Below are 461,373 nucleotides of genomic sequence, written 5' to 3' on the forward strand. Positions count from 1 at the left end.
TCCTGATGAGATACCACCCAATATACCGCCAGCATGATTGGCAGTGAAGCCGGCTGGCGTCAGCTCATCACGAGAACTATGCCCAAACTGCCCTGCAACAGCCATACCGTCACCAATTTCTACGCCTTTGACCGCATTGATGCTCATCATCGCATGGGCAATATCAGCGTCTAAGCGATCGAATACTGGCTCACCGAGTCCTACTGGTACGCCACTGGCAATAATCTCCAGACGCGCCCCGCAGCTAGTACCTTCTCGGCGTAGATTATCTATCAGCGTCTCGAAGCGACCAACCGCCTCTTTATCAGCAGTGAAAAACGGATTACTGTTCACAAAATCCCAGTCAATTTGGCTGGGGTCTGTGACGTTACTATATTCATTACCAATTTGGGTCACATGACCACGGATTTGTACACCCAAGCGATCTTGCAGATACTTCTTAGCTATAGCACCAGCTGCTACCCGCATCGCCGTCTCGCGTGCAGATGAGCGCCCGCCGCCGCGATAGTCGCGAAAACCATACTTCATACTATAAGTATAGTCAGCATGACCTGGGCGAAAAGTATCTTTAATCTCGCTATAATCTTTTGATTTTTGATTGGTGTTACGAATTAGCAGACCAATAGATGTACCAGTTGTTTTACCTTCGAACACACCTGAGATAATCTCAACTTCATCAGACTCACGGCGCTGGGTTGAGTACTTAGAGGTACCCGGTTTGCGGCGGTCTAAATCCACCTGTAAATCTTCTGCGGATAATGCTAAGCCCGGTGGCACACCATCGACGATAGCCAACAAACCTGCACCATGCGACTCACCGCAAGTGGTGACCGTAAAAACCTGCCCAATACTATTGCCTGCCATATCTATCCTTAAACCAGTAAAATCTATGTACACATACTTAAGAGCGAATCATGAGTTTTGACTCATTACTGACTGTTATCCAGCAGCTGTACATAATGCGCAAATAACTCGCGATGCTCCATCAGCTCATCAAAAGTAATCGCAAAGATACCATGACCACCGAGCGCAAATTTCAGCCAATCAAACTGAATATCTGGATAAGCTTGGCTAAGTGCCCACTCACTATCACCTACTTCACAGACAAGCAAACCTTCTGGACTTAGATAATCTGGCGCTTCAAATAAAATACGATGTACCAAGTCTAAACCATCTTGACCTGCGGCTAGCGCGTGCTCAGGCTCATATAAAAATTCAGGTGGCAAATCTGCCATGATGGCAGCATCAACATACGGTGGGTTGGTAACGATGAGCTCATACTGGTTTTCAGCTGGAATTTTCGCAAATAAGTCAGACTCAATCACATTGACTTGATGACCAAGGTCGTGATGATCGACGTTGACCATCGCCACTTCTAATGCTCCTTTATCGATATCAACAGCATCGACTAGCGCATCAACGAAACGTGTCGCCATTGCGATAGCAATACAACCTGAACCAGTACATAAATCTAAAATACGCTCAGGCTGTGACAATTGCTTCATGTCAAGTCCATGATCATAAAATGCTGCAGGTTGCTCATTGATAGTCGCACCAAGCGGCTTGGCAAGCTCATTGACATCGAAGTATGGATGGAACTGCTGACGAATCAATTCTGCTACAGGTGAGCGCGGGATGAGAACACGCTCGTCCACATAAAAAGGCAAATCACAAAAGTAAGCTAGGTTAATCAGATAGCTCAATGGCTTACGCTCAGCGATACGCTCTTCTAGTAAACTTAGCACCACTTGCTTTTCTGAAGAGGTCAGACGACAATCAAGTATTTGTTCGTTAGCCGCCCAGTCCAAAGATAAAGAATGTAAAACAATAGCGGATGCTTCAGCGAACTCGTCAGTGGTACCTTGTGCTACAACTACATCGTAATTGCGCAACTGCGTTACTGCAAAGCGAATAAAGTCACGTATACTAAATAGCTGCTCACGTGCTTCTTCAAGCTCGCCATGTAGATTAGCGAACTGTTCTGTCTCATTTCTTTCCAAATCATCTTGTAGATCATGCTCGAAATCTTGAGACTCCTGGCCGTTAAAATACTGATTTTGAAATTCTTCTGCACTCATGGTCTGGTGTTCTGACATATCGCACCTTGTTGATTACATGCTCGTTAGTTACATGCTAGTTAATTAAATAAAACGCTGTTCATGCATTATAGACGCAAACGTTATGTAGCGCCAATAACTATAGGGGTTACCCTAATAAAACGTAACAGTAAGGTCTTTCACAGCTATATATCCAATCTTAAACCCCTAATAACTGTTTAATAATTAAACAATATTCATTAAATTTATGGAATAACAATATTACCGAAAACTTACTACAACAACGATTTGCGCAATATGCCAGCCAAACTATTAGCCAAATATCACTACATTGTATCCCATACGTCAACTGCTGACGCTTAGCACTATATCGACACAAAAAGATGTGTCAAAAGTTTGCTTAGAACCTGAATTATGCGCATAATAGCCACATTGTAACAACCTACTGTGAACAAATATGATGAAAATAAAACCACTTATTACTTCTATGTCTATCGTTGTACTTAGCGCTAGTATGAGTGTCAGTGCCCTTGCTGCACCTGATAATAATGCACGTACCTTACCAGTACGCACGGCTGACAAGTTACCTGGCATTGCTGTCTTAGCTAGTCTTGATGTTCAAGAGAATCGTAGCAGCTCAATCGATACTAATAGCTCAGTCTCTACGCCTAAAACGAAGCCTAAGACTACTGATAGTATGGGTGAGTTAATTGATACCAAGCAAGACAAAAAGACAGCATCTGCACCAAAAGCCGTCGCTGCTGACAATATGAGTGCTGCTGAGCTGACACGTAAAGATGAGCAATCTGACCGTACTGATGATATCAGTGAAGGCCAAGCTGTTGCCGCCCCTAGTGACGCTTCATCTATTGATTCAACAGACCCATTATCTTTTGAGCTACCTAAGTACGAACAGAGTTTGGATTTCAGCAATGATCCTACAATCAAGAGCATCGAAGATAAAGATGGAAAAAGATATACCACGCTCAATTTGTCAAATTATGCCAAGCAAGTAAACGACGCTACATGGTCGCCAAACATGAATGTCAACTCAGCGATGACTATCAAGATGCAAGCTTTGCTTGATTGGAATCATGCCTCTCCTGGCCCTATCGATGGTGGCTGGGGCATGAACAGTAAAAAGGCTTTGATCAACTTTCAAACGATGAAAGGCTTGCCAGCGACTGGTAATATGGATCAAAAAACATGGGATGCGCTAACTAAGAAAATCCCTGCTAGTAAGCCTGTACTAGTGACTTATACTCTGACTGATGATGATATTAAAACCAACTTTGCAACCACGCCTTCAGGTTCAGAAGCAAAGTCAAAAATGAAAGGCTTATATTATCAAGATATTAAAGAGATGCTTGCCGAACGCTTTCATATGGATGTACGCTACCTTGATAAGTTAAACAAAAACAAAAACTATCAAGCTGGTGAAACAATCACTGTTCTCAACACTCGTGGCCCGCTCAATGAGCGCATTAATCGTGTCGTTGCTGATAAAGCAAGCAAAACCCTATATGCTTATAATGGTGATAAGCTGGTTGCCACCTATCCAACTACGATTGGTAGTGATGCTACTCCTTCACCACAAGGTACCTTCAAGATCATCAATAGAGTTAAGATGCCATGGTATAAAGCGACTGTCGGTGAAGGTAGCGATAAAAAGATACATATGCTACCACCAGGACCAAACAACCCTGTTGGCGTCGTCTGGATGGGTTTATCCAAACCTTCTTATGGCATCCACGGTTCACCTAAACCTGAAGGTATTAGTCGCCAAGCATCAGCTGGTTGCGTGCGTCTAACTAATTGGGATGTATTAGAAGTCTATGCCAACATTGAAAATGGTGCGACAGTAATACTTAAATAACAACTAAACCAGTATCGCTTAATTAATGTATCTGAAAATAAAAAAGACCTTTATCATAAAGGTCTTTTTTTATTGGTTTAAATAGCGATTGATGTACGCAATAACTATTTATACTTTATACCCTTCTTATGCTTTATATCCTTCCTCATCACCAGTAATACTGCCAATTTTTTTAGTGAAAAACAATCCAACTGGTACTGAGATTAGGATGCCGATCACTACAGCAATTTGTATATGGGGAATTTCATTAAATCCCGACACTAATGCTGCGACCATGAGTACGCCGATTACAACCGTTGCTGTCATTGAGTAAATCATAGAAAATAATGTCCAATTCATATCCTAATCCTCATAGTTTGTGTGGGTATAATACCTTTATACGCTAAATCCACAATAATAGTAAGCTTTTCCTTTGGACTCATAGTCCATAGACATCAGCTGACTTAAGCTTAAAACCATGTTAATATTAGGGAGTTATCTATCGACTTATAAAACTTAATACAGTTCTTATTAAACGCTCCTTACCTACTCGATCCCAGTGTTTGTTATTGCTCATTTTCTTTTCACCTCTACATCTAACCTGCAATTTCTATGGTTACGGTTGATCATAAATCCAGTCAAATTATATTTCTCATAATGATGTTATTTGCTTATAAAAAATTTATACGTTTCTTATGTTTTATCATTACAATAGGAACTCTTTTTTCTTTGACTTATAAAGCCATATTGTTATGACCTCACCTGCCAATGATTCCTCTCCTTCTTTGCCTCCCGAAAAAGACTTGTCCGACTTTGAAAAAGAAGCTAAAGCTGCTGCGCAAAAACAGCAGGATACATTGAACGATGACGTTGATCATTCAGATGAACATGACCTAGATGATGCACATAAAGCAGAAGAAGGTGCGCAGCACCCTGAACCTAAAATAACTATGACCTCGCCAAGTCCAGATGTGGTCATTGCAACTGTAGAAAATTCCATACCTGAATCGGCGGAAGCGGAAGCTAGCGACAGTAAGTCTTATGAAAATTACAACAGTGATAATATAGAAGACAACCAGCACACCATTGATGAATCAAACAATAATTCTCAAGCGCAAACACTTTCTACAACCCCAGTAGACTCAAATGATGACTCATCCAAACCTGCATCAGAGCCAGTGCTGAATAATATTGATAACGATGTTGACTCGGACGAAGAAGATCAGACTGAATCGGAAGACGAGCCAACAGATGAAGACGAAGTTCATGAGGTCAAAAAAGAAAAAGAAGCCAAGCTTGAGTCTTACAAGCAGTTTATAGCGGAACAATTTAGCAATCAAAAAGTAGACTATCCAAAAGTACGGCTTACCATCGAAGCCAATGCGCTACCCAGCAAAATGTACTTTGTGATGAATACTCTCTCCGCTATCATTGCTAGTTATGGACTGATAACCAATTCAGCAGCAGTCGTTATTGGAGCGATGTTGGTCGCTATGATGCTGGGGCCTATTACCGGAGCTGCATTAGCGATTATTGACTATCGTATGCCATTACTACGCAGGTCGCTGGTTACCGTTGCTGCTGGGGTATCTTTAGTCATATTGGTAGGTTTCATAGTCGGATATATACATCAAGGTCAACCGCTATCCTCTGAGATATTGTCGCGTACGCAGCCTACTTCAATGGACTTAATGATTGCGCTGGCTGGCGGTACCGCTGGTGCTTATGCAATGGTTTCACCGCACCTGTCCGTAGCGGTGGTTGGCGTTGCTGTTGCAACCGCGTTAGTGCCGCCACTTGCTGCAAGTGGCATCTTATTTGCCAATGGTGAGATGACATTAGGTCTCGGTGCCGCTTTACTTGCTTTGACCAACATTATTGCCATTCAATTTACCAATGCGATGGTACTTTGGTTTTTAGGCTTTCGCCGTTTAGTCGCTGATGACTATAAATCAAGCACTTACCTAACTTTCTTTCGCCGTAATGCCGTTGCGTTAGTATTATTGGTCGGGTTAGGTGTTTATTTGACGATTAACTTAAACATCAGTGCCAAACAACAAACTTTTGAAAACAACGTAAAGGGCGCTATTAATACCTATTTTATGGATAAAGGTAACGTACTGACCAATACCCAATTCGAAAAAGTTGGTGGCTATCAGACTGTTCGTGCCGTTATTCGTGGTGAAAAAAGCCCAACCTCATATGATGTGCAGAAGATTGAAACGGTTATCACCCAAGATATGGCGGATAATTTTCCTGATTATCTACCCATTAAGCTACAACTTCGTTATCTCCCTGTACAAGTGATTGAATCCGACCCTTTGATTCAAAATCAGCTTGATCAGACTGATGCAGCAATTTTAACGAATTAGTATTAGGGCTAAACCTTCCAATACTTATAAGGGCAACATACAGGTGTGACCGTCGTTTACCAAGAGCCTACTTGTGAATCTTCAACACACCTCAGGCGTTTGTGCTAAAATCGCTTGCAAAATTATTTCCTTTATTTTGTCCTTTTTTACTTTATCTCTATTCGTCAGTAAGGAGCCGCTGTGAGCCAACCATTTCGCTCAGCCGATATTCGTCAAGCTTTTATAGATTTTTTTATAAGCAAGCAGCATACCGCTGTACCTTCATCGAGCCTTATTCCGCATAATGATCCGACATTGTTATTTACCAATGCGGGCATGAACCAGTTTAAAGAGACGTTTTTGGGCATGGAACCACGTGACTATACACGCGCGGTAACTTCACAAAAATGTGTACGTGCAGGCGGTAAGCATAACGATTTGGATAACGTCGGCTACACCGCGCGCCATCATACATTTTTTGAGATGCTGGGCAATTTCTCCTTTGGTGACTATTTTAAACAAGCAGGTATCGCTTATATCTGGGAGTTTTTGACATCCGATGAATGGTTGGCTATCGATAAAGATCGCCTATATGTGACCATTTACGAAACTGATGACGAAGCCTTTAACATCTGGAATAAAGACATTGGCATCCCTGCCGAGCGTATCATTCGCATTGGTGATAATAAAGGCGCACCTTACGCGTCCGATAACTTTTGGACGATGGGTGATACTGGCCCTTGTGGCCCTTGTACCGAAGTCTTTTATGACCATGGTGCGGATATTGAAGGCGGTTTGCCTGGCACTCCTGAAGAAGATGGCGACCGCTATATCGAGATTTGGAACTGCGTGTTTATGCAGTTTAATCGCCAAAAAGATGGCACTATGCTGCCACTGCCTGCACCTAGTGTCGATACTGGCATGGGGCTTGAGCGCATTAGCGCCATCATGCAAGGCGTCCATGGTAACTATGAGATTGATTTATTCGTTCATTTGATGGATGCCGCTGCTGAGATTTTAGATATCGAAAATGAGCAGCAGTCGTCACTTAAAGTCATCGCGGATCATATCCGTGCGGTCGCATTTTTAATTGCTGACGGTGTTATGCCAAGTAATGAAGGGCGCGGCTATGTGCTACGCCGTGTCATTCGCCGAGCCGTGCGCCATGGTAATAAGCTTGGCGCCGATAGCGATTTCTTCTATAAGATGGTCGCGCCACTCGTAGCTGAAATGGGCACTGCTTATCCTGAGCTAAAAGATAAGCAAAGCGTTATTGAAAACGCGATTCAAAAAGAAGAAGCGCAGTTTGCCAAGACACTGGCACAAGGTTTACGTTTACTTGCCAGCGAGCTTGAGAACCTGAAGGACGGCGACATCCTCTCTGGTGAGGCCGCATTTAAGCTCTATGATACTTATGGCTTCCCACTAGACTTGACCGCTGACATCACTCGAGAACGCGGCATTGCTATTGATGAAGCTGAGTTCGATGAGCATATGCAAGCACAGCGTGAACGCGCACGTGATGCTGGTAAATTCGACGTTGATTATAGTAGTGTCATCCAAGTAGAGAGCCCTACTGAATTTATTGGTTATGAGCAACTACAAGAAGATAACGTCAATGTTATTGCCTTATATCAAGACGGCCAATCTACTGACAACTTAGATGAAGGTATGGAAGGCGTTGTTGTGCTTGACCGCACACCGTTTTATGCTGAAGGTGGTGGTCAGGTTGGTGAGCTGGGCGAAATTCGTACCGCGTCTGGTGTCTTTGAAGTACAAGATACCAAAAAGTCTGGGCAAGCCATCATTCATTATGGTGTCGTGAGCATGGGTACCATTAGTGCGCAGCAAACAGCGGACGCGCAGGTGCTTTCTAGCATTCGTGCAGCTAGTGCTAAAAACCATTCTGCTACCCATTTGCTCCATGCAGCATTGCGCCAAGTGTTGGGAAACGAGGTCACGCAAAAAGGCTCATTGGTATCAAGCGAAGTATTACGTTTTGACTTCTCTTATGACAAGCCAGTTAGCAGCGCTGAGATTACGCGCGTAGAACGCGTAGTCAATGAGCAAATACAAGCTAATGCGCCTGCCTGTATCGAAAACATGCCTATTGATGAAGCTATGAATAAAGGTGCAGTAGCGCTATTCGGTGAGAAATACGGTAGTGACGTTCGTGTTCTAACGATGGGAACAGATAGTATCGTTGATGGTCAGCGTCAGCCCTTCTCTATCGAGCTATGCGGTGGTCTTCATGTGCAGCGTACCGGCGATATTGGCGTGTTTAAAATTACCAGTGAGTCTGGCATTGCCGCAGGTATTCGCCGTATTGAAGCAGTCACAGGTATGGGGGCGATTAAATATATCCAGCAAAGCGATCAGCAGCTGAGCACCTTAGCTACTAAGCTCAAAGTCAAACGTCCTGAAGTAGCACAGCGCGTGCAAACCATGGCAGACAAACAGCGTGATTTAGAAAAACAACTTGAGCGTCTACAACAAAAGATGGCTAGCGCCCAAGCAGCAAGTTTACTCGATGACGTGCAGACTATTGCAGGTACACCAGTACTGATTAGCATGTTAGCGGGTATTGATGGTAAGTCAATTCGTCCTTTAATGGATGATATTAAGTCCAAGCTACCAGATAGCGTTATCGTGTTGATTGGCGATAAAGATGGGCAATTGGCTTTATCAGCAAGTGTCGCTAAGTCTGTCACTGCTCGCATCAAAGCAGGTGATATCATTCGTCATCTTGCTGGTGAATTGGGTGGTAAAGGTGGCGGTAAGCCTGACTACGCGCAAGGTGGTGCACCTAAGGCTGATAATACTGCATCGGTAATTGACGATCTACCAGTTTGGGTTGAGACTCAACTTAGCTAATCCAGTCAGAACTGGGCAATTTATGCGATTGGTTATAACCGTTATAACCAATCGCCATATATCTAATAGCTGCTGTGACTTAATTTTAGCGCGCTAATATGGTATAAAGTATGGCGGTTAACCAACAAGTCAGTCTGCCATTAAAAATAATAGACAGCGGCGCAGTTTTTATAATCCGGCCTAATCATTATTGGCACTAGTCTAGAGCAATATGGATAAATAGACTCAGAACAGATTAATGCTAATAATTCACAGACAGTCATTGACGAATAATAGGTAAATTTTATGGCGTTAATAGTACAGAAATACGGCGGTACGTCGATGGGCAGTATCGACCGTATCAAAAACGTCGCCAAACGTGTCAAACGCTGGCACGATAATGGTCATCAAGTGGTCGTTGTGGTATCTGCCATGAGCGGTGAAACCAACCGTCTTATCGACTTAGCGCGTCAAATCAGTAACCAGCCTGATCCACGTGAATACGACCAAATGGTCTCTACTGGTGAGCAAGTGTCAATCTCACTACTAGCGATGGCCATTAAAGAGCTTGGCGTTGGTGCCCGCTCATTTACTGGCCGCCAAGTAGCGATTAAGACTGATGGCGCGCACAATAAAGCCCGTATCGAAAGCATCGATGATGAAAATATTCGCGAACAGCTAGATGCTGGTAACGTTGTTATCGTTGCAGGCTTTCAAGGTATAGACGAGCATGGCAACGCTACGACCTTAGGGCGTGGCGGCTCTGATACTACGGGCGTCGCCATTGCAGCTGCCTTGGGCGCTGATGAGTGTCAAATCTATACTGATGTCGATGGTGTTTATACCACTGACCCTCGCGTCACCTCAAAAGCCAAAAAACTTGAAAAAATAACCTTTGAAGAAATGCTTGAGATGGCAAGTCTTGGCTCCAAAATCTTACAGATTCGTTCAGTAGAGTTCGCTGGTAAGTATGGTGTGCCCTTGCGTGTACTATCTAGCTTTGATGAAAATAACGACGGTAGTTTTGACCAAGATTTTCAAGACAATGTCGGCACCCTAATTACGATAGACGAAGGAGATAATATGGAACAGGCAGTTATTTCAGGTATCGCGTTCAACCGAGACGAAGCAAAAATTGTAGTACGCGGTGTACCTGATCATCCTGGTATCGCTTCTGCTATTCTAAGCCCGATTGGTCGCGCTAATATTGAAATCGATATGATTGTACAAAATCTTTCAGATCAAGGCACGACAGATTTTACCTTTACCGTCAATCGCGCTGACTTAGACAAAACTATGAAAGTGCTCAATGATGAGGTTAAAAACGAAATTGGTGCAAAAGAGATATTGGGCAATAGCGAAGTCGTCAAAGTCTCATTAGTTGGTGTTGGCATGCGCTCACACGCAGGTGTTGCTAGTCTCATGTTTCAGACTTTAGCTGAAAACAATATCAACATCCAAATGATATCGACCAGCGAAATCAAAGTATCGGTTCTGATTCAAGATCAGCATTTAGAAAAAGCCGTTAAGTCATTACATACTGCATTTGGTCTTGACCGTGAAGATGGTGAAAGCAAAGTCGCTGGGCTGTAATTGTTATTAAAGACTTTCAAAAGTATAAGTTTGGCTTTAATTATTATTAATTAAGTGGCTATTGATTACTTTCAATAATATTTGAATGAAGAAATAGGGTCTTTTTAGATCCTATTTTTATTTTTTATTATTGCTAGGGTTAGTATTTACCTAATAGTTTTGTGAAAACCCGTGACAGTATCTATTATGCCACCTATAATGGGGGCTCATTTGGGCTAAATGAACCTACCTATCATCATCGCTTGTCGTGTAACACTTTGCGTACAGCATGAGTCACATATATAACTTTACAATTATTGTGAATAAGATTTATGTGCGACGGCGTAGCGATGATCTGCAATTGAGATGTAATGTAATGAGAAATAATTTCTTAATGCGACATAAGGAGTGTGACGCATGCTAATTTTGACACGCCGCGTGGGCGAGACGTTAATGATCGGTGATGAGGTCAGTGTGACTGTCCTAGGTGTTAAAGGCAATCAGGTGCGTATAGGCGTTAATGCACCTAAAGATATTGCTGTACACCGTGAAGAGATTTATCAACGTATCCAGCAGGAGCGTACTGTACAGTCGCAAATGCAGCATCTTGAGCAAGGCAACTTTGCGCCTTCATTCGATGATGAAGACTACTTTAATCGTTAATTTAACCTGCTTTGAGGTCATTTACTTATGAGTATCCGCCAATCAGACGTATCGGCTTTGCTTAATGGTTTGAACAAAAAAGCCATTGGATTTAATGATGTGATCAGTTTTATTGATGATTTTTATCGCTACGCACCAGCGCCATTTGTGAATGGTATGGTGCATAATGAAGCTGGTGAAAACGAAGGTAGTGCTAAAGTTTTTGGCTTTGCTAAGCATCATGGCTTAGACCAACTGGACACGCTAAAGCTGTTCGGCGAACATTATGAAAAGGTTAAAGCAACGCCAAATGGCACTGATCATGCCAACATACGTAACTTTTTACATTGGGGCTGGCAAGGGTTTTTGATGCAAAAAAATCCGCTTACTTTACGTCCAAACGTAGATACTACTGCGTTATAAGCCATAGTAATCCGTCTGTCTCGTTCTAAATGTGACAACTCATTCTAGCTAGGACGGGACAGTCAACATGAAAAAGCCACGCTATCATCATAGCGTGGCTTTTTCATGTTGACTACTTATGGTTATTCGTCTTATTTATTTCGAAATTTGACTGGCTGAATCGCACCTTTAGGGTTAGGCATATTCGGGTAATGATGTTCATGCTCCACATCACACTCAGCACCAACGATTGAACCATCGTCTTTTACTGGTTTGTGAATGAAGCCAGTACGCTCGGCAGGAGGTAGATGTTCATGCTCCCAAACCATCACTGCCTGCATGCAAGTAGCACGTTGCTCAGCACTCAACTTAGCGCCATCAGGCCATTTTCCCAACTCAATAGCTACACGGAATTTATCAACCACTTCCGGTGTTAAACTTGCTAATATCGTTTCTTTATCCATGTTTCCTACTCTCCACTACTATTATTTAGATGCGCTTATTCATCGTCTATAATATCATCATCACTATCAAGACTGAATTCTTCGGCATGTACGTTCCAGTGCAACTTAGTACGGCAAGCTTCATAAAAGTCAAAACCTGGTGGATGCAGTAAAGTAAGCTTATCTGGATGTTTACGAATATATAGACGCTGCTCTTGCTCCAAGGGCACACTTGCCTTGCCATCAGCACTGACCATTGGCTGCGTACGATTGTCTTCATGAATACGAATACAAACTTCACTATTGCCACTGACCACAATCGGTCTACTTGACAAGGTATGGGGATGCATAGGTACCAAACATATTGCATCCATACTGGGATGAATAATTGGGCCACCACCAGACAGCGCATAAGCTGTTGAACCTGTAGGCGTCGCAGCAATCAAACCATCGCTATGCTGGCGATAAACATCTTGACCATCAATTTTCATCTGAAAATCAATCATATGTACCGATTTGCCCGCATGCAACACTATGTCGTTAAGCGCCATGTCTTCATGAATAATATTGCGCCCTTCTCTTATCTCCATGGTCAATAAGAATCTGTGATCCAGCTGATAGTCGCCCATGAGCACTTGGCGCAATTTAAAAGCCGCTTCATTAGGCTTTACATCAGCCAAAAACCCAAGACGACCACGGTTAACACCTAACACAGGTACGCGGTAACGTGCCAGCGCTTCAGCGGCATGCAAAATAGAACCGTCACCACCTACTACGATGACTAAGTCACAAATCTCGCCAATCAAACTACGCTTGACGATTTTAACTTTTTCTATTTCAGATAAATCTAACGTAGGTAGGTTAGACGTTTGTATGTCCATAATTAACGTCAAACCCATCTCATTAATGGTTTGCGCAATTTGTACAAGGCTTTGGGTCACGCTACGTTTTCCAGCTCGACCCATCAGCCCAATACGCCGAAAGGCAGGATTTTTGATGGCGTGAAATAGCTCTGATTCGTGTAGATGCGGCAATCTTGCGGACTGCGCTGAGTTTTCCATAAAACGACTCGGCATAACTGTAAAGTACCAGGCAATGATAGCGATAAATGAGCGCTTAAACTAGCATGTTTTATCAATTATCGTTGTTAACTGTCGTAATCGACCCCACATAATAACTATCGTACGCATTTTTTAGGCGTTTTCGTTTGGCTACTCAACAACACTGTATGTATTAACCGATAAGCAACTCAATAGTTGCATTAGACTTTAGCAGTTGTCGTGCAAACCTTGGCAGTTATCGTGCGAACGTTGTCACGCAAACACAGTTGACAATAATAGCGGTTTTGCTAGAGTAGCTGACATCTGTATTATTTTATTTATATTTTTTATTAAGGATACATGTATGGCCAATCCTATTGTGAGTCGCGCAGAACTTGCAGTCGGCGGTGCTCCGATGACTGTTAAAGGCGTGATACAAAAGACCAGTTTATTGCTTGGGCTATCGGCTATCACTGGTGTGGGATTTTTCTTTTATGCACTAATGGCAGGTCTATCGCAAAGTTTTATTACTATGGCGGCGTTTGGTAGTATGTTCGCCGCTTTTGGTCTAGCCATTTTTATTACCTTTAAACCGCAAAAAGCCAAAACTTTGGCTGTGCCTTATGCGCTGTTAGAAGGTATCTTTTTAGGTGGTATCTCGCTGTTTTTCATGAGAATGTACCCAAGCGTTCCTGTTACCGCTATGTGTGCGACCTTTGTCACCGCTGCAGTAATGCTTGGACTATATCGTTCTGGGCTTGTTAAAGTGACTGAAAAGTTCCGCTCAATAGTAACATCAGCTTTGATTGCCATCATGCTAGTTTACGTTGCGCAGTGGGTTCTTTCTTTAGCGTTTGGTTCAAGCTTACCATTCCTATTTGAAGGTGGCGTTATTGCTATCGGCTTTAGTCTATTTGTGATTGTTATTGCTTCTTTCACTCTTTTATTGGATTTTGACAATATTGAGCGCGGTGTAGCAGCGGGTGTGTCTGAAGACTACGAATGGTTATTCAGCATTGGTATTCTTGCGACTCTAGTATGGATGTACATTGAGTTTATGCGTCTACTAAGCTATCTACAGGACTAATAGAAAGAGCTGTCTAGTAATTATTCTACACAAAAAAACCGCCTTTAATAATAGGCGGTTTTTTTATGGATCAAACTAAACGATCATAGTATAGATAATCATACTTCCTAGAATTAATATCATATTAAGCACGTTTTAGACGCAGTGCATTTAATACTACCAGTAATGAGCTTAGTGACATACCAATAGCAGCAAGCCAAGGCGGTACATAGCCTAAAGCTGCTGGTATTAATACACTACCATTATAAATAAGGGCCCAGCGGAAGTTCTGTTTAATAATACGTTCGGTTTTATTAGCGATACGCTTGGCGGCAGTAATAGCTTCGATTTGACCGTTTAGTATAATGCTGTCGCTAGATACTTGTGCCAAATCTGCCGCACCAGCAATTGAAGTTGAGACATCTGCCGCTGCTAATACGGGCGCATCATTAATGCCATCACCAACCATCAACACTACCGCGCCTTTAGCTTGTAGTGCTTGAATGTGGTTGACCTTATCAGTTGGCGACAGACCGTTATAAGCAGACTGCATTCCCAAACTCTCAGCCGTCACTAGCGCTTGTGGACTTGGATCCCCTGTCAGCATGACAGACTCAATGCCCAACCCTTTAAGCGTATCAAGCATCGATTTGGCGCTATCACGCACCTTATCATTAAAGTAAAAGCACACCAGCGCTTGCCATACGTTTGAGCTATCTTGCTGACAAGATAACACTACTGCTGAGCTGGCACGATGGGCAACTAAATCAATAACTGGCTCATCAATTAATCTTATACTTGAATCATTATTGATTCTATCTAAAGCAAAATCTACATGTCCGATTCGGTATAGCACACCATTAATCATCGCTTCTACGCCGCCCGCTGGATAGTGCTGTAAAACTTGAGTAGACGGCAAATGCAACTGATAAGCAGCTGTAAGCAGCGCATGAGCAATAGGATGCCGACTACCTACCTCTAAAGCAGCAGCGATTGCTAACACGTCATCTTTTTGCTCAGCTGGCTCCAAATCGTAAATTTTATTTTGGCTTATAGGGTTTAACAGCTCAATATTTAATAGATTCGGCTTACCATAAGTAAGCGTACCAGTCTTATCAAAAGCCACATGGGTAATTTCAGCCAATGTTTGTAGCGTATGTCCACGAGTCGTTAGAAAGCCATAGCTGGCCAAGCGATTGGTCGAGACGGTTAATGCAATTGGAGTGGCTAATGACAGTGCGCAAGGACAAGTCGCTACCAAAACTGCAACGGTTGCCCAAATCGCTTGGCTTGGGTCAACGATGTACCAACCGATAAAAACCAGTGCCGATAACACTAAAATGCGCGCGACAAACCAACGTGCCAGCTTGTCCGCTTGTTGGGCAAGCTTGGGCTTTTCACTCATGGCACGGTTCATAAGCCTATCGATCAAGCCTATTTGACTATCTTGTGGCAGTGCAGTGACCAGCATTTCAAACGGTTGACTGTCGTTTTGTGCGCCGCCAACGATATAGTCACCTTGGGCTTTGACAATCAAGTCACCCTCACCCGTTAGCAAGCTCTGCGAGACTGTTGCTGTTGAGCTGAGCAAAATACCATCACTAATAATTTCAGATCCAGCTTCAACCATAATGATGTCACCCACTTGCAAGCTATGGGCTGTCACCATCTGTTTTTCTTCTGCTTCATCTTTTAGTTTTGAGAGGTCTAGGCGTTGATTGCGTGTCTGCTGCCAGTCTTGCGCAATACGAGTTGTTAACTTATGGACGTTTACGTCTATGCCCTTCATAAAATCGGGCGTAGATTTTGGCGTGAGGCTTGATAGGTTTTGAGCATCTAACTCGTTAATAGCTTCATTAACAACTAAATCATTGGTCTGAACAATAAAACCTTCGTTTACCTCATTAAGCTCAAGCTCATTTTCCGCTAACATTTTCAAAATAAGCGCTGCAGCTTCTTGGTCTTCAGCGACCTTTTGTACCAATACTGGCTCAACTACGACCAAGTCATTGGCCATAGTAGTTGCTTTTAGACGCGCATTATGCTCAATATAACGCCCTGCTAGTAGGAAGAAGATAAACATACTGACCGAATCATAGTACGTTTCCCCTTGCCCGGTAATAGTGGCATAGAGACTGGCAAAGAAAGTGACGATCAAGGCAATACTGACCGGCACATCCATATTGACTTGACGCGCCCGAACCGCCGACCAAGCTGATGTGAAAAAAGGTATACCGGCATAAAAGAACACAGGCGTACTAACAAATAAAGATACCCAGCGTAAAAAATCACGCTGAAATATCAACATGTCACTATATTCACCAAAGTAAATCGCAACGGCATACATCATCGCTTGCATCGAACCTAGTGCAGCAATTCCTAGGCTTAATAACATTTGATTATTATGACGCGCCAGCATAGCCTCATGAGTATCTTGCCGATAAGGCTTTGCTTCATAGCCGATCTCATTAATGACCGCTAAGATACGGCTAATAGGCAGCTTAGTCTCATCCCAAATAACTCGCATGCGCTGATTGGTTAAATTCACCTGACATTTACTGATACCATCTAACTCATCTAGACGCGATTCGATTAGCCAAGTGCAGGCAGCGCAGCGTAGATTATTCACAGATAATTCCGCGACTGACAGGCCATCTTGCGCATAGACAAACTGTGACTTTATCTCATCATGATCGTAGGCTTCAAGGCGAGTCAGCTGGGTTGGCAAGCTTGCTGTACGATTAATTTCTGAGCGGTCAAGGTAATACTGCTCAAGACCCGCTTCTACAATGCTTTGCGCGGCCAATTGGCAACCCATACAGCACATCTCACGTGACTTACCCAATATCTCAGCATAGAATGGTGGCTGCGGTACCGGATCGCCGCAGTGAAAGCAGTGACCAGCGAGTGGCAATACCAAGCCTTCGGTAATAGAATTATCTTCATAAGATGTAGTCGATGATATTGATGACGAGGCACTAGACATAGTCGCGCTTACTTCCTTTAGATAAACTGGCCTTTAATACACTGGCTTTAGATACATTAGCTTTAAATACATTGTGTTGCATTAGTATTGCTTAAGTTAGACCGCGTTTAAGCCTAACAATAAATCAGCCACTACTGGCAAAGTAACAGCTGATAATCCACACAAAAAACACCCTTTCCAAACATATAGACTGTATCCTATATGGCACTTACCAAACGCATTAAAAGGCACAGCCAATGCAATATAAAATGCATAAAGTGCCAAAAGCATTTAGTCTGCTAAATGCAGAGCTTTCACTGCTTTTATTTTTTTCCAAATCATATTGAAACGACTATCACAAAGCTTTATTTAGTTAATTAATATTGTGATATTAGACGCTATACTTATTATACACCTTCCCAGCTAAACCCTAATGAATCCTTAAGTCGATGATGATAGATTGAAAATTTTGTCAATTTGCGTCATTATGAGGCAGTTTTTTATCCCAATACGGTGCGTTATCAGTGCAAAAATCTAATCTTAAGCTACCACAATCGTCTAAGTCTGCTATTAGTACTCTACCCTCGCAACAGCGCGGTATTGTATTTAGCAGTATCTTATTAATTATTGTCATCGTTGGCATGGTTTTATTGGCGCTGTATTTAGTCAAGCTTGATCGTACTATTACCCAAAAATTTGAAGGCAAGCGCTGGGATATTCCTGCTAAGGTATATTCACAACCACTTGAGCTTTATCAAGGTGCTGCCGTTGATAACGACACCATGAAAAAATGGCTAGAGCTGCTTAATTATCGTAGCAATAAAGCCTATGATCGCACCGGTAGCTTCCATAAATCAGGCAATAACTACTTTATCCATACGCGTGGATTTACCTATAGCGCGAATGATGTTGATAAAGAACAAGTTATCAAAATGACCATTGCGGATAATAAGATTCAGACGATTCAAAGTACTGAACAAAATAAGACTGGTATTATTCGTCTTGAACCTGTGAATATTGGCGGCATTTATCCTGATAGCAATGAAGATCGTATGGTCGTCTCGTTAGATGATGTGCCACAGCCATTGATTGATGCTTTAATCGCTACCGAAGATCGCGGTTTCTATGAACATAAAGGGGTATCCATACGTGGTATCGCTCGCGCCGTACTTAACAATTTCTCTGGCGGCTCTATGCAGGGCGGCTCGACCATCACCCAACAGCTTATCAAGAACTTTTATCTTAACTCTGATCGTACCCTGAAACGTAAAGCCAATGAAGCATTGATGGCAGTGCTGCTAGAGTTGCATTATAGTAAAGATGAAATCCTGCAAACCTATCTGAATGAGATCTATCTGGGTCAAAATGGCAACCGCTCTATCAATGGTTTTGGCTTGGCATCACAATTTTATTTTAATCAACCACTCAATGAGCTACGTTTAGATCAGCAAGCCATGTTAGTAGGTATGGCAAAGGGGCCAAGCGTTTATAATCCACGCCGTCATCCAAACGACTCAAAGGCACGCCGTGATATAGTGCTCAATAACATGCTAGAAATGGGTAGTATTAGTCAAGAGGACTACGATAAAGCGTTAGAAAAACCTCTTGGTGTTGTTGATAAGCCTGTTGAAGGCAAAAGCCAATTTCCAGACTTTTTGGATATCGTAAAGCGTGAACTTAATGAAGTGTACTACTCTGATGACCTCAAAAATGAAGGTCTTACCATCATTAGTACCCTCGACCCTATTGCTCAATTAGCTGCTGATAAAGCTGTTGATAAGAAGCTGGGTGAGCTACGCCGTAATAGTAGTAAGACTAAGGATCTACAAGGAGCATTAGTCAGTGCGAACCCTGAAACGGGCGAGCTGGTCGCAGTAGTTGGTAGTGGTAGTGAGTTTACTGGCTTTAACCGTGCCGTTGATGCTAAGCGTCAAGTTGGTTCGCTGTTAAAACCTGTTATCTATATGACGGCGCTTGAAAGCGGTCGCTATAATTTAGCCAGCTCCGTTGATGACTCACCGATTACAGTCAATCTAGGTGACGGTACTAAATGGAACCCTAAAAATTATGACAATCGCGACCACGGCTATGTGCCGTTAACCACTGCACTGGCTAAATCGTATAACCAAAGTACGGTACGCTTAGGCATGGAATTCGGTATTGATACATTTGCCAAGCAGCTGCGCCGTCTAGGTATTGAAGAAAAAATTCCTGCGTATCCATCCGCATTATTAGGCTCAGTTAACTTAAGTCCAATGGATATGCTTGGCGTTTACCAAGTCTTTGCGACTGGTGGCTTTCGTACTCCTATTCACAGCATTCGTACTGTTATTGATGATCGCGGGCGTATCTTGCAGCGTACTGGTCTTAATACACAGCGTAGTATACCGCCTGAAACCAACTACCTAACTAACTATGCGCTACAACAAGTAGTGAAAGATGGAACCGCTAAACGTGTCCAATCACTTGGTAGCGATTTAAATCTAGCGGGCAAGACAGGTACGACTAATGACTACCGTGACGCCTGGTTTGCAGGCTATAGCGGCAACTACGTAAGCGTTGTCTGGGTTGGACGTGATGACAATAAACCAATCGGACTTAGCGGCGGCACAGGTGCCCTACCAGTATGGGTCGATTATATGAATCGCCTAAAGTTGACACCCGTATCCATGCCAGAACCTGAAGGCATTGAATGGCTGTGGCTTGAAAACAACTCTGGCAAGCTGTCCAATGAACGTTGTGCATCGGCACGATATTTACCAGTCATGTCGGCATACTTACCAGAGGAAGCCAGTAGTTGTGCAATTTCTTTGTACCAGCAAGATCAAGCACGTGATCAGATGCAATGGCAAGATGAGCAAGGCTCGATGAATCAGCAGCGTCAGCGTGAAGGTTTAGATATACCAAATAGTGAGGTAATCAACCCGAATGAGGAAAATGGCGATAATGGTGATACTCAAAGACGTACTGACACTTGGTACGATAGAGCGCTTGAGTGGTTCTAATAAATTGTTTGATTAACTATCAGTTCATACTGTTATTTAAAATTACATAGAATAAGGGGTTTGACATGGCGGCATCTATGCAGCAGCAATACTTGGCAGTACTGAATGACACACACAGAGGATTGGGCAAATTATTACTAGTATCAACTGCGCTCATCGGTACTTTAACGTTAAGTGCTTGTCAGACCGCGCCTTCAGCTCCTAACAGTACCGGTGCAGGCGCAACAACGACTACGATTAATATTCCTCAAGGGTCTGTAACTAACCGTAATGATGCCAGCAATACAGCTGACTACTCTAGTGAGCCTTATATAGCACCCGCTGAAACTACTAGAACGCCAGCAAATCCTCCGTACTCTGAGCCCCAAACCATACCCAGATCTGAGAGTAGTAGTACAACTACCAACAATCCTTTAACCCAGCAAACACTGATAATAGAACAACCAGAAATCATATTTAACGAGCCAGTGTACACCCCACCACGTGATGATTATATGATCTCGCAACCGCCCGCTACACCTTCACATAATGAGCTATTAGAGCAAGCACGTCAGAATTCGCAGCAGCAAAGCCGTAAACCTACTAGCAATCAAAGCAACTTGCCAGCATTTCGTAATCTGATGCAAACAGGCACTAATCAGCTTAAATCAGGTAATTTGACCGCTGCTGAAAACAGTTTTACGCGTGCTCAACGTCTAGCACCTAGATCTTCAGCGGTTTATTTTTACCTGTCACAAGTTGCTCTAAAGAAAGGTCAGCCACGTAAAGCCGAAGCGATGGCACGTCGTGGCCTGACAGTTTCTGAGGATGACAGTCGTCGCCGTGCGTTATGGCAGCTTATCTTAAGATCAGGTCAACAACAGAACAATTCACGCGTTGTACGAGAGGCACAATTAGCTCTTAAGTAGTCATTATCGCAGTTTATTTTCGATGCAACAGACAAAGAAAAACTTGCTAACTGCGTATAATAATGAATGTGTTTATTCTATTTTTTACAAACGATAATTATTTATTTTTCTTCAATTTATTCTAATTTAATTAAGGTTACTTTTATGGCATGGCAACAACTTCACCTACAATGTGAAAAAGCAAACGTCGATCTTGCAGAAGCGCTGTTATTAGAAGCAGGCGCCCTATCTATTGCGTTAGACGATGCAGGTGATCAGCCTTTGTTCGAACCATTACCGGGCGAATCACCCTTATGGGATGAAGTAATACTGACTGGTCTCTTTGATGCTACTACCGAAATTGGGAGTCGACAAGCTGTTGAGCAACTAAGTCATGAGATTGCAGCACAAGTACAGGCCAGTCGCATTTGGCTGAGCGCTGTTGATGATAAAGACTGGGAGCGCGAATGGATGACTCACTATCATCCAATCGAATGCGCTAACGGCTTATGGATCGTTCCAAACTGGTTAACGCCACCTGATGCAGATGCCATTAACATTATTATGGACCCGGGACTTGCCTTTGGAACAGGTTACCATGCCACTACACGCCTATGTTTAGATTGGCTGACTGAACAAGACCTACAAGATAAAGTCGTCATCGATTATGGTTGTGGCTCAGGCATCTTAGGTGTTGGCGCATTGCTATTAGGTGCCAAACATGTCTATGCGGTCGATATCGATCCGCAGGCGGTGCTGGCTACTAACCAAAATGCTGCACGCAATAATGTTGATGAACACTTGCAAGCATTTTTGCCAGAAGATTTCGTGGCCTACTGCGTACAACATGATGTCGTTCCAGTGGATGTTATTGTAGCCAACATTCTAGCCAAGCCCCTCATCGGCTTAGCTCCTTACTTTGCAACTTTAATTGCCTCACAAGGACGCATAGTTCTAGCAGGATTAATTGAGTCACAGACTGAGCAAGTTTCAGAAGCTTACAAGCCTTATTTTGCCCTTGATTCTAAACATGCTTTCACTGCTCAAGAAGATCAGCATTGGCAACGTTTATCAGGAACGTTTACACAGTAGCAATACCTAATAGTTTTGTTTACACACTAGCAACACTTTATTACATCTGTTACGATAGGCAGTCAGTTGAATTTTGCAAACTTAACGCTGCTCCCCTATTGTCTATCGCTATAAAGATGCCTAATAATATCTAAAAAATAAGACAGGTTTTGGTGAGTGGATGCGCGATAGTTACTATCGTATTTCTTTGGACTCAATTACATGACCACGCTCATCAAAACCCAATGTCCTTCTTGCCAAGCCTACTTTAGTTTACCGCAAGCTCAATTAAATGAGTTAAATGCGAAAGCGCGCTGTGGACGCTGTCAACAAGTATTTTTAGTAAATGAAAATCTTGTGGTCTCTGGTGATGATCGTTCAAATACCGATAGCAATTTCACCTCTTTTGAAAAAAGCAAAAATAATAATTCTCAGCAGGATAATAATTTTTTATCCTCTGATACTCTTATCTATGATGATATGCCCGTTGACGATATTGAAGAGTCAAACTCAGAATATAACTCGCTAGATGAAATGAGTGCATGGTTTTCTGAGCTGGATACTACAAATCTAGATTCTGAACTAACAGACTCTAAACCAGCCACTACTGTGGATAATCAGTCTAATATCGAGCCTAACGATCAAGATACTTTATTTGAAGAATCAGATTATGTTGTCAACACTAGGCCTCAATATAATATTGGTTCAGTCGCCGCTAATGATATCAATGCTTCTATCGACAATATTAATATGTCCAATGACAACGATAATGCATGGCTTGAAAAACTCCTTGAAGAACAAAACAATGATACAAACACGATAGAGTCTGACACTGATTTATCGCAGCTATTAGCTAGCATGGGCGTACCACTTAGAGATCAAACTCAAATTAGCCCTAAGCAAATAAGCAAGGGTCAGTCACGTATCTACCCATCACAAACTCTTGCACAGACTTCTGCCGCTTCGATCCTTTGGGTAGCCGGCTGCTTAGTCTTGATAATGCTATTGTTTGCACAATATGTTATTTTTAATCTAGATAACATAGTCAAAAACCCAGCGCATGCAGCACGCTTACAAGCAGTTTGCGCAGTCGCAGCTTGCAGCCTACCTAGTGCTGACATGGCAGCTTTTGATATTACTGATTTGGTTTATAAACCTAGTGATATTATGGATGCTGATGTATTTACTGATATAACAGCCACTTTGGCAAACCAAAGCACAAAGTCCCAGCTCCTACCTAGTCTCAAAGTTAGCATTTATGACAATAACGCTCTAACTGGAGAGTTCATTGCGCTGCCAAAGGACTATCTAGCAAGTAAGCAAAATCTACTATTCGCTGAACAAAACAAATCATTTATGTTTACAGTACCAGTTACCATCAATCATATTAGTAAAGTTACTATCAACCCTATTTATTAAAAAGCTTCATATCTCCAACCTAATACTTATATTAATATTCAGTTGAGCGACTAGTTATCTTTTTGTCTATGACCTTTGTCGTATCACACTTTTTTAAGGACATCACCTTATGGCACACTCCGCTCAATCCTTTGCCAACCGTTTTGCCCAGCATCCTGATTGCCATAACAACTATGATGATCAGGACAGTACTAATCAACCAACCACTGATACACAGAATCGTTTGGATAGCGCAGACAATCATATGCACAGTGATACGACACTTACTCCAGCGAATGCGCCTTTACGTGTGCATGTTGAACGCGTAGTACGTGAGTATTTTGCGGCCTTGGATGATGAAATGCCAACCGACTTTTACGAGCTCATCTTAAAAGAAGTAGAACTCCCCCTACTAACTGTAGTACTTGAGCAAACTCGTGGAAATCAAACCAAATGCGCTCAAATTTTGGGCCTTAATCGTGGCACACTACGCAAAAAACTTAAAATCTACGATTTAATGTAGTTGATTGTATAGAAATTAGTATTTATGCTCTAAAATGATATTGAGTTTTGTGTAAATTGGTCAGATGTTTTATCATAGGCATCGTGATTTTTGAAGCTCTATCCATTCAATGCTAGTCATGCCTAAGTAATGCATAGCTAGCTGCGAACATTAAGCTCTAAACACTGAAACTTAATTATTAAGCTTTATCATTATTGTGCATGGCAACTCATAGATTAGACGTAACTCTATCTGTGACTGCCACTACTATCTTGCCGGACGTTTGTGTCGGGCTTTTTTTATGGAATCGTTTTTATGGCTACCAAACCGCTTGCTCTACTCTCAGTCTCTGATAAGTCCAATATCGTAGAATTTGCTCAGGGGCTTATTCAGTCAGGATTTGACTTACTATCCACTGGCGGTACTTATCGTTTGCTCAAAGAGCATAATGTGGCCGTGACTGAAGTATCAGATTATACTGGTTTCCCTGAAATGATGGATGGCCGTGTCAAAACGCTACACCCAAAGATTCATGGTGGTATTTTAGGTCGCCGTGGTACAGATGATGCGATTATGAGTTCGCATAGTATTGATCGTATCGATTTGGTCGTGGTTAACCTTTATCCATTTGCTGAAACAATTGCTCGTGCTGATGTCACTATGAACGATGCTATCGAAAACATCGATATTGGTGGTCCGACTATGGTACGTTCTGCTGCTAAGAACCATGCCCACGTAGGTATTGTTACCGATCCAGCCGATTATGAACGAGTACTGGTAGCCTTAGGTAATGGCACAGAACTGACAACGGCCTTACGCTATGACTTAGCGGTTAAAGCGTTTGAACATACGGCACAATACGATGGGATGATTGCTAACTTTTTGGGTAGTCGTGTCAATGAAACTCAACAGCCAGAGAATTTTTCAAGAACGTTTAATGTGCAGCTTGAGAAAGCACAAGACCTACGCTATGGCGAAAACCCACATCAAAATGCTGCCTTCTATATAGAAAGCCAACCTTCAAAAAGTAAACAAGCTTCTATAGCAACAGCCGAGCAATTACAAGGCAAAGCATTGTCTTATAATAATATCGCCGATACTGATGCTGCCCTTGAATGCGTCAAAGCATTTAGTGCACCTGCTTGCGTAATCGTCAAACACGCTAACCCTTGCGGTGTCGCCATTGATAACGACCAAGTAGCGGCTTATCAAACTGCTTTTAGCACGGATCCTGAATCTTCTTTCGGTGGCATTATTGCCTTTAACCGCCCATTAACACTTGCCGCAGCAAAAGCCATTATTGACAATCAATTCGTAGAAGTTATTATTGCGCCAAGTATTGAAGCAGGTGTACTTGAAGCGACTGCGACTAAGAAAAACGTACGCGTCTTAGTTTGCGGTGAACTACCAGCACCAGATCAGCGCGACATCCAACTTGACTATAAGCGCGTCAACGGTGGCCTGTTGGTACAAGAACAGGATCTCGGTTTGATCACTGCTAATGATTTGAAAATCGTCACTGACGTACAACCAACTGAAGCACAAATTGCTGATCTGTTATTTAGTTGGAACGTAGCAAAATACGTCAAATCCAACGCTATCGTTTATGCTAAAGGTCAGCGCACTATTGGTGTTGGCGCAGGTCAAATGAGCCGGGTAAACTCAGCACGTATCGCTGCTATCAAAGCTGAGCATGCTGGATTAGCAACTGAAGGTGCTGTCATGGCCTCAGATGCCTTCTTCCCGTTCCGTGATGGCATAGATAACGCTGCTGCAGTAGGGATTTCTGCTATCATCCAGCCAGGTGGCTCTATGCGTGATGATGAAACCATTGCTGCAGCAAATGAGCATGGTATTGCTATGGTATTTACGGGTATGCGCCATTTCCGTCATTAAAACTTTCATGTACAAAATGCTAAAGCAGTATTAATAGCAGCACTTCATATAAGTACTGCTATTAATTGATATATATAAAACTATCAAAAATATAGCTCATTAAAAAAGCCACTGTAGCAATACAGTGGCTTTTTTATTCAAGAATTTTTATACATTTTTTTGGTTACTTATTAATAGCTCAACAGAAAGCAATGGCACTATTACTGACCTTGTGCCCCTGCCATGTTAGCTTCGTTAATTTCAACCTTATATACCAGACGTAGATAATCTAAGTAATCTTGCAGCTGATCTTGACCTAAATTATCACGGATAATTGAGGCTGTTTGCGCTTTTTCTAGATCAGACAACTGCGATTGGCGTTCAGTCTCGATACGATCGCCAACCAGCACACTAGCACCTACCTCAGTCTCACTTGCCAACGCTACAACCCCGTTCTCAGAGGCTTGCTTACTAAATGCTAAACTACGTTCCTTTTCGGTCAGTAACGTTGTTTGACGATTAACCTGACCGAGTGCCTGAAAACCTACTGCTTGCTTATTGATATCAGCCACGGTTTTAATCCCAGCAGCCAACTGCTTAGCATCTTTAAGAGCCATAGCACTGGCTTTTTGCTGACGCAGCCTTTTGGTAATAATTGGAGTTGCAGCCGCCAAGGTAAGAGTTTGAGTTGGACGATAGTTACTTGGTTGCACCCATGCCGTTCCGCTACCTACTTCAATACCTGCCGTTACTGCCTGATCTTGGATAGTAAACTCATCAAAGGCTTGCTTGATGACAGCAGGTTGCGGCAACACTGACGTATTATTGTTCTTACGATAATCTTTAATACGTTTTAACGCTACGTTTTCTTGCTGAGCGATATCTTCGATACTAAAACCATCTGCTGCCAAATCATTAATTGCTGTTACTTTATCAGCATAAATTGATTGACGCTTATATTCCTTTGCCTTAGCTGTTAACTCTTCACGCATACTATCTAGGCTTGGTATTTTACTACCATTGTCTTCTGTTACCGTAAATATCTGATAACCGAAATTGGTTTTAATAGGGGCAGTAACGTCACCTACACTTAAGCCTTGCAGCGCTGTTTCAACGGCAGCAGCATCATTACCAAATACTGATGGATTGAAAAGTCCAATATCACCGCCAGTAGCGCCTGATGGATCATCTGACTCTGTTTTGGCCAATGCTGCGAATGATTCACCTTTATCAAGACGCGCTTTGATTTTATCAGCACGCGTCTTAGCATCATTACCAGTAACTAGAATCTGACTTAGCTTACGCTCATCAACCACAGCAAGCCCTTGCTTATAGCCTTCATATTGCTGCTGCAGATCTTCTTCTGTAACTTGATCGACCTTAATCGTCGCAGGGCTTAACTGAATATATGCCAAATCAACCATGGCATCGCTCTTTAGCGTCTCTTTATTAGCATCATAATAAGCTTGGATATCATTTTTGCTAAGCTTAACTTTCTGCTGATAATCTTGCCAATTAAAACGATGTAGCCAGATATTGCGTGATTCTAGCTGTAAATCAATCAGCTGATTCACCGCTTTCATAGGATAGATGGCAGTACCAACGATACTTGCATTGAGCTGATCTAGGCTTAACTGATTACGAAATTCAGCAAACAGTTGGTCTTTAGTCATGCCGCGTTGACGTAAAAAGTTCGAAAACTGATCGTTAGAGAATTCGCCGTTTTCATCTTTAAAAGCGTCCTCTTGACGCAACAGACGATTGATCGTGTCATCAGATACAGTCATACCTAGCTTACCAGCTTGCTGCTCAAGTAAGGTGCGGTCAATCAATCCTTTTAGCACTTGCTCATGTAACACATCTTCATTTAATAAGCTTGCGTCATCAATTTGGTCTAAAATCTCAGAGCGTCGATTGTTTACTGCATTTTGATACTCTGACAAACCCACACTTGCCTCACCTACTTGGGCTATTTGATTGGGGTCAACATTGCCCTGAAAGTAGCTCTCGATGCCTAATAAAGCGAGTGGCGATAGGCATAGAATCAATAAAATGCGACCAGGCCAGCTTTTCAAAAAATCGCGCAATTTATCCATAGTTATTTCTACTTTTTAACCTATATTGATGAAGAACCATTGCAACGATGTCAGCGATATGTGGACAGACAATGGCATGATAAATGATGTCAATGTTATTTGATGCTTGTAAAAACCGTAACTTGATAAAGCAATAGCGTTACGCGCGCCCTATGATACGTGAATTTTAGTCTAGACTCAAAATATTCCAAGCATCTGCTATACAAATTTTAGCGATAAAAAAAGCACCTCTATATAAAGGTGCTTTTTATTGCTTGTTTTACTGTCTAAAGTTAAACAGCAAATTTATACTAACAAGCTAAGATTGGCTTAGTTTAAGCGCTCTTTTAAGTTTTTACCGGCTTTAAAGCTTGGTACTTTGCTTGCAGGGATACTTAGCTCTTCACCTGTCTTAGGATTACGGCCAGTGCGTGCTTTACGGTCTTTTACGCTAAACGTACCAAAACCAACTAGTGAGATACTTTCACCAGCTTCTAGAGCTTCACCAACGCTTTCCATAACGGCGTTCAATGCATCACCAGCTTGGGTTTTGTTTAGGCCGCTTTTGTCTGCAATGCTATCAATTAATTCTGACTTATTCATACAATTTCCTTCAAGTTTAAGGGCTGAAATAAACGCTAACGTCAGGCATTGTATCGCTCTCATACGATTTAAGCAATAAAAACCACTTTTGACGCTTTTATTTACGGGTTGCGCGTTGTTAACGTCTTTATATCAAGGCAACATAAGGAGCGCAAGCGATTTTACATTTTTTTGCCTGCGAAACTACGTATTTGACACCTAACGTTACGCAAATCACCTGTAACTTGTCATTTGTCCCACAGATACTGCTCAAAAACATCGCATAATGCATATTAGTTTTTTAGGTCGCCAAGATGTATTTTACGTCAGAGAACGTATAGTTTATTTAAAAAAACCATTAATTTTAGCGAAATCACTGATTTTTCAATCAAAATTAGCGATTAAAGTCTATATTATGAAGAGACAATTGATAATATCTTTTTACTAGCCAGTGTTCGCTACTTCAGCTGGCTTTGTTCATATTTGTAGTACAGTAGAGCTTTGACTTACAAAAACTCTAGGTATAGAAAACGGGCTTTATCGCAATAATTTGCTAACTGAGATAGGTATACGTTACTTTTTATGATGAAAACGTTATGATAGCCATCACATAATATGCTATAAAAACCAAATTATAATTAATGTTGTATTTGCAGTTATTCACTGCTTCTCATATTTTATGTTTACTTTTAATTTGCCCAATAAAATGGATTACTTACATGAAGCGTTCTACGTTGTCTCACTCTCTTCTCAACATTATCCTAGTGTTCACTGAGTCAGCATTGACCTTGCTGTTACGCTTAGATCCTGAGCTACGTAAAGCCGCTTACCCGCTTGCTAAACAGGGCACTGTTATCTGTCTACGCTTGTATTTGCCTCATGTAGAGATTTTTGCAACTTTTAGCTATAAAGGTGTGTTGCTAGATGCCAATCTACCTGTTGGTCGTAGTGAGCCTGACGTTATTATTAACGCGTATAGCATTCAAGTTTTAAGTGCTTTAACCTCACACGACAGCGAAACGACTGAAAAACTGCAAATGCGTGGTGAGCTTATTCAGGTTCAACTGGTTAAACAATTTATTACTCAGCTAGGTTTGGGTAGCTTAATTCAAGGGATCCTTAAGAAGTTTAAAGGTGGCAATGCAAAGCAAAAACCTAGCGCTGATGAGTTGGAAGAAAAAAAGAACAACTATAAACTGCGTATTGCAGAACAACAGACTCAAATTAATACGCTGACCATAAAAAATCGCGAATTTGAAACTACAGTGAAAGAGCTACAGAGTAGGCAAAAGACACTTACTATTATCACAATTGCTTCAGTTATTATGGCGATTGTTGCTGTTATCACGTTGCTAATGAACTAACCTTCGGGGTTTACCTTTGTTTTTACAAGAACGCTCAACGAAGTCATCGAACTGTCATTGAGCGTTTTTTTTACCCCTAGCCTTTACTACCACTCATTAGCGCTTTTCCACTTCGTTGCCGCTTTATTTAGCCAATTACTTTTATTAATAGTGGTGATAGGTAAGATTAACCATTCTATGACATTTCAATCTTGACTAAATTACTCAGGATTAAGTATAATGACTTTATCGCAGCACACATCGGGTTAACCATCTGTTGTTTAATAGCGATGACGTTTGACTTAGTATACTTAATATCTGTATTGCACAAATAATCTTGCATGATTTAGATCACTCATGATTTAGAGTACTAAAGATACTAAGCTCGTTATTGAATTTGGCTTATAACTGATTAGCTTGGAGATATTTTATGCGTTTAACTACTCGAGGCAGGTATGCCGTTACCGCGTTACTAGATTTGGCGTTACAAACCAGTCAACAAGACAGTGCTGTATCCTTATCTGATATTGCAAAACGGCAATCGATATCTATCTCATATCTTGAACAGTTATTCTCCAAACTACGTAAACGCGGTTTAGTTACTAGTATTCGTGGTGCTGCAGGCGGTTATCATTTAGCCAAACCCCTAGATGAGATAGATGTAATGAGTATTATATCTGCCGTTGACGAGTCGGTTAATGCCATGCAGTGTGAAGGACGTGGTGACTGCCAAGGTGGTACAATGTGCCTAACCCATGATTTATGGTGTGCACTGTCCAATCATATTGAGCAGTACTTGAAAAATATAACATTGGCGCAATTATTAGATATGGAAAATGTGCAATCAGTATCAGAGCGTCAGCAAAACTCTACTAAAGAGATTTCCATAAAAGACATTAATACTATTACCCTATCGACCAGCGAGGCAAACCCAGCATGAGCCAACATAACAACCTTATATACTTAGATTATGCCGCCACCACGCCAGTTGCTAAATCAGTAGCCGCTAAAATGAGCGAATATCTGACTGTAGACGGCATCTTTGGTAACCCAGCCTCGCGCTCACATGGCTATGGCTGGCAAGCAGAAGAAGCAGTCGAAACTGCTCGTCAGCAAGTTGCTGATGTTATCAATGCTGATCCGCGCGAAATCGTCTTTACTTCAGGTGCGACAGAATCTGACAACCTAGCGATTAAAGGTGCTGCGCATTTTTATCAGTCTCGTGGTAAGCATATTATCACCAGCAAAATCGAGCATAAAGCCGTATTGGACACTTGTCGCGAACTTGAGCAAGAAGGTTTTGAGATTACTTATCTTGAGCCACAACCAAGTACTGGTCTTATTTTGCCAGAGCAAGTTAAAGAAGCGCTACGCGATGACACGATTTTAGTATCATTGATGATGGTAAACAACGAGCTTGGCACAGTTACTGATGTAGCTACTATTGGTGAAATAACCCGTGAAGCTGGTGTTATCTTCCATGTCGATGGCGCACAGTCTGTTGGTAAAGTTCTTATTAACATTCAAGAGATGAAAATCGACTTGATGAGTTTTTCAGGCCATAAAGCATATGGTCCTAAAGGTATCGGTGCCTTGTTCGTCAGTCGTAAGCCACGTGTTCGCTTAAAAGCAGAGCAACATGGCGGTGGTCATGAGCGCGGTATGCGTTCAGGTACACTACCGACGCATCAAATTGTCGGCCTTGGTGCTGCATTTGCCTTAGCCAATGAGCGTTATGAAGAAGATAATGCTCATGCAGCAAAATTGCGTCAGAAACTATGGGACGGTCTACAAGATATCGAAGAGATTTACCTAAATGGTGATCTTGAGCACAGTGTGCCTAATATTGTAAACATCAGCTTTAACTTTGTTGAAGGTGAATCACTCATGATGTCGCTAAAAGACTTAGCCGTCTCATCAGGTTCAGCCTGTACGTCAGCGACACTTGAGCCATCTTACGTATTACGTGCTATCGGGCGCCCAGACGAACTAGCACATAGTTCGATTCGCTTTAGCTTTGGTCGTTATACGACTGAAGAAGATATCGATACTGTTATCAAGCAAATGCATGAAGCGGTTGACAAATTACGTGCCCTATCACCACTTTGGGATATGTATCAAGAAGGTGTTGATTTAGATTCAGTCGAATGGGCTGAGCACTAAAACCAAAAAACGATATGGTTATAGACCATAGCCATTAAACGATTGATCAGACAATTATAAATGCAGTTTTTATTAACTGAATGTTTGACCCCAATTATCGATGAGTAGTTAGACATTTAAAGTCAGTAATTGACTACTCATCATCTAACTAGGAGAAAACCCCATGGCCTATAGTGACCAAGTTATTGATCATTACGAAAATCCGCGCAACGTCGGCAATCTTGATAAAAATGCCAAAAACGTTGGAACTGGTATGGTTGGTGCCCCAGCTTGTGGCGATGTAATGCGTCTACAAATCCAAGTTGATGATAATGGTATCATTGAAGATGCACGCTTTAAAACTTATGGCTGTGGTTCAGCGATTGCTTCAAGCTCACTTGTTACTGAGTGGCTTAAAGGCAAAAGTCTAGACCAAGCTGGCGAAATCAAAAACAACCATATCGCTGAAGAGCTTGCATTACCACCAGTAAAAGTGCATTGCTCTGTACTTGCAGAAGATGCTATTAAAGCTGCTATCAGTGACTATAAAGGTAAACATGGCGCTGCAGTAGTGACAGAAGAAGCGACTAGCTAAGCCTATTAGCGTGAGTATTGTATTTTTAAGTACACTATCTTAATAGTCATACTTTAGTAGCAGTACATTGAACAGCTACTAATGCTAAAGAGGTGACAATAACGCTTATGTAATTGTCACCTTTTATTTTCTAGCAGTTATTAACCAGAAGTTATTAAAATGTTATTTCGGCAATCTTGCTATCCTAGTTGCCCATTTATACAGAATTTTATTTATATTCATTATTGATAGTTTCTTATTAAACAGTTTTTTATTAAATTAATATCTTTATTATTGATAGTCAATGGGAGTTGGCATGATTGAAATGACAGAACGCGCCGCTCAGCATGTTCGAGATTTTTTGGACAATCGCGGTAAAGGCGAAGGTATTCGAGTTGGTATCCGTACAGCGGGTTGCTCAGGATTAGCTTACGTTTTAGAGTTTGTAGATACGCCTGATGAAAATGACACGCGCTATGAAAGTCGTGACGTCAGTATCTTTATTGATCCTAAAAGTTTGGTGTATTTAGATGGCTTGTTGATGGATTATGAAAAAGAAGGTTTAAACGAAGGCTTTAAGTTTACTAACCCGAATCAGAAAGGTGAATGTGGTTGCGGTGAATCCTTTACAGTCTAAGGTATCAACGCTTGTGAGTTTAATAGTAGACAGTAGTGAGCGATTAACTCAGTATTACGAACCAATCCGTAAAAAAGTCCTCAACTAGACAAAGTTTTGAAAAAACAAATAAAAATGCAAGGCGTATGATATGACAGACATTACAGCAGAAGCACAGTTTAATAACTTCTTTGCTCTATTTGAGCAGCCTGTACAATTTGAAGTCAATCAAGACAGTCTCGATCAGCGTCTACGTCTGCTACAAAAACGTTATCACCCTGATAATGTCGCAAAAAACTTGTCAGATACGGCACAAGCGCAACAGCAGTCTGAGCAAGCTTCAGCGTTGATTAATCAAGCTTATCAAACGCTAAGTACGCCTGATAGTCGTGCTAGCTATTTGTTAGATATGGCAGATCAAGCACAAAATCTAGAGCATTCAATCGCAGACTTAGACTTCTTAGAAGATGCTATGCAGATGCGTATTGATTTAGACGAAGCGATTGAAGATAAAGATCTTGCGACCCTACAGCAACTACATCCGCAGATTACGCAGCGTCTCGCTAAACAGTCTGAGCGTTTTAGCACTGCATACCAAAGTCAAGACTGGCAAACGGCGATCGATGCGACGCAAAAGCTGAAGTTCTTAGTAAAGCTAAATGCTGACGTTACTACTGGCCTTGATGAAGTAGTAACTGCTGAACATTCAGATGACGATGATTTATACGTTTAAATAGCCGATTTATAAGCTTTATGACTTAGTTTATATCTAAGGTTTATTTATAAGTGCTTTTAACATATAAATCTCATTTAAAAGCACTATTCCAAAATGATAGTTAAAATAGTACCAACGATACCGTATAATCTCTTATTTTAAGCACTTTTAACCGCCACCCTCCTCTATTTTGAAAGCGGGATTGCAGCGGTTAAACTATAATAGTGTATATTTTTTTATTTGCTCCATTTCACTTATTCATTTTATCTCTGAGTTATCTTATGTCTTTATTGCAAATTGCCGAACCCAATCAAAGCGCCCAACCTCACCAGCATCGTTTTGGTCTGGGAATCGATCTTGGTACCACACGCTCATTGGTCGCTGTGGTACGCTCAGGCAAGGCGCAAGTCTTAGAAGCAGGCGCAGCTAATGACACTTTACTACCTTCTGTCGTCTACTATCCAAGCACAGGCAACCCATTAGTCGGCTATGATGCTCTAGCACACTTAGCGGATGATCCAAAAAATACGATCGTCTCGGCTAAGCGCTTTATGGGTCGTAGCCAAGCTGATATCAAATTCTCCCACCCTTATGAATTGAGTGGCAATAAAGACGATATGCCTGCATTCGTTACTGCTCAAGGGGAAGTATCGCCTGTTGAAGTATCAGCGCGGATATTGGCAACGCTTGAGCAACGCGCCACCACTGCATTACCTGCAGACAGTATTGAAGGTGCGGTAATTACCGTTCCTGCTTACTTTGATGAAGCTCAGCGTCAAGCGACTAAAGATGCGGCGCAAGCGGCTGGTATCAATGTACTGCGTCTATTAAATGAGCCGACCGCCGCAGCCGTTGCCTATGGTCTCGATCAGCCTACACAAGATAGTAATAAAGAAAGCTATTACTTAATTTATGATTTGGGTGGTGGTACTTTTGACGTTTCTATCTTAAAGCTAAATGATGGCGTCTTCGAAGTATTGGCAACTGGTGGTAATAGTGCATTAGGTGGTGATGATATTGACCGTCTAATGACTAATTGGCTTATCAAGCAATTACACATCGATCCTACAGACGTGAGCCGTCATGACAAGTCGATACTGGCACAACAAGCCAAAGCTTATAAGCAAGCGCTGACTGATGCTGAACAAGTCGATATCGATATCACTGTCAATGAGCAGTCTTATCAAGGCGTGTTACGCCGTGAAGACTTGCTGGCTATTGCAGAGCCCGTTAGCCGCCGCACGATAAGTGTCTGTGAACAAGTACTGCGTGATGCCAAGCTATCTACTTCGGACTTAGATGAAGTTATCTTAGTCGGTGGCTCTACCCGTATGCCTGCTGTACAGCAAGTAGTGACTGAGTTTTTTGCTAAAGAGCCGCTTTGCCGTCTAAACCCAGATGAAGTGGTGGCTTTAGGTGCTGCCCAAACCGCACATCAATTGGTCAACGGTGATAGTGACAATAACTTATTACTGTTAGACGTAACGCCGTTATCGCTCGGTCTTGAGACCATGGGTGGTCTGGTTGAGGTACTGATTCCACGCAATACGCCTATTCCTGTCAAAAAACGCCAAGTGTTTACCACCTATCAAGATGGTCAAACAGGCATGGTGATTCATGTGGTACAGGGCGAGCGCGAAACAGTTGATAACTGTCGTTCACTAGGACGCTTTGAGCTATACGGTATTCCACCAATGAAAGCTGGATTTGCACGTATTGAGGTAACCTTTAGTATTGATGCCAACGGACAGCTAACAGTCAGTGCTCAAGAAACCACTACCAAGACAGAAAGTAAGATTGAGATTGTACCTTCTTATGGACTATCAGATGAGCAAAAAGAGCAGCTACTAGTGGCAGGATTTAAATACGCGGAAGCAGATAAAAATGCGCGCTCTTTAATTGAGACCAAAGTAGAAGCTGAGCGTGAAGTGCTTGCTTTACAATCTGCGCTCAAAGAATTCGCAGCCCTACTGACAACTGATGAACAGCAATCATTAGCTGAGCAAATACAAGCACTACAAACAACACTTAGTACAGATGACTTGCCACTTATTGAGGCACAGCAAGCAAAGCTCAAGCCACATAGTGATTCCTTTGCTGCTCGTATTATGAATCAAAGCGTTAAAGCCAGCATGGCAGGTACTAGTGCCAAAGATTGGTAGTAGATACGTTTAATAATACATACGCCTAAGAATATAGATTAGCGACTATACTAAGCTGACCTCTTATATCTTTCATTTTTTTAATTGATTAGCATTGGAAAGACAATTTATGCCAAAGATTACCGTACTACCGCATCACGAAATTTGCCCTGAAGGCACTGAAGTCGAATTAGAAGCTGGCAATAACTTATGCAGAGCGCTATTGGAAAAAGGCATTAAGATTGAGCATGCTTGTGAGATGTCAAAAGCCTGCACCACCTGTCATGTGGTAGTCCGTAAAGGCTTTACCAGCTTAGATGAGATGGATGATATCGAAGCCGATTTACTTGATCGTGCTTGGGGATTAGAGCCTGACTCACGCCTATCTTGTCAGGTTATGCTTGAAGATGAAGACTTAACCATCGAGATACCTAAATATACGCTCAACCATGCAAAAGAAAATCATTAAGCGCTACGCTATCAGCAAGTAATATTTTCTGCAATAAAAAGCCAGCTATTACACTGTAATAGCTGGCTTTTTATTTGTTTTAGATTCAAATGCCCTTTACTTATAAGGTTTTTAAATTAGTGTTTACTACTCTATTTACCCTTTCCCTCTTTATCAGGAGCCATTATCTTTTCTTCTTTTTCGATACGTTCAAGGGCAAAATTTAATTTGTTTTTAATCTCTTTGTAGTCGTAATTTTGCATATCTTTGAAGTTTAGATGTAAGTTAAAACCTGGTAGCGTATGGTCTACCCACTTAGATAAGCGGCCTTTATTAGCGTCAGGGTCTAAAACCTGCCACGCATTGATGCTACTATCGAAACCTTTTAGTTGATAAGTGCCAGCGTATTCGCATTCATAATCATGGCAAACATAATCATAAGTTCTTTGACTAATAAGAATATCTCCCTTTCCTGCTATCGACTCAAGACGAGATGCAAGGTTAGCCTCTTTACCAATAATGGTATAACTCATGCGATTATTACTACCAAAATTCCCCACATGACAGTAACCAGTAGTAATACCAATACGCACATATAGACCTTCAAAGCCCATCAAGCGCCATTCCTGTCGCAAACTACGCATTTCACGGCGCATATCAATTGCCATAGCCACGCAGTCCAATGCATCTTGCCGTGTCCCTCGACTATTAGGCTCACCAAAGAAACATACCATGCCATCACCAACAAACTTATCCAGCATCGCACCGTGTCTGTTAGCAATGATAGTCATACATTTCATATAAGTATTTAAAATATCAGCTAAGTTGTCAGAGCTTAAGCTATCAGACAGCTCAGTAAACCCAGCAATGTCCGAAAACATAATAGTCAGCTTGGCGCGTTTGTTGTTCACATGTACGACACTATCTGATTTTACAATCGGTTGCCAAACTTGTGGAGGTATAAAACGGGTCAATTTACTGATGACTGATACCATCGTATTCAGTCGCCCTTTCGCTTGCTTTGCAGTTTTTTTATGATTTAAGTATTTATGATATACGTTCCAGAATTGCCAGAATATAGTAACAATGCTAGCTAGCAATATGGTCGGTGATAATAAACCTTCATTGCAATCCATCACCTCACGACTTAAAGTAATACTGACGTAATAGAACATCATGGCCGTAATGGCAGATATCATAATCAGTTTAAGTCGATTCTCAGGATCACTTAAGATAATTCGAATGCCAATTAGTAGCGCAAGGCTCAGCGACATCACTGTGCAAAACTGCATGCTCCCAATGACTGTGGATAAAAGAATAATGACAGTATTAGAAGTCCAAAAACTCGATTGGTGCTGATAGTTATAAATTAGAATCATTAAACTTGGCAGACTGACGATAACAAGTAACGCCATTGAGTTAGGATTAAATTCGAAATGCGCAGCTATAAGTGCTACGGTGAGTAGCAAGACAAATATTTCTGGATAATCAAACCGAGAGACTTCGTTATTCTCTGATGAAGTCGGTGATTTTGATATAACAGAAAAAGACATACTTGATGTTCACTTAGGTTAAAGGAAGTGAAAAAAATGAGCAATTTAGACTCAGAATTCATTTTTAGTTAGTAAAATAATAGGAGATACAATTACATATATTATAAGGATATAACCCAATATAATATATGTAATTAATAACTAAAAAGACACTATCTATTTTCAATTGCTCTACAATTTTAGCAATATCGATAAATAGTGTCTAAAATATAACAACGTACAATAGAAATCATATAATAACGTATAACAGAAATGAATGGCAAAAGGTAAGTAGCATGAAACTGAACCATCTAATAACCAAAATATTCAACCGTTAAGTATTAATTACATTTGCCAATCGAACGGCATCTGATGATGTCCTCGCAATGCAATCATTAAAGTCTGTTGCATTTGAGCCAATACTTCTTTTGTGTACGGTATTGCAGGCACACCCCATACTGGATTTGGCCACTGCATATCGTTTTGGTAGCGTACTATATGATGAAAATGCAACTGTGGTACTTGGTTGCCAAGTGCCGCGACATTCATCTTATCGGCTTGGAACGTTTTAGCAAGTTGGCTTGATAACCAACTTGATTCACGTAAAAACTGCGTTTGATCCGACTCAGATAATTCATACAATTCTTTGATACCTGACACACGAGGCACCAAAATCAGCCAAGGAAACTGACAGTCATTAATCAAACGACATGTCGATAGTGGAAAATCACCCACTAAAAAACTATCGGCAGCAAGCTTAGGATGTAGTTGGAACATAATGACGGCTTCTCTTGTTATAAAACATCAATGAAATAAGTTAATAAATATAATGGCGCTATTTTATCAGTTATCTACTGGATAAAATAGCGCCATTACCTATTCCCTTTATACGACTTATCTAGTATCCAATTGTCGTCAAATGAATCTATGCAGGTTCGGCTACCATATGCTCGCTAAAATAGCGTAACAGCTCTTGGATAACCGTTACTCGCTGTTGCGGTGTTTCAAGTTTATCCGCATCACTATAACGAATACCTGACGCGCCATTCATGCGATAACGCTGACCATCAGATTGAATCAGTTTAATGATTGCTAACGCATCAACAGGGGTATCTGGTGCAAACTCCAGCGTCATACTATTACTATTGGCATCAATTTTATTAATCTTCAATGGCTCTGCCTGTAAGCGCAGACCATGAATAGCGAATAGATGCTTGGTTTGGTCTGGTAGTATACCAAAGCGATCAATCATTTCAGTGCGAATATCAATCAGGATTTCTTTATCATCGGCATTACTGATCCGTTTATAAAACAACAAGCGCTGATGCACATCGTGTAGATACTCTTCAGGTATCAAAGCTGAGCTATGCAAATTAATCTCGCTAGTCAGCGATAACGGTGTATTTAAATCCGGCTCTTTACCCGCTTTGATAGCTTTAGTAGCACGCTCTAACATATCCATATATAAGCTAAATCCAATCGCCTGCATATTGCCACTTTGCTGTTTACCCAATATCTCACCTGCACCGCGAATCTCTAAATCCTCACTTGCCAGCATAAAGCCTGCACCCAGCGTATTAGCACGTTCGATAGCATGTAATCGGCGCTTAGCATCGCCTTTGAGACCTTTAATTGACGGTACTAGTAGATAACAATACGCTTGATGATGACTACGACCGACACGGCCACGCAACTGATGCAGCTGAGCCAAACCAAATTTATCAGCACGCTCAATAATAATGGTGTTGGCATTAGGTACATCGATACCGGTTTCGATAATAGTCGTACAGATTAAAACATTGAATTTTTTATGGTAATACTGCTGCATAATTTGTTCAAGTTGACGTTCTTGCATCTGTCCATGAGCCACACCTACTCGCGCTTCTGGTACCAGCTCACGTATAGTCTCTGCCATACGCTCAATACTAGCAACATCATTATGCAATAAATATACCTGCCCGCCGCGTAGCAACTCACGCAAAATAGCCTCTTTCATTAAAGCTTCTGTCTTTTGCATCACAAAGGTTTTAATGGCCAAACGACGTGCAGGTGGGGTGGCAATAATCGACATATCACGCATTCCAGAGAGCGCCATGTTGAGCGTTCTAGGTATCGGTGTTGCTGTCATAGACATACTATCTACATCGGTCTGGATAGCCTTGATACGCTCCTTATGACGCACGCCAAAGCGATGCTCTTCATCGACTATCATTAATCCTAAATTAGTAAACTTAACATCAGGCTGTAGCAGCTTATGCGTACCTATCACAATATCAACTTTACCAGCAGCTAAATCCGCCAGTACGGTATCTTGATGTTTTTTACCACCAAAACGCGATAAGGTTTCGACACGTACTGGCCAATCAGCGAAGCGGTCGCGGAAGTTGTCTTCGTGTTGTCCCGCTAGCAAAGTAGTCGGTACCAATACCGCAACTTGGTAACCAGCACTGACCGCAATGAAGGCCGCACGCATGGCAACTTCTGTTTTACCAAAGCCTACATCACCGCAAATGAGTCGATCCATCGGCTGGTTTTGCTTCATATCTTCCATGACAGCATGGATGGCATTAGCCTGATCTGGCGTTTCTTCAAAGGCAAATTGACTAGCGAACAGCTCATACTGCGAGATGTCTATTTTGAAATGAATACCGACTTTAGCTTCTCGTCTTGCCTGCATGTTGAGCAATTCAGCAGCAACATCATGTATTTGTTGTAATGCTTTTTGCTTAGCTTTATCCCATTTACCACTACCAATCTTGTGCAAAGGCGCAAGCGCAGGATCACCGCCACTATAGCGACTAATCATTTGTAAATTAGCGACAGGCACATAAATACTGGCATCATCGGCGTATTTCAGATGAATAAACTCTTGCTCACCCTCACCCACATCTAGAATAATTAAACCGTTATAACGACCAATACCATGTTCGATATGAACAATTGGACTGCCTTGAGTCATCTCAGTGACACTTTTAACCAGAAACTCTTCTGATACGCCACTTTGCCGACGACGACGCGTTTGCAGTACTTGCCTACCAAACAGCTGAGTCTCACTAATCAGTACCAAACGTTCGGGAACGTAGACTCCACGTTCGATCGGTGCCACTGTCAGACCAACATATGGTTTATTACTCGAATTTACTGCGCTTGTCCTATCTGCTGCTAAAAATTCTTTAAAGCTATCATAGGCTTTGACATCAATTTTACCTTTAAACAGCTCTATGAGAATCTCGCGGCGACCTGCAGTTTCGGCAACGATTAATACTGGTGTAGCCGTTTCTGCCTGCAGATGTAAAAAATCCAATAGTTCAGCTAAAGGTTCTGCCTTTTGATGGTTTACTGATAGCTGCGGCGGTACTTGAGTGCTAAGTGTCACCAAGCCTTGCTTATTTTGCATCGGAGCAGACGCAGATGTTGGCGCTGCTTGCGCATCATCGATAGCGGCCACATCTGTCATAGATGCAAGTTCTTCTCGCGCGCTCAATATTACCCGTGGATACTTGTTTAGATGCTCATTGAGAGTACTAGATAGTAAATATAATAGCTCAGGTGCCACGATAGGCTTGTCAATATCATGACGGCGCTCCTCATAGCGGCGCTGGATTTGCGACCAGTAATCCGCTTGGCGCTCATTGATTAGCTCATCTGTGATGAATAAAGCATCCTCAGGTAAATAAGTGAATAAACTACTTTCTTGCTGCCAATCTTTTAGATCAAAAAATAATGGCTGGTAATATTCAAGTCCACTACTGGCAATCCCTGCCATCACATCTTTGTGCAGCTCAAACTTACGGCTGCTAGCATTTGGGAACATCTCAGCAAAGTTCATGCGAAAAGTTTCTTTCCCCTCTTCTAAAGGAAATTCCTTTGCTGGTAAGATTTGAAACTTCTGAATAGGTTTAGAGATATCTGGCAGTTTATGCAGTAGCGACAGCGACTCTTGACCCATACTACTGTCATTACCTGACATCATTGCTTTTAGATCATCATTAGTTAGTGTGCGCTGAGTCTGTGGATGAAAGAAACGAATCGTCTCAATCTCATCATCAAATAAATCTAAACGCAGGGGAAATGGCTGCCCCATCGCAAAAATATCAATAATGCTCCCACGTACCGCAAATTCACCAGGTTCGAACACATTTTCAACTGCGCGGTAACCAGCCTTTGCTAGTAGCTCACGTTGGGTATTAATATCAAATTGATCACCAATGCTTAAATCAAAGTGTTGTCCAATCAGCCAACTGGGCGGTGCAACACGATGCATCAAAGCCTGTACTGATATAAGTAACACACCTGACGTTGGCATATCCGTTAATAGATTAATCCGCTCGCTAACGATATCTTGATGCGGAGACAGTTCATCATAAGTCAAGGTCTCCCAATCTGGAAACACGTAAGCATCCACACCGCAAAAAGCCAGCTCAGTTTCTATTTGATTGAGCTGATTTTGATCCCGAGCCACAACGACTTTTAGACGATCTGCCATCTCCCATATGGGTGTTTTAACCAAACTGGCCAGCCATAGACTACCGACTGCACCATGAACAGGTGCCAGCCAGCGTCGCTGCGAGTTTTGGATAGGAAATAGCTGCTGATTAATAGGAGCAAAGGCGTCGGTTAAAGCAGTGATAGACATAAGCAGGTAGGATCAAGTTAAGAGTCTGGGAGTTATTATACGAACATTTTCGCAATTGACCAAAATTAATGCCGTAACGGTTTGTCACTCAGAGTGGAGTAAAAACTGGACAATTAGTAGTTAGCCCTTTAATTTCAAGAATAATATTAGTAAATAAGAAAATCTCAGCTTATGAGCTGAGATTTTGAGTTGGTTCTTATACTCTTGTTATAATGTTATTAATCAGCACATACTTTTTATATCTCAACAATATAAGCCTAAGCTATAAAGCACCTTATTAAAGTAGTGAGTTATTACTAGCAATAATGCCATTATTATCAGCATAAACAAACATACCAGAATTTAAAGTCAAGTCACCAAAGCTAATTTCAATATCCGTCTGGCCTTCATCGCGGCGAGTAGATTTACGCGGGATACAACCTAGCGCCATGACCCCTATCTCCATCTGCGCCATATCATCTACATCACGAACACAGCCATAGACCACTACACCCGCCCAGCCATTATCTATCGCTGACTGTGCAATCATATCTCCAAGCAAGGCACAACGCATAGAACCGCCGCCATCGACGACCAATACCTTACCTTCACCATTCTTATCTTTGCCATCACTATTCAATAATGATTTTACACGGCTATTATCTTCAAAGCACTTAACAGTCACAATCTCACCGCAGAATTTATCTTTTGCTCCAAAGCTATAAAAAGATTTACCTTCAATATTTGGCAAACATACCTGCGACTCTGGATTGGCATCCAACAGATCACAGGTTACAAAGTTTTCTTTATTCATTGTTGTTGATTCTGACATAGTTATACACTCCTTGTTGATGACTATCAGTTGTTTTACGATTTACTTTTTTACACGGGTCATCGCCAGCATTTGTTTATTTTCGATGATATCAGTAGTACTAGGCTTAGTCTCGGAACGGTATCCACTATACTTGCGACGCTCATAAATATCATGAGCAGTCATTGCCATAGCAATTGCCACGCGTTTGGCAGAAATAGGATGTAGCGGTAATGACTCTGAAATTAAGGGTGAGATGATTTGAAAAGCTTTTTGGCTAATGCTTTCAAGTGGACGACCTTTATGCTTACCCAATAACAATGAAGGACGAAAGATAGCCAATCGCTCGAAATCTAATGCCATAATCGACTGTTCAGTTTCAGCTTTCACTCGGTTATACAAAAACCGACTATCAAGATCAGCGTTCATTGAGGATAGTAAAAAAAAGTTCTTAACCCCTTTGTCATGGCATAGTTTGGCAAAATTCACATTGTAGTCATGATCTACTTTTCTAAATGCCTCATCACTACCTGCCTGTTTTTTAGTTGTACCAAGGCAGCTAAATGCATCCGTCGTTCGATCTGCACCAACATTTGCAAAAATTTCTGCTAAGTTATCAAAGTCACTAACTTGATAAAACCTCATGCTAGCGTTGATATACCGTGGCGGACGCCTTGCAATCACTATTAAAGTATCATAGAGCTCGCTAAGCTGTTTGACAAGATGCTGACCTACCAAACCTGTCGCGCCAATTAAAATTGCTTTTTGCTGCATATCCTATCCATTTTTTCATAATCGTAAAGTGTTATAAAAACTATTTATAATCGTCAAGTCGTATCATCTTGAAATCATAGCGCAGTATCATAACTAAGTTACCCTATAACTGTCGCTACTATCCATGATTTATTGTAAGAGTTTTTATCAAACGCTCGAATATTAGCCGTTTATTTATTCATATTCCACCTTAGATAGGGATTAGTATGGCAATACATACAACTTCTTTACGCTTTGATGGTCAAATATATTGTTCTAAGCGCAATAATTTGCTAAGATGTCCGGCTTTACACGTCATAGCTATTTAATTATTCCAAATGGCCTTGACGCTTGCGATGGCTTATATTTGGCATCGACATCATGTTTGGCGAGACGGCTGCTCGTCACCGATGATTGTTAAACCCATTATTGCAATCAACATTCATATTTTTATCTGTCTTTCATAAAGGAGATACGCGTGGCTAATACTGCACAAGCTCGTAAACGCGCCCGTCAAAACACTAAACGTCGCCAGAATTCAGCGTCACAACGCTCTATGGTTCGTACTTATTTAAAGCGTGTTGATGCGGCAATCGAATCTAAAGATTATGACGCAGCTACCGAAGCTTACAAAAAAGCGGTACCTGTTCTTGATCGTATGGCTGACAAAGGCATTATTCATAAGAATAAATCTGCCCGTCGTAAGAGCCGTCTAAACAAAGCTATCAAAGCTCTCCAAGCTTAAGATCAGCTGCGTTAATAACCGGTTATCAAAAAAACCTTGTCCTAGTGGCAAGGTTTTTTTATGTCTATTCAAAATGTAATGGTTAAAACAGCAACCCAAATATTCATGCTTGTCATTATGTCCACTTTACCTCTGGTGGTAATAATAGTTTGCTAGGATGAAAACCAGCAGCACGGTAGCTGTCCAACAACGTGTTGATCGGACGAACATAAATCTCGCCACGCCATACAAAATAAGCATTAGCCTGCTCGAATGGCTTATCATCAAACCATAAAAATACGCCTTCCATCATTTTTGGCCAATCATTCCAATCAATCTCACTCACATCAAACATTACCGCTAAGAAAGCAGACAGCAACGTATCATGGCTAACAGCTAGCATTAAATGTCCATGCTGTGGCTGGTTTTGATAAAAAAGCGATAAGATATCGAGACCACCTTGATAGGCATTTTTGGTGCCTTCAAGATTCCCTTGCAAGAAGCGATTGATAAAATTGAGCACACCAATCTCTTTAAATACTGCATTAGCAATATCAGGCTCAGTCACTAGACTACCTGGCTCAACCAATAGCGACTGATGGGCTATATCACGCTGTAACCCAGCTCCTTCTTGCATTAGCTGCGCTGTATCAATACAACGCCCGATTGGGCTTGAGATACTATCTACGTCGAGAGAATATGGCAGATGACCTGCTAGCCAACGCCCCCAAGACTTCGCTAATATTCGGCCTTTAGGAGTCAATGGTAGCTGATAGCTGGCAAACCCATTACCATCAGAGCGTTCGCGTAGTGAGTGTCTGGTAAACAAAATCAGGCGTTTGTCAGTAGGCAACAAGCTGACTGAGGATATCATGCTATCAGGCAGATGCGCGGGTGCAGGCGCGCTCATCTTAAGAGGCTTTGTCGTCTCAGACAGCTTGGAATTTGGGGTATCAGGGAGTTTACTCATGGTAGCTAGCGTAGCAGATTTTTGAGCGGTAGTGAACGAAATAACAGCTGACTAGCAATAAAAAACATAGCTAACAATCATCATAATAATCAAGCTTTAAAAGGATTAATGTTCATACTCATGGATACTACAATGAACCAATAACATAATCTAAAGTACTTTAACCAATATCGATTACCTTATCCCACGCAAACTCAATCTCGGTGCTACTGACCTCATTGGGATAAGCACGCGGATTGACAATCACACGTGTATTGCCAATACGATAGTCGAACGCTTCATGAGTATGTCCATGAACCCATAGAATTGGTGCCCAAGATTCATGCATCCAAGCAGAGAAATCACTGACAAATGCAGCATTGCTCGGCAGCGTGGCATACTTCTCAGAAACTGACAATGGGCTAATACTGTGATGACTCATAACAACAGTTTTTTTACCTAGCTGCTGTGCAGTTATTAGTGCTTGCTTTAACCACTGACGCTGCTTTTCATGCAGCTGCATCGATACCTCAGGTGAGAAGAGCTCGCTACCTGCATATATCTGCTTATAATCACGCATAAAACGTTTAGCAACCACCATTGTATCTTCGTTGGCCTGATACTGATAATCCGTCCATAGCGTACACCCTAATATACGTATATCACCGATATCGATATGCTGGCATTGAAGTACTCGTACGCCTTGACCTGACGTTTCGCTATAGTTGTCCCACATAGCGAGCTTTTTATCGAAATGTAGCACATCTTCATTAAAGTACTCATGGTTGCCCGCAATAGTGATTAAAGGCACTTGTAGACGCGTAGCTTGCTCTTGTAACCATGGCATACCACTATCGCTATTGGCAGTGTCGCCCGCCACTAGCACTATGTCTGCATCAGTTTTAGGAATGTGCCCGATAGGGTGTGACTGACGAGCATAACTATCAATGTGTAAGTCACTCAATATCTGTAATTTCATATTATCCAATACTATCCAATAGTTTCAATTCTAAAAATCCAAGAAAACACGCGTAAGCACTACATCTAGCAGACCAAGCGAGTTTGACACAGTTACTTATATCTTTAGAATTGGTATAAGCATAAATCAAGGTAGTGTAGCACTTTTCCATCTACCAGCAAAAAGTAAAAAAGACAGCTTTTCAGCTGTCCTTTTTATTATTTCTTAAAAGTAAATAAAGTATTTATACAGTAATAAAAACCTTAAATACCTTTTATTATCGCTTGTAGTTTAGCAGCAGGATCTGGCGCTTGAGTGATTGAACGACCAATAACCAGATAATCTGATCCATCGCTTAGAGCTTGTTTCGGAGTACAAATACGCTGCTGATCGTCTGCGCTATCTTCAGGCAACCGAATACCTGGAGTAACCAATTTAAAGTCAGTGCCACACAGGGTTTTCAGAGCTTTTGCTTCCTGTGCTGAACAAACTACTCCGTCAAGACCAGCTTGCTGAGTAAGTTTTGCTAATCGACTCACTTGATCATCTAAATCATCAGCGATACCAATCTGTACTAGGTTGTCTTTGCTCATAGAAGTGAGCACCGTTACCGCAATTAGCAACGTTTTATAATTACCTGCTAACAGACGTTCCTTTGCTAAAGACATCGCTTCTAAACCTGCACTTGCATGGACATTAACCATCCATACACCAAGCTCAGCTGCTGCTAACACAGCTTGTGCGGTAGTATTAGGAATATCATGGAACTTAAGATCTAAAAACACTTCAAACTGGCGTTGATGTAAAGCTTCTACAATCGAAGGACCGCAACGCGTAAACAACTCTTTACCTACCTTTAACCGACATAACGTTGGATCTAGTTTATCGGCCAACGCTAACGCTGCATCTACAGTCATATTATCCAAAGCAACAATGACTGGAGAAGTTATCACATTGTTATTCATAATTGTGCCATTTTATATCGGAGTTATTAAAGCATCATATTTTTATACAAATCAATATCAGATTACTCATCAATCGAGTTAATCTCGCTTACGTTTAGTAAGCATAGTTTCATCATCAAGGGTATTAGTTACTTCGTCTTGTACTTGGCCTGTATTTGCTCCATAGACAGCTTCTTCTACCGTTGGAGCATTTGCTTGACGATCGATAACAACATTAGCCTGTGTCACTTGTTCTTGCAAATTAGCATTCAACTTTTGCAAACGTGAGATTTCCCATTTGTTTTGTAATACACGGAAAATCAATAGCGCCAATAACATGCCAATTACGATACCCAGTATTAAGCAAAGTATCAGCAGTAATCCCAAATTCATCGTAGGTGCTTGCGAAAATAGTAGATTTACCCCGATTTCAGTATTATTTGCTAATACCAAACCAAGCGCATAAGCAAAGCTTAAAAATAGTAGGACAAACAATAAAAAGCGCATGATACATATACCTCAATAGTAGATAGAAATATCTGCTCAATAACAGCAAATAATATTATGGTAAATAATAGAGATAATAATTGCTTATGATAAATCATAAACAACTATCATTTTATACCTATTCTGTTAATTACCACCCTGTATTGACTATGATGCTACTTTATCGTTGACTGCTTCACGTAGTGCTTTACCAGGCTTAAAATGTGGAATAGCTTTAGCAGGTACAGGTACACTTTCACCTGTCTTTGGATTGCGTCCCATACGAGCTCTTCTATGGTGCAAACAGAAACTACCAAAACCACGAACCTCAACACGGCCATCATTCGCCAAAGTATCTACCATTAGGTTTAGTATTTCTCGTACTGCATCATCAACGACCATTTCAGTCATGGTGTCACAGCTCACACTCAAATTACTAATAAAGTCGGACTTATTAATCGCTTGTTGCATTGTTACACTTGCCTTATTAATTTATGGTCATCATCTTGATTATATGAGTAAAGTATTAGATATTTGCTAACTAAGGTACTAGCTACCATTGGATTCACAACTTAACGCTAATTGCGAAACATAATATCTAAACCAACTCCCTCATTTAAAAGTTACTAATATAATGTCAAAATCTGTTTCGAGTAGCGTACTTCAAAAAATTATAATATAGACAGTCATAGTTTAAATCTCTATGACATATTAGATTACTGGTAGTAGTTTACATTTCGTTACTCAGAGTTGCAAATAATAGCGGAATTTATTAGCAATGAAAATGAAATTATAACTATTTATAAGTAGTGATAAAAATTAAATAAAAAAAAGCGACCGAAGTCGCTTTCTTTTTATGCTACTAATATATCAAAAGCGTGCAGCTTACTGCATTTGCTCTTTAATCAAGTCACCAATAGTTTTTGGCTGTGCATCAGAACCTGGAGTAGCAGTAGTGCTCGTGCTACCAAGATCTTTAATCGCTTGACGCTCTTCAGCTTCGTCTTTCGCTTTGATAGACAAGTTAATGTTGCGTGTTTTGCGATCGACACTGATGATTTTCGCTTCAACATCATCACCAACAGTTAGATGCTTAGTAGCATCTTCAACGCGGTCACGTTGAATCTCAGAGGCACGTAGGTAAGCTTCAACTTCATCAGCAAGCTCGATAGTAGCGCCTTTAGCATCTACTTCTTTCACTTTACCATTAACGATAGCACCACGGTCATTGTTGACTAGGTATTCGTTGAATGGATCAGAGCTTAACTGCTTCACGCCTAGGCTGATACGGTTAGCTTCTGCATCTACTGACAATACCATTGCTTCAACGGTGTCGCCTTTATTGTAGTTACGGATAGCGTCTTCGCCAGTTTCGTTCCAAGAGATATCAGATAGATGAACAAGACCATCAATACCACCGTCTAGACCGATAAAGATACCGAAGTCAGTGATAGATTTAATCGTACCAGTGATTTTATCACCGCGCTCATGTTTCTTGTCAAACTCATCCCATGGATTAGCTAGAGTCTGTTTGATACCTAGGCTGATACGGCGACGTTCTTCATCGATATCAAGAATCATTACTTCAACTTCATCACCCACTTGAACGACTTTTGATGGATGGATGTTTTTGTTGGTATGATCCATTTCTGATACGTGTACTAGACCTTCAATACCTTCAGAAATCTCAGCGAAACAACCATAATCAGTCAAGTTAGTAACGCGTGCTTTAACCACACTACCTACTGGGTATGTGCCGCCAACGTTATCCCAAGGATCAGTACCAAGTTGTTTTAGACCTAGGCTTACGCGATTACGCTCACGGTCAAACTTCAATACTTTAACTTTTAGGTCTTGACCCACTTCAACAACTTCTGATGGGTGCTTAATACGGCGCCATGCCATATCAGTGATGTGCAATAGACCATCAATACCACCAAGGTCAACGAATGCACCGTAATCAGTAAGGTTCTTAACGATACCTTCGATTTCGATACCTTCTTCAAGCTTGTTCAATAGCTCTTCGCGCTCAGCTGAGTTTTCAGCTTCCATAACTGCACGACGACTTACCACAACGTTGTTACGTTTTTGGTCAAGTTTGATAACTTTGAATTCTAGCTCTTTACCTTCAAGATGCGTAGTGTCACGGATAGGACGTACGTCTACCAATGAACCTGGTAAAAATGCGCGTACTGAACCGATATCTACAGTGAAACCGCCTTTAACTTTACTTGAGATAATACCTTTTACGATCTCATCATTGTCAGAGATTTTTTCAAGGATATTCCAAGTTTCAACGCGTTTGGCTTTTTCGCGTGACAGTAAGGTTTGACCCATACCGTTATCAACTGCTTCAACCACGACATCAACGCTATCGCCAACTTCAACTTCAAGTTCGCCTTCTTCGCTTAAAAACTCTTCACGAGCGACAATACCTTCAGATTTCAGACCAGTATCAACAGTGATCCAGTCGTTATCGATGGCCACAACAGTACCAGTGATAACCGAGCCACGCTCGATATCCAGACCTGTTTCTTCGATGCTCGCTTCAAATAGTTCAGCAAATGATTCCATTATGTCTACCTTTGTATAGCCGTAGCCTGTCCAGCACAGTACGGATCAAATTTATGATTACATAAAACGAGAATACTGGTTTTATATCTTATACAATCATATAAAAAAACGTTTGTTGATAATAAGCGAATTATTTGGCGAACTCATTAGCAACAACTGTCTCACATTAAGATTTTTTATATCTACTATAGACGTATATGTATTATTAAACGATTTCTACAAATAGAATTCTAAAATCTATAGATTTTTACTACTATGATTTTATACTAAAACCACACCTTATAGCAAAGTTTTTGGCACTTACTATGTTGTTTTTATTATCTATTAAAACAAATACCTTTATCCTGACAATGTTTCTTAACTTTCTCGTAAACCATATTAGCATCTAAGGATGAGCTATCGAGTAGCAATGCATCTTCTGCTGGTTTTGATGGTGCAGTTGCGCGGTTTTCATCACGATCATCACGGGCTTTAATCGTGGCTAAAATCGCTTCAAAATCTGCTGTTTGACCAGCGCTTAGTAGCTGAGTGACACGGCGCTCGGCACGCGCTTCAGCACTGGCAGTCAAAAACACTTTTACATCAGCATCTGGGAACACCACTGTACCCATATCGCGACCATCAGCAACCAACCCTGAACGAGTTGCCATATCTTGTTGCAATTTTAACAATGCTTGACGAACTTTCGGAAATATTGCTATTTGTGATGCATAGCCTCCAATGGTCTCGTTACGGACTTGTTCACCGACCGCCTCACCATTGACAAGAATATCGACACGCCCTGAATTATTATTAGGTACAAAAGCAATCTCTAAGCTTTGAGTCAACGCTAATACAGCCATCTCATCAATGGCTTCGCTTGCATCTGCACTAATCAATCCCGCCTCAAAAGCCTTCAGTCCTACAATACGATATAAAGCACCTGAGTCTAACAACTGATAATCTAACGCTTGTGCTAATCGCCATGTTACCGTGCCTTTACCTGCACCGCTTGGCCCATCAATACAAATGACAGGATAGCTCAACGGCTGCATTTGGCTACTATTGTTAGCATTAGGTGTAGAGACAGTCATAACACTCACTTAATAATAGACGCTACTTATGTAATAGCAACCTAGGACATTATTTACTTATTTATCAGACGATTGACAACAGATTAACTGGTTAGCCATCAAATAGGGCAATATTATAGCAAAGAAACCACACTATCACCAAGACTCATATCTTGTTTATTATTAATATTGTGCTTGATTTTTTTCATTACTTGTCGACGCTCACGGAAAAAGCGCTTAAGCATCTGACTACTATGTGCTCGACATAAACCATTGTGCACTTTAATATTATGATTATAAAAAGACTGTATCGGTAAATTCATTTGACTACCAACCATGCCAGCGCGTGGCTCGCTCGTTGCGTATATCAGCCTATCAACACGTGCATGAATCAGCGCACCAATACACATCGTGCAAGGCTCTAAAGTCACGTACAGTGTGGTCTGAAGTGGCAAACGATAATTTTTTAAACGCGTACAGGCATCTCTTAGTGCTACTATCTCAGCATGTGCAGTCACATCATGGCGACCAATTGGCTCATTGAATCCCTGCCCAATAATTCGCTGATCATGCACTAGAACTGCTCCTACTGGCACCTCTCCACGCTCAGCACCTTGCTTAGCAATTCTAAGAGCCTCCTGCATCCATTTAACGTCTTGGATTGACCAAAACGTACTGGTTGCAAGTTGGATATCAGCGAATTTATTAGCTATTAACTGGCTATCTATTAAGTCATAAGACTGTAAATTCATATTCTGGTAATTTATCATTTATTGTGGCAACTGCCAGTCAATCGGCGCTTGACCGTACTGTACTAAATAATCATTGGTCTTAGAAAACGGCTTAGAACCAAAAAATCCACCGCGATTGGCTGCAAGAGGTGAAGGATGTACTGCTGTCAAAATAAGATGTTTGTCAGTGTCTATATATTTACCTTTTTTCTGTGCTTTACTACCCCACAATATAAATACGGTATGCTCTGTTTGTTCATTGACCACATCAATGACAGCATCAGTAAACTGCTCCCAGCCTTTATTTTGATGACTGTTTGGCTCACCTTCTCTGACTGTTAGGGAACTATTTAACAATAGAACACCCTGCTGCGCCCAATAGGTCAAATCGCCATGTGCCGAGTAACTAGTACCGATATCATCTGCCATCTCTTTAAGTAGGTTGTTAAGAGAAGGTGGTTTAGGAATTGCTTTCGGTACAGAAAATGATAACCCCATTGCCTGACCTGGACGGTGATAAGGATCCTGTCCTAAAATAACGACTTTAACTCGTGATAAAGGCGTTAAGTTAAAAGCATTGAACATCAAAGGAGCAGGTGGATATACACTATCATCTGATTGATAAGACTCCTTTAGAAACTCACGTAGATTATCCATATTCTCAGACGTTAATTCATCTGCTAACGCAGTTTTCCAGTCTTCTGGTAGACGGACATTGTCTAAAATTGCCTGTTTTTGCTCTGCTGTTTTGGTCGTCTGTTCACTGAACAGTTCCATAATGTATCCTTTTTTTATTCGTTATCAGTTAGATAAAAGATAGGCAGTAATATTCCAAAACTCATCTTAAAATCTATACTAGCAAAATGTTATGTTCGCTTTGTTATAAAGTATAGCAATAGCATAAACGAAAATCATAAAAAAACGGCTACCGAAGTAACCGTTTTTTGATTTAGAAGTAGAAGGTAATTAGCTTGCTAGGGACTCAGAGTCTGAACGTGGTTCATGGATTTCAACGACAGTCAGTATAATCCGGCTATCTGCTGATCCTTTATCACTTTGCATGTTGCCACTTGGCACGCTACTACTTTGCGTAGCTTCATTCTTGTCAAGCGAAACACTATCAGCAGCGGTATCTAGCTCATCATTTTGTTCTGGTTCTAGGGTTATATGTACCACCCCGCCATTAACCAAATCACCAAATAAAATCATATTTGCCAATGGTTTTTTAATCTCATCTTGGATTAAACGCTGCATCGGACGCGCGCCCATCAGACGGTCATAACCTTTTTCAGCCAAATAATCACGTACCTCGTCATCAATCTCTAAGGTAACCTGTTTGTCATCAAGCTGTACTTGTAACTCTACTAAGAACTTATCAACGACAGAAATAACTACCGATGTATCTAATGGATTAAATTGAATAATTGCATCCAAACGGTTGCGGAATTCAGGCGTAAAGACTCGTTTCAATGCTTCAGTATTGTCACGGCTATGATCTTGCTGGGTAAAGCCCATAGATGAGCGACTAATACTATCTGCACCCACGTTGGTAGTCATAATAACGATAACTTGCTTAAAACTAGCCACACGACCATTATTATCAGTTAACGTACCATGATCCATAACTTGTAACAATAAATTGAAAACATCAGGATGCGCTTTTTCAATCTCATCAAATAGCAACACACAATGCGGATGCTGATTAATCTTCTCAGTAAGTAAACCGCCTTGGTCATAACCGACATAGCCTGGAGGCGCGCCAATTAGACGTGAAGCAGTATGCGCTTCCATATACTCTGACATATCGAAACGTACAAGCTCTACTCCTAATAGATTTGCTAGTTGACGCGACACTTCTGTCTTACCAACCCCTGTAGGCCCTGCAAACATGAATGAGCCGATAGGTTTTTCTGGAGCTTTCAAACCTGCTCGCGAAAGCTTAATTGCATCTGCAAGTGTCGCAATAGCTTCATCTTGTCCAAATACTAAGTGCTTAAGATCGCGATCTAAATGCTCAAGAATACTCTTATCATCGCTGGAAACTGATTTGGGCGGAATACGTGCAAGCTTCGCTACAATAGCTTCAATATCAGCAACATCAATTTTCATCGGTGGCTTTTTATTGTTAGCAGTTTGCAAATCTTCATAGTTCTTAGACTGATCATTTGCTTTAGCTGCGGCTGCCTCATCCTGCATTTCATTATCAATATCAGCATTATCAGTATCGATACTTTCATAATCTTGATCACCGATATTTTTATCTAAATCAGCAATTAAACTGTCTTCTGCATTGATATCGTCCGCATCTGGAATAACCCCTAGACGCTTATAGGCACCAGCTTCATCGATAACATCAATCGCTTTGTCTGGTAAAAAACGTTCATGAATATGCTTAGACGATAGCTGTACTGCAGTTACTAGCGCCTCATCAGTATATTCAACGTTATGGAACTCTTCATAGCGTGGTTTGAGACCGCGTAAAATATCGATACTATCCTCGACACTCGGCTCTTTTACATCGATTTTTTGGAAGCGACGTGATAACGCATGATCCTTTTCAAACACTTGACGATATTCAGTAAAGGTCGTCGAACCCACACAGCGCAACTCGCCGTTTGCAAGAGCCGGTTTAATCAGATTTGACACATCCATATTGCTGCTCATTGATGAACCTGCACCAATAATCATATGAATCTCGTCAATGAATAAGATAGCATTAGGTTTTTTCTTAAGTGCATCGAGTAGCGATTTCATACGTTTTTCAAAATCACCACGATACTTAGTACCTGCTATCAGGGCACCAATATCAAGGCTATAAATCACGCAGCCGTTTAACGGTTTTGGTGCTTTATCATTGATAATTAGCCACGCCAAACCTTCAGCAATAGAGGTTTTACCGACTCCTGGCTCACCTACTAATAGCGGATTGTTTTTGCGGCGACGACATAGTACTTGTGCGGTGCGCTCAATCTCAGAAGCACGGCCAATCAATGGATCAGTCTTGCCTTCTGCCGCACGCTGATTAAGGTTGCTCGCAAACTCTACTAACGGATCTTTGCTAGTCTTCTCTGAGGCACTGCGTCGCTCTCCAGTAATAGAAGCACGTGGCTCAGATGGCTCATCTTTATCTTGTCCATGTGAGAGATATTGAGTAAGCTCCAAGCGGCTAATACCTTGCTTTTTGAGCAAGTAGACAGCATAGGTATCATGCTCAGAAAACATAGATACTAAAATATCTGAGCCTTCAACCAAACGGCCTCCACCGATGGACTGAACATGAAAAATAGCGCGCTGCAAGATACGATCAAAACTTTGGGTAGGCTGTGGTGATTGCTCCATATCTACATCTATCGTAGGCGTGTGCTTATCAATATAAGCTTCAAGCTCCGTACGTAGATTTGAAACATTTGCATTGCAGGCAGTTAAGGTATTAGCAGCATGCGTGTTCTCAAGAAGGGCTAATAATAAATGCTCAACAGTGAGATACTCATGTGATTTTTGGCGCGCAAGCGTCATTGCCAAACGCAAAGAGACTTCAAGGTGACGACTTAACATAAGAAATTCCTACGGTTATACAACTCTTTATAATAATTTAATAGCTTAATTGATAAATCAGGGCGACAAAGGGATTGTTCAAGGTCAAAACATGATAGTTATCAAAAGACATTGGCTATAATACAATTGCAACCACATTTAGCATCAGCACTTATTCATCTCAACATGATAGTTACATATAGTCAATCTATTAACACGTACTAAAATGTATCAAAGGGTATAATTATCAGGATTCATGCATTATAAGCTTCACTTTATACATAAGAGCACGTACTACGCAATCCAGATAGCTCTACTTATAATATCAATCAAGCTGAAAATGACGATAAATTAAGGATAGGTTTTGATAAGGAACATTGCTAATAATTAGTTTTTGAATCAAAAAACCAAAGTAAAAAAGACGGGAAAACGACGTCCTAGATTATCAAATCAAAAACGTTTAGAAGTAAGATAAGATTAATATTAACGGAATATAATGATTTAAGTAGATGAAGTGACAAGGTAAACAAAATTTATCGATAAGCCTTATATAAGGCTATCATTATTAAAAATCAAGAGTAGAGGGATTATATTGGATACGAATATAGGTGTGAGTTTGACTTATTATCTGGATATTAGTTTATAAGATGGATAATTTCATTCGCCTTGATGAGGTTCAATTTGAGTAAGCAATGGATAGCCTTCACGGTGAGCCAAGCTATTTACTTTTTTGGCTTTAGTTTCAGCGATATCTTTAGGGTAAATACCGGCAATACCTTTACTGCTATTATGAATGGTCAGCATGATTTCAACCGCTGAGTCGATGTTATGGCGGAACTCCGACTGTAAAACATATACAACGAATTCCATCGGAGTATAATTATCGTTATACATAACCACAGCATACATTGGTGGCTTGGCTACTTCAGGCTCTGCAACCAAAACGTCTGCCTGTGGAGCTGTCTCGCTGTCAGTATCACCATCTTGAGCACGGTGATCGGCTGGGATACTTGGAAAATGCCAGTCAACAACAGTAGGTTGTGGGTGCGCTATTATTTGTTTTTTAGTCATAATAAAGGTAGTTTCAATAGAGAGTTTAGTATAAGAATAATTGATATAGACTAAATAGTAGGTTATAAAGAAATAAGATAATTAGGAAGAGTTAGTCAATATAAACTCTACCTAAAAACTGTTTTATAATAGTCGTGTGTAACCTGTTTATGGCTCAATAGGACTTTGATCAACCTCTGGTAAGTCCATTAATGATAATGGCATACTATCTACCATAGCACCGAGCTTCCAGTCATATAGTTGCTCGACTTGCTGATCACCTGCTTCTAAGCTGAGCTTAACTTGTAACGGTTTAAACCCTGTAGGCATCACAAAACGACCGCGAATACGAACAATTCCTTCAATAGCATAACGTGCAGGATCTAATGGAACCTCGACAAAGTTATCTTTATTTTGTAGAGTCAACGTAACCTTAAGATTTTTGGCGAGACCATCCTCACTAAGCATCCCTACATCAAAACCATATTCGAAGGCATTTTCGGGTAACGGTTCAATTTTTGCACCTAATATCTGTAAAGGCATGCCTCCTTGTTCAGCGATAAATTCGGCATATAAGTCATTCAACTGCGAGACTTGTCTGTTATCGACCTTCAAGTCTTGTTGCTTTTGACGTAGCTCATCTAAATTTGCTAGGCTAATGGTAAGCTCTTGCTTAGCTGTCTCTACTTGGTTAGTCAAGACTTTATGACTAATGCGTAGATCTTTGAGCTCATTAGTAGCTTCCTGACTATTGATAGTCGCTTGCTGAGTTTCTGACTTTAAAGCGTAATAACCGCGTTGATAGCCAAGCTTGTGCCCTAGTAAAATAGCAACTATCGCGGTCACCAGTATAGCTACCACGAATAATGCCAGCAGCCATGTTGATGTGCCTTGTTGTCTAATGCCAATGCCTTTATTATATTTTATATGGTCATTCCTATTTATTAATGGCTGTACCGTATCATCAGAAACAGATTGACAAGATACAAATGCAGACGCGTGACACGATGATCGTGCTGGCTGGGAGCGCAAGCGGGGGGCATTCTTAACACGCATCTGGACAATATCTCTTAACAGTAAAGGCGAGATATTATAACGGAATTTAAAGTCAATACCTAGCATAGCGCTGTAAGCGTGATGACTTAATAGTAAAGTTTCTGTGATAAGTCAGCACTACATTCCGTATAAATATCTCTTTTAACTTTGAAGCTTTATATTTTACGGTACAATCGGTGCAGCGTTTAACCCTAATGTCTCATCAAGCCCAAACATTACGTTCATATTTTGTATTGCCTGTCCTGCTGCGCCTTTTACGAGGTTATCTTGTACTACTAGCACAGTTAACTCTCCGCGTGCATTATCTTGATGTATGGCTATACGCAAACGATTGCTAGCACGTACACTACGCGTATCAGGATAGATGCCGCGTGGTAAAACATCCACAAAGGCTTCCTCTGTATAGCTAGTCTCAAACTCTTGCTGCCAGTCCACGCTACTACCAGCTTCTGTTAGCACCATATGAATAGAGCTAAACATACCACGAATCATTGGCACTAAGTGGGGTAAAAAGCGAATCTGCTGCGAGAATTGACTACCCAATAATTGCTCAACGCCTTGTTCAATTTCAGGTAAATGACGGTGTCCGCCAACGCCATAAGCCTTAAAATTATCAGTCGTTTCGGCATAATTTAGTGCAAGGCTTGCTTGACGACCAGCACCTGATACTCCAGATTTAGCGTCGATGACGATACGTGATTCAATCAATCGTGTTGCTTTTTTATTTTGTATCTCAATAATGGGTTTTAATCCTAGGATGGCTGTGGTCGGGTAACAACCAGGGTTGCCTACAATTGATGCCGCCGCAAGCTTATCACGATTAAGCTCAGGGAGCCCATATACTGCCGTCTTAAGCAGCTCAGGGCAGGCATGAGACTGCTGATACCAATGCTCGAAATCTGCTAATGATTGTAAGCGAAAATCAGCTGCTAAATCGACAACCTTCACACCAGCTTGAACTAATGCTTCAGCTTGCTTCATCGCTACCCCATGTGGCGTAGCAAAAAACACTACATCACATTTTTGCAAAGCAGATAGCGTATCATCTCCTAAGTCGCTAAAGACAAGATCAGAGATACCACGTAAGCTTGGAAATATCTCGTCCGCCCGTGTTCCTGCCTCATTTCGCGACGTTAACAAATCAATGGACACCTTAGGATGTGCTGATAGCAAGCGAATAAGCTCGATACCTGTATAGCCTGTACCGCCAACAATAGCTGCTGAAATCATAAGATATCCTTCTAATAGTTAGTCATTAAATATTACACTTACTAAGCTTTAGATTAATTGAAGTTAAAAGCTCTGTTTATTCTGAGGCTTGTACTTAGATTAATAACGCTTAAATTTGGTAATCATGTACGGCGTCAATAAATATTTTAGCATTGTCAGGATTAACCCACTGAGTGATGCCGTGACCTAAGTTTGCCACGTAACCTGTCTTTTCACCACCAATATAAGCACTGTCAAGCATGGCGTTTACTTCAGAGCGAATAGTCGCAGGTGAGCCGTACAACGTCGCTGGATCTAAGTTACCTTGGATGGCTTTACTGCTCTGGAGCTTCTTATGCTGTTTGGTCAACCGACGCTGGCTTTCAATCAACACTTGACGAGCACGATTAATCGGCATTGTCCAGTCTAAGCCTAAAGCATCAGCCTCACTATCAGCTTGGATATCAAGCCAGAGGCCACCGCCCTTGGTGAACAATACGACTGGCACATCAGGATGACGTATTTTCAATTCTGCAACGATACGCTTATTATAGGCGTGTGAAAAATTAACGAACTGACGATGCCCGAGCGCCCCGCCCCAACTATCAAATATCTGTAAAATTTGGGCCCCAGCAATGACTTGCGCATCTAGATAATCAATTACAGCAGTTGCTAGCTTATCTAATAACTGATGTAAAAACTCAGGATTGCTATACAAAAAACCTTTAGTATAACGATAATCTTTTGAGCTACCGCCTTCAATCATATAAGTAGCAAGCGTCCACGGACTACCAGAAAAACCAAATAACGGTACTTGTCCATTTAAAGCTTTACGAATACTAGTCACAGCGCGCATGACGTAATCAAGAGAGTCATTCACATCAAGCGTTGGCAATCTATCAAGATCTGACTGTTGACGGATAGGATGTTTAAATTTAGGCCCTTCCCCAGTCTCAAAATATAAACCTAAACCCATGGCATCTGGAATAGTCAGAATATCACTAAATAAGATAGCAGCGTCTAAATCATAACGACGCAATGGCTGCAAGGTCACTTCTGTCGCCCGATCCGTATCTCTACACAGACTCATAAAGTCCCCAGCCTCGGCACGAGTTGCCTTATATTCTGGTAAATAACGACCAGCTTGACGCATCATCCATACCGGTGTGGTATCTATAGGCTCAAAGCGTAATGCGCGTAACAATCTGTCATTTTTTAAGGGCGCAAAATCTTGCTGAGGTGTGTTAATACTATTTGAGGCACTCATGCACAAATCTCCAAAAGAGTACGATATTCATTGTTATCATTATTAAAAATGAAGAAAAATTAAGCTTGAAAATATATAAATCAAATACAGGTTACTATCAATTATTAGCAAATATGAACGTATACATAGTTAATGCCATAAAGAAAGAATCTAATATGGCATTAGTTTTAAAAAATAACGATGCTTACGACTATCTAGTAATCTTAGGCAATAGTGAGTGTTTTTCATAGACCAGCTATGTATCCGTACCACTTTAAGCCATCTATCTACTTTTGATAGATAACATCACATGGATAGTGCTAAATTATCACGATGTACCATTACTACACGCTCTTCCTTATTACCGAGAATTCTATCAAATTGCTCAGTACGCTCACGGGCGACACGGCGTGCATCATTAGATGAGAAGTTCATTTGCCCAACTGCTAAACGCTCGCCTGTATCTTGGTGAACGATTTCTACTACATCGCCTTCATCAAAATCACCACGCACTTCTACCACACCGACTGGCAATAAGCTTCTATTATGCTCTGTCAGCGCTTTGGCAGCACCAGCATCAACAATGAGAGTGCCTGACATGCGCAAATGCGCTGCTAACCACTGCTTACGCGCAATAATCTTATCAGCATCGTTAGTCGTTAATAGTGTACCGACTGCTTCACCAGATACCACGCGAGTAATGACATCATCAATCGCACCGCTCACGATAACGGTTGGGCAGCCGCCCATTGCCGCAAGACGACCAGCACGAATTTTGGTTAGCATTCCGCCACGTCCAAGCTTGCCACCATCTCCTGCAATGTCAAAGAGATAATCTGCCATTGCACGCTCTTGACGTATCATTTTAGCGTTAGGGTTATTGCGCGGATTATCAGTAAATACGCCTTCTTGATCCGTTAAGATAATATATAAGTCGGCATTGACCATAGCCGCTGACATCGCGCCTAAAGTATCATTATCACCAAACTTGATCTCATCAATAGTGATGGTGTCATTTTCATTAATTACTGGCAGCACACGCCATTCTAATAATTGGGTTAACGCGCCAGTCGTATTTAAATAACGGCTACGATTAGACAAGTCATCATGGGTTAACAATAGCTGAGAGCTTTGTATGCCATGTTGAATTAGTGCTGACCACCAAGTTTCAATCAAACCCATCTGACCAATAGAAGCGCAGGCCTGTAATGCCGCCAATTTTTTTGGGCGCTCCTCAAGGTTCATACGTACTACGCCTTCAGCAACTGCACCTGATGACACCAGTAGTACTTCCACTCCTTGTTTATGCAGATTAGCAATCTGTTTAGCCCACTCATAAATAGCAGTTCGATCAAGCCCTCGACCATTATTGGTTAACAATGATGAGCCAATCTTGACAATAACGCGCTGAATATCAAAGTTGCGGTCCTGTTTGATGAACCTTGCTTCTTCGGTCGTTTGTTCCATGTCATCTGCCATAAAAACTCCTGTATATTGTGGGGATTGATTTAAAAGATTAATAGGCAACCTGTTCTTTTGTAATATGAGGAACTGATTAAAGATCACAAATAATAATAACAAATTTGTATAATGGTTAGCAGAGGATGCTAGTCGTCATTACGGCTAGCATTTCTTTGTTTCTAATATGCGGCTTGTTATGTCGCTACATTTTAGATGGGCGATTTAAGGGGTATAGATTACTTCGACACCGTCATCATCGTCAAAATCGTCATCTGCCAGATCAGTACCTTCGCGCTGAGCTTTACGAGCAGCACGATAAGCTTCACGTTGTGCATCAGTATTGCGACGCACTTCTGCCTCTAAACGCTCAAAGCGCGCTTTTTGTGCTTCAGCAAAGGCAGGCTCTTCAATTTCTCGTTCACGTTCTAGCTCAATCTCGTTCATCAAATGATATTTGACTGGATCTACGCCATCACCAGTTAACGTTGAAGTGCGAAATACCACGCCTGTCCAGCCAAGCTCGGAGACGATACGGTCACACAGCTCATTCAACTCTTCTTCATCAACCACTTGATCGGTTTTATTTAAAACTAAAATCTGTGGAAGATTGGCCAATTCAGGAGAAAAACGCTCAAGCTCGTTTAGAATGATACGAGCATTATTAATAGGGTCACTACCGTCAAGAGGTTGAATATCAACGATGTGCAGTAAACGACGGGTACGTGCCACATGTTTTAAGAAGCGAATGCCAAGACCTGCACCTTCTGATGCACCTTCGATAAGCCCTGGAATATCAGCCATCACGAACGAGCGATGTATACCAATATCAACCACACCTAGATTGGGTACTAAAGTCGTAAATGGATAATCAGCAACTTTAGGTGTAGCTGAAGATACTTGACGAATGAAAGTAGATTTACCGGCATTAGGTAGACCAATCAACCCAACATCAGCTACAACTTTCAGTTCAAGCTTTAATATTTTCAACTCGCCTTCAAAGCCTGAAGTTGCCTTACGCGGTGCTTGGTTAGTTGAGCTTTTAAAATGTGTGTTACCTAGGCCACCATCACCGCCTTTAGCGATTAATAACGTCTGACCTATTTCGGTCATATCGCCGATGACTTCATCAGTTTCGGTATCAATAACGGTAGTACCAATAGGAACTGACAAAAATACATCTTCAGAGCCTTTACCTGAGCAGTTTCTACTATGACCATTCTCACCGCGCATCGCATCGTAGCGACGAGTATAACGATAATCGACTAGAGTGTTGGTGTTGTCGTCAGCAATGACATATACATCACCGCCACTACCACCATCACCACCATCAGGACCACCACGCGGGACGTACTTTTCTCGGCGAAAACTGGCGATTCCGTTACCACCGTCACCTGCTTTTACCGTTACGACGGCTTCATCAATAAATCGCATGTTACGTTCCTTAATTTACTTTCTGGATTACAGTCATTGACTGATTTTATATTTGTGCTTACAAGGTGTCTGTATGCTTGTCTAGGTTGCTACTCATCTGTCTACTAGTCTGTTTATCGATTAGTTATCAAATTCATGCTTAATGACCTAAATTAACTTCAAGATACGCTTACCATAAAGCAAGTGTGTTATGAATTCAAACTAGATACTGGTTAGCAAAGCTTTTATCGTCATATTATAAAGGTATTAGAAATTTTTTATAACTCTTAGAACCACTATGCGAGCTATTATAGCAACAACACCCGATAACCAAATGGAATATCGGGTGTTGTTTTACATTAAGGACATTCCAATTACGCAACAATGTACTTATAAAAAGCGGCTCAATAAAAGCTTAACTTAATATTGACAAGTTTTACGCAGGAATTTGCGTATAGCTAATGCCGCCCATTTGAGTCGCTAAGCGTAATACTTGGGTGCTATAGCCGACTTCATTGTCATACCAGATGTACACAGTGGCATGGTTATCAGTAACGATAGTAGCTTGCGCATCTACAATTCCGACATGCTTAGTACCAACAAAGTCAGTTGATACCGCTTCTGTCGAATCGGTATATGAAATCTGCGATTGCCAAGTGTTGCTGTTGGCCATCTTACGCAAGAACTCGTTTAGTGCATCCGCACTCTTTGGTGCTTGTTTTAAGTTTAGGTTCAAAATCGCCAAACTAACATTAGGCGTAGGTACACGGATAGCATTACCAGTCAGTTTACCACTAAGCTCTGGTAGCGCTTTGCCCACCGCTTTAGCAGCGCCAGTACTAGTAATAACCATATTTAGTACAGCGCTACGACCACGACGATCAGCTTTGTGATAGTTATCAATTAAGTTCTGATCATTGGTAAATGAGTGAATCGTTTCAACATGACCGTTCTCAATACCGTATTCATCGTTTAATACTTTTAACGTTGGGGTAATAGCATTAGTCGTACAGCTAGCAGCACTGACAATAGTGTCATCGCCAACAGTATCGTTATTAACACCATAAACGACGTTTTTAATCTCACCACCAGCAGGAGCAGTCAATAGCACCTTGTTTACGCCTTGAGATTGCAGATGTTTACCTAGACCCGCTTCATCTTTCCATATACCTGTATTATCGATTACTAACGCATTGTCGATACCATAGGCAGTGTAATCAATCTCACTTGGATCATTAGCATAAATAACTTGGACAAAACGGCCGTTAATAACCATACCGTTGTTGTCATCATCAATACTGACGCCACCGGTAAAGCTACCATGGATTGAGTCACGCTCAAGTAGTGACGCACGCTTGGCAAGATCACCTGCAGCAGCTGGACGTACGACGATAGCTTTTAGTTGTAAGCCTCTTGCGCTTGATGCTTGCGATAACAACAGACGTGTCAACACACGGCCTATACGACCAAAGCCATACAACACTACATCAGTAGTACCATTTTGTGCAGCTTTATCATCACCAATGGCTTGCAGAGCATCTTGCAAATCGGTGTCATTAGCAATCAGTTGACCGACATCCACACGTGCGGATTGAATGTCACCACTGGTTGCTAACGCTTTGACCATCTCTAAAGTATCAGCAATAGCGATAGGCTTGCCATTCTGCTCACGAATTGCAGCTTTTTGATGCAGTGCTAGCACTTGACCCACTGAAGTTGTGTCAAGAGTCTCACCGAACAAGGTAACTTGCACGTCTTGCTCGTTATATAGTTTATTTAACAATCCAATCAGCTCAATAGCTTGTTGTTCTTGATTGTTATAGCTGTTTAGACGGTCTTGATGCAATTGGCGTAAGGTATTAGCTTGGCTCACGAGGAACATCCTTATGGTCAGTAAAATATAGTTGGTGGGATATGAAAAATTATAGAAGTACTAAAAAATATAAAGAACTGGGTTAATCGTTACTTAGATAAGATTGCTACTTATAACTACTTATTTATAACCGCTTTTTTATGTAAGTTTGTAGCCTCTCTGGCAGTCTTTATCTTGGCTTTTAATTGGTGTGTATTTTAGCTCAAAATGCCTAATTTTGCCAGTGATAACGCTTATTGCTAACGTTTGACCTTGTTAATCTGTTGTTTTTGACAAAAATCATATTTGTAAGTATAAAAAAGACAGCCTATCTAGCTGTCTCTTCGATTATTTGTTAATTCAAATTTGCAACCAGTACCAAACTCTTAATAGGTAAGCTGCTAGCTATCATGGCCTAATACGAGGTTAAATTATTAAAAGTTAAGGTACTAGATTAACCGTTTGATTACGGTGATCAGTCAGTTTAAATTCTTTTAAGTTATATCCTTGCTGCTGAGCAATCTTACGATAGTTCGAATAAGTCTCTTGCGAAACATTTGGTGAACGTGCCAGCAACCATAAATACTTTTTGTCTGGTGTACCGACTAGTGCTGTTTTATAACTCGGGTCATGTGCTAGCACCCAATAATCTGCACGGCCTACAGGTAACCAACGAATCCATGAAGGTAAAAAAGTAACTTTAAGCTTACTGCCTGTACTGTCCGCAGGCTTTGCCAATCCTTCAGCAGTAATAGATTTGCCATCTTCAGCAGAACATTGATTAAGTACAATAATACCAGAGCCTTTAGTTTTTGGCGTATAAGTAGCAGTCACATCACTGGCACACTTTCGTTGGAAGTACATCGGCAAGCGTCCAATTTCATACCATGTTCCGCTATATTTTGCTAAGTCTAGACTATCTACAGTAGTTGGTTCAGTAGCTGAATTATGAACGATAGAAGATGACTTGATATCTATGAGCGCCGCTGTCGTTTTTTCAGTATTTACTGTATCTGTACCTGCCGCTTGAATAGTTGTCGCTGGTGGCATGGCAGCGTAAGCAGAAAATGCTGCCAATGGAACAATAATTGCCAGCGCAATTCCAGTATGTTTGATAAGACCATTCATAAATACGCGCTCCGGAACTTCGCTACATTGAGCAGCTGCGACTAGTAATGTATCATTTTTAGAAAGCTTTTTATTTTCGCTACTATCTATAGAGGCATGGAGCGATGCTGCCCTAGGTTCGTTCGAGCCATATACTTTGGTTGATGCTAAGCCTTTACTTTTCTTATAACGGCTTTTTTTTATCGATGTAATGTCAGCAATATGATCTGAACACTCGTCGGCAGAGTCGTCGTCTATCGATATCTCTTCGCTTAAGAACATGTGCACAGCCTTATCATTGTAGTTAGCATCATTACTGGCGCAACTGGTATTACCGACTACTTTTGTTTTGTCGCCCGTCAAATAATTATAACTTGATTGGTGAGTCCGTCCAGACTGAGAACCAGCTGCCTGCAAGTCAGAGCATTCTGGCGTAGGTAACTCATTGGTTTTCATAAAAATACCATCGAGGTTTATAGGTTAGAATCTTGTTTATCGAAAAATTTTATCTATAAAATAATATAGAATATTAGAAATATAGAGTTCTTTAATATCTAGTTAAAATAGAATGAGTATTGTGTGTCTAATACTGTTACTTTTTACTTAGCGCCCTATACTTTCATATGCAATATTAACGACATGATTGATCTTAAAACAGTGTGGCAATGTAGGAAAACGCAACGGTTTGTAAGTAATATTATTCTAATCTGAAAAACCGAACACATAGTAACTCGTATGTAAAAGCATTATCGAGATTTGCAATCAATAGCTCATCAAATAATAGCCAGTCTTTTTATTACTTTGAAGCTTTTATCATAATATTACAAAAACTGTCGAATGCCAGCTATGCTGGTTGCTCCATAGTGCGTTGCTTGTTCCAATAGAGTTGGTGACAATCCACCTAGGCCAATGACAGGCATATCCGCAAGCACTGCCAATGCTGACCATTCCTTCCAACCCAGTGGCGTAGCATTAGAATGCGTTTGAGTTGCTAGTACTGGCGATAAAAAAATACCGATTACTGGAGGCAGCTGTTGCTCTAAACGTGCAGAGGCAAGCTTATTGGCTGCATAGATACTGTCTGCATCATGACAACTTATTATCAGTGAATGACTAGGAGGTAATAACTGACCAGATACAGAGTTATTTTCAACTGCATTGAACCATTGTATCAATGCAGTATGCGTCAAATGGTAAGCTATTATTTGATGACTAGTTGTCAAGTAATGACAATCATCATTATGAGGCATAATTGAGAAGATATCTGGACGTGAACGCATCAGTTGCTCTGCCATATTCTCTGAGCTTGCATACTTGACCCGTATATATACCCAAGCTTCTTCAGCTAAGTGTTTTTGATGAAACTGTAACCATGCTGCCGCTGGGTCAGGGTTTGTACTAAAGTGTGCCAGTGGATAGGTAATCACTATCTTTGAATGCAGACGTAGCCATTCAAGAATCGTTTTATTAGCAGCTGGCAAGTTATAGTTCCCTGCCAATAGCTCAGACTTATTTACCCATGTCAGAGCCTGCCCTTCTAAGCCGTAGCTAAAAGGTTTGTATTTTTCGTACTGCTGTGTTGTCAGCTCGATATTATAAACCTGTAAGCTTACCTGCTTATCACCATAATCATGATGTAAGCGCCCAAGCTTAACGATTGTGTTGTCAGAAATTTCAATACCCGTCTCTTCAGCGACTTCACGTATTAATGCCTGTTTCGCCGTTTCCTTGTTGTCTATCTTGCCGCCAACAAACTCATAGCGATTGCCTTGATGCTGCAACGCATCTCTAAACCCAAGCAAATATTTGTCTTTATAATGAATGACGGCGATAGCGACATTTACGATGGTTACTGGAATATTTTTTGATTGCTTATCTGACTGGTTTGGCATGGTAATGTCCTTTATTACTGTTCTTATATTGGTTTTTTTATCACCGCTCTGTTTCATTATTTTACAAAGATTAGGGTGTAAGGCTGACGTTAATTTAAGAAGCTGTTTAATCTACTCGAAATCTTACTCAAAACTTCCTTGATGATTACTTTATGGCGATTACTGCAGATAAGTTTACATAATGACTGCATTTTATTTTATTAATTACCTTGCAAAAAACCCTAATGTAAATGATAATTATTATCGTTAATTAATATTGCATCGTCATTACTTAAACAGCTATTTCATCAAAAGGAATTTACTATGAGCATGGTCATCTCTCGTTACTTGAACTGCCGTGAAAATCGACTACCTACTCTTCAGTCGCAGCATTTATTTGCACTCACTAAAGAGGTGCGTATTGAGCATGAAGGTGAGGAATACCGCCTGCGTTTGACTCGTAATAATCGTTTAATCCTGACTAAATAATGTGAAAGCTATTACAAAAAAACGCCTTTATCAAAAGGCGTTCTTTATTGGAAAATAATGGGTACTAATTATTTATAGCAGCTTCTTATTATAGTCTTCAACTGCGCTCACTTTTTAAGAAAGCATGTAGAGCGTTACCGTTTAGAACTGCCAACTATAGACCACATCCACTGCATTTTCAGCCGCAGAAGTTGCTTCAACATAGATACGGCGCGTTAATTGGTAACGAATAGACAAGCTATTTTGAGCATTAAAGACACCTACTCCATAGCGAATATATAAATCAGGGGTTACGTAACCTGTGACATTAACATTCGTATCTTCACTACTGCCTGAAGCATCAACAGTTAGGCTTTGCAGACCAAAAGCCTGACCTATTTGATTAGTTAAACTACGTGTACCGCTAAGGCCGAAGCTTAGTCCAGCAGCGGCTAGGTTGTTGGTTACCTGAGACTTAAAGCCTTGCTCACTGATTTGGGTCGCACCTGTATTATTGATACGGCCAGTTACCAATGCATTCATCGCTTGCTGCTGGGTAAGTCCTGCATTGTTAAAGACGATGATATTCGGACTTTCAGTATTACCTTTAACCCGCAAACCTACTGTCTTGCCATCGATAACTTTGACTGCTTCGATACTAAGGTTTGGCTTCATAACATCGCCATTGAAGCGTACTTGCCCGTAATTGAGTTCTAAGCTCTGACCAAAGGCATTGATATTAGTACGACGGGATACTTGGACAACCCCTTTGGCTCGCATAATGCCAGTACCGTTTTGATTAATATTGAGAGCACCTGCCAAAGGAATAACAGCACCAAAACCACGGAAATTAATGTCATCACCCAAATCGATACCTATATCAGCATTGATAGACCATGGTTTCGAGACTGCCAAAACGTCCTCAATGTTGCCAATTAAACGTCTATCAATCACAACAGCGTCTTCGGTCTGGGTAATAATATCTTCGCTAGCTTCGGGAGGACGAATAGTCGCTGATGGTACACTGACCGCCCCTTCGATATTAACGTAACGATCACCTGGGCGTACGATTATATCAATATCAGGGTTAACCTCAGCCAACAACAATGGTGGTTGCGTCAATACCAATCTTTCGCCAACAACACTGAGCTTAGCTTGCAGCTTTTGTTGCCAATTAACTGTTCCGATCAACGTACCCGTACCTGTACCACTGTTAAACTTTCCATCAATCGTCGCTTGGGTGCCGCGAATTTTAGCAGCTACATTGACGTTAGATAGATTAACTGGTAAATCAAGCATGGCAACACGGCCATTAGCAAGTTTTACATCTCCATAAAACTGTGGCTTATCTAGGGTGCCGCCAACGCCCCCTGCCATAGTAATATTACCTTCAAGTACGCGCATACCTGGGAAGAAAGGCTTGAATACAGCGAGATTAAGCTCGTTGAGTACTAGCGCCCCTGATATTGGTTTGGGTGTTTTGTACGGATCTACGATTACTTCGGCATAGCCGCGAGCACCGTTTCCAGTATTGATATCTGTACGCAGTTTTAGTCCTTCAGGTACCGACAATGCGATGAGAGATACGCGCTCATAAGGTAGGGTTATAGGGGCAGCATCACCATCTTGAATCAGACCTATTTTGCCATTGTCAGAATACAAAGTCATATTGATAGTAGGTGGCTTACCACGTTGCCACCCTACAATAGCTTTACCATTAATCTGACCATGCCAATCGATATCTTTAGGCAAGAATACTGAAAACAGTGATGCATCAAGCTTTTGTAACGCAAGATTGACTTGTCCACCAGCGGCTGAAGCAATGAGATTTTCACGTAAACATAGCTTGCCAGTCTGATCTTTTGCTTGCCAACAATGTGCCGCTAATTGAACTTTTAGATCACTAGTACCACCGTTTTTTTCTGGTTTTGGCAAGTTAACGATTACCTGTGCAGGCTGCAATTGATTTAAAGTAGCATACTGTGACTTGATGCGACCTTTACCTATCACACCTGACCAACTTAACTGGTCACGGTTGAAGCCACCATTTAACCGTGCTGAGATATCTAATTTCTCATTAGCCACCTCAAGATTAACAACATGTGCCTGCTCGGTACCACTAAACGATGCATTAACATTTTTGAAGCTTTGTCCAGCTGCATCTAAACCTTCGGCACTAATAATGAACTGGCTAGGACTGTTCGCTAGATTCACTAACTTACCACGTATGCGGCCTTGACGTAATATAAACCCAGGTAACGCGATACGCTCACCTACTAGATCTATATAAATAGTCGGTAACGCTTGTCCTGCTGGCTGGGACAAGGTCGCACCGCCAGTTACTTTACCCGCAAGCTTTTCTGAAAGCTGATCGAGACTAGTAATATTAATCTTTGCTTGTAGCTGCTTGGCGTTGCCATTGGCAGTCAAATAATTATCACCCCAACGAAGCACAAGATTACTAGCATTGAGACTATCGATGAGCGCGTTTACCTGCTGATATTGAGCTTTAGCATCTTGAGCTTTTAGACGCTGGAAATAACTGCTTAAATCTTCTGGCAAGTTTAACTTGGCTGCTAAACTACCCTTAGCACTCAAAGGTTGACCTTTTAAAGTACCATTTAGGTTGATTTGTTGTAGATTGATAATTTGCTGCGCTTTACTCCAACTTCCATCCGTTTTTATGCTGCCAGTAATGGTACTTGGCGTGTCTTTTAGGAAGTAACCTAGGTTAAAGCGATCCATCACTGCGCTGATATCCCACGCAATACCTTTACTCACGTCTATTGACCCTTGAGCATCGATACTACCCGCGGCACCCACATGACGGAAACGCTTAATACGAATGAGTTGTGAGTCTCCACTAGCATCAATAGTCAGTTTGCCAGCAGGGAGCTGCTTGGCATCCAGTACGCCATCGAAATTTATAGCAAAGCGTCGTAACTTACTCTTTGCATCAGGGCGGTTTTTGGGCGCAGGTTGCCATTGTCCACTCGTGTTCAAATCACCAGTGAGAATGGCTGGATTGTTCGGTAAAAAATAACCTAAATCGAAATTGTTAAAACGCCCATTCACTGTCCAGCCAATATCTTGGCGCAAATCAATCACACCTTTCACATTAACAGCACCTGCTTCACCAGCATAATCTAGCTTACGCACGTTGATTAACTTTGGCGTGCCAGCAGCATCAATGGATAGTCGACCATTGGGAACATCAGCAGTATCAAGTTGACCATTAAAACGTACATCAAATACTGATAGCTTGCCACCGACAACATCAATGCTCGCATCGCCATTACCTGCTATACCAATGTCGCGACCATTTTGGGTAGCATCAAGCTGAGCCTGCAAGTCAGTCTTATTCAAATTAATAATGTGTCGCTGACCTTTGACACCGTTTTTAGTAATATTGAGCAAACGACCACGAGCACTGAGACTTCCTGTCAGGCGCTCAAGTGGCAAATCGTCACGGTATTGTTTGGGTAGCAAACCATTGGTACGTGCATCAATCTGCCATGTCAACGGTCGCTGCTTAGTCGCTAGCTGAATCTGCCCATTACCTGATAAATCACCGACTATACCTTTATAATTAAGACCGTTGATATCGATGACATTACCAACTTTACGAACTTTTACATCGTAGTTACCTTTAGGCGCTGCGTTTAGCTCATTGATAAGAGCCTTGGCATCGATCGATAAGCTTGAGCCGCGCACGATGACATCAGCCTGTCCATTTGGACTGTCAATATTGCCAATGTTAGGTACATTGCGACGAGTGAGATTTTGCCATTTAGCATCAATGTACCAAGGTGCCACTTGCTTAGATTTTAATGACGTTTTGCCACGGACAATATTGGCATTGACGTGTTCGCCATCACGTTGACGCAAGTCAGCATCAATCTGCGTATTCCCAGCGCTATTTTGTTGTTGATAATGCATTGATAGCCGGCCGTTGAGCTTTTGCGGCGCATACGCTTTAAAATCAGTATATTCATCAGGAATAGCACGACGCACATCAAAGTTACTACCTGTCGCTCGTATTTTTGCATCGAAGTTGTCTTGCCAGTCTAAAATGCCCTGCAATACTAAACGTCCAGCTGGTACATCAGCATCTAAGCGATCAATACGCAGTTGACTATTGGCAATGATTGCGCGTCCTTGATAATGTCCTGAAGGGATGTCTTTAGCAGTCAATTCTGTATTAATACGTAGACGTATCTCAGAAATAACCCCATCTGCGATAGCGGTGCCACTTTTTAAATGAATATTTTGTGCATCTACATAAGGAATAACAACATTATCCCATTGCAATTTAGCTTGGAATGGTGAGTCGTTATCAAGCCCCTGCACCACAAACTCACCTCGGACATCGCCCTCGTTGTAACGACTACGCACCTTACCTACTGTGCGCTTTAAAGTTCCTGTCGCTGTTACGTTTAGTGGATCAATATAGGCCTTTTCTAACGCACTGACTTCAGCGATAGCACTGAGATCTAACGGATAGTCGCCTTGTAAATCTATACTGCCTTGCAATGCACTGATTTTGACAATATCTGCATAACGTAAATCACCACGACCAACCGTCACTTTACTACCTACCCACGTTAAATCACGAGCATTAATATCGTGCACCACGATAGGATCTTTGGTTACTTGCTTGTAAACGATATTCTTTATTTTTGCTTGATCAAAACGCAAATTAACCGGAAGTTTAAGCGTTTTATAATCAAATGCTTCACCAGTTGGAGGTTTATTATTAATAATTTCTATACGCTGAATATCAGCATCACTAAGATGCACTTCTTTAGCAAAGACAGCACGCCAGCCTATTTTTACATAAGCTTTGTCCACCAATATTTCAAGATCCTCAGTCGCTTGGATATCTATATCCGTAACCCAAATGCCGTCACGTAAATTTCCCTTACCGTATTTAAGCTCAATCCCCGTCTCAGCACTTATCTTTTCTAAGATAAACTTCGTACCTGACTCTGTTCCTGTCATGTAAAAGAAGATCGCAAACATAATCAGCAGAACGATAAGTATCAGTACCAGTAGCTTAAGTACAAAGGACAGTGGATACCAGCGTCTTACCGCGCGGGCATCTCTTTGGGCAGGATCTTCATCCGGTGAACGGTCAGGCGGGGTCTTTTTGGTCAACATGACACTCAACTACGTTAAAAGATTATTACCAGCAATTGGTAGAATTAATAAAAGCGACTCATTGGGCTTTTCTAGTTTGATCGACTTAACCTATACGTTGACGATTAAGTCTATAATTTCAGCTATAAAGGCGAGCCAATAAAGAAATGTAGTCTAATTGGAACACTATCTTCTGTCACGCCAGCAGCGACATCTACACGTACGATTCCCACAGGCGATGCCCAGCGAATACCGACACCGACACCGACTTTGGTTTCAGTCTCAAAGTCTTTATCATAAGCATTACCTACATCGGTAAATACTGCACCACGAAAGCCAGGAATAAATTCATAATTGTACTCGGCACTACCGACTGCTAGTACTTGCCCGCCCGTTAGATAACCATTTTCTAATGGCGATAAGCTTTCATAATCATAACCGCGAATGCTTTGATCGCCACCAGCGAAAAAGCGCAACTTATAAGGTACTTCATAAAAATCATCTGCCCAAATATACCCTGTATTTAAACTACCGAGCACTTGATGCTTATTAGAGTCTCCGAAGCTATAGATACCACTAACACCAGCGCGAACTATAGCCAAATCAGTATCACTAAGCGCCTTATCTGCTCCTGCTTCAATAGCATAGTATTGACGTATACCGCGAGTCGGATTAGTAGCACTATCGACATCCGTTTTATTTATACCATAGCCAAATAGCAGTGCCTTTTGCGTAGGCCTAGAGGAGGTAAAACGTATAGGCAGATCATCCAACTTAGTATCATCAACGCCAGTTTCCAGCTCATCTAAGCGATAGCGCACAGAATAACTACGATTCCAGCCGTTCTCGCGGCGAATATTACGGGCTAATGCTGCTTTTAGCGTTTTGGTGGATAAATCAAAGTTACCTTCGCCCTGATCGATCACTTCTTCTTCATAAGTAAGACGTCCCTCTAGCTTATCATTGAGCGGATGTTTCCATGGTCGACTGGCATAGACGGCAACATTTTTATTGATTCGTGAGATCTCAGTTTCTGCTCCTGCTTGATAACCTTTACGATTAATTAAGTTATAGTCTATCTTAGCAGTCGCTCTCACACCTGTGTCTGTGCCATAACCAATACCTACTTGCGCATCACGTGGCTTATCAGCATAGACAAAGACATACAGTGGTACTTTTTTACTTTCTTGAACTTGCTGGGGTGTTTTACGTCCTGCAAGTGTAGGCGGTACAAAGTTTTCATCAGCCAGTATGCTTTCTTCATCAGGGAAGATCTTTTTGGCAACTTTACTAATGGAGTCACTGATTTTTCCTAGAATACTATCTGCTTCTTGCGTCTTTTCATCGAGCAGCCGATCATCTGGCAAGCCACTTAACCGATCTGCTTTACGCTTGATAGCTAGCAGCTTGTCTTGCGTTTCTTGATCGACTTCAAACTCAATAGGAGCAACATCCATTGCATCTACAGTAGCGCCACTATTGGCTTCAATGTTATCACCATTGTTCTCGACATCATCGCTGCTATCAACATTATCGTCAGCACTTTGAGCATTGACGGTATTCATCGCCGACTCGCCACTATTGCCGTTATCAGAAGAGTTAACATTAGCCGTACTGTCGACATCATCATCTATAATGCCATCATTATCAACATCTATCGGAGTATTATCAAAAGCTAAGGTGCTGCTTTCGCTGAGCTCATCCGGTGGCAATATCGTCTCAACGTTGACGGTATTAAAATAACGGGTCGCTGATAAGTCATTACCAAGTTTGGTAATGGCCGGACGATAGAACGGATCGCCTGCTTCAAAGTCAAACATCTGTTTCAATAATGAAGTCTCAACCGGAAGTTTTTCAGGATCTCGTGTAAGAGTTCCTGTCGCCTCATCGTAGGTAAAAAACACCACTTCATCAAAATCATAACGATTACCAGTATTGTAAACCAGTGAAACATCAGCTGTGTTGTCCGGCAAAATGATATCGACGGATTTGTTTAACCAGTATTGATCAAAATAACCATAGGTATTACTTAAGGCTTCAAGTGCGGCTTTGCTGTTTTTGTAAACACGATGATTAAAGATATCTCCTTCTTGTGGCGGCATATCTTTTCCGAGCGCTTGAAATTCAGGTTGTTCGATACCTTCACCGCGAATATCTACAATACGACTATCAACGCGCACAGGTTCACCAAGTTCTTCGATAATGACGTCAATAGTATCAATAGTTGGTTGGCGCAGGCGTAGGGTAACATCGTAATAACCAACTGCACGCGCGGCATCTAATGCAGTTTGGCGTAGACGTGGTAAGGCGGCGGTAAAATCAGCAACAGATTGCACGTTCGTATCATCAAGTGCCGCTTTGATGTTATTGATTGGCTGACTGTCGTCGTCAGCCTTGATCAATTTTGGCTGAGCATTATCATTAGTGGCAGCTTGCTGTAAGTAAATAGTCGTTTCTACGTTTGGCAACGCCATTACCCCACCGTTAAACAAACGGTTGTATAGGCGCTTGACAATATTACCGTTTTTGCGCGAAGGTTTAGAGGCTTGCACGATACTGTCAGTGACTGCCTGCGTCTCAGAGACAGCTTGGTATTCAGGTAAATAGTCATCAGGATTCAAGGCCTTGGGTTGCGCACCTTCTTGCTGCCCTACCGTTTCGCCTTGGATAGGTAATTTGCCTGTACTTGCCTCAGCCTTGATACCAGCGATAGTGTCCTCAGCGCCAGTCACCATATCACTGTCTTGCTGTGCGAGAGTTTGAGCAGGGCTCTGTTGGCTATCCTTTACATTACCACTGCCAACAGAATCACTCACATCAAGCGGACGTGACAGGATTTCAGCCGTCTCAGCACGCTCTGCAGCATTTTGCACACGTCCAAGGGTATCAAGATTGGTCGGCGCTGGTAAACTTGCCGCATCTAGGCTTGGATCTAAACCAATAGGAATCTCTTGGCTATCTAAAGTCGCGACAGGATTATCAAAACCATCATTAGCATTGTTACTATTGTTGCTTGAAGAGTTATTGCTTGAAGAATTGTTACCTTCAGAATCGTTTTGATTATTCTCTGCATCTACCGCAGCAAGTTCACGCTCAATCTGTTCAGGCGTCATCATCTGATAGCCTTGCTGCTGCACTGTGGCTGCCTGCTCTAACAGATTATCATCGGGTATATTGGCTTGCAGTATATCCACATCATTTAAGCTATCTGAGCTTTTTGAGACGTTAGGGTTACGCTTGATGGGTTTGGTTGATAAAGACTTTTGCGACTTCCCACCTAAACTTTGCTCACTATAATCATCTAATACCGATTGATCAATAACACCTTGCTCTACTGCTTTTTTTAGGCGTAGCGCATCTAAAGCGGCATCAAGCTCGGTCTCTTGATCAGACATTAGAGCATTGTATTTGGACAAGCTTGAAAGCTGAGCTGAGCCATCGGTGTTTGTATTAACATCATCAGCACCAATGGCAGGAGATGCTGCGCCAAAACCGACTAACGCACTCGCCAGCGCAGTAAAAAGTGTTGAGCGAGTAAAAGAGGTACGCGGCAAGTTTGACAAGTTGCCTGATTGCGTTGAGGGCTGCTGTCTTATCATACTTATTTCCTATCACCTCACGCGGCATGCTTATACTGACGATGGATACCGCCTATACTTACCGGTGAATATACTTATCACATTTAAAATTAATAGTGCTTATAATCAACGTCGATAAAAGCATGTCAAACTTACAAATCATAGCTTAGTTAATTATCAAATCATAGCATCTAGCGCATGTATTTATAGCAAAGCCTTGCTATTATACGGTCTAAAAATAATAAAACCTATCTTATATTTCGATAAGTTTTTGATAATATTCATAATTATATAACATAGAAGCACCTTGTGTTGCTTATGTTTAGCCCACTTTATGCATTAGACGCTGGCCGCTTGTAGGAGTCCACATGGCAAATCAGTTTCAATTATTTAAGCGTCGTCGCTTTAACGCTATGTTTTTTACCCAGTTTTTGGGTGCATTTAATGACAATATTTTTAAGCAAGCGTTAATCTTAGTTTTGACTTATACCGCTGCCAGTCAAATCGGCGTAGAAGTGAGTATTTTAAATAATTTGGCAGCGATGCTATTTATTTTGCCCTATTTTTTGTTTTCCGCATTGGCTGGCCAAATCGCAGATAAATTTGAAAAATCCAAACTAACTCGCTTTGTGAAGCTACTTGAGCTGGTTATTATGACGGTCGCTGCCATAGGATTTGTATTTGAGTGGTATACGCTATTATTCGTGGCGCTGTTTTTGATGGGTACGCATTCTACCTTTTTTGGTCCGATTAAATATGCTTATCTACCCCAGGCAATGCAAAAAGACGAGCTAGTCGGTGCCAATGGTTTGTTTCAGATGGGTACTTCCCTTGCTATTTTGCTTGGTATGATTATCGCTGGCGTATTGACGCAATTGCCGCAGTCGCTTTATTGGATTAGTGTAACGGTTGTGTTGGTAGCAATACTAGGCTATGTAGCAGCGCGCTTTATCCCCATCATGCCAGCAATGCAGCCTAACCTAACTATTAATTGGAATATTTTTACCACCAGTATGGCCACAGTGCGCTATTTATATTCTTTGCCGTTTTTGTTCTTTGTAATTTTAGGCAATAGTTGGTTCTGGTTTTATGGTGCAACATTCTTGACCCAAACGCCTGAATTTAGCAAAGTCATCTTACATGGTGATGAGTCCGTTGTTATTTTCCTATTAACCCTATTTTCCGTTGGGGTTTCTATCGGTTCATTACTATGCAAAAGCTTAACCAAGAACCAAGTTAGCTTGCGTTTATTACCTTTTGGTATTGCAGGCTTAAGTATCTTTGCTATTGACCTTTATTTCTCCTTATCAGGTCTAGATATTAACGTTAATTCTGAAGCATTATTAGGTATTAGCGATTTATTTGGTATAAATGGCAGCTGGCGCGTGTTTGCTGATTTATTCTTTTTGGGCTTTAGTGGCGGCCTTTATATCGTGCCTTTATATGCATCTATGCAAGCTTATGCACCCAAAAGCCATCGTGCGCGTATTGTTGGTGCCAATAATATTTTTAATGCTATTTTTATGGTCACCTCTGCCATATTTGCTATCGTAGTATTAAATACGTTAAATATGTCGCTGCCACAGTTGTTTTTGGTCACTGGCATACTTAATATTGTTTTTGGTGTGTTTTTATATACCAAGCTCAATAAACATCTCAGGCAGGCTGTCATGCAAACTGACGATGATGACTCATTCAGCAGGCAAGACTAATGCAGTGTAGATAATATCGCTCTAACAGAATTTTCATGCCGATAATCAATATTGTTTGCTATAGTAATGAATTATTATTTTTGCAAAATTGAATTAAGACACTAACGAAACAAAGCTACATCAGGAGCTAATCATGGCACTGCGTTCCTTATCTAAGATAGACAATCTGTTACTTGGCGTCGACAAGGCGCTACGGGCAGTCGTTCCACATTCCAATCCTAGTACTCGCCCGCTACCTGTCAGCGATGATACTATTCCTGAACTGAGTATCACTGAAGCACGGCACGTGGCTGGGCTCATGCGTATTAATCATACTGGTGAAGTATGCGCGCAAGGGCTATATCATGGGCAAGCTTTTAGTGCAAAAGATAATGGCGTGAAGCAAGCCATGCAGCAGTCAGCTGAGGAAGAAGTAGATCATCTGGTGTGGTGTGAGACTCGTCTGCAAGAGCTGGGTAGTCATCCTAGTGTCTTTACACCATTATGGTATGGCATGTCGTTTGGTCTTGGCGCGGTTGCTGGTGCTATCTCGAATGAGTTTAGCTTAGGCTTCGTCGCTGAAACTGAAGCTCAAGTTAGTGAGCATTTGCAAGATCATATAGGACAGCTACCCATCCAAGATAAGCGCTCGCGTGAGATACTGGCACAGATGGATATTGAAGAGCTACATCATCGGGAGCTGGCAATCAATAGCGGCGGTACAGCATTATCGCCCCCTATTCGCCATACCATGCGCTGGATGGCCAATCGTATGAAAGCCACTGCTTATCATTTATAAAGGTGTAAAGTCAAAAAATATATTTTACAATCAAAATAGCCCGCTAAAAATTCAAAATCTCATAAAATCTTTTAGTCGATAAAGTACTTCAAAATTCTGATAACTGAAGCTAATCTGTAGGATTTTTAACAATCCTACTATTGAGAGGCTTGATGCTAGTTTGATAGGGTATAAAAAATTTGTACAGTTTTTCATCAGTTTTTATAGCACTGAGCATATTTTATTAGCCAAACGTTTTAACTGCATGCAGTATTGCAGATGTTAATGGAACATCATTGATTAAAAATAACTTATTAACAACCAAGGTAACGATTGCCATGAGCCAACCCATAAGTCACGATAAACACCATAAATTTGCTACTCTAACCGCCCTAGCAACGGCTTGCACAATGATGCTTTCAGCTCCTGCCTTAGCTGCGACCCCTGATACGACTGCTGCACCGGCAATCAGTACCAGCGCACCGAGTGCTATTGACTCAAGCAAACGCATTATTCGCCGTGCACAGCCAAATGCAACTATCAGTAGTGTACAGCCAAGCCTTCCTGAAGCCGATGCTACTACCCCAACTACCGCTCAGTCTACGCCCCAGCAAAACAGTGCAGCTGCGCCAGCTCAACCAACCCCTTACACACCTGTGGTTCCTGTAACTCCGAAACCTACAGGTGCCACGCAAGTTTATCAACGTGGTCCTATTACTAGTACTGGTGTTGACATTAGCGGTGGTCAGCTGGGCAATTTTCCAACGCCACAAGTACGTATCTCAGATATCAGTTTTGTGCCTACGTTATTGATTCCGCAGACAACGGGGCTTGGTACAGACAAACTTGATGTCAGTTTACTTGATGACTTTATTAAAGAAGTGTCACCTAACGCGCGTCATTATCCACCGAACTTCCCTAACCGCTCACAGCGCCACTATGCTCGCGAAAAAATCAAAGTAATGACCGAGTGGATTGAACCGTACGCCAGTGCACCTAATGCCTCTTACGATGTACTCTTGCGTGCTGCAAAACTTAACGGTATGGGTCGTAACTTAGACTTGGGTTCAGATTTTGCCGTTCGCGGTGGTAAATATGTCGATCGCGCTATCAAAGCCAAACCTGACAGTGGTGAAGCCAATTTCCTATATGGCATGATGTTATCGGAAGGTGGTGGGTTTAAAGAAGGGAAAAAGTATCTGGACAAGGCTGTTTCACTTGGTTATACCGAAGCAGAACAAAGCCTAGCTCAGTCAGACTTATTGAGCGATCGCCGTAACGAAGCCTTAGATCGCCTACGTCGACTCGAACAACAAGTGCCGGACAATAGCATCATTCGTCAACAGATCAAGCTGATTGAAGATGGCAAATTCTACATCTGGGACTTACCGGCACCGAACATCAACGTTAAACCGAACTCTCCAATTACCTAGATTTATTGTTATAAATACATACCGTTGATCTATATTATTAAATAAAGAGCTACCTTAAAAAGCGTGTTCGTTTTATATTGATATTGCATCAATCATAAAACAAACGCGCTTTTTTGTGGGCTAAGATATCTGTCTTAAGAAACTATCTATAAAACCATAATATTAGCCATTACTTCTATCAGCCTCCGCCGTTCAATAATTAAGATTTAAACGTTAACAGTTAATGCATATAGTGTAAGCGCACAAGGTACGCTACACTCGTAAGTATATGGGCATTCGTTATAGAAGCACTTATTGAAAGCGTTATTTTACAAAATCCATCTACTGAGGTCTTCTATGTCATTTGCCAGTCTTACTGCAGTCATGTCAGCATATGTTAAGAAAAAACCCATGCCTATTGCGCCAGTAGCAATGGCAGCGACCATGATGCTATTGACGGCCTGTAGTACAGTCTCAGTCAACAAGCAAACTCAGGCAAAAACCATTAAAAACCAGCGTGGTAGTATCGTTACTGAAAATAAGCTTAGTACGGCTACTTCTGCCACCCTATTGTCTGCCGGTCTCAATGAGCAAGCCTGCATACAGTATTTTGACCAATGTTTAGCACAATTAACCGATAGCATACTCAACGAACACTATAGAACCGCACTTGCTGTCTACGCTGAGATTCATTATGCAAAGGCGCTTCAACTTGCTAACTCAGCAGATTGTCAACAGGCTTTATCACGACCACCCCTTGACCCTTATTACGCTAATGCTCCTTTGACAGCAGAGCAAAAAGATACTCAAGAGCAAAATACCAACACCTGTGTCAACAGCTATCAGGCGCGGCTTTTTGATGCGATTAAACTTAGTTATACTTATTTATTTTATGATAGCTTAACCCACGATTTTGAAGAGGCTAGTACTGACAAAACTGTCGTGCGCCAACCCCAACGTATTCCAACCGATATCGATATCCAAACTCAAGACGTCTATAATGCGGCCACTAACAGCGTTGTTACACAGTTATATCATTCAACAGACTCTTCAAATAGCATGATGGACAATACCAAAATAAAGTACCTGCCAACCAATGCTACGATTGATACTAGTAACAAGGCAGCAATTGCCAATCGAGCGCCGTTGCGTGGTAAGCCTACTGATCAGATTAACGTCATGAATATCCAAGTCGACAACTATGACCTCAACGTTTATCTACCTAATGAAAACAACTATCTACAAAACGCACATAAGCAAGCTTCTGCACTTGCTGATTTGACTTCAACTTATGAGCTGCGTTTGACGGGACTAAACTCAGTCAGTAAGCGTCCAGGTCTTGGTGTCAGCTTGGTTGCCTCACTGGATGACCGTTATACGACTACTATCCGCCAACTATTAGCTTCATCGCTATCAGGTAAGCTATCTGCAATGGCAAGCAACGGTAGCATGGAAGATAGCGAAACGAGTACACGCATCTATCCTACTGGGCATCTACTTATGACCGGTGTGGTAAAGCCAATAGGTGACAGTGTGCTTGACGTACTTAGTAGCAATCAGCTCGATATTCACTTATATAACCCCTATCGTAGTAACAGCGTCAATATCCTTGGTAATGACTATCCGCTTGCCGCTAACTTTTCTGCAGGTTATGGACTGTGGTTGGCAGAGAACCAGCTTGACGGTGTCGGTTATTTGAACTTACTGACGCGGCGTCAAGAAACAACACTGCCTAAACTATTTATGCTTGAACCTTATGATCCTAATAAGCGTGTGATTGTCATGATACATGGCTTAGCTTCCAGTCCTGCGACATGGGTTAACTTAACCAACGATATATTCAGTGATGACAAGCTACGTGACAACTATCAAGTATGGCAAATATTTTATCCGACCAACCTGCCTATTCTAGAAAATCGCTATCAGATTCAAAAGCTTCTTGAAACCACTTATCAACAAACAGATCCTAACGGACAAAATCGCGCTAGTAAAAACAGCGTGATTGTCAGCCACAGTATGGGAGCTATCATTTCTCGTATGATGCTCTCTGACGACAATTTGGCAAAAAATCTCGACGCATTAGATGATAAGAATTTAATTTCAGATAGCGCAAAACGTCAAATTGATCAGACTCTCAGACAGGCTTTTGGTAAGGAAGAGATTCGTAAGCGTTTTCAGCTGCAAACCTTACCACAGGTTGATACCGCTGTATTTTTGTCTGCACCATTTCAGGGTACTGATTATGCAGACCGCTGGTTTACCCGTGCGCTACGGCGTATTATATATTTGCCAATAAGCTTAGTAAAAACCGTTACTGATAATTTAGCTACTATTGCAACTCAAGGTGATTTGGCACAGAACCCGTTAGGTGCGCTATATCTGCAAAATGGTGCAAGTCAACTGAGTAACAAGTCCTCATTTATTCAGTTGACTAAAGACATCACTATCAACGATCGTATTACTTATCACTCCATTATTGCCAATAATGATACAGATATCACTCAAGGCTTGGCAAGAATGCAGCCCGGTGGAGCTAGGATAGACTTATCCCAAGCGACAAAATCAGGTACAAATGGTGAGACCGATACATCTTCTATACCGAGCGCGCCACTTGTAGCAGCGGTGATGGTGGATGAAGATATTAGTCAAGCACTCACTGAGCGTTTATCCGATGGCATTGTGCCTTATACTAGCGCCCATCTCGATGGTGCTGCCTCCGAAACCGTAATCAGTGGTGGTCATAGTATCCAAGCTAACCCGCAAACTATTTTGACGTTGCGACGCATCTTGCATAAACAGCTACAACAGTAGCCTTCACTTAGCATCATGAATAGCTTGTTATGCTTTTGATGGTAGCAAACTATTCATAGCTCTAGTCGACATTGATAGTCTTTCTCAGAGCTTTGATTATAGGTAAAACACCCCTTAATTATTGGTAGTTATTAATGACGGACTAGTAGTCATTGAGTTAATGACGCTTACTATGCACAGCTTGCGTGTGTACCTATGGTGGCGCATAATATATGCACGTTAATGTATATTAATCTACTGATTTTATAGACAAATGACTTTAATTTATAAGGATATAAGTTATCTACTGCAATTAAGAACGTCTTAAATAAAGATATCTTTATTTAAGACGTTCTTAGCTGAATGTCATTTGTAGCTAAATAACAATTGGCTATTGCCCGTAATGCTCGTACTACTGATTACGGACAGTTACTTGAGCGTATCATGGAAGCTATCGCTAGTCAGCTAACAGGTAAAGGTAACCGTTTATGTTCGCTACGTTTATGATTGATCAGATGGATGCGCTAATGCTAGCGCGCATCCAGTTTGCTTTTGTTATCTCTTTTCATATTGTCTTTCCTGCCTTCTCTATCGGACTTGCCAGCTTTCTGACAGTGCTTGAATTTCGCTGGCTCAGGACCGGCGAGCCTATTTACGCTGAAGTCTATAAACATTGGGTAAAAATATTTGCCGTTGTTTTTGGCATGGGCGTGGTATCGGGCGTGGTCATGTCCTATCAGTTCGGAACCAACTGGGCAGTATTCTCAGACAGAGCTGGTAACGTCTTAGGTCCTCTACTCGCCTATGAAGTTCTGACCGCGTTCTTTTTAGAAGCTTCTTTCCTAGGAATTATGCTATTTGGTTGGGGCCGAGTCAGTAAGCGCATGCACTTTGCATCGACCGCTATTGTAGCCATTGGTACGCTCATTTCAGGGTTTTGGATTTTGGCGGCTAACAGCTTTATGCAAACGCCGCAGGGTTTTATGATGGGCGCTGACGGTCTACTCTATCCAACCAACTGGCTTGAGATTATTTTTAATCCCTCATTTCCTTACCGCTATGCACATATGATGACGGCAGCATTTTTGACCACTGCCTTTGTGATTGGTGGTATCGGTGCTTATTATATTCAGTCTAAAAAGCATACCGAACATCGTCAGCATGGCCGCGTTATGTTAGGTATGGCGATGGTCATGGCTATTTTTGTCGCCCCAGCACAAGTATTGATTGGCGATATGCATGGCTTAAATACTCTTGAACATCAACCTGCTAAAGTTGCAGCGATGGAAGGGCTTTGGGAAGATGAGCGCGGTGCGCCATTAATCCTGTTTGCTATTCCAGACCAAGAGGCACAAAAAAACCATTATGAAGTCAAAATACCTTATGTATCTGGTCTGATTTTAACTCATTCGTTAGATGGCGAAGTTAAAGGGCTTAAGAACTGGGCCCCAGAGGACCAGCCTTATGTCCCTATCGTATTTTGGTCGTTTCGCGTTATGGTAGGTATTGGAACGCTGATGGTGTTAGTAGGATTATTTAGCCTCTATAAATACTTTAAAAAACAGCAGTTCAATCCTGAAAGTAAATGGTTCCACCGTGCATGGATGATGATGACGCCTCTTGGTTTCATTGCTCTGCTTGCTGGCTGGTTCGTTACCGAAACTGGTCGTCAGCCTTGGACGGTATATGGCGTGATTCGTACTGCTGAAAGTATGTCACCCGTTGCTGCACAGCAAGTGGCAACAACGCTGATTGGCTTTATCGTGCTGTATATCTTTGTTTTCGGTGCGGGTAGTTTCTATATCCTACGCTTGATTGCTCAAGGGCCTAAACCGTATGAAGACCCTGCGGATGACAACTTTTATGAGCATTCTATCACTGAGGGTCAAGGTCGTACGCTTAGTGGTGATAGCCATGCCAGTGAAAAGATGGAGCAACATGACTCTGAAGATCTTGATACGCCAGCGAATGATAAAGAAGATGGAGGGTTGCGCTAATGTTTAACTACGGTGATGTATTAGATTTACCTTTAATCTGGGGCGGACTAATCGCTCTATCTGTCTTTATTTATGTACTGCTTGATGGCTTTGACTTAGGTTGTGGCATTTTGTTCCCCTTTGCGGGCTCAGATAAAAACCGTAGCCGGATGATGAACTCTATTGCACCGTTTTGGGATGGTAATGAGACTTGGCTAGTATTGGGCGGTGGTGGCTTGTTTGCCGCTTTCCCAGTTGCTTACGGTATTATTATGACGGGTCTCTACTTGCCTGTTACCGCAATGCTATTCGGTCTTATTATGCGCGGAGTGGCGTTTGAGTTTCGCTTTAAAGCTTCCTCACGCCGTCATGTCTGGGATACCTTCTTTTTTGTAGGTTCTGTGGTAGCTACTTTCTCTCAGGGAATTATGCTTGGTGCATTGGTTCAAGGGTTAGAGGCAAGCAACCGCTTGTATACCGGCGGCCCTTTTGATTGGTTCTCGCCTTTCCCAATTATGTGCGGGTTTGCACTTATTATCGGTTATGCGTTACTGGGCTCTACTTGGCTGATTATCAAAACTGAACATAAATTACAGGTTTGGGCGCGCAAAGTCTCTGGCTGGATGCTAATGGCATTAGTAGCCGCGATGATTGCCGTCACGATATCTATGTTCTTCTCAGATATCGATGCTCTTGAAGGCTGGTTTAGCTTCCCAGGTTTGCTGTATCTTGCACCAATGCCAATTATTGTATTACTGCTATTCTTCTTAATGCGTAAGGACTTAAATACTGAGCGTGAATATCGTCCATTTTTATTGACGGTCGCTCTATTTTTGATGGGTTATATCGGTGTGTGTTTTGCTATATTCCCTTATATAGTACCGTATCAGATGACGATTTATGAAGCTGCCGCTGCCGATACCTCACTATCCTTTATGCTGATTGGTGCAGTTATTATGCTGCCGATTATCTTAAGTTACACCGCTTTTGCGTATTATACCTTTAAAGGTAAATCTGATCATAATCCTATGTATTAATCAATAATAGTAGTATGCAATGGATAAATTAGAATGATTGTAGCTGCTGTACTAAATGATAGCAGCCACAATCAAAACGCAAATTGGGTGGTCACCATGAGAAAGCTTAGTAAGAAACAATCCCAATGGGCATGGTTCATTGGTTTATATCTAGCAGGTTTTTTAGTTATCTTTACTATTGCCCAATTAATCAAATTGGCGATGGGCGTTTAAAATATTATTTATGTGATAAAAAAGCAGCGCTGATCATAAGATTAGCGCTGCTTTTTATTATCAAACTTCTTTCATTATCGTACTAGTCAAGCGCCATAATGATTATCCGCGCCTTTACTGTTAATAAAATCATTTACTTGCTCTAGACGCTCAGGCGTACCAACGTCTATCCAGTTATCTTTAATCACTTCAGCGGTAATCTGAAACTTAATCATCGCCTGCTTAAGCAATGGCGCTAGTGCCGCTGGTTGCCCCGTTATCAGTCCATCAACCAATCTGGGAGACATTACGCTAATACCAGCAAAGGTATATTTGTCAGCATCACCAACTGGATTCTCACTGGCCAAACCATTATTGATAGCGAAGTCACCACCATCATTATGTTCTGGATTATCAATTAATAATAGATGTGCACGCTGATCGGCACTCAGCGTATAGTCTTGCAATTGCGCAAAATCATACGTTGTCCAGACATCAGAGTTGACTAGGATAAAAGGTTCATCTCGCAATTTACCTGATTGTAATGCTTGAAAAATCCCGCCTGCAGTCTCCAAAGGCTCATTATCTTCAACTGACCAATGCAAATTCACCCCATATTGCGACCCATCGCCCAGTGTATCCATTAGCTTGTCAGCAAGCCATGAGACATTGATAGCAATATTAGTGATGCCCGCTGCTTGTAACGCCTTAATATGCCAGACAATTAGCGGCTGTCCACCGACTTCAACTAAAGGTTTGGGGGTCTCAAGAGTTAATGGACGCAGACGTGTTCCCTTGCCAGCAGCCAAAATCATTGCTTGCGTTATAACAGACATGCACGCTCCTTATTAAAATCATTATTTTGGTAATCAACTCAATTCATTGACATCTATTACGATGCAAACTTGTCTTGATAAGCAGGTAATACGCTATCTTGCAGCCATTGATTAAACGGCAATATTGCTTGCTTCATAGCATCACTACCTTGCTCAGCAAGGCAATTTAACTCAAGAATGAGATCGCGCATAACTTTTGGAATATCAGCCAAATAGCGGTTTTTACCATCACGCTCAGACAAACGAATAAAAATTCCTAATACTTTTAGATGTCGTTGTACACCCATTACATTCAAATCATGTTCAAACTGCTCAGCACTGTCCGCTGTCGGTAGCGTTGCTAGCTGCTGCAATTGCCAGAAATCATTAACCCAGCTTGATACCTGACTCTCTGGCCATTCAACATATGCATCACGCACTAAGGATACCAAATCATAAGTATATGCACCGATTACAGCATCTTGAAAATCAATGACGCCTAAGCGCGAATGATCTGCTTGATCTTGCATTAAGTTGCGACTGTGATAATCACGATGAACAATCACCTGCGGTTGAGTCAAAATATCATCGATTAAGGCCGATTTTAGATTTTCCCATAACTTCTCATTAAGGCTTACACCAATATAAGGTATGAACCAATCACGAAACAAATCCATTTCACGATTGAGCATTGCGCCATTATAATCTGGTAGTTCGTGCTCTACGCGAGCTGTTTGCACAGATGTTTTTTGTAGATCGACTAATGTTTTCATCGCCAACTGGTAACAGTCATTCACCTTTGCAGTTGGCGCATCAACCAATAAGTGCGCGAACTCTGTCGCTCCAAAATCTTGTAGTACCAAAAACCCTTGTGCCATATCTTGGGCAATAAGCTCTGGCACATTGATTGCAGGCGCCATCAGCTTAGTAACGTTGACAAACTGCTGCATTGCTTCTTGCTCATCAGCGGAATCCATGACGATATACCGTGCTGCTGGGGTATCATCGCTGCTGTTAGCATCAAACAGTTGTATGCGATGGTACTGGCGTGCACTGGCATCACCCGGTAAGCTATCAAGAATAAACGTTTGATCTTCAAATACTTGCTGCAACCAGTTCTCTAATTGCTGCTGACGGGTACTGTTATCGACATCAGTATTGATATTAGTATTGGCATCAGGCTGTAAAACTATATTGTCTGTCATAAAGTGCATCGCAGGTTAACAGTCAATAAGCTTAAGTACTTGATAATTGTAAGAACAATAATACTGAAAATACAATCGTCAAAAATACCTAGCATTAATGACTAAATTAGTAATAAATAAAGTGAATACTTGCTAAAATGACGAGCTATTTTTATTTGCTGGACGTTTTAGGTTATTTTTAAGCCTCATTTTATGCGCTGTGCTGAGCATTAATGGTAAAAACGTCTTGCTACGTCATAAAATTTGATGAATAGTGTAGCTGATTTGGTTTTTTTTGACTATGATAACTCATCAATAGTTGTAATATGACCGGATATCCAAATCTATATTATCGTATAGTGGTCAGATATACCTTTGCTATTGACTCGTTTTTATTGGCTCAAACTGGTTTTTTATCAGTCTAGCTTAGATATAGGACGAGATTAAAATATACAACTGAACCAAATATCGCAACCCCATAGGCTTTGCAATCATAGGTGTGCCCTTGTTATATTCTCCGCTTTACCAAAGCATTCGTTTGATTTTATTTGGTGCCTTGAGCTTGACCGGCTTGACTGTGAGCGCTGCTACAGTAATGAGCGATGATAAGCAGGCAGCACCGTTAATCTCTGACAGCCCTAGTATTGCTAGTGCTCCTACCAAAGAATACAGCAATAGCTATAGTAATGAATTAAGCACTATACCAAAGACAAATTTGGACTCTTCAACCACTATTGGGCTTGCCAACTCTGAGCAAATTGCTGTCGTGCCGATTAGCAATCAGACTAAAGATACCAGTTATAACTTAACTTCTAGCGATGATTTCATCTCTAATAACAAATTAACTGCTAATAATGTAATTACTGAAACTGACACCATAGCTGCGCTGCCAGTAACTGAAACTACTCAAAACCTAGCTCTTGAAGCAGAGCGATCATTCAATGAAAGCGATAATAAGAGTTCAACGCTGACACGTCAAAATACGAATAAGAATTCAGCAATTGATAACAATCGTCTTAATCTTAATGATGAAAGTGTTCAAGACAGTCTGATGCGTTTAGCAGAATTTTATGAGCTGACTCCAGATACTGATCCGTCGACTTTAAGAAATAATGACAATACTATAAACTCTGAACAGACTACTGGCTCTGAACAAGACGGTATTCAAAATACGCTAACGCCTACGCCGCAAACCATTCCAAAAGTAGGTGAAAACTTAAGGCTACTTCCAAGGGTCGTAGATAGCGCTCAGCGCTGTGAAGGCCAATGGGTTAATCCTAAACGTAATCCTAATTACCAGCGCGCAGTAAATGAAGCAGGTGGACAGGCAAATACCAATCTTAACGGCGTTCCTAATAATCAAGCGCCACTGTTTGCGGAGTCTGATTACGGCTACTACGATAATGTAGATTATGCTGAGCTATCAGGCAACGTCATTATCGACCAAGGCACTCAGCATATCGAAGCCAATAAAGTCGTGCTTGATTTGACCAATGGCATTGCTGCTGCGCAAGGCAAAGTGATGTTTACTGACCAAGCCACTGGCAATGGCAACACTCGAAATAATGGTAAAGTTGGTATTACGAACAAGGCTGCACAGGGTGGTCTTATCGGTGTTGCAGATAACTTGGCTTATAATACTGAGACTGGACAATCAACTGCTGATGAAGTGGCTTTTGCCAGTGTGGAATTGCAAGCACATGGCTACGCCAAGCGTTTGAATCGACCTAACGACACTCAGTATGAGCTTGATGAGGTGATGTTCAGCACCTGTCCGCCCACAAATCGCAAGTGGCAATTCGATGCTAAAAGCATTGATCTAGATACTGAGACTGGGCGCGGCGAAGCTTATAATACTACCTTCCGTATCGCTGATGTTCCTGTATTTTACTTACCTTACTTCAACTTCCCTATCGACAGTCGCCGTAGTAGTGGATTTTTATTACCTAGTGCCAGTATTGGTAGCGAAAGTGGTCTCGAAATCGATATTCCTTATTATTTCAATTTAGCACCCAATTACGATGCTACCCTAAACACTCATATCTACACCAATCGTAATCCTATGCTCTCAGGTGAGTTCCGTTATTTAACTGAGCAATATGGCGAAGGTATCTTTAACGGCTCATATTTACCTAATGACAAAGAGTATGACGATGAGGATCGGAGTAGCTTTTTCTATGATCATTATTGGTCATCGAATAGCATTCCACGTTTGAGTGGTGATGCGAAGTACAGTTATGTGTCTGACGAAGACTACCTTAACGACTTTGATACGCTGGGTTTATCAGACAATACGTTGAACCTGCCAAGACGTGCCCGACTTAATTATTATAATGATTATGTTAATGGTGAGCTAAAACTTGAAACGTTCCAAACGCTCAGTGCATTTACTAACGCAGGCGATGCGCTAGAAGATAAAGATAAGCCCTACTCACGTCTACCACAGTTATCATTAAATTACCGCCTACCATGGTTAGATGCCTTTGATATTACTGGCGTTCACGACTCAGCTTACTTCAAAAAATCCATTGATGATGGTTCTGAAGATGAAAAGAGCGGTGTACGTGTCTATAACAAGTTAAGCACTACTTATCCGATTGAAGCTGCATGGGGTTATGTAAAACCCAAGCTTAGCCTGCAACACCTGTACACCTCGTATGATCAAGATAGCTTAGAGGATAACCAATTAAATAAAGAGGACGGTAATCAATCAGTATTTGTACCACAAGCTAGTATTGATGCTGGTCTGCACTTTTATCGCCCTGGTTCACCATTTGGTGCCTTCGACGATACAATGGGCGGCTATCAGCTACTTAGTCCGCGTCTAAAATATACTTACTCACCATTTGAAGACCAAAACGATATTCCTAACTTCAATACTCGTATTGCGTCTATTAACTATGAACAGCTATTTTCGGACAGTTGGTTCTTAGGACATGATCGCTTGCAAGACTTGCATGCCATTACTCCAGGTATCAATTATCGTTACATCGACGCAACGGGTGTGACACGTTTTGATGGTAGCATTGCAGAGCAGTTCTATTATGGTGATGGGCGCGTCACTCTTGATGATCAGACGCCAGTATTTAACACCTCATCATCTGGAATGGTATGGAATGCTAGCACCCAACCTTACAATAACGTATGGGTTGATGTTAGTGGCGCTTTAAATAACAGCTACGACCTCAATTATCTTACGACAGAGCTACGCTATCAGCCGTCAGATAATAGCTTATTTAACGTCGGTTTTGTCAAACGCCAGCGTGATGAGAATACTGACCAATTGCCATTATCTGCATTTACAGCATCGGCAATTTTCCCTGTTAATAACAGTTGGCGCGTGTTGGCACAAGGACAATACGATTATCGTAGTGATAAAATGCTAGATGCACTCGTCGGTATTGATTATGAAGACTGCTGTATTGGTTTTGCAGTTTATGGTCGCCGCTACTATAATGATTTAAACCTTAAAGAGAAACCTACGCAAGCGATTATGGCAGAGATTAGGCTCAACGGGCTTGGCAGTGGTAGCAGTCGTCTCACCCGCTTACTTGCGGATAAGGTCTTAGGCTTTGAGCCAGTACAAACTGCTTGGAAAGATTAGCAGAAATTTTTAGAAATATTGATTTAGCAGTCTTAAATTAACGAGCGATAATGTAGTAATTGAAGCAATTCAATAGACTAAACAATCACGTAATAACATTGTGGGCAAGAGTATTCAATATATGATTATTCGTAATGTAACCTGCGAATAATTATGAAGATCATTGCCCAAACACCATCCGATGCGATGACATTGATGAGGAGCATCATGAGATTTTTTTCTTTACGTCAGACCAGCCGTGCTGTACTAATTTCTATGGGTATGAGCGCAGGCATTTTAATAAGCTTTAGTAGTCAAGCAGCAACTGTTAAACCTGCAAATGCGCAACCAAACGTTGCAACTGCTAGTCAAAACAACAATGCTCGCTTAACGCCTGCTAATAGTACTGACGGTATTATTGCTCTAGTCAATGATAACGCTATCTTAAAAAGCGACTTAGTCGATGCTATTGCTCAAACCCAAGCACGTGCGCAAGCAGCTGGCGAGCCTATCGCCAATTCAGCGCAATTGCAGTCTGAGGTATTAAATGCATTGATTCTACGTGAGTTGCAACTCTCGTTAATCAATCGTGTCGGTCTCAAGGCCGATGAAGCAGCCATCAATCAACGTCTTGCACAAATTGCTCAGTCTGAAGGACTCGGTAGTATTAGCGCTCTACAGCAACGTCTAGATGCCAATCAAGCAGGAAGCTATGCCGCTTTACGTGCACAACTGATTGAAGATGCTGCTATTCAGTCTTTGCAACAGCGCCAAATCACCAGCCGTGTACGTATCAGTGAGCAAGATATTGATGCGTTTTTGAACTCTCCGGAAGCCAAGCGCCTAAATCAAAGTGAATATCAAACTATTCACGTTCGCGTACCGTATATAGATGACTATAGTCGCTTATCTGAAGCTCAACGTAGTGAGGCGCTAAAAGTCGCTCAAGTATTACGTACTCGTCTACAAGCGCCAAATGTCGATGTTGAAGCTGCTGTAGCCGCAGCCCAAGGCAGCTATCCAATTCCGTTACAAGGTGGCGATATGGGTTTTCATAAAGCTGCTGCTCTGCCCATAGAGCTCTCTAGCGAGATTACTAAGCTTGAAGTTGGTGCCGTTAGCGCTCCACTAGTGACCCCTGAAGGCATTGATATTATTAAACTGGCTAATAAAAAAGCTAGTGACACTATGATTATACCGCAGTGGCATGCTCGTCATATATTGGTCAAAGTGGATGAGCTACAAACTGATGCACTTGCTGAACAGAAGATTAACGATCTATATGGTCAGCTACGTAAAGGTGCAGATTTTGCAGATCTAGCATCAACTTATTCAGATGATCCAGGTTCAGCGGGACGTGGCGGTGATCTTGATTGGGTAAGCGAAGAAGATATGGTTGGCCCATTTGAAGCTGTTATGAAAAACACTACCGTTGGTGATTACTCTGCGCCCTTTAAAACTCAGTTTGGTTGGCATATTTTAAAAGTCGAAGGTAAACGCCAACAGGATGTCAGCGAGCAGTATCGCCGCAACATGGCTCGTCAAGCACTGTATCAACGCTTAGCACCACAAGCCCAAGAAGATTGGTTACAAGAGTTACGTGCTGGTGCTTACATCCAAGTGCTTAATTGATATCTAGATATCATATTTTTAGCTTAAGTTACAGTTGATAGGTTTTTAAGGGCGTATACAGATGTATATGCCCTTTTTATTATTTTAAAATCCATTTATAGCAATTAAATTTTCAATTAATCATTAAGAAATCTCAATGTTTTTTACGCCCCGCAAGTCGCTTATTATATGCTAGTATTATTACAACCAACTAGAGTTTGGTTTTGTTGGTTTATTGTTAACTTAAATCCTTTTATAACTGTTTGTACTATTCCTAACCATTATTCACAATAACTGTAACAATCAGCTGATGTTTGGTAAATATAATGCTCCAACAGTTTGCTAAGCCCAAGTAGTTTTTCATTAATCTCATTGCTATAAATGAAAAATCTCACGAGGTAGCATTTTAGGGACTGTCATGGATATTATAAATATAAAAACACTGCATCGCAGTGCATCTTTTACACCTCCATAATCATATTTGATATTTAGGATACATAAACGTGGACAATAAATTAACTGGTAGCGACTTAACTCGAGCGATGTTAGATCGTGGCGATAAACAGATTTGGTGTGCAGTAGACGATGATAGTGATGAGCGTGCTATTAGCGATCAAATTGATAATGACTTTACGGCTCGTATTGTGTCTTTTCGCGATGGAAAATTTTTCTGTACCGCTGGAATGACATGGTTGTACGCTGTACCCATCAAAATCAGTGTACTTACTCAAGAAGAAGTGGGTTTGTAATTATAACTGGCTTAACTAACAATTGAAGTAACCTATCTTATTTCAAAGAGATGATTGTGGGTGAGATAAACGTGCTTGAAAATCATTATTGCTTTTAAAGGTATATGCAAATGCATATGCTTTTTATATTTAGAGCTACTGTATTTAGTTTGGTAGAACCCTATCATTTAACGAAATAGTACACAAAGAAAAGCCCCGAACCTAGGGCGATTGGTTCGGGGCTTTAACGCTTCATATTGTTATTATTATTGTTTCTTCCTTCGCGACTCATCCTAAGTCACAAACAGTAGCCTATAAGACAGCGGGCTGACCTGTTCCTGTATTGCTACTGTCTCAACACCGCCTCCTTGCCTATCCTTGTGTTGATGGTGCTATTGTATTGGAATCATATATGAGTAGCTAGAGGCTAAAAACCCTATTTGTTGTACGCTTTAGCTTACATTTATCCGCCTAACTGAATAGAAAGAATAGCTGCGCGCTAAACGATGATGTTAACTAAAATCCGCCTGTTCTTCTGCATGCTCTTTTGAGACTTTGGTTCCTTCCTTTTTGCCTTCTTCAATTTTGTTTTCTGTTTCTTTGATATCTTCAGTTTGAGCGGTAGGAGCATTTTGTTCCTGCTTACTCGCCTCTTCTGGTTCGTACTGTAAAGTAGTCATAACAGGGAAATGATCAGAGCCAATAGAAGGCATACGCTGAATATCAACCACGGTAAAGCAAGCACTATGAAATATATGATCTAGTGCCCAGCGTAAAAACGGATATTTGACATGAAAGGTATTAATAAAATGTCGACCGATACGCGGATCTAATAAACCTGAAATGCGTTGAAAACGGCGGGTCGTCTTTGACCATGCTACATCATTGAGATCACCCGCTAATATCGCGGTTTGATCATTATCTTTGATGTGTTTGCCAACCATAAGTAGCTCAGCATCACGGGTAGTTGACTTATCTGCTTCCGTCGGACTTGGCGGCATCGGGTGCAAACAATACAACCAAATAACTCGACCACTTTGCAGGCGCAGCTGCGTATGAATAGAGGGTATATCATCTATCATTAAATATTTAACTTTAGGATCTATCAGCTCAAGCTTAGAATATAGATGCATACCATACAGATTGTCTAGCGGTACTTTTACAGTATAAGGATAATCTACCTCAATTTGATGTAGAGCTTTTTCCCACTTCTCATCACTCTCCAACGTAATCAAAATATCAGGCTGTCTTTGATTAACCAAATCGACCAATTTTTGTGTTTTATCATTGGGCGTAAGGACGTTTGATACCATTATTTTAAGCTGATGGGCTTGCCCTTCTGGCTTGTCTTTTGCATTCTGAACTTCTTTTTTCCAAAGCTTAGTATATGGTAATACCATTCTGAGCTGAAAAGCCAAAGTAAGACTTAGAGCTATAAATAACAACCATTGTCCTAACTGCCAGTCTGGCCAAAACATTAACATGCTAACCCATGCAATGACGCCTAGTACCATTATCTGAATACGGGGAAATTCAACACCTCGCACCCACCAATTATCAAGAGGCAACCAACCCCATACCGTTACAAATGCGATAAACCCTGCTAACCACTGTGCGCCATAATATAATAGGGAGAGATCCATAGTATGTATTAACCGTTTATTAAATTGATGGTTGAAGTGATAATTATATCCGTCATCATTAGATGACAAAAGCCTGTATTATTCTCATCTAAAGTGATAATAGAAGCCTACTTTAGCATTTCATAAGACTATAGCCTACTATTGAACATTAATTAAGCCTAGCCTTCCGTAAAATACTACAATTTTGACCCCTACCATAAATAAAGAGCCAAACATTTAACCCTATTTTAACTCAATACTATTAAAGATTAGTAAATCTAATGAATATTATTACAATAGCAATAACTAAAAGTTATAATTATCATAATTAATAGTGAATAGAAAATGCTTAGAATTAGTTAAAAATCCTTGCTTTTTATAACTATTCACGGCATTGTTATTGGTTGGCGATGCAATAAATAATTGTAAGAAGGATTAAGTTTCATGAGTAATTTAACAGTAGGTTTGGTAGGCTGGCGCGGTATGGTTGGGTCAGTATTAATACAACGTATGCAGGAAGAAAATGACTTCGACGGTATCACACCCGTATTTTTTTCAACCAGTAACGCTGGTGGTAATGCGCCAAGCTTTGATGGTATTAAGACCAGCCAACTAAAAGATGCTCATGATATTGCAGCACTAAGTGATTGTGATGTAATTATTACCTGCCAAGGTGGCGACTATACCTCAAAAGTACACCAACCATTGCGTGAAAATGGCTGGAATGGCTATTGGATTGATGCGGCAAGCACATTACGCATGGAAGACGATAGCATTATCATTCTTGATCCAGTCAATCGTACTGTTATTGATAGTGCCTTAGCTAACGGCAAAAAAGACTTTATCGGTGGCAACTGTACGGTGTCACTGATGCTAATGGCTATCGGTGAGTTATTTAACAAAGGCTGGGTCGAATGGGTCAGTGCCATGACTTATCAAGCAGCGAGTGGCTCAGGCGCAAACAATATGCGTGAGTTAATTAATGGTATGGGCGTACTACATGATGCTGTCAAAGACGAGCTGGCTGATCCTGCAAGCGCCATCCTTGAAATCGATAAAAAAATCGCCCAAACTCAACGCTCGGACGACTTTCCTAAGCAATACTTTGGCGTACCATTAGCCGGTAGTTTGATCCCCTATATTGATGCGCAACTAGAAAACAAGCAGTCACGTGAAGAGTGGAAAGGCGGCGTTGAAACCAATAAAATTCTTGGCAACTCTGAAGCTAACAACATTCCTATCGATGGCATGTGTGTGCGCATTGGTGCAATGCGCTGTCATGCACAAGGTCTAACTATTAAGCTAAAAAAAGATATTCCGTTAGAAGAAATTGAAGCAGCACTGAAAAACAGTGGCAATGAGTGGTTAGATTTGGTCGAAGATAATAAGGAAGCCACCATGAACCGCTTAACACCAGTGGCAGTAACGGGTACTTTGACAGTGGCATTAGGGCGCTTGCGTAAGCTTAATATGGGTCCTGAATATCTAGGGGCCTTTACGGTTGGCGACCAACTATTATGGGGTGCAGCTGAACCATTACGCCGTATGCTAAACATCATCCGTGAGCAAAACAGCTAAGATTATTCCTCTAAAAGTCAAATACGAAAAAGACAGCGCTTGCTGTCTTTTTTTATGGGTATATCATTTCCAAAAATGTGAGTAGCACGGAAAAAGAGTATAGGTATTATATTTGGTAGACTTAGCAAATTCGACACTGCTAGTCATATGCTTTGAGACTAGTATTATTTTGGCTGATAAGCGATCATAACTTCATTGCGGCGCATAAATGGCAGCGTCCATGGCGGATTATAGCGTGCTAATTCAGGAACTCCAGTCATTTCCAATTTCTGTGTCTTCATCCAAGACTGCAAATCCTCCGTCTTTTCAGCGACCTTTTTACTGCCTGTTAACCCTGAGAATTTAATAACGCCATAAGTCTGCGCGGGTATTTCTTTAATTGTGATGTTTAGATTATTTGGTTTAGGCAATGTTTGCATTGTATACTGGCTTGGCATAGTAAATTGTACGCGCCATTTACCATCGGCTTGTTGCATATTTACTGGCGCAGTCATGGCAATTTTCTGTGATTCGTCGCTACCTTTTTTAACTTCAGGCTGCATGGTAACGGGAGCCGTCATACTAATCTTGCTACTTTCTCCACTTGGCGCGGTATTATTGCCAAAGATATAATCCGCTAATATCTTAAATCCTTCGCGACTGGCAGCGTCTTGATCACCTGTTACCCAAGTCTGTGCCACCAGCTGCTCATCATAACGACGCAACTCAAAGTTATCATTCTGCAATAAGACGGTATAGTCTGGCTCTTCGGTAGCCATAGCTGCTCCTGATATAAATAATAAGCTGCTTAGTAGTAAACAGATTGCTTTGGTCATATTATGTCTCCACTATTCAAAAGCAGTGCTTGACGGCTTTTTTTAGTACCATACTTCATCACCTCGTTTTCTACTTTAACAAGCATTAAGTTGCGCTGTCTGTATCTTTTGGTTGTAGCTGGACAATATCCAATACCTATGTTGAATGAGCCATAAAGTTGATAACCCATAAACATCTATGTCCAAAAAATGGCTAACAATGCTATAATTAGCGCCATTTTCATAGCTTAAATAGCGGTTATTATATGCAATTTGTCTTACATAAAACGGCCAGCGGCGAGACGCGTGCACGCCGTGGTACAGTTCATCTCAATCATGGCGACGTGCAAACGCCTGCTTTTATGCCCGTTGGTACTTATGGTACGGTCAAAGGTATGCTGCCACGTGATATTGAAGCCATTGGCGCTGATATCGTGTTAGGTAACACCTTCCACTTATGGCTACGTCCAGGTACCGAAGTTATCGATAAATTCGGTGGCTTGCACAAATTTATGCATTGGAATAAGCCTATCCTAACCGATTCGGGTGGTTTCCAAGTATTTAGCCTTGGCGCAATGCGTAAAATTACTGAAGAAGGGGTCGACTTCAAATCCCCTATTGATGGTGCTAAGGTATTTTTATCACCAGAAAAGTCGATGCAGATTCAATATAGCTTAAACTCAGATATCGTCATGCAATTTGATGAATGTACGCCTTATCCAGCGACTCACGATGAAGCCAAAAAATCTTTAGAGCTATCACTACGTTGGGGACAGCGCTGCGTTGACGAGCATAACAGATTAGGTAGTACCAATGCCCTATTCGGCATCATCCAAGGCAGTATGTACCCAGATTTGCGCAAGCAATCACTTGAAGGTCTACTAGAGATTGGTTTCGATGGTTATGCAATAGGTGGTCTGTCTGTTGGTGAGCCAAAAGATGAGATGATGGATGTTTTAGATTATATGCCAGATGCGATGCCAGCAGACAAGCCACGTTATCTCATGGGTGTTGGTAAGCCTGAAGATATTGTTGAAGCAGTGCGCCGAGGTGTCGATATGTTTGACTGCGTCATGCCGACTCGTAACGCCCGTAACGGTCATTACTTCGTCACAGGCGACACAGACAATGCTGGTGTGGTACGTATCCGTAATAGCCAGTATCGTAACGATGAAGGCCCATTAGATCCTGAGTGCGACTGCTATACTTGCCAAAACTTTAGCCGTGCCTATTTATATCATCTTAATAAGTGCAAAGAGATGCTAGGCGCTCAATTAGCAACGATTCATAACTTACGTTATTACCAGCGTTTGATGCAAGGTATCAGAGACGCTATTGAACAAGACACCTTCGATGAGTTCGTTAGTGAGTTTTACAGTAAGCGCGGTCAAACGGTTCCTGAGCTAAACCTGCGCTAATCATAGTTTTTGAGATTGGCACGCATAAAAAAAGGGCTTAAGATAATTCTTAAGCCCTTTTTTACTACTTACCAATTTTATGACTTAACACGCGCAAGCTCTAACCTATTAGCGTGGTAATAAATACTACAACTACGGCAATCGGAGCAACAAATTTAGCCACTACTTGCCAAAGCTGCCAAGCACCATTGGACAAGCCAAGCTCCTGCTGGATACTATTCTGATCCATTTTCCAACCAAGGAATACGATCGCTGCAAGACCTGTTAAAGGTAACATGAATTTACTAGTGATTTTGTCTAGAATATCAAAGATACCATTACCCATAATAGTAAAATCAGACCATAGGTTAAATGATAACAGTGCAGCAATACCTAGCAGCCAAATTACCGTACTTGCCACAATAGTCGATACAGTACGACTCATTGAAGTGCGCTCTTCTAGAAACTCAACTGTCGGCTCAAGTAATGAGATTGACGAAGTTACTGCAGCAAAAGTAATCAATAAGAAGAACAAAGTACCAATAATAGTACCAGCGCCCATACTACCAAAAGCAATCGGTAGGCTTACAAAGATAAGTCCAGGACCTGAAGCAGGATCAAGACCATTGTTAAAGATGATTGGGAAGATTGCTAGCCCAGCAGCCAAAGCAATAACTGTATCGAGAATAACAACAGTACGTGCCGTTTTGAGTAAGTTCACTTCACGACCCAGATATGAGCCATAAGCAACCATGATACCCATACCAATAGATAGCGTAAAGAAGGCATGACCTAATGCTGCGAGCATCACATCAGCAGTCAACTTGCTAAGGTCTGGGGCAAACAAATAGCTAACTGCCTCGCCAAAACCGCCGTTCATAACGTTGTAACCAACGATAACGAATAAAATAACACCTAATAGCGGCATTAAAATTTTAGCAGTATTTTCAATACCCTTAGTCACACCTATACCAACGATCAAAGCAGTAATGATCATAAATACGGTATGCCAAATCGTCAACGTACCTGCTGAAGCTAGCATAGAATCGAAGGTCGCAGCGACAGAATCACTATCTTGACCTGTAAAACTTCCTGTACCTACTTTAGTAATATAGTTAAGTGCCCACCCACCAATAACGCTATAAAACGATAGAATTAAGAAGCCGCCTAAGATACCAGTAGCACCAACAATACCCCAACTACGTGATTTGCCTTCGCTTGCTGCTACATCCGCAAAGGAGTTGATAGGGTTTTTTTGGCCACGGCGACCGATTAACCATTCGGCTACTAAGATTGGAAAACCAACCAACGCGATACAGAACAAGTAAGCAATAACAAAAGCTGAACCACCGCTTTCACCGACCATATATGGAAATTTCCATATATTTCCTAAACCAACTGCTGATCCTACTGCTGCCAGTACAAAGCCAAAGCTTGAGCTCCATTGAGCATGTTCTTTTTTATTGATAGCCATTTTTCTTTCCTCGTGCTTCACTTAATGCTGTCCATAATCATCCCTGATTATTATAAATAGTTATGATTAATATCAAGCTATTTAGTCAACGCATCAATGTGACGCGCTCAGCAACATTAAGAAAGAATTGTTTACAATACCGTAAACGCTCAGTTTCTGCTAAGCGGCCAAAAAAGTCAAGTAGTCATAAACATAAAAAGCTATAACAATTATGTATGGCTCGTTTAAATACTGGGGTTGATATAAAAGGATTTAGTGACTTGGTAGTACTATGCTAACGTACCACTCCACGTTTACTATGCTGCAACGAGTCAATGAGCAACTGGATTTTTGGCTCTTTTGGTAGTAAATCTTCCTGTAGAACTTTAAGAGATTGTACAGTCGTTAGCCCAGATCTAAATATAGTGAGATAAGCTTGGCGTAATGCATCAATGGTTTGTTGTGACCAGCCCTTGCGACGCATGCCTTCGATATTAAGTCCATGCGCATGTGCTGGGTTACCTGATACCATAGTAAAGGCAGCAACATCTTTTAAGATTAAGCTAGCACCGCCGACTAAACTATAATCATCTACTCGGCAAAACTGATGTATACCTGAGTTACCACCTATAACCGTATTGTTACCAATAGTCACATGTCCTGCAATACCCACATTATTCGCTACGACATTATGATTGCCTATTAAGCAATCGTGAGCGACATGGGTATTAACCATGAATAAATTATGACTGCCAATTTTGGTCAAGCCTTTATCTTGCACAGTACCGCGATGCAAGCTACAAGCTTCACGAATACTATTATGGTCACCAATCTCAAGCCAAGTGCGCTCACCAGCGTACTTCAAATCTTGTGGGTTCTCACCGATACTTGCAAACTGAAAGATCTCATTATGTTTACCAATACGCGTTAGTTTAGTCACTACCACATGACGATGCAAAATGGTGTGCGCACCTATCGTTACCTCATCACCAACGATACAATATGGTCCGATAATTGCTGTCTCATCAATCGTAGCAGATGGTGAGATGAGCGCTGTGGGATGAATCTGACTCATAATGCAGGCCTTTGTATCATTTGATGCGAGTAAATGGTAAAACAGATAGTCTAGCCTTAATGATAATGCTAATACTAATTCCGATCATAAATATGATTATTAATGATTATTCTCATCGCCAGTATTGACGTCAATCTTTAAACACGCTAGCCAACTATTAATTTAAAAGCAATTAGTATTACTAGCTCTTTATTGCTCTTGACGAGCTATCATCACCTGAGCACTAGCAGCCAGCTCATCTTCAACGTGTACTGTACAATCGAACTTATAGATACCATGCTTTTGCATCACTGTTTTGGCGCGGATAATTAGCTGATCACCAGGAATCACTCGGCGTTTAAAACGAACCTTATCAACCCCTGCAAACAGATATAAATAACCATCCTCTGCGGTCAAACCAGCACTAATAAAGCCTAACACCCCTGAAACTTGAGCCATAGACTCAACCATTAACACCCCTGGCATAATAGGCTCGTCAGGGAAGTGACCATTAAAAAACTCTTCATTGATGGTCACATTTTTGATACCAGTAATACATTCACCAGGCTTACAAGCGGTGATTTTATCAACCAACATAAACGGATAACGATGTGGCAGATAGTGCTTGAGCGTATGATAAGTCAACGGCAGTGTTAAGCCTTGTTCAGATAGCGTTTTGATGTCTTCATCATTTAAAGTATCTATATCTGTGGCGCTCATAATGGGGCTTCCTTGCTTTTTTTGCGTACTGTTTATGATTAATAGTGTTGTTTATTCTAGTGTTAGCTATTACTGTTTTGACAATATTGTTGATAGTTAAAATTCGATGTATTTAGCCATCACCTAATTGCTTAAAGCGTACTGCTGCCCGTCGCCACTTAGCGGTTGGCATTGCCGACGTCCCTGATGAATAAGAACCAGCAACTTTAATAGACTTAGTCACCATGGTCATGCCTGATAAAGTAACATCATCTGTGATTTCAATATGACCAGTAATACCTACTGCCCCGCCAATAATGCAGCGCTTGCCAATAGTAGTACTACCAGCGATACCTGTATTGGCAGCGATAGCGGTTCCCGCACCAATGCGGACGTTATGTGCGACCTGTACTAAATTATCAATAATCACGTGATCGCCGATAACGGTATCATCAATTGCCCCACGGTCAATACAGGTATTACTACCAATACGTACATGGTTTCCAATTATCACACGGCCAAGCTGTGCAATACGTTCCCAACCACTGCTGCTCGGATCTCGCGTCGGTGCAAAACCAAATCCTTCAGAACCAACTTTAACACCTGCATGTAGTCTAACATAATCGCCAATAATACAGTCATGTCCAACAACGACCTGCGACTTAAACACGCTGTCAGTACCAATATGCGTATATGATTCAATGACTACATGAGCATCCAAACAACTACGCGCACCGATATGTACATTTTCACCAATCACGCAATGAGGACCAATTTGAACATCAGCCCCGATTACCGCGCTATTAGCAATAACTGCTGTTGGGTGAATACCATTACTCAATATACGACGCGCAAAAAGCTGACTACTAGTAGCATAAGCTAAATAAGGTGACGCTACGACTAGTGCTATGGTTGATAGTGGAACTTGCATGCGATATTGTTCAGTAACGAGAACCGCGCCAGCCTGACTAGACGCCAGACTAGATATATAATGTGGGTCTGCTAAGAAGCTCAGCTGCATGCTATTCGCATCAGTCAGACTACCGACACCATCTAAAGACTGACATAATTGGGCAGCACTAAACTCAGCTTTATTTAATACTGGCTGGCGCTGCTCAATTTGGAAGATAAGTTGTTCAATCGTTATCATAATTAGCGTTAATATGATTAATAAAAATAAAACTGGTGCCAAGCTGGAATTTCAGTTTAGCAACCAATTAAAATAATAGGGATAAAGCAGTACCAATACCTATCTTTAAGAGCCACTTCAATATGGAGTGACTCTTAAATGATAAGTCTGACTAGAACGTGCTACCAATCTGGAATTGAACTTTCTCAGTTTCATCATTTTCTTTATCACCGATAGGTACGGCATAACTAAGCGAGATTGGACCGATTGGGGTGTACCAAGTAACACCCACACCCGCACTAAAACGCATATCATTATCTTGATATAACAAGGGTATTTTTTTGGTCTTGTCTGGATCATTAGGATCGCTACGGTCGGGAAACTCGTCAGAACCGTTAGCCGGGTTAACAAAATTACGATCCTCTTTACCACTGGTATCAAATACTTGACCGCCTTCAGCAAATATTACTGGTCGTACTTGATCTGCCCAATCACCTTTAAATGGCATTGGTAAAATTAGCTCAGTGCCGAAGCTTGCTAAAGCATTACCACCCACTTCTTCATCTTTAAAACGGTTAACACCTTTGATAGCATCATCGTAAGCTTTTGATCTAGGACCAAGGGTCGATGCCTCATAACCACGTACCGAACCATAACCACCAGCATAGAAGTTTTCGTAGAATGGTAAGTCGTTACCATAACCAAGCTTAGTATAACCGCGTGCGATCACATCTTTATACACAGGATAGTACAGGTTGCCAGTATAGGTTAGTTTCTGATAAGTCGTGTCACCAAAGCCTAAGGTCGCATTAACATTATGGCTCATCCCTTTAGTTGGAAATACGGGGCGATCTAGCGTACTGTAATCCCAGCCTAACAATAGGTTATAGCTATTGTAGTCGTTTTTGAAACCTGTACGTCCAGAGAACTCATCATTTCCCTCAAAGTTTTCAACCGTACCGCCATCATCAACAAGTTGTTGGACATTTGATACTCCTAGGAAACGTCCGCCACGTACTGACGTATTATCGAAGTTTACTCCAGCACTGACACGCTTAGTTTCATCAACAGGATAACTGTAGTTCAGCGTAGCACCATAAGAGTCAGTAACATAGTTACTAACGTTTCTATCATCGTATTTGGTCTCACGATAGTAGGCACTGACACCTTGTGATACCCCATTTTCAGTAAAGTACGGATCAGTGTAACCTAAGCTGTAAGAGTCACGCGTTTCTGAGCGTGATAATGCAGCTTTGACGCGGTTACCAGTACCCATGAAGTTATTTTGAGTAAGATCTAACTGGAACGTTACACCGCCACTTTGCGAATAACCAGCAGCGATCGTTGAGCTACCAGACGGCTGCTCTTCCACAGAATAGTTGATATCGACTTGGTCTGGCTGATTAGGTACTGGCTTTACATCGACATTAACAGCTTTAAAGAAACCCGTACGCATCAAACGTGTACGTGACAGCTGAATTTTATCGTTAGATGCCAATGCACCTTCTAACTGACGCATCTCGCGACGTAGTACTTCATCTTGTGTTTTTATATTGCCATTAAAGTTAATACGGCGTACATAAATAGGACGCGCAGGATCAATATAGTAGTCAATATCAACGACTTTAGTTTCATCATTGATACGTGGCACTGGACGAACCTGAGCTAAATAATAGCCTTCATTACCATAGCGACTTTTGAGCGCGGCAGTAGTCGCATCAAGCTTGGCTTGCGAGTACTGCTCGTTAGATTTGAAAGTAACCAGCTTTTCGAGCTCATCGTTAGCAAATTTCGGCTCACCTAAGAAGTTTATCTCACCAAATTGATACTGCTCGCCTTCGCTTAAGCTGATTTCGATAAACACACTTTTTTTATCTTCACTGATATTAAGCACAGCATTATCGACGTTAAAACGCACGTAACCATCGTTCTGATACAATGCTTTTAAGCTCTCTAAACTAGCCGCTAGCTTCTCTTTAGCATAGCGATCAGATTTGGACAGTAGACGTGTCCATGAAGATTCTTTTACCGCAAAAACGTCTTTTATGTCTTCGTCACTAAAGTGCTTATTGCCGATAACGTTAATATCGACAACTTTGGCAGGCTTACCTTCGATAAAGCGCACATCTAATTTTACGCGATTACCGTCAAGTAGCGTTTGATCAACCTCGATATTACTATTGTAGTAACCTTGGCTGATATATTGCTGTTGTAGCTCGTTCGCAACACCCTGTAGCGTTGACTGCTTAAGAACATCACCTGCGGATAGACCAGCGTTTTTAAGACCTTGCTCTAAGCCTTCCTTGGGAATGAGCTTATTACCCTCGAAGTTAACTTCAGCGATAATAGGACGTTCGACGACATCAAAACTAAGTTGACTGCCTTCAACACGACTTTGGATATTAGCAAAATTATCAGTTGCATACAGTGCTTTAATACTGGCTGCAAGACTGCTATCTGTAACCGTGTCACCTACTGTAACAGGTAAAACTGGATAAAGACTATCAGGGGTTAGGCGTTGTAGACCATTGAAGCCAATATCGGTGACCACAAAGTTTGCCGCCTGTGCAGGCATACTCATCATCGCTACAACTAACGGCAACCCAGCCGCACTCATAAATAAAGGCGTACGCATAAACACTATCCGTCAATAAAAAACTTGCTTAAGTTAAGTTAAAAAGCGTATTTTGTCTAGCCCAATTAGCACACTGTCTGCGACTTAAACATGGGATGACAGATGACACTTTATATAAAACGCATCATAAAATAAACTAAAAATTACGATTAGTACAGTCGCATCGATGCAGCAACGATGTTAAATCAACCGAATAACCATAACATGATATCTGTGCAGACGTTAGTGTATCGTGCCTTACTTGACAAGTTACACTACATTTACCTAAAACAGCCTACTGATATCATTACCAATCGCTAACACCATGAAACCTGCCAGCAAGAGTAAACCAATATTTAATCCTACGGTTTGGACCCCTTCCGATAACGGCTTACCGCGAATCAACTCGATAAGATAGTACACAATATGGCCACCATCTAATACAGGAATTGGTAATAGATTCAAAACTGCCAAGCTTAGGCTAATCAAAGCAGCAGTAGATAGCACCATCTCCCAGCTGATATCAAAGCTCTGTTTAGCGACTTTAGCGATAGTAATAGGTCCAGATAAATTATCAAGACCGATCATACCTGATATCATTTTTCCCATTGAGCTGACTGTCATTACTGCCAGCTGTTCAGTTTTTTCAAACGATTTTACCATTGCTTCACCAGGGCCGTAGACCACCGTGGTTTTATACGCGTCAGGAATGACAATCTCAGATTGTTCAACCATAGCGCCAATCTGACCGTAGGCATTACCAAGATTGTCTTTCTTGCCTTGTGGCATAATTTGTAGCTGTACTGGCTTGCCATCACGTATGACGGTAAAGCTTAGTAGTACTTCTGGATTATCACGAATAATTCGTGTGGCGCTAATCCAATCTTTGATTTCTTTATCGTTAATCGCAGTGATGCGATCGCCTACTGCTAAGCCTTGACGAAGCGCTGCGCCATCAGCAGATAAGTCACCAACGATTGGCGCAATCTGTGGTTGCCAAGGTAACATTCCAAAACTGGTTAACGCATCTTTTCCTTTAGCATCGCCTTGCATAAACTGCGTCACAGGTGCTTGATAGGTCTTCGCAGCATCCGTAGATTGTTCATCTGATTGCAGAGTGATGCTGACGTTATCTGTCTCACCCATCCGTCCTGCCAAGCGATAATTAATGCCTTCCCACGTCTGTACTTCATGACCATCAACCGCGATAATTTTATCCCCGACTGGCAACTGTGCCATTGCCGCTGGAGTATCTGGTAAAACTTGTCCAATCTTAGTGGCCAATTGCTCAGATGGGGTCATAAACAATACCCAAAATAGCGCAATCGCGATAATAAAGTTCATGATTGGACCAGCAGCAACGATAGCAATCTTTTTTAGCGGATGCTGGCGATTAAAGGCCAAATGCAGCTCATCTTTTGCTACCTCACTTTCCCGCTCATCAAGCATTTTGACATAACCACCCAATGGCAGCATAGATATACGGTAGTCAATACCGCTTTTTTTGCTCGTCCAGCCAGTCAGCTTTGGGCCAAAACCAATAGAATACGTCAGCACTTTGACGCCGCATAGTCGTGCCACTATATAGTGACCCCATTCATGCAGTGCAATCAGAGGCCCTAAGACAAAAATCGCCGCTAGCAGCGTTAGTAAAAACGTCATGATCTTTTCTCGTTTAGGTTGCTCTGAATCTGGTTATACCATTTTAGCGACAAGCGCTTCGGTATGTTGCCGTGCTATTTTATCAATCGCCAAAATATCTTCAATATCAGCATTTTCATCTAATAGTGGCACTTGTATCTCGGTTAACGCTCGTTCATTAATCTCAGCAATATCAGTTAATCGCAACTGTCCCGCTAAAAATGCAGCGACTACAATTTCATTAGCAGCGTTCAGTACTATAGTAGCTTGCGTACCTGCCTGCATGGCTTGACGTGCAAGACGAAGACAAGCAAATTTCTGTAAGTCAGGTTCGATAAACTCCAACCCACTTAACGCATATAAATCTAATGGCTGTGAGCCACTATCAATACGCTTAGGATAACTCAAGGCATGCGCGATTGGCGTTTTCATATCTGGACTGCCAAGCTGCGCTAAAAAGCTACCATCGCTATATTCTACCATTGAGTGAATGATACTTTGTGGATGAATAACCACATTTATCTTATTCTCTGGTAGATCGAATAAATGACAGGCCTCTATTAGCTCTAACCCCTTATTCATCATCGTTGCAGAATCGACCGATATCTTTTGACCCATCGACCAGTTTGGGTGTTTGACTGCTTCGGCTACACTTGCCAGCTGCATTTGCTCAAAAGACTGTTGTAAAAATGGTCCACCTGAAGCGGTTAGCCATAGTTTTCGTACGCCATGGCTTGGCTCATGAATCTGAGTATTATTTTGCTGAATAGACGTCGGCAAGCATTGAAAAATTGCATTGTGTTCAGAATCAATAGGTAACAAGGTTGCATTATGGCTCTTGACTGCTGCAATCATCACTTGCCCTGCCATGACGAGCGCCTCTTTGTTGGCAAGCAAAATACGCTTACCAGCGCGCGCAGCAGCTAATGTCGATGGCAGTCCTGCCGCCCCAACTATAGCTGCGACTACGGTATCAACCTGCGTATCGGTTACGATGTCTATTAAACCATTATCACCGCCTACCACATCAATCGTTAAGCCTGCCACGCCAAGTCGCTTAGCAAAACTATCGACATCAGCCGTCGACACACATACACGTGTCGGCTCAAACTGCTGGCATAGTGCAAATAGTTTATCTAAACGCTGATGACCTGATAAAGCATAGACGTCATAGTCTTGTGGATGCGACGCTAGAATTGCTAACGTGCTGTCGCCAATAGAGCCCGTTGCGCCAAGTACAGCGATGCGTTGCGTCATAACTATCAATGCCCATGAATATTGTTAAAAAGTTGTTATTCAAAATTGAATGTCAAAAATATTTGGTCAGCAACAATTCATTGCTGACTTTTCAAAGTATAAATTAGAGATAAACGGACAGACTGAGACACTTGGAAGCTCTTGAAAGTTTAGACAACTATTAACCCTAAGTGTTGCAGACCCCAAAAACCGAGCGCAAATATCGGAGTAGCGGATAATAGTGAATCAATACGATCAAGAATACCCCCATGACCCGGTAGAATGGTCCCTGAGTCTTTTACTTTGGCACGGCGTTTAAGCATTGACTCAAATAGATCACCCAATACTGATGCCAAAATCGTCACTGCAGAGAGCGCGACAAAGGCAACCAAAGCCACACCAGTCAGCTGTAGTTTAAAGACACTGATAACGATAACCACTAGCAAGCCTGTAACCAACCCACCAGCTAGCCCTTCCATACTCTTATTTGGAGAAACATTGGGTGCCATTTTGCGCCGACCTAGCTTACGCCCGACGAAGTAAGCACCGCTGTCTGCACACCATACCAATAAGAATACATACATCAGCCACCATGCTGACAGCTGCCATAAGTAAAACATCGCAGTGATCGATGCGGTTAATATCACCACCCCCATCAAACTCAGCTTTTTGCCATACCAGTTAGTATGCGTAGGGAACTTACCGACCCAAGATAACGCCATTAGCCAAATGATTAAAGACGCCACCCACCAAAGCACCCATGTGACTTCAAGCATCAAGGATATCAGAGTTATGGCTAGCACCATCATTACAAAAACGACAGGCTGACGCCATGCAGGCATGAGCTTCGTCCATTCGTGCGCAGCAATAGTTACTCCAATCGCCAGTAACGGTGCAAAGAAGATGGGCGTTTGACTTGCAAACAGTGCAATCCCAACAATAATAATTAAAATAATTGCTGTTTTAATCCGTTGCCACATACCAGTCAGGCCTTATAGTGATAAGAAACATTTGCTCAGTACTATAGTATAACAGTTAATACAAATGCGTTAACTAGCGCAATGCCTGCGTCTCAACTTGTTCGCTGGTTTTACCAAAGCGGCGTTGACGCTGCGCAAACTCTTTAATCATGTCTGCAAGTTCATCTGCAACAAAATTTGGCCACAATGTTTGGGTGAAGAATAGCTCTGCATAGGCTGATTGCCACAATAAGAAATTGGAAATTCTATATTCACCACCTGTTCTTATTAACATATCCACGGCAGGCTCATCGGCTAGCTGTACGTATTTACCTAGCAAATCATTATCAATGTCTTCAGCACGTAAATTACCCGCTTCAACTTGTTGAGCCAACTGTTTTGCGGCATGGGCGATATCCCACTGACCACCATAACTGATAGCAATCACTAGTGTCATCGCTTCAAAATGTGCCGTTTTAGCTTCTGCATCCAGCATCAACGCTTGTAAGTCATTGTCGAGCTGACTGCGGTCGCCAATAAAACGTAGCCGAATACGGTACTTATTCATTCGCGGCATTTGCTCGTGAATCGTTGAGGTCAGCAGACGCATAAGTAACGCCACTTCGCTTGGCGGTCGTTGCCAGTTTTCACTTGAAAATGCAAATACTGTGAGCACCTCAATGCCAGTATCTAGACAATACTCAACAATAGGATCTAGTGCATCTTTGCCGGCAATATGTCCTTCACCGCGACCTAAAGCATTTGCTTTGCCATAACGGTTATTGCCATCCATGATGATAGCGATATGACGAGGGATAATGATAGAACCCAAAGGGGCTGAAGTAGACATGGACTATACTGCTTATTATAAAGGTAAATTTGTCAGCGATACTGCTTTAAGAAACTGGCTTAAAAACGCTGCATTTATCATAACCTGCGCTATCAGATTTAAAAAGTCTAGCGCCTAAATTCCACAGATTTATCATAAGCGGAAATCATCAGTTTATAATATTAAGGTCTCTGTTATGGAGTACTGCACTTAATACTTATAAATCAACATATATAAAAATAGACAGCCAATAGTAATAAAAGGCTACTGACTGTCTATTTAAACTACCACCAAGAAGAATACAGTTATACTGCCATCAACTCAGTCTCTTTAGTATCAAGTTTTTTATCGATAGTCTCGATGAACTTATCAGTGATCTTTTGAATATCATCACTAGCACGGCGCTCTTCATCTTCAGATATTTCTTTTTCTTTCGCCAAATCTTTGATGTCGTTCATCATATCGCGGCGGATATTACGGATAGAAACACGGCTGTTTTCAGCTTCACCACGCGCAAGTTTTTGCATATCGCGGCGAGTCTCTTCTGTCAAAGCTGGCATTGGTACGCGAATCACATCGGCAGTCATTGGATTAAGACCCAAATCTGCTTCACGAATGGCTTTATCTATCGCTTGCACCATAGTGCGCTCAAATGGCTGCACTAGTAGCGTACGCGAATCTTCAACGTTGACACTCGCTACTTGGTTAAGCGGTGTATCTGCACCATAATAGCTAACCATAACGCCTGACAGCATGCCTGGGTGTGCACGACCAGTACGAACCTTACTAAAAGTGCCCTCAAGCGCCTCTAAAGTCTTGGCCATACGAGCTTCGCCGTCTTTCTTAATCTCATTAATCATTATGTGTCCTTATTTATCGATACCGATAATACTCAATGTTGTTAGGTTATTAGGTGTTCATTAGCTATTATTTTACGGTAATTTATAACAGTTAGTTATTATCTATCTGTTTATAAACTATTATTCTTAATTAATGATAAACGCGCGTACCTTCATTTTCGCCCATAATGACATTTAATAAAGCGTTAGGCTTGGTCATATCGAAGACTTGTAGCGGTACGTTGTGCTCACGGCATAATGCAATAGCGGTCAAATCCATCACGCCAAGCTTTTGTTCTAATACTTCATCAAAGGTCAAACCGTCGTATTTGACAGCATCGCTATGTAAGCTTGGATCTTTATCATAGACGCCATCAACTTTGGTCGCTTTTAGAATAAGACCCGCTTCAATCTCAATGCCGCGCAAACAAGCGGCGGTATCGGTAGTAAAGAAAGGGTTACCAGTACCAGCGACAAAGATACAAACGTCACCATTTTTGAGATAACGAATCGCATTACGGCTGCTATAACTTTCGGTTACTTCACCGATCGGCAACGCTGACATCAAACGCGTTTTGATGTTGCGGCGTTCAAGGGCATCACGCATCGCAAGACCATTCATAACTGTAGCTAGCATACCCATTTGATCGCCAGTGACACGGCCAACTAGGCCTTCTTTTTGTAGCTGCGCGCCGCGATATAAGTTACCGCCACCGACGACGATGCCGACTTGTACCCCAAGACCACGCAGGTGCGCGATAGACAAACTCATCTTGTCGAGCACTTCGGTATCAATACCCATATCTTTGCCGCCTGCTAAGGCTTCACCAGATAATTTGAGCAATATGCGAGAGTAACGGGGATTTTTGTCAGACATGAGGGCACCTTTTTTATCGTTAATTTATGGTTAAAACCAATAAGGTTGGAACACAGGTTAAGACATGCAGTCCAAAATAGGCAAGTAGGCTAAATTGCGCTAATTGTAGCAAAAACTGCCCATGATTGGGCAATTTTCAACTTTAATGAACGATGGGTTTTCATTTAGCTATTTATTGGGCAGCAACACTCAAAAATCATGCAGCGCTTTTATAATATGCAATTAGCCTTGATAACTGGCAAATAAGTCATATTCGCTAGCATCATCAATGGTGACAGTTAAGAACGCTCCGACTTTCACTTTGGCAGTGATATCGTCAACGTACACATGACCATCAATCTCTGGTGCATCGGCATAGCTACGGCAAATAGCAACATTTTCATCATAATCAATTTCATCAACCAAGACGGTTAAGGTTTTGCCGATTTTCTCTTGCAGCTTTTGCGCTGATATGTCTTGTTGTAGCGTCATTAAACGCTCATAACGAGATTGCTTGACGTCTTCAGGTACGTGATCGGGCAGATCATTAGCAACCGCACCTTCTACTTCTGAATACGTAAAAGCGCCAACGCGATCAAGGCGCGCTTCGACCAGCCAATCAAGCAAGCATTGGAAGTCTTCTTCCGTCTCACCAGGGAAACCGACGACAAAGGTTGAACGAATGACGATATCAGGGCAAATTTCACGCCAAGCATGAATACGTGCCAAGGTGTTTTCACTATGCGCCGGACGCTTCATCGCTTTTAGGATGCGGTGGCTGGCATGTTGAAAGGGAATGTCGAGATATGGCAATAGTTTTTTCTCGCCCATCAATTCAACAACTTTATCCACGTGCGGATACGGATAGACATAATGCAAACGTACCCAAATACCTAAGTCATTTAGCGCTTGGCATAAGTCATAAAATTTCGACTTAAGCGGCATACCATTCCAAAAGCTGGTCTTATATTTAAGATCTAGCCCATAAGCGGAAGTATCTTGTGAAATAATGAGCAACTCTTTCACGCCAGCATTCTTAAGCGCCATCGCTTCATTCATCACATTATCAATCGGACGCGAAACCAAGTCACCGCGCAAACTTGGAATAATGCAGAAAGTACAACGATGGTTGCAACCTTCTGATATTTTTAGATAAGCATAATGGCTTGGGGTCAATTTAATACCCGCTTCATTGATCAAATCTATTTTAGGATCGTAGTTTGCATCTAGGCTACGATTTGGCTTGGGTACATGCTGTGCAACTGCTGTAATCACTTCATCATAAGCATGCGCACCGGTCACTGCTAAGACGGCTGGGTGCATTTTACGGATTTTATCCGCCTCTTTACCCAAGCAGCCTGTGACGATAACTTTACCGTTTTTGCTGATCGCCTCACCGATTGCATCAAGCGACTCTTGTACCGCTGATTCAATAAAGCCGCAAGTATTCACCACAACTAGGTCTGCACCTTCGTAGTCGCTCGCCACTTGATAACCATCACGGCTCAGCTCAGTGATAATGCGCTCACTATCCACTAATGCTTTTGGGCAACCTAGTGACACAAAACCAATCTTCGGTGCTGCGTTAACTGGTGCATTAGCAGTTGCTGCTGTCGCTTTATTCGACGTAGCTGAAACCACATTGCTGCTTTGCTCAATGCTACGGTTTTGATTGTGGTTGGCTTTATGATGGTAAGGTTGGCTAGTATCTGCCTGACTCTGCTCTTGCGCTATATTTAGCTTAGCAGGATTAAAAATGGTGGCAGTGTCTTTTGGTGTAGAAGCTGGCTGTGAGGTGGTAATGGTCGTATTAATCGACTCGGTAGAAATATTGGGCATGGCTGACCTTGCTAGAGATAAATTGGCTGTGCGCATTGTACGTTTTTTTTACAAAAATCGCCAGTTTTGCCGCTCTATAGTGTTGATTTATGGTTAAATATTATATTGAGTATTCCTTCATCCTAGGCAATAGCCATGACAACCAATCTGATACCCGCAAAACCAACACCTGACTTAGCATTTATATCACAGCATTTGTTCACAGCTATCTTATGGGTCGATGATGAACTATCAATTACTTGGTTAAACGCCCAAGCTGAGCAATTACTGGCTATTAGCAGTGGACGCTTGCTCAATCAATCAATATTGACGCTGCTTGCACCCGAAGAGTTGACGTCAACAGATAATAGAAACCATAGTGATAATAACAATGTTGATGTTGATGTTGATAAGAGTATTGGTAAAGGTATCAATGAACCAACTTGCTCTTTGACAGAACGATTTCATCAAGCAAAACGCTATCAACAACCTTTCATCGATCATGATCACTTTATCAGCACACCGCTGAATGGCAATTTATCACTCTCAGTGGATTATAGTGTAACCCCAGTCATTTATGAGCAGCAGCCTTTTTTTATCATTGAGATGTGGGGCAAGGATCGACAAAGTCGCATCTCAGAAGAACAACGTCAGCAGCAACAATATAACGTTGCCCGTCATATGCTGCGCTCGGTCGCTCATGAAATCAAAAATCCGCTTGCTGGTATACGCGGTGCAGCGCAATTATTACAGCGGCAGTTCATCAAATTCAGTGACACTTTTATTTTTGACAATCAAAGCCCTTCTCTTATCACTGAACCAAATATTAATAAAAATCTGCAAAAAACCACTGAAAAGCTGCGTAGCTATACCGATATTATTATCTCAGAGACTGACCGTTTAACCCAGCTCATCGGGCAACTTCTTGGCTCTAATCAATTGCCAAACTGCCAAGCTGTCAATATTCATGAGCCGCTGGAGCATGTCCTTACCTTGGTTATGAGTCATTATCCACAAGTAACTTTAAAACGTGATTATGACTTATCTTTACCTGAGCTGAATGCGGATAAAGACCAATTAATCCAAGTATTTTTAAATTTAGTGAATAATGCTTGTGAGGCAATGACAGAGCAGCATTCGGTAAATAACTTTGAGTCCGATAATGCAAAAGTGACCGACATTCAAGCTGATGACGATAATTATAAACCACAATTGCATATCCAAACGCGCGTTGCTTTTCAGCATACTATTGGCAGTCAGCAACACAAACAAGTGCTGCAAGTCACTATTACCGATAACGGCTCAGGAATTGATCCAGCGCTAATCGGGCAAATATTTTTCCCGATGGTAACCAGCCGTGCAGCTGGTACAGGCTTAGGGCTGTCTATCGTTCAAGATATTATCAGCCGACATCATGGTATGATTGACGTTAGCTCCACTCAATTTAAGAATCATAGTCAATCCAAAAAAACATGCTTTACGCTGTATTTACCATTTAATCAGCCAACACTTAACGCGTAAATATAACGGCTAAATAAAAAGCTAATGCCAATCCTGAATTACTAATAATAACCCTGAAATAATTGCTCATTAGGCCTGATACATGACTGAATATAACGACAACTATAAACCTAAAAGCGATAATAAAACATCGAATAATGAACTAACAAATGAGCAAGCAAGCAAAGTAACGGTCAATAATGCACCCAACGACAACCCTGCGACTTTATGGCTAATTGATGACGATGCGGCATTGCGTTTAGTATTGGCGGATACTTTTGAAGACGCTGGTTTTATGGTTGTCAGCTTTACGCAAGCGCAGGCAGCATGGACCCAGCTTAATGATATCTTACAACAGCACGAATCAGCGACGCAGTTGCCAGATGTGATATTAACTGATATCCGTATGCCGATGATGGATGGCTTATCGTTTAGTGAATGGGTGCATAAGCATTTCCCTCAGCTGCCTATTGTCATCATGACTGCCCACTCAGATCTCACCTCTGCTATCAACAGCTATCAGACAGGTGCATTTGAATATCTGCCTAAACCCTTTGATCTAGATGATGCGGTCGCAACGATTTATAAGGCTATTAACTATCAGCCGACTAATCAGATAAATAATAAGCAAGCCGAAGCCGATGTCAAAGCTCAGGCAGAAAAAGAGAACAAGCTTAATCTAAAAACGAAACCGATTAGCGGCTCTAACAATGAGATCAAAGATAAGCATTTAATAAAAGATAAAACTACTGATAAGTCTAACAACAATCCCAACGGCATTATTGGACAGTCGCAGGCCATGCAGACGGTCTTCCGAGCAATCGGGCGATTAGCACACTCTCCTATCACTGTTCTTATTACTGGCGAGTCAGGGACTGGCAAAGAGCTGGTCGCCAGCGCTTTACATCAGCACTCACCAAGGCAGCAAGAGCCATTTATCGCACTTAATATGGCGGCCATTCCACATGATTTGATTGAGTCTGAGCTATTCGGGCACGAAAAAGGCGCTTTTACAGGCGCTACCACGCGCCGGCAAGGCCGCTTTGAACAGGCAGACGGCGGCACGCTATTTTTAGATGAAATCGGTGATATGCCCTTTAGCACACAGACGCGCTTGCTAAGAGTGTTAGCAAATGGCGAGTTTTATCGCGTTGGTGGCCAGCAACCTATCAAGGTTGATGTGCGTATCATCGCTGCGACTCATCAAAACCTAGAACATCTCGTACAACAAGGCAGGTTTCGCGAAGATTTATTTTATCGTCTCAACGTCATTCGTTTGCCATTACCACCGCTACGAGCACGCCGTGAGGATATCCCTGCCCTTACCGCACACTTTATGCAGCGCGCTGCTAAGCAAATGAACACTGCACCAAAGCAGCTGCACCCTGAAGCACTACGTCTCATGCAAGCTTTTGACTGGCGAGGTAATGTGCGTCAACTCGAAAATGTCTGCTTATGGCTAACGGTCATGGCAACTGGCGACACAGTTTTGATTGAAGACTTACCACCTGAGCTCTTGGCTAATAATCATCATTCCTTGCAGCAACAATCTAATCAGCCACATAATGACGCTTATCATAATGACTTAATGCAGCCTTTAGAGCCTACCTCTTACTCGGTTACCACATTAACTTGGCAAGAAGTGCTCGCAGACTGGGCGAAAGAATCTCTACAAGCGGGCGAAACCGATATTTTACAGACAGCAACGCCTGATTTCGAACGCGTATTACTGGACGCGGCGCTTACTCATAGTGGCGGTAAAAAGATTGCGGCAGCCAATTTATTAGGTTGGGGACGCAACACGTTAACCCGTAAGCTTCAACTACTCGATATTGGCTCATCAGACAATCGATCAGAAGAGTAATAAGAATTAGATACGGTTCACCAGTAGAAGTATCGCTATGGTTATAAAAATAATGATTTATAAATCATAATATTATCAATCGCTTATAATTAATCATGCAAAAAAACACGTTTAATTTAAAATTAATTGCAAAAAGGTCTTGCCAAACTATTCAAACTCTATATAATAGCCAACCACTGAGACGCACTACCGAATCAGTTATTTATCTAGATGGTGTTTGAGTTTAAACGCTTTTGATGATAGAGTAACGAAAATGGGGCTGTGGCGGAATTGGTAGACGCACCAGATTTAGGTTCTGGCGCCGCAAGGTGTGAGAGTTCGAGTCTCTCCAGCCCCACCATTTTCGGATAGTACATCTTAGACCAAATATTAGAACCTGCTTTTTAGCAGGTTTTTTTGTGTCTACGATTTGGTTTTTAACTTAAACTATTTTCAAATCTTTCAACAGCTCTTCCATACTTCTATACCGCCTCTCTACTCGTTTCGCTAATGCCTTATTAATAATTCCTTGATAGCCCTGATACTCTAGCGGCAAGGTTGGAATAGACTGCTGGCAATGCTGAATCGCCCACTCTTTTAACGACTCACAACTTTGATTATCAATTTTAAACGGTCGCTCACCCGTTAGTATCTCATACAGCATTATTCCAAATGCGTAGATATCACTTTGTACCGTTGCGCCCTGCCCTTGCCAGCGCTCAGGCGCGAGATAAGCTGGCGTACCTGCAGGATTTGCTGTGCTGGGCTTATCAACATTCTCTGCTAATGTAAAATCAGTCAACAGCAAATTAGGCATTATGTTGCTATTATCCGCACTATTCTGCAAGAAACCATCTAGCAAAATATTACTCGGTTTAATATCATTATGTAGCCAACCAGTTTTATGAAGATTGGCTATTAAGTGCGCGACCTGCTTTATGATTTTCTGTTTTCTCTCATCGTTTAATAGCGGGTATTTCTTATTACTTAACTGCTGCGCCAAACTATCATTTTCATAGTAAGGCATAGCAAGAAGATTAAGCTGCCATTTTTTCTCTAAAACTTCCACATATACGGTTTCGAAAGCTAATACTAGTGGTACTATAGTTTGAGGAATGTTCTGAGCCTCAGTTGACTGTGAATTATTTACAGCGGTTAAGACTGCAATTTCATGGTTTAATGTAGACAGCTCATGATTACTATTGTGATTAAGCTCCCATTTAACCATGACACGACCAGACTGTGAATGGCGCGCACGCGTTAGCCCTTGATAATTAGTTGTTTTAACATGCTGGTTTTGTTCATCATTTTGCTGGCTAATACGTTGATGGGATATCTCATGATAGCCTAGCTTTGTCAGCACATTACTCACTTTTGGCAATAGCTCTTCCGCTTGCATACGCAAGGTTTGCGTTATCACTTGTATTGTAGGCGGATTGCTGGCACTATTTTTCATGGTATCACTCAGCCCTTCTAAAACCGTTATAAACTAAATTAAACGTAACCTTGATTATTAGAGTAATTATGTCTCAACCAACCAATTCGTCTACTGATAAGCTATCCACTAATTACGCCCTGCCTACCCCTTTATTGGACTTATTAAGTCAATATTTAGCAGAGCACGTAACCCCAACTATCAAAATTGATCCGGCACAGCTGGCGTATCGCTGGGTTGGTGGTCGCACCGGACATTTAGAGCCGTTGACGGTTAATTTATTTTTGAGTTTAGATGATTTACATGGTATCGACACCCAAAAGTCAAAATTGGTACAAAACACACGCCAGTTCCTTAAAGGCTATCCAGCCAATCACGTGTTGATGACAGGCACACGCGGCGCAGGTAAATCATCGCTGATTCGAGCATTACTGCAAGCCTATCATAGCGAAGGCTTACGCGTTATTGAGATTGCGCGCGATGATTTAGTGGTGCTCGACAAGATTCGCGCAGCCATCAACGAGCTACCGGCCGATTGCGGTAGTCGCTATGTGGTGTACTGTGATGATCTCGCATTTAACGGTCAGGACGAAAGCTATCGTACGCTAAAAAGTGTGTTGGATGGTTCGCTCGATTCTGAGCAAGATAAGCTACTGGTGTATGCGACTAGTAATCGCCGACATTTATTGCCCCAGCTGATGAAAGACAACGTCAATATTTATGATGGAAACACCGATGAGGTCAATCCTTATGAAACCATTGACGAGACAGTATCGCTATCTGATCGCTTTGGTTTGTGGTTATCATTCTATCCAATGAATCAACAAACGTATTTACAGATTGTTCAGCATTATCTAAGCTTGCAGCCAGCACAAATTACTAGTGATGTTATGAATGCTAATAGTGATAACAATAGCAATGACAAAGCGGTTGACGAAGAGCTTGATAAAGAACTTAATGCAACCATTAGAGCGGCGGCACTGCGTTGGGCATCGGAGCGTGGCGGACGTTCGGGGCGTGTCGCTTATCAGTTTAGTCGCTACTGGATAGGACAATCACAATTGGCTGCTGCAGATAGCCAGTCTTAGCTCATTTACTGTCGCGTGCAGATCCTAAATACTGTACGCGGCTTTCTGCTTGACCGTCAACTAATTCTGCTGCGCCATCTACCCTATATTGCGCAAAATCAGCTGCTAACCATAAGTTACCGTGATAAACGCTTTCGGCATCCAAACGGATATACCCCATATTAGGCGTCGTGCTATTTGGATTATCAAAACTCTGATAACGGGCACTAAAATGCGTCAAAATTAGATTAGGTAGGCCGATATCTTGGGCAAATTTGCCCACCAACTGAGCACTACTATGCATGGGATCAAAATCTGGATTTTTCGCTTGAATCTTGGTTAAGACTTCATTTGTATAAGTTGCTTCATGCACTAATAAATCCGCATCTCGTAGCGCTGAAGTTAAAAGACTTGGCGTATCATTATCACCAGCCACCACTACTCTTGTATGCTGCTCATCATTATTGACATAATCTGCTGAGCGTAACTGCTTACCGTCCTCAGTTGTAACATCTTCACCTTGCTGCAACTTCCCCCACAACTTACTAGCTGGAATACCAGCTGCTAGCAACTTGTCGGTATTGAGCGTGCGACGACTGATAGTCTGAGTGATACCAAAACCATAGGATGGCACGCGGTGTGATAGAGGATGGATATCTATCGCTAGCTGTTGCTGCTTGTCTAAGTTAATATTTACCTGACCTTTATTTTCACTATCTGGCTGAGACAGCAAATCTTCAATCGCCATAAAATTAATGGCAAATGGAAAATGCAACTCAGTGGTTAGTGTTACAGCATCTAATAGTTTGGCAATAGCTTTGGGTGCGATGAGAATCAGCGGCGCGGTACGTCCTGACATAGCAGCACTAGCGAGCAATCCTGGCAAACCATAGCAATGGTCGCCGTGCACATGAGTAATACAAATAGCGGTAAGCTGATGTAGTGATAGTTTGGTATGGAGCAGTTGTTGCTGTGTGCCTTCACCGCAGTCGATTAATAACCACGGACGCGATTTTTTACTCTGCTGTTGATTAGATCCTGACAGGTAAGGATTAAGACACTCAATCGCTAGCGCCGTCACATTGCGTTGCTTGGTCGGTACACCGGCCGATGTCCCTAAAAAGGTTAGTTGCAGCATGGTTCATCATTCATAGCAAAAGAGTTTTGCGTATTTAATATGATTTATGACAATTTGCATAAGATAGTCTTGTCACCCTCAACGATTTGCCCGCCACTAGCAAAGCATTGATTGACCATGCTAGATTCGTGTGACTTCCAGCCCCCATAAAAGCTTGCTATACATAACAAAACGACCAATATCTTTTGCGACCATGCCTTAACAGACACTTGCTGAGAATTAATTTGTTGCTGTGCAAGATTGTCCTTATCGGAATCCGCAAGTTTGGTATTTAATTTATTAGGGTCTGTCATCATACTACCTTTTGAAGGACTGTTTATTGCTAGGGTACATTGAATTCAACATACCCCAAGCAAAATCAATATACAAGAATACTGGATAAAATGTCTGTAAGCTTTCAAAATCTATAAGAATTCAAAACTTAGGGTGTTTTTGTAAAGTAAGTATATTTAAAATTGAACGCTGCCGCCTTTGGTCTCAGCTCGTTTAAAGGCATCACGCGCTTCGCAACGTTTTAGCCAATTTAATATATTGGCATACTTCACTTTATCAAGCCCACTGCCCGCATTGGTAGCAACAACCACAAGATGCATCTGAATATCAGCGGCACTAAAAGCTTCGCCTGCAAACCAATGATTGTGTTGTAGCTGCTGTTCCATCATGTTTAGCATTGTAGTAAGACTATCACTAATCATGTTGTTTTCAACTTGCTTACGAATGCTTTTACTCACTGGCTTAATGAGCATTGGCGATTTTTCGACTACTTTGGTAAATACCAAGCGCATCACTAATAATGGCATTATTGATGCTTCAGAGAAATGTAGCCAAAAAGTATAAGCTTCCCATGCCTCTTCATTATCGTCAGTAGGTTTGAATTGCTGTTCTTTATCATAATGCTTAAGCAGATACTCAATGATGAAGCCTGATTCAACCAGCGCACGCTCATTCACCTCTAAAATTGGGGTGTGTCCAAGCGGATGGATTTTTTTCAAACTTTCAGGCGCACGATAAGCTTTGTTACGCTCATAACAAGTTAGCTGATAGTCTACATTTAACTCTTCTAAAAGCCATATAATGCGGAATGAACGTGAATTCTCTAAATGATGCAAATGTAACATAGATTTATCCCAATAATAATAAAAAAAAGTAGTGTCTTAATATCATTGATGATAGCGCACTTGCTAATGCTTTAACACATCACGATTACCTAATGACAGTGAAAAACAATGGCTGTGTGGTCAGTTTTATCGGTCGCTCTTTTAGGGATTATCTTGAATATAGCTGATCAATTTTATGCGACATCTTATTTATTTTAGATTGATAGCGTCTGATTTTACGAAACCGATGTGCTGCCAATACACCTTTAATTCGGCGGTTTTTTAGGCGACGACGCGGTGGAAAGCTACCAACTTGCGGTTCATTGTAACCATGTAGACGGTTGTCACGGCGGCGTGCTAAGTAACCAAGCGCACTATCCATAATCATAATCAATAACGCAACAAAGATCATGCCGTACATAAATAAGGAGCCACCCTCCTCGATACTTTGATGCAAAATAGTGACAGAAAATATAAATAAGAATATCGGTTCAAGATAGCATAAAGTCCCAAATAATGAGACTGGCAACTTCTGACTGGCTACCATTGTCAATGACATTGCTGCTGTACTGATAATTCCTAATAATGGCAAAAGATACCAAAGCTTATCTGTGGATATGGCCAATTCAAAACCGCCACTCATATATAACGCGACCAAAACGACAGGTAATAATAAGACAAGATCAGAGATAAGACCTGTAATAGGCGGTACAGCCATTTTTCGACGTAACAGATAATAAGGTGGATAACCCAAACACACAAATAACGTCGCCCAAGATATAGAGCCGTATTGAAAGACATCATAGGCAATGCCTGCACCCGCAAAAAGTGTTGCAACCCACTGTAACAGGCTCATGTCTTCATCATAAAAAAACCGACCAACCATAATCATAATCATTGGATATAAGAAGTAACCTAAAGTCACCTCTAAACCAAGATTATTGACTGGCGCCCACATAAATATCCAAATTTGTGCGCCCAAAATAGGAGTGGGAATGATAAATAAGAACCACTCTTTTGGGGTTTTTAATGTCTTTAGGTAATCAAAAATATGTTGCCACTGCTTTAACACACTGACTAAAAGGACCAAACTAAATAACATCATGAGCACACGCCACGAGGCAACTTGTGTACCCGACAGCGGCTGCATAATCAAGCCAAACAGAAATAACAACGAGTATAAAAAGTTGGCAGCCACCGCAATAATAGTACCCTGCGACGTTTGGTTGGAGGTGAACATAACAACAGCCTTAAAAATTAGCGCACTTCCTTGGCAGTTTTAGAAAAAAAACAAAAGCCTCAGACGCGAACGTCAGAGGCTTTTTGTCTATAAGATAACCGTATAATACTGAGATAAATACTTTATATTCATCATACTTATATAATGAAAAGCATTATGTCAAAGTCAGACTACATAAGCAATATGTCTACTTAACTGACCCGTCAACTCAACTGCCAACTCATTTCTTACAACCATTTACCTTGAGTCTAGCTGCTCTATTTTTCGTTGTATTTTATGCATTTTTTTCTGATAACGACGTATTTTACGAAAGCGATGCGCCTTTAATACACCGTCTATACGGTGATCTATCAAACGACGGCGCGGTGGAAAGCCGCCCACCTGTGGTTCGTTATAGCCATGCAAACGGTCATCACGACGCCGAATGACATAACCCATGGCACTATCCATAATCATGAATACTAACGCCAAAGTAATCATGCCATACATGAATAAAGAGCCTCCCTCATCCAAACTTTGACTCAGAACTGTGATAGATAACACAAATAACAGCATAGGTTCTATATAGCTAAGAGCCCCAAATAATGAGACAGGTAATTTGCTACTAGCAACCATTGTGAGTGACATTGCAAGTGCACTAAATGCCCCGAGCAACGGTAGTAAATACCAGAACTTACTTTCCTGTGCCGCCACGCTAAAGCCGCCACTAAAGTACAGCATTATTAACACCACTGGCGTCAGTAAGGTCAAATCAGAAAGCAAACCAGTAATTGGTGGCACGGAAAGCTTACGCCGTAATAGGTAATATGGCGGATATCCCAAGCATGCAAACAAAGTCACCCATGATATCGATCCGTATTGAAATATATCATAGCCAATACCCAGCGCTGCACATAGCGCCGCTACCCACTGTAGCGCGCTCATATATTCATGATAAAAAAAGCGTCCAATTAATATCATTACTAATGGTAATAAAAAATAGCCCAAGGTAACATCAAGACCATAACCATTTACCGGACCCCACATAAAAAGCCAGATTTGCCCACCCAAAATCGGGGTTGGTAATACAAATATTAGCCATTCTTTTGGCGTCTTTAAAGTTTTTAGATAATCAAAGACATGCTGCCACTGCTTGGTAAAACTGACCAATAATACTAGACTCAATAGCATCATCAACACGCGCCATGATGCCACCTGTGTGCCTGACAAGGGCAGCATAAATAGCCCAAATAGGAACATGAGTGAGAATAAAAAGCTTGATGATACCGATGCGACGGTTCCCTGAAAGGTTTGATTAGTAGTAAGCATAACAGCAGCCTTAAAAAATAGAACTTTGTTGGCATTTTTTAGAAGGAAAAAATAAAAGCCTCCAACGATAACGTCAGAGGCTTTTTTATAGAAAAGTTATGAAGAACTAGACTAAAAAGCTATTCAACTAGACATTCATTCGTCACAATTATTCGTCAGTAGGCGCTGTATTTTCAGTTGCAGCATCTATATCTATTTGCTCTTGACCCTCTGGCTCAAACGTACCATCTTCTCTCATCGCATCGACTAAGGCATTGTCACTTTCTTCGTGCTCAACACGCGCCATCGCTACCAATTTCTCATCTTTCGATAGACGAATGAGAGTAACACCTTGAGTATTACGACCAGAACTGGCCACATGCTCAACTGGCGTACGTACTAGAGTACCTTTGTCTGAGATTAAGATAATGTCATCTTCAGGCTCAACTTTAGTGGCACGAACTAGAGCACCGTTACGGTCGCTAGTCTTGATAGCGATAACACCGCCACCACCACGGTTTTGCGTATTGAACTCATCAATGAAGGTACGTTTACCAAAGCCATTTTCACAAGCGATTAGAATCTCGCGGACGTCATCTTCGATTACGACCAATGACTTGATAAATTCATTAGTCGCGAGACGCATACCACGTACACCTTTTGCGGTACGACCCATTGCACGAGCATCATTTTCATCAAAACGAATGGCTTTACCACTTGAAGCAAACAGCATGACTTCTTGGCTACCATTTGTAATGCGCGCGCTGACCAACTTATCGCCTTCTTCTAGACCAACAGCAATCAAGCCATTAGAGCGAATGTTTGCAAACTGCTTAAGCTCTACCCGCTTCACTGTACCATTGGCAGTTGCAAAGAACACAAAAGGAGGCTCTGCTTCATTACTACCTTCTAATGCAGCGTCATCACCATTTATATCATTATCTATTAACGTGTCTGTTGATGAAGTCTCACCTTTTACAGATAATTCTTCCACTATCTTTGGAATTGGCAATATTGTGGTGACTGTTTCATCACCATTTAAACCAATGAGGTTTACTAGCGGACGACCGCGGGCTCCGCGACTGGCAATTGGCACTTCAAACCCACGTAAACTAAAGACACGTCCAGTATCAGTAAAGCATAATACCGTTGCATGCGTTGAGGTCACAACCAGATGATCAATGACATCATCTTCTTTCATTGCGGTTGCAGACTTACCTTTACCGCCACGCTTTTGCGCCACATAATCATCAATCGGCTGGGTTTTTGCATAGCCAGTACGAGAGACAGTCATTACTACCGTTTGCTCAGGAATGAGGTCTTCACGGTTGAAGTCAGTACGCGAATCTATGATATCGGTACGGCGCTCATCACCAAAGTTATCACGAATCTCGATCATCTCGTTAGAGATAATGGCCATCAATTTATCAAAGTCACCAAGGATAGACTCTAAATGGGCAATTTCACGCAATAAATCTTGATATTCTTCAGTTAATTTGTCTTGCTCAAGACCTGTCAAGCGATGCAACTGCATATCCAAAATCGCGTTGACCTGCTCAAGTGATAAACGATAGCGTTCTTCGCCTTCAATTAAGCCAAATGGTGCTTTTGGATCTTCGCCCTCAATAAACTCAGGACGTACTGACTGACTCCCAGCAGCGGTTAGCATCGCAACGACACTACCTGAACCCCAAGTATTATTGAGCAGGCTTTCACGTGCCAATCCGCGGTTTGCAGAGGCTTTAATCGCGGCAATGATTTCATCAATATTCGCGAGCGCAACGGTCAAACCTTCGAGCAAATGACCACGTACGCGGGCTTTATTTAGCTCATAAATCGTACGGCGCGTCACTACTTCTTGACGATGGCGTACAAAAGCAGCGATCAACTGGCGTAAAGTCAATAATTTTGGCTGGCCATTATCGAGTGCCACCATGTTAATACTGAAGCTTGATTCGAGTGGTGTTTGAAGAAACAGGTTATTAACGATAACTTCAGCCGTCTCACCACGACGTAAATCAATGGCAATACGCATACCATCTTTATCAGACTCATCACGTATCTCAGTAATGCCTTCAATCTTTTTGTCACGGACCAATTCAGCGATACGTTCGATTAGTTTTGCTTTATTAGTCTGATAAGGCACTTCGGTAAATACAATACGTTCGCGATCGCGGTTGACGCCTGTATCACTCATTGGTTCAATAATATAGCGACCACGTACATGCAAACGGCCTTTACCAGTACGATAAGCATCTAAAATACCAGCACGACCATAAATAATACCGCCCGTTGGAAAGTCAGGGCCTGAGATATGCGTCATTAGCTCTTCAGCTGATACTTGCGGGTTCTCTGCATAAGCTAAGCAAGCATTGATCACTTCGGTCAAGTTATGCGGTGCCATATTGGTCGCCATACCGACAGCAATACCTGTCGCACCATTAACTAGCAAGTTAGGAACACGTGCAGGCAACACACTCGGCATACGCTCAGAACCGTCGTAGTTATCTTCCCAATCAACCGTGTCTTTGTCTAGGTCAGCAAGCATCTGATGGGTAAGCTTGGTCATACGTACTTCGGTATAACGCATGGCAGCCGGAGGATCATCATCAATCGAGCCAAAGTTACCTTGACCGTCAACCATTGGATAACGCAAGCTAAAGTCCTGCGCCATCCTTACGATTGCGTCGTATACCGCACTATCGCCATGCGGATGATATTTACCAATGACGTCACCGACCACACGGGCCGATTTTTTGTATGGCTTGTTATAATCATTAGATAACACATGCATCGCATACATCACGCGACGGTGTACCGGTTTGAACCCATCACGCACATCAGGCAGCGCGCGCGAGACGATCACGCTCATCGCATAGTCCAAATAGGATTGCTTTAATTCATCCACGATGGCAATAGGACTGATCGAGTCGCTCATATACACTCCTTCACTCACATACTTTCTCTGAAGCTTGCAATTTTACTAGAATTGGTTATGGCCATACAAAAATACAGCTGCACAAAAGCGCAGCTATTATCGATATACGAACTATAAAAAATCACTACCAAGCATGCAAAACAATAGGAAAATGGCGATAGTTTTAATGTTGAATAAAAGAAGCTATTTTAGCACAAATTTGCTGATTTAGGGGTATCTACGTGTCATTAAAATCAAGCAAAACAGCTCATTAGCAACCAATGTTTTGAAGCGCTTACTAACATTCTTAAATAGTAGATTTATCGCTGCTAATATTGAAACATTGTTATTGACATATTTTTTTGGATTGACTGATTTTTCCATTTTTACATATAAATTTACCATCTTTAGAACAATGAGCTACTCCGCCCATTTTTCCTGAGCAAGGCGTATTACGCGCTTGGGCATGACTAATAGGTGCAATGATAAAAGCACATGTGAGCAGCGATGCAATTATTGATTTCATATTTTCTCAGTGTTATTAACTATAATGATTTATCCAACAAAAAACTGCACCTTTCAAGATGCAGTTTTTCCAGATTTATAAGCTATCTAAAAGATTGAGCTTAAGAATTCTTATAACGCTGTAAAGCTTTGGTCAAAGAACTCACGCGCGGCTTGAGTACAAGAGGTACTGACTAGACCGCCATGATAACTGGCTAATATCGCAGCGCCTGCGGCTTGCGCTAATAATGTAGGGTCAGTTACGCCTGCTTGTTGAGCGTCTGAAACAGCTTTATTCTGGACTGCTGTCAAAGTAGTAGTAAACCTACTTTGGATATTATCTATTGCTGTCGTTGACATCCACGGGTTGCTCATAGCACTACCAATCGGAGTCACTGCTCCTCGATTATTTCTTACATCCACATCCAAGACCGTGATATTAAGATTAGAGGCTGGAGCCGCACCTGCTTGCTGCAATATGGCGGTCATCGAACCGGTATTTAGATCATAATATACAGTTGGGTCTGAATTACCACCACATATAAGCGTTGGCATTTTAGGGATATAACCGCGTAGATCATTAGCTTTCAGAGCTTTACGCAAATTGTTTTGCGGATTAGCGGCTGGAAGTACACCCGTTTCAGCCAACAGACTATCAGGGTTTTGTAGCGCATCAGCTACATAAGTAGTGCGAAAATCTGTTTTGATAAGATAGTTATCATCTGCAAACCCTAAGAATGCAAAAGGAACAGTCGGTGGCTGTAGCATATCAAGTGTAGGGTTGTTTTGAGGATTATTTTCAAACAATGCGTTATCCGGTAGCTTGTTAGCGGCTACTAGCTCTCCAAAGCTTAACAAGCTTGGTAGCTGAGTATTGGAATAGTTGATCGTAAAAATATCCGTGGTGTTTCGATAGATGTTTTTATACTTTTTCTGCAGACCAGTTGCCAATAACGGCGCAAACCTAGTGGCGCCAATATTGACGTTTCCTGAGAATATAGAGTCACCAAAAGCAGCTAACGCATAAGGACCTGATGAGGGTGCTATCGCTGTCACTGGCTTACCTTGCTGCTCTAATAGCCTTGCCGTTGCCATTGCCACATAGCCACCTTGCGAATAACCACTAATAAACAATTTACCAGAATCATCGATATTAGTGTACTTGGTATTATTAGCCTGCTGTTGCCTGTCGATAATTAAGCGCGCACTATCTAAGGCATCGACCATATCAGTGGATTGTTGATCGGCGACTAGATAAGGATGATAGCCAAGATCAGAGTCGTCATAACCAGCATAGTTAGGTGCGACGACGATATAACCTTGGGCGGCGAAATTCGCTGCTATGAGGGTTGCCTCTGAGCCAGCAGGATTTTGCGGATTGCCCACTTGACTAAAGTCATAGACCTTTTCAGTAGTGGTGCCATGAGCATAGAGCAATATAGGTCGATCACCTTGACAGTCAGCGCTATCACCACTGGGTAACATCAATGCAGCAGTTGCATTAGTGCGCTCGCCAGCAGCACCCTTAGTCGGATAACTGACCTTTTCTATTTTGATATCGCATTTCGCAGCAGGTGTTGCAGTATTTCCCAGACCAAATCTATTGTCTATTTGGGTTTTATTAAAAGCACTAACAGACTGAACGGACGTGGGATAAGCTGTGATTATTTGATCGTTATCATCATCTCCACAACCCGCTAGTAATAGCAGGCTACTTGCCACTGCAACTGATAGCGTGCAACGTAACATGGTGGGTTTAGTTGAGGTAGTAATGGCGTATGTTTGAGGGGTATAGACAGAGGCAGTATTTTTTTGATTGCCATCTATGTTGTTATTAGATTGAGAATGGGTCATGTTTGCTATCCTTAGCAGTAATAAAATGAAACCGCCGAACGTCCTTGGCAGTCGGTCAAAAGCCCCTTTATAATAGGCTTTTTGGTAGTGATAACTTAACTATTATTAACTCTTATACCTTATTGGTTATACCGCAAACGGTTATGAAAAGCTACTGAAAACCGTGTAATCGTCTGTCATTTGAGTGCTACATCTAATATACGCACATGTTCAAAACACATATTTGATAGAAGGAATTTTCGGTTATTGTAGACAAAAAATTTCTACTCGCTACACTACTCCCTCACATCCTAAATACTTTTCACAACTTTTTGTATCAGCAACTACTAAATAGGCATTTATCGTTATGGATATTATTCTTGTTATCGTCTGGATTTTGGCTATGGTACTGTACAGCTTTTCTAGCGATTATGCCGTCAGTTTCCCCAACCATAACAACCGCGCCTTGCCCTTTGTGCGTTGGGGCTCACTACTAATTGCGATGATACTGTCCGGCTACTTAGCGCAAGCTTACCAAGACAATCTAAAAGGCAACGGCATTTGGGTATTTATCGTAGTAGTATTTGTCGTCATTACCTTAGCTAAGCTGGTATTCAAATGGGTGATCAATAGACGACGGTAGAGGTAAACCTTCAACCATATTAGTAAAAATACCGCTTCCCATAAAATAAATAGCAGATTTAAACTTAATGATAAATAATGAAAACCAATTGATAGCACTAGAAACCGAACGCAGCGACCGTAGCTTTGACGCCATTGCCGATCACTTTGAAAAAAAGGTCTATGGTGGTTTAAAAGGCGACATTCGATTGGCTGTTTTACGTCGCGATATCTTTGGCTACGTCGAACAGCTGAGTCAAACGCTAGGACGACCATTACGTATCTTGGATGTGGGCGCAGGGCTGGCACAGATTGCAATAGAACTCGCGGTGCAAGGTCATACAGTTGTCATCAATGATATATCAGCTAATATGCTTGAAAAAGCAAAAGTGAGTGCCGAACAGGAGGGTACAAACCCTGATATTACTTGGCACGTCTGCCCTTATCAAGAGCTTGAAGCTAAGCTAGCTAAAGATGATGCAGATAAGTTTGATTTGATACTGTGCCATGCCTTACTTGAGTGGTTAGCAGATCCTGCAGCAGTGATGGACTTCTTTGATAACCAGCTTGCTGATAATGGCGTACTGTCATTATGTTTTTATAATCCTGCGAGCTTTGATTATCGCAATTTAATTATGGGTAATTTTAATTTGCTCGACAACACAAACTATAAGGCCGATAACAACAAAAGTTTGACGCCCAATTATCCAGTTGCCAAACAAGAAGTAGAGTCGTGGCTACAACAGCATCATTATCAAATTATATTAGAGAGCGGTTTGCGCGTATTTCATGATTATGCACCATTAAAGCGCGGTGGGCATAATGACCCTGAAGCGGTCATTCGAATGGAGTTACGCTACTCGCAACAAGAACCTTATAAATGGCTTGGCCGTTATTTACATATCATGGCGACTCGTCAAACTTAATTATAAAAGACTGTCTCACTGCAATCGTTTCATTACGGCCATTTTAATAACAGTCATCTTCTTGCATTAAAATGTCGATTACTACCTTGTCTCTTCAACTCTTGATGATCTATCGTATTCTGACCAAGTCGTGGCATTGATCTCTTTTTCATCGAACACGACCACGTGTTCGAGTAAGGGCAAAATACCAATATGCGATCCAATCTCATGATTATGATGGCTGGCGACTAAGGATAAAACCGTCTGTCCATCATCAAGTTGTAAACGATATAGATAGTTGGCACCGCGAAAGACACGTCCAACGACTAATGCCGTCTGCATACTATCATCATCATGGATGATGTCATCAGGGCGCACGAGTACCTTAATCGGTGTACCATTAGGATAATCATACTCACAATACTGCGGCTGTCCTAACTCGTCATAAACTTCCATACGTCGATAAATATCACCAAGCGCTGTCTCAACATGCCCCTCTTTGATGATTCCATCTATCATTGCTCCTTCACCAACGAACTCGGCAACAAACGGACTGATTGGCTCGTGATATAGCTCACTTGGCGTTGCCCATTGTACCAACTCGCCTCTGTGCATAACGCCTACTTTATCTGCGATAGCAAAGGCTTCGTTTTGATCATGGGTGACCAATATTGCTGTCGTATTTGTACGTTTAAGAATATCACGTACACTCATAGCAAGTGATTCGCGCAGTACTACGTCAAGGTTAGAAAATGGCTCATCGAGTAACAGTAATTCAGGCTTAGGTGCCAACGCTCGTGCTAGCGCAACCCGCTGCTGTTGACCACCTGAGATTTCAGATGGACGCTTGTTTGCATGCTCAGTTAATTCAACGAGGTTTAGCATCTCAGCCACTCGCGCTTTTTTGTCGGCAGCTGACCAATTATTGAGACCAAAAGCGATGTTCTTCGCCACGCTTAGATGCCCAAATAATGCATAATCTTGAAACACCATACCCATGCCGCGTTTGGCAGGTGCAACAGCAAAAGAGGTGCGCGCTGTCTGTTCTGTTAGACAATGACCATTTAAACTAATAGTGCCTCGACGTGTAGGCTCTAACCCTGCGATAGCACGTAATGCTGTGGTTTTACCACAACCACTGTATCCTAAGAAACAACCAATTTCACCTTGCTGTAGATTTAGCGATAATCCATCAACGATGATCATATCATCATAACCGACTACTAAATCTTTGACGCTCAAATAAGGTTTATCAGCACCAGCTGATTCGTGTTGCATAGACTGCGGCATAATGACAGCGCATGTAGAGGCTTGCTTGATATCTCCAAGCGCAACTTTCGTATCAGTAGGTTTGAGCTTAGATTGAGCCATTTGGTCTGCTGAGTCTTTAATAAGGTCAGTATGCATAGGTGTTACCAATGAGCGATAGAATGATTAATGCGATAAAAACAAAGATGAATTATAAATAATGATAATTGAGTGTCGCTATATATATAGTACTTTAAATCAGAATGACGATGTAGCAGTTTTGACAATGATGTAGCAGTTTTAAAGTGTATCGACTACCCTAACTGTTTTTATCACTTTGACGCAGTAATATCCAGACTGGAAACAATCCAACCAGTACGATAAGTAGGCTTGGCAGCGCAGCCCTTGCCCACATCCCTTCACTAGTCATCTCAAACACTCGTACGGCCAGCGTATCCCAACCTTGCCGCCGCGTCATGAGCGTAATTGGCATCTCTTTCATTACTTCAACAAAACCCATCAATAGGGCGGTCAGCATACCGGGCTTAAGTACAGGTAATACAACCTGACGCCAACGCTGCAACGGGCTATCACTAAGTAGTTTGGCAGCGGCTTCTTGGTTAACAGTTAATCGTTGCAGCTGACGATCGATAGGCTGGAAGCTCACGGTCATAAAGCGGGTTGAGAGCGCAAGCAACATAACAATCACACTACCTGACAGCACTTGCTTTGAGATAAGTCCAAAGGCGATTAATTGATTATCAAGCCATGCAATAGGAATAAAAATACCTACGGCCAATACAGTGCCTGGTACCACATAGCCCAAATTGGCTAAGGTAATCATTAGCTTCGTTGTTTTATCAGAATACTGGCGTTTAATCCACGCAATAATAATGGCAAGAAAGGCAATAAGTAGCGTAGTCATACTGGCAATCATTAAGCTATTGGTCACAAAATCGATATAACGCGCATCGAAATCTTGGCGAAAATTCATCGCCGTCCAATAGAACAATTGTAAAAATGGTACGAGAAAGGCAACCAAAAAGACTACCGTACACAGTAGCGTCATCGCAAGTTTGGCAGGCGTACTGGCTTCAAGGCGACGATTGCTTCCTTGGATGACCGCGTTGCCGCGCCTTGCTTGCCAGTACTGCTCAAACAATACCACAATAAATACGACGCCAATAAGTAAGGCGGCCAATTGCGCAGCAGTCGTTAGACTAAAAAATCCAAACCACGCCTTATAAATAGCAGTGGTAAAAGTATCGACGTTAAATACCGAGACAGCACCAAAATCTGCCAGAGTCTCCATGGTTGCTAGCAACAAACCACCGATGATCCAAGGCAGAGCTTGCGGTAGTGCTAAACGAAATAGCACTCGACTGCGGCTAAGCCCAAGCATTTGACCTGCTTCAATAGCACGCCGACCTTGAGATAAAAAAGCTTGTCTTGCCAGCAGATATACATAAGGATAAAACGCTAATGACAATATCAGCCCTGCACCCCAGACATTACGTACTGAAGGTATTGCCGTGCTAATGCCCAAATCACGTAGTCCAGTCTGTAATGGCCCACTAAAATCAACAATCCCTACCGTAACAAATGCCAATACATAGGCGGGCATCGCCAGCGGCAACATCAGCGCCCACGAAAAAAACCGCTGTCCTGGGAAGCGGTACATGCTGGTTATCCATGCCAATGCCGTACCAATACTACCAGCAATGACTGTCACCATTAGCAATAAGATAGCAGTGTTTTTGAGAACTTGCGGCAACACATACTCACGCATATGCGTCCAAATATCTGCTACTGGCTGCGTCCATGCAAAGAGAACAACTAAAATCGGTATCAGCATAAACAACGAAATCAGCCCTAAGACTGATTTCGAAAAAATACGCTTGGCAACTATACGCTCTTGGCGGGCAACGCCATTGTCACTGACAGGGCTATCTTTGACAGTATTGTCTTCATTAGCAGACGCTTTTGTCATTGTCATAATATAAATATTACCCTGTCAGACGCATAGAGATTAAACTACTTTATAACAGATTATTTATAACCCACTTTATCCATCATTTGGATTGCTTGCGTTTGCAGTTCGCCAAATTTTTGGACGTTGATACCGTCTTGCTTAAATGTACCCCAAGATCTAAGCATATCTGACTCATCAATCCCTTCTTTTACAGGATATTCTTTATCAGAGCTGGCATAAATACCTTGGGCTTCATCAGAAGATAGCCACTCCATCAATTTGAGCGCACCATCTGGATTGTCTGAATTCGTTATCACACCAGCACCAGAAATATTCACATGTGTACCCGTCGTATCTTGGTTTGCCCAAAATATCTTCACAGGGAAGTCAGGTTTTTCATCAAGCAGTCGACCATAATAATAACTATTGGCAATTCCGACTTCACACTGTCCTGCCGCAATAGCCTCTAACATACTGGTATCATTACTAAACACGTCAGTGGCTAAATTAGCTACCCAGCCGCGAACAATCTCTTCAGTTTTTTCAGCGCCTAAGTTTTCTATCATACTAGCAACGAGAGACTGATTATATACTGCGTTCGAGGTACGTAAGCAAAGCTTGCCTTTCCACTTTGGATCTGCAAGATCTGCATAAGTAGATAGCTGATCGGCATCTACTTTGCTTGGATCATAGAACATCGTACGCGCACGTAATGACAGACCTGTCCATTGACCTTTTGGATCACGATATTTGGCAGGTACATTGCTTTCAAGTACGGTAGAAGCGACTGGTTGCAGTAGCCCTTGCTGCGCTGCTTGCCATAAGTTACCAGCATCAACAGTCAATAACATGTCTGCAGGTGTGTTCTGACCTTCAGCTTGTAAGCGCGCCATTAATGGACCCGTCTTATCAGTAACTAACTCGATTTTCACGCCAGTTTTTTCGGTATATTTATCTAGTAACGGCTTGATAAGTTGCTCATTACGTGACGAATAAATCGTGACCACTTGATCATTTTCTGAAGTCGCTGCTGTATCATCATTACTTGACTCTTCAGTTGCTGGCGTTTGCGATTCTACGTCCGCATTTTCAGCCGGGGTAGATGCATTATTACAGCCCACTAGACCCATCATCATGCTAAAGACAGCAACAGATAAAGTGGCCTTAACAGGGCGAGTCAACGATAGGCGTTCAGCAACCGCGTTCAATGACATGGTCTTCTCCATAGTAGTACGACAGATAGGTGAGATAGCGTTATATGATGAGCGATTAATTAGGCATTTAAGCCATCAAAATGCTAATTAATTAATGAAAAAACTAGAAGCAACATACTAATCGAAATGAGATTAATTATCAATACATTTATTTTTCCTGATAATAATCTCAATAAGAGACAAGTTATACCTCATGTTCAGACAGCTTAATCTTGATTATTCTGTATTAGCCATTGTCCTAAAATCACATTGACAGCTGCCTCCGTGCGTAAGATTCTTGAGCCTATATGTACCGCCTTACAGCCCTGTTCATGAAACAGTTCAATCTCATAATCAATCCAGCCACCTTCAGCGCCGATGCAAACCACACTTGGCAAAGTAGTCTTGGTAGCAGACGATAGCGACTCAGATGATAGCTGCTGTAAATACTGTGAAAATGACTGCTCACCGTAAGGGTGTGCGACTATGGCATTATGGGTAATTAAGCTAGCCAGCTGATCTTCCACAAATGGCTTAAAGCGTTTTTGTAGAGTGATGCGCGGTGATATCGTATCGACCCCTTGTTGCAGACCTTCCAATACAAACTCATCAAGTCGCGTAAGCAACGGACTTTGCCAGTAGCTTTTTTGGGTACGGTAACTGTTGATTAGGACGATATCGCGAACACCCAGTGCCGTCATGTCCATAATCAAGCGGCGTAGTACTTTGGGACGCGGTAATGCCAAAATCACAGTAACATCTAACTTAGCTGGTGGCGCAGTATCAAGCTGTACCTCACGTAGTCGTATATTGTCAGACGCAATGCTATCAATGATGGCTGTGCCAAGATTGCCGCCAAGCTCGCCGATTTTAAGCGTATCACCAACTTGTAAGTTCAATACTTTATTGACATGGATGATTTGTGCGGAAGCAGTAATTTGCGCATAAGGCTGCGCAATATTAGATGTGGGTAACAAAATACAATTCATACAGCATATCGCTTAATAAAAATAAGAGGGAGCGCCAATTAGAATGGAGTGATTGAAATTAATAATGAACTAATCACAATAAGCTAAAAACAATCAAGTAATAACCGTGAGCAGAATTAACGTCAAGCATTAGGGCGTGTCCTCATTTTGATAATGGTAATAAAAATGAGGACAAACCCTAGTAAACTACTCAATCGTTTCTTCTATCATTGCCAGTTGACGAGTCAAGACTGCTTGCTGTTGGACGGTTAGTTGCGCGCCTGCCTGCCCTGCTTGCTTAGCAGATTCTGGATGACTCAGCCAAAACTTTAACTGCTGATATATCAATTCAATATCATTTTTGGATTCGTTTATTGAATGCTCATTACTGCCAAGCGCTTTATAAAAGGGATTATTAGGCTGATATAAAGCACCAACACTTGCCAGCTTATCTACGACGCTTTGGCAAGACTGGGTATATTGTCCCATGAGTACTGGCTTACCTACACTCATAGGCTCAACTGGATTATGACCACCTATATCAACTAGAGAGCCACCGACGAGCGCTACATCTGCTTGTGCATACCAATGCATCAGCTCACCCATACTATCGGCTAGATAAACTTGCGTTTGTGTAGTGACAGCTTCGTCCTTACTACGCCGTGCCATCTGCAAACCTGACTTGCTAATCAATTCAGCCACTTCATCAAAGCGTTCAGGATGTCTGGGCACAATGATGAGTAGTGTTTCAGTAAGCTCAGGTGTATCTAACAGTTGCTGTTGCAATGTTAAGGCCGTAGTTTCTTCACCGCTATGAGTACTCGCCGCTATCCAAACTGGACGGTCTAGAAACTGCGAATTAGGTAATGAATAATGTAATGAATCAGTCCGCGAATCAGACAGATTCGACAGCTCAGTAATAGCGCGCTCTTCTTCGACTTTGTCAGTCGCTAGTTTGGAATCAGTAGCGTTTTTGGAATTGACAGCTTTAGGCGTATTGATGACCCATTTAAGAGAGCCAGCAACGCGTATCTGAGCACTATCTGCACCCAACTGTCGAAAGCGTTTAGCAGATTCGCTATCTTGCGCGATGATTAAACTAAGGTTTTGCATCATGCTGGTGCTTACTGCACTTATCTTTTGATAACGAGTAAAAGAAGCTGCCGATAGCCGTCCATTAACGAGAATACTAGGGACATTCTTCTGCGATAAAGTCGCTAGTATATTCGCCCACAGCTCAGTCTCTACAAATAACGCCGCAACTGGCTGTACATGCGCTAAAAATCTCTCAATTACTGCAGGCGTGTCTACTGGCACATAACTGTGACTCATACGACCTTGAGCAATCTCCTCAGCGAAGCGACTAGCACCGCGTGCATGACCAGTCTGCGTAGTATTGGTTAGCCATATACTATAACCTTGCGCCAATAAGGCATCGAGCAAGGGCGCGACCGTATTGGTCTCTCCTAACGAGACGGCATGACACCAGATTATTTTATGACCAACATTATTGGCGTTAGATACAGGACGCGGCGGGTACTGCTTGCCAAAACGCTGTGCTACTTCTTGCTGATAATTGTCACGGCTGTTCGAACGACGCCAGACCTGTATACGATATAACGGCTTTAACAACGAAATAATAAGCCGATAATACCAAGGTGGCGTGCGAGCTGCACGTTTAGGTAGCAAAGAGTGATTCATAGCATAATTATTAGAGTCTGTACGGACAGCCGATGATGACTCAGACTCAGTAGATGGTGGCACAGAAGATGATGGCATGAAGAAGCCCAGTTTGATAATAGACAAAACCACATAATAAGCAGTCAACAATTGGGCAATTCTACCGCAAATTATAGGAAAGCCATACAACTTAGTGACTCGAATGCTTAAAAATTTATATAGTTGACCTACTAGATAGCAAAACCTTGCGATTATTTCTAATATCAAAACAAAGTATATAGTAGGTTCATACTCAAAAAGAAGAAAGTGCCGTTATACTTATCCCTGCTTTGTTTTAAACTAACTATATAAAGTTAAAAGTATATTTGTGAAGTCTACGAGTTAATGTTTCGTTATCATACAAATACAACTAATAATATCGCGCCAACTAATACTATTCCAATCAAGAGCTGATAACGTTTAATACTATGCTGCTCTTGTTTTTGAGTCGTTATTAATGCTTGCGCGTCCTGCCACTGGGTCACCAGCTCTGCTGCTTCTACATGACCATTTTTAGCGGCCTCCTCTAACCAATACTTACCGCTATTAATATCTTGTGACACTCCTACGCCTTGATAGTACATTTTACTAAGCAGGCGTTGAGCGCGGACATCTTTATCGTTTGCAGCTTGCTTGACCCAGTCCACACCTGCTACTTTGCTAGCTTCTGTATCCGTTATCAGCCCTTCGCCTAATAATTCATACATGGCCAGTCGTAACATTGCATCGGTATTACCGAGCGCACTAGCGTTTTGTAGCAAAGTTAACGCCTGCTGACGGGATGTTTGATGCAGCTCTGAAAACTGCATTTGGTCACGTGGCTTGTTTTGCCGCGCAATATGCCGCTCGAACTGATCCAGTATTTTACACGCTTGCAGGTAATCATCGTTGCCAGCATCTTGCGCTACTTCAATCTTCTTTAACTCTATAAGCAATTGCGTAAAAATCTCTGGCGTTACAAAAGCCTTTGAGTGTTTAACAGTTTGTAGTTGGGTGGTAGTCGCGCTGAGATTAATAGGCGTTTCAGATATTTTAGGTTTGACGCTCGCTGCTGCATCGACTATTGACGACTTAGCTTGCTGTGCTACGACTAGCTTGGTAACAGGAATTTCTCTGTGTTCGGTAGCTTGGACTGGTAGCCGTTGGTTTTGAAAAGTTTCATCAGTAATCAATATGGGTCTAATACCTACTGATTCAGAATGATGCTCTAAATTTGGTTCAGCTGCAACACTCTCATCAATACCATTATTTTTTGGTAGTCGCGCGCTTACTGCTTGATAAAGTCCGCTGGCAATTTTCTCACCTTGTACCGCCTGAAACTGCCGATCAATATGTCCAAATAGACGCATGCCTATTGGCTCTAACGCAAAAAATACATCTGCACTATCATTAGAGTTATCACTATATACCACAGCCATATGTTGATAAAAATCATCTGCAACCACTGGCAGCTCAGGATAATGTTTACGTAGCTCAAACTGACCATACCAATGTGGAATGTTTTGCCACTGGCGCGCTAGCACTCGCCCTGTATAAAAAGCTAAAAACAGCAGCAAATTACGATAACTATCGTCTGTTAATAGCGTAATCTCATCTAAAGCCCTAGACTTATCCGTGGACTTTGCAATATCACGGCGTATCTGTGAGATTAGCGTATCTACTCGCTGTAAGCTGACTAGTGACTCATCTAATTGACATTGATGCAGCTGTACTTCATAAGCGATGCCACCTGCGACAGGACGACCCGCAATAAAGTCTTGCCAATAGCCTTCCGCCATATAATCAAGCGACGTTTTATTTACATTAGCTGAAGCAGAATTAGACTTGGCAAGCATGAGATGAGCATATCCTTTTAATAAAAACCACTATATATAGTCGATACTAAGTAAAATGGATACGTTATTTAATAACGCGAAACTGGTATAAATTTTTCTGGCTTGCTGTGCCTACGCCGACAGAGGCTGCAAAACCAACATTAAAAAAACTAAGCATCCCAGTCCCGCTGTATCTTTTTTATGTTGGACTGACTATATGACATAAGTTATAAGATAATTATAAATACTATAGCAAGGGACTAAACAGACGTACTACATTATCAAATAAGCGTTCAGAATCACGACGCTGTCGCCACTCTTCTAAACTCAAAAAGCGACAGTTTTGTAGATAAGTATCTTGACAATCAGCGATTTGAGCAACCATTTCAGGTGTATAAATTGCCAAGCTGACTTCCATATTCAAATAAAAGCTACGCATATCAATATTCACTGTACCGAAGAGACAGTAATCGTCATCAATGACTACCGTTTTGGTATGTAATAGTCCACCTTGGAATAATGCAATCTTTACGCCAGCTTCAAGCAGTTCTTGATAATAAGCTTGTGAAGCATGCTGTACTAGAAATGAATCGACCTTTTCTGGAATAATTAACGTCACATCGACGCCGCGCTTCGCCGCTATTTCGAGCGCCCCTGACAAAGCTTCATCTGGCACAAAGTAAGGCGTGGTAATTTGGATACGTTTGTTAGCACGGTGAATAATAGTTACTAAGGTATTATAAATAACGTGGGCGGTCACTTGTGGCGCTGAGGGTATTAGCTGAGCGATTACATTATCAACAACTGGCATTTGCGGTATCGCAATCGAGGTCGCTCCTGCTACAGTAGGTATATAATTATCTAAATCGTCAACGAGCACTTGAATCCGGCTGTTAATATCATTGATAGTAGGATTCAATACATATAGCTTACGAGTGTAACTGTTCACCCGTTTGTCCAGCGCATATAGATTGTCATTATTTTCAGCACCGATATCAGTAATAACGACTTTGGCCATAGCCGTGGCAATGCTAATCGGTTGCTGACTGACACTGCGCATCATTACATCAATCCACTGTCCGACACCTTTGTCTTGTTTAAAAAACTTCGGATCAACCAGATTGAAACTACCGGTATAACCGATATGCTCATCAATCACGACGATTTTACGATGATTGCGCAGATCAGAGCGCTTAAACAGAGTCTTAAATAATCCTACTGGTAACGACTGGTGAACAAACACTCCTGCCCGCTCTAATGCTCGATGCTCAGAGCTATTAAAAAAGCTAAAACTTCCGACACTATCGATCAATATATGACATTCTACCCCGCGCTTAGCAGCAGCCCTCAAGGACTGCAACACATCTATAACTCGGCCCTTAGGGTAAATAATGTAGAACTCTATAAGAATCGTACGCTTGGCATTGTCGATATCATCGATAAGACGATTAAAAAATGATCTGGAAGAAGTTAATAACTGCATTTGATGCCCAGCAAATACCCCAAACCCTGTCCAGCGAGTACCAATACGGCTGACACCGCGGTAATTGACCGGGAGCAAATCCTGTCCTTGATCAAACACCAAACGCTCACGTGCTGCCATATTATTCATCAGTAGGCTTGCCTGATCCACACGCTTACGATAACGACGGCCAATCATAGGCTCACCGACCAGAATATAGGACATAAAGCCAACCACAGGTAACGTGTATAGAACCGCTATCCACGCAATTGCCACCCCGATATTGCGCTGTACCGAGACCACACGCAGAGTCATTACCACCATCAAGATGATGTGTAATATAAGACCTAAACCTGCAAAATCACCCCAAGACCACGATGCAAGGTGCTGCTCAGCTGCTAAAGCTTCTATAACCGCCTCCACCAATCAACGTAAAAAAATATGGATATCGAATGTCAATAGTTAGGTAGTATAGTAGCTTTTAGCTACCAAACAATGGGTAACGCTTAATAAATGATTATTGATAGTGAATTTTAACAAGCAACATTACTCACATATCTTGATTAGATTTATCCTTAATAAACAATAGCATGCTTAAAATATCTTGGTTATTTATCGCAATCGAATACCGCTACTTTTCCCCATATTTGCAGCCTGTTTTTAATTATTTGATATATTTATAAAATAGTATTTGACAGGCAGTTGTAATTCTATATAATACACACCCACAGCAAGAGGCTTTAATTAATAAGTTCTGAGTTGTAGAAATTATCGTTAAGGTATTTCGATATTAACTAGAGCGTGACTACTTTAGTTAATAAAAGCTTTAGAAAATTCTATTTATAGGATTTCAGTAGTACTAGTTTGGATGCGTAGTTTTTAGAATTTACGACAATGTAAATTCTCTTGCGCTCGGACGAAGCAGTGCTTCGTTGTATCCTCACTCAGGGTGATTAGCTCAGTTGGTAGAGCGTCTGCCTTACACGCAGAATGTCGGCGGTTCGAATCCGTCATCACCCACCACTTATTAGCAAGTGGACCTGTAGAAAGGTTAGATGCTAAAACGACCTAAGCAGCGGTAGTTCAGTTGGTTAGAATACCGGCCTGTCACGCCGGGGGTCGCGGGTTCGAGTCCCGTCCGCTGCGCCATATTTAAAACTTAGTTTTAATACAAAAGTTTCAACCTCAAGTATTAATTTGCTTGAGGTTTTTTTGTGTCTATTGATTTATATAATCATAAATGATAATACAATAAAAAAACGATATAGCAAATAACACTGTTTTATGAGAAATATACTAACGTGTCACTCAACTAATAAGATTCACTGCGTTTAAACCCTTATTCATATTTTTATCAGCTGAGATTATTAGTGGATATACCTCGACTAAATAATGTAGGATAACAGTATCAAATACATAGCAAATGTTTAGTAATGTTCTCTAGCCTTATATGAATTTAAGGGTTAGATAAACCTTATTAAAAAACTTTGGACAAGGACGCTCTATCATGACTCAACTTAACAATACTAAAAACATTTATGGTAACTTAAAAGTAAGCAGTATCAAGTCATTAGTAGTAGGCGCATCTATTGCTGCATTACTCGCCAGCTCAGGCTGTGCGACAAGCTCACTATTAGAAAGTGATAGTCGTGTTACCACGAAGACTGTCAAACAGGTGTTATCTCAAGATCAAATCATTGCCTTTGGTCGGCCAGCGATTACGTTACCTGATATGCCAGCCAGTAGTATGGTTATTGTCGGTGAAAAAAACAGCTACGTCCTGAGTCAAGGCGGTAGAGAGATGGTGACCTTACTGACTAACTTAACGCCAAAAAACATCCAAGTCGAAAACGATATGGCCTTTAATGTGCCCAGTAATGATGGCTATTTCCAAGGTGATATGAAGCTGTCTTATGCTAAGTTAAAAGATGAATTCAATCGCTCTGATTATCAGTTTTTTCTACAAAATGGTGGTCAAGACTGCACTTCAGCTAGCGACCAACGTATCAATGCTCAACGCTTCTGCTTTACAGTACCTGTTAAAGGGGCAATCTATCCACAAGTGACCAATCTAAGCATGATTCAGTCAAAATATCAGGCATTGACCAAACCATATACGGTAACTTTTTATAGTCAGTCACAGCAAAGTGAGGTTACGCGCAGTGGAAAAAGTGGCGCAGAAAAGCTTATTTTACTGCCCTTTGCCGTTGCATTTGACGTGATTACCTTTCCGGTTCAGCTGCTTGAAAGTGTTGCAAATTAGCAAAATATTATTGCAGGTTAAAAACTTGTATTAGAATTGAAAAAGCACCCATCGATGGGTGCTTTTTTATTGTATTTTTTTCCCCTACCCATTTTTATGTTCACTAGCATTGTTTTGCGAAGTGCAGGCGAGTAGTATTTGTTATAAACCCTACTCTTCAGCAATTATTCAATGAGCGGTCATAATGAATCAAATTAGCGAGTGGATACTGGCTATCATGGCAAAGTTTGGTTACCTTGGTATTATATTTGCTATGTTCGCCGAAAACGTTTTTCCACCTATACCTTCTGAACTCATTATGCCAGCAGCAGGTTTTGCCGCATCAAGAGGTGATTTGAATTTAATATTAGTCATATTAGCCGGAACGTTTGGCGCTATGCTAGGTGCATTGCCGTTATATTATCTAGGGAGCATATTCGATAAAGAACGCTTGATGACACTAACAGAGAAATACGGCAAATATGTGTTTGTAAAGCCTGAGGATATATCAGCTACGAATGATTGGTTTGATAACCACGGTAAAAAAGCAGTATTTTTTGGAAGAATGGTACCCGGTATTCGCTCGTTTATCTCGATTCCCGCCGGCATGAATAAAATGCCGCTATTATCTTTTTTAGCCTTAACTGCATTAGGGTCTAGCATCTGGACAACTGTATTAACGCTTGCGGGTTATTATTTTGGTGAAAACTATCAGGTGGTTGAAACTACGCTAGCACCTTACTCCAAGATTTTTGGCGCATTGGCTTTAATTATTATCGTTGGTTGGTTTATAAAACGGCGACTATCTGATTAAATTCCTGAGTCCTATGGTTAATTTTGATATGTATGCAATCAATTCTAGAAAAACAAATAATACCCCTGCAGGATTGGATAAAAAAATGATTATGTATTACCTAGTTATTTTGAATAGCAGCTCACCCCATTTATGATTTTCAAACAGAAATGGGAGAAGCATGCATTATGATTATTAGACTTTACAAGCGATGCTGGCAGCTTTGGCTTTTTCATAAACACCATCAGCATCCAAACCTAAGGCATTGACATCATCAAGATATTTCTGTGTACCTTTTTCAAGAGGCCCTTTCCAGTCTGGATCGTTGAGTGGATCTAGAATATCAATAACCTCGTCACCTTTATCTCGAGCTGCTTGTAATTGTACCGAATAAGTCTTATCCCACATGGCACCTACTTTCTTGCTAAGTGTCATACCTGAGTTGTCATCGATAACTTGTTTCAAATCTTCTGGCAAGCCTTCATATTTATCTTTATTCATGGTTACCATTAACGCGGAACTATAAAATGGCATATTAGTATGATATTTCGTCAGCTCATCAAGCTTAAAAGTTGCCATAGCTTCCCATGGAAAGCTCAACCCATCAACGACACCGCGCTGTAGAGAAGTATATATATCATTAGCAGGTAGTCCTACAGGAGAAGCACCCATACTTTCAATAATGTCACCCGCCACTGCTGAAGGCCTACGAATGCGCATACCTCTCATATCTTCAGGCGTTTTTATTAATTTATTCGTGCTATGTAAAGTCCCAGGTCCTGTCGCAAACATGAACAATAAGTGCGAGTCCTCGTATTCACTAGCAATAGTACCATTGTCATAAAGCGTCTGTAACATACAGCCTGTCTGCGTAGACGAATTAGACAAACCTGGAAGCTCTGCGATTTGAGACAGTGGGAATCGACCGCTGGTATAACCTTGTACTTGGGAGCCGATGTCAATCGTTCCTTTTACTGCAGACTCATAAGCGGTATCTACTTTACTAATCGTTGCTGAAGGATAGACTTCGACCTTGAGACGTCCGTTAGAATCTGCTTCGATTTTTTTGGCCCATGGTTCAAATATCTGCTCGTTGATATCGGAGGTCGATGGATAAAAGTGTGAAAAACGTAGAATGGTAGTTTCCTGAGATGAGGCCGCGTCACTACTGCTATCAGACTGGTTAGAACAACCAAGTAGGCTGACAGCTGCAAGCGCCGTTATAGATAATAGAGGGGCAAGTTTCACTATTAATTCCTTTTGATAGTGATTGAAAATAAGAGGTTGTTTTCTTGATTGGCTAGATAGTTGCGAGCTTGTCGATTCAGATTTTTTGCAGCATATATGCTATTCATTGATAAATAAGCTTCTATAGAATTCAGAAGAATTATCACTAATGCTAAATTAAAAAGCTATTTAAAATGGAAAACACTATTTGAAATTAGCAGCTATAATGGTAGCTGTCAAATCATTTTATGACGTGTTTATACAGGTATTATTAATAATCATATACTCAGTAAGCTCATTCTTATTACAAACTTTACGCATTAAAAATAATGATAAAAGTCTGATACATTAGATAAGTAGCACCATAAAATCTTATTATAAGTTCATACTAGAAAACTTATAAGTAAGGAACTTATGTATACAGAACCATGAATACTACATTACAATTAGTGCTGCTTTATATATGGACATACCTCTACACAAGGAAGAACACATGACAGGGATTGAGTTTTATACCAATGGTCATATCATTAGCGAAGCTGACAGTATGCGCCAAAAGCTCGGCGCGTTGGCCAAGCAGTACTCTGCAACATCGGCTATTATTGTTACGGATGCTGGCATCACTCAGCTAGGCTATGTCGATATTGCTCAGCAATCGTTGCAAGAAGCTGGCATACAAGTAGTTGTCTTCGATGCCGTTGTAGCCGACCCGCCTGTTCAAGTCGTCAATGACGCTATCAAAATTGCTAGAGACAACAAGTGTAATCTGGTTATTGGTTTAGGTGGTGGAAGCTCTATCGATACTGCAAAAATTGTCGCTTTATATCCAAACGAATTTGAGTCTGTGAATGATATTTTGGATAAAGATGTCAGTGGTTTTAACAAGCTACCTCTGTTTGCGATACCGACCACCGCTGGTACTGGTGCAGAATCCACCTTTGTATCAGTCATCACGGCAAAAGATGGCAGCAAGAAAGCGATTTATACCCCAAAAATCCTACCCGATGTTGCCATTTTAGATGCGACGCTGACCCTTAAGCTACCTCGCCACATTACTGCTGCAACAGCACTTGATGCCATGGTGCATTGTGTTGAAGCTTATACCAGCCGTACGAAAAAAAACCCCATCTCAGACGCATTAGCGCTTAAAGGCTTGCAGATGCTCTGGAGTAATTTCGAAAAAGTATTAAATCAAGGCGATGATATCGATGCCCGGGCCGATATGCTACTAGGCTCCACGCTGGCTGGTATTGCTTTCGTCAATTCTTCCGTAGCCGCTGTACATGGACTCTCCTACCCACTTAGTATCAACTTTCATATTCCACATGGACATGCCAATGCTCTTGTCATGTGCGGCGTCTTTACCTTTAACTTATCAGCAGCAGCACCTCTGTATGCAGAGCTGGCTCGTGCCGTCATGCCTGCTCAAATATCTGGTATGAATGATTTCGACGCGGCCAGCCAGTTCATCAATCAATTGCGAGGTTTTTTAGAGATGAGCGACCTTAAATACCGTTTGAGTGAATTAGATATTACAGACCAAGATATCCCTGCTTTAGCGGACATAGTGACGAATACTTATGCCAGACTGATTGCAACCAATCCTAAGGATATGACGTTAGATGAAGTTACAACGATATATAAGGAGATACTCTAAAAGAAAAACTGTCATTATTTAAAATAATTGTACTGATTTATCAAGGAAGATAACCACTAATCAAGGGAAATAATTATGTCGGAATATGAGTTAGACGTTGTCGTTGATGACTTTCATTATTTAGAAGGCCCTCGCTGGTATAAAAACGCTTTATGGTTCGTCGATTTTTATACGCAAGGGGTTTACCGCGTTAATGAGCAAGGCGTGGCAGAAAAAATCGTCCATATTGAACAGCAACCTTCTGGTTTAGGTTGGTTGCCTGACGGTCGTATGCTGGTAGTATCGATGAAAGACCGTAAAGTCTTACGCTTAGAAGACAATGGCGAATTAGTCGTGCACGCTGACATTTGGGAGCATTGCGGTGGACATGCTAACGATATGGTGGTCGCCCCCAATGGCAATGCTTACGTCGGTAATTTTGGCTTTGACTTGATGGGTGGCGCTGATCATGAACATGCAGGACTGGTACTAGTTAGACCGGATGGCAGCTCACAAGTCGTTGCAGAAGGGCTGTCTTTTCCCAATGGCATGGTGATATCAGCTGATGAAAAGACCTTAATCGTCAACGAGCTATTTGGCAATAAAATCTCACAATTCGATATCAATGCAGATGGGACACTTGGCGAAAAACGTGACTTTGCAAGCTTTGGCGAATTGGGTGATGAACCAAACCTTGGTGTGCGCATAGGAAACGCCAAAATTCTACCAGATGGCCTTGCATTAGATAGCGAGGGCGCTGTTTGGATTGCAGATACTTTGAACCAGCGTGCTATGCGTATTAGCGAGGGCGGTGAAATCTTAGAAACTGTAGATACTGCACCTGATGGCATTTTTGCTGTTGCCCTTGGTGGACAAGATGGCAAAACACTATTTATGTGTGCTGCACCTGACTGGGATGAGGCATCACGTAAAGCTGAGACCAAAGGTCGTATGCTATCTACGCAAGTCAAAGTTGGTCATGCTGGTACGCCATAATATCGAATAAATTTTATCTAGAAATGTAAGAATCATAGTATCTCTTAGCTTTTGACAATCCTTATGTACCACAAATGCAGCGACGTAATGGCGCTGCATTTCTACGTCTATCCTTTAACAAACCTAATGCCATACTTAAAAATAAAACTAGCCTGATAGTATTTTGTTTCTAATTAACTGTTTTTAAATCAGTAATAACCGTATTTATACCATCGACTTTATCATTATTTATTGCTACAGTAATTTTTCGTTGTTGGTTCATAACAGCACTTAGCACAGATACTTTATGACCTCAAACTTGTTTTAAATTTGACCTATTTTTCTACTACTGTTTTAGTACTTACTGATATTCGAGACCTTTTATGATGTTAAAAAAGCAATATGCTATCCTACTGCCTATATTAGTAGCAGCTGGTTGTGCCACTCAGCCGACAATGCAGCAATCGAGCAAACCTGTACGTCAGGGCAACGTTGAGATGACTCAGACTCAAACTATCAAAGTAAAACCTGCCCCTGTCATTATTCAACAACAGACTGTCATCACGCCCAAACCTAGCTATCGCAGTTTTTCAGATTGGAAGTCGGACTTCTCTATGCGTGCTATGTCTGCCGGATATAGCTCATCCGATGTCCAGCGCTTACTTAGCTCGGCCTACTTAAACGAGCAAGTTATTTCACTTGATTCAGGTCAGCCTGAGTTTTCTAAAATGCCATGGGAGTATGCAGACTCTGCGGCGTCAGATGCTCGTATCGCAACTGGTAAACGTAAATTTGCAGAGCAGCGCTCGTATTTATCAAGTTTAGAATCCCAATATGGTGTTGATGCAGAGATAATTGCCGCAATTTGGGGTATGGAATCATCTTACGGAGCGGTCACTGGCAACAGCTATCTACCAAGCGCACTTGCAAGTCTTGCCTATGATGGGCGCCGCCAAGAGTTTGCTGAAACTCAATTACTGTCACTCATGCAGCTATTACAACGTGGCGATGTATCTTGGTCTCAGCTTGAAGGCTCTTGGGCAGGTGGTATGGGACAGACGCAGTTCATCCCTGATACTTGGGTAAAACATGGTGTCGATGGCGACAGTAATGGTCATCGCAATCCGTGGTCAACAGCCGACGCGTTGGCATCAACTGCCAACTATCTAAGCAACTCAGGCTGGGTACGTGGGCTAGCGCCATTCTACGAAGTAACCTTGCCAGCATCTTTTGATTACTCTACGGTCAGCACCAAGCAGCCCGCTGCTAGATGGGCAGCCCTTGGTCTTGATACCATTGATGATGTAAATTTAGATGCCAATACGCAGATGGAGCTTTGGCTACCTGCTGGCAAAGATGGCCCAGCGCTACTGCTTAGCCCTAACTTTGATGTAATAAAAGTCTATAACAACTCATCAAACTATGCATTGGGCGTCAGCTTATTAGGTAATGCAATCGTTGGAAAAAGTGGTCTACGCAAGTCATGGCCGCGTTATGAGCGTCCACTATCGACCTCACAAGTGACCCGTTTGCAACAGCGCTTAACCAGTGCAGGCTACGATACCAAAGGCACTGATGGGATTATCGGTACCAATACTCGTAAGGCATTTCAGAGCTGGCAGGCTAACAATGGACAAACGCCAGATGGCTTTATCAGTCAGAACAGCGCATCGTCATTGACTTCATGGTGAGGCTATTTTAAATCAACTATTAACAATATATGGCTCGATATAGTCGACCTATTAATAAAATAAAGGGAGTGACGGTATTAGATACTGTCACTCCCTTTTTAATACTTAATCTATATATATTTGACCACATATCCTAAACTAAGACTTTCAGACTCGATATCTACCTAGTCACCATCACAACGAAGCAGAAAAACCAAGTTAAAGGTACAGCTTGTAATTAAAACATTGTCTAAAATTGTGACTTCGTTAGCCATTGTAAGCTACCACTACATACCGATAATGATGGGATGGGTGATGTCGCCCACAATGAAATCGATAAGTACGTGCTGTCCATGACGCAGTGGATGGGTCTGTCCCATGTGGTCGGCGACGAGGTGACTGGCGATGGGTATCCAGTGGGTGCTGTCGCTGCTTTGTTCAGTGCTGTCATCACTCTGCCAATGGTATCTGATATGGGCACGATGGTTGCGGTCAATACCTTACACTTTTCATCCTAAGCAATCACTACCATTACATACAATATAGACCCAGTAAACCACGTCGCATTAACAGCAACGCCTGAATACCATTTCAGCTTTACCGTTTGGTTTTCGTTTACAAAGGCGGCTTGACGCTCTGCTGTGACAGGTAAGATATTATATGGGTTGTTTTCTCCATCCCACATGAGTCTACGTTGTACCTCAGGATGCAAAGCAGGATTGGCACTGGATTGATAAATATTGCCCTCTGCTAGGTCTAAGTAGCTAACCGTACAGGCTCGCAACCAACCCATAACCGTCACTTCATGGCGTAGTCCTGTTAAGCCTTTATTCTTTTTTTCTTGGGCGATATCAGCACAGGCAAGGAGCGAGGTACTGATATCGGTTGGACAGGCGTGAGCATACCGAGGATCAATTGCCAATTCATCCGCTGGACGTTCCATATAGGTGTGGATAAATGTCCACTAGTCATAAGGGTTTAGTTGCATGTCTTCAAAGTTAATAGATAAGCTTGGCTCTCCTGTTGATTCATCGATGACGTGCAGATTCAGTACTTCATATACTAAACCTTCATTACGCCTCACGGAGGCGGTAATATCCCTATAGTTAATTAAATGAAAAATAGGCTCTTGCTTACGGCTATGCTCATAGTAGGCAATCTGCTGGGTCTGTTTCAATAATATAATTTTATGGTAACGTGATTTTTTGACTTTAAGTTGCTTTAAAGTTAAAAAAGGTGCAGTAAAAAAACTGATAAAAATAGCTACTAGACATATAACTGCATAAAGATAGTAAATTAATACTCCTTCCTTAATTACTGCATTAAACATAGCATAAATAAGAAAGAGTAACTGACCAAACAACCACGCTGAGCTATATGATGCTAATAAAACTAAATTTTGAATAAAGTTAATACTGGGATGAAATAATAAATAATCTGGATTCACCTTATGAATAAGTGTACTTATTCTATCAATACTGGCTTTTTTTTCTTGAAAATTACCAATCTCTCCTTCATAGGGGCGACTGATTATTTTACCAACAGGAGGTGTAGAAGGAACGGGCAATATCATAGTAGCATTCAACTCAAATGTATTGTTTCATCAGATTCTTTAGTATTTATTATTGTCTAAATAACTTACATCTTTTAGAGGATATAACGGATTGCGACTGGTATCAGGCGTATAAGTTACAATCACTTTTGCGTTATTGATACTATGCGGTTCAAACTTTAATAGCCGAGTATCAATAATATACTGATCGTCTGCCTCCCCTTTAGTCACTACAGGCATTAACTTTTCGATAGCTAATGATACGATATTACTAGCAGAGGGCTTGCCACTAGCAGAATAATAGAATGTCGCTTTATATAAGTTTTGTGCACTACCACTTCTATTAGCGACAACTTCTATGGTCAGTTGACTTGCTTTGTCCCAATTGCCAATAACAACCTTACTTTCAAATAAGGTAAGATGCTCTCGTACACTGCCAAAGACTGGCGGCAGCCTTATCTCACTGTTTGAGTCTGTTTTATGCTCTATAGGCACATTACCTTGAAAGGTTTGCAAACGATTATTGGCTAAAAATAAGGTAGATGCGGTGATAAAGCCGCTAATGTCTTACTCCAAATTATTGAAAGGCAACGTTGTCTGAAACCGATTTATTAGATAATAGTCTTTTGTTATTAGTAATTGATAAGGCATGAATTATCTTAATCGTCCAACGATGCTATGGTCGTTGTATCTGCTGTTTTGGTTGATGAGTCGTCCCATAGGGTCATGGGTGTAGACGCTGTCAAGCACGCCTTGTTGTCTGAACACTTCTTGATGGAGTTTGTTACGCTCACTGTGGCGTATCTCTATATGCTTGGATCATGTAGGCTTTGGTTATATAGATGACCTGAGCCGTAATACAACTGATTGATGATTTTGCCATCAGTGAAAGTTAATGAACTGGTACTTTCACAAGTTCTCTATTAACTGCCTGCTCTTTTTGCTAAAAACATAAAAAGCATACTACCAAAGAACCAGAATAAGGCCAGCCCTAAAGATATAACATTTAGCACTAACCATTGATAATGATCCTTGATCAGTAAAAGTGTATTTTTTTCGTCTAAGCTATTGTGCATGATACTAGTACCATTTTTGAACATGGGAAAGTATCCTTTTCTTTTATATATGAAGTGATATTGAATAAATATAGGAGTTGCGATGAAAGTCATAAATAACATTTCATACATATTCAATTTTCCTTTATAATAATTTTCATTACCGTAAAGATACTTACATAAATGTTTTAAATTATTCTGGGTGTAACGAATAACTAGTTGCTGTGAAATCATCCATAAAATCATACCTACTACAAAAATAAGAGTGCCAATATCTGCTAATAAGTCATAAGTCATAATAGATTATTCACCTTATCTCCAATATGTCTAACTACTTACCTCTCTCTTCAACCATGTAAAAAAGAAAACTCCGAACATCCAAAACAAACCAAAAAATAAAGATAAAACATTTAAAACTAGCCATTTATAATGTTTCTTAACTAATAAGAGAACATTTTTATTTTGAACTGACTATATATCAAAGGTAGCAACTAGACCAATCCCGATAGGACCTAAACCATTAGCTGACTTGCATTCCCGCGCAGCTCCAAACTACCTGCTAACAGCATCATTAGCCCTGCGACTGCTTTGCTACCTTCTACCAGTTTGTCTTCTTGAGACTTGGCTTGAAAGAATGCACTGACTAAAAAGACACAAGCGACCGTTTGTAGCATCGCTCCAAAATAATTAGTTCTGACGGCCTGATCTATTCGTCGATTGGTTATATCTTCAAAACGTTTATAGTCTTTGTAACCTTGATCGTATAATTCAGGTGTAGTATAGATAGAACGGTCAATAGCCTGCTTCAATATATTCTTGTCCGCATAATTTCTATTGCTACTTTGATAGACATTCATTCCTGCTCTAAGCTGATTTTTTTCTATGTAATAGATAAAGTTTTGATTAATAGGTTTGTTAAGTCTAGCCACCTCTCCTGAAGTTTTAAGGGCTTGATCAACGCTTTCTCTTATTCTAGTAGGCAAGCTTCCTGCGATATGCATGATACCGTTCATCAACGCTTTTCGTGCATCTGCATAGCTGCCTTGTCCTTTGACTATAATCAGCGCCTTTTCGTGAAAATAGCCAAATAGGTATTCTTTTTGGGACAACATGAGTCCAGATAGAGTTTGCCCTGTACGATAGTTTTTTATAAAGGGCAGTGCAAGCTGTTCTGCTAGGCTAACTGTTGCCCCTACTTGCCCAGCGATAGCATCGTATTTACCAAATATCGCAGCCGAGCCAGTATACAATAGCCCTGACCATGAGTTGGTCATAACTTCACTCGTCGTTAATCCTGAGGTAATAAGTGCAAGACTGTCAATATGATTGACGACCTCATCTTGATTAAACGCTAAAGCACGTGCTAGATATAGCCACTGCACTCTAAAAAGAATACAAGCGCTACTGGGATGCGCTTTGCGTAGCTAACCAAATAAACAAACCGCTACCTACAAACCAAAAAGCCATAAGAACAAAAGTAAAAAACGAACCCATAAGTAGCTTGTTATGTTTTTGGTACATCTTAAGCGCACTCTTGTCATTAATTAAAGGATACCAAGCCAATTGTGGTATTTTAAACGAATCATATTTTTTATATTTTAGGTGGTAGTTCATGTAAATGCCTGCCATTGCAATGATAAAAAAATGTATGTCATAACCGTCCAATTTTTTATCATAATATTTTTTGTCCGAATATAAGATATGAGCAATATCTTTCTTATGTCTTCTAAAATAAATAACGCATAATTGATACGTTATCATCCAAGTAATCATTCCACCTATACCAACAGCTATTGCAAGCCATCTAAAAATTTCTTGATAGTTCAATACAAGTGCTCCTATTGATAGATTAAATCAGCTAACTCTGCACCACCTACACCACCCCAATAGCCACCTGCGAGTCCCGCTCCAGCAGCCACTACGCCAACTACTAGAAATCCGATACCTCCTGTACCTATACCGAATGCTGTAGCTGCTAGCATCACTCCACCTGATGCAAGACCTGCACCTCCTAAGCTACCTTCAAGCTTCAAAGTTTCTTTAATGATTGTTTTTTGAGTATAACTGCTATCTCCTGTAGCATACGCCTCACTTACATTCATAGTTGCATCGGCAACGCTGACAGCTACAAGTAAGTTACCTCCTACTTTTGTAAATTTATCGACTTTTCCCATATTTCTGAAGTTTTTTGCGTATGCTTTAATTCCTCCCTTATATGTAGGAGAACGTGCGTATACGTTTTTCTTTATTTGCTGTCTTAACTTGCCTGTTTGTATACCAGAATTAAACTTAAAGTAACTTTGTGAAAATGAATTATCGAAATTTTTAAATAAGTTAGCGTATTTTCTCTTAAATAACTTAAAGTTTTTAGGATTAGAAAATTTAGTCTTATTTGACTTTTCATACTCCATGGCTTCGACTATTTTTGCGTATGCTTCCGTTACTTTTTTATTACTAACTTCGTTGAATGTTACTATCCCTTGAGAAGTACCTGCAGCGATAGCTGCATAGTTGACACTATTTGAAGGTAGTTCAGAACTATTAGGTTTTTCTGTTAAAGCTACATATTTTGAATTCAACAATACATCATGTAAGAAGTCTATATTTCTTGCAAATCTTTCGCTCTCAAATCCAAACTCTGTCTTTACTCTATCAAACTCAACTTTGGCTTCTTTAGCTTCTTGCTTAATCTTTTGTAGTTCAGAATTATTACTATTTGCAGTATTAGACAATATGACAAAGTCACCAGGCTGTAAGCTAAGCACTGGCGTGCTAGTCAAATGAGGATTATTGGCTCGAAATATATTTTCTTCTTTGTTCGTTGGCTCATACTTATATATTTTTCTAAGAAATTCTTTAACCGAATAATGCTCTTCAATTATTATCCATCCAACCTCAGTAGTGTCGAGTAACACTTTCTTAATCGTATTTGGATCTTTTTTAGTCCCTGCAATCATTGTTTTCAGTTCATATTTACGAAACACGCCTTTGCTTTTGTTAGGCTTAGCAGAGAGGTTTTTGACTAGCTGACCGTTAACCTTGATATGATAGTTAATTTTTTGAATGTCACCTTTAGGCAATTGACGCTCGATAGTTTTACCTTGATTGTTAAAATTCTGATCAATGTATCGCTTTGTCTTTATCCCTGTTGTTCTTTGATAAGTCGCTTCTCCAGATTTATACTGAATTACTAGATCATAGCGGAATTTTTGTATATCTACGGTAGAAGGCACTGCAAAAATAAGCCCTGTATATTTAGCTACCATAATTACTCTGCCTCCTCTACGCTATCGTCGTCTAAATCAATTTCTTCATGGACAATGGCATGCAATTCATAGTCTTTCGATGCATCATCAACAATTAGATTTAACTTACCTTCAAAATCAGTAGTATGTATCTCGGTTGAACCATCAGGTTTAATTAGCATACATTTGGTAAAGGGAAGTGGATTATCATCTTGGTCATGTACGATATAGCGAAGATAGTAATCCAGGTTCTCAGGCAGTTTTGCCGTCGGCAGATGCACAGCAGGAGACCCTGTACCACCCCCCTTCCCCCAACTCACCTTACCCGCTTTATACCCCACTTGCTTCGGTGTGATGAAAGTTACCTTACCACCTAACATCTCAATACCACTACCTGCTGCTTTTAGGGTCAGCGTATCAGGTGCGATAATCTCGATATTGTCGCGACTATGGATACGCAATATCTGCTCACTATCAAGGCGCATCTCGTCTTGGTGTGCTTGAATGGTCACATCACCATGGGCAGCGGTATGGGTTTGCGCTTTGTTTGCGTAATAGTGAATATCGCCAGCGACTAATTGGTTCATCTGGGTTTGACTATGATAATGGGTGTTATCAGTCGCATGACTATGCGTGCTCGATGTGCTGGTCTGCTGGCTGTGTTGTCCGCTGAGCATCGCTAGATGGCGCTGGGAGTCGATGAGCACGTTAGGCTGTTGCCATTGTCCTGCTTCGCTTAGCGCACTGTCACTGGTGTCTTTGCTAAATTCGGCAAATGGGGTTTGGCTGTCTTCGTTACTGCCGCTTTGATTACTGCCTGCTTTGTTGCTTTTCTTATTGTTTGTGCTCTCTATCCCGACTGGTTGATGAGCCTCAGTCAGCTGCTTGTAGGCCTGCTGGTGCTGATCCGCGGTTTGTAGTTTGCTATGACTGTTATGGCTCATGTGAGAGTTTGATGAGGGATCTGACTGCCTGCTACTGATATGAATGCCGGTGCTGCCTTGGACGTTGGCAGCGGCTTCAGTTTCGATACTGATGCCTTGTCCTCTTGCTTGACCACGAGTATGGTCGCTGTGTTGATACAGGTGACCAATGGTAAGACTGGATTGATAGCTGCTGCTGTAGAGGTTAATCTGCGGACTGTCAGGATGGGCGTCAAACATCAGCTGGTTGTAGCCGTTGCTGAGATGGTCTTTGGTGGCGTCTCCTGTGCGGCTGGAGTCGATGCTTTGGGTTTTGATGCCGTCGATGGGATGGGCATGGCTTGAGTTGATGAACCAAGCAGGACTGGTGGCGTCGATGAAGTCTGTGTCACTGGCAATGCGGTTGTGCTGGGCGTTATCGTTGCCTTGGCCGTTGTGGGTGCTGCCAATAATGATGGGATGGGTGATGTCACCACCGATAAAGTCAATGAGGACGTGCTGCCCATGACGTAGCGGATGAGTCTGTCCCATGTGGTCGGCGACGAGATGACTGGCGATGGGTATCCAATGGGCGCTGTCGTTGCTATTGTCGCTGCTTTGTTCAGTGCTGTCTTCACGCTGCCAATGGTATCTGATATGGGCGCGATGGTTGCGGTCATGAGTAATGGCGCTGCTATCGGTGTCTATGATGCTGGCGCTCATGAGTCCTGTGAGACTCGGATGCGATGCGCCAAGCTCGCTTAGCTGCTCACCAAAGGGGATATGGTGATGATGCGGAAATGGCAGATAGCAAGCCGTGATGTGGTGGACGTTTTCATTGTTATTATTGATGTCATCGGTTTGCTGGCGCTTTAGATTTGGGTTGGGCTGTAGGGTTAAGGGGTCAAAGGGTGCTACGCCGAGCCAGTCTGCGGGTATGTGATTGTTAATACTATGATGAATGGAGACTAGGCACAGAGGCTCTGTGAGATACGGGTTGCCACTGATGAAATGGGCGCTTGGTAGACTCAGATGGCGAATATTGCCGGTTAGGCTGCCAAGGTTGGCATGCTGCTGCGCGTTCTGCTGATAGCGGGTGGCAAGCGCAGTTAGTCCGTCGTCATTTAGGTAGCTATGACTGTGCAGGAAGCGGCTATGGCTGCTTGGGCTGTCTGTATTTATGGGTTGCTCGTTGGTGCTGCTGCCGGTATAGGTGCCTACTAATCGGTTGTCATAGCGATGTATGGCGCTATGCTGGGTATGCTGTGCAATACAGGGACGAATGGCAGTGATGCGGTCTTGTCTATCGGCGAGACTGGTGGGGTTTTGACTAAGGATACTTTGGATATCGTTATGATCTGGACGTAAGGCTTCACTGTCGTGTGGTAGTAGCACTAAGGTGTGTTTGTCTGCCTCATGACGGTAGTAACCGGTGATGCCGTATAGAGTGAGATATTGGGTTAAGTAGGCCAGATCGGTTTGGTTATATTGGACGCTGTGCTGTATATGGTAATCGCTGGCGCTACTTAAGCGCTCGTCTATCTCCACATCCATATCGTACGAGCTTATGATTTGAGTGATCAGCTCACTGAGACTGAGGTGGTGATGACGGCGGTTATGACTGTTTAGGCGTAGTTGGCTAAGAGCAGGTTCGCAGATGATGCGGTAGGCGGCCATACCGCTGTTGCTGCAAAGGGCGATGACTTCGGTGATGATGCCGTGGCGAATTTGACTCGGCAGTAGAGTGTCACCTGTGTGCCAATGGATGGCGAGACTTTGGCCTATCCAGTCTTTGGTATCCAGTCCTGCTTGTGGATGCAGTAAGGTGATGCTAATACGATAACCACAATAGAGGGCAAACTGGCGCTGCTGATAGGACTGCGCTCGTTGGTCATGATGATAGGGACTTGGATAGACATCAGGTGTGGGCATTAAAGCAGGCTGATCCCAAACGCTTTCAGGCAGTACCATGCCAAGCAGGCTTTCGATGAGGTCCGCTTGCTGAATAAGACTGGTAGCAATATCAGGATGGGCACTAGTAAGTTGCACGTGCCGCTTTGTTTGAGTCCATACCATGAAGTGCCCTTCTCTCTAAGTCCAAGGTTTAAATTTTAAAATTACAAGGTTTAAATATTTTGTATAGACTACAAGTCAACCGACAGCCCAAATCCAATTAATATTCCAACCAACTGTCCAATTAACAAACGAATCAATAGCTATCATTAGATGACTCACGTTTGGGCTGGATACCAATCATGTCCGACAGTGTGGATAACTGATCTTCGTTCTTAATGATATGAGCCAACCATTGGTCCAGTGGCATATCTGCCCAATCAATAGCCCGACCGAGTAAAAATGTCACTGGACTATGCGGCTCATTGGTTGCAAAGTAGTCTTGGATTTGCCCTAATAGTTTGAGTGCTTGCCGACGGTTGCTTTGATGATCGCGGTTGGTAGGATTAAAGCTTGTTGACGTGACGTTTGTTGAAGCGGGCGGCTGCCCACCAATCTTTGATGTCACATCCTCATCACTATTATCATAGACATTCGCATCATTTATACTCTCTTGAATAGTCTTATCTGCATTACCAAATTGTTCAGGTATCAACGGTTGCAAATGTTGTTTGAGCGCAACTAATAAATCAGTCACTGGTGCGAAGACCGGAGCATCCATACCCATTAGATTGTTAAGCTGATCAGTTAAGGCCTGCCATTGAGTAGTTATATTACTAAGTTCAGTCATTAATGATTGTTGCCAAGACTCGCTACTGTTCTTAATAGCTTGGTTATAATCACTAAGTGTTAATTGATTACTGGCTTCACTATCTGGATTTTGCTGACGCTGTTTATCATGGTCACGAGCGGTCAAATAGTAATTATAATTATGATTGCCAGTCTTAGTATCAGAGAGCGATAGTCGCTTGAGATCATCTGTTAAAGCTTTGACGAACCACGATAGCAAACCTGCTCTGATATCCATACTATCGTCTTCACCATCTAGTGGTGGATACATGGTGAGCCAATACTCATCATTTAATTCCTGTAGCAAGCGTAGCCCATGACTAATGCCTGCTAGATGATCGGTATGACTGAGCGCATCGACATACCATAGTGCTAGCTTCATATCTTTACTGGTATTAGTCAGCAACTCGGTACATTGAGTTTTCACAAAGTCCCAATCAGCGACTTTGAGTTCAGTGACCCAGTTACCTTGCGCCAGCAGTGGATCATCTTCTTGACGAGCAGCAACGATAGCATCGATGCGTGGGTCAAAGGTCAGGTCTTCACCGACACCTTGATGACTATCCGCAATAGGCGCTATAAGAGTTTTTATGCTGGGTAACGAAGAATGGTCAACACTCATTATGATAAATCCTCTTCAGTAATCTTTTTGGTTGCCGTTTTTTTCGTTGGAGTCTTTTTGGTAGTAGCTTTTTTTGTAGAGGTCTTTTTACTGGCCGGCTGTTTTGCAGTTAGCTGCTTGGTTGTTACTATATTGACTTGATCTTTACTGCTACTTTTAAGCTGGCTTTTTGCATTAATATTAGTATTATTCTCAGTGTCAGAATTAGCATCAGTCTCATCTTCACTGTGTTGCGCCATTTGATTGAGAGCCACAATAGCATCGCAGTCGAGACGATAAGCAAAATCGTCATTCTCATCGACGAATACCGTAATCTTTTTCAGTACACTTTGACTATCATCATGAGCAAGTAGCTGACCTGCCAGCTGCGGTAGCAACGTATGACTGATAATAGCGTCCGCATTGCGTGCACCAGAGTCAACTTCATGACAACGCGATAAAATTAGCTCAATAACCTCAGGATCGACGATACAAGGGACGTCATAATTATCACGAATACGACCAGTGATTTTATCTAGCTTAAGGCGAATAATTTCCGCTAGCGCGTCATCAGTCAATGGATAGTAAGGTATCACCGTCAGACGGCCCAAAAATGCTGGTTTAAAGGCTTTATACAAATGCGGGTTGATTGCCTGTTTTAGGCTGTCACTGTCGGGTAAGCTAAAATCAGTAACAGTAGGATCAGTATTGATACATTGCTGCATAATAGTAGAGGAACCAATATTACTGGTCAGCAAAATAAGAGTATTCTTGAAGTCGATTAAACGCCCTTCGCTATCTTCCATTACCCCTTTATCAAACACTTGATAAAATAAATCCAAAACGTCCGGATGGGCTTTTTCCACCTCATCAAGTAATAGAACACTATAAGGTCGGCGTCTGATGGCCTCAGTCAATACGCCCCCTTCGCCATAACCAACATAGCCTGGTGGCGAGCCTTTTAAAGACGCTACACTATGAGCTTCTTGATATTCGGACAGGTTAATCGTGATTAGATTACGCTCTCCTCCATATAATACTTCAGATAGTGCCAATGCCGTTTCTGTCTTCCCAACGCCGCTTGGCCCTACTAATAAGAACACGCCCTGCGGACGATTAGGATCATCTAAGCGTGCTTTCGCTGTATGAATACGCTTGACAATAGCGGCAACAGAATGGTCTTGTCCAATGACGCGCTCTTGCAAAGTATCAGCCAAGGTCAATATGTGGTTTTTTTCGTTACCTGCCATGTCTGTTAAAGGGATACCTGTCCAATCTGAAATAATCTGTTTGATGACCTGACGATCTAGTACCGCATGTATAAGACGCTGCGTTTCTTGTACTTTTTTTAATTGCTGCTCAATATTTTGGTACTCTGCTTGTTTTTCTAAGCGCGCTTTTGCATTAAGAGTATTAGAGTCATCTAGCTCGCTATTCAACTGCTGATTGAGCGCATCAAGCTGATCGTTAAGCTGACGTTGCTCCTGCCAGCGGCTCGTCATATCAGCAATACTTTGTTGATTCGTCTGGCGCTGCTCGTCGAGTATTGCAATTTGTTGGCTAACTTTTTCTTTTTCATCAACACCGCCAATACGCTCAAGCTGCTGACTGAGATTACTAATGTGTTGCTCTAGCTGTACACCCTTGGCTTTTAGCCTATCAAGCTGATTAGGAATGGCAGTCTTTGATAAGCTTACGCGTGCAGCCGCCGTATCTAATACACTTACCGCTTTATCGGGCAGTTGTCTATCACTGATATAACGTGCTGACAACTCGACCGCAGCTTGTAGCGCATCATCGTCTATCAATATACCGAAATGCTCTTGCATCTTGGCACTCAAACCACGAATCATCGCGACCGCCGTATCGATATCAGGCTCATCTACTTTGACGACTTGGAAGCGGCGCGATAAGGCAGCGTCTTTTTCGAAGTATTTTTTGTACTCTGACCAAGTAGTAGCAGCAATCGTTCTTAACTCACCGCGAGCCAGTGCAGGCTTAAGCAAGTTTGCAGCATCATTTTGACCAGCCTGCCCGCCAGCACCAATAAGCGTATGCGCCTCATCGATGAACAAGATAATTGGGTGTAATGAGGCTTGAACTTCTTCTATGACTTGCTTTAAGCGGTTTTCAAACTCGCCTTTGACACTTGCGCCTGCTTGCAGTAGCCCCATGTCGAGACTGCGTATCGTCACGTCTTTTAATTGATCAGGTACATAACCGGCGACTATCTTTTGTGCCAAGCCTTCTACCACAGCAGTTTTACCAACGCCTGCCTCACCCGTCAAGATAGGATTGTTTTGACGACGGCGAATCAAAATATCGATCAGTTGATGAATCTCAAACTCACGCCCAATGACTGGGTCTATTTGCTCAGCACTGGCTTTGGCGGTTAGGTCATAAGTATATTTATCCAAGGCAGGTGTGGGCTGCTTGGTGGTCTGGCTAATATCTGATTGATCGTGACTGATATCAGAATCAGCACTATCAGACTTTGAACCATCAGACTTTGCACTATCAAAATTGGCATTCTCACTTAACGCAGCTTTGTCTGATTTAACTGAGCCACTACCTTCGGTACTACCGAAACATTGGCGATCATAATCGTCCTTGAGGGTAAAGCGATCGATATACTGTAGCTGCTCCGGCAAGGTCTTGAGTAGTGACTGGTAACGCTCATAAGCCAATAGAACTAATAGTATGTGACCTGAGCGAATTTCTAGCGGACTGTTTTTGTTCTCACTTTGTCCATGTAGGCTACTCGCTAACTCCCACGCATCTTCTAACAAAGCCATCAAGCCCTGACTAAATACAGGAGTTGAGCCTGTTGCCTGACTAAAACCAGTTAGTAAATCTGCTATCTCCGATAATAATAGCTGCTGATTAATCTTACTAACTTTTAATATCTGATCCACGTCATTGTTTGGTGTAGCAATAAGTTCATGTAGCAAGTGGATGGTATCGACTTCGCGATGCCCGTTATTGATACAAAGCCTAGCTGCCTGCTGCAAACACTGTCGACAGCTTGGACTTAAACGGGTAATAACAGCTTTTAGTTGGCTCATAAATCTTTTCCTTTGACATTCTCATTTGATTTAAAATTATATTTATAAACCCAATTCCAATTTTCTAACTGACTACTCTCTAACTGAATTGGCGAAGGTTGATGCTTGTCTTCCTGAGCTATAACCCTCTTCTTGTGAACCCTATTATTGTGTTATAACTTTCACTGAATAGGTAACGCATAACGGGTGTCGTCATGATGCTGAGTAGCAGGCTGCGATATTAAAAAACCACCGCGCCCTAAACCACCAAAACCATCTTCAGATAACGACAAAGGCTTAATATATTGCTTGTCCAGCTCTAGCTGCATCTCGACCGCCAAACATACACCGCACCATTTACGAATAAAATCAATGATGACTCGATACATATCGCCTGCTGGCAACAATCTGAGATAGCGCTTAGCATCCAATTGATGAAATACTATCCTAATCTTACTGTCGAACTGCACGGCACGCGCGCCGCAAAATGCTGACACACCAAGCGCTGCATACTGCCCACCAAGCGCTGTCTGTTCGGTAGCTGGTAGATCAAACCACTCAGGAACGAACTGCTGAACACTGACCGTGCTATCCAAAAAATGTGATAATATATGTGCTAATTGATCGGCAGTCAGACGTCCTGGGGCAATCATGCCAGCATAGGCAATCAAGCTGTCTATTGCCGTCAATTTCTTGGGCTGACGCGCAAGAGCTCGCAGGCTTAGTAGATAACTGTCCTTTTTATCGTTTAATTCATACTGCAACGGCAAATTATAAAACCAGCTCGCTTGGACATATAAGTCAGTCAGACGATGGTTAAACAAGTCTAAAAATGCAGGTGCCGCTTTATCTTTTGCATGATGTACTCTCGATGCTAGCTGATCGGTATACATCGCTGGTAAGACAGACATTGGGCCAGTAAGTCCGATGACCGATGGGTAAACCTCTAATTGTCTAACCTTTACTTGACTGGCATTTATTTGATTAGCATTGTCGTCCATATTGTCTTGTGCGATTAGTGACATCGACTCAATCTCGGCTTGTGGATACGCCAAAGACATTGATGCACGGTAGCGCACCTCGATAGATGCATGCCCCATACTGGCTTCATGACGAACCAAACGTAACGCCTGCAATAGATCGTAGGCTTGCGGCGTAGCGATTAGATCCGTTAAATAAGAGGACTGAGACCACTGCGTGGCTGACATCTATATATCTCCTCTTTGGTTACGGCATCACTAATCACAACTTCAACAAAACTATTTAAGCTGGCGTGATAACCAAAAACATGAGCCAGTAAATGGGCAAACTGACGGATACTAACACCAGCAAAGTTTTTTTGATTAATGCGAATATCAATCTCGGTTCCACGCACAAATCCTGGTTGTGGCAAACGTTGAATACGCCGAGCTTTAATACTGGTCGCAACAGAGACAATGCCTTCGACCAAAAGTTTATTTGAGGCTGATTGGGTAATGTCGTACAGTGATAGATACTCTTTCATCAGCTCAGCGTCTTGGGCGGCAAGTGATAGAAAGTTTAAACTAATTAGTGATATCAGTCGCCAGCGCTCTTCACCAGTGTATTCAAAACGTGCGGTTCTGGTTGGTTGCTTTAACAATGACAGACTACTAAAGCCTGTCATACCCTCACTAAACAGATCACCGCGACTTTGACCGAACACCACTTGCGCAGGTAAGTCTCTATTAGTACATAGCAAAGAAGCACTCATACTGACCGCACCTGACAAATCTTCTCGGCTCTTTTCTACAAACATAATCTGATATTCAAAACCCTGCTTAAATTCAGCCATATCCTTATCACGCTTAATATGATAATAACGACCTTCATCTTGCTGCTCATAATGATTCAGCGCATAAAATGGATGATACTCACGCTGTACTAAACGGTTATCATTTTGTTTGGACTCTATGACTTTATTGACCTCATAGATTTCATGCTGAAAGAGCGCGCGGGTATCGGGCACTAAGTCATAATAGATAGAACGATGAGTCACTTGAATTGGCTTGGCTGCTGCCTTGAATAGATTTACGACTGGCGTGCAAAATAACTTGATACTGCTTGCACTCAGCTGTTGCAGGTTTTTTAGGCGAATAGTGTTCTTTTTATCAAACTTAAAATAACAACGAATCTTAAAACCACTGCTATCAATTTTTAGTTCAGGGCAAGCATGACCAAGATTTAAGCGTAGAAAGTTAAATTTTTCTGGAAAATAAAAATATTCTTTTAATAAAGCGGAAGCAGCATTACTCACTCTGTGCGTTGGCAAAATCTGCTGCTCAGGATCGAAGCCAATAATTTCAAACGGACTGCCAACTACTTTATTAACTTGACTACCGTGGAGATGAGTTTGTCTGACATCACACCATAGCAAGTCCCACAGGCTAGTACCTTGACTGGCATCTTCATCTATATATAAATCCAGCGAGTGATCCAGTAATGTTTGATAATCAAAGCTTGGGTTAAGACCTTTAAACTTAATACTAATACAACCATTGAGCAGTCCATGCTGATTGTCATACACTTCTTGATGAGTCTCAAAACTGACAGCATCGATCTCTAGTGGTAGCAAGGTAACGTCTTGGGTTGATTGAAACTGACAAGGAGTGCCATTTATTTTTTGAGTGGAGAACGCGGTTTGTTTAGGTACTAAGACAGCCTCACTCATCGCATTGCCCTGTACACCTAGATTAAATTGAGCGATGGATACTGAAGGGAAAGGTTTAAGATAGTCGGGATACACGACTTCCAATAAAGACTCGGTAAAATCTGCGTATGAATCATCCAGCTTTTTATTAATGCGCGCACTAATCAGCGAAAAAGCCTGTATCAACCGTTCGATATGCGGATCATCTACCGTATCGTGTCCCATCAATAGCCTATTTGCTATTTTTGGATATTTTTTGGCAAACTCTTTCGACTGCTTATTGAACAAGCTAAGTTCATGCTCAAAATAAGGAAGTAGACTGTCCATGGTGCCTCAATATATTTATCGCTGCTAACTGTATAGATTGAGCGGTAATAGTAGTTATTTCATTAAGTTAATAATGATTATTTTATTAAGTAACGTTGAGAGCTTGGCTCAAAGAAAGCGTCGAAACTCACTAGCTCTTGCGCTGGATAAACTTTCAGTAAGGCTTCAATAGAAAAACAAAGCTGATTAACATCTACGGCACCAATATCCAGTGAAACTCTAACGTTTTTTAAACGGGTGTCTTGTTGCTCCACGGTTTGTGCTATTTGACGACAAATGTAATCGCAGTCCGCTGGATTGGCACTACTTAGCCCTACAAAGTCTAGTATTCCGAAACTCAAAATAGATGAGCGCACATGTTTATATTCTTGCAGCTTATCGGACACCACACAGCGTGTATTCAATAAAGATTCCAAGTCTCGTGCAACAGAAGATTTTAACTCCTCAATATTTAGACGACGCACAATAAGCTCATGCGCTAAGTGTCGAGGCTGGTCATCAAATAACTGCTCGAACAAGTTTGGACGAAACCCGACTTCTTTATTAGATGCTTTAGCAGCGTAATTCATTAATATAGTCATTCCTATCTTAGAAAATAAAAAAAGAAAGGCCTAAATATAAACCTTTCTTTTTAATCACAATATACGCATAACACGTGAGACTACCGATCTTAAGCAGTATACGTGGCAGTGTTATTAGCCAGCGACCACTTCTTAGTCACAGCGCCTTTAGCAGTACCATCGATATCTTGCTGCGTGTAAGTCCATTCAACTGCTGCATACTTGATACCGACTTTTTCGATTGGCACGCCTTCAGAACGGACAGTAGGTTCGACACTAGCGATAAGTGCATGCTTAAGCTTAACTTCAAGATATTTAACGCGCTTATCACCATTGGCACGATAAAAATCAATTTGAATCTCATCGAAAGTATAACCAGCTGAACACGCTTCCCATAGCTTAGGGCTAGTAGAATCCAAGTCTTTCATAAACGTCATGTCAGCATGCTCACAGCGCTCAGAGGTGTGACCACCAACGCTACTGGCTGTCGCTGACTTTGGTTGACGGATCAAATGGTCCCATGTATTTACTTCAAGCCAGCCTTTATGCTCGCTATCACGAGACTCGCCGTCAATTTTGTATTTACCACGGAACTGAATATAAATATCTTTCATATCACATACCTTGTTTTGAGAAGTTTACGTTTAACGTTGGATTTTAATAAACGATTAGCTGTTGCTAGACTGCGGTAGTTGAGTGACTAAACGCAAAGAAACAGACAATTCGTCAAGCTGAAAGTGTGGTCTCAAAAAGACCACTGACTTGTAGACACCAGGCTTACCTGGCACTTCTACAACTTGTACAGAAGCTTCGCGCAGTGGGTACTGGGCTTTGGCTTCTTGAGAGGCTCCGTCGTCTAGCAAGACATAACGAGAAATCCAGTCGTTCAAAAACGACTCAACATTACCAGGCGCTAAAAAACTACCAACCTTGTCGCGCATCATCGCTTTTAGGTAATGGGCAATACGGGATACTGCCATGATATATTGCAGCTGGGTCGATAAAACAGCATTAGCATTAGCATCATCGTTTTGGTAAGTTTTGGCTTTTTGTACTGATTGCGCTCCAAAGAAGGCCGCATAATTAGTATTTTTACAGTGAACTAATGGGATAAAACCTAAATCGCTCAGCTCTTTTTCACGGCGATCAGTGATAGATATCTCCGTTGGGCATTTAAGCGCCAAATCCCCTTCATCAGTCTTAAAGGTATGGACAGGTAAACCTTCCACCAAGCCACCCCCTTCAACACCGCGAATAGCCGCACACCAGCGATAGTCTGAGAAGGCAGAGGTTAGACGCGAAGCAAATGCATAAGCAGCATTCACCCATAGATAATCGCTATGATCAGTACCAGAAACTTCTTCCGTAAAATTAAAACCTTCAACCACTGTTCCTTCTTTAGGGTCATAAGGCAGACGTCCTAAGAATCTAGGAACCGTAAGTGCCACGTAGCGAGCATCTTCTGACTGTCTAAAAGCACGCCAGCGTATGTATTCTGCAGTTTCAAATATCTTCGATAAATCTCTAGGACGACCAATGTCAGTAAATGAGTCAAGCCCAAACATCTCAGCTGATGCTGCCGATACAAACGGTGCGTGAGAAGCTGCAGCCACATGAGATAATTGCTCAAGCAGATACATATCAGAGTTTTGGCGGGTAAATTCAAAATCACCAACGATTGCTGCATAGGGCTCGCCGCCAAAACTACCAAACTCTTCTTCATATATCTTTTTGAACAACGTGCTTTGATCAAAATCTATCGAAGATTGAAAGTCTTTGGTAAGCTCACGCTTAGTAGTATTCATCATGCGTATCTTAAGCATTGATTCAGAAGGCGTTTGACTACATAGGTAATGTAGACCGCGCCAACTAGATTCCAGCTTCTGAAACTCAGGAGCATGCATAACCGTAGTCAACTGCTTAGAGATCAGCGCATCAATCTGCGCAATACGCGCGTCGATCGATGCCGCTAGATTATCTGATAATGTCACCGTGCCTTGCATGACTTCATTAGCCAGCTCTGCAATTTGTGACTTCGCGCGATTCTTTTCATCATCAGACTTCGCAATATTACTTTTATTGACGATTTCTTCGAGTAAGTCGTAGCTTTCATTATCTAATGAATCAGTTACTATATTCTGCTGGGCTTGGGCACTCATCGCTTAATCCTCACCGTCAATTTGATTTCGTTCTGCCATTTTCCTGACTTGCTCAGTATTCTTGAGCACATCGTCCAATAAATCTTCAAGCTTTTCATTAGCCGATATCTTGTTGCGCAAATCTGCTAAGCGATCTCGTGCTTGCACCAACTGTTTTAACGGCTCAATCTGATCAGCCACAGCTTCAGGACGAAAACCATCAATACTGTTGAATGCTAAATCAACCGCAAATTCGCCACCTTTATCGCTTAAGTCATTGCTAACTCTAAAGGCTGCGCGCGGTGCTAGACCTGACATTACTTCGTCAAAGGTATCCAAATCCACTTCAACAAATTTTTTGTCTTTAAGACGTGGTTGCTCAAGTTTAGAATCACCTGAGAACTCTCCCAGCACGCCAACCACAAAGGGAATCTCCTTAGTTTCAATCGAATCACCAACTTCGACGTCATAAGTAAGATGTACCCGAGGAGCACGTACTTTTGCGAGTTTCTTTTGCACACTGTCTTGCTTTGCCATAATAAGTTACCTCAGCAATTGCTATTTTGAACGTACATTTTTGAATGGATCAGTGGATATAGGAGTTGTTTTTCTAGGAGTAGACTGTTGCTTAACCGGTTTGCTAGCAGCAAGCTTTTGTTTTACCGCTGTCTTTCTTTTAACAGGAGCAACTTGTCTTTTGACGGATGCGCGGCGTTGGCTTTTAGTTTTTGCAGCTCTAGGCTTGACGACAGGTGCTGGTGGCTTTGGTAAAGACTCATCATAGTTGAAACCGTAGACTTCACCGTATATTTTGCTCAGGGCGTACTGATATTCTTTTAAGAAGTCAGCTTCAACCTCATCAGTTAAGTAATCTGATTGCAATTGGCTTTGGGAGACAATAGCACTGCTATTCAACAATATTTTTTTGAGCTTAGAAGTATTTTGACCTAAATTAATCGCCTCGCTTGCTGCATAGACAGCATAGGCGTGATAGCCATTGTTATAGTAAATCTGTGCCAAAATCTCCCATGCTAAAGAGTCATTTGGATTGCTTGACAGTCTCTGATTTAAATCTGAAATTAATTGATGCAGTTGTGGTGATTTTGCATCAGCATTTTTGAGCTTAGCATATTGATTAATGATGCTTGAACCTGGATCTTTTTCTTGTATGACAAGCTCACTATGTGCTGTTCCCATAACTGAACCCGTGATAAATAGGCCCACTAGAATAGCTTTAGGCAGCTTAATACTGACTTTTATACTGCTTTTGATACTGGTCATCGTAAGTCGGTGCTCGCTATTGTTAGTATTAGATTGATACATCTATTTACTCAAGAGTAGTTTAACCAAAGGATGCTTATTCAGAGGTATTAATTAAGGTAGTCATACTGGTTAAAGTTTCTTTAAACCTAGCCTTATCATGACTATTCATCAATGCGTTGTCATGGTAAGCGTCTACATTACTCTCCATTACCTTGACAGCCGATAGCATGGCAATCTGACGAGCTTCAACAATCTGACTATCAACACTAAGTACTTCATTAGCCGCTCTTAATGCCCGTGAATAATTCTTTAACACATAGTTATTTTTGGCTACAGTCATCCATGCTTCTAGATTTCCTTCACGTAAAGTATTGACCTCAATAGCGTCAGCCAGATAAACGAGTGAAGGACCGTTTAACTTCTTAACTACTGGTTGGCTTACTATATTCTGCGTATTTTCTTTAGCGCCCATGCTACAGCCTGTGATCAGCACAGAGGTACTAAGGATTATGGATAGCAGATTTAAATTAGTAAGCTTAATACGATAAATAGGGTTCATAAATGCAGTATCATCAGGATTGTAAAGCAATAAAATAAGCGCAATAATTCATTAAAATACGCAATAATAGTGAACAAATAATAGTCCGTTTTCAGGTAGATTATACAGATACTTGACAATATTTCAATAAACTCTATAATTTTTAGCAAATAATTGTTTATTATTGTTTTCAATGCTTAATTACTCTTGTAATGTATAGTCATTAAAACCTACCTTATTCTCCTATAATCGCATACCATACATAAATTCGATGTTGTCACTGACTCCAAAAACATAAATAACGTTTATCTAATAGCTTTTCATTAGACAAACTATATAAGTGAAATAAGGTTAAAAAACATACTACTGTTTACTTTTGATTTTATGTATATGAACGCATGTTTACTATTTATAATCATACTTGGCTTCTCGACTAGGCTCTCCATAACACGGACACCTATTTGTTGGACAGCTCTCATTCAGGCAATTTGTTATCAGTATTCAGATGGCGGGGTACATTTCTATGTAAAAATGATCTAATGAAACCTAATTCTTTTTTAGACAATATAGATAAATATGAAAAACGTAACTCTCTTCCTTTGCTCTTGATAAGCACATACTCGCGCTTGATGTGTTGTTTCATCGCTATAGAATGATATTTTTCACCTGCTCTCAGCCAGAACTTAAATTTATTTCACTATCAATCTGATTTTTTAGAGAACCTGACTTTAATTTATGAACTAAAAAATTAAAGCCCAGCTTAAATATATATAAATTAGTATTTATATATATTTAAGCTGGGCTTTTTTAGAAAATCTATTTGTTTTTTCTGTATAATCGCTTTACTTCTTGCTATTTCTTTAGAAATTAACCTTACACTAAAAAAGATATCAATTATCTTTTTTCATTATCCATACTAATAGCTAATAATAGAAATTATAAACATAAAATCATTCATTATATTTACTAAAATACCTATATTTATCAAATAACCTCATCTATTTCTTAATTAAAGCAAAGAAATCATCAGTACCAACTCATACCCTTAATAGTCATCTTAGTTATATCTCCTTAGCTCAATGGCTACTAGATATTTATAACCCTGCATCTTCTTGTGTAAGCGCAACTATCTTAATAGGTACAGCGTAAGTCCATGGTGCGCCGCTTGTACAAATAAACTTACCATTTTCAAAGTACATAATACGGGCTGTAAAGTCGTTGTTTTCGTGATCCGTAATAGCACGCTCATCACTTTCGTCATCGACCGCACACCATATATTTTGGTGGCCATTTTTCAGCATTGCTCGGGTTAGGTCGCTACCTTTTAACTGATTATTCATTTTAAACTCCTCAGTCATTAGTTATATTGAAAGTTTAGAATATTTAGTACATCATAGTATTTTAAAGATTTTATCTTTCGTACTTTTAGTTAAAAAAAGATGTCTATACAACTATCATATGCTAGAAAATCTAGACGGTAACATCTACAGATTAATTAAATGGTTTTCATACTTTCTTTAGATAAACTAAATACGTAAAATTAGTAAGTGCTTATCCAAAAGATATGAATTAGATTAATCATTACTTAACTTAACAAACTAATAGTGCTGTCGGCTACCACTTATTTTTTTATTGTCATAAGTGGTACGAATGTACTCTTAAGTGGTAAAAAAAATAAAGCAAATGCTGATTTTACATCCCAATAAAAATTATAAGCGTTAATGAATGGTGATATATTCAAAATCAGGTTTATACATCCAAAATACTTGATATATAAGCTAATACTATATTTTTATAAGTTTGATACTCTCCCCACATCTAGCAAGTATTGCTCAAAAATATCCGTAAACTCAGGTAAAATAGAGCTTATGACAGCTTTTACCTCACCTGCCCCTCGTAAGATTATTCATCTCGATATGGATGCCTTTTATGCCAGCGTTGAACAACGGGATTTTCCACAATATCGTGGTAAGCCTTTGGTCGTTGGTGGAGATCCTAGTGGACGTGGCGTAGTAGCCGCTGCCAGCTATGAGGTACGTCAGTTTGGAGTGCGCTCTGCGATGTCCTGTTATGAGGCACGCAAACGTTGTCCAGATGTAATATTCGTACGACCGCGTTTTGATGTATATCGTGCTGTCAGCACCCAGATTCGTACTATTATGTATAGCTTAACACCGCGTGTTGAGCCGCTATCTTTAGATGAAGCTTATCTCGATGTTACGGGTCTACAAGTGCATAAAGGTTCAGCGACATTGATGGCTAACTGGTTGAGGGCACAGATACTAGAGCAAACAGGGCTAACAGCGTCAGCAGGCGTTTCGTTCAATAAGATGTTGGCAAAGATTGCCTCTGATATCCATAAACCTAACGGTACCGCCATTATCACACCCAATGACGCAGAAGCGTTTATTAGTACGCTACCTATAGAGCGCTTTCATGGAATTGGTAAGGCAACAGCCAAACGCTTACACGCAATGGGCGTAAGTAATGGAGCTGATCTTCGGCAGGTACCCGCAGCATCACTAGTTAATGAGTTCGGCAAGCGCGGGCAGTTCTATCATGATATTGCCCACGGTCGTGATGAGCGACCAGTGAAATCTGAACGTCAGCATAAATCGGTCGGCTCAGAAACTACCTTTAGGGATAACTTGAGTGATAACGAACAATTACGCGCACAAATTTATGAGCAAAACGCTGATGCATTCAGACAAATGAACAATAAGCAGCTTATTGCTTATACCATTACACTCAAGATAAAATATGCTGACTTTACGCAAATAACGCGTTCATATACCTTATCTACTGTTTTTATAAATGCAGAGTCTGCACATTATTGGTTAGATAAGCTGTTCTTAGATATACCGCGTACACTGCCTATCAGACTTGTAGGTGTAACCTATTCATCTTTAATGCCTGCAACCCAGATCCTGCCGCAGCTTAATCTATTCGATTAAGACTTATGATTCGTTTCTATTAATTCGTTTCTGTATTTGAACTTTAATGCAAAGCAGTAATCAATATAAGATTGCTTAGGCTATTTTTATAGTAGGCATAATAGTTAAAAGCCATTAGGAATTTTTCACGCTATTATCCCGTTTCTGCTAAACTTATGCCAAAATTTTTAACTGCCTTCATCATGCATTATGAGCAACTTCAGTTCTAAAACCGCCAATCCTAATATAGACAACGATACCAATATGAATGATATTAAACACAACGATGCCCCACTGACTTATCTAAGCGTTGCTGATTATGATTATGAGCTACCTGACGAGTTAATCGCCCGCTATCCCTTGGCCCAACGCTCAGACTCCAAGCTGCTTTATCTGCCAGCTATAGATCACAAAGAACAACCAAGTCAGCCTCAAGACCACTTGTTTACGGCATTGCCATCCTTGCTCAGTGCCGGTGATCTTATTGTCTTTAATGATACTAAGGTAATGAAAGCGCGACTATTCGGTAAAAAAGACACTGGAGGGCGCGTTGAAGTACTGATTGAGCGTTTGGTAGATAGCTCAGGATTAAAAGACAATGTTGATATAAACAATGAAACATTAGCTACGTATTCAAACATCGCATTAGGTCATGTTAAAGCCAGTAAAGCGCCAAAGCTTGGACAACGCTTATGGCTAGCTGACGAGCGTATGAGCTGTGAGATGATTGGTCGTCAAGACAACTTATTTATCTTAGCCTTCGATGCCCCTGTTTTGCCTGATTTAGAGCTTTATGGTGAGTTGCCAATACCACCCTATTTTGAGCGCCATGCCGATGCGACTGACAATACTCGTTATCAAACGATATTTCATGATCCAGCCAAACTTGCCAGCGTAGCTGCTCCTACAGCCAGTCTACATTTTGATGAAACTGTGCTGTCAGCTTTGGCTAATAAAGGTATTAATACAGCCTTTGTCACTTTGCATGTTGGTGCTGGCACATTTGCGCCAGTTAAGACAGAAAACCTGCTTAATCATACTATGCACAGCGAATATGCACACCTGCCACAAGCAACCGCAGATTTGATTAATCAAACCCATGCAAAGGGTAATAAGGTTATCGCTGTTGGCACGACTGTTGCACGTGTTCTAGAGACTGCTTATCAAAAAACGGCAAATAATGGCCAATCTGTTGCCACTTGGTCAGGAGATACGGACATATTTATATATCCTGGTTTTAAATTTGGCGTTATTGATCGTTTAATAACCAATTTCCATTTACCCAAATCTACCTTACTAATGCTTGTATCCGCATTTGCAGGTAAAGAAGCTATTGAACAGGCTTATCAACACGCAATTAGCCATCAGTACCGCTTTTTTAGTTATGGGGATGCCATGTTGTTGGATAAAAAAGCTTTTTAATAAATTTAAATCTCACTCATCGCTTGGTGATGTTGGTAATGAACACTACGAAATAAATGGTAAACTGAACATTATTTTGCTAAAAATACGGATAGCTATTACACCATTATAAAGAGTACTGTTATTAGTTATTCTCATAAGACACTATAAAAGGGCTGCGCATGTCTTGGCATTTACCTCATCGATTGACCAATATTCATCACGCGATGTCAATAGCACTACTTTGTTCTGTGAGCTCTGTAGTGTTGCTACCTGTTGCACAAGCAGCCACTATGGGTAAAACAATTATTACCTCTGCGCAGCACGAACCTTTGACTGCAAGTATTACAGTAACTGACATTAATGCTAAGGATTTTGCCGCCAGTCTTGCAAGTCCTGTCGTTTATCAACAGATGGGGCTAACCCCAACAGCATCAATGGCAGTAAGGTTTGTAGCAACTTCTGCCACTACTGGTCAACTGCTTATTAATACCTCACAACCGGTATCAATGCCATTTGCAGATGTAGTACTGGCAATAAATGACAATGGTCAGCGCAATGTAGTACCTAAGACTTTACTTATGCCACTTGGTAACAATGTTCCGATTAAGCAGCCTAATCGAGTTATGTCAGGTACAAAAAAACCGAATCTACCAGTAGTGTCAAACTCTAACTCCAAACCGTTAACTGTTAGACGCGGCGCACCGCCACCGCTATTTACGTCACCGAGTATGCAAGCATCGGTATCGACGCCATCGTTGCCAGAAACCAATTCGCTTCAAACATCTAACGTTAAGACGTTACCAGTTATGAGTGCTGTCAATGTACCAACCTTACCAGGGTCTCAAACTTCAAACACAGCGATTGCAAACGCCAATGTTTCGCAGGTGACGAAAGCAACAGACTTCTCTAACAATAGCTTAAATGGCAATAGCTCAAACAGTAGCAGTACTTTGAGAGATACGAACTTAATAGCAAATAATAGTAACGTTGGAAAAGCAGATAAAATAGATCATTTGAACATAAATAACTTAGAAGACGCTGCTGCTCCCAATATTAGTTCGACCACCAATAATAACAATGGACAAAAAAATAGTGCGCTAGGCAATAGTGTGCCGACAGCTGATGCTATTGGCGCTACCGGCAATATAAATAAACAGGTCGATATTTTAAATATCCAAGTGACTCGGCAGATTCAGCTGAAAGAAGACGCTATCAATAATGAAGCAAGTCAACCAATACCATTTGCAAACAATATTGAAGCTAAAAGCACGCCATCCAAAGCTTCGCTGCCCTCCTCTGCCAATACTACCTCAAACGATAACCATAATAATAATGCTGGTATGACAGTCGCAGCTCCGATGTCAGGTAATACAAGCACAGCAACGACGAGTTATACTGTACAACGTAATGACAACCTTTGGATCATCTCTCAACAGATTGCACAGCAAAACAACCTCGATGTACCAACTGTCATGAAACAAATTAAAGCGCAAAATCCTGACGCTTTTATTGCACAAGATGCTGACTTACTAAAGGCAAATGCTGAGCTTAGTCTGCCCAGCTATGACACAGTGCCTTCACAGCAGAGCCTACAAACTGCCATTGCAGCTCAAAGACAATATTATCTGCAGACTAACCCATCTAGAACGAAGAAAACTCATGAGAAAAAACCAACAGCAGTAGAATCTGCTAGCAACGCAAAAGCCATAGCCTCTAAGAGAACACCGTCAGAATCAAAAACAGCATCTGAACGTTCGGATAAGCCCTCTCAAGTTGCTACCAAAACTTTACCAAAGGCACGTTTTTCTGTTGTTGCACCTGGTCGCGACGGTAGTGCCGATGGCACTCAAACTAAAGCGGCTGCTGCAACTGGCAATGGCTTAAGCACAGATATCTTGGCTACACTCAAATCGGCGCGTCAGCATACCGCTGAGCAAGCTAAACGAGTAGCAGCGGCCAATAGTACCCTTGGTAGCTATGCTAAAAAATTACAACTACAAAACCAAAAACTGGCTGAGCTTGAAGCTCGACTCAAAAAATTACGCAATCAATAATTGCCTAGCTGCTCAGCATCAATTGCTGTAAACAGTGCTCGTAGGCTTGGGAGTATTTATGGATAGTATGCTATATATCATTATAGGTCTGGTGGTCGTTTTATTGGTAGCGGTACTCGTGCTACGCAAAAATAAGGCTCAAAAATCGACTACTCAGAACTCGAAAGAAACTGATAAAAATTTAGCTGCTCATGCATCAACGTCAAAACTAAAAACAGCATCTACAGGCTCTAATCAAAACTCTGCTCAGCAAAATGCTACTAAATTTGATCCTTTAGCTGTTGCCCAACGTTTTATGGATCAACAGCGTTATGATAAAGCGATTGAGAGTATAGAAAGAGGATTAATAGAAAAACCTCAAGATTCTAAATTATTACTCAAGCTGCTAAACATCTACGCTATCACTAATCAACATGACGATTTCACTAAAACATATAACGTTATCAAGTTGTCTGATGATACGACAGCTATAAATGATGCAGATCAACTTAAAGCGTTATTAGATCAAGAGCAAACACTATCCTCACCTGTGTCATCGTTTGCTGTTGAATCGACTATAAATGATAGTCTAACTCTGACAGATGAGATTACGTTATCAGATAGTAGTGATAAGACATTACCATCTGCGAGTAGTAATGCTGCTATAGACCATATGTCTTTAGATTTTAACATGACAATTTCAGAAGAAACTAAATCTGAATCAACTGTATCCGAAGATCATGTTGATAGTAATGAAGATAGTTTTGATCTCACATTGGATGATTTAGCAACAGAAAATGTAGAAGTTAACAACTTAGAATCTACAACTAGCGACGATAATGATTTTGACATAACTAAAGAGACAAGCGTCGCAAAAACGCCCGCAGAACCTATTGCTATTGATGATGTTAGTAAAAATAAGAATATAAACGTCGATGACGATTTTATGCTTGATTTCGATTTAATGTCAGATGATAGCAACATATCAGAATTAAACTTTGTCGATGATGTGCAAGCACAAGATAGTCAGTCACAACATATCAGCTCAGATGATGATTTTGTTTTAGAACTTGATGACTTGGTTGAAGAGACAAACAGTACTGATTTTTTAGAGAATAGCGCTCAAACTAATAGCGAAGATTTTGCACTACTTTTAGAAAGTGAAGATAGCCCATTGGCTGAGAACAGTACGCTTAGTATGGATACGCTGGACATTCAAGAAAGTACTAGCGACAATGCCATTGTACTTGATAACGATAACGTACTAGAGAACGATGTTGAAGATACGTTGGCACAACTTGACACAACGACTGTCAAAGATGAGTTTTCTATTAGCGATGACACACAACCTGCAGCAGTCAATGAAGTGTCGGAAATAGACATTGATACAACTACACTTTTCTTAGATGATGAAGTCTCTACTACTGAAACTTTGAAGAATGAAACGCATGATGACAAAGTACTCAATAATCAAAGCATAGAAGATAGTTTAGCAATAGATGACGAGTTTGATTTTGATTCAGTCGTAAACTCACCGTCTGTTAGCATGCCAGTAGAGAGTGAAAACAATGTAAGCCTTGTTGATGACAATGCAAATATCCATACACTTGTATCTCAAGAGATTGATTTTGCAGCTCAATTTGCCACAGACTTTGATTTTGTAAATACCTTGGACAGTAATCAAGTAACACTGGATTTAGCTGGTCAGTATTTACAGCTGGGTGAGTACGATAGTGCCAAACGCTTACTTAACGAAGTCATTACTCAAGGTAACAGTGAACAGCAGAATCAAGCACAAGAGATGCTGGCGCGTACAGCTTAAGATATAGTTAGGGCCAGTAATTTTAGCTTTATAATTCATTCATATTAATAGGGCTACAGTACTGCTGGAATAAATTTTTGAAGTCTCTGTATTACTTCGCACATAGCAAGCAAGTAAAATTTATACCAGCCCGAGACCATCCCAGCATGACATTGTCATAGGTGTGCTCTTTTTATTTTGAATTGACTATACTATCAATCTCTTAAACCATTATATTGTTCATCACCAAGCATCTTATGAAAATAGGATGCTTGTTTCTATTTTACGGTTTATCATTTATATTACCCCTACTGTTATTCTTATTACTTAACCTTAATGCGGTAATCTCATGCCATCATCTTCAACATTATCAAATCGATCATTTAATACTATTCAGCTTATTTACGCTGGTGGTACTTTTGGTAGTTACGGGCGCCCATTAGCTCCTTTAGATGCCGATATCTTCTTGCCTGCTTTACAAGAGCTACTTACTGAGCACAATCAAACAAATCAGTTGCCAGAAGTCTCGTGGTTAGATAATAAGCTGATTAAAGACAGTAGCCAGCTAACCTCAAACGACTTTGTGCATTTCTATGAGCTGTTATTAGATGCCTATGCACAAGGTCAACGTCAGTTTGTACTAATCACAGGTACAGATACTTTAAGTTATCTTGGCGCGTTTCTAGCGGAGGCATTTGCAGGCACGGATATGTGTTTGGTGGTCACTGGTAGTATGCGCCCATTGTTAGATAGCGATGTATTACAGACCTATACGGTAGATGCAAATAGTGATGCATGGAATAATCTCAGCGAGTCTTTACGTCTAGCTGCTGCTGGAGAGTCTGGCGTTAAGATAAGCTTTGGCGGTGAGTCATGGCCCGCACAAACAGTACAAAAAATTCATAGTCATGATTTTATGGCTTTTACCGGTCATACTCGTGCTGGCTACCCAAATAACAGTTATATAAAGCAGCTACCAGACACGCGCCGTCAACATTGGCTTGATGACCAAATAGCTGTTAAGAATGATATTCAAACCCGTGCAGAACAAGCGAATATCCATGCGATATATTGTCTACCTAATATTCCTGATATCTTGAGTACGCAGCTAGAAGCGCTATTGACCCAGCCACCATGCGGGATAATATTATTAGGTTTCGGCGCTGGCAATGTTCCTCACTCCAAAGATTTAGCCGAAGCATTGCAACGTGCGTACGAGCATGGTCATATGGTGGTATGCGCTAGCCAATGTCCATTTGGCGGGGTCAGCGACAGTTATGCTGCGGGTAGTTGGCAATATGATTACCATGTCATTGCTGGTGGGCGCTTAACCATTCCTGCTATCTATGCGCGATTGTTATGGCTATTGCTACGCTATGACACACCTGCACGAAGAAGACAACGCTGGACATATACTGTCAATCAGTCAGGAACAGCAATAAGAAAAAATCGTTGAACAATATTACCAAGTAAAACGACAAGCACCTGCCCCGAACACTACGCCTACTAGAGAAATTAAGAGATTAATGGAAGTTGAGAGACCAATGGAAGCTGAAAAACAAGACAACCCTACTTATAACTTGGCCATTGCCATCGAGTTTTTAGGAACTAATTATCGGGGCTGGCAACGTCAAAAAGAGGTGCTTGGAGTACAAGAGGCACTAGAAAAAGCCATTAGCACTGTTGCCAATGAATCTGTTGAAGTGGTCGCGGCAGGTCGTACTGATGCTGGTGTCCATGCCAGCAATATGATTGCGCATTTTGTCACCCACGCTTACCGCCCGACTCATAATTGGCTACGCGGTGTTAACAGCCTATTGCCTAATGATATTGCCTTACGCTGGGTCCAACCTATGCCAGCAGACTTTCATGCCCGTTTTGGCGCTATTGCTCGCCGTTATCGTTACATTACACTCAATCAAGCTGCACGTCCTGCCATACTCAATCATCAAGTCACCCATATTCACGAACCTCTAGATTTAGCGGCGATGCAGCTTGCAGCGGCTGATATTGCTGGGACTCATGATTTTAGTAGCTATCGTGCTGCAGCTTGCCAATCTAATCAGCCCATACGTACTGTCAGCCATGCCAAGCTTTTCGCCCATGGCGCATTTATCGTTTTTGACATTCAGGCGAATGGTTTTTTACATCATATGGTACGTAACCTAATGGGTACTTTATATGCGATTGGAAGACATGAGCTTGAGCCTACAGACTTCTTATCTATTTTAGAAAAAAAAGACCGCACCATCGCTCCACCTACTGCATCCGGTGACGGCCTATATTTTATTAACGCTTATTATCCTGAGCACTACCAGCAGCTGATGCCACAGGCCCCTCTTACCCCACTTTGGCTCAACCTGCCTGACTGAAAATAGGGCATGTCCTCATTTTGATAATGGTAATAAAAATGAGATAGATTTTTGTCAATCAAAGAAGATTTCGCAGAGAATATGAACATACTGTCTAGAAATTTTCAAAGAGTAACGAAAATATAGCCATTTTTAGCCCATTAGAGGTTCACTTGTTCAGATTGAAGACACGCCCTAGCTAGGATTGGCGAATATACATAACACTTACACAGTGTCAAGTAAAAACAATGTTTTGTTGCTTTAATATTGAAACTTACGTATAATATCGGCTTATTTTTCATTGATTGATACAAATTATGGCCAAAGACGATATTATTGAATTTGAAGGTGAAGTTATCGACACCCTTCCAAATACTTTGTTTAAAGTTCGTTTAGAAAACGGACACGAGATTATTGCTCATATCTCAGGAAAGATGCGTAAACACTATATTCGCATTTTAACTGGTGATAAAGTTAAAGTGGAAATGACACCTTATGACCTAACTAAAGGTCGCATTACTTATCGCGGCAAAAACTAATTTTTTTATAATGTCTTGTTCCTAAGACGACAGTTATTCGATTTTAAGTTATTAAACTGGTTATTGAATGGACTAGTTATTTGGTTGATACATAAAACTGAATGGTCTCCATAACAATAATAACAAAAACGACAAACTGTCCATTGCTATGACTTACAGCAGATAACTATCTACAAATAGCAGCTCGTTTAATAATTAACATTATTTTTGCAATATCTCTATTTCTGCAACGTCCCTATTCTTGCAACGTCTCATTGTTTTACTTAATTTTGCATAAAAAAATACCGCTAATCTTCAGCGGTATTTTTATGTCTGGGTTTTCATTTTGTAACGTTAGCAATTCCTAGGGCTAATCATTTGCCTATATTTAAATCATTGCAAAATCTTCATCTCATTTTCAAAAATTGAAGTTAATGATAAAGAGATGCGTAAGCGTTACGGCTAGTAATTTTTACGCATCACTGATAGATTTAGCTCATTATTTAAAAGTGGTATTACTTGAACTCTACCGTCGCATCATTTTTGATTGTACCTAATAATGCTAAAGCGTCCCAATTGGTCAATCTTATACAGCCTGACGATGCTTGTCTGCTAATGCGCGCTGGATCTGGCGAGCCATGAATACCATATGAGGGTTTACTAAGCCCTATCCATACCACACCTACTGGATTATTAGGGCCAGGAGGGATAATAACTTGACTGCCATCATCGCCAGTATAAGTGTAGTTAGGTTCATGCACTTTGACTTCAACGGTATGTTTGCCTGATGGCGATGGTGTTGCCGTGCTACCTACTGTAGTTGGATAACTAGCAACCAAATTATTCTGCTCATCATAAGCATATAAAGTTTCAGTTGTTTTGTCAGCCACTACTCGGCTAACTTGCTTGGTATTGGGGTTGCCAGGATTATAAACAGTGATACCCTCTCCGGCATTAAACTTGGCGTTTGGATTGAGTTCTTTAAGATACTTTTCACTCATATGGAATTTTTCTGCTAAGGCTTCGATAACGCTTTCGTAGTACATACCTTCAAGCTTAGCTTTGGCTTCTGCACCAGCAGGAATAGTGGTGGTTTTTAAATTTACATCAGCATCACTTAGCTTGTAGCTAACCAATACAGGTTGTGACATGAGCTTATTATTTTTAGTTAAAGCTTGCCATGTTTCTTCGTTGAGATTATTCGTCACCTTCAGACCACGAGACTTTTGAAACGCTTGCATGGCTTTGATGGAGTTCTTACCCCAATAGCCATCCACAGGTCCGACACTACTTTGATTCCAATTCAGCAAAGCCTGAAGCTTAGTGCTCATACTACGGCTTACGTTTGCGCCTTTTTTCCAGCTGGAACTATTAACCTTCTGAGCAAACTTTGGCAGATTATTCGTTGTGTATTTGATAGTAGGTAGCAGCTTATTCAGCGAATTCGCAGTCTTACTATTCTCAGTAAGATTTTGGCTGACACCATTGGTGACCGGACTAGCATCAGTACTAGCAACCTTATTGGCAGTACTAATAGTATTAGTATTTGCAGCAATACTTGGATTTACAAATAATACGGCAGATAACCCTAATGCCGCTATAGCAGAATTAACTTTTGTTATTTGATGCATGCTTCATTCCTCAATTGATTATTAATGAAATATTAAGATCACTATCTTATTTTTGTTTTTGACAATAACATTTAGCGAAATCATTACTAATTTGTTTCTAATTTTATTCTTTATAAAAGTATATTTCTACATACTATTTTAAAAGGGATAATGATGTCACAGGACCATTTTCTGATGTAACAGTTTTATGTTAACAAACATCTAATCTTATAGTTTCTATGTTAAAAATGGACCATATTTCAGAAATTTTCCCATAACACAGTGCAAAAAACCCAATAGATTATTATGCCGAATATTTATTCGATCATAAAAAACCCACAAACTGCTAGACAGCTTGTGGGCTTTATTCGACTTTAGCATGTATATAAATTATTTATAATCTAACCGATATAGTCAGCTTCAACTGTATCCGTCTAGTTTCCAAATAATGTGGGTTTATACTAGCTTCGCTAATACCGCCTCACCCATTTGCTTGCAACCAACTTGGATTAGCCCCGCCTCACTACTATCTAGAATATCAAGCGTACGCAGGCCATCATCAAGGACGTCACTGACTGCCTGTTCAATCGCTTGTGCTGCTGGTTCTTGTTTAAAAGTATAGCGCAGCATCATGGCGACAGAAAGTATCGTGGCTAATGGATTGGCTTTATCTTGTCCAGCAATGTCAGGTGCTGAGCCATGACAAGGCTCATACATACCCTTGCCGTTTTCATCAAGGCTAGCTGATGGCAGCATACCAATAGATCCTGTCAGCATAGCTGCTTCGTCAGATAAAATATCGCCGAACATATTGCCCGTTACCATGACATCGAACTGCTTAGGATCTTTAATCAGTTGCATACATGCATTGTCAGCATACATGTGCGATAACGCCACATCATTATAGTCCGATTGTTGCATCTCAATCATCGTCTGCTTCCACAGCTCAGTAACCTCTAGCACATTCGCTTTGTCTACTGAGCAGACTTTGGCTGCTGTACCTGCTGCTTGTGCACGCGTTTTTGCTAACTCAAAAGCGACCTTGCCAATACGTTGAATCTCACTAGTGCTATACACCATAGTGTTATAGCCTTGCTGCTCACCATTCTCTAGAGTACGAATACCACGTGGCTCACCAAAATAAATACCACCCGTTAGCTCACGGACAATGAGCAAATCTAAACCTGAGATAATCTCAGGTTTTATACTAGAAGCATTAGCCAGCTGCGGATAAAGTTTCGCGACACGCAAGTTGGCGAATAAACCAAGCTCACCACGAATTTTAAGCAGACCACGTTCAGGACGTTTACTGCGCTCTATAGCATCCCACTTAGGACCACCAACTGCTCCCAATAACACTGCGTCGGCTGCACGTGCACGACTAAGCGTTTCCTCTGGTAAAGGCTCACCAGTTACATCAACAGCTGCACCTCCAATCAATCCAGACTCAAGATTCAAATCTAGCGTAAATTTTTTATTGACGGCTTGCAGTACATTAATGGCTTGGGTCATAATCTCAGGACCAATGCCATCACCAGCTAATGTTAAAATCGTTGCCATACTAATCCTTGTTGGTAGGTAAAGTGGAAAAAGACAAGAGCAAAGTATTGCTTGATTTGATTCATGTTAGTGAGATATGACACTAAATTAATTATTCAAATGATACAGTACTAAACCTTAGCCTTTGATTTTGTTGTTTGGTTTATAACGCTGTTTTCTACAAACTCCCCCTGACTTTCAGTATTCATCTGTTTGCAAAACTGGCGCTTAATGCTATCGCCTTGAATAAGATCAATACATAAAGGATTAGGTGAAGCGGTGTCTAACAAACTGCCTGTATCTTGATTGGATTTTTTGCGATAAGCACGTAACAGATAAGTATCTGGCTGTACAAACTCATGAATCATCGCAAAGCGTTCAACATAACCGATATTATTTTCGGGATAAAAATTTATATGCACTTCACGCTTTGCAGGCTTGACCCGTGCATAATAGTTAGTCATACCAGGCATGCCAGACGCGGATAAAGGTACGATCTTGACAGACTTTTGGCTCTTTAGCGGTGCGATTATGTTGCTTGATTTAGAGTTAACAATATTATCGTAGTCCACTTGCTCAACACTCAGCATGGCAGGATCTACTGGTTTGTGGGTATCTGGCGCAATGACTAAAGTTTGGTCGATTTGCATGATTTCACAATGATAGGTTCCTGCACAGGCAATGTTTACTTCACCAGCAATAGGCTCAATCTTACCTGCCCATCTCTCAGCATTTTCTGCTTTATCTATTTGCTGGTAGCCCGTCAATAATTGACAACCTGACAGTAGCAAGCTTGTTGCGACAGCTGCACTTGTAAATACAACAATACGTTTTTTATTCATAATGACGGCTACTATTTCATAGTGATAACAAATTACCTTTCATTCTAGCCATTTTGTTACCATAACTCAACGTTGTATTATTGACCAATCTACTTTTATTAAATGCTGCAGCTAAGTGCCCAATAAGATTCGTTGCTTATGCCTTGACTTCATTAAATATCCAAGGCGTCTGTTGCATCATTTTATTTTCATAATCCTTAATGGCATCGCTCTGCTGCAGAGTAAGACCAATATCATCTAGACCATTCAACAAACAATGCTTGCGAAACTCATCAATTTCAAATGGATATTCTTGTCCTACTGAATTGATAACGACTTGTCGCTCCAAGTCTGCCGTTAGCTCATAGCCTTCATTTTCCAAAGTCTCTTTCATCAACTTATCGACAATTGCTTCATCTAAAACAATAGGTAGCATGCCATTCTTAAAGCAGTTGTTATAAAAAATATCTGCAAAACTTGGGGCAATAACCGTACGAAAGCCATATTCAGATAATGCCCAAGGCGCATGCTCACGGCTAGAACCGCAACCAAAGTTTCTGCGTGACAGTAAAATAATTGCGCCTTGATAACGTGGCTTATTTAAGACAAAGTCTGGGTTAATAACGCGTGTGCTATTGTCTTGGCCCGGATAGCCTTCATCAAGATAACGCCAATCATCAAATAAATTGACGCCAAAGCCGGTACGTTTAATAGATTTCAAAAACTGTTTTGCGATAATTTGGTCGGTATCGACGTTTGCGCGATCAAGTGGGCAAACGATACCTGTTTGAGTATTATAAGCTTGCATAAAAATTTCCTATAAATGACATTTCTTATTTAGAAGTAAGTGGCTGTTTTAATTGGCGCTACTGAGTGGCGATTAAAAGCAACGCTATGCACGTATCCATAGAGAATTGACGCGCATTACACTAGCATATAGCAACTAAAACGTACGCACATCCACAAAGTGACCAGCCAATGCGGCGGCAGCGGCCATCGCAGGACTCACCAAATGCGTGCGTCCACCAGTGCCTTGACGACCTTCAAAGTTACGGTTGGACGTTGATGCACAATGCTCTTCTGGCTCAAGCTTATCGGCATTCATCGCAAGGCACATTGAACAACCCGGCTCACGCCATTCAAAACCTGCATCGGTAAACAAGGTATCCAAACCTTCTGCTTCTGCTTGCAGTTTTACTTGCCCAGATCCTGCCACCACGATAGCTTCTTTAATCGTATTTGCAACTTTACGACCTTTAATCACTGCCGCTGCATCACGCAAATCTTCGATACGTGAGTTGGTACAAGAACCAATAAAGATACGATCAAGCTGAATATCAGTGATTGGCTGCCCTGCTTGCAAGCCCATATACGTATAAGCGCGTAACCAGCCTTCTTGCTGCGACTCATCAGCCGCTTGATCAGGGGTTGGTACCGACTGAGTAATGTCAACGACCATTTCAGGTGAGGTGCCCCAAGATACTTGCGGTGCAATTTGACTACCGTCGATTTCAATAACTGTATCAAATACTGCATCATCGTCTGAATATAGTGTACGCCAGTAAGCTTCTGCTTGTTCCCACTGCTTATCCGTTGGTGCGTAAGGACGACCTTTAACATAATCAATCGTTATGTCATCTACAGCTACCATGCCCACGCGTGCGCCAGCTTCAATTGCCATATTACAGACCGTCATGCGCCCTTCCATGCTCATATCTTCAAACACTTGTCCTGCAAACTCAATTGCGTGGCCATTGCCACCAGCTGTACCAATCTGCGCAATAATGGCAAGTACCACATCTTTTGAGGTTACGCCAGTGCCAAGCTTACCATTGACCCGAATTTGCATGTTTTTCATTTTTTTGGTAATTAAACACTGGGTTGCAAGTACATGCTCAACCTCAGAAGTTCCGATACCATGCGCAAGACAACCAAGTGCACCATGAGTTGCCGTATGCGAATCACCACATACGACTGTCATACCTGGAAGCACCAGACCTTGTTCAGGACCAACCACATGCAAGATGCCTTGACGAGCATCATTAATGGTGAACTCTGCAATATCAAACTTAGCGCAGTTATCATCTAGAGTAACCACCTGCAAGCGTGAGACTTTATCTTTGATACCAGCCACACCCTCAAGACGCTCTTTACTCACTGTCGGTACGTTATGATCAGGGCTGGCAATGTTAGCCGAGAGTCGCCACGGAGCGCGATTGGCAAGCTCTAAGCCTTCAAATGCTTGCGGACTAGTCACTTCATGCAATAGATGGCGGTCAATATAAATCAAGCTCGAACCATCATCACGCTTTGTGACTTCATGAGCATTCCAGAGTTTGTCGTATAACGTATGACCAGCCATATTGCTATCCTTTATTAATTGCCAATTACTTATTATGTATTTATCTCTGCCTATACTTCATAAATAGAGAGTTAATTATTGCAAATTCTTAGGGTTACCTATTTGTTCTTATACTTATTGCTCTTTACTGAAACAGTAATTTATAAAGCCATCAGAATAAAAATGTCAAAAAGTGTCCCAATGTCTTGTGATTATAGCAGCCTAATTCTATAATAATAATTGATGATTTTTATCTATTCACAAACTTTTATTTCTAATACATTATGAATAGGCAAGCCAACTTTTATTTATAGCTTATATCCAAGCTAAGGACATCGGTTTGAATACCACTAATTTGACGACGTTTGTGACCGTTATGCAAACAGGTAGCATATCAGGCGCAGCAGAGAAGCTGTTTATTACCCAGCCTGCTGTTAGCAAACGCATCAAAAATCTAGAAGATGAGTTTAAAATTACCTTATTTGATACCGTAGGTCGGGGTATTGTACCGACTCAAGCAGCCAGTGAAATGCTACCGCATGCGAAGCGCTGGCTAGAAGATTACGAGAATTTTAAGATAAACCTGCAACATTCTAAGCAAATCGTTTCTGGCAAATTAGTCATTGGTACCAGTCATCATATTGGCTTGCATCATCTTGCCCCAGTGTTGAAGGATTTTATCCAGAGTTATCCTGCGGTGCAGCTTGAAGTTCATTTCGTAGACTCAGAAGAAGCGCATAAAGCCGTCCTTGATGGCAATTTATCTCTGGCTTTTTTAACACTACCGCCTGTCTATGATAAGCGCCTCACCTATCATACCCTATGGTCAGACCCACTATATTTTATGACAGGTGCACTATCGCCTTTAGCGACGAAAACCAATGTAACCTTAGAGCAATTGGCACATTACCCTGCTATTTTACCTTCTGCTAACACCTTTACCAGTCAAATTACTCTAGCAGAATTCGCCAAACATAATCTAAAACCTTATGCGACCATGAGTACAAATCCACTTGAGTCTATTCGCATGTTGGTATCCGTTGGACTTGGCTGGTCGGTATTGCCGCAAACCCTTATCAGCCAAGATCTAGAACGTATCAATATGGCTGATAATATCGAACTACAACGATATTTAGGGGTGGTCATTAATCCCAAACTAACGCGTTCTAGTAGCGTTGAAGCTTTATTAGAATTGCTTGCGCCTATTGACTAATAATAGGTATAGCTGACAGTAAAGATAGCAGATCAATTCGTGACATAAATCTAATCAATAGTTCGAAGTCTATATGCACAGGCGCTGTTCGCAATTATAATCTCTATACGTTATAATACGCACAGGTTTACTTTTATAACATATAGTTACCATAACAACACTGATACTCACTTACTGAATGGTTTGGGTAAGGTATGATGGCAAATATAGTTATTTTTGCCAATCATCTATCTATGATAAGTAGATAGATGATTTAACTACCATCAGTAATAACGTTTAACAATGGTGCTTTATGTTTAATTTTTGCTGACTTCTGCATGTTATATTCTGTATAAGAGATATAGCCAAATTGCAGAATTGACAGTTTTAAATGATTGATTTTGTCCGTGATGATCAGTTAGAACTACTAACATTAGGTAATTTAATTGATTATTGATAACTTAATAAGTTATAGGTGAAAACAGCATCAATCATATAAAACTAGAAGTGAATACTGACTATAAGCAAAAAGCCATTTTGTTCTACTTAATGGCTTTTCTTGTCTTTGTAGATCGTATTTTAATCATAAGACTTTATAGTTAAATATAATTAAAACCAATACAGTTGGTTAAGGACAGTTTCTATGAATGGAATTTCTAGTGGTGTACTAATATCGCTTGGTGCCTATTTTTTGGTAATGATTGGGATTGGCATCTATGCCTACTTCAAACAAGCAAATGACACTGAAGGCTACATGCTTGGTGGGCGTAGCTTAGGTCCAGCAGTAACTGCTTTGTCAGCAGGTGCATCAGACATGTCAGGTTGGTTATTACTTGGCCTGCCCGGTTACATGTATGCTGACGGGGTCGTTAGTGTTTGGATTGCACTTGGCTTAACACTTGGTGCCTTGCTCAACTACATCATTGTCGCACCACGTCTTCGCGTTTATACCGAGGTCGCTGATAACGCAATTACTCTACCTGACTATTTCGCTAACCGCTTCGAAGACAAGTCGCACATGCTACGTGTCATATCAGCAGTGGTTATTATCTTATTTTTCACCGTCTATACTGCTGCAAGCTTAGTGGGTGGCGGTAAGCTTTTTGAAAGCTCACTTAACCTATCCTATAGTACTGGTCTTTGGGTTACCGCTGGCGTTGTTGTCGCTTACACCTTATTTGGTGGCTTCTTAGCGGTCTCAATGACTGACTTTGTGCAAGGTATCATCATGCTATTTGCGATGGTGATTGTGCCTGTTGTTGCTTTCACCGATCTTGGTGGTATATCGGCGACTACTACAGCAGTGAGAAATATTGATCCAAGCCTGCTAGATATTACTAGTGGCATGAGTGTGATTGGTATTATCTCTTTGATGGCATGGGGTCTTGGCTATTTCGGTCAACCACATATCATTGTGCGTTTTATGGCAATACGTTCGGTTAAAGATGTACCAACCGCACGTAATATCGGTATGAGCTGGATGGTTGTGAGCTTAATTGGTGCATTGATGACTGGTTTTGCTGGTCGTGCTTATGTACAAAAAACAGCAATGACCCTAGATGATCCTGAAACTATCTTTCTAGTGTTTACACAGTTTTTATTCCATCCCCTAGTATCGGGCTTCTTATTAGCAGCTATCTTAGCAGCCATCATGAGTACTATCTCATCACAGCTGTTAGTAGTATCAAGCTCGCTAACTAAAGATGTCTATAAGTTATTCTTTGATAAAGATGCACCAGAAGCTCGCCAAGTATTGGTCGGCCGACTATCAGTAGTCGCTGTAGCTGTGGTATCAATCTTACTCGCATCTGATCCGGACAGCTCGGTACTAAAGCTAGTGTCTAATGCTTGGGCAGGTTTTGGTGCGGCATTTGGACCACTAGTTATTATTAGTCTAATGTGGAAAGGTATGAACCGTAACGGTGCTGTTGCAGGCATGGTCGTTGGTGCGTTGACCGTTATCCTATGGATTTATGGTGGCTTCACTCTAGCTGACGGTACTGAACTTGGTAGCTGGTTATTCGCGATTGTCCCAGGCTTTATATTAAGTACGATTGCTATCGTCGTAGTCAGTATGGCTACTGGCGGTCCTAAACCTTCTGTTATTGCGAAGTTCGAAGAGATGGAGCTTAACTTAGATAAGTAAGCTATCGACATATTTTGTTGTTATCACAACTCTCGTTACTATCATGGTAGCGAGGGTTTTTTATTGTCTATTGAAAAATATCTATCCTATAGTCAGTTCGAAACGAAATCGATATGTTAATAGCCACGTGCTACTGGTATAAATTTTTCTTGAGTACTGTTCGCAAGCGTGTCCCGATGCTGCAAAAAATTTACCCTAGCAGCACTGTGTCGGTTTTAAAGTGAACCAACTATATTTAAATAGAGTTACTGACAGAGACGATATTGCATCTTATTAGATATCGGCTGTACTATACTTTATAGTTGTTGTAATAATTTAAAATCAACCTATCAAAAACAAAGCCAGCATAAGAAATACGAATAGAAAGTGTTTGTTTTATCTCTCTCAAACGCTCAACTCTTATTAATTGTTAGTACTATTACTTTCATGTATTTATGAGATTTTTTTACGCACAAAAAAAGCGACCCATCATGGATCGCTTTTTTATTGTTTTGAAAGTCAGTTACTAGCAAATAAAGAAACTACTAGTAATCTTGATAAGAAAGCTTCACACCCAGAATATAGCCATCATTGTCTTGGAAATCTCCAACGATTTTATCAGTTGGTAATTGACCTTTGGCATCACCGAACCATAGGTATTTACCACCCGCTGAGACTGCCCAGTTTTCGGTGACGTTGTATTTTGCACCAAGACCAACGCTATAGTAGCCTTCAATAGGTCCTAATGAAGTCGTTGGATCACCAGCACCGCTATCCCAACCGACAGTACCACTAACAGCAAGTGCTGGCGCTAAACGCTTGGCCACACCAACTTCTACTTGCCACTGATCGTCATCATACTCGACTAAGCTTAGACCATCAGGACCGTAACTTGCTTTGCTAACGTCGTTATATAGTGGCGGTGTTATTTTGAAATCACTCCATGGTACCCAGCGTACTTTTGCTGTGGCTAAAGTCGTTGGATTGATACCGGTTTGGAAATCAAAATTCACTGATTTTGGAGTAGTAATTTCGTACTTACTGCTTCGATTTGCAGCTGCAGCACCTAAAGCTGCGGCCTGCTCTGGAGTAGCTCCTTGTTGTAAAGCGCCTGCTTGAGTTAAAATTCCCGCTATAGGATAAGTTTCGGCTATATTCATATCATGATCAATCTCAGAACGATACGTCAATGCAGCTTTTAAAGCAATTTCAGGTTTGCTATAGGACATACCTGCTATGTAGCCATAATCCATATCAGGATTACTGTTTGAGGTGTAACCAGTCGCAAGACCATAAGCTAATCCGCGCAACTTTACTTCTGACTCAATACGCTGAGCGACTGGACCACCGTAAACTTGGAACTCTTTGTTAGCACCAAACTTCATACCTAGAAGCCCTGTTAAACTCTGGCTACGTACTTCAACGTTGGTGTTTTCTCCAGCCGTAGTTGACTCAGCTGTGGCTATTGCTCCTGCAGTTTGAGGATCAACACCATCAGCGATCAAGGCGCCTGCTGAAGCAGCCAGATCATTACCTGCCACAAAATTACTCTGAGTGTATTCAGCAGCGGCACCAAACGGCTCGTCATATAAGATACCAACACTAAAAGTATCGTTAATATCAGTTTTTACACCATAGCGGAAAAAATCATAACTCTCAGCGATGTCACCTGTTTCATCACCACGTACATAGTTGTTAGTGCTGTTATTGTTGTTTGAACTATCGTAACCACTAACGTCAGCATCAATGTAAGTATAAACAGCCTCAGCATAAGTACCATCTTGGAAGAATGCGGTGACATCTTGACCAGAGCGATCAAGACCAGCAGCATTAGATAAACTAGCTACAGAAATTGTTGCGATTGCTACCGCGAGTGTTTTCAAGTGAAAAGTATTGCGCATTGTGTATCTCCAAACATCCTCGTTGTTTTTACCGTTACCATAATTAGCCAGTGATAATATTTACCACGTTATGCTCGTTATTTAAACGGTCTCCTAATTTGAATAGTAATTGCTTTCTCACACTAAGACAACACTTAAAGTACTTTATTTCTCTAATATGACTGGACAGTTCTTAATTATAACCATATCTTTAATCAATCGTAGCTAAGGGTTATATATCAATATAGCTTTATCGAATCGACTTCTTAATATCAATAATGTGCTAACAGCAGGATTTCTTCATTTACCTTTTTTACTTAGATTTATCTACAAAAAAAGCGATCCATCATGGATCGCTTTTTTATTATTAAAAATTGATATAAACATAGTTAACTATCTATATATCAGAATAAATTCAGATATATAGATATTATTGGGCTTGATAAGACATCTTAACACCTAGTATATAACCATCATTGTCTTCAAAGTTGCTAACGATGTCTTGGGTTGGCGTTTTGCCTTTTGCATTACCAAACCATAAGTATTTGCCACCCGCTGAGACTGCCCAGTTTTCAGTCACGTTGTATTTGGCACCAAGGCCTGCACTGTAGTAGCCCTCAATAGGACCCAAAGAAGTTACTGGATTACCAGCACCACTATCCCAACCAATATTACCTGTAACCGCTAATGCCGGCGTTAGACGTTTGGCTAAACCAAGCTCGACAACCCATTGATCATCATCATAGCTGACTAGCGGTAGACCATCAGGACGGTACGCAGGATTAGCCGTACTAACCTCGTTATATAGTGGTGGTACAATCGAAAAGTCACTCCATGGTACCCAGCGAACCTTTGCAGTAGCTAGTGTCGTTGGGTTAACACCGGTTTGAAAGTCTAAGTTAACTGATTCAGGAGTAGTAATATCAATATTACCACCTCTGCTTGACGGAAACGTAAATGGTCCGCCAGCAATTTGAGGGATCGAACCACCGATTAACGGTGCAGCAGGATAACTTTCAAAAGCATGTGAGCTGTGATCAATTTCAGAACGGTAAGTTAATGCAGCTTTTAGAGCAATCTCAGGCTTACTATAAGCAATACCAGCTAGCCAACCATAATCTTGGTCAGCACCAATACGCGTGGTATAACCATTAGCTGGGCCATAACTCGTACCGCGTAATTTTACATCGGCTTGTACACGTTGAGCGACTGGACCACCATAAACTTGGAAATTTTTATTTTCGCCTAACTTTGCACCAATTATACCAGTAATACTTTCAGTACGAACTTCTACATTAGTACCTTCACCATTTCTAGGAGAAAGAGGGTTTTGGTCCACAAAATTATTATCACCGCTATAGTCAGCGGCTGCACCAAAAGGCTCATCATATAAAATACCAACGCTAAAAGTATCGTTGATATCCGCTTTTACACCATAACGAAAAAAGTCATAAGACTCTGCTATATCGCCAACCTTATTTCCTGTCGCATCTTTACCGCTAACATCAGCATCAATATAAGTATAACTGGCTTCTGCATATAGGCCGTCTTGTAAGAATGCAGTGATATCTTGCCCTGAGCGATCAAGACCAGCAGCGTTACCTATACTAGCAACAGAAAAGGCTGCAACAGCTACTACAAGTGTTTTTAAATGAAAATTAGGGCCCATTATATTTCTCCAAACGTCCTCATTGTCATACCTTCCTGATAATCATCATTATGCAGGTGGTATCCTCGGTGAAGGATGTTAATGTCTTTTGAACGTTAAGACAACACAAAATATATATTATTTCTCATTTATGACCGTTTGGTCACAGAATAACAGGTATATCTATTTATAGAGATATAGTTGAGTTAATTAAAAAGTTACCAAAAACCAAAATAAATAATAGGTAATTTCCTCAAATTTAATAATGTGGCGGTCTATCTGCTATTACATCAAAGGGCGCAATACCATCGTCAGCACTTTGACTTTCCACTTGCTTGTATACCAGCTGTAGCTGACGCTGCAGTGTATGAATATGTTTGTCTTGGCGAGTAACCACTTCATCAAGACGCTCTATTGTTAATTCAAGATGAGCCATACTCATTTGTAGTTCAACCATTTGTGTGTATAGCTCAGAATGGTCTGATATCCTATCTTTTTGGCTTGTACTGTCTTCTATATTTTCTAATGCGGTATTCATACTTTTCTCAATGTCATGACTATTTATAGTATAGGTCTCATATTATAGGTCATTTATAGTTAACGAGGGGTTAGTCATGATGATTGTTACTAATAAGATGATAGTGCTAAAGTGAAAATTACCTCATTTATATTCGTACTTTAACCATAATAGACATGATAAAAAATCTTTGCTCACGCTAAAGTCGTGTGGCAGCATGTTATACTGCTGACAATTTAGCAACATCCTTTATATCACTATCGTTCAATCATCACTTTCACCACTATATATAAGCTTAAGATAATTTATGGCACTGATACATTTAAAAAATATCCATCTCGCCTTTGGCGTTGCTCCTGTTCTCGATGGCATTGACTTTAGCATCAACGAAGGCGAGCGCGTCTGTTTGATCGGCCGCAATGGCGAAGGTAAATCTACTTTATTTAAACTAATCAACGGCTCATTGCAGCCTGATAGTGGTGAGGTCATCATTAACGGTAGTGCAAGCGTAGCAATGCTTGAGCAGGACGTACCTGAGACTAGCGGTAGAATATTAGACATCGTCATGGGTGGAAGTCGTCGTACCGCTGACCTATTGATTAAATACAACCAGCAGACTAATCTATGTGCAGATGGTGATATGGATGCTTGTGAGCGTATGGCAACGTTGCAGCATGATATTGATGCCGTTCACGGTTGGGATCTAGAACGCGAAGCAACTCGTCTGATCACTACTATGGGACTTGACCCTGAAGATGACTTATCCTCTCTATCCGGTGGTCGTAAGCGTCGTGTACTGCTTGCACGTGCATTAGTAACGAAGCCTGATATGCTATTACTTGATGAGCCAACCAACCATTTGGACGTTGATAGTATTGAATGGTTAGAGCGTTTCTTGCTCGATTGGCAAGGCCTGACCCTGCTGTTTGTCACCCATGATAGAGCATTCGTTGATAAGCTTTCTACTCGTATTGTGGAGCTTGATCGTGGTCAATTAACGAGCTATGACGTCACTCAAGGTGCAACAGGTTATGCACGTTACCAAGAGCTCAAAGAGCAACAGCTATTAGCAGAAGAAAAAAATAACGCAAACTTCGATAAAAAGCTAGCACAAGAAGAAGTTTGGATTCGCCAAGGCATTAAAGCGCGTCGTACCCGTAACGAAGGCCGCGTACGTGAACTAAAGGCGCTCCGTGAAGAACGTAGCGACCGCCGCGAGCAAGTCGGTAACGTTAATATTACGATGGGCGAAGGTGAAAAAAGCGGCAAGCTGGTCTGTAAGGTTAAAGATCTACATCTTGAGTACAACGGCAATGTATTGGTCGATAACTTTACGACTACTATTATGCGCGGTGACAAAATCGGTATCATAGGACCAAATGGCGCGGGTAAAACCACGCTTATTAAAGCCCTACTCGATATGTCTGATGATGAAGTGACCAAAAGTGGTAGCGTTGAGCTAGGCACGAATTTAAAAATCGCATTTTTCGATCAGCTTCGAGATCAGTTAGACCTTGAAGCTACTGTTGCTCAAAACGTATCAGAAGGCTCAGATTTCATCGAGGTTGGTGGACGTAAGACGCATATCATGAGCTATTTACAAGATTTCTTATTTGCTCCAGAACGTGCACGTACCCCAGTTAAAGCCCTATCTGGTGGTGAGCGTAACCGTGTGTTACTCGCCAAACAGCTGCTAAAACCTGCTAATATCCTGGTACTTGATGAGCCAACCAACGACTTGGACATGGCCACCCTTGAGCTGTTAGAAGAGTCCGTCAGCAGCTTTAACGGTACCATTCTTTTGATTAGCCATGACCGCTCATTTATGGATAACGTAGTCACTTCTACTTGGGTGTTTGACCAAGATGAAGATGGCAAAGGTATCGTTAAAGAATATGTCGGTGGCTACCAAGAATATCTGATACAGAAGAATCGCGCACAAGCAGCCAATGCAGTTAAGTCTACTAACAAAGGCGCTGAAAATAGTAAGTCTCCTAATAAGTCGACAGCAGTAGCCAAGCCCAATAAAGCGGCAAAAAAGCTGAACTATAATGATCAGCGCGAACTTGATAATCTACCAAAAGAGATTGCCGCTCTTGAACAAGAGCAAATTCAGCTACAAGAAAAATTGGCTGATGGTTCATGGTTCATTCAAGACTTCGAGGCGGCAACTGTTGCAAGCGAGCGACTGTTAGTCATTGAAGATGAAATGATGAATAAGCTTGAACGTTGGGAAGCCCTTGAAAATGATTGAAGTGCTTTTGGTTAGTCAATCAAAATGATAAAGACAATCAATATAGTATTGTTAGGCAAAAAACAGACAAATAGTTGTCAGTTATCTTGAATATGTCTTAATGAGACAAATAGTAGTAAATGTATGGAAAGTTAGTGAACATTACCGTAATTTCAAGTATCATTCTCGGTCTTTGAATATCCTTATTGATTCTAGGGTAATTGTTAAAATCATATTTTAATATAATGAAATGTTAGTTTTAGACTGGCTGTAACTTTTTAGTAAGGTTACAGCTAGAAAAGATATGCTGTCAGAGTAGTTTTATTTTTGACACAATAATTTATTTTATGACCAAAATAGCTTAGAATAGCAACAATTAGCAAAATTAGGCACAGCTAACGTGGCTTATATATTGGTATTGTAAATTTCTAAGTCACAAACCCAGTGTGGGATAATCCCATTTCATTCACCTGGAGGAAGTATTAATGAGCCATGCCGAAGGCGTTAATGTACAACGCCGTAGAGTTCTTATTGCCTCGACTGCCGCGATTGGTGCAGCTGGGGTAGCTGCTGTGGCGACACCTTTTGTTCGTTCTTGGTATCCAAGTGCTAAAGCAGAAGCTGCAGGCGCTGCAGTTACCCAAGATATCGGTTCTATCGAAGAAGGACAAATGATTGTCGTAAAATATCGCGGCAAACCTATCTTTGTAGTCAAACGCACTGAAGACATGTTAGGTACGCTTGAATCAGTAAAGCCATTATTATCTGACCCTGATTCTAGTGCATCACTACAACCTGAATACTGTACGAATCCTACTCGTTCTTTAGAACCAAGTGTATTGGTTGTAGAAGGCGTGTGTACGCATTTAGGCTGTGCACCAAATTACCGTCCTGATGTTGGTGCTGCTGACTTAGGTGGTAATGACTGGTACGGTGGATTTTTCTGTCCTTGTCACGGGTCTAAGTATGACCTAGCGGGTCGCGTCTATAGTGGCGTTCCGGCACCGCTTAACTTACCCATCCCAGAATATAGTATGGATGGTACCATCTTGACGGTTGGGGAGGCTTAATATGAGTATGGGTAAAAAGTTAATGCATTGGGTAGACGCGCGCTTTCCGGCGACTGAAACCTATGAATACCACATGTCCAAATATTATGCACCGAAGAACTTTAACTTTTGGTACTTCTTCGGCGTTTTATCAATGGTGGTATTGGTCAACCAATTGGTCACTGGGATTTGGCTTACGATGATGTACAACCCAAGTGCCGAAGGAGCATTTGCGTCTGTTGAATACATCATGCGTGACGTCAAAGGCGGCTGGCTTATTCGCTATATGCACTCGACTGGGGCATCAGCATTCTTTGTAGTAGTCTATTTGCATATGTTTAGAGCCTTGCTCTATGGTTCATATCAGAAACCACGTGAGCTTATTTGGCTTATCGGTATGGGCATCTACTTAGCCTTGATGGCAGAAGGCTTCTTCGGTTATCTACTACCGTGGGGCAATATGTCATTTTGGGGTGCACAGGTTATTTTGAATCTTCCTGCTGCGCTACCAGTTATTGGTGACGGTCTTGCTGAATGGGTACGCGGTGATTATATTATCTCAGGTATTACTCTAAACCGTTTCTTTGCCTTACATGTAGTTGCTATTCCACTAGTATTAGTCGGTTTGGTATTTATGCATTTAGTGGCTTTACATCATGTGGGTTCGAACAATCCAGATGGTATTGACATCAAGAAACTCAAAGATAAAAACGGCATACCATTAGATGGTATTGAGTTCCATCCTTACTACACCGTACACGATATGGTTGGTATTGTAGTGTTCTTTATTTGCTTCTTTGCAGTGGTATTCTTCTTCCCAGAAGGCGGCGGTTTCTTCCTTGAGCCACCAAACTTTGAAGCAGCTAACTCACTAAAAACGCCTGCACATATTGCGCCAGTATGGTACTACACTCCTTTCTATGCCATCTTACGTGCGGTTCCTGATAAGCTTGGTGGTGTTATAGCGATGGGTGCTGCGATTGCAGTATTGTTCCTAATACCATGGCTTGATAGATCTCCTGTACGTTCGATACGTTACAAAGGTATTTTATCTAAAATTGCTCTAACCATCTTTGCAATTAGCTTTTTGGTACTTGGCTATTTAGGTGCGACGCCAACGACGCCAACAGCGACATTAATGGCTCGTATATTTACTATATTGTATTTCTTGTTTTTCTTATTGATGCCGATTTACACTGCCATTGAGAAGTGTAAACAGCCACCAGAACGCGTTACCGGAGGTCACTAATGAACACGCTAACAAGATCCTTAACTGGTTTGGGCTTAGGTGCGGCATTAACCCTGACTGCTGGTACTGCACTGGCCGCAGGTAGTGGATGCGGTACGTTCACTAATGCCGAAGGTGTCGAAGAACATTTAGCTTGTAGCACAGCCCCAATTGATTTTACCAATAAGGGTTCGTTACAGAACGGTGCTAAGATGTTCATGAACTACTGCGCAGGTTGTCACTCAGCGAAGTACGTTCGTCATTCACGTATAGCGAAAGACTTAGAGATACCACCTGAGCTGGTCGAAAAGTATTTAATGGTGACCACTGATCAAATTGGTGATCATATTGATGCTGAAATTGATCCTGAGATTCAAGCATCATGGTTTGGGGCAGCACCACCAGACTTATCGCTTGAGACCAGATTACGCGGTGACGACTGGGTTTATACTTACTTGTTATCATTCTATGAGGATCCAAGTCGTCCTTGGGGTGCTAACAACTTAGTGTTGGCGAATGCAGCTATGCCTCATGTACTGCATAATCTACAAGAAGATTTAAGTAAAGAAGAGTTTGAAAGCGAAGTTGGTGATTTAGTTAACTTCATGGCATGGATGGGCGAACCTGTTCGTCATGATCGTCAGGTCATCGGTATGTTCGTTATTCTATTTTTGCTCGTCTTATTGATCCCCGTTTATCTACTAAACAAAGAGTTCTGGAAAGACGTAAAATAGTCAACCAATTGAATGTGATATATAAATTCTATATTCATTTATAAAAAGAGGCATTACTTCGGTAGTGCCTCTTTTTTTGTTTTGCGTTAAGGAATATTTTAATGCTTTCGTATTAAGCCCTATTAGTACTGATACTCGATATAGTTTACGCTTACTACCTTGATAAACGAGGCAACTTTGTTTACGATGGCAGCCTTAACTATTAACATTAGGCTTTCATGATTGATGCGAATGACATTCCGAGTAGTCAGCTAATTTTATATGCTGATGATGGCTACGACAGTCATGTGGTACGCCTATTACTTGAAGAAAAGAAGCTCGCTTACTATTTATCACGCTTACATTCTGAGCGTCCTGAAGACCTGACCGAGCTAAACCCTTATCATACTTTGCCTGTCTTACAGCAACGTGAAATCTCACTATATGAGATTAACGTTATCTTTGAGTATCTTGAGGAACGTTATCACGCAAACAAACTGCTGCCTGATACCCCGCAAGAGCGCGCACAATTTCGACAGTTAGCATGGCGTATCCAGCGTGATTGGCTGGTACTTGGTAAACGACTGCTCATGCATCCAGATAGCTTTAATAAAGCCCAAGCTGCCGTGGCAAAAAAACAGCTGGCTGATTCATTAATTACCCTATCCCCACTGTTCGCTCATAAGTCTTATTTTATGGCAGATGAATTTGGTTGGTGCGATGTGCTGTTAGCGCCCTTGTTATGGCGTCTTGAAGAAATGGGTATAGAACTACCTCGAGCTATCAGTCGTCCATTGTTTGACTATCAAACACGACTCTTTGAGCGTGAGAGTTTTAAAAAAAGCGTTCGCTAATTAGACGACTGCAGACAGCTTGATTAAAATGGAAATTAGTCCAATACAAGCTATTGAAATAAAAGATAAGCAAATTTCATTGATATTTTATCCGTTAATGAAAAGCTGAACAAAGTATTTTTTAATCATTAAAGACCATTAAATATAGGAAATCATCAGATGAGCGAAACCACGTCTATTACCCCAACCCGCCCCTATATGGTGCGGGCATTATACGAATGGATAGAAGACAATGCCCTGACACCGTATCTAATGGTAGATGCCACTGCTGAGAATGTACAAATACCAACCGAACACGTCCAAGATGGTCGTATCGTGCTAAATATCGCTAGCCGTGCTACAGGCAACATGAGTATGGAAAATGAATATATCCATTTCAGTGCACGCTTCGGTGGGGTATCGCAAGAGATTTGGGTACCGCTTATTGCTGTGATGGGTATTTATGCAAAAGAAAACTCACAGGGTATGTTCTTTGATCCTAGTGAATATGAAAACTATAAGCCTGAGGACGAATCAGAAGTTGCTGCTAAGAAGAGTCCTACTGTCGCTCCTAAGCCAAAACGTGATAACAAAGCAGGTTTAAAAGTCTTAAAATAATAAAGCTTAAGTTAATAAACACTGAGACATAAAAAAGCTGAGCGTATTAGATACGCCCAGCTTTTTTGTTGCCGGTTCAAAGGGCTTGCATCCCTAAAGACCGTATTAGGTTCTTGGTAATGTAACGCCTCTTTGACCTTGATATTTACCGCCACGGTCTTTATAACTGGTCTCGCAGACATCATCAGCATCACTTTGGAAGAATAGCATCTGTGCTACGCCTTCACCTGCATAAATACGTGCTGGCAAATTAGTGGTGTTACTAAACTCTAAAGTCACGTGCCCTTCCCACTCAGGCTCAAGTGGCGTCACGTTGACGATAATACCGCAGCGTGCATAAGTTGATTTACCAAGGCAAATCGTCAATACATCACGTGGAATGCGGAAATACTCCATCGTACGTGCCAATGCAAATGAGTTGGGTGGAATGATGCACTCATCACCTACAATATCGATAAAGCTTTTTTCATCGAAGTTTTTAGGATCAACCACTACTGAATGCACGTTGGTAAATACTTTAAACTCAGGCGCACAGCGTACGTCATAACCATAGCTTGAGGTGCCGTAACTAACCAAGCGTTCGCCTGCATCATTAAAGCGTACTTGACCCGGTTCATATGGCTCAATCATGCCATACTCTTCAGCCATTTTACGAATCCAGCGGTCAGACTTGATAGACATTGTTCTTCCTTAGCAAATATTTAATAGCGACGATTATACGGAATTGGCGGCTTAATTTATAGAGCAGTGGCGACTTTAAAATCCATAACGATATTAACGGACTTATTACCTATCATGATTCACCATTTGGCAAAATGATCTTCTGCCAGCCCTATCATCTTATCAATTCTAATCACCTCGTTTCCTAAGCGTATTTCACCACTATATAGTCCAATCCATTGCTCAAAGATACTGGCAAGCACACCAAAGTTATCCGTCTTCTTATAGACAGTAATAAGCGTAAAGGTTAAATCAATGTCGACATTGCTCCAACCTAAGTTTTGATGATAGACACTCCAAATATTCTGCGCTGATGCGTCCAAATCTTTACGTATAAACATCACGGGCGGCAAGTAAGATATCTGTCCATCAAGCCAGCACGCATTTTCACTGGCTCCTGTCTCATTAACGCCCATCGATAAGTTCAATGCAAAATGACGACCATCTGGTAAATAGCTATTAATACACGTCCAAAACCAATTGGTCTTGTGACGCATATAACCAAGTGTCCAATCTAGATTGGCAATGGTGGTATTAGTAAAGTCTATTTGCTTGGCTTTAGAATCAGGAATATTAGAAGCATTAACGTTAAACTTTGACTTGCCTTTAATGAGTAAATGCCCAGATATGGCTGTCAAAGGTTCTTTTTGAGTGAACGTCCAGCCTCGCCTGCCCGTTGGTGTACAGACAGCGAGTGGCTGCGACTGCCTTGCTAAGGTTGCATGGAGTGCAAGGTTTTGACTGTCTAGCGCAACGATAACTTGCGCGGGCGTAAAATCTAAAGTAACTGTCAGCTTTGCATGAACAAACGCAATCTTCCCTTGATGGCAATCACCTGTTAAATGTGTTTGGCGAGTCAAAGGTTGTAGCGCTTCATCAACCTCTAACTCATCAGTCTCATCGTTATAAAGATAGACGAAGGCACTAGTCGCAAGCTTAATGGTCGCCAGTGCTAAACAGACTCGATAAGGAGGCTGAATAATTTGGATAAAGCAAAATTGGTTGGCTTTGAGCGCTTTGCGCCAATTGGGTAAGGACTTTTGTGAGATAAGATAACTATAATAGTCAATATAGTTGATACTCTTGACGTGAGCAAAGACGCCAAAGGTAGGCTGACCATTTTGAATAAGCTCGTCAAGAGCAACTGGTCGCAAGCTGGTGGATAAGTGTTGCTGATCTTGTTCGTTGCGATTTTGATACATCGTCAAGGCATCCTAGCCAAATTTTTCTAAAGGTACTGGTTTTTTAAAGAGACTATTTGCTTAGAGTGACTATTTATTTAAAGAGACTATCTTTCCTTGATAGCTGACTGTGGTGTGTAAAACTCTTCTTTTTGCCTGTGCAGAAGCCACAAAAAATGCTTCCGTTATTACCTTAACTTCAATGCTGGTCAATCCATCAACTAACGTTTCTGTCACATTCGTTGATGCCATTACACTCATCCATAAAAAGTGTCTAGGAAACTTAACTAACAGGTCAGCAAGAGCCTTTGAAAACTTATTAAAATCAGCAATCACCATCCGGCGGTTGCTAAAGTCAGCTTTAACCTGATGACGTTTGCTACTACCATCTTTACAGTAGCAAACGCCAATCAATTGATTGTTTGAGAGTTCAATCACATATATCGGAGGGCGCAATAATTTTAGGAACTTATACTGTTTGGGAATATTATCTAAATGACTTTGATAAATAGATAAGCTCACAATACTTCCTTTTTAAAATACAAGGACTTTACAGGTTAACCGTTCAGGCTATTTCAATACCATTAAGAACCATCAAAAAATACGCTTATCATCGACAGGTTTAGCAAATTTATTAATATTGGCTTCGATGTTCTTAGCAATACTCAGATAATACGGCGCAAATTCATCATCAGCGAGTACGCTTGGTTCGCCTTTATCCACTTGTGCGCGAATCCCACTTGCCAATGGAAGCTGCCCTAACAGCGGTACCTGATATTGCTCAGCGATAAACTCGCCACCACCAGTACCAAAGATAGCTTCGGTATGATTACAGTTGCTACACGTATGCAGCGCCATGTTTTCAACCACACCAAGTACCGGAATATTGGTTTTGTTAAACATCTCGACGCCCTTTTGCGCATCAAGTAGTGCAATATGCTGCGGCGTCGTGACAATGACAGCGCCCGTAACGGGAATACGCTGTGCTAGCGTTAGTTGAATATCACCCGTACCTGGCGGCATATCAATCACTAAATAATCTAGCTGCGGCCAATTGGTTTGGTTATACAGCTGCATCAAGGCACCAGTGGCTTTTGGTCCACGCCAAGCGACAGGTGTATTATCACCATCGAGCAAGCTACCAATCGATAGCATCGCCATGCCATGCGCATCGACAGGAACGAACTGCTCATTTTCTAGTTGCGGCCTTACATCGGCGACGCCTAGCATCGTTGGCATACTAGGGCCATAAATATCAGCATCGAGTACGCCAACACGGTTGCCTAGCTTTTTTAATGCTAAGGCAATATTAACCGTCGTAGTTGATTTACCCACACCGCCTTTACCTGACGCGACTACGATAATATGACGAATACGCGGATGCGGCGCTAGTGACGCTTGTGTTGGTGCAGCTTTAGTAATCGGTGGTTCGCTGTCTGTATTGGATTGTGCGGTAGGCTTGGCTTGCTTAGCCATGGCATCCGTCGTCTTTGGCATTTGCTTCGGTAAGCTTGAGCCTGCGCCCTTAGCTGCCGCTAATAGACGTACATTCATATGAATGGTTTTGATACCGTGCGGATGCAGCAGTTGCCCAAGCTCTTGCTGAATGATTTCAGGATCAGTATCTGCTGGTAAACGTAAGTCTAAGGTTAATTGGTCGCCATCACGTTCAAGCCCCGTTACCATGGTAGCAATACTAATAGTGCCGACTTCATAGCCAAGCAATACTTTATCCACAGCACTATCACGCTCTGCTTGCTGTTGCGGAGTTTCAGGCTTTTCTGACGTTATTTTTTTTATAAAGTTGAACATAGCTACCTTTACTTCTATATGAATAGGTTTGATGACATGACTTTTAAGAATTTAATAGTAAATATTCTTGGGATAGTCAGTGTATCTGAATTGAGAATATTAAAAAGACTATAATATTAATAGTTGTCATTAATAAAAAGACTGCAATGAAATTCTTCTATATTTTAGCTGTTCGCTACCCTCTTATAATTGGCGCTCACGATTATTTACTAATAAGCTATTATATATAGTCAGTTCAAAACAAAAAAAGGTATAAAAATTTTTAGCGTGCGACTAGGGAGTATTGAACATTCGACCATGACACTGATAGAGGCTACACAACCTATATTTTAAAATAAAACATCCCAGCAGCATTGTGTGTTTCTGAATTAAATTGACTATTATTAAAGTTATATAGATAAAAATTGAGAAGCAATAAATAGGTAAATCAGTACGCCTGAGGCGTCACATACCGAGGTTATCAAAGGCGCACTGGCAGTGGCAGGGTCAAGACCTATTTTATTCAATACAAAAGGCAAGCTCATTCCAATTACACAGCCAATCATAACCACAGACATCATACTAAGCGCGAGCACCAAAGATACTACCGCATCGCCGCGCACATAACCAATGATAGAGATAGCAACTGCCATAGTAGCGCCTAGCATTAAGGCGACTACAGCTTCTCGTCCCAATAGCGAGAGCCAATCTCGCATGACCACATCGCCCGTCGCTAACGCACGCACCATCAAGGTGGCAGACTGAGAACCAGCGTTACCTCCACTATCGACTAAAAGTGGTAAGAAAAACACCAGCACTAAGTTGGCCGCAATTACCTCTTCAAAATTGGCAATACTAAAGCCCGAAAGCAAGTTGCCAAATACTAAAAACACCAGCCAAAACACGCGCTTACGATACAGTACTCTAACGCTGACATCTTTGAGCCTACCAACCATAGTCGTCACACCGCCTGACTTATGAAAGTCATCAGTAGCCTCATCACTAGCGACATCCATCGCATCATCATGGGTGACAATGCCTACCAAGGCACCACTGTCATCAGTAATTGGCAGTGCAATCAAGTCATAACGAGCCACTACTTTGGCGACGTCCTCTTGATCGTCGTTCACATTACAAGACACCACAGTGCTCATCATAATGTCATTAATTAACTGTTCAGGAGACGCTAAAATTAGTACTCGTAACGACACAACTCCTAACAACTTACGTTCATCATCAATCACATAAGCATGGTAGATGGTCTCAGCATCGGGGGCTTCCAGTCGTAGCGCATCCAATGCCTCTGTTACTGTCATCCGAGCAGCTAAAGTAGCATAATCAGACGTCATTAAGGCGCCAGCAGTGCGCTCCTCATAGGCAGATAGCCTACGGATATCTTCACGCTTCGCTTGCGCCAATGCAGGCAGTAAAGCGTCGCGCTGATCTTGATTTAGGTGCTTATATAAATCGGTGCGTTCATCAGCGGGCATCTCCCCTACTAATATCGCCATGCTATCTCGAGGAAACTCATGTGCCATAGCGACCTGAACATCAGGTTCTAGATAAGAAAAAATGGTAGAGCGATTAGATAAGCGCTCTAATAGCTGCCAAGCAAGTTCGGACTCCATGAGTGCCAGCACATCAGCGATATCAATAGGTCGCAAATCTTGTACTTGATTAATCGCTTGTTCGAATTGCTGTTGTTCGATGGCACGGCCTAATTTCGCTGCAAAAGTTTCGGCAAAATCTTTATTATTCATTATTTTTACTCCGTGCGGCCCAAAACGGTGCAGCAAAAGCTCATAAAAAAGAGCCAATAATATTGGCTCAAATTAATAGAAACTAGATGCTAATGGATTGGTCTTTTATTAGCAAGCTAATGAATACTAAACTAATAAAATATCAATCAAACCTGTTTAATTCATAAACCAACCATGACTGGCAACGATAGACTGCCCTGTAAACACATTGCTTGGGAACGCTGCTAAAAATAGCGCTAATTGAGCAATATCATCAACGGTGGTAAATTCTTTATCGACTGTATTGACCAGCATAATGTCATTAACCACCGACTCTTCACTGATGCCTTTTTCTGCCGCTTGTTGCGGGATTTGTTTTTCGACTAACGGCGTTTTAACAAATCCTGGGCAAATCACATGTGAGCGTACATTGTGCTCAGCGCCTTCTTTGGCTAACACACGGCACAATCCAAGCAAGCCGTGTTTAGCAGTCACATAAGGTGCTTTGTAAAGTGAGGCTTCATGCGAGTGTACTGAACCCATATAAATGACCGTACCACCTTTATCGTCTTTATACATATGCTGTACGGCAGCTTTGGTAGTCAGAAATGCACCATCTAAATGAATGGCGAGCATCTTTTTCCAATCATCAAATGCCATTTTATTAATCGGATCAATAATCTGAATACCGGCATTGGAGACGAGAATGTCAATACCGCCAAAAGTATCAACTAGCTGTTGCACGCCATCATTTACGGCATCCTCTGATGTCACATCCATAGCAATCGCCAGTGCGCGTCCACCAGCAGCCTCAATAGCATCGACCGTTTGCTGCGCCGCTTCAAGATTAATATCTGCAATACCAACCGCTGCCCCTGCTTTGGCATAAGTCTCAGCGATATCACGTCCGATACCACTTGCAGAGCCTGTGACTAAAGCTACCTTACCTGTCAAATCTTGTTGTAATTGAGTCGCCATATTTTATATTCCTTTATCAAATAGCTTGTTTTAATGCCTGTGCAAGATATATGTATGCAACATGCTTATTGAGCAATGCTCACTGGCGTCTTTTCTTGTAGTTCTTCAAAGCTAACGCCATCTGCAAGCTCAACCAACTTCAAACCATTGTCAGTGACATCTAATACGGCAAGCTCAGTGATGATACGATCCACTACGCCTTTGCCGGTTAATGGCAGCTCACAATTGGCAAGAATTTTTGGATCGCCGTGTTTATTAACTTGTTCCATTAATACAATCACGCGTTGCACGCCTGCAACTAGATCCATGGCACCGCCCATGCCTTTGACCATCTTTTTAGGAATCATCCAGTTGGCAAGGTCGCCCTGCTCCGAGACTTCCATCGCGCCCAATATTGCCAGATTGACATGACCGCCACGAATCATGGCAAATGACTCTGAGCTACCAAAATAACTGGCACCCGGCTCTGCTGTCACCGTTTGTTTACCTGCATTAATCAAGTCAGCATCTACGTTTTCAGCGGTTGGAAACTCACCAATACCTAACAGACCGTTTTCTGACTGTAGCCAAACATCCATACCTTCAGGAATATAGTTAGCCACTAGAGTTGGTAGACCAATTCCTAAGTTCACATAATAACCGTCTTGTAATTCTTTCGCAGCGCGCTGCGCCATCTGCTCTCTTGTCCATGCCATGGTAATTTCCTTATTTTTTACAATGTTCTATTATCATTAATCTAAAAAGTTAAAAAATATTTTGACAGACTCTTTATTTAAGCGTTTTCAACTGCTTTAGTTGTCGTTTTTTCGATACGTTTTTCAGGGTTGCTGTTTAATACAATACGCTGCACAAAGATACCAGGCAGATGCACTTCATCAGGATCGAACGTGCCAGTCTCTACGATTTCCTCTACTTCGACAATGGTAATTTTGCCAGCCATTGCACAGTCTGGATTGAAGTTACGGGCGGTTTTGTTGAACATTAAGTTACCCGATTTATCTGCTTTTTGCGCTTTGATTAATGACACATCAGCACGCAATGTATGTTCAAGCACATATGTGCGACCATCAAAATCACGCGTCTCTTTACCTTCCGCGACGAGTGTGCCGACGCCAGTTGCAGTATAGAACGCAGGAATACCAGCGCCACCCGAACGTAGCTTTTCAGCCAATGTACCTTGCGGGGTCAATTCAACTTCTAACTCGCCAGCTAGGTATTGACGCTCAAACTCTTTATTTTCACCGACATAAGATGAGATCATTTTTTTGATTTGACGAGTTTGTAATAGTAATCCTAAGCCAAAGTCATCAACACCCGCGTTATTACTGATACAGGTTAAATCTTTAACGCCGCTATCACGCAATGCTTCGATTAAAGCTTCAGGAATACCACACAGACCAAAACCGCCGATTGCGAGGGTTTGACCATCACTTACAATACCTTTTAACGCTTCTTCTGCACTACTATATACTTTTGATTGACTCATGGTTGTCTCCTATAATTATCGTTTATGATCTTTTAATTAACCCATAGATTAATAATGGTTTAACTTTATTATGTATCCGTTCTATTGTTGCCTTTGAATCATTTCATTAAGTTTGTTGTTTTTATTACCTTCTGTATTCATTTACACGCCATACCAGTTATACCACTAACCAAAACACACCCATAATAATTGCCCCTGATACTGCAAGCACTATCAGACAGTAGCCCATGATAGCTCGAGCATCTAAGCCGGCAATACCTAATAACGGTAATGCCCAAAATGGCTGAATCATATTCGTCCACGCATCGCCCCACGCAATCGCCATTGCCGTGACTGCTGGTTTGACACCAAGCTCGACACCAGCAGGTATCATGACAGGCCCTTGTACAGCAAACTGACCGCCGCCCGATGGTACAAAGACGTTGACTAAACCTGCGCTTAGAAATGCAAAAATAGGAAAGCTGTCTGCTGAAGCGGAATTGACGAAGAATTCGGTAACTTGAGTACTAATAGAGATGCCGTCAGCGTTTGCTCCGGTCATGATACCCATGATGCCACCATAAAACGGAAACAGTAATACAATACCAGTGATGCCGCCTATACCTGAGTTTACTGCGCGATAGTAACGCTCTAGCGTGCCATGCGATAACAATCCTACAAACAAGAATAGCCCAATAACTATGTTTAATCCTAGATTAAAACCATTGCTGCTAAATTCACTAATATAGTACATTAAGGCTAACGCCAGCAGAATTACGGCGACAATACGACTGTCATCTAATCTTTGTGCTGGGGTATCTCTGCGAGGCGACACGTAAGCTTCTTTTTTAATCAGCTTAGGATCAATAACGGTAGGGTTTTTTGGGTGCATAAAGCGATTTAACAGAGGCAAGATTATTACTAACAAGCCGACAATGAGCAAGTTGTATCCGGCAAACACGGTTTGTGATAAAGGCACTGCTTCGGTTATTGCATTGCCCGATAGCGTGAGCAAGGTGTCACCGCCTGAGCTTAACGTTAACGGTATCGACCCTGAAAAGCCTCCATGCCAGATAACAAACCCTGAATATGCGGCCGCTACCAATAAGGGGTAATCGACATTAGCTACTTTTTTTGCGAGTGACTTGGCAAAGATAGCGCCAATAATTAGACCAAAACCCCAGTTTATCCATGACCCAACCAGACCCACCAAGGTTGATACTATGATAGCGGTCGAAGGGGAATGAATACGACTGGCAATATTATCCAGTAGACGCTGAATGAATGGCGCACTAGCAAACGCATAGCCTGTCACCAATATAAGCGCCATTTGCATGGCAAAGCTATGTAGTGACCACAGCCCATTGCCCCAATGTCCTGCCATTGCTATTACGTTTTGGCCCGTAATAGCAAGTCCAACGACAAAAGCAATGAGCGTTAAAACAATAGAGAATACAAAAGGAGATGGTAGATACCGATTTACCAGTTGTACGCTGGCGTTGGTGATAGCACTAAACATATCCACATTCCTTGTCGATTTAATGTTTATGGTTCAAACTTATTGTTAGTAGATTACTGCTTGTTAAATATGGTAGTTTATCCATAGGACTCAATACAAGTACAACCATAATAATACAATTTATATCGATATATCATATATGCGATACTTATGCTAACTTAACATATTATTCTCATAGCGACTAGAGAATAACTTTAAGATTATAGAGGTTGCGATTGGTAGTGTGAATAAAAATATTATAGGTCACAATCATATCAGTACAGATGCATACTAAATATAATCTATTACTAAGTATTTGATATCTTGTGTTGACCTCTACTAGCAAGCACTGCATAATCGCTGACTGAATTTTGCCAAGGAGGGCGATCATGTTTAGCACACTTGCTATTGTTATTACTTTATTTCTATTAATGTTCTTTGCTTATCGCGGTTATTCAGTGCTGATTTTAGCACCGATTATGGCGATATTAGCTGTATTCCTATCAGGGGATTTTTTAAGTAGTATTCCTGCCTATACCGATGTCTTTATGGGTGCTTTGAGTGGATTCTTACTCAAATTCTTCCCTATTTTCTTGTTAGGTGCATTGTTTGGTCGTTTGATGGCAGACTCTGGAGCGGCGACAGCAATTGCCAATACCGTGGTCGAAAAGCTTGGTGCCAGCAAAGCCATTCTAGCAGTCATCTTAGTCTGTGCTATCTTAACCTATGGTGGTGTATCGTTATTTGTCGTAGCGTTTGCTATCTATCCAATCGCCAAAGACTTATTCAAAGCCGCTGATATTCCTAAGCGCTTGATTCCAGCAGCGATTGCCTTAGGCTCATTTACCTTTACGATGACCGCATTGCCGGGCACGCCAGCCATTCAGAATGCCATTCCAATTCCTTATTATAATACCAACGTATTTGCCGCGCCTATCCTAGGTATTATCGGCGGTACTATCATGTTTATTTGTGGTTGGTTATGGCTACAGTCACGGGCTAGAAAAGCCAATGCGGCAGGTGAAGGCTACGGTCAGCATGACGAAGAGGATGTAGGCGGCGTTGGTGCAGCAAAAAAAGAAGCCGAAGTGCTAAATACTCATCACACCTCCTTTACGGTTGCTATGATTCCGCTGGTATTAGTCATCGCTTTAAACGCTTTATTAACTTATGCTATTTTCCCTTCGATAGACTTTAGCAGCTTACAAGCTCAGTTTCCGGATTTAAATATCGCCGGCTCACTCGGTCTATGGTCGATTATTATCTCGTTAGTCGTTGCCTGTATTGTTTTGATTTTGCTGCGTATCGGTCATTGGAACAATCTACAAAAAACCATCAACCGTGGTACTTATGATTCGATGTTGCCGATTTTTAACACCGCATCGGAAGTTGGCTACGGTGCGGTTATCGCTTCACTTGCAGGCTTCCTTATCATTCGTGACAGTATCTTAAACCTAAATCCTGATAACCCACTAATCTCAGAAGCCGTTGCTATGACCACGCTTGCTGGTATTACGGGCTCATCATCAGGTGGTTTGAGTATCGCTCTATCGACGTTGGGCGAAGATTACCTGAGAATGGCGGTCGCAGCTGGTATTGATCCAGAGCTTATGCACCGCGTGGCGGTTATGGCAGCGGGCGGGCTTGATACTCTTCCACACAGTGGCGCGGTCATCACGTTGTTTGCGATTTGTGGCTTGACCCATAAGCAGTCATACCTTAATCTTGCGATGGTTACGATGATTATTCCATTAATCGCTGTGGTCGCTGTTATCATCTTAGGGACGATGTTTGGCTCATTTTAGAAACCGTTTAAGCTTTAATCAGTTTCTTGAGCTTTGAATATGAATGAGTTTTAATGTGTAAATTCAAAACCCACTTGGCAAATTGCTTGGTGGGTTTTTTAATAATAACTTTATAACGAGCAAAGCTAGGGCGTATTATTTATATCTAATAAATGAGCGACCATTTATGTACCATACGGAGCTAACTACCATATTGGTTACCGTATTGGTTATCACATTAATTACTGTATTAATTAGTATGGTAATGTCACAAATTTGACCGATTTACGGTATCATAGGCGCACTTTTTGAATTTTCATTTTTAGAAGTTTTAGTATTGATAGTTTGATATTAATAGTATCGCGTCTGCTCGCCATAAACGGCTTGCGACGTTTGATAACCAACCCGTTTATATAAAGTATAGGTGATGAAAGTGCGTGAGATTCTAGTAACCAGTGCGCTGCCCTACGCCAATGGCTATATCCATTTGGGGCATCTTGTAGAATATATTCAGACTGATATTTGGGCGCGTGCGATGAAGGCACAAGGCCATCAGGTCACTTATGTCTGCGCGGATGATGCACATGGTACGGCGATCATGCTCAAAGCAGAAGCTAATGGCATCACGCCAGAAGAGCAAATTGCCTCAGTTAAAGCCTCGCATGAAGCGGACTTTGCTAAATTTTTGATTAACTTTGACAATTATCACTCCACGCATTCAGAAGAAAACAAGCATTTTTCCGAGCTGATTTATCGTCGTCTTGATAGCGCTGGACATATCAGTACCAAAGACGTTGAGCAATTATTTGATCCTGAAAAGCAATTGTTTTTAGCGGATCGTTTTGTCAAAGGCACTTGCCCTGAATGCGGTGCGCTTGATCAATATGGCGATAACTGTGAAGTGTGCGGCACAACGTATGATGCAACAGATCTTAAAGATCCTTACTCGACGTTGTCTGACGCCACACCTGTCCTAAAAACCTCTAAGCACTATTTCTTTGATTTACCTGAGTTTGAGCAATTCTTAAAGGATTGGACGCGTAGTGATAATCGCTTGCAAACATCGGTTGCTAATAAACTGCAAGAATGGTTTGACGCTGGCCTGACCAGCTGGGATATCTCGCGCGATGCACCATATTTTGGTTTCCAAATTCCAGATACCCCAAGCGACGAGCCAGACAAATATTTTTATGTATGGCTAGATGCGCCAGTCGGTTACATGGCAAGCTTTAAAAACTTATGTGATAAGCGTGCAGGTACAGATGAAGCGCTTGATTTTGACCGTTATTGGATGCAAGAAAACGAGCATAAGACCGAGGTTTATCATTTCATTGGTAAAGACATCGTTTATTTCCATGCGTTATTTTGGCCAGCCATGCTTGCCGGTAGTGAATTCCGTACGCCGACTGGTGTCTTTGCCCATGGCTTCTTGATGGTTAATGGTGAAAAAATGAGTAAGTCACGTGGCACCTTTATTAAAGCCGAAACTTACGCTGATCATTTACACCCTGAATACTTGCGTTATTATTTTGCTAGCAAACTGTCTGACAAAGTCGAGGACATTAACCTTGATTTAGAAGACTTTATGCAAAAGGTCAACTCTGACTTGGTTGGTAAGGTCGTTAATATTGCCAGTCGTAGCGCTGGTTTCTTAGTGAAGAAATATGACGGTATGCTGTCGGACGTTTGCGTAGAGTCAATGCTTCTAGAAGATATTACCAAAACTGGTGATGAAATTGCTGCTGCTTATGAGAATCGCGAATTCTCGCGCGCTATGCGTTTAATCATGCAATGTGCAGATAAGGCCAACGAGTATATTGACGAGAAAAAACCATGGTCGCTTGCCAAGCAAGAAGGCACTGAGCAAGAAGTTCAAGACGTTTGCTCGGTTGCGATTAATATCTTCCGTCAATTGATGGTTTATCTAGCGCCAGTATTACCTGAGCTGACTGCCAATGCCAAAGAATTTTTAAACATTGATGACTTGAGTTTCGCTAGCCGTAACCAATGGTTGCTTGGTCATAAAATCAATAAATTTAAACCTTTAATGCAGCGTATCGAAGAAAAAGACGTTGCAGCGATGGTTGAAGCGTCAAAAGAGTCATTAGCTCAAACTGCTACTCCAGTTGCTAGCAAGTCAGTCACCGAAAAAGATAGCAAGACAGAAGCTGGTACTGGTGATGATGTAAATGCTGAGCAAGCTGATTATATTGGTATTGAAGACTTTGCCAAAGTTGAAATGAAAGTCGCACACGTCTTAGAGTGTAACCATGTCGAAGGCGCAGATAAGCTTCTGCAATTCACCTTAGACGTTGGCGAAGACAAACCGCGCAATGTGTTTAGCGGTATCCGTAAATTTTATGAGCCTGAGCAATTACTTGATAAAAAGGTGATTTGCGTCACTAATCTTGCACCACGTAAGATGAAATTTGGTATCTCGGAAGGCATGGTGTTATCGACTGGCGATCCAAAAACGGGGCTAACGGTTGTTACCTTGCCTGATGATTGCATCGTTGGTGATACTTTAGCTTAACTGCTCTCTTCAGCATTGACATAAAAAAAGATGTCCTACATGGCATCTTTTTTTTATGTCGTTTTTTATAGTATAGGGGTTAAGAAACCACTTAATAAAACCATCAATACATGACTCAATCACAGCTATGACGAATACGCTTTAATTTTTTATTGCGATAACTTACATTACTGTCATAATATGAACATAATGATCGACGGAACGATTACTTTATTGTTAGCCTGCTATTTTGGCATCAACATAGCATTGACTCGGCTAACCTGCATTTTCCAGTATCATCTTTAAAACCAAATATAACGAAGACGAACACAAGTACTACCATAAGTAGACTTAGCTATTCTGATAATGTTAACTTGGTTTTTACGATTGATATAACTTATGAGTTAACCTAATAATGACTATTGCTTCTACTTTACGCTTAAGCTTATACGGCGCTGCTATTAGCGCCACCCTTGGATTAATTGGCTGCTCAAATTCTACCGATACTGCTGCAACGACTGATGAAAGTGCAGCCGCTGATACTGACAAACCCGCTAAAACGTTGGCCATTACTCAAATCGTTGAACACCCATCGTTAGATGAGATGCGCCGCGGTATCATTGATGAGCTGGCTGATAATGGTTATGTTGAAGGCCAAAATCTAACTATCAACTTCCAAAGTGCTCAAGGTAATACAGCGACAGCAGGACAGATTGCCAAGCAGTTTGCAGGAGACAATCCAGACGCGATCGTAGCAATTTCAACGCCATCTGCCCAATCCATTGTTGCGTCAACTAAAACGGTTCCGGTTATTTATACTGCTATCTCAGACCCTGTTGCAGCGAAGCTCATTAACGAAAATAACGTACCTATCCAATCTAATGTGACAGGCCTATCAAGCGAGTTACCTATTGCGCCGCAGTTAGACAATATTCAAAAAATTGTACCCAATGCAAAAACCATTGGCTACGTCTATAGCCCAGGTGAGATTAACTCTGTAGTAGTGCTCAATCAGCTTAAAAAACTCGCGCCAGCGCGTGGACTCAAAATATTAGATGTGACAGCCAACCGTCCAACTGACGTTGCTATGGCGACTCGTAGTCTTGCTGGTCGCGTCGATGTCATTTATACCTCGTTAGATAATAACGTTGTGTCAGGATTTGAAGCAATGGCAGGTGCCGCTAACGAGCTTGATATTCCAGTCATTGCCTCGGACGAGTTTAGTGTAAGACGCGGTGCCACTGCTGCGCTAGGTGTCAACGATTATGACTTTGGCCGTACCACTGGAAAAATGGTTTATCGCGTGTTAAATGGCGAGGCTGTCAATACCATTAAGCCTGAAGTCATGAATAAATTAACCTTGTATGCAAGTCCGAAGCACGCGGCTGAGCAAGGTGTCAGCTTGCCAGCAGATTTACTAAAAAATGCCATTAACGTTGATACTGATACCAATACCAAATAGAAAGTAGTAGGCTATTAATTAGCACGTTAATTATTTATATAGTGTATGGACACACTATTATTTTAGGAGTAAGACCCATGTTGTATCAAAATCGTTTTGGTCATTTCAATTTTAGTAAAGCGCTATTATTAGGCGGCGTTTGTACTGCTATCTTGACTGGTTGTAATCAGTCAGCACAAGATACTAGCACTACTGACGCGGCTGCTACTGGCGATGCCGCAGTAGCTATGAAGACGGTCGCTATCACTGCTATTGTAGAACATCCAGCGCTAGATGATGTCCGTAAAGGTGTCATCGATGAGCTAAATGATGCCGGCTTTAAAGACGGTGAAAACTTAACGGTCAACTTCCAAAGTGCACAGGGCAATACTGCCACGGCGGGACAGATTGCCAAGCAATTCGTTGCAGACAATGCAGACGTTATCATCGCGATCGGCACTCCATCAGCGCAGTCAGTAGCTGCTGCGACTAGCAGTATCCCACTAGTATTTTCAGCAGTCACTGACCCAGTCGCAGCCAAACTAGTCACAAAACTAGATGGCTCTGGCACCAATGTCACTGGTGGCTCTGATGCACTACCTTATGAGCCACAAATTGAATTGATGCGTCAAATCATTCCTAGCTTAAAAAATGTCGGTTATGTTTATAGCCCAGGCGAAGTCAACTCAACGATTATCTTGAAAAACTTAAAAGAAAAACTGACACCACTAGGTATCAACGTACTCGAAGCGCCTGCCCAGCGTAGTACTGATATTGCGATGGCCGCCCGTAGCCTCGAAGGTAAGGTTGATATGATCTATACCTCAACCGATAACAACGTCGTATCGGCCTACGAATCACTATATCAAGTCGCTAAAGAGAGCAAAATCCCACTGATTGCCTCAGATACCAGTTCAGTTGAGCGCGGTGCCATTGCTGCCTTAGGCGTAAACTATTACGATCTTGGCCGCGAAACTGGTAAAATCGTTGTACGCATTCTAAACGGTGAAGAAGCCGGCGCCATTCCTGTTTATACGCCGCAAATGCTTGATTTATATGTCAGTCCAAACCATGCCAAAGAACAAGGCATTACTTTGCCACAAGCGGTTATCGATAAAGCAAAAGAAGTGGTAGAATAACGCACTTTTATAGTTGGCTCATCATAGCAATCATAATATAGATACCGAGTTTGATAGATTGCGTGTCAGCCGCCAGCTACCTTTATGCGATGAAGCTAAATGTTTAACATAAGAAACCCAGCTATGAATTAGTAGGCTGGGCTTCTTATTTAAAAGGCTATTATTAAGTAGCGGTTATTTAAATGCTTTTATTTAGCTCATTACTTATAAAATACTTATAAGTGCCAAGGTATTTGCTTAGGACTTTATTATTTACATAGCACTTATAACATAGCATTTAAATTTTGCGATATCTTGAACCAAAGCTTTGAACCAAGGTAGCTTATGATAGCTTTTCATCGTGACATGTTTTGGTTTACCCTAACCGCAGATTGCTTAATCTGTTAAATTCACCGCTTAGCCGTTTAGCTAAAATTGACTTATAAATTTATAGATAAGAGCGCGCTGGTATAAGCCACTTACTCTGTGAGTTAATAAATAGAATGTTATTTACTAAACGCTTGGTTATGACTTACTGATATCTTATGTCTCTAATTGCTTTTTTTGGTGCGCTTGAAAGCGGTCTAATTTACGGCCTAGTAGCACTTGGTGTGCTCATCTCATTTCGTACGCTCGACTTTCCTGATTTGACCGCTGATGGTAGTTTTCCATTAGGTGGCGCCGTCGCTGGCATCTCTATCGTCGCTGGTGTCAATCCATGGTTGGCCTGTGCTTTTGGTATGCTAGCAGGTTCAGTCGCTGGTATCGTCACTGCATGGCTACACGTCAAACTTGGTATCTTGCAACTACTTGCCAGCATCTTAGTCATGGTCGCGCTATATTCTGTCAACCTACGCATCATGGGCGCGCCCAACTTGCCGTTGTTAGGTGAAACCACAGTATTTAGCACTTTGGTCAATGACGAAAATGGCTATTGGATGCGTTGCCTTATCATTGGTGTGGTCATATTGCTTGCCAAGCTATTCTTAGATTGGTTCTATAGCACTGAAACTGGCTTATCCATGCGTGCAACTGGTTCAAACCTCCGTATGGCCCAAGCGCAAGGCATTAACACCTCTTGGATGACGATTATCGGTATGGCCGTCTCTAACGGCCTAATTGCTTTAGCAGGGGCGCTGTTTGTACAGACCCAAGGTGGCGCAGATATCTCTATCGGTATCGGTACGATTGTCATTGGTCTAGCAGCAGTCATCATTGGGGAGACCATCATCCCTGCCAAGCGTATTTGGCTGATTACCTTTGCCGTAATCGTTGGTGCGGTACTATATAAGCTATTTATTCAGGTCGCGCTATCGAGCGATACGCTGCGTAGTATTGGCTTTGGCCCGCAAGATTTGAACTTGATTACTGCCCTACTTGTGGTATTAGCACTGGTATTGCCAAAAGCAAAAACTAAGTTTTTATCTCGTAAAGTTCGCGTTCAATGACAGTCAAAGCAGGCGGTAAAAAACTGTAATAAGCTTGAAGAGACAATAAGGAATAACGATTATGATGCAAGCCACAGATTTACGGTTGACCTTTAACCCGGGCACGCCTATCGAAAACCCTGCCCTCCGTGGTATTAATTTAAACATCGCTGATGGCGAATTTGTGACTGTTATTGGTACTAATGGCGCAGGTAAATCGACTTTTCTAAACGCCGTAAGTGGTACCACGCGTGTCGATAGTGGCTCAATCTTACTAAACGGCATCGATGTCACCAAAAAAACAGCGCATCAACGCGCTCATTGGGTCGCCCGTGTGTTTCAAGACCCGATGGCTGGGACTTGTGAAGCATTAACTATCGAAGAAAATATGGCATTGGCCTACAAACGTGGCGGCAAACGAGGTCTAAGCTTTGCACTAAACCAGAATAACCGTGATTTATTCCGAGAAAAACTGTCAGTCCTAAAATTAGGTTTAGAAAATCGTTTGACCGACCGTATGGGGTTATTATCTGGCGGGCAACGTCAAGCTGTGAGCCTACTAATGGCATCATTACAACCCTCTAAGATTCTATTGCTTGATGAACATACTGCTGCTCTTGACCCTAAAACTGCTGCTTTCGTTTTAGAATTGACAGATAAGATTGTCACTGATAATGAGCTAACTACCATGATGGTCACGCACTCAATGCAACAAGCATTAGCACATGGCACGCGTACAGTAATGCTGCATCAAGGCCAAGTGGTATTAGATGTCGCTGGTGACATACGTAAAGATATGACTGTACATGACTTACTTGATATGTTTGAGCAAACTCGCGGTGAGAAGGTTGAAGATGATAGCTTGATTTTGAGTTAACTAGTCTACCGGCTGCTATGTCCGCAAGAAATGTATTAGTTGACAATCAAATTATAAACCTTCAAGAAAACACTCTTTTCTTGAAGGTTTTTTGTTATCTATAGTTAATGCTTCTACAAACTTTTCGCTAGCCATTATATAGTTGCTATATAAAGCTTATTTGCTGCCATTTACCTATAAGGTCTGTTATGCGCAAAATTCCTGTTTATTCCCACCCTGCTGCCGGTTGGCCTGCGCTGATTTCCTCTACTCGTAAATTGATGGATTATCAGACTTTCTTGCGTGGTAGTTTAAGTGTGCTAAAAAGCAATCAACCTAAAGGCGGGTTTGATTGTCCGGGCTGCGCTTGGCCGGATCATAAGTCACATAAAATGATTGATGTCTGCGAAAACGGCATTAAAGTCATTGCCAGTGAGACCATGTCAAAAAAGGCAGATGCACAATTCTTTGCACGGCACACCGTAACCGAGCTACAAGGATGGTCTGGCTACGAGCTTGAACATAGTGGGCGCTTATCAGAGCCCGTATATTATGATGCGACCCAAGACCGCTATGTACCGATTTCTTGGGAAGCTGCTTACAAGCGTATCGCTGAGCAGTTAGCACAGCTTGATTCGCCAGACGAGGCGCTATTTTATACTTCAGGCCGTGTGACCAACGAGCCAGCCTTTATGTATCAACTGTTTGTGCGCTGTTTTGGCACCAATAATTTACCAGATTGCTCAAACATGTGTCACGAGCCAACCTCAGTAATGCTCGGTAGACAGTTAGGCGTTGGCAAGGCGACGGTGATGTTAGAAGATTTTGAGCAAGCCAAACTGATATTAATGTTTGGTCAAAATCCTGCGACTAACCACCCACGCATGCTTGAAATGCTCGCCCATGCTCATGAGCAAGGCTGTCGAATCATCTCGATAAACCCTATGCGTGAACAAGGCTTAAGTAAATTTAGAAATCCGCAAAAGCCCACGCATATGGCGGCAGGTCAAAGTGATGATATGGTCGACGATGTCATTCAAATTCAAATCGGTGGCGATACTGCGCTGTTGACTGGTATTGCAAAATGGCTGATTGAGAACGATAAAATTAATAACGATTTTATTGCGACGCATACGTCAGGTTTTGAGCCATTAAAACAGTGGCTGACAGAACAGTCATGGGTGGATATCGAGCTTGGTTGCGGTATTGCTCAAACAGAAATTATCAATATCGCAAAGCTGGTTGCCAACAGTCCTGCGACGATTTGTACTTGGGGTATGGGCATCACCCAGCATGTGCAAGGTGATGACAATGTGGCGATGATTACTAACCTGTTACTATTGATGGGTATGATTGGGATTGATGGTGCAGGCGCTTCCCCAGTGCGTGGACATTCCAATGTGCAGGGCGATCGCACCATGGGCATTCATGAACGTCCCGGACAGGCTTTGCTTGATAGCCTTGAGCGCGTTTTTGAGCGTCCAATGCCGCAAGAGGACGGTTTTGATGTGGTGGCTGGCGCCAAAGCATTAATTGCTGGTAAGCTCAAAGTCTTTATGAGTATGGGCGGTAATTATGCCGTTGCCGCGCCTGATAGCAGTGCCATTCAACAAGCCTTGACCACGACTCAGCTCAATATTTTTGTGGGCACCAAGCTCAATGAAACCATGCTGTATCCGGGTGCAAATAACCTCATCTTACCTTGCTTAGGTCGCACCGAACGCATAATCACCGCTAAGGGTGAGCAGTTTGCCACTATCGAAGACTCTATGTGTCAGATTGTACCTACTCAAGGCAACCTTAAGCCTGTTAGCGATACGTTAAAGTCGGAAGCGCAGATTGTGGCAGATATTGCTACTCACGTGCTTGGAGCTGACTTATTAATCCCTTGGCAAGCAATGAGTGAAGACTTTGACATCATTCGTGACTATGTCGCCCAAGCGATTGATGGGTTTGAGAACTTTAACGAGCGTATTCGTGCGGCTGAGCGTGGCTTTCATTTATATCATCCAGCGCGCCATCGCGTGTGGAATACCGACAGTGGCAAAGCACAGTTTGAAGTACCGAAATATCCGATTACTTATGTCGCAGCACAGATGGCAGAGACAACCTCAGCCCTTATAGACAATGCGAGAGAAGATAACAATATCGATAGCACGCAAGATAATGAGCAAAAAATCTGGCAATTGACCAGTGTCCGTAGTCATGACCAATTCAATACTATGATATTTGGTTATCAAGACCGCTATCGCCAAACCAATCGCCGTGATGTGCTATTTATGCATCCTGATGAGATGAGCCGTTTAGGTTGGCAAGAAGGTGACCATGTTGTGGTATCGCGTCAAGCCAGCTCAAATAGCTCAAACATTACAGACGGCACAGATAAACCACGTACATTAGGGCCTTTAGTATTGACTGAGATGGATATCGCATCCAACGCCGTCGCAACTTACTACCCTGAGTGTAATGATTTATTTGATTTAGACACGCATGCGCCAGACTCCCACATACCAGCTTATAAATCAACGACCGTTGTTCTGCAACGTGTTGATGCAAACGCTGGCATAGCCGACCCTGCATAGTAAGCGTGAGATAATGATTGAGTTATGAATATATTTAAAAGGAAAACGGTAATAACTATGTCAATGCCCATAAGATATAACGAGCCATCATGATAGCTGAAAGCAATGCTGAAACTGACGCGAAATATAGCGATCAATTCTTAGTAAATAATAAATTGGCAAACAAAATTTCAGAAACTATAGAATTATCTGCGGCACCACTTGCGCGTAATCATTTAGCGCAAAAGCATTATTATCCGTCAGATAAGTATGGTCATCATAGTATTGCTGGGACCAGTGTTGCTCAGACTAGTACTGATCAAATCAGAGTTGACTCCCAGTCAGCTAGCTTAGCAGTGGAAGCTGCGGTTGCTATCGTTATTAACGGTATTCACTATGCGGTATTGATGGCAAGTCCTCACCAGCTAGAATATTTAGCTGTTGGATTCTTATTTAGTGAAGGCTTAATTCAGCACAGTCATGAGCTGCTTGATTGGGAAGTTACCCAGCTTACAGATATCGCAAGTTATCAAAAGTTTACGCAAGATTCGTTTGGGCAGGGTTCGCATGTAAAAAACCCTATGAATGAAAGTCTTGAACTTGAAGCATTTGAGCAAAGCTTAATATCACTGCAAGATTACGATATTTATGTGGTAGAGCTAGTGCTAAACCAACGCTGTCATCAGCGTATTCAAGCACAAAAGCGGCAGCTCGCAGGGCGTACAGGTTGCGGTATGTGTGGTATCACTGGACTAACGCAGGCACTGCCCGACTTGAGTGCTTATCGTCAAGACATGCAACAGGTCAAAGCAAATACTCCAAGCCTTAGCTATCTATTAGAAATACGGCAACAAGTCGATGCCATGCAACATACACATCAGTTGACAGGTGCCGTACATGCCGCCGCAACGATGTATAACCAACAATTATATTTGTTTGAAGATGTAGGACGTCACAACGCGCTCGATAAACTTATCGGCTGGCAACTGCGCAACAAGACGGAGGTTGAATGCGTCCTTATGACTTCACGCTTATCAATCGAGCTGGTGCAGAAATCCATTCGTGGTCGTATACCTTGGTTAGTTGGTATGTCCGCCCCTACCAGTACCGCCGTTCGTGTCGCCGAGCGTTATAGCTTGGGCTTGGCTGGATTCTTACGTGATAACAGAGTGACTTATTACTCAGGTACTTAAGGTGTTAAATTGAAAAAATATATAGGTGAAAGAAGTATTTAAACACAACGATATTTTCATTTCAGAAAATAAGCTTTAATATGGTTATAGATGCCTCTTTTCTTATGTTGGTTTTCAGAGCTTAGTAAAATTAAAGCTTAGAAAATTATTTATAAATCTCTATTTTTTAAACAATAGATTTTCTTACCCTATATTCAGAAAAAAGAACAAGACACTAGATGCCTTGTTCTTTTTTTATTATTCAACGTTTACTATTAAGTCAAACTATCTAGTAAATTGTGAATACTTAGCACATGACGCAGGCTGCCAATAAGTCTCAGTTGCAAAAAACTCATCTCTACGAAGCACACCTTCATAACTGTCATCGAAAATGACTTTATAACGGCAAGTTTCTACATTTTGATTGGCATCATAGAATTTGAGGATATAATCCCATTCGCGAGCATTGAAGCCTTCTTGAAAGTGTGGAGTACCAATCAGTTTGTAAATCTCGTTTTTAGTAGTACCGACTTTAATTTTGGCAACATCATTTTGCTCAACGATTTTGCCTTCTCTTTGCCATGCTGAACTTTGATCAGGGAATACCAAATCATCAGGATTAACAGAGCCATGCTGAGCGCCCGGACTGACATGCCAAGTACAGCCAGTTACAGCAAATAAAAGAGCAGTAGCCAACAATCCGTGGCGATAAATAGATAAGTTCATTGTTTATTCCTTAATGTGTCATGAGTGATTTGACAATATCTGCCCGAGTACAGACATTGTCATAATGCGTTTGATTGGATTAGAAATGGAAGCCTGCACCGATAGCACCGCCAGCATTACCTTGAGTATCGGCTGTACCATTTATTTTCATCACCCAGCGACCGTTATCAGAGACTCTTGAGACACCGATAGCAACTGCGCTTTCGCCGTTATATGAGGCAATACCACCACCTATCATCGACTTACCTGCGATGTAAGCTTGTGGCAATGATGACATCGCCATCGCGGCTGAGATACCAGCATTGGCATTGTCTTCAACCTCACCAATTCTATAGCCTAAATTATTAACGTTTCTGTCAATAGTCACAAGCTCACCATTAATTGCTCTATCGACAGTATCAAGCTGACTCACGTTTACAGCATCAGTAGGATTAACACCAGCGGCGACATTAGTAATTGTATTGCCACCATTATCCAGACCATTGCTATCAAGCGTCGTATTGCCAGCTTTAATACTAGTCACTACTATATTTTCGGCAGTAGCTACTCTAATACCACCATTGTCATTACTCAGGACAATGTTATTTCCGGTGACAAAGTTAGCCGTATTGTTTGCTTGGTTAACAGTCTTGACATTATTACCATCAATCTGAGTAACGACTGTTTGCATGGCACTATCTGCTTTCACTAAGCTATCTTTACTGGCCTGACTGAGATCTACAGCATAGTCAGTAACGTTAGCGGCATTTTTATTACCAGCTGTTACGGTCACTGCACTAGAACCAGAAACGCTGGCACCATTCGCATTAACGGTATAGATATCTTGTCCATTTTCACCTGTTGTTTTAACCACATTAGTGATGTTAGTACCAGCAGCAACTTCAGTTCTAGAGCCAGCAGCAGCTGCTTGTATATCACCGATGTTAGCGGCATTGGTAGCGATATCGCCGCCACTTGCAACGTTAGTAATTACGGTACCGCCTGCATTAATACCACCTGCAGTAATACTAGGTCCAGTAGCGCCATTGCTATTAGTAAAGCTTACGCCTGTTTGATTAACAACAGTGCTGTTACCAGCGTTATCACTAGCTGTAAAGCCGTTTGCACCGTAGCTAGTTGAATCACCAGCAGCATTGGTTACTGTAGTGCCACTTGCAGTCAATGCCGTTGTATCACCATCAGCATTAGTTACTGTAGTGCCACTTGCGGTCACTGCCGTTGTATTACCTGTACCATCATTAATAGCTAGGCCGGAATTGCTCAGAGTGCTATTACCAGCGGTAACACTAGTAACATCAAGGTCGTCTGCAGTGGCCACCTGATAGTTAGTAGAACCATCTTCATTAGCGGTTGAAGTTACAACAATGTTTTTGCCTTGCGTAACTGTGCTCTTGGCAGCGGCACTGTTTCTGACTTCATTCAATTGATCAAAGTTAACTGCATCTGTGCCATCTGTAGCTCTAGCTACATTGGTAATTTTGTTACCACCATTATCTAGGCCATTATTGCTCAGTCTAATCGTTTGGTTAGAACCGCCAGTCAGAGTAACACCGTTATTATTAACAAGGGTGTTGCCAGTAGTCACACTGTTTAAACCTAAGTCTCTGTTCAATTGAAGTTGCACACCATTAGCCGTAGTCACTGAGGCTATGTTTTCATCACCAGTAACGGCAATAGTGGCACCTAATTTAAAATTATTAGCTGTAACGCCATTTCCGAAGTTAATACCCTGATTGATGCTAGTGGTATTATTGGTAATACTGCTGTTTAACGTATCTGCAACTGAAAACAGCTGGCTACCGTTGATAGCATCTGTACTGGTTGCCGTTACATCACCGGCCGCAACATTTTTGATTTGACGTTCTTGACCACTAGCACCAACAGATATTTGATCACCTGCTACGATATTGGTTGCTCCAGCAAAGTTACCATAAGTGACATCGCCTACAGTTGCGCTTGTGACACTTTTCGCATTAGCCAAGGTATTCGAATTGGTACCAATCGCAACCGAACCCTCAGTAGTCGCTTGTGCGCCGCTACCAAGCGCAATAGAGTCTCTACCAGATGCTTTAGTTTGCTGCACAGATTGATAAGCAGCACCTTGCTGTCCAGAAACTGTAGAGGCATTTTCGATATCAGCAGAGCCAATAGCGATACCACGATATCCAGTTGCAGTTGCAGAATGACCTACAGCTAACGAGCCTGTGCCTGTTGCGGCAGCAACGTTACCCATGGCTTGCGAATAATCACCTGTAGCAACAGATTGTCGTCCTATCGCTAAAGCAGTATTGCCTGCGGATAAAGAGTCGACACCTATAGCAACGCCAGCAACATCCGTAGTTTTTGCATATTCACCTATTGCCAATCCCAATGCACCTTCAGTGCGTGCTCCCGTACCTATGGCGACCGAGCCTGCGTTCCTTCTCTCTGACGCATATTCTTGTCTATCACCTGCATCAACGGTACTGGCATTAGCCACATTATTGGTATAATAAGGATTGCCACGATCAGCGATTTGATATCCAATATCATTGGTAAAGGATGCGCAACCAATAGCGATGTTTTCTTTATTAGTGCCTGAATTTGCTTGACTGACATTAGTACATTCGGAATTGGAAACAGCCATACCATTACCTATACCGCCGCTTACCCCTACTGCAGCAATGGCTTGTGAAGACATGCCGATTGCCAAACCTGTTAGACCTACCGCAAATAACCCCGAACGTAATGCACTAAGGCGTAAGCTATAAGCACCTGCTGTCAGCTTGTTAGCAGATGCACTTGAAGCGTTAGAACTTACGCTAGACTTAGATGACTTGCCATTTGCTTTAGCGTTTTCAGCAACGGCTGTAAAACATTGTAGGGCGTCGTTCCAGATGACTTTATAATTGCGATTCATAATGTGTACTCCCAAATAGACCTATTAGATATAAAGAACAAAACCAAAATCTATGTTACAGAGAGCTTAAATACCAAAATGAAACGGGTCTTAATCTTATACGGAAGAAACATTTTATTGAAATGTAACCAGCTACTAAGCTTTAAGAAGCGAAAACTTTTTGTATTGTAAACTTACTGTTTCCATATATATTCATAATTCCGGATATATGTATTCATATTAACGGATATACATATATAGAAACAATACCGTTAGACAGTTATTTACAACCGTTCGTCAATATCTTTACATATTAACAACAAAGTCAACTGTTAATATCTTAAAAAACTTATGACTAAATTCTCGTTTTAGTACAAAATTATTAGTCATTATCGACCATATTCAATATCAACAAAGACAAAAAGACCCCAAGCATTTAATAGCCTTGAGGTCTTTTTGTCTCTGCACTCACCTTGGTGAAATACACAAATATATGATTATAATTAAAGATTTAAACCAGCGTATTGGTTGGGAGTCTTAAAATTGTCACAGAAGACAATAGAATTAATTATTAATTGGAGAGTTTTTTCTGTAATGTGCAAGCTTGCATGTCATATATCAATCAATGAACTGTATAACACTCTTACTGCTTACCAGCTAAATAGCAAAAAATGTCCGTTCGTCGGGATTTTGAAGTCACTTATTATCAGGGAGAGATAAGAATTTGATTGGATTTGTGCCAATAATTTGAGAAAAGTTGCTGAATTTGGTTATGTAGGTCCAGAGATGAAGGCAGTATTTTTGGTTAGTCTTCCATTACTCAGCCCTCTTAATTATCACTTTATGACCTTCCATCTTATTTTAGTGCTAAATAGAATAAAGCCTGTGAACACTACTGTCTGTCAACTACTTATCAACCTTACAATCATGCTCCCCACACATAATAAATATTTAAATATCAGATCTTTGAAGATTCGTATTCATTTGTGCTTTTGATATCTGAGGATAAATTTTTTAAGCATAGGAAGTAGTGAGGTGATCATATAGGATACAAGTGAGTCTTTAACAATTACATAGATTCATTTATCGTATTCGCATTGTTTAATATCAAATATAGGTATATTGTTAGGAAGCTGAAAACCCTATCTTATCAACCAGTTAATACATAATCATTACTATCCATATTTTGAAATTGTCAATAGTTATATAGTTACATTTTCTTGACAAATAGCATCGCCCTACTCAACTCAATTGTTTCTAGAAACATTTGTTGTTAAGCGGCTCTAAATTTATAATTACTTTAAATTAAATATGATACTGTTAGATACAAAAAACCACTACTATTATTTCATAGCAGTGGTTTTTATAGTTTATTAAAAGTAAAAATTTATGGACAGCTAGCGAGCTAAATAGGCTGTCATATCTTCCACTCCATGTAGTGTCATAGGGTACATGTTATTATTGAATAACTTTTTGATTTCCCCAATAGTCTGGGTATATTGCCAATAAGCTGGGGTTTCAGGATTCAACCATGCGACCTTGTCAAAATGGTCAAGTACCCTTTTCAACCACACTACGCCAGCTTCATTATTCATGTATTCAACGCTGCCACCCACTGAAAATAGCTCATATGGTGACATTGAGGCATCACCAACGAATATCACTCGGTACTCGCGGCCATATTTATTTAGTAGCTCAAAGGTTGGCATAGGCGCACTATGACGACGATTGTTATCCTTCCAGACATAATCATACAAACAGTTATGAAAGTAAAAGAAATCTAAGGTTTTAAATTCGTTTTTTGCCGCTGAGAACAACTTTTCTAATGCTTCAACATGGATATCCATACTGCCGCCCACATCAAATAGCATCAGTACTTTGACACGATTGCGACGCTCAGCCTGCATATGAATATCGAGTACGCCTTTCTTAGCAGTACGTTTGATGGTTTCATTAATATCTAGCTCGTCAGCGCTACCGGTGCGTGCAAATTGGCGCAAATTACGCAGTGCCATCTGAATTTGCCGCGTGCCAAGTAAACTATCATCGTCAAGATTACGGTATTTACGCTGCTCCCAAACCTTTGCTGCACTGCGTTTACGTGACTCTCCGCCCACGCGTACGCCTTCTGGATGATCACCATAAGCACCAAACGGTGAGGTGCCACCGGTGCCGACCCATTTACTACCACCTTGATGCCGCTCTTTTTGCTCTTTGAGACGCTCTTCTAAAGCCTTCATCAACTCTTCAAGCGAACCGTATTTTTTGAGCAATCGCCGCTGTTCTTCTGTTAGATTTTTTGGATCTAACTTTAAGTCCAGCCACTCTTTTGGAACGTCCGTCAGCTTTGCCATCAACTCATCGATGTCTAAGCTATCGACTCCCTCAAAATAATCTGCCATCGCCCGATCGAACTTATCAAAGTGACGTTCGTCTTTGACCATGCACAGACGAATAAGGCGATACATATCTTCACGACTGGCAAAATCGCGCAGCTCTGGGTCATCTGGATATTCAGGATGCGGCTGCATCATCAACCCATGCTCAAGTGCAGCGTTTAAATCAAGCAGCTCGCGAGTACTCACAGGCACACCGTAAGTACGTAAGGTATAGAATAGTTTGATAAACATAGTGTTTAACCTTAACGACGCATCATATTGGCAAAACGCTGTAATAAGTTCACATCAGCTTCATTTTTAAGAAGTGCGCCATACAATGGTGGAATAGACTTTTCACCACGCAAGTTTTCTTCCAACTCTTCTTGTGCCATATCATCAGCGAGTAATAAGGTTAACCAATCAACCAACTCTGAGGTTGATGGCGGCTTTTTGAGACCTTGAATATTGCGTAACTTATAGAAGATATCGAGCGCATCATTGACCAGTTTTTCTTGAATATTAGGAAAATGCACATCAATAATTTGACGCATGGTTTGCTCTTCTGGGAAGTCAATATAATGGAAAAAACAACGACGCAAAAATGCATCCGGTAGCTCTTTTTCATTGTTTGAGGTGATAATGACGACAGGGCGCTGCTCAGCAGTAATGGTCTCGCCCGTCTCATAGACATAAAAAGACATTTTATCAAGCTCATGCAACAAGTCATTTGGAAACTCAATATCCGCTTTATCTACTTCATCAATCAGCAGCACGCTACGCTCTTTACTGGTAAAAGCTTCCCAAAGTTTACCAGGCTTGATGTAGTTACCAATTTCATACACCTTGTCATCACCCAATTGTGAATCACGTAGGCGCGATACTGCATCGTATTCGTAGAGCCCTTGCTCAGCTTTGGTCGTTGATTTGATATGCCATGTAATAAGCGGCATACCTAAACTGCTGGCAACTTCTTCTGCCAGTAAGGTCTTACCTGTGCCCGGCTCACCTTTGATTAGCAGTGGCTTTTGTAATGTCATAGCCGCATTGACTGCCAGTTGCAGATCATCGGTGGCAATATAACTCTCAGTACCTGTAAAGCTTGGTTTTGCAGTCTTATTTTCAGTGCTCATGGTCAAATCTCAGTCGTTGTAATCAATATGGATATATGTCAAAAAATAATAGTTTAGATTAGCACAGCCTTTCTTAATGCCCAAATACTCATGCGTTCGCAGTAGCTAACAAATCTTAAGCATTTGGCTAATCTAAAGTTAACGTATTGCCATAAAAAAAGACACGCAACGGTGTCTTTTATTTTACTTCCTACAGTTTACAAAAAACTTGCTAGCTGATGTAAGTTGTTAACTATAGCTTCTTATCTGAATCAACCGAACCATCATCAACTTGTGTACTAGGCTTTGTCGTACTTAACCTCTTATCTATATTATCGTTAGAACTTTGCTTTTTCAAATTAATCTCTTGCTTGGCATTCATAGCATCATTATTTGAAGGCTTGGTAGTTACTGGAATGTTTACTGGTAATGGCTCACTATTCTTCTCTTCTATATAATTACCCGTTGCCAGTTGCATATTTGCTTGCGCATCTTCAGCACTACGGCGACGCGCTTTGTCCAAACTTGAATCAAAAGCGCCACGAATAAGCTGCCAGACAAAACCAACGAATAACCCAACGACCAATACCACTAGAATTGGTAGCGCATTGGTAATAGCAGTGGCAGTATCCTTCATCATAATCGCATAAACGACACTGATGCTTGCGGGCGCTATGACACTAGGATCACTAAGTGCAGTACCTGGTGCCAAGAGCACAGCAAACAATACCATCCAGCTCATGCCACCTAATGGACGCGGTAACATGCGTGCGACCAAAATCCAAAGTAGTAATACCACGATGGAGCCACCGAGATAAGCGTACATTGGCAGGTCGGCGGGTGGTACGTTTTTGACCATCTGACTCCACCAAATGACAATCTCACCAAGAATGTCACTAAGCTTTTCCAGAGGTAAGCTTTCTAAGATACTTTTTAACCAGTCCATGCGTGTTTAGATACCTACGTTTGTAATTAGCAATAGAGTCATTGAGTAGTCACTAAATTAATTAGCAACTCAGCCCTAACGTGCAAGCTTGATAGGTGGCTAGTTTATCACGACTTTATAGCAAAAAGCATATTAGCCTCTTGTGCAAAGACTTTTTTACGTGGGATTTTGGTAGCTTGTTTATAGGTTTTAGACTATCAGCTACCATCACCTTACTTGTGTTTTCACTGGCAGAATTATAAGTGCCTAGCCATAACCTAGTCGTAAATATTATCCTGAGACTCGCGAGCGCGCAGTTCTGCTTGACGGCGCATCACATCTTGCGGTGGCACTTGGACAAAATACCCTTGTGATTTTAGCTTCGCCAATACTTCTTCCTTGTCGACGCGGGCAAGCTTTGGCGTCGTTTCCAAATCCAGATGTATAACGAATTTACTCATACCCAAACTGGCTCGAAAGTCTTTTGGTAATACACCCAACCAATCCTTGATTTCATCAGTATCATCAGGATAATCGGGACGCGCGATATAGACATACATATCGTCATGTTTGGGAAATTTATAAATATCACAATGCATAAAACACCTATCTAACACTAAAGATTAAAGCAAATTGCAAATTAAAGCAGTCATGCAAAATGCTTATGGATAATAGGATTATAGCCTATCATGGTTCACTTTATTATCAATACTCGCTTTCAGTGGTAGCTTTTTAATAAAACAGCTGTATCTTTCCCTACTACTTATATTTTGTATTAGCATTTATTATTAGTAATGACTGAACTATCAATGAGACTTGGAGCATGATTTAGGGCATATTTGACGGTCAAAACCAGCAAAAAAACGACTTTTTATGAAATTATTGGCATTAATCCAATTGATGGCTTGTAAAACAGCTATGAACCTTTCATAATAAAAGCGTTTTTCAGGAGAGAGTTTTTGGCAGAAATGAGCGCTCATTGTGCGCTATTCATACTGTCATACGACCACCGAAGGCGCATCTACCCTGCCAATCGCTCAGGTAAAAGGACTGAAAAACGCATGCCCCCACTGTTTATTTGCATTTTTTATTTTAATTTTGCAATCATAAACAAGCGGCATAACAAATCTGGAGAGTGGTAAGGACGGACGACGCCTTACCCACCGAAGGGGAGAAAATATGACACTACACGCTCTGAGCTCATATTGAGTGCATAGCCTCTGATAAACAGCTGTCGTATTGAAAATCTCAGGTCACAGGACAGATAGGGCTTTTGCTTAAACGGACGTTACGCGTCTGTTTGGCTCACTGCTTTATGTTTTGTGTTACCCTTTGTGGCAATGTTTGCACCCTGCAATCTTGCTTCTCGCTACTGTTACGACGCTCATCAACCTCGTGCTTTTTACAAAGTACTGATGACGTACACACAAGGATTTGTTATGACCGATACTAGTTCTCAAGACAATAATAGCCAAGCTCCTCAACGTACACCTCTATATCAGTCTCACGTCGATAGTGATGGCAAAATGGTGGATTTTTCTGGCTGGGAGCTCCCAATTCATTACGGCTCACAAATCGAAGAGCATGAGGCAGTACGTACTGATGCTGGGATGTTTGACGTCTCACATATGGTAGTGGCTGACGTCAAAGGTGCTGAAAGCAAGGTATGGCTACAAAAACTACTAGCAAACGATGTCAATAAACTAAAAACCGTTGGTAAAGCCTTATACTCGCCTATGCTCAATGAGCAAGGCGGCATCATTGACGATCTTATTGTTTACTTGATGAATGCGGATGAAACCGAATACCGTATCGTGTCAAATGCTGGTACTCGTGATAAGGACATCGCTCACTTTGATAAAGTTGCTGAAGCTTTCGATGTTGCTATTACCGAACGTCCAGATCTTGCTATGCTTGCCGTTCAAGGGCCAAATGCAGTAGCAAAACTGGCGCAAGCTAAACCAAGTTGGGCTGATATTCTTGACGAGCTTAAGCCCTTTGTTGGTGCTGACCTTACTGATATAGAAGGTAAAGATTGGTTTGTCGCTCGTACTGGCTACACTGGCGAAGATGGCGTTGAAGTCATTATGCATGCGGATGATGCGCCTGCATTCTTTGAGCAGCTAAAAGCTAATGGCATTAAACCTGCTGGCCTTGGTGCGCGTGATACCCTACGTATGGAAGCTGGCATGAACCTCTATGGTCATGATATGGACGAAAATATTAGTCCTTATGAGTGTAACATGGGTTGGACACTGGCACTAAAAGACGAGCGCGACTTTGTTGGCCGTGAAGCAATGGTTAGCAAACGTCAGCAAGCAAAAGATGACAGCACTGCGATGAAGCAAGTTGGTCTACTACTGACTACCCGTGGCGTTTTACGTGAAGGCATGGAAGTGACTATCAATCAGGGCACAGATAATGAGCAAAAAGGCATCATTACCAGTGGTACGTTCTCCCCTAGCCTCAAAAACTCTATCGCTATCGCACGCGTTCCAGCTAGTTTATCAGACGACGATAAAGTACAAATCGACTTACGCGGTAAAGGTAAGTTCGTAGATGCTCGTGTCCTTAAGTTACCATTTGTACGCAATGGCAAGCAGCAGTTTGACTGATTTTAATGTTGACTAAGCTTAACGAATACTGTTTGATTATGGGTTAATCGAAACTTTCAACGACCACAATGATAACTTCGATTAACCACAGCCTATTATTGGCTTTTATGATTTCTTAATATGTTTTATTATCCAGCCTCTATCACTTAGGAGAGACACCATGAGCAATGTTCCAGCAGAATTAAAATACATCGCCAGCCATGAATGGTTACGCTTAGAAGAAGACGGTACTATCACCGTTGGTATCACTGACCATGCCCAAGACTTGCTTGGTGACGTGGTGTTCGTTGAGTTACCAGAAGTTGGTGACACTATCGTCGTTGATGATGAAATCTCAGTGGTAGAATCAGTAAAAGCGGCATCTGACGTTTATGCTCCTATCTCAGGTGAAGTCGTCGCAGTCAACGAAAGCCTTGAAGATGATCCTGAAATCATCAACTCAGACCCATACGGTGAAGGTTGGTTCTTTAGAATGAAGCCTGACAACATGGATGACTACGAAGCGCTACTAACGGCTGAAGAGTACCAAAACGAGCTGTAAGCTTCTAAAATATTGAAGCTAGTAAATAATACTAGCTGTCCAAAAACTGCAGATATTAGCGTCAGCTGGTATCTGCTTATATTTAGTAATATACAGACAACCTAATTCAACGAATAAACTAACTGTTGTATGACTTTATTCGTATCACGCTACGATTACCTATTTTTATTGTTCTTTATATTAACGCTACGTTTTGGAGCCTCATATGAGTCAAGCAGATTCTAACGCCAATCATACTGATGCAGCCGATACGCATAGTACTCATGTGGACAGAAATAAAACAGCTAATCTAGCAACACCTAGCTATACGCCGCAACTGCAAGCCTTTCGTGAAGTTATAGAATCACGTCGTTCAGTACGTCGTTTTACGGATACCCCTATTCCTGATGATGTGCTCGCAGAATGCCTACGACTGGCCATGCTAGCGCCAAATTCTAGCAACTTGCAGCCGTGGGAGTTTTATGTAATTGATAGTACAGATAGCCGCAAACGTGCTGTCAAAAACTGTATGGATCAAAACGCCGCGAAAACATCTGCGCGCTTAATTGCCGTGGTCGCACGTACTAATATTTGGCATGAGCATGCCCAGCAAGTTTTACGTGAATACCCTGATAAGCCTGTACCAAAAAAGGTCAAAGACTACTACACCAAGGTGGTAGCAGTAGACTTTTTACGTGGTCCGGTGAATACAGTATCCGCAGTTAAATGGGGCGCTACCCAAGTATTCAGACAAGTAAAAGGTCCGATTAAATCGCCTTATTATACCTCTGAAGATGTCAAAAACTGGGCAACCAACAATACTGCTCTTGCCGCTGGAAACTTAATGCTAGCACTGCGAGCACACGGTTTCGATAGCTGTCCTATGGGCGGATTTGACGAGCCTGCGATGAAAAAACTGCTTGGACTTAGCGATGATCATCATGTTGTCATGATGATTGGTGCAGGTGAGCGCTCTGACAAAGGTATTTATAACTCGCAGTTCCGCTTTGACCAAGACCAGTTTGTCCACTATGTTTAACTGATTGCCTGATTTGGCCGATAGCTTTTCCTTCATTTAGTGATTATTCGATTAAAGTTATTGTCTCAATTTTGCTCTACCCTTTTATCCTAACTTATTACTTTTTTATCCAGTCTATTAAGGATTGTCATGACTAATTCTCAAAAACCTACCTTTGATACTTTTAAAGGTTTATTTAATGAAACTGAATTCGTTTATCGTCACCTAGGTTCTAACGATACCAAGCAAGCCGATATGCTAAATGCGATTGGCTATAACGACATGGCAAGCTTTATTAATGATACGGTCCCTGAGCCGGTACGCATACATAAAGAATTAGACTTGCCGCTCGCGATGAGTGAGCATGCAGCCCTTGCCAAACTACGTGCCATGGCTGATAACATTACGGTCAATAAGAGCTATATCGGTCAAGGTTACTCGCCTGTGCGTATGCCAGCCGTTATTCAACGTAATGTGCTAGAAAATCCAGGTTGGTATACTGCTTACACGCCTTATCAAGCTGAAATCGCTCAAGGTCGTCTAGAAGCATTGCTTAACTTCCAACAAGTTTGTATTGATCTGACTGGACTTGAGCTTGCTGGTGCTTCATTACTTGACGAAGCGACTGCCGCTGCAGAAGCGATGGCAATGTCAAAACGCATGAGCAAAAGCAAATCAAACCAATTCTTCGTTGATGACCGTATCTACCCACAAACGCTAGACGTTATCCATACCCGTGCTAAATACTTTGGTTGGGAAGTTATCGTTGGTGATTTTGAACTGGCGAAATCTGGTGATTACTTCGGTGCGCTATTTCAGTATGTTGGTAAAGAAGGCGATGTTAAAGATTTAACGGATGTTATTAGCGCGGTTAAGAAAAACAAAACTTACACATCAGTCGTCAGCGATATCATGAGCTTGGTGCTATTAAAGTCACCTGCTGATATGGGTGCAGACCTTGCATTAGGTAGCACGCAGCGCTTTGGTATTCCTATGGGCTTTGGCGGTCCACACGCTGCCTATTTTGCTTTCTCTGATAAAGCAAAACGCTCAGCACCTGGTCGTATCATTGGGGTCTCAAAAGACTCGCAAGGTAACACCGCCCTACGTATGGCACTACAAACTCGTGAGCAACATATCCGCCGCGAAAAAGCCAACTCAAATATCTGTACCTCACAAGTATTGCTTGCCAACCTTGCTGGCATGTATGCCGTCTATCATGGTCCAAGCGGTGTGAAGCGTATTGCCACTCGTATTCATGCGTTTGCCACTGCCTTCGCTGATGTTATCAGCAATGCAGGTAGCGACAACCAATTAAATGTCGTCCATAAGCAATTCTTTGACATGGTTGTGGTTGATTGCGGTTCAGAGAAGATGGCAACTCAAATTTTTGAAAATGCAGACAATGTTGGCTATAACCTGTGGCGTCTGAGCGATAGTAAACTGGGTGTATCATTTAGTGAAATTAGTGATGAAAAAGACTTTAATGTCTTAACTCAGCTTTTCGTTAGCAAGTCGCATAACTTACCTGAAGCGGCCAGTGTATCTTTAGATGCGGCGCACTTACGTACAGATGATATATTAACGCATCCAGTATTTAACTCGCATCATACCGAACATGAAATGCTACGTTATTTAAAGTCGCTTGAAGATAAAGATTTGGCGATGAACCGCAGTATGATTCCACTCGGTAGCTGTACAATGAAGCTAAACGCTACTAGTGAGATGCTACCTATCACATGGCCTGAGTTTGCAAACGTGCATCCTTTTGCACCGCGTGACCAAGTAAGCGGCTATATCGATATGATCGATAGCTTACAAGAGCAGCTAAAAGCTATTACTGGTTTCGATGATGTTTCTATGCAGCCAAACTCTGGCGCATCAGGTGAATATGCAGGTCTTCTTGCTATCCGTCGCTATCATGAGTCACTAGGTGAAACTGACCGCGATGTTTGCCTCATTCCTCAATCAGCGCACGGTACTAACCCTGCTACAGCGATGATGATGGGCATGAAAGTCGTTGTGGTCAGAACTGATGATAACGGTAACGTCGATATCGACGATTTAACGGCTAAGTGTGAAGAGCACAGCAAAAATCTTGGCGCTTTGATGATTACCTACCCATCAACACATGGCGTGTTTGAAGAAGGCATCCGTAAGATTTGTGACCTTATTCATAAGCATGGTGGTCAAGTCTACATGGATGGCGCTAACATGAATGCTCAGGTTGGTATCATGCAACCTGCTGACGTTGGTGCAGATGTACTACATATGAACTTGCACAAGACATTCTGTATTCCACATGGCGGTGGCGGTCCTGGTATGGGTCCTATCGGGATGCAAGCGCATTTGGCACCATTTATGGCCAACCATACCATCAGTCCAGTCCATAACGCGCAAAAGGACTGTTCAGCAGTATCAGCAGCACCGTATGGTTCAGCGAGCATTTTACCAATCTCGTGGATGTATATCGCGATGATGGGCCGTGATGGCTTGCTTGAAGCAACCAATCTGGCGTTATTAAATGCCAACTATGTTGCCTCTCAGCTTAAAGACCACTACCCTGTTTTATATACTGGTAAAAATGGTCAAGTCGCGCACGAATGTATCATTGATATTCGTCCATTAAAAGAAGAAACTGGCATCAGTGAGAGTGATATCGCTAAACGCTTAATGGATTATGGCTTCCATGCACCAACGATGAGCTTCCCAGTATCGGGTACGTTGATGATTGAACCAACAGAGTCTGAATCTAAAGAAGAGCTAGATCGCTTTATTAGTGCCTTAAAATCTATCAAAGCTGAAGCAATGAAAGCTAAAGCAGGCGAAGATAATTGGACACTAGAAGACAACCCGTTGGTCAATGCACCGCATACAGCTTCTATGATTACTGATAGCGAATGGACGCATCCATACAGCCGTGATACTGCTGCGTTCCCGCTACCTTATGTCCGTGCTCACAAGTTCTGGCCAAGTGTGGCACGCGTTGATGATGCTTATGGTGATAAGAACCTGATGTGTTCTTGCCCAAGTATCGAAAACTACATGTAGTATTCGATAACAAAAAGTCATCTTAATACATTGTTTTATATAAAAATAAACCTCCAAGTCAGTAGCTGATTTGGAGGTTTTTATTTTGTTTACTATTTATGTATATAATATTTATAGTCAGTTCAATATAAAACAAGTACGTTCAAAATAGCGTTATGCTGGTATAAATTTTAAACTAAATCGACTATAACATCATCGCTAAACAATCCTATTATTTAGCGATATAATAAAAGCTGAATGCGATAAAAATTAGCTTAACTCATTGTAATAAAACCACTTTTTTGGACAATATCATGCAACATAAAAATCGGGTCATTCTTATTCATGGCTTACATCAAACCGCATGGATTATGCGGCCATTGGCTAAACGCTTACAAGCAGCAGGTTTTGATACTCATCAATACAGCTACCGTAGTATGCGTGATGGCATCACAACCAATAGTCAGCGTCTCAATACATGGCTTGAGCATAACCATCATCCCGACCTGCCGATAGATTTGGTCGGGCATAGTTTAGGTGGCTTGATTATTCGCGATTTTGTTTATCATTACCCAAAGTGGCAGATTGGACGCTGCGTGACCCTCGGGACACCGCATGTTGGTAGCGTTTGTGCCGATTACATTTGGCGATTGACCCCTGTTGTCGTAGGTCGCTCATATGTTGATGCATTGGATGGGACGGTTGCGCCATTGCCAGAACATGTTACTTTGGGCGTGATTGCGGGCAATAAGCCCTATGGCTTGGGGCAGCTATTTTTGCAATATCATAATCGCAAGCTGCGTAAAGCAGGCCGATCGCAACTTGAGCAGGAGCTTGTGCATGATGGGACGGTATATGTAAAGGAGACTAAAATTGATGCTGCTACTGACCATATTGTCATGCCTGTCTCACATACAGGCATGTTAGTTAATGAGTCAGTGGCGGCGCAAACAGAATATTTTCTACAGTATGGAAGATTTAAACGTTGATACCCATACCTTGCTGCAATTCTGTTTTATGCTTTTTAATGACAGGAATTAAAGTTTGCATTACCCAATCATTGCGCCAGCCCTTTAAGCCTTGCGGTAGTTCTGCTAAATCTTTATCAAAGGCAATCACTTCGTAAAGCTGCCCCAGCCATTTTTTGCGCATAAGCACGTTAGCTGGCACGCCAATTTTTTCTGCTTGTGCATCTACCGCTTGTTGAACCGCTTTTGACAATACTTTGTTTTTAGAGCGATATGGGGGTAGCAGACATTCTGGATGCTCAGCAGATGCTAGATTTTTTGCTTCTTTGATGACCTTTAGCAACTCTTCACCATAAAGACGCAACATACTACGGTGAATTGTTGTCTTATGGGCAAGCTCACGCATACTGGTTGGCTTTTCAGTGATAATCTCACGCACTGCTTGTTTTTTAATCACAAAAGTACGCGGCTGATTGGTCGAACGTGCCAGCGCTTCACGCCAAGTAGCAACCGCTTGCAATATCGCCATTTGTTGCGAATTATAGCGATAATCTGCCATCGTTAAGTACATGGCCTCATCTTCTACATGCTGCGTTTGGTATAGCTCATAAGCATACAACTGGCAATCTGCCCATACATATTCAAACAGACCTTGTCTTTTTAACTCATATTCAAGGCTCAAATATAGCGCTGGTAAAAAACGTACATCATCGATTGCATATTGCTCTTGCTCATCTGATAATGGGCGTTGCAACCAATCAGATTGACTTTGTTCTTTATCAATATGCATATCCAACTGATCATCAAGCGCCTGCTGATAGCCCATTTGTAGCTGCCCAGTCAAATAAGATAAGGCAATCTGCGTATCAAAAATATTAGTCAATGGCGGACAACCAGAGAGTAAATAGAAAATACCTAAATCTTCTCCACAAGCATGCCAAATCGCAACATCAACTTCACTTAGCGCTTGCCAAAGTTCAGCTAATTGTAACTGCGGTGCATCTAATAAATAAATATGATTGCCCGTATTTAGCTGCACGAGTGCCAAACGCGGATAATAAGTATCACGCTTGATAAACTCAGTATCTAAAGCTACTCGTCCGCAAACCTTCAAGGCTTTGATGACTTCGTCTAATTGCTCTTGCTTACGCACCCAAGTGACAGACGCTTCATCCGCTATGTCTAGCAGCGCATCAATATCTGGCTCGGCAGGCACTGCTGCTGAATTAGCAACTGCGTGCATCTGGCTATTATTAACGCCTTCAGTTGGGTTAGAGTGCGAAATACTATCTTGAGAAGAATGGGTTTGAGAAGTTAAATCAAAAGAGCTAAGGTCAGACACGGGCAGATACCTGCATAGATAAAAGAGAATAAATCGCTAACAATAGCGCTTAGAGATAGAAAATTAAACGATTATATCAAATCAGAATGCTTAGTTCGGAATGGATAGTTCAAAACACTTGATTCAAAATGCTCAGTATAACAACACCAAGTATAAAATGATAAATAAGCGCTTAGAAATTTAAATTCTGAGAGCTGCTATGTACCAATCCAAAAGATACATGGCTTGTTTTTATTATAAAAAGGAGCGGTTTTGCATAGCTTGCCCAAGAGTCATACTATCAAGATATTCAAGCTCACCGCCCATGGGTACGCCTTGTGCCAAACGCGTGACTTTATTGACGTGACGACTGACAGCCTCACTAATAAAGTGCGCAGTCGTCTGACCTTCAACGGTGGTACCCGTTGCCAGTATGAGCTCCTCGACTGGTTCTTGCTTGACGCGCCACACCAATTGGTCAATATTTAAATCATCAGCGCTGATACCATCAATCGGTGACAGATGCCCGCCCAAGACAAAATAACGTCCACGGTAGCCTGCAGTCTGCTCAATTGCCATAACGTCAGCGGCGGTCTCGACCACACACAGTATCCCATCATCGCGTCTTGGATCTTGGCACAACGGGCAAACTGCATCATCACTAAAGCTATGACAACGCTGACATTCTACGATATCACGCATTGCCTCATCAAGTGCTTGGGCGAGTGCCATGCCTTGTGGGCGTTTTTTAGTGAGCAGATGTAGCGCCATGCGCTGGGCACTCTTTTGACCAACACCCGGCAAAATACGCAGCTGTTTAACCAGCTGATCAAATTTGGCTGTAAGCAAAGTTGCTTCCTTTATCTATAAACCGTAGCTATAAAAATGGGGTCGCATCCTATAGATAACAACCCCATTATTGTCTTCAATATGCAGTATTTACCGCAAATTAAGGCTTAGAATAAACCTTGCATACCTGGTGGTAGACCCATGCCTGAAGTCGCGCCAGCCATCGTTTCTTCATAGAGCTCATCCGCTTGACGAACCGCATCATTGATAGCAGCAGCGATTAAGTCTTCAATCATATCAGGCTCATCTTCAAGCAAGCTTGGATCAATACTTAAGCGCTTGACCACATGACGACCAGTCATAGTGACTTTTACTAGACCACTACCCGCTTCTGCATGGACTTCTTTATTAGCTAAATCCTTTTTTGCCGTCTCAACATTGGCTTCAACTTTCTTTTGCATCGTCTGTGCTTGTTGCATAAGTGCTTGAATGTTCATAATTGCCTCTTTCTTTTATAGTAATGGATGATAAATGATGAATAGCTGTTAATCATAAAATTGATACGATAACGTTGATTATACCGTCATCTTTATAAACTGTCTAAACCACGCGCCAAATCTTTGATAATATCTTCTACATCTTCTAGACCTACTGACAGACGGATAAGCCCATCTTTGACACCAGCCTCAGCGCGCGCCTCAGGTGTCAGTCGAAAATGAGTTGTGGTCGCAGGATGCGTAATGGTGGTTTTGGCATCCCCTAAGTTGTTGGTGATAGAGACCATTTGAGTCGAGTCGATAACATGCCAAGCAGCAACCTTTGGATCACGGCTATCCGCATGAGCAGATGCCTCAACTTCAAAACCCATGATGGCGCCATAGCCTTCATTCATATGATGTTGACGCTTGGTAAGCTCGTGAGATGGGTGATCAGAGAGTCCTGAAAAGTGCACTTTACTGACGTTAGGATGACTGACCAAGAACGCTGCTACTTTATTAGCATTGGCACAGTGAGCTTGCATACGTAATTTAAGTGTCTCAAGTCCTTTGGTAAAGACCCATGCATTAAACGGACTCATACTGATACCGCCTGAGCGCACGACTGTAAATGCCTCTTGCATCAGCTTATCACTACCGACCAGCGCACCACCCAATACTCGACCCTGCCCGTCTAAGTATTTGGTTGCAGAATGAATCACCACATCAGCACCCAAATCTAATGGGCGTTGCAGCGCTGGCGTAGCAAAACAATTATCAACGACTAGTAACACATCGTTAGCTTTACATAGCTGACTTAAATAACCGATATCACAAATCTGCGCCAAAGGATTGCTCGGGCTTTCGCAATAAATCACTTTAGTATTTGGTTGTATGGCATTTGCCCATGCATCATTATCGAAACAATCGACGTAGCTAACCTCAACGCCGAACTTAGCCATATAATTATTGAATAGCCCAATAGATGAGCCAAATAATTGATTGGCGGCAAGCAGATGATCGCCTGCCTTTAAGTAGGCTAAGCACATGGTCAAAATGGCGCCCATGCCTGAAGCTGTAGCGACAGCGCGCTCGCCATTTTCAAGTGCTGCTAAACGACGCTCAAAGGTGCGCACGCTTGGATTGGTATGCCGTGAATAGACGTTACCAGTCTTGGTGCCATCAAAATGCGCAGCGGCATCGCTTGCTGAGGTATAGACATAAGAGCTGGTAGTAAATATAGGTTCGGAGTGCTCGCCTTCGTCAGTACGGTGTTGCCCTGCACGAACCGCAATGGTCTGCATACCATAATCGAGGCCTAAATCTAAGGCATCATTACGCCAGTTTGGATCTAATTTATTTAGATTACTTTCATCTTGCACTTGCGACTGACTCATAAGTTTTCCGTTGCTATGGTTAGTATTAAGATTACTGCTTATCTTTCTAATTATAGATTGATGAAGGCGTTTATCATATCATGCCACTATATTTCAGACATTAGATTTCAGTTAGTAGGTTTAGTTAGTAGGTTTAGTTAGTAGCTTTCAGGTATCGCTGCTAACTACCTATATCTTTCAAGACAGCTAAAATTGATGATTAGTTTTGAGTATTCCTAAAAGGTTATTTTTGAAAACTATCTTGCCAAGCGATAGAGCCTACGATAAGTTGTCGCTTCAACTCGATTAATAGCTCAGTCTAAGAAAAATAACGTATTTTTAATAGGCAGATATTGCGACACCTGCTAAGCTAAGCAGCGATTTAATTCGTGTTCTAAACGTTGCTATTATATAGCTCATAAACAATGCTATTATTACTCTACATTAGTCTGTATAAATTCCAGTATATTTTTAAGCTCACTTTTTTAAGCTCATTAAGGTAAACCAGTTATGTCGATGTTAAGTATAGAGCCAAGCAGCTTGACGCTGAGTCTAACACTTGGACTAACCTTAGGCCTTAGTGGATGCCAAAGCTTGCCAAAGCAGCCACATTTGCCTGAAAGCCAAGCGCTATCAGCGCGCGTTAATGCTTTATACCAACAAGACAGTAGCCTAGACAGCTCTCAAAGTAAAAATACTGACATTAGTAATACCGACTTGGTTGCAGCCATTAGTGAACAAAATGACATTCACCCTGAGTTATCAGGCTATCATCCGATTGTAACTGGTGCGAACGCTTTTGCCTCACGTAGCATTTTGACTGATATGGCTACTCGCAGTATTGATGTGCAGTACTATATTTGGCATGACGATCAGGCAGGTCAATTACTATTGAAAGACTTATGGGAAGCAGCTGAGCGCGGAGTTATTGTACGCTTGTTGCTCGATGACTTTAATAACGATGCAAAATTTGATCAGCATTTACTGCGTTTTGCCAGTCATCCAAATATTGCTGTACGTATTATTAATCCCTTGATGCACCGCAAGTTCCAAGCGATGAACTTTGTCACTGGTCTGCCACGTATCAATCGGCGCATGCATAATAAAAGCATGACTTTCGATAAGCAGATTACCGTTATTGGCGGTCGTAACATTGGCAATGAGTATCTTAGTAATGATCAAAACAGTCAATTTGCTGATTTAGATGTGCTGCTCATCGGCAAAGTGGTTGCAGATATTGATAATAGCTTTATGAGCTACTGGTCGGCACCGATATCTTTTGATATCGAAACGCTGGTTACTCTAGATAAAGGGACTACCAGTAATTTTTTAATCGGTTTAGATAAGTTAGATGAAGATGAAAAGAGTAGTTCACGCAGCAGTTTAGCTATCTACAAAACAGCTATTGAAGACTCCTCTATTGATGTTGATTTGGTCAATAAACGCGTGCCATTTCGTTGGACAGACATGCAGTTTTTGAGTGATGACGTTGGAAAATTAACCAAAACAGTTCCTACCGATAGCAACTTGGTTCATCAATTACGTACCTTATTAGGCAGTCCGTCTAAAAAGCTCACTATCATTTCATCGTATTTTGTCCCAACTAAGGATGGAGTAGATACTCTGGTACAGTTGGCAGAATCAGGTATCGATATAAAGATTTTGACCAACTCTTTTGATGCTACTGACGTGACTGCAGTGCATTCTGGTTATAGTAAATGGCGTCCTCACTTGCTGGGTGCTGGTGTCAAAATATATGAGCTAAAATCGACTGCTAGTGAAGAGAAACGTGAAAATAAATTATGGAAAGCGCGCAGTCAGTCATCAACCAGCTTACATGCTAAGACTTTTGCTGTAGATGACCATCAGGTCTTCATTGGCTCTTATAATGTTGATCCACGTTCAGCTAACATTAATACTGAGATGGGTGTAATTATCAATGATGATGAGCTAGCCAGTCAGTTGCATGAGGCGCTTAGTGATGATCTATTGAGTCAAGCCTACGAAGTAAAGTTAATAGATAACAATCAGTTACAGTGGCATACCATCGAAGATGGTAAAAAGGTGGTTTATAATTCAGAGCCACGAGTAGGTTTCTCTGACCACGTATGGCTCACTATCATGTCTTGGCTACCTATCGACTGGCTATTATAAAATTTAAAACTGTTTAATTTCTAAAGATGTCCTTAAATTGGTTAGTGGGCTTTCAAGCAAAATCCTCTTAGCTTAAAACGTTCTAATTTATTTTTTCGGCAAATCAGCATCTAATTATGTTGGTTTGCCGCTTTTCATTATGGCCGGTTATCTCCATGATGACCGTCTTAACAACCACTTTAATATGTGGATGCGTGATCTATTATGCCGTCTCGTTCTCAATATGCACTAATGTCTTCTAAAGACAAAAATATCGTTCTATTTATCTGCTTTTGCAGCGCTATTGCTTTTTTCGACTTTCTGATCTATTTATATATTGCAGACATTGTGTCCTCTGCTTTTTTCCCCGCTAGTACCAATCCTGATGTTCTAAAACTTCGAGGAATTGGGCTTTTTGCCGTGGGCTATTTGGCACGACCGCTTGGTGGCATCATTCTTGGTCGATATGGTGATATCAAGGGCCGTAAGCCGACTTTATTAATCAGTATGCTGATCATCGCAGGTAGTTTGCTGGCAATGGCATGTTTGCCAACGTATGCACAATGGGGATTAGTAGCTCCAGCCTTATTTATAATACTAAGGCTTATACAAGGCATGGCGTTTGGTCTTTATGTGCCATTAGCTTGGGTTTTTGTGGCAGAGCATGTACCACGGCAGTATTTATCAGTTGGCTGTAGTTATGTGACCGCCAGTTTTTTTATAGGCGTGCTACTATCCAACGCTTTTTTTGTATGGCTGACTGGTTCTATGACTCCTGAGCAACTAACCACTTATGGTTGGCGCTTGCCATTTTTTGTTGCAGCGGCCATGAGCTTTTTGCCATTATTGGCATGGCGCTTTATTGACGAGTCACCGTTTTTTTTAGAGATGAACAAGTCAAAGCCTAGTAACTATGTTGCCAAACCATTCACATTACTCTTTAAGCATTGTAAACATTCAATATTTATTGGCATGATGTTAACTTTGATTATTTCTAGCATTACTACCGTAATCGTACTATTGCTCCCAGACTTGATTGAATTGCGCTTTAGCTTGGACAAAGATTTGTTTGGGTTTTCACACAGCTTAGGTATTGTGTTTATGATTTTTGGTTGTGTGTTTTATGGAATACTATCTAACTATCAAAATTTCGGTAAAATTTTAGTCGCTGGTTCTATCTTACTAATCGCTCAAATGTTTGCCTTTTTTTACCATATGCAGGCTGGTGGCGATTATATTTTAATCATGTATGCACTCTTAGGATTTTGTGCTGGCATTGTTGGAATGGTGCCAGCTATTTTCGTACAGTTATTTCCGACCAATGTACGCCTAACAGGAATGGCGTTTTGCTACAACGTGACCTATGGTATTGTAGGCGTATCAGTACCTTTTGGGCTTGGCTATGCCACTACGTTTGTAAGTTTTTCACCAGCACTGTACATCGCTTTTATCGGCTGTATTGGAATTATTATGGGGGTTTATTTTTATAATTTGCCCGAATATAAAAAAATCAATCAGCTTATTTAGCATCGGTATTATTCAACTTACCTATTATTCATTTTTATAACTTCTTCGTTTAAAAGTTGAGTGTAATAATCTTTTTAACCCATTGCATCCAATATAAATATTTAAAAAATAAAATATTAAGGCTTAACAACCATGGTTGATATGACCAATAAACGACTCTCAGTCGCACCGATGATTGACTGGACAACGACAGATTATCGTTACTTTGCGCGGCTCTTTAATCCGCAAGTTTATTTATACACCGAGATGATCAGTACCGGTGCGTTAATCCATGGCAACCGTGCGCGGCATTTACGCTTTGATGCACTTGAACATCCTGTTGTATTGCAGCTAGGAGGTGCAGACACTACCGAAATGACTCAGTGTGCTGAATTTGCCCAGCAGCATGGTTACGACGAGGTCAATATCAATGTTGGCTGCCCCTCTGACCGCGTACAGCATAATAAGATTGGCGCTTGCCTAATGGCAGAACCCCATACGGTCGCTGATTTAGTGAAGCACATGCAGGCTGCTGTCGATATTCCAGTGACGGTTAAGCATCGCATTGGTATTGATGATTTTGACAGTTATGAGTTCATGGCAGATTTTGTACAAACTGTGGCCGCTGCTGGTTGCACGCGCTTTATCGTTCATGCACGTACCGCATGGCTACAAGGTCTTAGTCCTAAGCAGAACCGTGAGATACCGCCGCTACGTTATGATGATGTCTATCGTCTCAAGCAAGACTTCCCAGAGCTTGAGATCGAAATTAACGGTGGTATCGATACAGTAGCCGATATTGCAGCGCACTTGCAGCACATTGATGGGGTAATGATTGGACGGGCCTTTTATCACAACCCTTATCTATTAGCAGAAGCCAATAGCTTATGGGGGCAACCTGTACCCAAACGTTCAGATATTTTAGCGCAGCTGTATCCATATCTGGATGAGCAGGTCGCAAAAGGTGAAGCACTCTCTACGATGGCGCGACACTACTTAGGACTGTTCCAAGGAATGACTGGCGCACGCAAGTGGCGACAAGCGTTAAGTGGTAAGCCTCATTTAACGATTGAAGATATCAAGCAGGCAGCATCGGAGGTTCTACAGTTAAACCCTGATGCGTAGCTTGTTTTGGGTAAGACTGTTTTGACTAAGCTTATTTTGGCTAAACAGATTTTTGACTAAGCCACTTGTGCTAAATACTGCCACATAGCAACACCATTATTAATAATGTGTAATAGCATTGGCAGTATTAGCGAGCCTGATTTAATCCGCGCATAGCAAAATATAAATGCTAGTACCACGATAGTAGTGATTTCATAAATGCCGTATTGCAGATGAATAACGGCAAATATAAGGCTAGTCACGATACTCGCTACCAGTGTACCGCGCTGCCTTGAATATGACGTTGCAGCAAACTGCTCAGCAATGGCTGACCATAATATACCGCGAAAGACTAGCTCTTCATATATCGGTGCGACAATCACCATTGCAAAGATTAACAACCACACTGAACTGACAGATTGATATAAAGGATCTACGAAGACCAGTGGTGATTTATCCAACAAGTAAGTCAATGCCTGACTGCCAATCATAAATATCAATAGCAATCCAAGCATACCCATGCCGACTGCTATTGAGAACGGTTTGAGTGCTAAATACTGACGCATGTCACCAGATTTTAAGCGCACAATCAAATAGCTGAGTGCCATTAGTAACACGCAGCTAATAATAATCGATGCGCTTACTACTGTTCCATCATTACTACCAAAAAAGAATATATCACCCACTGTTGAGTTTTTGACGGCTGGCAACCATAGCTTGCCAGCGATATATATCCCAATCAATTGACTGCCAAAAAAAGCGATGACCATCCCTATAACAAGTAGAAATGCACCTAAGCGTGAAAATAATGGTAAACGCTTAGACTGCAGTGTCAATACATCGTTCGAAGCGGTGGCATGGTTTGGCATAACGTTATGACTCAAAACGGTAAACTGTCAATTCTAATAGAAAATTAATATTAATAATATCTAGCCTTTACGTTGGCAGTTGCTGCTTAATTAATGTTAATACCTGTAATGCTACAGATTCTGGATGCTCGAGTGGAAACATATGACCACCTGCATGCGTTTCGTAAGGAATACCCAGCCGTGTTTGTATTTGCTGCGGGAAACGACGCTTTAAAAATATACTATCTTCTCCAATAATCAGCGTAACTGGCGGTTTAGGCCTGCGATTAGGCGATAACCAGTACCAAGATGGATTGGTACGAAACACAGCAACCTCACTGTCTTTAGGGATTGCCAACGTTACTTTGCCATCTGCGCGCTCACATAAGCCATGCTGAATATAGCCCTCAAAACTACGTTCATCAAAATGCTTAAAAAAACCTTTATGACGCATCTTCTCGTAAGCATCTGCACGACTGTCCCAAACGTCACGACGATTCTTAGATATTCCGGATGGTGACAACTTATCCATCATGCGATTATCCATCAGGGGTAGCTTGTCAGCCGCCTTTGCCACATGCCAAATCAAACTGGACTTGCCATAAATCCAAGGCGGGTCCATGAGTACCGCTTGACTAAAGATTTCGGGTGCACGGTATAACGCCTGCAAGGTACACATAGCACCAAGTGAATGCCCAACTCCTATCACTTGCGTAACACCATGTTTTTCGCAGGCAGTCTGTGCACTATCGATAATCTGCTGGGTTAGACTGCGCCAATGATTATCAACAGGATAATTTGGATCGCCACCTAGCATCGGTATATATTCAATCGTAAAAAACTCAGCCAACTTCTCAAAGAATGGTTGATAGACCGCACTTGGCATCCCATTGGCATGGGCGAAATGGATGACCGGCTTCTGGGTTATTTTGGATACAGGCAACGATGCAAAGGTCTGCAAATTGATTTCACTCATGACAGGCTCTCATTGGTTCATATTATTATTTGGTACGTTATTTAGAATTATGAAACATCATATATAACTGAGGCTGAGCATAACTATATGCTCAGCCTCAACAATCATACACATTAAATATAAAACATAAAATGCTTAACGCATTTGCACGTTACCATCTTCTTGCGGTAATACATCAAGATTGATACTTGAACCAACGCCTGCGCCTAGTTTGACTGCGAAGCGATCCATAAACATTTGGAACGGATCCATCGGCGTATAGTTAACCACATTGTCTAATTTTAAATCTCTTTCCAAACTTGCAATACTACCAGTCTTGTCGGCTAATCCTAAAGCTATCGATTGCTCACCAGTCCAAAACAATCCTGAGAATAGTTTGTTGTCTTCTGGATTTTTCAAACGGTCGCCACGACCTTCTTTTACGGCATTGATAAAGTGCTTATGCGTATTAGCGAGGACTTTTTCGACATGTTGCTCTTCGTAGTTACTTAACGGACGTGACAGGCTCAAGATATCTTTATACTCGCCAGCCGTGATAGTACGATCTTCAACACCTACTTTGTCCATCAGGCTTTCGATATTATAGCTTGGCATAATGACGCCAATAGAACCCACTAAACTTGATGGATTAACATAAATCTCATCTGCAGCTGATGCAATATAATAAGCACCAGATGCACCAATATCACCAATAACAGCATAGAGCTTCTTATCTGGATACTCTTGACGCAAGTCCATCATGGTTTGCCAGATTTCATCTGATTGTACCGGAGACCCACCAGGTGAGTTAATCTCTAGCGCTACCGCTTTTGAGTTGTTATTTTCAAAGGCGCGCGTCAATGCTTTGCTAATGTCATAGGCATTGGCAGCGTCAGCGTTACTTATCGTCCCTTGTAGTTCAACTACGGCTAAATGTGGCTTACTGGTATCAATTCCGTCCAGACCAGAGGGCGCTTCACTAGTGCAACTACGACCTACCGTTAAAAATAACAATAGGATATAACCGAAAGTGAGCAATTTGAAAAAGATACTCCAACGCCTTGAGCGGCGCTGCTCTTCTACACTGGCTAATAAAGTTTTTTCAATGAGACGCCATTCTTGTCCACTTGGCTGATTAGGCGAGATTTGCTGCGATGTTACCGGCTGATTTTCTGAATTATCAGGACGTTTATTAGGGTCTGGTGGCCAGTTGGGCATATAACTTCCTAGGTAAGAAACAATCTAAAACAATAAAAAAAATGGTCTAGAACATAAATATAGTAAAAATTGAAATATATGAATATTCTGTCTTAATAGGCCACTAAGTATGGTGGTATTTTAGTCATGGTTCAATAGTGAAACCGTGAATTATCATCATATTATGATGTTAGGGCGTGTTGAAACTCAATGCTACTTCTAAGGGATTATGATCGTGAGTAATTATTTCATCAACCTGTTGGCGCTTTAGTACGTCAGCAGATATCTGCGATGCGCTGTGACCAAGCCACTGTATAGGATAACTTGAAGTCTTGTCATTAGTAAATGACTCAGCTGAACACAGCAATGACCACATGTGCCAAATGCGCTGGTGAGTATCAGCATCCAAGATAATACGCGCTTTATAAGACTTGTCTTGTTCGTTTTGTTTATTTTGATAAGGACTTTGTTGAGTAGCTTGTAATGTCATTGGATTAAGTATCTGAGTAGTTGCAAGCAGGGATTGTTGTGGGTCGTTAGCGTTATACCGAACCACACGTATTGGTTGCTGACTGTCAATTGCTATGGTGCAATCCCAAACGCTATTATCCTCTATTTCACTCCAGCCTGTCATAGCATGCAGTGTTAAAGCACCATTAGCCAGCTGCCAATTCTTACCTTGCTCGCAATTTTGAGCACTGATCGTTGTTTTTTTCGTAGATTGATTACTGTCTAGATATGACTGTTGGTAGGCCGTCCAGCGTTCATGACGTCCTGCTTGCCAATATTGATTGGTAGGTATACTTTGACGTAGCTGCAATACAGTCATTGGTAGCAGCTGGGTATTAGTCTTAGCATTACTACTATTTCCATTCTTGCTAGGGAATGTTCTCATTAGTGCTGTTGCATTGGTTTGTACGACGATACCTTCTAAATGCTTAATCGATAAAGTCCGTAGCTGTTGCTCTAAACTTGCGGTCAACTTATCTGCAGTCAGTGCGCTTGACATCGTCCTTTTATCAAATGGTCTATGATCTGCTAAAAATAGCCAGCTAACGTTAGCTGAAATCAATGTACTGTTATTGCTATTGCTATTTTTTTTATCAGTCTTATCATTTACTACTGGATATTGCAGCACCGTAGCGCTCAAATATTGATCGCCAGTTGGTAGCACATATAGGGTTGGCGTTATCGCTAATGACTGCTGATTGGCATACACCGTCATCACTAATAAGCTCAGTGGCGGTAGTGCTAGCCAGCGACTGATAAGCCCGCGCGGTAGCAACCATGGCAACATAGCCAATAAGGCCATTAATAATATAGCCATGTTCACTGGTGTATATAACCATGCATCTGATAGTGATGGTAACGAGGTTAACCACATTATTAGTTCATGTAAGCCTGCGACTATCATACTTACCAATGACCAAATACTATCAGCCACCGCAGGCAGTACGAGATAACAAAGTCCTGCTAACAGATTCAATGGGACGATTATCCAGCCGAACAAACCAATAGCAAATAGGTTAATGACTAGCCCCCACAACGATGCCTTACCAAATAATAGCAACGTTATCGGTAGCAGCGCGATAAATAACCAAAACTGCAGTTTGAATATGCGTTTGCCCGTTATCCATAATTGCGTGAGAAAAATATTGCTTGTACGATTATCATGACTAATACTAGGTCGATACTGCTGTGGCAAAACTGATTTGTCTTGCTGGTGCGACATATCATCATATTTAAGCAATAATGCTACTGCGATAAAAGATAGCCAATAACCTGCCTGCCATAACACATAAGGATCATGCCATGCCATCAGCACTGCCAGTGCTAGCAATACACGCATAGTACTAATCGGTAGTAGCGTTAATCGTACCAATCCTACTATCAGCAACATCCAAGCAGTACGTGCAGCTGGTACATCAAAACCTGTAAACAAAGCATAGATAAAGGCGGCACTAATCATGACCCACCAGCGCACTTGCCAACGCGGTATAACACGATATAGCGCAGACCCCATGCGATCGACTAACAATACGGCTGCACCTGCGAGCATAATTGCTAAAAACAAAACATGGGTGCCGGAAATAGCCAAAAGATGGGAGATACCAGCCAGTTGGTATAAATCTTTAGTGTCACGGTTAATTAAACTGCGATCACCGGTGAGCAAACTCAATGTTACTGCTTTTGCTTGCTGCTCAGCTATGGTTTGCGCCGCCCAGTTTTGATAAAAGTGTTGTCGCAGTTGCCAACGCCATTGGTCAATGTGAGTACGCAAACGTTTCAAGAATGATTCAGACGCAGAATTCGAAGCTGACGCACTGTCTAATGAATTAACGGATGTTCCAATCGCAATGATAGTCGCCATACCATCAATATGACGACTACGTAGCCAACGATAGCTATCAAAACCCGTTGGATTATTGATTGATTGCTCGGAGGTAGCTAAAGGCATAAGATTCAAGGTCATTAGCAGCTGATCGCCAGGCTGTAAATTATTGAGATCTGATGTCTGCTTATTATTAGATGATTTATTAGAATAGGCATTGAGTAATACGCGATATTCTAAACCTATACCAGTGTCATCATATAAATTCTTATCATGTAAATTACTATTGCTTAGGCTATTATTAATATAATCGCGTGTTTGTGCATGTAAATCTTGAGAGGTTAATTCGGAGACTAATGGCGACACGGCTTGTAAGGTTACCACTTGCCGATAGCCACTGTTTATTTCAGGATTATAGACGCTATCGCTGATACCCTCGATAGTAACCAACGCTTGGACTCGCATAGGTACATCAATTTTCGTACTCTCTGCTTGTTGATAGCCAGACAAAGCTTCCAGTGCACTGCCGATAATGAGTAGGCCTACCAATACAATCACCAGCAGATAACGGATGAATTTAAAAGGCAAGGTTATCTTCTGTGCTTTATATTTGAGAAGAGAGCTATTAGTTGATTTAGTTGATAGCGGTAACAATGCATTACGCTGAATAACGAGAAGTAAGATAACCATCGTTAAGATTAACAAGAGCCAAATTGTAGAGCTCACTACGAGCGAATTTAACGGTAGAGCCATATCTTCAACAAGGTTCAATGTTGCTATCGTCAACGTCCCTATCATAACTACGATTATTGAAATGCCAACCAACCAATACACCAGCACTCCTTGCTTGATAGTTTATTAAATATATTTTAGCTTGATGCAACTTGCAACCTTCTGTATAAGATGGCAAGTAACCTTAAAAAGATAGTAATGAACCGTTATGAATGGCTTATTATTTATTGAATTGTCTATTATCTGACATAAGACGACTAAATACCGATGATAGCATTATTAACTATATTACCCTATACTAATTAAACATGTCGCGGTTGCCATTACTTATAGCTACCCTTCCTATTATTTTACTGACGATATTTTATTAATATTGCTACATACCAGCCTCTTACACTCTGCTGAGTGGACTGTAGATAATGATCAAAGGCAAACCTGTGCCCCAAAAACGTCTCAAAAGCCTACTACCCACGCCCGAAAAAATCTTAGAAAGTCGCACCTTAAAGCTATTTGCGCCGCATCTGGCTGATCCGCGTTTATGGCAATTCAACCGCCATAGTTTGAATAAGGCAGTTTATATTGGCGTGCTCAGCGCATTTTTTCCGTTGCCAGGACAGATGCTGTTGGCTTTAATCGGCGCGCTTATTTTTCGCGCTAACGTACCTATGGCGCTTGGCTTAACATGGATCACAAACCCCCTTACCACCCTTCCAGTTTTCTACGCTGGTTATTATGTTGGTGCTAAGATTATGGGCGAGCCAATGATTAGTTTGAGGGTAATTGGGAGGATGATTACTGACTTTAGCTTGTGGGTATTGTCAAGTGGTGCTAATCCGTTCGTTACTTATCGCGGTACCGTATCATTGACCGCATTCTGTTTGGGATTAACGTTGCTAGCAGTGGTTACTAGTATTGTTTGTGGTTTAACCTTCAAAGCAATTTGGCGCTATAAAACTGTTACTAGCTGGCAAAAGCGTCAAAAAAAATCTTTGGATAAACCACCAAAACCCTAATAAAACTTAGTCATTCCTAACTGTTTTTATTATTCGAAAACCTTATTCATCTTCTTGGTTTTTGTTTATAGATTCAATAACTTGATCGGTAAAACTACTATCCATGACTAAAATATCGATCACTTCCTTATCTTTAAGTAAAGTATAACGCTTGCCGGTAGCACTATCTTGAGCTTTTATGTCGTAATCAGCACCAGCAAGCGTTATGGCATCAAAAGCTGGTGTTAATAGCTCTATTTGTGCCTGCCTATCAATCGTATCAAATAACGTTGGATCAATGTAGGTCTTTAATGGGTCGTTGCCTTCTTCAGCACTACCAAAAGCAGCCACTGGGTCATCATTTTCATTCATAATATTCGTCCTCATGAATTTTGCTCAGACTGTCAATTATATGAGCAGTTGTCGTTATCAAATTGCTATCGTACTTATCTGTTATCTGTTATCCGTTTAGTAGCTTAATACTCAGCCCAGTGACCATTGCGTAGCAATAATTGGCGATCAGCAAGTGCTGCTAGATTACGGTCATGAGTCACCATAAGCAATGCCGTTTGCATCGTACTCTGCAACTCTGACAACAAGCCAAATACGCTTTGGGCATTATCGTAATCCAAGTTACCGGTCGGCTCATCCGCCAATATTAGCGAGGGCTTAGTAACCAATGCGCGAGCAATTGCCACTCGCTGACGTTCGCCACCTGATAGCTCACCTGGTCTATGGTCTAATCGATGTCCTAAACCTACATTCTCTAACAGCTCAACCGCCTGCTTACGCGCTTCAGTCGTTGATACTTTTGGGCGCATCAATAGTGGCATTGCGACGTTTTCTACTGCAGTGAATTCCGCCAATAAATGATGGAACTGATAGATAAAACCCAAATGCTTATTACGCATCGCACCGCGCTCAGTTTCATTCATATGATTTAAGCACTTACCATGCAGCCATACTTCACCCTCAGTTGGTGTGTCTAGACCACCCAACAAATGCAACAAAGTACTCTTACCTGAACCACTGGTACCAACGATAGCGATACGTTCGCCAGCATTAACGGACAAATCCAAGCCCGTCAGTACTTGCGTGCGCACGGCACCTTCATCATATATCTTATTGATGTTGCTTGCCTCTAAAATGGCCGCCATACTACTTCCTTTATTCATATTTATTGTCAATTTAAAACTGACACATGAAATTTATAATTATATTTTTCCACGCTGTTATCGTAAAGTCTTAAAGCACTCTATTCATAACGCAATGTTTGTGCAGGCTGAATTTTAGCAGCTCGACGTGCAGGATATATGGTTGCCAAAAAGCTTAGGACAAATGAGGCGCCCGTAATCAATACCACATCAACCAAACGCAGCTGCGACGGTAAGTAATTGATAAAATATGCGTCAAACAGATTTAGTCCGAAACTTTGGTTAATCCAACCTAAAATATCACTAATACTTAATGCAAATATAACCCCGAGCACAGTACCAGCTACCGTACCAATGACACCAATCACAACACCCTGCACCATAAATACTTGCGTAATCAAACGTGGGGACGCACCAAAGGTTTTCAAAATCGCTATATCTGCTTTTTTATCAGTCACTAGCATGACTAAACTTGAGACAATATTAAATGCTGCAACAAGAATAATTAAGAATAGTAGCAAGCCTACCATCGCTTTTTCCATTTGAATAGCACCAAATAGATTACCATGGGTCTGGGTCCAATCGTTGGGGTACAGTTGTTCTGGCGCGATGGCAGCCGCTTTCTGCGCTGCCATCGGTGCATTGAACAAATCATCAAGCTTCATGCGAATACCTTGTGCACCTTCTGGTAGGCGCAGCAGTTTCGCTGCATCATTCATTGGAATGAACGCCATCAAGCTATCTACTTCTGGACTGATACTAAAAATACCCGTTAAAGTGAAACGCTTAAAGCGTGGTATCACGCCAGCTGGAGATGGAGATGCCTCTGGTAGCACCAGAGTGACTTTATCACCGATACTCAAACCTAAAGACTGCACCATCTCTTCGCCCAGTACAATACTAAAGTCGCCACCTTTTAAAGTATCAATGCTTCCTTCCGTCATATGCTCATTAATGATCGAAACATTTTTTTCGTACTCAGGATCGACACCTGTGACCATAATCCCTGCAACCTGACCGTTTGACGTCAGCATACCTTGCAGTTGAATGAATGGTGCTACTGCTGCAACCTCTGGATCTTCTTTGATGCGATCAGCAAGCTGCTTCCAGTCACTGATAACTTCGGGCGAAGTCACAGTCGCTTGCGGAACCATTCCCAAGATACGAGTTTTCAACTCGCGATCAAAGCCATTCATAACTGATAGTACGGTAATCAATACCGCCACCCCAAGGGTTAGACCAATCATTGAGATGAGCGATATAAAAGAGATAAAGCGATTACTGCGCTCTGCTCGGGTGTACCGTAAACCGATAAATAACGCTAAAGGACGAAACATATTAAAACTCTTTATCTTATCTGGGTGAGCAACTTTCATATAAGCACATCAATGCAAACTAGCAAACCTGATGTGCTTGGCAAACAACTGAGCCAACAAGGGCGATGGTTGTATTAATATTAAGTAAACACATAACGTAGTTTCAGACACGCCAACTATGGGTGTCAAAAAAGTGGATAGTTTGACACAATTTTTCCAATATGTGCCAATCATTAGCAAAAACTGCGGGTCTTTTTTAACAAAACATAGTGCTTTGTTATTATTTTTTTATGGGGGGCTTGCTATTAGTTGCGTCTATACCTATATATTGTATGCTAAGGACAATTGTCATTAACCCCTCATTGTTGTTTGTTGACCCATCGCTAATGTTGCTGCGCAAACATAGCACAATAATAAGCATGTATATAATATATTGCTTAGGTATTGGCTTACTGCGTCAGTAACAAATAAAGACTAACTAGCGATATTTGGTGTCCAAACTTCATGCCTGACTTAAGTTTGAGTATTTTCATGACCATTAATTATCAATATAAAAACGTACAATCTCCTACCAAAATTACCTTAACAGACGAGCAAACTGCTGGTCATGCTGATCATTGGCGTATTTTAACTGATGATATGAGTCGTGATGTGCCGGAATGGCTACAGCAGATGATCGAGCAAGCGGCTATGCCAAAGGGATTAAATAATAACGTTAGTGCTCAAGATACTTGCTTGCTACTCTCAGAAGATCAACCTTGTCATATCAATCAAGTATTAGCGATGAAAGACGGCAAGCCTGAGTGCTTTATCAACGCCTATCCTTGCGTCAACGGTCCTTACGGTCTGACTTGTACGATTGAACGTACGATCGTCAATGAGAGTACACACGATGCGGTTCTACGTTTACGTAGTGTTGATGGCAGTATCATTTATGCTTTCGATCAACTCTATACTGCCAATCGTAATTTGTACCAACAAAACACACCCTATTTTGTGAATTTTAGTGCATGGGCACATGAAATTACGATCAGCGAGCAGAATGAAGTTATTATGGTCGAGGATCAAGAAGCCATTCGCTATCATCGTGCCTTTAATGACATAGTTGCTGCTAATGATGGACAAGTACCAGATGATATTCAAGAACAAATTAAAGACTGGCAACCAGAAACTAAAGAACAAATGGCACCTGTAGAAATCAACTTGGGTCATATGTGTGCGTATTTATTTGGTGACACGCTAGGACAAGAAGACGAAGCATGGTGTCAAGGACAGGTAATTGGCAAACAAGACACTACATTCAATGATAAGTCTATCATTTTGTTTGATGTGGTTATACTACGTGAGCAAGATGCAGACCCGTTTGTCGTACGTGTCGGTGCGCTGAGCACGGTGACTACCAAAGCTATCCAAGTAAACGATTACATACAAGCAAATATTTGGCTACAAGCAGCAATTTATAAAGAAAATCAGACATCTGAAAATTCAAAAGTATAGATACAGAATCAGATGCAAGCCAGTTAAACATTTTAAAAAAATTAATTTAGCTAGGGCATAACATCATTATCTACTAAGTATAGATGTGAATTTTTAACAATCTGTGGTTCCAATAAAAAGCCCCTAATAGTTAATTAGGGGCTTTTTTATACATGGCTAAACAGCTCTAAGCCATCGTAGTCATTGATTTAATGCGTTTAAATAGCTCTTTTTGTTCTGTACTCACACGTGCAGTTTGTAAGGCCATCAACTGTGACATATCACCTTCAACACGGATCTTACCGCCCATAAAGGCACCCATAATCTCATTCATGTCGAAATCTGTGATGATAGACTGCAGAGTATCACGATCGAGCAACAGCGTAGTAGTAGCACTATCGTTTAAGCCTTTATGAAGCAGACCATCTGAAAAACTGGCTTCGATATCTTGCTCAGCATCAGAAACTTTTAGATTAATAATCATGTTTGCCAATGCTGGCGGTAAGTTTAGCTCACCAGCTTCGTTGCCTAATTGTGATACTTGCTCAAACCATGCATCCGTCAAAAAAACTGCCATATTATTATCCTTTATAAACTTACGGTTGATGTTACTGCGTCTCATTATGGCGCGGTTTTAGGATAAGTAAAACCCAAAGGTGCCACTATTTGTCAAATTGTAACAAATTATCATATTTTTATATCTACCTGACATAGTCATAAATCAATATATATTGATATCTCTCGCTAAATATGAGCTTATATTGAGCTAATGAGGCAAACCCTTACATTTTGTATTGATATATACAGGGTTTTTGTTATGATGAGCGCCGATAGTTATAGATAAATAGATAGCCTACGAAGATTGTCAATGTGACAATCAAATTGGGTTAACTTAATGAAAAATACTGATAACCTTCAATTATTTTTGTCTTAACATATCCACTCTATAGGAGTATCATAAGTTAAATCATATGGTTAGTGACACATAAGCTGACAATGTTGATAAAGCCGTTTAGTGATACTTAGCTCTATGGGAGGATAATGACAATAGGATGACTATTCATTAACGTTATATCAAAATCTTATTTATTTTTACCACGAACATAGAGGTTTACAGTCATTTTGCTAGAATATTAGTGAAGGTTGTCAGCCAAATTGTTTACCAAAGAGTTTGTATTTTGGCGCATAGTTCTGATGATATTTTATTAAGATTGCGTTACAATACCTTAAACAGAGTCGGGAGTTTTAACTAAACATTACGTAAACATGTTTTTTGTCAGCTGCCGCTAGCATACGTCTATGATTCATACTCTATATAATAGATGTTTGATGCTCAAGTACGGCTTGTTTCCTTATTAACCTTAACGATGTATTAATCGCCTCAATCTCGCCGAATAGTGATAATAGCGCTTCTTAGTGCTTATTTATCGTCATTATTAGTCAATCCCCTGCGAGAAATTTCACGCGGTAGTTAATAAACCCTTACGGTGATAAGTGAGTCAGACAACAGCATGTGCCACGATCGTTATATTTTTATAGCATAGATATCGTGGAGAGTTAGTTAATTCTGTTGATAATTCGGGCTGTAAAGGAATCATCCAATGAGTTTACAAAACACAGCAGTCGCCCCAGTTGACCGTGAATATGAAATCACTATCATAAGATTTTTTACGATCATGGCCGTAGCATGGGGCATCGTCGGCATGAGTCTTGGTGTGTTCATTGCTTCACAGTTGGCATGGCCAGCACTTAACTTTGACATTCCATGGCTGACCTTTAGTCGTCTAAGACCGCTACATACTAATGCGGTCATTTTTGCGTTCGGTGGTTGTGCCCTATTCGCAACGTCCTACTATATTGTCCAGCGGACTTGTAAAACAAGGTTATTTGCGCCTTATCTAGCTTGGTTTACTTTTTGGGGTTGGCAAGCGGTTATCGTATCAGCCGTCATTACTCTACCTCTAGGTTTAACCTCTACCAAAGAATATGCTGAACTTGAGTGGCCTATCGATATCTTGATTGCTTTGGTCTGGATATCTTATGCCATTGTTTTCTTCGGTACACTGATCAAACGTAAAACCTCACACATTTATGTGGCTAACTGGTTCTTTGCTGCTTTTATTATTACGATTGCCTTACTTCATATCGTAAATAGTATGGCTATTCCTGTTAGTGCGTTTAAATCTTACTCACTATTCGGCGGTGCAACTGACGCCATGGTACAGTGGTGGTATGGACATAATGCGGTAGGTTTCTACTTAACCGCAGCTTTCCTTGGGATGATGTATTACTTCGTTCCAGTACAGATTGGCCGTCCTATTTATTCTTATCGGTTGTCTATCGTTCACTTTTGGGCGCTAATTGCGTCTTACATGTGGGCTGGTGGTCACCATTTGCATTATTCAGCGCTTCCAGATTGGACGCAGTCACTTGCAATGGTATTCTCAATCATCCTATTCGCTCCATCTTGGGGTGGTATGATTAACGGTGTATTAACGCTATCAGGTAGCTGGGATAAACTGCGTACCGATCCAATCATTCGCTTTATGATTGTGGCATTGTCGTTCTATGCGATGTCAACTTTTGAAGGTCCAATGATGTCGATCAAGACGGTCAACGCGTTATCGCATAACACTGACTGGACGATAGGTCACGTACACTCAGGTGCGCTTGGTTGGGTAGGTATGATTACGATTGGTTCATTATATGTATTGTTACCACGTATTTATAACAAGCCAAAAATGTACTCTATCAGCTTAATTACTACGCATTTCTGGCTAGCAACTGCTGGTACTATATTTTATATCGTATCAATGTGGATCTCAGGTATAGGCCAAGGCATGATGTGGCTTGCTACGAACCCAGATGGTACTTTAGTATATAGCTTTGTTGATACCGTTGAGTTCTCGCATTATCCGTATATTGGCCGTGCTTTTGGTGGGTTCTTATATGTATCGGGTATGTTTGTTATGGCATATAACTGTTATAAAACGCTCAAAATGCCAGAGGGTAAGCCTGTAGATATCGCAGACCCTACTGATCATCAACCCAGTGTCGATGACTCAAAGACAGCTAACGTATAAGGAGCTATCATGGCTGGTACACCGCATGAAATTATTGAAAAAAATACAGGCTTGTTGGTCATCTTTATCGTTATCGCAATTAGCTTTGCAACGCTAGTTGAAATCGTACCATTGATATATGATAACAAGAATCCTGAAGACGGCGGGGTGAATACTCCCCTTCCCGCCATGGAGCCTTGGACTGCACTTGAATTTGAAGGCCGTGATATTTATATTCGTGAAGGTTGTCACGTATGTCACACTCAAATGGTTCGTCCATTGCGTGCTGAAGTTGAGCGTTATGGACCATATTCACGTGCTGCTGAGTCTACGTGGGATCATCCTTTCTTATGGGGATCAAAACGTACAGGTCCTGACTTAGCACGTGTTGGTGGACGCTACTCTGAAGATTGGCAAAAGCAGCATTTAATCGCTCCACGTTCACTGGTGCCTGAATCTGTTATGCCAGGCTTCCCTTGGTTGGCAACTAACGAAGTCAACGGTGAAAACGTTCAAGCTAAGATGCGTCTATTCCGTGATCGTTTTGGCGTGCCTTACACTGAAGAAGATATTGAAGGTGCTCCTGATGCGGTTATTGGCGCCACTGAGCTTGATGCTCTGGTTGCCTATCTCCAGCAATTGGGTACCGCTATGGAAGGACAGCGCTAATGGGTATTGGTGAATTACAAACAATTGCGACCGTCTCTGCCTTTATTGCCTTTTTGGGCGTTGCATGGTGGGCGTATTCGCCAAAAAACAAAAAACGCTTCGAAGAAGATGCACAACTTGCGCTTGATGACGAGGTCAAAGAGACTTTGTCTGAAGAGCAGCGCAATAAGGATGAACGATGACATTTTTTTGGAGTTCTTGGATTACCATACTAAGTATTGGTTGTTGGCTTTTTATTCTTGGGGTTTTATTATTTGTATTAAAATATAAACCAGATCTCGAGGAAGACGGTACTACAGGTCACACTTACGACGGTATTCAAGAATACGATAAACCACTTCCTAAATGGTGGTTAGTAATATTTTTTGGCTCAATCGTTTGGGGTGTTGCATATTGGGTGTTTTTCCCAGCTCTTTTCCCATCAAAGTGGGACGGTATTGCAACAGTAGAAGTCGATGGCGAAACTCTGCCTTGGACATCAAAAAACGAGCTATATAGTGAGCTTGAGAGTAACAATAAAGTATTTACAGATAACTTTGAGAAAAACATTCTAGCAAAAGCTAATGCCAGCGGTGCTACATCGACTCTAGCGACACTTGCTGACATGCAAGCGACCATGCGTCGTAGTGAGAATCCGCCAGCAGATTTGCAAACTCAGATTGATCAAAAAGTTGCAGAACTTGCACCTTATGTAGAGAAACTATCTGAGAACCCAAATGCGCTGAAAGTCGGTAGTCGCCTGTTTTTACAGAACTGTGCAGTGTGTCATGGCTCTAACGCTAAAGGTGCAACAGGTTATCCAAATCTAACTGATAATGATTGGTTATATGGTGGTGCACCTGAGAATATCCTGACTACGCTTCATAACGGCCGCGTCGGTGGTATGGCAGCATGGCGTGATCAACTTGGTGAAGACGGTATACGTGCTGTCTCTGAGTATGTTTTATCAATATCTGGTAATCAAGAAGATTATGACCTTGATCAGACAATGGTTGCACAGGGTAAATTGATATTTAATGAGCCTACTAACTGTGTACTCTGTCATGGTCCAGATGCTAAAGGTATGATTTCTACTGGCGCACCTAACTTGACTGATAATATTTGGTTATATGGTGGTGAGCGTGAAACCATTCGTGAGACTTTACGTTATGGACGTGCTGGTGTAATGCCAGAGTGGCAAACTAAGCTTGGTAATGAGCGTATTATGCTTCTTGCTGCTTACGTTTATTCACTATCAGATAAAAAAGTTCAACCTAAAGCGTTACCTGTTATGGCTACTGCCACTGCTCCTAATGCAGCCGAAACTGCAGAAGTTTCTACTAACTAAGCTTTTTTAGTTAACAGTTATATTATGGCGCAAATAGATGGATGTTATTTAAAAGAAGGAGGACTGTCATTACAGTCCTCCTTTTTTAGTTAAGCGTTTATTTACAGCCCTTAACCCTATAGTCAGACTATGATAAATCCCATTATTTTTACGCTAATAATAATTGTTTTTTAAGGGTATCACCCCATTTAAAGTAAGGGGAATGCTAAAATAGTAATGATTGTAAATAGGGCATTAATGATTAATTTAGATAAAATTTATCCAACTCCAACCAGTTGTATATAACCGCTCATTTTTTAGCTGGTTAAACCTATTTTAATATCCATATTTATAAAGCTATCCTGTTACTTACTGACATTGATAACATCGTAAGCATTTACATCTTATTTTTATCACAGGTGTATGTTACTCATGCCAGCAGACTGATTCTTTTTTAAAAGAGGCAAGTTTATGTCAGCACAACAACCTAATAAAATCCCAGTACAACAAATAGATCTTGATGCGACAAAGTATCGTATCCACCCTCGGTTTGTCACAGGTTTTTATCAAAACATTCGTGTCATTAGCATGTATGCATTTTTAGCATTGTTTTTGATTCTACCTTGGTTGCGTTATAACGGTAGGCAGGCAATTTGGTTTGATGTGCCATCGCAGCATTACTATATCTTTGGCATGACTTTTTTGACGCAAGATTTTTATTTTATTGCCGCATTTGCCCTAATTGCCGCTTTTACTTTGTTTATGGTAACTGTTTACGCTGGCCGAGTATGGTGTGGCTACGCTTGCCCACAAACGATTTGGACGCATCTTTATCAATATGTCGAAAAAGTAGTCATTGGCGATCGCAATAAACGTATTAAGTTCGATAAGTCACCAATGAGCGCTACTAAAGCTTTTAAACGTTTTCTGATATATTTTATTTGGTTTGTGTTTTCGATGATAACCGCCACCACTTTTGTCAGTTATGTGGCAGGAACTGACTATCTGTATAGTAGTTGGCAGATGATAGGTTTTATTCCATTTCCTGATTGGTCAACGTGGGTTTGGGTCTCAGTATTTATATTTGCTTTTTCAACTTATGTTAATGCGGGCTACATGCGTGAGCAAATGTGTGTCCAAATTTGTCCTTATGGTCGTTTTCAAAGTGTCATGTTTGATAAGGATACACTCATTGTTTCTTACGATTATGAGCGCGGTGAGCCTCGTGGCGCGCGTAAAAAGGGCACTAACCCTGACGATTTAGGCGATTGTATCGAATGCCAAATGTGTGTGCAGGTATGCCCTACTGGTATTGATATTCGAGATGGCTTACAAGTCGCCTGTATTCAATGTGCGGCTTGTGTCGATGCCTGTAATGAAGTCATGGACAAAGTTGGCTATCCACGGGGACTCATCAGATATACGACTGAGCGACAACTGGCTGAAAAAGAGCCAAGCCGTGTCTTGCGTCCGCGTTTATTTGCTTATTTAACGTTACTGGCTGTGTTATGTGGTGGTCTTATTTATGCTTTGACTGATCGTGTGCCATTAGAGATTGATATTCGCCGTGACCGTAACCAGCTGTCTTCTATGACTACTCAAGGTATGATTGAAAATAGCTATATTGTGAAGCTAACCAATAAAACGCAAGAGCCACATGCTTATACGATTGCGCTTGCGCCGCAAGATGGTCTGAGTTTAGAGCTACGTTTTAACGATGTACCGTTAGAAGCTGGCGAGAGCTTTGATATGCCAGTCAGTATTTATGGTGACCCTGATATCGTTGAATCGGGTCAAACGCCTATTACGTTAAATGTGGTCAGCGAAGATGGTCAGTATAAGGTAAGTAAGCAAAATATTTTTACTACGCAAGGTCAGTAAACATCTGAAATATAACGTATAATCTATGGTTAAGTGTCGTTATATCAGACACTTAACCGATAAAACAGTGCATTAATCAAGCTATATTGATTGTGCCTATGGATTATCCTTAAGCAGACTTCATTTAACGGTCATGTTTATCAGTTCATACATTTAATAGGTATTCTATGTCTACACCAACTCCTACGCCAAACTTTAAGCATCAAGATAGCCAGCCTTGGTACAAGAATTATATGGTGGTCATCTTTGTGATCGGTATGCCAGCTTTTGTGGTTATCGCCTGCATTTGGTTTGTTTACTATTCTTACCAGATTCGTGACAGTGTAGTACGTGATGACTGGTATATGGATGGTAAGACCCTTTATCATGATGTGTCACGCGATAAGCTTACATACGATTTAAACCTGCATGGCAAAATGCAGTTTACATCAGACGGCGATATTACTTTTTATCTTGACTATCCACAGCAGAGTCTGCAAACAGGCAAGTTGCTGAACGGTGAACCACTCACCTATCCTGATAAGTTAGAGTTATCTATCTCGCATGCAACAGATGTCAAAAAGGATCGTGACGTGGTGTTACAGCATCAAGATGGCAATAGATACAGTGCCAAAGTAGATATCGACCCAGTAAAAGCTAAGTACTATCTACAAGTCAGCAATGATGGTAAAGATGACTGGCGTATGCAGGATGTCGCAAAGTTGCCACGTCCAGAAGTTAGCTTTGATCCATTGCCTGTCTTTGCTAAAAGTTAAAGCGAGTCTTGAAAAATTAGTTTTAAAATACAAAAAACCAGCTATTAATCAGCTGGTTTTTTTGTGAGTGTTATTTGGCTTGTGTCGCCTACTAACCAATTTTACTTAGTGAAATAGACAGCTAAATAACGGGATTAATTGTGGGAATTTTTAGTGTAGTACCGCTACTTTCTGTCGTTTTATCCGTGCTTATCGTTTTATTAGTGCTTACTGATTGCTGATTATCATTATAATTATGAGTACTAGCGAATTTTGGATTAAAAGTCTGAGTTTTTGGCGCTATAGGAAGACCAATCTCAGCGAGACTAGCAGTCTGCCCTGCTTGGATATTATCACCTTCAAATAAGCGTTCGTTATCATCGCGCTCTAAACTTAACTGTTCAAAATCAAATAGCTCACGATCTGCTAATTGTGAAGGCGCAACATTTTGCATGGCTTTGAAGATAGAAGCCAAACGCTGCGGATGAGCATCATCCCATTCGCGCAGCATGTCATTGATAATTGCGCGTTGTAGATTGGTTTGGCTACCGCATAAGTTACAGGGAATAATTGGAAATTCCTTTAAGCGTGCATATTCGATAATGTCTTTTTCTTCAACATACGCTAATGGACGAATAAGTATGTTTTGTTTATCGTCGCTGAGTAATTTGGGCGGCATCGATTTTAGCGCACCACCATGAAATAGATTCAAAAAGAAAGTCGCCAACATATCATCGCGATGATGTCCAAGGGCGATTTTGGTCGCGCCAATTTGTTTGGCAAAACCGTATAACGAACCACGACGCAGACGCGAACAGGCCGAGCAATAGGTTTTTCCTTCTGGCACTACGCTTTTGACGATACTATAAGTATCTTTTTCTAAAATATAGTGTGCAATTCCTTGCTCATTTAAATAAGCGGGCAAGATATCTTCTGGATAACCAGGCTGCTTTTGATCAAGATTAACTGCGACGATATCAAAGCTAATCGGTGCAATACGCTTCAATAACAGCAAAATATCTAGCAGTGTATAGCTATCTTTACCGCCTGAGACGCAAACCATTACCACGTCGCCATCTTCGATCATATTAAAATCGCGAATCGCCCATGATACTTGTCTACGCAGTTTCTTTTGTAATTTGAGAAACGATGCAGACTCTTTATATACATGCTCTGTAGATGCTTGTCCGTCATCTGACTGTTCAGAAGCAAGCTCAATATCGACATTCATATCAGCTTCATCATCTTCCATACTATAGAAATCAGCCTCTGAAGTGTGGCTATCCAAATCAACTTCAGAAGACATATTGTCAACCTGAGACGTATTTTTGGGCGTAAACAAGGTCGCTGCGGTCATAAATTACTCAATATCTCTACAAGGATTATTTTATAAGAAAGCAGTTTGCAATAAAACGGACTATGAATAGGTATTACTACTGATACTTCCAAAACAGGAGCGATTATAACAAAAATTGCTAACAGATTGAAAAGCTGAGATTAAATTATAAGGTTTAAATGCTACATCTATTTGCCAACGCTACAAATACAGTCTTAAAAATCTTATGCGATGTTCTGACATCTTATCGTCTTTATGGTTGTGTAATAGTAGCGGTATTTTTGTTAAAATAGCCTTTTTTCGCAAATCAATAATAGACATCCTTATGACTAACGTTAATCCGCAAACCAACTTTCCTAATCACGCATCCGAGGCTACCTTGAATGATCTTCATAAAAGCCAAAATGCTGTTGTGCTATTGTCAGGTGGTCTCGACTCGGTAACTTGTCTGTATTGGGCCAAAGCACGTTATGCCTCTGTCACTGCCGTAAGCTTTAATTATGGTCAGCGCCATAATAGTGAACTTGTCGCGGCAAAAGCGATCGCTAAAACTGCAGAGGTTAATCACCGAATCATTGATATCGATATCGCCCAGCTTGGGGGTTCATCGTTGACTGACCACAGCATGATCGTTCCTGATGGCGATGCGGATAAATTCCCTAACAAAAAACATGATGAGATTGATAACGACGCAATTCCAAATACTTACGTGCCTGCGCGCAATACTATATTCTTATCTTATGCGCTAGCCGTCGCTGAAGTGGCTGATGCCAATCACATCGTCATTGGGGTCAGCTCAGTAGACTATTCTGGATATCCTGACTGCCGTCCTGAATATATCGCCGCCTTTGAACACATGGCAAACCTTGCAACCAAAGCGGGTGTCACTGGTCATCATTTGAGTATTCAAACACCACTACAGCAGCTGTCTAAAGCACAAACGATTGAGCTTGGACTATCGCTTGGTGTCGATTATGGACAGACAATTTCTTGCTATCAAGCGGATGTAAACGGCTTGGCTTGCGGTGTCTGTGACAGCTGTGCGCTGCGTCGTCAAGGCTTTATCCAAGCTGGAGTCGCTGATCCCACGCATTATCAGGCACAGTACCAAGGCTCAAACTAAGTTGCACCTTGTATCTAAATCTTATTTGATAAGTACCGTGCAATTTACAAAGTTTACAAACATAAGCGTAACATTTGATTGCATCAACACAGCAAGCGCGTGGTGTTTTTTGACAACTATAATTGTTATGGTATGAGTCCTTATGTTTTTACGACCTATGTTTTTATTAAATAACATCTACACAAGTGGCGCAAAGAAATTTTTAGTTAATACTAGGGCATGTCCTCAATTCAATTGATAGTCATCTAAATGGTGATAAAAATGGCTAAATTTTGCCAAACAGCGTCAAATAGCTGGTCAATATCTCGATATTATCTGCGCTATTTTTCTTGTTTGACTGCAATTTATCTCATTTTCATCACCATTTTTAAAATGAGGACACGCCCTAGCATTACCCATTTAGCGTCTGTTCGTTTTTTATTCTATTGACGCTGTATCTATTTATAAGAGAATATTTATGAAGCTATTACAAATACTACCCCTAGCATTAATTGGTCTGATCGCTATGCCGCAAGCAAATGCTATCGATATTAAGCAAAACAACGTTAATCAATGTGTCACTGGTGCAGTCAAATATAAAGTTGCTGATAAAAATACTGCTACTAAGCTCTGTGATTGCACTATTGGTGTACGTAGTGAGATGACTATTGGTCAGATGTGGGAAATTGAAAGCTATGCGCAAGACAAAAAGGATCCTTCAGGCCTACCTTACGTGAAAAAAATGCAAAAAGATCTACAACAGTGCACGAAAGGACTAGACTTAAAGCAACCACAAAAACCTGCTTAAACTATCAGTTAAAAACGTATAATAAAAAAGACTGGCAAGTGTCAGTCTTTTTTTTGCTAATAAATGAGTAGAATATTAAATTCGTCATTTATTTCTGTTAATCTAATTATAATAAGCTAACCAATAATCAAAATTGACCCTATTTTCAAAGATTAAAATAATACTGAAAATAAGTATAAGCCCTACATATATTAGGCTAAATGATTTTAATCATATTTTTTGAGTTTGACATAATAAGGAATTTAACATGGCTAAGCCAACAACAGAAAGCATTGTTCTACCAAATTTTCCAGTAACTATAGTACGTAATCTCGATAATAACTTTATCCACGATGATATTAGTTTAAAAGAGTTGGTTCAGCATACCGATAAAGGGCTCATTCTTTATTTTTATCCCAAGGACAGTACGCCTGGTTGTACCACTCAAGCCACAGAGTTTACTGAGCATCTTAATGCCTTTGATACGCTTGGCTATGACATCATTGGTGTATCGCGAGACAGCGTTGAGTCTCATGAAAAATTTATCACCAAATATGATTTACAGATTTCATTGATTAGCGATAGCGATGAAAAGCTATGTCAGTACTTCGATGTCATTAAAGAAAAAAACATGTATGGTAAGACGACTATCGGCCTTGTGCGCTCAGCATTTGTGTTTAATAAGGACGGCGAGCTCACCCATGCCCAGCGCAATTTACGTGCAAAAGGATATACTGAGCGTTTGCTCGACACATTAACCTCTTAATAAGTAAGTTTAAGGTCGAAAGAATAGATAAGAATATAAAAAGCCTTACCAACACTGATTAATATGTATCAGTACTAGTAAGGCTTCTTATATCTGCTATCGTTCTCTTACTAGACTCTCATAAACCCTAAATCTTGATTATTGAAATTGTGAAGATTGGGGGCTATCAGTCTTAAATCACTATTCGGTACGCCAAACCATTTAGCCAAAGTTGCGGAATACTGGTCAATAGAAGTGGTAGGTAACATTCTCCCTTGTCCTACATCTTCTGCCGTATCAAGGCCGATTTCAGGACTTTGACCATAAAAGTCTTTGCCATTTACCGCACCACCCATAATCATATGATGACTACCCCAACCATGATCAGAGCCGTTACCGTTACTACTAAACGTACGGCCAAAGTCTGATGCAGTAAAGGTTGTCACACTCTGAGTCATATTTAATTCTTCAGTCGCTTCATAGAAGCTGGCTAATGCATCATCAACTAATGACATTTGCTTGCCATGCCTACTTAATAAGCTAGAGTGAGTATCAAAACCTTTAAGACTCACAAAGAATACCTGTCTTTTCACACCAAAATTGCCGCGTGCTTTGATTAGCTTTGCAACAACCTCTAGCTGCTCAGCTAAAGAGTTATTGGCTGAAAACTGCGTATTCAGTTCGCCTGCACTTTCTAAAGCCGATGACATAGTGTATTCAGCGTCTATTGAACGCAATGTAACTTCATTAATATGGTTTTCCATAATATTGTCACGATTCGAGGTAATAAGCTCTCTAAAAGCCGATGCGCACTTTCGTGAACCATAAAGTCTGGCATTTTCTTGTGCTGGTGAAATGGGAATAATGCCATTTGATTCAATATTAAGTGGGATTGTTTTATCTCCCGTCAGAAATAGAGAGTCGTTAGCTGTACTAATACAAGAAAACATGGCTTGCGAGTTTTGATTCAAAATAAGATCACCGATCTTTCCACCCCAGCCTTCCTTAAACGCTTCAGAAGAAGTGCTTTGCCATATTTTTTTCTGTGTAGAGTGTGAAAACAGTATATTTGGCAGGGGTACTGTTTTTCTTTTGTATTCATCAAGCGAGGTTGGTTGAATTAAAGTACCTACATTTTGTAAGACCGCCAGTTTTTTTAGATGAAATAAGCTATTTAAACGTTGAAGGTTGGGATGAAAACCCCATTTTAGTCCGTCTGCTAAGCTTGATGATGGTATCAAAGGCAGAATCTTTGATTGGTCTATAGCAATACTTTGGCGTACGTCTTTATAAGTCTTGTAGTTATTCGAATCGAAAGGAATAAGGGTATTAGCCTGATCATTACCTCCATCTAAAAACACACAAACCAAGGCTTTATAATCTGTTGCCGTTGCTGCTGCTTCAGCCATACCCATAAGATTTATAGTGAAAGGATTGGCAACGCCTGCTGCGGTTAGATATCCTAAACGCTTTAAAAATGCTCTTCTTGATAATTCACTCATAATAATAATTCGCTTCTAATAGTCTTTTTATTTCTGTACGAGATAATCTGGGCTAACCATAGTCATAAATATAGCTAAATGAATGCGATCCTCTTTCCAGTCGGGAGAATTATCAGTCAACTCTTTTAAAGCGAATCTTATTAAACCTATCGTTTTAGATGACATCTGACCGCCACATAAGATAAGGTTCAAGTGATCTACTAACTCTTCAGGTTGATCATATAACTTCATCTCTGTTCTATAATCTGGTGCTATCTCAACGACAGTTTCAATAAACCCATAAAAAATGCCTTTTTCGATCACACGTTTTATATGATTAATATAACCTACTGTAGAGGTCACATTATGTAGCTGAAGCTCTGGCGCGACCATCCCATTATCGATAAACGCATCTGTATTAGGCGTATAATCCATATCAAAAAAGTTAAATACTGAGGGTGCCCTAAGAGGACTTTGATTCAGGAACCATTTTCTACTACTGGTAGTACTCACCATCCACTCACCTGATTCGCTCTGACGATTACTAAAGGTATGAACCCATTGAATCAGCCTAACCATAGGCTCTCGAACCTTACCAATAGTTGGTTCATATATATCAGGAAGAATGCGAGCCTCTTTATCAGTTAAAATAGCTTCTAAAACTGACTTTAAGTTACCGCGCTCGCCTTTATTATCGCTATTAAAGATAGTAGCGACTCGCCTTACATAATTAGGGCTTGGATTACTGGTAACTAAACGCTGGATAATCTGCTTGCTTATGAACGGTCCAACATTGGGATGATTGAATAAAGTGTCGATCACGATATCTAGTGCTTGCTCGCCACTTGTGCCTTCAGGTACAGTCACCCCAAAAAAACTTGCGCTACGAGTATCATGCCTGCTCCGTATATTAATCATAGGATTACGCGTGAATTCAACGTAAGTATCTGATTTATCAACGTTAGACCTATTATCTACCGTCCAACCCGTTAAAGCTCGAGCAATATTGGTGACGGTTTCTTGGTTATAAGTTTCTATCGGTTTGCCATTGCGTAATTTAGGTGTGCCATCAAGATTTAACTCAACTAATCCAATGGTAAATAGCTGCATGACTTCTCGAGCGTAATTCTCATCTGGTCTGCGCCCTGAATCATTGGCTCTTCTACTGTGTCTTAAATCTAGATAGGCACCCATACCTATATTTAGAGTAATTGACTTTAATAAATCTCTAAAACTACCAAACGCATGCTTATTAAGTAGATCCCAATATGCAGCAGCGGCAAATGATGGATGAGGAAGGCTCAAGCCAATAGTGGACAATACCATAGTCTCAGATAGTGCTAATGCCATACGCTTACGTAAAGTATCTTTAGAAGACAGCAATTGTTGCCATGCCATCCAGTCTCCAGGTCTATCAGAATATTGATTTTTTTTAGTATTATGCCCTTCTTTCAATAACCAGTTATATCCCGTAATCTCGATTGGCATAGAAAATTGTTCATTTAACCATCGACTTATACCAATGCTTTTAAGATCTTCAATCTCTGCTTTGGTTGAAGAAAACTGCGCTTGCTGCAAAAACCTAGCAGCGTTAATATCATTCAGTGGTTCTATCCCCATAATATTATCTTCAGCTGGGCTGGTTGGATTAGAGCTGGATGCATCAGGGCTTGTCGTGCTAGGACCTGTCGTGCTAGGACCTGTCGTGCTAGGACCTGTCGTACTAGGACCTGTCGTACTAGGACCTGTCGTACTAGGACCTGTCGTACTAGAGCCTGTCGTGCTAGAGCCTGCCGTACTAGAGCCTGCTGTACTAGAGCCTGCTGTACTAGAGCCTGCTGTACTAGAGCCTGCTGTACTAGAGCCTGCTGTACTAGAGCCGCTTGATGAGCCGCTTGATGAGCCACCTCCTCCACAACCGATGAGGAATAATGGCATAGACGCTATGACAGGGTGTTGCATCTTAACCGGATAAAATCTCTTACTGGAATGTTTGAGATGAGTTTCTTTTAATGCGTTAGTAGGAGTCCATTCATTAATCGTAGATAAAGATGCTCTCTTGCCCACGTTTTCCATGCAATTGCCTTAAATAATAGGGTTTGATATGTTTCTTAATCTATATTCTCACTGATACACAGAAATCTTGATGCCATCTCTACCATGTTTAAAAAACGCAACTTATGGTCTTTTATTTCAATAAGTTAGAGCACAAGGCATTATATTGAATAAAAAAATCAGGTATTCTTTCGAATATCTGATTTTTTTCCAGACTGTCTTTTAACGTTAATTTGGTTTGCTATAATAAAAACGACATTTATATTTATGTCAGTAAAAAAAGATAAAGCACTTGATTAAAAATTGTGCAATTTGCATACCAAAAACCCATCTAGCTTCTTTCATTAATATGACTTGTTAGTAATATTTATTAACAAATTAGCTTGCTTATTTATGATAGACGGTGTTTTTTTACGATAGATGGTTTTATTTTGAGGTAAACAGTCATGTGGAAGTGACTGCAAAACTACTTTCGTTTAGCGTAGTTCCTATTCGAATCTAATGAACTAGTCAACATAGTCTTGAAAAAATGACTACACATTTTTGCAACAGCTTGCTACGTATAGATAGATGTATGACGTTAAGATAACCTTTAATATTGAAAGCTATTATTAAAAATAATCGACTACTGAAGTATTAATCTGAATACCTAATTAATTGAGGACAATATGAGCAAATCATCTAATGAAACCAATGGCAACGTCAATCGTAAGGTAGATGTGGCGGTGATTGGCGCTGGCACTGCGGGCCAAAACGCCTTTCGCCAAGCGAGAAAAACCAATGATAACGTTGTCATTATCAATGATGGATTTTGGACAACGACTTGTATCCAAGTTGGCTGCATGCCGAGTAAGCTATTAATTGCAGCGGCTGATCGTGCATACGAGGCCAACCATTCTGCAGATTTCGGTATTCATGCTACTGCTCAGATAGATGGCAAACGAGTGATGGAGCGGGTCCGTGATGAGCGTAACCATTTTGCCAGCTATATCAAAAAACAGGTCGAAGGCTGGCCTGAAGATAAAAAAATAGATGGCCGTGCTCATATCAATAAGCAAGGACTGATTGAGGTAAATGATGAGCTGATAGAAGCTGAGAAAATCATCGTCGCTACTGGTAGTTCAACATTCATTCCAGATGGCTGGGCTGATAGACTTGGCGATACCATGATAACCTCTGACACTGCCTTTGAACTTACCGACTTACCAAGATCCATGGCAGTGGTCGGTTCAGGTGCTATTGGGTTAGAGCTTGCTCAAGCATTTCAACGATTGGGCGTAGATGTAACAGTATTTAATCGAGTCAAACGGGTGGCTGGGCTTAAAGATCCTGACATTAGTAATAAAGCCATCGATTGCTTAAGTCGCGAATTAACGATGCATCTAGGCAGTAAAATCAATGATGTGGGTACCCAAGTAGCAGATAATGCTAAAGGGTCGATTGCTTTCATTGATTATGAAGATAGTGCTGGTCAGTCACAGCAATGGCAAGGTGAGTATGTACTGGTCGCAACTGGTCGCCGTAACAATATCGAGCAATTGGGCATTGAAAACCTAGGTGTTGAGCTTGATGATAAAAACCGCCCAAAACAACTAGATAAAAAGACCGGACAAATCGGTAATCTTGATGTTTATATCGTTGGTGACGCTAATGCGAATATCCCTCTATTACATGTGGCCAGTGATGAAGGGTATAGTGCGGGCAGTATGGTTTGTAAAAACGAAGCGGATGCTTATATACGTCCACCTGCTATTCCTTTTTCAATCGTTTTTTGCTCACCACAAATTGTCAACGTTGGCCTGTCTCTACCAGAAATCCAGCAAAATCCAGATCTTGAATATGTGGTTGGTAGCGTCAGTTTTGATAATCAAGGACGTAGCCGTGTGATGGGAGTCAATTGTGGTCTATTGCACATCTATGGTTGTAAAAAGACTGATAAAGTTCTAGGCGCTAGTATGGTTGGTCCTGATGCCGAGTATATCGGACATATATTAGCCACTGCGATTACCAATGATTTAAGCGTCAAAGCATTACTTGATACCCCTTTTTACCACCCTACTATTTTGGAAGGTCTACGCACTGCTCTACGCGATGTACAGCATAAAATGAAAATACCTTATCAATCTCAAGATGCACAGGAAGATAGCTTTTAATCACCTGCTCGGTTACACTTTCAAACAAGAGATAGGCGTAGTGCCAGCCATGACTCAGGTCATGGTTGATCGGTACTAAGCTGACAGAATTTGAAACATAACTTTGCATGGACAAGACGATGGCAATTGCTGGTATTACTGATTTTTTTGAAGAGATTATCCGTGACCTGCATACTAGCTTATATCTTGCTCTTGGTGGCTCAGTAGAGGAAGACTCTTTCGATTGGTCCTCTCAAGCGGTAGAGTTGGTTAGCACTGGCATCAAAATCCTAATACTGCTTGCCATATTAGGATTTTTTTATTGGCTGACCATTTATATTATTAAACACAATAAAGCACGCTTTCGCTTTAATGAGCGCCGTAACAATATTGCACGTTCAGTGCTGCGTTACATATGGGTGGTTGCCAGCTTAATCGCAATTATGAGTCAGATTAACTTTGAGCCAAGTACTGTCAAAGCCACAGCAAAAGCCAGTACTTGGGCAGGTATCTACTATATATTATGGGCATCATCGGGACAAATTATTCATAGAGTATTGCAACATTATGGCCTTAATGCTTCTATTGAACAGCTACTTAAGAATATTTTATCTGTACTGATTTGGGTACTGGGACTGGCCAGCGTCATGGCACAATTTGGCTTCGATATTGTGTCGCTGGTGGCTGGTTTGGGCATCGTTGGCTTGGCGGTTGGCTTTGCTGCCCAGTCAACGCTAGCCAACTTTATCGCTGGTATTACTATTTTGCTTGAACAATCATTTCAAGTTGGCGACTGGATTAATATCAACGACCAAGAAGGACGCGTTGTCCTGATTTCGCTGCGTACAACCCATATCTTAACTCGAGATAACATCACCGTTATTATCCCAAATTCCAATGTAGCCTCGTCCGAGGTTACCAACCTAACTTCCAAAAACTTTATACGATTTGATATTCGTATGCGTATTGCTTTTGAGGATGATATTGACACTGCACGCAAGGAAATCTTGCAAGTACTTACTGACACCGATGTAGTACTCAGTCGTCCTGAAACTTCAGCAACAGTAGCGGAGATTGGCGAATACGGAGTGTTTTTTATCGTGCGTTTTTGGGTTAAGCCAGCCGCCGTGGCTCGTATGCCCAAAATTAAAGAAGGCCTACAAGAAGATATCAAGCGCGCTTTTGATGCCGCGAATATCTCAACCCCCTACCCTCATATGCGTTTACTAATGCCAAAAGACGTCGATTATCCTATCGCTACTAAACCCTTTGCGACCACGACTCAGATCGTATCAGAAGAAGTTTCAATGACAAAGAATGATAAGTAACGATATTAGAGTGTATGAATTTTTTACATCTCAAACACAGCCTTTTAAACCAAGTATTTTTGGGTTAAGAGCTTTTAAACATAACCACTTTAAACCATCCTATCTTGAAATATGGTAAAATTACCGGTTAAACATCTTATTGTATGATGTGCATTACTTATTAATTTAGCCACAGGTATCCGTATGACCGAAACAACCTCGCCCGCATCTTCAACAGCTTCTTCGCCAGAGTTGTCGCTTGACCTTATCATTACCTGCGCCGATGGGCTTGAGGCACCGCTACAAACTGAGCTGACAAGCTTTGGGATTGCAAGTGACATTAAAAGTACAGGTCGTCTGACCGTTACGGGTACGTTACGTGATCTCTATACGATTTGCCTCTGGTCACGGGTGGCCTCGCGAGTATTGATGTTAATTAAACGCAAAAACATCAATACTGAATATGATGTGGCTGAGCAGCTTTACGGTCTGGCAAAATCGGTCAAATGGACTGAGCAATTTAGCTTAGAGCAAACGTTTGCTATTCGTCTATCTGTTGATAAGCGCGTTGCCGTCAGTCAGCAGTTTGCTATGCTGCGTATCAAAGATGCGATTGCAGATACTTTTAATGAAGTTTATGACAGTCGTCCTAACGTCGATAGTAAAAACCCAGACTTTTCTGTGTTTGCAACTGTCAATGATAAACAAGCTGAGCTGTATCTAGATTTATCAGGTACCAGTTTGCATCGCCGTGGTTATCGCGTGGCAATGACAGAAGCGCCATTAAAAGAAAACTTGGCAGCGGCTTTGCTCTACAGCGCAGGCTGGCATAAGAAAAACGACGCTGGCAATGCGCCTTTCTATAATGCTTTGGTCGATCCGATGTGTGGCTCTGGAACATTTATCATTGAAGCGCTGCTCATGCATTGCGATTATGCGGTTGGTATCGATAAAGCCGCCAATCAGTTTGGCTTTTACCAGTGGCAACATCATGATGATGCATTATGGCAACAGATGATTGATGATGCCCAAACACGCTTCCGAGAAGCCTTAGCAATCGCTAACGAGCAGCCAGATACCCTACCGCTAATTTTGGGTTTTGATGCGGATAGTGGCGCAATTCTCGCGACAGAAAAGAACCTGATTGCTGCAGGTTTGCAAGATTTGCTGCCGCTACTTGACCTTGAGACTCGCGCCCTCGATCAACTAAGTACTGTTCTAAAGCCGCTGGCCGACGATGGTAGATTAAGCAATCCTTTAATCATTACTAACCCACCTTATGGTGAGCGTTTGGGTGATGAAGAAATGATTAAGCCGTTATATCAAGCATTAGGGCTTATCTTACAAGATAGCTTTGCAGGTAGCGGTGTCGATCCGATGCTTGGCATATTGGCCTCAAATGTCGAACAGGTTGATATCTTACCGATTAAAGAACCAAAAACGTTACGTTGTCATAATGGTGCTATCACTGTTTATTTCCGCTATGGCATCCTGATCGCTGGGCAAACGGGCAATCTCGTTAGTCGCTTTGAGAAACGTGAGATTGAAGTGGAAGATGGACAGGACTTTATTAATCGCTTGCAAAAAAATCTTGCCAAACTTAAAAAGCTCGCCAAAAAAGACAACGTGAGCAATGTGCGTGTCTACGATGCTGACTTGCCTGACTTCAAAGTCGCTATCGACTTATATGGCGATTATGCACACGTGCAAGAATATGCACCGCCTAAAACCATTCCACCTGAAACTGCTAAGAAACGCTTTAATTTGGCGTTAATGGGTATTCGTGAAGTGTTCGACATTAACCGCGAACAAATCTTTATCAAAACTCGTGCGCGTCAGTCTGGTAATGACCAATATAGCAAACAAGGCAATGTCGAAAAGCGTGGCAAATTTTATGTCGCTCGTGAAGACGGCGCGTACTTTTATGTCAACTTCACTGATTATCTCGATACAGGTCTTTTCATTGACCATCGCAATATGCGTGCGCGTATCAAAGACAACAGTCGCGGCAAAGCAGTATTGAACTTGTTTGCTTATACTTGTACAGCGAGTGTGCACGCAGCATTAGCTGGTGCTAAAAAAGTCACCAGTGTTGATTTATCACAGAATTATCTAGATTGGGGCAAGCAAAACTTTGTGCTTAACGGTCTGGACGTTAGTCGCAGCAAATATCAATTTGTAGCTGCTGATATCTTTGAGTGGATTAAAGACAATACTGAACAATTCGACATTATCTTTATTGATCCACCGACCTTTTCGAACTCTAAAAAGTTCCAAGGTACTTTTGATGTGCAGCGCGACCATGCTGCTCTCATCAATCGTGCAATGAATCGCTTAACCTCCGATGGCGTATTGTATTTTTCTAACAACTTTACCCGCTTTGAGCTGGATGAGCAGTTGACCGAACGTTACGATATTATCGATATTACCCAAAAAACAATTGGCTTTGATTTTAATGTCAAAAAACCGATTCATCAAAGTTTTGAGATTCGTCACCGTCAGAGTTTATAAGGCTATAGACAATTGCAAATAGTAATCGAAGCAGTTTAAGCCGCTAAATTTTAGGTTTTATAGTCAATTTTATATTAAACGCAACAATGACCTAATCTGCTTTGATTGGGTCATTTTTTGTTGTTATGATAGAGCGTTATTAAGCGTTGGTCTTGCGCCAGTTTTGGCTCAACATCGCTTTTTCTTGCACAATCTTAATCTAAAACCTTTCAACAAAACGTTTAACTTACTCTAATAACTTTAATTTACCCTAATAACCTTAATTTAACCTAATAACAAGGACAATCCCATGGCTTTATCACTTAATAAAGGCGGTAACTTATCGCTAACCAAAACTGACCCAAATTTAACCAAACTGCTTATCGGTCTTGGTTGGGATGAGCGCGCAACTTCTGGCGCTGAGTTCGATCTTGATGCCAGTGTCTTTTTGCTAAGCACGGCTGGCAAAGTACGCGGTGATCATGACTTTATCTTTTATAACCAGCTTAAGTCTGACAATGGCGCGGTTGAGCATACTGGTGATAACCGTACTGGCGAAGGCGATGGTGATGATGAACTCGTCAAAGTAAACCTGACCCAAGTACCTGCTGACGTTGATAAAATCGTCGTAACCGTTACTATTCATGATGCTGCTGCTCGTAGTCAAAACTTTGGCCAAGTAGCGAACGCTTTTATCCGTGTGGTTAACGAAGATACGGGTACTGAAGTCGTACGTTTTGATTTAGCAGAAGACTATTCTGTTGAGACTGCCATGGTATTTGGCGAAGTTTATCGCCATAACGGTGAGTGGAAATTCCGTGCCGTTGGTCAAGGCTACTCAGGTGGCTTACAAGCGATGTGCCAGCAATATGGTGTTGATATCTAAGTTAGTACTTAAACTGATATTAGAATAGTTATCACATCCAAAATATGAAGTAGCTACTTATCAGCTATCAATATTTAATATAGTTGCGAAACAGTCACAATTATTGTTAGCCAAACGACTAGTAATGCTTTATGTTTCGTTTAAAATTATGCATAAAAAGTGGTTAGCAATAGCCGCTTTTTTGTGGTTAGTGTCTATAATAGGCCGACCTTAGCTTTACGCAACCAGACAGGATGTGTCATGAGACATTTTTATTTAGACTTTATCTTCACGGCCATTGCCTTAGCGGTAGCGGCGTGGTGGGGATATTCACATGGCGGTATGGGCGGCTTGATTGCCACCCTATCTATTACTGCTATTTTGGCCGTCATGGAGATTTCATTATCATTTGATAATGCGGTGGTCAACGCCTCAGTCCTTAAAGGCTGGGACGAATTTTGGAAAAAGATTTTCTTAACCGTTGGTATTTTAATCGCGGTATTTGGTATGCGCTTGGTCTTCCCTATTGTCATCGTCGCGGTTACCGCTGATCTTGGCATGATGGAAGTGATCAACTTAGCCTTGTATAATCCTGAAGAATACTCAGCAAGATTAATGGCACATCATGCTGAAATCTCAGCATTTGGTGGTATTTTCTTATTGTTGGTCTTCTTAAACTTCGTATTCGATGATAAAGACGTGCACTGGTTTGAGTGGCTTGAGAGTCGCTTGGCTAAACTCGGCAAAGTCGATGCTATGAGCGTATTCGTCGCCCTTATAGTCTTAATGATTGCCGTAACATGGGCCAGTGCAGAGCAAGCTTCTGCGGTATTAATCGCTGGTGTTTGGGGTATCCTAGTTTACCTTGGCGTACAGGTTATATCTGGTATGCTTGAGGGTGATCTTGAAGAAGATTTAGAAAACGAAGAAAGTGGCTCAGGCGCAGCGGCGACTAGCGCTATTATGAAAGGTGGTATTATCGGTTTCTTATACTTAGAAGTCCTTGATGCCTCGTTCAGTTTCGATGGTGTTATTGGTGCATTTGCTATTACCAATGACGTTATTGTCATTATGCTAGGCCTTGCTATTGGTGCGATGTTCGTGCGTTCTATGACCATCTTCTTAGTAGACAAAGGCACGCTTGATGAGTTTATCTACCTTGAGCATGGTGCACATTATGCTATCGGTGCATTAGCAATTATCATGCTACTATCGGTGAAATTCCATGTGCCAGAGATTATTACTGGTCTTATTGGTATTGCCTTTATTGGCTGGGCATTGCTTGCCTCACTTAAGTACCGTAAGGAAGAAGCGAAATCTATCACTTGAGGTTAGTTGGACATTAAATATAACTCCACTTAATTTAAATTGATATCGAACTAACAACAGGCTATACCAATACGTTTGGTATAGCCTGTTTTCGTTTTTGGGTAAACTTTTAATATTTCTTACATTAATACTCTTATAAAATTATTTGTCATTTTATTATGATGTTTTCTACGCAATTTGCGACTATTGATGAATTTACTTTTTGATAACAATGTCTTAACGACTATTGCTGGGATTGTTAAAAAGTATCAGAGATGCATGATTATTATGTCCCTTAGTAAGCATATGGTAAGCTCACAAAATTCGCCTTGCTTAGTGGGCAAACGCTTAGTATAGTAAAACGTAATGATATGCAGGACGTGGCGTGCAGGTAAATATACTTACTGTTTGCTCTTACGGATAAATTACTGCATTATTTTTAGCTCATTTGTTCAAAACCCAATCCACTCAATTATTAATCTAAAGGATATTTATATGGCTATTAGCTTAACGAAAGGCGGCAACGTAAACTTATCAAAAGAAGCACCAGGTTTAACCAATATTACTGTTGGTCTTGGCTGGGATCCACGCGCTACTGACGGTCAAGAATTTGACTTAGACGCTATCGGCTTTTTGGTTAATGAAGCAGGCAAAGTCCGTAACGACCAAGATTTTATCTTCTTTAACAACTTAAAGTCAGACAATGGCGCAGTTGAGCATACTGGTGATAACCGTACCGGTGAAGGCGATGGCGATGATGAAAAAATCAAAATCAACCTTGCTAGCATTCCTTCTGATGTCAGCAAAGTAGCTATCTGCGCTATCATTTATGAAGGTCAAAACCGTAATCAAAACTTCGGTCAAGTGGCTGAAGCTTATATTCGTGTTGTAAACGACAATGGCGATTCTGAAATCGCACGCTACGACCTATCAGAAGATGGTAGTACTGAAACTGCGATGATCTTCGGTGAATTGTATCGTCACAGTGGCGATTGGAAATTCCGTGCTGTTGGTCAAGGCTTCAGTGGTGGTCTTGGACCATTAGCAGCCTCTTATGGCGTAAATGTTTAGTTTTTGACTCTAATCGTTTATAAGTACAAGAGTTCAGTCGGATAGCTGATTGCACTCTATATAAGCTATCAAGTGTGTTAAAAGCACTTGATAGCTTTAAAAGTAAATGGACCTTGAAAAATTTTATTTAAAGACTAGTGTTTGAAAATAAATCTTAAGATAAACCAAGAACTAGAATAAGGATTTGCTACCCATGACTGCCACGTTTAGCCTAATCGGTACCATTGAGCCATTTTTGCATTGCAACCTTAAAAAAGGCGATTCGATTTATTGCGAAGCTAATGCAATGGTGATGATGGAATCCAATCTTGAGCTTAAAGGTAAGTTGCAAGGCGGCTTGGTGCAGTCATTAATGCGCCGTTTCGCTAATGATGAATCACTTTTTCAGCAGCAGATTGAAGCGGTCAATGGTGAGGGCGATTGTTTGCTTGCGCCTACCCTAGACGGTGATATGCAAATTATTGATGTTGGCAAGCAGCAATACACGTTGAGTGACGGTGCTTTTGTTGCCGCACAAACTGGCGTGGATATCAGAGCGAACATCCAGCGCAACCTTGGCGGAGCTGTATTCGGTGACACTGGTGGCTTTATGGTTATGCAAACCCAAGGGCAAGGTCAGGTCGTGGTATCAGGTTTCGGCTCGCTATTTGAGATTGACGTAACTCCAGATAAAGACGTTATCATCGATAACGGTCATGTCGTCTGCTGGGATTCAAACCTAGATTATAAGCTGTCGGTCTCTACCAGTAAGAAAAAAGGCATCATGAGTAACATTATCAATTCGGTCACCAGTGGTGAAGGTATGGTTTTGAACTTCTCAGGTACGGGTAAGGTCATTATCTGCTCACGCAATCGGGACAGCTATCAAGGTTGGTTACAGAGTATCCTAGGTACTAGCTCAGGGGGTCGCGGCGGTAGTGGTGGCTTTCTAGACAATATCTTATAACTAAATTTTTAAACTATTCCACTCACAATTATTATAATACCATTCACAAAAATTAGAGTAGCGAGGAAAACGAGTGCAAGTACTACGTCTTGTAGACTAAGCAAGTTTGACACAGCTAATCATGTTTTTTGGAGTTGGTATAAGGATCTTATCATGGCAGTTAGTTTACAAAAGGGTCAAAAAATATCCCTAAGCAAAGAAGCTGGTGGCAACCTTACCCAAGTGAAGCTAGGTCTTGGTTGGGATGTTGCACAAGGACCTCAAGACAAAAAAGGCGGCTTCTTAGGTAAGTTGTTTGGCGGCGGCACTGGCGGCGACTCTATCGACTTAGATGCTTCATGCATTATGTTTGATAGCAATAAACAGCCCGTCGATGCTATTTGGTTCAGTCAGCTTAAATCAAAAGATGGCAGTATCGTTCATACTGGTGATAACCGCACTGGCGATGGTGACGGTGATGATGAAGTAATCAACGTTGATCTCTCAAAAGTACCTGCTGATGTGGTGTCATTGGTCTTTACCGTTAATAGCTTTACTGGACAGACGTTTGAAACAGTAGAGAATGCATTTTGCCGTATCGTCAATGCTGATAATAACTCAGAAGTAGCACGCTACAACCTATCTGCACAAGGTAGTCATACGGCAATGGTTATGGCAAAAGTATATCGCCACAACGATGAATGGAAGATGCATGCTATTGGCGAAACCGCTTCTGGTCGCACGTTCCATGATTTGATGCCTGCTATTACACCGCATGCATAAATAGATCGCTATTATAGTAGCGTATAGAATGTCAAAAAAGCCCAGTTATTTATAATAGCTGGGCTTTTTAATTTGCAAATTATTAATATTAAATTAAAGCTCTTTGATTATTTCTCTCTACTTCCTCTTTCTACCACACTTATCAGCTAAAACTTAAATAGGAGGTTTTATCACTCTCCTGATAACTTCTAAATAGTATAGAAGTGTGCAACTCGTTACTCATAATGTACAACTGGTCGCCTATATGCTCATCTCGTACGTCTCACGACACTATAAGCCGTTTCTATATTACAGTTTAGTTTCTATTGAAAAATATATCACATTCTCTAAAACGGATTATTTGGAGTAAACGGCATGTCAAAGAGCAAAATTGATAATACAGATTTAGTGAGTACGCAAAAGAAAAAATTTGAGATGCCGCATATTTACGTCATATTATTTGTATTTAGTGCTATTGCAGCTATTCTTACGCACTTTGTACCCTCTGGCAAATACGACCGAGTTCTTGGGCCAGAAGGTAGAACAACCATTGATGCCACGTCCTACCATCTTATAGAGCAAACTCCAGTTGGTGTCACCGAATTTCTAACTGCGGTGCCTAGAGGTCTTATCGATGCAGGTGAAGTCGTGTTCTTCACATTTATTATCGGTGGTATGTTTATGGTACTTAGAAGAACAGGAATTATCGAAGTTGCTGTTGATAAGCTAGCTCGAAAATTTGCAAATAACGGCTTGCTATTAATAGCAGTACTAACAACAACATTTGCTTTTATTGCCACATTAATTGGTACACCGGAATTATCATTAGTATATATTCCAGTCATTATGCCCTTAATTATTGCCTTAGGATACGACTCGGTAACGGCTGCTGCAATTGCACTATGTGGAACTGGTGCTGGTTTTAGCGCCGGTGTGCTCAATCCAATCAATACGGGGCTTGGACAAAAGTTGTCTGGACTACCAGTGTTCTCAGGAATGGGATTACGTTCAATCGTATTCGTTTTAGCAGTCACTACAGTTATTTTCTTTATTATAAGATATGCAAAGAAAGTTAAAAACAATCCATCCAAAAGTTACGTCTATGAAGAGGACAGTGAAAAGAGAATAGAGTTTAATCAAATTGTCGGCGGTACTGCTCTTACCATGTCATTTCGTCAAAAGCTAGCTGCATACGCAATGCTTATTCTATCCGTAGTACTAGTATACGGAGTACTTAAGCAGGGTTGGTTCATGGTAGAGATGTCCGGACTATTTGTCATCATGGGCATCGTAGTTGGAATGATTGCTGGTCTTAAGCTTACTGAAATATGTGATGGGTTTAACCAAGGCTTTAAAGATGTATTAATGGGAGCATTCATTGTTGGCTTAGCTCGTGCAGTTGCTGTAGTCTTAGAAGATGGCAATGTTATGGACACAATTGTACATTCTTTAGGCGTATTAGTTGGAGATCTACCTCCTGAGCTTGCAGCTGTTGGCATGTACTTTGTTCAAACAGCAATTAATTTTGTGATCTCTTCTGGTAGTGGACAAGCCCTTGTTACTATGCCTATTATGGCGCCACTTGCTGACCTTGTAGGTGTAACTAGACAGACTGCAGTTCTAGCCTATCAACTTGGTGATGGCTTTACTCATGTTCTTTTCCCAACTAGTGGATATTTTATGGCAGCATTAGTTATCGCTGGTGTTCCTTATCAAAAGTGGTTACGCTTTTTCTTACCTATTTTTGCAGTTTGGGCCATGATTGCCATTGGCGCGCTAATTATCGCTCAGATTATTGGTTGGTCATAACTGATAATGAGATAATCTCATTCACAAATAAGAGGGATAGAGGTTTCCTACATCTATCCCTCTTATTCATATTATAATCCAAGCGCTTTTTTGATTGCTTTAACGTACGAGCGACTTACCGAGATTTTAGAGCCATTTTTTAGTACAATTAAATAAGTTCGATTGAACCAAGGCTCTAAAACTGCTATTTGTTTGATATTAACGATATAGCCTCTATGCACTTGGATAAAATTATTACCAAGTTTTTCCTTCATTTTATAAAGTAAGGTATCTGTTAGGTATTTTTTTTCTAGGGTTTGAATATAAGCTTGACGATTTTCAGTACCAATATATAGAATATCTTTAGTATCGATGACAATGATTCGATCATTTTCTTTTACTGTAATGCTATGTTTTTTCTCTTTATTTATTGAGGGTACGAGTTCAACATTATTCTCTAAATGAGACGTACTATTCAAGTTTGCTAACTTGTCCACCGCTTTTAGTAGCCTGACTTTATCAATGGGCTTAACGATATAATCTATAGCATCAAGCTCAAAGGCGTCTAATGCGTACTCACCATAAGCAGTTACGAATACAACCATAGGACGTTTTTTCATATTGTTAAATTGCTTTGCAAGATCAAGGCCGTTACCATTTTCAAGTTCTATATCCAAAAACACAGCGTCGGGTTGCTTCTCATTAATATCCCATAACGCCTGATGCGTGTCTTCTGCCTCACCGATCACTTTTATCTTCCCTGTATCATGTAGAAGATAAATCAGCTCTTGCCTAGCTAATATCTCATCCTCAATAACATACACATTCATCCGCATTCTTCCCTAATCTTTAGCTGGCAATATAATTGAAACACAAGTTCCTATACCAATATCACTATCTACACTAAAGCGGACCTCTTGATTATACAATGCTGTCAGTCGTTCTTTTATATTAAAAAGTGCAGTACCACTTCCATCTTTAGACGAGGTTACAACACGCTCACCTAAATCCACTATTCGGTTTGATTCAATACCAACGCCATTGTCAGATACTTTGATTGAAATTAAGATCTCTGATACTTTTTTAATTTCAATACAAACCGCACCTTTTACTTGTAACCTTTTAAATCCACCATGCTTTATCGCGTTTTCAACTAAGGGTTGAATGATAAATGGAGGAATAAGATAATCCATTAAATCAGAATCTATCTCTATACGCATCGCAAACTTGTCTGGAAAGCGAGCTTGCTCAATAGCTAAATAGGCCTGTACATTATCCATTTCTTTATGGATAGGGACCAAAAAATCGCCAATACCTGTCAAATTATTTCGTAAATAAGTTGATAAATGTACTAATAGATTTCGCGCCAGCATTGGATCAATTCTACATAAAGCGACGATAGTATTAAGAGCATTAAATAAAAAATGCGGTTGCAGTTGGGATTGTAGTGATTCGATTTTTGCACTTTGTAGTAGTTGGTTATGACGCTCAATCTCACCAAGCTCTAACTGATTTGAGAACAGCTTCCCTAATCCTTCGATCAACTCTTTTTCGACGGAAGTAATGTGTGCTGAGCTTCTATAGTAGAAGCTAAGGGTACCAATTACCTTATTTTTTACGCAAAATGGGACTACCACAGAAGCTCTACTATTAGGTTTATTCGAAAACAGCCATTTTGACTTTGATTCATTTAATACGGATTTGCCCGTTGCTAAAACTAACTTACGCGAAATCAAATCTTCTTTATCATTTCTCTTTTGATTGGTTACTTCTCCAGTATAAGCCAGTTCACGTAACCCTCTAGTAATCGCTACATGCTCTACAGCAGTTAATTTTTTAATAATTTCTGTACTTTTTTTAGCCGAGTTTTCATTCAAACCCGATCGAAATAAGGAAAAGGTTTGATCAGCAATTGAGAATGTTTTGACCGTTTGATTTGCTCTCGTTCGCTCTTCTTCTTGTATGGCATTATAAAAAATCATCGCACAAATCCATATACCAATACTATTTATAATGATAATTGGGGGACCTGTAAAACTAATTAATGTAAGAGCAGCAGTATGATCGGCAGTTAAGACTGGAATGACTAAAATTTGAATGGTTAAAATAACAATACTAATAAAAAACATATATTTGGGCTTGATTAAACCTACTCCGCGCCACTTATATCCAAACCATCCTGCAAGGCAACCGCCTAAAATAGATACCCAAAAAGTAGCGCTGCTGATAAAGCCACCCATTAGTAAGCGATGAGCTCCTGCAATTAGAGAGGCTCCTACACCAACTATCGGACCTGCAAAAAATCCACCGATAATGATGCCAATATTTCGTGTGTCCACTACTGCATTGTTTGATTGAAGAGTAGGGTTCCATAAATCAGATATAATGGTATGGTTCCCTGGTTCTACAACAAGGGCCGTATAATTACCAATTACTCCAAACATACCGAATATCATGGTTAAGAAAAATAAGTCAACTATTCCAACTCGGTGGTAAATCATTTTTCTAAAGATAGATAGTCTAGTTATCAAAAAAGCAATAGTGATAATAAGGGTCATTCTTGATAGCATTTGTGTCAGTATTTCCCACATCGAACTCTCTCATTTCTATAGTGGATATAAACCTTTTAGCACATAAGAATCAACCTAATAATTACCATCAGATTTTTCACTAGACCGCAATCATAACTGGTATGTCAAGTAAAGCTGAAGCGCCTACTTGCGCCCACGCTTCCAACTAAATCCCCAGTTAAAGGCTTTGTCCATTTCTTGATGGCCTTTAAAATATTGGTTAATACGCTCAACATTGATACTACCTTGCTGGTTGACCAAACGTGCAATACCGCACATCGGCAAATTGCCTGTCCCTTCCGTTAATCGTGTTTCGATGGGTGGCTGATCTGGCACATGAATGGTCACTACCCCATCCGTTTGCGCCCAGTTCGGTGCACCTTCGTAGATAAAAGCAAAGATGAATACTTCCTCAATCTGTGACCACTGTTGACCATTAATATCAAGCCACTCACCGCCGCTGACTTGTCCGGTTCTATCATCAGCACGTAACAACACATAAGGCGCTGATTGTAGATTACCGAAGCGATTTCCCAAGGCTTGAATCAGTGTTTTTTCGCCATTTTTCAGATGAATCATTGCACCAACGTCGAGATCAATACCGCCTTTACCATGCTGCTTAAATAAATCGCCTAGCAAGCCTTTTTTAGGCGCTTGCTTGTCAATATTTGGGCGTTGATTCCAGTTTAGGTTGACAGATATTTTGCCAAAGTCATCGCGTTTTTTAAGATTAATACTAGATTGGTTTTTGGTTAAGGTGATTTTGCTTAAATTGATTGAAGGGCTAGTGGAGCTTGTAGGAATCGGTGGTGGTGTACTTGCTTTATTTGCAGAACTGCCTGCTTTTTGCGTGTTAATAGGTCTTTGGGTATTGATAGGTTGTGACTGACCCTGTGACTGGTTCTGACCTTGACTTTGAGCTTGGGACTGAGCCGGCGCTTCATCCGCAATCTCAATACCGAAATGCTCAGACAACGGTTTAAGACCACCTTCAAAACCTTGAGCGATAAAGCGAAACTTCCAGCTACCTTGCCGACGATAACATTCAGCTAAGATAATGGCTTTTTCATTACGTCCAGTGCTACTAAGTTGGCAAGTCATCAATATTTGGCTGCCTTGTAGCACTTGAATATCTACATCGCCGACTTGAGCAAGCGTCTGCGCGCTAGAAAACGCAAGGGCAATCTTCTCAATACTCGCGGGCTGCACAGGCAAGTTGATATCAAAAAACCCATCGCTATCATGACCTCGGAAACTCACGCTACCATCATCGCTACGCGTCTGTCCATAAAATATCATGTCACCATCGCCGCGTACTTTACCTTCACTTGTTAGGCGATAAGCGGCACAATCGATAGCATTTTGGCTTAAAATTCTGATACTAATATTATCAGTTGGTAGTGGTGCATTAGCACCTGCAACCAGTTTTTGAGGTTGGGCTTGACTCATAATATGTCCTTTGAATTACTTATTATCTCGTTTTGTTTATTGTATTAACTATCGTCATATAGTAGCACGGATATTACTAGAGTTTTAATAAGCAAACTCGCTAAGTAAATAGTCAACAAACCGCCTTACAAATCCTTGATACTATTTCATCAGGAGCATTTATAACTGCTGGCAGTTGTATATAATGGAGCATACGCTAAGCAACCACTCTTTGATAATTATCTCGATTTATCTAACTACCTATAAAATTTATTATAACGCTGAGAGAACTATGGATAACCCTGAAAACACCAATCATAATACAACAGTAGCCGCTTGGTTAGCTGAAGGTCAATCCAGCCAGCGTGATATGTTAGCAAGCTTGCAATCCCTAAAAACCAGATCTGATACGCCATTTAATATCATTGCGTCCCATCGCCAAAATAGACCTGAGATTTTTGAATTTGCTGATAGTTTTTACCTTGAGCCATCTTTAAATCCCTTAGATGATAATGAGCAACCGATACCCGAAGCTATTATTCCACGCTGGCAATTTGTACTGGAACAAGCCAAGCAGCATAACGTGAAAGTGCTACTTACGGGTCGCAATGGTATCGACTACGAGGCGCAGCGCGAAGCATTTAGTGCGGCTGGTATTCGTCTATTGACAGGGGCAACTAGCGTAGCAGCATTAGAATCAATCGATGACAAGTTTGCCTTTATGCAGCATTGCCACTTGCATAATATTCCAGTTGCAGATGCGTGGCGTTTTGATAATACTGCTGAACTTGACGCTTTACTTGCCGAACATGGTCATCAACCCTTATGCGTTAAGCCTGTTACCGGTATATTTGCACAAGGATTTTGGCGACTTGATTCAGGTAAAGAAGAGGATGAGACCTACGATAGCTTTGAGCATCTGTACTTTACCGAAGAGAAGAAGATTAATACCGACCAGTTTTTGAATGCCTATACTAATAGCCAAATGATACACGAACGTCCTATTCCAATGCTGTTGATGCCTTACTTATCAGGGCAAGAGTATTCTATCGATGTTGTGTGCGAATATGGTGAAGTCTTAGCAGCAATCACTCGCCATAAAACCGGTAAAATCCAGCACATCGGCTATGAGCGGTCAGTTATGGATGTCGTCATTCCATTGATTAAAGTTTTTGGCTGCGATGGTATCGTCAGTGTACAGACTAAGGCAGATGATGCTGGCCAGCAGCGCGTCCTTGAGATTAACAGTCGCCCATCAGGTGGTATTGGCTATACGACTCACAGCGGTGTAGACTTAACGCAAGTAGGATTTTCCTATTGGTTAGGCTTAACCAAAAAACCTGATTTAGATGATATCATCCAGAAGATTACACCTTGTCAAGTACGCTCCATTATGACAAGTGTCATGATCGATGATTAGATGATTACTTAAATTATCCTAAAAGTAGTGAGTTACAGCATCTAAAGGACTGAGCAGATTTTTTAAACAGTCAGGCACAAAAAAGGTTTTTAGATATAAATCTAAAAACCTTTTTTTATGGCTCTCTTCACTCAGCTGTAGGAGTGATGATGGCTTATAATTAGATAGTTACTCGCCAAATACTAGAGTTGCTTTCTTAGGTGCGTTATAAGAAGCAGCGGCCCATAGCAAGCTCAGTACAATTACCGAACCTACAAAGATAGTAAGCGATGAAGTAAACGCGCTTGAATTATTATAACCCATAGACATCATTTCACCTGTATGAGTCATCTCCATAGCCGCCATACCAGTATAGTGCATACCGCAAACTGCTATACCCATGATGAACGCGCTACCAAAACGTTGTAGATTTCCACGTAGGTTAAATGCCAACCACAGTGCTGCAATAGCGGCTACGATAGCAATAACAATTGAGGCAATTAAAAGTGTCGTGTTGTACGACATAGTTGCATCCATCTGCATTGAAGCCATACCAGTGTAATGCATCGCTGCAACGCCAAGACCCGTTAGTGTACCGCCGCCTAATAATTTGGCAATGCTTGGTGTACCACGGCCTACGATAATAATTCCAACTGCAACAAATACAATTGCAAGCAACATAGAGACAATTGTCATACCAATGTTATAAGTAACAGGCATCTGCATATCGACTGCCATCATACCAATGTAGTGCATTGACCAAATTGCGCCACCAATAGCAATTGAAGATAGCGCTACCCAAAAATATAGATCTGATCCTGGTTTTGCAGCTGGAACCCGAATAGCAAGGTTTAAACCAACATAAGAACCAAATACTGCAATCGCGTATGAAACAAGCACCAAAAGCATGTCATATTGAACTTCAATCATTTTTCTACCCTTTATATTTAATAAAAACTGAGCATAAGACAACGCTGGTTTGGTTGAACCGAGGTGCTTAATACGTTTACTATTTATTGTTCATAGGAATTGAATTTCCTATGAATGATTACTTTCTATCTAATGTTAAATTCACAAATATTGGTACTACCAGCTCCGCAACTGGTTTCCTCAACGCTCGCTCTCCCTACTGCAGGGTTGGCCGTTAAGAATCCTTCTATATAACCTACAACAAAGTGGCAACCTGAATGATTGGTATTTGATGGACCACAAAATGGACATCTAATTAAAGTGATCACGTTCTCATCTGCTTTCACTTTAGAAAAGTCTTTTAGTGCTGGGACAAGCTCTCGACTAATCGCCGCCGATCTTTTTAATGGGCTACCAAGAGCATAGTCGCGTTGGTAAATACCGCCGCCGACCTTGCGACCCAATTCGTGCAATGCAGTAGCACGCTTATCACTTGCCAAACTTTCTTCGTATTGTTTGACAACATCAACTATATTTGGATACTGAGCTCCGATAGCCGCTAGAATAGCTTTCTCATCTAACGCTTTTTTATTCGGTGCTACCGTTTCTTCGTCTTCAGAAATTTCTAGGTTGAACAATGTACAACCGGCAATAGAAGATAAGTCATCGACTAAATCAGCTTGTGTTTTCGATCCCTGACTTCTGGCAACCACATAAATAATGTTTCCACCATTTTCTGATGGTTCTTGTTTTTGCGATACTAGTTGATAACCTGCTTTAATAAGAGGTGAAATAACGTTGACTAGACGAATGCGTTCAGACGACGTTTCCAATGCGCAAGAAAATTTCAAAGACCACTCCTTTTTCTGAAAATATAGCTAGAATTTTCTAATACCAAGCTATTTAAACAAAGCTGATAATTAAAATAAACCGCATACGATTATTTATAGAATCGTCCCGAATTTATTATACTATTTATTTAACGTTTACAATATGCGTTTAATGATAATATTGTAACTTATATTTTGGATGAATTTTTGTCGCATAAGCGTTATTGGACCACAAATACATACTTCTTACATATCAACTCTATGCTTTTTACCTATTAATTAGCAGTCGTTTATTTATTTCCATAAGTCCAAAAAACAAATAACTTATCGGCAACATAAAACCAGTCAGATACACTAAATTATCGATAATATCAGTGGCTTTAGTAATTTCTTCTTAACGGTTACTTGTATGACAACGAAAAGTAGACTAGAAAACAAAGGTAAAGACCCTAAGTTTAAAAATATAAATTTTGTTTCCTTCTTTATCATTGAGAAACTATAGCAGGATTAATTTCTCAGAAGGATTTCGCCAGCATTATTACTCAAGGTATACACACTAGCAAGTCTTAACGCGATATCGTCCGATAGAGGGTGATATCATCCGATAAATGACATTGAGGTAGTGACACACATGATTAAAGTCAGAATAGGACAGAGATTTTCGTTTAAAGGTCGTAGCTTAAATAGCGTTTTTATTTGACTTAATTTTTGTTGGATAAATTTAGTTGAACTATGGCTGAACTGACTTGTTACCCAGTCTAGCGAAAGTCCAACTATCACGTTATTCATGATCAACGAATATTGCTTTAGGCTTCCTACTGTCGGGAGTCACTACAAGTCTTTTTGTGAGTATGCATAAAATATGCGCTATATGATGAAATTTCAGTTATTATCTGCGCTATTAGCGAACGCTTAAATCGTTTCGGACAACTCGTTTGGTTTGTCATGCATGACAGCTACATCTCTGACTACACTATAATTAAGCAAGCAAAGCCGCAGCACGTTATGGCTGTTGTAATTGATAGAATTTATAACTATACAAGATCAAAAGTATAAAGGAATATTAATGTCAAATAAGCAACACAGCACCACTATTAACTTACCGCGAGGTAATCTTGATCTCACCTATCAAATTAACGATACTTCAGGTAGTAAAGCGACTTATCAACTAGAAGAACTATTAAGCTTTGCGCAACGTATAAACCCCAAACGCGCATTTCTATTCGTCTCAAAAGTCTTAGGTCGTCATATCCCAGTTGCGCCTAGTACCATGCGCAATGCTTTTACTGACTTAGCAAATCTAGTACCTAGCGATTTACCCGGGCCGATTTTGGTCATTGGTATGGCAGAGACTGCTGTTGGGTTATCCGCTGGTGTCCATCAGGCGCTACAAGCGCGCTATCCCAAGGCTTTATTATTAAACTCCACGCGTCATGCGCAACACAATGATGATAATAGTGAAACGTTACTAACGACTTTTAGCGAAGACCACAGTCACGCTAGCCAGCATTTAATTTATCAAAGTGCAGATAAAGCTACGCAAGAGCAATTACTTGCTAGCAAGACGCTTATTATGGTCGATGATGAAGCCTCAACGGGCAATACTTGCGTCAATGTCGTGACTGCCCTACGTAATGCTGGACTCGCACAATTAGAGCAAGTACATCTCACCACTTTGGTTGATTGGTCCCTAAATCAGAATCAGGGTACAGCTGATGCAGACGATACAATATCTACTCGTTTGCCTAATATAGACTTTCATCGTCATCATTTATTGTCTGGTGCATGGCAATGGACGGATGCACCCGACCCTGAACCTATTATCATGCCATCGGTCGATACGACAGAGGCTGGCAGTCAGCCATTAGGCAACACTGGTAATTGGGGACGCTTCCCAACGCTAGATAGCACAGATGGATTTGATAATTATCTGGAGAAGTTTCAAACTGCATTTACGCGTTTTAATGAGCAAGCACAGTTTGATAAAAAGCAATTACCTGAGCGGATTTTGGTATTGGGTAGTAATGAGTTTGTGTGGTTGCCGTTTTTATTGGCGGAATGGCTTGAGCAAACTGCTAGCTTAAATAGTGACAATCAGACAGTTAAATTTAGCGCCTTGACACGCTCACCGATTGCACTTGGTGGTGCGATTACCACCATGCTAAGCTTTAGCGACAATTATGGTCTAGGTATGACCAATTTTGCTTATAACGTTGAGCCAAGCGATTGGGATTTGATTGTGCTTTGTGTAGAAACGGCTTCTGATAGCGTGGATGACATGTGGCAAGGTTTGGATAATGTGTTGGTGGTGAGTCCTACACTTTGAACTATCCTCTAAATCATACTCTGATTTTCAAATCTATTATTTATGGACGCTTTTATGACTACCCCATTCTTCAAGACCAGTCCCGACATTATCAAACCCTACGCGCTAATGGATTTGGACGATACGCTTTTTCAAACCCAACGCAAAATTGATGCATGGGATTTGCCAATGGCTGAGTCTGAAAACTTAGTCTGCGCCACGGTTAATAAAAAAGGCGAGCCGTTAAGTTTTATGAGCCAGCGCCAAGCGTCATTCTTTAATTGGTTGCTTGCTAGCACTGAGTTAATAGTAGTAACCGCGCGCGACCGTAGCGAAATCAAACGTGTAAAGCTACCTTTTGACAGTTGGCAAGTTTTGACTCATGGAGCGATTATTTTAACAGCTGATGGCGAACTATTAAGCGCATGGCAACAGCGTATGTATGAGCAGCTTAGCCCTTTACAAGACAAGCTTCACCAGCTGAGCAAATTATTTGCCAATCATAGTGAAAACGATGACAGTCAATTGGTATTTACACCGCATATTGATAGCTTTAATAATGGTTCTGCTAATGAAGAGCTCACCATTTATCTGGCTATTAAACATGCGCAAAAAAACCATCAAGCGCTAGTAGAATTAGCTGCACAGTTACCTAATCTAATACGTGATTTTGATCAGGATTTCTATGTTCATGTAAATGCAAATAATCTCGCGATACTGCCACATGCGGTTCATAAGCATCATGCAGTAAAGTTTTTATTAGACCATCATTTAGACAGTCAACGTCCGAGTTTTGGCTTTGGTGACAGTCTGGCAGATTTACCTTTTCTGCAACTGCTTGACTGGTATGGTATGCCTAATCATGGTCAACTGCACGACAATCTTAACTCTTAATAATTTTCGGCGATTAACAACTCTCAAATATCAATAATTATAATAACGATAGCAGCTTATACGAGTAAAAAACCTCCTATGACCACTCCCAATATTCAAAAACTCGATAAATACGGCTCAGGCAGTTACCTTGCCAGCGATGTAACAGTGCTACTCGATATCGTTGATAAAGACGCGGTTGCAGACGTGCCGGTTAGCCAAAAAGAAGCGCTTATTCAAAGTGGCCAGCGCCATTATTCAGACATGCTGACCTTAGAGAAAGCACCGTCAGCCATGCATGAGCAATTATACGCGCAGGCATTAGAGCAAGGCACAAATAGAACCGCGACGGATATCGCTAACTTGGCTTATACGCTACACCATACTTTTCAAAACCCTCTAAATGAAAGCACCATTAATGTTAAGCGCCCACTAGTACTAGTTAGCTTAGTACGAGCAGGTTTGCCAGTTGGAGTATTATTACAACGTGCCCTATCAGATAATGAAAGGTCAGATGCCGATAGCGACTACTCTCTGCCCAGTGTGCATTACGGTATTAGCATCATCCGTGATCGTGGCCTTGATCCAGTCGCTTTACAGATGATATTACACGCTTACCCAGACAGCCCCATCGTATTCGTCGATGGTTGGACAGGTAAAGGCGCTATTTATCAAGAGCTTGCTCATAGCTTAGAGCCTTTTAGCAACCCTAGCCATCCAAATTTTGCCAATATTTTTCATCAAGGAAAAGACGCCATCCCGCTACTTACACTCGCTGATCCAGCGGGCGTAGCATGGCTAGCTGCTAGTGAAGAAGACTGGTTGATCCCATCAGGTTTATTAAATAGCACGGTGTCGGGATTGATTTCACGTAGTCTTTATACTGAGCCGCAATCAGGTCTACATCGCAGTGTTTTTTATGATAATTTAGTAGAAGCAGATCATAGCTTAGCGTTTATCGATCATATTGATACAGCACGACGTGCATTAACGATACCTTTGCAACGTTTGCCAACATTTAAGCAGCCGCGCTATCAGACTGCTGATTTAATAGATAAGCTAGCTGCAGACTACAATATCACCAATCGTAACCGTATCAAGCCGACGATTGCAGAGGCGACACGCGCCATATTACGCCGCGATCCCGAGCGCATTCTACTGGCTACTGCCGAGCATCCCGATACCGTGTTATTGCGACATTTATGTGCGCAGCGAGATATTAATATTACTGTGTTAGGTGCTAAAATACTCCCCTATCAAGCCATCACTCTTATCAAGCAACGCACAACAGACAGCCAATCATAAGTAGGATAAGCGTCCAACGCTTTTGTCCCTGCACTATCATTCACTACTATTTACGATAACATCTACTATGTCAGAAAAAACGTCCAGCCTTTATAATTATACTCAGTCTTATGAACACCTGATCACTGAGCGTCATGCTATGATCAAGCCGCATACCCATCACCCTTATCAACTTGGCGCTAGCCTTTATATGCCAGCTACTCGCCAAGACATTTGGCAAGTCATTAAGCGTGACAAATTACCGACGATTAATAGCATTATCATTTGTTTAGAAGACGCGGTTAGCCATAGTGATGTTGAGTTGGCACTCGAGCGCTTGCAGGTACTGCTCCATACGTGGTCGGCACATGTTAATAGTATTAATGAGCCAACCAGACAAGCTAATCTTCAATCAGAGCAGCAATCAAAGCAGCAAAACCAGCAGCCGACGCGACCATTGGTCTTTGTACGTCCACGTAATCCGGCCATGCTACAGCAGCTAGCAGATTTTGCTCACATTGATCTGATTGATGGCTTCGTCATGCCTAAAGTCGATATGTATAGCTTATCCAATTGGCGTATGGCCTGTCAGAATGTAAGTACTGACCAGTTATTGATGCCGACCTTAGAGACTGCAGCCCTATTCAACCCGCATCATAATCAAGAGTTAGCGATTGGCTTTAAAGAAGCCTTTAGTCAGCCAGTCTTTGCCCTACGTATCGGTGGCAATGATCTGTTTGCCGCGCTGCGTTTGCGCCGTCCGAAAGACAGCATTGTCTACGATACTCCGATTGGTACTCTTGCCTATCAGTTACTTGGCTGTTTTGTACCGCATGGTTTTTATCTAAGCGCGCCAGTCTTTGAATATTTAGACCAGCCAACGCTATTTATGCAAGAGCTGACTCGCGATGTGAGCTTAGGTTTGGTCGGAAAAACCGTCATTCATCCAAGTCAGATTGCTTTGGTACAACAAGCTTACTGCGTGCCCCTTAGTATGCTAGATGAGGCGCAAGCGATACTCCATAGTGAAGCGAAAGCTGTATTTAAATATAATAATACGATGTTAGAGCCTGCCACACACCGTGCTTGGGCGCATGAAGTGGTCAATCGTGCAGAAGTGTTTGGTACGATTAACGATGGTAATAGTGACTATAAAGCGCGCTTATAATCAATCCTAAATAAAACTGGCACGCTCTATGCCACAGGCTGCTGGTATTAATTTCCCTTGCGTACTATACCTACGCCGACAGAGACTGCGCGAAACTAATACCAGCAGCACTGTACCTATTTTAAAGTATGTTAACTACATAAAAGACGCAATTGTAAAAGTCATATATTAATTTTGCAAAAAAAGCCGCTATTCAATCAATGATAGCGGCTTTTTTATTCAAACTTTGAAATCCTACACACAGCACTCTAGAAAATTACTCATCACTGTATTTACTTGCTCAGGCTCTTCCATGGTCGCAGTATGACCAGCTCGCTCAATGACAGCAAGCTTCGAGCCTTTAATCGCAAAATGCATCCGCTCAGACTTGGCATATGGCGTCGCTGCATCTTCATCACCGACCACTATCAATGTCGGCGTCGTGATACTTCCCAGCTGATCATAAGTCCCCTTGCGCTCAATGACGCCCATCGTGGCCCTGGACACACCAACCTTATTATTGCCTTGTATCTGTGCCAGCCAATCTTTGCATTCAGATTTGCGCGACTTGTCTGCTAAGAAGCTACTGCCAAACATAATCGGCATAACCTTTTTACTGACTCGCTTCATACCTAGCCAACGAATCGCTGTAATCAATTTGCGATATTGCGGTGCAGACTTAGGATCTTCAGGATCAGATGACGTTTCTAACAATATCAATGAAGACAACAGCTCCGGGCGACTTATAGCGATACGTTGCCCGATAAATCCACCCATCGATAAACCTACAAAATGGCAACTATCAATGTTAAGGGCATCAAGTAGCGCGATAGTATCATCGGCTAAAGTGTCCATATCATAGCCGGACTTAGTAATCTGCGACTGTCCCTGCCCGCGAAAATCAAAAGCGATGCAGCGATACTCATCTTGAAAGTGTGCTACCTGCTTATCATACATTCGTGTACTCCACAGCAGGCCATGGGCGAACACCATTACGGGTTTACTCTGATCATTAGGTGCACTGTCTTCGTAATAAATATTCGCATTGTTGATTTGAATATGAGGCATAGAAACTTCCTTGTCTGATAATTATTTATAAGTAAAAAGCGATTAGCTCGTTTGTGAATGACTTTTTGGTACAAGCGTGAATGCTTTAGCATAAGACATAAGATATTTATTTCAAGTAATGTTTCTAATAATGAATGTAAGCAGCTTTAAACCCGTAAAGACTTCTCACCACCTATTAATTCCTGTCTATAGCTATGCAGAAATACTATCAAGATTAGTATGGCTTAAGCGCCCACAAAACCTGCTTTTATAATCATGACAAGCTGCTATAGTAAGCAGAATTAGCAACAAATACTGAATCATTTATTCGGATCACTTTTCATTCATTATCGATCAATGTTAATCAGCCATTTAAAATAAGGAAATCCAAGATGTCACAATCTCTAGTCGAGTATCACAGCGAAAACCATATTGCCACCATCACTCTAAATGACCCAAAAAGTCTGAATGCCTTTAGCACACCATTAAAGACCAGTGTACTAGAAGCGCTTGAGCAGGCTGAAGCTGATGATAAAGTTAGAGTAATTGTCTTACAAGGTGCAGGCGGCAATTTCTCAAGCGGTGGTGACATTAAAGAGATGCTATCTGAAGGCATAGACAAAGAAGTGATTTCAAATAAACTAAAAGGCATGGTGGAAGGCGCTGGAGAAGTCAGCTTAAAGTTGCGTAAAATCCATAAACCAATTATTGCTAAATTAGAAGGCGCGGTTGCAGGCGCAGGCATGAACTTAGCCTTAACTTGCGATTTTCGTATCACCGCAGATAACGCGAAATTCGTGCAAGCCTTTGTACATATCGGCCTCGTACCTGATGCTGGCGGTGTGTATTTATTAAATCAGTTAATTGGCCCTGCTAAAACCACTGAGCTTGTAATGCTTGGCAATAAAATCAGTGCACAAGACATGGCTGACTTAAACTTGGTCAACCAAGTCGTGTCATCTGAAGATCTTGATGCCGCAGTGTTAAAGCTTGCCTCTCGTCTGAGCGCTCTGCCAGCTAAAGCCTTGTCTAGCATGAAACATATGCTCAATACTCATGCTTACTCAGGCTTGAATGAGGCACTCGATATGGAAGTGCAACAACAAGCAATGCTGGCGAAAACTGATGATTTCATTGAAGGGGTTACAGCGTTCATTGAAAAGCGCAAACCAGTTTATCAAGGTAAGTAATAAACTAGTCAGGCTCGCTTTTGAAATATCATCAAAAAGGCTGCCAAATGGCAGCCTTTTGTCTTGAGTAAAACCCTATATATTATGGTTAACCATATCGTTACTTGTTAAGAAGCGGAGGCTGACTCCTGTTGATATGGTAAAGTAAATATCTTGTCAAAACCTAACGTAAAAACAAAGGTATAAACTAAGAAGAATAGCAATAACGCTGCCTCCATTATAAAGGCTTTTGTCACACCAACATCATACCAAATCATATACAGTGGTAAGCAAATTAAAACCAATCCGCCTTCAAATCCCAAGGCATGGGCACTACGTATCCATAACGTGCGCTTGGTCACCTGCTTACGACTTTCCCACGCCTCAAAGGCCGTATTGTAAATAAAGTTCCAGATCACAGCGGCCAATGACACCATCACAGCAACTGGTAAGGACTCTGCCGCATCGCCACCACTGAGCTTCATCAGTACAAAGGTAGAAGAAATGATTGCGATAATCTCAAAGATAATCACATAGACGATACGACGTTTGAGTGGGGATAAAGTAATCAACCAAAACTCCAGAGCACTTGATTGTAAACAAAAAAGTGCCTATCAAAGTATCGGTCCGTCCCGAGTTAGAAGAGAGAAAAAAGTGCAGAGCCACGGTTTCCGCCTGCCCCTATATTATACCTAAAATAGTAAGAGAAGCCAGTTAGTGCTGATAACAAAAAAACCCCGCATCGTCATGATGCGGGTTTTTTTTTATCTTACTAATTAGCTTTAAAGCAAATATTAAGTCAACTGAGCAACGTTAATTTTATCCGCTTCTTCAGTGTACTCTTCCATACGGTCGAAGTTCATGTACTGATACACTTCTTCGCCCATGCTGTTTAGCATGCCAGCATACTGCTGATATTCTTCGTTAGTCGGCAATTTACCAAGTACTGCTGCCACTGCTGCAAGCTCTGCAGAAGCCAGATATACATCAGCGCCTTGACCTAGACGGTTCGGGAAGTTGCGGGTTGAGGTCGATACCGCAGTAGAGTTCGGTGCGATACGTGCTTGGTTACCCATACATAGTGAACAACCTGGCATCTCAGTACGAGCGCCGGCTTGAGCATAAATGTTGTAATAACCTTCTTCCATCAACTGACGCGCATCCATCTTGGTTGGTGGCGCAATCCATAGACGAGTCTTGAGGCTACCTGCTGGTACGTCTTGTAGCAGTTTACCTGCAGCACGGAAATGACCAATGTTAGTCATACATGAACCAATGAATACTTCATCAATGGTATCACCAGCCACGTCAGCCAATGTTTTTGCATCATCTGGATCGTTCGGGCAGCAAAGAATCGGCTCTTTAATCGTGCTCATGTCGATAGTCATATCGATGGCGTATTCTGCATCTTCGTCAGCACGCATGAGGCTTGGATTAGCCAACCACTCTTGCATTTGCTCGATACGACGGCTAATAGTACGCGCATCGCCATAGCCTTCTGAGATCATCCACTTAAGTAGCGTGATGTTTGAATTTAGGTACTCAGTTACTGACTCTTCAGATAGCGTGATGGTACAACCTGCGGCACTACGCTCAGCTGACGCATCAGATAACTCAAACGCTTGCTCAGCGGTTAGGTCTTCTAAGCCTTCAATTTCAAGAATACGACCATTGAATTCGTTGATTTTGCCTTTCTTATCAACGGTTAATAGACCTTCTTTGATCGCTTGATAAGGAATCGCATGGACTAAGTCACGTAGCGTGATACCAGGCTGACGTTCGCCAACGAAGCGGACACGGACAGACTCAGGCATATCAAGTGGCATAACACCAGTCGCTGCTGCGAATGCTACTAGACCAGAACCAGCTGGGAACGAGATACCCATTGGGAAACGAGTATGCGAGTCACCACCAGTACCAACGGTATCTGGAAGTAGCATACGGTTCAACCACGAGTGAATGATGCCATCGCCCGGACGTAAGCTGACGCCGCCACGGTTCATGATGAAGTCAGGTAGTGTATGCTGAGTCTCAACGTCAACTGGCTTTGGATAAGCAGCAGTGTGACAGAATGACTGCATGACTAAGTCTGCTTGGAAGCCCAAACATGCCAAATCTTTTAGCTCATCACGGGTCATCGGACCAGTGGTATCCTGAGAACCGACCGTAGTCATTTTTGGCTCACAATACATACCTGGACGTACGCCTTGCAGGCCACAAGCTTTACCAACCATTTTTTGTGCAAGCGTAAAGCCTTTACCAGTATCAACTGGCTCTTCTGGCTTGGCAAAGATATCTGAATGACCAAGACCCATGTATTCACGAGCACGGTTAGTCAAACCACGACCAACGATTAGTGGAATACGGCCACCAGCACGAACTTCATCAAGCAATGTTGGTGAGTTTAGCTTGAACGTTGACAGTACTTCGTCAGAGTCATGCTTAGTGATTTTGCCTTCATACGGATAGATGTCAAATACATCACCCATGTTTAGGTTATCAACAGCCACTTTTTCGATTGGTAATGCGCCAGAATCTTCCATAGTGTTAAAGAAGATAGGTGCAATATTGTTACCTAATACTAAACCGCCGCCACGTTTGTTTGGCACGTTAGGGATATCATCGCCCATGAGCCACAATACTGAGTTCGTCGCAGACTTACGGCTAGAACCCGTACCAACCACGTCACCAACATAAGCCAGTGGATGGCCTTTTTCTTTTAACGCTTCGATCTGCTTCATTGGACCGACAACGCCCTCTTCGTCAGCAGTGATGCCGTCGCGAGAGTTTTTGTGCATGGCTAATGAATGCAATGGGATATCAGGACGGCTCCACGCATCTTGCGCAGGTGACAAGTCATCAGTGTTGGTTTCGCCAGTCACTTTAAACGTCGTGTAAGTGGTCTTTTCTGGTACGGCAGCACGGTTTAAGAACCATTCAGCGTCAGCCCAAGATTGAACGACTTCTTTTGCAATGTCATTACCAGCTTCAGCTTTTTCAGTGACGTCATTGAACGCGTCAAATACGAGCAATGTCTTTTTCAATGCTTCTGCTGCGTCTTGTGCGACATCGGCGTCGTCTAGTGCAGCAACCAATGGCTGAACGTTGTAGCCACCTTGCATAGTGCCTAGGATTTCAACGGCTTTTTGCTTGCTGATAAGTGGTGATGATGCTTCACCCTTAAGGATAGCAGCTAAAAATGCAGCTTTAACGTAAGCAGCTTGGTCAACGCCAGCAGGAATACGGTTTTCTAGCAGGTTCATTAAGAACGCGTCTTCGCCTGCTGGTGGGGTTTTTAATATTTCAACCAACTCTGCTACTTGTTTTTCATTCAGTGGTAGCGGAACCGTTCCTAGCTCAGCACGTTCTTCGACATGTTTACGATAAGCTTCTAACACAATAGTCGTCCTCGTCAGTTGGGGGGTATTAGCACATTACGTGGGTAGTCAGCATGACAGCCTGCGTCTATGTACTAGGTGGAATAATTATCCGTGCAATCATAGCTTAAAACGCTCTAAATGTTAATGGCTCAGCCTTTAAAAGGCTCATAAAGCAGCCATAAAGGGGTCATATTGAACATTTATTATATAAATAGTACCATCAACAATATGATTGACTGCCTTTATAGAACCCGTACTCAGCTTGTAACTCTTGTCAAGCACAGCTCGATTTACGGTTAAACAAATACTGTGCGACGGCGATACTCTTTTGTAAGATATTATTTTATAAAATATCATTTTAATACGATAGCTTAGAAAAATAGCGCTTGAAAAAATAGTTTTTATTAGCAAATACTAAATTGATAAAATAAATATGAAGGATGACGACATGGACGGTAGTGATATGGAAAACCACGACATAGAAAACAAGGATATGGAGCACAACGCTAATTATCAAAACGGTCTCAAGGTTCGTACTGAAGTAATGGGCGAGGCACATGTCAAACGCTCGCTTGATAGCGCAACTGGATTTACCCAGCCATTGCAAGACTGGATCATTGAAAACGCTTGGGGCAGCACTTGGCAAGATGACTCAGTATTACCGCGCAAATATCGCTCATTAATCACCATCGCCTTTTTAATTGCGCAAAAAAGCCCAACTGAGCTAAAAGGACATATCCGAGGTGCCATTAATAACGGTGCCAGTGTCGCTGAGATTCGAGAAGTATTGATGCATAGCTTGCCTTACTGCGGTGCACCTGCCACCCAAGAAGCGTTTCGTGCTGCTATAGAAATACTGAATGAATTGGACATTGACATAGATATTTAAAACTATGGTAATCAGACTAATCGTAGTAGTCTTGATTAGGTCAGTGAGACAATATTCTTTGGAAATTAACTCCTAAATCTCTGCTATAATATCTCAACTCATAAAACATTTTAATAATTCCATAAACCCTTATACTACAGAGGGTTAAGAGATAATTTAATTATGACAACTGCCGTACAAACACATGTGCCTGCTGCTAAGGTCAAACCCAAAAAAGCCATCCAAGGCGAAAAGCTACGTGGCTACGATAAAGTTGCACGTATCCCAATTAAAGTAATCCCGACCGTCGAGGCGAAGAAAAAGCCAGATTGGATTCGGGTTAAGATGTCGTCGCCTGCTGAAGTGGCCCGTATCAAAGCCACCTTGCGTGAGCAAAAGCTCTATACCGTCTGTGAAGAAGCTGCCTGCCCTAACCTGCCGCAGTGCTTCGCTGATGGTACGGCGACCTTTATGATTATGGGTGATATTTGTACCCGTCGCTGCCCGTTCTGCGACGTGGGACATGGTCGTCCAAATGAGCTGGACGCTGATGAACCCCGCCATACGGCTGAGACCATTTTAGGCTTGCAGTTGAAATATGCCGTTATCACCTCTGTTGATCGTGATGATCTAAAAGATGGCGGTGCTGCGCATTTCGTTGAAGTACTCAATGAATCAAGAGCGCTTAGCCCGAACTGCTTAATTGAAATCCTAGTACCTGATTTCCGTGGGCGCATGGAAGTGGCTTTAGATTTGCTGACGGAAACACCGCCAGATGTGTTTAACCACAATATCGAAACTGTGCCTCGTCTGTACAAAGCCTTCCGCCCAGGCTCTGACTATCAACATTCATTAGATTTGCTCAAGCTGTATAAAGAGCGTCGTCCTGATATCGCTACCAAGTGCGGTTTTATGGTTGGCCTTGGTGAAACTGAAGAAGAAATATATGCATTGCTTGATGATTTAAAAGCGCATAACGTGGATATGATTACGGTTGGTCAGTATCTACAACCTAGTAAAAACCACGCGCCAGTTGATCGTTATGTTCATCCAGACGAGTTCCAGCGTTATATGGCTTATGGCAAAAAGATTGGCTTCTTTAACATTTGGGCAGGGCCGATGGTACGCTCAAGCTACTTTGCCGATCGTCAATACTACGGCGAAGATTGCCCAGCACCTATTCGTAGTAAAAAGGCATTGGCAGCAGAAGGTAAGCTTGGCTGCTAGTATCTGATTGATTAAGCCAGTTATTTATAGAAAAAGGAGACTCGAAAAGGTCTCCTTTTTTATTGTGCTCTACTCAAAGCGACTACATTAGTACGCTAAGATAGTGCTATATTTCGAAATAATAAAAAACTCTACCTACCCTATTTAAGGACTGACCGATGAGCAGCGAATTTACCCCACAAGAAGGCTCTTGCTCCTGTTATAGCAATACTTATACGGTCAACAATACCCCTGTTGGGCGCTTTATCTGCCACTGTACTATTTGCCAAGAATTCACTGGTCAAGCTTATAATGATGTAACGGTTTTGCTTAAGTCAGATGTCAGCGAATTAGATATCAAAAAAACGCTTTTTCAGCACTGGAAAATGCCGCCGAACATTAACCGTGGACTTTGTAAATACTGTCATAAACCAAGTATAGAAATGGCGTTGGGTGGCAATCTCATATTAGTACCGACAACAAACTACCCTGACATAGCTGCATTACCTGAACCGACTATGCATCTATTTTATGATAGCCGAGTAGAAGATATGGACGATGATTTACCCAAGTATAATGGCTTTGTACAAAGTCAGGCAATGATCGTTAAAGCGCTTGCTCAGGGTATGTTTAAAAGAGTGGCGAGTCGTTAGTGTCTGTGTTTAGGATCTAGGTTTAGAACCCAAATTCAGACCCTAAAAATCATCACTAAAAACAGTAAGCTGAGAATATAAAAAGGGTGAATAACAATTATTTGTTATTCACCCTTTTTTATGACTTTAATACATCTGTAAAGCCTTCAAGTCTAACGCTTTAAACGGTTAGAGTTGGCGTTGGCTTATCAGCTGTTTTTATATTAAATACAGCCACGATTAATACTATTACTCCGCCGATTAATCCTGTCGTAAGCTCAGGATAGATCAATAGTAACGCGCCAATGGTCAGTATTCCACGAGTTAGTGGATTCATAGCACCTTTAAAATAACCCTCCAGCGCCGCACTTAGCGCGATAACACCTGTGACCGAAGTCAACACGACAGTTACTATGTCAAGAATAGGCGGTAGCGGAAAATCTTTCGCCGTGACCGCTAGACCAGTTGGGTCTATCATCAGCATCGTGGGGCTATAAATAAACATAAATGGCACGATAAATCCGGCCAATGCTAACTTTAACGATAAGAAGCCTGTCTTCATCGGATCGCCACCGGATATACCAGCGCCGGCAAAGGCTGCCAGACACACAGGCGGTGTAATATTAGCGAAAATACCAAAATAGAATACGAACATATGCGCTGATAAAATCGGAATATCAAACCCTGCTAAAGCTGGTGCTGCCATCGTTGCCGTAATAATATAAGCTGGAATAGACGGTAGCCCCATGCCCAATACCATCGATGCTAGCATCGTTAAAATAAGGGTTAGGAATAATGACCCTGCTCCTAGCGTCACGATTGATGAGGTCATCACCGTACCAAAGCTGGTCAAACTCACAACCCCGATGATCACACCTACCACCGCACAAGCTGCCATCACGGCTAGCGACTGACGAGCACCATCTTCTAAAGCACCCAAAATGTCAGAAACCCCCATTCTGGTCTCTTTGCGTAGCATACTAATCACGACCGTAAAACCAATGGTATAAGCCGCGGCATAGCCTACGGGTACGTTTCTGATTAATAGAAATATCAAAAATACAATCGGTAATAGCATGTGACCGCGCGCTTTTAATACCTCTTTTACCTGCGGTAAGCTCTCTTTGGCGATACCTTTTAGGTCGCGACGTCCGGCGCGAAAATGCACTTGAGCAATGACGCCCAAATAATAAAGTACCGCTGGTAGTAGTGCTGCTAAAGCAATCGTACTATAGGGCAACCCTGTGGTCTCCGCCATGATAAAAGCACTGGCACCCATAATAGGTGGCAATATCTGCCCGCCCACAGAAGCGCTCGCCTCTACTGCACCTGCAAAGTCCTTATGATAACCGACCTTTTTCATTAAAGGGATAGTAAACGCTCCGGTGCTGACAACGTTCGATAATGCTGAGCCGTTGATACTACCCATAAAGCCACTTGAGATGACTGCAACCTTTGCAGGCCCGCCTTTTTTATCACCAGCTAATGCTAGTGCCAAGTCATTAAACAGCTGTCCCATGCCAGAACGCGCTAAAAATGCGCCAAATAAAATAAACAGAAAGATGAAAGTAACCGACGCCCCAATCGCAACAGAATAGAGACCTTCAGTCTTTAAAAATAGTTGACCAAAGATATCACCCATATCATAAGGGCGCGTAAGCAGCCGATCAGGCATAAAGTCTAGATGACTGACAAACGGATAAGCCAAAAATATCGACGCTAATATAGGCAAAATCCAACCAGTGATACGTCGACTGCCTTCAAGCACACAAATTACCGTGATAATAGAAAATACCACATCAACCTGATTGGCCATGCCGCCACGCGAGGTCACAATGTCTTGATACTCGTAGATGAGATAGGCCATTCCAGATAAGGACAGGGCAAACCAAATCCAGTCATACCAAGCCACCTGCTGTCGGCTGCTTTTTTTACTGGCTGGAAAAATAAGAAATATCAAGGCAAATCCAACGCCGACATGCACAGAGCGTTGTAGCAGTGCAGGCATGGGATTAAAAGTGATATACAGATGAAACAGAGAATATAAAATGCAAATCCCAGCGATAAAATACTTTACTGGGCCTTGGGTGATGTTACGGGTGATTGACTCTCGGTCATACTTTTCTAATATTGCTCGATTATGAGCTTCCGTCTCAGCTTCAGTGCCAGTATCTGGCTGCTCAGGCAAATGAGCATCATCGCTGAGCCCAGTCATCACGCTATCGTGATCCGTCACTTGAGAGTTCATGACAAAAGTCCTTTTTCAATCTATCAATTAAATTATACGCTTTAGGCGTAATAGTTACTTCAGAATAATCTGGCGCCCACTCATGAATCAAAAGCCGATAGTCAGCATAATCAAGCTCACCCTTGGTAAGTCTAGATACTACCCAATTAAGATTGGGTAGCTTCTCGTTGATTTGATAACCCAAATAGCCAGGTTTTTGTATGGGCGCAAGCGCTTCAGTAGAAGGGGTGCCGGCGCCAAATGCTTCAAAATAAGTAGTGGTCAGGAGTAGTCCATCATTTTCACGTTGATACTGCTCCTCCCACCATTGCTTTTCTACAGAATGAATCCAGCGCAACTGAAAATTAGGTTCAGTGAAATAACAGGTTCTTCCATCGACTTGCACTTCGATAACAGGCTGACGTGATAAGCTGGCCCATAGCGCAAAAAAAACTAGCGCAACAACCAGTGCCGCGCTAGTTAATAGCCATAAACGTTTATTTGGCTGCTTGCTCATCATAGTACTTTTTAGCTCCAGGATGAATCGGTGCTACCATGCCAGTATTGGCAGTCTCTAGACTGATATCAGTGGCCGCTTGGTGTGCTGTTCTTAAACCATCTAAGTTTTCAAATAAAGCCTTGGTCAACTTATAACCGTCAGCTTCAGATAAATCCGAACGTACTAATAAGGCATTCATAATCGCTGCAGTTGGAATCGCTGCTTCATTACCATAAGTGCCTGCAGGAATCTCGAAAGTTTTAAAGTAAGGTTTGGTTGCAATGATTTCATTCAGCTTGTCTTGATTGATGGTTATCAGTTGCAAATCTAAGCCTTGCTCTAACTCCATCAATGACGAGTTTGGTAGACCACTACTAAAGAATGCCGCTTCGATTTTACCCGCTTTCATGCCATCTGCTGCTTCAGCAAAGCCTAGATAATCTACTTCAACATCATCATAAGTGATACCGAACCCTTCCAATAACGTCCTAGCATTAACCTCAGTTCCAGAGCCCTGATCACCTACTGCAATACGCTTACCGCGCAAATCTTCAATATTTTTGATGCCAGATTTTTTGGTGGTGACAACTTGCACCACGTTAGGATATAACACAGCAATCTGTTGAATGTTGGCTACTGGTTGATCGAAGTTGTTTTTACCTTCAACGGCATCAGTGACGACATCACTAAGCGCCAGTACCATATCGACCTTGCCTTGGGTCAGTAGATTGACGTTTTCTACTGAAGCGCCTGTCGTTTGTGTCTTTGAGTTAACACCAAAGGTCTTGGCATAAATCTCTGATAGCGATGTACCAATGATATTATAAGGGCCTGACGCGCCCCCTGTCGCTATGGTAACAAACTTCGTCTCAAGCTTATCATCAGCAGCTGGGGCAGCCGTTTCTGACTCGCCAGAGACCGCTGAATCATCAACGCTCGCCGTTTCATTTTCTGTTTTTGAGCACGCAGTGAATGCCAAACTAGACGCAATCATTGCTATGATTAGAGACGTTTTACTGGTCAATTTCATTGGTTTCTTCCTTGATGGTTAAGACTATCTTCGGTTATAAGTTAATTTAATTTATCAATAGCCTAGTAAGCATACCGCAACTCACTTCAAATACAAATTATATCTAACGACTTTTTCGTGTTATACCTATAAGCCTCTCATTAATAGTGATTTATTTTTGAAAAAATATAACCTATGCTGACGACAATCATAACGACATGGAAGCCAATTAAGATGAGCACAGTAAGAGATAGTCAAATCGCAAATGAAAAGCCTTTAAACGACAGCACCTCCACAACTATTCGCAAATCAGCTGATATCGCTATTATCGGTGGTAGCGGTCTGTATCAAATGCAGGCTTTAACCAATAAGCGCAGCGTTAAAGTTGAGACACCCTATGGAGATCCATCCGATGATATTGTACTCGGTGAACTTGATGGCGTAACGGTCGCATTCTTAACGCGACATGGTCAAGGGCACAGATTGACCCCATCTGAGGTGCCTTATCGTGCCAATATCTATGCATTAAAAACCTTAGGCGTCAGCTATATCGTCTCAGTCTCAGCAGTTGGCTCATTGCAAGAGTCGCTGAAGCCATTAGATATGGTCATTCCTGATCAAATGATTGATATGACTAAGCAGAGAGTAAACTCGTTCTTTGGAGATGGTGCGGTCGCCCATGTGTCAATGGCTGACCCTTTATGCCCTGAAGTAGCAGACATTTTGCTACGAGCTTATGATAAAGCCAATATTACGGATGGACAGTGCCACCCTAAAGCGACCTATGTATGTATCGAAGGGCCGCAGTTTTCTACGCGCGCAGAATCACACTGGTATCGGCAGATGCAAGCGGACATCATTGGTATGACCAATATGCCAGAAGCGAAGCTGGCACGTGAAGCGAGTATCGCCTATGCCACCTTGGCGCTAGTGACCGATTTTGATAGCTGGCATCCTACCGAGGAAGCCGTCAGTGCCGATTATGCTATAAAAAATCTAATGAAAAATGCAGATAACGCGCAACAAGTGATTAAGCAAGCAATCGCTCTACTTGCCGCCGAACAGCCTAAATCAATCGCTCATACTGCGCTAGCTCAAGCGTTAGTCACCCCTATTGAAGCGATGGATGAACAAACCAAAACTAGACTTGCAGCGTTACTTCCTTAGATGTTGAAATATGCATTCAATAAAAGAGGCCATCAAATCATTTGATGGCCTCTTTCATGTTTAATAGACTATTTTTTAACAAATAGTTTTTTTAAATCATACAAATCTTATTTTTAACAACAGCTGCCTGAATCAACAGACGTCCCAGCATTTGAGCTAGACATTATATTCGCTTGATTACCAAATGGCAGGATGTCACCACAGCCTGCAAAAATACCGTAGTGGCGACTATCATCTCCAATAAAGTCAAAATGCTTAGCAAATCGTGATTCTTTTAGCATGCGAAAAGTATTACCGCAGACGGGGAAGACGCGACCTGTCTCAATCGCATGATGCTTATCTAAATCAAAACAATGCGTTAGCTGGTCAATGGTTCCGTGATAAACGACTGCTTGACCGTGGTCTTCACAAGCATCTTCAAGCGTGGCGATTTTAAACAATCGATAAGTAGCGGAAAAAAACTGAATATCACCAATCTTAGCAGCAAGTAGCGGATCAGTGATTTCAAGCGGACGGTCTTCAACCAGACGCGGGTCTAAAAAATCAGCCTGTCGCGCTAGGCGCTCAAAATCCTTCCAGTATAATGCACCGCTTAAACACTCTCCATAGAGGACAGGATCATTGATTAAGTGCTGCGGGATACGGCGGTCTGCATATACGTCAGAGAAGTAAAACTCACCGCCCGGCTTAAGCAAACGCTGCACACTGGCCATCACTGCTGCTTTATCAGGTGATAGGTTAATGACGCAATTTGAGACAATGATATCAAAGCTATTGGAGTCTAGATTTAGGTCATCTAGTTTTTCGATGTAGCCCTTAAGAAACGTCACATTATCGTAGCCAAATTTATCGACATGATAATCTTGATGTTGCTTTGCAATGGCTAATTGTTCGTCCGTCATATCGACACCGACCACATGGCCTGTACGTCCAACCAATTGTGCGAGCGCATACACATCACGGCCTGATCCACATCCCAAATCTAGGATACGGCAACCTTCAAGTAGCGCTGGGCAGACCAATCCACAACCATAGTATCGACTTAAAACTTCATCATGAATATTGGCTAACAAAGGCTTTAACCAACTTGGCATATTGCTAACATCACAGCATGCTGACGTTTTTAAGTCCTCGGTGCTTTGTAGCTGCTTGCCATAATAATCTTGAACGACCTCATGCATAATAACTTCCTTGTTAATAATAAAACAGCTTAAGCAATCTTATAAATGTCATTCTAAAAGTAATAAATATTAGTCACATTTAGAGGACAAGCCAATCAACATCATATTTTTTCAAGCCAGCCTACGGGCAGGTATTTTAAATCTGCAGGCTCATCAATATCATGTAATGGATTTAGTAATATCAGCGACCAATCCAATGCTTTAATACGCTGTCGAGTCACCGCTGCTACGCTGGCAGTACTCCACTCGATATCCGAGAATAAATCAGCATGAGTTTGCTTAAATCCTAAGAGCACATAACCGCCATCCGAGGCTGGAATCATTACGGCATCAGACTGCTCTAGTTGCTGCACTGCACCTTGGATACGTGTTTCGGTCAGACTGGGACAATCAGTACCAATTAATAAAACCTGTTCAAATTTACTTAGAGCTTGCTGGCTGGCAGTTAACATACGTAACCCTAAGTCACCATCTGCTTGCGCTGACCACTGTAATGACTCGGGTAAATTAAGCGTCTGCCAACATGGGTCATTTGGTGCTGGACTAACGCACAGCTCAACGCTAAACCCACTTGCTACTGCCTGCTCAACACTATGCAATAACAGCTGGCGTGCCATACTGGTAGAGCCTTCGACACCGAGTGCGGGTTGCAGACGAGTTTTTGCCATGCCGCGAGCGGGAAACTTGGCAAAGATAATGATGAGCGTGTCTGTTGGCATAGGATACTTTGGCATAGAGTATTTAAGTTTATTTGTAGGGTGCGCCGCGTGCACCGATAGAAAGTTGTTGTTCTAAATTGGTGCGCATGACACACCATACGCTTGCTGCTTAATGGTCTTTAAGTTGATAACTAGTTTTTATAATAACGCTGTTTGATATTATCAGCAGATACACCGCACCAATAATCAAAGCGCAACCGCCACATCAGTAATATCGTGCGCCATGTACCATACTGCTGCCAGCGCCGTGGTGAAGTTATCACCTTACTATTTAGACAAGCTGGCTTACCGATAGCTTTAAGACGTTTGCAAAGCTCAATATCTTCCATCAACGGCTGGTCAGGGTAACCGCCTAGCTGCTTAAAAAGTTCTCGCTCAACAAATATTGCTTGGTCACCTGTAGCAATCCCACTCAATCTCGAACGCCAATTCATCATTTGACTGACTACCTTGAGCATCCACTCAGAACTGTCCAAATGTACATCGAAACGCCCCCACTCTGCTCGCATGACTGCCGATTTAATATCGGTGATAGCGTGGTTCGGCAACTGCGTATCAGCATGCAAAAATAGTAATATGTTACCTGTTGCTAGGTCAGCACCTGCATTCATCTGGGTAGCACGACCAGCGGCGGACTCTACTACTTGCCAGTCAGCAACTTGCCCGTTACTAGCTGATTGGCTAGCGATAACTGAGTGACTGGTATCGATCAACCCTTCAATCAGTTTCTTGGCGACAGCCACTGAGCTATCCGTTGAACCGCCATCGACTAATATGACTTGATGCGGTAGTGGATTCAGATGGACAAGATGACTAATCAATCGCGGCAAATTGTCCGCTTCATTTAATACCGGTATTACGATAGAGATATTAATTGCCACAGCAGTCATTTTTATTAACGCCCAGTTTATTTTTTATTTAAGCGCCAATCATAATCAGTGTAGCTGATTTTAGTCTTGCCACTTTTTAGATCAGCGGCTTGAGACTTGTTAAGACCCAAAGATGAACTATAACGACCTAAAAAACCCTCTAAGTTATTAGTACCACGCCAATTTGTCGCGAAGTCTTCTTTGTACCATTTAAAAATTGGCGAGACCTCAAGCGTGCTGCCTTTAAGACGATTACGACTACTATCGGCTAAGAATTTACTGGTCACTTGCTCTAGCTGCTTGTCTAATTTGTTGCCTGTGAAAGCATCATCCAACAGGGCTGGGCAGCCAATGCTCGCACAATTAACCGCAAAGTGAATACGCGGATCGTTATAACGCTTGGAGCCGCGAATCAGATTATGTTCAATATCATCCAGCGAGCGTGTTTTACCCAATAATGGAATAAAATCCTGCTTCCAAGGCGAGCTTAATAATGATCCAATATCTTTAATCGACTTGATATTTGGATATTTAGTGAGCACCAACTCTACCGTAGCCGCGTTGTAGACATTAATTAAAAATGCTAATTGCTCATCTTTATTCCAACGATTGAATTCAGACTGAGTCACTTTACTAGTGGCACTCAGATAGCTTGACAGCTTACTCTTATCCGCCTGCATACCAGCATAATCCACCACTGACGCCTTACCAGCACTAGTCATGGTCACATGTTTGTCTAGCAACGCATCCCAACTGCTGTGATTAAAGTCAGCATAGGCCACTGCGCTTGATAACAAGATAGTGGTAGCAATAGCCATCTTGACTATTAAGTTATTGAATAACGACATCGTATTAACTCCGTTGAAATTGATAAGTGTTTACCTATGCTAATTTTATGTACTTTAATTTTGTGGACTATAACAAAGCTAAATAGCTGACTCTTCTAAAATTCCACCGCAGCTGCTGCCTTGTCCTGCCGTACAACCATAACAGTGATCTGCAATGGCAATATCATCACCAGCAGGATTCTGCATTAATAAATCTCGTAGATGCCGACGGGATTTGTTTGGTACCGGAATCTTTAGCTGCTGATTAAAATCGCAATCAAACAACTCTCCTAACCAATTGACACTAATGGTCGAGCGGCACATAACTTCGGTTAAGTTAGCAGCCACATAATTGGCTTTGAGCAGATCCATATAGGGATGGAATTCGTTTTTAGCTAATAGCACCGCACCAAAGCGCTGAATAGGCATATTGGTTAAGGCAAACAGCTGATTAAACTCAATATCGAAGTGCGCTTTCAACTCGTGCTTATAGTCAGCTTCTAGCTGCTGCTGATTGGGCGGTAGCGTTGCACCTTGCGGGTTATAAACAAGATTCAACGTTAAATTAGAGTCAGCTTTATTATCGCTTTTTCCGTAACCCAAGGCATTAAGCTTATGCAATCCTAAAATACTGTCATCAAAAGCCCCTTTACCGCGCTGCTTGTCTACATTTTCTAACGAGTAACAAGGTAGCGAGGCGACGACTTCAACCTCATTATCCGCTAAAAACTGCGCCATATCTTCATAACCTTCTTCCATCAGAATCGTCAAATTACAGCGATCAATCACTTTTACACCCAACGCTCGTGCTGCTTTGACCAAGTGCTTAAAGTCTTCGTGCATCTCAGGCGCGCCACCGGTCAAATCTAGCGTATCGATATTTTGTGCTTGGAGGACTTGTGGAATCAGATCAACTAGCTCACGTGACATCATCTCCGTACGGTACGGACTGGCTGCGACATGACAATGCACACAGGACATGTTGCATAAGTAGCCCATATTAACTTGCAGGACTTTGAGCTTCTGTCTTTTAATATTAGGAAAATCAGTATCTTCGAGTAGTTCAATGGTAGATTTCATAATGGTATAGAATCCAGTTGTTGGCCCTCTTTAGCGTAAGGAAATATAACTAAAACTTTGACTTAAGCAATATTTATCTTATAAGTGTGCTATCAAAATAAAGTTAATCTAATTAATAATACCTTATTTTTCTCTCATATTTTTATTAATATTAACTATTTAACTGGTTATTCCATATCAGCACTAAATTTTATTGGGTGCTACGAGACGTTCATCGGATATATAAAGACGATATAAATAGCCAAATAATATTGACCGCATCTGGCTTTATAGTTAGATTGGTTGCAGCCATAATTTGTTGAATGATGAATTTATCCTAAATAAATGTGATAAAACATTGATTTTGTAGCTTATCGATATAATAAAGTGCTATTAAAGACAGGTTATCTAGAATGATATGATTATAATATGCACCCTAGAGCGCGTTAAATAATCAAAAAGGATAAGACGGTTATAAGCGTAGACTCCAACACAATACAACAGGCCATACGTTTTAAACCCATAACTATTTAAGGATTCGCTTATGAGTACTTTTGAACAAATTACTTCTTCTGATAATACCCATTATTTGCATCATACATTTTTTGAGCCAACAGACGGCGAGGTTAAGGCGACCTTGCTAATCGTACACGGCATGGCAGAGCACAGTGGTCGCTATGCAGAATTTGCGCAATTCTTAGCCGACAATGGTATTGCAGTCGCTACTTATGATCAGCTCGGTCATGGACGTACCATTAAAACACCAGAAGAGTTGGGGTTTTTCGGTAATGAGCACCCTGCACAATCATTATTAAAAGATGTCATCGTTATGGCGAATACTTTAAAAAATCGTCATCCTGATGTGCCGCACTTCGTTATGGGTCACTCGATGGGTTCATTTATCGTGCGCACCGTACTTAAGCATCATGCTCAAGATTTTACTGGAGCCATTCTGATGGGCACCGCAAATGCGAATCCACTAGTAAAAATCCTGCTTCCGTTAAACACTATTCTTGCAAAAACAGCCCCAAAAAAGCCAAATACCGTATTCGCCGAAATCATGAATAAGGTACTCAATGCTAAGCTTAATGAGCGTATTTCCCCCTCTCCATTTGCATGGTTAAGTGAAGACACTGCTAATATTGAAGCATATGAAGCTGACCCACTGACTGGTTTTGACTTTACTAACAATGGTTTTATGACGTTGTTTACGTTGATGCAGGCTGGATTGCATAAAGGCTGGGCATCTACTATCAACAAGGGCTTTCCGATGCTATTTGTCAGCGGCGAGAACGATCCTATCGGTAATATGGGTCGCGGCATTCGCGATATAATCAAAAACTTGCATAAGCAAGGCTTTAGCAATACTGATGCACGCTTACACCCTAACATGCGCCACGAGCCGCTACATGAGCAACACCACACCGTGGTTTATCATGATATTTTGCATTGGATACGTCATTTAAGTGCATAACAGTGGCTGACTCGGTTTGCTAAAACTCGCCAAATTAGCGACAATACGCTAAGCTACTTTTTTAGTATTAGTTGCCAGTCATATTTAGTTGCAGCTCATATTCAAATATAAAATCTATTTTCAATTACCTTCACCTATACCATCTCAAAAATTAGAGTAACGCGGAAAACGAGTGCAAGCCCTACAGCTAGTAGGCTAAACGAGTTTGACAAAGTTAAGCAGGTTTTTAGGTTTGGTATGATCACTTTTTAGGAACTTTTATGTCATTACAACAGACCATCGAACAAGCATTTGAAAAACGTAACGAATACAGCCCAAGCACTATGCCACAAGACGTACGCGACGCCATTAATGAAGTGCTTGAAAAACTAGACAACGGTAGCTTGCGCGTTGCTGAAAAGAAAGATGGCGAATGGGTTGTCAATCAGTGGGCCAAAAAAGCAGTTTTGCTATCGTTCCGCCTTAATGACAACTATGTCATGCCAGCTGGCGAGCATGTGCAGTTCTATGACAAAGTACCAACTAAGTTTGCTGATTGGACCGAAGCTCAGTTTAAAGAAGCCGGCGTACGTGTCGTACCACCAGCGGTTGCCCGTAAAGGCTCATATATCGCAGCAGGCGCAGTGTTAATGCCATCGTATGTCAATATCGGTGCTTATGTCGATCAAGGCGCCATGGTAGATACATGGGCGACTGTTGGTTCATGTGCTCAAATTGGTAAAAACGTGCATCTATCAGGTGGCGTGGGTATCGGCGGCGTACTTGAGCCACTACAAGCCAACCCTACTATTATTGAAGACAATTGCTTCATCGGTGCACGTTCTGAAATCGTTGAAGGCGTGATCGTAGAAGAAGGAGCAGTTATCTCTATGGGCGTCTATATCGGTCAGTCTACGCGCATTTATGACCGTGAAACGGGTGAGATTCATCGTGGTCGCGTACCAGCAGGCTCAGTTGTCGTACCAGGCAGCTTGCCTTCTGAAGACGGCACGCATAGCTTATATGCTGCTATCATTGTGAAAAAAGTGGATGCGCAGACACGTGCTAAAACTTCAGTGAATGAGTTATTACGCTTAGCATAAACGAATCACCTTTAAATAACTTTTATATCATTTCAGCTGTTATTTAATTGTGAGCGTTGTACTCAGTTTAATGAAAAGCCGACTTGTCCTAAGTCGGCTTTTTTCTGAGTGCTTGGCAATTGGAACAGTTCTATACTGTTCATTTTCAGACTGCTTATCAAAGGAACTGATATGATTAACCGTCACTACGCCATTATTGGTGGAGGCATTAACGGACTCTCTGTGGCACGGCAATTACTTTTGGATTTTCCAGAATCTGGAGTCACGGTGTTTGAAAAAGAAGGCGATGTCGCCCAGCACCAGTCAAGTCATAACTCCGGTGTAGTACATGCTGGTCTTTATTATGAGCCGGGTGGTCTTAAAGCACGCTTATGTCGCCGAGGTGCTGAACTGGTCAAACAATACTGTTTAGAAAATAATATTGCTTATGATGAGTGCGGAAAAGTAGTAGTGGCATTAAATGTCGTTGAAGAAGCTAGGTTAGAGAGTATCTATCAAAAATCTATCGCCAATAAAGTGCCAAACGTTCGCATGCTAAATGGCGAAGAAATCAGAGAGGTTGAGCCCAATTGTATTGGTACTAAAGCTCTCTACTCTCCGCGTACCGCTATCGTAAGCTATGGAGATATTGCCATAGAAATGGCAAAAGAAATCAAGCAAAGAGGCGGCAATATTATCCTTGGGAAAAAGGTGATTCGTTTAACTGAAAAAAATAATAAAGTTATTGTCCATTTCTCAGGCCATCTTTCAGACAGTGACCAACACGATATTCATTTCGATCAGGTTATTGCTTGTGCTGGCCTGCAGTCTGATCGACTAGCCGCTCATTCAGGCGATATAGAAACTCCTAAAATAGTGCCATTTTTTGGTCAGTATTACGTGATTGATGAAGCTTACAAAGCACACGTTAAAGGTTTAATTTATCCTGTTCCCGACCCTAGCTATCCCTTTTTAGGCGTGCATTTTACCAAACGCATTGATGGTCAAATGACCATTGGGCCAAACGCATTTATCTCTTTTGGTCGTGAAAATTACAGCGGTAAAGATTATAATATCTCAGATATTTATGACTTTCTCACCTATAAAGGTTTTTGGAAGTTTTCGTCGAGAAACATGTCTGCGGCCGTGCGTGAGTTACGTACGGTACTAAGCCAAACGAACTTTGTCGAACAAGCCGCTAAATATGTTCCCTCTTTAGCAAATGTCTCAGTAACCCCCGCTACCAGAGGGATTCGTGCGCAAGCAATGGAGACTGACGGCTCTTTAGTCGATGATTTCGTTATTAGAAAACAGGGAAACATTACCCATATTCGTAATGCACCATCGCCAGGTGCAACGTCATCCTTAGCGATTGCCGAATATATCGTCAGAGAAGTCATGACGCATTCATAAATATAGTCAGTACAACATAAAATCGTTACGTTGGTGACCATGTTACGTTAATAGCCATGTACTGCATCTATTTTAAAGTAAATGAGCTATAGCATGATTAACAGTCTAATGAATTAGTCGTGAGCTTTTTTGCTACACTCCAGTATCTTTTTTTGCGGCTTAATAGGATAGCTTACGTTATAATCCTTTTATTATTAATAATATGACTGAGTTATAAGTTTATCTACCTTGTAAATCATCTTTTTATAAGCCCTCTTTTTTCGTCTTGATTGATACCTGTCTAAACATGTATCGACACTTAACTGTATTTGAAAATGTTATGAATGAGTCATCACTACGCAACCTTACTATTCCTGTCACTGATCCCGAAGCAGGACTTCGTATCACTGAAATTTTTTATTCTTTGCAAGGTGAAGCCTTAACTTCAGGCTTGCCGACGATATTTGTACGCCTGACTGGCTGTCCGCTACGCTGCGTCTATTGTGATACTGAATACGCTTTTAGTGGTGGCGAGCGTCAGGCGCTTGAAACCATTATGACTACGATTAAAGGTTATCCTTGCAAACGCATTTGTCTTACCGGTGGCGAGCCCTTAGCACAGCCTAATGCTATTGAACTTATGAAGCGCTTATTAGCCGATGATTATGAAATCTCCCTTGAAACAGCAGGTGCACTCACGGTAGAAAACGTCCCGCCAGTTGTCAGCAAAGTCATGGATCTTAAAACACCAAGCTCAGGTGAAGTTGATAAAAACCTATGGTCAAATCTTGATTATTTAACCCAACATGACCAGATTAAGTTTGTCATTATGAATCGTGAGGATTACGATTGGGCAAAGGTGAAACTGTTTGAGCATAAGCTTGATAAACTGGTCGGTACCGTTTGGTTTTCACCAATGTTCAATGTAGCAGATGATTTTGATGAAGAGGCCAGCCCTGAAGTGCCTGTACTGGCGCGAGAACTTGCAGAATGGATGTTAGCTGATGCGCTGCCTGTACGCTTTCAATTGCAATTACACAAAATCATCTGGGCGGATGCCAAAGGTAAATAGCCAATAATCAAAGCCTAATAGCTGCCCTGTCTTAGTAAAATTATAATAGTCAACCCACACACTTAAAAGCATATACCAGCCAGCTGTAAGGACACAGGAATGGTCAGATTAATTTTGTTAGGCCTACTGGCTGGTGCGTTTTTTAGCTCGACGTTTATTTTAAACGAGCTGATGAGTGCAGCCGGTGGTCATTGGTTTTGGTCGGCAAGTCTACGTTATATTTTTATGTGGCTTATCATTACCGTTATCATTACGATGCAATATGGTTTTGGTCGCATTAAAGAGCTGACCACTATTTTTTGTCAGCATTGGGGTTTTTGGTGTGTGACCGGAAGTATTGGCTTCGGGTTATTTTATACGGGCATCTGCTATGCCGCTGACCATGTCGCAGGTTGGGTCGTTGCGGCGACATTTATGTTCACTGTCGTCACCAGTTTGCTCGTGCTGTTGGCCTTTGGACAGCGCTTTGATAAAAAGTTTATTGGTTACGCGCTATTAGTATTTATCGGTGTGGTGCTAGTCAACGTCAGTGAAGGCCTACGTGCCGCTGCTGTAACAGATATCAATGCTGCGCCAATGGCAGAAATGCTACTCTACGGCGCGTTACCTGCGCTGATTGCCGCTTTTAGCTATCCCATTGGTAATCAATTAGTCTGGCAAGTCTCTTACAACGCGAAAAAAGCTAACGCTGATAAGCGTGATGCTGCGAAATATAAAACCTTAGCAGACGACGCTATTAAACAAAGTAGCGCCATTACCGTCCAATCTCAAACTACTCTCCAAACCCTGATTGCACGCATTCCTGCTATCGAAACCTCACTCTTGCAAAATGCTTTTAATAAAGTATGGCTAACGACTTTGGGTAGTTTGCCGTTTTGGTTACTTTCAGGCATTATAGTGCGGCCTGAATTGCCTGATACTTCACAACTATTTAATACTTTATTAGTAGCACTATTGGCAGGAGTAGCAGCGACCACTATCTTTCTGTATGCGCGTGGTCAAGCGCAAACGTCAAGTGAGGTTGCTGGGGTAGATTCGACCCAAGCCAGCGAGGTGATATTTGCTTTAATTGGCGGTATATTATTATTGAATAATGCGATACCCTCAGCGATGGGGCTCATTGGCATTGCACTGATTATGCTAGGATTGGTATTGTTTGCAAAAGATGGTTAAAAAACGCTTAAATCTTATCCGACCACTTAGCAAAAGTTATACCCGTTATCTAAGATAAGTTATTAGTATTAAATAATGCTCAAGTTAGAGCGTTCCATCAACTTTGATAGTGAGTGCTTGGTGATACAATCATGACTAATGATTTGATTTTTCCTGATATCTTACTCTATTTACTCGATATGGTTGGCGTGATTGCTTGTGCTATCGCCGGAACTTTGCTGGCTCAGCATAAAGGCTTTGATATCGCTGGCTGTATTCTCGTATCTATGGTCAATGCAATTGGCGGCGGTACGCTACGTGATATGGCATTGGATCGCCATCCTCTATTTTGGATGACCGATCTCAATTATGTGATTGTAATCACTGTGACTTCCTTAATTCTGCAAATCTTTTTTCATTTGTATCACAAGATTGATAACGCACTGAAGCTTTTTGACGCGATTGGCTTAGCAGCATTTAGCGTTATTGGCTTTAAAGTTGCATTAAACCAAGACATGTCACCGCTAATTGCAATTATGATGGGGGTCTGGACCGCTATCATTGGTGGTATGCTGCGCGATATTATTTGTAATGAGATACCGATGGTACTGCAGCGTGAGATTTATATCTCTGCAAGTATTGCCGGATCAGTGACTTATTTGCTGCTTGAAAATTTGGGCGTAAATGCAGGATTGAATGAATTTATCATGCTTGGCGTTATCTTTGCCGTGCGTATGCTAGCGTTGCGCTTTGATTGGCATCTGCCCTCTATTCGCTTGGTTGATTAGTTAATTAGAATAAATCTTGCATAATCTTAGAATCAAACTGCTCTGTTTTTCCTGTTGAACATACTGACTATTAGCAATCATACCTTTTAATAATTAAGAACTTAGTGAGAATCACCCATGTTGGCTATCGCCCTGGATCCCGCGGAATTGATTACCACTTTTGACCCACGCTCTTTGATATATCTGTTTGATATGATCGGCATTGTTGCTTGTAGTATTTCGGGTACGATATTAGCCAAACATAAAAACTTCGATGTATTTGGCTGCTTACTGGTATCGATAGTGACGGCAATCGGTGGTGGTACGGTACGTGATGTGATTTTGGATCGTCATCCGCTATTTTGGATGGTGGACATGAGTTACCTTACGGTCATCACTATCTCTTCATTAGCGATGCAGATATTCTTTCATCCCAATTCAAGACGGGTCGATAAGTTTTTAAAACTCTCTGATACGATTGGTCTATCAGCCTTTACCTTAATCGGGATCAAAGTTGCCGACAGTATGGGAACCAATGTCCCCGTAGCATTGTTACTGGGCGTCATTACGATTATTGTCGGTGGTATCATCCGCGATATGATCTGCAACGAGATTCCGTTAGTGCTCCAGCAGGAGATTTATATTACCGCAGCACTAACTGGTGGCATTCTCTACTTTGCGCTACACAACCTAGGCGTAGCTGAATGGGTTGCTGATATCTCTGCTATGAGTACTATCTTTACCTTAAGGATGCTTGCCATTCGTTATGACTGGCAGTTTCCGACACTCGAATGGAAGTATTAAAGCCTAGCAACTATTAATACAGCAACTGCCAATACAGCTAACGCCCTAGCTCACTTCTACAGTCTCTTTGACGAGCGCTAAATCTTTTACCATAAGCTGCAAACTTTGTTTACCATTCCATTCGTTGATGTCTAGCTGAAATAACAAGTGTACTTTTTCAGCTCGGTAATCCCAAGCGCTACTATCAAAGTTAAAATAAATCGCTTCAATCGGATACTGCACGTCAGGATAACGCAGTGACAGTTTAAGGTGCTTATCTTTTAAGACTTTAAAGCTCAGCACTTCAAATATGCCGTCAAATATCGGCGGCGCAAAGCCATGACCCCAAATACTGGCATTGGCTAAATGCTCAGCGAACCATAAGCTAAAGTCACCTGCTTGTAGTGGTCCATCGGTGAATTTCTGCTCGGCGAATACCTCATCATCCATCTCTGCCATGACTTCATTGAACGCTGTCACAAACGCTTCAAAGTTACGACGCTTGAGGGTCAAACCTGCCGCCATCGCATGACCACCAAAGTGAGTAATCAATTCAGGATAGCGCTCCGCTACTTGTTCAATCGCATCACGAATATGCACGCCAGCAATAGATCGTGCTGAGCCTTTGATTGCATCATCATCACCAGTACGCTCTGTATCAGCAGGTGCAAAGACGATGCTAGGCAAATAATGACTTTCTTTTAAGCGTCCGGCGACGATACCGATGACGCCTTGATGCCAATCATCCTGATATAAAATAATGCTGCGATTGCCATTGCTGACAGGTTTGTTTTTAGCAGAGCTATTATGTTTGGATTCATCATGAGGAATAATTTCATCATTGTTTGCGTCAAGATTGCTGTTATTAGAACTGCTATTCTCCAGATCGTTGTTTTCAAGATCGTTGTTTTCAAGATCATCATCAGCCGCCAATGTTTGCACAATGCTATCCGTTTGTGCGCGCATCTCGCCTTCTACATGACGACGGGTACGGTTTAGCTGCTCAAGCTCCTGCGCCAAACGTTGCGCGGTGCTCCAGTCTTCAGTCAATAAGCACTCAATACCGATGCGCATATTATCCATACGTCCAGCAGCATTGATACGCGGGCCTAAAACGAAACCAAAATCCTGCGCGTGTAATTGCTTGGGATCTCGACCCGCTTGCTCGAGCAATGCCAAGATACCTAAACAGCAGCGCCCTTGACGAATAGCGGTCAACCCATGATGCACTAAGATACGGTTGTTTTTATCAAGGACACCAACGTCTGCAATCGTGCCAAGCGCCACTAAGTCTAAATATTGACTGACTTGTACGGTGGACTTACCTGCTTCACGGCGCAGTTTTGCTAAACGTCCAAGTACATAAAACGCAACCCCAACCCCTACTAATGCCTTACTAGTAAAATCACAATCGAGCTGATTGGGATTGACCACAGCCTCTGCAGGTGGTGTCTCTTTAGTCGTCAAGTGATGGTCTGTGATAATAACGATAATGCCGTCAGCCTTCGCACGCGCTACACCTTCATGGCTTGAGATACCATTATCGACAGTAACTATCATATCTGGCTTGTAGGTTTCAATACCTAGCTCGACAATCTCTGGCGTCAGACCATAGCCATATTTGAAACGATCTGGTACTAAAAAATCAACGACCGCGCCCATCTTCGTGAGCGCACGCATCATCAGCGCGGTACTGGTCGCGCCATCACAGTCAAAGTCGCCAACGACAAGGATACGCTGACCTTCATCAATGGCCACGTCTAATAGACGCACTGCTTCGGTGACGCCATGTAGCATCTCAGCTGGCAGTAGACCAGACAATCCTGTCTCAAGCTCATCAGGCACAGTAATACCGCGACCTGCATACAGGCGAGCCAGAGTAAATGATTGAGCGGCAAGTGGTTGCAACGCAGTGGGCAACTCGTCGATGCGAGTGCTGGTATAACGGGGGGTTAAATTTAGCATGAGCGTATTCTACTGGCTTTGTTAGATGGTCACAACGGGAATTTATAGCGCTTCAGTCTATGGTACATGATGCATGGTTGCCCAAAATTGATTACGTTCGGCGCTTCGCGAACTTTCTACAGGTTAAATTTCTACTCAATACGGTGCGTTATTTACAAAAACTGTGCATAGTGACCTTATTTTTCTGCATTTTGATACAAAGCAATGATTGTAAGCCGTCTATAAATCCATAAAATGGTAACCATCTGAGATACTTGCTATCTGTTGAATTTTTGCTCTTTTGTTTTTTATCATTTATTCATCTATAAGGAAGCTTTATGAAAACCACTCCAGCAGCTGAAAAACTACCAAATACTATTGATCCAAATTTAGACTTAGAACAAGTAAAAAAAGACTGCCAAAAATTGGTCAAAAAACGCGCCAAATATTCAGCTGGTGTCGCCGTCGTCCCTGTACCATTCTTTGATGTCGCGGTTGATGCAGGTATGCTTACCCAGCTACTACCTCAAATTAGCGAACGCTTTGGCCTGATTGAAGGTCGTGAATCAGCAGTCGATTTAGAGTCGCGTGCTGTACATTGGGGTGCTTTAAAAGATCGTACTGTCGATTTCGCTGGTCTCATGGCGACACGCGGTATTGTCAAAAAGACTGTACAAGGCTTTGGTGGTCGTATCGCTGCCAAGCAAGTAACTAAGTTTATTCCTCTTGGTGGTCAAATGGTTGCAGCTACCATGGGCTATATGATTTTCAAAAAAATCGCGAATGACCATATTAATGAATGTTATAAACTAGCGAAAGACATTCAGAAAAAACAACATGGTAAAAATGTCTAAAATTATTAGATAAGCGCATAAAAATAAAACCAGCTAAGATAATTTGTCTTAGCTGGTTTTTTAATGGTAATTAAAGTATTTGTAAGCTCAATAGCATTTATAATCTCTATAATAGTACAGCATGCATTCAGAAAATATTGATAAAACAGACCTTATCCAAGATTAAAACTCATACTGCAAACCCAGTTGTACTGAACTGTCTCTATTGTCACGTGCAAAGGTGGTGTCCCCGTTTAGATAAGCATAAACGTTCTTGTGAACTTTGCTACTGACACCAAGGTCAAAACGTCCGTAATTATCATCATTATCTTGAGTAATTCTAACCTCTCTCTTTTGACCATCAGCTAAAGCAGTCGCTGATAAATTAGCTATCAAGCCATCTTCAATGACATGCACGTAGGCAAGCTTGCTTTGTAACTTGACGGGCGTATCCGCCACATTGAAACGATACTGTAATTGGTAACCAAGCTCTGAATCCCACGCATCATTAGAGATATCGTCAACATTGAGAGCAGTACGAGAGTTAGCGTTGCCACTGGTATAACCATCGATGTCGATCTGGCTATAGTTGAGATCTAAATAAGCGCCATGGGCGACATTTTTATTAATAATAAAATTATAACCCAATTCATTGTGTGCGCTAAACACATCAGCATCAACGCTACCACGCTCATTATTATTGATGATATTGATACCATCATTCCCATCCAATCTTACCGTTCTATTGGTATCTAAATCATGTTGAGACAGGCTCAAAGACGTGGTATTCCACCAAGGTGTGTTTTTGCCACCCAGTAAAGAGTAAGCTTGAACACCATAGCTCGTGTCTTTTTTGATGCTATTTTCCATACTCTTATTGTCTTGATTGGCAGCCAGCAAGCCTGCACCCACTCGCCAATTGGGCTGTAGAGTGTATTCGCCATATAGACCAATCTGTGCCCGTCTGCCCTTTTCCATACCCTCAGTATCTATATAACTTTGAGAGCCATCAACCCAGACATGAGTACTCGAATCAGAATCGAGAGATGCAGGTTGATCAATAGCGTTTAAAGCGAGAAAATTGGCCCGCTCAAACACTGGTGAATGTGAATCAGTAGCGTTGTTTTTTAAATGCTCGCTCATCGTATTTTGCAGATTAATAGCACTCTTCATCGATTGCACGATGTCTGCATTGGTTTGCTCAACGATTAATCGAGTAATAATACGAGAGTAATCACCCATTCTTTGAGCAATACGCGCCTCACCAAAGGCATCTACCAGCACCTCTTCATTGTCTAATGCAGGATTGTGCCACGTATAACCATCTGGAATTTTTGGATTGTCAGTCTGCGTATAACCATCATAATAAGGCCCCAAGCTCCAATTTGTCGCTTCAAATGCGACTACCGGCATAACACTATCGAAAGACTCTTGGTCACTACAGCAACCGACACCATAAGGCTCGTATGGCTCAGTTTCACCTGGTGGAATAATGGCTGGGTTAACTTGGAAGTCAATGCCCAGCTCTTTTGCAATACGAAGCGCATTTTCACGCAAGCTCACATTAGCAGCCACTTCTTGACCGTTATCGTCATACGCGTTTCGACCTGCATTGGCATACATAATGTCGCCAGTGATTAAGCTGTCTAAATTAACCATACCTAGCGCATTTGATTTTTCTGCTGCGCTCAATGCCTCAACGAAAGCTTTTGAGCCGTTAAGCCCGCCTTCTTCAGCACCAAACGCGACGAGTTGAACGTCATGCTCGGCTTCGATACCATTCAAATTTCTGACCAGTTCTGACAATACTCCAGCGCCAGAAGCATTGTCATCCAAGGCTTGCAAGTTTTGGTAGTTTGGATAGGCTACAGCAGAGTCGTAATGCGCCCCTATAAATAACGTTCTGTCGGTATCAGCCGTTCCTGATTGAGTCACCACTACATTATTACTAGTGAGCTGCTGGTCTTTGAATAATCCATACGGAGCGATAAAATCAAAATTCCGAAGATCAACTTGATTGTTACTGCCATCGATAGTCATACGTTGTTGCATATAATTGGCAGCTTGTGATTCTGTATCAGAGCCTGTATATCTTCCAGAGTAGTTACGAGCAAGTGTTAACGCTGTCTCTGTGCCATAAGCCCCATATTCAGCGTCCGCCCATGTCTGTGTCCCTGTCAATGCGGTTAGCACTGCAACCACTGACAAAGTAAGTTGTGATAATTTAATAGCCATTGCACCGCTCCTTGGTTGAGACATATTTCACATTCGACCATAGCACTGACATTAATGGCAGAGCCTATCTATGAATGTTCAACACGCCCTAAATAAATGTGACTAATAATAAAAATTAATTAAAAACAACATCATTTACAAGCTATAAAAATCTCAGGTTTGGAGGTTTATTTGCTATAGTCCGTTAAGCTACAAACACAACTGAAAACATTGAAGGGAAAACCATGAAAAAAATCTTAGTTTCAACCGTTATGCTTGCTACCTTCGCCCTAGCTGGATGTACAACCACAGGTGGCGTAAATACTAATGCGGGCACTGCGATGGGTACAGCGAACGAAATCGGTATGAACGTATTCAAGGCAGCTATTGATAACCAATGCCGCAGTCAGATTGAAAATCAAAGTGCTTGGCGTATTGCCAGCGCTGCCATGACTGAGACACAAGAAGAAGCGGTAAAAAGTAAAGTTTGTGGTTGTGTGAGTGAGCAAGCACCTCAACAAGTTACTATTGTTGAGTTGGGTAACGCTGCTATAGATTCAGCATACCGTACACAGTTAGTGGCAAAAGTCGTCGCCAAATCGTTGCAGAGCTGCTACGGCAGTATTGTTAAATAAGAAGCATCACTAAACAACGATTTTGCTCAGAAAAAGACGCTAATAAAGGGTGCGTTGGTGAATCTTGACGCACCCTACTCCCTATTATGTACAATACACTGCGTAAAACCGTACAACACACTGCCTAACACCCTAAATATAGCCATTATCAAAAGAAAATACCTGAGGTCAAAAGACTTAATTTTTATTTGTTATAGATTAACTTGGCTACAAAGGGGCTGCTAGAGGCAGAATTTTGTTACGAAAATATTTGGATTTACCATCAAGAACTTTATCAACTTCTTTGATTAAATCTTGGATGATGTCGTCGTAAATGCCATGATTTAACTCTTTTTCAAAAGGCGTATATGGATGTTTACGAGCTGCTGATCTCACTTCAGTTACACCTTGCTTGGTATAAAAGATATCGACTCGACCATCACTATTTAATACGCAATTTAACTCTCCATTCTCAATCACCAGCTCTACACGTTCAGGCATGAAAATATAATCATCCACATCAATTAGCTTTTTTTCTACTTCTCGTTTTAAAAACGACTTAATATCAAACATAGATATATCCCTAACGTTTAAATTTTTATAAAATCAATCTAAAATAACTTTCACACAAGTTTGCTTATAATACAGACTCGCTACTACCTACCTTCAATTGAATACAACAGACGTACAACCTTTAAAATCTATCACTTTATCTATCATGAGTTTTATATAGATTATTATACTTAAATTCATAAAGTATCCGTTTCGTTATCCTTTAGAGTCCACCAACTATAAGGCTAATCATTGATTGACCCAGCATTTGTTCAAATCTTTGATAAATAAAGCTTTATCTAACTATTTTATAAGAGACAACGCTTTTTTTTAAGATAGGAAATGTAAAACTGCGTGTGCTGTTAGTAAGATCAGGGATAATTGTTAATAGTGGTATCAGAGTCACTAAAAAATGGCATTACTATGTAGGAAAAGGAAATATAGAACAACATAATAGCGGATGGTAGGATTAGCGCCATTATTACACTCCAATAAAAAAGGTGAGCTGCAAATTATGCGACTCACCTTTTTTAGTGTTAATTTTAGTGCTAATTAATCTCTTGTACATCATCAATCACACCCAGCCTTTCTCACGAAATGACTTTAACACTTTAATGAACACTGCCATCTCATCGGGTGTACCGAGTGTTAAGCGACTAAAACCTTCAATTGGTGGAAACTCGCGTCCGACCACAATGCCATGTTCTCGCATTCTGTCCATGTAGGCTTTTACATTGCCTTTGACTTCATGAAAAATAAAGTTGGCTTGTGAAGGCAAATGACGCAGACCCAATTCGTCTAACGTCGCTTCAACCATTTCACGTGATTGATTAGTGATACTTAAGCTACGCGCCAAAAAATCTTCGTCATCTAGGGTCGCGAGGACGGCCACTGCACCTGACAAATTGGTATTGTCTATGGACATGAAAGCTTCGATAGCAGCGGTCGTTTGCGGATTAGCAATCGCATAGCCCATGCGCATACCTGCCAGCGCACATAGCTTTGAGAAAGTACGAACGACGATCAAGTTGTCTGATAATTCCTGCTTTACCCACTCAACCCCACTCTCAAAACTTGGGTCTGTAATATATTCTGAATAAGCTTGATCTAATAGAAAGTAGTGATTCGCTGGGGCCTCTTTTATCCAAGCTCTCAGCTTATCCGTTGCGGTGATGGTTGCCGTTGGATTGTTAGGATTGCAAAGATAAAACAAGCTAATGCCATCGAATTCGTTGGCTGCTTTTTGCAGGCTGTCAAAATCCAAATCGTAACTGTCAGGCGTGAGTGGCACTTTTACGACAGACTCACCGATAGAGAGTGCATACAATTCTGCATAAGCAAAAGTAGGATCAGGCACGATGACTTGGAATTGCTTACCTGCTTTTAAAGCTTTGGTTTGTAGCATTTGCACGACGGCTCGGATATTTTCGCTGGAGCCGTTACCTAGCGACACTTCACTTTCTGTCACGCCGTTTATTTCTGCAATTTTGCTAATGAGGGCTGCGCGTTGATCGTCTGGATAACGAAACCCGATATCAAAAGATTGTAGGATAGCTTGCTTGGCAGATTCTGCCATGCCTAGTGAGTTTTCGTTAGAGTTTAACTCTAGTAAGTTATGAGTATGCACAATGGATAATAGACCTAATTTGGAAGTGAATGATGGAGTGAATGGGTGCCATATTAAGTGGCATTGAATTTGATTACAAGGGGGTCTCATAAACAAACATGAGATACTTTTTTGGTAGTAATTTTTACAGGCAAAAAGACCATTTTTAATCTTGAGCACACCATAAAAAAGGTGAGATGCAACATATGCAACTCACCTTTCTCAATATTGATTAGTCCTGTTTAGCTCACTAATCTTTTAAAGTACCAATCACACCCAACCTTTTTCACGAAATGACTTTAGTACTTTGATAAATATTTCCATCTCATCAGGCGTGCCAAGCGTTAGGCGGTTGAACCCCGTGACAGGTGAAAACTCGCGACCGACCTTAATACCACTGTCTCGCATTCTAGCGATGTAGGTTTTTAAATCACCTTTGATTTCATGAAAAATAAAATTGGTTTGGGATGGCAAGTAGCGAAGTCCAAGCTCGTCTAATACGGTTTCAATCATCTGGCGCGACTGATTGGTCGTGCGCAAACTTAACTCTAAAAATTCTGCATCATTTAACGTCGCAATGGCGGCGACCGCACCTGATAAGTTGGTGTTATCCATAGACATAAACGCTTCAACAGCTTCAATGGCTTGCGGATTAGAAATTGCATAGCCCACTCGCATACCAGCCAAGGCACATAACTTTGAGAAAGTATGAATCACAATAAGATTGTCTGATAATCCTTGTTTTACCCACTCAACCCCACTCTCAAAGCTTGGGTCATTCACGTATTCTAAGTAAGCTTGATCTAATAAAAAGTAGTGGTTGCCTGGTGAGTTACCTATCCATGTTTTAAGCTGTTTCGTTGATGTAATGGTTCCGGTTGGATTATTAGGATTGCAAAGATAAAGTAAACTAATCCCGTCAAACTCGTCGGCAGCTTTTTGCAGACGTTGAAGATCTAGGTCATAGTTTTCGGCAGTTAATGGTATCTTGACTACGGACGCCCCAATGGAGTTTGCATACATCTCTGCACAATCAAACGTTGGCACAGGGATTACCATCTGAAACTCTCTGCCCTCTTTGAATGCTTTATGTTGCAGCATTTGAATGGTAGCTCGCATATTTTCAGTCGAGCCATTGCCTAATGAGATTTGGTCTTCTGCCACACCATGAATGGTGGCAATTTTGCTAATGAGTGCAGCGCGTGGATTATCTGGATAACGAAAACCTTCACTTAAAGATTCTGTAACGGCTTTTTTGGCAGAATCTGACATGCCTAGCGAGTTTTCGTTTGCATTTAACTCTATCATTTTATTATTTTGCATGATGGACGATACGCCTAAATGTCAGTGGATAATAAGATCAAATTTAATCATTGATATCATATTAAGTGGCATTTGGTATGATTACAAGTTTTCTAAACCCCAAACTTTAGTTATTAATCCTATCCAACAAAAAGCTATCTTATTTCAAGCATTTAGCAGACCATAAAAAAGCGAGTCAACTTCGTAACTCGCCCTATTTTTAACGATTAAACAGTTATCAAAACCCTTTAATGCACCAGATGCGCTTTTAACTCCAGCACTTTATCTCTTGTCTTCGCTGCATCCTCAAACTTTAGATCACGCGAGAACTGTTTCATAAGCTTCTCAAGACGATTGATTTCTTTGGCAAGCAAATCAGGACTGCGCAAGATACTGATATCGACATCCGGCAGATGACTCTTGATTGGAATCACCTCATTATCATTGGCATTGAGATCATCGCCAGTATCAATTTTATCTGTGATACTCCGGCGCGCGCCTTTTGGCGTGATATTATGTTCAAGGTTAAAAGCGACCTGCTTTTCACGGCGACGATCCGTTTCTTCAATCGCTTTTTGCATACTGTTGGTGACACGGTCAGCATAGAGAATAGCCTTACCATTGATATGACGCGCGGCACGACCAATAGTCTGAATCAAAGCACGCTCAGAACGCAAGAAGCCCTCTTTATCCGCATCAAATATCGCCACCAATGATACCTCGGGCATATCCAAACCTTCACGCAGCAAGTTGATGCCGACCAGCACATCATGCACGCCAGTACGTAGTTCATGAATAATCTGCATACGTTCAACGGTATCGATATCCGAATGCAAATACGCGACTTTGACATCGTATTCTTTGAGATAGCTGGTCAAATCCTCTGACATGCGCTTGGTTAAGGTAGTGATAAGTACACGCTCGTCTTTTTCACGGCGTTTGGTAATCTCCGACAGCACATCATCGACCTGCGTGAGCACGGGACGAATCTCAATCTCTGGATCAATCAGACCGGTTGGACGTACGACTTGCTCGACTACTTGCTCACTGTGTTCTAACTCATACAAGGCTGGCGTGGCGCTCACATAGATAGTTTTGGGCTTGATGCGCTCCCACTCTTCAAATTTCATCGGGCGGTTATTCATCGCACTTGGTAGGCGGAAACCGTAATTGACCAAGTTCTCTTTACGCGATCTATCGCCTTTATACATCGCGCCAATTTGCGAAACGGTCACGTGCGACTCATCGAGGAACAGTAACGCATCCTCTGGAATATAATCAAACAAGGTAGGCGGCGCCTCCCCTGATGGGCGTCCAGAGAGATGCTGTGAGTAGTTCTCGATGCCGTTACAGTAGCCGAGCTGTTGAATCATCTCAAGATCATACTGTGTGCGCTCTTTAAGACGCTGCGCTTCAATCAGCTTATTATTATCGCGGAAATACTCTAAACGTGGCTCAAGCTCCGCGCGAATAGTATGACTGGCCGCTTCTAGTTTATTACGCGGGGTCACATAATGCGATTTTGGATAAATAGTAATGCGTGGCACCTTGCGTACCGTCTTACCAGTCAGTGGATCAAACCATGTAATTTTCTCGACTTCATTATCAAATAGATGCACACGCACAGCCAGCTGCTCAGATTCAGCTGGATAGATGTCTAATAACTCCCCGCGCAATCGATAAGTACCACGCCCGAAGTCCAGCTCGTTACGGGTATATTGCATCTCAACCAAACGCTTAATGGTCGCAGTACGATCTATTTTGTCGCCGACGACGATATGCAGTAGCATTTTCAAGTAACTTTCTGGATCACCTAAACCATAGATACACGATACTGAGGCGACAATAATCGCATCACGGCGCTCTAATAATGCCCGCGTTGCTGACAAGCGCATTTGGTCAATATGATCGTTAATAGCACTGTCTTTTTCGATAAAGGTATCGCTGGCGGCGACATAAGCTTCGGGCTGATAATAGTCATAATAGCTGACAAAGTACTCAACCGCATTATTCGGAAAGAACGCTTTAAACTCACCATATAGCTGTGCAGCTAGGGTCTTGTTATGCGCCATGATAATGGTTGGACGCTGAGTTTCAGAGATTACCTTGGCCATAGTGAAAGTCTTACCAGAACCAGTAACACCAAGCAACAACTGCTCATCCATGCCAGAATTAATACCTTTGACTAATTTTTCAATCGCCTGCGGCTGATCCCCTGCTGGCTCAAAGTCCGTAACCATCTCAAAGGCACGACTTGATATTTGCGTCCCTGACGCATTGACACCACTAATTTCAGCTTCGCCTTGGAGCTGAGTGGCCAATTGGTTTAACTGACGCGACGAGCGCGGTTCAGGCATTCGCATAATGGCTTTCTTCCTGATATCTATAAAAGGTTATAAGAGGTAAGGTTTAAAACAATATGGGGGTCAAACTACTCTTTTTAAAGGATAATTGCAGGTTTTATCGCTAGGATTGACTGACGGCTAATCTAGTGATTAAGACGTAAAAATATACAATAAAGAGGTTGGATATTCAGGTATATTTTATCGATAGAGCATCTTAATTATCAAACATAACGAACCAAGGAATATACTATGAAAGGCAACTATTTGTGCGGCAATATAACGATTGAAGTAGAAGACATCAATACTTTTGAGGCATGCCATTGCGGAATGTGTCGGCGCTGGGGCAGCGGACCTTTGATGGCGGTACATAGTCAATCAAAGCCTAATATTAAAGGTCAGGAATCGATAACTGTATATCAATCATCTGAGTGGGCTGAGCGTGCATTTTGTAATAAATGTGGCACTAATCTGTATTACCATCAACTTGGTTCTGAGGTTTATGTATTGTCACTAGGACTATTCCAAGAACATGCCAACCTTAACTTTGCTAGCCAAATATTTATCGATAAAAAACCTGAATATTACGAATTTGCTAACGTTACTTAAAATCTTACTCAGCAACAACTGTTCGATAAATTTGCTGAGAAAGGCATCACCACGGCCAAAAAGTAATCATCATGCGCATTAAATCCATATTAAATAGTCTTATATTTTCTTCTAGCGTTACAAAGCTTTTCACGATTAACAAAGTCATTACACGACCACTTAATAAAGCCTAACGCTTGAGGGTTCAATCATCGATTTAAGCTGTTATTATCATTAATGAATTAACGAGCAACACCCAAGCAGAATGTTAGTCAGGGTTTTATACTGATTGTAAAAGGTAATGCATCATTTCTGCTTAAGAAATATATTAATAAAGAACTATTTATCGTAAAACTTCTAAACTCAATAAAATAACTCTAAATAATGGAGCAAGATATGAGAGAACGTTACGCAAGTGGTATAAATGACGACACTGCTAAAAAAATGGTAGATCTACTAAACGCTAATCTAGCCAACTTAATCGATTTAAGCATGGACAGTAAACAGTGTCATTGGAATCTACAAGGTACTGGCTTTATCGGTGTACATCAGTTATTAGATGACACTTATGGTCGTTTGACTGAGGCTTTTGACACTGTCGCTGAACGTATTGTTATCCTTGGCGGTAAAGCCAATGGTATCTCTAAGCGTGTGGTTGAGGACTCTATCTTAGAAACTTATCCAACTGACATTACTGAAGTTGATCAACATGTTCGTGAGCTGACCAATCGCTATAAGACAATTGCAGCATCATTGCGTGAAGCGATCGATACCGCTGGCGACGCTGGTGATGAAGATACCGCTGACCTGTTAACTGAAATTAGCCGTATCGTTGACAAAGATGCTTGGTTCATCGGTGCAAACGCGCCAAAATCATAAATTTTTTATAAACTTAGCTAACTAATAGCTTTGATATATAAAAATTTGATACATAAAAGCTAGTATAAAACTGAATATGAATGCAAAAAGGTCACCGTAATTGGTGACCTTTTTTTGCCTGTCGTTTAAAACTTAAATACTCACTCAGTAATACTTATTCAGCGTTTTAAAAGTTACTAGAATGTCAGCTTTGATAATTGCTATCTACCAGTTTGACAGAAATATCAGACAGCCTCACTACTTTCTAGACTCAAAATTTCGGCATTGGGCACGGAGAGTGTCAGAATAGCCTCTTGAAATAACGGATCTGCACGGAACTGGTTTTCAATATCTTCGAATTTTTGTGCGATTTTTTCTTCTTTTTGATTGCCGGCAATATCTACTGCCGCTACCATAAATATCTTTTTGGGTCCGACCCACTCTAAATGCAGATACGAGACACTATCGATATCAGGATGATTGAGCAGCTCGACTAACGCATAATTGTGTATGCTATCTGTTACTTTATATCCGACTAAAAAATCACGGTTACGGCTGATTAGAAAGATGGCTACTACTCCTAATAGTAGGCCAACAATGATGGAACCAAGTGCGTCCCAAAACGGCTGCCCAGTATAAGCATGCATACCCATCGCCGCAGCAGCAATAACCAAACCAATGACAGCCGCCAAATCTTCAAAGAATACACCACGTAAAGTTGGGTTTGAAGTATTAACAACATAACCAATGGCGCTAACATTAATCGCTTTGCCATGTTTTTTGCTTTGTAAGTAAGCTTGTATTAACGAAAAACCTTCAAGTACAAAAGCTACCGCTAATACGATAAAGCCGATAGTGTAGTTAGTTTCACTCTCAGCAGCATTCCATTCGGTGATGCCTGTATAAATAGAAACGATGGAACCTGCCATAAAGACGCCAAAAGCGGCAATCATTGACCACACATAGGACTCTTTACCGTAGCCTAACGGATGACTTTCATCAGCAGGTTTAATCGCCTTTTTTTCTGCGACAATTAATAAGGTGCCGTTACCCGCATCTGCCCAAGAGTGCGCTGACTCCGCTATCATAGAGGCAGAGCCAGTCATAAATGCAGCCACTGTTTTTGCAATAGCAATGATAAGGTTTGCCCCGACTGCAATCAGTACCGTAACTAATGACCCAGAATGTTGATCGTCGTTATTAGATGCAAAGTTAGAGGCCTTATCAGGAGCAGAACTAGAATTGGACTCTTCAGTGGGATTACCAGCACCGCGAGCACGGTGACCGCGCGGCGCTGACTGGCTATTAATACGGCCATGTAGATTGGTTTTTGAGGGCTTCAAACTCATAATAGTCTCAATAAAATAATGAAGGTTTAATCACTATATTTACTATATGGTTTATGGCAGTTACCTTGCTGTCTAGAACAACAGATACTTTGTTATTTAAAATAAAAGCGAGCCCAGTCCGAGATGTGGCCTAGTGTAAGCTAAAGTAATCAGTCGCTTTTTTTAGCATTATCACTAGTGGCACTGGCTGAATTTCCAATCATTTCATCGATATCACAGCTAGGACGTTGTGAGCTATTCATGCGCAGATTTTTACGCTCCAAACCTGCATCAAAGCGACATTGCTGCATGGCATTTTTAATATCAAGCGGCGGAATAGGTGTCGGCTTACCATTATCATCGATAGCTACCATGGTGAAATAGCAGCTATTGGTATGGCGAATGGTACGCGCGCGCACATCTTCTGCTTCAACGCGAATACCAATTTCCATAGAAGTTGTGCCCACGTAATTGACACTCGCGGCAAAGGTGACCAGCTCACCAACATAAATGGGCTCACGGAACATCACTTGATCGACGGACAGCGTCACCACATAACTACCGCTATAACGACTGGCACAAGCATAAGCGACCTGATCAAGCATTTTAAGCAAATCACCACCATGTACATTACCAATGAAGTTTGCCATATCAGGCGTCATTAGCACCGACATATAGAGCTCATGGTTTAATGGGGCTTTTTTGGCCGTTGAAGTGGTGTTTAATTGTGGCATAGTTTTCCCAGTTCGCTATTATCAGTTAAAGGTGGCGTGCATAATTGGCAATAGTGTAACGCAAACCAGCTGTTTTATGACAGCTTTATGATAGTGTCCGGTCGGTCAGCATCAGCGGTTAATCAATATTTCGAGCTACTCATCACTGTCAATTTAACTAGCTCAGCCAGTGAAAACGATAAGCCAGCCATGCCACAATAGCACTGACAGAACCTGTTAATAACCCGCCCCATACGAAGTCCACTAAGGCAGTATCTAACGTAAAGCCTTTATATAACGCAAGATTGGTAAAGTCATAAGTACCGTAAGCCATTAGTCCTATTAACCCGCCCAGTAAAAAAATATGACCGATCGAAGCACCTGCTTTAATTTGCGGGTAAAGAATCAATATGCAGAGAGCTAATAGATAAAACATGTAAAACACGCCAGCCGCGACCATATTTGGCTCATCAGCGAGTAAGTGTCCGATACGCTTTTCATAGAATAAGCCTGTCATAGTCTTAAGCCAGACCGCGTCGATACCTAAAAATATGACAACCGCAGCAAGGTAGATAAATACATAACCCATGATAATATCCTTTTATGATGGTAACTAAGCATGAGACACGCTTGCAGCATTGCTTATTATTACGCTAATTATACCTAAGCTGACACCAGGGCTGCTGGCGAATCAGAAAAATGCAGCGAATCGATATTGTCCTTCTTAACTGCTGTTACCTGTACTACTCCAATCGTACGCTCCAAAAAGCCGCCTTCACAGTAGCAGAAATAAAATTCCCACAAACGAATAAATGCCTCGTCGTAACCGAGCGCTTTAATCTCTTCACGTTGCGCCATAAAAGCAGTACGCCAATCGCGCAATGTATAAGCATAATCAAAGCCGTAATCATGCAATTGCTTAATGACCATGTCTGTCTGTTCGGTAAATTGAGTATTTAGCTCTTGGTTGGATAGCAAACAACCACCAGGAAAAATATGTGTCTGGATAAAGTCGACCGATTCTAGATAATCTTCATAATCTTGATCATTAAAGGTGATGGCTTGTAGCACCATCAGTCCTGTAGGCTTGAGTAAGCTATTACATTTAGCAAAGAACGTTGGCAGATATTCATGACCAACTGCCTCTATCATCTCAATACTTACTAGCTTGTCGTAATTCCCTGTCAGCTCACGATAATCTTGTTTAAGCAGAGTAATCTTATCAGACAGTCCTGCCGCCTCGACTCGGCGATGCGCCTCCTGATACTGAGCGTCAGAGATGGTCGTCGTCGTTACCTGACAGCCATAATGCTTGGCCGCGTAAATCGCAAAACCGCCCCAGCCTGTGCCGATTTCAATGACATGATCATCAGCCGTCAATTGTAAACGCTGACAAATCAGTGCCAGCTTATGCTCCTGTGCCTCTGCAAGCGTTGTATCAGGTGTCATGTATACCGCTGATGAGTACATCATAGTCGGGTCTAAAAAGCGCTCGTACATGGCATTACCCAAATCATAATGCGCTAGAATATTAGATTTGGAGCCAGCCTGATCGTTACCGCGCAGTTGATGCTTGGCTTTCTCTAAGGTTTTACTTAGACCTGCAAAGCGATTTTCCAAACTGTTCAGCACTGCTAAATTGCGTGCAGCCAGCCGTATTAAACCAGTCAAATCATCAGTATCCCACTCACCCTCAATATAGCTATCGGCAAGTGCAATAGAGCCGCCAAATAATAATCGACGATAGACATTACTATCATGAATTGTCAGAGTAACGTCTAACGAGTGCCGACCCACTGCTGAGCTGCTTATTACGCTTGATTGCTTGCTACCGAAGCTGTTTGTCTTCGGTGCTCGCTCGTCAAAATCTTCAATCAAAGTGATGCTACCGAATTGAAGATAGCTAAGCGCACGGAATATTGCCTTTCTAGCCAAGTAATTTACACTCTTATTAACTGGCTTTAAGATAGCGTTGTTACTGACCGTTTTGCTTAAACGCGCAGTAATTTTATCTAGTTTTGATGTAGGTGTACGGTCGGTTGGGCTTGCTGGCATCGTGCTATTATCCTTTTATATTTTAAAGCGGAAATTTTCTATTAGGATTGACGGTCACTCTTACTAAGAGATATCTTTAGAATCTTTGACGTCCTGCTGACTATCAGCCAGCTTTTCATCATAATTGATATAAGGAACTTTTTTGATAGCATAGAGCTTGAAAGCATGCCAATAAATACGTGTCAGCGACGTAAAATTCATTAACGGATTTTTCCGCAGACTGTCACGAATTGTCGTCTGTGTCATCGGTATACCGGACATCTTGACCCCTGTTTTTAATACTTCACCACGCGCGTCACTTATGTTGATAGCGATGCGAACTTGCAAGCAATTATCTGACTGTTTTTTTACCTTTACCTGCCAGCGATACAGCTGATCTATCGGGTTAAATGGTGAAACATGAAAGTCTTTATCGTGGCAAAACTTGGTGTCAGTACCGTCTAATAAAAACCCATAATAGTGACGTTTGTCCCATGGTGTGTTGGAAACCTCTGCGAGCAGATGCGTAGGTATTTGCTCCTTATCAAAACCCAAGTAAAAATTGACTGGGCTAAAATATAGTCCAACATTGCGGCAGACTACCATGCCCATCATTTCACCTGCCGGAGCACTACCTGCATACTTAATAAACGCTTTTTTTAAGCGCTGTTCGAGCGCTTTAGCACTATTTAAACTATTTTTTTTGTCGTTACCAGCGTCATCGTCATCTACATTTGGATGTAAATAATCATCTGCATAGAACTGCTGCAATGCCTTTTTTTCTGCTGAAAATAGTGACAAACCTTTAATGCGACTACGCTTATTTAACATTCGTTTAGCTAGGGCTGATGTGCTCACTTCTGGTAATAACTGTCCCGCTGCTAGCGCACTGATATTGACACCCCAATAACGATACGGATAAGCAAACTTGTGCACGCTGGGTAGCAACCGACTATGCCATGTTGTCCCATGAAACAATTGATGCGGCAACATATTAGAGCCTTGTGGCGACTCATGAATTGGCATAGCGTCAGACGAATGAACTGAGGTAGTCATAATGTGCTCTTATATAATGATATTATTGCACTGCTATGTATTTTTAGCCTTACGACGACCGAATAAGCCTCGTTTTTTCTTATTATTGAATGCTTGTGCAGCTGGTTGTAAAGTTGCAACATAGTCCACCAATTCTTGATTGGTAGTAACCGTCATTACGTAACGTTTTTTGAGTTTGCGTGCTTTTTTGTCTGCCTTTACTGGCAAGTCTCTATAACGAAATGGCGTGTGTGTGCTATCACTATGGGGTAGGTGATTTGGATCGACTTCATCTTTAATATCAATCGTACTACCCAATGCCTGACAGACACGCAGGCCACTACGTACGCCATCTTCATGAAAGCCATTGAACCAATATGCTCCGCAAAAATGCGTATGTAGACCACTACCCGATATGCGCGACCACTGAGCTTGTGCAGCAATCATCTCGTTGTCGAATACGGGATGGTTATAGTCAATACTTTTAATGACCTGCGCTGGATCAATATCTTTATTTAGCGTGACTAGATAATTATGCTGCTTGGTCAAACGCTGCAAGATATTCATATGATAAGTCAATACTGGCTTCGCAGATGCTTGTTGTTCACGTTCACCAGTCTTATCCTGAGCTTTATCTTTACTGTCAATCAAGTAATTCCAACTGGCCCATGCTAGTGATTTCTTTGGCAATACTTCGGTATCGGTATGCAGCACCGCCGTATTATTAGTAAACTGAAATTGTCCCAGTACTTCACTCTCATCAGGACTGGCATCTTTCAGTAATTTTAGCGCCGTATCTGCATGACAAGCAAAGATAACGTCATCAAAGGTTAGCTTTTGCACATTGTTATTGGCATCTTTATCAATGACGTTTAACGTCACTTTATTGTCATGCCGAGTGACCGACTGCACCGGACTATTGACCCGCACAGTACCGCCGGTTTTAACGAAACGCGTCACTAACTTATTAACATACTGCTTAGAGCCACCTTTGATGGTGAACCATTGCGGACGATTAACCACATCGAGCAAGCCATGGTTATCAAAAAACTGGGCGAAGAATACCAATGGCGTATCTTGTACTTTTTCTAGACTAGTCGACCAGATTGCTGAGACCATCGGCAATAGATAGTTATCGGTAAACAAAGCGCCATAACGCTTACTCGTCAGATAGCTACCTAGGGTTTGCTCAGTAAAACCCCTAACATCCTGCCCTTGTGCGCGCGCTGTCTCATAGTCTTGACGCAATTGACGGATATGTTTATTGAACTGCAAAATATCAGTCATAAACGCCCAAAACTTAGGTTTAAGGACATTTTTGCGCTGCGATAGTAAGGTGTTCAGCGTATGACCATTATATTCAAAGTTGCGAGCGGTATTTTTCACTGAAAAGCTCATATCCGTTGCTTGAAATGGTACTTGCAAGTCATGCAATAAACGAAAAAAGTTAGGATAAGTACGCTCGTTAAAGACAATGAAACCCGTATCTATCGCACTACTCTCTACTTTAGTTTCTTTCGTCTTTTTGCCATATTGCAACGTCACATCAATCGTATTTACGTGCCCGCCAATATAGTCGCTGACCTCAAACACTGTTACGTCATGGAGCTTAGCCAAATAATGGGCACAAGTTAATCCTGCTATTCCAGAACCGATAATAGCGACACTTTTTGTTGCTTGATCATTGACTGCTTGAGTATTGACTGTTTGGCTAGCTTGTACTGGTTGTTGCTTTACAGTTTTTGGTTGATCAGATGCACGCTGACGGCGAAAAAATGGCATAAAACTTTCCTTGGTGTTCTATTTAATAAGACATTACCTAGCTTGATAATGAGTCGCTTAGCTCACTATTTTTTATTCATTTTTTCACTGACTTGCTGCCATACCGTATCCGGCAATGCGCCTAACGTCTTTAACGATAGCGTTAGTCTTCTGGGAAATTCAATGACCTCATCGCCATCTTTGATACCTTGACGAATAGCAAAACTCGCTTGCTCAGGCGTCTGTATAAACGGCATTGGAAAGTCATTTTGCTGCGTCATTGGCGTTTTTACAAAACCTGGTACCACTAAACTAACATCGACATGGTGCGGTGCTAGGCTAATTTGCAAGGTTTTCATTAAGTAATGAATCGCAGCTTTCGAGCTACCGTAAGCTTCCGCACGGGCAAATGGTACATAAGCCGAAGCAGAACCAAGGCCGACTAAACGTCCTTTTGAGGCAATGAGTTTGGGCAACACGCCTTCGATAGCATGTGATAGCGTACCCATATTGACCGACATGACTTTCATAAAGACGCTACTATCAAAATTAGGCATATCTAAATATTCACACATACCTGCGCCACAAATCGCTAAATCAATTTGATTTACTTTGTCAAAGGCCTCGATGACCTTCTCGCGATCCATCAGATCTAAATCAATCGGTGTTGCGCCTAGGTCTTTTAGCTCTGCTAATGCCTTGTCATCACGCCCAACCGCGTACACTTCATGACCATCTTGTAAGTAGTCCTTTGCCAATTGATAGCCAATACCAGAGGTTGCGCCAGTGATTAGAATATGTAGTTTTCTAGGAGAGTCCGTCATCGTAAAATCCTTTTTTGAGTGGTATTTTTTCAGTAGTCCTTTGAAGTAGCTTATTAAATACCGAAGCTCTTATAAATTCAGATATATGAATATGTTAAGAGATAATACTAGGCATCTCTGTTAGCAATAATCTTATCGAAACTTCTAATTCATTTAATAAAACTAAATAATAGGCAGTTAAATAATTATAGTATAAGGACTGATAATTACTGTTGTAACTTCGCAAGATGTTTCTTATAAATGTTGTTGTTTAGAACCAACTTTCTTTCTTACACTAGCCACAGCAATGCCCTATTGCCAGTTAAGACAGCGCAATATCAGCATGCTACAATGCCAAGAATGAACTTATTAAAGTTAATATAAAGGCCTTCATGGATTTATATTTAACCCAGCCTTCCAGTTTTTACCCCGTACTAACGATAACTAATAACGCTATATAATTAGCCTCGATTATCCAACTTCCACTCCCAGCTAAAAAGGATCTCTCATGAGCGAATTGCAACTGTCTGACCGCGTCAACAACATCAAACCATCACCTACCCTTGCTATTACTAATAAAGCTAAAGAGCTAAAAGCGTCTGGTAAAGACATCATTGGTTTGGGCGCAGGCGAGCCTGACTTTGATACCCCAGAACACGTAAAACAAGCAGCAATTAAGGCGATTAACGAAGGTTTTACCAAGTACACCGCTGTCGATGGCACGCCAGAGCTTAAAAAAGCCATTATTGAGAAGTTCAAGCGTGATAATGACCTCAGCTATGAGCCTAATGAGATTTTGGTATCGGTCGGTGGCAAGCAGTCATTCTTTAACCTTGTGCAAGCTTTTATCAATCCAGGTGATGAAGTCATCATTCCAGCACCGTACTGGGTCAGCTATCCTGACATGGTTATCATCGCTGAAGGTGTGCCAGTCATCGTGAAATGTCCAGCTGAGCAAGACTTTAAAATCACTGCCGAACAGTTAGAAGCGGCCATTACTGACAAAACCAAATTGTTGGTGCTGAATAGTCCATCTAACCCAACAGGCATGATTTATACCTTAGATGAGCTAAAAGCCATCGCTGAAGTGCTCAAAAAGCATCCACAAGTTTATGTGGCTTCTGATGATATGTACGAGCATATTCGCTGGACAGGTGATAAGTTCTACAACATCTTAAATGCCGCACCTGAGCTAAAAGAGCGTGCGATTATTTTAAATGGCGTATCAAAAGCGTATGCGATGACTGGTTGGCGTATTGGTTATGCAGGTGGCCCTGCTAAATTAATCGGCGCAATGAAAAAAGTGCAATCACAATCAACCTCATGCCCAGCATCGATCAGTCAAGTCGCTGCCGAAGCGGCTATCAGTGGTGACCAAAGCGTATTGACGCCTATGGTCGAAGCTTTCGAGCAGCGTTGTGACCTCGTCGTCGATGGCTTAAATGCGATTAAAGGCATCACTTGTCTACGTCCTGATGGCGCATTCTATGTCTATCCTAATATCGTGCCATTGATTAAAGCGGCTGGTCTCTCGTCTTGTACTGAATTCTCAGAATGGTTATTGGAGAAAGTCGGTGTAGCAGTCGTCCCTGGTGATGCATTTGGTCTTGGTGGCTACATGCGTATCTCATATGCCACTGATGAAGCTACTTTAAAAGATGCCCTATCACGTATTGAAAAAGCGGTTGCAGACCTTGATATTACTGAGTAAGTTTTAGTAGAAACTCGTTTAAAACAGCTGACTTAATAGTAAGTTTTAAACTAAAAAAGACGTCTATGATATCTATCGTAGGTGTCTTTTTTCATGTATTTCTTAAATTTTTCAACTTCAAAAATACGCTTATAACGGGATTTGTAAGCACAGAAAAATATAATTTTTGTAGAAAATGCGAAAAAAGCTTGACGTATCTTTTATTTTTGCTAGAATACGCCCCACTTAGCAAGAACTCGTTAGAGCCTTCTAAGTCTCGTTGTAAGAAGTTAAACACTTACAGCTTATTCTCCAATAGCTCAGTTGGTAGAGCAACGGACTGTTAATCCGTGTGTCCCTGGTTCGAGCCCAGGTTGGAGAGCCAAATTTTAGTAGTAAACTACTTTGAATTATTATTAATTCAATTATGGCATTTGCCAAAACCCTCGTCGATTTGATGAGGGTTTTTTTATGGGTGTTGTATGTGCAACTCTACGATTAATCTTAGATAGTTAGCCCTAAATAATTTGACTAGAAAAAACGTAATCAAAAATAATCGCAGCTTGGCTATTACTCAAGTTTTCACCTGCATTAACCTTCTTATCTGTCTTTGCTTAGATCAAACTCTTGTGTCCAACCAAAATAGCTTGAAAAAACGACAAATAATGGTCAAATATGCAGCACAATTAGCACTAAACATCGTTAAATCAAGAATTATCATCAATAACTGATGATTAGTGATTTATTTGGTTGACAGGCTACAGCTACTTGGCTAAAATGTGCCCCACATAACGCAAACGAGCTTAGTGCTTGCTATGTCAGACACGTTCAGCAGGTTTGCCGTTATCACAGCTTATTCCCCAATAGCTCAGTTGGTAGAGCAACGGACTGTTAATCCGTGTGTCCCTGGTTCGAGCCCAGGTTGGGGAGCCATATATTGAAAAGCCTTCATCTACTATTGATGAAGGCTTTTTTATGGTTATTGTTTTTGCCTCTGTAGTGTTCTTTGCAGTGGTTTTGTTGTATGGTAAGTAGTATTGATAACTGTTAATTTATAACGGCCATCTAAAATATTTATAAGTAACTACTCTGAGCGTCAATTGCAGATGAATAGCTACTATCATTCTTGTTCTTTGTTTTTAGTCACTAAAAGTAATGGTTTATTATGATACCTGTACGCATAAAAAATAAGTTCTCTGATCATCCGCAAAAAATCATGCGCCCGATCAGTATTCGCCTCTCTGAGGAGATGATTGAGCTGCTAGAGGCAACTTCATCGGAGCTTGGATTTAAACGCATTCAAGGGCTGATTCGTTTGTACATTCGCCAAGGGCTTGACCGTGATCATCAAGACTATACCTTAGCACATGATGAAGTTTTTATTGAGACCTTGCGTAAGCGCGGTGTCAGCCAACGTATCATTGATGAAGCAATTGTGGTCACTCACAATAATAACATCACGCATCCGTTGACTGAATTACAAAATAACGACTAGATCTGGCCTACGTACTGGATTAGTTATTAGTTATTGGTACTAATGTTCTAAGAGATAGATAAAAAAAGCTAGCAGCTAGGTTGCTTAAACGCACTTATCTGCTAGCTTTTTTATGGTTGTATTTTGCGTACCTTATTTTCAACAACCTACTTTATTATTTACCTTACTACTTTTCGCAACTTTTCCTTATCCCTACTCTGTTTTTAATCGTATAAATCCTTCTTTTTTATTATATAAATCCTTCTTTTTTATTATATAAAGCTTCTCTTTCTATCATATAAAACTTTAATGTTAAGCATAATTTAACATAATAGCCAACGATGACTCATAATACTACTCATCAAAATACGGTATATTGCAATTGAAGTGAGTTGCAGTAAGGCCGATTCAATCCTAATAGGCAAAATAGATTTAACCCTGCCACTATATAATAATTAGAGAGTCTATTAGAAAACAACAAGGAGGTAGATGATGGTAAATTTTTTGAAGAAACGATTGGTAGCGAGCACGCACGCTTTGGCACATCGCTCTAATACCTCGCATAAAATTCGTGCTCAATACTCTTACCAGCGCATGAGCACAACTGCATTGCTTGTCTTGTGCCTAGGAGCATTACCTTTAGTAAGTGGCTGCTCAAAGCCGCAGACTGATCCCAGTAAGCAGACCATACCAACTAACTCTGATCAATGGCAAACAAAGCTAGGAGATACCTTTGAGCAGTTACCTGAGGGTGATAGACAGCTGCTTAGCCGCTATATGCTACGAATGAAGCTTAGCGGTGCTTACGAGTCTGGAGCGATGCCACGCATAACGATTAAGCAAGCCCTAGTACAACAACGCGAGTACGAGCGCCTGCATCCTAACAATCCAACTGGTAAAAAAAGCCCTGTTGTTATAAATCAACAGAAAGGCGCTATTCATGCCTTAACTTATCCTGTCGCCCTACTACCAGTCAAGACCAGCGATAGCGATAGCTTAAATCAGGTGAAGCTACAGTTTATGCTGTCTAATCATGGCACAGTGGCTATTAAGAGCTTTCAAGGAACACTGCTAATGAAAGACGCAAAGCTGACAAAAGGCAAAAAATTTAATGTGCCGTTAACGCAGTTCAAATCGCCAATCGAGCCGGAGCAATCTGGCAAAATAATCATTGAGAGTAGTATTGAGGATATCAATGTCATGCGTGCGATTAGAAATGCACAAGATGTGACAATAGAAATTAGTGAAGGTACGCTAACTCTGACGGATGGACAGAATATTAAGTTTGTAAACGCGCTTGCGAAGTAGACTGTTTAATTCATATTAAGGCTAATTAAATGTTTTACTGCTAGATATACTGTAAGTTATTTGGCTTATAATTCTATAAAAAATAGCCATAAAAAAAGCCCCAATCAATAACTGATTGGGGCTTTTTGAATTTGGCGGAGACGGAGAGATTCGAACTCTCGAAGGGCTATGAACCCTTGTCGGTTTTCAAGACCGGTGCATTCAACCGCTCTGCCACGTCTCCATTTGTGCATCATTATAGCGATATGAAATGAGAATGCAAGCGCATATTTCAAAAAACTTGAATTATTTTACCGCTGGACGTTTTTTACTTATTTCTTGCTTACTAGAAGCTAGGTGCAAACACATATCAAGAAGCCTATTCGCATAGCCCCACTCATTATCATACCAAGCAAAAACCTTATATTGATTACCTATTTGCATAAGCTGCTGACCATCAATGATGAGTGACTCAGGCTGATGAATAAAGTCACTTGATACTAGAGGTTCATCGGTATAGGCCATAATATCGAGCAAATGCGCTTGGCTGGCAGATTTGAGCACTTCTCGCATGTTATCCACGCTAACATCTGGCGCATTAAATACAAAGGTCACATCAATCGCTGCAACATCAATGGTTGGTACTCGAATAGAATGACCATTAATCTTCCCTACCATTGCTGGCAACACGCGTTCCGTGGCTGCGATACTACTGGAAGTCGTAGGAATAATATTATAGCCAGAAGCACGCGCTCGTCTTGGGTCTCGGTGAGCCTGATCAAGTACTGTCTGATCAGCGGTGACCGAATGTATCTCAGTCATCATCGCCGACTCTACACCAAATGCCTTATCGAGCGTATCAATCAGCGGTACTAATGCCTGCGTAGTACAAGAGACGCTAGAAATAATCGGTAGCTTGCACGTTAGCGACTCAGTATTGACGCCCATGACAATACAAGCGTCGACATCATCAAAGGGCGCAGCTCCAATAATAACTTGTTGTGCCCCAGCTTCGATATGCAGATGTGCTTGCTCATAAGAGCGAAAATGTCCCGTACACTCTAAGACCACATCGATTCCAAGCGTCTGCCATGGTAGCTGCTTAGGATCTGGCTCTGAGAGCATGCGTATACAGTAAGTATGATTGTTTTTAGTTAAGCATAGCTGAGTTTCGCTATATTCGTCGGCCAAGCCTTCTACTATGTCCGCACTAACGCCAAGACGGCTCAATCGACCATGAGTGCTATCAAACTTTAATAGGTGCAATAAAATATCGGGGGATGCCAAGTCGTTAATAGCCACTACATGAATCGCTCGTCCAAGCACCTCAAAACGCTCTAGCAGTGCGCGCAGTACATTACGCCCTATACGTCCAAAACCATTAATAGCGACTCTTAGTGGCTGCGTGTGCTCGCTGGTAGCATGAAACGCCGCTGCTACTGCAGGATCTGACGTGAGTCGATAGTTGGCACTAGAAAAATCAGGCATAACAAGGTATCGCTATAAAAGTAGGGGATAATATAGGGAGCAAGATTGCAAGCCTACGGTGTAATAAAAATCAGCGCCAAACGAATAGTATTGTAATCGACACTTTGTTTAAGACTCTCGTAAATAGGCTTGATTTTCACACTACCATTATCGTTAAAATCATTCGGATTATTGGCGACTTTAATCGCCACATAGGCATTACCTACTGCCATCATTACTTCGTCGTCAGGACGCAGATGATCACAGGCAAGGCTTGGGTCTTGGCGTTTCAGATCACTAATGTGACGCATAATCGTTGACTGCGCAAGCTCACGTGTCTGTGCGATATCAGCGATAGATAAGCTTTCTTCTAATAGTAGCCGTGTCGCTAGCAATGTACTATCTGATTTATCTGAGACTTGATTGCCCAGTTTTTGTTTCTTGTCTTGTTGCGCTTGTTGCTGCTCACGGCGTTTCTTTTGTAAGTTAGCATAGGCATCAATCACCGACTTGCTCAAGGTGCCGCCTGACTTTAGAATGAATTTCTCATGCGCCTGCTTCATGCTTTCTTCATCAAGCATTGCATAGTTGGCATCAGCTTCATCGGACAGCACTAAAAAGCGTTTGTCGGCCCCGCGTGCCAGTGGATCAAGTTGCAAGCTCATATCATTCATACCCAGCAGCTGCAAACCCGCCAGCGACTTAAGCCGTGATAACGCCACATAACCTTGTCCCAGCTCAAAAGTACGTGACAAGTCAATTTCCGCAGCATCAAGGGTCATGCCTTGCGACTTATGAATGGTAATCGCCCAAGCTAAGCATAATGGTACTTGCAAATAACTTGCTAGCACGTCTCCAGTCTCATCTTCGATTATCCACTCTTCAGGCTCAGCGATGACTTCACGTCCTGAATTAAGTCTAACCACTGGCATTTTCTGCGTCGTTGGCTTTTTAGCTTTGGGCTTCTCTTTATCTTTGCTTTTGTTTTTGGCAGTATCTGTATCACTGTCCGTACTGCCGTCTTCTTCAATTAAAGGGTCACTATTGTCTTTGCTGTCATCGACCTTTACTGCCGCAAAGCCTATCAACTCACCCATCGTGCCATTAGAGACGCCAAGCTCGGTATTGTTTTTGATAAACATCACTTTTGCGCCAACTTTGAGAATGAGCTCATCTTGAGTACGCACCGTCTTTTTGAGTGTCTCAACCAGTTTACTATCGCCAGTCACCGTGGACTCAAAACGCATCATCTCGCCATCTAACGCAGCCAGCTCTTTATCATTGATTTTATTGACGTTGAGATTGTGCGTGTACAGACGTGTACGCTTGATATCGACGTTTTGATCATAGGTGGCTTCTAAGGCAGCAATCGCTTCAAAAGTGACTTCTTGGCGACGGATTTGGTTAAGAATATCGTCTAAATCAAGCCCGCCATTAGCGGCCTCGCTCACTTGCCGATGTTGCTCAGACAGATAGCAAATATGAAACTTGGCATCAAGCCAAGCCTCCGACATAAAAGCGAACTTCTCACGGTTACTCTCGCCCTTACTGCCAATTGGCGGTAGCTGAAAAAAGTCTCCAGCGACAACGACCTGAATACCACCAAATGCCTTGTCATTTTTGCGCACATGCTTAAGTACTTGGCTGACCAAATTGATCTGCTTGGCATGCAACATCGATATCTCATCAATAATTAGAACAGCAGTGTCTTTCAACCTGTCCGCTAAAAATTGTTTGCGTGATAAATTGGTTAAATCACGATCAGTTAGCTCATCTTTAATACCGATGCCCGACCAGCTATGAATAGTTGTGCCGTTCATGTGTGTGGCCGCGATACCGGTACTTGCAGTGACAGCGACTGGCACACGGCGCGCACGCAAATAATTGATATATTGATTGAGAGTATAAGTCTTCCCTGAACCTGCTGAGCCTGTCAAAAATACATTTTGACCTGTTTTTAAGATATCAAGAGCAGAAGATTGACGCATATATCCAAACCAATTAAGTTAATAGTAATAAGAAAAAAGTAGAAGAGAACAAAGTCGCCCTCTATGCATTGATAGCCGGAGCAGTTAAAAATTGGTACAAGGCAATTCAGCGCAAATAGTACATTGGATAAATCAAGCAAGATGAGCGCCTTAAAATTGTACAAATGCTTTGACTGTAGCAGCTTAGAGTATTTGGCAACAATTATAACAGCTGCATCAGCTTTGCGAACTACTTTAACTCAATCATCTTATATAACTTAAAGTTATGCGATGCGAAATATATCATTATAAAAAGTCATTATAACTCTGTGTCAAAGCTCAGTACGATAGGGTGAGTAGTTAATCAGGAAGATTGGCTATTAAACACGTAAGCATATATTTTTTATAGCTTTTTATAAAATAATAAATAAACTTTCATGTGATCTATCTCAAACAATACAACAAGGAGTCGTTAATGTTATACGCCTATCCCAATACTGAAAACAGTCCTGTCCAATTCCGCGAAAAATATGACAATTTTATCAACGGTGAGTGGGTTGCACCAGCTGATGGTGAATACTTTGATAATACAAGTCCTATCGATGGTAAGTCTATCTGCCAAGTCGCACGCTCAAAAGAAGCGGATGTTGAAGCTGCGCTAGATGCCGCTCATGCCGCCAAAGATGCGTGGGGCAAAACCAGTGTTACTGAACGCTCTAATATGTTGCTCAAACTTGCCGACGGTATCGAGGCCAATTTAGAGGCAATCGCTATCGCCGAGAGCTATGAAAACGGTAAACCTGTACGTGAAACCCTCGCCGCTGATATTCCAATCGCCATCGACCATTTGCGTTACTTTGCTGGCGTTATCCGCGCACAAGAAGGCGGCATCAGTCAAATTGATGAAGATACAGTCGCTTATCATTTTCATGAACCACTTGGCGTCGTCGGTCAAATCATCCCTTGGAACTTCCCTATTCTAATGGCAATCTGGAAAATTGCCCCTGCTCTTGCAGCGGGTAACTGTGTCGTCCTCAAGCCAGCCGAGCAAACCCCTGCTTCTGTTTTGTATATGCTTGACTTAATAGGCGCAGCGGACATTCTGCCTAAAGGCGTACTGAATGTCATCAACGGCTTTGGTGTTGAAGCTGGTAAACCAATCGCTTCTAACCCACGTATTGATAAAGTGTCCTTTACTGGTGAGACCACCACTGGTCGCCTCATTATGCAATATGCCAGTGAAAATATCATTCCGGTGACTCTAGAGCTGGGTGGAAAAAGTCCAAACATCTTCTTTGCCGATATCATGGATGAAGATGATGACTTCTTAGACAAGGCAGTTGAAGGTTTGGTCATGTTTGCGCTAAACCAAGGCGAAGTCTGTACTTGCCCATCACGCGCCCTCGTGCACGAAAGCATCTATGATGAATTTATGAAGCGTTGTATCGCGCGCGTTAAAGCCATCAAAATGGGCAATCCACTCGATACTGATACTATGATCGGTGCTCAAGCCAGCTCAGATCAGTTAGAAAAAATCCTATCTTATCTCGATATTGGTAAAAAAGAAGGCGCGAAAGTCCTTGTCGGTGGTGAACTCGCCAAACATGATGGTGAAATGGCAAACGGTTATTATGTACAACCAACCATCTTTGAAGGCACCAATGATATGCGCGTGTTCCAAGAAGAAATCTTTGGTCCTGTGCTTGCCGTTACTACCTTTAAAGACGATGAAGAAGCGATGGCGCTCGCCAATGATACCTTATACGGTCTTGGTGCTGGCGTATGGACGCGTAACGGCACTCGCGCTTATCGTTTCGGTCGTGGCATTAAAGCCGGTCGCGTTTGGACGAATTGTTATCACCTCTATCCTGCGCATTCAGCGTTTGGCGGTTATAAGCAGTCTGGTATCGGCCGTGAAAACCATCTAATGATGCTAGATCATTATCAACAAACCAAAAACATGCTGGTATCTTATAGTCCTAAAGCGATGGGCTTCTTTTAAATCTACCTCTCAAAGCACTTTATGGCAAAAACCGTAAAGTGCGAACTTAATGCTCGCTGAGTATTTTAAAGTAAAGAACGATGATAAGGAGTTGCAACGTGAGTAATAAAATGAAAGCTGCTGTTTTACATGAGTTCGGACAACCTTTACAAATTGAAGAAGTGGACATTCCGACCCCCGGTGCTGGTCAAATCGTTGTAAAAATGCAAGCATCAGGTGTCTGTCATACCGATTTGCATGCGGTTGAAGGAGATTGGCCAGTCAAACCTAGCCCACCATTTATCCCCGGACACGAAGGCGTAGGCCTTATAACCGCCGTTGGCGAAAACGTACATCATGTCAAAGAAGGTGACCGAGTCGGTGTGCCTTGGCTCTACTCTGCCTGTGGTCACTGTACCCATTGTTTGGGCGGCTGGGAGACTTTATGTCTACGCCAAAAAAACTCTGGCTACTCAGTAAACGGCAGTTTTGCAGAATATGTTCTAGCAGATGCCAACTATGTGGGCATCATTCCTGAGGGCGTTGACTCTGTTGAGATTGCACCAGTTTTATGTGCAGGTGTCACGGTGTATAAAGGTCTTAAAATGACCGACACCAAGCCAGGCGATTGGGTTGTCATTTCAGGTATCGGCGGACTTGGTCACATGGCGGTACAGTACGCCATTGCCATGGGCTTGAATGTTGCCGCTGTGGATATTGATGATGAGAAGCTTGAGTTTGCCAAAAAACTGGGTGCGACCGTCACTGTTAATGCCAAAAACACCGACCCTGGTGAGTATCTACAAAAAGAGATCGGTGGCGCTCATGGAGTGCTCGTGACTGCCGTATCCTCTAAGGCATTTGATCAAGCCTTAACTATGTTACGACGCGGTGGTACTTTGGTTTGTAATGGTCTGCCTACTGGTGATTTTCCTGTATCTATCTTTGACACAGTTCTGAACGGTATTACTATTCGCGGTTCAATCGTGGGTACACGTCTTGACTTGCAAGAATCGCTAGAGATGGCAGCAGAAGGCAAGGTGAAAGCAACCGTTGCCGCTGAGCCGCTTGAGAATATCAATGACATTCTTGAACGTATGCGCCAAGGTAAAATCGAGGGTCGCATTGTGATTGACTACTCCATGTAGCCATTTCAATTTTTTGAGACATTTTGATGTTTTTGAAACTGTCTCAGTGATTGGCACTTTTCGTCATAAACAACAGGTCGTATCCCTTCAACCATGCATTACTAGCAATTTGAGTTGAAGGGATACGACCTTTTTATTCTCAGATGTCAGTTATTAATAATTTTTTAATAATGAGTTATTTACAGTATAAGTTAGCAGTACCCTTAGTCTATTCATAGCCTTTATGTAGGGGAATAACATGACAAGCACGCCTAACGATCAAAAGAGCGCGGTCTCTGGCAGCACTCAAGCTGAAAAAGATTATTTCGCCAAACGTCAACTTAAAGAAGGCGCGGTTGGTTGGGTTTTATTAATAGGTCTTGGCGTCGCCTATGTCATCTCTGGAGACTTTGCTGGTTGGAACTTTGGCCTAGCACAAGGTGGTTGGGGCGGTATGTTCGTCGCCTTGATAGCCGTAGCTCTCATGTATCTATGTATGTGTTTATCAATGTCAGAGATGTCCACCATGTTGCCTACAGCAGGCGGCGGATATAGTTTCGCCCGTACCGCTTTTGGTCCTTTGGGAGGGTATTTAACTGGTACTGCGATTTTGATTGAATATGCTATCGCACCAGCCGCTATCGCAGTGTTCATTGGCTCATACTGCGAGTCATTGTTCGGTATCGGGGGCTGGATCGTATATTTAACATGTTATATCGTCTTTATAGCTATTCACTTAAAAGGCGCAGGCGAAGCATTAAAGATTATGTTTGGCATTACCGCTGTTGCCTGTATTGCCCTGGTCGTATTTATTGTGTCGATGTTTCCGCATTTTGATAGTAAAAATTTATTTGATATTGCCGTCGGTACACAGGCGGGAGCAAGTCCGTTTCTACCCTTTGGGTATATCGGGATTTGGGCTGCCGTTCCTTATGCAATTTGGTTCTTTTTAGCGGTTGAGGGTGTACCTCTAGCGGCTGAAGAAGCTAAAGATCCTGCTAAGTCATTACCGCGTGGATTAATCGGCTCTATGCTAATTTTAGCGTCATTCGCGCTGCTTATTTTATTCTTAGGACCAGGTGCTGCGGGTGCAGATACCTTAAAAGATTCAGGGGCGCCTTTGGTTGATGCCCTAATTGCCGTATACGGTGAAAATACGTGGTTGGCAAGTTTTGTAAACTTCGTTGGTCTCGCAGGTCTTATCGCCAGCTTCTTTTCCATCATTTATGCCTACTCTCGGCAGATTTTCGCCTTATCGCGTGCGGGTTATTTACCCAAAAAACTATCGCTAACTAATAGCAATAAAGCACCTTATTTGGCTCTAATTGTCCCTGGGATTATAGGTTTTTTGTTATCGCTTACTGGCGAAGGAGATCTTCTTATTCTTATGGCGGTATTCGGTGCGACCATCTCATATGTATTAATGATGGCCTCGCACATTAAGCTGCGTTTATCTCGTCCTGACCTGCCACGCCCTTATAAGACACCGGGCGGTATCATGACTTCAGGTATAGCGCTTGTGCTCGCTTCTCTTGCCGTAATCGCAGGACTGATGGTAGATCCTAAAGTTTGGTTTATGGCAGCGGGGATTTATGTCGTATTTATTCTCTACTTTGTCATATTTAGCCGTCATCACTTAGTGAGTGGTACGCCAGAAGAAGAGTTCGCTGAAATTAGAGCCGCGTCAGATGATTTAAGTTAATGATTTTTATAGAACTTGTATTTTATAGCCTATAAAACGTATAGATAGAAGGTGAACAAAATGGCTTATCAACATACTGTAGGACAGAAAACCTACCAATTTGAGAGTTTAAAGGTGTTACTTGCCAAAGCATCGCCACGACGCTCAGGTGATGATTTGGCTGGGGTTGCAGCCTCTGATGCCACTGAACGTGTAGCAGCACAAATGGCTTTAGCGGATTGTTTATTAATCGACTTTTTGGATGATATTACTATCCCCTATGAAGACGATGAAGTAACTCGGCTGATTATGGCACAACATGATAAACAAGCCTTCGCTAAAATATCTAGCTTTACCGTTGGTGATTTAAGAAACTGGCTATTAGGAGAATCTGCTACAAGGGATGAAATAGCCCAATTAAAATATGCCTTTACCCCAGAGATGGTAGCTGCCGTTAGCAAAATAATGCGCGTACAAGACCTAATTTTAGTAGCAAAGAAATGCCAAGTCGTTACTAAGTTTCGTAACACTATCGGTCTTGATGGTTGCTTATCTACGCGCTTACAGCCCAATCACCCTACTGATGACATGCTGGGCATTTCTGCCAGTATTATCGATGGCTTGATGTATGGCAACGGGGACGCTGTGATTGGCATCAATCCCGCCACTGACAATCTACAAAATTTATCAGAATTACTAAAGCTGCTAGACCATGTGATATCTGAATATCAAATTCCCACTCAATCTTGTGTATTAACTCACATAACCTCCGCTATCCAATTGATTGAGAAAAAAGTACCCGTTGATTTAGTCTTTCAGTCAATTACCGGCAGCGAAAAAGCCAATACTAGCTTTGGTATAGATTTAGCGCTATTAAGAGAAGGCTATGAAGCGGGGATCAGCCTAAATCGTGGTACGGTCGGGCAAAATGTTATGTACTTTGAAACTGGACAAGGCAGTGCGCTGTCAAGCAATGCACACTTCGATGTCGATCAACAAACGCTTGAAGCAAGGGCTTATGCAGTGGCTAGAGAATTTAACCCACTGTTAGTAAATACGGTCGTTGGATTTATTGGTCCTGAATATCTGTTTGACGGCAAACAAATCATTCGCGCCGGCTTAGAGGATCACTTCTGTGGCAAGCTGCTTGGCGTACCTATGGGCTGTGATATTTGCTATACCAATCACGCCGATGCCGATCAAGATGATATGGATACCTTACTGACCTTGCTTGCGACGGCTGGAATCAACTTTATTATGGGTATTCCAGGCTCCGATGATGTCATGCTCAATTATCAAACCACCTCATTCCATGATGCACTCTATGCTAGGCAGCTGCTTGGATTGACTCCTGCTCCTGAGTTTGCGCATTGGCTCAGTGAAAACGGCATTTATACTCAAACGCAAAACAGTATTCAGTGGTCAGACAAGCCATCCTCTCTACTTTCTGGCATTATATAACCCTATAATAGTGATTAAAATAAATCTATAAAGTTACGCAATACCGAATCATAAAGGAGAATGCTATGTCTATGAATGATTCGCAAGTTAAGCAGTCGATTATTGACGAAGACAAACCCGAAACGAGTCAACGATCTGAATTGGTTCATCTAGATCCTTGGCAGAAGTTAAAAGAATATACAGATTCTAGAATCGCTTTAGGACGAGTTGGCTGTAGTATTCCTACCAAAGCTTTATTAAAGTTTCAGCTTGATCACGCTGAAGCCAAAGATGCGGTATTACAAGATTTGGATATCGAACGCTTGGTTGATGATTTGTCTACACAATGCCATCTTATTTTTAAAGATATGGACACAGAGGCTGCGACAGAAAATTTAGAAAAAAGTGACGAACAATCTCTAGAGCAATCAGATGAGGTTTGGGAGCTATTCAAAGTGATGAGTCAGGCAGAAAACAAATCTGACTATCTTAAACGTCCAGATTGGGGAAGGCTATTAAACAGTGACTCCTCTGAAAAACTAGAGCACTTTTTAGAACAATCTGGTACAGATAAATCTTATGATGTCATCATCGTGATGGGAGATGGTCTATCGGCACGAGCGCTAGAAGAAAATGGGCCCAAGCTTGTAGCAGAGCTTATTCCGTTATTCAAAGAGCAAGGCTGGAGCATCGCGCCCTTGGTCATTGCTACTGGCAGCCGTGTGGCTTTAGGCGATAAAGTTGCTGAACGTCTCAATGCCAAAATGCTGGTAATGCTTATTGGTGAGCGGCCCGGTCTTAGCTCCCCTGACAGTTTAGGTATTTATTACACTTGGGACGCGCATGCTGAAAGCCATGATGCCATGCGCAACTGTATCTCTAATGTGCGAGCTGCTGGACTGCCTGTCAAAATGGCAGCAAATCGACTATTAGCGCTAATGAAAAAATCTTGTGAACTTAAATTATCTGGTGTTGATTTAAAAGATGAGCAAGAGCTACCAACCCTAGATCAAAGTCAGCCAGCGATAAAACTGCTATAAAATAAATTGCATAAATTATTGTCATGACAAGGAGTCCGACATGAAACTTGAAGCTACAGAATCCTGTAAAGAATTAATCGAACTACTAAAATCTAAGCACGGTGACCTGATGTTCCATCAATCTGGCGGCTGCTGCGATGGCAGCTCACCGATGTGTTATCCGTTAGGTGAGTTTAAAGTTGGCGGTCAAGATGTGTTGATCGGTGAGCTGGCTGGCTGTCCATTTTATATGGGTAAAGCACAATATAAACTATGGCAGCATACCGATCTAACTATCGATGTGGTAGACGGTCGCGGTGCTAGTTTTTCACTTGAGATACCAGAGGGCAAACGCTTTATCGTGCGCTCAGAAATATGTGAAGTATAGGCAAATCATTTTAAAAGACATATATCACAGCTCAAAATAACAGACATATTCCATCTCGAAAATCTATTTCGTTAACCTGACTCATCAAACCTTCCTTTCCTTAAAGGCGTATTGACCAATCGATACGCCTTAGTCATTTTTATTTATTTATTCTGATAAAATAATAGTTATTGTAATGGACGACCAATGTTTAATTGGCATGGACGCTACAAGGAATAAGAAATGGAATTTGATACAAAGTTTGATTACGTCATCGTTGGTGGCGGTTCAGCGGGCTGCGTACTTGCCAGCCGACTTACGGAAAACCCAGACATTAGTGTTTGCTTGTTAGAGTATGGCGGTGATGGTAAAGACCTGACTATTCGCGTACCTGCTGGGCTTATTCTTCTCGTCCCTGGCAAACCGCTCAAGTTAAACAACTGGTGCTTTCATACCATCCCTCAAACTCATTTAAATAACCGTCGCGGCTTTCAACCTCGCGGACAGTGTTTGGGTGGCTCATCCGCTATTAATGCCATGATTTATACGCGCGGCAGTGCTCTAGATTATGAGCGCTGGGTAGAACAAGGTTGTACTGGATGGGGATTCGATGATGTCTTGCCTTATTTTATCAAGGCCGAAAATAACGTCCATGGTGGCGATGATCTGCATGGCGATAGCGGGCCGCTCCATGTCAGCGACTTACTTAGCCCACGTGATATCTCAAAAGCATTTGTAGAAGCAGGTGTTGCCAATGGACTGGCTCACAATCAAGACTTCAACGGAACAAAACAAGACGGCGTAGGCCTGTACCAAGTCACTCATTTTCATGGTGAAAAACAAGGTCAACGCTGCTCTGCCGCTGCCGCCTATCTACACCCAGTCGAAAGCCGACCTAACCTTACTATTGTTACTCACGCTCAAGCTAACCGTGTCTTAATCGAAGATAGTCAAGCGGTGGGCATCGTCTACGAAAAAGATAGTGTTGAACATACCGTTATGGCTCGTCATGAAGTCATTTTATCAGGTGGCGCTTTTGGCTCACCTAAAGTACTCATGCTATCGGGTATTGGTCCAGCCGAGCATTTGCAAGCGCATGGTATTGATGTTGTAGTAGATTCACCAGAAGTGGGCGGCAACTTACAAGATCATTTGGATGTGGTGTTTGACTACGAGGTCAATACCACCGATGTATTTGGAGTCGGCATGGCTGGTGGTAGAAACTTCTTCAAAGCTCTTTCACAATGGAGAAAGGATGGCACAGGTCTGCTGTCCACCAATTATGCTGAAGCTGGTGCTTTCTTTAGTGTTGGCGATGACCCGCAAGAATGGCCAAATACTCAGCTACACTTTGTGATATCTCGAGTAGTCAATCACGGCCGCGATATCAAACTTGGCTACGCTATCTCATGTCATGCTTGCTACCTGCGTCCTGAAAGTCGCGGTACTGTCCGCCTTGATTCTGCCAATCCTTCTGATCCAGTGTTGATTGATCCAAACTATCTCTCTCATCCCAAAGATGTGGAGTACATGGTTGCAGGAGCAGAACGTACCCGAGCAATCATGCAAGAAGCGCCAATCGCCAAATATATCACCGAAGACTACCCTGCTCCTTATCTCGAAAAAGACGGCATGCTTGGCTATATTAAAAATAGATCTGATACCATCTATCATCCTGTTGGTACCTGCCGAATGGGCTCAGATGACAGCTCCGTAGTGGATTTGGAATTGAAAGTGCGCGGTGTAAGCGGATTACGGGTAATCGATGCGTCAATCATGCCAACTTTAATCAGCGGCAATACCAATGCGCCAACTATTATGATCGCTGAGAAGTTAGCCGATATGATTAAAGCCAAACATGATCATGTCAAATCAGTTTCATCCTAAATCACCGAAATTTAATGGCTGAAAGTTAAAGGCTATATCACTAGCTCTGATATGTATCATATTACGAAGAGAGTAGTTAAATAGCTCTCTTCATTCAGTCACTTCCACTTAATTAACAACGTTAAGACGTGATATTTTTGTTGAATTTAGTTTACAGATATCTTGCGTTGTAGCCATTTAACAGAGTATATTCAAACGACTTATTTATATTTGTATTTTTTGCAGACTTGATTCAGAGTGGGTAAAACATGACTACTGTTCTGCATTGCATATTAAAGATACTATATTAATAAATACTTTAAAGGGAATTAAGAGCTTGCCAATTGTGTTCATGGTTCGAACACGGATCTGTATATTTATTGGCAATGACTTATCGTTTACATAGGATGTAACAATGCAAAAAACACTCTTCAAACTTACGATGTTGGCTACGGTTGTCTTGAGTATAAGCGCTTGTAGCAGCGACAACAAAACCACTAATGATTCTGCTGCCAGCTCAGACGCCAAAGCGGCTAAAACATTACTTTACTGCTCAGAAGGCAGCCCCGCTGGTTTCGATCCAGCACAATACACTTCTGGTACTGACTTTGATGCCAGCGCCTACCCCATCTATAACGGCTTGGTGGAATTTAAAAGAGCGGGTACTGAGATTCAACCAGGGCTAGCTGAAAGCTGGGATATTAGTGAAGATGGCAAGACTTATACCTTTAATCTACGTAAAGGGGTCAAATTTGGTAAAACAGACTACTTTACCCCAACCCGCGACTTTAACGCTGATGACGTCGTCTTTACGCTAGAACGTATCACCAACCCAGACTTTGAATTTAATAAAGCTTATCCTGCTGAGTTCCCATATTCGGTCGGCATGGGATTGCCTGATATCATCTCTGATATCGAAAAGGTCGACGACTATACGGTAAAAATCACCCTCAGCGAAACCAACGCGCCGTTTTTACAGAACCTAGCAATGGCCTTTGCTTATATTAATTCTGCTGAATATGCAGACCAATTAATGGCTGCGGATAATGCCGCTGATATTAATACCAAACCTGTTGGTACCGGACCTTTCGTCTTTACCTCCTATCAAAAAGACGCGCAAATTCGTTATACCAAAAATCCAGACTATTGGAACAAAGACGATATTCATATCGACAATCTAGTTTTCGTCATCACCAAAGACTCAGCAGTTCGCGCCCAAAAAGTTCAAGCCGGCGAATGCCATGTGTCAGCCTATCCAAAACCTGCCGAAATTAATTCTGTCAAAAAATCTGGTAAAGCCACAGTCCTTGATCAGCCTGGCTTCAACGTCGGCTATGTAGGCTACAATGTCGAAAAACCTAAGCTTGATGATCTTAAAGTCCGTCAAGCGTTAGATATGGCCATTAATAAAGACGCTATTATCAATGCGGTCTATCAGAGTGAAGGGCTTAAAGCGACCAATCCAATGCCGCCAACGCAGTGGGGTTACGACGAGTCGCTTAAAGATGCCCCTTATGACGTTGAGAAAGCAAAAGCGCTTATGAAAGAAGCCGGTGCTGACAATCTTGAAATCGACCTATGGTATATGCCTGTTCAACGACCATATAACCCTAATGCCAAGCTGATGGCTGAGATGCTACAAGCTGATTGGGCGAAGATTGGCGTCGATACCAAGCTTGTCACTTATGAGTGGGGCGAGTACCTGAATCGCGCTGCTAAAGGTGAGCACGATGTTATTCTAGCTGGCTGGACCGGTGACAATGGGGACCCAGATAACTGGCTTGGTACGTTATTATCTTGTGATGCTGTCGGTGGTAACAACTATTCACGCTGGTGTAATAAGGACTTTGACAGTTTAGTGACCAATGCCCGGCAAATTACCAATCAAGATGATCGCGTCAGTGATTATGTACAAGCTCAGCAGATATTCAAAGAGCAACTGCCTTGGACAACGATGGCACATTCGGTGGTAACAGTATTCACGGCACCAAACGTTGTCGATTATAAAATTAGTCCACTAGGTTCAATACGCTTTGATGGTGTGAAGGTTGAATAACCTTGGCTAATTAAGTCCGGTACGACATGCACTGTTATTTAATTTGTATTCGGCTGGATCAGACTCTCTGCTCCAGCCGTATTTGTATGAGTTAAGCGCTTTGCTAAACACATTGCCAAACATATTGTCACGGACAGTCTCAGCACTGCTAATACGCTAATCATCGATCTATAACTATTGACCCTCAACTATTGAGCAGCCCATGCTACTGTATATTCTGCGTCGAATTGCTATTCTAATTCCCGTCTATCTTGGCCTAACACTGTCGACCTTTACCCTAATTCGTCTCGTACCTGGAGATGCCGTCGAGATTATGATGGGTGAGCGTATGGTCGATCCAGAGCTACATGCCCGTGCACTAGAAAGACTTGGATTAGACAAACCACTCATCGTCCAATATTGGGATTACTTAACCGGTATCTTGACCGGTGATTTTGGACAATCCTTTCGTACACGTACCCCAGTGTTACAAGACTTCTTTGCCCATTTTGTACCAACCTTAGAGCTGGCTGTATGCGCCATTGTCATTGCCAGTGTCATTGGTGTTAGCTTAGGTATCTTTGCTGCGCTGCGACGTGGTACTTGGATTGATTACACCTTAATGTCAGGAGCGCTGGCAGGATACTCTATGCCCATATATCTATTAGGTCCTATCCTAACCGGTATATTCGCCCACTATTTAGGCCTGTTACCAGTCGCTGGGGTGATATCTGTCGCGCAGTTTTTAGATGTTAAGCCCTTATATGGCTCGTGGTTATTGGGTTCTCTGACGTCAGGAGAACCTGGCGCATTTTGGGATGTGGTAAAGCACTTTATCTTACCTTCTATTGCTTTATCGACTATTCCATTAGCGATGATCGCGCGGATGACACGCTCTGCAATGCTAGAGGTGTTAGATGAGGACTATGTGCGTACAGCACGAGCCAAAGGCTTATCGCCACGCCGAGTGATAATGATACACGTTATGCGCAATGCTTTGATTACAGTAGTCACTGTCGTTGGTTTGCAGATGGCGACCTTGCTTGCTGGCGCTATTATCACTGAGACTATCTTTAGTTGGCCGGGCGTTGGTAATTGGCTACTCGATGGCTTTTTTACTCGTGATTATCCTATTGTACAAAACGGTATCTTACTGGTAGCCACAGCCTTGATTTTGGTTAGTTTATTTATCGATATTTTGTATGGTCTTATCAATCCGCGTATTCGACATACTTCTTAATTTAACATTGATAAATAATTATATTACAAATAGTGACGACTAGCGCTTGCATGGTTTAGAGCAATTTTTAGCAAATTCTTAGTAATTTTTTAGGAATAGGACTCTAAACACTGTCGAAGCGCTAGCCACTACAGGAATTGCTCATGAAGCCTTCTGTTCTCCCCTCTGATATCAATCTGGCAGCTACACCGCCCTCGTCTTGGCAGCTATTTCTATCGACGTTCTGCCGAAATAAAGGCGCCGTGCTTGGCTTTATTGTACTGGCGTTGATGGTCATTATTGCCATACTTGCGCCCGCTATTGCGCCTCATGACCCTTATGAATTGTTCACCGGCCAAGAGCAACTGCCACCAGCGTTTCTGAGTGGTGGCGATACTATGTTTTGGCTCGGCACTGACGATGCAGGTCGAGATACTTTATCTCGGGTGATGTATGGCGCGCGTTATTCATTGTTTATTGGTCTAAGTGCCACTACCCTCGCTATGTTGGTCGGTGTTTCATTAGGACTTAGCGCCGCGTTTTGGCCAAAGGTTTGGGGTAAAGCGGTGATGCTAGTCAATGATATTTTAATGTCCTATCCTAGCTTGCTGTTGGCTATCATTATTGCGGCTATCCTAGGCCCTTCTATGACCAACACTATTATTACGATTGCTTTGGTCTGTACCCCGCCTTTTATTCGCCTGACACGTGCCACCGCAATGGTAGAGCTACAACGTGAGTATTTTGTTGCCTCACAAGTGATGGGTGCTGGCGTATTCCGCTTATTGTTCGTGACCATTCTACCCAACTGTATGGCCCCGCTCATCGTACAAGCGACGATGATTTTCTCCTCTGCAATTTTAGAAGCAGGTGCGATTGGTTTCCTAGGCTTCGGTGTACAACCGCCAGATGCTGAATGGGGTGCAATGTTAGGTACAGCGCGTCAATATATTCAAAGTAATGTTTGGCTAGCTATTTGGCCGGGTGTCGCTATCTTCTTAGCTGCCTTATCAATTAACTTAACTGGTGATGGCCTACGCGACGCTCTAGATCCTAAATTGAAGCAGGTAACCTAATGACTGAAATTTTAAACAATGCTTCTGTAGTAAATTCAGCGCGTCCATCGGTAAATAACACACCGTTATTATTAGATATCAAAAATCTCTCGGTAACCTTTGGTGAAGGGGCGCGTGCTTTTCGCGCAGTAGATGATGTGTCGTTAACGATTAGGCAAGGCGAAGTTGTGGCAGTCGTCGGTGAATCTGGTTCAGGAAAGTCCGTCACTATGATGGCCTTAATGGGACTGTTGCCGCCTTCTGCGACAGTTCGTGCTAAGCGAGTAATGTTTGATAATAAAGACATGCTGAGTATGCGAGCCAAAGAAAAACGCGGCATTATTGGTAAAGATATCTCGATGATTTTTCAAAATGCGATGTCTTGTCTAAATCCAAGCTTTACGGTTGAGATGCAATTGGGTGAAGTACTGCGCAAACATCTTGGCTTACGGGGTTCAGCGGTCCAGACACGTATCTTAGAGCTGCTTGAATTGGTTGAGATGCCTGACGCCAGAAACCGTCTCAAAGTCTATCCGCATCAGCTGTCAGGCGGTATGAGCCAGCGGGTCATGATTGCGATGGCGATTGCTTGCGAGCCAAAACTACTTATCGCCGATGAACCAACCACCGCTCTTGATGTCACGGTGCAAGCGCAAATCATGGACTTGCTCAGCCGACTACAACGTGAAAAACAAATGGCAATGGTGCTTATCACTCACGATCTGGGTTTAGTCGCGCAAAACTCACGCGATGTCGTCGTCATGTATGCCGGACAAGTGGTTGAAACCAGCACTGTACCAGAGATTTTCCAAAACCCTGCTCACCCTTATACCGAAGCATTGCTACAAGCAATTCCTGAGCTAGCTATCGGTCAAGATAGACTCAATAGCTTGCCGGGTGTCGTACCCAGTCAATATGATCGCCCAAGCGGTTGCTTATTGTCTCCGCGTTGTCCGTATAAAGAGCCAGCTTGTGAAGTACCACCGCCCATTTTAGACACGCCTAATGGCAGCGTGCGCTGCATTCACTCAGACCTATCAAATTTACCTTCTCGCACTTCTATCGCTAACACTGCTACTGTGGAGTCCCAGTTATGAGTAATAAAGTGGTCTTAAAAGCAGTGAATCTACACAAGCATTACCCAGTATCGCAAGGTTTGGGCAAGCCTAAAGCTTATGTTAAAGCCTTAAACGGTATCTCGTTCGAGCTTGAAGCTGGTAAGACGCTTGCGGTCGTTGGTGAGTCAGGCTGCGGTAAATCGACTCTCGCCCGCCAGCTAACGCTCATCGAACAGCCTACTGACGGTGAGCTTTTCATTAACGATGAAGCGACGACTGGCTACAGCCGAAAAGCATTAAAAGATTTGCGTACCGAGATTCAGATGGTATTCCAAAACCCTTATGGTAGCCTTAACCCGCGTCATACTATTGGTTATCAATTGACTGAACCGTTAGATATTCATACCAAGTTATCAAAGGAAGAAAAGCGCAGCAAAATTAATGAGATGATGAGACATGTGGGTCTGCGTCCCGAACACGCTGGCCGTTATCCGCATATGTTTTCAGGTGGACAGCGTCAACGGATTGCCCTCGCCCGCGCTATGATGCTCAACCCAAAGATTGTGGTCGCCGATGAGCCTACCTCCGCGCTCGATGTCTCGATTCAAGCGCAAGTTTTGAATTTATTCATGGACTTGCAAGACGAATACCATACCGCTTACGTCTTTATCTCACACAACCTATCAGTAGTACGCCATGTCGCTGATGATGTAATGGTGATGTACTTAGGTCAGGCGGTCGAACACGGGCCTAAAGAAGCCATTTATAATGCCCCAAAACATCCTTACACCATTGCTTTATTAGCAGCGGCACCGACTGTGACTGGCCATAAAAATGACTTAACCTTACATGGTGAGCTTCCAAGTCCACTTAACCCACCAACTGGCTGCGCGCTGCATAAACGCTGTCCTTATGCCAAACCTAAATGTAGTGAAATAGAGCCGGAGCTGCGAGAGTGGGAAGGTCGATTGGTGTCTTGTTTACGGTTGGAAGAGATTTATGGGTAAAGTAGCTATGGGTTGATCACATCTAATTAACGTTCACCACACCGCGACATTTAGGAAACTGACTACAACCATAAAACGCCTGCTCTGCGCGCGCGCCTTTTTTTGCCACACGTTTAATCATCTCACTATGACATCTTGGGCAAGCGGGAGCATTATCAGAAACGATCGACGCTTCAACTTGCTCAATAATACAAGGCTCTTTAGTAGAAGATTCCTTGATTTTAGGCTCTGATTCCAAAACCTCAAATGGCGTGATAAAAAAAGAATCATCATTATTCAGTTGAGAGCTAAGCTGCACATTGCTAGATGGCACAATAGGTGAATTAGGCTGTTCAACTTCCGTTTGACCAGACCATCGGAGTACTTCTCTGCTTTTAACAGCAGTTTTTATTTCTGGTGCAGCTTTAGCTTTAGCAACTAATTTATTTTTTGGCTTATCGGTTGGCTGCTTATTTGGATTGTTATGTTTATCTTTTAGATAGGCTTTATGCTGACTGTTAGTTTTCCAAGATTTGCTAAATCTATTACTTTCAATTTGCTCAACGATAGATTTAACCTCTGCTTCGGTTAATAATTTATCCTGCTTTTTCTTAACATAAGACGCCATCCCATTAGTCAAGACATGCTCTGGCAGCTCATCACGAGTCTTAAGCTCGCACTCACCGATAAACGCAATCATCGAATGGAAATAACTCGTATCTAATTCTAATAAATTAGCTAGCGTTTTAATATGTAGATAATTCTGCCGTAGTGGATTCTGAAACTTATATTTGCGTCCATTTGGGAAGGCTTGTGTCCACTGTCTTTGATTTTCGCTACCATATATCCAGCCTTTATAATTCTTGGTTTCGATGACGAAAATGCCATACACGGAGACGATGACATGGTCAATTTGGGTGCTACCGCCATTAGACAGCGGCAAAGTGACATTGTTCAGGCGATGATAGATCTCTTTATCAAGCTTTAGCAACATAGCTACATTGATGACGGTTTCACCTAGGAAGCCTTTAAAGGTGGACTTTAGGGACATAGCTTTTCTTTTTAATACGTGGATAGAAGTCTAGGAGGTATATATGCGATGAATAGAGCAAATATAAAAAATGTACGTTTAATTTTTGCAGCGCAAACTGAATTATTCGTTGCTTAGAAATTAGGTATATTTTGGAATACATTCCTTTATATTATTATAAAAGCTATCATAAATCTCTTCAAAATATTTTTGTCTTTGTTCAAGTTTGTCTAGATTTTTTTCATTAGCGTTCATTTCGTGAAGTCGCTGAGCGACACATAAATCCAATCCTGCTTGTAGAAAAGCCTTACATTCACCTTCAAGTTCAGAAAAATATAGTATTGTTAATATCTCAATTTTTCCACCTTCTCTAGAAAAATTACTAAGATCGAAGCTTTTACTATCTTTACCTTGAAAACGCTTAGCTTCGTTCTCTTTTACAAGCGTAGCAAAATCTGCAAGCTTAAAAACTAGCTCCTCAAACTTATCTCTAAGAAAAGCTCGCCGCTCTTTTTTTCGGTCAAAATATTGAGTAATGAAAATACCGCACAAGCCTAAGAATCCAATAATAAAGGCTGCTATCACTCCTTCACTTAGACCTATTTGATGTAACCATGTTGTATGTGTTGTTAGTTTTATATCTTCCATTTATTTCATCCGAATTTCAGCATCATAAAATCAGAAACTGCAACTCCTATCTAATTATATTATAGAAAATAGATGCGATGGTTTTTACTATATTCTAACACCAAAATAAAGTCTAGCCGCATTAAGAATGCTAAATGATGATCCATATTTTATTGGAGTTATTTTGTTAGTATATAGTTATTTAAAATAACTACTAAAACCCATCACGTAAAAAAAGAGCCACCAGATTTCTCTCGTAGCTCTTTTTTTGATTACTAACTAAGTCAGGTTTATTACACCAAACTATTTACCGCTTCAACTACCGCTTCTGTAGTGATACCAAACTCTTTATACAAGTCGCTGGCAGGCGCTGATTCGCCATAAGTGGTCATGCCGATGACTTTGCCATCAAGGCCAACGAACTTATACCAGTAGTCTACATGAGCCGCTTCGACAGCGACGCGGGCGCGGATATTGGTAGGCAATACCGCTTCACGGTAGCTGGCGTCTTGCTCCATAAAGATTTCAGCACATGGCATAGAGACCACACGGACGCCAACGCCATTTTCGCTAAGCGTCTCGTACGCTTCCATCGCTAAGCCAACTTCTGAACCCGTTGCAATGATGATGGCTTTTAGCTCGCCTTGTTCCTTCGCTAGCACATAACCACCTTTAGTGATATTAGCGACTTGCTCACTGTCACGTGCTTGATGCGGTAAGCTTTGACGGCTAAAGATAAGTGCAGATGGATTGTTTTCTGACTTAATCGCTTCTACCCAAGCCGTAGCAGATTCGGTCGCATCACAAGGACGCCATGTACGTAGATTTGGCGTGGTGCGTAGGCTAGTCAGTTGCTCAACTGGCTGATGCGTTGGGCCATCTTCACCCAGACCAATAGAGTCATGCGTATAAACATGGATGATACGTTGCTTCATCAATGCGCCCATACGCACAGCGTTACGCGCGTATTCCATGAACATCAGGAAGGTCGCCACGTAAGGGATAAAGCCACCGTGTAGCGCGATACCATTGGCAATCGCGGTCATACCGAACTCGCGCACGCCATAGTAAATATAGTTGCCATCAGCGTCAGTTTCGATGCCTTTAGCACCTTTAAATAGTGTGAGGTTTGAGCCAGCTAGATCCGCTGAACCGCCCAACAATTCTGGTAATAATGGCTGCAAAGTATTAATCGCATTTTGACTGGCTTTACGACTGGCAACATCACCGCCCTGCTCTTGGGTTTGTTGGATATAGTCTTGCGCTTGCTTGTCAAAGTCCGCTGGCAACTCACCATTTAAGCGGCGTAGTAGCTCGCTTGCCAATTCTGGATAAGCCTTTTTATAAGCTTCAAAGTCCGCATCCCAGTTCTTTTGTTGCACATCACCTTTAGCTTTGGCATCCCACGCTTCATAAATTTCATCATCTAATTCAAACGGTGCATGCTTCCAAGATAACGCATCACGAGTCAAGGCGATTTCGTCATCACCAAGTGGTGCACCATGGCTGGCTGCTAAGCCTTGCTTGTTCGGACTACCAGCGCCGATAGTGGTTTTGCAGATGATTAAGCTTGGTTTAGTGGTCTCAGCAATCGCTTTCTCAGTTGCTTGAGTGATAGCATCGGTATCATGACCATCGACTTTGATAACTTGCCAGCCATACGCTTCAAAGCGCGCTTGCGTATCATCAGTGAACCAGCCTTCAACATTACCATCGATTGATATGCCATTGTCATCATAGAAGAATACTAACTTGCCAAGCGATAACGTGCCAGCCAGTGAACAAACTTCATGGCTGATACCTTCCATCAAGCAGCCATCACCCAAGAACGCATAAGTATGGTGGTCAACGATGTTATGTCCGTCACGATTAAACTGTGCCGCTAGCGTCTTCTCAGCGATAGCAAAACCAACCGCATTCGCGATGCCCTGACCTAGTGGACCAGTCGTGGTTTCAATACCTGGTGTATAACCAAGCTCAGGATGACCTGGGGTCTTTGAATGTAGCTGACGGAAGCCTTTTAGGTCATCGACGCTGACATCATAGCCTGATAAATGGAGTAACGAGTAAATAAGCATCGAGCCATGGCCGTTCGATAACACAAAGCGGTCACGGTTGTGCCATTGCGGATCGGCAGGATTATGTTTTAAAAATTTGCGCCACAGAACTTCAGCAATATCAGCCATGCCCATCGGCGCGCCTGGATGTCCAGAGTTGGCTTTTTGAACCGCATCAAATGAGAGCACACGGATGGCATTGGCTAATTTACGTTCGTTAATTGGGGTGGGCATAGAGTGTCCTAATATTCGAATGAGAAGTATGGAAGATAAGAGGAAAATCGATTGAACAGTAAAATAAAAGCGCGATAAACGCACTTAAAAATAAGGTGATTAATTAAGGGGCAATATTAACATATTTGCCATGAGCCAAGCCAAAAACGGCCTCATAAAATCGTTTGTATTTAACAATGACTTATATCGGTTTTGTTAAATAACAATTAATAATAGGCAAAAGTAATAAATAGCGAGTTAGCATTATAACTCGCTATTTATATAGACAAAATATTTATTAAACTGAAATTGTCTCAGCATCGCCCATAAACGGACGCAACACTTCTGGAATCGTGATACTACCATCCGCATTTTGATAATTTTCCATCACAGCTAATAAGGTACGACCAACTGCCAAACCTGAACCATTTAGCGTATGCGCCAAACTAGTCTGCTTGCCGTCTTTGACCCGCGTGCCCATACGGCGTGCTTGGAAGTCACCGCAGTTTGAGCAGCTAGAGATTTCGCGATAGGTCTCTTGGCTTGGTAACCATACTTCGATGTCATAAGTTTTTTGCGCGGCAAAGCCCATATCGCCAGTGCACAGTTTTACAGTACGGTATGGCAGATTCAACTGCTGCAAGATATATTCAGCCTGCCTTGTCATCGCTTCAAGCAAGTCATCTGAATGCTCAGCGCTGGCAATATTGACCATCTCAACTTTTTCAAACTGATGCTGACGAATGAGACCACGAGTATCACGACCGTGCGAGCCGGCTTCACTACGGAAACATGGCGTATGCGCGGTAAACTTTAACGGCAGCTCTTTGATATCTAAGCGCTCGCCGCGTACCAAATTGGTCATCGGTACTTCCGCCGTCGGAATGAGATAAAAATCCATATCATCATTATTCGTATGATTAGTAAGTTTAAACAAATCATCTTCAAACTTCGGTAACTGACCTGTGCCTTTTAAGCTTTCTGAATTGACGATATAAGGAACATACGTTTCAGTATAGCCGTACTTAATCGTATGAGTATTCAGCATAAACTGAATTAAGGCACGGTGCATTTGTGCCAACTGTCCTCTAAGCACGTTGAAGCGGCTACCAGTTAGTTTGGTTGCTGCTTCAAAGTCGAGCATACCGAGTGTCTCACCTATATGAGTATGGTCTTGAATCTCAAAGTCAAACTCGCGCGGCGTGCCCCATTTGCGCACTTCGACGTTATCATCTTCTGACGTACCGACTGGCACATCTGCTGCTGGAATATTGGGAATCTGCAAAGCCGCTTGGGTGATGCGCTCTTGTAAAGTGCGCAGCTCGTCTTCGGCCGTTTTAATCTCACCGCTGACACTTTGCATCTCAGCCAATAGCTCACTGGCATCTTCGCCCGATTTTTTTAGCGCGCCCACTTGCTTAGCACCAGCGTTACGGCGCGATTGCAACTCTTCGGTTTTGACTTGTAGCGATTTACGCTCATTTTCAATGGTTTGCCAGAACTCCATATCAAGCGTATAGCCACGGGTGGCCAGCTGTTGCTGTAAGTCGCTTAAATCGCCGCGTAAGAGTTTCGGATCAATCATAATAGTTGCCTGTAACGCTGAGAGTGAGTAGAAGGTTTAAAAAAATTTTTAATATAATAAGTGGCCAGCTTAGATTTATAACAGAGCTTTATGCCTAGTTATGACATAGTTATAGTCTTGCTGTGACGCCATGCTTTTTATGACAAAATATTGTAGCCGCTATAATACCAAGACCCAGTAGATTTGACCATGTTTAGACCATTTTTTAACTAGGTTTTCAGGATTTTCTACCTCTAATTTATAGCAACTACTTTTAGTTTAACGATATCCTTCAGCGCTCAATAATGTATGTCTTTTTGAATTAATGTATGCCTTTTTGAATTTTTAACCCTAAAGTCATACTAATTCCAAAATTTTGAGTGGCAAAGATAACGAGGGGAAATACTACATGTAACGGATTAGGCTAGTTTGGCACAGCTAGTCGCATTTTTTGGAACCGATATTAGCTTTCATAACTGATATTAACTCTTCTAAGCGTCGTATATCTCTATTAATGTCATTAATATGGCATCTATAAGGGCACAGATATCCTTATATGTTTCATTTAAGAGCACTTTTCGGTAAGATAAGCGCATACCTTTATTACACTTCCAGCCAACGACGGCGTAGCTGCTTACGTTTGGCGTTTTTAAACCCAACACTTTTAATATAAGTATTTGAGAAACCTTTATGGCCCTGTACCCCTACACGCTACAACCTGTCGCCTTAAATTTAACCGAGGCTGAATTCCATCAAGCACAGTATGAGCTATTCGCCAGCGCTAGCCCCTCTTTCGGTTTAAAAAGCATCAAAATGAAAGAATGGATTATTATGGCAGTGGTCGTAATACTAGCAATTGTAGGGTTAGTCTTCGTAACAGGTTACTCGACGATTATTTTTTGGCTAATGCTGGTTGCGGTCGTAATTTATTTACTGGTTCGCACCCTTGGCTTTAAATGGTATGTCAAAAGAGAATTTGAAAAACAAGTTGCTGATCAAGAGATGCCAGACGAGATGCGTCAGATGAAGTTGGGTGTGCAAAAACATGGTTTAGTCATGGCAATGCCAACCAATCAGCCTGATTTGATGAACAATAATAAGATGCGTGGCATGCAAATGCGGGCTGGTACTACTCAACAAGCGGTTATTCCATGGACTGCGGTCAAAAGCTGGGATGAGACTGATGACTATATCTTTATGATGTTTGAAATGAAAGGTCAGCAAGGCAGTCAAATTGTACCTAAACGTTTGCAAGCGCAAAAATTCCCGATTGATACGGTACGTCAGCACCTGAAAGAAGTAGTTCCTGTAAAAGGTTTAAACCCTGAGAGCATTCAACCACCTTCATGATAGTATTTAGGTCTCTTTATCTGTTTTACTTTAAATGATAAAGAGACTTGCTTAATAGTAAAGAGAGTTTCTTTAGAGTTTTACAAAACCAATCATAGCATTATATTTATTAAATTTAACTAATCCATTATGGTTTGCTATTATAATAGGCATCAAAAGTTAAAGCATCGTAGTTATTAGTGGTACCAGTCTTTTTCAGAATCCAGTCTCTTTCGTAATATCGTCGTTATATGTTCAGACTTTGGTATGATAAAGAAGGTAATCATAAGTAACGCGACTTGCTATACTCCTATTTTATAAAATCAACACTCACATTATAAGGATAATATTATGAGTAATACTGATAACAGTACTAACCAGATTGGTCTAGAAAAAGCTGAAATGAGTCAAGTAATTGATAAATTAAATGGTCTATTATCTAGCTATCATACTTTCTATATTAACGTCCGTGGTTACCACTGGAATGTTAAAGGCGAGCATTTCTTCTCATTACATCCTAAGTTTGAGGAGTTATACACTGCTCTACAATTACAGATTGATGAGATCGCTGAACGTATTCTAACCTTAGGTGGTACACCATTACATGCTTATAGCGATTTTTCACAGCACACTAGCATCAAAGAAGACAAGAACGTTAAAGACGGTAACACCTGTGTAAAAGGTGTGGTGACTGGTCTGCAAACGCTTATTGAAGAGCAGCGTCAAGTTTCAGCACTAGCAGCAGAAAGCGATGACCAAGGTTCAGCCGACCTAGTTGATGCTTATGTACAAGAGCAAGAAAAACTAGTTTGGATGTATAACGCATTCTTAGGTTAATGATTAACTAGACTCTGCTAGTCATTACATCTAATCGTAAATAAAAAAAGCACCTATTATTAGGTGCTTTTTTATTACTCAGATATCGTTAACTAATACTATAAAAACAGATGGTTACTGTTGAATCCATTGGCGCATTTTCTCACGTTCAGCAGGCGTTGCATTAAGCCAAATTTGCATAAAGCTATCAAGGGTATTCGCAGACTGAGTGCTAGAGCTTACCGTACCAGTGTTTACCTTAGGCTGGGTTATTACAGTTTGCTGCCCAGTAGTTGAAGTCGGCTGCTCTAATGCAGCAATAGCGCGCTGGTTCTGTAGTTCGGCATCACTGCTACCACCAAACACACCGCCTAGAGCTTTACCTATACCTGATAGCAAGCCACCTTGATTTCCACCGATGCTTTGCTGACTGGCGATAACCCTATTGTCCTGTTGTACTGCTAGCGTTGGACGTTCAGCATATTCTTTGGCAGCTTTATACTCTTCTGGTTGATTAGGCATAGTCAAACGATAGGTTTGATTGTCTGCCAGTTCCGCCGTTACGCTCACATTGCCTGAACGCAAATAGTCATGCTCATCACGAGGCAAATCATATAGACGGTCATATTTAGCAGTAATGGCATGTTGACCAGGCTGCAAAGTAAACGTTTTAGTTAAAGGCTGAAAGGCACTTTGTTTAACTTCCTGCCCATTAATAGCGGTCACTTTAATATGGTCATCGACGAGCAAAGTAACGGCTGCATGTGAAAGCATAGACACTGAACCTGCGCCAATTAAGAGCGTGCTGATTGTCAGTTTTTTAAGCAAAGAGGCAGAGATTTTCATAAGATATCCTATCCATGATAAAAAATTTGGTAAAAAAATTAAAGGTTAGAGCATTGAGCTATTTATCTTCAATAAGTGTCAGCAGCTAAAAATCCAGTGGTATTGTATGGTTGTCATTACTTGCTGCTTCATCATCTTTTTGGGTTTCTTGAGCGATATCAGCAAGCTCTGCCGCGAGCGTTTGTTCATCAATAGTACGCAATGCATCGCTTATCACTGCTTTAGATATATTACTACGTCCAAGATTAGAAAACATCGGCTGAATATAGTTGAGCACCTCCATCATTGCCCCGATACGATGCGGTCCTTCGGTCAGCAGATGCTCAATAATACGCTCATCAAATTGCCAACCACGCCGACGTAAAATAGACTGTAATAATGCTTTACGGTCTGCTAGGTCATGACCATTGGGTACTTTGAAAGTGGGTGCTTGTGCTAAACGAGTCAGCAGATCAGTCAGCTGAAACGGCAATTCACTGGCGGGTCTATTGGCAGCAAATAGTAATTGGCGCTGCCCTTCACGGCTGCGGTTTATCAAATGAAACAAGGCTTCTTGCCATTGAGCGCTATGTTCCAACACTTCTAAATCATCAATGGCGATAAGATCAAAGTTCTCTAAGGATGACAGTACGTGGACATCGGTATGAATCAACTCATTAAGTGATAAACAAATTGCTGACTTATCCATCTCAATGAATGACTCACAAATAGCCGATAGCAAATGAGACTTACCAGTAGCAGGGCTACCGAATAGGTACAGCTGGCCTATCAGGCCGACATGTAGCTGCCGCACTGCATCAATAATCGACATCCAACCTGGACCAGCAAAGTCGCTGAGACTCGCATCGTGCTTAATGTCCAGATTGAGACTTAGCTGTGCTTCTGCCATGAATCATCAACTCGTTTTGCATAGCGCAATGTAAAGAAAAAATTAATTTGTTGAACAATCTTCTTTAAACTGGCTTAAATACTGCGTGACATAAATTTTTTGGTATTGGCATGTAGTTTTCTTAACTTACATTTTTTTGTTATCCAACAGTTCTCTCGTTCAGTAATAAATTAACTAAATGCTTTATTAAAAAAGACCTTTGTCAAAATTAACCGAAACGAGCAACTGCTATAGTTAATACTGCGCCTATATATAACATATTTACAAAATGACTGACAAGTCTTTTACTTACTAAGCCTGATTAACTGCTATTCGTCAATCTAACATTTAACAACTGCTGCTTGTCTGATCTATCGCCTTCAATCTTAACTTACTTATCTTTCTTCAAATAAATTTAGTTGTTTACGACCCTTATAAAAGTCGGTAGAGCGATAATAATTATAGAGATGTCGAAATAGTACGTTAAGTACAGCGGATACAGGCAAGGCAATCAACATACCGACGAAACCTAGTAAGCTTGCGCCTGCCAATACAGAAAAAATAACCCATAACGGTGAAAGCCCGATTTTATCACCCAACAGGAGTGGCTGTAACACGTATCCTTCGGCCGCTTGTCCTACTAAAAACGCACCAACGATTAGAGACAGATAAGTCCAATTTAGACCAAATTGGAACAGACAAGCAATAACGGCGGCTATGAAACCAAGTCCAAAACCTAAATACGGTACAAAACTCGCAACACCTGCAACCATACCAATAATTAGTCCAAGCTCAAGCCCAATCAGTTGTAATTGCACAGCATAAATAATCCCTAACAGCACCATGACCAGTAATTGACCTTTAATGAAAGCCATCAATGCACGGTCACACTCTTGGGCGATGCCAATGACTGTTTTGCAGTAAGCAGTAGGAATAGCCACTTTCCAGCTAAGCAGACGTTTGTCCCAATTAAATAAGAAATAAAACGTCAGAATGGGTACTAGCACAATCAGTCCGGCATTATTAATAAAGTTCATACTTGAGGCAAGTATTTGGCTCATCCATGTACTGGCGTCTGAGAATCTATAATGCGTCTGCATATAATCTACTAAGGTCTCGGACAAACCCTTCGCCTCTAACTCTGGCAGACGAACAGGGCTATTATTAGTAAACCATTCACGTACCACTTCATCATACCAGCTCAGAATTTTGGGCAAATACTCCCAAGCGGCTTGCAGTTGATGCCACAACGTTGGCACAATCCACCAGAGTAGCAACACCATACTGAAGGTCAGTGCTGAATAGACGACAATAATAGCTATCCAGCGTCTAACATACCTTGATAAGCGTTTGACCAGTGGATTAAGTAAATAAGCCAGTATGAATGCAATAACGAACGGTATAATGACCGGCATCATCAAATACAATAAAAATAGGGTTACAACAATAGCAACGACAATAAATAAGCGCCGAAAAAAAGGATCTATTGGTTGATTTATCATTAAGGGCAATCCTACGATTAAGCTGATTTGAGATGATGACGTTACTAGAACTGGTCTTATAAGTTATTAAATGACCTTCCTGTAATAGTAATCATTAGTACGGCAATTTTACAATTACTTTGGCGCTTTATTATCGCAGAGTACAGTAAAAAATCAGTCATTTTTTGTGTCTTGGTTTTTTATTTGCCGCTTATAGCAAATCTTGGTCAAATATTGGCAAGTTGCTTTGCGAGTGTGGCCTGTTTTTGGGTATAATGCGCGCACCACATTCAAATTTTATAATACTGACTTCAATTATTCATTGTAATGAATAACTTCAACTATTAATTCCAATTATCTATCCCCAACTGTGAGATGACTATGAGTGACAAGCCTTCTTTAAGCTACAAAGATGCCGGCGTTGATATTGATGCAGGCGATGCATTGGTTCAACGAATCAAGTCCGTAGCAAAAGCCACTACTCGCCCTGAAGTTGTGGGTGGACTTGGCGGTTTTGGCGCCCTATGTCGTATTCCGACAGGTTACACCTCTCCGCTACTCGTATCTGGTACTGATGGCGTTGGTACTAAGCTTAAGTTGGCACTACAGCTAAATCGTCATGACACTATTGGCATTGATTTGGTGGCGATGTGCGTTAATGATCTATTGGTTTGCGGTGCAGAACCATTGTTCTTTTTAGATTACTATGCAACGGGTAAACTCGATGTCGATGTTGCTGCTACCGTCGTGACTGGTATTGGTGATGGTTGTAAACTTGCCAATTGTGCCCTTATCGGCGGTGAAACGGCTGAAATGCCAGGCATGTACCAAGACGACGATTATGATTTAGCTGGATTCTGTGTGGGCGTGGTTGAAGAAAGCGAGGTTATCACTGGTGAAAATGTCGCAGAAGGCGATGTTCTAATCGCCCTTTCTTCAAGTGGCGCGCATTCTAACGGGTATTCATTAGTACGTAAAGTTATCGAAGTCAGCGGTATTGATGTTACTAGCAGCAATGAGCAGCTAGATGGGCAGCATATTCAAGATGCGCTAATGGCACCTACTCGTATTTATGTAAAAGCGATTAAAGCTCTGCAGGATACCCTTGGTAGCTCCGCACTGCATGCCATGTCACATATCACTGGTGGCGGCTTAACGGATAACTTGCCACGCGTATTACCGGATAATTTAGCCGCTAGCATCGATACCAACAGCTGGCAGTTCTCAGAGCTATTCACTTGGCTACAAACTGAGGGCAATATTGAGCAAAGTGAGATGTACCGCACCTTTAACTGCGGTGTTGGCTTTGTTATCGTTATGCCTAAAGATAAAGCTGAAGCGGCGATTAAAACTTTGAATGATGCTGGCGAAAAAGCATGGCAACTAGGTGAGATGGTTAATCGTGAAGCGGATGCAGTGGTGTACCGTTAATGTCAGTATCGCCAATATCAGATGATAATCTACAAAGCACTTCTAAAAGTATCGCAAAAGTATCGGCTAAACCTTTACGCATTGCGGTATTGGTATCAGGCAGTGGTAGCAATCTACAAGTATTAATAGATGCTATGCAAGCAGGTGCACTACCGATTGAGATAGTCGGTGTCATTAGTAATCGTGAGGATGCTTATGCCATCACACGTGCGCAAGATGCCGCTATTCCAGTAGAAGTATTGTCGCACGTTGCTAATGGCAAACGCATGGGAATCAAAACTTTTGAGAGTCATGCTAATGCTCAACTGGTAGAATGGCAAGCAGATTTGATTGTATTAGCTGGTTTTATGCGGGTATTGAGTGCAGATTTTATCGATAACGCACCAGCACCGATGATTAACCTACACCCTTCTCTATTACCTGTTTATAAAGGGCTAGATACTCATCAGCGTGCCATACAAGCAGGTGAGCGTCATCATGGCTGTAGTATTCATGTCGTCACTGCTGAGCTCGATGCGGGCGCTGTTTTGACCCAAGCTTTATTAGAAATCAATCAAAAAGATACGGCGGATTGTCTACAAACGCGAGTGCAAAAGCTTGAGCATCAGCTATTGCCTTGGACAATTTTGTTATTAGCTAAAGGTGTAATCAACCTGAATAGTCAGGGCAAAGAAACTTTTTCTATGTTACCCACCTTACCTTTAAAGCTGTATTTAAACAGTTAATGCAATGGCAAGAAGCAAAGAAAAATATTAATCATTTAAAACTATCGCTCATAAAAAAGCCCAGTCACTCAATTTATGAATGACTGGGCTTTTCGGTATCTAATGTTTAAAGCGTTTTAACTTTAAAGTCTGTACGTGTTCTTAACTGTTATGAACGTGGACACCTTTGATGTTTACGAATTCTTTAATACCGAAACCACCATGCTCGCGACCATGACCCGAGTTTTTCACACCACCAAAAGGTAATGCTGGATTTGCGAGGCCATAACCATTGATATAGACCATACCCGTATCAAACTGTTCATTGGCTAGACGTATAGCTTTGTCTTCATCTTTAGAGAAGATAGCGCCACCTAAGCCATAACGGCTGTCGTTAGCGATACGTAATGCATCGTCTTGATCTTTAGCACGTATCAGCGATGCTACTGGACCAAATAGCTCATCATCATAAGCTGGTTGACCTTTTTCAACATTTTCCAAAATAGTCGCTGGATAGAAGCTACCTTTACCTTCTGGTAATTTACCACCAACAGATATAGTAGCGCCTTTGCTTACGCTCTCTTCCACTTGCTCATGCAATTTTTCTTGCAGATCTTTGCGGGCTAATGGACCAAGATCCGAGCTGTCGTCCATTGGATCGCCTGCTTTTTTGCTTTCGAACTCTTCAACGATACGCTTACGGAACTCATCATATAAACTGTCGACAACGATAAAGCGCTTTGCAGCAACACAAGTTTCGCCATTATTTATCAGACGCGCTAGAGTACAAGTTTGTACTGCAAGCTCTAGGTCAGCATCCTCTAAAACGATAAATGCGTCATTCGAGCCCAACTCTAGGACCGCTTTTTTGATTGCTTTTGCTGCTTGCTGACCGACGATGCTACCTGCACCATCACTACCAGTGAGCGTCACGCCACGTACTTTATCATTACCAATTAACTTTTCTGACTGATCATGATCGATTAGAATAGTACGGAACAAATCGTTTGGTAAGTCAGACTCATGGAATATTTTTTCAATTAATAAGCCAGAACCAGTCACGTTTGCTGCATGCTTAAGCAGAACGCTGTTACCTGCCATCAAATTGGCTATGGTATAACGGAACACTTGATAAGCTGGGAAATTCCAAGGCTGCATACCATAGATAACGCCAATGGGCTGATAAGTGACAATACCTTTTTTGAGACCTTCGATGTCACGTTCATCATCAGCAAGCGCGGCCACACCCTTCTCTGCGGTGTAATCACAAATCGCTTTACATAGATCAATTTCTTGTAGACTCTGACTATAAAGTTTACCGCGCTCTTCAGTCATAAGACGAGATAGCTCCTCTTTGTACTTCATCAAGGTCTCGCCAATAGAATTAATAACCTTCGCACGCTCTTCATGGCTAGTTTTACGCCATTCTAGAAATGCTTGATGCGAGGCTTCAACAATGTTGTTAACCTCATCATTACTCATATAGTTATATTCTTTAATGTCTTCGCCTGTTGCTGGGTTTACAGTAGTAATATCTGCCATGATTATTGACCTTATCCATTTATTTAGTTGATTGATAAATTGCTTAGATGATACTAATTACAAAACACATATTTCTTAGTCTTATCATCTAGCTCTAAACAGTTATTATTCTAAAGATGTTCGTTTTAAAGATATTCTTGCTTAACGTTCAACTTTTCTAAGTTCGAATTATCATAACAAAACTATTCGCTTACAGTTTTACAAGATATAAAGAAATGTGCTTGATATGTTAAGAATGTGACTGTCTTATTAAGAAATACTTAACCAACCCCAAGTTCAAACAAATAAAAAACCAGCACAAAGGCTGGTTTTATTTAACATTAAACTTTAATAGAAGTTGCAATGATTTAGAACAGCCCTGATGCTGAAATGGGAAGTGCCTAAATAAAAGCTACCTTAAAACAGATGATTAATGGTGGGTATTTCTTGCTCCTGATTCTCTTCATCAGCAACCACCTGCCGTGCAACATGCATGATAAGTTGTCGTAACCAGCGATGCGCTGGATGATGCTGTAATAACGGTGACCATGCCATCGTCAGCTCAAATTCAGGAATAAAGAATGGTGGCTCTTTCATCATAATACTGTCGTTATTGGCCTGCATGCGTGCAACTCGGGTCGGCAATGTCGCAATCAAATCTTTGTTTGCCGCGAGCATGGCCGGCATCTGATAATGACGAGTAAAGACACTAATCTGCCTTTTTTGTCCTAGACGCTGTAGCGCTTGATCGATAGAGCCAAGTCCGCCAGACTTTTCTGGATTGACTCCGAACCCCACGCCCATACCTGTCTTGGATACCCAGACATGCTGCGCTTTTAGATAGTTTTTTAGATTAAAACGATTGGCATAAGGGCTTTCAGATGATAATAAGCAGCTAAAAGTGTCGCGCCAAACTAATACTTGATGGAAGCTTTGCGGTATCTCGTTGAAGCGGTTAATCGCCAAATCAACTCGCCCTTGCTCCATATCACGATAAGACACGTCTGAAGGTGTCAAAAAGTCCAAAATCACATTCGGTGCTTCAGAGCGTAAAGCTTTTACCAGTTTTGGTACCAGTGTCGCCTCAGCATAGTCTGAGGTCATAATACGAAAGACGCGTGACGTGCTATATGGGCGAAACTCCGTACGCGGCTCTAATACTTGAGTCAGATCAGCAAGTATCTCACGAATACGTGGTTGCAGCTCTAAAGCTCGTTCGGTCGGCGTCATACCTTCAGATGAACGCACCAATAACGGGTCGTTGAATAGCTTACGCAAACGTCGCAATATATTACTCATTGCAGGCTGGGTGATGCCTAACTGCTCAGCAGCACGTGTGACGTTTTTTTCTCTTAACAATACATCTAAATGCACCAATAAATTTAAATCGACCCGCTGCAAATTCATATGTATTTCTCTTTTACTTAGAATAAATGCTATTTAATACTTAGCAATTTTTGCGTTGTTTTTATAGATAATTATGGGTGTTATACAGCCATTAGTAGGAAATTAAGAGTATTTTTTGCATTAACTTTGCTCAACATTAGCTATTATAACGTAATTCTTCTAAACTCAAACCATTGTTTTTGTTACTCTATATATTATGGAAATACCAAAGATAACTATCATAAATTAGGTAAATCTTGGTAACCCCGCTATAGTGAGTTATACAAATAATTGACAGCACAGACAATAATTCTTATCTCAAATCGTTATTTTATTTATATAACTAAACAACGTATTTGTACGATGGGTTGTTACGTAGCTCAATGATTAAGTGCTAGCATCATCATCATATAATGCTTTGACTATTTATGTCTAAATACGCAGTTAGTTATTGTAACATTTCTTATTAGTAAGCAGAGATTTGGTAGGTGGTGAGATTTCTGCTGCAATGTATCGAGATATGAATGTCAATACAAACCTAATATGCTTTGACTACTAACTACTTTTTCTAGTAGAGTCAAGTAAACCTCTTGTATTTTACAGCAGGTTTGTTTAGGGTAATAGAGATAATATTTATAGTAAATTGTCATTCGCCGTTTGTGAGGCGGACTTCAATTTGCCCTTAGTAGTACCAATAGCAATTAAGTTTCAACGCAAGTTAGTACAATCGTAATCCCTGTAAATTCCTCGCAAATCAAATTTAGTTACGATCATTTTACCACTTGATTCTGTGCTCGTTAGAATTTGTTCGTCAAACTTTTAATACCCCACCAAGGAGACTGTAGATGTCAACTACTTATAAATCAGCAATCGATTTAGTACGTGAATTAAAGCAAAAACACGGTAACTGGCAGAATATCAGCGAAACTGATGCTGCACGTATGATGGCACAAAACCGCTTCAAAACTGGTTTAGACATTGCAAAGTACACTGCAAAAATCATGCGTCAAGACATGGAAGATTATGACAACGACACATCTCAGTACACGCAGTCTCTAGGTGCATGGCATGGTTTTGTTGCCCAACAAACTATGTATGCTAAGAAAAAATACTTTGGTACTACTGCTAAAACTTACATCTACCTATCAGGTTGGATGGTAGCAGCCTTACGTTCTGAGTTCGGTCCTCTACCTGACCAATCGATGCACGAAAAAACATCAGTACCTAAGCTAATCGCAGAAATCTACACGTTCTTACGTCAAGCTGATGCTAAAGTGCTAAACGACTACTTCCGTGAGCTAAACGCTGCTGAAGAAGCGGGTCAAGATACCACAGCCATCCAAGAAAAAATCGAAAACTTTGATTCACATGTTGTGCCAATCATTGCTGATATCGATGCTGGTTTCGGTAACGAAGAAGCGACTTACCTACTAACTAAGCAAATGATCGAAGCTGGTGCTTGTGCTATCCAAGTTGAGAACCAAGTATCTGACGCTAAGCAATGTGGTCACCAAGCTGGTAAAGTAACTGTACCGCATGAAGATTATATCGCAAAAATCAATGCGATTCGTTATGCATTCTTAGAGCTTGGTGTTGAAGACGGTATCATCGTTGCTCGTACTGACTCTGAAGGCGCATCACTAACGCAAAAAATCCCAGTATCAAATGAGCCAGGCGATCTTGCTTCTCAGTACATCGACTTCATCGAAATGGAAGAAGTGACGCTAGAGAACGCGAAAGAGAACGATAGCTTGCTTAAGCACAACGGCAAACTTGTACGTCCAGTTCGCTTGCCAAACGGTCTATATCAGTTCCGTGAAGATACTAACATCGACCGCGTTGTCCTTGACTGTGTAACCGCTCTAGAAAACGGCGCTGACCTACTATGGATCGAAACACCGACTCCAGACGTAGAACACATTAAAATGATGGTTGATCGCATTAAAGAGCAACAGCCTAAAGCTAAGCTAGTTTATAACAACAGCCCATCATTCAACTGGACGCTTAATTTCCGTAAGCAAGTTATCGCTCAGTGGGAAGAAGAAGGCAAAGACATCTCTGCATACAATAAAGATGACTTGATGAGTGCTGATTATGACGGTACTGAGCTTGATGCAGCAGCTGACGTTGCCGCTAAAAACTTCCAACGTGATGCATCACGTGAAGCTGGTGTATTCCATCACTTAATCACGCTACCTACTTACCACACGACAGCACTTAGCGTTCATGAACTTGCTAAAGGCTACTTCGGTGAAGACGGTATGCTTGCTTATGCAGCTGGCGTACAACGTAAAGAAATTCGTGAAGGCATCGCTTGTGTTAAGCACCAAGCAATGGCGGGTTCTGACCTTGGCGATGATCACAAAGAGATCTTCTCTGGTGACAACGCTCTAAAAGCTGGCGGCGGCAAGAACACAATGAACCAGTTCTAATTACCGACCATCTCTAAGTACAGATTACAAGAAAAGCTGCCCTACATCATGTAGGGTAGCTTTTTTATTGCAACTTAAATAATTGTAGAATGGTAGACTAATAGTTATTAGTCAGAATTATTAGGAGCCATCATGCAGGAAATAGAGCTAAAGTTTTTAGTACCAGAGTCGCGGCTAAAGAGCCTGATGCGTCAAGCCCAAGTCAAGTCCTCACAGATTACGCAACTGGCAGCGCATTATTACGATACACCTGATCAACAGCTTGCACAGGCTGGTATTGGCTTACGTATTCGTAAAGAAGGCGACACCTGGGTACAGACTATCAAAGCTGGTGGCGATGGTATTGCAGCACGTTTAGAGCATAATGCTACATTAGATAATGCACAAGTACAGGCCATGCTGGATAATAATAAGCTAATGCCTGATTTGACGATTTATAAAGACACCTCAATTGCTTCTACTTTGGCCGATTTCAAGCTCAAAAAACTGGCACAAAAACTAACACGCCAATATGTTACTGATGTAAAGCGCACTACCCGTTTGTTAATGGAAGACAGTAAAGATGAGGATAGCAATAGTATTGAGATGGCGTACGATCATGGAGAAGTTATCCATGGTCATGATGATACCCAGCGCGATCCTATTCAAGAGATTGAGTTTGAGCTGGTCTCAGGAGATTTAGACTTTTTATTTACGACTGCTAAAACGTGGTGTAAGCGTTATAAGCTCTGCTTGTCTACCGTCACCAAAGCTGAGCGCGGTGGCCTACTAATCACTGGGCAAAATCATAGTCCAGCGGTTAGTACTGACCTTAGCCAGCTGAATATTAACAAAGACAGCACCATGCCTGCCTTTGTACGCGCAGCAGTGCATAATTGTCTGTTGCAGATATTACCGAATAGTAGTGCTGTCGTGGCTGGCAGCAAAGATGATGAGCATATCTTACAACTATCCATTGGTATTAACCGCCTGCGTGCTGCATTACAAGCATTTGCCGGCTTTTCTGATGAGCTTAACCCTGACTGGCAGCCGATACTAAAACAAACAGCGACCTTACTTGGTAGCTATCGTGAACTCGCCTATCTTGCTTCATATATCGAGCCTAAACTGCAAGAATTTAATGCGCCTGTAGTCGATTGGACTGCAGACCTCGAAGCACTCAAAATTAAGCCTATCGATGTGGTAGCAGCCAATGACTTTCAACTAACTCTACTGGAGCTGATTGCCTTTGTTATGAGTGATCCGCACCTTGAACCGCAAGCTGATAAGTGCGCCAATGATAAACTGGCAAAAATACTATCTAAGCAGCATACAAAGTTTGTGAAAGCCGAGCAAAGCCTAGAAAGTAAAAATGATACCAGCGACAATGGCTCTGATAGTAAGGATTTGGAAAGCGTTGATTCACATAATGTTAATTTAGAAAGCAGTGATAAAGACAAAGCGCAGCATAAATTGTACCGCCAATTAACAGATTTACGCTATATCAATCAGTTTGCCGTGCCATTATTGAATAAGAAAGATGGTAAAAAGAAAGCCAAACGCTGGTTAAAACGTTTGATAAAAGCGCAAAAATCATTGGGTCGATATTGTGAACATCTTCAATATCAACAACGTTATCAGCAAAAGTCAGAAGAAAACTCTAATGCGCTGTATGGTGCGGGCTGGTTTGCTGCAACGCTAAAAAAAGACCTTAGACGCACTGAAAAACACTTGGCTAAAGTGAAAGACAGCTCGATATTTTGGTAAAGGTATTTATAAAAAATAATAAAAATGCAGAATAAAAGAGACAGCTCCATTTATAAGAGCTGTCTCTTTTAACCTTAAATTAATGAATATAACATCGCCAGTTATTTATAAACTTTATTGACCAAACCAGTATTTAGCTAGCTACAATAGTAACCGCTATGCCTTCTTCAACCTTCTCAAACAGCTCAATAATGTCCTCATTACGCATACGTACACAACCATGTGATAGTGGTATACCCATCGGCTCAGTGTCTGGTGTGCCATGAATATAGATATAACGCTGATACGTATCACAGCCGCCTTGACTGTTACTGCCTTTATTAACACCTTCCTCAAGACCACTTAGCCATAAAATACGGCTTAATATCCAATCACGTTCAGGATGTAGCGCGCCAAGCTCAGCACTATATACCTCGCCCGTAGATACTCGTCCAACAAACACAGCATTCATAGGCTCATCCTTACCTATCTTCTTGGAAATGATATGGTTGCCGAGCGGTGTGCAACCACTATCTTGCTGGCTACCAATGCCGTTCTTAGCAGTGGATACTTTATATTGAGCAAGCTCAGTTTGCTGCTGATATGCTGTTAGAGTTTGCTTAGCAATATTGATTACTAGCTGCGTATCGGTGCGGTTGTTATTTATCATAATAAAAGCTTCCGGCTGTCATTCATAACATGATTAATAGCATTATCAGTAAAATGATTATAAATTTCTATTATTAAGGGATTGTATCAAGACATTTGGCACCGTAATATAGGGGCACACTTTTTGATGCTAGCAGATTATGACGACTATTTCACCGACACGTGTGTCGATGTATGACTTTTTATACCAAGATACTCAGCCAATGGTGTCGTTATTAGCTGATGTCGCTCAACTATCGTTACCACAGACACGCCTTGCAGTTGGCTTTGGTTTACAAGCGATTGTAAGTGCTCTACTCGCTTATCAACAGCGTTATCAAGGTCTGTCTGTTAGCAAAAAGCTATTTAATCGTAGTGCAGTAAAAGAGCTACGTCGATACAACTCTATGAACTTTACAACCATCAAGGCAACGTCATATCATCGTCATGATGTCGCCAATGCAATATTTAAAGACAGCACTGATGTGATCAAGGCTAGCGAATACATAGCAAATAAGATTGACGCTAATACCTCTCAGGTCCAAACCTTGCTCACCTGTCTGTGTGTTATCGTTTTACGAGAGCTTGCAATATTAGCGGACTATAGCCAGCTTGATAATGATGAGATTGACAAATGGTTTGCTTTGCAACCACAGTTTTTATCACTTGAACGCTTTGCAGCTATTGAGCCAAAGGTAACTCCTGCAGATAATAAAGAATATACCATATCGACAGAATATACAGAGTTAGAGTTGGATAGCAAAGAGCTTAATGTCTTTGAAAACAGGCAACTATCAAGCGCGCCCCCACCTTTCGACCCTTATTGGTATGAGCTGACCGCATTCAAACCCGATAATTATAAACCGGTACAAGACATGCAGCTGGCAACTGGTCACTATCTAAAAGCCATCGGCCGTTCATCTGATAATTTGCAGCAAGGCGGACATAATGACTTGTTGATATTTGCAGAAATGACGGCCATCACGTTGCCGCATCAACGCTGGCTATTACAGCTGGCCAAAATTTCAGAGATCTACTTGCAGCGCGATCGTTTGCGCATTACCTCTGAACCTGAAAACCCACCAAAACCACCTTTGGTAAGTTTAGGGTTAATCGGCGGTAACAGTGAAAGTACGCCAGCAACTACTAGCGAGATACCAATTGAATACGATACACCAGTCCCTATTTGGAAAAACCCAATTATCCTGATTATTATTTTGGTTATTGGTAGTCTCAGTGCGCTTGCGACCTTAAAATACCAAACGCAGAAATCTAATGGTGCCATACCTGCAACGGCAGAAGTGTTAAAGCAAGACCTCATGGAAGAACGTCAACAGCAGGATGTAGCCATTGTGATGGTAGATGATGGTGAAACTGATATTAAGAAAGCGGCAAAAACTGAATAGAAAAGATCAGCTCTTGAAGTATGTTTATAAAATTTAGTAGCAATAAAAAACAGAGACACTATTGATATAGGTCTCTGTTTTTTATGTAATCTAAAGGCTTACTTGACTACCAATAGTCTATAAATCTTATTTTGATAAGTCACGACCACGGCTGGCTTCAATAGCTAGACGTAGACCATTTAGACGAATGAAACCTTCCGCATCTTTTTGATCATACGCGCCAGCATCATCTTCAAAAGTCGCGATTTTTTCATCGAACAAAGAATCATCTGACTTACGACCAACGACGCTAACAGCACCTTTGTACAACTTCACACGTACCGTACCGTTGACATACTCTTGTGATTTATCAATCAAAGCTTGTAACATCATACGTTCAGGACTAAACCAGTAACCATTGTAGATAGTTTTAGCATAGCGTGGCATTAGCTCATCTTTTAGATGCGCCGCTTCACGATCTAGCGTTAATGACTCAATGCCGCGATGCGCTTTTAACATAATTGTACCAGCTGGTGTCTCGTAGCAACCACGTGACTTCATACCAACGTAACGGTTTTCTACGATATCTAAACGTCCGATACCATGCTTGCCGCCAATTTCATTTAGCTTAATCATAATCTCATATGGCTTGAGTGTCTCGCCGTCAATCGCAACGATATCACCTTTTTCGTATTCTAATTCTAGATATTGCGCTTCATCAGGTGCTTCTTCTGGGCTGACTGACCAACGCCACATATCGTCTTCTGCTTCAGCATATGGATCTTCTAGGATACCGCCCTCATAAGAGATATGCAGTAAGTTAGCATCCATTGAGTAAGGAGATTTGGTCTTATTACCCGCATAATCGATCGCAATATCATGCTCTTTAGCATATTCCATCAAGCTTTCACGGCTAGACAAATCCCACTCACGCCAAGGCGCAATGGTCACAACATCTGGAGACAAGGCAACAGCACCGAGCTCAAAACGTACTTGGTCATTGCCTTTACCGGTCGCACCATGGCTGATAGCGTCAGCATTGTGTTCTTTGGCAATCTCGACCAATCGTTTGGCAATCAGTGGACGGGCGATAGAAGTACCGAGCAGATACTCACCTTCATAAATAGCATTGGCACGGAACATAGGAAATACATAATCGCGGGCAAATTCTTCACGTAAGTCTTCGATATGGATATGTTTGATGCCCATCGCTTCAGCTTTAGCGCGCGCCGGCTCTACCTCTTCACCTTGACCAATGTCAGCAGTAAAAGTAATCACTTCGGCATCATAGGTTTCTTGAAGCCATTTAGCGATGATTGAGGTATCAAGGCCACCTGAATATGCCAATACGATTTTATTGATATTTTTTGGATCAAGCTGAGCCATGAACAACTCCTAATATAAGAATTTAGTTATCGGAAAAGATGCTAAGAATGAATTGAAGTATAAATTGCCTACTCAGTGTACATCATATTCACAATTGGCAAAAGTGTAACTCTCTTACGAGTCATAATTTATCAACAATTCATCTTATATTTGCTAGCGATATTGATGATAATTGTAGTGATAATCATGAAAAAGGTATTCAAAGACTGCGTCGTTATATTTGGTTGCATATTTAGTCAAGCAGTCAAATCTGCTATTATAGTAAAGAGCCAAATATCGATGTAAATAAACATTATGATGGATAAGCATTGTTATAAAATAAATATCCTTATGTTAAGCAAAATATTTAACCATAATTTTTGAATTTGAGACGACGGGTCAAAGAACCTATCTCAACCCATAGCAGCAACTCTGATGTTTTATTTTCATCTATACCCTTTATACACCTTTTTTTAACGATAGCAATTATTACAAAACTTGCGCCTTAGCGTCTTTTACTATCATCTTTTTTCACTATACCTTAAGACATAGAAAACTATGACCCCAATTACTGATTCCATTAAAGAGTTAACTATCCTTCAGCCAGACGATTGGCATATTCACTTGCGTGATGATAAGGCACTTGCCACTACTGTAGCGCATGCGGCGGCAAGCTTTAATCGCGTCATCTGTATGCCAAATCTAGTACCACCAGTTAAAAATACTGATGATGCGCGTGCCTATCGCGCTCGTATCATGCAGCATTTGCACGATAGTAATTTGGATGCTGAGCGCAAAGCTGCTTTTGAACCACGTATGACTTTATATCTAACTGATCAAACTACCGCAAAAGATATTGAAGTAGCTGCCCAATCAGGTATCGTACAAGCGGTCAAACTGTATCCTGCGGGCGCTACAACCAACTCTGCTGATGGTGTCACGGATATTAATGCCTGCGTTGATGTGTTCGAAGCCATGGAAAAGTATAATTTACCACTACTACTACACGGTGAAGTAACGCACGACCATGTCGATATTTTTGATCGTGAAAAGCGCTTTTTAGAAGAGGTACTTGGGCAAATTATTGCTAAATTCCCTACTCTCAAAATTGTGATGGAGCATATTACTACTAGCGACGCGGCTGACTTTGTATTAGCACAAGGTAATCAAGTTGCGGCTACTATTACCCCGCAGCACTTGATGTTCAACCGTAACCACATGCTATTGGGTGGTATCAAGCCCCACTTTTACTGTTTGCCTATCTTAAAACGTAAACAACATCAAGAAGTGCTGCTAAATGTTGCTACTAGTGGCAGTCCAAAATTCTTTTTGGGAACTGATTCAGCACCACATGCAACAGACAAAAAAGAAGCCGCTTGTGGCTGTGCTGGCTGCTACAGCTCATCAATTGCCCTACCCTTATATGCGACCGCATTTGATAGTGTCGGCAAAATTGATAAATTAGAAGGCTTCACTAGCCGTTTTGGTGCACAGTTTTATGGCCTACCAGTTAACGAAACTACCGTTACCCTAACGAATAACCCTATGCAAGTGCCTACAGGTTACCCTTACTTTGATGGGCAAACGCTTACACCACTAATGGCTGGTGAGATGCTACCCTGGTCTATCAAAGCATAAACAGTACACAAATCCTCTCAATGCTATCGAGATGCTGCGAGTGTTCAATGGCTATTGTTTTGATAGCATTGGACATTAACAGCATCTCAATGTATTCGCATCACCGATAGAAGTGACTTAACTTAATATGACAACCCAAAACAAAGCTACCTTGTCTACTGATGACTCATTAAACACTCAAGCCAGCATTGCTTCTGATAGCACTCTAAATATGCAGTCAACTACTGATGTCTGCTCTAGTACCAATACAAATGAGACTGAGCAAGACTCAGCTCCAATGACTATGAAAGAGCGCTTTCGTAAGTTTGTACCCGTCATTGTCGATGTCGAGACAGCAGGATTTAATGCACAGACCGATGCACTATTAGAGATTGCTTGTATTCCAATCTTATTAGACGAGCATGGAGTATTTTACCCAGGAGAAGCACTCAATGCTCATATTGAACCTTTCGAAGGTGCTAATCTAGAGCCAAGATCGCTGGCATTCACTGGTATAGATCCTAATAACCCTATGCGTAAAGCAATTGCAGAAGATGAAAAGACTGCGCTACGTCGGATCTTTAAAGGACTAAAAGAAGTACGCCGTGCTGAAGACTGTCGTCAATGTGTACTAGTCGGTCATAATGCGCATTTTGACTTAGCATTCTTGAATGCCGCAGTAATGCGTACTAATAGCAAAAACCATAACCCGTTCCATCAATTTTCAGTGTTTGATACGGTTACTTTATCAGCGTTGGCCTTTGGTCAAACAGTACTAGCACGTGCTTGTAAAGCTGCTGGGCTTGAGTTTGATGGTAGTCATGCTCACTCAGCACTTTATGATACTCAAAAGACAGCCGAACTATTTTGTCATATTCTAAACCAGTACCCTATGTTGCCCAATGCTTTACATACTGAGCAAACAGAGGTAGAGTTAACTGACAACGACGATGAATAACCAGTAGCATGCAGATATCGATTATGTCTATTCATCATTATGATTAGCCAGATAATTTTATTTTTGGAATAACTTTGCCATCTTGATTTTATAATCAATAAGGACGTAACTGTTAGGATGATGATAAATGACAAGCAAGATAACTGTCACTCGAGGTTTGTATATTATACTGTCTAAATAAAACTGATGGTTCGCTTTCTTTTTATGGATTCCGTCTGTCTCAATATGATGTCCTATAGATGACTTAAGTTACTCATATCCCAACTAGTATATGTAATATGCTAATTAGGGAACTACGGAGGGGCTTTATCATGGATCCACAATTTAAGTTATGGGGTACTATCATTGGTTACATGATACTCGCTTTGACTATCAGCACCTGTACCTCTCTATGGATTCGCCATCATTTAAAGAGTAATGACTTACATCCACGCCGTGCTATCAAAAAAAGATATTTAATTTTAAAAAGACGAAGAAAAAGGCTTGACACAAAGCGCAGACGCCATTAGAATGTGCACCACTTCAGCATAAATGGTGAAAGCAGCTGAAGGTGCAGTACCTAGTCCCCATCGTCTAGAGGCCTAGGACACCGCCCTTTCACGGCGGTAACGGGGGTTCGAATCCCCCTGGGGACGCCACATATTAAAGCGCTATTAGTAATTGTTTTAGCACTTTTGAAACCCGTAAAATCTTATAGATTTTACGGGTTTTTTTATGCCTATCTTTTTCTAGTAATCGCATTATTCCAGACGTAGATAACATAACCAGATATACACAACACAAAAAGCCAGCAGGACGCTGGCTTTTATTATAGAACACTAAGAATCAATACTTTATTAGAATTTGTCAGATAGCATAAACCATAATAATGCCAATATGATTAGCGCACCCAATACAGTTTGAATTAAGAAAAAAGCTTGATGCTGCCCCACAACTTTACCTAATGTTAAACCTAGTGCATTGTACTTAATTGGCTGAGCATCGACTTCACCTGTCTTTTCTTGCTCTTTGTAATAACCTTTCAAAATTTTCAAAAATTGTTTCCACTCATTAGGAGCCCAGTTATAGGGTTTAAAAGGCATAAGTGCCTTGGCTTTAGGATCACTGATCATCCAACGTTCAAGTATGATGGAGCGTAATGACCAACCAGTAAATCCGCGCTCGCTAATCGCACAGAAATCTAAAGTTTGGATATCTTTATGCCTATCATCCATGAGTAATCGATTTTTCAAATTAGTTAATACTTGCTCTGTACCCTCTACACATTGGAAAAAGTATCCATTGCCATAGCAAAGTACACCAGTAATATCATCATCTTTATTATTTTTTATAGAAATTTCAGCAATATCATTTAGTGTGCTAGCGCCAGATAGTCCCGTTGAAGTAATCCGGCTAACATATACAAACTGGTAAAGATCAATCTCTTCTAAATGGTTCATAGTAGTAACGTGCGACAATTAAATGCCCCTTAACATTAGACGAATAAACGCCTATAGACTTTAAAATATAATAAATAAGACAGAAAACAGAATTTTTATGCCTTGTCATATTATTGATATTATAAGTTTTTATTATTAATTGTATTAACTTGGTTACATCATAAGGCAGTTAGGTCAACTAAGCAACTTATTACGTTAATACAACAATAAATTATTGTAACTAAACAATTTTTCATCTTCTATTATATTCGGAAAGGCTGATATTTAAAGGGATTAAGTTGACTAGAACCAAAAATAGGTTGAATAAAGAATTCTGGCAACACAATCTATTGAGAGTTAGTTATGAATAAGAATTAATTATAATAAGAAAGCTAAAAGAACAAAGAACAAATAGGAAGAGTGGTATTAACGAATTCTATTTATAAAAAAGCTTCGTTAATACAATGGTCTAGCTTTGAGCGTTGAGAATAGCGGCTAGCAACGTAGCATCTTCAGGATAGGTAAGTTTGATATTTTGACGACTGCCAGTAACGAGTCGAATAGGCAGCTGTAAGTGTTCGAAAGCACTGGCTTCATCGGTAATAGCTAGTTGATGTTCAGCGACATATGCTAGTACTTTCTGCAGCTGATCTAGTCGAAAGACTTGCGGGGTTTGTGCTTGCCACATATTACTACGGTCGATAGTACGTTTAGTATAAGGATGTGTGCTGCTACTTATTGTATTATCTACGAGCTCAGATTGGGCAGTAGACTGGAGATAGGACTCTTTTAGGGTATCAGCCACAGGTGTGGCTAAAATAGCGCCATAAGGCTCTAGTATCGCCGCTTCAATAACTTGATCGATATCATGACTGGGCACAGCAGGACGCGCAGCATCATGTATCAGCACTAGATCTGAATCCTTAGCACCTGCATTACTGATGGCCTCTACCCCTGCCTGTACTGACTGCCAACGCTCAATTCCACCGACAGCATAATGTATAGGAAGTGCAAAATCTAATGTCTGTGCTGTGCTGTCATCTGCCGCTACAACCAATAAGCACTTATCAATATAAGTACTACACGCAAGCCTTGCCACACTATGCTGTAGCAGCGTCTGATCTTGCAGCTGGGTATATTGCTTGGCTATAGACGCACCAAAACGGCTACCGCGACCAGCAGCGACGATCATGGCATGTATACGAGGTATAGTATTCATAAGGTAGTACTCATGGTTAAAATCCATGACAGTATGGCTAGACAAAAATGAAAACTAGGAGAAGTGAAGACTTTAAGATGTACAACGTCTCTATTATAGGTAAGAGAAGAAGATAAGTCTTTAGAAAATTAATAGCGACTGTGCGTGGTTGGTGCGGTTGATACTTGTACAAAAGTCTCATTTGGCTTAATCAAGCCCAAATCTAAACGAGCATGCTCTTCTACTGCTTCAAGACCGTTTTTCAAATCATGGACATCGGTACGTAACAGGTTGTTTGCCGCCACTTGATTGTCATTCAAGCGCTGTTGATCTTCAATTTGAGTTAACAGTTTGTTGCGCTCAAAGCGACCATTTTCACCTAACCAATACTGATATTGCAGACCCAAAAGTACTGCAACGGCTAGAGCGAGTAATATAAATTGGCTTAAGTATTTCATAAAGTGATAACGCCAAACCATATAGAGATAATAAAATAAACATTAATTAAGCTTGCTAGGCGAAATACAAATAATGATATATCACCTAGCTTTAGCTATAAGTTCAGGTTCTTAACCACGTAGACCAATGAACTCTTCACGACCACGATAGCTTGCACGGACTTGTTGTTCGATACGTAGCAACTGATTATATTTCGCGACGCGATCTGAACGGCATAGTGAGCCAGTTTTGATCTGACCAGCAGCAGTACCAACCGCTAAATCTGCAATAGTACTATCTTCAGTTTCACCTGAACGATGCGAGATAATCGTTGCATAGCCATTTTTCTTGGCAAGGTAAATCGCATCTAACGTTTCTGATAATGTACCAATTTGGTTAAACTTAATCAAAATTGCATTGGCGATATGCTTATCAATACCTTCTTGTAAAATAGCAGGATTGGTCACAAATAAATCATCACCAACCAACTGAACCTTATCACCAATCTGCTCAGTCAAATACTTCCAACCATCCCAATCTGACTCATCAAGACCGTCTTCGATAGAGATAATAGGATATTGACGTGCCAATCCAACTAAATAGTCGGAGAATCCTTGACTATCGAAAGCCTTATTGCCCTCGCCTGCCAAGATGTATTGACCATCTTTATAGAACTCGCTAGCAGCACAGTCTAAAGCCAAATGAATATCTTCACCCGCTTTATAGCCAACTTGCTCAATCGCCTGCATGATAACAGTGATAGCTTCTTCATTGCTACGTAAGTTCGGTGCAAAGCCGCCTTCATCGCCGACTGCTGTATTCAAGCCTTGTGATTTCAAAACAGACTTTAAGCTATGGAAAATCTCCGTACCAGCACGCAACGCTTCTGAGAAGCTGGTGAAACCAACTGGCTCAATCATAAATTCTTGGATATCAACCGTATTATCCGCATGCTCACCACCGTTTAAGATGTTCATCATCGGTACAGGCATTGTCAGCGACGTCTGATTACGTAAGTTGGCAATGTATTGATGTAATGGCAGATTTTGTGACTTAGCAGCAGCTTTGGCAGTCGCCAGTGACACGGCTAGCATCGCATTAGCACCAAGACTGTCTTTGTTTTCTGTACCATCTAACGCAATCATAGCGTCATCGATACCTTGCTGCTCTGTAACATCTTTATCTACCAAAGCACTGCGAATCTGGCTATTAACATTGGCAACGGCTTTTTTAACGCCTTTACCCATATAGCGATCTTTGTCGCCATCACGCAGCTCGAGCGCCTCACGTGAGCCAGTAGAAGCGCCGCTTGGAGCAGCAGCACGTCCGATAGTACCATCGGCTAAAATTACATCGGCTTCAATCGTTGGGTTACCGCGCGAGTCTAAAATCTCACGAGCGCGAATGTCTTTAATTGCGGTGACGTTGTTGGTTTCTTCAGCGTACATAATGTCTGTTAATTCCTTTGGTCATGCCAAGTTTGTGGGATAAATAACGGCAACTAGAATACAAAAAAAGATAAAGCAAAATATCATATAGCACACGTGTCTAAAGTTACTTTAGACATCTATACAGCCAGCTACTTTTTGACATCTTTAAATGTCTAATTGGTGCATCAAATACTTGGCTATAGTGCTTGGCATAATAGCATATATTTCGCCAAACTTCCCTTATCTTACACCAACTTGCGCCCATAAAATCAAACATAAGTAATGATGCTAGCGGTTATAGTCTCGTTTAAGTGCATATAATATCAAAGACGATATGATATTTATATCTTCGCTGAGCTTTGCGTTTCCATATCAGATGGGGATACCGTATTATGTAGCTCCACCTCTGTTTTAAATCGTGTCAATCGTAGCGCATTCATTAATACTGAAATGGAGCTAAGCGCCATAGCGGCGGCGGCAATCATAGGGTTTAAAAAGCCAAAGGCGGCAAGCGGAATACCAAGGCAATTATAGATAAAAGCAAAAAACAAATTTTGCTTGATATTACGCAGTGTTGCTTGAGCAATTTTTTGCGCAGCATCGATATGCATGAGCGACTCGCCCATCAAACGTGCAGAGGCACTATGCTGAGCAACATCAGTACCCTCAAACATGGCAAAGCTAGCATCAGCGGTGGCCATCGCTGGCGCATCGTTGACACCATCACCTGCCATCGCAACTTTATGACCAGCGGTTTGCAATAAGGCAATTTGGCTTGCTTTATCACGAGGGCTCATTTTACCGTAAGCTTGTTCAATACCCAGCTGCCCTGCCACATGATCGACGACGGACTGTTTATCACCACTCATCAAAATGACATTGATACCAGAATCCTGTAGCGCGGTAATGGCTTGCGGCGTATCAGCCTTTAAGTCATCAGCAAGGGCAAAAGCACCAAGCGGCTCATCATTAATACTAATCGCAACGGTACTGGCAATTTGCCATACCTTTGGCATCAGCTTTGGCAACGTCAAGTTAGCAAACTCTGCGGTACCGACTTTTACAAGACCTAAGCCTTCGATATTTGCTTGTATACCAGCGCCTTTGATGACGCTAATATCAGTCACATTCATTAATGGTAAGTTTCGCGCGGTAGCCGCATTGATAAGCGCAGTCGCTAAGGGGTGGCTGGCATGCGCCTCAACGCTCGCGGCAATTTGTAAGACATCATCAATGGCAAGCGACTTATCTACCATCACATTGTCCACGATAGTAGGCTTACCGATGGTTAATGTGCCTGTTTTATCCAAGACAACGGTATCAATATTACCTGCGGCTTCTAGGCTTTGCGCGTCTTTAAACCAAACGCCATGACGCGCAGCGACACCCATACCAGCCATGATAGCGGCTGGTGTGGCCAAACCAAGTGCACACGGACAGGCAATGACTAATACAGACACTGCATGCATCAAGGCGATGTCAATCATACCGGTCAACCACCATGTCAGCCCAAAAGTGACAATAGCAATCGCCACTACGACTGGGACAAATACTGCCGTTACTCTATCGGCAAGGCGTGCTAAATTGGCTTTTGAGCCTTGCGCATCACTGAGCGCCTGCACCATATCACCAAGCTTCGTATCGCTGCCTTTAGCACTGACGCGATATAGTAAGCTGCCGTTTTCGACTAGAGCGCCTGCTAGTAGTCCATCGCCCTCTTCTTTTTTGAGTGGTACTGACTCACCAGTTAAATGACTCTCCACGCACCAACCACTGCCACCGATAACCGTACCATCAGTTGCTACGCGGCTCCCTTGCTTAGCGCGCAAAATATTACCAACCTGCACATCTTGCAGGGCAACATTATGAAAGTCGCCATTCGGCTGCTGCTGCTCGACTTCATCAGGGGTTAATGACAATAATAAATCAATACTGTTAAGGCTATGCTTTTTGGTACGCTCTTCAAGATATTTACCCGTACGAACAAACGCAATGACCATTACCCCTGCTTCAAAATACACCGCAGGACCGCTATCCGCACCGTGACCACCAGCATGACCACTTTGCAAAAGACTACTTAAGGTGCCATCGCCATGAGTGAGCCATAAATAAGTTGAGTATGCCCAAATGGTTACCGTACCGATGACGACCAGCACATCCATATTGGCAAGACCACCTTTGATTGACGCCCAAGCGCTTTTATAAAATGGTAACGCCAGTCCAAATTGTACAATTGTCGCTAAGATAAACTGCATCCAGACCGGTAGCATCCATGACATACCCTGACCGAAAAGCATGCCTGCCATACCAACTAAAAATGGCACCAAGCAAATCCATAACCCAATCAGTCGCCATGGGTATTCAGTCGCCGTATCTTTATCTGTTTTCGCAAACAAGCTATCACCTGCCTGCAAGTTTGCAACGAAACCCGTCTTATTTACCCAATCCGTGACTTGCTCGGGCGTGGTCTGCGTCGGATCGTAATCTACATTGGCGGTCTCGCCAGCGAAGTTTACACTCACCTCATATACCGACGGCTTTTTATTAAGTACCTTCTCGATGCGTGAGGCACAAGCCTGACATGTCATTCCATCAATGGCCAGTTGCAGGTGTGCACGCTCGGGCGCGAGCGTCGTATTAGACTGAATATCAGTCTCAACATCATAGGACTGGTCATTGGCGGTACGGGTAGAATCATTCATAAATAGAACTCGTCATTGCGTTATAGCGTTTATAAATTCGTATGAGCAATAAAAATATCAGTGGATGGGAAATCTAAATGAAACAAGTAGGACATTCTAAAATTAAATATCAGTGTTAATATTAAATGGTTACGACTGCTGTCTATTCAAGTCAGATGCTCTCTGCAAATCAATAACAGCAAGCCAGTTAAGTTACAGAAGCAACCCCATATTCATAACCACTGTTAATTTAAATATCCATCAAAAAACCAGCCATGATAGCTGGTTTTCTTACATAAACGACAATGCTTAAGAGTTAGCGACGGTCGCATCAAATCCAGCTTCGTCGATAGCAGATGCAATAGCTTCTGCACTTGTTTTGCTATCGTCAAAGGTTACTGTCGCTTGATTGTCTGCAAGCTCGATACTGATATCATCTAAACCATCGATATCGGCGGTGGCATTATGGACGCTTGCCACACAGCCACCACAAGTCATGCCATCAATTTTAATAATACGTGTTTGGTCTGCCATGTTAGGTTCCTTATTCTTGTAAATGAGTTTTTATAGATGAATATTTTTATAAGTAAATAAACTGCTTTTATAGTTATTTTCTAAAGACTAATTTTTAAAATAACTGTCTTTTAAAGTTTTATAAAAACAATACTTAATCAGCATAATCCGTATTATCGTTAACAACAAGACTCATTGGTTATTACTTTATTAACAGAACCATAAATTTGTGCCAAAACGATAAGGAACATCTCTTATTCTAGAGCAAAACCTGCAGGCAATAGCTAATCATGATGATGTGGATTTTGCGGTGCATCAATAGGAAACGGCTGGGTAACATAATCGACCATGCTAATCGCGGCAGTTAAGGCGTGAATACTGGTATCGGTATCATCGTAGCTTACGGTAGCAACATCGTTCTCAGGATCAAGCTCGATTGCGGTCACCCCTGTGATATTCTTAAGCGCGGTCATCACGCTCTCTAATCCTTCGGTGTCATCGATATTTTCGATACTGACTTGTGCAATTTGGATGGCCATTATCTTACCCTCTTATCATTTCCTACATTGACTGCATTAATGAGTATCTAATACCTCAAAGCCTTTGACCAAATCATCAATCTGCTTCAACTGACGTAAGAATGGCTCTAGTTGACTCATACGCAATGCACATGGGCCGTCACACTTTGCCGTTTCTGGGCTTGGATGCGCTTCTAAAAACAGCCCTGCTAGTCCTGTTGCCATACCTGCACGGGCAAGCGTCGTTATTTGCTCACGACGTCCACCTGCACTATCACTACGTGCACCCGGCTGCTGTAAGCTATGTGTCACATCAAAGAATACTGGAATATCCATCTGCTTCATGGTATCAAAGCCCAGCATATCAACAACTAGATTATTATAACCAAAGGCACTACCGCGCTCACAAAGGATAAGCTTATCGTTTCCACCTTCGAGGCATTTATTAACGATATGGCGCATCTCGTGCGGGGCTAAAAACTGCGCTTTTTTAATATTGATGATGGCGTCTGTCTTAGCCATCGCATGTACCAAGTCAGTCTGACGCGATAAAAATGCAGGAAGCTGGATAATATCGGCAACCTCAGCGACGGGCGCTGCTTGATATGGTTCGTGCACATCAGTAATGATCGGCACTTGGAACTTCTCTTTAATTTGCCCTAGCCAATCAATACCTTGCTCTAACCCAGGGCCTCGATACGAATGTAGGCTCGAGCGATTGGCTTTATCAAAGCTGGCTTTGAATACATAGCCGATACCCAAACGCTGGCATATCTCGACATACTGCTCAGCAATCTCAAATGCCAACTCTTTTGACTCTAAGACATTCATACCACCGAACAATACAAATGGCTGATCGTTACCGATATTAATGGTGTTATTGTTAGGAGTAGTAAGCTGAATATGTGATTGCGCGGTTAATAAATTATCCATGAAGTCATTGCCCTGTTTATTGTTATTAATGTTGCTATCCCATATTGTAACCGATAGCCCAATTAAAAAAAGTGTGCAAGCGTAATTAGACAAAATCGATAGTCATCAATAAATCATCACGAACGTCATATAGTCGATACTAAATAAAATGGATACATGACATTATGATGCGTGACTGGTACAAACTTTTCTTGCTTGCTGTGCCTACGCAGACAGAGGCTACAAAAAATTTATACCAGTCCCACGGTATATCTTTTATATTGACCTGACTATAGCGTTAAAACCACAGTGCCACAAAAACATGATTAAAAAAAAGACCAATCCGAAGATCAGTCTTTTCTATATCTATCATGCTGTCGTACGATAGCTGTTATTTAGTTTCACTATAATTTTTTGCAGCTTTAACAAAACTATTAAACAGTGGGTGACCACCACGCGGTGAACTGGTAAATTCAGGGTGGAACTGAACCGCGATAAACCATGGATGATCGGCAACCTCAACCGATTCAACCAAATGTTGCTTAGCAGAATAACCTGATATGGTCATGCCCCCTTGCTCTAATGGTTCGATATAACGATTGTTCATCTCATAACGATGGCGATGACGCTCAGTGATATTGCTTGCGCCATAGATCTGGCTCAGCTTGCTACCAGCAACCAGTTCAGCTTGCTGAGCACCTAAACGCATAGTGCCACCAAGATCTGAGTCATCACTACGAATCTGTAGCTCGCCGCGCTCATCTAACCACTCAGTAATCAGACCAATGATAGGCTCAGCGGTCTTGCGATCAAACTCAGAAGAATTGGCATCAATTTTAAGTACATTACGCGCATACTCAATTACAGCTAATTGCATACCAAGGCAAATACCTAGATAAGGTACGTTGTTTTCACGAGCGTAAGTGATGGCTTTTATTTTACCATTGGTACCGCGCTCTCCAAAACCACCTGGTACTAAGATGGCATCAACATTATTTAGCTGCGCCAATAAACTGTCATCATCTTCTAAACGCTCAGCATCGATATAATCAATTTTAACGTCTGCTTTATGCGTGATACCTGCGTGTAGCAACGCCTCGTTGATAGACTTATAGGCATCAGGCAATTCGACATATTTGCCAACCATCGCTACGGTGACAGTTGATTCAGGATTGAGCTGGGCTTCAACCACTTTGTCCCAATCGCTCAAATCTGCTTCAGGTACATCAAGACCAAAGCGCTCGCAGATTAGATCATCAAGATCTTGCTCATGAAGTGTACGCGGTATTTGATAGATGCTTTGCGCATCTTCACACATGATGACCGCACGTTCTTCAACGTTAGTAAATAATGCAATCTTACGGCGGTTATCTTGCGAGATATGATGGTCAGAGCGACAGATTAAAATATCAGGCTGCAAGCCAATAGAACGCAGCTCTTTCACTGAATGCTGAGTCGGTTTGGTTTTGGTTTCGCCCGCACTAGCAATATAAGGTACTAGCGTCAAATGCATCAACATGGCTCTATTGCGACCAAGCTCTACTTGCATCTGGCGTACGGCTTCCATAAAAGGTAGTGACTCGATATCACCGACCGTCCCGCCAATCTCAATAATGGCGATATCATAGCCCACACCACTGGCTAAGATTTTACTCTTAATCTCATCAGTGATATGTGGAATAACCTGTACCGTACCGCCTAGGTATTCACCACGGCGCTCTTTATTCAGGACATTCTGATAGATGCGACCACTGGTGAAGTTGTTACTCTTACTCATCTTTGAATGGCGTAAAAAACGCTCATAATAACCCAAATCTAAATCCGTCTCCGCCCCATCTTCAGTGACGAACACCTCGCCATGCTGGAACGGACTCATCGTACCTGGATCAACGTTAATATACGGATCCATCTTGGTCATCGTTACACTCACGCCGCGCGCTTCGAGTATCGCAGCAAGGGAAGCTGCGGTAATACCTTTCCCTAGTGAGGACACTACCCCACCGGTCACAAATATAAACTTGGTCATAGTACTCTATCGGTAATTGGTAAAAGAGGATTTTACTAAAAATACGCCATAAAATATAGGGCAAAAGCACAAACTCTATTAAATTATTAAGTTTCGGCGATATCGTGCGCTTATAGGCTCTTGGTATATTTAGCTAACCGATACAAAGTTATTTAGATCCTCTTTAATGAGACTTAGCACTGGCTCTGTGCTTAAACACCAATAAACAGACAATTATAAAGACTAGTAATGCTGCTGAAGCTCCAAAACGGCTTAGTGCTAAGCCTCCATGATCAATAGGTTTATCCAAAAAGTCACCTAGTACTGCCCCTAATGGTCTGGTCAGAATAAAGGCCGACCAGAATAATAGCGTTCTAGATATTTTTGTCCAAAAATAAGCGCCAGCGATTACCGCTAACAAGCTTCCAAATATAATGGCGCTAGTGGTATATCCCATGCCTTTACTATCTGCTACCCAATCACCAAGTGCTGTGCCTAGTGTTTGAGAGAACATAATAGTCGTCCAATAAAACACCTCAGCCTTAGGTGACACAATACTATCAACACTGATACTGCCCATAGTTTTTCGCCAAACTATTAAACATAGAACTAACATTATGAATAATAATGACGACCCACCAGCATAGCCAATCCCTAAAGAACGATCAACGAAATCTGCAATTGTGGTCCCAAGAGTAGTGGTCGCGACGATAGTACCCCAATACAACCACTTATTAAACTGTTTTGCTTTGATTTGGGTGGCGACTGCGATAGTAAATATGACGGCAAATATTGCTGTACTTATGATGTACCCTAAGTTCAATGACATAGATAGTGCATCGCCCGCTGTCTCCCCTAAGGTAGTCGCCGCTATTTTTATTATCCAAAATAGTAACGTGACCTCTGGTACTTTTACTAATGCTTGTTTTACAGTAGCCGTGTAATCACCTGACATAGATTTGTTCATTTTTATGCCTCTTTGAGTTACTACTCAGTTTAATTAATAAATTTATTTACTTTACAAACAATACTGATATTAGAAAGCCAACTTATTAAACAATAACCCTAAAGCCGTTAAGAAAGCATTAAGATGCACAAAAAGAGGCCTATCAATTTTGATAGGCCTCTTTTTGTGCATCTTACTTTATAACAAGAAATTTAGAATTTGTATTCTAGACCAGCACCGACCACGAAGACGCTAGCATCACCACGCGCTCTGACAAGAATATCTTTATCACCGTCATCTTGACCAGCAATGAAAAGATCATTTTTTAAGTCTGCAGTGTTATTACCGACATAAGCATGTGCAATTATATTCTTTCTAAAGCTATATTTACCGCCTACGACGATTTGATCTGAATTATTTTCATTAATGCCTCTTAAGTTATCCGTTTTATTGTACTGTGCATATATTGAGGCTGGACGAGCGAGGTTACTTAGACCCATCTCAGCACTTAATATCAATCCTTTTTCAGTTTCATTAGTATCATCAAAATCAGCTTGTTGGTATAGAGCGCCCACTTTTACTGGATAAGCAACATAATTACTTAGATCGACAGTAGCCGTCCCACGGATCATATCGCCGCCCGTATTAGTACTACTGGGATTTTTAGTAGCCAGATCACTCTGATAAGCAACACCAGCCGTAAAGCCATTGCCTGGATTAAATAGTAATGAGGCACCATAGCCGCTGTCACGACTATTATCGTCAGATATAAAGTCTTCATCAGCACCATACTGCAACGCAAGCTCTAATGGTAACTCATTGTATTTAGGCGCTTTCCAGACGATAGAGTTATTAACTCGGTAACCATCAGCTAAGGTTAAAGCATTGGCTAGTGTATTTTTGCTTAAACTACTAGCACCCACATTGTCCCAGTAACCTTCATTGACCGTGACATTATCGATATAATCAACGACTGAGTAGTTACGACCAAAGCGGAATTCGCCAAGGTCTTTATTCTTTAGACCCAGATAAGTATCACGGCTTTTAAAACCGATGTTACTGCTGCCACTATCATCAACCTTGATTCCATACTCTAATTGGTAGATCACATCAGTATTGGCAGTCATGGCTTCAGAACCTTTGAAACCAATACGTGAAGATTTTGATGCGATTTCTACTGAACTGTTGTCTTCATTAATGCTTATACTACTATCGTCCATAGCTTCTCGTTCGAATGAAGCATTGACATAGTTGGCGGTAACAAATGCTTTGCCATAAACAGTCGGTGCCGCTTGAGCTGTAGATACTAATAGCATTGCGACTGATGAGGCTAAAAATAGTTTTTTCAAAAGACATCTCCACTTTACAATTTTTTTGATAAATTGGTTAAGGTTAGCTGATATATAAAGAGTTACTGAACTAGTCAGACATAAATATAGCAATCCAATATGACAGTAAGATGAAAAAACAAAATTTACATACCTGTAACTATTCGCATTACTTAATTTTAGACTGTATCTTTTTATCGCATAAAAAAACTCACTCCGAAGGATGAGTTTTTGAACACACTAGATGTTTAAAGGTTCAGACTAAAATAAGTATTCTATCCCTCCTCCGATAGCGAGTACATCAGCGCTACCATGTGCCGCAACAAGCTCAGCCTCATTATTACTCTCCAACTCGTTTAGGGCGTGTTGAACATTGAGTATAAATTTCTGGCAAAAAAAATAGCGAACGGGTAATCTTTAAGTTCTCACACAAAAAAGATCTCGTTCGCTATGCCTCGTACTATGCTCAAAAATGAACACTGGACAAGACTAAGACCTATATTACTAGAACTTAATATCTATGACAAAGGAAATCTGAGACTGACCATTGAGGGCATCCTTTATCGTATGCGAACCGGCTGTCCTTGGCGCGATTTACCGGCTTACTTTGGAAAGCCCAATACTGTCTACAAGGCTTATCAACGCTGGTTTCGCAGTAATAAGCTCATTGGACTATTTGCTTTAGTTATCAGAGAGCCTGACCTTGAGTGGGTATTTATAGATGGTACTCATATCAAGGCACATCAGCACAGTAGTGGTCGTCATGAAGCTGCTCAAGCCATTAGTAAGAGTGTCGCAGGACGTGCCACTAAAATTCATCTAGCGGTCGATGCTCATGGCAATCCGATTACCTTTATTCTGTCAGATGGCACAACCCACGATGTTAAAGTCGCATCTGACTTAGTAGATAAGGTTGATTTGAGCAAGACAGACGTTGTATGTGCAGATAAAGGCTATGACTCTGACACACTACGAGAGTATATTGAACAAACAGCAACTTGTAATAATATCCCTCGGAAACGAAACACCAAGTCCTCTAACGACCATATGGATTGGGAGTTGTACAAAGCACGACATTTAGTAGAAAATGCTTTCGCTAAGCTAAAACAGTATAGAGCGGTTGCCACCAGATTTGATAAGCTAAGACAGAGTTATGAGAATACGGTCGCTCTTGCTTGTGCTTATATCTGGCTAAAATTATGAATGTTCAACACGCCCTAATATAACTAGACCGTTTTCTAAATCAGCAGAGTTATAACCAGCGTAAGCATGAGCAATTATATGTTCCCTCAACATGTATTTGCCACCTAGAACGAGTTGATTCGAATTATTGTTATCGAGACCACCCAGATTGTCAGTCTTGTCGTACTGAAGATAAACAGCAGCTGGACGGGGGAAGTTAGTTAGACCCAGCTCAGCACTCAAAATTAAACCTTTTTCTGTTGCAGAATTAAAGATATTACTACCATCATAGTCAGCTTCTTGATATAGCGCACCTATAATTACTGGATGTGAAGTATATTTGCCTAAGTCGACACTAGCGCTACCGCGGATAATGTCACCACTGATGGTCATATCTTTATCATAAGCTACCCCAGCGCTAAAGCCAGTACCCCGATCAAACATCAACGAAGCCCCAAAACCACTCTTACTATCACTGCTGTCAGATAAAAAAGTTTCATCAGCGCCATACTGTAGGACTAGATTGAGGGGCAAGTCGTTATATTTAGGGGCAATCCAAACGATGGAATTATTAATACGGTCGCCATCAGTTAAGGTTAAAGCGTCACTAAAAGAATCATTGTCATCAAGGCTACTAGAGCCAAGATTATCCCAATAACCTTCAGTGATTGTGACATTATTGACGTAATCAACAACTGAATAGTTACGACCAAAGCGAAACTCACCAAAGTCTTTGTTTACTAGACCTAGGTAGGTATCACGGCTTTTAAAACCGATGTTGTCTTCACCACTGCTGTCAATTTCAACACCATATTCTAATTGATAAATCACATCAGTATTAGCCGTAATTGCCTCAGAATCTCTAAAGCCTAGGCGTGAAGAATGGGAGTCGATTTGTACTGAACCACTGTCTTCACTGATATTTATAGTGTCATTAGGAGAGTCCATAGATTGGCGATCAAGTGAAGCACTGACATAGTTGGCGCTAACAAATGCTTTGCCATAGATAATCGGTGATGCTTGAGCTGTAGATACAGATAAAGCGGCGATTGATGAAGCTAAAAGTAATTTTTTCATAGCATATTTCCATTTTTTCAATTCTAAGCGCACTAAGGTTGATATTTAGTTACCATCATATTGTTATAACTCCTCATATATGTCACAGGTAAATGGATATTGAGATAAATCAGTAATATAAAATTTAGATAAAAAAACCCACCCCGGAGGATGAGTCTTTTGGTATATCAGCTATATAAAAGCTAGTACTAGACTAGCACTGTCCTGTTACTAGAATAAGTATTCTAGACCGCCACCGATAGCGAGTACATCAATATCACCACGTAAGTCGATTTCATTAACATTGCCGTCTTCGTCTCTCGAACCAAAACGACCATTGTTTAATTCCGCTGAATTTAGACCAGCATAGGCATGAGCGATCATATTATTTTTAAACGCATATTTGCCACCTACAACGACTTGATTTGAGTCATTATTCTCAAGACCACTGATATTGTCGGTTTTGTCATACTGAATATAAACAGAGGCTGGACGGGCAAAATTCGAAAAACCCATTTCAGCACTCACCACTAAACCGTCCTCTGTTGCAGTAGTAGTACCGGCATAGTCAGCTTCTTGATATAGAACGCCTAACTTTACAGGAGCTGCGATATATTTACCTAAATCGACGCTAGCACTGCCACGGATAATATCACCACTAACACTCATGTCTTGCTCATAAGCAATACCAGCGGTAATGCCTGTACCTGGATCAAACATCAATGAGGCACCATAGCCTGCGTCACGATCACTCTCAGATATAAAGTCTTCATCAGCACCATACATCAGCGCAAGCGCTAATGGTAGGTCATTGTATTTAGGCGCTTTCCAAACGATTGAATTATTGATACGGTTACCAACGGTCGGGGTCAAAATATTAGCAAAGCTGTCGTTGTTGTTCAGAGTACTAGAGCCAAGATTATCCCAATAACCTTCATTAACTGATACGTTATTGATATAGTCAATGACTGTGTAGTTACGACCAAAGCGGAATTCACCGAAGTCTTTATTTTTTAAACCTAAATAAGTATCACGACTTTTGAAGCCAATGTTATCGCTACCACTATCATCAACTTTAACGCCGTACTCTAATTGGTAAATTACGTCAGTGTTGGCCGTTATCGCTTCAGAGCCTCTGAAGCCTAAACGTGAAATATTAGAATTAACTTGTAATGAACCGTTGTCTTCATTAATTCTGTTATTATTATCCATATTCTGACCATCAATTTCAGCATTAACGTAATCAGTAGTAACGAATACTTTACCATAAACGGTAGGTGCTGCCTGTGCTGCAGATACAGATAGGGCGGCGATTGCTGTCGCTAAAAGTAGTTTTTTCATGGGGTATCTCCACTTTACAATTGTAGTAATGAGCAAGCTGTGATTAGCTGGCGCCCATAATGGTATCGTCACAAATCCTCAAAGATATAATGTGTAACTGGCTACCGAGATTAGTCAGAAACAAGTGTGGCGAATTTCTATTACCGTAAGATAAAAAACCATGACTTACATGAATGGGACCGAAAAAGTAACTGCCATGTAAACTTAGGTCTTTATTGCTCTACTGTGTAACATCCGTTACCAAACTCATACTTCGAGTACAAGCATAACAACTTTGACATAATTTGCAACATCTTTTTTAGCGTTTAATTACAGATTTTAAAAAAAATCAAAGTGAGATTAAATACGACAAATATTCATTAATCTAAATTTAAAAGCATAAAAAACGCCACTAGCCGTTGAAACGACTAGTGGCGCTACTTATGAAGATAATTAGTAAAACTACTTACTCAGAGCTAATTATTGATACTCACTAGCTAAAGAAACCTAAATAAATATTTTTAAATTAAGCGTATTTTGATAAATATTGTTTCATTATTGAAGCAATAAAGTCTGATTTCTCTATTTAGTTGAGTTATACGCCAGCTTTTAGGTCAAGACGTGCTTGATGCAATAACGGCTCAGTATAGCCACTAGGCTGCTCACAACCTTTAAATACCAAGTCACATGCTGCCTTGAATGCGTACGAATGTTCAAAGTCAGTAGCCATCGGCTGATAATCAGCATCGCCAGCATTTTGCTCATCGACGACTTTTGCCATACGCTTCATAGCTTCCATGACTTGTTGCTCACTGACTACGTTATGGTGTAACCAGTTGGCGATATGTTGACTTGAGATACGTAGAGTCGCGCGGTCTTCCATTAGACCGACATCATTAATATCGGGTACTTTAGAACAACCAACACCTTGGTTCACCCAGCGTACAACGTAGCCTAAGATGCCCTGAGCGTTATTCTCAAGCTCTTGCTGCTTTTCTTCGTCTGTCCAGTTGGTGTCTTTGGCTAATGGAATGGTCAAAATATCGTCTAAACTTGCACGTTTGCGTGACTTTAGACTGTCTTGTACCTCAGCGACGTTCACTTGATGATAATGCATGCTGTGTAAGGTTGCGCCTGTCGGTGATGGTACCCATGCTGTATTGGCGCCCGCTTGTGGATGAGCGGCCTTAGTATCCATCATCTCTTTCATCTCATCAGGCTTTGCCCACATACCTTTACCGATTTGAGCATGACCTTGTAGACCAGTCTCTAGACCGATATCAACGTTCCATTGCTCATATGCAGGTTGCCATGCTTGTGACTTCATATCACCTTTACGCACGAATGGTCCTGCATTCATACTGGTATGCATCTCATCACCAGTACGATCTAAGAAGCCTGTATTAATAAAGATAACGCGCTCTTTAGCTTGACGAATGGCTTCTTTGAGGTTGACCGTCATACGGCGCTCCTCATCCATGATACCGATTTTGAGAGTGTTACGCTCTAAGCCTAATAAGTCTTCTGAAGCATTGAATAAGTCATTAGCAAACTTCACTTCTTCAGGACCATGCATTTTTGGCTTGACGATATACATTGAGCCCTTGCGGGAGTTTGATAGCTCGTTCCTACCTTTGATGTCATTTAAGGATAGTAACGGCGTAATTAAGCCATCCATTAATCCTTCAAAAATTTCTTCTTGACCATTGCCCAAATCGACCAAGATTGCAGGATTTTGCATCAAGTGACCGACATTACGGATTAATAATAATGAGCGACCTGGCAATATAAGCTTACCGCCTTCTGGTGTGGTGTATTCACGATCTGGGTTTTGTTTCCGAGTACGGGTCTTGCCACCTTTTTCAAAAGTCTCTTGCAAGTCACCATTCATAAGACCAAGCCAATTGCGATAGACCTCGACTTTTTCTTCTGCATCGACAGCAGCGATTGAATCTTCGCAATCTTGAATCGCCGTAATCGCTGACTCAAGCAATACGTCTTTGATGTTGGCTGGGTCATCTTTACCAACTGGATTATTAGCATCGATTTGGATTTCAGCATGTAAATTATTATTCTTTAACAAAATACCAGTAGGACTATCTACCTCGCCAACATAACCGACAAACTTAGCTGGATCTTGCAGCTGCGTGCTGCTATCACCTTGAGCAATCTCAAGCTTACCATCCACTACTTTAAAGCCAGTAACATCATTATATGAGCCTGATGCTAGCGCAAAGCTATCATCTAGGAATTTTTTGGCATAAGCGACGACGGCAGCGCCGCGAGTAGGATTATAACCACCTGTCGCTTCTTGACCATTCTCATCGCTAATGACATCAGTACCATATAAGGCATCATACAGGCTGCCCCAGCGTGCGTTAGTAGCATTGAGCGCATAGCGAGCATTTCGTACGGGTACTACCAACTGTGGCCCTGCGATATGAGCAATCTCGTCATCAACGTTTTCTGTACTTACTTTAAAATCATCGCCTTCTGGTAATAGGTAACCAATCTCTTGTAAGAATGTCTTATAGGCAGGATAATCAATTTCGCCATCTTTGGCAGGGTTATCTAAATGCCATTGATCAATCTGACCTTGGATTTTGTCACGTTTGGCTAGCAGGGCTTTGTTACGCGGAATAAACTCCTTGACCACCTTTTCAAAACCTGACCAATAACTATCCGAATCAACGCCAACTTTAGGTAGCACTTCATTTTCAATAAAGTCATACATCTGCTGGTCAATTGCAAGAATGCCTTTCTGGATACGATTAGGGTGAGAAGTCTGGCTCATAGTGGTGTCCTTATCTGTTCGTGATGGAAGTCAATAATGATTTATTATAGTAACTGGTGAAATTGAGATATGTTTAGCACTTTGCATTCAGTCTAAATTTGAATACGATGTTAAGCGAAGTTGATAAAGCCGAATACAACCCGCCTTAACTAGCAATCTAGTAATTTTTCAATAGTTAAGATGAGGTTATCTATATAGTGGCTATATTATCTTTTGTTTCAAAATATCATTAATCGTTAGTATGCTGACGTGCATCTGGTAGAGAGCTACACGTCTATAGCCTGTCAGCTAACAATTAATAGTAAGACAAAATGACTTAGAAGCAAAATATCATCCTACTATCAAATAATAAAATAAACAACAAAAAGGCATTTAGTAAATAAATAACAGGGTTGTATAAAAATGATACTGTATAAGGCACAAGCCCTAAGCATCATAACTAATGTTAGTTGAAGAGATGACTTGAGGGTAAGTATAAACTGTAAGTAATCATTACAGAGTGAAGCAATGCTTAAATGTTATATATCTTGGTAGCCTTCAACTATTTATAGTATTCTGTGATTATTCATCTCGTAACAGCCTACTGTTATACTACTCACTACTTATAACAATGAGCTAAACCGCCTACTTTTGTATTTTTCAGCCGCTTTCACTGACCACTACTTCCTTTTAATACAGATATATCAGACTATGAATAATCATAATATAAGCCATAAGCCAGCAGTAGAGAATTTAATAGACAATCTATCAAACAGCATAAAAGATAATGACTTGCAGAATGAAGACAGTACCGATATCACACAATTGCGAGCACCTATAAAGGTAGACTTATCCCCTATCTATGCGTTCTTAGGTAGTCGAACTACACAAGCTTGGGTAGATGCTGCTATTGCGAACTTGCCATTGATTATTCAAGACCATGCCAACTGCGAAAAAAAAGCAGCGGGCACTGCGATGAATCTAATATTCCGTTATGAGTTTTCTTACGACTTACAGCGTAAGTTAGCCCAACTGATACGTGAGGAAATGCTGCACTACGAGCAAGTGCTGGGTATCATGAATGATCGCGGTCAAGACTGGAAATATCTAAGTGCAGGTCGTTATGCCAAGGGCATGCTAAGACACAAACGCACCTACGAGCCAGCAGCGATGGTAGATGTCTTGATAATTGGAGCATTTATTGAAGCACGTTCATGCGAACGCTTTGCCGCACTTGCTGAGGTAATCGATGATGAACGCTTGGCAAAATACTATCGATACTTGCTCAAGTCAGAAAGCCGCCATTTTGAGGATTATTTGGCACTGGCGCAATCATTGTCTGACGATAATATTGATGAACAAGTCGCCTTCTTTAAAGAAGTGGAAGCAGAATTAATATCTAGTCCAGATACTGAGCTACGTTTTCATAGCGGTACACCTGCTTAAAAAATCCTTAGAATACTAACTGGTACAAATATGAAAAAATGTTGTAGCCGATTGGAGTATTTGGCTCAATCAGTTACAACATCTTCTTAATTGTGACTATCAAATTATATTTGCCTTATATAAAGGTACTTTATATATAAAGGTATTTAATTATTTATCATCTTCCATTAGTGGACTGTCATACTGCTTGCTACCTTTAGCAACATTATGCGGATCATGATCGGCACTTTTGCGCTCAGCAGCAGCAGGATTCACTTTTTGCAAAGCATCATCTGGGACGATGCCATTGTTATCGTCTGCATCCTTTAACTCATACTCTTTGTCTACTTCACATTCTTTATCCAGTTCATGTCCTTCATTAATATTGCTATCTTTTGAGATACTCATTAGCGTTCCTTATTACGATAATTACCAGACAAATCAAATAAAAACCATTTTATACAAGATGAATGAAGAGAATAGACAACTGCTATCCCCACTATCTTTAAACTTTAATCTTTTTCATCCGGATTTAAAGTACGTGTTTGTGCATTATCAATATTGGCATATCGATTCATATCAGTAATACCTTCACTTTTAGGTGCTTCACTACGCACAGTATCTTCGTTAATATTTTCGTCAAAAGCATTGCCTTCTTGGTCACGGCGGTCAGGCTGACGTGCTGGATTGTCACCGTCATTAACATGCTCAGAACCGACTATTCCTTCTTCAAAGGTATCAGCACCCTTATTAACAGTAGTATTGGTTTCGACTTCATGACGACTATCGTGAAATTCCTCTTCGCGAGTCATTGCTGTTTTTTCTGCTAACGATTTGCTATCAACATCATTATTATCTAAGCTACTATTCATAATAGGAGTCTTTGTGAGCGCGGGATCTTTAGTTTCCATTAGATTGTCCTTGTTGCCGTATATTATTTAAAGTGTCTTGTTTAGGGTGTTTTGACGTTTGTTATAGCACCAGCATCAAAAGCTATTCATTGCCTTTTTGACTAAGATCGTAGGCATTTAAATCGCCAACATTTTTACCACCTGCTGGCAAATCTTCTTCTTTACGTGGATCAGAATATATCTCATCAGTCTCTTGAGAGTCTTCTATCGGTCCGTCTATTTCTGGCTCGTGCTTACGCCCCGCATAGCTCCCTTTAGGGTTTGGTCGATGCGATACTGTCGGATCATTGACCGAAAGCTTTTTATCGTGTCGTTCACGACTGATATCTTTGTCATCCATGTCTTTATTGTTAGTGTCTTTGTAGGTTGTCATAGCGTCTCCCTCGCTGGTATTGCCCAATTTAATTACTTACCTATTTATCAGTACGGACTTCTTCGTCAATAAAAGGTGTCGCCTGCTCTTTAGTCAACTCTTCTGGCATGTTGACTTGCTTATTTTCTTTTAGATTATTTTCAATTTGTTCAACACTGGCATTTTCTGCTGCTTGTTTAATATCTGAAGTATCATTTTTGCTAGTACTCATTAGAAAGCCTCTACTATTATTTATGTTTATAAATGAATTTTTTATCTGCTAATTTTAAATGAATCTTACTTATACCAGTATCAATTATAGGTAGATAATGAGCTTTTGCACTAGTGTACTGCAGTGTCAATATGTGAATAAATGTGATGTTAAAGGACAGTTTGTAACCCACTATATTAAGCCAGCAGATTATCGATGGTATGCCATTTCTGTATTTTCTTGCATCGTTTGGCATAACTCAAGACACGCTGTAGCAAAATTTGCTACCATGTATTTTTAGATTTTAAGACTTACGGTTTATTATTTAGGTAATCAGATTATGGCCAAAAATGCCCTACAAGCTCAACTCTTAAAAGCGGGATTGGTTGATAGCAAAAAAGCCAAGCAATTAAGTAAACAGTCTCAGCATGCCAAACGTACTGGCGATCCATCAACTGTTGAAGCTAAAAAAGCTCTAGCAGAAGCCCAAGCCAAAAAAGTAGAAAAGGATCAAAAGCTTAATCAGGAAAAACAGCAAATCTTAGAACAGAAAATGTTAAATGCTAATATCATCCAAATGATTAAACAACATCAGATTAAAGATATACAGGGTGATGTAAGCTACCAGTTTGTTGATCAATCTAAAGTGAAAAAAATTCATATCACTCAAAAACTATATGACCAAATAGTGGCTGGTCATGTGGTTATTGCACGATTGGAAGAGGGTTATGCTCTACTTCCTCGCCCCTTAGCAGATCGTATCGATGCTAAATTAGAAGGGTTTATGGTGGTGTCTAACGATAAATCAGATGTTGAGCTAGCAGATGACGACCCTTATGCAGCCTATGTGATTCCAGACGATCTGATGTGGTAGTCATTAAACTAAAAAACCCTTCATAGAATTAAGTAATCTACGAAGGGTTTTTTAGTACTGAGCTTTTACTAAATGAGCTTTTACTAAATATGTTGCTCTATATCCAGTTCAAAATAAAGGATATGCTAATCGATGACAGCCTCTAAGATTATTGTTAACTTTTTTCACCGACATGATTGATAGTTTTCAATAAATGCTCTTGTGCAATATGTAGTGGTTCGTCCGCTACTGGCTGAACCTGCTGCCAACGTCCATCGCCATCAAGCGTCCATGCTTGAACGTTATCTTGTAGATAGTTCTGCAAGCCGTCTTGATAAATTTGTGCAAATATCTTTTTATCTTCAATGGGAAATGCGACTTCGACCCGATGGAACAAGTTTCTATCCATCCAGTCAGCACTTCCACAATACATACGTTCGTCGCCATTGTTATAAAAATAATAGATGCGGGTGTGTTCTAAAAAGCGGCCAATGACTGAGCGCACGGTGATATTCTCAGACAATCCCTGTACTTGCGGACGCAGACAACACATCGAGCGCAGGATTAGCTCAATTTTAACGCCTGCTTGCGACGCATCATATAGCCTATCAATCAGTCGACGTTCAGTCAGAGCATTGGCTTTAATGATAATACGCGCACGTTTACCAGCTCTAGCATGTGCAATCTCAGCATCGATAAAGCTCATTAGCTTTTCATGTAAGGTAAATGGCGCATGCAGTAGCTTTTTGAGATTGGCAGGTTTGCCCATACCAGTGAGCTCTTGGAAGATTTTATGCACGTCCTCTGAGATGTCAGGGTCAGCAGTAAATAAGCCATAGTCAGTATAGACCTTGGCATTAGCTGCATGATAGTTACCCGTACCTAAGTGTACATAACGGTGAATTTTTTCATCCTCACGGCGAATAATAAGCATGAGCTTGGCATGAGTCTTATAGCCAACGATACCGTAAACCACGACCGCACCTGCTTCTTGTAGATAGTTAGCAACCGCAATATTGGATGCTTCGTCGAAGCGTGCGCGTAGCTCAATGATAGCGGTGACTTCTTTGCCATTACGAGCAGCGGCGGCCAGCGCTTGTACAATTTCTGAATTGGTGCCTGAGCGGTATAAGGTTTGTTTGATTGCTAAGACTTTTGGATCACTGGCGGCTTGCCATAATAAATTGATAACAGGTGAGAACGCATGAAAAGGATGATGTACCAGCACATCCCCTTTGCGCATAGCAGCAAACATACTGGTGCTTTTGTCGAGCTTATCGGCTTCACGGCGGAACGGTTTGGGTACAATGTGGGTAAATGGTTCATAACGTAGCGCTGGAATATTAAAATCAAATAGCAACCGTGTTAAGTTTACTGGTCCATTGACACGATATAACTGATTGTCATGTAGCTCGAATTCATCGAGCAAATAGTCACTGATAGGGGTTGGGCAATCAGTCGTGACCTCTAAACGAACCTTATCACCAAAACGACGGTTTTCAAGCTCACCTTCAAGGGCCTTGGCAATATCCTCGACATCATCTGCCAAGTCCAAATCCGCATTACGTGTCAACCTGAATTGATGACAGCCTGTTACATTCATGCCAGGGAATAGCTCGCCGATATGCTCATGAATGATAGCAGAGAGCATGACATGATGCTCTTTACCACCAGTCAGCTCGTCAGGCAAACGGATAACGCGAGGTAAACTACGCGGCGCTGGCACAATGGCGAGATTAATATCGCGACCAAAGGCATCTTTACCTTCTAACGTAGCGATAAAGTTAAGGCTTTTATTCACCAAGCGCGGAAACGGGTGCGCAGGATCAATACTAATCGGGGTCAATACTGGCGATACTTGTTCAGTAAAATAACGTTTCATCCATGCTGATTGCTCGGCATTGAGCTCATCGCGTTTTAGATAACGGATATCTTCTTTCGCGAGGGCTGGTAGGATGTCTTCGTTAAGAATACGATATTGTTCATCAATAGCATCGTGCGTTACTGTGGATATCTCGTTGAGAACTTCACTTGGGCGCATACCATGAGCACTGGTTGACACATCACCGATATTTAGCTTTTGCATAATACCAGCGACACGAATCTCAAAGAACTCATCGATATTGGACGAAAAAATAATTAAAAAGAATAAGCGCTCGAGTAACGGATGACGCGGGCTTGCTGCTTGCGCTAATACCCGTAGATGAAACTGTAATAAAGACAAGTCGCGGTTGATATAACTGCTGGGTGAGTAGCTGCCATCTTCTGAGCGTTGCCACGCAATTTGGGTCAAGTTATCATTTACTATATAAGTTTCTGCATTTTTGAAAGCGCTATCAATTTGAGTGTTCTGCTCGTGGTTGATTTCATTACGGTTGTTAACACTGTGGTTGCTAGCATTGTCACTATTATTATTAACATCACTGACTTTAGTATTGTTGACTTCAGTATCACTATTTTGATTCATCTTCGCCTGTGTCATGCAACCACTCCTTATTATAATCCATCATTGTCAATCGCTATCATGCCCTGACCTCCATATTACCGCAACTGCATAAGGCTGCAACTATCTCTCTCACCTACTCTACTAATATTATTTTTATATACGAACTACTAGTCTTTTACTATTAACAGAGCAAATAAACAATAGAACAAATAAAGTCAGACCATTAACTCGCTTGTGGTAATACCGCATTCTTCATACGTTTTTTGATAATCCGCTGTTTGTTACGTAAGCTTCTATCGCCTTGGTTGTCTTCATAGTACTTAGGATTGGTCAGCATTCCGATTAGCAGTGCGGACTCATCACGATTTAGATTGGCGGCGGACTTATTAAAGTAATTTTGAGCAGCAGCTTCGACACCGTAAATGCCGTTGCCAAATTCTGCCACATTTAGATAAGCCGTCAAGATACGCTGCTTGTCCCATATGGTTTCAATCATCACTGTGACAATAGCTTCTTCACCTTTACGAATGTAGGAGCGATGCGAGGTCAGAAATAAGTTCTTGGCCAGCTGCTGAGTAATCGTTGAGCCACCAGCAGACATTTTACCTGTTTCTTCGTTTTTCTTGCGTGCCGCCTCAATACCTTTAAAATCAAAGCCATTATGCTGACTAAACGTCGAATCCTCACTGACAATCGCCGCTTGCTTAGCAGATTTAGCAATGTCATCATATTCTACCCAAGTCTGCGTGACCGTGCCGCCTGTAAGTCGGTGAGTTAGCATAAACATACTGTTATTAATTGGCTGGGTTTTCCAAATTAACAGTAGTCCAGCGACTAACACATGGAATGCTACGACTAACAACATTAATGCCAGTAATAGTCGTTTAATAAATTTGCCAAAACTTGCCATGCGCAAAGTATCCGAATAATTAAAAATAATAAAAGTTGTCAGCTAATGATAAGCAGCAGGCTATCTTACCTAATCTCACAATCGCTGTCATTATTTACCCCGTTTCTTTATCATGTGATGAGCTTTAAATAGTATTCACTTTTTATCTAGGTATTTAAGGCTGGTACTTTATAACAGGTATTAAAAGAAGAGAATAAACATGCATAATGACAATAATATAACTGCCTTGCGCGCACGTATCATTGAAGTGAGCCCAAATCTTGGCAGCGATGAAAATCTTGATAACTGGTGGCTACTCGGCACATCTGGCTGTCATCTATGTGATGTCGCTGAACAACTTATGGCGCGCTTTCAAAGCGTACAACCTATCGAATATCAGCATGTTGATATCGCAGAATTTGATGAAGATCTGATGATGGAGTTTGCCACTACCATCCCCGTAATTCTGACGCCATCAAAACGATTAGACTATCCATTTTCAGTCATGGATTTGCAGCAGTTACTATAAATCTCTTGTTACTTTTACCTTCAAGCCTACTGTTAATAACACTCTGAAAATCAGCTACTATTTTATTTGTTTCAGCCTTGATTATTTACTAGTATAAAATTCAAACTTTTGCTATTTTGACTAAATGGTCAAGATAGTAAATTGACTAGATAAGGATTATCACCATTTGAGATTATAAACCTAGCCCTACGATCAGTCCGATATTGACTACGGATCTGAACATTTATCGATAAGGATTGTTGATAATGTATACTTTTTTGGCCCTCGCACCAATTTTAGTCGTTTTAGTCTTGCTGGTAGTGATGCGCCTACCGGCAAAAATATCTATGAGTGTTGCCTATTTAGTGACCGCTCTTTTAGCCTTGTTCGTTTGGCAAGCGAGTGGTGCCCAAGTAGCAGCAGCTACTACAAATGGCATCATCATCGCTCTCACGCTTTTATTCATTGTATTTGCCGCTATTTTATTATTGAATACGTTAAAAGAAGGCGGCGCTATTGTCGCTATTCGTAAAGGCTTTATGGATATTTCGCCCGATAGACGCATTCAAGCGATCATTGTCGCTTGGTTATTCTGCTCGATGGTAGAAGGCTCATCAGGATTTGGTACGCCCTCTGCTATTGGTGCGCCGCTATTATTGGCTTTAGGTTTTCCTGCCATGGCCTCTGTTATGGCAGTTCTCATTATTCAATCAACACCCGTATCATTTGGTGCTGTTGGTACCCCCATATTACTCGGTGTTTGGACGGGTATCAACGATAAGCAGGATATTACACAGGCCATTGCGCCACTTTCTGCGGAGAACTATCTACTACAAATCGCTGGTAACGTTGGTCTTATCCATGCGCTAGTGGGCTTTTTAATTCCGCTAATTTTAAGTGCGTTCTTAACCCGATTCTTTGGCGAAAAGCGCTCCTTCGTTGAAGGACTAAAAGTATGGCCGTTTGCAATATTTGCCGGTCTCAGCTTTACTATCCCTTACTTCTTAGTAGCCAAATATCTAGGTCCTGAATTCCCATCGCTCGTTGGTGGTTTTATCGGTCTAATGATTGTACTGCCTGCCGCGAAACGTGGCTTTTTGATGCCAAAAGATACTTTTGACTTTGCACCACGTGCCAAATGGGACAAGGACTGGCTCGGGTCACTTGATGAAGAAAAATATGATGATTCGGTTGCACCAAAATTTTCTTTAATTCGTGCGTTTTCCCCTTATCTCATCGTTATCGCTCTCTTAATTATAACTAGGGTCGTTGCACCGCTTAAAGCATTTTTGACTGGTGAATTGACTACGATTGAATTTAGCAATCTCTTTGGTACGACTATTTCTAGTAAAATACAGCTTGCTTACTCTCCTGGAGCGATTCTAATTATCAGCTCTTTGTTGTGCATCTTATTGTTTAAAATGAACGGTCAAGCCGTTAAGCGCAGTTGGAGTAATTCGGCGAAGACGATGGTTGCTGCCGCACCAGCTTTGCTATTCTCGGTGCCTATGGTACAAGTATTCATTAATTCAGGCTCAGCCGCTGAAGTCGCTACTGCGCTACCGGCTATGCCAATATTACTGGCTGAAAGTGCGGCTGGTGCGTTTCAAAATGCATGGCCTCTAGTATCGCCGTGGATTGGAGCGATGGGCGCCTTCATTGCCGGATCAAATACGGTTAGTAATATGATGTTCTCGTATTTTCAATGGTCAACTGCTAGCCAAATCGGTCTCGATAGTAACCTTGCGGCGCAAGTCGTCGCCCTGCAAGCGGTCGGCGGTGCCGCTGGTAATATGATCGCCGTGCACAACGTGGTCGCGGCTTGTGCGGTAGTCGGTCTGATGGATAAAGAAGGTTATGTTATACGCAAGACATTGGTGGCGATGACTTATTATGTGATACAAGCTGGTTTTATTGGTATGGCTATTATCTTTGGTCAACTATGGTGGTGGGCTTTAGCTGTGATTTGGCCGATAGCATTCTTTAGTATCATGTCGCTGACAAATAGAAAACGAGTCGTTAGTTAATATTGCAAGGTTACATGAATCACTAACCAAGTTATATATATTGATTATCAACACTTAATATGACGCTATTAGATTGTTTCTGATAGCGTCATATTGGTATTATAGTTTCTATATTATGATTATGAACCACATATTATAAACGCTATTTTACCGATACTTTAGCTTAGCTATTTAGCTATACAGGAAACCTCCATGAAAGACTTGAGCAAAGTTACCGAAATTGAAGATCTGCGCCGTGTTGCCGAGCGCAAAATACCGCGTATGTTTTACGATTATGTCGATTCAGGCTCATGGACTGAAACCACTTACCGTAATAATGAGACGGACTTTGATCGTATTAAGCTACGCCAGCGGGTATTGGTAAATATGGACAATCGTAGCCTTGCGACGCAGATGATTGGCGAACAAGTCAAAATGCCAGTTGCGATTGCACCAACTGGTTTTACTGGCATGATGTGGGCGGACGGCGAGATTCATGCGGCGCGGGCAGCAGAGAAATTTGGCGTGCCTTTTTCACTATCAACCATGAGTATCTGCTCTATTGAGGATGTTGCTGAAAATACCAGTGCTCCGTTTTGGTTTCAGCTCTATGTCATGCGTGATCAGGACTTTATGGCCAATCTTATCCGCCGTGCCAAAGCGGCAAATTGTTCCGCGCTCATTTTGACAGCTGATCTGCAAGTACTTGGTCAACGTCATAAGGATATCAAAAACGGTCTATCCGCGCCGCCCAAACCAACCCTCGCCAATATCTTAAATCTAATGACCAAGCCAGAATGGTGTCTAAATATGCTTGGTACCAAACGTCGTACTTTTGGCAACATCGTCGGACATGCCAAAAACGTCGCTGATATGTCCTCACTTTCAGCATGGACAGCAGAACAGTTCGACCCGCGTTTGAGCTGGGATGATGTCGCACGTATCAAAGATGCATGGGGCGGCAAGCTAATTATAAAAGGTATTATGGAGCCTGAAGATGCTATCTTGGCTGCCCGTAGTGGTGCGGATGCATTGGTGGTCTCAAACCATGGTGGCCGTCAATTAGATGGTGCGCCCTCCTCAATCTCTGCTTTGAGCGATATCGTGCAGGCGGTTCATGCCGAAAATAGTGATATCGAGGTGTGGCTCGATAGTGGTATTCGCTCCGGTCAAGATGTCTTAAAAGCCATCTCTTTGGGTGCAAGAGGCACTATGATTGGGCGAGCTTTCTTGTACGGGCTAGGTGCTTATGGTGAAGATGGGGTGCGCCGTGCGCTTGAGATTATCCATAAAGAATGTGATATCAGTATGGCATTCTGTGGTCATACTGATATTAATCAGGTGACGGATGATATTTTAGTCAAAGGAACTTACGAGCAGCTCAAGTCAGCATTACCTTATGTCCCACCAATGCGCTGGTAGATTTTAGTTTTACACAAGTAGATTTATATTCGACAGCTTTGTTTATCTAACCGTTAGCCCTTATACTCTATCTATCATCTTTCACTGATATTTAGCTTTTATGACCATTAAACAACTTCTAAAAACAGCGCCCGTCACCACTCTACTCTTAGTCAGCTTTATTGGACTATTTATCATGCAAGTGCTGACAGGCGTCGATGCCAATAATCCCTCGACTGAAGCCCTGCTCAATTGGGGCGCTAATGCCCTGCCCTTAACCATGACTGATGATCCATGGCGACTGGTCAGCAGTGCGTTTTTGCACATTGGCTTGATGCATTTATTGTTTAATGGCTTTGCCATGTACTTCTTCGGGCAAATTGCGGAGCCGATGTTTGGCTCAGCTAAATTTTTGGCATTGTTTTTATTGGCGGCGATCGGTGGCAACTTACTTAATAATCATGTGACATGGCAAGGTATTTTAGACGGTACTGGGCAACCGGGGCTTTCAGCTGGCGCATCTGGTGGTATCATGGGTATTGGTGGCACACTTTTAATAGCCGCGCTGTTTAAAATATCTGTTAATGGCATGGTGCTCAATTTAAGAAGCCTGATATTTATTATGGGTATCAACCTTGTATATGGCTTTGCGGTACCGGGCATTGATAATGCAGGACATATCGGCGGCGCTATTACTGGCTTAGTAATTGCACTGGCTTTTGCTATCGCTTACCGTCAGCGTATGGCGATTGCTCTACAAAACGTACCTAATATTCCTATTTATCAGAACCGTTATCAAACTGATTACCCAAATGACTATCAGACCAGCTATATCGATCATCCAGCGAGTAGCGATGCTGACGTTAATAACAATGATTTTAATGTCGGTCTTAATAGCGGCTTCAATAGTGATACTTATTCTGATAATGGCACTTATGCAAATTCAGACAGGAACATCAACGCCGCTCATGCCAATATTATCAAACAAAAAACGCCTGCGAAACCTGCTTTTATTTGGCAGCTACTACCATGGATCGCGATGTTGTTGATAAGCATTGGCTTCGTCTGGTGGTGGCAAGATATTCATCAGCAAATCTTACAAGTGTTAAAAACCATTGAGTAAACCGTCATACTTATTTATCATTGCTAAATAGCTCATGAAAACAGCATATTCGTTTATTTTTCCCTACTCACTTTTTTCTACCCAATTATTACCACTCACTTATGAGATTCAATTATGTTCAAACTTGCAGCGCTCTCTAATAACTCTAAGTGCGCCTTGCTTAGTACTTTAACGGCCACTGCACTATTTAGCGTGGCTAGCTTGTCCAGTGCAGCACTTTTTAACAACCTACCTACTGACCAAGACGCTGAACTAAGCGTTGGCGTCAATGTCATGGCGGTCAACTCAGCCTATGATTTGGAAGATAACACCGAGATTCGGGTATTACCGGGCGTGTTCTATGACAATAATAGAGTCTATGCGCGCGGTGCTCAAGCTGGTGTTTACCTTCACAATGACGGCACCAATCAGCTGTCTGCTTACGCTCAATTATCAGGTTCAGAATTTGATCCTGAAGATGCGAATGGTGCGCTTCAAGGTCTGGACGAGCGTAAAACCTCAGCCGTTGCCGGTTTAACTTATCTACGCCGCACCCCTATTGGCGGCTTCCGTGGGCAATTTGCCACTGACATTCTAGATCGTAGTGGTGGGAATACTGCTCGCTTGACGTATCTGGCAAAAGTTACTAAAGGCAAGCTAACGGTCTATCCGAGTGTTGGCTTTGAATATTATGATGCGGACTACAATGAATACTATTATGGTGTAAGTGATGAAGAGTCGGCAAAAACGGGTGTTGAAGCTTATACCTCTAATTCGAGCTTGAATCCGTACGTCAATGTTAGTGCCAACTATGACTTCAGTGAAAACTGGGCAGGATTTTTTAATCAAAGCTTAAGCTACTTGCCTAACGAGCAATACGATAGTCCAATGGTTGACTCGCGTACTGATGCAACGACGACGCTTGGTTTGCTTTATAAGTTTTAGAGTTCTTGAAAATGTGATAGAAAAAGCCGAGCATTTTGCTTGGCTTTTTTATTGTGTTAATTCATTGATATGAGACACTAGCCTATCATATAAATTCCAGATTTGATTTTATATATAGGATTGCACCATTATGTTCCACGCTACCCTTTGGATGATTGGAGCACTCACCTCATTCTGTTTAATGGCCATTGGTGCTCGTGAGCTGAATAGTCAAATTGGTGTTTTTCAGATTTTATTCTTCCGAAGTATCGTAGGCTTGCTAGTATTATTGCCAATAATATTTTTATCAAATTTTTCATCAAAAAAGAGCAACTTTTTATTCCCCAAGCGTATTAAATTACACTTAGTGAGAAACTTATTTCATTTCGCGGGGCAATATGGATGGTTCTTAGGTATAGGACTACTGCCCTTAGCAACCGTTTTTGCTATCGAATTCACCGTACCTTTTTGGACGATAATCATCTCGTATCTCTTCCTAAAAGAATCGATAACCGTAAAAAAGATTATTGCCGTATTACTCGGAATTCTAGGGGTAATAGTCATCGTTCAACCCAGCTTAGATGTCGCTCACTATGCGTCATTAATAGTTTTAGGTGCAGCCATTTGTTATGCCTTTTCCCATGTGGCTACAAAATCGTTATCTAATACTGAAAGCCCAATCACCATCATTTTTATGATGTGTTTGATACAAGCGCCTTTAGGATTGCTTTTATTTATAGAAGGGTGGACAACGCCAGCAGGTATTCAATGGCTATGGCTCGTAATCATAGGTGTCACGGCACTATCGGCACATTATTGTATGACCAAAGCCATGCAACATGCAGAGGTTACATTCGTGGTCACTATGGATATGTTTAGATTACCGCTCATCTCACTCATTGGCGTACTCATATATGCTGAGCACTTTAGCGTGGCTTTGATACTTGGTATGCTGCTAATAGTCGCTGGTAACTCGGTAAATATCTATAGTAAGGAAAATAGGCCTTGAAATCCTGTAGACCAGCTTCATATATACAGTAGGTTAAATACACAGTGAACAATCAAATATAAGGAGACTGTTATGAGTAAACTAATCACACGCAACTCTATCTTTGACAACTTCTTTGATGATATGGCACCGAGCTTTTTGATGCGTCCACTGCATGGTGATGCACTGCCTAGCGCCAACCAAATCAAGATTGATGTCAACGAAAAAGACAATAAGTTTTACGTCAATGCTGAGATTCCTGGCGTCGCTAAAGAAGACATTGATTTATCCATTACTGGAGATATTGTCTCTATTAGCGCAGAAATCGAACAAAAAGACGAGCAAAAAGAAGGCAATAACGTACTACGCAGTGAGCGTTACTTTGGCTCGGTCTCACGTAGCTTCCGGTTGCCAGATAAGGTAAAAGTCGATGAGGCAGAAGCGTCATATGAAAATGGCGTATTGCAGTTGGTACTGCCAAAAGAGACCGGCTCAGATCGTAAAAAGCTCGAGATTAAATAAATTTTAGTCAAGCTTTAGTGAAAACTTGAGTAAGTTGTTAAAGGCGTATGAGCGATTCATACGTCTTTTTTTATTTTGCGGAACTATAATGAATTTCAAATAAAAAGAGTACAGCTATGACAGCGTGCTACTGGTACAAACTTTTCTTGCGTGCTGCGTACCTTCGATGCTGCGCAAAATTCATCCCAATAGCGCTATGAAATTTTCAGAGTGTATCTACTATATCATTACATTTAAAGTTGATAATTATATAAATCTCAATACTCTTATTATTTATTTTTAAAATACATTATTATAATTTTTATTTTATATCGATAGATAAACATCAATCAAGATATGTAAACAACACAGAACAACGCCCTATGCACTAACTGTATTTGTATGGCAGGTTAGTTTCTTCAAGCCCTCGTAGAGAATAAAGACTAAGCGTAACTCACCATATAAATACGCCAAAAAAAACCTTGCCACTCTATCTAAGAGCAACAAGGTCATTCAACTTATTAGCCGTTACCAGCTCACCAAAAACTAGCCTTTAAGCTTTACGATAGAGGCGACATTACAGCCTTTATAAAGGATTTCACTGTTGGCATCTTGGATATTAGCCGATGATTTATGATAGTTATTTAAATGCAGCTCACCAGTCATAATACTGAAATTATCTTCTTCACCAAATACCGTCATCGTATTGTCACTACGAGCGAGGTTAATGGGCAAAAATCTTTTTTGCCATTCAGGTTGGCTTCAGCGAATGTCGGTAGATACTGCTCATTAAAGCCATAAGTCACGCTGACTTTCTTATTGTTTTGGCAGGTATAGTTGACTTGTCTGTGTTTGATGGCAGCTGTAGGGTGCGCCTAGCGCACCGACATATGACTTATTAATCAAACTTAAGCCGCTAATTTATTGTTCTATTTGATAAAGCAGAGTTTGCATATTAATAAATTTATTTATTCATTGTGTAATTTTCTCATCAGAATTCCGAGGCTGATATTTCCGAAGTACTCAAATTCCCATTTGTTACTTGATACAAGGTAATATTATATCCAGAGATTTGATAACCTGTATCCTGAAAATAAAATACTGAATTCGCTTTACTATATTCAGTTTCAGCACCAAATAAATCTTCGTAGCCATACCATTTTTCTCCTGATGCGTACTTGATATCGTATGAACCCAATGGAACTTCAGTAGTAAGACTTTGTCCTGCATGAATGAAAATAGTCATTACTATATCATCAGTTCCCGTTGTCACTAACTTTACTAGATAGTATCCAGAACCTGATGTTTCTATTTCAAGAGGTGCAACTCTAGGTTGGTTCGTATATAAGTCAATAGTACCATTCATTAATGGTGACATTTCTTGCAATACAATACTAACTTTACTTGTTTCTGACTCGTCTTTTATAAGAGAAGAAATATAACCTAGGAATCCAGAAGTTGATAGATACCAAATGGCTACTCCTAATGCAACTAATCTAATAGCTAATACTATATTATCGAACCAACTACCATAATTTTTTTTATTATCAGATTTTACAAGACTCAAATCTTCATTGCATTTTCTACATGCAGGTAGATAATTATTCACACTATCTGGAACTATATTTTTCTGAAAGCAATTTGGGCAAACGACTGTTTTACTCATGATAATCCCTGATAATATATCAATAGGTAAATTTAAACTGCATTTAGTAATACTAGAATTTTGTGCGATCTAAAATCTACTTTCAGTTATATATTATCACTCTTAAAAAGTGTGTAAACCTTAGATGATGAAAATCAATGTAGGGTGCGACCAGCGCACCGCTGAGACACGAATCTAAGCTCGGATTTATTTATAATTCAATGTCTAACTTGAGGTGCGGTTTAGCCTTGATTGCAGTGGTATCCTGCTGGTTTGGGTGAGTGCGGAAGCTAGGTTTTGGAGTGGCTATGCGCAGCAAGAGACACTACAAACCGTAGCCACCGCCTCATCCAGACTAGCAGATACAAGCGCAAAGCAGGAATAGCTCCAAAACTTACTTTAAAACCCAAAAAAGACCTCGCCACATTAAGTGATAAGGTCTTTTCAAGTAACTTACTTCTCAGTAGTACAAATATGACACTGCTATAAGGAAGATGAGCGCAAATTGTACCTGTCGTACATTAAGCGAGTCTGACACCGTAGCAGGTCACTATTTGGTCTATGACTTAAGAAGGATGTACCATATCAGCTGGCGTCACCCACTTATCAAACTGCGCTTCAGTTAACAGCTCCAACTCAACCGCAACTTGCTTCAACGTTTTGTTTTCTTTATAAGCAGTCTTGGCGATTTTCGCGGCGTTTTCATAACCAACATGACGATTCAATGCGGTAACTAGCATTAATGAATTGTGCAAGAAGTCATCGATTTTGTCTTTGACAGGCTCAATGCCAACGGCACAATTATCGTTGAAGCTATTGCACGCATCACCCAATAGTTGGATAGATTGCAATAAGTTAAAGGCAATCACTGGCTTATAAACGTTTAGCTCAAAGTTACCTGACGCGCCTGCCATGCTGATAGTGACGTCGTTACCCATGACTTGAGCAACAACCATGGTCATTGCTTCTGACTGGGTTGGGTTCACTTTACCCGGCATGATTGATGAGCCTGGCTCGTTCTCTGGAATCGTCAATTCGCCTAGACCACAACGAGGGCCTGAGGCCAACCAACGTACATCGTTAGCAATTTTGTTTAAGCTGCCCGCTAGCGTTTTTAGTGCGCCTGAAGCAAATACTTCGGCATCACGAGCCGCTAGCGCTTCAAATTTATTTGGTGAAGTAACAAATGGCAGACCAGTCAAGGTTGATAACTGCTCAGCTGCTTTTACCGCATAATCAGGATGGGCGTTTAGACCTGTACCAACCGCCGTACCGCCTAGTGGCAATTCATATAGACCTTGTAGCGCATTATCGATACGAGTCAATGAATGGTCAAGCTGGCTCACATAACCGCTGAATTCTTGGCCTAACGTCAAAGGCGTGGCGTCTTGTAAGTGGGTACGACCGATTTTTACGATGCTATCGAATTCTTTAGCTTTGGCATCTAGCGTATCGCGTAGTGCTTTTACTGCTGGGATAAGCAGGCTGTTGATTTGACGAGCAGCAGCCACACGAATCGCCGTTGGGAAGCTGTCATTGGTAGATTGAGCATGGTTGACATGGTCATTTGGATGAATTGGCGCGTAGCTACCGCGCTCAGAACCAGCGATTTCGTTGGCACGGTTGGCTAAAACTTCGTTCATGTTCATGTTGGACTGCGTACCAGAACCCGTCTGCCAAACCACTAATGGGAACTGATCCGTTAGACCGCCGTTGATGATTTCGTCAGCAGCTTGTACGATTAAATCGCGCTTATCGCCTTCGATACGCTCAAGGCTAGCATTGGTAATGGCAGCAGCTTTTTTCACTAATGCCATTGCTTCAATCATTGGACGTGGCAACGTCTCGCCACCGATTTTAAAGTTCTCACGGCTACGCTGAGTTTGCGCACCCCAATAAGCGTCAGCTGGGACTTCCACGTTGCCCATGGTATCTTTTTCGGTACGAGTTGCCTGATTCTGTGTCGACATAACTACCCTCTTTGATGGTTTGTTGTATAGCTGCTTCGAAAAAAGTGCAACACACGCTGCACATAAAGGAAAATACGATGTAAAGTGGCGTTATGATAGCATGACTAGGCCGTGTTGAATATTCACAAATAGGTATTGATACCGCCTAAAAGCACCAGCCATCATCAACTTAATACATTATAGGATAGTATATCTATGCATCCTGAGCTAAAGAACTCTAACTCTAATGAATCTAAAGTTAGCAATCCTCCTAGACGGCAATTTACCCGCCAGCGTCGCCAGTTGACAGATGGGGAGCGCAGACAATATGCGCGCATGGCAAGTTTGCACTTAATTAAGTTACAGCAGCGCTTGGCTCCGCGTGCGCGTATTGGCTTATATTATGATGGCTTTGGCGAGCTGCCCACTCAGCCACTATTAGATTGGTGTCAACGCTTAGGCTATTTACCTTATTTACCAGTGGTTGGTTCGCTCGGTCGTGATAATAAGGGAAACGTTGATAAACACCTGCGCTTTGTGCCTATTTATCAATCGAAACTGTTAAACATACCGACACGTATTCACAGCTTAGGTATGAAACAAAACCATCATCGTCGACTACTTTGGGCGCGAGAATTAGATGTAATTATCTGTCCGTTAGTAGCGGTTGATAAAAGCGGTAATCGTATGGGCATGGGTGGTGGCTTTTATGATACGACGCTTGGAAGAAGCTATCAGGCAGGGTTAAAGAAACCGTTGAAAATTGGCTGGTGCTATGATTTTCAGGTGGTAGAACATCTCGAACGTCAACCATGGGATGTGCCATTAGATGGCTTGATAACGCCAAGCGGTATAAGGTGGTTTTGATGAAAGACGATAAAAAACCTGATAAAAAAGAATCTAGCGCTGATAACGTGGATGAATATTTGCAAACGTTAGATAATAAAGAGGAAAAACGGGAGCAGATTTACTATAGTCAAGAGCAATCCTTTAACTCTGATGAGTTGGCAAGGGTAATTAATAAGAAACGCTTAAATGAGCTATTGGCGCAAAGTGATGACTTTTTGCGTGGCTTATCAGGTGAGATTGAAGATTTTGATGAGGATAGTTCTAAATAATACCTGACTCTTAACTTAGTATGAACTACCGTAGGCTGATGCTTTTAGACCTGAAAAGCGTTAAAAAATTGCACTGCAATTTTAGCTTTGCAAGGAAAATCCTTTAAATAGAATTTTCTCAATTACTTGACTTTAATAAGTATCATACAAGTTAAAAACTCAGCCTACATTAACTAACAACCAAACTAAAAAGGCGAATGATTATAAAATCACTCGCCTTTTTCATATCTACTATTATGGTTTAGATTATTGATTAAAGCACCATCGCGGCTATCCAACCAAATATCAATAATGGAATATTGTAATGTAAGAATGTCGGCACCACGCTGTCTTTGATATGGTCATGTTGCCCATCAATATTTAGACCAGAGGTTGGCCCCAATGTTGAATCTGACGCAGGAGAGCCCGCATCACCAAGCGCGCCAGCCGTACCAATAATTGCAACCGTCGCCAGTGGCGAAAAGCCTAGAGAAATACAGAGCGGCACATAAATCGCGGCAATAATTGGAATGGTTGAGAATGACGAGCCGATACCCATCGTGACCACCAAACCAATTCCAAGCATGACCAAAGCAGCAATGGCTTTATTACCTGCAAACAAGTTGGTCGCGCCATCGATGAGCGGTGCAATTTCACCCGTCGCTTTCATGACTTCTGCAAATCCCTGCGCGGTAATCATAATAAAGCCAATCATCGCCATGAGTTTAATACCGTCATTAAATACGGTGTCAGCTTCACGCCACTTGACCACGCCCGTTGCCATAAAGACGGCAAAGCCAAACATCGAGCCTAGCAACAGCGAATCCGTATAAAGCTGTACGACAAAGGCGGTGACAATTGCAGCTAGGGCGACAAGCGTTTTTAGCTTACTTTGAGATTGTGCACCAGCTGCGGTTTTGCTTAAAGAATCACCTTCAACAACTGCATCATGGGCTTCTTTATCTATCGCTACTTGTTTGTATTGGCGCGGCTTACGATAGCTGATAAATACTGCTGTCAGTAAACCAACTAGCATACCTAACGCTGGAATCGCCATGGCCTTAACCACAGAGATATTGGCGATATCAATGCCCGCTTCACCGACGTTTTTTAGCATGATTTGATTGAGATAAATATCACCAAAGCCATATGGGATAAACATGTAGGTAGTGACCAAACCAAAGGTCAACAGACAAGCGATCAAGCGTCTATCAATCTGCATACGGTTAAAGGCGAGCAACAATGGCGGCACAAGCAGTGGAATAAATGCGATATGAATGGGGATTAAGTTTTGACTAAAGCAACTCATGGTGATTAAGCCTGCGAACAGCATGTACTTAATCATGCCGCCAGTACCGCCAGCATCAATGCGCTTGATCACCGCCCCTGCCAATGATTGCGGCAACCCTGAGTGCGCAATCGCCACCGCAAAAGCACCAAGTAGCGCGTAAGACAGAGCGATTTGGGCCCCATTGCGAATACCTTCTTGAAAGGCCTCTAAGGTATCGGTGATACCGAGACCCGCTAGCAGCCCGCCCGCTAGTGCGCCAATTAATAAACTGAGCACCACGTGCACTCGCGAAAGTGACAGCCCTAGCATAATAACGACTGCCAGTAGTACCGCGTTGATGGTCATGTATTGCCCCTTTTGCTTGATGCTCTGGCCTAATTAAGACCTATTAATATCTTAAAACCTATGAATACTGCCCTGATGTCTAAAATGCTTTGATCCAAAAAGCACGGTTTCAGACGCGTGTCAGTTTACCTTATTTTTCCTATAAAGCCTACGCTCAGAACGGAGCAGATATTAGCCGGATTAAAAATAATCAAGTATTATTCTTTACCCTGTTGAGTAGTAAGGCCTTGCAATTTTTTATGGGGACACCATTTATCTAAACATGAACCACGAACTTGACTTTACAAGTCTGGTGAACGAGGAAAGATTATATGAGTAATAACGAACATAACATCGAAAAAGACGATCTTGCTCAAGACACCCTTGCACAAGATAATGTTGAACAAGACAATAACGATCTTGAAAACTCGTCTGCATCTATAGAAGATGCCAAGAAGGATGATCATTCAGACAATTATCTGCCGCTACTGGCGCTCAGAGACGTGGTGGTCTATCCGCACATGCAAATCGCCCTATTCGTCGGTCGTGCGCCATCCGTACAAGCGGTTGAGCTTGCACAAGCCGAATATGGTAATAAAGTATTGGTCGTTGCACAAAAAGACTCGCTGACCGAGGACATCGATCATGACAACTTGTACCAATATGGTACGGTTTGCCGCATCGTCAGCACCATGCCACATGATAGCGATGAGGATTGCATCAAAGTCCTTATCGAAGGTCAATATCGTGCGCGTGTCGATACGATTCAGGACCATGATAACGTCTTGATGGCAAGCTTTGAGCGTGCTGACCTCGACATGCAAATGGATGACAGTCAGCAGAAAAACACCATTCAAGCTTTAACCAGCTTGTTTGAAAGCTATGCTGATGCACGTCTACGTAATGCCCGTGAGCTCACTCGTGTGGCGAAACGCATTGATGACTTGCTTGAGTTGGTATATTTCATCTCAACTCGAGTTTCGATGGATCTTGATATCAAACAATCGTTTTTAGAAAATGACGATATCAAAACCCACATCAACACCTTGACTGAATATTTGGTCAAGCAAAGTGCCGAGCAGAATATCGAACAAGATATTCAAGATGCCGTCCGTCAACAGATGGAAGACAATCAGCGCGAGTATTTCTTAAATGAAAAAATGAAAGCCATCAAAAATGAGCTGTCTGATATGAATGACGGTGCGTTTGATGGTGACGACGATGTCGCTGAGCTTGAAAAACGCTTAGAAGATGCTGATTTGCCAGATGATGTGCGCAAAAAAGCAGAGCAAGAGTTTAAAAAGCTTAAAATGATGCCACCTGCATCGAGTGAATCATCAGTCGTACGTAACTATATTGAGTGGATTTTGGATACGCCGTGGAATGCGACGACTAAAGTTTCTATCAATTTAGAGAAAGCTAAGACCACTCTCGATGAAGACCACTATGGCTTGCAAGATGTTAAAGATCGCATCTTAGAATACCTCGCAGTCCAATCGCGAGTGAAAAAACTTCGTGGTCCGATTCTTTGTCTCGTCGGTCCTCCTGGTGTTGGTAAAACCTCATTGGGTGAGTCGATTGCACGTGCAACCGGTCGTAAGTTCGTCCGTATGGCACTTGGTGGCGTCCGTGATGAAGCCGAAATCCGTGGTCATCGCCGTACTTATATCGGTGCGATGCCGGGTAAGATCGTCCAGTCTTTAGCCAAAGTAGAGGTTAAAAACCCACTATTCTTGCTAGATGAAGTCGATAAAATGGCGCAAGACTTCCGTGGCGATCCAGCATCAGCGCTATTAGAAGTATTAGATCCGTCGCAGAATGACAAGTTCAACGACCATTATTTAGATATGGACTTAGACTTATCACAAGTGATGTTCATCTGTACGGCTAACAGCATGGATATCCCGCCTGCCCTTCTTGACCGGATGGAAGTCATCCGTCTACCGGGTTATACCGAAGAAGAAAAGGTCAATATCGCGAAAAAATATCTCGTACCAAAAGCCATCAAGCAAAATGGGCTTAAAGAAGGCGAGATTGAAATCGTAGAAGCGGCATTGCACAGCATCGTACGTAGCTATACGCGTGAAGCAGGTGTGCGGAACCTTGAGCGTGAAGTTAATAAAATCTGCCGTAAAGTCGTGCGCGGTTCAGTTGAAAGTCATGGCGCACGTGCTCCGAAAAAAGACGAGCGTGAGCTGGTCGTGGTCGATGACAAAAATATCGATGACTACTTAGGCGTCCATCAGTATGATTATGGTCTAGCAGAAGAAGAGCCTGAGATTGGTCGTATCACTGGCCTTGCATGGACACAAGTCGGTGGTGAGTTACTCACTATCGAAGCAGTCGCCATGAAAGGTAAAGGTGAGCTTAGCTTTACTGGCTCATTAGGTGATGTGATGAAAGAGTCTATTCGCGCAGCGATGAGCGTAGTACGTGCTCGTGGTGATAGCTTAGGTATTGACTACGAAACGGTCAAAACGACTGATATTCATGTGCATATGCCAGAGGGTGCGACACCAAAAGATGGTCCATCTGCAGGTGGTGCACTGACAACAGCCCTAGTATCTGCCTTGACTGGCATCGCTATTCGTCCGGATATTGCGATGACAGGTGAGATTACACTGCGCGGTAAAATCCTACGCATCGGTGGTCTCAAAGAGAAGCTACTAGCCGCGCATCGTGGTGGCATCAAGCATGTGTTGATTCCAGCAAGTAATGAGCGCGACTTGGCCGATATCCCTGATAACGTCAAAGAAGGCTTAACTATTCAGCCAGTGGCAACGATTGATGAGATATTAAAAGTTGCTTTGGTTAGTATGCCAACGCCGCTTAAGCCTACGAAAGTGACGGTTGATAAAACCTCAAGCAAAGCGCTGCACAATTAATCTAAATTATTAATAGTTAATAGATGCAAAAAGACCGTAATTGATATTACGGTCTTTTTTTATGTTCAATATTTTTGAAAACCTATTCAAGTTTCCCTTTTATTCATTGTGTTTATACATTACACCAATGATTGCAACCTATAGTCTGAATTTTTACTACTTAATCTATCTATTTTTCAAACCCATACGCTATTTACATTTATTAACTGATTGTTGCGCTTATGGTAAATAACTATGATGATTGTTTGTCTATACTAACTGTGATGTCTCTAAGTAGCACAGAGATGGCCTACACAAATTGTAGACTTAATCATAATTACAAGAGTTAAATAACTAAATAAAATGGAGAAACCAATGAAAAAGACGATGCTTGCAAGTGTTCTATTATGTGGTTCAGCGTTAGCAATGACTGGTTGCCAAACGGTACAAGATCAGCTAAAAACGGGGAATCCATTTAGCCAACCTGCTCTAAAATCAACGATTAAAACGGTTGATAGTAATAACAAAGAAGTCGGTCAAGTATTCTTACGTCCTGTTGATGGTGGCGTACAAGTTTATGGTAAGCTTATGAATATGACACCGGGCAAAACTGTGTCGCTACATATTCATGAGACTGGTAGTTGTGCTGATATGGGTAAAGCAGCAGGTGGTCACTTCAACCCTGATAACTTTCCACACTCTAACCCAGATGACATGAAAGGCCATGCAGGTGATCTACCTAATCTAACCGCCAATGCTGATGGTGTTGCTACTATTAACTATGTAAATAAGCAAATTTCTGCAGCTCAAACAGGCAAATACAGCGTCAACCGTTTAGCCTTTATCGTCCATGGCGGTGTTGATGATTATACTAGCCAACCAGCAGGTAATGCCGGTGACCGTATCGCTTGCGGTATCATTGAAAAGAACTAATAACGTTTAGCTTGAATATTATTACCAGCATAAAAAAACCTCTTAGAATGCTAAGAGGTTTTTTTATGCTTTAAAACGATACGATATCAAGAGTTAGATATATCGCTTAAAGGTAAAGCGGTAAAAGAAGGTTACTCCTCTACCCATTCGCCTTTGCGCCAGTACACACCCCAACGCGTGGCTTTACCGTTTTTCTCAGAGCCAATATATTGCTCTTTTTTCTTACGTGACCAGCGTAGGATAGTTGGATTACCATCAGGATCTTCATCCGGCCCTTCAAACAGATATTGGAACTTATCTTCCATTTTATCTTTGATTTCGCGTAGCTCAGCAAGCTTTGGCGCACGTGTCTCACGTACTTTCGGGAACTTAGACGCCGCTAAGAACATCCCAGCTGCCCCTTCACGCAGGATAAAATAATCCTCATGCTTGGTCGATTTTAGCTCAGGCAGATGAATAGGATCCATACGCGGCGGTGCTGCTTCGCCAGTTTTTAGCACTTTACGAGTGTTGTCACATTTTTGACAAGCAAAGTAAGGGCCAAAACGTCCGGTCTTTAGCTCCATTTGCCCCTCACACTTATTACAGTCAATGGTTGGTGCATCTGAGCCCGGCACTTCAAACTTACCTTCTTCTAGGATATAACCATCACAATCAGGGTTGTTACCGCAGATGTGTAGTTTGAGACCACCATCGACGATATAACCGTTCATGGCTGTACCGCATTTCGGACAACGCTTCTTCTCCATCAAATCTTTGACTTCAGCAGCGTCGTCGTCACCTTCAGCGTCGTCAAGGTTGGCAAAAGCTTCGACTGGCATTAAGTTCTTCGTGCCTTTACAGCGCTCTTTAGGTGGCAAGTTATAGCCAGTACAACCTAAGAATACACCTGTTGAGCCGGTACGAAGTTGCATTGGACGATCACAAATATCACAGTGTACGTCCGGCACATCGGTCGGATCATTAGGACGCATGCCGTCTTTATCTTTGGCATGTTCAAGCTTAAGCTTAAAATCACCGTAGAAATTATCGAGTACATCTTTCCAATCTTGTTCACCTTCTGCAACGTGATCGAGTTTGTCTTCTAGGGCAGCGGTAAAAGTATAATCCATCAAGTCTGGGAAGCTGGCTGTCAGTCTATCAGTTACGATATCACCCATTTTTTCGGCAAATAAACGCTTATTCTCAAGCTTTACATAACCACGATCTTGAATAGTTGAGATGATTGATGCATAAGTCGATGGACGACCGATACCTTTTTTCTCAAGCTCTTTAACTAAGCTTGCTTCAGTAAAGCGTGGAGCTGGCTTGGTAAAATGCTGACTTGGATCAAGCTTATCAAGGATAAGCTTATCGCCTTTTTTGACATCAGGTAACAAGGTATCGTCAGTCTTGGCTGGTGGCATCACTTTAGTATAGCCATCAAAAACCATGGTACGACCACGAGCTTTTAGCTCAACATCATCTGCACCAACAAATAGATTTACAGACAGATATTTTGCTGGCAGCATCTGACAGGCGACAAACTGACGCCAAATTAGCTCGTATAGACGTATTGCATCACGCTCAACGCCTTTCAGCTGAGTGGACTTCATATTGACGTTAGAAGGACGAATGGCCTCATGCGCTTCCTGTGCGCCTTGCTTATTACCGTAGAAGTTTGGCTTTTCTGGCACATACTTTGCGCCATAGCTATCTTCAATATAGCCACGCACAGCAGCGAGCGCATCACCAGATAAGAAAGTCGAGTCGGTACGCATATAAGTGATATGACCAGCTTCGTATAAGCGCTGTGCCAAAATCATAGTCTTTTTGACAGAGAACCCTAAACGTGTACTTGCCGCTTGCTGCAATGTCGAGGTGATAAACGGCGCACTTGGACGCGATTGCGTGGGCTTCTCTTCGCGCTCTTTAACGATAAAGTCGCTTGAATTAAGCACTTCTAATACTTTATCAGTCTGCTCTTTATTGACAAGCTTTAGCGTTTTGCCGCCTTGCTTGGTTGCTTCCAGGCGAATACCAATCTCTTCAGCGTCTTTTTTGCTAGTGGTAATATGCGTATCAGCATGAATCTGCCAATATTCTTCTGGAATAAAAGCGCGAATCTCATGCTCACGTTCGACCACTAAGCGCATGGCAACCGACTGTACACGACCTGCAGACAGACCGCGAGCAACCTTTTGCCACAGTAATGGCGATACCATAAAACCAACGACCCGATCCAAAAAGCGCCGCGCTTGTTGTGCATTGACGCGATCGATATCGAGTTTTGACGGCTGCTTAAAGGCATTTTGAATGGCAGATTTGGTAATCTCGTTAAAGACCACGCGCTCATACTTGCTATCTGCACCACCGATGACTTCTTTGAGATGCCAAGCGATTGCCTCCCCTTCTCTATCCATATCCGTTGCGAGATAGATTTTGTCAGCGTCTTTCGCTAAAGCCTTTAGCTCTTTGATAACTTTGGTCTTGTTTGGCAGTACTTCGTAGACTGCAGCCCAGTCGTGCTCTGGGTCTACGCCCATACGCCGTACCAGCGCTTGCTGTGCTTTTTCTTCTTTGCTCAGAGTTTCATCTTTTTTAGTGCTTGTCGCTTTCTTAGCGCTTTTACTTGCACCTACCGGCAAATCACGGACATGACCAATACTTGAGCGTACGATAAAGTCATCGCCAAGGTATTTATTAATTGTTTTAGCCTTGGCTGGTGATTCGACAATGACTAATGACTTGCCTTTCGGTTTGTCAGAAGCAGAAGCCGGACTTTTTTTAGTTGTAGTTTTTGCCATATGTGACGACACCGTAATAAGTAGATTAAAAGTAAGGTTAGATTCAGCAGCATGGCAATTTTGTTAGCTAATCATAATAGCTCAGCGATTTGTGGTAATAAAAGCTGCCAACAAAAACGGTTATCTAACAAACAATAACGATAAAACAAAAATATAGTTATAAAGACGTTACACTGCTAGGAGTGAAACTGTCAACTGCAAATGACTGAGAGTCTGCCAAAAGTGCTTGCATATTGCCTATTAATGGAGATTAAAAAATACTTTACTAGCTCTAAAGTTTTTTCTGCATTTCAAGCGACCATTTTTCAAGATTTTCTTTAAGCGCTAGCAAGTCTGCCTCAATCAATTTTTGCTGATAAGCAGGATTGGTTGATGGACGCACATAAGCGATGTCTTCCCAATAAATAATAATGCTATTGGCCTTGGTTAATAAACCTTTCACAAACGGCTCAATACTCACGGGTAAATCCAGTGGCACTTTATCCAAGCTAAAATTGGTTTTTTTGATAGCACTGCCATTATTAGTGTTGCTGTTATTAGTACGAATGGCACTTGGAATAGTAAGCTTAGTGCTATCTGTAGTCATATCGATAAAGCTACTATCTGGTCGCCATTGCCCGTCAATCACTTGATAGCGTGCATGTGGCAGTTGCGTATCTTCTAGCACTAAACAATACTGACCCATCATCCCGCGACCATATTCATTATCTTTGCCCTTGATCCAGTCAGGACAGGTAACAAGCTTTGGGTTGAGCTGCAGACGACGCGCAGTCATACGTAGCTTGTCCAAACGCTGGTCGATACCGCTGGGTTTGAGCGCCATCATACTCCCTAATACAAATAGTACAATGACAATTCCAATCCATAACCCCATGACCATCTTGCCTTATCGTTTAATTAACAAACACCTAATAACGGTGTAAGCATTACTTGTTGATTATTTTGAACTATTGAATACGCTATCGTTATTCTGCATTAGCAATATACTAAATGGCGACCATGTTGCCTGATAACGATACGATTGCAAAATACCATGTGCAGACTAATATCGCGACCTTGTGTTCAAAATTCAAGCACCAACGGTTACTCTATATAGATAAACCCGAGACAAACACTTCCATATCAGTAACTTAGCAATTGATAATAATTAAATCTAATAACAAGATATGAAAAGTCGCTGGCAGAAAAAATGCTATGATAAACCATAATTTTAAACGCGCGCAGGTTTATTATGGATTATCTTACTAAGCTAAACTCATCTACTACTTTTTTAGCGAGCAAAATTGCCGATAAGCTCACGAGTAAATTCAGTATCACTATATCGATGATAGGCGCCACACTAATCGCTTTATCAGGCTGTGCAACGACACAAAGTCTAACGCCGCAACAGTGTCAGACCAGTAATTGGCAAGAAGTCGGCTACGCAGACGGTATCCGTGGGCGCTCAGGTGCTTACTTTGGTCAATATACCAATCAGTGTGCAAGCGTCGGCGGAGCAATGCCCAATCGCATCCGATGGGAGCAAGGACGCCAGCAAGGCCTCAAAAACTACTGTACTGAACTTAATGCTTATAAGCTTGGCCGCGAAGGTTATGACTGGCAACCGGTCTGTCCACTCGAAGGCATTGAAAAGTTAGAAGAAGCCTACTCTCAAGGACGTTACTATTATATCCGCCAGCGTGATCTCGACTATCTACGTTCGCCTTACCCGTTTGGCTTTGGACCTGGGCGCTTTGGTTATGGCTATCGTCCATTTGGCTATGGTTGGTAAAGGCTGTGGTAGGCAACAGCTGATGTTAAGTTTTATTAAAGCTAAGAAACGATATAATCAATCCACTATAAAATAAATACAGTGTTACTGGGATAAATTTTGCGCAGCCTCTGTCAGCGTAGACACAGCAAGCAAGTAAAATTTATACCAGTGACACGTTATAATGTTTGTACTCTTTTTATTTAAGATTAACTATAAAATAAAGGAAACCTCGCAAGGTTGCCCAAGCGAGGCCGGAGGAAAAGTTTATTATTTTAATTGTTCTTCTTATTGTCTTGTTGATTTTTTTATTGATAAGTTTGCTGATTTTTTTAGTCAGCTTGTTGCTATAGGACTGTTATAAAAGTTATAGCATTTAGCCAATAATATTACTCGTTAACAAAGGCTATCTTGCTGAGTCCAGCTTCACTAGCGGCCGCCAACACTTGCGCCACGGTATCGTACTTGCCTTCTTTATCAGCACGCAGTTGCACGGAAGGATCTTTACCAGCTGCGCTTTGCTGTTGCAGTCGCGTTTCTAGCTCTTCCATACTGATTGGATCACTATCCCAAAATATTCCTGCGTCTTTATCAATACTGATCTGAATGGCTTCTGGCGGTGTTTCATTTAGCTCAGCACTAGTCTTTGGCAAGTCTAACGGCACCGTCGGATTTAACACCGTCGCTGTTAATAAAAATATAATCATCAATACCAGCATGATATCGATGAGTGGAATGAGGTTCATCTCACTCATACTTTGACTATCATCATCACCCAGTTGAAATGCCATAGTTCTTCTCAATATTTTTAATTATTCGCCATACATTTAAAACGTTGTCGATTATCTCTAGCTATCGTTCTTTTTTGCTGACAACGCTATCAATAAACACTCATTAAAGCTGTGATGGTGCTGAGCTACGATAAGGCTTTGCTTGCTGAGCTTCATTTATATCTGCGTCATGACCCTGCACTAGCTGCGTTTGCATAGTGGTAGATTGATTATCTATTGACAGTTGTTGTTTGGCTAATTTGGTAGATTGTGCCAGTAAGTCATGCGCTCTATCGTTGGCGTGATACATTACACGGCGATTGATACGCACCGCAAGGTTGTAAAACACTACCGCTGGAATAGCGACCGCAATACCAAGCCCTGTCATGATAAGCGCTTCACCAACCGGCCCTGCTACTTGTCCCAATCCCGCCTGCCCGCTCGTGCCGATGTTATGCAGCGCATGAAAAATCCCCCACACCGTCCCAAACAGTCCAATAAAGGGCGCAATCGCGGCAGTCGTGCCGAGGATTGGCAATCCGCGCTCACTGGCAAAGCGGTAGCGGCCTATATGCTTAAGTAACGTCTGCTCAGTGACCAGACGATGAGTGGCTGCATCATAATCTATTAAATCAGACTGTTTAGCAGCAATCTGCTGACTCAATTCATCAGCGACATTGTCGGCCAATTTGCGACTTTGTAGTACACGAATAATACCCGTTACCCAAGAGATGATAGATAAAGCGAATAGCAGAAAGAACAAGGTTCTGGTCACCATATCGCTATATTGCCAGTAGGTCGTAAAGTCCATGTCAGATTCCTTAGTTTTTTATGCAATAGCATAATGCTGCTACGCATATTATGCCTCGCCTTATCATGAGAATTATAAATAAATATTTTTTAAGAATAAGTAAGATCAAAATCAACCAACTAAGGTACAGCGTAACTAATAGGTAATGTCACATTTCCTACCACTGGTTCACCATTCTTAGTAAAAGGTTTGAATTTTCCAGAGCGTACTTGACGCTGCGCCTCTTTGTCTACTATTGAATTGCCCGAGGATTTAGCAACTCGCACACTATCGATACCGCCCTGTTTATTTACTCTCAATATCAATACGACATTAAAGGTATCACCAGAAAGGGCTCTACGTGAAGCACGCTCAGGAAAGCTAAAGTTCGGTGCGGATGCCCAATTTGCATTGCTAGCAGTGAAATTCACTGGTGTATTATTTGCTGCGGCTTTTGCCTCAGCGCTTACTCGTGCTGCAGCCTCAGCCGCTTCTTTCGCCGCCTTTGCTGCGGCTGCTTGTGCATCACGGGCAGCTTTAGCGTCTGCTATTCTTTTGGCTTCTGCAACCGCATTCGCATGAGCTTCTTGAGCTGCTTTTTCCGCTTGTGCTGCCACTATTTTACGCTGCTCATTAGCAGTTGATGTATCGATTATAGGCTCTGGTAACGGCTGTTGGAGTTTTTCTTTCGGAGCTTCTTTTTTAGGAGTCTCTTTTTTAATAATATCGGGCTTTTTTTCTTTTACTTTCACGATAGGTGATGTATCAGGTTTTTCATCTCTCACCACTGGCTCTATTGGTTTTGATGGCGTATCTACCTTAGCTTTAGATACTGGCTTAGCTTTCGGTACTGGTTCTTGTTCAGGTTTAGTTTTTTCCGTTGGTTGAGATTGTGCTTTTGGCTGAGGTTCAGGCTCTTGTTTAGCTGCTTGCTCTTTCGCTTCTACCTCAGCAATGGCATTTTGGGCAGGTAATGATACAAACTCAATCTCGATAGGTAGTTTTTCTTTAGACAGCTCAACTTTCGGTTCAGGCGTTTTTATTGCTACCAAAGCCACTGCCGTAAGCACGTGTAGTCCCACAACTATAACAACAGCTATGATTATCGATCTAAGGGGTGGCGCGTCTAAATCCGTTGAACTCATAACAGCCTAATATTTATATTTAATCGACGTACAATCGCGTTGATAGGATTACAATGGCGTAGATAATAATGCAAACGATAACTATTATCAATAACAAATTTAAATTATTTCTCTCATTGTCAAATCCTTTACAACCACTATTGTACGGCTATTTAACTAAAGAAAAGCTTTATTCTAGTTAAATTTTCCTACCCGAAACTCTATTCATCCAACAAATTACGGCTATCGAACAATAGCACTAAAAGACAATATTTATGAATTATCCTTGATAGTTAATAACAACCATTATCATTTATATTGATAATGAGTCTCAATTACTTTATCATAACCTCTAATTTACTATTCCGTCCTGCTAAAACTATAAAAACCAGTTAATAAAAAATAATAAATTGAATTAGACAAATCAGCGAGTACTGTATTAGCGTGCACAACAACGCTAAACAAGCTCTTTTTACTTTCCTATATTTGCAGTTACTTTACTAAAAGACTGCACAAACCCGTAATATACCGAGTTATTTATGCCTACTAACACCTTCTGCTCTAGCCGTTCTACTGCCTTTTCTTTTAAACGTCCACTATTGACTGTCATGATGACAGCACTAGTTGCCAGCATTGGCTTGACAGCTTGTTCGTCACCCGATTCTGAAGTAAATGATACTAAGGTGGAGATTAACACTGCTGATGCCGCCTCGAATGTCGCTAACAACGATGCTGTTTCAGTGGCTACCATTGAAGTGGGTACGGTCAAAGGCCCTGTAAGTCTAGCGATAAATCCATCACCATTGGTCGTTTATGATATGACCTTGATGCAAGATTTGGCAGCGCTGGATGTGGCGGTCGATGGCATGCCAAGTGGTCTACATTTAGACAATCTGCACTCAAAAACTCAGCCTGAGCCAAAATCAGTCGGTACGGTATTTGAGCCAGACCTTGAAGCGTTAAATGCCATGCAGCCACAAGCTATTTTGGTCGGCTCACGGATGGCAGAAAAATACGATGCGCTTTCAAGCATTGCGCCAACGCTTGATATGACCATTGATACGGCAAATATTTATGAGTCGAGCAAGCAACGTCTGCATGATTTGGGTGCATTGTTTGGTAAAAGTGATCAGGCAGCAAAACTGCAAGGTAATATCGACAGTCTCATTGGCGAGACCAAAGCCTTAACCGAGGATAAAGGTAAAGGCTTAGTGGTCATGGTGAATGGCAATAAGCTGTCCGCCTATGGTGATAAGTCACGCTATGGCTTTATTCATACAGTATTAGATATCCCGATGGCCGATGACAAAATCGCCGACGCACGTCACGGTCAACCTGTATCTTTTGAGTATCTACAAAAGACCAACCCTGACTGGCTATTCGTTGTCGATCGCAGTGCTGCAATTGGGGAAGATGGCGCTGGTGCCAAAGCGGTATTGGACAATCCATTGGTGGCGCAAACCAATGCTTGGAGTAAAAATCAAGTGGTCTACCTTAGCCCAGATTCTTACCTAGCATTCGGTGGTTACTATCAATGGATGCAAGATTTGACTACCATTAAAGATGCTTTTGCTAGCGCGAAATAGACCTGATAACGATACGAGCCATATTTCTTAATTACCCATTAATAAGCCAGTAGACGTTATGTCGTTATTTTCATCTCGCGCTCATGCCAGTGTCAAAGACAATCCTGCTTTGCCAGCTGCACCATCAAGTTGGCAAAAAAAGACCAGTAGTGGCCTGAGTCCTAAACATCAACGTGCCGCCATACCACCGTGGTTAATCAACACGGGTAGCCTCATTATCATGGGGCTTTTGGTGTTGTTAAGTTTATCGATTGGGGTGGCAGATTTTTCGTGGTCAGGTATCTTGCACAGCATTATTAATCATAGCGCCAACTCAGACAGCTCACTGCTATTGGTCAGCCGCATACCGCGTACCATTGCCATCATTTTGACTGGTATCGCCATGGCGGTTGCAGGGATGATTATTCAAGTGGTGCTAAAAAACCGCTTTGTTGAGCCGTCGATGGTTGGGGCGACTCAAAGCGCGGCACTGGGTTTATTGGTCGTCAGCTTGCTATTTCCTGCCAGTGCGCTCATTGTAAAAATGGGTGTGGCGACCATTACTGCAATGTTTGGCATGATGCTATTTATGCTGCTCATTCACCGTATTCCGCCGACTGATTTTTTGATGATTCCGCTAATTGGCATTGTCTTTGGCGGCATTATTGAAGCGGTGACGACCTTTATCGCTTATCAAACTGAATCACTACAGATGCTCAGTGTTTGGCAATTTGGTGACTTCTCTGCTGTATTAGCCGGTCGTTATGAGCTGTTGTGGCTAACCGGTGGACTGTGCGTGCTGGCTTATATCATCGCCGACAAGCTAACCATCGTCGGGCTGGGCGATAACATCGCGTTGAACTTAGGGATTAGTAAACGCCAAGTCACGTGGCTTGGCGTCGGTATGGTGGCAATGATGAGCGCTGTCGTTGTGGTAACGGTTGGTATGATTCCCTTTATTGGCTTGGTCGTACCCAATATCGTCAGCCGATTGATGGGTGACAAATTACGCCGTAGCTTGCCAGCTGTCGCCCTACTAGGTGCTTCAGCAGTACTGCTCTGCGATATCATCGGGCGCTCTATTCGCTACCCGTTTGAAGTGCCAGTCGCTACTGTCTTTGGTGTGGTCGGCACCGTAATATTTTTATGGCTGTTATTACGCGCGCCTGCTGAGCAATAATATATATCAATAAGACAGCTCCCTAATTGTTATTAACTCTTTTCTTAATTTATTCGTCCTGTTGTCTGCTTAGATAAGCTTGGCGTTGTTACTATTAAAGGTAGCATAGTAGGATTTATGTATGTTTTCACCGTCTAAGCATCGTCTTATAAATGACAGTTCTACAAAGTCTGGCTCGGCAGAAAAGAGTGTTCTAGAAAATGGCAGTTTTGAAAACGACAGCGATGCCAACACTTCTGCACAGAGTCATCTAGCACAACTTTGGGCATTTATCGTCAACCATCCAAAATCAATTGCCGCCATTATCTTATTGATCTCAATGACGCTGTTTTTGACGCTCAATGTCAACGGTTATTGGGATTTTGCCCTGCCGTTACGGGGCAAAAAACTACTGGCACTTATGGTGGTAGGCTATGCGATTGGCGTGTCGACCTTACTGTTTCAAACCCTAACGCACAATCCCATTTTGACGCCATCGCTATTGGGTTTTGACTCGCTCTATGTCTTGCTGCAGAGCTTATTGGTGTTCTTTTTGGGTGCGATGAGCTTTACCAGCATCAATCCTATTGCCAAGTTTACCCTTGAAATTGTCCTGATGTTTGGCGCGTCCCTACTGTTGTTTCAAGTGCTATTCTCAAAAAGCAGTCAGGATTTGACGCGGTTGATATTAGTGGGCGTCATCTTTGGCGTGTTGTTTCGCAGCTTATCGGCGCTGATTGCGCGCCTGATTAATCCTGATGATTTCGTCGTCGTACAATCTGCCAGTTACGCGCAATTTAATACAGTCAATCCACAGCTACTGGGTATCAGCCTCTTTATTTGTGCCATTAGCGCTGTGTTTGTTTGGCGCTGGCGTTATCAATGCGATGTATTGATGCTTGGTAAGGCGCAAGCGATTAACCTTGGTATTAATTATCAACGCTTAGCCTTTGGGCTGTTAACGGTCATTGCGGTATTGGTCGCCACGGCAACCGCTTTGGTCGGTCCGGTAACCTTTTTTGGCTTACTAGTCTGTGCGTTAACCAATCGCATTGCTCGTCATATGTATCATAGCGAACGCCTGATATTGGTTAGTTTGGTGGCGATGATTTGCTTGGTACTCGGTCAGACAGTGTTTGAGCAAGTATTGGGCATGGCAGGTGTACTGTCAGTGGTGATTGAATTAGCTGGTGGCTTAGTATTTTTAATGCTAATTTTCATGACTCAGCGTCGTTGATTACGGCTTATTAAGACTGCACGGATCAAAAAAATTTTAACGACAAGATATATAAATATATGCAGATGCTATTGGGATAAGTTTTTTGCAGCCTTTGTCTGCATCGGCACAGCAAGCGAAAAAAACTTATTCCAGTAGCGTTATAGCGTTTTTGAATCGGACCAACTGTATGATTAAACTCGATAATATCTCCCACCATATTGGCAAACAACAAATCCTGCATGACATTACCTTGTCTTTACCACCCTCACAAGTGATTGCTTTAATTGGCCCCAATGGCGCAGGTAAATCCACCCTGTTTTCAGTAATGGCACGACTGCAACCCCTACAGTCAGGACAGGTAAGTTTTGCTGTAGATAATGAGGAACGTGATATTGTTAGCTGTCATGTGCGAACCTTGTCTAAGACAGTAGCGATGCTCGGACAAGACAATCAAGTACAAGGGCGACTGCGTGTGCATGAGCTGCTGATGTTTGGGCGCTACCCCTATCATCAAGGGCAACCAACCGCAAACGATGAACAAAAAGTGCAGGATATTATTGAGCGCTTTGAGCTAGAACCATTAGCCAAGCGTTTCTTATCAACATTGTCCGGTGGTCAACGGCAACGCGTGCTGATTGCAATGATTGTTTGCCAAGATACGCCGTATCTATTGCTCGATGAGCCGCTGAATAATCTGGATATGTACCATGCTGGCCGCCTGATGCGTGAGCTGCGTGAGTTGAGTCATAGCCAGAAAAAGACTGTGGTGATCGTCCTACATGATATCAATCAAGCGGCACAATTCGCCGATACGGTGGTCACCATGAAAGCAGGTAAAGTAATGGCAGTTGGTAAACCTGCCGATGTCATCACCCAAGAGACTATGAAGGATTTATATAACGTCGATGTCTCAGTTCTTAGTCATCAGGGTCGTCCAGTGATTGTCGATACATTGTTATAGTGACGCTTCACCATAATTCCCATATATAGTTGGTTCAATATAAAAACGATACGCAAGACTGGTATAAATTTTTTGCAGCCTCTGTCAGCGTAGACACAGCAAGCAAGAAAAATTTATACCAGTCTGGAAATCTCACATAGCGTATCGGTTTCATTTGGTATTGGATATATGGTATCGCTGTTTGTGTTTGCGACTTATAGCCCTAACGCGGCATCTTCCCGCTTCACAATTTTATGCTCATCTTCACTGCTATCAAGCTTCCAATAACTTGAGATATAGAGATGGCTCTTAGTCACTTCTTTTTCTTTAAAATACCGTCGTAGCGCTCGCATACTATTAAACTCACATGCCGCCCACACTGCAGGTGTACCGGCTAACCAAGTAAGTGCTTTAATACGCTCAAGTATTGGGTAGTGGCTATCACTTGCCATTGCATTCACAACCCACTCAATCTCGATATTTTTTGGTTTTGTGAGAGATTGGATATCGTCCTCACTCAACACTTCTATGACCGCGTAGCCGACTGCATCCTCTGGCAGTTGTGCCAAATTAACCGTGATGGCTGGCAAAGCAGTCATATCGCCTGCTAACAAAAACCAATTCGCCTCATGATTGATGGTTTTCTTTGCACCTGGACCACCAATCAAAATAGTGTCACCGACTTGAGTCGTTTTGGCCCAGTGCGATGCTGGCCCTTCGGCACCTTTATGATTGAGACCGTGTAATACAAAATCGACATCCATCTCATCAGCGCGCTGCTGGATAATGGTATAGGTACGCATGATTGGTTTTTGCTCCTCACCCTGAGGAAACATCAATTTGATATAGGCGCTTTCTTGGTCTACTGGGAAGTTTTTCATCCCTTCCCCTCCCAAAGTAATACGGCGCATATTGGGTGTGATATCAGCGATACACTTTACTTCTAATACTCTTGGGCTAGGTTTGGACATTTTTAGATCCTTTTATTTATAAAGTTATATTTTTCTTTTAGATAAGATCGGTTTGAAGTGCTAGCTATTTTACACTAGCATTATGTTATGCACCTTCACGTGCACATTTCAATTAGGTCATGTTTACTTCAGCTTTCGCAACGCTTTGCCTCGTTGTTGCCGACCTTTCCACCACAGATAAACGCCAGTGCCTGATAATATCGTCACGACCAAACCTATCAGCGCTAAGAATACTTGATACAGTCGATGAGTAAGTTGTTCATCTTCGCCTTGACCAATATGTCCCATGTGTAGCGTTGATAACCATTGGTCTACTTTACTGCCGAATGAGCTTTGATAACCAAAATTAACGCGCTCAACGTTACCTGTTTGGGCATCGACAGTGATAGATGAGGCGCCGCTGTGGCTGCCAACATCCTTATCGGTTTTAAAGCGCATTTGCCATTGCTTGTCCTCTTCTACCCAGCGCAATCCCAATAACTGCTGGACGCTGACCCCATTTTTTTGCGCGGCAATATTCGCCTGCTTGCTAACATACTCAATACTATTGGCTTTATTCACAATAGCAGCAACACGTGTTTCATTACTAACTGGCGCAAAACTTGGCATGTCCTGCACGCTAGATTTATCTGGTTTATTTGACTCACCTTTTTCTCTTTCTTTACCTTCTTTGCTTTCAAGTCCAACCACTGCTTGCATCACCGGTTTATAAACTTGCTGCAAGTTAAAACCCACACTCGACCAAGCAATGACAAATAACATCAGCCAAAGCCACAATCCAAACGCATGGTGCAGATCATAGTTGAGCTTAAAGATATTGGTTTTTCTGCGGATTTTCCAAGCAGGTAGCCAACGCTTAAATAATGAAGCACGTTTTTTACTGACGGTTTTTTTATTAATATCCGAGTTGGCTTTATTAGACTTTACTGCCCGTGGAAAAGTAAGATAAAAGCCAATAAAGCAATTAAGCGTCCACACCAGCGCCACTAAGCCTAACAGCAGCCTACCGATATCACCTAGCAACAAATCACGGTGTAGCCAAAACACCTTCCACATGGTATTGCGCCATGCCCATTCATCCTTATTACGAGTACCGATAATCTCACTGGTAAAGGGGTTGATATAGACTTCTTGGAAAGGGGCTTTAGGCTGAGATTTCGCTTTAGGGCCTCTTACTCTATCTACCAAAAATACAGCAGATTTGTCAGGCGCTATCGAGGTTGGCATACTCGAAAATGTCTGTTTTGGATAACTTGTAATGACCTTGTCATGCAGCTCAGCGATCGATAATGGCGGCGTTCGTTGCGCTTCAATATGCACCAGCTCATGATTGAACATATCGTCCAGCTCGTCATAAAATGCTAGCAGCGCTCCAGTGAGACCAGCCATGATTAAAAAAGCGGCCATCGCAAGTCCGGTATAACGATGGATCCATAGACAGGTTTGGCGCAGATTAAATGAAAATAATGTCATTAGTCCTAATTCTTTATTAATTTATCATGTGATTGGTCATTAGAATGTAGCTGTTAATTGATAATTCTGCCAAGTTAAGAAGAAACCCGCATGAAAAAAGCCAGCTCTCATACAAAGACAGCTGACTTTTAAATATTACCAATAGCAGTTAGATTAGAACTGATACGTTAAAGAAGTTTTGATATTACGACCCATCTCAAAATCCGTGTAATTATCATCTAAAGCGTTGTTACGTGAGGCATGGCTGGCATAAGTTTCATCAAAGATATTGTAGACGCCTAATGTCGCTTTTAAGCCTTCAACCTGAGTTGGTGTATAGCTCATAAAGATATCATGCACGTCGTAGTTTGGTTTTTCGATATCATCTCCACTCGTATTAGGCGTCACTGAAGCAACATAGGTACTGCGCCAGCCAAGCTCTGTGGTGTCCGTTGGCGCGTAGCCAAGGTTGACCATGTATTTATCACCAGACTCAGAGCTACTACCGCTCACTGAAGCGATGTTATAACCGGTATTTTCGCCCTTACTGCGGGCACGCGCATAGCTGAGACCCATGTTAAAGTTATCTATTTTATAATCGGCTGCAAGCTCAACGCCTTTGATTTTAAAATCTTCGTCTTTGTTAATCACACCCTGACATGTCTCAGGGGAATCACTAGTACCTAGCTGTCCAGTTGTACAATTTAGACCCGTTCTACTGCCACCAGCACGGACAAATTCAAGGTAGTTTTCAATATTGGTCTCAAAGTATTTGGCACTCAGTCGTAGCGCATCATCAGCGCTAGTCAGACCGCGAAGCGTCGTCGCCATACCAACTTCAGCGTTCGAGCCTTCTTCTGCTTTGAGGTCATTATTAACATAGGTATCTTCACCATCTTGATTAAAGATAGCTTGGCTTAAATCTGGACCGTTAAACAGCTGCGTATAGCTGGCGAATACTTGCGTACGCGGTGCAATCTCGTAACTGGCAGCCAGTGCGCCAACGACATTGTCGTAAGTTTTGCCAGCCGATACAAATTCAGGAGACTCATAACGGTCATAACGTATGCCCGGCGTTAGGGTTAATTTACCCATCTGCCACTGGTCTTCTAAATATACTGAGGTGTTTTTTGCTTCATCAGTGCCAGTTTTGGCAGAGTTGCGCGCCATCTCTGACTCTTTTTTATAGTGCTCAACGCCAGCAATCAGCTTATGCGTCCCTGTGATGCCCGCGATGATAGCGTCATCAATAATACTGGTGTTTTGGATTTTAGCACCAGTGGTCTTAACGCCCGCTTCCCAATCATAACCTAGATTTTCGGTATAATCCGTATCCCTTGAGATACTCGTTTCTGTTTGATAAACATTGGTATCAACGTCTATTAAGCGACTCACTGGATTATAGCTATAATCTAGCGTATAAGTATCACGCTTTACTTTTTGCGGGAGAATCTCGTTCCAACTACCTACCCCTGAACTCGCTGGAAAATCAGGACGTAATGGGAATAAACCTTCGTTTTCGGTACGGCTAAAGCCAGCACCAACATGATGATCATCGCCAATATAGGCACCCGCTTTTAATAGGATGTTTTCGCCTTCGCTATCTTGGGTTTGAATCTCACGCCCCTTGCCATCTTCACCAGCATTGGCATCACGTTTGCCATAATAAGCAAGTAAGTCAACATTCTCTGTCGGTGCGCCATAGACAGTTGCTGAAGTGAGTATCTCGTCATTATTACTGCCATATCCTGCATGTAATTTGGCACCAATCTTTTGACCAGGTTTGAGCAAGTCTGCCGCATCGACGGTTTCAAAAGCCACACCGCCGCCAATCGCATCATTACCCAGCGTGACTGAATTATTACCCACCGATACATCTGCTTGTTTTAGTAAGTCTGGGTCAATCGTGACATCGCCCATATGATAAAACATCGCGCCTTCTTGACGCGCACCATCAATTGTTACTTTTAGATTGGTATCATCAAGACCGCGTACTCGCACACGCTGGTTCACCGATGAAGTACCACCGACTTCAACCCCTGGTATGACGTCCAAAAAATCACTTAAGTGGCTAGCTTGCGCGGCTGGCGTATAGTCATCTATGTAGACAGAATCTTCTTGTACACTATCACGGACTGAGCTATTGGCCGTCACAGTAATCGTCTGTAATGTCGTACTTGGCATATCTTTTACAGCAGCTGTACTGGCTGCTTGTGACCCTTGCGACCACAATACCGCTGCCACACCCATAGACAATACGGTCAATCGACTAGATAGCTTTGCTGGTTTTGACGACTTTGATAACTCTACTTCACGCATAACGCACTCACTTTAATTACTATCAGAATTGGATTTTTAAAAATCACTATTAAAAGCCATTTATCAACGGTCTTTTCCCAGAACTGCTTGTTTATACTTCTTAATGCTTTAACGTCATCTAGCGGCACATGCGAATCGCATTGCAAATGATAATGATTAGCATTTAAATTATGAGAGGCATAATAACGAAGTATTAACAATTTGGCAATAATTAATGTGAGAAATTTAGCATTAAAAATTCGCGCGCGTGTGTTTGTTACCTTAACCGCTTAATACTCATCTTTTTTAACAACTTTCCTCGAATAAATAAACGCAATAATATTAAAAAAAACGTTGCAATGCGTTACCCTTTCGCTATACCCTAATATAGCTGACCAAATAGTCAGGTTTTAAGATATGACGGTTAGTGAGATTAATAAATAAATAGTTGTTATCGATAAATAATGGCTGGCTTTTTTATTTATTAGCACAAGGATCAGTGCGACTCTTTGTCAGATAGATAGGCCATACGATTCGTTAGAGAGCTTTAAATGAATAGGGAGCTCTAACCCATATGTCTCTTGTATTGCTTAATATTACCGACAGAGATTGGACTAAAAGTCACTTTAGGAGGAAGCCAAAATGAGTGAACACACTCAAGGAAACCCTGATTTGTTATACGGACTGCATGAACGTCCTGCCCCTGCAAAAGCATTTTTGGGCGCGGTACAGCACGTACTAGCCAGCTTTGTCGGTATTATTACCCCTTCATTAATTATTGGCGGTGTCTTGGGTTTGGGCGAACACATCCCCTACCTCATCAGTATGTCTTTAATGGTATCAGGGGTTGCGACTTTCATTCAGACTCGCAAGATTGGCCCTGTCGGTTCTGGACTCATGGCTTTACAGGGCACTAGTTTTGGTTTTTTAGCTGCAGTATTAGCAGCAGGTTTTGTGGTAAAAAATCGAGGGGGTAGTCCAGAGGAGATTCTCTCTGTCATCTTTGGCGTCTCGTTTCTTGGTGCCTTCGTCGAGATTTTCTTAAGCCAATTCATTACCAAGCTTAAGTCTTTGATGAGCCCTATCGTTACTGGTTGCGTGATTGTCACTATTGGGCTGTCATTAACCAAAGTAGGTCTGACTGATTTGGCAGGCGGCGTTGGTGCTGAGGACTTTGGTAGTATGCAGAACCTACTACTAGGTGGCGGTGTACTGGTGAGTGTGGTGCTAATCAGTATTATTGATAATAAAGTTATTCGCTCTAGTGCGATCTTTATTGGGCTAATGCTAGGTTTGGTTGCAGCGATGTTCATGGGACGTATTGACTTCTCTTTAGTATCTGAAGCCCCCGTGTTTACTCT

358 protein-coding genes, 7 tRNA genes, 1 pseudogene and 2 riboswitches (2 of these 368 cut by a window edge) are annotated in these 461,373 nt (G+C 41.6%); of the genes and pseudogenes, 168 read left to right on the top strand and 198 right to left on the bottom strand.

The genetic code is table 11. The features are described 5' to 3' along the window. Window positions 1–864: the 5' portion of a chorismate synthase gene (aroC, locus tag AK825_RS08390; protein WP_068036219.1), read on the bottom strand. Its footprint begins 240 nt before the window's first position; 864 of the gene's 1,104 nt are visible here — the first part of the coding sequence; the start codon lies at window positions 862–864; the stop codon falls past the left edge of the window. A 65-nt stretch (window positions 865–929) separates the two neighbouring features. Beyond that, entirely contained in the window at window positions 930–2,096 is a 1,167-nt protein-coding gene (gene prmB / locus AK825_RS08395) for a 50S ribosomal protein L3 N(5)-glutamine methyltransferase (RefSeq protein WP_068036221.1), read from the bottom strand. A 418-nt stretch (window positions 2,097–2,514) separates the two neighbouring features. Here prmB and AK825_RS08400 point away from each other — a divergent pair, with 418 nt between their 5' ends. After that, entirely contained in the window at window positions 2,515–3,933 is a 1,419-nt protein-coding gene (locus AK825_RS08400; protein ID WP_203226467.1) for a L,D-transpeptidase family protein, read from the top strand. 126 nt (window positions 3,934–4,059) lie between these two features. On the opposite strand, the gene AK825_RS08405 is transcribed toward AK825_RS08400, so the two are convergent. After that, window positions 4,060–4,272 (bottom strand): hypothetical protein, encoded by a 213-nt coding sequence (locus AK825_RS08405; protein ID WP_068036223.1) that lies wholly within the window; start codon window positions 4,270–4,272, stop codon window positions 4,060–4,062. A gap of 392 nt (window positions 4,273–4,664) precedes the next feature. On the opposite strand from AK825_RS08405, the gene AK825_RS08410 reads away from it, so the two are divergent. The 5 genes and pseudogenes from AK825_RS08410 to AK825_RS08430 all read left to right on the top strand — a co-directional run bounded on the left by AK825_RS08410 (window position 4,665) and on the right by AK825_RS08430 (window position 11,753). Beyond that, the gene (locus tag AK825_RS08410; protein WP_082787217.1) at window positions 4,665–6,284 is read left to right on the top strand and encodes a DUF389 domain-containing protein; all 1,620 of its coding nucleotides are present in this window, start codon (window positions 4,665–4,667) and stop codon (window positions 6,282–6,284) included. A 180-nt stretch (window positions 6,285–6,464) separates the two neighbouring features. Then, window positions 6,465–9,137, top strand: a complete 2,673-nt coding sequence (alaS, locus tag AK825_RS08415; protein ID WP_068036225.1) for an alanine--tRNA ligase — start codon at window positions 6,465–6,467, stop codon at window positions 9,135–9,137. Window positions 9,138–9,422: 285 nt separating this feature from the next. After that, window positions 9,423–10,709: an aspartate kinase gene (locus AK825_RS08420; protein ID WP_068036227.1), complete on the top strand. Its 1,287-nt coding sequence runs from the start codon at window positions 9,423–9,425 to the stop codon at window positions 10,707–10,709. A gap of 396 nt (window positions 10,710–11,105) precedes the next feature. After that, a pseudogene (gene csrA, locus AK825_RS08425) lies at window positions 11,106–11,273 on the top strand (carbon storage regulator CsrA); the annotation flags it as partial. A gap of 105 nt (window positions 11,274–11,378) precedes the next feature. After that, on the top strand, window positions 11,379–11,753 hold the full coding sequence (locus AK825_RS08430; RefSeq protein ID WP_068036230.1) for a HopJ type III effector protein: 375 nt from the start codon (window positions 11,379–11,381) through the stop codon (window positions 11,751–11,753). Window positions 11,754–11,884: 131 nt separating this feature from the next. On the opposite strand, the gene AK825_RS08435 is transcribed toward AK825_RS08430, so the two are convergent. Together AK825_RS08435 and AK825_RS08440 are read right to left on the bottom strand one after the other, a co-directional pair. Next, window positions 11,885–12,196: a DUF1315 family protein gene (locus AK825_RS08435; protein WP_068036232.1), complete on the bottom strand. Its 312-nt coding sequence runs from the start codon at window positions 12,194–12,196 to the stop codon at window positions 11,885–11,887. 35 nt (window positions 12,197–12,231) lie between these two features. After that, window positions 12,232–13,236, bottom strand: a complete 1,005-nt coding sequence (locus tag AK825_RS08440; protein WP_227514040.1) for an NAD(+) kinase — start codon at window positions 13,234–13,236, stop codon at window positions 12,232–12,234. A gap of 343 nt (window positions 13,237–13,579) precedes the next feature. Between AK825_RS08440 and AK825_RS08445 the strand changes: the two genes are divergently transcribed. After that, on the top strand, window positions 13,580–14,302 hold the full coding sequence (locus tag AK825_RS08445; RefSeq protein WP_068036241.1) for a Bax inhibitor-1/YccA family protein: 723 nt from the start codon (window positions 13,580–13,582) through the stop codon (window positions 14,300–14,302). A 124-nt stretch (window positions 14,303–14,426) separates the two neighbouring features. Here AK825_RS08445 and AK825_RS08450 read toward each other — a convergent pair whose 3' ends face one another. Continuing rightward, on the bottom strand, window positions 14,427–17,267 hold the full coding sequence (locus AK825_RS08450) for a heavy metal translocating P-type ATPase (RefSeq protein ID WP_068036243.1): 2,841 nt from the start codon (window positions 17,265–17,267) through the stop codon (window positions 14,427–14,429). Between the two features lie 503 nt (window positions 17,268–17,770). Between AK825_RS08450 and mrcB the strand changes: the two genes are divergently transcribed. From mrcB to purH, 6 genes are all read left to right on the top strand, one after another. Beyond that, complete coding sequence (gene mrcB, locus AK825_RS08455; protein ID WP_068036245.1) at window positions 17,771–20,251, top strand: penicillin-binding protein 1B; 2,481 nt, start codon at window positions 17,771–17,773, stop codon at window positions 20,249–20,251. Between the two features lie 65 nt (window positions 20,252–20,316). Beyond that, a complete protein-coding gene (locus AK825_RS08460) occupies window positions 20,317–21,159 on the top strand; it encodes a tetratricopeptide repeat protein (RefSeq protein WP_068036247.1) in 843 nt (280 codons plus the stop codon). Between the two features lie 144 nt (window positions 21,160–21,303). After that, on the top strand, window positions 21,304–22,230 hold the full coding sequence (prmA, locus tag AK825_RS08465) for a 50S ribosomal protein L11 methyltransferase (RefSeq protein ID WP_068036249.1): 927 nt from the start codon (window positions 21,304–21,306) through the stop codon (window positions 22,228–22,230). 201 nt (window positions 22,231–22,431) lie between these two features. Next, the gene (locus AK825_RS08470) at window positions 22,432–23,628 is read left to right on the top strand and encodes a DUF3426 domain-containing protein (protein WP_068036252.1); all 1,197 of its coding nucleotides are present in this window, start codon (window positions 22,432–22,434) and stop codon (window positions 23,626–23,628) included. Window positions 23,629–23,872: 244 nt separating this feature from the next. Then, window positions 23,873–24,130: a DNA-binding transcriptional regulator Fis gene (fis, locus tag AK825_RS08475; RefSeq protein ID WP_068039245.1), complete on the top strand. Its 258-nt coding sequence runs from the start codon at window positions 23,873–23,875 to the stop codon at window positions 24,128–24,130. A 294-nt stretch (window positions 24,131–24,424) separates the two neighbouring features. Beyond that, a complete protein-coding gene (gene purH, locus AK825_RS08480) occupies window positions 24,425–26,005 on the top strand; it encodes a bifunctional phosphoribosylaminoimidazolecarboxamide formyltransferase/IMP cyclohydrolase (protein WP_068036254.1) in 1,581 nt (526 codons plus the stop codon). A 200-nt stretch (window positions 26,006–26,205) separates the two neighbouring features. On the opposite strand, the gene AK825_RS08485 is transcribed toward purH, so the two are convergent. Both AK825_RS08485 and AK825_RS08490 read right to left on the bottom strand, forming a co-directional pair. After that, the gene (locus AK825_RS08485; RefSeq protein ID WP_068036256.1) at window positions 26,206–28,080 is read right to left on the bottom strand and encodes a SurA N-terminal domain-containing protein; all 1,875 of its coding nucleotides are present in this window, start codon (window positions 28,078–28,080) and stop codon (window positions 26,206–26,208) included. 309 nt (window positions 28,081–28,389) lie between these two features. Beyond that, window positions 28,390–28,662: an HU family DNA-binding protein gene (locus AK825_RS08490; RefSeq protein ID WP_025653024.1), complete on the bottom strand. Its 273-nt coding sequence runs from the start codon at window positions 28,660–28,662 to the stop codon at window positions 28,390–28,392. A gap of 698 nt (window positions 28,663–29,360) precedes the next feature. Between AK825_RS08490 and AK825_RS08495 the strand changes: the two genes are divergently transcribed. The 8 genes from AK825_RS08495 (at window position 29,361) to fdx (ending at window position 36,641) form a co-directional block, all read left to right on the top strand. After that, window positions 29,361–30,005 (top strand): hypothetical protein, encoded by a 645-nt coding sequence (locus tag AK825_RS08495; RefSeq protein ID WP_068036259.1) that lies wholly within the window; start codon window positions 29,361–29,363, stop codon window positions 30,003–30,005. Between the two features lie 409 nt (window positions 30,006–30,414). Continuing rightward, on the top strand, window positions 30,415–30,924 hold the full coding sequence (locus tag AK825_RS08500; protein WP_068036260.1) for an Rrf2 family transcriptional regulator: 510 nt from the start codon (window positions 30,415–30,417) through the stop codon (window positions 30,922–30,924). Beyond that, window positions 30,921–32,147 carry an IscS subfamily cysteine desulfurase gene (locus AK825_RS08505; RefSeq protein ID WP_068036263.1) on the top strand — a complete coding sequence of 409 codons (1,227 nt, stop codon included), beginning with the start codon at window positions 30,921–30,923 and terminating at the stop codon, window positions 32,145–32,147. The genes AK825_RS08500 and AK825_RS08505 overlap by 4 nt, the downstream gene beginning before the upstream one ends. 163 nt (window positions 32,148–32,310) lie before the next feature. Beyond that, complete coding sequence (gene iscU, locus AK825_RS08510; RefSeq protein ID WP_068036265.1) at window positions 32,311–32,721, top strand: Fe-S cluster assembly scaffold IscU; 411 nt, start codon at window positions 32,311–32,313, stop codon at window positions 32,719–32,721. A gap of 295 nt (window positions 32,722–33,016) precedes the next feature. Then, the gene (gene iscA, locus AK825_RS08515; protein ID WP_025653020.1) at window positions 33,017–33,337 is read left to right on the top strand and encodes an iron-sulfur cluster assembly protein IscA; all 321 of its coding nucleotides are present in this window, start codon (window positions 33,017–33,019) and stop codon (window positions 33,335–33,337) included. 130 nt (window positions 33,338–33,467) lie between these two features. Then, the gene (gene hscB, locus AK825_RS08520; RefSeq protein WP_068036267.1) at window positions 33,468–34,049 is read left to right on the top strand and encodes a Fe-S protein assembly co-chaperone HscB; all 582 of its coding nucleotides are present in this window, start codon (window positions 33,468–33,470) and stop codon (window positions 34,047–34,049) included. Window positions 34,050–34,312: 263 nt separating this feature from the next. Beyond that, window positions 34,313–36,193, top strand: coding sequence for a Fe-S protein assembly chaperone HscA (gene hscA, locus AK825_RS08525; protein ID WP_068036269.1), 1,881 nt, complete (start codon window positions 34,313–34,315; stop codon window positions 36,191–36,193). A 109-nt stretch (window positions 36,194–36,302) separates the two neighbouring features. Then, a complete protein-coding gene (fdx, locus tag AK825_RS08530; protein ID WP_068036271.1) occupies window positions 36,303–36,641 on the top strand; it encodes an ISC system 2Fe-2S type ferredoxin in 339 nt (112 codons plus the stop codon). A 131-nt stretch (window positions 36,642–36,772) separates the two neighbouring features. On the opposite strand, the gene AK825_RS08535 is transcribed toward fdx, so the two are convergent. The 5 genes from AK825_RS08535 to AK825_RS08555 all read right to left on the bottom strand — a co-directional run bounded on the left by AK825_RS08535 (window position 36,773) and on the right by AK825_RS08555 (window position 44,352). Beyond that, a complete protein-coding gene (locus AK825_RS08535) occupies window positions 36,773–38,173 on the bottom strand; it encodes an adenylate/guanylate cyclase domain-containing protein (RefSeq protein ID WP_068036273.1) in 1,401 nt (466 codons plus the stop codon). A 324-nt stretch (window positions 38,174–38,497) separates the two neighbouring features. Next, a complete protein-coding gene (locus AK825_RS08540) occupies window positions 38,498–38,929 on the bottom strand; it encodes an HIT family protein (RefSeq protein ID WP_068036275.1) in 432 nt (143 codons plus the stop codon). Between the two features lie 148 nt (window positions 38,930–39,077). After that, window positions 39,078–42,788: a transcription-repair coupling factor gene (mfd, locus tag AK825_RS08545; protein ID WP_068036278.1), complete on the bottom strand. Its 3,711-nt coding sequence runs from the start codon at window positions 42,786–42,788 to the stop codon at window positions 39,078–39,080. Window positions 42,789–43,065: 277 nt separating this feature from the next. Further along, entirely contained in the window at window positions 43,066–43,581 is a 516-nt protein-coding gene (gene rraA, locus AK825_RS08550; protein WP_227514156.1) for a ribonuclease E activity regulator RraA, read from the bottom strand. A gap of 60 nt (window positions 43,582–43,641) precedes the next feature. Beyond that, on the bottom strand, window positions 43,642–44,352 hold the full coding sequence (locus AK825_RS08555) for an NAD-dependent epimerase/dehydratase family protein (protein WP_068036281.1): 711 nt from the start codon (window positions 44,350–44,352) through the stop codon (window positions 43,642–43,644). A 457-nt stretch (window positions 44,353–44,809) separates the two neighbouring features. Between AK825_RS08555 and rpsT the strand changes: the two genes are divergently transcribed. Continuing rightward, a complete protein-coding gene (gene rpsT / locus AK825_RS08560; protein ID WP_058369082.1) occupies window positions 44,810–45,076 on the top strand; it encodes a 30S ribosomal protein S20 in 267 nt (88 codons plus the stop codon). Window positions 45,077–45,191: 115 nt separating this feature from the next. Here rpsT and AK825_RS08565 read toward each other — a convergent pair whose 3' ends face one another. The 19 genes from AK825_RS08565 to AK825_RS08655 all read right to left on the bottom strand — a co-directional run bounded on the left by AK825_RS08565 (window position 45,192) and on the right by AK825_RS08655 (window position 68,566). After that, window positions 45,192–46,025, bottom strand: coding sequence for a histidine phosphatase family protein (locus tag AK825_RS08565; protein WP_068036283.1), 834 nt, complete (start codon window positions 46,023–46,025; stop codon window positions 45,192–45,194). A 160-nt stretch (window positions 46,026–46,185) separates the two neighbouring features. Beyond that, window positions 46,186–46,983 (bottom strand): metallophosphoesterase, encoded by a 798-nt coding sequence (locus AK825_RS08570; RefSeq protein WP_068036285.1) that lies wholly within the window; start codon window positions 46,981–46,983, stop codon window positions 46,186–46,188. Between the two features lie 242 nt (window positions 46,984–47,225). After that, window positions 47,226–47,927, bottom strand: coding sequence for an orotidine-5'-phosphate decarboxylase (pyrF, locus tag AK825_RS08575; protein ID WP_068036287.1), 702 nt, complete (start codon window positions 47,925–47,927; stop codon window positions 47,226–47,228). 78 nt (window positions 47,928–48,005) lie between these two features. After that, on the bottom strand, window positions 48,006–48,413 hold the full coding sequence (locus tag AK825_RS08580; RefSeq protein ID WP_068036289.1) for a lipopolysaccharide assembly protein LapA domain-containing protein: 408 nt from the start codon (window positions 48,411–48,413) through the stop codon (window positions 48,006–48,008). Between the two features lie 147 nt (window positions 48,414–48,560). After that, window positions 48,561–48,863: an integration host factor subunit beta gene (locus AK825_RS08585; RefSeq protein ID WP_068036291.1), complete on the bottom strand. Its 303-nt coding sequence runs from the start codon at window positions 48,861–48,863 to the stop codon at window positions 48,561–48,563. A gap of 414 nt (window positions 48,864–49,277) precedes the next feature. Continuing rightward, window positions 49,278–50,969, bottom strand: coding sequence for a 30S ribosomal protein S1 (rpsA, locus tag AK825_RS08590; RefSeq protein WP_203226536.1), 1,692 nt, complete (start codon window positions 50,967–50,969; stop codon window positions 49,278–49,280). A 314-nt stretch (window positions 50,970–51,283) separates the two neighbouring features. Further along, window positions 51,284–52,039 carry a (d)CMP kinase gene (gene cmk, locus AK825_RS08595; protein WP_068036295.1) on the bottom strand — a complete coding sequence of 252 codons (756 nt, stop codon included), beginning with the start codon at window positions 52,037–52,039 and terminating at the stop codon, window positions 51,284–51,286. 113 nt (window positions 52,040–52,152) lie between these two features. After that, the gene (gene tadA / locus AK825_RS08600; protein WP_227514041.1) at window positions 52,153–52,770 is read right to left on the bottom strand and encodes a tRNA adenosine(34) deaminase TadA; all 618 of its coding nucleotides are present in this window, start codon (window positions 52,768–52,770) and stop codon (window positions 52,153–52,155) included. An 18-nt stretch (window positions 52,771–52,788) separates the two neighbouring features. After that, a complete protein-coding gene (locus tag AK825_RS08605) occupies window positions 52,789–53,526 on the bottom strand; it encodes a uracil-DNA glycosylase (protein WP_068036297.1) in 738 nt (245 codons plus the stop codon). Window positions 53,527–53,715: 189 nt separating this feature from the next. Next, window positions 53,716–56,304, bottom strand: a complete 2,589-nt coding sequence (clpA, locus tag AK825_RS08610; protein ID WP_068036298.1) for an ATP-dependent Clp protease ATP-binding subunit ClpA — start codon at window positions 56,302–56,304, stop codon at window positions 53,716–53,718. Between the two features lie 636 nt (window positions 56,305–56,940). After that, window positions 56,941–57,354 (bottom strand): ATP-dependent Clp protease adaptor ClpS, encoded by a 414-nt coding sequence (locus AK825_RS08615; protein WP_068036300.1) that lies wholly within the window; start codon window positions 57,352–57,354, stop codon window positions 56,941–56,943. Between the two features lie 147 nt (window positions 57,355–57,501). Continuing rightward, entirely contained in the window at window positions 57,502–58,389 is an 888-nt protein-coding gene (locus AK825_RS08620) for a hypothetical protein (RefSeq protein ID WP_068039252.1), read from the bottom strand. A 162-nt stretch (window positions 58,390–58,551) separates the two neighbouring features. Then, a complete protein-coding gene (gene argC / locus AK825_RS08625) occupies window positions 58,552–59,619 on the bottom strand; it encodes an N-acetyl-gamma-glutamyl-phosphate reductase (RefSeq protein ID WP_068036302.1) in 1,068 nt (355 codons plus the stop codon). 109 nt (window positions 59,620–59,728) lie between these two features. After that, a complete protein-coding gene (hemE, locus tag AK825_RS08630; protein ID WP_068036304.1) occupies window positions 59,729–60,865 on the bottom strand; it encodes a uroporphyrinogen decarboxylase in 1,137 nt (378 codons plus the stop codon). A 285-nt stretch (window positions 60,866–61,150) separates the two neighbouring features. Continuing rightward, the gene (gene proB / locus AK825_RS08635) at window positions 61,151–62,323 is read right to left on the bottom strand and encodes a glutamate 5-kinase (protein ID WP_068036306.1); all 1,173 of its coding nucleotides are present in this window, start codon (window positions 62,321–62,323) and stop codon (window positions 61,151–61,153) included. Window positions 62,324–62,527: 204 nt separating this feature from the next. After that, entirely contained in the window at window positions 62,528–63,736 is a 1,209-nt protein-coding gene (gene cgtA, locus AK825_RS08640) for an Obg family GTPase CgtA (protein WP_068036307.1), read from the bottom strand. Window positions 63,737–64,151: 415 nt separating this feature from the next. Further along, complete coding sequence (locus AK825_RS08645; protein WP_068036310.1) at window positions 64,152–65,597, bottom strand: glyceraldehyde-3-phosphate dehydrogenase; 1,446 nt, start codon at window positions 65,595–65,597, stop codon at window positions 64,152–64,154. 411 nt (window positions 65,598–66,008) lie between these two features. Continuing rightward, window positions 66,009–67,130, bottom strand: coding sequence for a lipocalin family protein (locus tag AK825_RS08650; protein WP_068036312.1), 1,122 nt, complete (start codon window positions 67,128–67,130; stop codon window positions 66,009–66,011). 365 nt (window positions 67,131–67,495) lie between these two features. Next, the gene (locus AK825_RS08655; protein WP_068036314.1) at window positions 67,496–68,566 is read right to left on the bottom strand and encodes an NUDIX domain-containing protein; all 1,071 of its coding nucleotides are present in this window, start codon (window positions 68,564–68,566) and stop codon (window positions 67,496–67,498) included. A 303-nt stretch (window positions 68,567–68,869) separates the two neighbouring features. Here AK825_RS08655 and AK825_RS14585 point away from each other — a divergent pair, with 303 nt between their 5' ends. Continuing rightward, complete coding sequence (locus tag AK825_RS14585) at window positions 68,870–69,034, top strand: hemin uptake protein HemP (RefSeq protein WP_010200173.1); 165 nt, start codon at window positions 68,870–68,872, stop codon at window positions 69,032–69,034. A gap of 141 nt (window positions 69,035–69,175) precedes the next feature. Here the strand turns inward: AK825_RS14585 and AK825_RS08660 are convergent, their stop codons facing one another. Further along, window positions 69,176–74,173, bottom strand: coding sequence for a translocation/assembly module TamB domain-containing protein (locus tag AK825_RS08660; RefSeq protein ID WP_068036316.1), 4,998 nt, complete (start codon window positions 74,171–74,173; stop codon window positions 69,176–69,178). Between the two features lie 122 nt (window positions 74,174–74,295). Further along, window positions 74,296–77,751, bottom strand: a complete 3,456-nt coding sequence (locus AK825_RS08665) for a BamA/TamA family outer membrane protein (protein WP_068036318.1) — start codon at window positions 77,749–77,751, stop codon at window positions 74,296–74,298. A 347-nt stretch (window positions 77,752–78,098) separates the two neighbouring features. Here AK825_RS08665 and AK825_RS08670 point away from each other — a divergent pair, with 347 nt between their 5' ends. The 7 genes from AK825_RS08670 to AK825_RS08700 all read left to right on the top strand — a co-directional run bounded on the left by AK825_RS08670 (window position 78,099) and on the right by AK825_RS08700 (window position 87,627). Next, a complete protein-coding gene (locus tag AK825_RS08670) occupies window positions 78,099–79,442 on the top strand; it encodes an MFS transporter (RefSeq protein WP_068036320.1) in 1,344 nt (447 codons plus the stop codon). 139 nt (window positions 79,443–79,581) lie between these two features. Continuing rightward, the gene (coq7, locus tag AK825_RS08675) at window positions 79,582–80,220 is read left to right on the top strand and encodes a 2-polyprenyl-3-methyl-6-methoxy-1,4-benzoquinone monooxygenase (protein ID WP_264753655.1); all 639 of its coding nucleotides are present in this window, start codon (window positions 79,582–79,584) and stop codon (window positions 80,218–80,220) included. Window positions 80,221–80,537: 317 nt separating this feature from the next. After that, on the top strand, window positions 80,538–81,632 hold the full coding sequence (locus AK825_RS08680; RefSeq protein WP_068039254.1) for a hypothetical protein: 1,095 nt from the start codon (window positions 80,538–80,540) through the stop codon (window positions 81,630–81,632). Window positions 81,633–81,968: 336 nt separating this feature from the next. Further along, window positions 81,969–84,422 carry a hypothetical protein gene (locus tag AK825_RS08685; RefSeq protein ID WP_068036323.1) on the top strand — a complete coding sequence of 818 codons (2,454 nt, stop codon included), beginning with the start codon at window positions 81,969–81,971 and terminating at the stop codon, window positions 84,420–84,422. Between the two features lie 482 nt (window positions 84,423–84,904). After that, a complete protein-coding gene (locus AK825_RS08690) occupies window positions 84,905–86,398 on the top strand; it encodes a cytochrome ubiquinol oxidase subunit I (protein WP_227514157.1) in 1,494 nt (497 codons plus the stop codon). Further along, window positions 86,398–87,414, top strand: a complete 1,017-nt coding sequence (cydB, locus tag AK825_RS08695) for a cytochrome d ubiquinol oxidase subunit II (RefSeq protein WP_068036327.1) — start codon at window positions 86,398–86,400, stop codon at window positions 87,412–87,414. The genes AK825_RS08690 and cydB overlap by 1 nt, the downstream gene beginning before the upstream one ends. Before the next feature lie 33 nt (window positions 87,415–87,447). Continuing rightward, window positions 87,448–87,627 (top strand): hypothetical protein, encoded by a 180-nt coding sequence (locus AK825_RS08700; protein WP_068036329.1) that lies wholly within the window; start codon window positions 87,448–87,450, stop codon window positions 87,625–87,627. An 86-nt stretch (window positions 87,628–87,713) separates the two neighbouring features. Here the strand turns inward: AK825_RS08700 and murU are convergent, their stop codons facing one another. Together murU and AK825_RS08710 are read right to left on the bottom strand one after the other, a co-directional pair. Then, a complete protein-coding gene (gene murU / locus AK825_RS08705) occupies window positions 87,714–88,442 on the bottom strand; it encodes an N-acetylmuramate alpha-1-phosphate uridylyltransferase MurU (RefSeq protein WP_068036331.1) in 729 nt (242 codons plus the stop codon). Between the two features lie 56 nt (window positions 88,443–88,498). After that, complete coding sequence (locus AK825_RS08710; protein WP_082787219.1) at window positions 88,499–89,626, bottom strand: phosphotransferase; 1,128 nt, start codon at window positions 89,624–89,626, stop codon at window positions 88,499–88,501. A gap of 478 nt (window positions 89,627–90,104) precedes the next feature. On the opposite strand from AK825_RS08710, the gene lptD reads away from it, so the two are divergent. The 3 genes from lptD (at window position 90,105) to AK825_RS08725 (ending at window position 95,548) form a co-directional block, all read left to right on the top strand. Further along, window positions 90,105–93,209 carry an LPS assembly protein LptD gene (gene lptD / locus AK825_RS08715; protein WP_227514042.1) on the top strand — a complete coding sequence of 1,035 codons (3,105 nt, stop codon included), beginning with the start codon at window positions 90,105–90,107 and terminating at the stop codon, window positions 93,207–93,209. 207 nt (window positions 93,210–93,416) lie between these two features. Further along, window positions 93,417–94,820, top strand: coding sequence for a peptidylprolyl isomerase (locus AK825_RS08720; RefSeq protein WP_068036335.1), 1,404 nt, complete (start codon window positions 93,417–93,419; stop codon window positions 94,818–94,820). A gap of 482 nt (window positions 94,821–95,302) precedes the next feature. Further along, window positions 95,303–95,548, top strand: a complete 246-nt coding sequence (locus AK825_RS08725; protein ID WP_068036338.1) for a hypothetical protein — start codon at window positions 95,303–95,305, stop codon at window positions 95,546–95,548. A gap of 491 nt (window positions 95,549–96,039) precedes the next feature. Here the strand turns inward: AK825_RS08725 and AK825_RS08730 are convergent, their stop codons facing one another. After that, a complete protein-coding gene (locus AK825_RS08730) occupies window positions 96,040–97,170 on the bottom strand; it encodes an endonuclease/exonuclease/phosphatase family protein (protein ID WP_068036341.1) in 1,131 nt (376 codons plus the stop codon). Between the two features lie 423 nt (window positions 97,171–97,593). On the opposite strand from AK825_RS08730, the gene asd reads away from it, so the two are divergent. Continuing rightward, a complete protein-coding gene (gene asd / locus AK825_RS08735) occupies window positions 97,594–98,727 on the top strand; it encodes an aspartate-semialdehyde dehydrogenase (RefSeq protein ID WP_068036343.1) in 1,134 nt (377 codons plus the stop codon). A gap of 164 nt (window positions 98,728–98,891) precedes the next feature. On the opposite strand, the gene AK825_RS08740 is transcribed toward asd, so the two are convergent. After that, a complete protein-coding gene (locus AK825_RS08740; protein WP_227514043.1) occupies window positions 98,892–99,485 on the bottom strand; it encodes a heme-binding protein in 594 nt (197 codons plus the stop codon). 302 nt (window positions 99,486–99,787) lie between these two features. Here AK825_RS08740 and tgt point away from each other — a divergent pair, with 302 nt between their 5' ends. Continuing rightward, window positions 99,788–100,939, top strand: a complete 1,152-nt coding sequence (tgt, locus tag AK825_RS08750) for a tRNA guanosine(34) transglycosylase Tgt (protein ID WP_068036349.1) — start codon at window positions 99,788–99,790, stop codon at window positions 100,937–100,939. Between the two features lie 100 nt (window positions 100,940–101,039). On the opposite strand, the gene AK825_RS08755 is transcribed toward tgt, so the two are convergent. The 12 genes from AK825_RS08755 to rimO form a co-directional block, all read right to left on the bottom strand. Beyond that, window positions 101,040–102,392, bottom strand: a complete 1,353-nt coding sequence (locus AK825_RS08755; RefSeq protein ID WP_068036351.1) for a sodium-dependent transporter — start codon at window positions 102,390–102,392, stop codon at window positions 101,040–101,042. Between the two features lie 274 nt (window positions 102,393–102,666). Further along, entirely contained in the window at window positions 102,667–103,446 is a 780-nt protein-coding gene (gene lpxA, locus AK825_RS08760) for an acyl-ACP--UDP-N-acetylglucosamine O-acyltransferase (RefSeq protein WP_068036353.1), read from the bottom strand. 189 nt (window positions 103,447–103,635) lie between these two features. Then, complete coding sequence (fabZ, locus tag AK825_RS08765) at window positions 103,636–104,145, bottom strand: 3-hydroxyacyl-ACP dehydratase FabZ (protein WP_068036355.1); 510 nt, start codon at window positions 104,143–104,145, stop codon at window positions 103,636–103,638. A 112-nt stretch (window positions 104,146–104,257) separates the two neighbouring features. Then, on the bottom strand, window positions 104,258–105,274 hold the full coding sequence (lpxD, locus tag AK825_RS08770; RefSeq protein ID WP_068036357.1) for a UDP-3-O-(3-hydroxymyristoyl)glucosamine N-acyltransferase: 1,017 nt from the start codon (window positions 105,272–105,274) through the stop codon (window positions 104,258–104,260). Between the two features lie 151 nt (window positions 105,275–105,425). Beyond that, on the bottom strand, window positions 105,426–107,888 hold the full coding sequence (bamA, locus tag AK825_RS08775) for an outer membrane protein assembly factor BamA (protein WP_068036359.1): 2,463 nt from the start codon (window positions 107,886–107,888) through the stop codon (window positions 105,426–105,428). Window positions 107,889–108,152: 264 nt separating this feature from the next. After that, complete coding sequence (gene rseP / locus AK825_RS08780) at window positions 108,153–109,529, bottom strand: RIP metalloprotease RseP (protein WP_068036361.1); 1,377 nt, start codon at window positions 109,527–109,529, stop codon at window positions 108,153–108,155. Window positions 109,530–109,562: 33 nt separating this feature from the next. Next, window positions 109,563–110,765 (bottom strand): 1-deoxy-D-xylulose-5-phosphate reductoisomerase, encoded by a 1,203-nt coding sequence (gene ispC / locus AK825_RS08785; RefSeq protein ID WP_068036363.1) that lies wholly within the window; start codon window positions 110,763–110,765, stop codon window positions 109,563–109,565. A gap of 149 nt (window positions 110,766–110,914) precedes the next feature. Beyond that, window positions 110,915–111,724, bottom strand: a complete 810-nt coding sequence (locus tag AK825_RS08790; protein WP_068036365.1) for a phosphatidate cytidylyltransferase — start codon at window positions 111,722–111,724, stop codon at window positions 110,915–110,917. Window positions 111,725–111,797: 73 nt separating this feature from the next. Then, window positions 111,798–112,553: a polyprenyl diphosphate synthase gene (gene uppS, locus AK825_RS08795; protein WP_068036367.1), complete on the bottom strand. Its 756-nt coding sequence runs from the start codon at window positions 112,551–112,553 to the stop codon at window positions 111,798–111,800. A 284-nt stretch (window positions 112,554–112,837) separates the two neighbouring features. Further along, window positions 112,838–113,392, bottom strand: coding sequence for a ribosome recycling factor (frr, locus tag AK825_RS08800; protein WP_068036368.1), 555 nt, complete (start codon window positions 113,390–113,392; stop codon window positions 112,838–112,840). Between the two features lie 130 nt (window positions 113,393–113,522). After that, window positions 113,523–114,248 carry a UMP kinase gene (gene pyrH, locus AK825_RS08805; RefSeq protein WP_068036369.1) on the bottom strand — a complete coding sequence of 242 codons (726 nt, stop codon included), beginning with the start codon at window positions 114,246–114,248 and terminating at the stop codon, window positions 113,523–113,525. Between the two features lie 222 nt (window positions 114,249–114,470). Next, window positions 114,471–116,066, bottom strand: coding sequence for a 30S ribosomal protein S12 methylthiotransferase RimO (gene rimO, locus AK825_RS08810; protein WP_068036370.1), 1,596 nt, complete (start codon window positions 116,064–116,066; stop codon window positions 114,471–114,473). Between the two features lie 135 nt (window positions 116,067–116,201). On the opposite strand from rimO, the gene AK825_RS08815 reads away from it, so the two are divergent. The 3 genes from AK825_RS08815 to AK825_RS08825 all read left to right on the top strand — a co-directional run bounded on the left by AK825_RS08815 (window position 116,202) and on the right by AK825_RS08825 (window position 119,749). Continuing rightward, on the top strand, window positions 116,202–117,566 hold the full coding sequence (locus AK825_RS08815) for an ATP-binding protein (RefSeq protein ID WP_068036372.1): 1,365 nt from the start codon (window positions 116,202–116,204) through the stop codon (window positions 117,564–117,566). 82 nt (window positions 117,567–117,648) lie between these two features. Next, window positions 117,649–119,409: a sigma 54-interacting transcriptional regulator gene (locus AK825_RS08820; RefSeq protein ID WP_068036374.1), complete on the top strand. Its 1,761-nt coding sequence runs from the start codon at window positions 117,649–117,651 to the stop codon at window positions 119,407–119,409. 255 nt (window positions 119,410–119,664) lie between these two features. Further along, window positions 119,665–119,749 (top strand) — tRNA-Leu (locus tag AK825_RS08825). 81 nt (window positions 119,750–119,830) lie between these two features. Here the strand turns inward: AK825_RS08825 and AK825_RS08830 are convergent. Continuing rightward, complete coding sequence (locus AK825_RS08830) at window positions 119,831–120,844, bottom strand: serine/threonine-protein kinase (protein ID WP_068036376.1); 1,014 nt, start codon at window positions 120,842–120,844, stop codon at window positions 119,831–119,833. Between the two features lie 68 nt (window positions 120,845–120,912). Between AK825_RS08830 and AK825_RS08835 the strand changes: the two genes are divergently transcribed. Next, window positions 120,913–121,911: an ATP-binding protein gene (locus AK825_RS08835; RefSeq protein ID WP_068036378.1), complete on the top strand. Its 999-nt coding sequence runs from the start codon at window positions 120,913–120,915 to the stop codon at window positions 121,909–121,911. A 1-nt stretch (window position 121,912) separates the two neighbouring features. Here AK825_RS08835 and AK825_RS08840 read toward each other — a convergent pair whose 3' ends face one another. The 7 genes from AK825_RS08840 to AK825_RS08870 all read right to left on the bottom strand — a co-directional run bounded on the left by AK825_RS08840 (window position 121,913) and on the right by AK825_RS08870 (window position 131,927). Then, entirely contained in the window at window positions 121,913–123,028 is a 1,116-nt protein-coding gene (locus AK825_RS08840) for a ribonuclease Z (RefSeq protein WP_068036380.1), read from the bottom strand. A 44-nt stretch (window positions 123,029–123,072) separates the two neighbouring features. After that, the gene (locus AK825_RS08845; RefSeq protein WP_068036382.1) at window positions 123,073–123,321 is read right to left on the bottom strand and encodes a hypothetical protein; all 249 of its coding nucleotides are present in this window, start codon (window positions 123,319–123,321) and stop codon (window positions 123,073–123,075) included. Window positions 123,322–123,477: 156 nt separating this feature from the next. Beyond that, window positions 123,478–124,146, bottom strand: coding sequence for a glutathione S-transferase (locus AK825_RS08850; RefSeq protein WP_068036384.1), 669 nt, complete (start codon window positions 124,144–124,146; stop codon window positions 123,478–123,480). A gap of 148 nt (window positions 124,147–124,294) precedes the next feature. Next, the gene (gene rarD, locus AK825_RS08855; RefSeq protein WP_068036386.1) at window positions 124,295–125,365 is read right to left on the bottom strand and encodes an EamA family transporter RarD; all 1,071 of its coding nucleotides are present in this window, start codon (window positions 125,363–125,365) and stop codon (window positions 124,295–124,297) included. Window positions 125,366–125,602: 237 nt separating this feature from the next. Beyond that, entirely contained in the window at window positions 125,603–126,673 is a 1,071-nt protein-coding gene (rarD, locus tag AK825_RS08860; RefSeq protein WP_068036388.1) for an EamA family transporter RarD, read from the bottom strand. Window positions 126,674–126,821: 148 nt separating this feature from the next. Further along, entirely contained in the window at window positions 126,822–129,590 is a 2,769-nt protein-coding gene (gene gyrA / locus AK825_RS08865) for a DNA gyrase subunit A (RefSeq protein ID WP_068036390.1), read from the bottom strand. A 615-nt stretch (window positions 129,591–130,205) separates the two neighbouring features. Then, window positions 130,206–131,927: an alpha/beta fold hydrolase gene (locus tag AK825_RS08870; RefSeq protein WP_068036392.1), complete on the bottom strand. Its 1,722-nt coding sequence runs from the start codon at window positions 131,925–131,927 to the stop codon at window positions 130,206–130,208. 346 nt (window positions 131,928–132,273) lie between these two features. Here AK825_RS08870 and AK825_RS08875 point away from each other — a divergent pair, with 346 nt between their 5' ends. After that, a complete protein-coding gene (locus tag AK825_RS08875; RefSeq protein WP_068036394.1) occupies window positions 132,274–132,549 on the top strand; it encodes a hypothetical protein in 276 nt (91 codons plus the stop codon). Between the two features lie 67 nt (window positions 132,550–132,616). Then, complete coding sequence (locus AK825_RS08880; RefSeq protein WP_068036395.1) at window positions 132,617–133,453, top strand: methyltransferase domain-containing protein; 837 nt, start codon at window positions 132,617–132,619, stop codon at window positions 133,451–133,453. 81 nt (window positions 133,454–133,534) lie between these two features. On the opposite strand, the gene AK825_RS08885 is transcribed toward AK825_RS08880, so the two are convergent. From AK825_RS08885 to AK825_RS08915, 7 genes are all read right to left on the bottom strand, one after another. After that, complete coding sequence (locus AK825_RS08885) at window positions 133,535–134,710, bottom strand: ABC transporter ATP-binding protein (protein WP_068039260.1); 1,176 nt, start codon at window positions 134,708–134,710, stop codon at window positions 133,535–133,537. Between the two features lie 289 nt (window positions 134,711–134,999). Continuing rightward, entirely contained in the window at window positions 135,000–136,670 is a 1,671-nt protein-coding gene (locus AK825_RS08890; RefSeq protein ID WP_068039262.1) for an iron ABC transporter permease, read from the bottom strand. A gap of 59 nt (window positions 136,671–136,729) precedes the next feature. Further along, window positions 136,730–137,866, bottom strand: a complete 1,137-nt coding sequence (locus tag AK825_RS08895; RefSeq protein ID WP_068036396.1) for a Fe(3+) ABC transporter substrate-binding protein — start codon at window positions 137,864–137,866, stop codon at window positions 136,730–136,732. 206 nt (window positions 137,867–138,072) lie between these two features. Beyond that, the gene (locus AK825_RS08900) at window positions 138,073–138,834 is read right to left on the bottom strand and encodes a 16S rRNA (uracil(1498)-N(3))-methyltransferase (protein ID WP_068036397.1); all 762 of its coding nucleotides are present in this window, start codon (window positions 138,832–138,834) and stop codon (window positions 138,073–138,075) included. Between the two features lie 186 nt (window positions 138,835–139,020). Continuing rightward, the gene (locus AK825_RS08905) at window positions 139,021–140,592 is read right to left on the bottom strand and encodes a 3-deoxy-D-manno-octulosonic acid transferase (protein WP_068036402.1); all 1,572 of its coding nucleotides are present in this window, start codon (window positions 140,590–140,592) and stop codon (window positions 139,021–139,023) included. A 296-nt stretch (window positions 140,593–140,888) separates the two neighbouring features. Then, window positions 140,889–142,367, bottom strand: a complete 1,479-nt coding sequence (locus AK825_RS08910) for a tetratricopeptide repeat protein (RefSeq protein ID WP_068036404.1) — start codon at window positions 142,365–142,367, stop codon at window positions 140,889–140,891. Between the two features lie 226 nt (window positions 142,368–142,593). Beyond that, the gene (locus tag AK825_RS08915; protein WP_068036406.1) at window positions 142,594–144,231 is read right to left on the bottom strand and encodes a cardiolipin synthase; all 1,638 of its coding nucleotides are present in this window, start codon (window positions 144,229–144,231) and stop codon (window positions 142,594–142,596) included. Window positions 144,232–144,755: 524 nt separating this feature from the next. Between AK825_RS08915 and AK825_RS08920 the strand changes: the two genes are divergently transcribed. The 4 genes from AK825_RS08920 (at window position 144,756) to AK825_RS08935 (ending at window position 146,864) form a co-directional block, all read left to right on the top strand. After that, a tRNA-Val gene (locus AK825_RS08920) sits at window positions 144,756–144,831 on the top strand. 49 nt (window positions 144,832–144,880) lie between these two features. Then, window positions 144,881–144,957, top strand: a tRNA-Asp gene (locus tag AK825_RS08925). A gap of 358 nt (window positions 144,958–145,315) precedes the next feature. Further along, complete coding sequence (locus AK825_RS08930; RefSeq protein WP_068036408.1) at window positions 145,316–146,071, top strand: hypothetical protein; 756 nt, start codon at window positions 145,316–145,318, stop codon at window positions 146,069–146,071. A 184-nt stretch (window positions 146,072–146,255) separates the two neighbouring features. Further along, complete coding sequence (locus AK825_RS08935; RefSeq protein WP_068036410.1) at window positions 146,256–146,864, top strand: DedA family protein; 609 nt, start codon at window positions 146,256–146,258, stop codon at window positions 146,862–146,864. Between the two features lie 174 nt (window positions 146,865–147,038). Here the strand turns inward: AK825_RS08935 and AK825_RS08940 are convergent, their stop codons facing one another. Continuing rightward, on the bottom strand, window positions 147,039–148,091 hold the full coding sequence (locus tag AK825_RS08940) for a TRAP transporter substrate-binding protein (protein ID WP_068036413.1): 1,053 nt from the start codon (window positions 148,089–148,091) through the stop codon (window positions 147,039–147,041). Window positions 148,092–148,563: 472 nt separating this feature from the next. On the opposite strand from AK825_RS08940, the gene AK825_RS08945 reads away from it, so the two are divergent. The 4 genes from AK825_RS08945 to AK825_RS14985 all read left to right on the top strand — a co-directional run bounded on the left by AK825_RS08945 (window position 148,564) and on the right by AK825_RS14985 (window position 152,869). Further along, window positions 148,564–149,727: an iron-containing alcohol dehydrogenase gene (locus tag AK825_RS08945; protein ID WP_068036415.1), complete on the top strand. Its 1,164-nt coding sequence runs from the start codon at window positions 148,564–148,566 to the stop codon at window positions 149,725–149,727. A gap of 75 nt (window positions 149,728–149,802) precedes the next feature. After that, window positions 149,803–150,702, top strand: coding sequence for an SMP-30/gluconolactonase/LRE family protein (locus AK825_RS08950; RefSeq protein WP_068036417.1), 900 nt, complete (start codon window positions 149,803–149,805; stop codon window positions 150,700–150,702). 362 nt (window positions 150,703–151,064) lie between these two features. Then, complete coding sequence (locus AK825_RS08955) at window positions 151,065–152,372, top strand: lytic murein transglycosylase (RefSeq protein WP_068036419.1); 1,308 nt, start codon at window positions 151,065–151,067, stop codon at window positions 152,370–152,372. Between the two features lie 287 nt (window positions 152,373–152,659). Beyond that, the gene (locus AK825_RS14985) at window positions 152,660–152,869 is read left to right on the top strand and encodes a hypothetical protein (RefSeq protein ID WP_068036423.1); all 210 of its coding nucleotides are present in this window, start codon (window positions 152,660–152,662) and stop codon (window positions 152,867–152,869) included. Here the strand turns inward: AK825_RS14985 and AK825_RS08965 are convergent. From AK825_RS08965 to AK825_RS09055, 19 genes are all read right to left on the bottom strand, one after another. Next, window positions 152,866–153,294, bottom strand: coding sequence for a hypothetical protein (locus tag AK825_RS08965; RefSeq protein ID WP_068036425.1), 429 nt, complete (start codon window positions 153,292–153,294; stop codon window positions 152,866–152,868). The two genes, AK825_RS14985 and AK825_RS08965, sit on opposite strands and share 4 nt — an antisense overlap. A 21-nt stretch (window positions 153,295–153,315) precedes the next feature. Further along, entirely contained in the window at window positions 153,316–153,924 is a 609-nt protein-coding gene (locus tag AK825_RS08970; protein WP_068036433.1) for a hypothetical protein, read from the bottom strand. A 39-nt stretch (window positions 153,925–153,963) separates the two neighbouring features. After that, window positions 153,964–154,419: a hypothetical protein gene (locus tag AK825_RS08975; RefSeq protein ID WP_068036434.1), complete on the bottom strand. Its 456-nt coding sequence runs from the start codon at window positions 154,417–154,419 to the stop codon at window positions 153,964–153,966. 407 nt (window positions 154,420–154,826) lie between these two features. Then, window positions 154,827–155,255 (bottom strand): hypothetical protein, encoded by a 429-nt coding sequence (locus AK825_RS08980; RefSeq protein WP_068036436.1) that lies wholly within the window; start codon window positions 155,253–155,255, stop codon window positions 154,827–154,829. A 215-nt stretch (window positions 155,256–155,470) separates the two neighbouring features. Further along, complete coding sequence (locus tag AK825_RS08985) at window positions 155,471–156,340, bottom strand: hypothetical protein (RefSeq protein WP_068036438.1); 870 nt, start codon at window positions 156,338–156,340, stop codon at window positions 155,471–155,473. A gap of 19 nt (window positions 156,341–156,359) precedes the next feature. Continuing rightward, window positions 156,360–156,785 (bottom strand): hypothetical protein, encoded by a 426-nt coding sequence (locus tag AK825_RS08990; protein WP_068036440.1) that lies wholly within the window; start codon window positions 156,783–156,785, stop codon window positions 156,360–156,362. Window positions 156,786–156,796: 11 nt separating this feature from the next. After that, complete coding sequence (locus AK825_RS08995) at window positions 156,797–158,224, bottom strand: hypothetical protein (RefSeq protein ID WP_068036442.1); 1,428 nt, start codon at window positions 158,222–158,224, stop codon at window positions 156,797–156,799. A 2-nt stretch (window positions 158,225–158,226) separates the two neighbouring features. Then, window positions 158,227–161,181 (bottom strand): contractile injection system protein, VgrG/Pvc8 family, encoded by a 2,955-nt coding sequence (locus AK825_RS09000; protein WP_068036444.1) that lies wholly within the window; start codon window positions 161,179–161,181, stop codon window positions 158,227–158,229. A gap of 133 nt (window positions 161,182–161,314) precedes the next feature. Then, window positions 161,315–162,469, bottom strand: a complete 1,155-nt coding sequence (gene tssA / locus AK825_RS09005; protein WP_068036446.1) for a type VI secretion system protein TssA — start codon at window positions 162,467–162,469, stop codon at window positions 161,315–161,317. Continuing rightward, a complete protein-coding gene (gene tssH / locus AK825_RS09010; RefSeq protein WP_068036448.1) occupies window positions 162,469–165,513 on the bottom strand; it encodes a type VI secretion system ATPase TssH in 3,045 nt (1,014 codons plus the stop codon). The genes tssA and tssH overlap by 1 nt, the downstream gene beginning before the upstream one ends. 161 nt (window positions 165,514–165,674) lie before the next feature. Continuing rightward, complete coding sequence (tssG, locus tag AK825_RS09015; protein WP_068036450.1) at window positions 165,675–166,700, bottom strand: type VI secretion system baseplate subunit TssG; 1,026 nt, start codon at window positions 166,698–166,700, stop codon at window positions 165,675–165,677. Then, window positions 166,664–168,487 carry a type VI secretion system baseplate subunit TssF gene (gene tssF / locus AK825_RS09020; protein WP_068036452.1) on the bottom strand — a complete coding sequence of 608 codons (1,824 nt, stop codon included), beginning with the start codon at window positions 168,485–168,487 and terminating at the stop codon, window positions 166,664–166,666. The genes tssG and tssF overlap by 37 nt, the downstream gene beginning before the upstream one ends. 77 nt (window positions 168,488–168,564) lie before the next feature. Then, window positions 168,565–169,056 carry a type VI secretion system baseplate subunit TssE gene (tssE, locus tag AK825_RS09025; protein WP_068036454.1) on the bottom strand — a complete coding sequence of 164 codons (492 nt, stop codon included), beginning with the start codon at window positions 169,054–169,056 and terminating at the stop codon, window positions 168,565–168,567. A gap of 101 nt (window positions 169,057–169,157) precedes the next feature. Beyond that, window positions 169,158–169,661 (bottom strand): type VI secretion system tube protein Hcp, encoded by a 504-nt coding sequence (locus AK825_RS09030; RefSeq protein WP_025651832.1) that lies wholly within the window; start codon window positions 169,659–169,661, stop codon window positions 169,158–169,160. A 54-nt stretch (window positions 169,662–169,715) separates the two neighbouring features. Further along, complete coding sequence (gene tssC / locus AK825_RS09035) at window positions 169,716–171,206, bottom strand: type VI secretion system contractile sheath large subunit (RefSeq protein WP_068036456.1); 1,491 nt, start codon at window positions 171,204–171,206, stop codon at window positions 169,716–169,718. Between the two features lie 3 nt (window positions 171,207–171,209). Beyond that, a complete protein-coding gene (gene tssB / locus AK825_RS09040; protein ID WP_068036458.1) occupies window positions 171,210–171,722 on the bottom strand; it encodes a type VI secretion system contractile sheath small subunit in 513 nt (170 codons plus the stop codon). A 21-nt stretch (window positions 171,723–171,743) separates the two neighbouring features. Then, a complete protein-coding gene (locus AK825_RS09045) occupies window positions 171,744–172,466 on the bottom strand; it encodes a hypothetical protein (RefSeq protein ID WP_149038756.1) in 723 nt (240 codons plus the stop codon). 76 nt (window positions 172,467–172,542) lie between these two features. After that, complete coding sequence (locus AK825_RS09050; protein ID WP_149038757.1) at window positions 172,543–172,920, bottom strand: hypothetical protein; 378 nt, start codon at window positions 172,918–172,920, stop codon at window positions 172,543–172,545. Window positions 172,921–174,080: 1,160 nt separating this feature from the next. After that, complete coding sequence (locus AK825_RS09055) at window positions 174,081–174,326, bottom strand: hypothetical protein (protein WP_082785684.1); 246 nt, start codon at window positions 174,324–174,326, stop codon at window positions 174,081–174,083. Window positions 174,327–174,854: 528 nt separating this feature from the next. On the opposite strand from AK825_RS09055, the gene dinB reads away from it, so the two are divergent. From dinB to infA, 7 genes are all read left to right on the top strand, one after another. Continuing rightward, a complete protein-coding gene (gene dinB, locus AK825_RS09060; protein ID WP_068036468.1) occupies window positions 174,855–175,940 on the top strand; it encodes a DNA polymerase IV in 1,086 nt (361 codons plus the stop codon). A 243-nt stretch (window positions 175,941–176,183) separates the two neighbouring features. Beyond that, window positions 176,184–177,341 (top strand): tRNA preQ1(34) S-adenosylmethionine ribosyltransferase-isomerase QueA, encoded by a 1,158-nt coding sequence (gene queA, locus AK825_RS09065; protein ID WP_068036470.1) that lies wholly within the window; start codon window positions 176,184–176,186, stop codon window positions 177,339–177,341. A gap of 161 nt (window positions 177,342–177,502) precedes the next feature. Then, on the top strand, window positions 177,503–179,377 hold the full coding sequence (locus AK825_RS09070; RefSeq protein ID WP_068036472.1) for a hypothetical protein: 1,875 nt from the start codon (window positions 177,503–177,505) through the stop codon (window positions 179,375–179,377). Between the two features lie 58 nt (window positions 179,378–179,435). Further along, window positions 179,436–181,178, top strand: a complete 1,743-nt coding sequence (locus AK825_RS09075) for a FimV/HubP family polar landmark protein (protein ID WP_068036474.1) — start codon at window positions 179,436–179,438, stop codon at window positions 181,176–181,178. A 328-nt stretch (window positions 181,179–181,506) separates the two neighbouring features. Next, entirely contained in the window at window positions 181,507–182,613 is a 1,107-nt protein-coding gene (locus tag AK825_RS09080) for an asparaginase (protein WP_068036476.1), read from the top strand. Window positions 182,614–182,683: 70 nt separating this feature from the next. Next, window positions 182,684–183,529 carry a tRNA pseudouridine(38-40) synthase TruA gene (truA, locus tag AK825_RS09085; protein WP_227514044.1) on the top strand — a complete coding sequence of 282 codons (846 nt, stop codon included), beginning with the start codon at window positions 182,684–182,686 and terminating at the stop codon, window positions 183,527–183,529. A 296-nt stretch (window positions 183,530–183,825) separates the two neighbouring features. Further along, a complete protein-coding gene (gene infA, locus AK825_RS09090; protein WP_068036477.1) occupies window positions 183,826–184,047 on the top strand; it encodes a translation initiation factor IF-1 in 222 nt (73 codons plus the stop codon). Window positions 184,048–184,541: 494 nt separating this feature from the next. Here infA and AK825_RS09095 read toward each other — a convergent pair whose 3' ends face one another. The 5 genes from AK825_RS09095 to leuC form a co-directional block, all read right to left on the bottom strand. Then, window positions 184,542–185,657 carry a L,D-transpeptidase gene (locus tag AK825_RS09095; protein WP_068036478.1) on the bottom strand — a complete coding sequence of 372 codons (1,116 nt, stop codon included), beginning with the start codon at window positions 185,655–185,657 and terminating at the stop codon, window positions 184,542–184,544. Window positions 185,658–186,092: 435 nt separating this feature from the next. After that, complete coding sequence (gene leuB, locus AK825_RS09100; RefSeq protein WP_068036482.1) at window positions 186,093–187,196, bottom strand: 3-isopropylmalate dehydrogenase; 1,104 nt, start codon at window positions 187,194–187,196, stop codon at window positions 186,093–186,095. 110 nt (window positions 187,197–187,306) lie between these two features. Next, the gene (locus AK825_RS09105) at window positions 187,307–188,017 is read right to left on the bottom strand and encodes a hypothetical protein (RefSeq protein WP_068036484.1); all 711 of its coding nucleotides are present in this window, start codon (window positions 188,015–188,017) and stop codon (window positions 187,307–187,309) included. Window positions 188,018–188,153: 136 nt separating this feature from the next. Beyond that, complete coding sequence (leuD, locus tag AK825_RS09110; protein WP_068036486.1) at window positions 188,154–188,804, bottom strand: 3-isopropylmalate dehydratase small subunit; 651 nt, start codon at window positions 188,802–188,804, stop codon at window positions 188,154–188,156. A 135-nt stretch (window positions 188,805–188,939) separates the two neighbouring features. Further along, the gene (gene leuC, locus AK825_RS09115) at window positions 188,940–190,358 is read right to left on the bottom strand and encodes a 3-isopropylmalate dehydratase large subunit (RefSeq protein ID WP_068036488.1); all 1,419 of its coding nucleotides are present in this window, start codon (window positions 190,356–190,358) and stop codon (window positions 188,940–188,942) included. A gap of 319 nt (window positions 190,359–190,677) precedes the next feature. Here leuC and AK825_RS09120 point away from each other — a divergent pair, with 319 nt between their 5' ends. Both AK825_RS09120 and putP read left to right on the top strand, forming a co-directional pair. Beyond that, window positions 190,678–191,550, top strand: a complete 873-nt coding sequence (locus tag AK825_RS09120; protein ID WP_068036490.1) for a LysR family transcriptional regulator — start codon at window positions 190,678–190,680, stop codon at window positions 191,548–191,550. Between the two features lie 622 nt (window positions 191,551–192,172). Further along, window positions 192,173–193,675: a sodium/proline symporter PutP gene (putP, locus tag AK825_RS09125; RefSeq protein WP_068036492.1), complete on the top strand. Its 1,503-nt coding sequence runs from the start codon at window positions 192,173–192,175 to the stop codon at window positions 193,673–193,675. 524 nt (window positions 193,676–194,199) lie between these two features. Here putP and AK825_RS09130 read toward each other — a convergent pair. The 3 genes from AK825_RS09130 to AK825_RS09140 all read right to left on the bottom strand — a co-directional run bounded on the left by AK825_RS09130 (window position 194,200) and on the right by AK825_RS09140 (window position 197,720). Then, window positions 194,200–195,555, bottom strand: coding sequence for an outer membrane protein transport protein (locus AK825_RS09130; protein ID WP_068036494.1), 1,356 nt, complete (start codon window positions 195,553–195,555; stop codon window positions 194,200–194,202). Between the two features lie 409 nt (window positions 195,556–195,964). Further along, on the bottom strand, window positions 195,965–197,203 hold the full coding sequence (locus AK825_RS09135; protein WP_068036495.1) for an outer membrane protein transport protein: 1,239 nt from the start codon (window positions 197,201–197,203) through the stop codon (window positions 195,965–195,967). Between the two features lie 238 nt (window positions 197,204–197,441). Next, window positions 197,442–197,720 (bottom strand): SlyX family protein, encoded by a 279-nt coding sequence (locus AK825_RS09140; RefSeq protein ID WP_068036496.1) that lies wholly within the window; start codon window positions 197,718–197,720, stop codon window positions 197,442–197,444. A gap of 286 nt (window positions 197,721–198,006) precedes the next feature. Between AK825_RS09140 and AK825_RS09145 the strand changes: the two genes are divergently transcribed. From AK825_RS09145 to AK825_RS09170, 6 genes are all read left to right on the top strand, one after another. Beyond that, entirely contained in the window at window positions 198,007–199,953 is a 1,947-nt protein-coding gene (locus AK825_RS09145; protein ID WP_068036497.1) for an ATP-binding cassette domain-containing protein, read from the top strand. A gap of 464 nt (window positions 199,954–200,417) precedes the next feature. After that, on the top strand, window positions 200,418–201,002 hold the full coding sequence (gene petA, locus AK825_RS09150) for a ubiquinol-cytochrome c reductase iron-sulfur subunit (protein WP_068036502.1): 585 nt from the start codon (window positions 200,418–200,420) through the stop codon (window positions 201,000–201,002). A gap of 22 nt (window positions 201,003–201,024) precedes the next feature. Next, window positions 201,025–202,230 (top strand): cytochrome bc complex cytochrome b subunit, encoded by a 1,206-nt coding sequence (locus AK825_RS09155; RefSeq protein WP_203226538.1) that lies wholly within the window; start codon window positions 201,025–201,027, stop codon window positions 202,228–202,230. Beyond that, the gene (locus AK825_RS09160) at window positions 202,230–202,943 is read left to right on the top strand and encodes a cytochrome c1 (RefSeq protein WP_068036506.1); all 714 of its coding nucleotides are present in this window, start codon (window positions 202,230–202,232) and stop codon (window positions 202,941–202,943) included. Before AK825_RS09155 ends, AK825_RS09160 begins: the two co-directional genes overlap by 1 nt. A gap of 218 nt (window positions 202,944–203,161) precedes the next feature. Then, on the top strand, window positions 203,162–203,776 hold the full coding sequence (locus AK825_RS09165; RefSeq protein WP_068036508.1) for a glutathione S-transferase N-terminal domain-containing protein: 615 nt from the start codon (window positions 203,162–203,164) through the stop codon (window positions 203,774–203,776). Window positions 203,777–203,935: 159 nt separating this feature from the next. Beyond that, window positions 203,936–204,373, top strand: a complete 438-nt coding sequence (locus AK825_RS09170) for a ClpXP protease specificity-enhancing factor (RefSeq protein WP_068036510.1) — start codon at window positions 203,936–203,938, stop codon at window positions 204,371–204,373. A 105-nt stretch (window positions 204,374–204,478) separates the two neighbouring features. Here the strand turns inward: AK825_RS09170 and dcd are convergent, their stop codons facing one another. The 9 genes from dcd to AK825_RS09215 form a co-directional block, all read right to left on the bottom strand. Then, a complete protein-coding gene (gene dcd / locus AK825_RS09175) occupies window positions 204,479–205,054 on the bottom strand; it encodes a dCTP deaminase (protein ID WP_068036512.1) in 576 nt (191 codons plus the stop codon). A gap of 119 nt (window positions 205,055–205,173) precedes the next feature. Continuing rightward, window positions 205,174–206,295, bottom strand: coding sequence for a DUF2804 domain-containing protein (locus AK825_RS09180; protein ID WP_068036514.1), 1,122 nt, complete (start codon window positions 206,293–206,295; stop codon window positions 205,174–205,176). Window positions 206,296–206,364: 69 nt separating this feature from the next. Beyond that, window positions 206,365–206,796: a hypothetical protein gene (locus AK825_RS09185; RefSeq protein ID WP_068036515.1), complete on the bottom strand. Its 432-nt coding sequence runs from the start codon at window positions 206,794–206,796 to the stop codon at window positions 206,365–206,367. A 72-nt stretch (window positions 206,797–206,868) separates the two neighbouring features. Continuing rightward, on the bottom strand, window positions 206,869–208,086 hold the full coding sequence (apbC, locus tag AK825_RS09190; RefSeq protein WP_068036517.1) for an iron-sulfur cluster carrier protein ApbC: 1,218 nt from the start codon (window positions 208,084–208,086) through the stop codon (window positions 206,869–206,871). 389 nt (window positions 208,087–208,475) lie between these two features. Further along, entirely contained in the window at window positions 208,476–209,825 is a 1,350-nt protein-coding gene (mgtE, locus tag AK825_RS09195) for a magnesium transporter (protein WP_068036518.1), read from the bottom strand. Between the two features lie 156 nt (window positions 209,826–209,981). Next, window positions 209,982–210,782, bottom strand: a complete 801-nt coding sequence (locus tag AK825_RS09200) for a 3-hydroxybutyrate dehydrogenase (RefSeq protein ID WP_068036519.1) — start codon at window positions 210,780–210,782, stop codon at window positions 209,982–209,984. A 65-nt stretch (window positions 210,783–210,847) separates the two neighbouring features. Continuing rightward, window positions 210,848–211,477 carry a CoA transferase subunit B gene (locus AK825_RS09205; RefSeq protein WP_068036520.1) on the bottom strand — a complete coding sequence of 210 codons (630 nt, stop codon included), beginning with the start codon at window positions 211,475–211,477 and terminating at the stop codon, window positions 210,848–210,850. A gap of 77 nt (window positions 211,478–211,554) precedes the next feature. Further along, window positions 211,555–212,268: a CoA transferase subunit A gene (locus AK825_RS09210; protein ID WP_068036521.1), complete on the bottom strand. Its 714-nt coding sequence runs from the start codon at window positions 212,266–212,268 to the stop codon at window positions 211,555–211,557. A 157-nt stretch (window positions 212,269–212,425) separates the two neighbouring features. Next, entirely contained in the window at window positions 212,426–213,766 is a 1,341-nt protein-coding gene (locus AK825_RS09215; protein ID WP_068036522.1) for a TIGR00366 family protein, read from the bottom strand. Between the two features lie 368 nt (window positions 213,767–214,134). Here AK825_RS09215 and AK825_RS09220 point away from each other — a divergent pair, with 368 nt between their 5' ends. The 8 genes from AK825_RS09220 (at window position 214,135) to AK825_RS09255 (ending at window position 226,637) form a co-directional block, all read left to right on the top strand. Continuing rightward, window positions 214,135–215,550 carry a GntP family permease gene (locus AK825_RS09220; RefSeq protein ID WP_068036523.1) on the top strand — a complete coding sequence of 472 codons (1,416 nt, stop codon included), beginning with the start codon at window positions 214,135–214,137 and terminating at the stop codon, window positions 215,548–215,550. Window positions 215,551–215,956: 406 nt separating this feature from the next. Further along, a complete protein-coding gene (metG, locus tag AK825_RS09225) occupies window positions 215,957–218,062 on the top strand; it encodes a methionine--tRNA ligase (protein ID WP_068036524.1) in 2,106 nt (701 codons plus the stop codon). A gap of 394 nt (window positions 218,063–218,456) precedes the next feature. Then, window positions 218,457–219,503, top strand: a complete 1,047-nt coding sequence (locus AK825_RS09230; protein WP_068036525.1) for an ABC transporter substrate-binding protein — start codon at window positions 218,457–218,459, stop codon at window positions 219,501–219,503. 77 nt (window positions 219,504–219,580) lie between these two features. Continuing rightward, window positions 219,581–220,621 (top strand): ABC transporter substrate-binding protein, encoded by a 1,041-nt coding sequence (locus AK825_RS09235; protein ID WP_068036527.1) that lies wholly within the window; start codon window positions 219,581–219,583, stop codon window positions 220,619–220,621. Between the two features lie 524 nt (window positions 220,622–221,145). Beyond that, a complete protein-coding gene (locus AK825_RS09240; protein ID WP_068036528.1) occupies window positions 221,146–222,048 on the top strand; it encodes an ABC transporter permease in 903 nt (300 codons plus the stop codon). Between the two features lie 61 nt (window positions 222,049–222,109). Next, window positions 222,110–222,904 (top strand): ABC transporter ATP-binding protein, encoded by a 795-nt coding sequence (locus tag AK825_RS09245; protein ID WP_068036530.1) that lies wholly within the window; start codon window positions 222,110–222,112, stop codon window positions 222,902–222,904. A 188-nt stretch (window positions 222,905–223,092) separates the two neighbouring features. After that, window positions 223,093–225,465, top strand: coding sequence for an FdhF/YdeP family oxidoreductase (locus AK825_RS09250; RefSeq protein WP_068036532.1), 2,373 nt, complete (start codon window positions 223,093–223,095; stop codon window positions 225,463–225,465). 89 nt (window positions 225,466–225,554) lie between these two features. Beyond that, entirely contained in the window at window positions 225,555–226,637 is a 1,083-nt protein-coding gene (locus AK825_RS09255) for a formate dehydrogenase accessory sulfurtransferase FdhD (protein WP_082787223.1), read from the top strand. Window positions 226,638–226,901: 264 nt separating this feature from the next. On the opposite strand, the gene AK825_RS09260 is transcribed toward AK825_RS09255, so the two are convergent. The 6 genes from AK825_RS09260 to AK825_RS09285 form a co-directional block, all read right to left on the bottom strand. Next, complete coding sequence (locus AK825_RS09260; protein ID WP_068036533.1) at window positions 226,902–227,342, bottom strand: outer membrane protein assembly factor BamE; 441 nt, start codon at window positions 227,340–227,342, stop codon at window positions 226,902–226,904. A 79-nt stretch (window positions 227,343–227,421) separates the two neighbouring features. Beyond that, window positions 227,422–230,241, bottom strand: a complete 2,820-nt coding sequence (locus AK825_RS09265) for a YadA-like family protein (protein WP_068036535.1) — start codon at window positions 230,239–230,241, stop codon at window positions 227,422–227,424. 1,376 nt (window positions 230,242–231,617) lie between these two features. Next, window positions 231,618–232,850: a VWA domain-containing protein gene (locus tag AK825_RS09270; RefSeq protein WP_068036537.1), complete on the bottom strand. Its 1,233-nt coding sequence runs from the start codon at window positions 232,848–232,850 to the stop codon at window positions 231,618–231,620. A gap of 11 nt (window positions 232,851–232,861) precedes the next feature. Further along, window positions 232,862–233,728, bottom strand: a complete 867-nt coding sequence (locus AK825_RS09275) for a MoxR family ATPase (protein ID WP_068036540.1) — start codon at window positions 233,726–233,728, stop codon at window positions 232,862–232,864. A gap of 232 nt (window positions 233,729–233,960) precedes the next feature. Then, window positions 233,961–234,653 carry a hypothetical protein gene (locus AK825_RS09280; protein ID WP_227514045.1) on the bottom strand — a complete coding sequence of 231 codons (693 nt, stop codon included), beginning with the start codon at window positions 234,651–234,653 and terminating at the stop codon, window positions 233,961–233,963. A gap of 257 nt (window positions 234,654–234,910) precedes the next feature. Further along, complete coding sequence (locus AK825_RS09285; protein ID WP_068036543.1) at window positions 234,911–235,231, bottom strand: YcgL domain-containing protein; 321 nt, start codon at window positions 235,229–235,231, stop codon at window positions 234,911–234,913. A gap of 337 nt (window positions 235,232–235,568) precedes the next feature. Then, a riboswitch (glycine riboswitch) is annotated at window positions 235,569–235,695 on the top strand. A 55-nt stretch (window positions 235,696–235,750) separates the two neighbouring features. Then, window positions 235,751–235,906: riboswitch (glycine riboswitch) on the top strand. Between the two features lie 165 nt (window positions 235,907–236,071). Here AK825_RS09285 and gcvT point away from each other — a divergent pair. The 5 genes from gcvT to AK825_RS09310 all read left to right on the top strand — a co-directional run bounded on the left by gcvT (window position 236,072) and on the right by AK825_RS09310 (window position 242,804). Further along, window positions 236,072–237,247: a glycine cleavage system aminomethyltransferase GcvT gene (gcvT, locus tag AK825_RS09290; protein WP_068036545.1), complete on the top strand. Its 1,176-nt coding sequence runs from the start codon at window positions 236,072–236,074 to the stop codon at window positions 237,245–237,247. 160 nt (window positions 237,248–237,407) lie between these two features. Next, window positions 237,408–237,788, top strand: a complete 381-nt coding sequence (gene gcvH, locus AK825_RS09295; RefSeq protein WP_068036548.1) for a glycine cleavage system protein GcvH — start codon at window positions 237,408–237,410, stop codon at window positions 237,786–237,788. A gap of 205 nt (window positions 237,789–237,993) precedes the next feature. Beyond that, complete coding sequence (locus AK825_RS09300; protein WP_082787224.1) at window positions 237,994–238,806, top strand: nitroreductase family protein; 813 nt, start codon at window positions 237,994–237,996, stop codon at window positions 238,804–238,806. A 129-nt stretch (window positions 238,807–238,935) separates the two neighbouring features. Then, on the top strand, window positions 238,936–241,836 hold the full coding sequence (gcvP, locus tag AK825_RS09305) for an aminomethyl-transferring glycine dehydrogenase (protein WP_068036551.1): 2,901 nt from the start codon (window positions 238,936–238,938) through the stop codon (window positions 241,834–241,836). Between the two features lie 293 nt (window positions 241,837–242,129). Further along, window positions 242,130–242,804, top strand: a complete 675-nt coding sequence (locus tag AK825_RS09310) for an alpha/beta fold hydrolase (RefSeq protein ID WP_068036552.1) — start codon at window positions 242,130–242,132, stop codon at window positions 242,802–242,804. Here AK825_RS09310 and AK825_RS09315 read toward each other — a convergent pair. From AK825_RS09315 to AK825_RS09330, 4 genes are all read right to left on the bottom strand, one after another. Next, window positions 242,794–244,026: an HRDC domain-containing protein gene (locus AK825_RS09315; protein WP_082787284.1), complete on the bottom strand. Its 1,233-nt coding sequence runs from the start codon at window positions 244,024–244,026 to the stop codon at window positions 242,794–242,796. The genes AK825_RS09310 and AK825_RS09315 overlap by 11 nt on opposite strands. A gap of 333 nt (window positions 244,027–244,359) precedes the next feature. Continuing rightward, window positions 244,360–244,953 carry a recombination mediator RecR gene (gene recR, locus AK825_RS09320; RefSeq protein ID WP_068036554.1) on the bottom strand — a complete coding sequence of 198 codons (594 nt, stop codon included), beginning with the start codon at window positions 244,951–244,953 and terminating at the stop codon, window positions 244,360–244,362. A gap of 107 nt (window positions 244,954–245,060) precedes the next feature. After that, the gene (locus AK825_RS09325) at window positions 245,061–245,390 is read right to left on the bottom strand and encodes a YbaB/EbfC family nucleoid-associated protein (protein ID WP_068036555.1); all 330 of its coding nucleotides are present in this window, start codon (window positions 245,388–245,390) and stop codon (window positions 245,061–245,063) included. 92 nt (window positions 245,391–245,482) lie between these two features. After that, complete coding sequence (locus AK825_RS09330; protein WP_068036556.1) at window positions 245,483–246,766, bottom strand: O-succinylhomoserine sulfhydrylase; 1,284 nt, start codon at window positions 246,764–246,766, stop codon at window positions 245,483–245,485. Between the two features lie 489 nt (window positions 246,767–247,255). Here AK825_RS09330 and AK825_RS09335 point away from each other — a divergent pair, with 489 nt between their 5' ends. The 3 genes from AK825_RS09335 (at window position 247,256) to dusA (ending at window position 251,509) form a co-directional block, all read left to right on the top strand. After that, entirely contained in the window at window positions 247,256–248,899 is a 1,644-nt protein-coding gene (locus AK825_RS09335; RefSeq protein ID WP_068036557.1) for a phospholipase D family protein, read from the top strand. Between the two features lie 231 nt (window positions 248,900–249,130). Continuing rightward, complete coding sequence (locus AK825_RS09340; protein ID WP_227514159.1) at window positions 249,131–250,405, top strand: MFS transporter; 1,275 nt, start codon at window positions 249,131–249,133, stop codon at window positions 250,403–250,405. A 132-nt stretch (window positions 250,406–250,537) separates the two neighbouring features. Continuing rightward, on the top strand, window positions 250,538–251,509 hold the full coding sequence (gene dusA / locus AK825_RS09345; protein ID WP_068036560.1) for a tRNA dihydrouridine(20/20a) synthase DusA: 972 nt from the start codon (window positions 250,538–250,540) through the stop codon (window positions 251,507–251,509). A 56-nt stretch (window positions 251,510–251,565) separates the two neighbouring features. Here dusA and AK825_RS09350 read toward each other — a convergent pair whose 3' ends face one another. From AK825_RS09350 to AK825_RS09365, 4 genes are all read right to left on the bottom strand, one after another. Next, window positions 251,566–252,357 (bottom strand): CPBP family intramembrane glutamic endopeptidase, encoded by a 792-nt coding sequence (locus AK825_RS09350; RefSeq protein WP_068036561.1) that lies wholly within the window; start codon window positions 252,355–252,357, stop codon window positions 251,566–251,568. 67 nt (window positions 252,358–252,424) lie between these two features. Further along, window positions 252,425–253,312, bottom strand: coding sequence for an alpha/beta hydrolase (locus AK825_RS09355; protein ID WP_068036562.1), 888 nt, complete (start codon window positions 253,310–253,312; stop codon window positions 252,425–252,427). A gap of 135 nt (window positions 253,313–253,447) precedes the next feature. Further along, complete coding sequence (gene sppA, locus AK825_RS09360) at window positions 253,448–254,509, bottom strand: signal peptide peptidase SppA (RefSeq protein ID WP_068036563.1); 1,062 nt, start codon at window positions 254,507–254,509, stop codon at window positions 253,448–253,450. 169 nt (window positions 254,510–254,678) lie between these two features. Further along, on the bottom strand, window positions 254,679–257,654 hold the full coding sequence (locus tag AK825_RS09365; RefSeq protein WP_068036564.1) for a ComEC/Rec2 family competence protein: 2,976 nt from the start codon (window positions 257,652–257,654) through the stop codon (window positions 254,679–254,681). A 335-nt stretch (window positions 257,655–257,989) separates the two neighbouring features. Here AK825_RS09365 and AK825_RS09370 point away from each other — a divergent pair, with 335 nt between their 5' ends. After that, a complete protein-coding gene (locus AK825_RS09370) occupies window positions 257,990–258,565 on the top strand; it encodes a DUF2062 domain-containing protein (RefSeq protein WP_227514046.1) in 576 nt (191 codons plus the stop codon). Window positions 258,566–258,607: 42 nt separating this feature from the next. Here AK825_RS09370 and AK825_RS09375 read toward each other — a convergent pair whose 3' ends face one another. The 3 genes from AK825_RS09375 to AK825_RS09385 all read right to left on the bottom strand — a co-directional run bounded on the left by AK825_RS09375 (window position 258,608) and on the right by AK825_RS09385 (window position 261,035). Continuing rightward, window positions 258,608–258,916: a hypothetical protein gene (locus AK825_RS09375; RefSeq protein WP_068036566.1), complete on the bottom strand. Its 309-nt coding sequence runs from the start codon at window positions 258,914–258,916 to the stop codon at window positions 258,608–258,610. Window positions 258,917–259,020: 104 nt separating this feature from the next. Continuing rightward, the gene (gene lolD / locus AK825_RS09380; protein WP_068036567.1) at window positions 259,021–259,701 is read right to left on the bottom strand and encodes a lipoprotein-releasing ABC transporter ATP-binding protein LolD; all 681 of its coding nucleotides are present in this window, start codon (window positions 259,699–259,701) and stop codon (window positions 259,021–259,023) included. Between the two features lie 98 nt (window positions 259,702–259,799). Then, a complete protein-coding gene (locus AK825_RS09385; RefSeq protein ID WP_068036568.1) occupies window positions 259,800–261,035 on the bottom strand; it encodes a lipoprotein-releasing ABC transporter permease subunit in 1,236 nt (411 codons plus the stop codon). A gap of 510 nt (window positions 261,036–261,545) precedes the next feature. Here AK825_RS09385 and AK825_RS09390 point away from each other — a divergent pair. Further along, window positions 261,546–262,511, top strand: coding sequence for a hypothetical protein (locus AK825_RS09390; protein ID WP_068039279.1), 966 nt, complete (start codon window positions 261,546–261,548; stop codon window positions 262,509–262,511). A 166-nt stretch (window positions 262,512–262,677) separates the two neighbouring features. On the opposite strand, the gene AK825_RS09395 is transcribed toward AK825_RS09390, so the two are convergent. Continuing rightward, window positions 262,678–263,067 (bottom strand): SCP2 sterol-binding domain-containing protein, encoded by a 390-nt coding sequence (locus AK825_RS09395; protein WP_068036570.1) that lies wholly within the window; start codon window positions 263,065–263,067, stop codon window positions 262,678–262,680. Between the two features lie 1,024 nt (window positions 263,068–264,091). On the opposite strand from AK825_RS09395, the gene ccoN reads away from it, so the two are divergent. From ccoN to AK825_RS09425, 6 genes are all read left to right on the top strand, one after another. Beyond that, window positions 264,092–265,573 carry a cytochrome-c oxidase, cbb3-type subunit I gene (ccoN, locus tag AK825_RS09400; protein WP_068036571.1) on the top strand — a complete coding sequence of 494 codons (1,482 nt, stop codon included), beginning with the start codon at window positions 264,092–264,094 and terminating at the stop codon, window positions 265,571–265,573. A gap of 9 nt (window positions 265,574–265,582) precedes the next feature. Continuing rightward, window positions 265,583–266,221 (top strand): cytochrome-c oxidase, cbb3-type subunit II, encoded by a 639-nt coding sequence (gene ccoO, locus AK825_RS09405; protein ID WP_068036572.1) that lies wholly within the window; start codon window positions 265,583–265,585, stop codon window positions 266,219–266,221. Next, on the top strand, window positions 266,221–266,403 hold the full coding sequence (locus AK825_RS09410) for a CcoQ/FixQ family Cbb3-type cytochrome c oxidase assembly chaperone (protein WP_068036573.1): 183 nt from the start codon (window positions 266,221–266,223) through the stop codon (window positions 266,401–266,403). Before ccoO ends, AK825_RS09410 begins: the two co-directional genes overlap by 1 nt. Further along, entirely contained in the window at window positions 266,400–267,548 is a 1,149-nt protein-coding gene (gene ccoP / locus AK825_RS09415; protein WP_068036575.1) for a cytochrome-c oxidase, cbb3-type subunit III, read from the top strand. The genes AK825_RS09410 and ccoP overlap by 4 nt, the downstream gene beginning before the upstream one ends. A 450-nt stretch (window positions 267,549–267,998) precedes the next feature. Next, window positions 267,999–269,408 carry a cytochrome c oxidase accessory protein CcoG gene (gene ccoG / locus AK825_RS09420; RefSeq protein ID WP_068036578.1) on the top strand — a complete coding sequence of 470 codons (1,410 nt, stop codon included), beginning with the start codon at window positions 267,999–268,001 and terminating at the stop codon, window positions 269,406–269,408. A gap of 167 nt (window positions 269,409–269,575) precedes the next feature. After that, window positions 269,576–270,163: a FixH family protein gene (locus tag AK825_RS09425; protein ID WP_068036580.1), complete on the top strand. Its 588-nt coding sequence runs from the start codon at window positions 269,576–269,578 to the stop codon at window positions 270,161–270,163. A 121-nt stretch (window positions 270,164–270,284) separates the two neighbouring features. On the opposite strand, the gene ttcA is transcribed toward AK825_RS09425, so the two are convergent. Beyond that, window positions 270,285–271,499 carry a tRNA 2-thiocytidine(32) synthetase TtcA gene (gene ttcA, locus AK825_RS09430; RefSeq protein WP_068036583.1) on the bottom strand — a complete coding sequence of 405 codons (1,215 nt, stop codon included), beginning with the start codon at window positions 271,497–271,499 and terminating at the stop codon, window positions 270,285–270,287. A gap of 304 nt (window positions 271,500–271,803) precedes the next feature. Here ttcA and queC point away from each other — a divergent pair, with 304 nt between their 5' ends. The 3 genes from queC to AK825_RS09445 all read left to right on the top strand — a co-directional run bounded on the left by queC (window position 271,804) and on the right by AK825_RS09445 (window position 274,133). Further along, the gene (gene queC, locus AK825_RS09435; RefSeq protein ID WP_068036586.1) at window positions 271,804–272,601 is read left to right on the top strand and encodes a 7-cyano-7-deazaguanine synthase QueC; all 798 of its coding nucleotides are present in this window, start codon (window positions 271,804–271,806) and stop codon (window positions 272,599–272,601) included. A 457-nt stretch (window positions 272,602–273,058) separates the two neighbouring features. Next, a complete protein-coding gene (locus AK825_RS09440; RefSeq protein ID WP_068036589.1) occupies window positions 273,059–273,388 on the top strand; it encodes a hypothetical protein in 330 nt (109 codons plus the stop codon). 247 nt (window positions 273,389–273,635) lie between these two features. Next, complete coding sequence (locus tag AK825_RS09445; RefSeq protein ID WP_068036590.1) at window positions 273,636–274,133, top strand: peroxiredoxin; 498 nt, start codon at window positions 273,636–273,638, stop codon at window positions 274,131–274,133. 110 nt (window positions 274,134–274,243) lie between these two features. On the opposite strand, the gene AK825_RS09450 is transcribed toward AK825_RS09445, so the two are convergent. Beyond that, window positions 274,244–275,614 (bottom strand): DUF1501 domain-containing protein, encoded by a 1,371-nt coding sequence (locus AK825_RS09450; protein WP_068036593.1) that lies wholly within the window; start codon window positions 275,612–275,614, stop codon window positions 274,244–274,246. Window positions 275,615–275,641: 27 nt separating this feature from the next. Beyond that, window positions 275,642–277,669 (bottom strand): DUF1800 family protein, encoded by a 2,028-nt coding sequence (locus tag AK825_RS09455; protein ID WP_068036596.1) that lies wholly within the window; start codon window positions 277,667–277,669, stop codon window positions 275,642–275,644. 647 nt (window positions 277,670–278,316) lie between these two features. On the opposite strand from AK825_RS09455, the gene AK825_RS09460 reads away from it, so the two are divergent. The 9 genes from AK825_RS09460 (at window position 278,317) to AK825_RS09500 (ending at window position 290,317) form a co-directional block, all read left to right on the top strand. Then, complete coding sequence (locus AK825_RS09460; protein ID WP_068036599.1) at window positions 278,317–279,801, top strand: dihydrolipoyl dehydrogenase; 1,485 nt, start codon at window positions 278,317–278,319, stop codon at window positions 279,799–279,801. Window positions 279,802–279,920: 119 nt separating this feature from the next. Continuing rightward, a complete protein-coding gene (locus tag AK825_RS09465; RefSeq protein WP_227514047.1) occupies window positions 279,921–281,108 on the top strand; it encodes a mechanosensitive ion channel family protein in 1,188 nt (395 codons plus the stop codon). 183 nt (window positions 281,109–281,291) lie between these two features. Continuing rightward, on the top strand, window positions 281,292–283,598 hold the full coding sequence (gene rlmKL / locus AK825_RS09470; RefSeq protein ID WP_068036603.1) for a bifunctional 23S rRNA (guanine(2069)-N(7))-methyltransferase RlmK/23S rRNA (guanine(2445)-N(2))-methyltransferase RlmL: 2,307 nt from the start codon (window positions 281,292–281,294) through the stop codon (window positions 283,596–283,598). A gap of 289 nt (window positions 283,599–283,887) precedes the next feature. Beyond that, the gene (locus AK825_RS09475) at window positions 283,888–284,463 is read left to right on the top strand and encodes a TerD family protein (RefSeq protein WP_068036606.1); all 576 of its coding nucleotides are present in this window, start codon (window positions 283,888–283,890) and stop codon (window positions 284,461–284,463) included. 240 nt (window positions 284,464–284,703) lie between these two features. After that, window positions 284,704–285,771 carry a DUF475 domain-containing protein gene (locus AK825_RS09480; RefSeq protein WP_068036609.1) on the top strand — a complete coding sequence of 356 codons (1,068 nt, stop codon included), beginning with the start codon at window positions 284,704–284,706 and terminating at the stop codon, window positions 285,769–285,771. 474 nt (window positions 285,772–286,245) lie between these two features. Further along, window positions 286,246–286,821 carry a TerD family protein gene (locus tag AK825_RS09485; RefSeq protein WP_068036612.1) on the top strand — a complete coding sequence of 192 codons (576 nt, stop codon included), beginning with the start codon at window positions 286,246–286,248 and terminating at the stop codon, window positions 286,819–286,821. A 193-nt stretch (window positions 286,822–287,014) separates the two neighbouring features. Further along, on the top strand, window positions 287,015–287,767 hold the full coding sequence (locus AK825_RS09490; protein ID WP_068036615.1) for a TIGR00266 family protein: 753 nt from the start codon (window positions 287,015–287,017) through the stop codon (window positions 287,765–287,767). Window positions 287,768–287,920: 153 nt separating this feature from the next. Further along, the gene (locus AK825_RS09495) at window positions 287,921–288,529 is read left to right on the top strand and encodes a TerD family protein (RefSeq protein WP_068036617.1); all 609 of its coding nucleotides are present in this window, start codon (window positions 287,921–287,923) and stop codon (window positions 288,527–288,529) included. A gap of 354 nt (window positions 288,530–288,883) precedes the next feature. After that, window positions 288,884–290,317 (top strand): Na+/H+ antiporter NhaC family protein, encoded by a 1,434-nt coding sequence (locus AK825_RS09500; RefSeq protein ID WP_068036620.1) that lies wholly within the window; start codon window positions 288,884–288,886, stop codon window positions 290,315–290,317. A gap of 71 nt (window positions 290,318–290,388) precedes the next feature. Here the strand turns inward: AK825_RS09500 and AK825_RS09505 are convergent, their stop codons facing one another. The 3 genes from AK825_RS09505 to AK825_RS09515 all read right to left on the bottom strand — a co-directional run bounded on the left by AK825_RS09505 (window position 290,389) and on the right by AK825_RS09515 (window position 294,315). Further along, complete coding sequence (locus tag AK825_RS09505) at window positions 290,389–291,126, bottom strand: LytTR family DNA-binding domain-containing protein (protein ID WP_068036622.1); 738 nt, start codon at window positions 291,124–291,126, stop codon at window positions 290,389–290,391. 12 nt (window positions 291,127–291,138) lie between these two features. Continuing rightward, on the bottom strand, window positions 291,139–292,887 hold the full coding sequence (locus AK825_RS09510) for a LytS/YhcK type 5TM receptor domain-containing protein (protein WP_082787225.1): 1,749 nt from the start codon (window positions 292,885–292,887) through the stop codon (window positions 291,139–291,141). 123 nt (window positions 292,888–293,010) lie between these two features. Next, entirely contained in the window at window positions 293,011–294,315 is a 1,305-nt protein-coding gene (locus AK825_RS09515) for a TerD family protein (protein ID WP_068036624.1), read from the bottom strand. 271 nt (window positions 294,316–294,586) lie between these two features. On the opposite strand from AK825_RS09515, the gene AK825_RS09520 reads away from it, so the two are divergent. Further along, window positions 294,587–295,714, top strand: coding sequence for an ATP-grasp domain-containing protein (locus AK825_RS09520; RefSeq protein ID WP_068039282.1), 1,128 nt, complete (start codon window positions 294,587–294,589; stop codon window positions 295,712–295,714). 168 nt (window positions 295,715–295,882) lie between these two features. Here the strand turns inward: AK825_RS09520 and AK825_RS09525 are convergent, their stop codons facing one another. Next, a complete protein-coding gene (locus AK825_RS09525; protein WP_068036631.1) occupies window positions 295,883–296,623 on the bottom strand; it encodes an MHYT domain-containing protein in 741 nt (246 codons plus the stop codon). A 125-nt stretch (window positions 296,624–296,748) separates the two neighbouring features. Beyond that, entirely contained in the window at window positions 296,749–297,453 is a 705-nt protein-coding gene (locus AK825_RS09530; RefSeq protein ID WP_068036634.1) for a hypothetical protein, read from the bottom strand. A gap of 1,045 nt (window positions 297,454–298,498) precedes the next feature. On the opposite strand from AK825_RS09530, the gene AK825_RS09535 reads away from it, so the two are divergent. The 4 genes from AK825_RS09535 to AK825_RS09550 all read left to right on the top strand — a co-directional run bounded on the left by AK825_RS09535 (window position 298,499) and on the right by AK825_RS09550 (window position 303,062). Then, entirely contained in the window at window positions 298,499–299,758 is a 1,260-nt protein-coding gene (locus AK825_RS09535) for a phosphoribosyltransferase domain-containing protein (RefSeq protein ID WP_068036640.1), read from the top strand. A gap of 54 nt (window positions 299,759–299,812) precedes the next feature. Beyond that, complete coding sequence (locus AK825_RS09540; RefSeq protein ID WP_068036641.1) at window positions 299,813–300,631, top strand: HAD hydrolase family protein; 819 nt, start codon at window positions 299,813–299,815, stop codon at window positions 300,629–300,631. 78 nt (window positions 300,632–300,709) lie between these two features. Then, on the top strand, window positions 300,710–301,915 hold the full coding sequence (locus AK825_RS09545; RefSeq protein ID WP_068036644.1) for a cysteine protease StiP domain-containing protein: 1,206 nt from the start codon (window positions 300,710–300,712) through the stop codon (window positions 301,913–301,915). A gap of 67 nt (window positions 301,916–301,982) precedes the next feature. Then, on the top strand, window positions 301,983–303,062 hold the full coding sequence (locus AK825_RS09550) for an HpcH/HpaI aldolase/citrate lyase family protein (RefSeq protein ID WP_068036648.1): 1,080 nt from the start codon (window positions 301,983–301,985) through the stop codon (window positions 303,060–303,062). Between the two features lie 234 nt (window positions 303,063–303,296). Here AK825_RS09550 and AK825_RS09555 read toward each other — a convergent pair whose 3' ends face one another. Beyond that, window positions 303,297–304,109: an alpha/beta fold hydrolase gene (locus AK825_RS09555; RefSeq protein ID WP_068036651.1), complete on the bottom strand. Its 813-nt coding sequence runs from the start codon at window positions 304,107–304,109 to the stop codon at window positions 303,297–303,299. Window positions 304,110–304,480: 371 nt separating this feature from the next. Between AK825_RS09555 and AK825_RS09560 the strand changes: the two genes are divergently transcribed. Next, the gene (locus tag AK825_RS09560) at window positions 304,481–305,278 is read left to right on the top strand and encodes an enoyl-CoA hydratase-related protein (RefSeq protein WP_068036656.1); all 798 of its coding nucleotides are present in this window, start codon (window positions 304,481–304,483) and stop codon (window positions 305,276–305,278) included. A gap of 107 nt (window positions 305,279–305,385) precedes the next feature. On the opposite strand, the gene AK825_RS09565 is transcribed toward AK825_RS09560, so the two are convergent. Together AK825_RS09565 and acnB are read right to left on the bottom strand one after the other, a co-directional pair. Next, a complete protein-coding gene (locus AK825_RS09565; RefSeq protein WP_203226468.1) occupies window positions 305,386–305,829 on the bottom strand; it encodes a PACE efflux transporter in 444 nt (147 codons plus the stop codon). Window positions 305,830–306,051: 222 nt separating this feature from the next. Next, window positions 306,052–308,655, bottom strand: coding sequence for a bifunctional aconitate hydratase 2/2-methylisocitrate dehydratase (gene acnB, locus AK825_RS09570; RefSeq protein WP_068036659.1), 2,604 nt, complete (start codon window positions 308,653–308,655; stop codon window positions 306,052–306,054). 445 nt (window positions 308,656–309,100) lie between these two features. Between acnB and AK825_RS09575 the strand changes: the two genes are divergently transcribed. The 3 genes from AK825_RS09575 to AK825_RS09585 all read left to right on the top strand — a co-directional run bounded on the left by AK825_RS09575 (window position 309,101) and on the right by AK825_RS09585 (window position 311,364). Then, on the top strand, window positions 309,101–309,526 hold the full coding sequence (locus AK825_RS09575) for a carboxymuconolactone decarboxylase family protein (protein WP_149038801.1): 426 nt from the start codon (window positions 309,101–309,103) through the stop codon (window positions 309,524–309,526). A 162-nt stretch (window positions 309,527–309,688) separates the two neighbouring features. Further along, complete coding sequence (gene lipA, locus AK825_RS09580; RefSeq protein ID WP_068036660.1) at window positions 309,689–310,732, top strand: lipoyl synthase; 1,044 nt, start codon at window positions 309,689–309,691, stop codon at window positions 310,730–310,732. Window positions 310,733–310,890: 158 nt separating this feature from the next. Continuing rightward, complete coding sequence (locus AK825_RS09585) at window positions 310,891–311,364, top strand: GFA family protein (protein WP_068036661.1); 474 nt, start codon at window positions 310,891–310,893, stop codon at window positions 311,362–311,364. Between the two features lie 160 nt (window positions 311,365–311,524). Here AK825_RS09585 and AK825_RS09590 read toward each other — a convergent pair whose 3' ends face one another. From AK825_RS09590 to AK825_RS09600, 3 genes are read right to left on the bottom strand one after another with little or no spacing between them, the layout of a single operon-like run. Next, window positions 311,525–313,591, bottom strand: a complete 2,067-nt coding sequence (locus AK825_RS09590) for a TRAP transporter permease (RefSeq protein ID WP_203226469.1) — start codon at window positions 313,589–313,591, stop codon at window positions 311,525–311,527. Beyond that, window positions 313,563–314,090 carry a DUF1850 domain-containing protein gene (locus AK825_RS09595; protein ID WP_068036664.1) on the bottom strand — a complete coding sequence of 176 codons (528 nt, stop codon included), beginning with the start codon at window positions 314,088–314,090 and terminating at the stop codon, window positions 313,563–313,565. The genes AK825_RS09590 and AK825_RS09595 overlap by 29 nt, the downstream gene beginning before the upstream one ends. After that, the gene (locus tag AK825_RS09600; RefSeq protein ID WP_068036667.1) at window positions 314,068–315,099 is read right to left on the bottom strand and encodes a TAXI family TRAP transporter solute-binding subunit; all 1,032 of its coding nucleotides are present in this window, start codon (window positions 315,097–315,099) and stop codon (window positions 314,068–314,070) included. The genes AK825_RS09595 and AK825_RS09600 overlap by 23 nt, the downstream gene beginning before the upstream one ends. A gap of 213 nt (window positions 315,100–315,312) precedes the next feature. On the opposite strand from AK825_RS09600, the gene mtnP reads away from it, so the two are divergent. Next, window positions 315,313–316,245 carry an S-methyl-5'-thioadenosine phosphorylase gene (gene mtnP / locus AK825_RS09605; RefSeq protein ID WP_068036670.1) on the top strand — a complete coding sequence of 311 codons (933 nt, stop codon included), beginning with the start codon at window positions 315,313–315,315 and terminating at the stop codon, window positions 316,243–316,245. A 113-nt stretch (window positions 316,246–316,358) separates the two neighbouring features. Here the strand turns inward: mtnP and AK825_RS09610 are convergent, their stop codons facing one another. The 5 genes from AK825_RS09610 to arsS form a co-directional block, all read right to left on the bottom strand. Further along, window positions 316,359–317,426, bottom strand: a complete 1,068-nt coding sequence (locus AK825_RS09610; protein ID WP_068036676.1) for a methyltransferase domain-containing protein — start codon at window positions 317,424–317,426, stop codon at window positions 316,359–316,361. Window positions 317,427–317,527: 101 nt separating this feature from the next. Then, window positions 317,528–318,145, bottom strand: coding sequence for a TIGR04282 family arsenosugar biosynthesis glycosyltransferase (locus AK825_RS09615; protein ID WP_068036677.1), 618 nt, complete (start codon window positions 318,143–318,145; stop codon window positions 317,528–317,530). Window positions 318,146–318,276: 131 nt separating this feature from the next. Then, window positions 318,277–319,035 carry a TIGR04283 family arsenosugar biosynthesis glycosyltransferase gene (locus AK825_RS09620; protein ID WP_068036682.1) on the bottom strand — a complete coding sequence of 253 codons (759 nt, stop codon included), beginning with the start codon at window positions 319,033–319,035 and terminating at the stop codon, window positions 318,277–318,279. A 17-nt stretch (window positions 319,036–319,052) separates the two neighbouring features. Beyond that, on the bottom strand, window positions 319,053–319,862 hold the full coding sequence (locus AK825_RS09625) for a DUF547 domain-containing protein (RefSeq protein WP_068036684.1): 810 nt from the start codon (window positions 319,860–319,862) through the stop codon (window positions 319,053–319,055). Window positions 319,863–319,940: 78 nt separating this feature from the next. After that, window positions 319,941–320,921 (bottom strand): arsenosugar biosynthesis radical SAM (seleno)protein ArsS, encoded by a 981-nt coding sequence (gene arsS, locus AK825_RS09630; RefSeq protein WP_068036688.1) that lies wholly within the window; start codon window positions 320,919–320,921, stop codon window positions 319,941–319,943. Window positions 320,922–321,444: 523 nt separating this feature from the next. Here arsS and AK825_RS09635 point away from each other — a divergent pair. The 7 genes from AK825_RS09635 (at window position 321,445) to AK825_RS09665 (ending at window position 328,622) form a co-directional block, all read left to right on the top strand. After that, window positions 321,445–322,374, top strand: coding sequence for an alpha/beta fold hydrolase (locus tag AK825_RS09635; RefSeq protein ID WP_068036690.1), 930 nt, complete (start codon window positions 321,445–321,447; stop codon window positions 322,372–322,374). Between the two features lie 260 nt (window positions 322,375–322,634). Continuing rightward, on the top strand, window positions 322,635–323,456 hold the full coding sequence (gene dapD, locus AK825_RS09640) for a 2,3,4,5-tetrahydropyridine-2,6-dicarboxylate N-succinyltransferase (protein ID WP_068036694.1): 822 nt from the start codon (window positions 322,635–322,637) through the stop codon (window positions 323,454–323,456). A 171-nt stretch (window positions 323,457–323,627) separates the two neighbouring features. Further along, on the top strand, window positions 323,628–324,848 hold the full coding sequence (lhgO, locus tag AK825_RS09645) for an L-2-hydroxyglutarate oxidase (RefSeq protein WP_068036698.1): 1,221 nt from the start codon (window positions 323,628–323,630) through the stop codon (window positions 324,846–324,848). A 319-nt stretch (window positions 324,849–325,167) separates the two neighbouring features. Next, on the top strand, window positions 325,168–325,899 hold the full coding sequence (gene queE / locus AK825_RS09650; protein ID WP_068036700.1) for a 7-carboxy-7-deazaguanine synthase QueE: 732 nt from the start codon (window positions 325,168–325,170) through the stop codon (window positions 325,897–325,899). A gap of 99 nt (window positions 325,900–325,998) precedes the next feature. Continuing rightward, the gene (locus AK825_RS09655; protein WP_068036703.1) at window positions 325,999–327,072 is read left to right on the top strand and encodes a multidrug resistance efflux transporter family protein; all 1,074 of its coding nucleotides are present in this window, start codon (window positions 325,999–326,001) and stop codon (window positions 327,070–327,072) included. A gap of 131 nt (window positions 327,073–327,203) precedes the next feature. Beyond that, a complete protein-coding gene (locus AK825_RS09660; protein WP_068036705.1) occupies window positions 327,204–327,839 on the top strand; it encodes a trimeric intracellular cation channel family protein in 636 nt (211 codons plus the stop codon). A 117-nt stretch (window positions 327,840–327,956) separates the two neighbouring features. Next, window positions 327,957–328,622 carry a trimeric intracellular cation channel family protein gene (locus AK825_RS09665; RefSeq protein ID WP_068036706.1) on the top strand — a complete coding sequence of 222 codons (666 nt, stop codon included), beginning with the start codon at window positions 327,957–327,959 and terminating at the stop codon, window positions 328,620–328,622. A gap of 45 nt (window positions 328,623–328,667) precedes the next feature. Here AK825_RS09665 and recJ read toward each other — a convergent pair whose 3' ends face one another. Continuing rightward, window positions 328,668–330,566 (bottom strand): single-stranded-DNA-specific exonuclease RecJ, encoded by a 1,899-nt coding sequence (gene recJ / locus AK825_RS09670; protein ID WP_068036711.1) that lies wholly within the window; start codon window positions 330,564–330,566, stop codon window positions 328,668–328,670. Window positions 330,567–330,883: 317 nt separating this feature from the next. On the opposite strand from recJ, the gene AK825_RS09675 reads away from it, so the two are divergent. Further along, entirely contained in the window at window positions 330,884–331,399 is a 516-nt protein-coding gene (locus tag AK825_RS09675; protein WP_068036713.1) for a hypothetical protein, read from the top strand. 162 nt (window positions 331,400–331,561) lie between these two features. On the opposite strand, the gene AK825_RS09680 is transcribed toward AK825_RS09675, so the two are convergent. Continuing rightward, the gene (locus tag AK825_RS09680) at window positions 331,562–333,613 is read right to left on the bottom strand and encodes an autotransporter domain-containing protein (protein WP_068036714.1); all 2,052 of its coding nucleotides are present in this window, start codon (window positions 333,611–333,613) and stop codon (window positions 331,562–331,564) included. A gap of 224 nt (window positions 333,614–333,837) precedes the next feature. On the opposite strand from AK825_RS09680, the gene AK825_RS09685 reads away from it, so the two are divergent. Further along, window positions 333,838–334,227 (top strand): hypothetical protein, encoded by a 390-nt coding sequence (locus AK825_RS09685; RefSeq protein ID WP_068036715.1) that lies wholly within the window; start codon window positions 333,838–333,840, stop codon window positions 334,225–334,227. A 207-nt stretch (window positions 334,228–334,434) separates the two neighbouring features. Here AK825_RS09685 and AK825_RS09690 read toward each other — a convergent pair whose 3' ends face one another. From AK825_RS09690 to uvrB, 4 genes are all read right to left on the bottom strand, one after another. After that, window positions 334,435–334,779 (bottom strand): hypothetical protein, encoded by a 345-nt coding sequence (locus AK825_RS09690; RefSeq protein ID WP_068036716.1) that lies wholly within the window; start codon window positions 334,777–334,779, stop codon window positions 334,435–334,437. A gap of 553 nt (window positions 334,780–335,332) precedes the next feature. After that, the gene (locus tag AK825_RS09695) at window positions 335,333–336,385 is read right to left on the bottom strand and encodes a histidinol-phosphate transaminase (protein ID WP_227514048.1); all 1,053 of its coding nucleotides are present in this window, start codon (window positions 336,383–336,385) and stop codon (window positions 335,333–335,335) included. A gap of 249 nt (window positions 336,386–336,634) precedes the next feature. Beyond that, window positions 336,635–337,687, bottom strand: a complete 1,053-nt coding sequence (locus AK825_RS09700; protein WP_068036720.1) for a histidinol-phosphate transaminase — start codon at window positions 337,685–337,687, stop codon at window positions 336,635–336,637. A gap of 227 nt (window positions 337,688–337,914) precedes the next feature. Then, complete coding sequence (gene uvrB / locus AK825_RS09705; protein ID WP_068036724.1) at window positions 337,915–340,029, bottom strand: excinuclease ABC subunit UvrB; 2,115 nt, start codon at window positions 340,027–340,029, stop codon at window positions 337,915–337,917. A 231-nt stretch (window positions 340,030–340,260) separates the two neighbouring features. On the opposite strand from uvrB, the gene AK825_RS09710 reads away from it, so the two are divergent. Next, window positions 340,261–340,617, top strand: a complete 357-nt coding sequence (locus tag AK825_RS09710; RefSeq protein WP_068036725.1) for a GFA family protein — start codon at window positions 340,261–340,263, stop codon at window positions 340,615–340,617. A 375-nt stretch (window positions 340,618–340,992) separates the two neighbouring features. Beyond that, a complete protein-coding gene (gene dps, locus AK825_RS09715; RefSeq protein ID WP_068036726.1) occupies window positions 340,993–341,475 on the top strand; it encodes a DNA starvation/stationary phase protection protein Dps in 483 nt (160 codons plus the stop codon). A 224-nt stretch (window positions 341,476–341,699) separates the two neighbouring features. On the opposite strand, the gene AK825_RS09720 is transcribed toward dps, so the two are convergent. From AK825_RS09720 to AK825_RS09750, 7 genes are all read right to left on the bottom strand, one after another. After that, complete coding sequence (locus AK825_RS09720) at window positions 341,700–342,803, bottom strand: cation diffusion facilitator family transporter (protein ID WP_068036727.1); 1,104 nt, start codon at window positions 342,801–342,803, stop codon at window positions 341,700–341,702. A gap of 149 nt (window positions 342,804–342,952) precedes the next feature. Continuing rightward, window positions 342,953–343,516 (bottom strand): acyl-CoA thioesterase, encoded by a 564-nt coding sequence (locus AK825_RS09725; RefSeq protein WP_068036729.1) that lies wholly within the window; start codon window positions 343,514–343,516, stop codon window positions 342,953–342,955. A 157-nt stretch (window positions 343,517–343,673) separates the two neighbouring features. Continuing rightward, window positions 343,674–344,084 (bottom strand): DUF2177 family protein, encoded by a 411-nt coding sequence (locus AK825_RS09730; protein ID WP_068036731.1) that lies wholly within the window; start codon window positions 344,082–344,084, stop codon window positions 343,674–343,676. Between the two features lie 74 nt (window positions 344,085–344,158). Next, a complete protein-coding gene (locus tag AK825_RS09735; protein WP_068036734.1) occupies window positions 344,159–345,550 on the bottom strand; it encodes a cyclopropane-fatty-acyl-phospholipid synthase family protein in 1,392 nt (463 codons plus the stop codon). A 63-nt stretch (window positions 345,551–345,613) separates the two neighbouring features. Next, window positions 345,614–346,585, bottom strand: a complete 972-nt coding sequence (locus tag AK825_RS09740) for a DUF1365 domain-containing protein (protein ID WP_068036737.1) — start codon at window positions 346,583–346,585, stop codon at window positions 345,614–345,616. 33 nt (window positions 346,586–346,618) lie between these two features. Beyond that, entirely contained in the window at window positions 346,619–348,346 is a 1,728-nt protein-coding gene (locus AK825_RS09745) for an FAD-dependent oxidoreductase (protein WP_068036738.1), read from the bottom strand. A 65-nt stretch (window positions 348,347–348,411) separates the two neighbouring features. Further along, window positions 348,412–349,149, bottom strand: a complete 738-nt coding sequence (locus AK825_RS09750; RefSeq protein ID WP_068036739.1) for an SDR family NAD(P)-dependent oxidoreductase — start codon at window positions 349,147–349,149, stop codon at window positions 348,412–348,414. A gap of 487 nt (window positions 349,150–349,636) precedes the next feature. Between AK825_RS09750 and AK825_RS09755 the strand changes: the two genes are divergently transcribed. The 5 genes from AK825_RS09755 to AK825_RS09775 all read left to right on the top strand — a co-directional run bounded on the left by AK825_RS09755 (window position 349,637) and on the right by AK825_RS09775 (window position 353,600). Continuing rightward, complete coding sequence (locus AK825_RS09755; protein ID WP_068036741.1) at window positions 349,637–350,839, top strand: pyridoxal phosphate-dependent aminotransferase; 1,203 nt, start codon at window positions 349,637–349,639, stop codon at window positions 350,837–350,839. Window positions 350,840–351,127: 288 nt separating this feature from the next. Then, a tRNA-Asn gene (locus tag AK825_RS09760) sits at window positions 351,128–351,203 on the top strand. Window positions 351,204–351,675: 472 nt separating this feature from the next. Continuing rightward, a tRNA-Asn gene (locus AK825_RS09765) sits at window positions 351,676–351,751 on the top strand. Between the two features lie 232 nt (window positions 351,752–351,983). Continuing rightward, the gene (locus tag AK825_RS09770; protein ID WP_068036744.1) at window positions 351,984–352,313 is read left to right on the top strand and encodes a CopG family transcriptional regulator; all 330 of its coding nucleotides are present in this window, start codon (window positions 351,984–351,986) and stop codon (window positions 352,311–352,313) included. A gap of 468 nt (window positions 352,314–352,781) precedes the next feature. Then, window positions 352,782–353,600 carry a hypothetical protein gene (locus AK825_RS09775; protein WP_227514049.1) on the top strand — a complete coding sequence of 273 codons (819 nt, stop codon included), beginning with the start codon at window positions 352,782–352,784 and terminating at the stop codon, window positions 353,598–353,600. 132 nt (window positions 353,601–353,732) lie between these two features. On the opposite strand, the gene AK825_RS09780 is transcribed toward AK825_RS09775, so the two are convergent. The 3 genes from AK825_RS09780 to AK825_RS09790 all read right to left on the bottom strand — a co-directional run bounded on the left by AK825_RS09780 (window position 353,733) and on the right by AK825_RS09790 (window position 357,034). Next, window positions 353,733–353,823: transfer RNA gene (locus tag AK825_RS09780), tRNA-Ser, on the bottom strand. A 62-nt stretch (window positions 353,824–353,885) separates the two neighbouring features. Then, window positions 353,886–355,067 (bottom strand): type I glyceraldehyde-3-phosphate dehydrogenase, encoded by a 1,182-nt coding sequence (locus AK825_RS09785; RefSeq protein WP_068036751.1) that lies wholly within the window; start codon window positions 355,065–355,067, stop codon window positions 353,886–353,888. Window positions 355,068–355,120: 53 nt separating this feature from the next. Then, window positions 355,121–357,034, bottom strand: a complete 1,914-nt coding sequence (locus tag AK825_RS09790; protein WP_068036754.1) for an AAA family ATPase — start codon at window positions 357,032–357,034, stop codon at window positions 355,121–355,123. Between the two features lie 454 nt (window positions 357,035–357,488). Here AK825_RS09790 and AK825_RS09795 point away from each other — a divergent pair, with 454 nt between their 5' ends. The 12 genes from AK825_RS09795 (at window position 357,489) to AK825_RS09850 (ending at window position 372,868) form a co-directional block, all read left to right on the top strand. Continuing rightward, window positions 357,489–359,015, top strand: a complete 1,527-nt coding sequence (locus tag AK825_RS09795) for an aldehyde dehydrogenase family protein (protein WP_068036757.1) — start codon at window positions 357,489–357,491, stop codon at window positions 359,013–359,015. A gap of 98 nt (window positions 359,016–359,113) precedes the next feature. Further along, window positions 359,114–360,142 (top strand): alcohol dehydrogenase AdhP, encoded by a 1,029-nt coding sequence (adhP, locus tag AK825_RS09800; protein WP_203226470.1) that lies wholly within the window; start codon window positions 359,114–359,116, stop codon window positions 360,140–360,142. 238 nt (window positions 360,143–360,380) lie between these two features. Further along, window positions 360,381–361,823 (top strand): ethanolamine permease, encoded by a 1,443-nt coding sequence (gene eat / locus AK825_RS09805; protein ID WP_068036760.1) that lies wholly within the window; start codon window positions 360,381–360,383, stop codon window positions 361,821–361,823. Window positions 361,824–361,883: 60 nt separating this feature from the next. Further along, entirely contained in the window at window positions 361,884–363,263 is a 1,380-nt protein-coding gene (locus AK825_RS09810) for an ethanolamine ammonia-lyase subunit EutB (RefSeq protein ID WP_068036763.1), read from the top strand. Window positions 363,264–363,328: 65 nt separating this feature from the next. After that, the gene (gene eutC / locus AK825_RS09815) at window positions 363,329–364,282 is read left to right on the top strand and encodes an ethanolamine ammonia-lyase subunit EutC (protein ID WP_227514050.1); all 954 of its coding nucleotides are present in this window, start codon (window positions 363,329–363,331) and stop codon (window positions 364,280–364,282) included. A gap of 40 nt (window positions 364,283–364,322) precedes the next feature. Next, window positions 364,323–364,649 (top strand): DUF779 domain-containing protein, encoded by a 327-nt coding sequence (locus tag AK825_RS09820; RefSeq protein ID WP_068036766.1) that lies wholly within the window; start codon window positions 364,323–364,325, stop codon window positions 364,647–364,649. Window positions 364,650–364,871: 222 nt separating this feature from the next. Then, entirely contained in the window at window positions 364,872–366,515 is a 1,644-nt protein-coding gene (locus AK825_RS09825) for a GMC family oxidoreductase N-terminal domain-containing protein (RefSeq protein ID WP_068036770.1), read from the top strand. Between the two features lie 394 nt (window positions 366,516–366,909). Continuing rightward, the gene (locus AK825_RS09830) at window positions 366,910–368,550 is read left to right on the top strand and encodes an ABC transporter substrate-binding protein (RefSeq protein ID WP_068036773.1); all 1,641 of its coding nucleotides are present in this window, start codon (window positions 366,910–366,912) and stop codon (window positions 368,548–368,550) included. Window positions 368,551–368,752: 202 nt separating this feature from the next. Continuing rightward, window positions 368,753–369,769: an ABC transporter permease subunit gene (locus AK825_RS09835; protein ID WP_068036776.1), complete on the top strand. Its 1,017-nt coding sequence runs from the start codon at window positions 368,753–368,755 to the stop codon at window positions 369,767–369,769. Between the two features lie 143 nt (window positions 369,770–369,912). Continuing rightward, the gene (locus AK825_RS09840; protein WP_068036777.1) at window positions 369,913–370,824 is read left to right on the top strand and encodes an ABC transporter permease subunit; all 912 of its coding nucleotides are present in this window, start codon (window positions 369,913–369,915) and stop codon (window positions 370,822–370,824) included. Beyond that, entirely contained in the window at window positions 370,824–371,900 is a 1,077-nt protein-coding gene (locus AK825_RS09845) for an ABC transporter ATP-binding protein (protein WP_082787227.1), read from the top strand. Before AK825_RS09840 ends, AK825_RS09845 begins: the two co-directional genes overlap by 1 nt. Then, on the top strand, window positions 371,897–372,868 hold the full coding sequence (locus AK825_RS09850) for a peptide ABC transporter ATP-binding protein (protein WP_068036780.1): 972 nt from the start codon (window positions 371,897–371,899) through the stop codon (window positions 372,866–372,868). Before AK825_RS09845 ends, AK825_RS09850 begins: the two co-directional genes overlap by 4 nt. A 22-nt stretch (window positions 372,869–372,890) precedes the next feature. Here the strand turns inward: AK825_RS09850 and AK825_RS09855 are convergent, their stop codons facing one another. The 4 genes from AK825_RS09855 to serS form a co-directional block, all read right to left on the bottom strand. Next, a complete protein-coding gene (locus AK825_RS09855) occupies window positions 372,891–373,898 on the bottom strand; it encodes an NERD domain-containing protein (protein ID WP_068036782.1) in 1,008 nt (335 codons plus the stop codon). Window positions 373,899–374,018: 120 nt separating this feature from the next. Continuing rightward, window positions 374,019–374,525 (bottom strand): hypothetical protein, encoded by a 507-nt coding sequence (locus AK825_RS09860; protein WP_068036783.1) that lies wholly within the window; start codon window positions 374,523–374,525, stop codon window positions 374,019–374,021. Between the two features lie 272 nt (window positions 374,526–374,797). Next, window positions 374,798–376,795, bottom strand: a complete 1,998-nt coding sequence (gene tkt, locus AK825_RS09865; protein WP_068036784.1) for a transketolase — start codon at window positions 376,793–376,795, stop codon at window positions 374,798–374,800. Window positions 376,796–377,072: 277 nt separating this feature from the next. Beyond that, the gene (serS, locus tag AK825_RS09870; RefSeq protein ID WP_068036785.1) at window positions 377,073–378,359 is read right to left on the bottom strand and encodes a serine--tRNA ligase; all 1,287 of its coding nucleotides are present in this window, start codon (window positions 378,357–378,359) and stop codon (window positions 377,073–377,075) included. Between the two features lie 669 nt (window positions 378,360–379,028). Here serS and AK825_RS09875 point away from each other — a divergent pair. Both AK825_RS09875 and AK825_RS09880 read left to right on the top strand, forming a co-directional pair. Then, the gene (locus AK825_RS09875) at window positions 379,029–379,688 is read left to right on the top strand and encodes a YcxB family protein (protein ID WP_068036786.1); all 660 of its coding nucleotides are present in this window, start codon (window positions 379,029–379,031) and stop codon (window positions 379,686–379,688) included. 330 nt (window positions 379,689–380,018) lie between these two features. Then, window positions 380,019–380,504, top strand: a complete 486-nt coding sequence (locus AK825_RS09880; protein WP_068036789.1) for a Dps family protein — start codon at window positions 380,019–380,021, stop codon at window positions 380,502–380,504. Between the two features lie 114 nt (window positions 380,505–380,618). Here the strand turns inward: AK825_RS09880 and AK825_RS09885 are convergent, their stop codons facing one another. From AK825_RS09885 to AK825_RS09895, 3 genes are all read right to left on the bottom strand, one after another. Further along, window positions 380,619–381,329 (bottom strand): DUF2057 family protein, encoded by a 711-nt coding sequence (locus tag AK825_RS09885; RefSeq protein ID WP_068036791.1) that lies wholly within the window; start codon window positions 381,327–381,329, stop codon window positions 380,619–380,621. Between the two features lie 85 nt (window positions 381,330–381,414). Continuing rightward, window positions 381,415–382,218, bottom strand: coding sequence for a DnaA regulatory inactivator Hda (gene hda / locus AK825_RS09890; RefSeq protein WP_068036793.1), 804 nt, complete (start codon window positions 382,216–382,218; stop codon window positions 381,415–381,417). A 374-nt stretch (window positions 382,219–382,592) separates the two neighbouring features. Continuing rightward, window positions 382,593–383,699 carry an AI-2E family transporter gene (locus AK825_RS09895; protein ID WP_068036796.1) on the bottom strand — a complete coding sequence of 369 codons (1,107 nt, stop codon included), beginning with the start codon at window positions 383,697–383,699 and terminating at the stop codon, window positions 382,593–382,595. 360 nt (window positions 383,700–384,059) lie between these two features. Between AK825_RS09895 and purM the strand changes: the two genes are divergently transcribed. Beyond that, window positions 384,060–385,109 carry a phosphoribosylformylglycinamidine cyclo-ligase gene (gene purM, locus AK825_RS09900; protein ID WP_068036798.1) on the top strand — a complete coding sequence of 350 codons (1,050 nt, stop codon included), beginning with the start codon at window positions 384,060–384,062 and terminating at the stop codon, window positions 385,107–385,109. Then, window positions 385,109–385,834: a phosphoribosylglycinamide formyltransferase gene (gene purN / locus AK825_RS09905; protein ID WP_068036801.1), complete on the top strand. Its 726-nt coding sequence runs from the start codon at window positions 385,109–385,111 to the stop codon at window positions 385,832–385,834. Before purM ends, purN begins: the two co-directional genes overlap by 1 nt. A 141-nt stretch (window positions 385,835–385,975) precedes the next feature. On the opposite strand, the gene AK825_RS09910 is transcribed toward purN, so the two are convergent. Next, window positions 385,976–387,355, bottom strand: a complete 1,380-nt coding sequence (locus AK825_RS09910) for an NAD-dependent succinate-semialdehyde dehydrogenase (protein ID WP_068036804.1) — start codon at window positions 387,353–387,355, stop codon at window positions 385,976–385,978. A 396-nt stretch (window positions 387,356–387,751) separates the two neighbouring features. After that, a complete protein-coding gene (locus AK825_RS09915) occupies window positions 387,752–388,741 on the bottom strand; it encodes a LysR family transcriptional regulator (RefSeq protein ID WP_068036814.1) in 990 nt (329 codons plus the stop codon). Between the two features lie 824 nt (window positions 388,742–389,565). Between AK825_RS09915 and AK825_RS09920 the strand changes: the two genes are divergently transcribed. Together AK825_RS09920 and AK825_RS09925 are read left to right on the top strand one after the other, a co-directional pair. After that, the gene (locus tag AK825_RS09920; RefSeq protein ID WP_068036815.1) at window positions 389,566–391,152 is read left to right on the top strand and encodes an isocitrate lyase; all 1,587 of its coding nucleotides are present in this window, start codon (window positions 389,566–389,568) and stop codon (window positions 391,150–391,152) included. A gap of 132 nt (window positions 391,153–391,284) precedes the next feature. After that, window positions 391,285–392,898, top strand: coding sequence for a CYTH and CHAD domain-containing protein (locus AK825_RS09925; RefSeq protein WP_068036816.1), 1,614 nt, complete (start codon window positions 391,285–391,287; stop codon window positions 392,896–392,898). A 133-nt stretch (window positions 392,899–393,031) separates the two neighbouring features. Here AK825_RS09925 and AK825_RS09930 read toward each other — a convergent pair whose 3' ends face one another. After that, complete coding sequence (locus tag AK825_RS09930; RefSeq protein WP_068036817.1) at window positions 393,032–393,547, bottom strand: L,D-transpeptidase; 516 nt, start codon at window positions 393,545–393,547, stop codon at window positions 393,032–393,034. Window positions 393,548–393,686: 139 nt separating this feature from the next. Between AK825_RS09930 and AK825_RS09935 the strand changes: the two genes are divergently transcribed. Further along, window positions 393,687–394,931 (top strand): hypothetical protein, encoded by a 1,245-nt coding sequence (locus AK825_RS09935; protein ID WP_068036826.1) that lies wholly within the window; start codon window positions 393,687–393,689, stop codon window positions 394,929–394,931. 126 nt (window positions 394,932–395,057) lie between these two features. On the opposite strand, the gene AK825_RS09940 is transcribed toward AK825_RS09935, so the two are convergent. Continuing rightward, window positions 395,058–396,296, bottom strand: a complete 1,239-nt coding sequence (locus tag AK825_RS09940; protein WP_068036829.1) for an argininosuccinate synthase — start codon at window positions 396,294–396,296, stop codon at window positions 395,058–395,060. 537 nt (window positions 396,297–396,833) lie between these two features. On the opposite strand from AK825_RS09940, the gene pyrC reads away from it, so the two are divergent. From pyrC to AK825_RS09955, 3 genes are all read left to right on the top strand, one after another. Further along, the gene (gene pyrC, locus AK825_RS09945; RefSeq protein ID WP_068036832.1) at window positions 396,834–397,913 is read left to right on the top strand and encodes a dihydroorotase; all 1,080 of its coding nucleotides are present in this window, start codon (window positions 396,834–396,836) and stop codon (window positions 397,911–397,913) included. Window positions 397,914–398,190: 277 nt separating this feature from the next. Continuing rightward, the gene (gene rnt / locus AK825_RS09950) at window positions 398,191–398,850 is read left to right on the top strand and encodes a ribonuclease T (protein ID WP_068039308.1); all 660 of its coding nucleotides are present in this window, start codon (window positions 398,191–398,193) and stop codon (window positions 398,848–398,850) included. Between the two features lie 562 nt (window positions 398,851–399,412). Continuing rightward, window positions 399,413–399,488 (top strand) — tRNA-Glu (locus AK825_RS09955). Window positions 399,489–399,686: 198 nt separating this feature from the next. On the opposite strand, the gene AK825_RS09960 is transcribed toward AK825_RS09955, so the two are convergent. The 11 genes from AK825_RS09960 to AK825_RS10010 form a co-directional block, all read right to left on the bottom strand. After that, the gene (locus AK825_RS09960) at window positions 399,687–400,289 is read right to left on the bottom strand and encodes a BLUF domain-containing protein (protein WP_068036840.1); all 603 of its coding nucleotides are present in this window, start codon (window positions 400,287–400,289) and stop codon (window positions 399,687–399,689) included. Between the two features lie 448 nt (window positions 400,290–400,737). After that, window positions 400,738–401,487: a 2-C-methyl-D-erythritol 4-phosphate cytidylyltransferase gene (gene ispD / locus AK825_RS09965; RefSeq protein ID WP_227514051.1), complete on the bottom strand. Its 750-nt coding sequence runs from the start codon at window positions 401,485–401,487 to the stop codon at window positions 400,738–400,740. A gap of 128 nt (window positions 401,488–401,615) precedes the next feature. Then, on the bottom strand, window positions 401,616–401,924 hold the full coding sequence (locus tag AK825_RS09970) for a septum formation initiator family protein (RefSeq protein ID WP_068036846.1): 309 nt from the start codon (window positions 401,922–401,924) through the stop codon (window positions 401,616–401,618). A gap of 111 nt (window positions 401,925–402,035) precedes the next feature. Continuing rightward, window positions 402,036–403,352: a phosphopyruvate hydratase gene (gene eno / locus AK825_RS09975; protein ID WP_068036849.1), complete on the bottom strand. Its 1,317-nt coding sequence runs from the start codon at window positions 403,350–403,352 to the stop codon at window positions 402,036–402,038. A gap of 323 nt (window positions 403,353–403,675) precedes the next feature. Continuing rightward, complete coding sequence (locus AK825_RS09980) at window positions 403,676–406,036, bottom strand: cation-translocating P-type ATPase (RefSeq protein WP_068036852.1); 2,361 nt, start codon at window positions 406,034–406,036, stop codon at window positions 403,676–403,678. A 288-nt stretch (window positions 406,037–406,324) separates the two neighbouring features. Further along, window positions 406,325–406,549 (bottom strand): cation transporter, encoded by a 225-nt coding sequence (locus AK825_RS09985; protein ID WP_068036854.1) that lies wholly within the window; start codon window positions 406,547–406,549, stop codon window positions 406,325–406,327. A gap of 263 nt (window positions 406,550–406,812) precedes the next feature. After that, window positions 406,813–407,067 carry a heavy-metal-associated domain-containing protein gene (locus AK825_RS09990; protein WP_068036857.1) on the bottom strand — a complete coding sequence of 85 codons (255 nt, stop codon included), beginning with the start codon at window positions 407,065–407,067 and terminating at the stop codon, window positions 406,813–406,815. A 36-nt stretch (window positions 407,068–407,103) separates the two neighbouring features. Further along, a complete protein-coding gene (gene kdsA, locus AK825_RS09995; protein ID WP_068036864.1) occupies window positions 407,104–407,979 on the bottom strand; it encodes a 3-deoxy-8-phosphooctulonate synthase in 876 nt (291 codons plus the stop codon). Window positions 407,980–408,349: 370 nt separating this feature from the next. Next, window positions 408,350–409,984 (bottom strand): CTP synthase, encoded by a 1,635-nt coding sequence (locus tag AK825_RS10000; protein WP_068036867.1) that lies wholly within the window; start codon window positions 409,982–409,984, stop codon window positions 408,350–408,352. 163 nt (window positions 409,985–410,147) lie between these two features. Continuing rightward, a complete protein-coding gene (locus tag AK825_RS10005) occupies window positions 410,148–410,930 on the bottom strand; it encodes a hypothetical protein (protein WP_149038758.1) in 783 nt (260 codons plus the stop codon). Window positions 410,931–411,121: 191 nt separating this feature from the next. Then, window positions 411,122–412,258: a porin gene (locus AK825_RS10010; RefSeq protein ID WP_068036869.1), complete on the bottom strand. Its 1,137-nt coding sequence runs from the start codon at window positions 412,256–412,258 to the stop codon at window positions 411,122–411,124. Between the two features lie 429 nt (window positions 412,259–412,687). On the opposite strand from AK825_RS10010, the gene AK825_RS10015 reads away from it, so the two are divergent. Then, window positions 412,688–413,440, top strand: coding sequence for an IS5 family transposase (locus AK825_RS10015; protein WP_068034672.1), 753 nt, complete (start codon window positions 412,688–412,690; stop codon window positions 413,438–413,440). Here AK825_RS10015 and AK825_RS10020 read toward each other — a convergent pair. The 3 genes from AK825_RS10020 to AK825_RS10030 all read right to left on the bottom strand — a co-directional run bounded on the left by AK825_RS10020 (window position 413,435) and on the right by AK825_RS10030 (window position 418,589). Beyond that, window positions 413,435–414,496, bottom strand: coding sequence for a porin (locus AK825_RS10020; RefSeq protein WP_068036870.1), 1,062 nt, complete (start codon window positions 414,494–414,496; stop codon window positions 413,435–413,437). The genes AK825_RS10015 and AK825_RS10020 overlap by 6 nt on opposite strands. Window positions 414,497–414,706: 210 nt before the next feature. After that, window positions 414,707–415,816, bottom strand: a complete 1,110-nt coding sequence (locus AK825_RS10025) for a porin (RefSeq protein ID WP_068036871.1) — start codon at window positions 415,814–415,816, stop codon at window positions 414,707–414,709. Between the two features lie 574 nt (window positions 415,817–416,390). Further along, the gene (locus AK825_RS10030; protein WP_068036874.1) at window positions 416,391–418,589 is read right to left on the bottom strand and encodes a malate synthase G; all 2,199 of its coding nucleotides are present in this window, start codon (window positions 418,587–418,589) and stop codon (window positions 416,391–416,393) included. Between the two features lie 690 nt (window positions 418,590–419,279). Between AK825_RS10030 and AK825_RS10035 the strand changes: the two genes are divergently transcribed. Continuing rightward, window positions 419,280–420,014, top strand: coding sequence for a tRNA-(ms[2]io[6]A)-hydroxylase (locus AK825_RS10035; protein WP_203226472.1), 735 nt, complete (start codon window positions 419,280–419,282; stop codon window positions 420,012–420,014). 150 nt (window positions 420,015–420,164) lie between these two features. On the opposite strand, the gene AK825_RS10040 is transcribed toward AK825_RS10035, so the two are convergent. The 4 genes from AK825_RS10040 to AK825_RS14820 all read right to left on the bottom strand — a co-directional run bounded on the left by AK825_RS10040 (window position 420,165) and on the right by AK825_RS14820 (window position 421,488). Then, window positions 420,165–420,401: a hypothetical protein gene (locus tag AK825_RS10040; RefSeq protein WP_068036877.1), complete on the bottom strand. Its 237-nt coding sequence runs from the start codon at window positions 420,399–420,401 to the stop codon at window positions 420,165–420,167. A 104-nt stretch (window positions 420,402–420,505) separates the two neighbouring features. Beyond that, a complete protein-coding gene (locus AK825_RS10045; protein ID WP_068036879.1) occupies window positions 420,506–420,904 on the bottom strand; it encodes a hypothetical protein in 399 nt (132 codons plus the stop codon). A gap of 82 nt (window positions 420,905–420,986) precedes the next feature. Continuing rightward, the gene (locus AK825_RS10050; protein WP_068036880.1) at window positions 420,987–421,277 is read right to left on the bottom strand and encodes a hypothetical protein; all 291 of its coding nucleotides are present in this window, start codon (window positions 421,275–421,277) and stop codon (window positions 420,987–420,989) included. 40 nt (window positions 421,278–421,317) lie between these two features. Beyond that, on the bottom strand, window positions 421,318–421,488 hold the full coding sequence (locus AK825_RS14820) for a hypothetical protein (RefSeq protein WP_203226473.1): 171 nt from the start codon (window positions 421,486–421,488) through the stop codon (window positions 421,318–421,320). A gap of 319 nt (window positions 421,489–421,807) precedes the next feature. On the opposite strand from AK825_RS14820, the gene AK825_RS10055 reads away from it, so the two are divergent. Then, entirely contained in the window at window positions 421,808–422,341 is a 534-nt protein-coding gene (locus AK825_RS10055; RefSeq protein ID WP_068036882.1) for a DUF2058 domain-containing protein, read from the top strand. Between the two features lie 154 nt (window positions 422,342–422,495). On the opposite strand, the gene ppk1 is transcribed toward AK825_RS10055, so the two are convergent. Next, a complete protein-coding gene (ppk1, locus tag AK825_RS10060) occupies window positions 422,496–424,802 on the bottom strand; it encodes a polyphosphate kinase 1 (protein WP_227514052.1) in 2,307 nt (768 codons plus the stop codon). A gap of 187 nt (window positions 424,803–424,989) precedes the next feature. Beyond that, window positions 424,990–425,676: a monofunctional biosynthetic peptidoglycan transglycosylase gene (gene mtgA / locus AK825_RS10065; RefSeq protein ID WP_068036887.1), complete on the bottom strand. Its 687-nt coding sequence runs from the start codon at window positions 425,674–425,676 to the stop codon at window positions 424,990–424,992. A gap of 199 nt (window positions 425,677–425,875) precedes the next feature. Between mtgA and AK825_RS10070 the strand changes: the two genes are divergently transcribed. The 7 genes from AK825_RS10070 to AK825_RS10100 all read left to right on the top strand — a co-directional run bounded on the left by AK825_RS10070 (window position 425,876) and on the right by AK825_RS10100 (window position 433,106). Continuing rightward, entirely contained in the window at window positions 425,876–426,184 is a 309-nt protein-coding gene (locus AK825_RS10070) for a glutaredoxin family protein (protein WP_068036890.1), read from the top strand. Window positions 426,185–426,429: 245 nt separating this feature from the next. Continuing rightward, the gene (locus AK825_RS10075; RefSeq protein WP_068036893.1) at window positions 426,430–428,190 is read left to right on the top strand and encodes an L-lactate permease; all 1,761 of its coding nucleotides are present in this window, start codon (window positions 426,430–426,432) and stop codon (window positions 428,188–428,190) included. A 192-nt stretch (window positions 428,191–428,382) separates the two neighbouring features. Beyond that, a complete protein-coding gene (locus tag AK825_RS10080) occupies window positions 428,383–429,591 on the top strand; it encodes an alpha-hydroxy acid oxidase (RefSeq protein WP_068036895.1) in 1,209 nt (402 codons plus the stop codon). A gap of 100 nt (window positions 429,592–429,691) precedes the next feature. Continuing rightward, a complete protein-coding gene (locus tag AK825_RS10085) occupies window positions 429,692–430,693 on the top strand; it encodes a rhomboid family intramembrane serine protease (RefSeq protein WP_068036898.1) in 1,002 nt (333 codons plus the stop codon). Window positions 430,694–430,807: 114 nt separating this feature from the next. Then, window positions 430,808–431,617, top strand: a complete 810-nt coding sequence (locus AK825_RS10090) for a MipA/OmpV family protein (protein WP_068036901.1) — start codon at window positions 430,808–430,810, stop codon at window positions 431,615–431,617. A gap of 130 nt (window positions 431,618–431,747) precedes the next feature. After that, a complete protein-coding gene (locus tag AK825_RS10095) occupies window positions 431,748–432,605 on the top strand; it encodes a DMT family transporter (protein WP_203226474.1) in 858 nt (285 codons plus the stop codon). A gap of 72 nt (window positions 432,606–432,677) precedes the next feature. Beyond that, window positions 432,678–433,106 carry an Hsp20/alpha crystallin family protein gene (locus tag AK825_RS10100; RefSeq protein WP_068036903.1) on the top strand — a complete coding sequence of 143 codons (429 nt, stop codon included), beginning with the start codon at window positions 432,678–432,680 and terminating at the stop codon, window positions 433,104–433,106. A 525-nt stretch (window positions 433,107–433,631) separates the two neighbouring features. Here AK825_RS10100 and AK825_RS14905 read toward each other — a convergent pair. The 3 genes from AK825_RS14905 to fumC form a co-directional block, all read right to left on the bottom strand. Further along, window positions 433,632–433,820 (bottom strand): hypothetical protein, encoded by a 189-nt coding sequence (locus AK825_RS14905; protein WP_227514053.1) that lies wholly within the window; start codon window positions 433,818–433,820, stop codon window positions 433,632–433,634. Between the two features lie 256 nt (window positions 433,821–434,076). Beyond that, window positions 434,077–434,751: a hypothetical protein gene (locus AK825_RS10110; RefSeq protein WP_068036906.1), complete on the bottom strand. Its 675-nt coding sequence runs from the start codon at window positions 434,749–434,751 to the stop codon at window positions 434,077–434,079. 545 nt (window positions 434,752–435,296) lie between these two features. Then, complete coding sequence (fumC, locus tag AK825_RS10115; protein WP_068036909.1) at window positions 435,297–436,700, bottom strand: class II fumarate hydratase; 1,404 nt, start codon at window positions 436,698–436,700, stop codon at window positions 435,297–435,299. 195 nt (window positions 436,701–436,895) lie between these two features. Here fumC and AK825_RS10120 point away from each other — a divergent pair, with 195 nt between their 5' ends. Together AK825_RS10120 and AK825_RS10125 are read left to right on the top strand one after the other, a co-directional pair. Then, a complete protein-coding gene (locus AK825_RS10120; protein ID WP_068036914.1) occupies window positions 436,896–437,546 on the top strand; it encodes a 5-formyltetrahydrofolate cyclo-ligase in 651 nt (216 codons plus the stop codon). After that, window positions 437,546–437,797, top strand: coding sequence for a hypothetical protein (locus AK825_RS10125; RefSeq protein WP_068036917.1), 252 nt, complete (start codon window positions 437,546–437,548; stop codon window positions 437,795–437,797). Before AK825_RS10120 ends, AK825_RS10125 begins: the two co-directional genes overlap by 1 nt. 253 nt (window positions 437,798–438,050) lie before the next feature. On the opposite strand, the gene AK825_RS10130 is transcribed toward AK825_RS10125, so the two are convergent. Continuing rightward, a complete protein-coding gene (locus AK825_RS10130; protein WP_068036920.1) occupies window positions 438,051–439,412 on the bottom strand; it encodes a Na+/H+ antiporter NhaC family protein in 1,362 nt (453 codons plus the stop codon). A gap of 311 nt (window positions 439,413–439,723) precedes the next feature. Here AK825_RS10130 and lon point away from each other — a divergent pair, with 311 nt between their 5' ends. Both lon and AK825_RS10140 read left to right on the top strand, forming a co-directional pair. Next, the gene (gene lon, locus AK825_RS10135; RefSeq protein ID WP_227514054.1) at window positions 439,724–442,276 is read left to right on the top strand and encodes an endopeptidase La; all 2,553 of its coding nucleotides are present in this window, start codon (window positions 439,724–439,726) and stop codon (window positions 442,274–442,276) included. Window positions 442,277–442,630: 354 nt separating this feature from the next. Further along, window positions 442,631–443,188, top strand: a complete 558-nt coding sequence (locus AK825_RS10140; RefSeq protein WP_068036923.1) for a superoxide dismutase family protein — start codon at window positions 442,631–442,633, stop codon at window positions 443,186–443,188. Between the two features lie 131 nt (window positions 443,189–443,319). Here AK825_RS10140 and topA read toward each other — a convergent pair whose 3' ends face one another. After that, a complete protein-coding gene (gene topA / locus AK825_RS10145; RefSeq protein WP_068036926.1) occupies window positions 443,320–445,974 on the bottom strand; it encodes a type I DNA topoisomerase in 2,655 nt (884 codons plus the stop codon). A 271-nt stretch (window positions 445,975–446,245) separates the two neighbouring features. After that, the gene (locus AK825_RS10150; protein WP_068036929.1) at window positions 446,246–446,848 is read right to left on the bottom strand and encodes a hypothetical protein; all 603 of its coding nucleotides are present in this window, start codon (window positions 446,846–446,848) and stop codon (window positions 446,246–446,248) included. A 357-nt stretch (window positions 446,849–447,205) separates the two neighbouring features. Between AK825_RS10150 and AK825_RS10155 the strand changes: the two genes are divergently transcribed. After that, window positions 447,206–447,745, top strand: a complete 540-nt coding sequence (locus AK825_RS10155) for a DUF2799 domain-containing protein (protein ID WP_068036932.1) — start codon at window positions 447,206–447,208, stop codon at window positions 447,743–447,745. 368 nt (window positions 447,746–448,113) lie between these two features. On the opposite strand, the gene AK825_RS10160 is transcribed toward AK825_RS10155, so the two are convergent. The 3 genes from AK825_RS10160 to AK825_RS10170 form a co-directional block, all read right to left on the bottom strand. Next, complete coding sequence (locus tag AK825_RS10160) at window positions 448,114–448,515, bottom strand: biopolymer transporter ExbD (protein ID WP_068036934.1); 402 nt, start codon at window positions 448,513–448,515, stop codon at window positions 448,114–448,116. 103 nt (window positions 448,516–448,618) lie between these two features. Next, entirely contained in the window at window positions 448,619–449,305 is a 687-nt protein-coding gene (locus AK825_RS10165) for a MotA/TolQ/ExbB proton channel family protein (RefSeq protein WP_068036937.1), read from the bottom strand. A 119-nt stretch (window positions 449,306–449,424) separates the two neighbouring features. Further along, window positions 449,425–450,354, bottom strand: coding sequence for a TonB family protein (locus tag AK825_RS10170; RefSeq protein WP_227514055.1), 930 nt, complete (start codon window positions 450,352–450,354; stop codon window positions 449,425–449,427). 593 nt (window positions 450,355–450,947) lie between these two features. On the opposite strand from AK825_RS10170, the gene AK825_RS10175 reads away from it, so the two are divergent. The 4 genes from AK825_RS10175 (at window position 450,948) to AK825_RS10190 (ending at window position 455,312) form a co-directional block, all read left to right on the top strand. Then, window positions 450,948–451,994: a siderophore ABC transporter substrate-binding protein gene (locus AK825_RS10175; RefSeq protein WP_068036941.1), complete on the top strand. Its 1,047-nt coding sequence runs from the start codon at window positions 450,948–450,950 to the stop codon at window positions 451,992–451,994. A 58-nt stretch (window positions 451,995–452,052) separates the two neighbouring features. Continuing rightward, window positions 452,053–453,153 carry an iron chelate uptake ABC transporter family permease subunit gene (locus tag AK825_RS10180; RefSeq protein ID WP_149038759.1) on the top strand — a complete coding sequence of 367 codons (1,101 nt, stop codon included), beginning with the start codon at window positions 452,053–452,055 and terminating at the stop codon, window positions 453,151–453,153. A gap of 121 nt (window positions 453,154–453,274) precedes the next feature. Further along, window positions 453,275–454,369 carry an iron chelate uptake ABC transporter family permease subunit gene (locus AK825_RS10185; RefSeq protein WP_082787228.1) on the top strand — a complete coding sequence of 365 codons (1,095 nt, stop codon included), beginning with the start codon at window positions 453,275–453,277 and terminating at the stop codon, window positions 454,367–454,369. A gap of 169 nt (window positions 454,370–454,538) precedes the next feature. Beyond that, the gene (locus AK825_RS10190; RefSeq protein WP_068036944.1) at window positions 454,539–455,312 is read left to right on the top strand and encodes an ATP-binding cassette domain-containing protein; all 774 of its coding nucleotides are present in this window, start codon (window positions 454,539–454,541) and stop codon (window positions 455,310–455,312) included. Window positions 455,313–455,506: 194 nt separating this feature from the next. On the opposite strand, the gene AK825_RS10195 is transcribed toward AK825_RS10190, so the two are convergent. From AK825_RS10195 to AK825_RS10205, 3 genes are all read right to left on the bottom strand, one after another. Further along, window positions 455,507–456,262, bottom strand: a complete 756-nt coding sequence (locus AK825_RS10195) for a siderophore-interacting protein (protein ID WP_068036947.1) — start codon at window positions 456,260–456,262, stop codon at window positions 455,507–455,509. Window positions 456,263–456,385: 123 nt separating this feature from the next. Next, the gene (locus tag AK825_RS10200) at window positions 456,386–457,735 is read right to left on the bottom strand and encodes a PepSY-associated TM helix domain-containing protein (protein ID WP_068036951.1); all 1,350 of its coding nucleotides are present in this window, start codon (window positions 457,733–457,735) and stop codon (window positions 456,386–456,388) included. 153 nt (window positions 457,736–457,888) lie between these two features. Further along, the gene (locus tag AK825_RS10205; RefSeq protein ID WP_068036955.1) at window positions 457,889–460,033 is read right to left on the bottom strand and encodes a TonB-dependent receptor; all 2,145 of its coding nucleotides are present in this window, start codon (window positions 460,031–460,033) and stop codon (window positions 457,889–457,891) included. A gap of 621 nt (window positions 460,034–460,654) precedes the next feature. Between AK825_RS10205 and AK825_RS10210 the strand changes: the two genes are divergently transcribed. Continuing rightward, window positions 460,655–461,373 carry the 5' portion of a nucleobase:cation symporter-2 family protein gene (locus AK825_RS10210; RefSeq protein ID WP_068036957.1) on the top strand. Its footprint extends 721 nt past the window's final position, so 719 of the gene's 1,440 nt are visible here — the first part of the coding sequence; the start codon lies at window positions 460,655–460,657; its stop codon lies off the right edge, out of view.

This window comes from Psychrobacter sp. P11G5 (assembly GCF_001593305.1).
Classification (GTDB): domain Bacteria; phylum Pseudomonadota; class Gammaproteobacteria; order Pseudomonadales; family Moraxellaceae; genus Psychrobacter.

Bases quoted from the DNA above. Each gene is read 5' to 3' on its own strand.
- bamA (WP_068036359.1), bottom strand. From the start codon at position 107,888: ATGCGTACGCCTTTATTTATGAGTGCGGCTGGGTTGCCGTTAGTTGTA.
- ppk1 (WP_227514052.1), bottom strand. From the start codon at position 424,802: ATGACACAGGCGAAGATGAATCAAAATAGTGATACTGAAGTCAACAAT.
- rraA (WP_227514156.1), bottom strand. From the start codon at position 43,581: ATGAATAAAGAAAACTTTGTAACCTGTGATCTGTTGGATGCCAATCCA.
- AK825_RS09490 (WP_068036615.1), top strand. From the start codon at position 287,015: ATGACTGCCACGTTTAGCCTAATCGGTACCATTGAGCCATTTTTGCAT.
- AK825_RS08490 (WP_025653024.1), bottom strand. From the start codon at position 28,662: ATGAATAAGTCAGAATTAATTGATAGCATTGCAGACAAAAGCGGCCTA.
- cydB (WP_068036327.1), top strand. From the start codon at position 86,398: ATGTTTAACTACGGTGATGTATTAGATTTACCTTTAATCTGGGGCGGA.
- AK825_RS10100 (WP_068036903.1), top strand. From the start codon at position 432,678: ATGAGTAAACTAATCACACGCAACTCTATCTTTGACAACTTCTTTGAT.
- AK825_RS08660 (WP_068036316.1), bottom strand. From the start codon at position 74,173: ATGTTGACCAAAAAGACCCCGCCTGACCGTTCACCGGATGAAGATCCT.
- rarD (WP_068036386.1), bottom strand. From the start codon at position 125,365: ATGTTCACCTCCAACCAAACGTCGCAGGGTACTATTATTGCGGTGGCT.
- gyrA (WP_068036390.1), bottom strand. From the start codon at position 129,590: ATGAGCGACTCGATCAGTCCTATTGCCATCGTGGATGAATTAAAGCAA.
- AK825_RS09170 (WP_068036510.1), top strand. From the start codon at position 203,936: ATGAGCGAAACCACGTCTATTACCCCAACCCGCCCCTATATGGTGCGG.
- AK825_RS09275 (WP_068036540.1), bottom strand. From the start codon at position 233,728: ATGAGCACTGAAAATAAGACTGCAAAACCAAGCTTTACAGGTACTGAG.
- AK825_RS09820 (WP_068036766.1), top strand. From the start codon at position 364,323: ATGAAACTTGAAGCTACAGAATCCTGTAAAGAATTAATCGAACTACTA.
- AK825_RS09245 (WP_068036530.1), top strand. From the start codon at position 222,110: ATGATGCAAGCCACAGATTTACGGTTGACCTTTAACCCGGGCACGCCT.
- AK825_RS08910 (WP_068036404.1), bottom strand. From the start codon at position 142,367: ATGCTTGCCAAGTCTAATTCTGCTTCAGCTAATGTAAATAAAACGTCG.
- AK825_RS09105 (WP_068036484.1), bottom strand. From the start codon at position 188,017: ATGAATAAAAAACGTATTGTTGTATTTACAAGTGCAGCTGTCGCAACA.
- asd (WP_068036343.1), top strand. From the start codon at position 97,594: ATGAGTAATTTAACAGTAGGTTTGGTAGGCTGGCGCGGTATGGTTGGG.
- AK825_RS09135 (WP_068036495.1), bottom strand. From the start codon at position 197,203: ATGGGCCCTAATTTTCATTTAAAAACACTTGTAGTAGCTGTTGCAGCC.
- AK825_RS09785 (WP_068036751.1), bottom strand. From the start codon at position 355,067: ATGCCTGATTTTTCTAGTGCCAACTATCGACTCACGTCAGATCCTGCA.
- AK825_RS09450 (WP_068036593.1), bottom strand. From the start codon at position 275,614: ATGAGTGAATTATCAAGAAGAGCATTTTTAAAGCGTTTAGGATATCTA.
- AK825_RS14585 (WP_010200173.1), top strand. From the start codon at position 68,870: ATGAGCATGGTCATCTCTCGTTACTTGAACTGCCGTGAAAATCGACTA.
- AK825_RS09375 (WP_068036566.1), bottom strand. From the start codon at position 258,916: ATGAATGAAAATGATGACCCAGTGGCTGCTTTTGGTAGTGCTGAAGAA.
- AK825_RS09525 (WP_068036631.1), bottom strand. From the start codon at position 296,623: ATGATTGAAGTTCAATATGACATGCTTTTGGTGCTTGTTTCATACGCG.
- AK825_RS08905 (WP_068036402.1), bottom strand. From the start codon at position 140,592: ATGCCATCATCTTCTGTGCCACCATCTACTGAGTCTGAGTCATCATCG.
- AK825_RS08950 (WP_068036417.1), top strand. From the start codon at position 149,803: ATGTCGGAATATGAGTTAGACGTTGTCGTTGATGACTTTCATTATTTA.
- purN (WP_068036801.1), top strand. From the start codon at position 385,109: ATGTCAGTATCGCCAATATCAGATGATAATCTACAAAGCACTTCTAAA.
- AK825_RS08700 (WP_068036329.1), top strand. From the start codon at position 87,448: ATGATTGTAGCTGCTGTACTAAATGATAGCAGCCACAATCAAAACGCA.
- sppA (WP_068036563.1), bottom strand. From the start codon at position 254,509: ATGCCCAACTGGCCACCAGACCCTAATAAACGTCCTGATAATTCAGAA.
- AK825_RS08460 (WP_068036247.1), top strand. From the start codon at position 20,317: ATGGCGGCATCTATGCAGCAGCAATACTTGGCAGTACTGAATGACACA.
- AK825_RS08500 (WP_068036260.1), top strand. From the start codon at position 30,415: ATGCGTTTAACTACTCGAGGCAGGTATGCCGTTACCGCGTTACTAGAT.
- AK825_RS09240 (WP_068036528.1), top strand. From the start codon at position 221,146: ATGTCTCTAATTGCTTTTTTTGGTGCGCTTGAAAGCGGTCTAATTTAC.
- AK825_RS09165 (WP_068036508.1), top strand. From the start codon at position 203,162: ATGATTGATGCGAATGACATTCCGAGTAGTCAGCTAATTTTATATGCT.
- AK825_RS10035 (WP_203226472.1), top strand. From the start codon at position 419,280: ATGAATAATCATAATATAAGCCATAAGCCAGCAGTAGAGAATTTAATA.
- iscU (WP_068036265.1), top strand. From the start codon at position 32,311: ATGGCCTATAGTGACCAAGTTATTGATCATTACGAAAATCCGCGCAAC.
- tssE (WP_068036454.1), bottom strand. From the start codon at position 169,056: ATGAATTACGCTGCTAAAGCATCTAATAAAGAAGTCGGGTTTCGTCCA.
- AK825_RS09540 (WP_068036641.1), top strand. From the start codon at position 299,813: ATGACTACCCCATTCTTCAAGACCAGTCCCGACATTATCAAACCCTAC.
- AK825_RS09880 (WP_068036789.1), top strand. From the start codon at position 380,019: ATGAGTAATACTGATAACAGTACTAACCAGATTGGTCTAGAAAAAGCT.
- AK825_RS08945 (WP_068036415.1), top strand. From the start codon at position 148,564: ATGACAGGGATTGAGTTTTATACCAATGGTCATATCATTAGCGAAGCT.
- AK825_RS09685 (WP_068036715.1), top strand. From the start codon at position 333,838: ATGAAAAAAATCTTAGTTTCAACCGTTATGCTTGCTACCTTCGCCCTA.
- AK825_RS09495 (WP_068036617.1), top strand. From the start codon at position 287,921: ATGGCAGTTAGTTTACAAAAGGGTCAAAAAATATCCCTAAGCAAAGAA.
- AK825_RS08720 (WP_068036335.1), top strand. From the start codon at position 93,417: ATGAGATTTTTTTCTTTACGTCAGACCAGCCGTGCTGTACTAATTTCT.
- lhgO (WP_068036698.1), top strand. From the start codon at position 323,628: ATGATTAACCGTCACTACGCCATTATTGGTGGAGGCATTAACGGACTC.
- AK825_RS09440 (WP_068036589.1), top strand. From the start codon at position 273,059: ATGAAGCTATTACAAATACTACCCCTAGCATTAATTGGTCTGATCGCT.
- AK825_RS09160 (WP_068036506.1), top strand. From the start codon at position 202,230: ATGAACACGCTAACAAGATCCTTAACTGGTTTGGGCTTAGGTGCGGCA.
- tssA (WP_068036446.1), bottom strand. From the start codon at position 162,469: ATGAGTGTTGACCATTCTTCGTTACCCAGCATAAAAACTCTTATAGCG.
- AK825_RS08605 (WP_068036297.1), bottom strand. From the start codon at position 53,526: ATGGAACTGTTCAGTGAACAGACGACCAAAACAGCAGAGCAAAAACAG.
- AK825_RS08890 (WP_068039262.1), bottom strand. From the start codon at position 136,670: ATGACAAAAGCGTCTGCTAATGAAGACAATACTGTCAAAGATAGCCCT.
- queC (WP_068036586.1), top strand. From the start codon at position 271,804: ATGACTAACGTTAATCCGCAAACCAACTTTCCTAATCACGCATCCGAG.
- AK825_RS10125 (WP_068036917.1), top strand. From the start codon at position 437,546: ATGAAAGACGATAAAAAACCTGATAAAAAAGAATCTAGCGCTGATAAC.
- AK825_RS09250 (WP_068036532.1), top strand. From the start codon at position 223,093: ATGCGCAAAATTCCTGTTTATTCCCACCCTGCTGCCGGTTGGCCTGCG.
- rimO (WP_068036370.1), bottom strand. From the start codon at position 116,066: ATGCCCAATATTTCTACCGAGTCGATTAATACGACCATTACCACCTCA.
- AK825_RS10055 (WP_068036882.1), top strand. From the start codon at position 421,808: ATGGCCAAAAATGCCCTACAAGCTCAACTCTTAAAAGCGGGATTGGTT.
- AK825_RS09875 (WP_068036786.1), top strand. From the start codon at position 379,029: ATGGCCCTGTACCCCTACACGCTACAACCTGTCGCCTTAAATTTAACC.
- ttcA (WP_068036583.1), bottom strand. From the start codon at position 271,499: ATGACCGCAGCGACCTTGTTTACGCCCAAAAATACGTCTCAGGTTGAC.
- AK825_RS10000 (WP_068036867.1), bottom strand. From the start codon at position 409,984: ATGACCAAGTTTATATTTGTGACCGGTGGGGTAGTGTCCTCACTAGGG.
- AK825_RS08485 (WP_068036256.1), bottom strand. From the start codon at position 28,080: ATGGATAAATTGCGCGATTTTTTGAAAAGCTGGCCTGGTCGCATTTTA.
- AK825_RS09050 (WP_149038757.1), bottom strand. From the start codon at position 172,920: ATGGGCGCTAAAGAAAATACGCAGAATATAGTAAGCCAACCAGTAGTT.
- AK825_RS09990 (WP_068036857.1), bottom strand. From the start codon at position 407,067: ATGGCCATCCAAATTGCACAAGTCAGTATCGAAAATATCGATGACACC.
- queA (WP_068036470.1), top strand. From the start codon at position 176,184: ATGAATGATATTAAACACAACGATGCCCCACTGACTTATCTAAGCGTT.
- AK825_RS09660 (WP_068036705.1), top strand. From the start codon at position 327,204: ATGACTAATGATTTGATTTTTCCTGATATCTTACTCTATTTACTCGAT.
- AK825_RS09460 (WP_068036599.1), top strand. From the start codon at position 278,317: ATGAGCAAATCATCTAATGAAACCAATGGCAACGTCAATCGTAAGGTA.
- AK825_RS08935 (WP_068036410.1), top strand. From the start codon at position 146,256: ATGAATCAAATTAGCGAGTGGATACTGGCTATCATGGCAAAGTTTGGT.
- prmB (WP_068036221.1), bottom strand. From the start codon at position 2,096: ATGTCAGAACACCAGACCATGAGTGCAGAAGAATTTCAAAATCAGTAT.
- AK825_RS10120 (WP_068036914.1), top strand. From the start codon at position 436,896: ATGCATCCTGAGCTAAAGAACTCTAACTCTAATGAATCTAAAGTTAGC.
- AK825_RS09665 (WP_068036706.1), top strand. From the start codon at position 327,957: ATGTTGGCTATCGCCCTGGATCCCGCGGAATTGATTACCACTTTTGAC.
- rlmKL (WP_068036603.1), top strand. From the start codon at position 281,292: ATGACCGAAACAACCTCGCCCGCATCTTCAACAGCTTCTTCGCCAGAG.
- AK825_RS09140 (WP_068036496.1), bottom strand. From the start codon at position 197,720: ATGAATACCGCATTAGAAAATATAGAAGACAGTACAAGCCAAAAAGAT.
- ccoO (WP_068036572.1), top strand. From the start codon at position 265,583: ATGGCTGGTACACCGCATGAAATTATTGAAAAAAATACAGGCTTGTTG.
- AK825_RS09410 (WP_068036573.1), top strand. From the start codon at position 266,221: ATGGGTATTGGTGAATTACAAACAATTGCGACCGTCTCTGCCTTTATT.
- AK825_RS09970 (WP_068036846.1), bottom strand. From the start codon at position 401,924: ATGAAATACTTAAGCCAATTTATATTACTCGCTCTAGCCGTTGCAGTA.
- AK825_RS08710 (WP_082787219.1), bottom strand. From the start codon at position 89,626: ATGACAGACAATATAGTTTTACAGCCTGATGCCAATACTAATATCAAT.
- cgtA (WP_068036307.1), bottom strand. From the start codon at position 63,736: ATGCGATTTATTGATGAAGCCGTCGTAACGGTAAAAGCAGGTGACGGT.
- AK825_RS09855 (WP_068036782.1), bottom strand. From the start codon at position 373,898: ATGTCCCTAAAGTCCACCTTTAAAGGCTTCCTAGGTGAAACCGTCATC.
- AK825_RS09180 (WP_068036514.1), bottom strand. From the start codon at position 206,295: ATGTATCAAAATCGCAACGAACAAGATCAGCAACACTTATCCACCAGC.
- eat (WP_068036760.1), top strand. From the start codon at position 360,381: ATGACAAGCACGCCTAACGATCAAAAGAGCGCGGTCTCTGGCAGCACT.
- AK825_RS08650 (WP_068036312.1), bottom strand. From the start codon at position 67,130: ATGAAAACCAATGAGTTACCTACGCCAGAATGCTCTGACTTGCAGGCA.
- AK825_RS09210 (WP_068036521.1), bottom strand. From the start codon at position 212,268: ATGAGTCAATCAAAAGTATATAGTAGTGCAGAAGAAGCGTTAAAAGGT.
- AK825_RS09545 (WP_068036644.1), top strand. From the start codon at position 300,710: ATGACCACTCCCAATATTCAAAAACTCGATAAATACGGCTCAGGCAGT.
- AK825_RS09280 (WP_227514045.1), bottom strand. From the start codon at position 234,653: ATGGACTGGTTAAAAAGTATCTTAGAAAGCTTACCTCTGGAAAAGCTT.
- tgt (WP_068036349.1), top strand. From the start codon at position 99,788: ATGCAATTTGTCTTACATAAAACGGCCAGCGGCGAGACGCGTGCACGC.
- AK825_RS10045 (WP_068036879.1), bottom strand. From the start codon at position 420,904: ATGGAAACTAAAGATCCCGCGCTCACAAAGACTCCTATTATGAATAGT.
- AK825_RS09030 (WP_025651832.1), bottom strand. From the start codon at position 169,661: ATGAAAGATATTTATATTCAGTTCCGTGGTAAATACAAAATTGACGGC.
- AK825_RS10165 (WP_068036937.1), bottom strand. From the start codon at position 449,305: ATGGACTTTACGACCTACTGGCAATATAGCGATATGGTGACCAGAACC.
- AK825_RS08740 (WP_227514043.1), bottom strand. From the start codon at position 99,485: ATGGCTACCGAAGAGCCAGACTATACCGTCTTATTGCAGAATGATAAC.
- mfd (WP_068036278.1), bottom strand. From the start codon at position 42,788: ATGTCTATCACTGCTTTAACCGACGCCTTTGCTCCTATTAATCAGCAG.
- AK825_RS09725 (WP_068036729.1), bottom strand. From the start codon at position 343,516: ATGCCACAATTAAACACCACTTCAACGGCCAAAAAAGCCCCATTAAAC.
- AK825_RS09635 (WP_068036690.1), top strand. From the start codon at position 321,445: ATGAGTACTTTTGAACAAATTACTTCTTCTGATAATACCCATTATTTG.
- AK825_RS09730 (WP_068036731.1), bottom strand. From the start codon at position 344,084: ATGGGTTATGTATTTATCTACCTTGCTGCGGTTGTCATATTTTTAGGT.
- hemE (WP_068036304.1), bottom strand. From the start codon at position 60,865: ATGAGTGCCTCAAATAGTATTAACACACCTCAGCAAGATTTTGCGCCC.
- AK825_RS09045 (WP_149038756.1), bottom strand. From the start codon at position 172,466: ATGACCAGTATCAAAAGCAGTATAAAAGTCAGTATTAAGCTGCCTAAA.
- AK825_RS08830 (WP_068036376.1), bottom strand. From the start codon at position 120,844: ATGAAAAATAGTGCCAGCAATCCGCCTACAATACAAGTGATAACGCAA.
- AK825_RS09385 (WP_068036568.1), bottom strand. From the start codon at position 261,035: ATGTTTCGTCCTTTAGCGTTATTTATCGGTTTACGGTACACCCGAGCA.
- AK825_RS09615 (WP_068036677.1), bottom strand. From the start codon at position 318,145: ATGCCAACAGACACGCTCATCATTATCTTTGCCAAGTTTCCCGCTCGC.
- AK825_RS09155 (WP_203226538.1), top strand. From the start codon at position 201,025: ATGCATTGGGTAGACGCGCGCTTTCCGGCGACTGAAACCTATGAATAC.
- AK825_RS09145 (WP_068036497.1), top strand. From the start codon at position 198,007: ATGGCACTGATACATTTAAAAAATATCCATCTCGCCTTTGGCGTTGCT.
- leuD (WP_068036486.1), bottom strand. From the start codon at position 188,804: ATGCAAGCTTATAATACTCAAACAGGTATCGTTTGCCCACTTGATCGC.
- AK825_RS09655 (WP_068036703.1), top strand. From the start codon at position 325,999: ATGGTCAGATTAATTTTGTTAGGCCTACTGGCTGGTGCGTTTTTTAGC.
- dusA (WP_068036560.1), top strand. From the start codon at position 250,538: ATGGTTGATATGACCAATAAACGACTCTCAGTCGCACCGATGATTGAC.
- AK825_RS09745 (WP_068036738.1), bottom strand. From the start codon at position 348,346: ATGCCATTTTTTCGCCGTCAGCGTGCATCTGATCAACCAAAAACTGTA.
- serS (WP_068036785.1), bottom strand. From the start codon at position 378,359: ATGATTGATCCGAAACTCTTACGCGGCGATTTAAGCGACTTACAGCAA.
- pyrF (WP_068036287.1), bottom strand. From the start codon at position 47,927: ATGAATAACAATGTGATAACTTCTCCAGTCATTGTTGCTTTGGATAAT.
- AK825_RS09915 (WP_068036814.1), bottom strand. From the start codon at position 388,741: ATGAATTTGCAGCGGGTCGATTTAAATTTATTGGTGCATTTAGATGTA.
- AK825_RS10050 (WP_068036880.1), bottom strand. From the start codon at position 421,277: ATGACAACCTACAAAGACACTAACAATAAAGACATGGATGACAAAGAT.
- dinB (WP_068036468.1), top strand. From the start codon at position 174,855: ATGACAGCTTTTACCTCACCTGCCCCTCGTAAGATTATTCATCTCGAT.
- AK825_RS08835 (WP_068036378.1), top strand. From the start codon at position 120,913: ATGTCTCAACCAACCAATTCGTCTACTGATAAGCTATCCACTAATTAC.
- leuC (WP_068036488.1), bottom strand. From the start codon at position 190,358: ATGGCTGGTCATACGTTATACGACAAACTCTGGAATGCTCATGAAGTC.
- AK825_RS08850 (WP_068036384.1), bottom strand. From the start codon at position 124,146: ATGTTACATTTGCATCATTTAGAGAATTCACGTTCATTCCGCATTATA.
- AK825_RS09610 (WP_068036676.1), bottom strand. From the start codon at position 317,426: ATGCATGAGGTCGTTCAAGATTATTATGGCAAGCAGCTACAAAGCACC.
- tssB (WP_068036458.1), bottom strand. From the start codon at position 171,722: ATGGCAAAGCAAGACAGTGTGCAAAAGAAACTCGCAAAAGTACGTGCT.
- ccoG (WP_068036578.1), top strand. From the start codon at position 267,999: ATGTCAGCACAACAACCTAATAAAATCCCAGTACAACAAATAGATCTT.
- rseP (WP_068036361.1), bottom strand. From the start codon at position 109,529: ATGACGTTTTTACTAACGCTGCTAGCGGCGATTTTTGTCTTAGGGCCT.
- gcvH (WP_068036548.1), top strand. From the start codon at position 237,408: ATGAGCAATGTTCCAGCAGAATTAAAATACATCGCCAGCCATGAATGG.
- AK825_RS09485 (WP_068036612.1), top strand. From the start codon at position 286,246: ATGGCTATTAGCTTAACGAAAGGCGGCAACGTAAACTTATCAAAAGAA.
- putP (WP_068036492.1), top strand. From the start codon at position 192,173: ATGAATGGAATTTCTAGTGGTGTACTAATATCGCTTGGTGCCTATTTT.
- AK825_RS08645 (WP_068036310.1), bottom strand. From the start codon at position 65,597: ATGTTCCTCGTGAGCCAAGCTAATACCTTACGCCAATTGCATCAAGAC.
- truA (WP_227514044.1), top strand. From the start codon at position 182,684: ATGGAAGTTGAGAGACCAATGGAAGCTGAAAAACAAGACAACCCTACT.
- AK825_RS09960 (WP_068036840.1), bottom strand. From the start codon at position 400,289: ATGAACCATTTAGAAGAGATTGATCTTTACCAGTTTGTATATGTTAGC.
- AK825_RS08405 (WP_068036223.1), bottom strand. From the start codon at position 4,272: ATGAATTGGACATTATTTTCTATGATTTACTCAATGACAGCAACGGTT.
- AK825_RS08540 (WP_068036275.1), bottom strand. From the start codon at position 38,929: ATGTTCCAACTACATCCTAAGCTTGCTGCCGATAGTTTTTTAGTGGGT.
- AK825_RS09740 (WP_068036737.1), bottom strand. From the start codon at position 346,585: ATGACTACCTCAGTTCATTCGTCTGACGCTATGCCAATTCATGAGTCG.
- AK825_RS08845 (WP_068036382.1), bottom strand. From the start codon at position 123,321: ATGACAGACCCTAATAAATTAAATACCAAACTTGCGGATTCCGATAAG.
- AK825_RS10150 (WP_068036929.1), bottom strand. From the start codon at position 446,848: ATGGGGTTATGGATTGGAATTGTCATTGTACTATTTGTATTAGGGAGT.
- AK825_RS08655 (WP_068036314.1), bottom strand. From the start codon at position 68,566: ATGCCAAACCAGTCAGATAAGCAATCAAAAAATATTCCAGTAACCATC.
- AK825_RS09075 (WP_068036474.1), top strand. From the start codon at position 179,436: ATGGATAGTATGCTATATATCATTATAGGTCTGGTGGTCGTTTTATTG.
- AK825_RS09935 (WP_068036826.1), top strand. From the start codon at position 393,687: ATGACGACTATTTCACCGACACGTGTGTCGATGTATGACTTTTTATAC.
- AK825_RS09795 (WP_068036757.1), top strand. From the start codon at position 357,489: ATGTTATACGCCTATCCCAATACTGAAAACAGTCCTGTCCAATTCCGC.
- AK825_RS09845 (WP_082787227.1), top strand. From the start codon at position 370,824: ATGACTGAAATTTTAAACAATGCTTCTGTAGTAAATTCAGCGCGTCCA.
- AK825_RS09130 (WP_068036494.1), bottom strand. From the start codon at position 195,555: ATGCGCAATACTTTTCACTTGAAAACACTCGCGGTAGCAATCGCAACA.
- AK825_RS09720 (WP_068036727.1), bottom strand. From the start codon at position 342,803: ATGAGTTTGAAGCCCTCAAAAACCAATCTACATGGCCGTATTAATAGC.
- AK825_RS08970 (WP_068036433.1), bottom strand. From the start codon at position 153,924: ATGATATTGCCCGTTCCTTCTACACCTCCTGTTGGTAAAATAATCAGT.
- AK825_RS08880 (WP_068036395.1), top strand. From the start codon at position 132,617: ATGATAAATAATGAAAACCAATTGATAGCACTAGAAACCGAACGCAGC.
- AK825_RS09770 (WP_068036744.1), top strand. From the start codon at position 351,984: ATGATACCTGTACGCATAAAAAATAAGTTCTCTGATCATCCGCAAAAA.
- arsS (WP_068036688.1), bottom strand. From the start codon at position 320,921: ATGAAATCTACCATTGAACTACTCGAAGATACTGATTTTCCTAATATT.
- kdsA (WP_068036864.1), bottom strand. From the start codon at position 407,979: ATGGATAATTTATTAACCGCGCAATCACATATTCAGCTTACTACTCCT.
- AK825_RS09940 (WP_068036829.1), bottom strand. From the start codon at position 396,296: ATGGCTCAGCTTGATCCAAAAAATATCAATAAAATCGTATTGGCATAT.
- AK825_RS09710 (WP_068036725.1), top strand. From the start codon at position 340,261: ATGAAAGGCAACTATTTGTGCGGCAATATAACGATTGAAGTAGAAGAC.
- AK825_RS08580 (WP_068036289.1), bottom strand. From the start codon at position 48,413: ATGCGCTTTTTATTGTTTGTCCTACTATTTTTAAGCTTTGCTTATGCG.
- AK825_RS09390 (WP_068039279.1), top strand. From the start codon at position 261,546: ATGACCATTAATTATCAATATAAAAACGTACAATCTCCTACCAAAATT.
- AK825_RS09205 (WP_068036520.1), bottom strand. From the start codon at position 211,477: ATGGCATGGACAAGAGAGCAGATGGCGCAGCGCGCTGCGAAAGAATTA.
- ispC (WP_068036363.1), bottom strand. From the start codon at position 110,765: ATGACGCAACGCATCGCTGTACTTGGCGCAACGGGCTCTATTGGCGAC.
- AK825_RS10090 (WP_068036901.1), top strand. From the start codon at position 430,808: ATGTTCAAACTTGCAGCGCTCTCTAATAACTCTAAGTGCGCCTTGCTT.
- AK825_RS08400 (WP_203226467.1), top strand. From the start codon at position 2,515: ATGATGAAAATAAAACCACTTATTACTTCTATGTCTATCGTTGTACTT.
- pyrC (WP_068036832.1), top strand. From the start codon at position 396,834: ATGACCCCAATTACTGATTCCATTAAAGAGTTAACTATCCTTCAGCCA.
- AK825_RS08410 (WP_082787217.1), top strand. From the start codon at position 4,665: ATGACCTCACCTGCCAATGATTCCTCTCCTTCTTTGCCTCCCGAAAAA.
- AK825_RS08820 (WP_068036374.1), top strand. From the start codon at position 117,649: ATGACTGAATATAACGACAACTATAAACCTAAAAGCGATAATAAAACA.
- AK825_RS09080 (WP_068036476.1), top strand. From the start codon at position 181,507: ATGCCATCATCTTCAACATTATCAAATCGATCATTTAATACTATTCAG.
- eno (WP_068036849.1), bottom strand. From the start codon at position 403,352: ATGTACGCTGAAGAAACCAACAACGTCACCGCAATTAAAGACATTCGC.
- AK825_RS09355 (WP_068036562.1), bottom strand. From the start codon at position 253,312: ATGAGTGAAATCAATTTGCAGACCTTTGCATCGTTGCCTGTATCCAAA.
- fdx (WP_068036271.1), top strand. From the start codon at position 36,303: ATGCCAAAGATTACCGTACTACCGCATCACGAAATTTGCCCTGAAGGC.
- AK825_RS09860 (WP_068036783.1), bottom strand. From the start codon at position 374,525: ATGGAAGATATAAAACTAACAACACATACAACATGGTTACATCAAATA.
- lon (WP_227514054.1), top strand. From the start codon at position 439,724: ATGAGTAATAACGAACATAACATCGAAAAAGACGATCTTGCTCAAGAC.
- lpxA (WP_068036353.1), bottom strand. From the start codon at position 103,446: ATGAGTCAGATTCATCCCACAGCGCTCATCTCACCATCTGCTACGATT.
- argC (WP_068036302.1), bottom strand. From the start codon at position 59,619: ATGATTTCAGCAGCTATTGTTGGCGGTACAGGCTATACAGGTATCGAG.
- hscA (WP_068036269.1), top strand. From the start codon at position 34,313: ATGTCTTTATTGCAAATTGCCGAACCCAATCAAAGCGCCCAACCTCAC.
- recJ (WP_068036711.1), bottom strand. From the start codon at position 330,566: ATGCTAAATTTAACCCCCCGTTATACCAGCACTCGCATCGACGAGTTG.
- lpxD (WP_068036357.1), bottom strand. From the start codon at position 105,274: ATGATAACGATTGAACAACTTATCTTCCAAATTGAGCAGCGCCAGCCA.
- AK825_RS08755 (WP_068036351.1), bottom strand. From the start codon at position 102,392: ATGGCTATCAATAAAAAAGAACATGCTCAATGGAGCTCAAGCTTTGGC.
- AK825_RS08790 (WP_068036365.1), bottom strand. From the start codon at position 111,724: ATGTGGCAACGGATTAAAACAGCAATTATTTTAATTATTATTGTTGGG.
- AK825_RS08965 (WP_068036425.1), bottom strand. From the start codon at position 153,294: ATGGAACGTCCAGCGGATGAATTGGCAATTGATCCTCGGTATGCTCAC.
- AK825_RS10180 (WP_149038759.1), top strand. From the start codon at position 452,053: ATGTCGTTATTTTCATCTCGCGCTCATGCCAGTGTCAAAGACAATCCT.
- AK825_RS09340 (WP_227514159.1), top strand. From the start codon at position 249,131: ATGTCTTCTAAAGACAAAAATATCGTTCTATTTATCTGCTTTTGCAGC.
- AK825_RS10205 (WP_068036955.1), bottom strand. From the start codon at position 460,033: ATGCGTGAAGTAGAGTTATCAAAGTCGTCAAAACCAGCAAAGCTATCT.
- AK825_RS08665 (WP_068036318.1), bottom strand. From the start codon at position 77,751: ATGATAAGACAGCAGCCCTCAACGCAATCAGGCAACTTGTCAAACTTG.
- AK825_RS09825 (WP_068036770.1), top strand. From the start codon at position 364,872: ATGGAATTTGATACAAAGTTTGATTACGTCATCGTTGGTGGCGGTTCA.
- AK825_RS09475 (WP_068036606.1), top strand. From the start codon at position 283,888: ATGGCTTTATCACTTAATAAAGGCGGTAACTTATCGCTAACCAAAACT.
- AK825_RS08555 (WP_068036281.1), bottom strand. From the start codon at position 44,352: ATGCAGCAAAAAGCAATTTTAATTGGCGCGACAGGTTTGGTAGGTCAG.
- AK825_RS08450 (WP_068036243.1), bottom strand. From the start codon at position 17,267: ATGTCTAGTGCCTCGTCATCAATATCATCGACTACATCTTATGAAGAT.
- AK825_RS08615 (WP_068036300.1), bottom strand. From the start codon at position 57,354: ATGACTAAAAAACAAATAATAGCGCACCCACAACCTACTGTTGTTGAC.
- AK825_RS08420 (WP_068036227.1), top strand. From the start codon at position 9,423: ATGGCGTTAATAGTACAGAAATACGGCGGTACGTCGATGGGCAGTATC.
- AK825_RS10030 (WP_068036874.1), bottom strand. From the start codon at position 418,589: ATGAGCCAGACTTCTCACCCTAATCGTATCCAGAAAGGCATTCTTGCA.
- AK825_RS08895 (WP_068036396.1), bottom strand. From the start codon at position 137,866: ATGTCATTGAACGCGGTTGCTGAACGCCTATCGTTGACTCGCCCTGTT.
- AK825_RS09505 (WP_068036622.1), bottom strand. From the start codon at position 291,126: ATGAATGTGTATGTTATTGAGGATGAGATATTAGCTAGGCAAGAGCTG.
- AK825_RS09055 (WP_082785684.1), bottom strand. From the start codon at position 174,326: ATGAATAATCAGTTAAAAGGTAGCGACCTAACCCGAGCAATGCTGAAA.
- AK825_RS08670 (WP_068036320.1), top strand. From the start codon at position 78,099: ATGGCAAATCAGTTTCAATTATTTAAGCGTCGTCGCTTTAACGCTATG.
- AK825_RS08730 (WP_068036341.1), bottom strand. From the start codon at position 97,170: ATGGATCTCTCCCTATTATATTATGGCGCACAGTGGTTAGCAGGGTTT.
- AK825_RS08495 (WP_068036259.1), top strand. From the start codon at position 29,361: ATGAAGCGTTCTACGTTGTCTCACTCTCTTCTCAACATTATCCTAGTG.
- tssC (WP_068036456.1), bottom strand. From the start codon at position 171,206: ATGAGTGCCCAAGCCCAGCAGAATATAGTAACTGATTCATTAGATAAT.
- purM (WP_068036798.1), top strand. From the start codon at position 384,060: ATGAGTGACAAGCCTTCTTTAAGCTACAAAGATGCCGGCGTTGATATT.
- AK825_RS08995 (WP_068036442.1), bottom strand. From the start codon at position 158,224: ATGGTAGCTAAATATACAGGGCTTATTTTTGCAGTGCCTTCTACCGTA.
- tssG (WP_068036450.1), bottom strand. From the start codon at position 166,700: ATGTCAGCCACGCAGTGGTCTCAGTCCTCTTATTTAACGGATCTAATC.
- uppS (WP_068036367.1), bottom strand. From the start codon at position 112,553: ATGTCTACTTCAGCCCCTTTGGGTTCTATCATTATCCCTCGTCATATC.
- AK825_RS14985 (WP_068036423.1), top strand. From the start codon at position 152,660: ATGGGTGATGTCGCCCACAATGAAATCGATAAGTACGTGCTGTCCATG.
- frr (WP_068036368.1), bottom strand. From the start codon at position 113,392: ATGATTAATGAGATTAAGAAAGACGGCGAAGCTCGTATGGCCAAGACT.
- tadA (WP_227514041.1), bottom strand. From the start codon at position 52,770: ATGAATTTACAGTCTTATGACTTAATAGATAGCCAGTTAATAGCTAAT.
- AK825_RS09675 (WP_068036713.1), top strand. From the start codon at position 330,884: ATGAAAACCACTCCAGCAGCTGAAAAACTACCAAATACTATTGATCCA.
- topA (WP_068036926.1), bottom strand. From the start codon at position 445,974: ATGGCAAAAACTACAACTAAAAAAAGTCCGGCTTCTGCTTCTGACAAA.
- AK825_RS08440 (WP_227514040.1), bottom strand. From the start codon at position 13,236: ATGGAAAACTCAGCGCAGTCCGCAAGATTGCCGCATCTACACGAATCA.
- AK825_RS10140 (WP_068036923.1), top strand. From the start codon at position 442,631: ATGAAAAAGACGATGCTTGCAAGTGTTCTATTATGTGGTTCAGCGTTA.
- AK825_RS09600 (WP_068036667.1), bottom strand. From the start codon at position 315,099: ATGAAATTGACCAGTAAAACGTCTCTAATCATAGCAATGATTGCGTCT.
- AK825_RS08900 (WP_068036397.1), bottom strand. From the start codon at position 138,834: ATGAATTGTATTTTGTTACCCACATCTAATATTGCGCAGCCTTATGCG.
- AK825_RS09465 (WP_227514047.1), top strand. From the start codon at position 279,921: ATGGCAATTGCTGGTATTACTGATTTTTTTGAAGAGATTATCCGTGAC.
- queE (WP_068036700.1), top strand. From the start codon at position 325,168: ATGAATGAGTCATCACTACGCAACCTTACTATTCCTGTCACTGATCCC.
- metG (WP_068036524.1), top strand. From the start codon at position 215,957: ATGAAAGTGCGTGAGATTCTAGTAACCAGTGCGCTGCCCTACGCCAAT.
- AK825_RS09930 (WP_068036817.1), bottom strand. From the start codon at position 393,547: ATGATAAATAACAACCGCACCGATACGCAGCTAGTAATCAATATTGCT.
- AK825_RS10095 (WP_203226474.1), top strand. From the start codon at position 431,748: ATGTTCCACGCTACCCTTTGGATGATTGGAGCACTCACCTCATTCTGT.
- AK825_RS10080 (WP_068036895.1), top strand. From the start codon at position 428,383: ATGAAAGACTTGAGCAAAGTTACCGAAATTGAAGATCTGCGCCGTGTT.
- AK825_RS09255 (WP_082787223.1), top strand. From the start codon at position 225,555: ATGATAGCTGAAAGCAATGCTGAAACTGACGCGAAATATAGCGATCAA.
- apbC (WP_068036517.1), bottom strand. From the start codon at position 208,086: ATGTTCAACTTTATAAAAAAAATAACGTCAGAAAAGCCTGAAACTCCG.
- purH (WP_068036254.1), top strand. From the start codon at position 24,425: ATGGCTACCAAACCGCTTGCTCTACTCTCAGTCTCTGATAAGTCCAAT.
- ccoN (WP_068036571.1), top strand. From the start codon at position 264,092: ATGAGTTTACAAAACACAGCAGTCGCCCCAGTTGACCGTGAATATGAA.
- AK825_RS09215 (WP_068036522.1), bottom strand. From the start codon at position 213,766: ATGTTTAGTGCTATCACCAACGCCAGCGTACAACTGGTAAATCGGTAT.
- AK825_RS09620 (WP_068036682.1), bottom strand. From the start codon at position 319,035: ATGACTGCTGTGGCAATTAATATCTCTATCGTAATACCGGTATTAAAT.
- AK825_RS09265 (WP_068036535.1), bottom strand. From the start codon at position 230,241: ATGAATCGCAATTATAAAGTCATCTGGAACGACGCCCTACAATGTTTT.
- hda (WP_068036793.1), bottom strand. From the start codon at position 382,218: ATGGCAGAAGCACAGCTAAGTCTCAATCTGGACATTAAGCACGATGCG.
- AK825_RS09445 (WP_068036590.1), top strand. From the start codon at position 273,636: ATGGCTAAGCCAACAACAGAAAGCATTGTTCTACCAAATTTTCCAGTA.
- fabZ (WP_068036355.1), bottom strand. From the start codon at position 104,145: ATGAGCGCCACAGATATAGATACTTTAAATGATGAAGACATCAAAACG.
- AK825_RS09095 (WP_068036478.1), bottom strand. From the start codon at position 185,657: ATGCATCAAATAACAAAAGTTAATTCTGCTATAGCGGCATTAGGGTTA.
- tkt (WP_068036784.1), bottom strand. From the start codon at position 376,795: ATGCCCACCCCAATTAACGAACGTAAATTAGCCAATGCCATCCGTGTG.
- AK825_RS09910 (WP_068036804.1), bottom strand. From the start codon at position 387,355: ATGGCAGATATTACTACTGTAAACCCAGCAACAGGCGAAGACATTAAA.
- AK825_RS09510 (WP_082787225.1), bottom strand. From the start codon at position 292,887: ATGTGGGAAATACTGACACAAATGCTATCAAGAATGACCCTTATTATC.
- AK825_RS10110 (WP_068036906.1), bottom strand. From the start codon at position 434,751: ATGAGTAAAACAGTCGTTTGCCCAAATTGCTTTCAGAAAAATATAGTT.
- AK825_RS09535 (WP_068036640.1), top strand. From the start codon at position 298,499: ATGTCAAATAAGCAACACAGCACCACTATTAACTTACCGCGAGGTAAT.
- AK825_RS09325 (WP_068036555.1), bottom strand. From the start codon at position 245,390: ATGAACATTCAAGCACTTATGCAACAAGCACAGACGATGCAAAAGAAA.
- AK825_RS09000 (WP_068036444.1), bottom strand. From the start codon at position 161,181: ATGGTATGGACTCAAACAAAGCGGCACGTGCAACTTACTAGTGCCCAT.
- AK825_RS09575 (WP_149038801.1), top strand. From the start codon at position 309,101: ATGGAAAACCACGACATAGAAAACAAGGATATGGAGCACAACGCTAAT.
- AK825_RS09755 (WP_068036741.1), top strand. From the start codon at position 349,637: ATGAGCGAATTGCAACTGTCTGACCGCGTCAACAACATCAAACCATCA.
- AK825_RS09925 (WP_068036816.1), top strand. From the start codon at position 391,285: ATGCAGGAAATAGAGCTAAAGTTTTTAGTACCAGAGTCGCGGCTAAAG.
- mtnP (WP_068036670.1), top strand. From the start codon at position 315,313: ATGAGCACAGTAAGAGATAGTCAAATCGCAAATGAAAAGCCTTTAAAC.
- lipA (WP_068036660.1), top strand. From the start codon at position 309,689: ATGACAACTGCCGTACAAACACATGTGCCTGCTGCTAAGGTCAAACCC.
- AK825_RS08565 (WP_068036283.1), bottom strand. From the start codon at position 46,025: ATGAGTAAACTCCCTGATACCCCAAATTCCAAGCTGTCTGAGACGACA.
- AK825_RS09200 (WP_068036519.1), bottom strand. From the start codon at position 210,782: ATGGCGACTCAATTACAACAAGATTTGACAGGTAAGGTAGCTTTAGTC.
- prmA (WP_068036249.1), top strand. From the start codon at position 21,304: ATGGCATGGCAACAACTTCACCTACAATGTGAAAAAGCAAACGTCGAT.
- rnt (WP_068039308.1), top strand. From the start codon at position 398,191: ATGACTATGAAAGAGCGCTTTCGTAAGTTTGTACCCGTCATTGTCGAT.
- AK825_RS09830 (WP_068036773.1), top strand. From the start codon at position 366,910: ATGCAAAAAACACTCTTCAAACTTACGATGTTGGCTACGGTTGTCTTG.
- AK825_RS10015 (WP_068034672.1), top strand. From the start codon at position 412,688: ATGCCTCGTACTATGCTCAAAAATGAACACTGGACAAGACTAAGACCT.
- AK825_RS10025 (WP_068036871.1), bottom strand. From the start codon at position 415,816: ATGAAAAAACTACTTTTAGCGACAGCAATCGCCGCCCTATCTGTATCT.
- dps (WP_068036726.1), top strand. From the start codon at position 340,993: ATGAGAGAACGTTACGCAAGTGGTATAAATGACGACACTGCTAAAAAA.
- AK825_RS09500 (WP_068036620.1), top strand. From the start codon at position 288,884: ATGTCAAAGAGCAAAATTGATAATACAGATTTAGTGAGTACGCAAAAG.
- AK825_RS08535 (WP_068036273.1), bottom strand. From the start codon at position 38,173: ATGTCTTTTTCTGTTATATCAAAATCACCGACTTCATCAGAGAATAAC.
- AK825_RS09550 (WP_068036648.1), top strand. From the start codon at position 301,983: ATGTCAGAAAAAACGTCCAGCCTTTATAATTATACTCAGTCTTATGAA.
- AK825_RS08680 (WP_068039254.1), top strand. From the start codon at position 80,538: ATGAGCCAACCCATAAGTCACGATAAACACCATAAATTTGCTACTCTA.
- AK825_RS09595 (WP_068036664.1), bottom strand. From the start codon at position 314,090: ATGATGAGCAAGCAGCCAAATAAACGTTTATGGCTATTAACTAGCGCG.
- gcvT (WP_068036545.1), top strand. From the start codon at position 236,072: ATGACCGATACTAGTTCTCAAGACAATAATAGCCAAGCTCCTCAACGT.
- AK825_RS08930 (WP_068036408.1), top strand. From the start codon at position 145,316: ATGACTCAACTTAACAATACTAAAAACATTTATGGTAACTTAAAAGTA.
- AK825_RS08505 (WP_068036263.1), top strand. From the start codon at position 30,921: ATGAGCCAACATAACAACCTTATATACTTAGATTATGCCGCCACCACG.
- AK825_RS09455 (WP_068036596.1), bottom strand. From the start codon at position 277,669: ATGGAAAACGTGGGCAAGAGAGCATCTTTATCTACGATTAATGAATGG.
- AK825_RS09810 (WP_068036763.1), top strand. From the start codon at position 361,884: ATGGCTTATCAACATACTGTAGGACAGAAAACCTACCAATTTGAGAGT.
- AK825_RS09885 (WP_068036791.1), bottom strand. From the start codon at position 381,329: ATGAAAATCTCTGCCTCTTTGCTTAAAAAACTGACAATCAGCACGCTC.
- AK825_RS08570 (WP_068036285.1), bottom strand. From the start codon at position 46,983: ATGAAATTACAGATATTGAGTGACTTACACATTGATAGTTATGCTCGT.
- AK825_RS09735 (WP_068036734.1), bottom strand. From the start codon at position 345,550: ATGCCAGCAAGCCCAACCGACCGTACACCTACATCAAAACTAGATAAA.
- AK825_RS08620 (WP_068039252.1), bottom strand. From the start codon at position 58,389: ATGCGTGTTAAGAATGCCCCCCGCTTGCGCTCCCAGCCAGCACGATCA.
- AK825_RS09270 (WP_068036537.1), bottom strand. From the start codon at position 232,850: ATGTTTATCAAACTATTCTATACCTTACGTACTTACGGTGTGCCTGTG.
- AK825_RS09230 (WP_068036525.1), top strand. From the start codon at position 218,457: ATGACTATTGCTTCTACTTTACGCTTAAGCTTATACGGCGCTGCTATT.
- proB (WP_068036306.1), bottom strand. From the start codon at position 62,323: ATGGCAGATGACATGGAACAAACGACCGAAGAAGCAAGGTTCATCAAA.
- AK825_RS09750 (WP_068036739.1), bottom strand. From the start codon at position 349,149: ATGACGGACTCTCCTAGAAAACTACATATTCTAATCACTGGCGCAACC.
- AK825_RS14820 (WP_203226473.1), bottom strand. From the start codon at position 421,488: ATGAGTACTAGCAAAAATGATACTTCAGATATTAAACAAGCAGCAGAA.
- AK825_RS10195 (WP_068036947.1), bottom strand. From the start codon at position 456,262: ATGTCCAAACCTAGCCCAAGAGTATTAGAAGTAAAGTGTATCGCTGAT.
- AK825_RS08840 (WP_068036380.1), bottom strand. From the start codon at position 123,028: ATGCTGCAACTAACCTTTTTAGGGACATCGGCCGGTGTACCGACCAAG.
- AK825_RS08470 (WP_068036252.1), top strand. From the start codon at position 22,432: ATGACCACGCTCATCAAAACCCAATGTCCTTCTTGCCAAGCCTACTTT.
- AK825_RS09235 (WP_068036527.1), top strand. From the start codon at position 219,581: ATGTTGTATCAAAATCGTTTTGGTCATTTCAATTTTAGTAAAGCGCTA.
- eutC (WP_227514050.1), top strand. From the start codon at position 363,329: ATGTCTATGAATGATTCGCAAGTTAAGCAGTCGATTATTGACGAAGAC.
- AK825_RS09790 (WP_068036754.1), bottom strand. From the start codon at position 357,034: ATGCGTCAATCTTCTGCTCTTGATATCTTAAAAACAGGTCAAAATGTA.
- AK825_RS09350 (WP_068036561.1), bottom strand. From the start codon at position 252,357: ATGCCAAACCATGCCACCGCTTCGAACGATGTATTGACACTGCAGTCT.
- AK825_RS10175 (WP_068036941.1), top strand. From the start codon at position 450,948: ATGCCTACTAACACCTTCTGCTCTAGCCGTTCTACTGCCTTTTCTTTT.
- dcd (WP_068036512.1), bottom strand. From the start codon at position 205,054: ATGTCTATCAAGTCTGACCGCTGGATTCGTAAAATGGCTGAAGAGTAT.
- cmk (WP_068036295.1), bottom strand. From the start codon at position 52,039: ATGACTGTCTCTACACCTAATGCTAACAATAGTAGCCAAATGCAGCCG.
- AK825_RS10085 (WP_068036898.1), top strand. From the start codon at position 429,692: ATGACCATTAAACAACTTCTAAAAACAGCGCCCGTCACCACTCTACTC.
- mtgA (WP_068036887.1), bottom strand. From the start codon at position 425,676: ATGGCAAGTTTTGGCAAATTTATTAAACGACTATTACTGGCATTAATG.
- infA (WP_068036477.1), top strand. From the start codon at position 183,826: ATGGCCAAAGACGATATTATTGAATTTGAAGGTGAAGTTATCGACACC.
- uvrB (WP_068036724.1), bottom strand. From the start codon at position 340,029: ATGCGAATGCCTGAACCGCGCTCGTCGCGTCAGTTAAACCAATTGGCC.
- AK825_RS09515 (WP_068036624.1), bottom strand. From the start codon at position 294,315: ATGAGTCAAGCCCAACCTCAAAAACTGGTTGCAGGTGCTAATGCACCA.
- AK825_RS10160 (WP_068036934.1), bottom strand. From the start codon at position 448,515: ATGGCATTTCAACTGGGTGATGATGATAGTCAAAGTATGAGTGAGATG.
- AK825_RS09335 (WP_068036557.1), top strand. From the start codon at position 247,256: ATGTCGATGTTAAGTATAGAGCCAAGCAGCTTGACGCTGAGTCTAACA.
- AK825_RS09395 (WP_068036570.1), bottom strand. From the start codon at position 263,067: ATGGCAGTTTTTTTGACGGATGCATGGTTTGAGCAAGTATCACAATTA.
- AK825_RS08955 (WP_068036419.1), top strand. From the start codon at position 151,065: ATGATGTTAAAAAAGCAATATGCTATCCTACTGCCTATATTAGTAGCA.
- pyrH (WP_068036369.1), bottom strand. From the start codon at position 114,248: ATGTCTGACAAAAATCCCCGTTACTCTCGCATATTGCTCAAATTATCT.
- AK825_RS10040 (WP_068036877.1), bottom strand. From the start codon at position 420,401: ATGAGTATCTCAAAAGATAGCAATATTAATGAAGGACATGAACTGGAT.
- rarD (WP_068036388.1), bottom strand. From the start codon at position 126,673: ATGCTTACTACTAATCAAACCTTTCAGGGAACCGTCGCATCGGTATCA.
- AK825_RS09330 (WP_068036556.1), bottom strand. From the start codon at position 246,766: ATGAGTCAGTCGCAAGTGCAAGATGAAAGTAATCTAAATAAATTAGAT.
- AK825_RS10020 (WP_068036870.1), bottom strand. From the start codon at position 414,496: ATGAAAAAATTACTTTTAGCTTCATCAATCGCCGCTTTATCTGTATCT.
- AK825_RS10005 (WP_149038758.1), bottom strand. From the start codon at position 410,930: ATGAACAAATCTATGTCAGGTGATTACACGGCTACTGTAAAACAAGCA.
- AK825_RS09285 (WP_068036543.1), bottom strand. From the start codon at position 235,231: ATGCATTGTGATATTTATAAATTTCCCAAACATGACGATATGTATGTC.
- AK825_RS09520 (WP_068039282.1), top strand. From the start codon at position 294,587: ATGGATAACCCTGAAAACACCAATCATAATACAACAGTAGCCGCTTGG.
- AK825_RS09585 (WP_068036661.1), top strand. From the start codon at position 310,891: ATGAGCAGCGAATTTACCCCACAAGAAGGCTCTTGCTCCTGTTATAGC.
- fis (WP_068039245.1), top strand. From the start codon at position 23,873: ATGCACAGTGATACGACACTTACTCCAGCGAATGCGCCTTTACGTGTG.
- AK825_RS10075 (WP_068036893.1), top strand. From the start codon at position 426,430: ATGTATACTTTTTTGGCCCTCGCACCAATTTTAGTCGTTTTAGTCTTG.
- AK825_RS09310 (WP_068036552.1), top strand. From the start codon at position 242,130: ATGCAACATAAAAATCGGGTCATTCTTATTCATGGCTTACATCAAACC.
- leuB (WP_068036482.1), bottom strand. From the start codon at position 187,196: ATGGCAACGATTTTAACATTAGCTGGTGATGGCATTGGTCCTGAGATT.
- AK825_RS08870 (WP_068036392.1), bottom strand. From the start codon at position 131,927: ATGACCCATTCTCAATCTAATAACAACATAGATGGCAATCAAAAAAAT.
- murU (WP_068036331.1), bottom strand. From the start codon at position 88,442: ATGTCTGTTATAACGCAAGCAATGATTTTGGCTGCTGGCAAGGGAACA.
- AK825_RS08815 (WP_068036372.1), top strand. From the start codon at position 116,202: ATGACAACCAATCTGATACCCGCAAAACCAACACCTGACTTAGCATTT.
- AK825_RS09260 (WP_068036533.1), bottom strand. From the start codon at position 227,342: ATGAACTTATCTATTTATCGCCACGGATTGTTGGCTACTGCTCTTTTA.
- AK825_RS08885 (WP_068039260.1), bottom strand. From the start codon at position 134,710: ATGCAACACGAATCAGCTGGTGCTGATAAACCTTATTTGAGCGTCAAA.
- dapD (WP_068036694.1), top strand. From the start codon at position 322,635: ATGTCATTACAACAGACCATCGAACAAGCATTTGAAAAACGTAACGAA.
- AK825_RS10130 (WP_068036920.1), bottom strand. From the start codon at position 439,412: ATGACCATCAACGCGGTACTACTGGCAGTCGTTATTATGCTAGGGCTG.
- AK825_RS10200 (WP_068036951.1), bottom strand. From the start codon at position 457,735: ATGACATTATTTTCATTTAATCTGCGCCAAACCTGTCTATGGATCCAT.
- hscB (WP_068036267.1), top strand. From the start codon at position 33,468: ATGACAGACATTACAGCAGAAGCACAGTTTAATAACTTCTTTGCTCTA.
- AK825_RS09560 (WP_068036656.1), top strand. From the start codon at position 304,481: ATGTCACAATCTCTAGTCGAGTATCACAGCGAAAACCATATTGCCACC.
- AK825_RS09070 (WP_068036472.1), top strand. From the start codon at position 177,503: ATGTCTTGGCATTTACCTCATCGATTGACCAATATTCATCACGCGATG.
- mgtE (WP_068036518.1), bottom strand. From the start codon at position 209,825: ATGAATAATAAAGATTTTGCCGAAACTTTTGCAGCGAAATTAGGCCGT.
- AK825_RS09555 (WP_068036651.1), bottom strand. From the start codon at position 304,109: ATGCCTCATATTCAAATCAACAATGCGAATATTTATTACGAAGACAGT.
- AK825_RS09480 (WP_068036609.1), top strand. From the start codon at position 284,704: ATGAGACATTTTTATTTAGACTTTATCTTCACGGCCATTGCCTTAGCG.
- iscA (WP_025653020.1), top strand. From the start codon at position 33,017: ATGATTGAAATGACAGAACGCGCCGCTCAGCATGTTCGAGATTTTTTG.
- AK825_RS08685 (WP_068036323.1), top strand. From the start codon at position 81,969: ATGTCATTTGCCAGTCTTACTGCAGTCATGTCAGCATATGTTAAGAAA.
- AK825_RS08435 (WP_068036232.1), bottom strand. From the start codon at position 12,196: ATGGATAAAGAAACGATATTAGCAAGTTTAACACCGGAAGTGGTTGAT.
- AK825_RS08430 (WP_068036230.1), top strand. From the start codon at position 11,379: ATGAGTATCCGCCAATCAGACGTATCGGCTTTGCTTAATGGTTTGAAC.
- AK825_RS09985 (WP_068036854.1), bottom strand. From the start codon at position 406,549: ATGGCAGACCAAACACGTATTATTAAAATTGATGGCATGACTTGTGGT.
- AK825_RS08875 (WP_068036394.1), top strand. From the start codon at position 132,274: ATGGATATTATTCTTGTTATCGTCTGGATTTTGGCTATGGTACTGTAC.
- AK825_RS09220 (WP_068036523.1), top strand. From the start codon at position 214,135: ATGTTTAGCACACTTGCTATTGTTATTACTTTATTTCTATTAATGTTC.
- AK825_RS09920 (WP_068036815.1), top strand. From the start codon at position 389,566: ATGTCAACTACTTATAAATCAGCAATCGATTTAGTACGTGAATTAAAG.
- AK825_RS09690 (WP_068036716.1), bottom strand. From the start codon at position 334,779: ATGTTTGATATTAAGTCGTTTTTAAAACGAGAAGTAGAAAAAAAGCTA.
- AK825_RS09840 (WP_068036777.1), top strand. From the start codon at position 369,913: ATGAAGCCTTCTGTTCTCCCCTCTGATATCAATCTGGCAGCTACACCG.
- AK825_RS10070 (WP_068036890.1), top strand. From the start codon at position 425,876: ATGCATAATGACAATAATATAACTGCCTTGCGCGCACGTATCATTGAA.
- AK825_RS08690 (WP_227514157.1), top strand. From the start codon at position 84,905: ATGATTGATCAGATGGATGCGCTAATGCTAGCGCGCATCCAGTTTGCT.
- AK825_RS09425 (WP_068036580.1), top strand. From the start codon at position 269,576: ATGTCTACACCAACTCCTACGCCAAACTTTAAGCATCAAGATAGCCAG.
- AK825_RS09680 (WP_068036714.1), bottom strand. From the start codon at position 333,613: ATGGCTATTAAATTATCACAACTTACTTTGTCAGTGGTTGCAGTGCTA.
- AK825_RS09775 (WP_227514049.1), top strand. From the start codon at position 352,782: ATGATGGTAAATTTTTTGAAGAAACGATTGGTAGCGAGCACGCACGCT.
- AK825_RS09590 (WP_203226469.1), bottom strand. From the start codon at position 313,591: ATGAACTCTCAAGTGACGGATCACGATAGCGTGATGACTGGGCTCAGC.
- gcvP (WP_068036551.1), top strand. From the start codon at position 238,936: ATGACTAATTCTCAAAAACCTACCTTTGATACTTTTAAAGGTTTATTT.
- AK825_RS09315 (WP_082787284.1), bottom strand. From the start codon at position 244,026: ATGCACGCAGTTGCTAATTCAGCAGCAGTGCCTGCCGAGCCAGATATT.
- ispD (WP_227514051.1), bottom strand. From the start codon at position 401,487: ATGAATACTATACCTCGTATACATGCCATGATCGTCGCTGCTGGTCGC.
- AK825_RS08585 (WP_068036291.1), bottom strand. From the start codon at position 48,863: ATGCAACAAGCGATTAATAAGTCCGACTTTATTAGTAATTTGAGTGTG.
- AK825_RS09300 (WP_082787224.1), top strand. From the start codon at position 237,994: ATGAGTCAAGCAGATTCTAACGCCAATCATACTGATGCAGCCGATACG.
- AK825_RS10185 (WP_082787228.1), top strand. From the start codon at position 453,275: ATGTTTTCACCGTCTAAGCATCGTCTTATAAATGACAGTTCTACAAAG.
- petA (WP_068036502.1), top strand. From the start codon at position 200,418: ATGAGCCATGCCGAAGGCGTTAATGTACAACGCCGTAGAGTTCTTATT.
- tssH (WP_068036448.1), bottom strand. From the start codon at position 165,513: ATGAGCCAACTAAAAGCTGTTATTACCCGTTTAAGTCCAAGCTGTCGA.
- ccoP (WP_068036575.1), top strand. From the start codon at position 266,400: ATGACATTTTTTTGGAGTTCTTGGATTACCATACTAAGTATTGGTTGT.
- AK825_RS10190 (WP_068036944.1), top strand. From the start codon at position 454,539: ATGATTAAACTCGATAATATCTCCCACCATATTGGCAAACAACAAATC.
- fumC (WP_068036909.1), bottom strand. From the start codon at position 436,700: ATGTCGACACAGAATCAGGCAACTCGTACCGAAAAAGATACCATGGGC.
- AK825_RS10155 (WP_068036932.1), top strand. From the start codon at position 447,206: ATGGATTATCTTACTAAGCTAAACTCATCTACTACTTTTTTAGCGAGC.
- AK825_RS09835 (WP_068036776.1), top strand. From the start codon at position 368,753: ATGCTACTGTATATTCTGCGTCGAATTGCTATTCTAATTCCCGTCTAT.
- AK825_RS09980 (WP_068036852.1), bottom strand. From the start codon at position 406,036: ATGAATGATTCTACCCGTACCGCCAATGACCAGTCCTATGATGTTGAG.
- AK825_RS09625 (WP_068036684.1), bottom strand. From the start codon at position 319,862: ATGTCGTTATTCAATAACTTAATAGTCAAGATGGCTATTGCTACCACT.
- clpA (WP_068036298.1), bottom strand. From the start codon at position 56,304: ATGTTAAGTCGTCACCTTGAAGTCTCTTTGCGTTTGGCAATGACGCTT.
- AK825_RS08980 (WP_068036436.1), bottom strand. From the start codon at position 155,255: ATGACTTATGACTTATTAGCAGATATTGGCACTCTTATTTTTGTAGTA.
- AK825_RS09700 (WP_068036720.1), bottom strand. From the start codon at position 337,687: ATGCAAAATAATAAAATGATAGAGTTAAATGCAAACGAAAACTCGCTA.
- AK825_RS08445 (WP_068036241.1), top strand. From the start codon at position 13,580: ATGGCCAATCCTATTGTGAGTCGCGCAGAACTTGCAGTCGGCGGTGCT.
- AK825_RS09895 (WP_068036796.1), bottom strand. From the start codon at position 383,699: ATGATAAATCAACCAATAGATCCTTTTTTTCGGCGCTTATTTATTGTC.
- lolD (WP_068036567.1), bottom strand. From the start codon at position 259,701: ATGGCGGCCATTTTAGAGGCAAGCAACATCAATAAGATATATGATGAA.
- AK825_RS09850 (WP_068036780.1), top strand. From the start codon at position 371,897: ATGAGTAATAAAGTGGTCTTAAAAGCAGTGAATCTACACAAGCATTAC.
- tssF (WP_068036452.1), bottom strand. From the start codon at position 168,487: ATGGACAGTCTACTTCCTTATTTTGAGCATGAACTTAGCTTGTTCAAT.